Below are 461,373 nucleotides of genomic sequence, written 5' to 3' on the forward strand. Positions count from 1 at the left end.
ATATAAGCGACGATAAAGAAAAATAGTTTACTAACAACATTTAAATTATAACCATGTCAAATAATCAAGAAATGTCACCACAACCTAAAAACAATACCCTAGTCCCAATACTCATTATTGCAGGGCTATTTTTTATTTTTGGATTTGTTACATGGATAAACGGGGCGCTCATCCCTTTTATGAAAACTATTAATGAGCTTACAGATGCACAATCTTATTTGGTAGCTTCAGCATCCTATATTTCATTTGTTGTAATGGCCTTACCTGCATCTTATATAATCAATAAGGTTGGTTATAAAAAGGGTATGTCATTGGGTTTAATCATTATGGCATTGGGCGCTTTGGTTTTTATTCCTGCTGCTGGAGCCAGAACATACTGGATGTTTTTAACCGCAATTTTTATTCAAGGTGCTGGTATGACCTTGTTGCAAACAGCATCAAATCCATATATCACTATTTTGGGGCCTATGGAATCAGCTGCAAAGCGTATAGCTATTATGGGAATTGCCAATAAAGTGGCTGGTGCGTTAGGTTCCGTGATTTTTGGAGCCCTCCTGTTATCTGGTATTGATGACATTAAAGAAAAGTTAACCTTTGTTGATGACACTGAAAAGGCTGATTTATTAAATACTATGGCAGACAGTGTTGTTACACCTTATATAGCCATGGCAGTTGTTCTGTTCATATTAGGAGGCTTAATTAGAAAAGCACCCTTACCCCATGTTGAGGCTAAGCCTATTAAAGCATCAGAAACCGGAGGGAAAACCAAATCCAGTATTTTTCAATTTCCACATTTATGGCTGGGGGTATTAGCCCTGTTTGTATATGTTGGTGTTGAAGTAATTGCAGGAGATACTATTATTGCCTATGGGATTTCATTGGATATCCCGGTAAGCCAGGCTAAGTTTTTTACATTATTTACACTTATGGCCATGGTAGCAACTTATGCCTTGGGTGTCTTTTTAATCCCTAAATATATAAGTCAGGCTTTTGCATTAAAGGCTAGTGCTATTCTGGGTATTATATTGTCATTTTGTATAGTAAATACAAGTGGTTTTGCTTCAGTACTTTTTGTGGCATCATTAGGTATTGCTAATGCTTTGGTTTGGCCGGCTGTTTGGCCTTTAGCTCTAAATGGTCTTGGTAAATTCACTAAAACGGCTTCGGCCTTACTTATTATGGCCATTTCTGGGGGAGCTATACTACCACCATTATATGGAAAGCTGGTAGACATTAAAAAAGAACAATTAATAGAAACCGGTATGGATAGCGTTATAGCAACAGCTGATTCTGCATCATTTGGTTATTGGGTTTTACTGCCTTGCTATTGTATAATCTTATATTACGCATTCTGGGGGCATAAAGTAGGCTTAAAACAAGATTGATTAATACTATTATGAATGAAAAAAGGCGAATAGAATCTGTTGATGTTTTAAGAGGTTTTACAATTATTGCCATGATTTTGGTGAATACTCCAGGGAGTTGGAGTCATGTCTATGCCCCTTTATTACATGCCGAATGGCATGGGCTTACACCAACAGATTTAATATTTCCCTTCTTTTTATTTATTGTTGGGATCTCCATTTATTTTGCCTATAAGAATAAAATACCTTCTAAAACGGTTTATAAAAAGATTCTGGTAAGAAGCGTAAAGTTAATTGGCTTAGGTTTGTTTTTAAATCTGTTTGTGCCTTATTTTCCGTTTATAACGGATTTAGAAACCGTGCGTTTTCCCGGAGTTTTACAAAGAATAGGTGTAGTATTTTTAATAGCTTCTGTACTTTATCTTAATTGCAATTGGAAAGCTTTATTAGGGTTAAGTATAGTGGTCCTGGTTGGGTATTGGTTGTTTCTTGGGTTTTTTCCCTTTCCAAATGAACATGGAATGTTACCAACATTTGATAGAGCTCCAAATAATTGGGCAAATTACATAGATTTAAAAATTTTAGGAGCACATATGTGGCAACCGGATTATGATCCTGAAGGTGTATTGAGTACTTTACCAGCTGTTGTAACTTGTATTTCGGGAATTTTAATAGGGAAGTTGTTAGATGGGCTTACCCGGGTAAAACCGTTGTTTCTGATTGCTTTGGTATTACTAATTTCCGGCTATGCTTTTGATTACTATTTTCCTATTAACAAAGCCATTTGGAGCAGTAGTTTTGTTTTGGTAACCACCGGTTGGGGTGTCTTTTTATTGGGGGTTATCTATTATCTTATAGATATTAAGCAGTATACATTAGGACGTATTTTTAAGTACATAGGTGTTAATGCTATTACTGTTTATTTTCTGTCCAGCTTTATATCTAAATGCATGTATATGATTAAGATTGAAGCGGGTAAAAGTGTGCATGCCTGGCTTTATGAAACTGTGTTTACCTATGATTTTTTAAGCCCAAAGTTTTCTTCCCTTTTATATGCTTTGGTAGTTGCTACAGTTTATTCGTTACTGGCTTATTATATGTTTAAGAAAAAGATCTTTATCAAGGTTTGATATTAATTACTTTAAGCTTAAAATAGGGTTTTCAAATAGCTTTTTTTAATGTATTTGTAATTTGATTTTGAATATTTTTTGATTGCATTATATGTAACATTTGTTACATATAAATTTTGCTTTTAATTGTATCTATGCGGTTCTTAATTCTTACTTGGAATTTAGAAAATTAATAGCTAATGAGGCGTTTACAATATTGTAGACGCCTTTTTAGTTTGTAATGTTTTGATTTTCAGGAATTTGTATGAGGTGTAAGTGTGGCAAGTTTACCAATGAAAAAAGGGAAGCTGATCAGCTTCCCTTTTTGTAATTATAAAGTGTTTATATTATTTAAAATGTTTATTACCCTCAAATTCTTTTTCTTTTTTCTTCTTGCCATTCATATTTAAGGTATAGCTTACTCCCAATTCTACTATTGGGCCATTACGGGTGTATTCCGTTTCCTGATAGAAGATCTGCTCATTAGAACTGTTAAAAGCATTCGTGTCCAGTCCTTCCAGATTTGAACTGAAAATATCTAATCCTCTAAGCGAAAAATCCCAGCCTTCTAATGATTTTGGTTTATAATTTATAGCTGCATTGGCCATGGCAAACCTGGCATTTGCTCCTTGAGAAGTCACTGTATTAGATTTGATATTATAATCAAAACTAAATTTTAAGGGATCTGAAATATTTAGGTTTAAGTTTCCTTTTAATGTCCAGTTGGTGCTGGAGGTATTTACAGCATATCCAAAAACATCACCTTTAATTTTGAAATGGTATAATGATCCGCCAAGAAATATTTTACCAAATGATCCGGTTACAATATTGGCATTTAATTCAGCTCCTAAAGAGGTTGAATTTCCGGCATTGGTATAACTTCGTATTAATACATTTTCCTGAAGTATATCATGAACATCAGAATTTTCAATGCTTGTAGTGGTTGTATTTACTCTAAATACGGCATTGTCTGTTCCTCTGTAAAACCCGGTTAAACTCAATGTATGACTATTGCCTATCTTAGTGTCATAGGTCAGTTCAGCATTGTTTAAATATTCAGCTTCAAGATTTGGATCTCCCAATACATAGACCTCAAAATGGCGACGGTATAAAAATGGCGCTAAGTTTGTAACTGACGGACGGTTAACACGTCTGCTGGCTGCCAGAATTAATTTGTCATTTTCAGATATTGGATAACTTAAATGAGCAGAAGGGAAAACGTCTAATTTTCTATCTTTATAGTTAGGCTGCCCTGCATTATCAAATAATGTTAAATAATCCGTGTTGCTTACATCCATGCTTTGATCACCATATTCAGTTCTTAATCCCAAAATGTAATCCAGTTTACCTGTTTTTCCTGTGTAATCTACATAGGCAGCATAGACCGTACGTGTTAAATCAATGGAATTATCCAGATCTTTGGTAACTAAAGTGTTATTAAACTTAAAATCTCCGGCAATGTTGGCATAGTTGGTTTGTGCACCAAAGCTTAAAACGTCAGTCTCATTAATGTCTTTTGAATAGTCTATAGCGAATCTAAATCCTTTAAGCGGTGTACTATCTGACAATGAATACTCTTGTTCTACAACAGATCCGGCTTCATCGGTATCAGGATCATAACTGTAGTTTTCGTTTACAAGTGCTCTGCTTAAATCTGAAGTCTCATAGGTAGCAGCAATTTTTAAATTTGAGGTGTCATTAAAATCGATAGAATAATCGGCATTAAGGGTATGGTATTTTCCATACCTGTTATCTATGTTAGGGTTGTAAATCCAGGTTTCAGAAGCATCATCTTTATTTGACTTATCGGCGTCAGCAAAAAAGTTGTTATATACATAATAAGCAGCTCTTCCTGCAGTTCTGTTTCCATAAAAATAAGATAATGCAAGGGCGTCTCTTTCGCCAAGATCAAAATCTATACCGGCATTTGCTGAATAATATTCATACCATTCCGGGCGTTCTCCTGCTGCAACCATGTGGAAATATTCGCCTTCAGGCTCTTTTACCAACACACGGGCATCTCCGGATCTTTTGCCGTTTACATTCTTTTTATTATAATTAAATCCCCCATATAAAGACACTTTTTTTGTATTGTAAACCAGGTTTAAGCCGCCTCCATATCTGTCATCATTCATTCCGTAACCACTGTATTTATCTGTTTTATTAGCCCACGGAGCACCTCCAATCAAACCATTAGCCGAAATTGATAAACCTTCAACACCTTTTGTTTTAGTGCTAATATTTATAATTCCTCCTTTACCCTGAGCATCAAAGCGCGCTGTTGGTACAGTAATAACATCAACTTTATTTATAGAATTAGCAGCAATTTGATTTAATAAGGTATTGGCATCCATTTGGGTTGGCTTGCCATTTAAATACACCATAAAATCTGATGTGCCTCTTACAGAAACATTCCCACTTGGGTCTACAGAAACTGATGGAAGCCTGTTTAATACATCGGCAGCATTACCACCTTTTGCAGTTTCAAAATCATTAGTGCTATATGTTTTTCTGTCTATACCTGTTGAAGCTGTTTTTTTAACGGCTTTTACAGTAACTTCATTAAGTGCTTCTAATTGTGGTTTTAAATTAACCACGCCCACATTTACATCAGGGGTGTTTTTGGTGAGCAATATGTTATCTAAGTTAATGGTTTGATAACCAATAAAAGAAATTTGAACACTGTAGGTGCCTAGTTTTAAGTTTTCAATTTCAAATGTTCCATCGTCAGATGATATCCCTCCCTTTACGGTTTCTGATGAATCATCAAGAATAACAACGGTTGCAAAAGGTACCGGCTCATTGGACTCATCATCAATTATGGAACCGCTAATATCTCCTCTTTGGGCAAAAACAAGATGTGTAAATAAAAAAAGGAGTGTTAATAAAGAAAATTTAGTATTCATACTTATGTATTTAATTTAGCCTTTAGGCGTGCAAATTAATGCTATTATGTTTGATTTTGCGCAAAACTATACCCTTAATACTTGAGAAATTGGTCTTTTTGAAAAGTTTATGGTCTTTAATTAAGGTTTTCATTTTTAAAGTTACTGGGGGTGTGCCCAACATGCCTTTTAAAATACTTGGTAAAATGAGAATTATCTTTGAAGGATAAAGAGTATGCTATTTCTGAAATGTTTTTGTTGGTATACAATAATAGACGCTTGGCTTCTCTTAAAATAAATTCTGAAATGACCTCAGAAGCTGATTTACTACATTCGTTTCTGCAATTTATATTTAAATTCTGAGGGCTTGTATTTAATAGTTTGGCATAGTACTCAACATTATTAGAAAGGTTGTCCTGGCTGGAAAGCAATTCGGTAAATTGTTGATATATGGATTGGTTAGGATTTTTTTCCTTTGGTTGAAATTGAAGTATTTTACTTAATAAGGCTTTGAGCAATCCTTCAATAATAGTATTAGATTGCTTTGCGTTTTGATATTCATTAACCAGTAAATGAAACAGTTGTTCAACCGTATTACTGTCTTTAGGTGTTAAATGAGTAAACGAAGTTATTTTAATAAGTAGTTGCTTGATCTCAATATCTAAACAGTTTTCTATAAAAGACTTTTTAATGATAATAACAAAACCTTTTGGTTCTGAAGTAATATCCCAAAAATGAACCTGCTCTTTTCTAACAACAAAAAAGATTGGAACATCTTTTTTTATTTCAATTTTTGAATTATCTATAACATGATATCCGCTTGCTTGAGTAAAATACACAAATTCAAGATATTTGTTGTGTTTATGAGGAGCCGTTTTTCTAATACTCTTTTTAAAAGGTTCAATTTTAATAGTATCGTATGAGGCGGTTTTGTCTTTTGTTTTGAACTCCATTATGTCTTAATATACTGTGTAAATTAAATCCTGAAAAACACATAAATCATTTGAAGGATTACTAAATGACTCCATAAATAATAAAAGGTTTAATTTAAGTATAAAATAGATTGAATTTTAAAGAAAGTTTATTTTTAAATAAAATTGCCTGGAATTTTTGTAATAACTTATTTTAGACACAAACATTTTGCAAAAGTTATTTTGTAAATTGCGTTACTTTATATTTTATGCATTTACCTGTATGGTTACTTTAAAACAATTAGCAAAAGAATTAAACGTTTCAATTTCTACAGTCTCTAAGGCCTTAAATAATAGTGATGAGATTGGAGAAGAAACGGTTAGGCGTGTTAAGGAGTTAGCTGAATTATATAATTATAAACCAAACAAGGTTGCATTAAGTTTAAAACAAAATCAAACCAAGACCATAGGAGTTATTATACCCAATATACTAAACCGGTTTTTAGCTAAGGTGTTATTTGGTATAGAAAGAGAAGCTAATAAGCATGGGTATAATATTATTACCTGTATATCAAATGAGTCTTTAGATAAAGAAAAAGAAAGCCTTCAGTTGTTGGCAAATGGGAGTGTAGATGGTTTTATTTTATCTGTAGCTCAGGAATCTCAGGTAAAAAATGAAATAGAGCATTTTAAAAGAACCATTAGTCAGGGTTTACCAATAGTTATGTTTGATAGGGTAGCTCATGATGTGTTATGTGATAAAGTTATAGTTGATGATTTTGAATCAACATATAATGCTACCAAAAGCTTAATAGCAGAAAAGCGAAAAAGAATTGCTTTTATTAGCAATATTAATGATATCAGTGTTGGTAAATTAAGAGAGCATGGTTATAATAAGGCTATTTTAGAGGAAGGTCAGGAGCCTTTGGTTTTAAAAATTAAAAAGAAGGACGATCATCAAAAAAAGATAAAATCGTTCTTCAAAAAGAATAAACAAATTGATGGTGTTATTGCTGCTGATAGTTCTTCCGGGGTTATTGCACTTAATGTAGCTATTGATTTTGGGAAGAAAGTACCTAAGGACATATCAGTGGTTGGTTTTGCCAGTAAATCAGATTCAAATCATACCATTCCTAAGTTAACAACAATCAGGCAGCATGCTAAGATTATAGGCTCAAAAGCAGCAGAATTACTTATTGAAAGAATACAAAATGTGTCTCCAGGAGAGGATGTTAAAACTAAAATTGTTAAAACAAGCCTGGTGAAAAACAAGTCTACTTTATAAGTTTTTTCATCCAAAACAACACTTAATCGATAAAATAATACATTTAATCGATATTTTTATTATATTTTGTTGTATCTAACATATTTTAGCAGTTCTTAGTAAGCGCCCCAATAATTCCCTAAGTTTATTTAAGAAAAATTAATCCATTTTTGACCATAAGGTCATATTCCCTCAAGTATATAAAATTGATGCAGGTTTGTGTGTTCAATTTTTAAGTTAATTATCCATTTTTTCCCTCGTTTGAGATTTTGAATTTCAAAGTCTTTAACAATTTTGAGTATTTATTTTTTTAAAAATAATAAGAGAAAAACTGTTTAACCTTAAAAATTGAATAATATGAAACCCCTAAAAATTACATTAATTTTAGCAGTACTTTTTGCAACATTAAGTTCATGTACAAAACAAGATTTAACTGAAGATGACGTTTTAACTGATCCAACAGAGGTAGTAGTTCCTTTTACTGGAGGACAAGTGAACGACTAATTCTTTTGAAAAGATATGATGTAAGGTCTGCCGTGGTATAACGGTAGACCTTATTTTGTTGATATAAATTAAAAAATTATAAATACATTTGAGGAATAAGCCTTAATTGTTTTTTTTTGAGATTTTTATTAGTAGTCTTTTTTTTAGTTTCTATTCTATCCTTTGGTCAAGGGTTGTCAAAAAGTGTATTTAATGATATTGACTCCATTCAACGTGATTTTTTGAGTCAAAAAATTACAGATTCCTCTAAAGTGGGTTTTGCTCATTATCAGTTAGGTGAAATTTTTAGGAAAAGAACACCTTATACAGATAGCGCATATTTTTATTATCACAAAGCTGAAAAAATCTTCCGTGATATTCAGGATAATCTTAACATAGCAAAAACGTTATATGGTATTGCTGTTGTCCAACAACTTGAAAAGGATTATACTGGTAGTGAAGTAACTTCTATTGAAGCCATTTCTTTATTAGGAAATATAAGAGAAACCAATGAAGTTAAGCAATATAGATCTTTTATATTTAATAATTTAGGGATTGTTTTTAATGAATTGGAACAATATAACGAATCTTTAAAATATCATAAGCAATCGCTGGAATTGAGGAAAGATTTAAAGGACCAAAATAGAATAGATAATTCATTAAACAATATTGGTTTTGTTTACAAGAATTTAAGGCAGTATGATTTAGCTATTCAATGTTATGAACAAATATTGAATAATAATAACCTCCTCAAAAACCGTCCAAGCTTTTATGCCCTTGTTTTAGATAATTTTGGACAAACGCTGTATTTGTCTGGAGATACTCAACGGCTTCCTGATTTGTACCAAAGAGCTTTAAATATTAGTGATAGTATTGATTATAGAGGGTATAATTCAATAATTATTAGCCAGCATTTAGCAGAATATTATCATGATCAAGGAAACAGGGATTCAGCACTTTATTATGCATATAGAGCAAAACAGGTCTCAGAACAGTATCATAATGATGATTTATTAAAGTCTCTGCTATTACTCTCAAAAATTGAAGAGGATAGTAAAGCAACAAAGCATTTAAAAACTTATGTAAAGCTTAGTGACAGCCTTCAAAAAAACGAACGGGCCATTAGAAATAAATTTGCCAGAATTCGTTTTGAAACCAAACAAATAGAGCAGGAAAACATCCAGATAGCCAAAGAACGGATGTGGCTTTTAATTATCTCTGTAGTAGTTGTCATAGCTTCCTTTTTGTTGTATTTGGTTATCACCCAAAGAAACAAGAACAAAGAGCTGCAGTTTATTCAACAGCAACAGGAAACCAATGAAGAGATCTATAACCTGATGCTGTCACAAAATGAAAGTATTGAGGAAGCCAGAACTTTAGAGAAAAAACGTATTTCAGAAGAACTACATGATGGTGTTTTAGGGAGGTTGTTCGGGACGCGTTTAAGTCTGGACAGCTTAAATATGAATAACAGCGAAGAGGCCATAAAAACTAGGAGTCAGTATATTGATGAGCTTAAAACTATAGAGCAGGATATTAGAAAGGTATCTCATGAATTGAATACCGATTTTGTTTCCGGTTCCGGATTTATTGATATTATTAAAACTCTGGTAGAAACCCAAACATTGGCCTATGACCTGGTGTATAAATTAGACCGCGATGATGATATAAACTGGGATAATATATCAAATAAAACAAAGATCCATATCTATAGAATTATTCAGGAAACCTTACATAACATCTATAAGCATGCTAATGCTACTGAAGTAAAAATTAGTTTTAAATTGAAAAAAAATGTAATTTGCTTATCCATAACAGATAATGGTTCCGGGTTTGATGTAAACAAGGCCAAGTCTGGGATTGGCTTAAAAAATATGAATTCAAGAATTAATGAGATTAATGGAACCATAGCTATTAAATCTGAAAAGGACATGGGAACAACAGTAATGATAAATGTCCCGATATCCTAACCTCTAATTTATGACCGAAAAAATAAAAATACTTATGATTGATGACCACCCAATGATTATTGAGGGGTATCAAAACACATTACTTTTTACAAAAAAAGACAATCAGGAATTATTTATTGATATTGCAAACAATTGCGATGAAGCCATTAATTACATGGATAAATCTATCCAAAATGAACGGCCTTATGACATTTTATTTGTAGATATTAGCTTACCACCATCTACTGATGGTACGATGAGTTCCGGTGAGGATTTGGCTGAATATGCCAGAAAAAGTTTACCTGATGCGAAAATTATAATTCTAACCATGTTTAATGAGTCATTTAGAATTCATAATATAATTAAAACTATAAATCCTGAAGGGTTCCTCATAAAAAGTGATTTAACTTCAAGTGAATTAGCTAGCGCGTTTCAGGCGGTACTGAATAATCCACCATTTTATAGCGGTACAGTAAATAGTCATATAAGGAAAACAATTACCAGCGATATTATAATAGATGATAAAAATAGAAAAATACTCCATTTATTATCTCAAGGTGTAAAAACAAAAAACCTGGCTACGCATTTAGATATTTCTTTAAGTGCCATTGAAAAGAGGAAAAAACACCTCAGGGAGATTTTTGAAGTAAGTGACGGACAAGATGAAACTTTACTTGAACATGCGAGAAAAGAGGGGTTTGTGTAGGTAAAATAAGATAACATTAAAAGTAATAGTAACTATTTTATGTTTTTTTTTATTTTTTGACCTCGCAAACCCCTTGTTATTGCTGATTTCTACAACTTACCCGTAAAGGTGTTACGGGTTTCCCGCAGTTTAAAGAGAAATCTTATAGTTATATTTGAGTATCAACACTTCAAAAAATTAATTAATCCCTCAATTTTTTTGTTGATAATAGCAATTTACAATACCCTGTGGAGGTGAGAGACCCACAGGGTTTCTTTTGTTAAAATTGAAAGATAAGATCTTTATGATCCCAAAGTATCCCAATAAATAGGCCTAAATAAATAACCGCAACAACAAACTTTATAAATGTTGAGGTTATAAATCCAATAAAAGATCCGAATGCAGCTTTAGTGGCCGCTTTAGTGTCACTTTTGTTAATAAGTTCCCCAATAAGAGCGCCTAAAAAGGGCCCGATAATAATGCCTCCAGGTATAGGAGCAATCAGTCCAATTATAAGCCCTATGGAGGTGCCAATCATGCCGTATTTTGTACCACCAAAACGTTTGGTGCCCAATGCCGGAATAATATAATCCAGTACCCAGATCAACAGAGCTATTATTAAGGTAATGATCAGGAATGTCTTATCCATGGGAATGGCTTTTGTAAAATGCACTACCAAAAGCCCAATCCAACTGGTTAGTGGTCCCGGTAAAACAGGTAAAAAACTTCCTAAAATACCTAAAACCATAATTAGACTAGCTATAATAATTAAAATGATGTCCATAAATAATCAGGTTTTTTGGTATGACGTTATACTTAAGGGATTGTTACAAATAGTTACTTTTCAAAGGTTAAACTATTAGAATAAAATCGTATTTTTCGGTTTCAGTCAAAATCCATGAAACAACGTTGTGTTTTTATATTAGTTTTAATGCTTGTGTCCTGCGAGTATTTTAATGTAAAGAAAACATCCTCTGAAGCTATTCTAAATGAAGAATTGCAAACTTTTAATTGGAATGATGTGGATGAATATCCAAGTTTTTCGCTATGTGATTCTTTAAATACAAAAGCCGAAAGAATATCCTGTTTTCAAAGCACTATTGTAAATCATATAACCAGTCATTTAGAAAAGGAGGTTATTATTGTCACACAAGATATTAATGATACTATTGTATTACAATTACAAGTGTCCAAGGAAGGTGATTTGGTACTGATGAATACAAAGATAGACTCTCTGACCATTCAGGAAATCCCCAACATAAAAACCTTGCTTATTAAAAGTTTAGATACACTGCCAAAAATTTTCCCGGCTAATAAAAAAGGGCAACTGGTAACTACTAATTTTAGCTTACCAATAATCATTAATGTGAATTGATTTATTTACTAAACCGCCTGCCTTTCCATTTATAACTTGAAAAAACAGAAATAAAAGCCACGTAAACACTAAAAAAAGGATAAATAATAAAGCCGGACAGGTAATTTCTCAGCGCTGATTTTTGCCTGAAAAAGGCAGCAGATTTGTAAATAAGTAATACGTCTATATTAAACTTCATAAAGAACAGGTAAAACAGCAGTTTAAGTTTAAAGAGGCCCATTACAGAAAGTACTAATGCTATAATTAGTAAAGCATTCATCAATAGTACTATTAATCCGGTAAATTTTCCAAACCAATGGTTATAGGCTGATGTTTTTGCAGCCCAACGTATGCGTTGCGTACACAGGTCTTTCCATGTGGGTTGAGGTTTTGTTATAACTATAGCTTGATCAGATTTCAGGTAGTAAAGCGCTTCAGGTAGTGTTTGAACTACTTTTTCAAGCATAAAAATGTCATCACCGCTTGAGATGTTACTATTGCCTTCAAATCCTTTTAATTTTGAAAACAGCGCTTTTTTATAAGCAAAATTAGCACCATTACATAAAAAAGGCTTTCCTATACCAAAGCCGCCAATAGTAGCGCCTTGTAAGCTTAACATGTCTAAAATTTGGAACCTGTGAAGCAAGTGGTTTCCTTCCTGATATAACACAGGAGCTACAACGCATGATGCCTTTGTTTTTTGAATGAATTCATCAAAACTATTCAGCCAGTATTTGGGTAAAATACAATCGGCGTCGGTAGTAACAATCCAATCATTTTTAGAGGTGCTTATAGCCGTAGTAATAGCATCTTTTTTTGGAGAGCCTGTTAGTCTTTTATTTGAAATTAAGTTAAATGATGTTTTTGACATCTTAATAAAAGTCTTGACAATTTCAGCGGAGGAGTCATCAGAAGCGTCATCAACTAAAATAACCTCAAATAAGTGTTTTGGGTATTTTAGAGCCTCTATTGATTTTAATAGCCCAGGTAAATGTTCAGCTTCATTTCTAAAAGGTATAACAACAGAAAACTTAGTTTTAGCGGGAATATTTGATAACTCAAAAACCTTAACTTTATCAAAACCATGGGTGAAACGCCCTATGAAAATAATATATATTATAATTATGATTAAACTGAATATTATCATACAAAGCGCTTAGTTTTTGGGTAAGAATAATTAAGTACATAATAGCTTCCAAAAAGGCTAGGTAAAGCAAAATTAAATAGCCACATTATGGTAACCACACTAAGTGATGTGAATTGATCAACACCAGCTATTGAAAACAAGTAAACACCAATGCTCCCTTTGATAACAACATCAAAAAGTAATATTGATGGTAAAACGGATGCCATAAGATACATAGACGAAACCACAACCATGGTGTTAAAATATCCCATGTCTACATAGAAAAGTTTTAATAGGTAATAAAACTGAAAAGAAAAAATAAAATATCTGATTAAAGCATATATAAACCCTTTAATAAGTAGATGCTTTGGGTAACTTGTTAAAAAACGTTTTATTTTTTCTAAAGAAACCCCTTTTACTGAAATGTTTTTTCTAGGAGCTAAAATTCCGATACCCCCTATAGTTATGAGCAGAATTAGTAAAAAATGAAAATGCTTGAACAAATTGATATTCAACTTGTATTCTAAGATAAAAAAATATAAGCCAATGATACCGAGAATTGTTGTTATTGCCATTTGCAATAAGTTATTAATCAAATTTATAAATACAATGCGTTTTCTTAAATTAACAGCATAGTACATAGCTTTTACTCCATATTCACCAATTCTGTTTGGTGTAAACAAAGATGCTGTTAAAGAACTTAAGCTTTGCTCTAATGCATTTTTGAAGCTTATTGTTTTTATAAAACCGACCAAAGTTTTCCATTTTAAAATTTCAAAAAACCAATTAAAACTAGTTAAGAATACTAAAAAAACAAGGTTTGCAATTGTGAAAATGTTGTTCTTAGCAATAAAATCTATAAAATCAGTATATTTTAATTCCGTACTATCAACTAATTTGTAGTATATAAAATAAAATGCACCGGTAACTATACTTAGTTTAATAAGCACAAAAAAGAATTGTTTAGATTTGTATTGAATCCAATGCATAGAATTGTTGCAAATTAAATCAATAAAATATTAATGCGCCCTATACTTAAACGGAATAAGAATTATTTGCTGGCGTTGTTGTGTAGTTCAATGAGTTGGGTTGGTATATGTCAGGGAGATGCCAGTACGGTAAAAGCGCAATTTGCCTTAGGGCTAAATACCCCGTCATCTAATGGTTTTGTTGGGAGTTTTGAAGGGAATGCTATTAATTTTCCCAGTATTAATCTGGGATTACAGTATATGTTTATGCCAAAATTAGGAGCTAAACTGGATTTTGGATATAATAGTTTTTCAAATGCAGAGCGTTCACCGGAATTTAAATTAAACTATACCCGTATCAATTTGCAACTGGTTTATGATGCTTCAAAGTTGTTGAGTTTTAGCAACAAATTGGGCCTATTTTTACACGCTGGTCCCGGAAGTACTACCATAAAGCCCTTAGGTAATTATGGTGATAATAAAACCACGTTTTTAAATACCGTCACAGGCTTGGAAATTCATTATGGGGTGTCTGATAAACTATCTGTATATTTGGACACTTCTTATATATTGGGGTTTGGAAAAGAATTTAACCCTATATCAAGTGGTTTTGGATCATTTAATGGGCATTTGTTAACCGTAACCATTGGTGCATCCATATCACTAAGTGGTTGTTATTATTGTGGAGATTAATGCAGGAAAAAATTATTTTAGGAATTGACCCGGGGACAACAATTATGGGCTTTGGACTCATAAAAGTAGTTGGTAAGACCATGCAGTTTTTACAGCTTAATGAGTTGGATTTAAAAAAGTATGACGACCATTATTTAAAGTTAAAACTCATTTTTGAACGCACTATTGAGCTTATTGATACCCATAATCCAGATGAAATTGCTATTGAAGCCCCGTTTTTTGGAAAGAATGTACAAAGTATGTTAAAGCTGGGAAGAGCACAAGGGGTGGCTATGGCAGCAGGTTTAAGCAGAGAAATACCTATAACCGAATATCTTCCAAAAAAAATAAAGATGGCTATTACCGGAAATGGAAATGCCAGTAAAGAACAGGTAGCGAAGATGTTACAAAGTCTTTTAGGACTCAAAACCTTACCTAAGAATCTGGATGCAACAGATGGCTTAGCGGCCGCTGTTTGTCATTTTTATAACTCAGGGAGAGTAAGTATTGGTAAAAGCTATTCCGGTTGGAATGCTTTTGTAAAACAGAACCCTGATAAGATAAGGTAATTTGCCTATTCTTTTATTTTTTGGGAAGTCAATAAAAGAAAATTTAATCCTAAATTTAGCTCACATAATTCATAGATTCAAAACTCTAAATTATCGCAGGGATATACATTCACATACCGTTTTGTAAACAAGCATGTTTTTATTGTGATTTTCATTTTTCTACCTCTTTAAAAAAGAAGGAAGCGCTCATTCAGGCACTTGTAAAAGAAATAGAACTTCGCAAAGAGGAGCTTTCAAATCAGAGTATTGATACCATTTATTTTGGTGGTGGTACCCCTTCTTTATTGGCGGTTGATGAATTACAATTGTTGATAGATACCGTTTATAAAAATTTTAGAGTAACAGATGATCCCGAAATAACTCTTGAGGCAAACCCGGACGATTTATCTATAAAACAAATAAGCGGTTTGGCAGATGCGCCAATAAACCGTCTGAGTATAGGCATTCAATCTTTTTTCGAAGAAGATTTAAAGGCGATGAATCGGGCTCACAATGCTCAAGAAGCCAAGGCTTGTTTAAAACATGCTTCAAAGTATTTTGATAATATAACTATAGACCTCATTTATGGCATTCCCAATATGGGCCTGGAAAAATGGGATGACAACTTAAATATGGCTTTTGATTTTGGGATTAACCACATTTCAAGTTATGCTTTAACGGTTGAACCTAAAACAGCTCTTGATTCTTTTGTAAAGAAAGGAACATACCCTCCAATAGATGAAAATTTGGCTTTGAGTCACTTTAATCATTTGATCGATAGAACACAGGCTGAAGGTTTTGTGCATTATGAAACATCAAATTTTGGTAAACCGGATTATTTTTCAAGACATAATACCAGTTATTGGCAAGGGAAATCTTATTTAGGGATAGGGCCTTCGGCACACTCGTTTTATGGCAATCAAAGACGTTGGAACATATCTAATAATCCAAAATATATAAAAGCTATTCAAAAAAGTAAGTTGCCAAATACTGTTGAAATACTATCTTTAAAAGATCAGTATAATGAATATGTCATGACCGGTTTACGTACCATATGGGGTGTATCCTTAGATAAGGTTAAAAATGAATATGGAGAAAAAAGGTTTCAGTATTTAAAAACAGGAGCTGAGAAGTTTATCAGTCAGGGGTTACTCGCTGTTTCAAGTGAAGCTAAAGACGATGGAAATTATACAGACACGCTAATAACCACACAAAAAGGAAAATTTTTAGTAGACGGAATTGCTTCCGAACTATTTATGATTTGATTATATTTGGGTATGATCGCAACAATCCAATATAATTCCAGAAAACTTCAGATAGATTTAACACAGCCTATTGATATTTCTATACCAATCAGGGCTTCAAAAGACAATGTAAATGCATGGTATATAGGGCCACCTGAAATAAAACCGGTTAAGGACGGTGAATGGATAGCCAGTGTTAAGGATGGTGCTTGTATAAATTTCAATACTATTCATTTTAATCCGCATGCACATGGTACCCATACAGAGTGTGTAGGACATATTACTGAGGAACTTCATTCCATAAACAAAAACTTAAAACGGTTTTTCTTTTTGGCAGAGGTCATTACAGTTGCTCCGGAACGATTAAATGGAGATTCGGTAATTTCAAAGAAACAGATTCAGTTTGCCTTAGGTAACAAAAAAAGAGATGCTGTAGTTATTAGAACCATTCCTAATACCAGAAAGGAAAAGTTTACAAAACAGTATTCTAATACCAACCCAACTTATTTATTAGAGGATGCAGCGGTGTATTTAAGAGAAAAGGGTGTAAAACACCTGTTAATAGATTTGCCGAGTGTAGATAAGGAGAAAGATGAGTGTCAGCTCTTGGCACATAATGCATTTTGGAATACCAAAGGGAAATTAAGAATGGACGCTACTATAACAGAATTTATTTATGTGTCAAACAAAGTAAAGGATGGCACGTATTTTTTGAATTTACAAATAGCATCTTTTGAAAATGATGCATCACCAAGTAAACCTGTTTTATATAAAATATTAGATTAGATGGATGCCATTTTAGGAGTTTTAATAGGAGTATTGGTGGGCTGGGCTTTAGTTACTTATTTTCAAAGTATTAAACAACGGCAATTGGTTGATTCGCAATCTACAATACTGTTAGACAAAATTAAAACCGTTTGTAAATTGATAACCGTAGAAGGTGACTTTGCTGAGATCTATCAGTATCAAGATGTGAAACAACGTTTACTAAAGCTTATTTCAAGTAAAAAGAAAGCCCTGGTAGTAATAAAAGCTAAGGCTTATGTGGGCTTTGATTTGTCAAAGATTGTATTGAGAGCAGATAATAACAAGAAGACAATTATACTTGAACAATTTCCGCAACCGGAAGTACTGTCTATTGAAACCAATTTAAATTATTATGATAAGTCTGACGGCATATTCAATAAGTTTGACGCCGCAGATTTAACGGGTTTACATGATGAAGCTAAAAAGCAAATTCAGAATAAAATCCCTGAGAGCGGACTTATTCAGGCAGCGCAAAAGGAAGCTTTAGAAACTGTTTTGTTAGTAAAAACCATAGTAGAAACTATTGGATGGACATTAGATTATTCTGATTTAAATATTGAAGAGCATAAACTCCTTAAGCTCAAAAAATGATTGAAATTTTTACGCCTAAAACATAAATAGTGGACATAGAACAAATCAGAACCTATTGTTTAAGTAAAAAAGGAACTACCGAAAATTTTCCTTTTGATGAAGATACCTTAGTATTTAAGGTTCTTGGAAAAATGTTTGCTTTGGCTTCGTTAAAATGGTGGGAGCGTGGTGAAGCAGCTATAAATTTAAAAGCAGATCCGGATTACTCTGAAGAACTTCGTGCAACGTACAATAGTATCCGTCCGGGATACCATATGAGCAAGAAACATTGGAATACACTTTACCTTCACGAAGGTGAATTACAGGCACAACTTATTAAAGCACTTATAGATCATTCCTATGATATGGTTGTAAAAGGACTGACTAAAAAAATGAGAGATAGCCTAAATCTTTTATGAAAATGAATGATTTTGTTGTATATTTATAAACTATTGTCTCTCAATTACTTATTTGTAGCATAATCACTTAGGCCTTAAATCTTAAAGTAGTATTTAATTAACTGATATATTAACTTTAATTTTTAACAGATTATGAAAACAACCAGCCAATTAATTTCAGCAATTGCTATGATGCTTTTGCTATGCTTCACTACAACTGTTTTAGCTCAGGAAGAAGAGCAAAAAGGGTCCCAGTACATAACGGTTACTACTTTACACTGGAATATGGATTATGAGGATTTTGATATGGATACCTGGAAAGCGGTAGAAAAAGAATATTTAGACAAAGTCACGGCAAAGAATGACCATGTTATGGGGTCCTCTTTTTATTTACATCAAATGACTCCTGATAATAGGGAACTGGTTTATGTACGTGTTTACGGAAGCTGGGATGCTATTGAAAAAGCAGGATCAAGAGACTCAGAACTGGAAAAGGAAGGATGGCCTGATGAAGAAGAAAGAAAGGCGTTTATGAAAAAACGTAACGCCTATTATTCAAACTTTCATTCCGATGAAATTTATGTCACATTACCTTTGGTGAAGCCATTAGAAGATGTTTCAAAAGATTTGATATGCTATGTGCGTACAAGTCATATGGATTTTCCAGAGGATGGAAAAACGGATGAAATAAAGATGCTAATGAATGAGAATTTTGAAAAACTAATTAAAAATAACCCATTGATCAAAGCGTATTATTCGCACCGGCATGCCTGGGGTAAAGATGCTACAGAAATGATTGAAGCCTTCTTTTTAGACTCTATGACAGATCTAGATAAATTGTTTGAAGGTTTGCCTGCTCTAATTGAAGAATCATGGCCGGATGAAGAAGAAAGAAAAGCAAGGTGGAAAACACTTAACAGTTATTTTACCGGTGTTCATGGAGATGCTGTTTTTAAATTTGTAGCAGGACTATCTAAATAAGAGGTTCTTAAACGTTTATTAGAGGCTGTCTAGAAAATGTCATTCTGAATGATGATGAAGAATCTCCTAAGGTTTTAATGTGTTAATTTTTAAATAAATAAGATTCTTGTCTGCTTCGCAGGGTGCCCTCTTGAAAGTATACTTTCATTCAAGCAATGCTCTGAATGACAAAATAAATCACTTTCCAGACAGCCTCTTTTAGTTTGCCCCCTAACTTGTAGAAGCTTTTATTTAAACGTATTATTGCAAAATAAAAGTCACGGATATGAGCGTACTACAAATATTAAAGGATAGAAGCAATAGCACTTGCGAATTGTGCGCATCAACCAATACGTTGAAACAATATACTATTCCACCATCATTAAATGAAAATGTGGACAATGATGTTCTGGTTTGTAAGACCTGTTTAGATCAAATAGAAGGCCATGAAACTATGAGCCCTAACCATTGGCGTTGTTTGAATGAGAGCATGTGGAGCGAGCATGTGGCTGTACAGATTATGGCCTGGAGGATGTTACAAAGACTCAGAAATGAAGGCTGGCCCAAAGATTTACTGGATATGATGTACCTTGATGATGAGGCTATGTCATTAGCAAGAGCAACCGGAGAAGATCAGGACGAAAGCGAAAAAATTATACATAGAGATATTAACGGTGTTATTTTAAAAAACGGAGATGCAGTAGTGCTTGTAAAGGATCTAAAAGTAAAAGGGTCCAGCATGGTTGCTAAACAGGGAACTGCGGTTAGAAATATTAGAGTAGACCGTGAAAATGATAAATATATTGAAGGGAAAGTGGGGGCTCAGCAAATAGTTATTGTTACAGAGTATGTTAAGAAAATATAAAAAGTAGGTTTAAGCCAAATGTTCCGATTTGTATTTTAGTGGGGACGTTTTTTTTAACTGTTTAAATTGGCGATTAAAATTTGAGATATTTTTAAAACCGGATTTATAGGCAATCTCTGCAATGGTTAAATCTGAATTTTGATTTAATAATTTACAAGCATTTTCAATACGCATTTTTGTTAAAAACTGAAAATAAGTTGTATTAGTACGCTGTTTAAAATACCTGCAAAATGCATTACTGGTCATATTAGCTACATCAGCAATTTTATCTAAACTGATATCCTGATTAAAATTGTTCATGGTGTATTCAAAAACAGCACTCATTCTTTTACCTTCATTGTCACTGTAATTTTTTTCATATAGAAAAGATGACAATTGTTCAATTTTTGAATCACAAATAAGATGTAAAATTTCAAATAATATAATGAAGCGTTCTAACTTATCTGCGTTTTTAAGTTTTAAAAACTTAGTTTTTACAGTGTCTTTATTAGAGTTTAGTTTAATACCATACAAACTTTTGTTGAAAAAAGAATTTAAAGAATTAAATTCTTTCAGTTTAAAGAAGTTGTCTCCAAAAGAATCTTTATTAAAAAACAAAGAGAGCATTTGACTGTTATTAGTACTGTAAATATCGCTTTTAAAGACATGAGGAAGATTACTGCCGATTACAAAAATATCATTCGATTTAAAATGAGTAACAGAATCCCCCAAAACAAATGTACCTTCACCTTCAAGAATCAAACTAATTTGAACTTCTTGATGCTGATGTAGTTTGTCATAAAAATAGGGCTCTATATCTTCTTGATATACAAGAGCCTCGTTTTTTTGTTTTGGAATTTTAAAAGGAAATACTTTCATAAATGGTTTAATCTATTAGGGATTGGTTATCTCAAATAACTAAATTTTTAAGATCATTAACATCACAAAAATATCCTCAGTTTTAAAGTTAAAATTTACCATATGATAAGTATCGATGAAATACAGTAATGATTGATAAAGATATTTCAGAATTTGGGCGAAACATAAAACTTAATATAAATAACTTATTTATAACGCAGTAAAGTTGGCTAAAAAATATCTAAGTTTAAGTAAATAAATCAAGACCTTGCTTTATAATTTGTTAAATTTTATCCAAAATTTAACAAATTATAAATATATTATGATAATATAGTATCAAAACAGAATAATAAACGAATAAAATGAGAATGTGCAAATAATTACATTTGTTAAGTATTTAATAAAAAACTAGAAATGGGTATTCAATGGAAAGGCGTTATGCCAGCAGTTACAACACAATTTACAGCTAATGATGAGTTGGATTTAGAGTTATTTAAAATTAATATTAAAGCACAATTAGATGCAGGTGTTCATGGTATTGTTTTAGGAGGAACACTTGGAGAAGCAAGTACGTTAACAGATGAAGAACGTCGTGTTTTAACAAGAGAAACAGTTGCACTGGTAGAAGGGAAAGTTCCGGTTTTAATGAATATTGCCGAACAAACTACCAAAGCTGCCATAGCCTTAGCTAAAACAGCTGAAGAAGACGGAGCAAAAGGTTTGATGATGTTGCCTCCAATGCGATATAAGGCTAGTGATGCTGAAGTTGTAGAATATTTTAAAGCCGTTTCTAATAGTACAGCTTTGCCAATTATGATTTATAATAACCCGGTTGATTATAAAATTGAAGTGACCTTAGATATGTTTGCTGAACTTTTAGAAGCGTGCCCTAACGTTCAGGCGGTAAAAGAGTCTACAAGAGACACTACTAATATTACAAGAATTAAAAATAGATTTGGAGATAGATTAGCAATTATGACAGGAGTAGATACATTGGCTTTAGAGAGTTTACTGCTTGGAGCTGATGGTTGGGTAGCTGGTTTAGTAGATGCATTTCCGGCAGAAACGGTTGCTATTTATGAACTTCAAAAAGCAGGAAGAATTAAAGAAGCTATTGCTATTTATAGATGGTTTATGCCATTGCTGGAGTTGGATATAAGCCCTAAATTAGTTCAGTATATAAAACTAGCTTCAGTATATACTAAAATTGGCTCAGAATATGTAAGAGCACCAAGGTTAGTGTTGCAAGGCAAAGAACGAGAGGAAATAGTGACAATAATAGAGGATGGGCTAAAAACCCTACCAACCCTACCAGACTATAAAAATTTAAGTGTTTTAGTATAGACAACTTGAGGTTTAAGGTTGAGGAATATGTTAGGGTTTTAGTCATGCACTTCTTTATAAAAGATATAATATTTAATATAGGGAGATGTTAGAAATCAGACCAACATGTGAGCATTGTAACAAATCGTTGCCATATGATTCAAAAGAGGCAATGATCTGTACGTTTGAATGTACCTTTTGTTCAACCTGTGTTGAAACCATTTTGCAGCATGTCTGCCCTAATTGTGGTGGCAATTTTGAAAAACGCCCAATACGTCCTCAAAATTTGTTGAAAAAATATCCTACTTCAGATAAAGTAATTTACAAACCTGTAGATGTAGAAGCGCATTTACAACGAATACAAAAGAAATGATTACAGGAAAAAATTATATAGGGAATCAATTGTCAGCCAATGGGAATAAGGTGTTTAAAACGTTTAACCCTTTATTGAATATTGAAAACCAATGGGAAATTACAGAAGCGTCAACAGACGAAGTAAATCAGGCTGTAGAATTAGCAGCAGAAGCTTTTAAAACGTATTCTAAAATTTCAGGAGTAAAAAAGGCGGAATTTCTGAGAGCTATTGCAGAAGAAATAGAAACTTTAGGAGATGAATTGTTAGAAGTGTACTCTTCTGAGAGTGGTTTACCTAAAGGAAGAGCTGTGGGAGAAAGAGGAAGGACTTTAGGGCAATTACGTGCTTTTGCAGATCATATAGAGGAAGGAAACTGGGTAGCTGCTTCAATAGATACAGCACAACCGGAACGAAAACCATTACCTAAAGTAGATTTAAGGAAAATGAATGTGGCTTTAGGGCCTGTTGTTGTTTTTGGAGCATCAAATTTTCCTTTTGCGTTTTCAACAGCAGGAGGAGACACAGCTGCAGCATTAGCTGCCGGGTGTCCGGTTATTGTAAAATCCCACCCCATGCATGCAGCAACAGGGGAAATGGTTAGTAGCGCAATTATTAAGGCTGCTGAAAAAACAGGTATGCCAAATGGTGTGTTTTCTAATCTTAATAGTAGTGGTATTGAAATCGGGCAGGCTTTAGTGCAACATTCAAAAGTAAAAGCAGTAGGATTTACAGGGAGTATTCGTGGTGGTCGTGCTTTGTTTGATCTGGCAGCAAAACGTAAAGAACCAATTCCTGTGTTTGCAGAAATGGGAAGTGTTAATCCAGTAGTCATTTTGCCTGAAGCATTACAAAAAAAATATAAAACTTTAGCTAAAACATATTCAAATTCAATAACAATGGGAGCAGGACAATTTTGTACTAATCCTGGATTAATAATAGGTGTAAAATCAGAAGGGTTGACAAATTTTGTGAATGCTCTGGCTGAAGACATTATAAAAGAAGAACCTTCATGCATGTTACATCCTAATATAATAGGTGCTTATGAAACGAATAAAACTGCTGCACTTTCACAAAAGGGACTTAAAGTACTAGCAGGCTATGAAGATGACGTAAAAGTTAATCATGCAAAACAAGTAGTAACAGCTGTTGAGGGAGACATATTTTTAAATAATCCAACCTTACATCATGAAGTATTCGGACCATTTTCTTTAGTCGTTCAATGCGATAATATAAATCAATTGGAACAAATAATTTCAAATTTGGAAGGGCAGCTTACCGGAACTATCATTTCTGATGGTAATGAAATTGGTAAATACACTACAGTAGTTAATGCATTGCAAAGTAGGGTGGGACGGATTATTTTTAATGGCGTTCCTACAGGAGTAGAAGTATGCCCTTCAATGTTACATGGCGGACCATACCCGGCTTCAACAGATAGTAGGTTTACAGCAGTTGGTGTAGACTCTATTAAACGATTTGTGAGACCTTTTAGTTTTCAAGATTGGCCAAACGAATTGTTACCGGAAGAACTGAAAAATGAAAACCCTTTAGGGATTTCAAGATTAGTTAATGGAAAGAATAGCAAAGACAAAATATAAACTACAAGAATAATAAAGAGGTGACTAACTCTAAAACTTATTGGGTGTAATTAAAAAAGCACCCTTTAGGTTTTTTAACTATTAATGACAGATAAAAATATAAAATGAATTATTTGAAACCATTTTTTGGATGCATACTATTTTTAATTATGGGCTGCACACAGGTTGCAACAAATAATTCGTCACTGGAACTCGAAGAAATAATTAATAATTATCAAGACCGAGAAGGCTATGACAAAGAAGCCTATCCTTTAGGACTTTTTACAAGAGTATATTATAAAGCTGAAGCCGAATATGCCGAAACGGTTTTACAAAAATTATCAACTATTAATTTTGATGATTTAAATGAAACCGAGCAAATTTCCTTTGAACTTTTAAAGTTTGTATTACAAGATCAAATCGATTATTATGAATTTGAACGTTTTCTAAATCCATTGTTGTCAGATTCAGGATTTCATAGTAACCTGAATTACATCATCAGGCCTTTACAAAATTATGATAAGGTAAAAGAATATTTAAATAAGCTTAACGCCATTCCGGAATTTGTAGATCAGCATTTTATCAACCTCAAAGAAGGTTTAAAAAAAGGAATATCGCAGCCTGGAATAATTTTTAAAGGTTACGAGTCAACATATAACAATCATATTGTTGACAATTTTGAAGCATCTTATTTTTATTCACCATTTAAAAGCTTACCGGAAAGCTTAACAATGAAGCAAAAAGATTCTGTACTGGTTGCAGCTAAAAAAGCTATAGAGGCAACTGTTGTACCCCAATTTAAACGTATAAAGACATTTTTTGAAACGGAGTATTTACCAAGAACGCGACATTCACTTGGAGTTTCAAATATTCCAAACGGAAAGGCATATTACCAAAACAGAATTAATTATTATACCACAAGCACACAATACACTGCTGAAGCGATACATCAAATAGGGTTAAAAGAGGTTGCCCGTATTAAAGCGGAAATGCAACAAATAATTGATGGCTTAGGTTTTAAGGGGAGTTTTGCAGATTTTTTACAATTTTTAAGAACAGATGAACAGTTTTATGCAAAAACACCAAAGGAGCTATTAATGATAGCACGTGATATAGCTAAACGTGCCGACGAACAGCTCCCTCGTTTTTTCAAAATATTACCCCGGAAACCCTATGGAGTAGCTCCGGTACCTGATGCTATAGCTCCCAAGTATACGGGAGGCCGATATATAGGTACAAGTGCAAACAGTACAGACCCTGGGTATTATTGGGTAAATACTTATGATTTATCAAGTAGAACATTGTATACTTTACCATCATTAACAGTACATGAAGCAGTTCCCGGACACCATCTTCAGGGTGCTTTAAATAGCGAGTTGGGAGATAGTATTCCTAAATTCAGAAAAGATTTGTATTTATCGGCTTATGGTGAAGGCTGGGGGCTTTACACAGAATTTTTAGCAGATGATATGGGGATGTATACGACTCCATATGAACATTTTGGAAAATTTACATATGAAATGTGGCGCGCATGTAGATTGGTAGTAGATACGGGGATTCATGCCAAAGGATGGACACGTGAACAAGTTGTTGATTTTATGACCTCCAATACGGCATTATCGTTACACGAAGTAAATACGGAAACAGACAGATACATTTCATGGCCGGGACAAGCCCTGTCTTATAAAATAGGAGAGCTAAAAATCAGGGAATTAAGGACCCGTGCTAAAGATAAGCTGGGAACAGAATTTGATATTAGAGAATTTCATGAGATCATTCTTGAACAAGGTACAGTAACCTTATCAATCCTTGAAAGACGAGTGGATAACTATATAGCAAAAAAATTAAATGAGTAGAACAAAATTTGTTTGTATTGATGCACATACCTGCGGAAACCCTGTTAGGGTAGTTACTCAAGGTCATCCTAATTTAATTGGTAAAACCATGAGTGAAAAACGCCAGCATTTTTTACAGGAATTTGACTGGATTCGCAAAGGCTTAATGTTTGAACCCAGGGGGCATGATATGATGAGCGGGAGTTTTTTATACCCACCTCATAACCCTGAAAATGATTTTGCGATACTATTTATTGAAACATCCGGATGTTTACCCATGTGCGGGCATGGTACTATAGGTACGGTAACTATTGCAATAGAAGAAGGTTTGGTTGCACCAAAGGTTCCGGGAAGAATTAAAATGGAAACGCCGGCAGGGCTAGTGGATATTGAATATCAGCAAACAGGAAATAAAGTAGATTGGGTTAAACTAACTAATGTCAAAAGTTTTTTGGCCGCCGAAAACTTGACTATAGAGCTCAATGACTTAGGAAAGATAACTTTTGATGTTTCCTATGGAGGGAATTATTATGCTATAGTAGATCCCCAGGAAAATTTTAGTGGAGTTCATAATTATACAGCATCAGATATTATCCGTTTCTCGCAGGAAGCCAGAGAAAAAATAAATAAAAAATACCCTAATATGTTTGTGCATTCTGAGAATAATACCATTAGAGATGTATCGCACATGTTATGGACAGGAAGCCCCATAGATAAAAATTCTTCGGGAAGAAATGCTGTTTTTTATGGAGATAAAGCTATTGATAGAAGCCCTTGTGGAACCGGAACATCGGCACGTTTAGCACAATTATATACCAAAGGACAATTAAGTTTAGAAGAAGATTATATCCACGAAAGCTTTATTGGAAGTAAATTTATTGGACGTGTAGAAAAGGAAACCTGGATAGATGGTAAATTAGCTATTATTCCAAGCATAAAAGGGTGGGCAAAAATATACGGATACAATACTATAATTATTGATGATGAAGATGATCCCTATGCACACGGATTTCAGGTCATTTAAAAAAATAAATATGAAACATTATATCAGAGTATTAGCCGTTTGCTATTTATATATGTTACCAATACAAGCACAACACCAGGTAACAAAAGACGACTATAAACGAGCAGTAAGTTTTATGTATGATAACTATAATAATAAAACAGCTTTTAACCTTAATACCTCTGTAAATTGGTTTGAAGATGGATCTGGATTCTGGTTTGTTGATTATTCAAAAGATAATAAAACTTATAAGACTGTTGATTTAAAAAAAGGAAAAGTAAAGGCGCTATTTGATCATGATAAATTAGCTAAGGCACTCACTAAATTAAATGGTAAAGAAGTGAAATCAAATGATTTATCATTATCGGATTTTGAAAACTTAAAAGGAAAACTATCATTCAAAACTAATAATAAAACAGTTATAGTTGATCTAAAGTCCTATAAATTGGAAGAAAAAAAAGCCAATAAGGAAAAGGAAGAGAATCCATTTGAAGCTGAATCTCCGGATGGGAAGTGGGTGGCGTATACAAAGGATTATAATTTGTTTATTAAATCGGTCAAAACCAAAGAGGAATACCAATTAAGTATTGACGGAGATAAGGGGTATGAGTACGCCTCCTGGTATGGCTGGTATGACAAAATGGAAGGCGAAAACGGAGAAAGGCCAAAACGCTTTTATGTGAATTGGTCTGAAGACTCCAAATGGATTGCAACAACCCTTGTGGATACGCGTACTGCTGAGAAGATGTATCTTTTGGACCATAGTATTGATTCATTGTATAAGCCTAAATTAATGGCCTACTATAGGGGTTCTCCGGGAGACAGCACTATGGTGAAAATTACTCCTGTTTTTTACAATATAGAAACTAAAAAGGAAGTTAAAACTAATTTGCCTACAGGAACCCATATTAATGCAGTATCTGCTAACTGGATGAAAGATTCAGGAGCATTAATTGCCAGTTACTCCAAAAGAGGGTTTTTAAAACAATATGTGAAATTAGTTAATTTAAACACCAATACAGAACAAGTTTTAATAGAAGAAACCAGTAACACCGGAATTGATAATTTTGAATATCGCATATTAGAAGATAAACAAAAAATCATCTTTTTATCAGAACGAACAGGCTGGAGACAACTTCATATACTTGATATAAATACTGGTCAAATAAAATTATTGACCAGTGGTGATTATTATATAAATAGCATAAAATATATAGATGAAGAAAACGGTATTATCTATTATTTAGCATCAGGAAAAATACCTGAAAATAACCCTTATCACCAACAACTTTATAAAGTGGACTTTAAAGGTAATGAAACCTTATTGACTCCCGATGATAAACATCATAGTGTTAGCTTTTCAGAAGATGGGAGTTATTTTGTAGATGCGTCTTCAACAATTACCATTCCAACTAAAACTGTGCTAAGAGCTTCAAAAACAGGAGCGCTAATAACCGAATTAACCAGTGCAGATGTGTCACAAGCTGAAGCTATAGGGTGGATGCCGCCAAGCCCTTTTTCCTTAATGGCAAAAGATGGCAAAACAACCATATATGGTGCATTATGGAAACCAACTCATTTTAATTCAAATACATCGTATCCAAATATTGATGCTACTTATACAGGGCCACACACCCAACGTTTTCCAAAATCGTTTAATCGTGGATTTGATAATCAGTCTTTGGCAGAATTAGGGTTCATAGTAGTGCAAATTGACGGATTGGGAACCTCAGGGCGTTCAAAAGAATTTCATGATCATTCTTATAAGAACATGGAAAATAATTTAGAAGATCATGTGTTAGCCATTAAGCATTTAAGTGAAAAATATTCATGGATAGATATTAATAAAGTTGGGATTTTTGGACATTCAGCAGGCGGATATGATACAGGAAGAGCACTGTTGGGGTTTCCGGATTTTTACAAAGTAGGCGTAGCAAGCTCAGCAGATCATGATTTTAGAATGGAAAAAGCCTGGTGGCCGGAAATGTATCAGGGTTGGCCTGTAGATGAGACCTATGAAAAAGTATCAAACATAACTAATGCCGAAAAATTAAAAGGAAAGTTATTACTAACACATGGAGGAATAGATGATAATGTAAACCCCTCAGCAACCTTTAAACTGGCAGAGGCTTTAATTAAAGCAGATAAAGATTTTGATTTGTTAATCTTACCAAGCCAGAGACATGGTTATCGTGGAAAACACAGAAGATATTTTATAAAAAAACGCTGGAATTATTTTGTTGAACACCTTTTAGGAGCAGAACCACTTTGGGACTTTAAATGGAATTAATCAATGAGTAAGAATGTTGTAATTATTGGTGGTGGAATTATTGGACTGTGTTCTGCATATTATCTTCAAAAGGAAGGACACCAGGTTACTATTGTTGATCAATCAAATTTAAATACGGGAGCATCTTATGTTAATGCCGGTTATTTGTCGCCAAGCCATATTATACCATTATCTGCTCCCGGAGTAATGAAAAAAGGGCTTAAGTGGATGTTTGATAAATCAAGTCCGCTTTATATAAAACCACGTTTAAACCTTGATTTTTTAAGATGGGCCTGGGCTTTTAATAAATCATGTACTCAAAGCCATGTTGATAAGGTGGCTCCGGTAATTAGGGATATTTCAGTATTAAGCCAGGAACTGTATTCAGATATTAAAGCAGAAGAAAAGTTTAGGTTTCATTATGAGAAGAAAGGCTTATTAATGTTGTGCCAGACGGAGAAAGTACTGGAAGAAGAAGTGTGCACTGCAAACCTAGCATCAGCACTGGGATTGTCTGCCAAGGAGGTTAGTTTGGACGATATTAAAAAAGTAGAACCCAACTGTCATATTGATGCAATAGGAGCTGCTTATTTTGAATGTGATCAGCATACAACACCTCATGAATTTATGGAGGAGATGAAAACCTATTTAAAGCATGCAGGTGTCCTGTTTTATACCAATGAAAAGGTTGTAGATCTAAAAGTATCAGGTGGTCATATTGTATCAATAAAAACAGATAAACAAGACTTAAAAGCTGATGAATTTGTTTTAGCTGCCGGATCCTGGAGTGATAAGCTTAGTAAAAAACTTGGAATAAAACTATTATTACAGGCAGGGAAAGGATACAGAATTAATACTACAAAAGATACAGGAATTTCTATTCCTGCTATTTTGTGTGAAGCAAAAGTAGCAGTAACACCTATGAATGGGTTTACCCGATTTGCAGGAACTATGGAAATAGCAGGTATAAATCACCATATAAACAAAACCAGGGTTGAAGCTATAGCAAGAGCAACAAAACGGTATTATCCAAATATAGAATTGACCCGGGAAGAAAAAAATGAAGCTGAATGTGGTTTGCGGCCAGTTTCTCCAGATGGATTACCATATTTAGGAAGATCTCAAAAATGCGACAATTTAATTATTGCAGCAGGTCATGCCATGATGGGGTGGAGTATGGGAACGGCAACCGGGAAATTAGTTTCAGAACTGATTTCTGAACAAAAACCATCATTAGACTTAACATATTATCATCCGGATAGAACATTTTAATTATGCGTTATCAACAAATACCCAATACCCTTTTTATAGAGAATAGAAATAGATTCATTGCTAAAATGAAGCCAAACACCATAGCTATTCTAACGTCTAACGATATAAAGCATAACAATGCAGATGATGTTATGGACTTTGCTCAAAATAACGACTTGTTTTATTTGTCAGGAATAAACCAGGAGGAGACCATTTTGGTATTGTACCCTGAGGCTTATAAAGAAGAAAATCGAGCTATTTTGTTTGTTAAAGAAACCAATGAACATATAAAAATCTGGGATGGAGAGAAATTAACAAAGGAGGAGGCTGCAAATATTTCTGGTATCAAACGTGTGGAGTGGGTAAATGATTTCGAAACACTCTTACAGTATATGGCTTTTGAGGCAGATGGATTTTATTTAGGTCACAACGAACATATAAAGCGTGTAACCAAAGATCAGGAAACGCGACAAGACAGAATGATTACATGGTGTAAGCAAAAATATCCGTTGCATCACTATTATAGAGCCGCAAAAATAACCAGAGAATTACGCCCGGTTAAAAGCCAGGAAGAAATAGACTTAATACAAAAAGCTGCAGCCATTAGTGTAGAAAGCTTTTACAGTATATTAAAGGCTGTAAAGCCAAATATGAAGGAGTATGAATTAGAAGCTGAATTAATCTATAATTTAGTGAAATCGGGGGCAAAACGACATGCTTTTAAACCTATAGTGGCTTCCGGAAAGAATGCTTGTGCACTACATTACAATACCAATGATGCTATTTGTAAAGACGGCGATATGATTCTTATGGATTTTGGTGTTTGTTATGCGAATTATAACAGTGATACTACACGTTGTTTTCCGGTAAACGGAACGTTTTCCAAGCGGCAAAAAGAAGTCTATAGCTCTGTTTTACATTGCTTAAAAGAAGGGAGTAAGTTATTAAAGCCTGGGATAACACATATAGATTATGAAAAGAATATGGCGACTTTGGTGGAAGCCGAACTCATAAAATTAGGAGTGTTGCATGCTGATGAGGTAGCGAACCAAGACCCGGAAAGGCCTTTATACAAAAAATATTTTATGCATGGAACCGCACATTATATAGGATTGGATGTCCATGATGTTGGTTTATATAGGACAATAGAACCGGGAATGGTATTTACATGCGAACCGGGAATATATATACCGGAAGAGGGCATTGGTTGCCGTTTGGAAAATGATTATCTGATTACAGAAAAGGGACATATTAATTTAACAGAAGACATGCCAATAGAAATTGAAGCTATTGAAGCTTTAATGAATAATAAAAAAGAACAATAGTTATATGAGAACAGTAGGAATTGGAGGATCGACTATTGAAGCTGAATTAAGCAGAATAATACCTACGGCACATTTAGTAAAACCTATTCCAAAAGCCGAATTTCAAAGCCGAATTGAGAAGGCTTGTAGCCTTATGAAAACCAAGGGTGTTCAGGTATTGTATTTGCATTCGGGTACCAATCTGTATTATTTCACCGGAATGCGTTGGAATCCCAGTGAAAGACTGGTTGGTGCTTTAGTATTCCCCAATGGAAAACTTCATTATATAGCACCTAAATTTGAAGAAGGCACTATTTTGGATTTTATGTCTGTTGAAGGCCAGGTACATTGTTGGGAAGAACATGAGAGCCCTTATGAATTATTAACAGAGATTCTTAAAAATAATCATATAACTGAAGGGGAAATTTTTATTGATGAAACTGCGCCTTTTTTTATTTCTGATGGTATTTTAAAGGCCCCATCAGCATATACATTAAGTAATGCAAGGCCTGTAATTTCGGTTTGTAGAATGATTAAGTCGGATACAGAAATTGCCATCATTAAGCATGTCATGAACATTACCTTAGACGTTCAAAAAGCTGCAGCCAGAATTTTAAGAGTAGGAATAAGTGCCAGGGAAGTGATCGATTTTATTAATGAAGCTCATAAACGCTATGGTATTACATCCGACTCTTATTTTTGTATTGTGTTATTTGGGGTAGACTCTTCATTTCCACATGGGGTAAGCAAGCCTAAGAATTTAGAGATGAATGATATGGTATTGATAGATACCGGATGTGTGCTTTATGATTATATATCAGATATTACAAGAACCTATGTTTTTGGTGAAGCAAACAATTTGCAGCGCAGTATTTGGAATATAGAAAAAGAAACCCAACAAGCCGCTTTTAATGCTGCACAAGTAGGGAACACTTGTGCTTCAGTTGATTTAGCTTCAAGAAAAGTATTAGAATCTAATGGTCTTGGGCCGGATTATAAACTTCCGGGCTTACCGCATAGAACAGGTCATGGTATTGGATTAGATATTCACGAGTATCCTTATATGGTTAAAGGCAATGACACGGTTTTAAAACCCGGTATGTGCTTTAGTAATGAACCCATGATCTGTGTGCCAAATAAATTTGGTGTCCGGTTAGAAGATCATATTTATATAACCGCTGAAGGTCCAAAATGGTTTACTGAGTCTTCAAATACTATTGAAAACCCGTTTGGGGTATTCCTTAAGTCCTGAATTCTCTAGCATATTAAATTTTTAACTGATCTATATACAAAAAGAATTATCTTAAAATAAAACCATTTTTCATGGGGTCTTTGGGGTCAATAACAAAAGTTTGCATGCCGGTAATATGTGCGGTGCCTTCTACCTGGGGGATGACAGCTTTAAAAGCACCATAATCTTCTTCAGAAATTACAGAACCTTTAAATACTGATCCTGTAATACTTTCTATGGTCATGACTTCTCCAAAATGTATTTCTTTTCTGGCTTTATGAATTGCCATTCTTCCGGAAACCCCTGAACCTGTTGGACAACGATCTACTTCTCCCTCGGCAAAAATGCATACATTTCGGCTTTCAGCCTCGGATGATTGTATTGTGTTATCAATAAAAATGGTGCCATATAAAAAGCTCAGATCATCTTCATAGGGGTGTCTAATTTCTTTATTGGTGTTCATAACAGCATGTTTTATTTCCATGCCTTTATCTATCAGTGCTCTGTATGAATTCTGACTCAAATCAAAATCAAAATTGTTTTTAGCCATATCAACATAAGCATAAAAAGCACCTCCATACGCCAGGTCATAAGTGACTTTCCCAAGTGTTTTTGTGTCTGCGGTATTATCTAAACTAACTACAAAGCTAGGCACACAATGAAACCTTACCCCGGTAACATAACCATTAATAACATTGACATAGGACGTAATTCTTCCACAAGGCGCATCAATCTTTATTATATTATCACCTTCCTTAGCATCAATCCATTTCATTTCAACAGCAAGTGTTGAGATAGCAATAATAGCATGTCCGCACATGGTAGAATAGCCTTCATTGTGTAAAAATAGAATACCAAAATCTCCCTCATCATCATTTGGAGGCAATAAAATGCACCCGTACATATCAGCATGACCACGGGGTTCAAACATCAATGCCGTTCGTAAATGGTCAAAATGTTCTTTGCAATATCTGCGATAATCCAGTACTGAATGTCCTTTCAATTCAGGAAAGCCATCAACAATGACCCGTAAAGGTTCCCCTCCGGTATGCATATCAATGGTTTTAATTTGAAGCCAATCTTTATTAGGCTTAAACTCCGTTTTGTTTAATATGTTTTGATAGGTGCTATTCATTTTTTGAATTTATTATAGTAATAAGTTGCTGCGGCTAAATCTTCCAGGGCATGACCAACAGATTTAAAAACAGTAATTTCGTTTTGGTTTTGCCTTCCCGAAGATGTCTTTGAAGTTAAATCAAATAAATCTGCTTTAATATCCTCTTTTTTAAGAATTCCTTGTGTTAGTGGAATGACAATGTCTCCGCTTTCTTTTAACCCACCTTGAAAAGTATCTACAAAAAGAGACGCTTTTGCAACAGTATCATTATCTGCCTCACGCATATCTTTTTTATAGGCGCCAACCAGATCAACATGCTGGCCGGCTTTTAAATATTTTCCCAAAACTAATGGTGTTTTGGATAAAGTTGCACAAGAGATTATATCAACTTCAGATATTATTTCTTCGATGGTTAAAACAGGTTCAATATTGAAGTTTTCGCCTTTCAATTCTGAAGCAATAATTTGCGCTTTTTTAAAATGCCGCCCCCAAATAAATACATTTTTAATGGGTCTTACAGCAGCATGTGCTTTTATAAGATTAGAGGACAATGCACCGGTACCTATCATTAACATTGATGTGGAATCTTTTCGGGATAAATATGTTGAAGCTAAAGCAGAAGCAGCGGCTGTTCGTTTTACGGTTAAACTTTTAGCTTCCAGAATAGCTTTAATGGTGCCTTTTACAGAATCAAAATAAATGTATGTTCCATGTATTGATGGTAAGTTAAATTTACTGTTTTCCGGGCTTACTGTTACTATCTTTATACCGGCATCTAAACCAGGATTCCATGCGGGCATTAGTAGTAATGTGGAGTCTGTATTGACTTTTGGATTAGGAAAATCATGATGATGCCTAAGCGGAACTATAGTATTGTTGTTAAAGAAACTATGTTTTAACTCATTAATCAATTCAGAAAACACGGTATGTTCTTCAATAAAATTGCTGTCTATTTGTAAAATGTGTTTCATAAGTTAAATGTAACGAAATCCTATTTTGTGATTTAATACTATCTGTTAAATAGCTAAAATGCTATTAAATATAGATAATATAGTATCATATATGGGGTTGGAGAAATTTTATCTTTAAAATTTAAATACAACGAAATGAATTTTTTTAAAAAAATAGTACTTCTATTTCTAATCGCTGTTAGCAGTTTTTCATGTAGAAGTTCAGAAGTTGTTTTAGATGGCTTAACTTTTGAAGAACAATTAAACGTATTATTTCCTAATGCGGAAATTAGCTCCGTTAAAGTTGATGATCATTTTTTGGAAGCGTATCAGGTGATCTTGAAACAACCTTTAGATCATAATAATTTGAAAGCCGGTACTTTTAATCATTATGTGTATGTATCTCATGCCAATTATTCTAAACCCACGGTATTGATTACAGAAGGTTATAGTGCTAAGCATAAAACCTATGAATTAAGTAAGCTTTTACAAGCTAATCAAGTCATGGTAGAATACCGGTTTTATGGTAAGTCCAGGCCTGAGCCAATACCTTGGGAATATCTAACCAATGATCAGGCTGTAGAAGATTATCACATCCTAATTGAGAAATTAAAAAAACTTTATAAAGGAAAGTGGATTTCTACAGGAATAAGTAAAGGCGGAGAAACAACATTAATTTATAAATCTAAATACCCTAAAGATGTTGATGTAGCGGTGCCTTATGTAGCGCCTTTAATTAATACCCAGGAAGATATTAGAACAAATCATTTAATTAATTCAGTAGGAACCGAAGCCTGTAGGGATAGAATAAAACAATTTCAACGAACTATTTTGAAACACAGAGATGAGATTTTAATAGCATTAAACGCATATGCCGAAAAGAAAAATATGAAGTTTACTGAAGTTACTATTGAGGAGGCTCTGGAATATTCGGTTTTAGAATTTCCTTTTTCATTTTGGCAATGGGGAGGGCATTGTGAAGACATTCCGGAAGATGGTGCCACTGAAGATGTGCTTTTCAACTATTTAATTAAAATTTCCGGAGTAGGCTTATATAATGATAAAGGGATTGACTATTATTTGCCATCCTTTTATCAGCATATGAAAGAACTGGGGTATTACGGGTTTGAACTAGAACCGGTAAAAGATTTGCTTAAAGTGGTTAACTCAACATCTAATAAACGTTTTGCACCAAAAGATGTAGACTTGACTTATAATCCGGATTATATTAAACGTGTTAGGGATTATGCTGAAAATAAAGGAGATCATATTTTGTATATCTATGGAGCTAATGATCCCTGGGGAGCCTGTGCACCAATGCCAAAACCAAATGTAGATGCATTAAAAATGGTTTTAAAAGGGGGGCACCATGGGACAAGAATTAAAGATTTTTCTAATAGTGACAGGCAAAAAATATACAGCAAGCTGCAAGAGTGGTTAGGAGATGATGTAGAGCTATATCCGTTAAAGAACTAAAGCTTAATTATTCGGATTCTCAATGTTCAGGCGCATATTGACCATATGCTTTTTAAAGCCCATCTTTTCATAGGCTTTAATAGCAGGGATATTATCCTGATAAACATCTAATCTGATTTCAAATATATGATGAGCTTTGCACCATTCTAAAAGGGCATTAATGATAAGTTGATTTAGCTGTTTTCCTCTGTGATTTTCTTTTACAAACATAAACCCTAAATACCCTTGTTTAGTATGTTTAAGATAATGCCGGTCTGGTTTTATTTTGACATAGCCGGAAGCAACAATCTCCTTATTAATTTCTATAACAAAGACTTCAGAGTCTTCATTTGTAATTAGGTCAGAAATATCATAATAGTTAATGCTGCCATCCTTTATTGTAGGGTCAAAAGGACGTTCAGCTTTTATGACACCCTGTTCAAATAGCAGTAAAACCGGTAAATCCTTTAATGTTGCTTTTCTAACAATTGGAGTCACAATTTAACTGGATGTATCAGCAATAATTTTCCATTCACCATTAATCTTTTTAAATACTAACATAAAGATTCCGTCGGCATTTCCAACTTCGCGTTTTAAATGATACTCACCTAAAACATAATAGGCCCCTTCACTTATTTTAGTAATATCATTAATTCTAAAACTAAGCTTTCCTGTATGATCTTTTGTAGGGTATGCCTTTTGATACCGCTCTAAAGTATTTTCCCAACCATAGGTAACACCATTACTACCATAAAATTTAAGCGAATCACTTTTCCAATACCCTTCCATAAATCCTTCCAGATTATTATCAGACCAGGCAAGCCTTTGTTTTTTTAAAACCTTCTGAATGGCTTTCTTATCTGTATCCTCGTTGGTTTGAGAAAAAGCACTAAGCGCGCATACCATACAAAATAAAATAACAAACTTTTTCATAAATAAACAGGTATATTTTTAATTAAGGATTTATTTAGGTAAAAGTAATAAAATCTAAGGTTTAATAGGTTACTCATCGATGAAATTGGCATAGAGATTGCTTTTGTCTGTAGTTGAATTGTATTGGTCGATTAAATACCAATAATCGTCTATTTTTTTTTATTTTCAATTCATAATCAGTTGATTATATCCCTAAGATTAATAGCTTAACCGTTAAAAACATTTTTGTTATGGAATTAAAAATTACGAATTGCAACAATTTTTTCAAGATTAAAGGCATTCTTAACAAGGGTAATGTTGAACTTTTTCAAGAGGAGTTCAATAATATTTTTGAAAAAATAAACGAGCTTACTATTAGCATTAAAGAGGTTAAGAGCATGGATAAATATGGCGTAAATGCCATTGCTAAACTTCATGAAGAGGCTTTAATGAAAAACAAAAGATTTTCTATTATTGGTTATGGTTGTAAAGAGCTTTATGATCATTTTAAAACTGATACTGCAGCTTAAAATTATAACACGTTTTTTTGTTGTTTGTAGAAGGCGTCTGCTTGTAACTGCATGAGCTCTCTGGCTTTTTTGCGTTTGTAAGCATATAGTTCTTCTTCGTCCTTTATATCATTATAGATTTTGTCATTAATGGCATAATCTGTTTGTAACATAGCTTCACGTTGGTTTACATTTTGAAGCACATTTGTTTTCACCGCTGTTTCCTGATCTTCCAGCTTAAAATCATAAGCGCCTTTAGGAGATAATAGTTTTGCTAAAATAGGAGCGGTCTCAATAGCCAAGAACAATAGAAATATAAAGAATGAAGGAAGCCAGGGTAATTTTCCCAGCGCATTTACTCTGGCCATTAAACCATCAAAATTGTTTATTACAGGTTGTGTGCTAGTAATTTGGCCTTCATAATCACTTTTTAATTGAGCTATTTCAGTTTCAATAGTGGCAATTTTTGCCTTGTTTTCAGCTTTTAGACCATTTAGTTCTGCCAACAGGGCATCGTGCTTTTCCCGCTTTTCTTTATATACCGGACCTTTGCCTAAAAGTTTTGTGCCTGCTGTTCCTTCTGCTTCAGCAATATAGGTGTCATATAATTGATTGACTTCAGCTTCTTTAGTATCTATTTGTTGTTGCAGTTGAAGTATGTCATTATTTAATTCATCAATGGTCGGTGTAAATTGTTGAGCTATTTGGTTTTTGTTAGCCAGAGTTAATTCATTTTTTTGCTCTAATAATACCTGATTAATCTCTTTTTCAAAAATTTTTAATTCCAAAGGCTTTGAAATAACCACGGCAATAATAATAGCCAGTATAATTCTTGGTAAAGCTTGAATAAGTTCATCTATAATATTGCCTGTTTTTTTAATGGTAGAAACAATATATCTGTCTAAATTAAAAATGAGTAAGCCCCATATTAATCCGAAAAAAATAGCGGTGTAAAGATTATCAAAAACGGTATAGAGAGCATAGCTGGCAGCAATGCTTGCCATAACTGCGGTAAAGAATACGGTAGCTCCAATACCAGCATATTTGTTTTGCTCTCCAATGGAACAGTGGTCTAAAATATGTGTATCTGCACCAGAGCAGATAATGAAAAAACGCTTTAACATACTATAGGTTTTGATTGATGATTGACTATTAGAACGTTAAAGATGATAAATTGTTACATTAAACAGTAAAAAATACTCAAGAGGCCTTGGACCTTATACTTTCAATAATGACAGTAATTAGTATTAAAAACCCTCCAATATAGGTGTTAAGTGCTGGTACTTCATTTAGGAAAAAAAACGCAATAATAATTCCAAAAACGGGTTGAGCACTTGCAATAATACTGGCCGTGCTTACCGAAAAATGCTTAAAGCTTCCAATAAACAGTGAATGACCTATAGCGGTTGTAACTAAAGCCAGAGTAATTATGTAAGGATATTGTGTTTTTATATTGCCGGAGTCCATTAAGAACATTACGGGTAATAAAATTATACTGACTATAAAGGCTTGTTGCATCATCAACACAGTCCCATTATAAGTGTGTACGTGTCGTTTTAAAATCAAATTTCTCAGTGCATAACATAGCGCTGAAAAAACACCAAATAATATCCCTTTGAGATGTGTGTTTTCAAAATTAAAATCTGGTGCCAGAATATAGATACCTATTAAAACCATTAGCGCCAAAACAATGTGAATAGGGTTAAGTTTTGTTTTGGTAAAAAAAGGCTCTAAAAAAGCGGTAATTACAGGAAAGGTGAACAGAGATAACATGCCTAATGCTACGTTTGATAGTTTTAAAGCATAAAAATAAGTAATCCAGTGTACGGCTAATAGTATGGCACTTAGGACTATTGAAGGCAAATCCTTTTTTGATTTAATACCAACACTTAGTTTTTTATGTTTTGAATAAATAAAAAGAAATAAGGCTCCCAATATACTACGCCACCATATGATTACAGGTACGGGGAGGTCTATAAACCTACCTAAAGCACCAGAGGTGCTAATAAGTAATGTAGCTAATGTGAGTAGTAAAAGTTGAGTACTGTGTTGGTTTTTCATGATTTGCAGCTTATATACGCTAGCTTTGAGACAGGCAATGTTATCTCCTATTGTTTCTGTAAATAAAAGATAACATTCTTAAAAAACTATTTTGAAAGTTCTGTAAAATACTTGTAAAATAACGGGATGGTTTCTATACCTTTTAAGTAGTTCCATACGCCAAAGTGTTCATTAGGAGAATGGATAGCATCACTATCTAAACCAAAGCCCATTAAAATAGTTTTGCTTTTCAGTTCCTGTTCAAAAAGCGAAACAATAGGAATACTACCTCCACTACGTTGGGGTATGGGGGTTTTTCCAAAAGTGTCCTGATAAGCTTGACTGGCAGCCTGATAACCTATACTGTTTATTGGAGTTACGTAGCCTTGCCCACCATGATGTGGTGTAACCTTAACTTTAACACCTTGGGGTGCAATACTTTCAAAATGGGCTTTAAAGAGCGTGGTGATTTCCTCCCAGTCCTGATGTGGTACAAGGCGCATGGAAATTTTAGCATAGGCCTTGCTTGCTATAACCGTTTTTGCGCCTTCGCCGGTATAGCCGCCCCAGATTCCATTAACATCCAAAGTGGGTCTTATTGAATTTCTTTCATTGGTACTAAAGCCGGTTTCTCCATAAACCGCTTCAATATCTAAAGCTTTTTTATAGTTTTCCAGATTGAAAGGCGCCTTTGCCATTTCAGCACGCTCTTCTTTGGAAAGCTCCTCAACGTTATCGTAAAACCCCGGAATGGTAATATGGTTATTCTCATCATGTAATGAGGCTATCATTTTAGTTAAGACATTGATTGGGTTGGCTACCGCACCTCCATATAAGCCTGAATGTAAGTCTCTGTTAGGCCCGGTTACTTCAACTTCAACATAGCTTAATCCGCGTAAACCGGTGGTGATTGACGGGGCATCATTGGCTATCATTCCCGTATCTGAAATAAGAATGACATCATTCTTTAATTTCTCATGATTATTTTTTACAAAAACAGCTAGATTTGAGCTGCCCACTTCTTCCTCGCCTTCAATCATAAATTTAACATTACAGGGTAACTGGTTTGTAGCGGTCATAAACTCCATAGCTTTAACATGCATATATAGTTGTCCTTTGTCATCGCAGGCACCACGTGCAAAAATGGCCCCTTCCGGGTGTTTTTCCGTGTTTTTGATAACCGGTTCAAATGGTGGAGCATCCCATAAATCTATAGGATCTGGAGGTTGTACATCATAATGTCCGTAAACCAAAACTGTTGGCAGGGTTTTATCAATTATTTTTTCTCCAAACACAATGGGGTAACCATCTGTTTCACAAATTTCTACGGTGTCACAGCCTGCTTTTTCTAAGCTATTTTTAATGGCTTCGGCTGTTTTGAAAACCTCATTTTTATATGCAGAATCTGCACTTATGGATGGGATTTTCAGGAGTTCTATCAACTCTGTTAAAAACCGATTTTTGTGTTCTGAAATATAGGATTGAATCTGATTCATAAAAAATTATAAGAATGTATTCAAAAGTATAAAAAAGAAAGTTTTTTAATACTATAAAGTTTGCAATTTAAAAATCTTGTTTATATTTGCAGTCCTTTTGCGGGCGTGGTGGAATTGGTAGACACGCTAGACTTAGGATCTAGTGCCGCGAGGTGTGAGAGTTCGAGTCTCTCCGCCCGCACAATTACAAATCGTTAATTAGCTACAAATAAGCTTTTTAGCGATTTTTTATTTTTGTATCCCCCTAATATTCCCCCTTTTAATTGATTTTAAAGGGAAAATCCATAATACTACAAGTACATTTATAAGAAGATATGAAACATCAAATAGTTGTTTGTGTTTTGGTTTAGACTTGTGATTAAGTTGGGATTTAATATTGTACTAAGGAGGTTATTATAAACTCTGTATAGCCTAGTGATTTTAATCATCTGATTTTATACTGAAGCTGTTTGATTAGAAAGGGTAAGTAAAAGTCGAAAAATCCTAGCGAAAAATGTTAAAATGTTGAGGGTTGGTAATGAAATAATGCGTTTCGGAACAGGAGGGCTAACTCTCACGCGGGGGTAGAACCCAAATAATATAATTTTCTAACTATTTTTTAAAAGTTCTGAAAACCCCAGTAAACTCCAGTATGTTCAAAACGTACAATCTAGTATGTTCAAAACGTACAATCTAGTTTGTTCAAAACGTACAACTAATAAGAATAAATATAATAAGAATAAATATAATATATAGTATGATTTTTAATTCTTAGAGCTGTTATCTGTTTAAATAAATGGCTACATATAACAGCTAAATCAGTATGAATCATATAAGGCGAATTTGAAAAATGTTAATTTAAGCTGTATACTATTACATAGGTGCGTAGCTTACGTTAACATTTTGTTAGAAAAGGAGGTGTTGTTAGAGGGTGATTTGAGGCTCTTTTAAGAGGTTTTTTTAGGTTTTAATAAGTTGGCATGAATGAGTGGGTTTTCGTTTGCTATAAGTCTTTAAATGATTTTTTAAAGTATTTGTTGATTAGCTATTAACCGTGCTTTTTTATAAATGATTAAAACTATAATTAAAGGGAATGTTGAATATTAATTTACTGTAATGTTTTTTTGTTTAAAAAAATTCCTACCAAAAATGAGCTATAAGGCAGAAATTTCCTTAATTTGGTTTTCTTAAAAATTATATATGCAAACAGGTTTTTTTGCTTATGGTTCCCAAATACCGTCAAGCGGCGAAAGCATAGAAGAAGCTATAAAAATTATAAATGATTCAGTGGATAACGTGAACATTGAATCATGGACTAATTTACAGATTTCAGGGTCATTAATTATATCAAATATATTAAATGCAATTGATAATTGCGATTTCTTTTGTGCCGATTTAACTGGTATCAACGATAATGTTTTATTCGAAATCGGTTATGCGTTGGCAAAGAAGAAGCCCATCTATTTAATTAATGACGTATCGCATGCGGATTCTCTAAGGAAATTCAATGAGCTTGGTTTGTTGTCAACCGTTGGATATTATCCTTATACCAATACGAATCAAATTGTTGAAGGATTCCATAAAATGTCTCCTCATGACCCGATAGATAGGTATTGGGATAATTTAACAGCAACTTTGCCTAGTTCTTTTGACAGAAAAGCATTATTGGTGTTGAATAGCCAAGTCGAAACAAATTATAATCTAGAAATCACCAATCTAATAGATTTTTATAAACTACCAAGTGTAATTGATGATGCTAGTGAGAATATTGTACAACCTATAAGCTGGTATTTAGAGCAATTGCATTCAGTGCCCGCCGTACTTGTTCAATTTTCATCCCAAGCTAGAAAGGGGTTTGAAACTCATAATTCAAAGTGTTCTTTAATTTCTGGAATAGCGTTAGGATTGGAGTTGAAACTTCAGATTATTGCGGAAAAACCATATAGTATTCCATTAGATTTTAAGGATTTGTTGAAGAAGTTCAGTAATCGAAAGGAGTGTTCCTCATTTGTCAATGATTTTTTGGAAAGCTTGCATGAGGAAATTGCAGAATTACTTATTAACCGTGACATAAAGGTTAAGGACAGAAGAAAAAGGACTGAATTACAGAATGTTAATTTTGGTGAAGCAATTGCGGAACATGAAAGTAATAACATATATGATTATTATGTAGATACTAATCATACTCAACAACTTGTAAAAAATGAGTATAATATTGTTGTTGGAAGGAAAGGTTCTGGAAAGACAGCTACCTTGTATTATTTGAGTGAAGATTTATCTCAAGATGTAAGGAATAATGTAGTTTTGATTAAACCCGTGAATTTTGAGGTTGATGGTTTAATTTCATTAATGGAGGAATCTAATAGTGAATTTGAGAAGGGGTTTTTAATAGAAACCATTTGGAAATTCTTGATTTATACTGAAATAGCTAAATACTTATATTATAAAACTAAGAAAAAAGCTTTATATGCTCTAAGAGAGGTTGAGAACGAGTTTTTAGAATATGTTGATTCTGTTAAAGGAGTTTATTTGACCGATTTTTCAACAAGATTGGAAGAGCAAATAAAGGTTCTTAAGGAAAACAATATAAAAGATATAGGTGCAGGAAATAATAAAGAATTTAGGTTAAAGGTTTCAGAACTCTTACATGAAGGTTCGATTTACAAGATGAAGGAGTTTTTTAGTGAGTTGATACCAAAAAACCATAAGCTAATTGTTCTTATTGATAATTTAGATAAGTCTTGGAGAAACGATTCAAAGATTAATATTTTGAGCAAGTATATTTTAGGGCTGCTTGGTGTTTCTGGACGAATTTTTAAGGAACTGTCGTATGTCAAATCTAAAGATAAGAAAATCGATTTCCATTTAACAATATTCTTAAGGAGTGATATCTTTAAACAAGTTATCTCCTTTGCTAGAGAACCTGATAAAATTGAAGTTTCGCGTTTAAAATGGGAAGATCCCGAGATACTTTTTAGGATTATTGAAGATAGGTTTGTAGCATTAAGTCAAGGTGAATATTCTACTAAAGAATTATGGGATAGGTTTTTTGAGCCGAAAGTTGAGGGAGTACTGACTAAAGATTTCATCATTAAGAATATATTTCCAAGACCTCGAGATATTATTTATTTTTTTAAAACATGTAAAGATACAGCAATATCTCGAGGTCATGAGATAATAATGGAAAGAGATGTTATTGATTCATTGAAAGATTATTCTAGTTGGGTTTTTAAATCTGTGTTGGTTGAAAACGGAATTACATATAAGCAAATGGAGGAATTTATGTATGAATTAATGGCTGGTAACCGTATTGTGTCTAAAATAGAAATATCTTCAAAGATGTCTGCCGCAGGTATATACAATGAAGGTGATTCTGATGTAGAAAAGTTTATTGACCATTTAGTCAGTTTAACAATCTTTGGAAGAGAGACAGCTAAGGGGGTTTTTACTTACGAGTACGACGTTAATAATGCAAAAAAGATAAAAGTCCTAGCTCAAAAATTTAATTCAAACCTGTTTAAAATTCATAACGCCTTAATCTCTTACCTAGAATGCGTATAGTGATTCTTATATTGCTAATTAATAGGTGACTTATGATGTTATTTAAGCTGTATATTATTATTTAGGTGCGTACTTGCGTTAACATTTTTGCTGCACAAATAGTTTTCTTTATCATTTGCAAGTTCACATAAGAATATTGAAAATTAAAGGTGTCTAAATTAGACATCTTTAACTATTTTAGTTTACTCGTTGAAACTCTGTATAATAATAACCTCTATTATAAAATTCGTTATCTAATTGCCCTGTCCTTAATGGGGTGTCAGATAATTTGAAAAAGCTAATTTCTTCTAAGACTCCTTCATCACTAATGAATAGTTTAAATGTTTCATAAAAAGGGTTTTGTTGATTATTTAAATAGTTTATTAAAAAGAAGTATGAAACGATAATAGCTTTGTCTGCTCATTAGCAAAGATTTTATGAATGCATAAAAAGTGTATAATATAATACTCCACTTAATTATGTTTATCTCATTAATAAATTCTTTTATTGCTAAAAAATAATTGGTTATATCATCATATAACGCTTCCATGAAAGTATAGGATAAGATGTAAACTGCTAATGCAATAATCCAGAAGTAGATATCAAAATTAAGTTCTTTTCGTATGTTGAGGTAATCTTCAGAATACTCATTAAACTTATGCTTTGCTTTTAAATGAGAATATGTATGAGCGGAAACAAGGTTAAAGAGCATGAGGAATCCTGAAATAACAGCTAAAATCAGGACAGATTCACTAACTTCTTCATTGTGAAAAAACACAACAAAGCTACTTAAAAGAGAAAAGAAGGCTACCCCCAATCCTTTTAAGATTCTTAGTCCAATGTTTTTAAGTTTAAGAAAGTAAAAAATCAATTTTAAAGGAAGAATTAAGATTTGAGACCAAATAAGATTAAATAAAGTTTGAGTAATAAGTAGGTCAATTAGAAAGTCAATCATATTATTTTAATTGAAGAAAGATAGTCATCAATTGTTGACATAAATGTTTACAGTTGAGGTAAAGATATGAACTAATATTGACTCAATGTCAATAAATGAAAAGAAAATTAATTCTTACAAGATGCTTTTTGGTGATAACTTAAAAAAACTTAGGGAGTCAAAAGGTTTGTCTCAATTTGAATTAGCATCTACTATGAATGATATTGCTTCTAACTCAAAAATTGATAAGACTACGATTTCTAGGATAGAAAATGGCAGGACAAATGTTACTCTTTCAACAATTATTAAATTAGCCTTAGCATTAGAAGTAGAGTTGAATGAATTATTTAGTTTCAACCTTGAAAATAGTTAGTTTCTGATATGGCGAAACTTCATTTAAAAGGATTTTTAGAGAGTTTAGATTTTTATTGTTATGAGAAATTAATGTATGAAATATTATGTGACTTTAATTCAAGTAGGGGGATTGAGCTTAAGCTTCCTGAAAATGACGATGTATTTAACAAGTCTGTTTATGATAAATTAAAGATATTCAAAACATACTTTAATTCTCGTATCAAAATTGTGAATACAGAAAAAGGAATTGTTTATAAGAGCAGGATAATAGGGTATAAAAATGAAAATCGTTCAATATTAAAGGCTATTGAAGAAATTAAAAGCGGATTTTCTCAAATTTCATTGTGGAAGTATAAAGTAGACGAAGGTAACTATCAGGTGTTGAAAAGTGATAATAAGGAACATAACACCTTTTTTCTTTTAAGGTACGAGCTGTATTTTGATTATCTTAAACTAAATAAGGCTGTTTTGATTGATTTGGAGGGATTTCTGAATAAGAGTTATGCTGAACAGCTAGGAATATTGAAATCTGAGAATGTTGACAGTAAAGTTTATTTAAGGGATGTTGAAACGGAAGCAAACAAGGATGAAAAGTCTAATTTACTTACTATTAATGATGCGTGTGATTTATTGGGTAAATCTAGGTCAACACTTCATGTTTGGACTGAAAAAGGGTATTTAAAAAAGCACATTATAGGTGGTTCTGTCTATTACTTTAGGGATGAATTGTTAAAAAAAATAAATGGAGCCTAAACAGCCATTAAGGTTGCTTCGTGTTCTCTAATTTTTTTCATTTTTAAGTGGTACTCTTTTAATCTTATCGCGTATTCTCTAGAAGGGATTTTGATGTAGTCAATGAATTGCTTTTCAGTTGTATGTCCAGTGATTTTCATTATAGTTAATGTGTCAATTTTACCATAGTGCAAGGTTGCAAATGTTCTTCTGCAAGTATGACTTGTAACTAGTTGCCATTTGGGGAATTTACCAAATTCTTTTCTTCTGGTTTTTTTATTCATTTTTCCTCCTTCAACAAGGTCATTTATTTCCGCTTTTTTACATACTTTCTTAATATATTTATTGAAGTTTTGGTCGCTGATTTTACGAGGCAATTCGCCTTTTCTTTTGTTAAGTGTTTGTTCTACTTGTTCGAGTATGGGGATGATTACAGGGATGTTTGTTTTCTCATTAGTTAGCTCAATAAAACCATCGTTGAATTTCTTTTTGTCCAGTGTCAATAGATCTGAAATTCTTAAGCCTGTCCAAACCCCTATAATTAACCAATCTCGTGCGTTGTCTAGATAGCTATCAAGCTCAAATTCTTTGTCGAATATTTTATTTATGTCTTTTTCGGTAAGTGCGATGTCTTTTGTTTTGTTTTTTGGTGTAAAAAAGTCAGGGTCTCTAAAGCTTTGGTTAACTTTAAAGCCTTGTCTTTCCGCATAGCGCATAAAAGTTTTAATATCGTCAATATATCCGCCAATAGTGTTCGGGTTAAGTTTGTGTGTGTCTCTTAAGTATTCTGTAAATTTTGTGTGAAATGGAACGTCTATGTCGGTTAGTTTTATATTTAAATTATGCTTTTCTTGAAATGAATTAATTTTGGTTAAAGTAGTTCTGTAATGTTGTATTGTTCTTGGTGCTATTGGTTCGCCTGTTTTTCTGTTAGTTCTTAAAAGTGATTTTTCTATAAAAAACTTTATAAACGATGTCAGGAAATATTTTGAATCATTATTCGTATCTGTATTTCTATTGAAGTAATTGTTGATAATAGTTTTAAGCCACTTTTTTGAGATTGGAACCCCATTGCTATTGTCAAGGGTGTATCTTTCAATAATGAATGGTTTAAGTTTATTTAGGGCGTTGTTTACTTTATTGCGATATTCTGCTTCTGCTAGGTTTCTAACTCGCTGTTTTGTCGTGCTCCAATGTTTTCTGTCTACATATAGGTCTAAAGGTGCTTCGTGGTCAAATTTTCCGCCTTGTTTGAACCTTAGATAAACGGAAGTTGGATTATTTTTGCCATGTAGTCTATAGTTAATCGTTGCCATTTTATATATTTTGTAATTGCAAAATAATAAAAATCCCCTAATATCCCCCTTATTAATAAAACAATTCTATACATATCAAGACAGATTAAAATTGTGCTTATTTTAAATGTATTGTGATTACTAGTATTTATTGGTGTTTTTGTTTTTTTGTGTTTGTGTGTGTTTTAAAGATTTGACTATCTCCGCCCGCACTGAAAAGGTAAGGCTTCTTGGAAACAAGAAGCCTTTTTTGTTTGGGTACAGAATAGACATAATATTTTGCCAATCTAGTGTCTTTAATTTATTTTCTGAAGCTTTTTTATTTGATAGGATTCAAGACTATTATTTTAAGATAAGAATTATACTTTGAAAGAATAAAATGGACAATGCGAAACTTAAAAATGGCGAAAAAAGATTAAGTTTGGTATTTTATGAGCCAAAGGCCTCAAACAAAATCCAATACAGTAATGACATACTACCGTTTTTATTTCCCTTTAATACTTTTTTTTATAAGCTTATCTATAGCAAGTTGTCAGAAGAAAAATAAAACAACTTCTCCGCCTAATATTGTTTTGTTTTTAGTAGATGACATGGGATGGCAGGATACTTCCGTTCCTTTTTGGAATAAAACAACTGCTTTTAATAAACGATATCATACTCCAAATATGAAAAGGTTGGCGGCTCAGGGGATGAAATTTACCCAGGCCTATGCTACTCCTGTGTGCTCTCCAACCAGGGTGAGCCTTTTAACAGGTATGAATACCGCACGTCATCGGGTTACTAACTGGACCTTACGCAAAGATGCTTTGCAGCCTATGGAGCGCGATCATAAAACGCTCAATTTTCCTAAGTGGAACGTTAATGGGTTAAGCCCTAATGCCGGTTTAAACGGGGCTGTTCATGCAGACCCATTACCCGCTTTACTTAAAAAGGCTGGGTATTTTACCATTCATTCCGGTAAAGCCCATTTTGGAGCTATAGGCACTCCGGGAGAAAACCCGCTGAACTTAGGTTTTGATATCAATATAGCCGGACATGCAGCGGGGGCACCGGCCAGTTATTTTGGAGAAGACAATTTTGGGAATACTGAAAAAAATAAAGGTAAACCATGGGGAGTACCTGGACTGGAAAAGTATCACGGTAAAGATCTTTTTCTTACCGAAGCACTCACAATTGAAGCTAAAGCAGCTATGGATAGTGCCTTAGATAAAGAAAAACCTTTTTTCCTTTACATGTCCCATTATGCTGTACATACACCAATTATGGGTGATAAGCGTTTTTTGCAAAAATATTTGGATGCAGGGTTAGACCCGCGAGAAGCCAAATATGCAAGTCTTATTGAAGGCATGGATAAAAGCCTTGGGGATATTATGGACTATTTAAAAGAGAAAAATATAGATGATAATACCATTGTCCTGTTCATGTCAGATAATGGTGGGCTAAGTGCGCATGCCGCACGTGGTGGAGAGTTGCATACGCATAACAAGCCCCTGGCAAGTGGTAAAGGGTCTATTTACGAGGGTGGTATCCGGGAACCTATGATTGTAAAGTGGCCTGGAGTGGTTGCACCAGCCAGTGTAAATGACAACTATCTGATCATTGAAGATTTTTACCCTACTATTCTGGAAATGGCAGGAACAAAAACATACCATACTGTACAGTATATAGATGGGAAAAGTTTTATACCGTTACTTGCAAATAACAAATCAGGGCAAACAGATAGCAGGCCTTTGTTTTGGCATTATCCAAATGAATGGGGGCCTAGTGGTCCGGGTATAGGAGCTTTTAGTGCAGTGCGTTTAGGGGCATGGAAACTCATTTACTATCACAATAGTGAAAGCTATGAGTTGTTTAATATTGTTGAAGACATTGAAGAAAAAGACAATAGAGCAGTTACAGAAAGCGACAAAGTTAAAGCGTTAGCATCAGTACTTACCACTTATCTTAAAGACGTTGATGCACAAATGCCCAGTCATAAAGCTACAGGAGAAAAAGTGGCATACCCTTAAGATGTTTACAGACATTACTGCTTTATGAAATAGTACTTATTTAAGTGTATTAGTTTTCAATTTTTAACAATAACCTTAAAAGCCGGAGATTTAGTGAAAATAGTACTAAGATGAATCTTGTTTTTCAAGCTATAACTGATTCAGAGTGCTTTAAAGAAATGACACTATTGAAATACCCAAAAAAGTATCATTAAAAATTATACTTTAATAGCATATGTAAGTTTAACCTTAAGGTTAAGAATGGTTTAAGCAAAAATAGTATCAAAATAGGTTTAAGAACAGGTGGCATAATAAGCATAACATGAATAATTTTATTTTCGAAATTAGAGTTTCATTAAAGTTTTTTGTTTTAGTTGGAAAAAGTTGGTGTTAGACACCAACTTTTTTCATGATTTACTAAGTTTTAAAAACGAATTTCTACAAGATCATATGCTTATAAAGCAACACAGTGTTTTTACCATTATTTTAAGATAAATCGTTAAAGTTTTATTAAAACTACAATAGCTTATTAAACTTTTTTTGGAAACAATCGTCCTACTCGGAAATCATCGGTCAATCAATAAAATTCAATGAAGAACTATCTTTTTGGTTTAATGTTGTTGTGTACAATGTTTTCCTTCTCCCAATCTAAACAATTTACAATTTCCGGCACTTTAATTTCTGATGATAATAATGCGCCTTTAGAATCTGCAACAGCCTATTTAGAGCGTGTAAAGGATAGCTCATTGGTAAGTTATACCATTACGGATAAAGATGGAAGTTTTGAACTGACCGATAAAACTTCAGATTCAGAATTAAAATTGCTAATCTCCTATGTAGGATATGAAGCGTATACTAAAACTATAAAAATTGATAAGCCTGTTGTTAATTTAGGTACAGTTAATTTAAAGGTTGACAGTAATGCATTAGATGCTGTAATTATTGAATCCAGTCCACCAATTATTGTTAAAAAGGATACTCTGGAGTTTAATGTAAAATCATTTAAAACAAAAAAGGATGCTAATGTAGAAGATGTTTTAAGATTGCTACCGGGAGTAGAGGTTGACGAAGAAGGAAATATCACAATAAACGGGCAATCTGTAAGCAGGATACTTGTTAACGGAAAACCATTTTTTGGAAATGACCCTACTATAACAACCAGAAATTTGACCAAAGATGTTATTGAAAAGATACAGGTTGTTGATACTAAAACAAAGGCACAGGCCTTTGCAGGAGAAGCAAGTGATTCAGAAAACAAAACCATAAACCTTACTATAAAGAAGGAAAATAATAAAGGTGTATTTGGGAGGCTTGCGGCCGGAGCAGGTACTGATGAAACATATGAATATGCAGGGATGTTCAACAGGTTTGATAATGATCAAAGATTAAGTGTTTTGGCTGGTGGAAACAATATCAATTCTCCCGGATTTAGCTTTGGAGAAATCAGGAAAATGTTTGGAGGAGGTGGTAATTCTAATATTGGCAGCCGTGCTTTTGGCGGTGGTCAGGGTATAGTAACTTCAAATAATATAGGTCTTAACTATGCAGATGAACTGGGTAAAAAAGTAGATCTAAGTACAGACTATTTTTATTCGGGAAGTAGCTCGGAAAATGAAACATCAACCCAGCGCGAAAATATTTTACCGGATTCAAGGTTTTTTACAAATACCAATTCAATATCTTTTAGTGATAGCAATAACCATAGTGTTAATACAGAGTTTGACATTGAAGTAGACTCTACACTTTTAATAAATATTGAACCTTCATTTAGGCGTACTAAGAATAAAACAGTTTTTTCACGTGATTCAGAATCTTTAGATGAATTTAATGTATTAACCAACCAATCTACTACAGAATCAGTCGTTGAAACGTTTGGTAACAATTTTAGTAATGATTTAGACATTACTAAAAGATTTGGATCAAAGGGCGCTTATTTAAGGTTAAGTGTTGAAAATGAAATTAGTACCAGAGAGCGTGAAGATTTCTTGTATTCAGAAACCAATATTTATGGTGATAACCCCAATGACATCATTAGAGATCAGTTTACTGAAGGCGATAACAATTCAAATAATTTTGATACGGAATTAAGCTATAATTTACCGTTAACAAATGGTCTTTCAGTAGATTTTAGTTACAACTACAGAAGAAATAAGACCGAAGACAAGCAGAGTACTTTTGATAAAGATATAAATGGGGATTACTCCATTTTTAATGAGGATCTTAGTACGGACTTCGAATATATTAATGAACAAAATTCACCGGAAATCTCATTGAGATACAGAACGGATAAAACCTATGCGAGGTTCAGAACAAATTATATTTTCAGAACTTTGGAAAACAGAGACCTGTTAAGAACTCAGTATAGTATTAAAAGGAATTTTGAAGCGGTAGAGTTAAGTTCTTATTTCAGGCATAGATTTAGCTCAAAGTCTTCAGTCTATTTGGGGTATAGGTTAAATAATGATCCGCCACAATTATCCCAGTTACAGCCATTTCAAAATGTTTCAGATCCATTAAATACTATAATAGGAAATCCTAACCTGGAGCCTACAAATAATCACGGTTTTCGTTTAGGATATAATGCGTTTAACCCACAGGGAGGAGCCGAATTCAATCTGAATATTAATGGTAATATTGTTAATAATGAAATTGTTTCCAAGACTGTAGTAGATGAAAATTTTGTAAGAGAAACAACCTTTGCTAATGTGAATGGGAATTATAATTTTGGAAGCAGTGTGGAGGTTGGAAAGAAAGTGAAACTGGACACTATTAGAACCTTAAGATACGATATTGGAGTGCGTGCCAATATAAGCCGAAGGATAAATTTTAATAATGGTATTCAATACGCCGGTGATGTGAATTCTATTTCTCCAAACATCAATTTTATATTTACCTGGAAAGATGTTATGGAGATTCGTCCACGCTACGACATTACATTGACTAAAAACAGGTATGATATTGATTCTTTTGATAATAGGGAGTTTTTATTACATACTTTGAATATTAATACAGCTACGTTTTTACCTAAAAATTTGGAATGGAGAAACAATATTATTTATACCTATAATTCTAATATAGCTGATGGGTTTCAAAAAAGCGCATGGTTTTGGAATTCTACATTAGCCTATTCAGTACTTAAAAATAAAGGTATTGTAACGCTTAAGGCCTATGACCTGTTAAACCAAAACACTAATGCCAGGAGGATTGCTGCGCAAGATTATATTCAAGACTCACAAAGTACAGTGTTGCAACAATATTTTATGCTAAGTTTCAGTTGGAAGTTTAATAGCTTAGGAAAACTTGGTGAAATTGATAATAATGACTCAGGATATAGAGGGCGCCGGCATTATAGAAGGCGTTAAAATCATCGATCTATATTTAAAGTTCGAAAATTAATTATTTCTTTTTAGAATCTTAACTTGTTTATAATTAGCAGAGTATCTCATTTAAAAAAGTTGTAACGAAAAGTTAGAAAGGAGATAGAGTATCTGTTATTTTTATATTGTAGAGCTTACTAGCTTAATCTTATTTTATCTCTTTAATAACAGGATAAATTAGTTTTCACGAATTTAAGTTATAATGGTAAAATAATTTTCTGATTATATTTACACTCTTAAAAGTCTTTATGTGGATTTTAAAAAAATAAGCATACTATCAAAATATATTAAAAAAGGATCTGAGAAACATTTTAAACTTTTTTTTCAGATTACTCATGGGGTTGTTTTTGGGGTGTGTGTCAAAATGGGGCTTAGTCAAGAAGATGCGGAAGAAATAGTTCAAGACACCTATATTCAATTTTGGAAACAACGAGATTCCATAGATGAGAATAATGGAGTTATTGGTTTACTAAAATTGATAGCGAAGCGGTTAGTTATAAAAAAAATAAATAAGAAAGAATTGACAGTTTTAAATAATTTAGATGAAATACATAAGATTTCAGATAATTCAGATTTAAAAGGAACTGTAAACTCTAATTTAATTAAAGAAAATATTAAGAAATTGCCGCCAACTCAAAAAGAAATAATAACCTTATTTTATTTGGAGGGGTTGACTACAATTGAAATTTCTAATTATTTAAAAGTTTCGGTAAGAACGGTTGAGAATAATCTGTATAGGGCAAAAAAGAAGCTAAAGCAAATCCTTGATTTTCAAAACTTAAACACCAATTCATTTTATGATTTTTTTAATGAGTAGTTAATTAATATGATAGCAATACATAAACAAAAAAGAGAATATAGTTTTTAATGTCGAAAAAGAGTAAAAATACAGATTTAGAAAGCAAGTTTAACCAGTATTGGGATGAGTCTATGATTGATTCGTTGAATATGGATAATTCTGAGGCAGTTTTTGATGCTATTTCACAAGAGTTAGATTTTCAGGATAATTCAATAAGCTTAGTTTCGAGATATGGAAAATTATTGAAATATGCTGCCATATTTGTTGTTTTAATTTCTATAGGAGCTTACTTTACATTTACTAATAATAGCACCATTGATATAGATAAAGATAGCATATTAAAAATTGCTTTAAATCAACAAAAAATCAGGCTTGATGATAATTCAGAAGTAGAATTATTTCCTAATAGCAAGCTTACATATCCAACAGTATTTAATGATAGTATTAGAAAGGTTGAATTAGAAGGGTCAGCTTTATTCAATATAACTAAAGATGATAAAAAACCATTTTTGGTTCATCAAGGCGATTTAATTACAAAAGTTTTAGGGACAAAGTTCTTAATAGAAGAAGACTCAATGTCACAGCTTACCAAAATATACCTTCATACAGGCAAGATAGCAGTAACAAATAAAGGGAATACTTTTAATCGTGTTTTGCTACCGGGAGATTCATTAATATATAATCAGCAAACCAATAAAGAGTTAATAGAAAAAGTCAAGCCAAAAGAAGATAAGTTTATAGCAGCAAACAAAGCAATCAAAAACAAGATTTCAATTGAGTTTGTAAATGTTAAGCTCAAAGATGCTTATAAAAGAATTCAGGAACAAACAGGAATTCAAATTGATTATTCTGACGTAGGCATAGACGGAGAACTTATACTGAGTTTAGATTATAAAGATAAAACAATTGAAAAGGTTATAGAAGATCTTAACTCTTTCAATGCGTTTACTTATAGGATAGAAAATAATACCATAATCATAAAAAAGTAATAGAAGAATAGTATCTCTACAACTATATCTCAATAGGATTAAAACATAAATAACAGTTTTTATACTATATAATAACTATGTATAATATTTTATAAAATATGTTGTGTTTCTGATTGAAATTTAAGAAAGGTTTTAAGAAATATTGAATTTTATTTAAGGTTTTGTGAGTAGTTGAAGTTAATTAAGTCAATATAATAAAAACTTAAAACCATTCTAAAACTATGAAACAAACGTACATCATTATTTTTTTATTCTTAGTGTTGCCGGTCTCGCTGTTAGCACAGGGAGAGACAACCGCATCAATTTCAGGAACTGTAATTGATGATAAATCAGAAAAGGTATTTGGCGCCAATGTCATTGCAGAACATACTCCTTCCGGGACCAAGTATGGAACTATTACAAATGACGCGGGGCAATTTAGATTGCCAAACTTACGTGTTGGTGGGCCATATACTATAGCGATTTCTTATTTAGGCTATGAAACCAAAACAGAAACCGATATTAATTTGAGTTTGGGTCAAGATTTTCATTTAAATGTTGTTATGGGAGAAGAAGCAACAGCATTAAATGCAGTGCAATTAATTGCGAGAAAAAGCTCAATTTTAAATAGTAATAAAACAGGATCAGGAAGGAATATAAGCCAAAGAGCTATCAATAGCGTACCTCAAATAAATAGAAGTATAAATGATTTTTCTAAATTATTGCCTCAATCCAATAGTGCTGATTTTGCTGGTTTTTCTGGTGGAGCGCTACGTTCAAGTAGTGTTACGGTAGATGGAACATCATTTAATAATGCTTATGGGTTAGGAGGCGCCGGGGCTCTTGTAATTGGAAATGCTGCCGGTTCAGAACCCATTAGCTTGGATGCCTTAAGTGAAATACAAATAAGCCTTTCTCCTTACGATGTAAGGCAAGGAGGGTTTACAGGAGCAAATGTAAATGCAGTAACTAGAAGTGGAGATAATGAGTTTAGAGGATCTATATATAGTTTTTTTCAAAATGAAAGTTTGTTAGGAACTAAAGTAAAAGATGTAGAAGTTGAAAACTCTAAGTTTAATTCTACGCAATTTGGATTTAGGATTGGCGGACCAATAATTAAAAACAAATTATTTTTCTTTGCTAATTATGAACGTGTGACAGGAACTACTCCAGCATCAAATTTTATTGCATCTGATGGCGGAAATACTGGAGATAATGTTACTAGAGTGTTGGCTTCAGACTTAACAGACTTAAGTCAGTTCTTGTTGACAGAGTATGACTATGCTACGGGGCCATATCAGGGCTTTTCTCTTGAAAGTGTAAGTGATAAGTTTTTAATAAAGCTTGATTATAATATAAGTGATAAGCATAAATTGAGTATGCGTTATAATCAATTAGAAGCAACATCAGATCAGGCGCCTAGTAATTCTACTTTTTTTGGAGCAGGAAATAGATTTAATAATCCTAATGGTATGAGTTATTCAAATTCTGGTTGGGAACGTAATACTAATGTGTATTCATTTGTAACAGAATTAAATAGTAATTTTAATAGTAAGTTTTCGAACAAGTTCAAAGTTGGCTATTCATCTTTTCCAGAAAATAGAAGAGTAAGAGGAACACTTTTTCCTAGTGTAGATGTTTTACAAAATGGAACAACTTATATGTCTTTTGGTTCTGATTTATTTTCAAATAATAATAAAGTAAATCAACAGATCTTACAAATTCAAAATGATTTTTCTATTTTCCTGAACAATCATGCCATAACTTTAGGCTTTAACTATCAACATTATAAATTTAAGAATGGATTTACTCCAGCTTGGCAAGGGTCATTTGTTTTTAGCTCATTACAAGACTTTTATAATAGTACTCCTTTAGGGACACAAACGCCAATTGGGGTTAGTGACGGGACAGGAAGGCCATCAACTTATGCAAGAAGATATTCTGGATTAGAAAATAGAGAGGTTGTTTTTGCAGAACCTAAATTTTCTCAGTCAAGTTTTTATGTACAAGATAAATTTGATGTAAGTGATAACTTTAGAGTAGTAGGTGGATTACGTTTAGATATTACATCATTTTTAAATGAGCCGAGGAAAAATCCGGAATTGGAAGGGCTTACATTTCAAAACCCAAATGGAGATCCTCTATCGTTAGATAATAGCCTTCTACCTGGTACCCAAGTGGTTCTTTCCCCTAGGCTTGGTTTCAATTGGGATGTAAGAGGTGATAAAACATTTCAAGTAAGAGGAGGAACAGGTATTTTTAATGGTATTGTGCCATTTGTAGCTATTGGTGATGCCTTTCTAAATAATGGTATAAACCAAGGGGAGATTAGAGACTTTTCTTTTAATGGAGGAACAAATGATAAGCCATTTACGTCAGATGTTAATGCCTATATCCCTCCATTTACAGGGGTAAGATCTCAAGGAGATATTAATTTTGTAGATCCGGATTTTAAAATGCCTAGGGTTTTAAAAACTACTCTTGGAGTAGATTATCAATTGCCTCTTGGTCTTGTAGGTAGTCTTGAGTTGTTATACGGAAAAACAATTTATGATGTATTACCAATTAATGCTAATCTTGACCATACTGATGGAAGTATTGATGGTGTAGATGACCGATTCAGGTTTTCAAATTCACGTCTTAATTTTCCAACCGCTAGCACAGCATTTGTTTTAAGGAATTCTACACAAGGAAGCCAATTTAATTTTACTGCCCAATTAGAAAAACCATTTAGTGATAACTGGTCTGCTTTGGTAGCTTATACTTATGGTAAAGCAAAAGATAGAACATCATTTTCAGGTTCAGGCTCAAGAGCAGCATGGAGGGCTTTACCAGTAGTAGGTAACACAAATAACCCACCATTGGCATTGAGTGATGGAGATCAAAAGCATAGAGTTGTTGGAGCGGCCTCATATAAAATTAATTATAAGAAATTTGGTTCTTCTACGTTTTCTATCTTTCTTGAAGGTGCACAAAATAGAAGATTTTCATATCAATACAGCGGATTGGTCTTTCAAGATGCCAACGGAGATTTTGTTACCAATGATTTAATATTTGTACCAGCAGATGCCTCTCAAATTAACTTAGCGGATTATACAAGAAGTGATGGGTCTGTTGTTACAGCTGCTGAGCAATGGACTGCTTTAGATCAATTTATCTCCAATTCAGATTACTTGAAAACACGAAGAGGGCAGTTTGCAGAGCGTAATGGTAGTATATCTCCAATGTTCTTTAAAATGGATTTGAGATTTGTTCAAGACATAAATATTAACATAGGGAAGAAAAAGAACTCATTTCAATTTACAGCAGATATTTTAAATTTCACAAACTTACTCAATAAAAATTGGGGTGTTAGAGAAATAGCTGCTAATACAAGACCAATTCAGGTTATAAGAACTCCGGGAGGAACAACACATAGAGTTGAGCCTAATAATTTAGATAAGGAGTTTATCTCAGATCTTAGTTTAAATTCACGTTGGAGGATGCAGTTAGGAATACGCTACAGTTTCAACTAGGAATTATTGAATTAGTTTAGTTTTTAATACTTTATTAAAAGAGAGGGGAGTCACACTTTAAGCAGCCACTCCCCTTTTTTATTACACGTAATAACAATGGGAAAATTACTAAGGCAATTATTGTTGCTTCATTTGTTTTTTTCAATATGTTCCTGTAACCATGAAAATGTTAGGTTTAAAACAAATGTTACATCAATATATTATAACGATGCGTTAAAACCTTTTTATCATGGCGTAGCATCAGGAGACCCAACTCAAAATGAGGTTGTTTTATGGACCAGAATCACTCCCGATTTTGTAAAAGAGCACGAAGTAAAGTGGATGGTTTCTAGTGATTCACTTCAAAAAAGTATACTTCAGGAAGGCATTGTTAAGATAGATAGTGTAAATGATTATACAGTTAAAGTCTTAGTGTCTGGGCTTAAACCTGACACCTATTATTGGTATAGTTTTGAATATAAAAATGACAGATCAATAGTTGGAAGAACCAAAACACTTACTGATAAAGACACAAATTCACAAGTTAATTTAATTGGAGTAAGTTGTAATGCTTATGAAGGAGGATATTTTAATGCATTTAGACGTATTGCGGAAAGAAAGGAGAGAATAGATGCTGTTGTGCACCTCGGAGATTATATTTATGAAAGCTTTATTCCAAAATATATTAAAAAGAAAGATAGAGTTCCATTACCTAAGAAAGAGCTTATTTCTTTAGAAGATTATAGAACAAGATATGCACAGTATCATTTAGATTCTAATTTAATGCTGGCGCATCAAATGCATCCATTTATCAATATTTGGGATGACCATGAAATTGCGAATGATTCCTATGCAGATGGGGCTGGCGGACATAATAAAGAAGATGGTAGTTATAAAGATAGAATGTATAATGCTAAAAAAGCATTTTATGAGTGGTTACCAATTAAAGAGGATAAAAAACTTTATAGAAGTTTTAATTTAGGAGGAGTAGCCAATTTATTTATGATAGATGGGAGGCTTGAAGGTAGAACAAAACAAGGTAAACCAACAGATTCATTATATAATTCCTCAAAAAGAAAAATGTTGGGAGATAGACAAATGAAATGGTTAGTAAATGGCTTAAATCAATCAAAATCTACATGGAAAATTATAGGAAACCCTGTTCTGTTTTCAAAATTTGATTTTTCTCCTGTAATGTCTGATATAAATGAAAAAGAAAATGATAGTTGGTCCGGATATCCTTTTGAACGGTCAAAGTTTATATCATTAATAGATTCATGTGCTATAGATAATCTGATTTTTTTGTCCGGAGATTCTCATAGTTCATGGGTAATTGAAGTTCAGAATCTTGAAAATAATGAAAAAAACCCAATAGCTATTGAATTCGGTGTGCCATCAATTTCATCAGAAAATTGGGACACAAGCAATCCGGTAGATTCTGTAATAAAATGGGAAAACAGAATAAAAGAGCTAAAAGAAAATCGTCATATTAAGTATGTTAATTTAAGAGAGCATGGATATACTTTACTAACACTTTCTGATGATATGGCCATGTGTACATGGTATTTTATTGATAAAGATCATAAAACGCTTTTAGAAGAAAAGGGTGTGAGTTATAGGATTAAAAAAGACGACTATAAGTTAAATAGACTCAAGTAAATTTAGAGTTTATAATTCTCGTTTAATTATAAAAATCAAACAAATGAAAGAAGAAAATCCAAGACGACTAATGAAAATAATAGTCATAATATTTATTTCTTTATTTGTGTTGGGATGTGAAAATGACACAAAAAATCAAAATTCTTATATGCCTCAAAGGGATGATTTGATAGGGGTTGATAAGAAAAGATCATTTGATTCCAGTTTAATATTGTCACAAGAAGAAGTGAAATTGGAATCTAAACTGATAGCATTAAGAGATTTATTTGAAAAGAATATCAAGCTTAATCACCAGACGTTTTATATAGAACCATTCAGTAACGTCAAGGGATTTATAGAAGCAACAACATTGTTTGAGGTGTTTAAGGCCATGCCCAAAGGGGCATTGTTGCATACCCACAGTGGAGGGGTAACTGATATAAAATGGGTTATTGAAAAAGCTAAAACCCTGCCAAATTGCTATGTGTATGCTGAGTTTAACAACAAAAATATATTATACGGACAATTAGGTGTTTTTCAAAAAAACAAAGTACCCTCAGGTTATGTGTCTTTAAAAGAAAGTATAGAAACAGACCCTGATTTTGAATCAGAGTTGTATAATTTATTGGTGCTAAAAAGAAGTACCTTAAAAAAAGAAGATGACTATTGGTTGGAATTTGAAAAACGGTTTATGAGAATAATGCCATTGATCAACTATCGCCCTTTTTTTAAAGCCTACTATAAAAAGGCATTTTTAGATTTGATAGAAGACCACATAAACCATGTTGAAATACGATTCATCTTTGGAAACCTATATGATGAAAGAAATACTAGCTATCCAATTGACACGATGGTTGAAGATTTAAAAGAAGTTGTACTAGAAATAGGAAAAACAAATCCGTCTTTTTCATTAAACCTGATATACACAAGCTTTAAATTTTTAAGTGTTGATAAAATCAATAATCAAATAAAAGAAGCCTTTCGGTTAAAAAAGAAGTTCCCCAATTTAATAACCGGATTTGATTTGGTGGCCGAAGAAGACAGGGGAAATAGCATAGAATTTTATGAAGATTGTTGGAAGACATTAGATTCGCTGGAGCAAGAAACAGGTTACCAGCTGCCTTTGTTTTTACATGCCGGAGAAAGCCATTCAGTAAAAAATAAAAACCTTTACGATGCTGTTTTGTTAAACTCAAAACGTATAGGTCATGGCTTAAACTTGGTGCTATACCCAAGCCTGATTGAGGCAGTAAAGAAAAGAGATGTCCTTATAGAGGTTAATCCGTTAAGCAATAAAATATTAGGCTACTTTACAGATTTAAGAAATCATCCGGCAAGGATACTCCTTAATAAAGGAGTACAATGTGCCATTAGTAGTGACGATCCTGGGGTTTTTGGCTATGAAGGATTGAGTTACGATTTTTTTATAGCATTTGTCGCTTGGGAATTAGATTTGAAAGCCATAAAAAAACTAGTATTCAATTCTGTTGAATACTCAACACACCAACAAAAACAAAGCGCTTTAGATCAACTAAAAAAAGAATGGGAGGCTTTTGTATTTCATTCCATCATGCTATTGGAAAGTAAGAATTTAAACTAGCCTTTTTTGAAAATTAAAGATAAATGGATATACAAAAGATAAAAGACTCTGCAAAAACATGGTTGACACCTAGCTTTGATACTGAAACCCAAAAAGCAGTACAACATCTGATAGATAAAGATTCCCAAGAACTGATAGAAAGTTTTTACAAAGACTTAGAATTTGGAACAGGAGGCATGCGCGGCATCATGGGAGCAGGAATAAACCGTATAAATAAATATACCTTAGGAAGAGTTAGTCAAGGCTTAATAAATTATTTACAAAAAAAACATCCAAATAAGCAATGTAGAATAGTTATAGCCTATGATTGTAGAAAAAACAGTGATACACTTGCCAAAACAGTAGCAGATGTATTTACGGCAAACGGCGTTAAAGTATTTCTGTTTGAAAATATGCGCCCAACACCAGAATTGTCATTTGCAGTAAGCCACTTGAACTGTGAAGCAGGTATAGTACTAACAGCTTCCCATAATCCACCGGAATACAATGGTTATAAGGTTTATGGAAGTGATGGAGCACAGGTAGTAACCCCAGAAGATGGACTTATTATAGAAGAAGTAAACAAACTGGATTTTTCAGAAATAAAGTTTGATGCCAAACCTGACTTGTTGGAATATATCGGAAAAGATATAGATAAGGCCTTTATAAAAACATCAGTAACAAACACTTGTTTAAAGTTAAAAAACAGGAACGATTTAACCATTGTGTTTACCTCACTGCATGGTACATCCATTACCGTAATGCCTCAGGTTTTTGAGCAGGCAGGCTATAAAAATGTCCATTATGTAGAAGAACAACGGCAACCAGACGGAAACTTTCCTACGGTAGAGTCTCCAAACCCGGAAGAGCCAGCCGCTTTAAAAATGGCATTAGAACTGGCAGAGAAAGTCAACGCAGATATCCTAATAGGGACCGATCCGGATAGTGATCGCTTAGGAATAGCTGTTAGAGATTTAGAAGGTCATATGAGATTACTAAATGGCAATCAAACCATGTCAATTATGACCAGTTTTTTAATCAAAAAATGGAAAAAACAAGGTAAATTAAACGGCAATCAATTTGTAGCTTCAACAATTGTTTCCACAGATATGATCTCTGAAATAGCGAATAGTTATGGTGTAGAGAACAAAATATGCTTAACCGGATTTAAATGGATAGCAAAACTTATTAAAGATAATACAAATCAAGAGTTCATAGGCGGGGGTGAAGAAAGCTTTGGTTATATGGTAGGCGATTATGTAAGAGATAAAGACGCTATTTCAGCCACCTTATTAGCTTGTGAAATAGCTTCTTATGCAAAGCAGAAAGGGAGTACTTTTTACAAAGAATTATTAGGCCTATACGTAAAACATGATTTTTACAAAGAACATTTAGTAGCCGTTGTAAAAAAAGGAATGGATGGTGCTGCGCAGATTAAGCAAATAATGATTGATTTGCGTAAAAAGCCCTTAGCAGAAATAGATGGTGAAAAGGTAAAATATGTTTATGATTATGAATCTTCTACAAAAAGAGATTTAATAACAGGCAAAGAAACACAGATTGACATCCCTAAGTCAAACGTATTGGTTTTCCTAACAGAAAAGGGGACTAAAGTAGCAGCCAGGCCTAGTGGAACAGAGCCTAAGATTAAATTTTACTTCAGTGTAAATACACCATTGGAAAGTGTTGAAAGAGCAGGAGCTGTTGAACAACATTTAGATGAAAAGAACCAAAGGATTGCAAAGATATTTGATTATTAAAAAGCTACTTATTTGTACTAACACATGTCTTTACAATGAGTAGTTAAAAATATTAAGATCAATTAGATTATAGATAATTAAAAAAATAAAAAGATAATGGGGATTAAACAGCGCCTTATAATATTCAATTTTTTAGAGTTCTTCGTTTGGGGTACATGGTTAATCTCTGCCGGAGCCTACATGTCTGTAACATTAAAATTTACAGGAATACAAATAGGTTCTGTGTATGCAACACTAGGCCTAGCTTCTTTATTTATGCCGGCAATAATGGGAGCTATTGCAGATAAATGGTTGAGTGCAGAAAAACTGTTTGGAATGAGCCACCTTATTTTAGTAGTCTTTTTTATAGGAGTGACTCAGGTTGCTAGTTTTAGTTTATTTTATGTTCTAATGTTGTTCGTTTCTATGTTTTATATGCCAACCATAGGACTTAACAACGCCATATCGTATCATATTTTAGAAGATTATAAATATGACATTATAAAAGCTTTTCCTCCAATTCGAGTATGGGGAACTATTGGTTTTATTATTGCAGCCTGGTGTATAGATCTATTACAGTGGCAGGTAGGCAAAGAACAATTTTATTTAGCAGCGATAGCGTCAGGGGTCTTAGGAATATATTCATTTACGCTTCCAAAAATTCCAACTTCAAATACTAGTAATCAAACCTTGATACAGCGTTTAGGATTAGATGCTTTTGTGCTGTTTAAGAAAAAAAACATAGCAGTTTTTTTAATATTCTCAGTGCTTTTAGGAGCTGCTTTACAAATTACAAATATTTGGGGAGTACCTTTTTTAACAGATTTTGAAGTTGATTATAAAGATTCTTTTGCCGTGAAGCACTCCGTTTTTTTAATGTCATTATCGCAAATATCAGAAGTAATCTTTATCCTTTTTATTCCATTTTGCCTGAAAAAATTTGGAATAAAAAAAGTTATGTTGATGAGTTTGTTTGCATGGATATTTCGTTTTGGTTTTTTTGGTATTGGAAGCCCATCAGGACTGGGAGTGATGTTTTTAATATTGTCCATGATAATTTACGGTCTGGCCTTCGATTTCTTTAATATTTCTGGGTCTTTGTTTATAGATAAAGAGGTGTCTCCAAAAATACGTTCCAGCGCACAAGGTTTGTTTATGATGATGGTAAATGGTGTTGGAGCATTTCTCGGAGGATATGCAAGTGGTTTGGTTGTAGATTGTTTTACAGAAAAGAATATTAAAGATTGGTCAAGCATATGGTTTGTCTTTGCAGGGTATGCATTGGTTATAGGTATTGCGTTTGCGCTTCTCTTTAAATACAAACACAATTCAGAAGAAAATTTTAATCAAATAAAACATTAGCTATGAGTGTACATAATAATGCCAGGAAAGGAGATATAGCAGACTTTATTTTGTTACCCGGAGATCCGCGACGTGCAAAATTAATTGCAGAAACATTTTTAACGGATGCAAAATGTTACAATGAGGTTAGAGGGATGTTGGGGTATACGGGTTTTTTCAATGGAAAGAGAATTAGTGTACAGGGAACAGGAATGGGGATGCCATCAATATCAATTTATGCTACAGAGCTAATAGAGGAGTATGGCGTGGAGAAATTGGTAAGAATAGGTTCATGTGGTTCAATTCAGGAACATGTAAACATCATGGATATAGTGCTGGCAATGAGTGCTTGTACAGATTCGGGGATGAATAAATTTCGGTTTAATGGAAAGGATTTTGCACCGACAGCAAATTTTGAATTATTAAAAAAGGCCTATGAAGTAGCCGAAAAGAATAAGCTAAGTGCCCATACAGGATCTATTTTAACATCCGATTTTTTCTATGGAGAGAGTCATATAGCAGATCCATTTTTAAGCTGGAAGACCTATAATGTATTAGGTGTGGATATGGAAGCCGCTGCATTATACTCCATTGCGGCTAAATACAAAAAAAAGGCATTGGCCATATTAACGGTTTCAGATCATTTGTTGAAGAAGCAAGCCATTTCTGCCAGTGATAGGCAAAACTCATTTAAAGAGATGATTAATCTAGCATTGCAGTTGGCTTAACTATAAAATATAAAGAGATGAAAGAATTAAACTGGATTGAAATATTGGGCTATATCGCTTCAATATAGAATCAGGGAAACCAATAGTTGATATTATAAGTTTAAAAAAAGCCTTAATAAAAAAATTGACTAATTGGCTTCTAAAAGTAGAGTAATAGCAATAAAATCTGGAATTATACCTTTCTTAAAAGTTATAAATAGAAGATATGCTTTGTAACGAATAAAGGAATTAAAAAAAGATTATAAAATAGTGGTCAAAACGTACTATAATTCTGAGTATTCCTTATAATATTCTTTAAATATCTCCCAAAAAACTACCGATAATAAGTTCAAAAATGGAATTCATTGATAATTTTTCAGTGTTTTTTATTTAAAACAAAAAATAATCATTAATGATTTTGTTTTTAAAATGTTAGAAAACAGTCTGTTAGTGTTTGTTTTACTTTTGTTAAGAGAGTTTTAACATCCTTTCTTTAGGGGTAAAGCACTAAATCTTCGACATAGTAAGTAACAGACAACATTTTAAGATACAAAATTAAAAAATGAAAAAACTCTTATTATCAGTACTCATCTTGGTTGCGCTGGTATTCACCGGTATAGCACAAAATGTAGATTTAAAGACATCAATACCAATTGATGAGACCATTAAAAAAGGTGTTTTGCCTAATGGATTAACCTACTATATAAAAAGTACTGATGTAGTAAAAAATGCTGCCAGTTATTATATTATTCAAAATGTGGGATCTGTTTTAGAAAATGACGACCAGCAGGGATTGGCCCATTTTTTAGAACACATGGCATTTAATGGCACAAAGAATTTTGAAGGAAAATCCATGCTGGAGACCTTTCAAAAACAAGGCTTGCTTTTTGGTAGAGATATCAATGCCTATACAAGTTTTGATGAAACCGTTTATAATATTAATAATGTACCAACCAAACCAGAACTGATAGATAAAGGATTATTAGTATTACATGACTGGTGTAATTATTTATTACTCACAGATGAAGAAATAGACGCAGAGCGTGGTGTGATAAAAGAAGAATGGCGTACGCGTCAAAACGGACAAATGCGTTTGTTTCAGACTTCTTTACCTATAACCTTTAATCATTCAGCTTATTCAAAGCGTTTGCCTATTGGGTTAATGCATATTGTAGAGAATTTTGAATATAAGGCATTGCGTGATTTTTACCATGATTGGTATCGCACAGATTTACAAGCTATAGCTGTGATAGGAGACGTTAATGTTGATGAAATTGAAGCAAAGATCAAAGCGTTGTTTTCTAAAATCCCGGCAGTTGAAAATGCAAGAGAACGTTTTATAGTAGAAATTCCTGAAAATGAAAAGTTGCTATATAGTTTAGGTATGGATAAGGAGATTTCAACAGCAGGCATTGTATTTGGAATTCGTCATAAAAAATCATTAAAAGATCAAACGGTTAATGATTTAAAAGTATCACTGTTAGAATCAATGGCTACCGGAATGATATCTTCAAGAATTTCTGAAAAAGCTCAAAACCCTGACGCTCCATTTTTAGGAGCAAGGTTTGGTTATAGATCCATCTCAAGGGCTAATAACGGGTTAAGTCTGAGCATGTCTCCAAAACCGGGAATGCAACAAGAGGCTTTTGCAGCAGTATTAACCGAAGTTGTAAGAGCTGTTAAATTTGGGTATACCGCATCAGAAGTTGAAAGAAGCATTAAGAGATTCTCGAATAATTACGAAACACAAATTGCTAAAAAAGATGATCAGCCCCATGGTAGAATCATCAATGGTATAAAAGATAACTACCTTAATAATGTTACCATAGCTGATATTGAAAAAGAATACAATTTAGTTAAGCAGATTTTTGGATCACTTACGCCTGAAGATGTTCATAACACAATTAAAAGACTGTATTCAAAGCAGAATAGATACGTCAATGTAACAGGGGTTGAAGGTAAGAATAATTTAACGGAAGAGCAGGCAAACAAAATAATACATGCTGTAGAAAACGACCCACGTATAACAGCATATACTGAAGAATTTGCTGGGAAAACCCTGGTTTCCGGATTAGATATTAAGGCTGGGAGTATAACAAATACCAAGAACAATAACGACCTTGGATCTACAACATATATTTTAAGTAACGGAATCAAAGTACATTATAAGTTTGCTAATAAGCAAAAAAATACGGTTAGTTTAAACGCCATTAGCTATGGCGGAAAATCATTATTAAAACCGGAAGATTTACCATCAGCTGATTTAATGGGTAATTTAGTTAAAATGTCCGGTTTAGGAGATTATTCTGCAACGGAGCTACCAAAAGTATTAGCAGGTAAAACAGCCAGTGCCTCTCCAAAATTAGGAGAAACTACCGAAAATATCACCGGATCTTCTTCAACAAAAGATGTAGAAACCATGTTGCAGTTAGTATATTTGTACTTTGAAAAGCCACGTTTTGATGAGCAGGCCTATAAGGTGCTTCACGGTAATATTAGTAATTACCTGGTAAGAAGAAGTAAAGATATTGGAGAGCAAATGAAAGATGGTATGACCACTACGTTGTATGGAGAGAGCCACCCAAGAAAACGTGTGTTCGATCAAGCATTTGTAAATGATGCTTCTTTTGAAACTATGAAGGCTGTATATTTAGATCGCTTTGATAACCCGGCAGATTTTGAATTTTATATTGTAGGTGATGTTAAAGCAGAACAATTAGAGCCATTGTTAACTAAGTATGTGGCAAGCTTAGCTACAAGTGCTGACAAAGAAAGTTTTAAGGACAATCACGTGAATTGGAAGTCTGATAACGTTGATGAAGATATATTCCTGAAAATGGAAGACCCCAAAACAAGTATCAACATGGCTTTAAAAGCAACAAATGCATATACTGTAAAAAATAAGTTTGTTACAAGTGCTTTGGGAGATATTATGCAATTAAGACTTACTGAGACTTTAAGAGAAGAGGAGGGCGGAGTGTATAGTCCAAGAGCTTCCGCGTTTTTAGTTAAGTATCCTAAAACACAGTCTTATGTATCTATAAGATTTGATTGTAATCCGGATCTGGCTGAAAAATTAGTACAAATAGTTCAAGATGAGTTATCAAAGCTGGCTAAAGGGGATATAAGAACTGATGACCTGCAAAAAACGTTAACCAACTATAAAAAAGTGCGCGAACAGGCCAAAAATAGAAATAGTTACGACATGAGCTTGCTAACTACGTTTTATAGAGATGGTTACAATATGAATGACACTGAAAATTTTGAAGACGTTATAAACAGTATTACAAAAAAAGATATACAATCCCTGGCACAGGATTTGCAACAAAAAGGAAAATCATTTAAAATAGTATTTAAACCCAAAAAATAACACTACATCTTAGTTAAACTTTATTTACAATTATTTGAGTTAGTCACTCTACATTAACAAAGGATGTTATAAAAGGGTTGTTTTTTCAACAACCCTTTTTTTAAAAAGCAAAAATTATGAAAAACACATTTTTAATCTTAGTATTAGCATTTAGTTTAAACAGTTTCGGACAAATACTTAAACCCGTAAAATGGGCAACAAGTGTAAATAAAGTTTCAGATACTGAAGCCGAATTAATTGTAACGGCAACCATAGAAGATGGCTGGCACCTTTATTCGCAGTCGGTTCCGGAAGATGGGCCAAAACCAACAAGTTTTGTTTTTGAAGGTAATGGTAATTATCTTAAAAAAGGAAATACTAAAGAAGAAGAGGGGCATACCGTTAATGACCCGATATTTGAAATGGAAATCAAATATTTTGATAAAAAAGCAACGTTTAAGCAACGTATAAAACTTAAAAATCAAAATGCGTTTAAGGTTAATGCTGAAGTTGAATTTATGGTATGCGATGATACAAGATGTTTACCACCAACACAAGTAGACCTTGTTTTTGATGTTAAATAAAATTAATTAGATACTACCAGCCATTATGAGAAAAGCAATTATAGTCCTCATTTGTTTATTAGTAGGACAGTTTTATGCTACAGCACAGGTTCATGAACCTGTAAAGTGGTCTACCCAGGCACAAAAAATATCAGATACGGAATACAAATTAATAGCTAAAGCATCTATTGAGCCCGGCTGGCACTTATATGCACAAGATGTTCCGGCTGATGGCCCCATACCAACCTCTTTTATTTATGATGATGCCAATGGTGCTTTTAAAATAGTAGGAAATACTACCGAAGAAGAAGGGCATACAGTTGATGATCCTGTTTTTGAAATGAAAATTAAGTTTTTTGAAAACAGTGCCACTTTTACACAACTCATTGAGGTAACAGGAGATAAAACGGTAGTAAATGGCTTTGTAGAATTTATGGTATGTGATGATACCAAATGTTTGCCACCAACAGAAGTAGATTTAGTATTTAATCTGCCTGTAGCCAATGGTGCCGTTGATGAATCCTCTGAAATTGTTGAAGCTGATTCGGAAGCCAATAGCGATCCAGTTAAGTCCAAACCTAAAAAAGGACTATGGGGGATATTTTTTATTGCATTCTTTTCAGGTTTTGCAGCATTGTTAACGCCTTGTGTATTTCCAATGATTCCTATGACCGTGAGTTTCTTTACCAAGCAAAGTAAAACAAGAGCCATAGGTATAAAAAATGCCATTATTTATGGTATTTCAATTATTGTTATATATGTGCTTTTAGGAACTTTGGTAAGTCTTTTATTTGGCGCAGATGCCTTGAATGCTCTATCAACCAATGTGTGGTTTAATATAGCATTCTTCTTGCTGTTACTAATTTTTGCAGCGTCTTTCTTAGGGGCATTTGAAATCATGTTACCCAATTCGTGGGCCAATAAAGTAGACTCGCAGGCAGGTAGAGGCGGGTTAATAGGTATATTTTTTATGGCATTAGCCCTGGCTATAGTATCTTTTTCATGTACAGGCCCTATAGTTGGTACTTTGCTTGTAGAAGCGGCATCAGGAGGAAGCCAGGTAGGACCAGTTGTTGGTATGTTAGGCTTTTCATTAGCTATTGCCTTACCATTTGCGTTATTTGCAGCATTTCCCGGCTGGTTAAACTCATTACCAAAGTCAGGAGGCTGGTTAAATACAGTAAAAGTTGTACTAGGGTTTTTAGAATTGGCACTAGCCTTTAAATTCTTATCAAATGCAGATCTGGTATTACAATTACATTGGCTGGAGCGCGAAATGTTTGTAGCCATTTGGATAGCCATATTTGGAGCATTGGCTTTTTATCTTTTTGGAAAAATACAACTACCTCATGATTCGCCGTTAACCCATATTTCAGTTGGAAGGTTGAGTTTAGGTTTACTGGTATTGGCATTTACTATTTATATGATCCCCGGATTATGGGGAGCGCCTTTAAATTTAATAAGTGCTTTCCCTCCACCACAACATTATAGTGAATCTCCATATGGAGTGGGGTATACTGAATTAGGTTATGGCAGTGTTCCCGGAGGTGATCATAATGAGGTTCCGGACGGAGCTCACCTAATGCCTCCACACAATATCCTGGCATTTAATGATTATGATAAAGGCCTAGCCTATGCTAAAAAGGTTGGCAAGCCGGTAATGATTGATTTCACCGGGCATGCTTGTGTGAATTGTAGAAAAATGGAGCAAAATGTATGGGTGAAACCTAATGTTCTGCACATTCTTAAAAATGATGTGGTATTGATCTCATTGTATGTAGATGATAAGCGAAAGTTAGAAGCCGACGAAATTGTAGAGTCTCAATTAAAACCGGGTAAAATGCTTAAATATATAGGGCAGAAATGGAGTGAGTTACAAACGGTTAAATACAAAACCAATTCACAACCATTTTATGTACTCATGGATCATAATGAGGAAAACCTGATAGATCCTGTAGCCTATACACCTGATGCTGAAGAATACCTTGCCTGGTTAAAAGCAGGGATCTCAAAGTTTAAATAATTAGATTATTTGATAATCAGTTAACGCTTTATTTAAATAAAAAGACAAATAATGAGTGTGCTTTCAAAAACGATGAAAAGCTTATTTAAGCCAAAACATGATCCCTCCAATTTAGAGGACTATTTCAAGCCCTTTAGAGATAATATTGTTGGAGCAGATCAATATTTTGAATCGCCTTACGGACGGAAGAAAATAATCTATGCCGATTGGACCGCAAGCGGAAGGCTTTACAGGCCTATTGAGGATAAATTACTGAATGAGATAGGGCCTTATGTAGCCAATACCCATACGGAAACTTCCATTACGGGGTCAGCTATGACCCATGCTTATCATGATGCCAGAACCGTTATAAAGAAGCATGTCAATGCTTCTGAGGATGATATACTGATAACGGTAGGAACAGGTATGACAGGGGCAATTAACAAGTTTCAGCGTATTCTGGGGCTTAAGGTCAATGAAAATTTAAAAGACCATACTGAAGTTCCTGAAGAGAAGCGGCCCATTATCTTTGTGTCGCATATGGAGCATCATTCTAACCAAACGTCATGGTTAGAGACCATTGCCAGAGTTAAGGTGATTCCATCTAACAAAGAAGGACTGCCATGCATTGAAAAGTTAAAAGAACTAGTTGAAGCCCATAAGAGCTGCCCTATTAAAATAGCGGCTATTACCGGGTGTTCAAATGTTACCGGTATTAGAACCAACTATCATGATGTGGCTAAGGTCATGCATCAAAACAATGGCTTGTGCTTTGTTGATTTTGCCTGCTCGGCACCTTATGTAGATATTAATATGCATCCAGAAGACGCTGAAGAATATCTGGATGCCATAACATTTTCACCTCATAAATTTTTAGGAGGACCGGGATCTTCAGGGGTGTTGGTTTTCAATAAGAAATTATATAAAAACTTAGTGCCCGATAATCCTGGTGGCGGTACGGTATCTTATACTAATCCTTGGGGAGATCATGATTACATAGATGATATTGAAACCCGTGAAGATGGTGGTACTCCCGGTTTTTTACAGGCTATTAAAATAGCGCTTTGTATCAAACTTAAAGATACTATGGGCGTTCAGCATATGTTGGACAGGGAACATGAACTCATTGATATTGTTTTTAAGAGACTGTCTAAAATAGATAACCTGCAAATTTTGGCCCCTAAGCATAAAGACAGGCTTGGAGTGTTTTCATTTTATATAGACGATGCACATTACAATTTAATTGTAAAACTTCTTAATGACAGATTTGGAGTGCAGACCAGAGGCGGTTGTTCCTGTGCTGGAACTTACGGGCATTATTTATTAAATGTAGATCAGCCAACTTCCAAAGCTATAGAACAAAAAATACTGGAAGGCTGTTTGGTGGAGCGCCCGGGTTGGATTAGAATGTCTATACACCCTACAACAACCAATCAGGAAATTGAATTTATTTGTGAAGCTATTAAAGACGTAGCAAAGCATTATAAAACCTGGGGAGAAGATTATGAATACAATACTGCTAAAAACGAGTTTATTCATAAAAGTAACGTCTCTATAGAAAACGAGATTACACAAAATTGGTTTAAACTTTAGATCAAAATATAGTTATGTCAACAGAAATAGAAAAAGTAAAATGCTTAATAATAGGTTCTGGCCCGGCAGGGTATACGGCAGCAATTTATGCCGCCAGAGCAAATATGAACCCCGTATTGTATCAGGGGACTCAACCGGGAGGACAATTAACAACCACCAATGAGGTTGAAAATTTCCCGGGCTATCCCGAAGGTGTAACCGGACCTGAGATGATGATTCAATTACAAAGCCAGGCACAGCGTTTTGATGCCGATGTTAGAGATGGTTGGGTAACCAGGGTGGATTTTTCAGGTGATGTTCATAAAGTATGGGTTAATGATACCAAAGAGATCCATTGTGAGACGGTTATAATATCTACAGGGGCATCAGCCAAATATTTAGGACTGGAGTCTGAACAGAAATACCTGAAGTTAGGCGGGGGTGTATCTGCTTGTGCTGTATGTGACGGATTTTTTTATAAAGGACAGGAGGTGGTCATAGTAGGAGCTGGAGATTCAGCTTGTGAAGAAGCGCATTATTTGTCAAAACTATGTAAAAAGGTTACCATGTTAGTAAGACGGGATAAGTTCAGAGCCTCCCGAATCATGGAAGCCAGAGTAAGAAATACAGATAATATTGAAATACTGTTAAATACGCAAACCGTAGAAGTATTGGGCGATGGGCAGGTAGTAACAGGTGTGCGGGTTAAGCACAATGATACTAAGGAAGAAAAAGATATTCCGGCTACCGGCTTTTTTGCGGCTATTGGTCATAAGCCTAACACAGATATATTTAAAGATTACCTGAGCTTAGATGAGACCGGATACATTATCAATGAGCCGGGAACATCAAAAACAAATGTAGCTGGGGTGTTTGTTAGCGGTGATGCTGCAGATCATGTCTATAGACAGGCAGTAACAGCTGCAGGAACCGGTTGTATGGCGGCTCTTGATGCGGAACGTTATTTGGCCGCTAAAGAATAAATCATTTATTACATATGTGATAAAAAGAAAAGGCCGGGGTTTTAGCTAAAACCCCGGCCTTTTTTTATTGGATTAATACCCATTCCTTTAAATGATTTTGCCTCCTTTAAAACGGTTTGAGCAATGTCAGGTTTAGCCTGTTCAAAAATACATTTAAGTTCCCGGTAGTTCTTAGAATAGGTTTTTATTCTTTTTTAGTGCTAAGGTAGGCAGTATATAAGGGCAGATAGTTGTCTGAAAAGCGTTTACAAATTAATAGGAGGTAGTATGAATATATAAAAAAACCGGAAGCTTAGCTTTCCGGTTTTTGTTTAGGAGATCTATTTATCTGATCCCTAATTATTGTTAAATAGCATATTAAAAGAATAAACTCAAACTCAAACTTTCTCTACTTAACAGGTGATTTTAGAATGAAGGAAATCCACCGGGAACACCACGCTTTTCTCTATTAAACGACGCTTCATTACTACACATTTCTTTTAATAATTCTATTGGAATAATTTCCTTTACAACCATTTGAGTATTACCACTGGATGAGTATTTAATGGTTCGGGTTGATGATACAACACCTATAACTTCTTCTTTATCATTAAAAATGGGAGCTCCGCTTGATCCCTTAGCAAAGTCAGCCGAAATACTGTGTCTTGGTGATTTGGTTGTTCCATTTAAATAAGAACGGGTTATATAGCCTTTGGTATAGGTATAGTACATTCTGTCCGGATGACTAAGTAAATGAATGTTGGAACCAACTTCAGCTCGTTCCCCTAATGTTAAAGGTGTTAATGGCTTATCCGTCTCAATTTTAAAAACGGCAAGATCATGGTCCTTATTTGCAGCCAATACCTCTTTTATAGGATACACATTGCCTTCATGATCCATTGCAAAAACCGAGAGGTAGTAGGTAGGGTTGTCTTTACTAAATTCGTTAAAAACATGATTATTGGTAACACAGGTACCATCGGCATTAATAACAAAGCCTGTAGCTGTAGTTAAGTGAAGGTTTGGGCATTGGCCACACAAATATAACTTACCTAAAATTAAGTTTCCGGCTTTTAAGTTTTCAATGTCTATCCCCCCTTTTCTTTTTCGGCTTCCTTCTTTATAGTCTACTAAAGTTGTTTTTTTAAACTTCTTATATTCAACCATGTCATACATGCCCTTATAATTATCAGCTTCGTATAATGCTATGGCTTTCTTTGTAAAATCATCTAAAACAGTTTGATCATTTGTAAAACCAGGAACAACCACAGTTATGCTGTCATTTTGACTAAAAGCAGACGACCCAAACACTAATAAAATTAATAATAAAATTAAATTCTTCATTTTTGTAATTATTTATATCACAACAAAAGATCGAGTAATTTAGAGTATCTTTTTGCTTTTGATAAAAGAACAGATTCTTTTGTTATGAGACTATTGATATTATTTTATTTTTTCTTTTTTTGGTCCTAATAATTCTTCATGAAGTAATCTTAAGTTTTCTTTAGATTTTTCACTTATAGTTTTCTGGTCCATAGCAATTTGACACCATTTTGAAGCTACTTTTCTTACTTTCATGTCATCACAAACCGAATTAATTTTCATGGCATAGTTCCAAAGAAGTGTACTAATGGCTCTGGATTTGCTTTCATTTTCTTTAATAATGTCATTAACGGCCTGTAAATACACCTCCCAGTTTTTAGTAGCTAAGGCATACTGCATATCAGCAGTTCTCTTTATTTTAGGGATATCTTTAACTTGCATCTCTTTCAACATATTCAAGTAGGCCTCATATTGTTCAAAATCAACAATTGTTTTATCTCCTTCTTTAGTTGAAAATGATTTTGCAGTAGCTGAAAACGCTCTGTAAAGTTTTAATTCAACCGGCCTTGTACCATAAATAGCATTAAACACTTTTGGGTTATTGTGAATATACTTTATGACCTCTGAGTTGCCATCATTAATATATGCTCTAATAGCACTCCAATACTGTATTTTATAATAGTCTTCAGGGGCTATAGTTTTCAGGAATTCTTCTACAACGGCTCCAGCTTCATCCAATTTTCCTGCCGATCCCAAATTCTTCAAATATTCGTAAATAAACTCTATACTTCTTTCACCTTCAGCATATTTGTTTTTGTAATAGCCATAGTTTTTACCACTTTGAGATTTTTTAGCCTCTTCAATTAACCTTTCAGGAGATTTAAAGCCCACAATTCTATGTGTTTCTAATCCGTTGCTATCAAAGAATAATAAAGTAGGGAATGCAGATACGCTAAAATCCTCTTTTAATTGTATGCCTTCTCCCTTTTCCATATCTACTTTTACAGATATAAATTTTTCATTGAAATAGTCACCAACTTCTTTAACCGGAAACACTTTTTTTGATAGCTTTTTACATGGGCCGCACCAGGTTGTATAGCAGTCCATAAAAATAGATTTTTGCTCTTTTTGTGCCAGTTCTATAATTTCGGCCCAACTCCCTTTACTAAATTGTATCCCTTCCTGGGCATAGGTTAGGGTTCCTACTAATATTGCAAGAACTGTTAATAATTTACTTTTCATATGTTTTTATGTTTTGTTTTTATCCTGATCAAAGGGTGTAGAAGCAATCCGTTATGAACTATAGCGGATTGCTTCATGTTATACCCTGATTAGTGCTACTAATCTATTTTTATTTAAAGCACATCACTACTCTATTCCGTCAGGCCATTGTTTCTCCCTGGGCAGTTCTCAATAGCATAACGTACTCTTTCAGCCTGATCTATGGTTACATGGTTACGGAAACTAGGGAAATTCAAGCCCAGATCATCCATTAGGTTCTCTGAGAAGAACTTGTCGCCGTTAACATCGGTTTTTAATAATAGATTGGACTGATTGCCTTCTCCGGCATCAAGGAAAAAGTTTTGGGTGTCCGTACAATAATCATTTCTGTAAGGCGGAACAAACGGCGGTATACCATTGGTGAACCTGGTTCCAAAAAGTCCATAAAATTTACCAACATACCCGGAAACTATTAACCTGGCATCTTCTCCCGGGAACATCAATGCACGCGGTACTGCTGCACAGGTGTTTCTATAGTTTTTAGTTATAGAACTGCCCGGTGCAACCGGGGTTCCCATTCCCGGTAATGAAGGGTCTCCGCTAGTTACAAACTGATTTCTGGGTGTAGAAGTACGCACTGAGTTTGCAGAACCTCCCGGAATAACCACAATATTTAAAAACTTGGTAGGAGTCCAGATATTTCTGCCGTTATTTGCATCCATTACTGCAATAAAATCAGTTGTACTAATAGAAGAACGGGCGGCTATACTTTGGTCATAATCCCTTCTCTTATACCCTGGTCTTGACATTACCCTATTGAAATTGTCTTTTGCTGCCAAACGAAATTCAATATTTGTGCTTCCTGCATTAGGGCCGTTACCAAGTTGATTGTTAAATACCATATTTAAATCTTCTACGGCACGCTCCAAATGAGATTGCTCAATTTCCCGGTGTGTTAAGGGGTCATACGAAGGGTCACTTGACTTAAGCTCAAACACATGGAAAATAACATCCACGTATAGCTTCTCATAGGCTGGAGGTGCTTGTCTTAGGGTTACAGATTTGATCTCAGAAACTACATCTCCTATAGAGGCTTTAAATTCTTTGGTTCCCGTACCTAAATCTGTTGTACTGAATTCCTGTCCAAGCGTATTATCGGCTTCATCTGTTATTTTAATGGCGCCTTCAGGTAAATGTCTTAGATTTACCTGAACAATACTGTCAAATTGTTGTCCGTCTGCATTGGTAAATTGAGCTGTTCTATAGGCCTCAACAACAAATTTAAGAGCGGCTTTACCATCAGCAACCAATGTTTTTGCTCCTGTAGAAAAATAAAGCGAGTCTATTTCACTCACTGAAGGAGTGTACGGTTGGTAATCAAATGTATCTTCCTCACAGGCACTGAAAACTACTGCAAGTACTGTAATATATAATAATATCTTTTTCATGATTGTGTCCTTTTTAGTTCCAAGTTTTTATAGTCCATCCCGGGTTCTGATTTAAATCCGGGTTCACATCTAATTCCTCTACAGGAATTGGCAAGGCGTATTGATAACCGTTTGGTTCAACGGTTTCAGTCCATTCTTGTTGAAAGAATGTAATAGTTCTGGTTATGGTTTTATCGCCATATCTTTTTAAATCCAGCCACCTGTGGTCACCGGCACCGATAAACTCTTTTCTTCGTTCGTTCTTAATTTCCTGTAAAAGCACATCGCCGGTTAAACCAGTTGCATCACCGGCATTTCTAAAGCTTTTAAACTCATTAAGTATCGAAACAGCTTCTGCTTCTTCTCCCAATCTGTAATGCGCCTCGGCTAGGATTAAATAGGCTTCTTCCGGTTCAAAAAGATAGAAATTTCCTCTTTTTTGGGCCAAAGGACCAAAAGCAACACCATCAGGCCATTCCCTGGTATTAAGTACGCCGTTACTAATTATTGCACCATATCTGATATCAGCAGGATCAAGAATATCCATGAAATCCTGTGTAAGGCCCATACGTTGTGGTTGCCTTCCAAAAACGTCTCCAAAAATTGGGGAAGTTGCACGGGGTGTTGCTGTTGACCATTGGAATATTCCCGGGTAATCACCAAATGTTCCCTGAAGTTTTAGTTTAAAATTTGCTACAGATTGAGGAATCAGGCCGGCTGTTCCTTCAATAGCTATTAAAGCCGATTCCTTTGCGTTTGCATAATCATCATTAGCTTTTGCAGGGCTTTCTGCCTTAAACCAGTATACCTGTGCCAGTAGGTTATTTAGATACTGCGTATTGTACATCACATTAAAGGATTCTCTTGGAGGGGTTCTTTCAAGCATGGCTTTGACCTGTCCCAAATCTTCAAGAATGATGTTATATACTTCTGTATGCGTTCTTCTGGGTACCGGAACACCTACAACCTCTCCACCGGAATGTAAATACACGGGAATACCCATGGCATCATCAGTATATGTAGCAAAATGCTGTAGCAGTTTGAAAATAAAGAATGCACGGTGTATCTTCATTTCACCTTCCAATTGGTCGCGTTCTTCCTGTGTGCCACCGCTTACCTCAGGAAGTTCATCTATTAATGCATTGATAAAACCAATACCCTGATAATAGTCGTTCCAAAAGTCTTCAGGGGCTGAGAACTCATTATAAAGAAAATGATTGGCATAAAATAATTCCTTGTCTGTTGCTACAACTGAGCTATTAGATGAAGAAAGGTAAATGTCTATAGAATTTTCAAAGTCTATATTGTCAGAATAAGATTCAAACATCATGATCATTTCCGGTGAAAATACTCTGTTAGGTCCTGTACCGGCTGCAACCGGAGTGGCATTACCGGTGTAGTGGTACAGGTAGCCGGAAAAGGCTTGTTTAACATCATCAAACCCCGCTATAGCCCTTACATTTGCTGGGTCAATTTCCAAATAGTCTGAGCAGGCATGAAACAGTGGACTCAATGCCAGTAATGCCCATATTAATTTATATTTTATTTTTTTCATGTTACTCATTTTTAAAGTCCAAGGTTTAATGATAAAGTGTAGGAAGCTGTGTTAGGATATCCAAAAGCACGTCTTGTTTCCGGGTCTGGCCCTGAGAATTTTGTCAAGGTGAACACATTATTAGCCAAAAGTCTAAGCGATAGGTTAGTAAACGGTAATTGTTTAATGATGTTTTCAGAGGCTCTCCAACCTAAGGAAAGGCTTGAGCACTTAAAATATGATCCGTCTTCTAGGTCGCTATCCAATAAAGACCGTGCGGTTTGTGTTAAAGTTCTTGTATGTGCCGGAACATTAGTAATATCACCTGGTTGGGTCCAACGGTATAAGTTATCTACAGTACGGTTAGTACGTGCCGCTGTTATATCATCAGTACCTCCATCCGGTCCAAATCTTCTGTCTTTAAAGCCTACTAATTTGTTTCCGCCGGCAAATACAAAGTTGGCGTTAATATCAAAGCCTTTGTAAAATACCCTAGTGTTTAATCCACCATAAAATTTAGGGGGATTCTGGCCTAAGTTATAGGTGACGTAATCCTCATCCAATTCGTTTTGAGTCAGAGCATCCAGATCAATTAGTTCATCTGTAAATGTGGTTATTGTCTCACCGTTTATGATCTCTTCGTTTCTACGTTGTGCAAAAACCATGGTTCTACCGTTGTCGGGATCTACATGAGAGAACTTATACCCATAAAAACTGCTTGTAGGATACCCTTCAATGTTTTGAGTGGAGAAACTTGGTCTATTAGGATAAACTTTTTCAAATACCTGGTCAAGTTGGTTATCTACTGTGGTAAGGTTACCCCCAACTTCCCAGATCAAATCCTTTTTGTTGATCACCTCAAATCTTCCGGATATTTCCAAACCGGTATTACTTAGTTGACCAACATTGGCAAATGCAGATGCTCTTCCTATAGATATTGGTAAACTTTGATTGTCCAGAAGGTCTGTTATTTGCTCATCAAAATAATTAGCCTCTATATTTACGCGCCCTCTGAACATTGATAATTCAAAACCAAGGTTCAAGTCGCGTTTTTTCTCCCATTTAAGTACCGGGTTTCCAAAGGTAAACGATCCTAAGCTTGGTAATCCGTCATAAAACCTGGTAGATACACTGTATGAATGAAATGGTAAGGCTTCGCGGTTAATACTTCCCCTAAATCCATAACCGGCTGATAAAACCAACCTGTTTATAAGGCCTTGGTTGTTAATGAAGTTTTCATTGTGGATGTTCCATTTTGCACCGGCAGACCATAAAGGCTGGAACTGATTGTCACTTCCTAAAATGTCCACACCGTCATACCTAACATTAAAGTTAGCTACATATCTGTTGTCGTAAGAGTAAACACCTGACCCGATATAACTTACGCTGCGGCTTTCTCCAAAAAAGCTGCTTCCAAAAAAGCTTAAATTAAGTGCGTCATAGTTATCAGGACTAATGTTATTCCATACAGGGTAGCCCCCTAAACGGTAATCTGTTAAATATATTGGAAGCATACTACCAAATCTGTAGTTAGTAGTGGCTCCAAATTCATTAGCAGCAAAGACCTGAACAAAGTGTTTGTTGATATTTTTGTTAAATTCTATACTGTTTCGAATAGTATAGTTTAAAGAGCGCCCCATATTTTCTCTCAGGTTCCCCTGATTAAATTCTGGTAAAAGCCCTGCTCTGTTTGTAGCTGCATTTCTAAGCCAGTTTCTTTGATAAGATGTATAGGTGCCGGGGCTTACTTCTTCCATAGAGTGAGCCGTATTATAGTCTACCACAGCTCTTCCTACATATCTGAAATCCTCAAGAAAGCTGTATTCAATACCTAACTGGCCACGCACCTGAGCAATGTCATCTGTTTTTGTATTTTGAGTCAGCTCTCTGATGATATTAAATTCATTGTAATTCAAATCAACTGCCCGACTAAGATCTTGAGATGTATCCAGGTAAGAACGGTCTATGGAATAATTTCCCTGGTCATCATATGGTCTTTCATAAGGGTTTGCGAAAACCGCATATCTGAATGGGTCTTCAGAAGATAAACCTCTGGTATTTTTCTTTAATGTAGAGTATAAGTTTACTTTTATCAGCAGGTCATCAGAAACAAACTTGTTTAACTTTACATTTAAACCTCCCCTGTGATTTTGATTTTCAATCAATGTTCCTTCGGCGTTAATATAATTGGCAGAAACATGATATTGTAATTTATTTGTTCCACCGCTCATGGTCAGGATATGAGATTGTGTAAAGGCATCTCTGTATAACTCATCTACCCAATTGGTGTTAATATTAGCCAGCTGTGCTATTTGAGCTTCAGCTTCGGCAGCAGTAATATTTCCAACTCTTACATTGTTAAGCAAACCAACTACGCGACCACCCTGTTGCGGTATAAAATCATCAAAAACTCCTCTTTCATACTCAATTTTCTGTTGAGAATTCATAAAATCCCATCTGTTCTCAGGTCTCATGGTTACACCAAACTTGCCTGAATAACTAATGTAGTCTTTACCGGACTGTCCTTGTTTTGTAGTAATAACAACTACCCCGTTAGCAGCTCTGGCTCCATATATGGATGCCGCAGTGGCATCTTTTAAAATGGTAATATTTTCAATATCCTCAGGAGGAATATTACCCAAACCATGGGTTAATAATTGATTTACACTTCCTGATATTTCTCCGGTTTGCAAAGGCATACCATCTAAAATGTATAGTGGCGATGTTGAACCAGATAGGGTGTTGATCCCTCTGATCTGGATCTGTCCCACTTCACCGGGATTTCCAGAATCACTTCTAACATATAAACCAGGCATTTGTCCTTTTAAGGCTTCATCAACAGTAGTGGCTCCAATAAACTCCATAGCTTCAGAACTCACCGAACTCACCGAACCGATCATTTTAGATTTTTCTCGAGTTTGCATACCGGTTATAACAATGGTATCTAACTCACTGGCACTCTCTTTTAAATATATGGTAAAATTGGTTTGGTTATAAACCGTAAATTCAAAAGATTCAAAGCCAATATATGACACCAATAAGGTAGCATTTGGGCTATCTACGGTAATTGAAAAGTTACCTGATATATCTGTTGTTGTTCCCTTTATACCATTTTTTACAACTATAGTGGCACCGGGAAGCGGTTCATTGGTTCCATGAATGAGAACCTGTCCCTGGATTCTACGCTCTTGCTTATTTTCTGATTCTTTTTTTTTAGAAATTACAATAACATTATCAACTATTTTATATCCTAAATTCTTTCCGTTTAAAAGTGTATTTAGGATTTCTGATAATTTTGCCTCTTTCACATTAATGGAAACCAGTTCCTTTTCATTTAATTCTTCGGTACTGTAAACAAATGTAAAACCGGTTTTGGTTTTGATCTCATCAAACACCTCTACTAAAGCCTTATCCTTTGCCTGTAAAGATAATTTGGCATTTTGACCAAAACCAATTGCAGCTACCTGCAATGTGGTACATAGCATAATTATACTAAATAGTTTCATAATCCTACTAATTTCACGAATCCTGCTTCGAGCAGCAGAATTGCCGATTAAAAAATTTTTTTTCATACTTTTGAGTTGTTAATTAAATTTATTTTCGTGGATATCCACGAAGATTAGAAAGCGGTGGATGCAGCAACATTCACCGTTTTATTTTATATCATTAAATTTATTTTGTGTTTTGTTGGACTGTTATAACGCGTCCATCTACTTTAAAATCAATCGTACCTGTAAGTTCAAGGATCTGTTTTATCTTATTAAATGATTCATATTTTCTTATATCCAGTGAAAAACTGATTTGTTTTGCCTCCGGGTCAGAATACGACACTTCAATATCATACCATTTTTCTATCATAGCCATGATGTTAGATAGTTTTTCGTTTCTAAAAACAAAACGACCATCTTTCCAGGCTGTATACAAATAGGTGTCCACCTTGTTAACTTCTGTTTCCCTATCTTCAATTGAAACCACTCCTTGCATTCCCGGCTCAAGGAAAACAGCATTACCTTCCTGACCTTCAAGGTGAAACTTCACTTGTCCTTCCACTAAAGTGGTATATATATGACTTTCGTCTTTATAGGCTTTTACATTAAATTCTGTACCCAAAACTTCAAGTTCCTGTATCCCAGTAAGTACTTTAAATTTAGAGCCATCATGATTTGTACTAGACGATACATCAAAATAAGCTTCTCCGTATATTAACTCAACCTTACGTTCTTCGCCATTTGCAAAAGATGTTGGATATTTAAGCTTGGATTCTGAATTTAACCAAACTTCTGTACCGTCTGATAAGGTTATATGATATTGCCCGCCTCTTGGAATGGTTAAATAGTTGAATTTTATTTCAGGTTCAGCAGTATTAGTTGCTGTATACACTAATTTTTCGCCGTTACTCTCTAAATTCCCGGAGATATACTGTTCTCCTTTTTCTAAGGTGACTTCTGAGCCGTCCTCTAAAGTTAAGGTGGCTTTGTCTGTACCTGCTTTTATATTGTCTACTATTATTGGAGTTTCATCTTCAACTGAATTGGTGTTAATCAGAAAGAAATAACCGGCAGAAAGAAATATTAAAATAGCAGCAACATATCTAAAGATAGTTCTTCTGTAAAATGGAATTACTTTGGTTTCAGTTTCAATTTTAGCCCATACTTTATTAAGTGCTTCATCTGCATTTACATTATTGTAAAGCATATTTAAAGCATGAGACTCTCTGATGTAGGTTTCAAAGCGCTCTTTATTTTTAGGATGCTTTAACCAATCCTTTAATTTCTTTGTCTCGGCGTCAGAAATTGTATCAAATAAATATTTATGAATTAAGTCTTTCAATTTGTTTTATTTTGGGTGTCATGTGATAGTGACGTGATGTTATTGAAAAAACCCTTAAACATTTTTAATATTTTTATAAAAATTTTGTTTTTCATCCAGATATTTACACATTTGTTTATAATATTGGCAAGTTTATGGACGACTTATTATTAATAACGGAGATTCAGAATAATGATAAGGCTGCCTTTGAGAAATTATTTCAGAGGTACTATAGTCCATTGGTTGGTTATATTACTACTTTTACTAATGATTCTCATTTGTCTGAAGATATCATTCAACAAACGTTTATTATCATTTGGACTAAAAGAAAGAAGTTGAAAATTACAAAGTCAACTAAGAGCTATTTATATTCTGTAGCCTATAATACTTATGTTGATCATTACCGTAAAAAGAAAAGCCGAGATGCCTTTTTTGATGAGTTGCGGGAAAAAACATTACGGAATTCTATTACCGAGGACAAGGAATTTATGGAAAAGCGGTTAGCTAAACTGAAAAATATTGTTGATGCTTTACCTCCCAAATGCAAGGAAATATTGGAGCTTAATAAATTGAACGGTTTAAAGTATAAGGAGATTGCGCTTAAGTTAGATATTTCTCAAAAAACAGTTGAGGCACAAATGCGTATAGCCTTTCAAAAAATCAGACAGGGGTTTGAAGAGGATAAACAGTTTCTTTTCATTTTATTTTAAAAATGGATAGGATACTAAGGTAAGCCTGATATGTTTCAAACACAAACTAATTAGTAGATCAGTTTTAAGTTCTAAAGATTGATAATTTCAGGATTTGCAGTAATTCAATACCTGTAGGTTGTAAAACACTAAAAACAAGATGTTATGGATAAAATTAAATTAACGGCACTATCTCGTACAACAGTTGAGAGAAATCATGCTTTAGTTACCGGAGATGGCTTTGTTAATAGTGTTGTGCCAGGGTGGACAGGTTGTGAGGTTAATGTTGTAATTAGTAAAGCTATGGGTGCTGGTTTTAGCCAGTTAATTACAACCATGACTTCCAATGGTGTTTTAGAAGGAGAAACCGGAGCATCGCAACTGTTTTTTTATGTGTTGGAAGGTGCTTGTACGGTGATTACAAGCAGCCAAAAGAATAGGGTTGAAAAAGGCAGTTATGTTTATATACCGGTGCATGAGGCTTATAAGGTTTTTAATTCTGAAGAGGGTACAACATTACTTTCTTTTCATAAGGAATATGAGGTTTTAAAAGGAGTTTCTAAGCCAGGAATTATAATCAATACACAGGCCAGCATAGAAAAGACGATATATTGCGGAGATCCTAATTTATTAATGCAAAACCTGTTGCCGGATGAAAACAATCTTAGTTTTGATATGGCGGTGAATATTTTCACATACAATCCGGGGGCTAACCTTCCGTTTGTTGAAACCCACATAATGGAACACGGATTACTGTATTTACAAGGACAGGGTATTTACAGGTTGGATGACAAATGGTATCCGGTTAAAAAAGGCGATTGTATTTGGATGGCACCCTATTGTCCACAGTGGTTTGGGGCTTTAGGTGTTGAGCCTGCTGTTTATATTTATTATAAAAATGTAAACAGGTTGCCTGAGATTATGTAAAACATTTTGCTGCAAAATTTAGCGATGTTTTGTTATGACATTATATGTATACTTTGTTTACAGATAATTTTGAAACAGACTACTTAAACGGTTTCGCTAATTTTCATTATTTTTTCGGTTTTTTTAACGGCAACCGCTTAAAGATTATATATTTGCAAAATATATATTTTTAATGAGTAGTTAAGAATATTAACGTCAATTTAGATTATAGATAATTAAAAAAAATGAACAAACAAATAGATCAGCAGTCAGCAGATAATATCAGGTCATTAGCTGTAGCGATGGTAGAGAAGGCAAAATCGGGTCACCCTGGAGGTCCCATGGGTGGTGCAGATTTCATGCATATACTATATTCGGAATTTTTTAATTATGATCCAACAGATATGGAATGGCCTTTTAGAGACCGTTTTTTCATGGATGCGGGTCATTTATCAACGTTGATGTATGCGCAGTATTACCTGTTAGGGAATTATTCTAAAGAAGATATAGCAAATTTCAGGCAATGGGGGTCTATTACCCCAGGGCACCCAGAAGTAGATGTAGCCAGAGGGATAGAAAATACCTCAGGGCCATTAGGTCAAGGGCATACTATGGGAGTAGGAGCTGCTATAGCAGCAAAGTTTTTGCAGGCTCGTTTTGGAGATTGGATGAACCATAAGATCTATGGCTTTATATCCGATGGTGGTATCCAGGAAGAGGTATCACAAGGTGCAGGGCGAATAGCAGGGCACCTAGGACTGAGTAATTTTATCATGTTCTTTGATTCCAATGATATCCAGTTATCAACATCAACCGATGAAGTAACTACTGAAGATACAGCCATGAAATATGAATCCTGGGGCTGGAAGGTAGTGACTATTGATGGGCATGATCATGATCAAATCAGAAAGGCCCTGACCGATGCTAATAATGAAACAGAAAAGCCTACCCTGATTATAGGTAAGACCATTATGGGTAAAGGATGTGTGACAGCCGATGGCAGTATGTTTGAAGGCTATTGTGAATTACACGGTCAACCTATAGGAAATACAGGAGCAGATTACAAAAAGACCTTATTAAACCTGGGAGCTAATCCGGAATCACCATTTGATATCTATGGAGATGTACAGGAATTCTATAAGGATTTAATAGCAGAAAAAACAGCTAAGGCAACTGAAAAGAAGGCTCAGATCAATGCCTGGAGAAAAGAAAATGGCGCGTTGGCTGATAAATTAGATTTCTTCTTATCAGGAAAACTTCCGGAACTGGATTTTGAAACCATAGAACATAAAGCAGGATTAGCAACACGAGGCGCATCGTCAAACGTCTTAGGTTATTTAGCTGATCATGTAGAAAACATGATTGTCTCATCTGCAGATCTATCAAACAGTGATAAGACCGATGGATTCTTAAAAAAATCGTCAGCTTTACAAAAAGGAGATTTTAGCGGATCCTTCCTGCAGGCAGGAGTAGCAGAGTTGACTATGGCCTGTATAGCCAATGGAATAGCATTACACGGAGGGGTCATTCCTGTGGTAGCTACCTTCTTTGTATTTTCAGATTATATGAAACCGGCTATTAGATTAAGTGGAATACAAGAGTTACCAGTAAAGTATGTTTGGACACATGATGCCTTTAGAGTAGGAGAGGATGGGCCAACCCACCAGCCTATAGAACAAGAGGCGCAAATCAGGTTATTGGAAAAACTAAAGAACCACAGTGGAAAGAACAGTTTTCTGGCCATGCGTCCGGCAGATTCGGCAGAGACCAGTGTAGCCTGGAAAATGGCTTTGGAAAATACAGATACTCCATCAGGTTTAATATTATCCAGACAGGGGATCAAGGATGTACCGGCCCAAGGCGTATCAAGATACCAGGAGGCTCTAGCAGCAGAACAAGGTGGATATTTGGTAAAAGAAGTAGAAAATCCGGATGTGGTATTGATAGCTAACGGATCAGAAGTATCAACTTTAGTAGAAGCGGCAGCAATATTAGAAGAGCAGGAAAACCTAAAAGTAAATATAGCATCTATTATTTCAGAAGGGGTGTTCAGGCAACAATCTAAAGATTACCAAAACAGCGTGATACCAAAAAACAAGCCTTTATTTGGATTAACGGCAGGATTGCCTGTGAATTTGGAGAGCCTGGTAGGAGAGCACGGCAAGGTGTTTGGAGTAGATCATTTTGGGTATTCAGCACCGGCCAAGGTACTGGATGATAAATTTGGATTTACAGGAGAAAAAGTAAGTAAAGAAGTATTAGCTTATTTAAGCGAAACCGTTTTAATAAAATAAAAGAAAAGACAAAGAGATGAAGTTTTTTATAGATACAGCAAACCTTGATGATATAGCAGAAGCACAGGCATTAGGAGTTTTAGACGGGGTGACTACCAATCCGTCATTAATGGCAAAGGAAGGCATAACCGGAGAAGCTAATATTATAGCACATTACAAGAAAATATGTGATATAGTAGATGGTCATGTGAGTGCCGAGGTCATTTCAACAGATTTTGAAGGCATGGTAAAAGAAGGCGAAGCATTAGCAGCTTTAAACCCTCAAATAGTAGTAAAATTACCATTGATAGCCGATGGAATCAAAGCCTGTAAATATTTTTCAGATAAAGGAATAAAAACCAATGTAACGCTGGTATTTTCAGCAGGCCAGGCCTTATTGGCAGCAAAAGCAGGTGCTACTTATGTATCGCCATTTTTAGGAAGATTGGATGATATCTCAACAGACGGATTGAATCTGATAGCTGAAATCAGACAGATTTATGATAACTATGCTTTTGATACGCAAATACTGGCAGCCTCTATTCGTCACACCATGCACGTTATAGATTGTGCAAAATTAGGTAGTGATGTTATGACCGGGCCATTATCATCAATCAAAGGGCTTTTAAAACATCCTTTAACTGATATTGGTTTGGCAAAATTCTTAGAAGATTATAAGAAAGGGAATAGTTAAAATACCTTTTATCAATACAATAAAAAGCTTCTCTTTTTCAAGCATACTAACTTGAATGGGAGAAGCTTTTTCAATTAACTACAAACTAAACTAACAAAATTGATTATTCTATATTAAATTTAAATATTTGAGACTCGGAGGTGTTATTCTGATCGTCAACAGATATAACACGCCAGTAATATGAGTTTCCTGAACTTACATTGACGTCTAATGTACTACTGGCAGTAATACCTTGCTCATTAGTTGGAGTTGATGCCGTTCCAAACAACACTTTATATTCTTTGATATCATCATCAACATCTTCACCGGTCCATTCTAAGGTTACGCTTGTTGTTGATGCCGAAAATGTTTTGTCATAAATAGGGCTAATTAGATCTGCTGGAAACGGCGCATACGATGAAACCGCTTCGCCCGCATTATAAAATTTCCAGGTAGCACTTTGAGCCGTTTTTGATCCTGAATTCTTTGAAACAACATACCATGAATATGGCGTGCCTCTTAAAATGGTTACGCTTTTTTCTGATACGGTTGAGGTGTAATTAGTAACAGCCTGAGTTTCTAAATTCTTTACAACCAATTGATAGGTATCGGTATTATTAGCATCATTCCAGTTAAATACAATAGTACTTTGTGTACTTGTTAGATTTGATCCTTCTGTACACTCTGAGTTTTCATTGGGAAAAACCAAAGCTGCTGCTCCAGGTGGATCTGTACCCGCCGGCGGTTTAGGCTCAGGAGCATCATCACCTCCACCGCTACTGCTGCAATTAAAGAGATAAAGGCTTAAAACTAAACTTGCAATTATATATTTAATAGATGTTTTCATTTTTATGTCTGTTATTATTGTCATTATTGATCACATATAACCTAAGCTTAGGTTATCAATTCTTAATTATTTTAAAATTTCTTTGAACAGTGTTTGTATTTATTTTTAAAATGTAAACACCCTTTGAGAAATCTGATGTATTAATTATAAGCTTACTGTTTCTGGTAGTGTGACTATAAACACGTTTGCCCAGTACTGAGAAAACTTCAATATATGCCGGTTCATTATTTAATGCTCCTAAATACACATTAAGTACATTATTGTGATCAACAGGGTTTGGATAGGCCAGCATTTCACCGCCATAGAATATGGTTTCTTCATATTTCCCCTGGCAATTTTTATCAGTTTCAACACTGATCTTATTTTCACCTGGTTGTAACTGTAAATCAATAGTTGAGTTTGAAGTTTCAGTAGTTATTCCATTTAATGTGACTTTATAACTGCTACTTCCATACATACTCAAAGAAACCTGATCTTTTGTATTGCTTACTTTTGAGAAAACTGATAGATTTTCCGGCTGAGTAACAGTAACGTTAAAACACATTTCAAAATCGGGTTCATTGTCTACGGTAATGCAAACCTCATAATCTCCAGCTTCTAAATTTTCTTTAATCAATGTTGTTGTAAAGTTATCTTCACTACTAAATGCGTTTCCGGTAATCTTTACAGTGTAATTTAAGACCTCAATGGCAGTAATATCAATAATCCCGTTATTACTGCTTCTACAGGTTTCTCCTGAAATTTGAATTTTAAAGTTGTTTTTTGGAAGGCTGAATATTTCACAACCATTGGCATCTACAATGGCCCCTATTGGTGTATTTGGACATTGGTCATTTGCATTTAAAACCCCGTCACTATCTAAATCTTCAGGGTTTATAAATGGCTTATCGCCATAGATAATGAAAGTTCCCGGTTCTAAGCTTATTAATGTATTAACATTGTTAACTTCCAGTGGTGTATTTCTATTTAATAGATTGTACCAGGTTCCGGTTTGCTGAAACTCCGGGTCAATATTTTGAGCAGCTAGTCCGAAATTCCCAATAATGGTAATGTGTTTTATTTCATCTCCGGTAGCGCTATCTAAAGAGAGGTGAATGGATTTAAGGCCGTTTGATTTACCCGCATCAATCTCAAAATTTGTTGTGTTGAAAATAGGCTGTTCCAGTTTTAAACGTATCAATTCAGACCAGGTGTTGTAAATGGCTTTCCTGTTGGCATCATCAAAATACTCCCATCTTATGGGTTTATTTCCGGTTCGTCCACCCTGATCAATAGAAACATCATAGCCTAATTCTCCAAATTGCCAGATCATTTTTGGCCCCGGAACTGTAAAGAAAAATGCACCTGCAGTTTCTGTACGCTGCAATCCTGTGTTTAGATCTTTTACGCTGTATGAACCATTAGATTTATCTGAATTTAAGTTCCTGTACATCATACGTTCTTCGTCATGACTTTCCATATAGCCAATTGCTGACGAAGCCTGAGCAAATCCTTTTTTCTTATAAGATATTCTATCAAAGTTAGATGACGCATTACCTTCCGTAGCCGAGCTGTAATCATGGTTTAGATTATTCCATAGCATAATACCTTTGCCTTCATTAACACGGTAATCCGCCCATTCTTTTTCTTCGGTAATACCTCCTAAATGCTCAAAAATAACGTAGAAATCTTCATTGATTTCCCATTGGTCATCGGCATATAGTTTTAGTACATCCACACGGTCTTGTTGATAGGAACCGGTGCAACCCTCATCACTGGCTGTACAGTTTTGTGTAAATCCTTTAGTTAAATCCCAACGGAAGCCGTCAACATTATATTCATTGATCCAAAACTGGGATACACGTTTCACATAATCTCTTGTTGCTTGAGTGCTATGATTGAAGTCGTTAAAAACACTATAGGCATGTTTTGCCGTTTGATTAAAAAACGGACTGTTGGCAGAGGCTGTTCCTCCATAGTTTCCGTTATCGGTATTCCAAAGTCTATAGTATGGATGTTGTCCTGAAGCATGATTGAACACCACATCAACAATTATGGCAATGCCTCTTTTATGGCATTCGTCAATCAAAGCTTTAAAAGCATTTTGGGTGCCATAATATTTGTCTAATGCCATATGGAAGGATGGGTTATATCCCCAACTTTCATTACCATCAAATTCATTTAAAGGCATAAATTCTATGGCGTTAACCCCTAAGTTTTCTAAATAATCTAACCTGTCTTTAACGGCATCAAAACTGTGTAATGCATCAAAATCACGGATGAGAAACTCATAAATCACCAAATCTGTTTTTTCAGGAGCATTAAAATCCGGGACTTCCCAGTTATAAGGTGTATCACCGGTTCTTAACAAAGTTACAGAATGATTGGTCTCTCCGGTTGGGTAAGCCGGTAAATCAGGGTAGGTTGTACTATTTATAAATTGATCATTAGATTCTGTTAAAATTACGGGGGAGTAAGGGTCAGCAACTCTAATGGTAGCATCAACCAAATATTGATACGTATGATTTGATTGAGGCGTTAAGCCTGTTAATTCAATCCAGAACCGGTCTTTTGAACTGTCTTTTTTCATCAGGTAGGTGTCATCTACAGTCCAGTTATTGAAATCTCCAATAACATGTACAAAATCTTTTTCTGGAGCGTAAAGTACTAAGGTAGCTTTAGTGGCATCTAAGGTATTATAATTAATACCATCTAAGAGATTAGCTGGCAAAGGTGATTCTGTAACCGTTGGTTTAACAATAACTTGAAACGTTTTTGAATCTGTATCTGTGCCATTGGTAATCTGTAACTTAAAATTAGTGGTCTCGTTAACCGTATAAGTGTTTGTATAGGTAGTAGTTTGTGTGTCTGTGTCAACAATAACATTGTTGGCTAATAAGGTGAAATCTGCAGTAAGGCTGGATGTAGCATTAATTAAAATGGTTTCTCCGGCATTTAATATGGTTGTGGTATGGGTTGGACTATCCAGAAATAGCTGAAAAGCTCCTAAATCAAAAAAGAAATCACTACACCCCGAAGCTTTAAATTCCTGGCTTCCGGATTCATTTCTAAAAACCATACCTAATTGTGTGGCTGTATTTTGTTGTTCTGTAGTTATGTTGTAGTATGTTGAAGGTGTAATAGTAATACTGTATGTACCATTACCATTATCAGTCATTTGTCCAACACCATCATCTTGCCCCCAGTTCCCAATAACGTCAAAACCAAAAGCATTGGCGTCATCTCCAATTCCGGAGTGCATATAAACTTTATTGGGTGCATTAAAGCTGCTACAATCTGTAGCTGTACTGTTTATATCTACTGTTATGGTTATTTCATCAGTTACCTCAAATGCATTTGGAGTTATTGTGACTTGAGCTGTCGCTGAGAATCCAATTAAGATAAAAGCAAGACGTATTAATTTTTTCATTACTATTTTATTTAAACATGAGGTAAATACAAGTAGGGGTTTGAGGTTTAAGGAAAAAAAGGCTGATATATACATCAGCCTTTTTTTATTTGTGCTATTAATTTTAATTAGGAATTATATTATAGCTTCCATCCAGATCATTAAACCAGATGTCATAGCTTCCGGTAGGCGCATTAAATGGTATGTTGTCACCGCCACCAGCTAATATTGCTGTACCGTATAGTTCATTTGAACCAGTATATCTCCATACATCATCCCAAGCGTCATTAGCTCTAATTAACATGCTTCCACCATTAGTTAACGTCACGCCATTTACGAACCATAAATGTGGGTTGTTAGGATCTTGAGTAAAGTCTGTATCAGAACCCCATCCACCTGGTGTAGCATCACCAATAATACCTATAGTTGGATAAACAGGCGCGGCAGAGGCATCATAAGCCACAACAGTAAAGCTTCCGGCATCTCCAACCGTAGTGAAGTTATATGTATAATATCCGGCAGTAGCAACATTAAAGGTGCCAGGGTCTGAACCTCCTCCGCGATTTACCGCTAAAGTAGAACCATCATTGGTTCCCCATTGTGGTTGCCATGCAGTAGTTTCCAACATTTTAAAGGCTCCGGCTCCAAAATACCCCGTAAATACATAAGCATTAGGAACATCTTGATTTCTAAAAACAACAGTGTTGTTGTTATCAGGGTTCCATCCCGGAGTTGTTGCATCACCAACTAAGTAAAGGTTAGGGAAAGATACATTATAAGGCGTAACAGAAATTGTTATAGTTTCTGATGTTCTTACAAGTTCATTCCCATTTTTATTGGTGTATGAGGCTACTACTCTAATGTCCATGTCGCCAGCAATATCAGCTGTTAATCCAATTCCAATAGCAACTGCATTTAAATCTGAGTGTGTTGAGGTAATTGAGGTAATGTTTGTACCAGACCCAATTGAAACTGGGTTAGTAAAATCAGTTCCGGCTGCTGCAGCTTCAATACTATATGTAATCTCTAACTCTTGGGGTGAGGACAAAGCTTCATCTGACCATGTAACTGTCATTGCTATTTCATCTGCAGAATCTAAAGATAAGACAAAAGCATCATTATTAATAGGGCTTGAGATTTTAGGTAATTCAATAGGATAAGTGGTCACTAAATATTGAATGTTGTTACTTAGTGTTCCTTCTCCATTTATTCTAAAATATGTAGTAATATCAACATAGTCTGTAACTCCTGTAGACCTAATGGCTTCGTTTAATCCTTTTACGTTTATAGTAAAAGAGTTTCCTTCGACTGAACCTAAATTTATTGGTAAGCCAAACTCTGGTTCTAGTGCCATTTCAACATCATAGGATGAGCTGTTTGTTAAGTTGTCATTCCATGAAAGGGTAATGGCTGCGTTATCTGGTGTTCCAAAATTTAAAAACACACTATTAATACTAGGTTGTTGTAAAACGAAAGAAGGTGCAGGATTAGTAAGCACAAATGTTTCTTCATTTTCACAACTCGTAAAAATAAGGGCTATTGCAAATAAAAGAATGGTTGTTTTTTTTATATATATATTCATGTCTATTTTTTTTTGATTATAAATTCAAAGGAATCATGATATAACGCCCGGTTAGGTCATTAAACCAAACCTCATAATCATCTAAAACCACAACAGGGATTTTGCCTCCGTTTTCAGAAGCTTGTCCAGAAAACACAGTTGTGCTTCCCCAAGTAGAGCCTGTATTGGTTACAAATTGTAAATCTCCAGCGACCAAACGGGTACTGGTTAAATACCAGATGTGACTATCAAAATCAGATTGAGTCATTTCAATAGTAGGGGTTGCTGTGCCTTGAATACTCATACTGGTATAATTATCTGCGCCTGATGAGTCGTAGGGAACAGTGGTATAGGTTTTTTTTGCAAAATCAATTGTGAATTCGTAATAACCACTTGTAGTTACTCCAAACCTACCAGGGTCTGTATCTTGTGTACCTGGATTTCCTGCAATTTCTCCACTTTCTTTAGGGTCATCACTCCCCTCATTTTCTATCACACCCCATTGAGGTTGCCATAGACCTCTAGTTTCTAAAATTTTCCACCTCCCATTGTTAAAGTCACCATCATCATTTTTATAATAACCGGTATAGTAGTATAGGTTTTCATTACCGCTATCTCTAAATAATGGAGGGTTGTTGGCGTTATTATTCCAGTCAGGTGCTGTACCATTACCCACAAAGTAATAATCGTCAAAAGTATAATTGAAATAAGGAAATACATTAAAAGTAATACTGTTTGAATTTACAGGCAACCCTGATTGAGTTCCTAAAGAAGATATAACCCTAGCATATAAACTATTCCATGTAAACGGAGGTAAACCAACTGCTCTTGCTGCAGAGTTCAATTCCTTAATTGATAATGTAGCTTTATTTTTTCCATTTATAACTATAGCTACAGTTGAATTAGTAAAGGCTTCATCAGCGGCTATTTCTATACTATAATTTGCTGAAGCAGGTTGGTTATAGTCTGCGAATGTCCATGTGAATGTAACTGCGGGATTATTAATGTTTACTGGGTCTAATTCTATATTTGTAATTTCTAAATCAGAAAGTGTTACTGGTGTAGTTTCAGAAACGACAAAGGTGTCTAATTTGTCTTCGCAAGCGTTAACCAAAATGAATAAACATGTGGTTAACATTATAATTGATTTTTTTTTCAAATGTTTCATTATGATTAGATTTTATTAGTACCCTGGATTTTGGGTTAAATTAGGGTTGGCTTGTAATGCCGATAATGGTACAGGAAATAAACTATATGTACTAGGGATTGAAGTACCATCTACAGTATTACCTTTCCATGGCCATAAATAGTTTCCTCCTGTAAACATCCCAAAACGAATTAAATCACTTCGTCTATGCCCTTCTAAGTTTAATTCCCTTCCTCGTTCATCAATTATGAATGATAAGGTTAATTGAGATGTTGTGATTTCACTTGCATTAGATCTTGTTCTTACGTCATTTACATATTGTAATGCAGTATTCATATCTCCCCCTGAGGCACCTCTAAGTACACATTCAGCATACATTAAATAAGTATCTGCTAATCTGAACAAAGGAAAGTCTGTACTTGAGAAAGAAGTTGCAATAGAGTTGCCACTAAAATTAGTGTTTCTAAATTTCACTGAAGGGTAACCATTGGTCCATTCACGATAGTCAGTCATTTCATAAGTATGGCCATCAGTCCAAAATAAACTGGCTCTAATATCAGTTGAAGTTCCTAGGTCTCCAAATAAACCATACCAGCCCTTTGAAGCTCTGTGTCCGGCCCATCCTTCTGTAGCTCCAAAGTCAGCAAGAGTTAGTGTTTCTGAACTTAAACTGCCATTTACAATGTAAGTTGTATTTCCAAAACTTTGACTAGTATTTGCATCAGCTATTAAAGGAAATATGATTTCTGATGAAGTACTATTATCTGCCGAGAAAAGTTGAATAAAATTTGGGTCTAAGCTATAGCTACTTTCGTTGATTACTTTTTTAATATATATTAAAGCATCATCATACCGAGCAGTTCCAGTATATACTTCGGCATTCATATATAGTTTTGCCAATAGCATTTGTCCAGCAGCTTTTGAAGCTCGACCGTAGGTGTTTGTAGCTGGTAATGCCGCCTCTGCTGCGATCAGCTCACTTTCAATATATGCGAAAATTTCTGATCTTGAAGATTCAGGTAATGGTGTAGAATTACCAAAATTATCTTCTGTTGCTAAAACACCTTTACCAAATGTATCTATTAAGTAATAATAAGCTAAGGCTCTTAAAAACCGGACTTCAGCAATAACAGACTCTTTGTTTTCAACATCAATATTATCAATTATGGCAAGGAGGTTGTTACATTGCGGTGCAGTAAAATAGATTCTGTTAAATAAATATCTGAAAAACTTATTGTTTTCATCCCAGTTAGAGGTCGTTGTTAATTGGTCAAGACCATCATCACCCCAGCGGTTTTTCATAGCATCTGCAGTGAAATCCTGAAGATTTATTATTCCTCTTAAAAAAGGAGATTCTCCAGCATCATCACTTATATCTGAATTGCCTGGACCATTAACACCTGATAAAGCAAATGATGCATATAGTCTAGAAACAATACCTTCAATAGCATTAGGATCTTGCTTAAGTAATTCTTCAAGAGATAGTTCTACTAATGGCGTGGTTTCTAAATCGTCTGTACATCCAACGTTGGAAATAAGTACTAGACATATAAAAAAGTTTAAAATTTTATTTTTCATGTTCGTTTTTTTAAAAATCAACATTTATTCCAAAAGAATATACTCTTGGCCTTGGATAAAAATTAGTATCAATAGCATTAAAGTTTTCAGGGTCTTGTCCTGAATACTTAGTAATTAAAAATGCATTGTTGACAGCAGCGTAAAATTTCCAATTAGAACCTTTTACTAACTCATTAAAGGTATAACCCAAAACAATATTTTCACATCTTAAGAAAGCTGCATCTTCTAAGTAATAATCAGAAAATGGAATATTTCCTCTTATGTCTACAATATTATCATCAGCAGCACCAGAATAGAAATTTAACGTGTTGTTTAAACTTTGCGTGTTATTTGGTAATGCTGCTTCGGTATATCCTCTAGTTAATAAGGGAGCATTGTAAATTAAACCGTCGAATTGGCCTCTGAAACTAGAACTAATATCCCAGTTTTTATAATTAAATGAGAAACCAAAACCGAAAGTCCAATTTGGTCTTAAAGGCTGATAATATCTGTCATCATTATTAATGACACCATCTCCGTTTTTGTCAACAAATGCTCCAGGAATTGGTCTGCCATTTACGTCATAAATTTGTTTAAACACCCATGCTGAGTATGCTTCTAACCCTACAACGTGTCTTGCTAAATTCACACCTGTACCTGTTGGTAATCCTGAGCCAGGAGCGTTAATTGAAGTTACATCTTTAAGGCTTACTACTTCTGTTCTATTATAGGATACATTACCATTAATAGAGAAATTAGTGTTTTCATTTCTTATTGGGTTTATATTTAAGTTGAGTTCAAAACCTTCACTTTTTGTTTCTCCAATATTTTGTGGAAAAACATCAGTTAGTCCTTGGCCAGGTCCAACAGGAGCATCTACTAATAAGTCTCTAGTATCTCTTCTAAAAACATCAAATGCTCCAGATAATAATCCATTTTTAAATAAATCAAAATCAATACCAGCATTATAAGTAGTCGTTTTTTCCCAAGTTAAATTACTATTAAAAGGTTTTGCGTTGTAAATAGGAACACCAGGTAAATATTGACTTGTGCCAGAACCTGCTTCAAACAAAGGGATTGAAGGATAGAAACCAGCAATCCCTGTAATGTCTTGCTGTCCAGTTTCTCCCCAACCAATTCTTAGTTTTATGTCATTAACAAGTTCAGAGTTTTGAAGGAACGATTCCTCTTTAAGTTTCCATGCTAAGGCTACAGCTGGAAAATACCCCCATCTCTCTTCTTTTCTAAAAAGGGAGGAGCCGTCTGCTCTTAATGATAAGGTTATTAAATATTTGTTATAGATATTTATGTTTGACCTTGTAAAGAATGACTGCAAATTCAAAGTGTTATAATATCTGTTATTTGGATTTGATTCATTTGGTTCAATTTCTCTTAACCCCGTTTCAGTATTATACCTATAAATAACCTTATTACCGTCATTTTTAAAATTTTGATATCCATAACCTGCTTGAATATCAAAATTATTAATGAAGAAGTTTTCAAACTCCTTTCTATAAGCCAAATATGATTCGATAGTAGTATTCGTTATATTTTGATTTTCTCTATAATTTTCTCCGGGGTTGAATACATAATTATATATATCATTACCAGGGTCTGAGTTAGTGTTGTCTAACCTATAAGTAGCTAGGGCGTTGTCACTAAAAGTTTCAACTATTTTAGCTTCTGAAGCTTCAATCCCTAAATTTACTACAGCTCTTAATTCAGGAAGGAAGTGCATTTTGTAATCAAACTCAATATTACCAAGAATTTTACTGACTTTTTCTGGTCTTTTACGTTGAAGCAATAGTGCCACTGGGTTACTAGCGCCATCAATATTATCTTGATCATTTAAGTTGGTGTAATATCCACCAAATGGAGATGAGTTATCAAAAATGGGTTTAGTCGGGTCAAATGAAAGTGCTCCACCTAAAGCCCCGCCTTCATCAACACTGTTTTTATCAACAAATATTGATTTCGCATTTAAGTCAATTTTTAAATGATCATCAAATAATTTTGGTGTTAATTTTATAGAAGCAGTAATACGTTCATAATCGTTGGTTTTTACAATACCTTCTGTATTGTTGTACCCAATAGAGCCTCTAAAAGGAATTTTATCAAATAAATTAGCTCTTGCACTAAAATTGTGATCAGAAGAGAAACTTGTTCTGTAAATGGCATCTTGCCATTCAGAATTATAAATGGCGCGTCCATTTATAATTTGAGAAATAGGTTCAGAAGTATCTACTGACCCAACAGGAACACCTAAACGTCCAGATTCTTGCGGGAAAGTTGAGTTAATGAAATCTACATATTGATCGCCGTCAAATACATCTATTTTTTTACTTACTGAAGATGATGAAATTGATGATGAAAAGTTAAATTTAACTTCTCCTGAAGTACCCTTCTTAGTAGTGATTATAATTACACCGTTTGATGCTCTAGAACCATAAATAGCAGTTGCAGATGCGTCTTTTAAAATACTGAAACTTTCAATGTCATTTGGGTTTACTAGTGTCAATGGATTACTTACACCAGCAGGGTTAGTATTGTCAACAGCGATTCCATCAATTACAATTAACGGATTACTATTTGCTGATAAAGAAGCTCCACCTCTAATTCTAATATTTGGAGCAGCATCGGGTTGTCCACCTGCCGTAGTTATTTTAACTCCAGGAGCTTTTCCGTTTAAGAGTTGGTCTGCTGAAATAACAGCCCCTTTATTAAACTCTTTTGAAGAAACTACATCAACAGACCCAGTTAAATCTTCTTTTCTAACACTACCATAACCAATAATAACTACCTCATCAAGCTGGGCAGTGTCCTCGGCTAATTGTACATCTAGTGTGCTTTGTCCGTTATAGGTAATTTCTATTTGTTGGTAGCCAACATAAGAAAATACTAAAACATCACCATCGTTGACTTCAATAGCAAAGCCTCCATCAAAATCTGTAGCAGTACCGTTTGTTGTTCCTTGTACTATCACATTAACACCAGGCAACGGTATGGATGTTCCTTGTTCTGTAACTGTTCCGGTTAAAGCTGTTTGTCCAAACATAAAAACAGGAAAAATGAGCATCAAGAACAGAAAACGTTTAGTCGTTGTTTTCATATAATTTGTTTAATTTAAAAGTTTAATTTAGTCTATTATATTTTCACTCCTCAAACCAAAACTATGTAAAGAAATTGTAAACAAACAATTATGAGTTACGAAATTCTTAGCGAAAACGTTTTCGTGTTGACAACTTTTCAATAATATGATGATTTTTTGAGAAAACCTCACTAACGGATTGGTAATGAATAGAGTAATTTCTTTTAATCTCTTGTATTTGATATTGTGATTATTTGAAGTAAATTACCATCAGTGAAAATGTAGTAAAAACAGGTAATTCGTTAGAACTTTAAAGAATTGCTGATTATGTTATGTTTTGAGTATTAAAAAACATCAAATTAAATGAAAAGAAAAATAACTTTAAAGCAAATAGCCAGAGAGCTGGACGTATCAATTTCTACGGTATCTAAGGCTTTGAGCAATAGTAAAGAGATTAGTGAAGATACCACTCAAAAAATACAGGCATTTGCTAAATTATACAATTACCGTCCTAATAATATAGCGCTTAGTTTAAAGAACAGAAAAACAAAGACTATTGGTATTTTAATTCCTGAAATTGTACATCATTTTTTCTCAACGGTTATTAGAGGGATTGAATTAATTGCCAATAGGCGTGGGTATAACGTTATTGTTGGGCTCTCTAATGAATCTTTTACCAAAGAGATTATCAATATGGAATTGCTGGCAAACGGTAGTATTGACGGATTTATTTTGTCTATTTCAAAAGAAACTTTGCTTAAGCAAGATTATCATCACTTTAATGCTACCATAAATCAGGGTATACCTATTGTCATGTTTGATAGAGTAGTTAATGAAGTGGATTGTGATAAGGTGATTGTAGATGATTTTAACGGCGCGGTAAAAGCAGTAAAAAAGTTGGTGGAGAATGGTTGTAAAAATATTGCTCTGCTTACTACAATGGACTATGTTAGTGTGGGCAGGCTAAGGACTCAAGGTTATTTAGAAGCCCTTGAACACAGTGGTATAGAGGCTGATCCTAATTTAATATTGAAGATTGATGACAGCCTGGATGTTGAGAATCATTTAGACGTTTTGGAAACCGAAATAGCACAGTTTTTTCAAACCAATCCAAACATTGATGCGGTTTTTGCTGTTAACGAACTGTATGCTGTTACGGCTATGAAGGTGGCGCGAAAACTAGGCTTAAGTATACCTAATGATATTCAGGTTATTGGTTTTACAGATGGTGTGCTTTCAAAACACGCTACACCAAGCTTGACCACAGTAAGTCAACATGGACAAAAAATTGGCGAACAGGCTGCAAATTTATTGATAGATAGGTTGGAAGCAGAAGACGCAGAAATGGATCAATACCTTAGCAATAATGAACGGAAATCTGACTATATTAAGATGGTTATTGAAACGGAAATTATTGAAAGAGAATCAACTAAATAAGAAAAAATATTAGGAAAAATTAAAATCTTTCCTATCTTTGTTGCGAAATCAAAACTTATATTTTCACTTCTCACATAAGTTTTGATAAGTAATATCGCTTATCAAATAGTATTAATTTAATATACTATTTAATGGAAAAGCGTAAATTAAGTTTTCTGCAAATCTGGAACATGAGTTTTGGATTTCTGGGAATTCAAATGGGGTTCGCCCTTCAAAATGCCAACGCAAGTAGAATACTTCAAATTTTCGGAGCCGATGTTCACGAGTTGTCGTGGTTTTGGATAATAGCACCTTTAATGGGCTTAATTGTTCAGCCAATAATTGGCCACTATAGTGATAAAACATGGAGTCGATTTGGCAGACGTAAGCCTTACTTTCTGGTTGGAGCTATTTTGGCATCTATAGGATTGGTGCTTATGCCTCAGGCGGATATGTTCATTGCCTTTTTGCCGGCCTTATGGGTTGGTGCGGGTATGCTCATGATTATGGATGCTTCGTTTAACATCGCAATGGAGCCTTTTAGAGCTTTAGTTGGAGATAATTTAAGAACTGATCAACGTACCTTAGGCTTTAGTGTGCAAACGGCACTTATTGGTTTTGGAGCGGTTATAGGGTCTTGGTTGCCCTATGCTTTAGCTAATTGGTTTGGTATGTCCAATGAAATTTCAGAAGGCGTAGTACCGGCTAATTTAGTGTTGTCATTTATTATTGGAGCGATTATCTTAATTATTTCAATTTTAGTTACTGTAACAACAACTAAGGAGTATTCACCCGAAGAATTGGCAAGTTTTGAAGATGAACAGGCACATTCTGACGCTATGGAAAAAGATGACCCGGACCAAAAATCCAGTTTATTGGACATCTTTGACGACTTTAAAAAAATGCCGACAACCATGCGCCAATTGAGCTGGGTACAATTCTTTTCCTGGTTTGGACTTTTTGGAATGTGGGTATTTGCAACGCCGGCTATTGCACAACATACCTTTGGACTGTCATACACAGATAGTAGCAGTGCTATGTATCAGGATGCCGGTGATTGGGTAGGGATACTTTTTGGAGTTTATAATTTAATTTCTGCTTTTTATGCATTTGCACTTCCATACATAGCTAAAAGATTAGGGCGAAAAAAAACACATGCCGTGTCTTTGGTTATAGGAGGTTTAGGCCTGCTATCTATTTACATTATGCCGGATAAAAACTGGCTTATCGTTTCTATGATAGGAGTGGGTATAGCATGGGCTAGTATTTTAGCTATGCCTTACGCTATATTGGCGGGTTCAATTTCACCAAAAAAGATGGGTGTTTATATGGGGATCTTCAATTTCTTTATTGTTATCCCTCAGATAATTAATGCTTTAATTGGTGGGCCGCTTGTGAAATATGCCTATGATAACCATGCTGTATATGCTTTGGTTATGAGTGGTGTTAGTTTTTTAATCGCAGCAGCATTAGTGTTTAAGGTAAAAGATGTTGATGATGTTGTTCAATAGTAATCAATGAATAAAATAGGAGTAATATTTGATTTGGACGGTGTTATAGTGGATACCGCAAAGTATCATTTTTTAGCATGGAAAGACCTTGCTGATGAATTAGGTTTTGAGTTTACCGAAAAGCATAATGAGTTACTTAAAGGAGTAAGCAGGGTAAGGTCATTGGAAATTTTATTGGATATAGGAAATGTAGAGTTATCTGAAACTAAAAAACAAGACTATTTGATTAGCAAAAATGAAGTGTATCTGGGATATATTACAAAAATGGGACCAGATGAAATCCTTCCGGGAGCTAATGCGCTTCTAAATACTTTAGATGCATTAGGGATTCAATATGTACTAGGATCGGCCAGTAAAAATGCACCGTTAATATTGAAGCAGGTGGGGTTGTATGAAAGATTTACAGGTATTGTAGATGGTAATAGTGTATCTCAGGCTAAGCCAGACCCGGAAGTCTTTTTAATTGGTGCTGAAAAACTGGGATTGGCACCGGAAAACTGTATTGTTTTTGAAGATGCTATAGCAGGAGTAGAAGCAGCTAACAGCGCTAATATGACATCTGTTGGAATTGGGGATGAGGACATACTCCATGAAGCAGATTTTAATTTTAACAATTTAACTGAAATACCTAGTGATTTTTTCTTAAAGGTCATTTCAGAAAAAATATTGAAGAACGATGAACCAGGATTATATAAAACCAAATAATTGGTCAATCATTGAAGAAGGATTTGATACAAGTCGTGTTAAGGCCTCAGAAAGTTTGTTTAGTATCGGTAATGGAGCCATGGGGCAACGTGCCAATTTTGAAGAACAATATACAGGACAAACCTTTCAGGGGAACTATATTGCCGGAGTGTATTATCCGGATAAAACACGTGTGGGTTGGTGGAAAAACGGTTACCCCGAATATTTTGCAAAAGTACTTAATGCCCCTAATTGGATAGGAATAAATGTATTGATTAACGGAGAGCATTTAGATTTAAATACCTGTACCAGTGTAGATGATTTTAGAAGGGAGCTTAATATGAAAGCTGGTTGGTTATCAAGAAGCTTTAAAGCAACCCTGGCCAGTGGTATACAGGTTGAGGTTAAAATAGTACGTTTTTTAAGCCTGGATTTAGATGAAGTTGGAGCGATAAATTATGAAATTACACCGTTAAATCAGGATGCAGAAATTACCTTCGAACCATACCTGGACGCAGCTATTACTAACGAAGACTCTAATTGGGATGATAAGTTTTGGAACACTACAGGTGTAAGTTATGAAGGTCATCAGGCTTTTATTGAGGCGCATACCATGAAAACCGAATTCCATACCTGTTCGTTTATGGAATCCAAGGTATTTATAGAAGGGAACTCCGTTTTAATAAAACCAAATGTTAAAAAAGAAGACCTTTATATTGGTTTAAGTTACTCATATAATGTAAAGCAAAATCAAACATATGCCATTCATAAATATGGGGGGTATACGGTAGACAGATATCATGATAAGACTAAATTGATTGAAGCTGCAAAAGGGGTATTGAAAATTGCTACTCAAAAGGGATTTAATACGTTATTGAAAGGACAGGCAAAAGCCTGGGGCAAAATCTGGAAGATGGCAGATATTACTATTGATGGTGATGTAAAAGCACAGCAAGGCATCCGCTTTAATATTTTCCAGTTAAATCAAACATATTTAGGTAGAGATTCCAGATTAAATATTGGGCCAAAAGGGTTTACAGGTGAGAAATATGGAGGAAGTACCTATTGGGATACTGAGGCGTATTGCATACCATTTTATATGGCAACCAAAGATCAAAAGGTAGCAAGAACCCTTTTGGAATATCGCTATAATCACTTAGGGAAAGCCATAGAAAATGCTGAAAAATTAGGATTTAATAATGGCGCAGCACTATACCCAATGGTTACCATGAATGGTGAAGAGTGCCATAACGAATGGGAAATTACTTTTGAAGAAATTCACCGTAACGGAGCCATTGCATTTGCTATATACAATTACTGCCGTTATACAGGAGATTATAGTTATATACCGGAAAAAGGCTTAGAAGTTTTAATAGGAATAGCACGTTTTTGGCAGCAGCGGGCAACATTTTCTAAAGATAAAAGTAAATATGTTATTCTAGGGGTAACAGGGCCTAACGAATACGAAAACAATGTAAATAATAATTGGTATACTAATTATTTAGCACAGTGGTGTATTGATTATACCTTAGAACTTATTGAAAAAATTGAATCAGAGTTTCCTGAGGACTTTTCAAGAATTGTAAAGAAAGTGAAGTTATCAAAAGCAGAGTTGGCCCTATGGAAAGCCGTTGCTGATAACATGTATTTCCCATATTCACAAAAGCATCATGTGTTTTTACAGCAGGATGGCTTTTTAGATAAAGAACTTATAACCGTTAAAGACTTACCAAAGTCAGCAAGGCCCATAAATCAAAAATGGAGCTGGGACAGGATCTTGCGCTCCCCGTATATCAAACAAGCAGATATTTTACAGGGGTTTTATTTCTTTGAAGATGATTTTACAGATGATGAGTTAAAACGTCATTTTGATTTCTACGAACCATTTACCGTGCATGAAAGTTCATTGTCTCCCTGTGTACATAGTATACAGGCCGCTAAACTTGACAGAATGGAGCAGGCGTATACCTTTTATTTACGAACCTCAAGATTAGACCTGGATGATTATAATCATGAAGTGCATGAAGGATTGCATATTACCTCAATGGCAGGTACCTGGATGAGTATAGTTGAAGGGTTTGGAGGGATGCGCATAAAAAAAGGTAAACTCTCATTTACGCCTAAGATACCAAAACAGTGGCAAGCCTATTCGTTTAAAATAAATTTTAGAGATCATATTATAAAAGTAAATGTTGCTCAAAATCAAACAAATTTTGAACTGGTAAAAGGAGATGATTTAGAAATACTCGTGAATGATGAACCTGTATTGCTTAAACAAAAGCAATTGCAAAAAGCAAACTAGTTTAGTTTCATAAATATTAATACTTAACAAAGATGAAGTCCATATATATATTAACCTTAGCCGTTTTATTTTCAACTTTAAATTTAGCGCATTCACAAGAATTAAAATCACCTAATGGTGAATTAATAATGCAATTTTCTTTAAGAAAAGATGGCACACCAACATATCAGCTATCTTATAAAAGTAACGCTATTATTAAAACCAGTAGTTTAGGTCTTGAATTGAAGGATGATGAAAAATCATTACATAATGATTTTTCTATTCTAAAAACCGAAGAATCAACTTTCGATGAGACCTGGGAACCGGTTTGGGGCGAGGTACAAAGCATTCGCAATCATTATAATGAATTAATGGTTAGCTTAAAACAAAATGAAACGGATAGAATTATCAATATTCGCTTTAGAATGTTTAACGAAGGATTAGGTTTTCGATATGAATTTCCAGAACAAAAAAACCTGGTGTATTTTGTAATTAAAGAAGAAAAGACACAGTTTGCCATGACAGGCGATCATACGGCATTTTGGATTCCTGGAGATTATGATACACAAGAATATGATTATACCGAATCTAAACTATCAGAGATCAAAGGGCTTTCAACAAAAGCGATGACTGAAAACTTATCTCAAAAATCGTTTTCACCCACTGGAGTTCAAACCTCATTAATGATGAAAACAGCTGATGATATATATATCAATTTACATGAAGCTGCATTGATCAATTATTCCTGTATGCATTTAAATTTGGATGATGAAAATATGATTTTTGAATCGTGGTTAACTCCAGATGCAAACGGATATAAAGGGTATATGCAAGCCCCAGCAAATTCACCGTGGAGAACTATTATGGTAAGTGATGATGCACGTGATATTTTAGCTTCAAAAATGACCTTGAATTTAAATGACCCATGTGAAATTGAAGATACCTCATGGATCAAACCGGTTAAATATATTGGTGTTTGGTGGGAAATGATCACAGGTAAAAGTTCATGGTCTTATACCAATGAAGTATCTGCTGTACAATTAGGTGTAACAGATTATTCTAAATTAAAACCCAACGGAACACATGCTGCAAATAATACCAAGGTAAAACGATATATAGACTTTGCTTCAGAACATGGGTTTGATGCTGTTTTAGTTGAAGGCTGGAATGAAGGTTGGGAAGATTGGTATGGACAACATAAAGATTATGTTTTTGATTTTGTAACACCATACCCAGATTTTGATGTAGACGAAATTCACGCTTATGCAAAATCTAAGGGTGTAAAAATGATGATGCATCATGAAAGCTCAGCTTCAGTACGTAATTATGAACGTCATATGGACAAAGCGTACCAGTTTATGAAAGACAATGGATATGATGCTGTTAAAAGTGGTTATGTTGGTGATATATTACCACGAGGTGAGAACCATTATAATCAGTGGATAGTCAATCATTATCAATATGCCATAGAAAAAGCGGCTGACTATAAAATAATGGTTAATGCACATGAAGCGGTACGCCCTACGGGAATCTGTAGAACTTATCCTAACTTAATAGGAAACGAGTCAGCAAGAGGAACAGAATATCAGGCATTTGGAGGCTCAAAACCCAATCATGTTACCGTTTTACCATTTACAAGGTTAATAGGAGGGCCTATGGATTATACGCCAGGTATTTTTGAAATGGATATCAGCAAGCTTAATCCGGATAATAATTCTCATGTAAATAGTACTATAGCAAATCAATTGGCTTTATATGTTACTATGTATAGCCCATTGCAAATGGCGGCCGATTTACCAGAACACTACGAGCAATTTATGGATGCGTTTCAATTTATAAAAGATGTAGCCATAGATTGGGATGAGAGTATATATTTAGAAGCCGAACCAGGATATTATATTACTGTGGCACGTAAAGAAAAAGGAACTGATAATTGGTTTATTGGTAATGTTAATGGTAATGAAGCAAGAACATCAAATATCAAATTAGATTTCTTGGAAAAGGGCAAAAAATATGTGGCAACAATTTATGCAGATGCCAAAGATGCCCATTATAAAACTAACCCACAGGCCTATACAATTAAAACTAAAAAGGTGACCAGTAAATCTAAATTGTCACAACTATCTGTACCAGGCGGAGGATATGCCATAAGTATCAAGGAAGCTAAATAAAAGAGAACTGCTTAAAGCTTTTTTGTGCTGTAATAAATTTAAAAAATAGAGTTATGAATTATCATTTTAAAAGACAAACTAAAAGTAATCCGTTGTTTTTAATTGGACTACTATGTGTATTAGCTTTAAATTTATCTTGTAAAAAACAGCAAGAAATGGCATCAGAAGAAGTAGAAGCTCAATCTTCAATAGCTGAAAAGCATGACATTTTACGTGTGGAACCACCAAATTGGTGGGTAGGTTTTAAAAATTCTACACTACAACTTTTGGTAAATCATCTTGAGATTTCAAAAACAACTCCTGAAATCTCATATCCGGGAATTACTGTAGAAAAAGTACATCAGGCAGATAGTCCAAACTACTTGTTTATAGACCTTAATATTGATGAAACAGCAAAAGCCGGTAAATTCAATATTGTTTTTAAGCAAGAAGGTAAGGAGGATTTGGTTTATACCTATGAGTTAAAATCAAGAGAAAAACCAGCTGAAGATTACATAGGTTTTGATAGTAGCGACGCTATTTATCTAATAACACCTGATAGGTTTGCTAACGCAAACCCGGAAAATGATATTGTAGAAACCCTTAATGAAAAAACAATTGATAGAACAGATGGCTACGCACGCCATGGAGGGGATATTAGGGGTATTACAAATCATTTGGACTATATTGAAGATTTAGGTTTTACCGCAATTTGGCCTTGTCCGTTATTAACTAATGATATGCCAAAAGGGTCCTATCATGGTTATGCTATGACAGATTTTTATGAAATAGACCCGCGTTTCGGAACCCTGGAAGATTACAATCAATTGTCCTCTAAACTATCCGAAAAAGGGATGAAACTCATTATGGACCAGGTAGCAAATCATTGTGGTTTAGAACATTGGTGGATGAAAGATTTACCATTTAAGGATTGGGTAAACCTTCAGGATAATTATGTGAAGCATAAAGCAAATTGGAATAATTCTACAAATATCAATACCAATCACAGAAGGACAACCAATCAAGATGCATATGCTTCTGAAATAGATAAAAATAGTATGACGCAAGGGTGGTTTGTTTCAGGAATGCCAGACTTAAACCAGCGTAATCCTTTTATGGCTAAATATTTAATTCAAAATAGTATTTGGTGGATTGAAACATCACAATTGGGAGGGATTCGTCAGGATACGTATCCATATCCGGATAAAGATTTTATGAGCCGTTGGGCAGGTGAAATTATGAACGAATACCCTAACTTCAATATTGTTGGCGAAGAGTGGTCTACTAATCCATTGTTAATTGCATATTGGCAGCAGGGACATCCAAACAAAGATGGTTATAATTCCAATTTAAAATCACCAATGGATTTTGCAATGCAAGATAAAATTGTGAAAGGTTTAAATGAAGAAGAGGACTGGAGTACAGGGTTGATTGAAATTTATAGAAGTTTAGCTAATGATTTTGCTTACGTGAGTCCAAAAGATATTATGATTTTTCCGGATAATCATGATATGAGTCGCATTTTTACGCAGCTACACGGAGATATAGCTAATACAAAAATGGCATTAAGCTATATCTTGTTGTTACCACGTATTCCGCAAATATACTATGGTACAGAAATATTAATGCACGATTTTGATAAACCGGGTGATCATGGAGTAATTCGCACCGATTTTCCCGGTGGATGGGCAGGGGATAAAGTCAATGCATTTAAAGGAGAAGGCTTAACAGCTGATCAAAAGGATATGCAGTCTTTTCTTAAGAAGGTTCTGAACTATAGAAAAACCAGTAAAGCCATCCATGAAGGTAAAACAATTCATTTTGCTCCGGAAAATGGTATTTATGTGCTATTTAGAATACTTGAAGATGAAACGGTAGTTCATATAATGAATAAAAATGAAGCCCCGGTTAAATTAGATTTAGACCGATTTGAAGAGGTAGGCTTAACAGGTAAAACATTAAAGAATCTTATTACTTCATCTGAATTAGTTTGGGGAGAAGCTTTAGAATTATCTAAAAAAGGAAGTTTGGTTCTAACAACAAAATTAGATTGATAAACCGCTTTGATAACATACAAAAATGGCTTGCATTATGGGCTATTCCTTTGCTTTGCTTTTCATGTTTAGATAAAAAGAAGGATAATGATAATCCGGTGTTAGGTGATGAAGTCGTAACATTTATTGTTAATAAATTACCTGAAGGACATGATTTTGATGACGATGTGTTTATATCAGGAGATTTTGAGGGCTGGTCAGGCGGACGTTCACAATTCAAACTAAAAAAAGAAGATGGACACTACCGTATTTCTATCCCAAAATATCGAGAGGCCATAAGCTTTAAATTTACCAAAGGCGATTGGGGTTCTGTAGAATGTGCTTTAAACAATAACCCGATTGAAAACAGAACCTATACTTTTGAAAGCCAAAGTGAAACGGTTGAGGTTAATATTGTAAAATGGAATACAGATAATGATGCTGATAAGCCATCAACAGCTTCAAAACAGGTTAAGGTGTATGCAACAGATTTTGCCATTCCTCAATTAGGCAGAACCCGAAAGATAAGTGTCTATTTACCGCCTGATTACGAAGCGTCTTCAAAAACTTATCCCGTTCTATACATTCAGGATGGACAAAATGTATTTGATGCTAAAACATCTTATAGTGGCGAATGGGAAGTTGACGAAACTTTGGATGAATTGTATGAGGAGTCCGGATTCGGACTTATAGTTGTGGCTATTGATCATGGAGCTGAAAAACGTATACATGAATATTCTGCCTGGGATTCTGAAAAACATGGTAAAGGCGAGGCCAAATTATATTTGGATTTTATAGTAAATACACTTAAGCCTGAAATTGATAAAAATTTCAGAACAAAGACCAATCCCGAAAGCACGGCAGTAATGGGATCCTCTATGGGAGGGTTATTTGCGCATTATGCTGCTTTTGAAAGACCAGATGTGTTTGGTTTGTCAGGGGTGTTTTCTCCCTCTTTTTGGTATTCCAAAGCTATTTTTACGTTCACTGAAAACCGTTTGTCAAATGCAAACGGTTTAAGAGTCTATTTTTTAGCAGGAGAAAAAGAAGGCAGCGATATGGTTCAAAATGTTGAAACTATGATAACCCTTCTAGCGAACAATGGATTTAGTAAAGCACAATTCAAAAAAAGATTGGTTCCCGGAGGCACCCATAGTGAAGTGTTCTGGAAAAATGAATTTAAAACCTCCATTAAATGGTTGTTCGGTTTAGAAACATCAAACACATTTCAACCCTATCCAAAAGCTAAACTTTCCAGTGGAACCTTAATGCGGTTAGAAGCTTATCCTTCAAAATATATTCAGTCTCGGCCAGTTGATGTTTGGTTGCCCGAAGATTATTCAGAAGAAAAAAAGTATGCCGTTTTATATATGCATGACGGGCAAATGCTATTTGATGCAACCTCTACATGGAATAAGCAAGAATGGAAAGTTGACGAATGGGCTTCCAAATTAATAAATGAAGGAAAGACTAAAGATTTTATTGTGGTAGGTATTCATAATATCTCTGAAATAAGGTGGCAGGATTTATTTCCGCAAAAAGCATTTGACAACCTGGAAAAAAAAGAAAAAGATAGATTAAGGGCATTAGCTGTTGAAACTAATAAAAATATTGAGTTTTATGGTGATAACTATCTTAAATTTTTAGTAGAAGAATTAATGCCCATGGTGAACTCTGAGTTCTCTGTGTATAGGAACAAAGCTAATACTTATGTTATGGGGTCAAGTATGGGAGGGCTTATGAGCATGTACGCTATTTGCGAATACCCAAACGTTTTTAGTGGCGCTGCATGTATTTCCACGCATTGGCCGGGCGCTACACCAATAGAAAATAATCCATTTCCGGATGCCATTTTTAAGTATATGAAAACACATTTGCCGGATTCAAATACACATAAGATGTACTTTGACTATGGTACAGAAACCTTGGATGCACATTACCCGCAATATGCACCTAAAGTAGATGAGATATTAAAGGAGAAAGGCTATACAGAGGCTAATTTTAAAAATTTAAAGTTTGAAGGAACGGATCATTCTGAAAATGCCTGGAACCAGCGATTAGATATCCCCTTAATGTTTTTATTAAGAAAATAATAATATGTCAAATTCAGTTTTATAACCCATTAGTTAATACGTAAAATGAAGTTAATAAAATATATCATCATAGTATGCTTATTATTTGGTTTTAGTTGCAATCAAAAAAAAGAACAGGTTAGAAACCCAGTTGAAGAAGTTAAACCCATAAAGAAAAAGGAAGTAATTTATCAAGTGTTTACACGCTTGTTTGGTAACACAAATACAACTAATAAGCCTTGGGGAACTATTGAGGAGAATGGTGTTGGTAAATTCAATGACTTTACAGAAAAAGCTTTAAAAGAAATCAAAGACCTGGGAGTTACACATATTTGGTATACCGGTGTGCCGCATCATGATGTCATAAGAGATTATACAAAATATGGCATTTCTAATGATGATCCGGAAGTGGTAAAAGGCCGTGCAGGGTCACCTTATGCGGTTAAAGATTATTACAATGTAAATCCGGATTTAGCAGTAAATGTTGAAAAACGTTTGGAAGAATTTCAGGCTTTAATAAAGCGTACTCATGATGCCGGATTAAAAGTGATCATAGATATAGTTCCTAATCATGTAGCGCGTAATTACACAAGTATTTCAAAACCAAAAGGACTGCATGATTTTGGTGAAGATGATAATACTTCAGTGGCCTATCATGTAAATAATAATTTTTATTATAATCCTAACGAATCTTTTAAACTACCAGACTGGGAAGGGGGCTATTTCCCTCTAGGAGGTGAAAAACATCCGTTAATTGATGGCAAGTTTGACGAAACCCCGGCAAAGTGGACTGGAAATGGGTCACGGAAATCAAAACCAAATATGGGAGACTGGTATGAAACAGTTAAAGTAAATTATGGTATTTCACCGGAAGGAAAAAAAGAATTTAATGAATTGCCTGAGGGCTTTGAAAATAAAGCGCATAAAGCACATTTTGAGTTTTGGAAAGGAAAGACGGTACCAAACTCATGGGTAAAATTTAGAGATATTACGCTGTATTGGTTAGATATGGGCGTTGATGGATTTCGTTATGATATGGCTGAAATGGTTCCGGTGGAGTTTTGGAGCTACATGAACTCTTCTATAAAAACAACAAACCCGGAAGCCTTTTTATTGGCTGAAGTATATAATCCAAGCCTGTATAGAGATTATATTAAAAAAGGGAAAATGGATTACCTGTATGATAAGGTCCAACTATATGATACTATAAAACATGTCATGCAGGGACATGGAAAAACAGATCATATTCCACCTATTCTTGATGACTTGAAAGATATTGAGCATCATATGTTACATTTTCTGGAAAATCATGATGAACAGCGTATAGCAAGTCCGGAGTTTGCCGGAAGCGCTCAAAAAGGAAAGCCGGCAATGGTAGTTTCGGCAACATCAACTACAGCGCCAACTATGATTTATTTTGGGCAGGAAGTAGGTGAAGACGGTTCGGACGAACCAGGTTTTGGGTCGCCATCTAGAACCTCCATTTTTGATTATGTTGGTGTACCTGCACATCAACGTTGGGTAAATAATAAACAGTTTGATGGCGGGCAATTAACAAATGAAGAAAAGCACTTAAGAGATTTCTATAGTCGCCTGTTAAACTTTACCATTAGCAGTACTGCCTTAGCAGGAAGCTATGCTGATATACATTTGTATAATAGACAGCATACTGAAAATTATACAGATAAACTACTGTCGTTTGTACGCTGGAGTGAAAATGAGAAACTGATTGTTGTTTCAAATTTTGAGACAGAAAAAGGATTTGAATTTGAATTGCAAGTTCCAGAGAAGGCGATCCGTGCTTTGGGTTTAAAAGATGGTAGTTATAAAGTTCAAGACCAATTGTACAAACAATTTAAATCAGAGTTAATTGTTGAAAACGGGGTGGGGAAAGCAAATATTAAGATAGAACCTTTAGAGTCATTTATATTAAACATTCAATAAAGTATGAAACAAATCTTAGTTTTAATATTAGTAGTTGTAACACTAACGGGTTGCAAAAAAGAAACTCAGGTATTAAATAAAAACATAGAGGTTCCTTTTATTTGGGAAGCGGCAAATGTATACTTTTTATTGACAGATCGGTTTAATAACGGAGACACATCAAATGACATTAATTTTAACAGAAACCTGGAAACCGGAAAGCTTCGGGGGTTTGAAGGTGGAGATATAAAAGGTATAACCCAAAAAATCAAAGCAGGTTATTTTACGGAGCTGGGAATCAATGCCATTTGGATGACTCCTATAGTGGAACAAATTCATGGAGGAACAGATGAAGGAACCGGTTTAACTTATGGGTTTCATGGATATTGGACCAGTGATTGGACAAATTTAGACCCTAATTTTGGAACAAAAGCAGATCTGAAAGAATTGGTCGAGCAAGCACATAAAAAAGGCATACGTATTTTATTGGATGCTGTTATCAATCATACGGGGCCGGTTACTGAACAGGATGCATTATGGCCTGAAGAATGGGTGCGCACAGCACCTCAATGTGACTACAAGTCTTATGAAAATACCATTACCTGCACATTGGTTAAGAACCTCCCGGATATAAAAACAGAAAGCAATGAAGCTGTTCAATTACCACCACAATTGGTTGAAAAATGGAAGCGTGAAGGTCGATATGAGCAGGAAGTTTCAGAGTTAAACGCCTTTTTTGAACGAACAGGCCACCCAAGAGCGCCGCGTTTCTATATCATGAAATGGCTTAGCGATTATATTTTAGAATTCGGAATTGACGGTTACCGGGTAGATACGGTTAAGCATGTAGAAGAATCAGTGTGGCAGGAGTTTAGAAAGGAGTGTGACTACACGTTTTCAGAATTTAAAAAGAATAACCCTAATAAGGTTTTAGATGATAATGACTTTTATCTGGTTGGAGAGGTATATAACTATGGAATAAGCGCTAAAAAAGCATTTGACTTTGGCGATAAAAAGGTGAATTATTTTGATAATGCTTTTAATAGTCTTATAAATTTTGAGTCTAAATGGAATGCAGCTCAACAGACTAAAGAAGTCATGTTTAAACGGTATTCAGATATCTTGAATTCAGATTTAAAAGGCTATGGTGTGATGAACTATTTGAGCTCTCATGACGATGGTCAACCCTTTGATGCAGAAAGAGAAAAACCTTTTGAAACAGCTACAAAACTATTGTTATGTCCGGGAACCTCACAAGTATTTTATGGTGATGAGTCTGCACGTTCTTTAGTTATTGAAGATACACAGGGAGATGCCACATTACGTTCATTTATGAATTGGGATGCTATTAAAAACAATACAAAAACAAAAAATATTTTAGAGCATTGGCAAAAATTAGGGCAATTTAGAATAAACCACCCTGCAGTAGGAGCCGGAACGCACCAAATGCTAACAGCAGACCCTTATGTGTTTTGCAGGCGTTTTTCCAAAGAAAATTATAAAGATCAGGTCATTATAGGTTTGGATTTACCAATAGGAAAAAAAGTACTTAACGTTTCTGAAGTATTTAAAAACGGAGATCAGTTATATGACACATACTCTAGTACTCCTGTTAAAGTTAAAAACGGAAAAGTGACTTTAAACTCTGAGTTTAACATCGTATTGCTGGAGAAACAACAGTAAGATGACGTCATATGAATTGTTAGTTTGTTTAAAACAGATTAATAGCGCTGAAAGCTTCTCGAGATCAGGGAAGCTTTCTTTATTTTACGGGCGCTTGGAAAGCAGAAGGTTTAATGAAATTAAAACGTTTTTAATGTAACATTTTAGTTGTCAAGAAGTCTAGTTAATAACGACTAAACCAATTATTTGTAAATTTGTATGGTAAGCGCATAATATTATGGATATCAATGATAATATAGAATCACCTTTGCAGCTCAAAATAAGTTTTAATAAACTTTTTGAGGAATACGAAACCCTGGCAAAGAGTAAAGACCAGTTTATTGCAGCAAAAGCTAAAAGCATTTTAAAAATAGCAAGTGATTATCCAGAACTACGAGACGGTTTTGAGGATGTTTCAGTATTTAAGAAAAGAGAACAGGAAATAAGTGTTATTCTTCAGGATACTTTTACACCACTTTTAACAAAGAATGAAATCAAGACAGCTTCGGTTCCATTTCACAATCTGACTTTCAATACATCAGAACGTTTTAAAAATATTATTAAAAATGCAGGAGATGACTTTGAGCTTCAAATTAAAAATATGCCCGAAGATGACACCTATATTATAGCGTGTACAATTATTTTAGGGTTTTGTTATGGTTACAGTTTAAATTTTAAAAGGCCATTTTATTACGAGATACCGGATGCAAATGGAATACTCCGCTATTATAAAATATTATATAATGCCGATTTTTGTGAAATTACACCAACTGAAAAAGCAAAAAAGATAACTCAGGCAGATTATGATGAGTTATTGGATAGCTTTGATAATATAGACCTGTGGAAAGAAAAGTTTCCACCAAATAGTTATGTGTTTAATGGTTTTGTGATTTCAAATATGTTTGATGTTACAGATGATCAATCCATATCTAATATCAAGTCCAGTCTTATAGGAGAAAGCACTAAAAAGGGTGCTGAATTTATGGAAGATTTTCATAAAGTTTTCAGGTCGTTATTGGGTATAAATGATATAAAAGTAGGAGTTTCTATATACAACGAAGAAGAGAATACCTTTAACCGTTTTTATGGAGAAGGGGTGGAAAGTTTTCTTTTGGGAGACCATGAAAGTAATAATTGCTCAACAGCATTATGTGATTGGTCTTATAACAAGTTATTAAAAGAGCATAAGTATTTGTCTATATCAGATGTAGATAAGGTACTGGAAAAGGCCAAATCCTGTGCGCCACAAATTGCAAGCTTGCATAAACAGGGTATTAAAAGTGCCATACTTGCTCCCATAGCAAATGAAGATGGCTTGATGGGAATTCTTGAAATTGTATCACAAAAACCTCAGGTGCTAAACAGTATCAATGCTAATAAATTGGGTGATATAATGCCGTTTATAGTATCGACAATTAAGCGTTCAAAAACCGAAGAAGAGAATTTAATTGAAGCTATTATTCAAAAAGAGTGTACCTCCATTCACCCTAGTGTAAAATGGCGTTTTGCTAAAGAAGCCGAAAGGTTTATTAAAGCAAAAATGAAAGGATTGGAGCCTAGTTTCAAGACCATAACTTTTGATAATGTGTATCCGTTATTCGGGCAAATTGATATTAAAGGATCTTCTGAAGCAAGAAACAGAGCCACTTTTCAAGACTTAACACTACAGCTTAAAGCAGCTAAAAACATTTTTGAAAAGGCACTTCAAATTAATACGCTTCCCATATATGAGCAGTTTATACATCAAATAGATGATTATCAAAAGGGCTTGGAAGAACAATTTCAAGTGGATAGTGAGCAGCAGATTTCAGAGTTTTTTAAACAGGATATTGAACCGGCACTATCACATCTTAATACTATAGAAGCTTTAAAAGAAACTATTGAAGCGTATTATGATATCATAGATGATAAGGTAAATATGTTATACCGTTATAGAAAAGATTATGATGATACCATTACCATGATCAATAAAGAAATGGCTTCACTTTTAGATAAAAAACAAACAGATGCGCAAGCTATGTACCCTCATTATTTTGAGCGTTTTAAAACTGATGGTGTTGAGCATAATATGTATATAGGAGAATCTATAACAAAAGAGAATAGTTTTAACCCTATTTATCTATACAATTTAAGATTATGGCAATTACAGATCATGTGTGAAATGGAAAATGCCTATTATCAAATGCAGTCAGATTTCCCCGTGGCACTTGATGTAGCCTCAATGGTCTTGGTTTTTAATCAGCCACTTTCTATAAGTTTTAGAATGGATGAAAAACAATTTGATGTTGATGGAACTTATAACGCACGTTATGAAATTGTAAAAAAGCGTGTAGATAAGGCGTTTATAAAAGGAACCAATCAAAGGATTACACAAAAAGGAAAAATAAGTATAGTGTATTCACAAAAACAAGATGAACTAGAATATCTGCGTTATATTAAATTCTTACAGTCTAAACATTATTTAGATACCGATGTGGAAATAGTAGAATTACAGGATTTACAAGCAGTAACAGGGTTAAAAGCAATTCGTGTAAGCGTGCTCTATCATAAGAATGAAGATGACAAATCCTTTTATACTTATGATGATTTAATGAAAGAGCTTAAAGCTTAGTAAACGCCGGAATACTGAAAGGCAATTGCAAAAGCAATAACGCTTATAATAATACCTATCATAAAAACAGAATAGGTAATTCTGAGGATTTTGTATTTTTTATCCAGGACCAGCCCCAGGAAATATAGGTCTTTTTTCATAGAAGAATACAGGTAATCCCTGTCTTGCATCATTTCCCCCATAGCCCATTCAAAATCATTAAGGCTCATTTTATGGAAATTACCAAAGAACAATAAATTTACTTTTTTATTAGCTACATCAGCTTTGGTAAATTTCCCACTGGTAACATTTGGACGCGTTGCCAAAACAGATAAAATAATAGAGGCAACCGTTACCAAAACAAAAATAACGGTAGGAACTATAAGGTAGCGATTGGAAGGATTATCCAGCTTAGGGATCAGGTTTGCCAAAACCAATGACACAATAATAGCATTTACAGATAATAGGATATTGGCTTTTGTGTCCGCTATATTACTGAGAACAATATGATTTTTTAAGGTCACCCTAAACATGGTTTCAATACCGCGTTCAGGAACAGCGATCTTATTTTTTTTAAAACTTAACTCGTCCTTTTTTTGCCTGAGTTTTTTGTTTTCAGTATCAAGCTTTTTTTTAGCCTTTAATAGTTCTGAAATATTTTTACTCTTGCGTTTGTCCCAATTTAAAGCTGCTTCCGTAGTATGAAAACGATGCTTGGTGGATAGAAAGTTTATATTTTCATCTAACCATTCAGATTCGGTAAGGTGCTTGTCACAGGTTAATTCCCATTCTTTTTTAAGGAGTTCGGAAACTTCAATATAAGTTTTACTGCCTATATGGGAGCAATCAGCATCCCTTATTATTTTTTCTAATTGATTTTGAGGAGTGTGCTCCATTTTAGTAGCCATGATCAAATTACAAATGGCCTCAATGTCAGATACACTACATTTTTTATCACTCAAAAAGGACTTGGCAATACTAACGCTTTCTTCTTCGTGATTTTTTATACCTTTAGTATAGCCGGTATCATGAAGCCATGTGGCTAAGGTCAGGATGCTTTTGTCTGAATCACTTAAACCGGATTGCTCAGCCAATAATATAGCTTTTTCTACAACACGTTGTGTGTGCGTCAGGTTATGGTATAGAAAAGAAGCATCTAATTTTTCATTTAATAAATTAGTTGTAAATTTTTCAGTTTCAACAATAAGTTTGTCCATAAGTTGATTCAGTTTATATGAGTAAAAGTACTAAACTTTAAGAAAATAGATTTTAGATATAAGAACGGTATAATTTGTCATAAATTTTATCATTCCTGTCATAAAGGCTTAAAACGGTGTTCAAGTAAGCTTTTCAATAAAATTTCGACTACCTTTAGGTTGAAAAAAGCATATTATAATAACTAAAAAAAGAAAGGGAACCCTATTATGCTAACATGGAAAGACGTAATCAACTTTTCAGTAAAAGGAAATCCAATACCGGATAAACGTGTTGAAAAAACGGAAGCAGACTGGAAAGCACAATTAACCCCGGAGCAGTTTAGAATTACAAGGTTAAAAGGTACAGAACGTCCGCATAGCGGACAACTTTGCAGTACTTATGATGAAGGTAAGTACAATTGTGTATGCTGCAATACACCATTGTTTGATTCTACTATAAAATTCAGCTCAGGTACAGGGTGGCCCAGTTTTACACAGCCTATTCATGAAAATGCCATTAAATACGAAAAAGATACCGCATTTGGTATGGTGCGCGTAGAGGTGATGTGTAATACCTGTGATGCACATTTAGGACATGTGTTCCCGGATGGACCAGAACCTAGCGGGCTACGTTATTGCATCAATTCAGAAGCTATGGTATTAGAAAAGGAGGCTGCTCATGACAACTAAAAAAATAGAAATAGCCACATTTGGAGGTGGTTGTTTTTGGTGTACCGAAGCTATATTTCAGGAAATAAAAGGTATTGAAAATGTGGTGTCCGGATATTCCGGAGGTAATGCTCCGGGTAAACCAACCTATAGAGAGGTCTGTTCCGGATTAACCGGACATGCCGAAGTCATACAGGTTACTTATGATGCAAATACCGTATCTTATAAAGATCTGTTAGTCATTTTTATGACCACTCATGATCCAACAACCTTAAACAGGCAGGGAGCAGATAGAGGTACCCAATACCGTTCGGTTGTGTATTATCATAATGAGACACAAAAGGAAATAGCTGAATCGGTGTTAAAAGAAGTAGCACCATATTATGAAAATCCTATAGTTACTGAAATCACTGCATTACATGTGTTTTATGAGGCAGAAGATTATCATCAGGATTATTACCGAAATAATCAAACGCAAGGCTATTGTAATTTTGTGATTTCTCCGAAGCTGGCAAAACTTAGAAAGCTCCATGCAGATAAGTTAAAGTAAGATGAAGATTAAATTTAAAGAAAGGGACAATTATATGTCTGATCAATTAAAACATCCAAATGTATTTAAAGCGCCCGAATTTGAAGTTAAAGATTGGATTGACGCTCATGGAGCTAAGACAAAACCGATAAAACTTTCAGATTTTAAAGGCCAATTTAAAGTGGTGTATTGTTTTCAAAGTTGGTGTCCAGGTTGCCATAAGAAAGGCTTGCCCGATCTTAAAAAAATGGTAGATGCTTTAAAAGAGAATAAGCATGTCGTTTTTTTAGCTGTTCAGACTGTTTTTGAAGGTCATCATGAGAATACGTATGATAAGCTTTTTAAGACCCAAAAGCAATATGGATTACACATTCCCTTTGGACATGATGCGGGAGATGATGGAAAATCCATTTCTAACATCATGAAGAACTACCAAACAGGTGGGACACCCTGGTTCCTGTTTATAGATAAGCATGACAATGTGGTATTTTCAGATTTTCATTTAAATCCTGATGCCGCAATTGATTTGCTTAAAACCATGTAAACTATGGAAACTAATATTAAGGTTTATGGGGCAGAAAGGTGCCACAAGACACAGTACTATAAAAGGATTTTAGACGATTTGAACTTAAAATATACATTTTTAGATGTTGAGACTAGTAAGGCCAATGCCGAGGCATTGCGAAATCTTTACGAAAGCAGAAAGCTTAATTTTCCAACCATAACCATTGGAGAGAGAAGATTAAGAAATCCATCGGAAAGCGATTTAAAAAAATGGATTGAAAAATTAGTATGAAGCTTAAGATAAAAGACATATTTAATAAAGAATTACCGGCCGACCCTGTGACCTTGAATACAAGGCGGCAGGTTTCAGAAGCCTGCTTTTCTTTTGTTACGCCTAAAAAAACAACAAAGCCTGAACTTATTCATGTTTCTGACGATATGCTTGAAAATTTAGGCTTGACCAAAGCAGATGGTGAAAGTGATGTTTTTTTAAAGGCCTTTACAGGTAATGTGGTGTTACCTGGAACAAAACCTTATGCCATGTGTTATGGCGGGCATCAATTTGGTAACTGGGCAGGTCAATTAGGTGATGGACGTGCTATTAATTTATGCGAAGTAGAACACAATGGTAAACGTTGGACACTACAATTAAAAGGAGCCGGTGAAACTCCTTACTCACGTACGGCAGATGGTTTAGCGGTACTACGTTCTTCTATTCGCGAATATTTGTGTAGTGAAGCTATGCATCATTTAGGAGTGCCAACCACAAGAGCATTGTCGTTGGCTTTATCCGGAGACCAGGTATTGAGAGACGTTATGTATGACGGAAATGCAGCCTATGAAAAAGGTGCTATTGTTTGCAGGGTATCACCGTCTTTTTTACGTTTTGGTAATTATCAAATATTAGCTGCCCGACAGGATATTGAAACCTTAAAAATATTGGTGGATTTTACCATAAAACATCATTTTTCACATTTAGGGATACCTTCAAAAGATACATACATACGGTTTTTTAAAGAAGTTACGGAACGTACTTTAGACATGATCATTCATTGGCAGCGTGTTGGTTTTGTACATGGGGTTATGAATACAGATAATATGTCCATTCTAGGTCTAACTATAGATTATGGGCCTTATGGCTGGTTAGAAGGATATGATTTTGGCTGGACTCCCAATACTACTGATAGGCAACATAAAAGATACCGTTATGAAAATCAACCTAATATTGGTTTATGGAATTTGTTTCAATTAGCAAACGCTATTTACCCATTAATTGAAGATGCCCCAGCTTTAGAAGCTATTTTAAATCAATATAAAACAGATTTTGACACACGCTCATTAAGTATGATGTGCTCTAAATTAGGATTACAAATAGAAAGAGAAGATGATAAATCACTAATTCAAAATTTAGAAGACCTCTTACATGTATCAGAAACAGATATGACCATATTCTTTAGAAACCTAAGCCATTTTAAAACGGAAAAAGCTTCAGAAGGATTACAGGTTGTCAATGAAGCTTTCTATAAACCGGATGATATAACAGGAAATAATAAAGAGAGATGGATACAATGGTTTAAAAGTTATGCTGCCCGATTAGAGCAAGAGGCTTTTTCAGATTCTCAGCGAAGGGAAAGTATGAATAAGGTGAATCCAAAATACGTATTGCGAAACTATATGGCGCAATTGGCTATTGCTGATGCAGAAAAAGGAGATTATAAACTAATAGACGAGTTATTTCAGCTTTTAAAGCAGCCTTATAAAGAACAACCGGAATATCAAAAATGGTTCGCTAAGCGTCCGGAATGGGCAAGACATAAGGTAGGCTGTTCCATGTTGTCATGTAGTTCGTAGATGGATTTAGAACAAAAAATAGCACTAGGAGGCGGTTGTCATTGGTGTACAGAGGCTGTCTTTCAATCTTTGAAAGGCGTAACAAAAGTGGAGCAGGGTTTTGTAGCTTCAACAAAAAACTACAGCACATTTTCTGAAGCCGTAATTGTCCATTTCAATCCGGAAGATATGGCTTTGAAAACTTTGATCGAAATTCATTTATATACCCACAAAAGTACTTCAGATCATTCCATGCGGACCAAATATCGCTCTGCAGTGTATGTCTTTTTAAAAGAACAAAAACAAAACGTTGAATGTATTATAGAAGGTCTTCAAAATAAATTTGAGAATAAATTGATAACACAGGTATTACCGTTTAAAGCCTTTAAAGCTTCACGGGAACAAATTACCAATTACTATTATAGCAATCCTGAAAAGCCTTTTTGTGAACGTTTTATTAACCCGAAACTAGAATTTTTACTAGAGCACTTTTCAAGTTATACAGACCAAAGTAAATTAAATCATTTAAACCATGAAAAGCACAAAACTTAATATTCAAAATAAAAAGGGATATAAATTACAAGCGTATTTAGAATTACCCGCTAATGAAAAGCCTCATTATTACGCGATTTTTGCACATTGTTTTACGTGTAATAGTACTTTAGGAGCTGTAAAGCACATAAGTAGGTCGCTTACATCTCATGGTTTTGGAGTGGTTCGTTTTGACTTTACAGGATTAGGGAGAAGTGAAGGTGAATTTTCAGAGAGTTATTTTTCAGCAAATGTAGAGGATTTAATAGCAGTTAATGATTATTTGAAACAGCATTATGAAGCACCAGGCTTGCTTGTAGGACATTCATTAGGCGGAGCAGCAGTAATTGTTGCCGCATCTCAATTAGAAAATATAAAAGCCATAGCCACTATTGGTGCACCTGCAGCAGTGAGTCATGTCACTCATTTGTTTTCACACGGTATTGAAGAAGTTAAAGAGAAAGGAGAGGTAGAAGTTAATATTGGTGGCAGGCCGTTTAAAATCAATCAGGAATTTGTAGCAGATTTTGGTAGCACCAACCTGCCGGAAATCACCAAAAACCTAAGAAAACCGTTATTGATTATGCATGCCCCATTTGATACAATTGTTGGCATTGACAATGCGCAAAAGTTATATCATAATGCACATCACCCTAAAAGTTTTGTAAGTTTAGATGATGCAGATCATTTATTGTCAAATTCAAAAGACAGTATCTATGTAGGCAATATAATTGGTGCCTGGGTACAGCGTTATTTTACACCAAAAGACAATATTGTTTTAGAGACTAAAGGTGAACAGTTAGTAGCGCATTTAAATCTACTAGAAGATAACTTTACAACAACCATTCAAACACAGAAACATCATTTAATTGCGGATGAACCAGATAGTATAGGGGGAGATGATTTTGGTGCTTCTCCCTATGATTTTTTAAGTGCCGGATTGGCAGCTTGTACGGTTATGACACTTAAAATGTATGCTGAACGTAAACAATGGGATTTACAGGAAGTTTTTGCTTATATCACCTATTCTAAAAAACATAGTGATGACTTAATGTTAGAGTCAGATACGCCAAAACGTATAGATCATCTGCAAAAACGACTTAAATTTGTTGGAGATTTAGATGAGGTGCAAAAAGAAAAACTTAAAGAAATAGCTTCAAAATGTCCGGTGCACAGAACCTTGCAAAGTGAAGTGGTTATTGAAACCGAATTGATAGGATAATTACTGAAAGATCAGTAACAAAGAAAAAAGAGAATCGCTAGGCCTTAAAACATGATGTTATATTGATGCTATGCTGCGTTAATCAGTACATTTCTTGCTGATTTAGTATTATATTTGTTTTACTGAGGCACTTTTAAACGGTTTTACTTCTTATTTTTATAAATAGAAACAAACACACAATGAAGTTTTTAAAATACACTTTTATAATAGTATTCCTGACACTTATCAATGCTTGTGCTACATATGAAGCTCAATATACAAATGAAAAACATCAGGAAACTACGTTTCCCAATAAAGATATAGTACACTCATTTTATCTCGTTGGAGATGGCGGTAACTCTCCAATAGGAACGTCAACTGAAGCTATAAAAGCATTTAAACAAGAACTAAGTAAAGCTTCAAAGCACAGTACCGCTATTTTTTTAGGAGATAATATTTATCCAAAAGGGATGCCCGAAAAGGATAAAGAAGGCAGGGCATTTGCCGAACATCAATTAAATGTTCAAATAGAGTCTGTAAAAGATTATAAAGGAAAAGTGATCTTCATTCCGGGAAATCATGATTGGTATAGTAATGGTTTAAAAGGCCTGAAAAGACAAGAAAAATATGTAGAAGATGCTTTGGGTAAAAACACATTTTTACCAGAAAACGGATGCCCAATTGAAAAAGTAGATCTGGCAAAGAATGTTGTTTTGATCATTATAGATTCAGAATGGTATATGACCAATTGGGATACCCATCCAACAATCAATGATGACTGTGAAATTAAAACCAGAGCAAAGTTTTTTGATGAACTGGAAGGGGAAATAAAAAAAGCACGAGGAAAAACTACAGTAATTGCTATACATCATCCTATGTTTACCAATGGCTCTCACGGCGGGCAATATTCTTTTGGGAACCATATGTCTCCTCTTCCAGTGTTGGGAAGTCTAAAAAACCTGATAAGAAAAACAGGTGGTGTTATTACGGTTGATGATCAAAATAAGCGTTATAATGAATTTAGAAAGCGTATTATTACACTGTCTCAGGAAAACGATAAAACTATTTTTGTTTCAGGTCATGATCATAATTTGCAATACCTTGTAGAAGATAACTTGCCGCAAATTGTAAGCGGGTCAGGTTCAAAAACAAATGCTACACGTAATGTGGGCGGTGGGCAATTTTCGTTTGGAGCTCAGGGGTATGCCAGGTTGGATGTGTTCAAAGACGGGTCATCCTATGTGCGTTTTTATTCAGGTGATACTATTGTTTTTCAAACACAGGTGCTTCCGGAGGATAAGAAAAAAGTGTTTACTACTTATCCGTCATCTTACCCTGCTAAAAAAGTAGCTTCAGTGTATTCAGAAGAAGAAACAACAAAAGGAGGATTATATAAATTCTTTTGGGGAAACCGATACCGTGAAGACTTCAGTACAAAAGTTATGGCTCCTACAGTAGATCTGGACACTTTATTAGGAGGTTTAACAGTTATTAGAAAAGGCGGAGGCCATCAATCCAAATCCTTACGTTTAAAAGACAAACAAGGCAGGGAGTATGTTATGCGCGCGCTTAGAAAAAATGCTGTACAATATTTACAGGCTGTGGCATTTAAAGATCAGTATATAAAAGGTCAATTTAATAATACCTATACAGAAGGCTTATTGTTGGATGTCTTTACCGGTTCCCATCCATATGCACCGTTCACCATAGGGAAGTTGTCTGATGCCGTAGGCATATATCATACTAATCCGGTACTGTATTATGTTCCGAAACAAAATGCTTTGGGGCACTTTGCAAGTGAATTTGGAGACGAGCTTTATATGATAGAAGAGCGTACAGATTCCGGACACGGTGATAAGGCCAGTTTTGGGTTTTCCAATGAGCTTATAAGCACCGATGATGTGTTAAAGAAACTGGTAAAGGATGAAGATTATGTATTAGATGAAGAGGCTTACGTAAGGGCACGTTTATTTGATATGCTTATTGGCGATTGGGATAGGCACGAAGACCAATGGCGTTGGGCAGAATTTAAAGAAAACGGAAAAACCATATACCGTCCGGTTCCCAGAGATAGGGATCAGGCGTTTTCAATTATGGCAGATGGGGCTTTATTAAGTGCAGCAACTAAAATTGTACCCGCATTGCGTTTAATGCAGAGTTATGACACTGAATTAAAAAGTGCTAAATGGTTTAATTTAGAACCCTACCCTCTGGATATGGCTTTAATAAATCAATCTGATAAAACTGTTTGGGATACTCAGGTAAGGTATATTATGGATCATTTAACGGATGAGGTTATTGATGAGGCCTTTAATGATTTTCCACCGGAAGTTAATCAAAATACGATTGCAGACATAAGGAAAAAGCTTATTGGCAGACGTGCTAATCTTCAAAAAATATCCGATTCCTATTATACGCATATAAATAAATATGCTGTTGTAAAAGGCACCCATAAGGATGATTGGTTTGATATTGAAAGGTTACAAAACGGACAAACCAAAGTTTCGGCATACAGAATAAAAAAAGACAAAAAAGCAGATTTGTTTCATGAGCGCACCTATACCTCGGCAGAAACCAGAGAAATCTGGGTTTATGGTTTGGATGATGATGACAGGTTTGAAGTATATGGAACAGGTGATGACCTTATTAAAGTACGGCTAATAGGTGGTCAAAATAAAGATAGATATAATATAATCAATGGTAAAAAGCTTAAGATTTACGATCAGAAGAGTAAAGAAAATGAGTTTATCACCAATAATGGAAGCATAAGATTGACGGACGATTACGAAACCAATATTTATGATTATAAAAAGTTAAAAAACAGTTCCAATAGTTTTGTGCCAACTTTAGGAGCAAATCCTGATGATGGTTTTAAAATTGGTTTTGTTAATACCCTGACTTATTATGGTTTTGAGCGTAATCCTTTTAGTTCGCAGCATACTTTTTCCGGGGCATATTATTTTGCCACTAACGGTTTTGATTTGGCATACAACGGAGAAATAGCAAAAGTTATTGGTAATTTAAACTTGGGGTTCAATGCAAACTTTACAAGCCCCAATTATGCCATAAACTTTTTTGGATATGGTAACCAAACTCCAAATCCGGAAGCTGATGATGATGACGGATTGGATGTTGATCTTGATTATAATCGCGTAAAATTAAAAACGTTAAGGTTTGAACCGGCTTTAATATGGAGAGGGCAATTAGGTGCGAGTTTTAAGCTAGGGGTTACTTATGAATCCATTGGCGTTCAAAAAACCGAAGGACGCTTTATTAATGATGCTTTTGTAGGTGATAATGTAGCTTTTAATGATGATTTCTATGGGATTAACGCTAAGTATCAATTTGAAAATTCAGATAATGAGGCCTTTCCAACATTAGGGATGCTCTTTGCTGTAAAAACAGGTTACACCAATAATATGAGTAAGTCTAAAGGATTTGGGTATATAATTCCGGAACTTGGTTTTGACTATAAGTTAATTCCAAGCGGACAATTGGTTTTAGCCACAAAGCTTAAGGGGCATGTTAACTTTGGAGATGATTTTGAGTTTTATCAGGCCGCCAATATAGGCGCAAATAATGGTTTAAGGGGATATAGAAACGAGCGTTTTACAGGAAAAAGTGCCTTTGTTCAAAGTACGGATTTACGCTTGAGTTTAAGGCAGTTAAAAACAGGTTTAATGCCGTTATATATAGGGTTTTATGGGGGATTTGATTATGGTAGAGTGTGGGTTGATGATGCCTTGTTATTAGACCCCAGTCACCATTCTGATAATTGGAACACTTCAATAGGCGGAGGATTTTTTGCTAATGCAGCAAATATGATGACATTAAATTTATCAGCCTTTCATAGTGATGATGGTTTAAGGCTGGCATTTAAATTAGGATTTGGCTTTTAATCTTTTTTTTTTTTCGATAAAAAATAGTTTGCCCCGTCCTAAAAATATTTTAGCCCAAAATATACCATGAGATTCTTATTTAATGTTGTAAATTAGTATGGCTACATTTTAAACCCTTAATATGAGAAAAAAACATCTTTTTTTTTTAATTCTTTTATGTAATAATTTTTTGTTTGCACAAAACAAAGATCAGATAAATATCGGATTTCTTTTAGATAATTATTCAGCTGAGGTAGCCCCCATTTTAAAGGATCTTAAAAGTGAAATAAAAGCAGTAGTTGGAGAAGATGCTTTGGTGGAGTTCTTACCATATGATATAGCTCCAAATAATTATAATATTGATAAAGTAACGGCTAACTATGAAGCATTAAATACAGGTGATGCAGACATTATCATAGCGTTTGGGCCTGTTAGTAATTTAGTGCTGGGGAAGCAAACTGTTCATGAAAAGCCAACCATATTGTTTGGTACTGTTAACAGTGATTTGGTGACTTTAGATGAAACACAAACAAGCTCAAGGGTACACAATTTCAATTACCTTATAACATCAGAGTCTTACAAGAAAGATATTGAAACCTTTAAGAGCCTGTACGATTTTAAAAATATAGCAGTTCTGGTTGAAAGTTTTTTACCTGATTTAATATCTATGAATGAGACGTTTGATGAACTCATGGCAGATTTAGGAGCTTCCTATACGTTGGTGCCTTACCAAACTGTAGAAGATATAAAGGGAAAATTGAATGGCGTTGATGCGGTTTATTTAACGGGAGGTTTCTTTTTTAGAGATTCTGAAATCAAAGATTTGGCTCAATTTTTTATAGATAATAAATTACCGTCATTTACACAAACTACTATAGAAGATGTACAGCTGGGTTTAATGGCTACCAATCAGGCCAAAGAGAATTTAAACCAGTTTTATAGAAGAATAGCACTTAATGTGGAACGGATTGTAAATGGTGTGGATGCCTCTGATCTACCCACCTTTATTGATAATAATGATGTGTTAACAGTTAATTATAATACCGCAGAACGTTTAAATGTACCCATAAAATACAGCTTAATAGCACAAACGAATTTTGTGGGAAACTTTGGTGAAATATCAGCTAAAAGAAAATATAACCTTTTAGATGTAATGAATGAAACCGTAAAGAATAACTTATCATTACAATCAAAGAAAAAGAATATAGACCTTAAAGCACAAGATGTTAATACGGCTAAAAGTAATTACTTTCCTGATGTTTCAGCATCGGCGCAGGGAACTCATATAGACCCTAATTTGGCAAAAGCGTCCGGAGGGTTAAATCCGGAATATAGTACCAGCGGAAATATCACCTTGAGACAGAACCTGTTTTCAGAACAGGCAAATGCTAATATTACGGTAGAAAAGCAATTAGAAAAAGCAGAGCGTGAAAATTATAATACCGCAGAATTAGATGCTATTTTTGATGCCTCAACAGCATATTTTAATGCTTTAATTCTTAAAGCTAATACAAGAATACAATCTCAAAATTTAGAGTTAACCAAGAGGAACTTAGAAATAGCCAAGCAAAATTTTGAAGCAGGGCAAACGGGAAAAACAGATGTCTTGCGTTTTAAAAGTGAATTGGCTCAAAATACTCAAACTTTTGTTGAAGCTCTAAATCAATTAGAACAGTCGTTTTTAGCACTTAATTTGATCTTAAATAATGACATGGATTCTAAAATAGATGTTGAAGATGTAGAACTGACCAAAGGCATTTTTGAAGATTATAACTATAAACAGTTAGGAGAATTTATTGACGACCCTACAGCTCGAAATTATTTTGTGAAATTTTTAATTCAGGAAGCCAAAACTAATGCTCCGGAGCTTGCATCACTTAATTATAATATCAAAGCTAATGAACGCGTATTAAGACTCAATAGTTCAGGTCGTTTTGTGCCAACATTGGCTTTACAAGCACAATACAATAAGCATTTTAACAGGTGGGGAGAGGGTAGTACACCAGGTTTGGGCTTTGATAGTGATTATAACGTGGGCTTAAGCTTATCGCTTCCTATTTTTCAACAGAACCGCCAAAACATAAATAAGCAAATAGCTCATATACAACAAGACCAGTTAAATTTAAACAAAAGCAATGTAGAGTTAAGTATAGACCGAAATATTAATGAGGCCGTTTTAGAACTTGTTAATGAAATTACTAATATAGAACTATCAAGAATTTCAGAGGAAGCCGCTAAAGAAAGTTTAGAATTGGTGCAAACCTCTTATTCTAACGGTGCGGTTAATATTATCCAGCTATTAGATGCACAACGTAATTTTTTAAATGCACAATTGTCACAAGCCAATGCCATTTATAATTATTTATTGGGCTCTATGAAGCTAGAACGCTATTTGGGTAGTTATTTTTTATTGAACACCGAAGCTGAAAATGAAGCATTTATTCAGCGATTTAATGCCTTTTTATTGAATCAAAACTAAAATACTGTCAAAAAGATGAAGTATAGAATTAAATTATTACTATTAGTGGTTGTAATCTTAGTTGCATCCTGTGGAAAAAAGAAAGAAGAAGAAATAAAAGTCATCAAACCAATAAGCTATCAAGAAGTAGGGTATTTAGGTGGTGAAAAATCAAGAACTTTTAGCGGAACTTCAAGAACAGATAAAGTGGTTAACTTAAGCTTTAGAAGTGCCGGGATTGTTACTGTTTTTGATATAAAAATAGGACAACTGGTTGAAAAAGGGCAGCTTTTAGGCAAGCTGGATAATGTGCAGGCACGATTAAATTATGAAAATGCGGTTTCTTCCTTAAATAGTGCTGAATCAGAAATGAATACCAGCAAGTTAAATTTAGATAGAACAAGATCCTTGTATGAAAAAGGAAGTTCCTCCCTGAGTGATTATGAGTCTGCAAAAAACATATTTAGAACAGCTTCGGCAAGTCATCAATCAGCAAAAAGGACAGTGGCTATACAACAAGACCAAATTACCTATGGCTATTTGTATGCGCCGGAAGATGGAACCATTGCATCCATATCAGCAGAAGTTAACGAAAATGTTAATGCCGGATATGTAGTAGCTGTACTTAATGTTAGCGGCGATATGGAAATTAGCCTGGGATTACCTGAAAGTGTTATTAATAATGTAAAACAAGGTATGAATGTAGCTATTTCGTTTTCTTCTATAGGCTCAGGCGATTTTAAAGGCCAGGTATCAGAAGTAGCCCCTTCAATTGATGCCAGCACCTCCACCTATCCGGTTAGGGTAAAAGTACTAAACCCCACATCAGAGATAAGATCAGGTATGGCAGCAAGTGTGACATTTAATTTTGGAAAAGATGTCAATAATGAAAACGTACTGGTAATACCGGCAAAATCTGTGGGAGAAGATGATAAAGGAAATTTTGTGTTTCTGATAAATGATAAAGATGGATTAGGAACCGTAAAAAAGCAACATGTAAAAATAGGAACGCTAACCTCAGAAGGCTTTCAAATCCTAGAAGGTTTATCTCATGGTGAAAAAATTGCCACAGCAGGTTTGCAAACCTTATTGGATGGCCAGGAAGTAAAATTATAGTCTATAGTAATTTAATTAGATATTAATGAATTTAACACAGTTTTCAATAGAGAAAAATAGGATTACAATTACTGTACTAACTACTATAATTATCATGGGCTTGGTGTTATATCAATCTTTGCCCAGAGATAGTATGCCTCCCTATACGGTTAGAGTGGCTACAATAGTTTCTCAGTTTCCCGGAGCCAGTCCCATGCGGGTAGAGCAATTGGTTACTGATAAAATTGAAAAAACCTCACAGGAATTACCAGAATTAAAGAAGGTGACCAGTACATCCAGAACAGGGCTGTCTGTAGTTACGGTAACCTTAAAAGATGAGGTGAAACCACAAGACCTACAGGATGTTTGGGATAGATTACGAAGAAAATTAAGTGCTATTCAAGGGCTTCCTCAAAATGTAAATCCGGATTTACAAGATGATGGTATAGGTGAAGTATATGGAATTGCAATAGGGCTAACATCAGATGGGTTTTCTTATGCGGAAATGAAAGACTATGCAGATGATATTAGAGACGACTTAATCAAACTTGAAGATGCTGCAAAAGTGGAGTTGGGCGGTTTTCAGGAGGAACGCATTTTTGTTGAGTTTGACAATGCCAAATTAAAGGAGTATGACCTATCTGCAAGTAAATTGCAAAGTATCATCACCTCGACAAATATTTTGAGCTCAGGGGGCGAAATTAATGTAGAAGATGAGCGGATTATATTAGAGCCAACAGGTAATTTTAATTCGGTAGAAGATATTAGAGATATGCTTATTCCTGTGGGAGATGGTAGTCAATTGGTGTATTTAAGTGATATAACCAAAGTGAATCACGGGTATAAAGAACCATCTACACAAAGCGTAAGGATTAATAGTAAAGAAGCTATTTCTTTGCATGTCAATTTAAAGCAGGGAGCAAATATTATCAAATTAGGAGAAGGTGTTGACTTGGTAATGGATAAGTGGGAGACAAAACTTCCGGTTGGATTAGAGCTCACCAGGCTGGCTTCAATGGATACTTATATTGATTTTAAAATTGAAAACTTTATAGGTAATTTATTGCAATCCATAGTAATTGTTCTTGTGGTTATGTTGGTCTTTTTGGGTATCAGGTCCGGGTTGGTCATTGCCAGTTTAATTCCAATAGTTGTTATAATGACTTTAATGATTATGGGGGTTATGGGCATTGGTTTAAATCAGGTAACCTTAGCGGCATTAATAATGGCACTTGGTATGATGGTAGATAATGCCATTGTAGTAGCCGAAACCGTCATGGTAAAAATGGATCAGGGGATAAGTGCAAAACAAGCAGCCATAGAATCCTGTAGCGAGCTGCTTACCCCATTATTAATTTCAACCTTAACAACTTCAGCAGCTTTTCTTGCTTTTTATCTTGCTGAATCAATAATGGGAGACATTGTAGGTCCAATATTTGTGGTGATTTCAATAGCGTTGTTGTCGTCATGGATCATGGCTTTAACAGTAATTACATTATTTTGTTTCCTATTCTTAAAAGTTAAGCCTAAAGCTGAAGTTAAACCAAGTTTTATTGATAGAACCATTAGTGCATTAAAAGTGTATTATAAAGATATTATTCTTTGGGCATTGGCGAATAATTGGAAAGTGATCATTGGTATTTTTGCTATGTTTTTTCTGTCTGTATATGGATTTACTAAAATAGAATTTGTGTTCTTTCCGGATAGTGATAGAAATTTAATCACAGTAGATATTAATTTGCCACAGGGAACCAAAATAGAGCGTACTTCTGATATTGTACTTGATATTGAAAATTATATGCGGGATTCCCTGCAGATTTCAGAGTCCAGAGTTAACGGAATTATAGATTGGTCTTCCTATGTAGGAAAAGGTCCTGAATCATATGACCAGGGGTATACACCGGATGAGGCAAATTCAAGTTATGCTCACCTATTGGTTAATGTATCTGATGCTATTTATAACAATGCTATGATTAATAAGCTGGACGCATTTTGTTTCAATCAATTTCCTGATGCTGAAGTTAAAGTTGGTGCCTTAGGCTCAGGAGGAGGAGGAACTCCTATTGAGATAAAGGTTTCAGGGCCAAACCCTGACGAGTTGTCCAAGATCTCCGAATCTATTAAGTTGAAACTATCAAATATCTCCGGAACAAAAAATGTAAAAGATGATTGGGGGCCAAAAAGTAAAAAGTTTGTTATTGATATAGATCAAAACAGAGCTCAGGTAGCAGGAGTAACAAGTCAGGACATAGCAACATCCCTGCAAACGGTATTAGATGGTTTTGTAACCGGAGAATACAGAGAAAATGATAAGTCTATACCCATTGTAATGCGAAGTGAGCTTAGCCAGCAACAAACATTAGAATCGTTAGAAACACTAAATATTTTTGCTCAAAATTCTGGAAAAAGTGTGCCTTTATTACAGGTCGCAACTATTGTTCCGCAATGGCAATATTCAAAAATCAGAAGGCTGGATTTAAATAGGACCATAAACGTTTCCAGTGAATTGAAAGAAGGAGGTAATGCATCCAGTATTACCGGTGAAATTAAACCGTGGTTAGATGAACAGGTTAATACATGGCCGGAAGAATACACCTATCAACTAGGGGGAGATGCAGAGAATACCGCAGAAAACATGGGAGCCGTTTTAAAATATTTACCGCTTTCAGGTTTTATAATCTTGCTATTGCTTATTATTCAATTTAACTCTTTTAGGAAAATGGCTATGGTAACTTTAACCATTCCGTTAGGTATTATTGGAGTGGTTATAGGCTTACTTACCTTTCAGGAACCTTTTGGCTTTATGCCCTTTTTAGGGGTGATCTCATTAGCCGGGATAGTAATTAATAATGCCATTGTCCTGATTGATAGAATAGAAGTAGAGCAGACCACTTTAAAACGCTCCGTTCAAGATTCTGTAATTGCAGCTTGCCTACAACGGTTTAGGCCTATCTTGTTAGCTACCTTTACTACGGTTTTAGGGCTGATACCCTTATACCTTAGTGGCGGAGAAATGTGGGAAGGAATGGCTGTTAGTATTATGGTTGGCCTGTTGTTTGGTACAGTGATCACACTGCTTTTTATTCCATCATTCTATAGTATTTTATTTAAGGTTAATTATAAAGCGTATAATTTTAATAACGAGTTGTTAGAAGATTAATATGACGTCCAAACTATATAAAAATAGATTTGAATTATTTTTTATTAGCCAATTATTAATTCTTTTTGGGTCATTAATTATTCCAATTGAATTTTTTCGGGAAACCTTAATGCCTATATTGTTCTTATTTAATATAGCTTCAGGAATTATCCTGATTTCAAAAAAGAAAATACATACCTGGGGGCTGATTATTTTATTTTGTGTGTCACTACTACTACTGGCAATTAATATTGTTCAGCAGAAGGATGATGATGCATTATCGTTTATAGGATTCGGTGTTTATTTTCTTTTCTATGCTACCGTTACTGTAGAGATTATAAGGCAGGTGTGGAATGCTAAAGAGGTTAATAAAAATGTAATAGTAGGCTTAATGAGTGGTTATGTATCATTAGGCTTGATTGCTTTTTTTGTTTTTTCCAGTATTGAGTTGTCTGACCCCGGTGCTTTTAAAGGTTTACTATTTCAGGGAACAGACTTTTCAGGAAAACTAGATAGCTTATTATACTATAGTTATATAACTGTGCTGACTATAGGGTACGGAGATATTGTTCCGGTGACTTCCATCGCACAAAAGGCGGCCATGTTTGTGGGCTTATGCGGGCAGTTTTATATTGTAATTATTACAGCGGTGGTAGTACAGAAGTTTTTGGCATTTAATGATTCAAGAGAAAAAAAGGATTAAGACTAGTGTTATTTTGATTGCAACGTCATAATTTTTCCTTCACGTAAAATAGTGATTTCAAATGTGGAGTCCACATTCAAACTGTTAGCAAAGTCGGCTATCTTAACTAAAGCTTCATCTGTTGTATCATATTTAATACCATTAAAGCTCAAAATAATATCACCACCCAGAATAAGTTTTTGACGTCCTATAGTGACTTCAGTATCACCTTCTCTAACACCCATTTTTCCAAAAATAGAAGTGGTAACAACACGTTGTACCAGTAAACCGCTTCGTTGAGGTAGATTGAATATTTTTGCCTGTTTACCTGTTAAAGAATATAATTCTGCACCAAACCAGGGCATTTTATTGTTTAATAATAACCTGGTGGCCAGATTAGAACTGGAAGCAAAACCAATGCCGTCCGAACCACCTGATTTAGTGGTTATATGGCTTACAATGCCAACAACCTCTCCATTAAGGTTGAACATTGGTCCTCCCGAATTCCCTTGGTTAATAGCAGCATCAGTTTGAATGAATTCAGTATTCAAAAAAGGGTTTTTTCCAATGGTTTGCTTTCTAAAACCGCTAACATAACCTGAAGACAATGAAAAGCCAACACCCAAAGGAACGCCAACAACAAATACCTGTTGTCCTATTTTCATCTTATCAGAATCACCAAATTTAACTATTGTGGCATTTTCTTTAGGCCTGGATAATCCCAATAAAGCAATATCAGCACTCTTATATGATGTTAAAACCTGAGCGGCTATAACATCTCCATCCGCAAACTGTACCATTAAGCTTTGAGGAGCTTGTACAACATGTGCAGCAGTAATAACTAATTGATTGCTTACCATAAACCCTGAACCTAAACCATTGCTTGATACTCTTTCGGAGGTATTACTTGCGGTGGTAACAATAGTATTCTCTTTAGTTATAATAGCCACCACTGCAGGACTTACCTTTTCATAAATTTTAGAAATGTCCTGAGCGTTTAAGGCAAAAGAAGATATTAAGAATAATATAAGGGCTTGAAAAGACGTGTTCATTTTAGTAAAAAATTATAGAAAGTAAAGTTAGTGCTTTTATATCTTAAAAAAGGAAGTTTTGAATGATTTGGGCTCATTTTTAGTTGAGCTGCTATTGTTTAGTTTAGTTCCGGAATAACACATCTTATGACCTTATTTGGTTAGTTCAATTAAGTTTTTGCCATTTTAAACAGGCTTCAGAAATAGTTTTGCTCCCAACTTAGACAGTATTGTTTAAGGCGAAATTAAAACAAAAAAAATGAAACGATCAATTAAATTAATGCTAACTGCAATAGCTTTCAGTATTGCGGTTAGTGCACAAAATGTAAAAGAAGGCGTTCAGAATACCAAACAAATTTTGGAAGGTAAACAGGATCTAGAACGCGATATTGGGGAACTTCAGGCTTTAATGACAAGTCTGGATTTATTTAAAAGTGCCTATGAGTCTAAAGACCTGAACAAAGTAAATACTTTAAAGAAAAGTATAGAAAATGATATGGTGCGCGAGGTCCGGCAAAGTGGAGAGAAAGCCAAAAAAGCAAGGATGGAAATCGCACAGAGTTCGTCTGAGATCAGGTCAGATCGCAGAGAGATTCGTAATAATAGAGATGATTCAAAAAGAGAGATATATGACAGACATGATGATAAACGGGATATGGCAAGGGACCAGGCAAATAAGAGCGATGATAAGCGTGACAGGCGTGATGATATAGCCGATTTTGAACAACAAATAGCCCGGGCAGAAAAACAGGCATCAATATTAAAATCAATAAAAGGCCTTAATTTTAGTTCTTCCGACGCGGAGGCCTCATTAACCAATAAGAAGTTGTTGGTAGAATTTATAGAAACCATGAAGCAAGATATCGCAGCTACAAAAAAAGAACTGGCAGAGGATAATAGAGAGTTAAGGGAAGATAGTAGGGAACGACGCGATGATAGAAATGAACGACACGAAATTGAAATCAGGAGGCCTAGATTTTCATAGTTAAAAAACCAAAATGGTTAAGCCCTTTATAATTATAAAGGGTTTTTTTATGTCCTGAGGTTAGGGCTGTAAAAGATATGTTTAATTCGCTTGGGGTTTAAGCCGTTTTACCTTTAAAATTGGGCGTTTCGGGCATGTAAGTCAATTTTTATGTACATGTTGGAGGTATATTTGAGTAGGAAATAAAAGTAATAACAACAATTATAAAATCATTAAAACAATAAAGCCATGAAAACAATTAAAGATATATTAAGAAAGCAATTCATTGTAGATTGGAAAAACATTAAAGATATAGCCTTAGATGAGTCTAAACGAGTTTATTCATTACATGATTATAATGAAGATTCCATTTTATTTATCTAAAGGAAACCAGGAAGTTTAACAATTAAAAATAAAGATTATGAAAAAGGTGTTCAAAAAAATAGGAGTACTGGCCTTTGTTCTAGTGTTATTTAACTGTTCAACAGTACAAGTGGTAAACTCATGGAAAGGTGATGAAACTCATGGGGTTAATGGAAAAGATGTACTTGTAATTACAAAAGCTGATGACCATGTTGCAAGAGTGAGGTTTGAAACCGATTTGGTACAAAATCTTAATGAGAATGGGATTAATGCATCAGAAAGCTTTAAACTTTTTCCAGAAATGAGTTTGTCCAGGGAATTAAGTCAAAAAGAATTAAAGGCAATTAAAAAGAATATAAAGTCAAATGGTATAGATGTGGTTGTATTAACCGCTCTAAAAAGCATAGAAGAATATACAAAAACAGATACTACAGGTCCTGATTATTATATGCACATGCACCCCATGTATTACGGTAGAGGTTTTGGTAGAGGGTTTTACGGATATTATAATTCATTTTATATAAACTCAACTCCAATAACCAGTGTGACATCAAAAGGGAAAAAGTATATTTTGGAAACATTGACCTATGATTTAACAAAACCCGCGGACAATCAATTATTATCTGTTATTACCACAGAAATTGATAACCCGGAAACCCTTGGAGTAACGTCAAAAGATTTTTCAAAGAAGATAGCGAAAGAGTTAGTAAAATAGTTTTTTTGATTGGTTAGTTTGGTTAACTGCCGGAGTGATATTCATTACTTCGGCAGTTTTTTTGAAACCTCTAAGGCAGTTGAAATGATGAATGAAATTTAGCTTTTTAAGTAAAAGGAAATGGAAGGAGGTATAACATATCTGTTGTTCAAAAAGCTTCACTTGACTTAAAAGTTGTTTTACTTAAGCTTTTGGGCGGTTCACTTAAAATATCCCAAATAATAAGAGGTTTGTAAGTAAATTTGAATAAGAAATTAAAAAATAAAGCAAGAATTCTTATAAGAAGCATATGATATAGAAGATAGTTTTTTTGATTGGTTAGTTTGGTTAATTGCCGGAGTGATATTTATCACTTCGGCAATTTTTATTAACCCCTATTTAAACATTATCTGTTGAAAGTTTACAAAGCAGAATTCAGGTGTCAATTTAGGTTGATGTACTATTATGTATAGGGTTTAATGGCTTCACTGTATTCAGAAGTAGTTTCACTTATGCTTATAGTTACTTCACTTAAAAAGCACCATTAAATACAGGTTTCTAAGGTATTTTTGCTTGAGAAATAATAACTAAAAAATAGTAAAATAAGAATTATGAAAACGGGATTTATAACAATGATAGGAGGCGTATCAATTTTGGTTTTAACATCTGTTGGAATAAAAAAGGATGGTGAATTATTACACAAAAACTTTGAAATAGAAGGGCAGTATACTCTTGAAAATAATGAAATGGAAAAAGCAAGATATACTACTGAGTTCAGAGATATAGATGAGGAAGACAGTATTCTGGAAGTAGAAGATATTAAGCTATATCAAATAGAGGAAGAAGTGAATTTTGGATTTGATACAACGCAACATTTACCCATGGATTTTAATCCATATCAAGGCTTAAACTCTAAAGAAGAAATTGATTTTGAGGAAAAACTAGTGTTTGAAATGGTGTTTAATGATGGCACAGAAGAAGAGATTGTTGAGATTGAAGAGGTTATTGTTTATGAAATAGACAACACTATTTAAAAAATCTTTTTAACCCCGTGATGATTAATAGCAATTCTCTGAATTGAGACTGCCTTTGGGGTTAGGCAGTCTCTTTTCTCGTTTAAAAGAAATCATAATTAAATATCTTAACTTTGTTTATATCTTATGTCATAAATAATAAAACTATCTTGGAATTTAAAAAAACCAAACCTTCTATTCTTCTTGGTATCGCTCTATTGATATCATTTTTAATTAATTTACCCAGAATATTAAAACTATATGAAGTTGTTGAACGTTTATCAGACACCTTCCCCGACGTATCTGTAAAAGATATTCTATTAAGAATGCTTATTCTGTTTGTGTATTCCTGGGGGCTACTTCAAATTAATACCAATTGGAAATTATTGTATTCAAGAATAAGTATTTGGTCAAAAAGTGTTATTAGGCTATTGGCTAACCTTTTGGTTTATTTCTCTATAGTTTCTTTATTCGTTTATGTTCGCGAGCAGTTAACAGGAGAAGTGATGAGTGATTTTGATAGCTCAATTTTATATATTGTTTATGGTGTTGTGCTGCTTATTATAGTTTTTATATCAAGAATTATAAGATTTCAAATGGCACATCAGGTAAACCTGGCTGAAAAGGAGTTATTAAAACAACAAAGTTTAAGAAATGAATTGGAAGCTTTAAAAAACCAGATTAATCCTCATTTTTTATTCAATTCATTAAACTCACTAAACTCATTAATAAGAGATAATAAGCAGGCTACTACGTTTGTAAACAAACTGTCATTTATGTATAGGTATATTTTACAAAGTGGAAGCGAAGATTTAGTATCACTTAAAGAAGAATTGCAGTTTTTAGAAAGTTATGTATATTTAATAAAAACTAGGTATAGGGATCGTTTTAAAATAGAAATTAATATTGAAGATGATTTATTGAATGAAAAATTACCAACACTGGCATTGCAATTATTGGTGGAAAATGCGGTAAAGCATAGCGAAATATCAGAAACCAATCCACTATTGGTAAAAGTATATTCAAAAGATAGTTATGTAATAGTTGAAAATGTTATCAGGCCAAGAACCACTTTTGTTGATAGTACAGGTAATGGCTTGATAAATTTAGATAAACGTTATCAAATACTGGTTAAGAAAAGTATTGTTATAAGTGATACAGACCAAGTGTTTAAAGTTAAACTACCTTTAAAGTAAACCCTATGAAAGTTGTCATTGTAGAAGACGAAATAGCAGCAAGCGAAAATCTTACGTATTTAATCAATACTATTGATCCTAATATTGAAATATTGACAGTTTTAGATTCGGTTAAATCATCTGTTGATTATTTTTCAAAAGGAACTGAAGCTGATTTAATCTTTATGGATATTCATTTGGCTGACGGTATTTCATTTGAAATTTTTGAACAGGTGTCTTTAAGTACCCCTGTAATATTTACAACGGCTTACGATCAATATGCTATAAAGGCTTTTAAAGTAAATAGTATTGATTATTTGCTTAAGCCCATTAATGAGGAGGAGTTAGAAGAGGCTATAAACAAGTTTAAAAGTCAATCTAAATCAGAACAGCCCGTTGATAATCAAATAGAAGGTTTGATGCAATTGTTACAAACAAAAAATAAGGCTTACAAAACCACTTATTTGGTACATCATAGAGATGAACTTCTTCCAATAAAAACAGAAGATATTGCCTATTTCTATATTGAAACAGGTATTGTTAAAGGGGTGACATTCACTAATAAATCTTATATTATAGATAAAAAACTAGAAGATATTGAAAGTGAATTGAACCCGGAATTATTTTATAGGATCAATAGGCAATTTATAATCAATAGAAATGCTGTAGCCAATATTAAGTTTTACTTTAATGGCAAGCTTATTGTTAATGTAAACCCACCGTTTTCAGAGCGTATTGTTGTAAGTAAAGCCAAAGCTTCAGATGTTAAGAATTGGATGAATTTATAAGTGTTCGGTTTAATTTTAACAATTGTTTTTTTAGGCTCAGGTTTCAAATAGGCCGTTTTACTTAGCATTTTTACTGCTTAATATTGTTTTTAATTTAGATCAGGATACTGCAAAGTATTTTTGACTATAATTAAAAAACAAAAATCATGAAAACAATCAAATTAGTATCGACAATTACATTACTTCTGGTAGCTTTAAATGTAAGTGCTCAAACGTTAAGTAAAAAGCAACAGGAAAGAGAAAATAATGAAGTTACATTATTAACCCAGGCAGAAAAAGAGGAGATACAATTGTGGTTCTACCAGGAAGTTCAGGATATGAACATGGATGAAGAGACGCTTGCTGCATATGAATCCAACCTATTGGTATATACTTCAAGAATGATGCGTCTGGACGATAAAGATCTAGGTTATACCCAAGATGAAATTGTATCAAAGTTTGATGACCTTATAAAAGAGTTAAACAAAAAGATGGAAGATATTTTACCTGAAGAACAATATAATATTCATGAGTTTAATTTCAAAGTGCTATCAGGTTATGTGAAATTAAGAATGAATATTGAAACTCCAACTGTCAATGGTTAATGTGGATAGGAATTAAAATTAAAGGTTAAATAATGTCTATTTTACGGAGGAAGAAATCATATGTTTAAAGCTTAAATTCATATAGATTTCCTCCTTCACTTTTATTCCTTTCGTCCGTGATATAAACCGTATTATTATTTTTAAAACAGATACCTTCTTTTTGAGAGGAATGATCAAACGTTAATACTTCAATAGTGCCTTTAAAAAAAATGTCGGATTCAAAATTGGTGATTTTCCATAGCCTGTCATGAGTTAGAAGTACTACAGTTTTACCATCATTACTAATATCGGCTGAAGTTATTTTTTTGCGTTTACTTTTTAAATTAAATTGAGTTACCAATTTAGCAGTATGTTTTCCTGTTTTATTTGGTACTTTTAAAAGTGTACTGGATTTATTCTCTTTACTAAAAATATAGAAATGATCATCAAATAGAAAAAAGGCTTCGAAATCTTTCGGCTTTACTTTTTTCGGAAGCACAAAATGGATGATTTCAGCTGTTGTTTTATTTGATTTTAAGTCGGTGATTTTATAAATAGTAAAGGCATCACGGTTTTTGCTATTATTTCCAAAATCACCGATGTATAAGTTTCCTGAAGGGTCTGAAGTTAAATCTTCCCAATCAATATTGCTGGCGTTATTAATATCAATATCTTTTACAATCTTTCCATTTAAATCCAGTCCGTAAATATGGTTTTTGTTGCCGGAATCTTCAATAGTCCAGAGCAAGTCAGAATGGGCTACTTTTTCAATGGCAGAAGCTTCTTTTAAACTATTTGGTAAATTAGCAATAAGTTTTAATTTCCCTGTATGACATGAGGTTAAGACCAGTGATAATAGAAATAGTTTATGAATAGAATAACACATTGTTTTTAGAATTTTCATCAAAATTAAGGCTTAATAAACCAATCAGAAATTTTAAATCTTAAACTATTTATAAAAAGATGTAAAAACCTTCTATAATTTAATAGATTTATAGAGAAAAAGTAATTGACTTATGACTACTGTAAATGATTTATTAAATCTCTTGATATTAGAAAAAATAAATGATTCTGTGTATAATGGTATAAGCAAAACTGTGGGTAGTCCGGTGGTGTTTGGAGGCCAGGTTTTAGCTCAAGCTATAAATGCAGCAAGTAGAACAATTACTAATCAAAGAGTATTACATTCATTGCATGCTTATTTTTTAGAGGCAGGAGATTTAAGCTGCCCAATAACCTATAATGTGAGTATTATTAGAGATGGAGGTAGTTTTTCTGTAAGGCGGGTTACTGCAAGCCAGAATGATACTATTATATTTATTTTAGCAGCTTCATTTCATAAAAAAGAAGAGGGGTATAATCATCAAATAGAAATGAAATCGGGATTAAAACAACCAGAAGACCTATTGAGTTGGACCGATATTTTAAATCAGTTTGGTGATTTTTTACCAAAAAGCTTAAAAGCCTTTTTTGAAATTGAACGTCCTATAGAGTTTAAACCCACAGAGATTGTAAACCCTATGGATAAAAAAGATTTGCCACCTTTTATTGATGTCTGGTTTAAGTTAAAAGGAGATATAAAGGATTTAGATCTGGCTACAAAGCAGCAAATTTTAACCTATATTTCTGATTACAATATTTTAGTTTCAGCACTAAATCCTCATGCAAGTAAAGCACATTGGGGAAATACTCAAACGGCGAGTTTAGATCATTCTATGTGGTTTTTCAGGGATTTTGATTTTTCAGATTGGATGCTTTTTTCTATGGAATCACCAAGTACGTCAGGAGCCAGAGGTTTTGCCAGAGGTCATGTTTTTACAAGAGAAGGAAAGCTAATTGCTTCTGTGGCACAGGAAGGATTGATGCGTCCAATTGTAAAAAACAAAACTTAAAATGTTGAAAACTGACGATAAAGGAATTAAGGCATAGTTAGCGAAAAAACTTTAGAACCTTTGCAAAAGGCCATAGATTTTAGTGTTGATAATTTAATCCCTGATCTTTTAGGTAGTATATGATAAAGAAAAATGTAATTATTGTTGGAGGGGGAGCGGCAGGCTTTTTTGCTGCTGTAAATATAGCAGAACAAAACCCTGATTTGAAGGTTACTATTTTAGAACGTGCTAAAGAAGGTTTAGCTAAGGTGAAAGTGTCAGGCGGGGGGCGCTGTAATGTAACTCATGCTGAGTTTATTCCCTCGGAATTGGTTCAGAATTATCCTAGGGGAGAAAAAGAACTATTGGGGCCTTTTCATCAATTTATGACCGGAGATACCATTGAGTGGTTTGAAAAACGTGGTGTAGAACTAAAAATTGAAGAAGATGGTAGAATGTTTCCGGTTTCCAATACCTCTCAAACCATTATTGATTGTTTTTTGGATGAAGCTAAAAAACATAAGGTAGAGGTTTTATATAATCATATTGTAAAGTCTATTGATAAGGACAAAGCACATTTTATTATTGAAACTTCACAAGGCGAATTTTTATCTGATTGTATATTAATAGCTACCGGAAGTAATCCTAAAATCTGGAAGTTATTAGAACATTTAGGACATACTGTCCTGAACCCTGTGCCGTCATTGTTTACATTTAATATAACTGATGAACGCATACAGGATATTCCCGGAGTTGTTGCTCAAAATGTTGAGATTAATGTGTTAGAAACCAATTTATATAGTGAGGGGCCTTTGTTGATAACACATTGGGGAATGAGCGCCCCGTCTATTTTAAAGCTTTCAGCTTTTGGGGCACTGGAATTAGCAAAACGAGATTATAAATTTAAGATACAAATCAATTTTATACGGGAATCGTTTGAAAGTTGTTTAAATGCACTTAAAGTATGGAAACAAGAATTACCTAAAAAGACTATATATAAATCAACACAGTTTGGTTTGCCTAAACGTTTATGGCATAAATTGGTTTTAGCATCAAACATCAGTCAGGAGACCCGTTGGGCAGACTTAAACAAATCACAGTTAGAACATTTGGCAGCTCAATTAACACAAGCCGTTTTTAGCGTGAATGGAAAAAGCACTTTTAAAGAAGAGTTTGTTACAGCAGGTGGTGTAAACCTAAAGGAGGTTAATTTTAAAACCTTTGAAAGCAGACTCATCAAAAACCTCTATTTTGCAGGAGAAGTTTTAAATATTGATGCCGTTACCGGAGGGTTTAATTTCCAAAATGCCTGGACCGGAGCTTATATTGCAGCTCAAAATATTTCTAAATAAATGAAGACTTATATAGCATTGCTTAGAGGGATAAATGTTAGCGGACAAAAGAAAATCCTCATGGCAGAACTCAGGGAAGTCCTTTTGGCAATTGGTTTGAAGCACGTTCAAACATACATTCAAAGTGGTAACGTAATTTTTCAAACTTTAATGACAAATAATCATAATCTTGAATTAAAAATTCATGAAGCAATTCAAAAACATTTTGGTTTTCAGGTTCCTGTGTTAATTAAAACCCCAACAGAGTTACAGCAAATTTTTGACGATTGCCCTTTTGAAGAAGCAGAAAAGATAAATAGTTATTTTATGCTGTTATATACAGTTCCGGATAAAACTATTGTTAAAGAGGTTTCTAAGATATCATATCCCAATGAGAAATTTTTTATTACAGATAACTGTGTATACTTTCATTGTGCAACAGGCTATGGAAAAGCAAAGTGCAGCAATAATTTTTTTGAACGCAAATTAAAAGTAACTGCTACCGCCAGAAATTATAAAACCATGGTAAAGTTATTATCTTTGTCGGCATAAATATTACAAATGTCAGAACAAGATTTTATTCCTAAGTCATATACAAACAGTATTGAAAAAGGCAGTTTTGCTTGGTCATCTCCAAGTAATATTGCTTTAGTGAAATATTGGGGTAAAAAGAATGATCAAATTCCTGAGAATCCATCTATTAGTTTTACACTAAACAATTGTAAAACCATTACTAAATTAAGTTTTTCTAAAAAGGAACATAATGATGATTTTTCTTTTGAGGTATTTTTAGATAATGAACAAAAGGATGATTTCAAACCAAAAATTCAAACATTTTTTAAGCGTATTGAACGCTATTTGTCTTTTTTAAAAGCGTATCATTTTAAAATTGAAACTTCAAATACCTTTCCGCATAGTTCGGGCATCGCCTCTTCAGCCTCTGGGATGAGTGCTTTAGCATTGTGTTTAATGAGTCTTGAAAAAGAATTAGTTAATATTGATAGTACATTGAATGCAGACGAAAAGTCTTTGGATGAGGAGTATTTCATTCAAAAAGCATCATTTTTAGCACGTTTAGGCTCAGGAAGTGCCTGTAGAAGTTTAGAAGGAGATTTGGTTGTTTGGGGAAAGCACGATTCTATTGAAGGAAGTACAGATTTATATGGTGTAAAATACCCGTACAAAGTACATGAAAACTTTAAGAATTACCAAGATACTATTTTGTTAGTTGATAAGGGCGAAAAGCAAGTAAGTAGTACGGTTGGACACAATTTAATGCATGATCACCCTTTTGCTCAAGAACGCTTTAAACAAGCTCATAATAACTTATCTAAACTCTCATCAATATTAAAAAAAGGCGATTTAGATGCGTTTATTGCTTTGGTAGAAAGTGAAGCTTTAACACTCCATGCTATGATGATGACAAGCATGCCATATTTTATTTTGATGAAACCAAATACTTTGGAAATTATTAATAAAATATGGAATTATAGAAAAGCAACTGACTCAAAAATATGTTTTACTTTAGATGCAGGAGCTAATGTTCATGTGCTGTATCCTGAAAATGAGATGAAAAATATATTAGAATTCATTAATAATGAATTGGTTGAGTTTTGTCAAAAAGGTCAGTATATTAACGATAAAATTGGATTTGGAGCCAAACAATTGTAATTTTGCATATCCCAATCAAAAATCATTTATGAAAGGACCACTCTTTTATTCAAAAATTCTACTCTTTGGAGAATATGGAATTATTAAAGATTCCAAAGGACTGTCCATTCCATATAATTTCTACAACGGTGCTTTAAAAAAAGATGAAAGTCCTACAGATGAAGCTATAAAATCAAATAATAGCTTAAAGGAGTTTACAGCCTATATTGAAAGTATAGATAATAATATTGTAAGCTTTGATATTAAACGGTTATTAGAGGATGTTCATTCCGGGATGTATTTTGATTCTTCAATACCTCAGGGCTATGGTGTTGGTAGCAGTGGTGCTTTAGTGGCTGCTATTTATGACAAATATGCCTTCGATAAGATTACTATTCTGGAAAATTTAACTCGGGAAAAGCTTTTAAAGTTAAAAACCATATTTTCTGCAATGGAATCGTTTTTTCATGGAAAGTCTTCAGGTTTAGATCCTTTGAACAGTTATTTAAGCATCCCAATTCTTATCAATTCAAAAGATAATATTGAAGCCACTGGTATTCCAGCTCAACAAAGCCAGGGAAAAGGCGCTGTGTTTTTAATTGACAGTGGTATAATAGGAGAAACGGCACCTATGGTAAGTATTTTTATGGAAAACATGAAGCAAGAAGGATTCCGGAATATGCTTAAAACACAATTTATAAAGCATACTGATGCTTGTGTTGATGATTTCTTAAAAGGAGACATTAAATCGCTTTTTAGAAATACCAAACAATTATCAAAAATCGTTTTGAATAATTTTAAACCAATGATTCCACAGCAGTTTCATGACCTTTGGAAAAAAGGCATTGAAACCAATGAGTATTTCCTGAAACTTTGTGGTTCAGGCGGCGGTGGTTATATCCTTGGATTCACTGAAGATATTGAAAAAGCAAAACAGTCTCTTGCAGATTATAAATTAGAAGTGGTTTATAATTTCTAAAATTCTTTATTCTTATATTTATGCTCCCTCTGGATTGTATCCTGAATGTGTTTTCAGTATTATAGAGGGCCATAAAATATTTATATGTTATCCAGAAGACAAAAACACATCTTACTTAAATTTTTTAGTATGTTTTCTGTGGTTAGAGGTTACAATATTTTAATTGTTGTAATTGCTCAATACCTTACTTCCATCTATATTTTAGCTTATAATAAGCCTTTAAAAGAAGTTGTTTTTGACCTTAATCTACTGATATTGGTATTAGCTTCAGCTTCTGCTATTGCCGGGGGCTATATTATTAATAATTTTTATGATTCAGAAAAAGATTTAATCAACCGTCCCTTTAAATCAAAATTAGACAGGCTGGTAAGTCAAAATACAAAACTCTCTTTTTATTTCGTTTTAAATTTTATAGCTGTAATTATGGCAAGCTATGTGTCTTTTAAAGCAGTTGTATTTTTTTCACTTTATATTTTTGGGATTTGGCTTTATTCCCATAAACTAAAAAGATTACCTTTTATTGGTAATTTAACATCAGCTATATTAACCATAATCCCTTTTTTCGCCATTTTCATGTATTACAAAAATTTTGAGACGGTAATTTTTGTTCATGCTGTCTTCTTGTTTTTAATGATTTCCATGCGTGAATTAACAAAAGACCTGGAAAATATTAAAGGCGATATCGCTCAAAATTATGTGACAATTCCCGTTGCATATGGTGAAAAAGCCTCAAAAATCGTGCTTAGCATATTAACAGTTTTAACACTTATACCAGCTTATCTTCTGCTTTACAAGTTTGAAGTAGGGTATATGTATGTTTTCTTTTATTTAAGTATATTATTATTAGGAGTATTTTTAATGCTATTATGGAAATCTAATAAAAAAATACATTATCTAATACTTCATAATATCTTAAAGTTTATAATTCTTACCGGGGTACTTAGTATTTTACTTATTGATGTGAGTGTTATTTTAAATCGTATTTAGTAATTCTAAAATAAGGTTAATCGTTAATAATAGCTATATCTTTGCATAAAATTTTAAGTCATGAGTAAAAAACAGGGAGGTAAAGGAAAACAATCTGAACGAAGTAATGGGAATAAGCGTTTTTCAAGTAATTCCAGGAAAAATACACCTGTTAAAAAAGCAAATGCAACGCCCAAAAAGACAGGCAATTCAGATGAAATTAGACTAAACAAATATGTTGCTAATTCAGGAATGTGTTCTAGGAGAGAAGCAGATGTACATATTGCAACCGGTTTAGTTTCTGTAAACGGAAAAGTAATTACAGAAATGGGCTATAAAGTAAAGCCCGGTGATGAGGTACGATATGATGGGGCTAGAATTAGCCCTGAAAAGAAAGCATATGTATTGCTGAATAAGCCTAAAGGATTTGCGACTACTACCAGTGAAGGCAAAGGGCGGACAGTCATGGATTTAGTTGCTAATGCTACCAACTCAAAAATAAAACCTATAGGCCGTTTAGGGCGAAATTCTAAAGGGTTATTGTTATTTACTAATGACGATGCCATTGCAAAAAAATTCACAAACTCTAAAAAAGGCGTAGTACGTTTATTTCATATAGAATTAGATAAAAACTTAAAACTTGAAGACCTGAAAAAGATTCAAAATGGTTTTAAGGTAGAAGGAAAGCTTATAGAGGTTGAAGAAATTAGTTATATAGATGGCGCTTCTAAAAAGGAAGTAGGTTTGAAAATTAAGAATACAGGCAATACCATTATTCGTACTATTTTTGAGCATTTTAGGTATGACATTTTAAGCTTAGACTGTGCTGCCATTGGACATTTAACAAAAAAAGATATTCCGCGTGGGCATTGGAAACACCTAACAGAACAGGAATTGAATAATTTAAGAATGCTTTAAAATATTAAAATTAAGACAAGCTAAATTTAGATTCCGAAATACGTTTAGTACTTGATATAATTAATAATCCGCTCCCTAAGCGATACCCAATGGTCTATAAAACTCAACCATTATAGACATTTAATATTGTTTATTTTTTGTTTGCTTAACATATAGTTAAACTATAAACTACATCTTTATTTTTTTAATAACCCCCTTTATTAACAAGGTTGGTGTTGTTGTTTTTTTAATTTTTGCGTATCTTTTGAGTATGTAAAATGATGAGGCAATCAAATTTTAAAATATCACCAAATGAAAAATAAAAATGATAACTTAAAACGTGTCATTGTAGATTTTAAAAAATTGACACCTGAGATTTTAGCGTTATTGGTAGAACGATATCCTGATGGATATGATGAGAGCCAAATAATATCTTTTAGAAATCATCATGATGAAATTATTGAAGCCGTTGAGGTAACCACTCATGATACCAAGTATTTAGTTAAGGTGAGTTCTAAATTAGCCTTGACCATGGAGAATTTTGATATTGATGATTTTGCAGGAGATATCCCTAAAGCTGTGAAAGATTCAGATATTACTAATGAAGATAAACAATACAATTAACAATACTTTTTTATTATGAGAGCTGCTGTTTTTAAGTCCTACAAAAACGGTTATTACAATTTTTGGTTTGAAAATGGAGAAGAACTTGCCTTTGAAGAAGTTCACCCGCGTGTTTTAAAACAATATGATTTAAGACATGATGAAAGTTTAATTGACCTAGACTTTAGACTGACGTTTGTTGAAGATGGAGATGAAGATAATCCTATTTACAGAATAGAAAGTTTAAAACCAATTTAAGTTGTAAATGTGTTCGGTTAAGTGAATTTAAAAGGCTGAAAATTTTTGTGCAAAAGTTTGTATAACGTCATCTGAGATATAAGAATAAAACGTATATTTAAACGATTGAATACTAATTATTTTTATTATGGTATGGTTTTTGGCTGTACCATTATAAAATAATTTCATATAAACTTAAATTTCAATAATAATGAACACTAAAAAAATAATTGTATTGAGTGCTTTAGCGATAGGCCTTTTTATGTTTTCAGGTTTTAAAACTGAAACAATTCATGATAATACAGTTGATGTATATGACCTACAGGATGGACTTATTGTATATGCTTCGTATAATGGTTATGCAGAAGGTGGCTATAATTTTGTAACCAAAGGAAAGGATGGTAAACCCCATGTATTAACCTTCCAGGAAGCTAAGCCTAACGTATTGAAATCATTTGATTTAAAATCTGATAAGTTGGTTGGAACATTCTTTAAAATTACGTTTCACAAAGATGATAAGTTCTCAAAAGAGAAACATGACGATGTTAATACCATTACAGCGTTAGAAAAGCATTAAAAAACACTATTTATTGTTTTATTGAAGCTCCCTTTCTGGGAGCTTTTTTTTTTGAACACTTCCCAGAAAAACACCCCATAAACAAAAATGTATTCCAAAGCTATAATCCAAAGGTTTTCGGATTTATCGGCTTTGTTTAAATTGATATAGGCTAAATAACTAAGTATAATTACAAAGCTCCAAATTAATGGGAATTTATATTTAGTAAATACAGATAAAATTAATAAGGTAGCAATGTACCAGGGGTGAATTGTTGTTGCTGTAAAGTAGTAAAATGATAATACTATTAACATAGCAGTAATAAGTTGAACCGGAGTTTTGTTTTTTCTGAAAAATGTTATGGACAAAACAAAGAGGATAACAACAATTGGAATTATTTTTCCAATAACTTCAATTTCATTATAACCTCTAAAGAGATAGCCTATTTCTCTGGCTATGTAATAAAGACTGGCATTGAATTCAAAATTTTGGAACCATAAGGCTACTGTTTTGGAGTAGTTGTTTATAAACTCAGATGAGTAGAATGGTGAGAAAAGTAATAGTGAGGTGAAACCAATAATAGCATAAAAGCCTATTAGTTTCATAAAACCTTTGCTAGCCCTGTTTTGGATACCGTTGACATTGTGGTGAGGTAGTCCATCACTTTTTTTCTGTGATTGTTTATCACTACGGTTTTTTATAAACCATTGAAAAAACAAGGGTAGAAAAATAAGCGGAATTAATTTTACCGAAACGGATAAAGCCAAAACCACTGCTGCCCATGGCCATTTGCCAATATAAAGCCAATATAAACTCCAAATTAGAAAGCATATCATAACGCCTTCAAAATGTAAATTTCCGGTAAGTTCAATGATGATAAAAGGGTTTAACAAATACCAGAAAATAATATAGGTTGGAAGGCCCAATTTTTCAAGAAGTTTTTTACCAAAGTGAAGCGTGCCAAAATCTGCAGCTATAATAAGTAGGCGCATTATCATTACAGATCCCAGAATACTCTTTCCAGCAAATACTCCAGCTATAACAAAGCACAATTGATTTATTGGTGGGTAGTTGGTGAAATGACTGGCATTTAAAGCACCCATGCCGTTATACAGCTCTTGAGTTTGAGTGACAGGAGAATGGCCTTGATCAATAAAAGATTCAACGGTATATAAATACGGATTATACCCTTCAAGAATCATTCTGCCATCCCAAATAAACCGATAAAAATCTTGTGACAAGTTGGGTATGGCCAGAATAAAGACGGCTCTAAATATAAATGCTAAATAACTTAGTGTTTTTACATCATGCTTTAAAAGGTGGATTAGCTTATAAAAGAAAAAGAATAATGCAGTATAAAGTGTTACAAGCTTAATGTAATCTGTTCTAATTAAATCATAGGCAAATACCCAATAAAACAATAGACTCAATGCTGCCATGAGTATTGGTGTTTTATTAAGTTTTATAAAGCCAAGGTTTATAAGCATGCATCAAATATAATGTTATTTGTTTGTTGCCTTTTTTAACCCCTATCGGAGTATAAAAAATAAGGAGTTACAAAGTCTCACCTTTAAACTTTTGAGGCCAATGATTTAAAAAAGACATATCCAAAGCCAGCAAAAAGCATAAGATGAAAAGGAAAAAGCCCAAAATCACCGCCCTGATTACCAACAATAAAGGCGCTGTACATTCCAAAACCAAAATACAGCATTAGCAAACCTTCAAAAATAACATGGACAGATAATGTTTTTTTAATGTATTTGTTATTTTTCCAATCGTTCTTATACTTACTCAGGTTAAATTTAGGCGTGCGGATAAATTCAGATTTTTTACCCCAATGACCTTCCAGAACAGCAATGGAATTATGTAGTGAAAAGCCCATAGCAATTGAGAAAAATACAAAAAACATGCCTATATATCTAATGAAATTCTTAAACCCGCTTCCGTATATTTTTTTATACATAAACCAGTAGCAGACAAAGAATATTATAGTACTTAATACAAAGAAGCTCATAACATAAAAGTAAGCTCTTAAATGGGCATATTCGTTTTTAATATATAGCATTGGTATACTAAGAACACCAACAATAAGTATGTTTAAGAACATGGTGCTATTCAGTAAATGGAGCAGGCCATGTATTTTGGTTTTAACAGAAATATTTTGGTTTTTTATAACCCGTCTAAGCATTTTTCTGAAATTTTCAGCCCCTCCTTTATTCCATCTAAATTGTTGAGAACGTGCAGCACTAATTACCACTGGTAGTTCTGCCGGTGTTTCCACATCTTCAAGATATTTAAATTTCCAATTGTTTAATTGCGCCCGGTAACTTAAATCCAGATCTTCAGTAAGGGTATCTCCTTCCCAGTTACCGGCATCTATGATACAGGTTTTACGCCATAAACCGGCTGTACCGTTAAAATTGATAAAATGCCCTTTGCTGTTTCTGCCTGTTTGTTCTAAAGTAAAGTGAGCATCTAATGCAAAAGCCTGTATTTTTGTAAGTATGGAATAATCTCTGTTTATATGGCCCCAACGGGTTTGAACCACTCCAATGGCTTCATCTTTAAAATAAGGAACAGTACGTTTTAACCAATCTTTTTTAGGAAGAAAGTCGGAATCAAAAATAGCTATAATTTCGCCTTTAGCTACTTCCAATCCTTCCTTTAAGGCTCCTGCTTTAAATCCGGTTCTAATGGCTCTTGTAATATGTTTTATATCAAGGCCTGTTGCCTGAAGCTTTTCAATATGTTTGCGCGTACTAGAAATAGTCTCATCGGTTGAATCATCAAGAACCTGAATTTCAAGTTTATCCTTTGGATAATCTATTTGCGCCATATTATCTAATAAACGCTCCATAACATACATCTCATTATATACCGGAAGTTGTATGGTAACATAAGGAATTTCATCTGGATTTGACAGGTCAAATTTAGGGCAATGGCTTTCTGATCTTTTTGATGATAGGTAGTTAAATAACAGATTCAATTGCGCCAAAGCATATAGGAAAATAAGCAAAAGCGAAATACTATAAATAACAATAATTATTATTTCTGGAATCATTTTTTAATGCTGTATTTAAAAATCCAACCTAAAATTTTAACGCCCGCAAATATAGCGCCTTTTATTGTACCGGATACTTTTGAAACACCAATTCTATTTCTGTAATTTACCGGTATCTCAGTATAACTGAGTTTTTGTTTTAGTGCTTTGAGCTGCATTTCTACAGTCCAGCCATAGGTTTTGTCTTCCATGTTAAGCGCCAATAATTTTTGATATTTAATGGCTCTAAACGGACCCAGATCAGTAAATTTAGCACCAAAAAATAAGGTCATTAATGTTGTGGCTAACCAGTTTCCAAAAACCTGTGGAATAGTCATAGAACCTACTTCTCTAAGTCGTTTTACACGTGCTCCAATTACAAAATCTATATCATCATTGATTATAGGAGCAATAATTTTAGTCAATTCTTCAGGGTAATCACTGTAATCACCATCAAGAAATACAATAATATCAGGCTTTTCTATTTGACGGGCAACATAGTGCAAACCCTTTAAACAGGCATATCCATAGCCTTTATTAGCTTCTTTTAAAACAGTTGCTCCCGCATTTTTAGCATTGATTTCCGTATTGTCAGTAGAATTGTTACTGACCACAATAACTTCATCAACTAATTTTGGAATATCGTTAATAACATGGGCAATGGAGTCTGCTTCATTATAGGCAGGAATGATAACTTTTACTTTAATCATTGCAGGTCACTAAGTTTGTTGTCTTTTTTAAAAGAAGCAAAGGTAGTCCATTCTTTTAATTTTTTACCTGCTCTATATTTAGAAGCCGAGATTAGTTCATCATTTTTGTACATTAAGCAATACCCGTTTTTTTGATTATTTTTTAATTGACATTTATGATCTATTTTTTCCATAGTATCATAAAACAGCCACCAGTCATTCATTTTTCCGTCTTTAAAATGTCCTTTCTTTTCTAAAAGCCCATCCATAGAATAAAATTTCCAATACTTTGTTTTTATGTTTTTTGAAAAATGGCCTTCTTTTTTAAGAGTTCCATTAGGATAGTAAAAATACCAGTATTGTGTTTTTTGATTGTTTTCTATCCAACCTTCAGAAATTAAATTATGATTGTCATCATAATTTTTCTGATAGACTTTTTGAGCGTTAAGGCCAATTGTGAAAAACAAAAAGAAGCTGAAAACTAAGAGAGAACGATCCAAACTTTATTTTTTATTAACTAAATCCATTAGGTTTACATCATTTCCTAATAAGATTTCTGTTGGATTAATACGTCCTTCCATAGCATCGTTTTCTAATTTTAAAACACCCCTGGGACAAACTGCTGAGCAGATACCACAGCCTACACAACTGGATCTGACTATGTTTTCTCCTTTTTGAGCGTAGGCTCTAACATCAATGCCCATCTCACAGCTATTGGAGCAGTTTCCGCATGAAATACATTGACCACCATTGGTAGTAATTCTGAATTTAGAGAACAGGCGTTGCTGAAACCCTAGAATAGCAGCCATTGGACACCCAAATCTACACCAGGCTCTACTTCCTAAAATGGGATAAAACCCGGTACCAATCACACCTGAAAATATAGAGCCTATATAAATACCATAAGCAGATCTGAGGCTTCCGGCATTAATGTAAAACACATGGTCTGTAGTTCCTGAAAAGTGCATCATAATTAATAAGGCTATCACCGTAAAAAAACCAATGGCTCCGTATTTTGCATCTTTACCAAGTTCTTTGCGTTTAAATATCATTACAGCAGCAAATAGCAGAGATAAAAACCCTATGACTAACGTAATAAAAAGTTCTCTGGTTAACCAAAACGTATTACTGTCATATCCTAAATAGGTGTAGACCATAGCCGTTGTCATAACTACTGAAAAGACCAAAACGACATGAATTAGCCAGCGTTCTATTTTCCAGGCATACATTTTTTTTGATGATAATTGTCTAAACGGATCTCCTGCAGTTTCCGCTAATCCACCACAACCACAAACCCAGGAACAATACCAACGCTTTCCAAATTTATAGGTCAGTATTGGCGTAATGATAAAAATAGATATAATACCAAATAAGATTAGGGCAAGTCCAATATTTCCGTTAGAAAGAAACCCTTTTACAGACCATTCGTCAAAAATATAATAGTTAAGGGGCCATATGCTTTTCAGATCGTAATAAGGTAAATCATTATTCATGACATACATGAATTCAGGAATCAAAAAAGCAAAACCAAGCTGAAAGAACATCACTGATACTGTTCGCAATTGCTGATAACGATTATGTCTGTATTTTAGAATAAATTTATAACCAAAGGCCAAAATGGCTACGGTATAAAGAGTACCATAAACAAACCATTGACTTGCCGGCCTTCCGCTTAATAATTTACTTAAGGGGTCAAATAAACTTATGAGGCCGGTATTAGCATGTCCGTCTGCTCCTAATCCTAAATACTTAGGGAAAAAGTAAAGAATAACATAAAATGCAGTAAGAATGACTCCTAATATCCATCCCCATAGTCCCCGGGATGAAATGGACTTAAACCAAGAGCCATCGTTTTTAATGCCTTCTAGTTTTGTTAAATACGCTTCTCTGGAATATATAATAGTTCCTGAAATTATTAATCCTAATGCTAATGTTAAAAACAAGCCTTTATTTGGAAATGCTGTATTAAAAAGCGCTAATACCAAAATGAATAATCCAATAACACCTATTGCCAGGGCTATTTTTTGTTTAACTGAAATTCCTATAGCATCTGGTCTTGTCAAAGACATACTGTGATTTATTTTATTGCTCATGATTATGCAGTTTGAAGTTGTTTATTATAAGCTGAGAGTATTTCAGCTTCATAATGACTATAGAATTCCGGGTCAAAATTGGCCTCAGAAAGATGGTTTATAACATAGTCTACGCTTTTTTCCTCAGTAAGCCATTTATCAAAAGTTTCATGACGCATGCGTATCCCGAAAGTATTTATTCCTAAAAATTTGTTTGTAATTGTATTGTAACAAACCGTTATGCATTTTGTGTCGTCTTGGTGTTTCCAATGAAAATGGGATTCATTTTCTCTAGGTTTTGAAAACACCCAACCATAAGTTTGGTACTCTATATCCAGGAATTTGGCGGAGTTGAACCAATGTCCAGGTTTATATTCAATTCTATTTCCGCAAATGCTCTGGGCAACGGTTTCCCCCATCATTCTACCTGTGTACCAAACCGCTTCAATAGGCCTGCGTTGCCCTATAGATTCCTTTTGCTCTGCACAATCGCCAATAGCATATACGTTCGGAATGTTGGTTTCTAAGTAATGATTTACTTTTATACCTCGTCCTGTTTCAATTTCAGACGCTTTAATGAAATCTATATTTGGAGACACACCTGCTGTAAGCCCAACTACGTCACAGGCAATTTCTTCACCGGTCTCCTGAATAATAACTGACCTGACTTTACCATTTTCATCCGATACAATTTCTTTTAAATTAGTGCCTAACCGTAAATCAATATGATGGTTTTTAATATGCCTGTTAATCATAGCACTCTCACCAGTAGGTAAAACACCGTTCCAGAAACTGTCTTCCCTTACTAAAAACGTTACGGGAATACTTCTGGAGCTTAGCATTTCTGCCAATTCAATACCAATAAGCCCGCCACCCACAATAACAGCCCTTTTACAAACTTTATTATTAGGAGCGTATTTTTCCAGGTTTTCTAAATCTTGTTTATGATACATCCCCATAACCCCGTTTAAATCTTGTCCGGGCCATCCAAACTTATTAGGTTTGCTACCTGTTGCAATAATGAGCTTGTCATAGCTGAGCTTATCACCCGAAGTAAAATGAAGTGCTTTGTTTTTAGTATCAACACTCTTTACATAACCCTTTTTTAAGTTAATCTTATTTTGTTCCCAAAACCAATTTTCATAAGGTTGAGTGTGCTCAAACTTCATATGTCCCATATACACATACATTAATGCGGTGCGTGAGAAAAAATAATCTGTTTCTGCAGAAACGATAGTGATTTTTTTATCAGATAGCTTTCTAATGTGCCTGGCAGCAGTTACACCAGAAATGCCATTGCCAATTATAACGATGTGTTCTTCCATAATTTGGTAGTTATTTGATGTTAGGTCGAAGCTAAAGGTAATAACTTATACATAATGATTTAATTTAGAATAAATTTAAATTGAGTAGTATGTGTAAGGATAATGTAGATTGTAAGACGTGAAAATTCTTAATTTTTTTTGAAAGTTTATGAGAAATGTTCAGACTTAGGCATGAGTGAAAAGTCATTTAATAAGGATTAAAATATAAACAGAGATGAAAAAAAACATAATAGTATTTATAGGATTAATTATAGGGTTTTCCATAAATGCACAAGATATAGATGCATTTTTTAGTAAAACAGATGCTTTTTTTCAAGAGCATGTATCCGATGGAAAAGTGGCCTATTCTAAAATCCATAATAACCAGGAAAAGCTTAATGCTATTTTAAAATTGGCTAAAAATATTTCAATCTCCAAAGCAGATAGCAATGCTTATCAAGCCTTTTGGATTAATGCATATAATCTTTCGGTTATAAAAGGAATTATAGATCATTATCCAACTAATTCTCCATTAGATAATGCTGGTTTTTTTGATAAAACAACATATAGCTTAGCCGGTAAGAATATTACTTTAAATGATATAGAGCATAAGCTTTTAAGAGCACAATTTAATGACGCCCGTTTTCATTTTGTTTTAGTATGTGGTGCTTTGGGGTGCCCTCCTTTAATTAGTAAAGCCTATTTGCCTAATACTCTAAATGCTCAAATGGATACTCAAACCAAGTTAGCTTTGAATGGTGCTTTTTTAAGAGTAAATACCAAAAAGAAACGTGTAGAAGCCTCTCAAATTATGGAGTGGTATAAAGGAGATTTTACTATGAAAGGTAAAACAGAAATTGATTTTATAAATACTTATAGGGAAGAAAAAATACCTGATAATTTTAAACTAAGGTACTTTCCTTATGACTGGAAAGTAAATAAGCAATAACTTAAAAACAACAAAAATAAGAAGTATGAAAAAAATAATAACATTACTGGTATTCATAGCAATAGCATATAACGGATTTTCACAAGAAGATTCAGAAAATAAAGATGCTCAAAAAAGTAATATTCAAACGTATACGCCTTCAAAACTCTTGAAGAAAGGGCAGTGGGATATTAAATTCTTTAATAGTATTTATACGCAAACTGAAAGTACCGATGAAGGGAGCACATCTGTAAAAATACCTAGAGAAACCTTTTTTACCAATACTACCGAGATTTATACCGGTGTGAGTGAGAATTCACGAATAAATGTAGGGTTTATTTTTCAGGTACGTTCAAATACTTTTGGTGGAGCTGGTGCATTAGATGTTTTTAAGTTTAAAAATGATTTAGTGAATTCCAGAAGTGGCTTAACCACAATAGCACCGTCTATAAGAGTTCAGCCATTTGTTAGTTTGCCAACATTTTCATTTACAACATCTATTTATTTTCCGGTATTTAAAGACGAAGCTTTTCCGGGGGAATTCAATGACCCTTCTTATTTAGATAAAAGAAGTACGTTTTGGGAAACTAAGTTTTTCTATGATAACACATTTGGAGGAGGAAAATGGCAAATATTTACTGAAGCTGATTTTGGATTTAACTTTGGAGAAAAAAGACCGGAAGCAGACTTTAATACCTCTAATGTAAATGAACGATTTGCTAATAATAGTTTGTTTATGCCATTAAGTGCTTTTTTAAGTTATTTCCCATCATCAAAGTCAACAATATTTATAAATGCTCAACAAGCTTTCTTGATTGATTTAGGTAATGATTTTTCGCAAAATTATACACAACTTGGATTTGGAGGTAAATATCAGGTCACTAAAGTGCTTAACGTTGAAGCTTCATTTGGTAAGTTTGTTAGAGGACATAGCTTTCAGGGACTTGGGCAAACATTTAGTTTAGGCTTACGTGCCCTGTTTTAATGAATAATAGTAAATTAGGAGTCTAAACATCATAATAAATGGTAAAAAGTAGGCTCCTGATTTTTTTATTAATACTCAGCATTCAATCCTGTAAAACCCAAACCAGTAAAATAAATGGTGTAAGTTTTGTAGCATCCAGAGACCAAATCAATGAAACACATATTGAACCTTTGGTTGCACTAAATGCTAATTATGCAGCGGTAATGCCCTTTGGTTTTATAAGGGATTTAGCTCACCCAAATATTGTTTATAATACAAACAGACAGTGGTTTGGAGAAACCAGAGAAGGCGCTAAACAGTATATGGGAAGGCTTCGTGAAAAGCGTATCAAGATCATGCTTAAGCCTCAAATTTGGGTTTGGCGTGGTGAATTTACAGGCTTTATTGAAATGAAGAATGAAGAGGATTGGAGGGTGTTAGAGGAATCATATTCTAAATTCATTTTAGATTATGCGGAGCTGGCTCAGGAGCAGAACGTTGCTGTTTTTTGTATTGGCACTGAACTGGAAAAGTTTATCCATAACAGACCACAATACTGGGAGTTGCTTATAAATGAAATCAAGAAAGTGTATAAAGGTAAATTAACCTATGCAGCCAATTGGGACGAATTTAAACGTACACCGTTTTGGAATACACTGGATTATATTGGTGTTGATGCCTATTTTCCTGTAAGTGAGCGTAAAACTCCAACCATTTTAGAATGCTTAGAAGGATGGAAAATGCATAAAAAAGTAATCTCAGATCTGTCAAAAGAATATAACAAACCTGTGCTATTTACTGAATTTGGTTATAGAAGTGTTGATTATACAGGTAAAGAACCCTGGAAAAGTGATAAAAGCATTGACCAGGTAAATATGGAAGCTCAAACTAATGCATTACAAGCATTATTTGAGACTTTTTGGACAGAAGATTGGTTTGCCGGCGGTTTTATTTGGAAATGGTTTCATGATCATGAACGTGCCGGTGGAGTAAATAATAATAGGTTTACACCACAAAATAAACCGGCAGAAGTTATAATCAAAGCACAATACAGTTCAAAATGAAGTATATAAAACTCTTATTTGTTTTGGGTATTCTAATATCCTGTAGTGAAGATAAAGATGATGAGGTTCAGGCTTCATTAGCAACCTATATTCAGGGGCGAAACATAGAAATGGGGGCAGTTATAGCATGCGCGGCAAGTGATCCTGTTTCAGGTCAGGTGTTAACGTTTTATTATCCGGAATCAGGAGCAACTGATATCAGGTTGTATCAAACAGATCAAATGGATTTAGATGAAAATAATTTATCTCATTATACTCAGGTCTTAATACAGAATATGCCTTTTTTTAACGGGTATTTAGGGAAATATGAGCAAAATCTGAATCATGAAAAGTGGTGTATTGTCACTTTTGAATTAGATGATGAAATCAAAATTTCTAACCCTATCAGGTTTAAACAGATCTTAAAGCCAACGCTTTGGAATGATCTAGTAACAATAGATCAATCACAATCCGGAATGCCTGATTTTACATGGGAAGATAACCCCGTTGGAGATAATGCAATTTATTTTCAGGTCATTTCTGATGCTCAAAACAACTTATTGTCAGGAACCTATACCTATCAAAATCAATTTCAATATTATAAAACAGATAATGTGGTTTTGAATATAACAACTCAAATACCACCGGATTTGATTTTAGGTACGGGATATAACTTTACTTTAATGGATGTAAGTGAGGATAATTGGGTAAATTGGGTGGTTCAAAAACAGTTTATATCTGAATGAAAAAGGCTTTAATTTTTTTTACAATTGCTTTATTGGTGTTGAACGTGTTTTCTCAGGAAGGTATGGTTTATGACCTGAAAGTTCAAGGGAATAAACGGGTAAAGGCTTCATTCATTAAAAGGATATCATCAATTCAGTCTGGGAGTGTATTAGATTCCACAATTTTAGAGCATGATATCATACGATTGAAACGTTTGCCTTCGGTGTCTCATGCATACTATCAGGTATTTTCCGCTGATGGTGGTGGTTATAACGTGTTTTATAATATAGAAGAGAATTTTACGCTTATTCCATCCTTAAATGTTTACACCACTAATGATGATGAGTTTGCCTACAGATTGGGCTTATATGAATTTAATACGCTGGGGCGTGGCATTATCTTTGGCGGCTTTTATCAAAAGGATATTTATAGTTCTTATGCCATTAATTTTCGAGCCCCATATTTGTTTTCCAATAAATTGGGCTTAGCAATCAACCGCCAGGACCTTACAACTTTAGAGCCTGTATTTTTTGATAATACCTCTTCAAATTATAAATATAATAACGATTCCTTTGAAGTATTAGGACTCTACGAAATTAATTTTGATAATAGAATTGAAATAGGGGGTAACTACTTTAAAGAAATCTATCAATATCAATTTGGGGCTACTAACCCAAATGTTCCTCAGGAATTAAATGTCAAGAAGTGGTTATTAAAAATTATTTACGAGTATAATAGGTTAGATTATTTTTATCAATACGTTTCCGGTTTTAAGAGTCAGTTTAATTTTCAATATGTAACCTCTACAGATGATATGCTTCCGGATTTCTTTATCGGGTGGAATGACTTTTTTCTTTTCAAACGTGTAGGAGAAAGGGGGAATTGGGCTAGCAGATTACGTTTTGGATTGTCATCTAATGATAATACGCCTTTTGCACCTTTTTCTGTGGATAATAATGTAAATATTAGGGGGGTAGGTAATGTGATAGACCGGGGGACAGGTTCTGTAGTGTTGAATACAGAGTACAGGCACAGTCTTATTGAAAAAAACTGGTTTGTCTTACAGGGTAATGCGTTTATTGATGCCGGTTCATGGAGAAACCCCGGAGGGCGGCTTTCAGATTTTACTAAAGGTGAGAATATTAAAGTGTATCCGGGTTTAGGCTTGCGGTTTATTCATAAGAAAATTTACAATGCCATTTTTAGAATAGATTACGGTTATGGTATTAGCAAAAATGCCAGTAAAGGATTTGTTTTTGGTATCGGACAATATTTTTAATCTTAAGTTAACTTTCTAACCCGGTAATTTGTCTGGAAACCATTAGTTTTGCCAAAAATGTTTTGAATTTATGCGAGAAATAGCAATTGGTGATATTCATGGAGGTTTAAAGGCTTTAATTCAAGTGTTAAATCAATTAGAGATTAAAGATGAGGATAAACTTATCTTTATGGGTGATTATGTAGATGGCTGGAGTGAATCTGCACAGGTTATACAGTTTTTAATTGAGCTTTCTCAAAAAATAAATTGTGTATTTATCAAAGGGAATCATGATGTTTGGTGTGAAGACTGGTTAAAAACAGGAGATGTTAATATGACCTGGTATATGCATGGTGGAAAAGAAACCATTGAGAGTTACCAAGGGTTTTCAGATGATGACAAAAAGAAGCATTTAGATTTTTTTGAAGCCATGCCTTTATACCATTTAGATGATGAAAACAGGTTATTTCTTCATGCCGGCTTTACTTCCATGCATGGTGTGAAAAAAGAGGTTTATGAGAAGACCTTTTACTTTGACAGAACACTTTGGGAAATGGCATTGACTATGAACAAGGAGCTTTCAGAAGATTCACTGATCTACCCAAACAGACTGAAACATTATAAAGAAATTTATATTGGACATACACCAACAACCAATTTTGGATATGATACGCCCATGAATGCTGTAAATGTGTGGAATATTGATACTGGAGCAGCGTTTAAAGGGAAATTGTCTGCAGTAGATATTAATACTAAAGCAGTGTTTCAAAGTGATAATCTTCCCGGCTTATATCCAAATGAAAAGGGAAGGAATAAAAACTAACTAATATATTTTTTATAGTACTGATACAAATCTTCGGCATTAGCTCCAAACCATTTTTTTATATAAATACGCCAATAAAAGTATTGTAATTTCCAGATTCCATGTTTTTTGTATAAACGGGCTGAAGTACGAAGTTTTTTATTAATAACGGTATATTGATTCCTGGCATAAAGCTGGTTGATCAAAATGTTATCTTCATATATAATATAATCTTCATCATAACCTCCAATAGCGTTAAATAGCATTTTGGTTATAAATTGGCTTTGATCACCACCTCTACAGGCTCTCCAATCAAATTGAGTGAACCAACTGGCTAAGCGTAACCACCAATGAGAACTGTTAAATTGCATTCTAAAACAACCGGCTTGATTTCCTTTTTGAATTTCACGGATAATAAGTTTGTCAAAATCTTTGGGAGGGAAAGAATCGGCATGTAAAAAATATAAGAGATTGCCATTAGCTGCTTTAGCGCCTGAATTCATTTGTTTTGCACGTCCTTTTTCTGTTTCAAGAAGGACAATGTTGCAATTAGATGTTAAGTTTAGTGGATTTTTATCGGTTGACTTATTATTGATAAAATGAAAAGCTTCAATGTTTTTAATCTTATTGGTATTGGTGAAAGCGTTCACAATATTTGTTGTACGGTCTGAACTACCTCCATCTACCACAATAATTTCAGAAATATTTTCATGCGAAGTATTAGAAATCAGATGCTCCAATAGTTTGCCAATAAGAGCTTCTTCATTTAAAACAGGAATTATAATAGAGATTTTAGTATCCATAATTTTCAATAGGTTGTCCGAATGTGTAAATTTTAAAATACGTTTATCATAAATTGACTATCCTGTTATTCATTTAAATTCCAGTCATAATCCTTAAAGCGCTTTTTAGCTTTATCAGAAATTTTAATATCGGAGTATTGGTTTAAAAAATCTATCAAACTGCCGTTTTGTTTAAAATCTTTAGCAAACCATTGAAAGATCTTTGAAAGTTCTATGCTGTTTTCTGAAATGTTGTTTTTTGAATGATCATTTAAAAACACTTTTGTGGCAAGAGTTAATTGATCTTCCAGATTTGAAGCAACAAAGGCGTAGTTTTGAAGTTTAGGGCAAGAGTATGAGGCGCATACAATTGCAAAATGAATGCGGGGCTCGTCCATTTTACGAAGAATTTGATGTTCAATATCGTTTAGGTTATACCATTTTTCACCTAATTTCCAATAACGCTGACCCCAGGGATCTTTAATGTCTTTGATGCTATTTACCGGATAATGTCTGAGAATAAGATCAACAGTAAATGCATTATATGCATTGATCCAATATGCTAACTGATATGCTTTTGATGAGTTTTTGTTTGGGAATGCAGCATCTAATGCTTTAAAATAATGGTTTAGTTTTATACGGTCACTTTTAAAACCATTATAATTTACAGCTCCATTGTTAGAAACATGCTTTTGCAAGAGTTCTTCCCAAGTTTTGTGAACTTCATTAAATCGTTTAGATAGAACCTGATTAAATGCTTCAGGTGTATTTTTGTTTTCTGCAGTTACTTTTTCTACAGGAGGATTGTCGTTTTTTTCTGTATTATTCAGTTCTGGAGGTGTTTTTTTAGGAGTGTCAATACTAACTTTTAAAGTATCATTTAATAATGCCGTTTGCTTTTCTTTTTTGTGCGTTATTTTTTTTGTGCTACCACAAGACATGATGAGACATAACACAAAAAAGAGCAGTAGGTTTTTCATTTGAAATCTATTTTTCTTTTAAAGGATATAGTTCCTGGCTAATAAAATTCTTAGGAAAAGAGTCATCACCTTCAAAGCCTAATTCTATATCCTTTCCGCTATAGGGAATATAATTTGTTTTAAAAATATAATCCCAAATACTAAGTGTTAGTCCGTAGTTAACACCAAACCTAACGTTTTTTGGTAATGTTTTGGCATGATGCCAAATATGCATTTTAGGATTGTTGAGAATATATTTTAAATACCCATAATCCCAGCCCAGATTGGCATGATTTAAATGCCCAATGGCAATAGTGAAAAAGTATACAATAGCTACATCCTGTGAGCTGTAATTTCCAAAAATAGCCATTGGGATATAGAGCAAAGACTTATAAACTACAGGTTCCATCCAGTGATAGCGTAAATGAGCAGCAAAGCCCATTTCTTTTACTGAATGATGTACTTTATGAAAATTCCATAAAAAGGGAACATGATGTAATAAACGATGCGTATTCCATTGTACAAAATCAGAAACCAGAAAAAACAGCAATAGCCCTAACCATTTTGGTAAAGCACCCATATCAAAAATTTGAAGATCTGAAATTGAAAGTCTAATATAATTTAACAGATCATTTAAGAACTCGGCCGCTGTATTGGATAGTGCGATTAAAACAATAAGGTTAAGCAAAAAGAAATTAAAGAACATATAAAAAGTGTCCAGCCAAAAATCTTTTCGGAAGACGGACTGGCCTTTTCGCCAAGGGAAAAGAATTTCCAGTAGCCAAACCAAAAGCGAAATACCAATCAGACCATAAAAATAGTTGTCCCAGTGATTTTGGAATAATATCTCATTTTTTAGATAATTCCAATAATCAGCATAAGCGTTTTTTATAATATCTGAATATTTCTCCAATAAGAATATTACATTATGGATTAACAACAACCTCCACCATCATAATGATAAGTAGATTCGCTAATAAAAATATCATCTCTACCAAGATTAGCTATTGTATCTGCTGTTTTATCACAAATTGCCAGGGGCTGATTTTTAAGTAATACATGTCCTTTCTTGTCATCAAAAAAATCTTCTTCACCATAATAAATAGCTGCTTTTCCTGTAAAAATACATGGTCCATCCTCTGGCATAGGATCTTTAATGGCTGCCACTTCAATAGATTCAATAAATATCAGCTCATCCGTTGGGTAGTTTTTAGGGTCTAAAATCCTGTAAGGTTTTCTTGCCCGAATTTCAATGGTTCCAAAACCAGCATCAGTCAAAGCTTTTACATACTCAGCAATGGGGAGGCTTCCGCTTAGGCATAGGGCACGCAAGCGCTCATCATTACGCAAGGTGTCATTCATAGGTTGCTCACAAGTGGGATCGCTCATGACTAACCGCCCGTGTGGTTTTAAAACACGGTACATTTCGGCAATGGCCTTTTTTAGATCATCGGCTTTAAAAATATTGAACAGGCAATTTTGTGCGGCTACATCTATACTGTTGTCTTCCACTGGTAAATTCATAGCGTCTCCTTTTTTAAGGGCTACAAAGTCACTTTTAAACCAGGGATTTTCATTTTCAGCTTCTTTAAAATTCTTTCTGGAAGCTTCTAACATTTCATCAACTACATCTATTCCAATAACACCATCTTTTTGACGATTGAAATAAGCAAATTGTAATAACTCCATACCTCCGCCAACACCAACATAAAGCATTTTGGGGTTATTAGTTAAATCACGGGCATGCACTGTAGAACCACAACCATAATTCATCTCCTGCATGATTTTTGGAATTTTTAACCCCGGTAATTCCCAAATAGGATTTGTGGTACAGCAAAGTCCAATATCAGGAGTTAATGCGGCTTCTTTATATACATCGTGTGTGGTTTCTAAATAACTGTTCATGGTTTACTTTTTAGGCATTACGAAAGCTGTTTAAGGGTAAAGCAATCTTTTGAATGGATCACTATATGCTAATCGTAATGTATTATAATGTTTTTATTAATTCTTTAAATAGTGTAATCATGTTGGGTTCAGCTTTTACTGCACTGGCAATAATATCTGAAATATCAACAGGCTTTAAGTTATCTGGGTCGCATTCATCTGTTAAAACTGACACTGCTGCGACTTTTAATTTTAAATGATTGGCTACAATAATCTCCGGGACAGTACTCATACCTACGGCATCAGCCCCAATAATTTTGAGCATTCTGTATTCTGCTCTGGTTTCTAATTGCGGGCCAACCACACTAACATAAACCCCTTTATGCAAAGTGATGTTGTTAGCTTTTGCTATAGAAAGAAATTTTGAATTTATCTCCTGATCATAAGGTGCGCTCATATCTGTAAAACGTTCACCTAATTGTTCTACTCCCTGAAATGCCAGTGGCGAACTTCCTTGAAGGTTGATGTGGTCATCAATAAGCATAAGCTCGCCTTTTTTAAAGTTGAGGTTTATAGCTCCTGCTGCATTTGAAACCAATAATGTTTTTATGCCCAGTTTTTCCATAATCCGAACCGGAAAGGTAACATCTTGTGGTGTGTAGCCCTCATATATATGAAAGCGCCCTTGCATGACCACTACTTTTTTGCCTTCTAATTCCCCATAAATGAGTTTACCCTTATGGAATTCAACTGTTGCTGTTGGGAAGTTTGGTATATGGTTATAACTAACTTCTTTAATAATGTTTATTTCGTTAATAAGCTGTCCTAAGCCTGTACCAAGAATGATACCTATTTCAGGGTTATCAAAGCCTTTACCTTGTAAATAATTTACTGTTTCTTCTATGTATTTAGTCATTGAGTTGATGGATTCTTTGCTGTAATTGTTTATTGGATTTATAGAACATTGAGGCTTTTAGATCTTCAAAAGTATCAATGTCATTTAGTGTAGCCAATGTAGCAAAATTTATATTCTTTTGTTCTAATTCTTTCAGGGTTTCTTCTAATAAATGGGATTGGCTCCATGGCTTATTGTCAAAAATAAATCCCTGCATTTTATTGAGTCCAATCAAGTAATAACCACCATCTTCTGCGGGTCCGAAAACGACTTCTTTTTCTTTTAGTTTTTCTAAGCCCTGGTTAATATGAGTAGCATTAATTTCTGGTAAATCTGAACCGATTAAAACAATGTGATTATAACCATCTTCAAAGCCTTCATGAAAAGCATTTTTCATGCGTTCTCCAAGGTTTGAACCTTGCTGTACTCTTTTATATGCATGTTGCCATTTGGTTTCTATTATAGCATCAGAAAAATAAATGCGCAGATCTGCTGAGAGGTTTTTTGTAGCGTTTTCAGTAACTTTAACAAGTTCACTATAAACTTCAAACGCCGCTTGATTACCAATAGTTTTAGCAAGCCTGGTTTTTACTTTACCCAGTTTTATATTTTTTACAAAAACGATAACTAATTCCTTATTCATATACTTTTATACCTTTTTTTAACCATTTGCTCCAGGCTTTTGAAAATGTATGGATTGAATCTGTTGATTTCTCCTGTAAATTTAACACTTCTAAGCCATTGTTTTTCCATTCAAAAATACCACCATATAAATTATATACATTGGTATAACCTGCTTCTTTAAGTTTTTCAGAAATATCTTCAGATCGAATACCTAAAGAGCAATACACTACTATTTTTGACTTTTTATCAGGTAATTTTTCTTTTACATCATCTAAATTAAAAGAATTGTAACCTACACAAATAGCATTTTTTAAATGACTGATATCAAATTCTTTCTGTTCTCTGGAATCCAGAAGAATAACGTCTGTTTTTACTTGTTTTAACTCACTTACAGTAATGTACGGAATACTTTCATTATTATATTGGTCTAATAGTTTTGAAAATTTCTTTTGAGAAAACCCGTAGAGTGTGGTCAATACAGTCAGGCATATAGCTAAATGTTTCATTGTTTTAAAAGTTAAGGGTTACTCCAAATTGCATTTTCCATCTCGAATTTTGATTGTCTACAACCCAGGGGGTATCATCTGTAGTACTATATTGATATAGGGGCTGGTTATTTTCAATACCTTTAAAACGCAATAAGCTAAAGTTTGAATTTACAACATTTGGCACAAAAACTAATCGTCCCCATTTTCGATTTAAAAAGTTAGGAATATTAAAAATATCCATTGAAAAATCAATACTTTTTTTACCCCCTAATTTCTTATTAAAATTTATTTTTCCATCTATACGATGATTCCAGGGGGTTTTAGATCCATTTCGTTCTGCGTATTTACCTCTATTGTCATTTAGATAATCATTGTTTTCTATAAAAGAATTCAATCTGTCCCATTGTTGAGAAGCGGTTTGAATAACATGTCCGTTACTATCAGTAATATCTACCAAGTTTATCTCGGATGCATCTCTTGGGATATAAATTAAATCGTTTCTTGAAGATCCGTCTTGGTTTACATCACCTTGGTAAACAAAAGAGTAGGGGCTTCCTGATGTGCCGTTATATAATAGGGAGATCCCCAGATTATCATTCTTGTTTATAGTAAAGTTATAGGATTGTGTACTGACAATTTTGTGTCTTAAATCAAAGTTTGAAAAAGATAAATCCGGGTTGTTGGAGTTTATAGCCTGGTTCCATTCAAAATTTGCCGCAGGTGAACTTCTAACGGTACTGGAAACATCTTTACTTTGGCCATAAGTATAGCCCAGATACCCGGAATAGTTTATAGAGGATTTAGATAAACCTAAGGTCAAGTTATACCTGTAGCCTTTATCAGAATTGCTCAATAAGAACACGTTGGTAAAGTTTGGGTTGATTTTTATAGCATCACCGGTTTCAAGAAAATAACTTCTGTTATCCGCACCATCAAAATAGCCAATATTGTTTTTTCTGTTGATGGATTTAAAAAAGATACCTTTTATGACTTTGGTATATGAAGCGTCAAAAGCCAAGTTTAGGTTTTTGGGGAGTTTTAGATTGACACCTATATTGGATTTCCATTCTCGCGGTAATTGAAAACCGGTATCTACTAAGTTTATTTCGGCAATAGGGTTTTCTGAGGCCAAATCCTTTATGTTTTTTACAATAGGCTGTTCGCCTTCGGGCCTGAGGTCCACATTGAAATATTCAGTGCCGGAGATATATTCTGCATAAGCAAACCATAAATACGGAAGGCGTCCTGTAAATAACCCGGAGCCCCCTCTAAATTTTAATAGATTGTTATTTGGAAGGCTGTATTCAAAACTAATTCTTGGATTAAAATGAGGTGCTGTTTTTATTTCATTTTTATAACTGGAAAACTCTGGTGTGTTAGCTACTTCGTCACTCAGAGGCAATTTGTCTAACAAAAATTGAGAATCTAATCTCAGGCCAAAACTCAGCGTTAAGTTATCTTGAACTCTAAAGCGATCTTGGGCGTAAAGTCCGGTGACTAAAACATCAACGGTTGCCGATGGTGTTGTTCGAACAAAATCAAAATCGTTATTATCCAGACGATAAACGCCTCTTACCCTTGAAGGACTATCTGCCAGAAAATTATCAACAGAGCTGTATTCCCAACGCCCGTTCCAGGCTGATAAAAATCCATAATCAATATCATTATATTGTGCAATGCCACCAAGAGTAAATGTATGCCTGTTTTTTGTAATGGTGTATCTATTATTAATCTGTAATGTAGATAAGTTTGTATTATAAACAGAAGCTTCTCTGTAAGTACCGGCAAATATTCGGTTTGAAGCATCAGAGACCTGGATATGCGGAAATACCTCGCCGTTAAACTCCCTGTCTTCTTTTCCAATATTATAACCTATACTTAATAAGTTTGTTGCATTATTGTTGAATTTAGAGTTTATTTCTGCAGTTAAGCTATTAGCTATACTATTATGTCTGAATCCTTGATTTCCAAAGTTGAAAATGGACTCGTTCCATTCTAAATTATCAGCATAACTACTTACAAAGTTATTGCGTAAGGTTAATTTTGTTTGGTCTGAAACATTATAGTCTAATCTAAAAAACAGTTTCGTGCTATTTGTTTTCAAAGTAGCATTATTAAAACTACCAGGATTATAATTATAGTCAGAAATTAATTTGTCAGATATGGCAGTTACGGTTTCAAGAGTGATATTTGAAGACGACGAACCGGGTGCATTTAATACCGGATTATTGGAACGTGCTTGTTCAAAATTTATAAAATAGAATAACTTGTCTTTTTTAAAGACGCCACCGGTTGCAGCTCCAAACTGGAAATCATAAAAATTTTCTATATCTTGTTTTTTTCCATCAGCATAGCGCCCCACTAGCCATTCATTATTTCCAAAAAAGTATATTTGGGAGTTCTGCGTATTGGTTCCATTTTTGGTAACTACATCAATATTTGCACCTGTAAAGTTTCCTATGCTCACATCAAAAGGTGTGGTTTTAACAGATAATTGTTTAATACTGCCAAAAGCTATTGGCTGTGTACGAGCCAAGCTACCCGGACTTCCATTTGCTAAAGACCCCGCAGCGCCACTTGATGGTTCTTGAAAACCAATAACATCATTATTGGCAACACCATCAATATTTAAATTATTGAATCTGTTACTGGCTCCTGCAAAAGAGTTCAGATTAGATTCAGGAAGGTTTCTGGTTAAATCCTGTATGCCCCGTGTTATGGTTGGTGTATTTTTTATACGTTGGGATGAAATTATATTGCCTTGGTTTTTAATGTTGTTTTTGGTTGAAGTTACAATAACTTCTTCAAGTATATTATCATCTTGTTTTAAGGCAACATTTAATCTGGTTATTTGTCCTAAATTAATATGTATATTTTCAATGATCTCGGTCTTATAACCAATATAGCTTACCTCAATTTTATATGCATTTCCCGGAGGAATACCATTTACTATGTAATATCCGGATTCTTGAGATACAGATCCAAACCTAAAATTAGTTTCCGTATCTGTAACAATAATGTTGGCAAGCTCTATAGCATCGTTGTTAAACGATATTTTTCCTTCTAGTTTCCCTGTTGTTTCCTGTGAACTTGCAGAAAGTATTGTTAATAGTGTAAATAATAACAGAAGTAATATTCTCATGAAATGTCTTTATAATACTAGCGTTCAAGAATAGTCTTAAGCATTATTAAAATGTATAGACAGCCTCTAAAAATGTTAGATTTTTATGATTTTGGTGATATTGGGTAAACCTTATAAGTTTAATCTTAAATGATTAAAGCGGCTACAGGAGATCCTTTGTTAGGAGGTTGGTTTAATATGAAGTTTTCAATAGAAATATTAAGATTTGAAATGATCTTTTTTTCAATTGAAGTGGTTGAAATCAGAAGCTGCTTTATGGTATTTGAAATACCTCTGAAACTGTGGATTATAGTATTTATATCTGAAGCAGAATCAATATCAGATAATACTTCTAAATAATAAGCTTTTAATTTTTTTGAAGTATGTAATTGAGAGATACTTCTATTTAATTGAGATGTTTGCCAGGGTAACTCTAAAAAAGTTTTGGTATTAAATTGCGACTTCTTAAGCCCCATGATATAAAACCCACCATCAATTGACGGGCCTAATACCATATCATGATTTTGTAAATGATGAGCTGTTTTAAGAATATGATTTGTTGTTAAATGTGGCGTATCATTTCCTATAGTTATAACAGTATCATACCCTTTATTATAAACAGACTGGATTGCATGAGTAAAGCGTTCTCCAAAAGAATTTCCTTTTTGTTGTTTTTCTGAAAACACAACATAAGGAAAGCCAGATTTTTTTGCTATATCCTGTGTTTGCACATTAAGGGCATCAAAGACACGTTTTGAATGTTGAAAAGGCTTTAGGGTAGCTTCTTTTTCAGCAGAATAAGCAAAGATTAATATGGCGGTTTTACAATGCTTCATCTTTTTAGGCTACGACTCCCTGACAACTACTACCTGCGCCTGCAGTGCAGCCATAACAGTGCTGAGAAATAACAATATGTCTTCCTTCTAACAGGTCTTCATTATATTCTGAAATATGCTTTACTTTACTGTTTACAGGTAATTCAAGCATTTGATTAAAGTCACAATCAAATAAATAACCGTCCCAGCTTACAGACAGTGTGTTGGTACACATCACATTTTGTACAGCTGCAGGATTATAGGCTTCAACTAAACTGTACATATAATCTTCATAATTTTCGGAAGCAATCAGGTAATCCAGAAACCTAGAGATTGGTAAATTGGTAATGGCGAATAAGCTATGAAAATGAATGTTGAAGTCCTCTTTTAAAGCGTTTTTAAAATCTTTTTCCATAGCAACCTGATCTCCGGGTAAAAAAGCTCCAGACGGGTTATAGACCAGATCCAGCCTTAAATTGCTATCCGGCATGCCGTAACCTACTGCGTTAAGCATTTTTAGCGCTTCAATTGAGGCGTCAAAAACCCCGTCTCCACGTTGTTTATCTGTTTTGCCTCTGGTCCAATGAGGCATAGAGCTTACCACATGAACATTATGTTTTTTGAAAAACTCCGGTAAATCGTTGTACTTTTTGTTGGCTTTTATAATGGTTAGGTTAGACCGCACAATAAAATCTTTTATACCGGCTTTGGCGGCTTCTTCTACAAACCATCTGAAATTTGGATTCATTTCAGGTGCGCCTCCTGTTAAATCTAAGGTATGAGCTCCGGTATTTTTTATCACCTCCAGGCATTGTTGCATGGTTTCCCGGGTCATAATTTCTTTTCGGTCCGGACCGGCATCTACATGGCAGTGCTCACAAACCTGATTACACATATATCCTACATTTATTTGTAAGATTTCAAGTTTTTTAGCTTTTAAGGGGTATAGGTTTGTTTCAGCAATTTTGCTTTTAAAAGTTGGTAATTCTCCATTTTGGAATATACCATTGGATAGAATTTCAAGCTGCTTGTTGCTATTTGCTAAATCACTTTCTCGTTTATGTAGAGATTTTGTTGCCATTAATAAATTATTGTTCGTTTTTAGATTTTGGATAAATAAGGGACTAAAGTCCGGCCTGATTGCTGAACTTATTTTAGGGTTAAGGTAACCTACCAATAGCTAGGTGGTAGGTGCTCTAATATATTACCCGTCTAGCTTATTTACTTTATTCATCATTTGCACACCATGCACCAGAGTTGCACCACTTTTAATAGCTGCACCAACATGGATAGCTTCCATCATTTCTTCTTTAGTGACACCTCTTTGTAAAGTATCTTTAGTATAAGCATCAATACAATATGGGCATTGTTCAGTATGAGAAACTGCTAAGGCTATAAGTGCTTTTTCGCGTGCGGTTAGGGCGCCTTCTTCAAAAACTTTTCCGTAGTATTCAAAAAATTTATCTCCTAATTCCTGGTTCCACTCACTAATTTTTCCAAACTTTTTTAAGTCGGCCGGATCATAATATGTTTTCTGCATAAAAATATTTTTGTCTAAAGATATAAATCTAAATTATTAAGTCGTGATGTTTAAACAGACTTAACAAAAAATGACAATAATTATTTTTAAAGTATTAGCCGCTCAGAATACTCCGTCTAGATTATCAAAATAGGTTTTAATCTCTAAGGATACTCCTTGAGATCACTATTTTTTGGATTTCGGAAGTACCTTCATAGATCTGAGTGATTTTTGCATCACGCATCAAACGTTCTACATGGTACTCTTTAACAAAACCATTACCGCCATGAATTTGAACAGCTTCAACAGTATGTTTCATGGCTACTTTTGAAGCTTGTAATTTGGCCATGGCGCTTGAAAAATCATAGTTGTTGCCCTGATCTTTATCCCATGCGGCTTTCATCACTAAATGTCTTGCAGTTTCAATATCTGTAGCCATGTCTGCTAATTTAAAAGCAATGGCTTGATGGTTACAGATTTCAGTGCCAAATGCTTTGCGTTCTTTTGAGTATTTTAAAGCCAGTTCATAAGCTCCGGATGCTATACCTAATGCCTGAGCAGCTATACCAATACGTCCGCCGGAAAGTGTTTTCATAGCAAATCTAAAGCCGGAACCATTAACACCTATTCGGTTTTCTTTAGGGATTTTTACGTCATTAAACTGAAGGGTGTGGGTGTCACTACCACGGATACCTAATTTGTCTTCTTTTGGCCCAACATGAAACCCTTCTGCGCCTTTTTCAACAATAAAAGCATTAATACCATGAGAGCCTTTATCTTTATCTGTTTGGGCTATAACTATATAAACATCAGCACGCCCTCCACTAGTAATCCAGTTTTTGGTACCATTTATTATATAGTGATCTCCTTTATCAATAGCTGTTGTTCTTTGAGATGTTGCATCACTTCCTGCTTCGGGTTCACTTAAACAAAAAGCTCCGATGAATTCGCCTGTAGCCAATTTGGTTAAATATTTTTCTTTTTGCTCTTCTGTCCCATAGGTTTCCAACCCATAACAAACCAGAGAATTATTTACTGAGACAATTACAGACGCTGAAGCATCAATTTTTGATAGCTCTTCCATGATAAGAACATATGAAATAGCATCCATCCCACTTCCACCATACTTGGGATCAACCATAATACCCATAAAGCCAAGGTCTCCCATTTTTTTTACAAGGTCATTGGGGAATTGTTGTTTTTCATCACGTTCAATAACTCCAGGTAATAATTCGGTTCTTGCAAAATCGCGAGCTGCATCGCGAATCATGATATGTTCTTCTGAAAGGCTAAAATCCATAATTCGTAATTATAATGTTGATTTGATAAAAAATATTCACAAATATAGCTTTTTAGTGTGAATTTTTCAATAATGATTGTTATTTTTACGACTCTATGGAGAAAAATGAATATCATGTTATTGGGGTGATGTCCGGAACATCTTTAGATGGAATTGACTTGGTACAAGCCAGGTTTACGTATCATGGCCATTGGCATTTTGAGATTCTGAATGCAGAAACAGTTGACTATAACGAGGATTGGCGTAATACTCTGGGGCATTTGCTGTCTTATGAGCCTGAAGTGCTTAAAGAAATTGATGAAGATTATACTAAGTACCTTGCCGGAGTCATCAACCAGTTTATTAAAACGTATAACATTAAAAATATTGATATGGTATGCTCTCATGGGCATACAGCATTACATCAACCGGAAAACAACGTAACCTACCAAATTGGAAATTTACCTGCCCTTTCAAAGTTATTAAACAAAAAAGTGATATGTGATTTTAGAAAACAGGATGTAGAGCTTGGCGGTCAGGGCGCTCCCTTAGTGCCTGTTGGTGATAAGCTGTTGTTTTCTGAATATGATTACTGTGTGAATTTGGGAGGCTTCGCAAACATTTCAATGGATGTTAATGATGTCAGAGTCGCTTATGACATTTGCCCGGTAAATATTGTTTTGAATCATTATGTAAAGCAACTGGGGCTTAATTTTGATGATAAAGGACAAATAGCGAGTACAGGAGTTATTCATACAGACATGCTTAACGCACTAAACGATCTTGATTTTTATAGAGCTAAATATCCAAAATCCTTGGGCCTGGAATGGGTCAAAAACCATGTTCTCCCATTGATAGATACTTATAAACTAGAAGTCAGTGATATTTTAAGAACTTTTATAGAACACATGGCCATTCAAATAGCATCAGAAATAAAAGAAAAAATCAACGCATTAGTTTTAATTACCGGTGGTGGGGTTTATAATACCTTTTTAATAGAGCAATTAAAGCGGCATTCAAATCAAACTATTGTAATACCTTCCAATGAAGTAATTGAGTTTAAAGAAGCTCTTATTTTTGGTTTTTTAGGGGTTCTTAAATTAAGAAATGAAGCTAATTGTTTACAAAGTGTTACAGGGGCGTTAAAAAATCACAGTTCAGGCACAATATTTCTTCCATAAAAACATTCAAAATTAATCTGATAAGATTTTTAGTTTTTTATATTTGTTACTTTAATAATTTAAACCTCTTTTTATTATGACTCAGCTTTAGCTACGCTTAATTACAACATCAAAACATTTAATAGGCTAGGTAAGAATCAATTTTAAAATAGAAATGAAAGAATTATTAAAAAAGTATGAAAATAAAACCCCGGAAATTGTCTTTAATTGGAAAGATTCTGAAACAGAGGCAGAAGGTTGGGTAGTTATAAATTCATTACGTGGAGGTGCTTCAGGTGGTGGAACAAGAATGAGAAAAGGTCTTGATATGAATGAAGTTTTGTCATTAGCCAAAACTATGGAAATAAAATTTACTGTATCTGGCCCCTCAATTGGAGGTGCTAAGTCAGGAATTAATTTTGACCCTAAAGACCTCAGGAAAGAAGGTGTTTTGAAACGCTGGTATGCAGCCGTATCTCCATTGCTAAAAAGCTATTATGGGACCGGTGGTGATATGAATGTAGATGAAACCAATGAGGTTATTCCCATTACAGAACAAAGTGGTGTGTGGCACCCCCAGGAAGGTGTTTTTAACGGACACTTTAAGCCTACTGAAGCAGATAAAATCAATAGAATTGGACAGCTGCGACAAGGCGTTATCAAAGTGATTGAAAATCCGGATTATTCTCCTAATGTTTTAAAAAAATATACTGTAGCAGATATGATTACCGGTTTTGGTGTTGCTGAAGCTGTAAGGCAGTATTATAATATTTACAACGGATCAATTAAAGGAAAGCGAGCTGTAGTACAAGGATTTGGAAATGTTGGTGCTGCCGCAGCGTTTTATTTGGCTCAGATGGGAGCCAAAATAGTGGGAATCATTGATATTTCCGGAGGATTGATCAATGAAAATGGATTTACTTTTGAGGAGATCACCCAATTATTTCTTTCTAAAACAGGAAATACTTTGGTGGCTGATAATTTGGTTCCATTTGAAGACATCAATAAAACAATCTGGTCTTTAAATACAGAAATCTTTGCACCCTGTGCAGCTTCCAGATTGGTTACAATACATCAAATTGATGAAATGATTAGTAATGGGTTGGAAGTTATATCATGTGGTGCTAATGTGCCGTTTGCTGATAAAGAAATTTTCTTTGGCCCCATTATGGAACATACTGACTCCAGGGTGAGTTTAATACCTGATTTTATATCAAATTGCGGAATGGCACGTGTATTTGCTTATTTTATGGAGCGTAAGGTACAAATGACAGACGAAGCTATTTTTAATGACACCTCAAACAGAATCAGGCAGGCTATAGAAAAAGTTTATAATAAAAATAAATCTAAAACGGGAATTAGTGCTACCGCTTATGAAATAGCACTGGAACAACTCATTTAACTCATATGAATTTATGGAAGCAGCAATTATCTTAGTATTCGTTATAGGCTATCTGGCCATAACCTTAGAGCATAGTTTAAAAATTGATAAATTAATACCGGCACTGGTTATGATGGCCATTTGTTGGGCGTTGATTGCTTTTGGACTGGAAACTTTTCCGCAATGGTTTGATTCCGGTAAACATGCTTTAGTAGATGGTTTTGGGTTGTTAGGGCATGACGATAAGATGCATCTTATGGAAGAAACCCTACTGCATCATTTGGGTAAAACTGCTGAAATACTCGTTTTTCTTTTAGGAGCTATGACCATTGTTGAGATCATTGATTATTTTGATGGTTTTGCAACTATTAAAGGCTTTATAAAAACTAAAAAGAAAAGTAAAATACTATGGATTTTTGCTATTCTGGCTTTTATTTTATCAGCCATCATTGATAATCTTACAGCTACAATTGTACTTATTTCTATATTACAGAAAATAGTGAAAGAAAGAAATGTACGTATTTGGTATGCAGGTTTAATAATTATAGCGGCCAATGCAGGAGGTGCATGGTCTCCTATTGGAGATGTTACCACAACAATGCTTTGGATTGGAAATAAAGTTTCTACAGGTAATTTATTTGTGTATTTATTTTTACCATCACTATTGTGTATGATCGTGCCCACTTTAATAGCCACTTTTTTACCGATTTTTAAAGGAGAATTGGATGTTGAAGTAGAAGAAGACAAGCCTAAAAGTAGATTTAGTGCCACCATGTTGTATTTAGGTTTGGGGGCTATAGTATTTGTTCCAATATTTAAAGTAGTGACACATTTACCTCCCTATGTTGGGATGATGCTATCTTTAGGGGTTGTGGCTACGTTTGCCGAAATTTATAGTAGTGCAAAATTTAGTATGACTGAGTATGATTCTGCTGAAAGTGATGCTCATGCACATCATAGTCCGGTACACTATTCGCTATCAAAAATAGAGCTGCCAAGTATACTGTTTTTCTTAGGAATTTTAATGGCAGTTGCAGCTTTAGAATCTTTAGGAACATTATATGGTTTTGCCTTATCGTTAAAAGAAGGTGTTCCAATGATTGGAACCGAATTGGACGGTACCAAAGTATCAGATTTAGTGGTTTTACTACTAGGTGTTGGGTCGGCTGTTATTGACAATGTACCTTTAGTTGCGGCAAGTTTAGGGATGTTTAGCGCCGGCTTAGATGATCAGCTTTGGCATTTTATAGCGTATTCAGCCGGAACCGGTGGTAGTATGTTAATCATAGGTTCAGCGGCCGGGGTTGTAGCTATGGGTATGGAGAAGATTGATTTTTTCTGGTATTTAAAAAAGATTTCCTGGTTGGCGTTAGCCGGGTTTTTAGCCGGTGCCATAGTATTTTTATTTACAAGAGGATTGTTTTAATTATACGTAAACAAAAATAATAGCGTTATACTGTTGCAATAAATTTATAATATTATATGTTAAGTACATTAATACAAGATGCCCAGGAGGGAGCAGAAGTGGTCACAGATGGAGAATCCGTTGAAAAGACACTTTCAATTATTGAGTTGATTAGTAGTGGAGGTTTTGCAGGACAAGTTATTATTGCTGTTCTTTTTTTACTACTGATTGGAGCCATTTATATTTATTTTGAACGCATATTTGCCATAAAGGCTGCATCTAGTGTTGATGCTAATTTTATGAATCAAATTAAGGACTATGTGAGCAACGGTAAAATTGATTCAGCACAAATGTTATGTGCTCAGGTGAATTCACCGGTTTCAAGACTGATAGGAAAGGGAATATCAAGAATAGGTAAGCCCTTGGCCGATATAAATACAGCTATAGAGAACGCCGGGCGTTTAGAAATTTACGGCCTGGAGAAAAACGTAAGTATTTTGGCAACCATTTCCGGTGCAGCACCTATGATAGGGTTTTTAGGAACCGTAATTGGTATGATCTTGGCTATATTTGAGTTGGCTAATGCAGGAGGAACTATTCAAATGGATGTTTTGGCAAGTGGATTATATACCGCAATGACTACTACTGTTGCTGGTTTAATTGTTGGTATTGTAGCGTATATAGCCTATAATCATCTGGTTGTAAAAACAGATAAGGTAGTGTATAAAATGGAAGCCAATTCATTAGAGTTTTTAGACCATTTAAACGAGCCAACTTAAGGCTTAAAATTTAAAAAAGATGAATTTTAGAGGAAGAAATAAGGTGTCACCGGAATTTAATATGTCATCCATGACAGATATTGTGTTCCTGCTCCTTATATTTTTTATGATCGCTTCTACATTGGTTACCACGAGTGCTATAGATATATTGTTGCCAAAAGCCAGTGGTAAGACCGAAAATAAAAAATCTGTAGCGGTTAGTATTAAAAAGAACCTAACTTACTATGTAGATGAAAAACGTGTAGGGGAAAGTGTTTTAGAAAATGAACTGTTAGCAGCCTTATCATCACAAGAAAAACCGACTATAGTATTAAGGGCAGAGAAATCTGTGCCTGTTGAAAATGTAGTTAAGGTCATGGATATAGCTAATAGAAATAAGTTTAAGGTCATATTAGCAGTAAAACCAAAATAATTATCATTTCAAGCCATTCTGAATGGCCCGGATCAAAATTGTTTTAAGGATTATATAAGATGAAATATTTCAAGACCAAGCATGAAAGAAACTCTGCTAAGCTAACAGCTTTAATAACTGTTATTTTGGTACTGTTGTTGTTTGTGGTTGGAACAACTTATATGGATCCGCCGGAGGAATATGGCGTTGCTGTAAATTTTGGTAATTCAGATTTCGGAAGAGGTAAGGTACAACCTTTAAAACCTGTAAAATCAGAACCTCGAAAGATAGAAGAGCCTCCACAACCTGATGTGTCAAAATCAGAACCTACTAAGTCTTCTGAAACCAAAGAAGAAGTATTGACTGAAGATAACTCTGAAGCTATAGCGATTAAAAAGCAAAAAGAAGCGGAAGCTAAAGCTAAGGCTATTGCAGATGCCAAGGCAAAAGCAGAAGCCGATAGAATAGCCAAAGAAAAACGTGAGCAGGAAGAAAAGAAGAGAAAGTTAGATGCTTTGATTGGAGGAGTAAGCAAATCCGAAGGAACAGAATCCGGAAGTGAAGGCAATGATAACAGGGCAGGCGATAAGGGGCAATTAGATGGAAACCCCTATGCACCCAGTTATTTTGGCGGAAAAGGCTCAGGTAGCGGTGGTGTAGGTTATGGGTTGAATGGCAGGGGAGGAGCCTCGTTTAAAAGATTGGCTCAGGATTGTAATGAATCAGGTATGGTTATAGTGCGTATTGTGGTTAATCAAAGCGGGAATGTTATTGAAGCGGTTCCCGGCGTAAAAGGCACAACAAATACTGCCAAATGCCTGCTGGATCCCGCAAAGAAAATAGCCTTATCTCATAAATGGCCGGCAGATTCCAAAGCACCTTCCCGTCAAATAGGATTTGTGAGTGTTAATTTCAAATTAAGTCAATAGTACATGACATATCAAGATACACTTGATTGGTTGTTTTCACAACTTCCAATGTATCAAAGACAAGGTAAATCAGCTTATAAGGCAGATCTATCCAATACCATAATATTAGCAAAACATTTAAATAACCCGGAGCTCCATTTTAAATCGGTTCATGTTGCCGGAACTAATGGAAAAGGCTCTAGCAGTCATATGTTGGCCTCGGTGTTACAGGAGGCCGGATATAAGGTTGGCCTTTATACCTCACCACATTTAAAGGATTTCAGGGAGCGTATTAAAATCAATGGAAAGTCCATTAGTAAACAATTTGTAATTGGTTTTATTAAGCGTCATAAGTCTTTTTTTGAGGAACATCAGCTGTCTTTTTTTGAAATGACTGTAGGTATGGCTTTTGAATATTTTTCAAAGCAGCATGTGGATATAGCTATTATTGAAGTAGGGCTAGGAGGGCGGTTGGATTCTACAAATATTATAAGCCCGGAAGTATCGGTGATTACCAATATAGGTTTGGATCATACCCAGTTTTTAGGAGATACATTAAAAGCCATAGCCTATGAGAAAGGTGGGATTATTAAGCCTCATGTGCCTGTAGTTATTGGAGAAACTCAAAAAGAGACTAAAGTAGTTTTTACTAGTTTGGCAAAAAAAAGTGAATCAAAGCTTGTTTTTGCAGACCAGGAAGTCAATCAGGCTTACGAGTCCGATTTGGCAGGGAGCTATCAATCCAAGAATGTAAAAACAGTTATTCAAACCGTTAAGGAACTTAAAGCAAAGGGGTTTAAGATTTCTGAGCAGCAGTTAAGAACAGGATTGCTGCATGTGGTAAAAAACACTGGGTTATTGGGGCGTTGGCAAGTTTTAAATACGCAGCCTAAAGTAGTTTGTGATACAGGGCATAACCGGGAAGGACTAACCTATGTTATGAAACAGTTGTCCAATGAGACATATAATGAACTACATATTGTATTTGGGGTTGTTAATGATAAAGATTTAGATTCCATTGTCGACCTGTTGCCTAAGGAAGCTATATACTATTTCTGTAAACCCAATATTTCAAGGGGACTGGAGGCTGATAAATTAAAAAAAGTATTTGGTGTCCATAATTTGTGTGGAGCGTCCTATGGTTCTGTTAATGAAGCTTATAATGCGGCATTAAAAAACGCAAATTCAAACGATCTTATTTTTATAGGCGGAAGTACCTTTGTTGTAGCAGAAATAATTTAAATTTTTTTCAAAAAAGTTTTTGCAATATTAAAAACTAGGTTATATTTGCACCTCCTAATAATTAGGGCGCGTAGCTCAGTTGGTTCAGAGCACTTGGTTTACACCCAAGGGGTCAGGGGTTCGAATCCCTTCGCGCCCACAAGGCTTCCAGAAACGGAAGCCTTTTTTTGTATGTCTAAGTTTTACATCTACATATTGTTTTCAAAAGCATTGGACAAATAAAAAAAATCTCAGAGGTGAATTTTATGTTTCCATATAATCCTGCTATTGAATTAAAACATATTTTTTAGTATTATTTTCTGTTCGTTTTAAAAACCCTTTAGACTTGTAAGTATTATTGTATATTTGAGTGTATATATAGTAAGAATAAACACACTAGTGTGTTTATTCTATTGTTAGCCATAATTCGTAAAACTAAATGAGGATAAAAAATACAGATATAACTATAAAAACAATAGGTTGGTTACAAATAATTGGTGGGGTAACTGGTATAGGACTGATGGCGTATTTAATGTTAAATACTGGAGAAATTAATGGAGCTATACTTTTCATTTTATTGACAGGACTCACTTTATTTATATTTTCTGTATATGCTGGAAAAAATATATTGGGTAAAAAGACTAAAAAAACTGGAATTATATTATCTATTGTAAATCAAATTCTACAGATAATACAGTTTGATATTGATGGAAATGGAATTAGCTATAGCTCTGGAATCAGATTCCTTTTAGGACTTAAAAATGATAGTTTGAATTTTGATTTTGGTATAATTACATCTAATTTCAATATGTCAATTAATACTGATTCAACCGACTTTGAGCTTATGATAAATATTGTAGCTTTAATTTTAGCTGTTATACTTATTGATATTTTAAAAGAAGTTAAAAATAAAAAAACTATGGCTAACAATGTGTCATAGTTCATGCTCCATCTTTGTTGTGACTCGAATTAAATAGCTGATTTGGATATCGGCAATACATTTTTTGTTAAGTTTAGGCTTGAAATAAAACAAAACGCACAAAAAAGTATTACCTCGTGCCAGCTTGAAGGTTGTTGATCTTCTTCACGCACGAAACCATACACGAGACGTTGTGCAACATTTGAACAAACCACCCAAACCATCCTAAAATATATGTTTACACCAATTTTAAGAGTAATTCTCGTCATGTTTAGCTTAATAACAGCTGCATACTTTTACTCAAAAGAGGATTTTGCAAATATGTCAATGATGCTAATTGCTGGTGGGCTTTTCATTTATGGATATTTCAAATACGGAACTGTTTATGCTGCTTTTCAGCAAATGAAAAAGGATAATATAAAAAAAAGCTGAAGAACTAATTTCTAAAATTAAAAATCCTGACAAACTGACTAAAGGACACAAAAGCTATTATTATTTCACAACTGGAATTATTGCTTTAGAGAAAAAAGAATATGAAAAAAGTCATTCTGATTTAACTCAAGCTTTGAGGATAGGTTTAAGAACTGAAAATGACAAATCAATTGTGTTATTGAATTTGGCCAATATTGAGCTCTTAAAAAAGAACTATAATGAAGCGAATAAATATATTAAAAAAGTTAGAAGACTTGATTTAAAACCATTAGTTGAATCAGAGGCTAATCGTATTGAAAATGAAATAAACGTTGCACAACACAATGTATAATTCATTGCTAGTACTCACCTACTTACGAAAATTCTCGTGGATTTTCTATTCGGTTTGTATTTGCTAAATTAGTTGCTGAAACACGCAACGAAATAATACACACACACATGTTGGCAGTAATTAAAACAATCTAAGAAATGAAAAACCTCGTAATTAAATTCTCAGTATTGCTGTCTGTAATATTTTTAAGTGCTTGTAAAACTGTAAATTCCAATGCAAAAGAAAATGATTCTTTGACAATAGAAAACCCATATCTTGGTCAAAAACCACCAGGATTAACTCCTATACCATTTGCTCCAGGTCTTGTGTCTACAGAAATTTATGAATACGATGGTGCATTTACCCCAGATATGAAGGCATTTTATTTTATTAGAAGAGGAGAAGAAAATAAAACATCAGCTTTTTACGAATACAAATACAATGAAGTTAATGGGATGTGGGAAAAATCAGAAGTAGCATCTCCATGGATAGGGCGACCAGTAATATCTCCAGACGGAGAAACCATGCATTTAGGTGATAGATATCTAAAAAGAACAGAATCTGGATGGTCCGAATTACAGAATCTTGAACCTCCTACTGTAAGTAATGATTCTATGTATATTATGCGGCTTTCATCATCAGTAAATGGCACCTATTATTTTGACACCTATAAAGAGAATGATTCAACTTTTCCAATTCGCTATTCACGTTTGATAGATGGAAAGTATGAAGAACCTATAGCTTTGCCCAAAGCAATAAACACAGGATCTTTTTTAAGCCATCCTTTTATAGCTCCAGATGAATCGTATTTGTTATTTGATGCTGAAAGAGAAGATGGTTTTGGCGAATCTGATATTTATATCAGTTTTAAACAAAAAGATGGCACTTGGGGTAATGGAATTAATTTGGGAGATAAAATAAACACTAACGCTTGGGAAGCTTCTGCAAGTATAACGCCAGATGGTAAATACCTTTTCTTTAGTAGAAATGTAGGTTCAGACGATTTTGAAAATGTAGATATTTTTTGGGTAAGTACAAAGCTTTTAGAAAAACTAAGGCAATAAAACAAAAACTACTGCCAACTACGGGTCTTATGAAAAGCACTAGCCCAGTTCCTCAAAGTTAATATCTTTATTTTTTTAGTGAACTTTAAAGATATTCGACTTACTGCTTTTTCATCGATGCTAAAGATAATTGCTTGGTTTTTGCCTACTAGGAGAATCCTGCGGATTTTCCTATGGTTCGTTCTATTTTTATTAAGTTAGTTTCTTAATCACGCAACTATCCTTACACTAACCGTTAGGCAACATACTGAAAATATGACGAATTTTAAATATAAGAAAAGCAAAAGACCATTTCAACCTATTGGGATAATATTGTTTTTTATATTATTGAATTCTTGTGCGTGTATTGAACCAAACAGTAAAAAAGGACAAGAACAAGCGCGAGTATGGATTTCAAAGAACCCAAAAAAGTATAAAATGGTTAATCCAGAAAACCGAAATATAAGGACAGATGTATTTTATAAAAGTTTAGGTTATGCCTATAATGAAAATGATAACTCATATACATATAATAAGGAAATTCCGAAATATATGAAACCAGAAGATTATCAACAATTTACACATTATTATAGATTCTATAATTCTGGAACTGCTTTTACGTTTTCAAAAAAAATCAATGATACCATTTTTGTTAAGTTAGTGGCTTAACCACGCAACTATCCTTACACAAACCGTTAGCAACAAGACTATAAAGCTACTGCTCTATTCAAAAAACATTCACCTTTAAATTATATTCTGTAAAATGACTTCACATTCCTGTAAAATGACTTCATCAAATAATATCATCGAATATAATTTTGTGTAATAAATTAAAAACAAAAGAAAGTTATGACAGAATTTGAGAAATCAGCAATCATTACAGGTGGTGGTACAGGAATGGGAGCAGCCACAGCCAAAAGATTAGTACAAGATGGTTGGAACGTAACCATTTTTGGACGTAGGGAAGCTAAACTTGAAGAAGTGGTAGCAGAGATATCTAAACCTGATAAAACACTTGCGGTACAAGGAGACGTTACCAATCGTGATGATGTTCAAAAACTAATTGATGCTCACATGACCAAGTTTGGTCGTTTAGATGGGCTTGTTAATAATGCGGCAATAGTTGCAGGTGGTCCCATTGGAGATGTAACTATTGAAACTTGGAAACAGGTAATGGCTATCAACGTGGAAGGTGTGTTTAATACGATAAATATGTCTATTGAGCATTTGAAAAAAGTAGGTGGATCAATTGTTAATGTATCCTCTGTGTCTGGTGTGCGTGGCGATTGGAACTTTAGTCCATACTGTGCCTCTAAGGGAGCGGTAACTAATTTTACTCACTCCTTAGCTCTTGAATTAGGAGCGCAAGGTGTACGTATTAATGCTGTAGCTCCTAGTTTAACAGATACAGATATGGCTACATTTGTAACCGAAAGCGAAGAAATGATGGCAAAGGTTAGAAATCGTTTGCCATTAGGTAGAGCAGCTAGACCAGAAGAAATTGCTGCTCCAATCGCGTTTCTAATGAGTGATGATGCCAGTTTTATTAATGGAGCAATTTTACCTGTTGATGGAGGTGTAATGGCTTCAAACGGACAACCAAATTTTATAGGATAGAAAAATCACTATTTATCTAAAAAACTCACAGTCTTAACATGAAAATTAAGGCTGTGAGGCTATTAAAAATATACTTTATCAAATAGTAATTATCTTAAGTTAAATTAAGGATACTTAATACTTCTTATTTTGAATATATTTAAAGGGTTAAAGAAAAGCATTAACTTAGAATGTTAAAAGATGTATATGAGCGAGACAGTTAAAATAAATTCTATAAGTAAACTTCATGATTTTTTTGGCTATCCTGATAAACCTACACATCCACTGATTACATTGATAGATTTTTCAAAAATAGATCTAAATACTATTAAAAGTGGTACACGAAAAATTTTCAATTTTTATTCTATTGCTCTAAAAAAAGTTAAAGGAGCAGGAGTTATCTATGGGCGAAAAGATTATGATTTTTCCGAAGCCTCTCTTTTATGTATGGCTCCTGAACAGTTGAGTATTGTAACAGATATTGAAAAAGATGCCTTTATGGAAGGTTGGGGATTGTATTTTCATCCAGAATTAATTCGCTCCAATCCGCTAAATAATAAAATGAAGGACTATACTTTTTTTTCATACAATACGAACGAGGCTCTACATTTATCCGGTAAAGAAAAAAACACCTTGCACTCAGTTCTTCAAACAATTCAAGAGGAATTTAGTGACAAGCTAGATTTTTATAGTCATGATTTAATAGTTTCAAATATTGAAGTTTTACTTAATTACTGCAATCGTTACTATGGCAGGCAATTTATAACACGTAGTCATCATAGTAAAGGAATTGTATCTCAGTTTGAAAAAGTACTATTCAATTATTTTGAGTCGAATCAGGCAAAAATGAATGGGTTGCCATCAGTTAAATATTGTGCTGAACAGTTACACTTATCTCCGAATTATCTTGGAGACTTATTAAAACAGGAAACAGGTAAAAATGCTATTGATCATATTCATTACTACCTCATTGAAAAAGCAAAAAATTTATTATTGAATTCATCCGATTCGATAAGTGAAATCGCCTATGATTTAGGGTTTGAACAGCGTCAAAGCTTTAGTAAACTCTTTAAAAAAAAAACAGGAATGAGTCCAAAAGCATATATTAATTCTATGTGAAAAAACGAATTTGTAAATTCATTATCAACACCCTACAAATAAATCCTAGACTTAATACTAAGACAAGTTTAAATTAGCTGTAGTAATTAACATATAGAAAATGAATGTCCAGTTGCTAACAACGTATCCTATGAAAAGCACTAGCTCAGTTCCTCAAATTTAATATTTTTACTTAAACCACTTTTCTCTTTTTTGATATAACTTGCTCGACATCCTATTTGTGATCGATTCTTGTTCGTCACCAGCATCTGTATGATTATAAGTTATAATAACCTGGTCACTTGCTAAAAAATGTGATACTAAGAATTTAGTTCACCCACGTTGTTTTGTGATACAGGTTTGTCTACTTTTATTGTGAGCTTTGTTACCTGTTATTATCTATTCCAATACACCAATGACATTTCCAACTTCGCTTGTGTATGTCAATTCCTATGTATAATTTAGAGGGGGCAGTAATTTGAGTGTTTATATCTTTATTTTTTTAGTGAACTTTAAAGATACTCGACTTACTGCTTTTTCATCGATGCTATAATTAATACGGGTTTTGGTGCTTAACCCAAAGTATCGTAATTGTTAACCAAGTCCGCCAAATCTTTTGATTTGGCTTTAAAAATGAAAAAATAAAACAAAATAAAAAGTTTTGGCTAAGTGCTTAATCGGAAATTAATCTCTTATTTAAGTCCCGCACTAATCATAGCAGAGACATTAGCAAACATTTGAATGGACATTGATAATCTAATTAAACTAACAGAAAACGATTTAAAAACCGAATTCCTTTTTGATGAATTGGGAATGACTTGGCAAATTAGTTTCATTCGAATGGTTGGAGGCTCAAAATTCTCTTTTGATTCTGTCGAACAATTTTATTTAAGTCTAATCAGAGTTGTCGAAATGCACACCGATTTAACTTATGGGTTATCACTTTGGCAATTCCAAGTTGATTTAAACGAATGGATCAACGGTTTAAAAATTGAAAAAATTGACATCTCTAGTTTTGAAAACAATTTAAAAGGAGCTTTAGATGAAATTGAGGGATATAAGAATGATTGGACTGAAGGAGATGACCCAAAGTTTAACAAGGAAAACATAATTAAACCTGAACAAATAATAAATTATTGGAAAATTGAAGAGACAGTTAATCCTCGATTGCCTGTTGGACCGACAGACGGATTTATAGCTGAATCTAATGAATTATATTTTTATATAGAATATCACTATGAATCATAAAAAATGTTTGCTAACACTGCGTATAATTCATTGCTAGTACTTTCCTACTTACGAAAACCCTCGCGGATTTTCAGTTTGGTGTGTACTTGCAAAGTTAAATGCTAACCCACGCAACTACTCATAGCCGAGACCGTAGTCAATAATTTGAAAATGATTCGATTTTGGTGTATATTTGCATCAAATAATAAAGTTATGGCTAGACAAAGCATATCATTTACAAAGCCAAATGATGAATGGTTAAAGACCCAAGTTGACAATAAAGAGTATTCGAGCAAAAGTGAATTAGTAAATGACTTGATAAGACAAGCTCGAAAACAGCAGGTTCAAATTGACTGGATTCGTGCTAAACTTGAGAAAGCTGAAAAAAGCGGATTTACAAATGACAGTAAAAGTGAGATTTTAGCTCAATCAAAGTCTTTGCTGAATGGCTAAATACAAATTAAGCAAAGAAGCGAAAAATGACTTGATTCGGATTCACCATTATGGAATTAAAAAATTCGGAATGAGACAAGCGGATAAATATTTTGACTCTTTTTTTGAATATTTTGACATTATTGCGGAACGCCCTTACTCATTTGAATTGGTTGACTATATAAAAAAGGGTTATAGACGTTGTGTTTGTGGAGTAGATAGTGTTTTCTTTAAAGTCAATGAAAATATTGTAGAAATAATGGCAATTGTCGGAAGACAAGACTTGGATGAAAAACTATAAATTAATAAAAACTGTTACCAACAGTGGCTCCTATGAAAAGCACTAGCTCAGTTCCTCAAAGTTAATATTTTAATTTTTACTTAAGCCACTTTTTTCTATTTTGATATAACTTGATCGGCATCCTATTTGTGATCGATTCTTGATCGTCACCAGCATCTGTATGATTATAAGTTATAATAACCTGGTCACTTGCTAAAAAATGTGATACTAAGAATTTAGTTCACCCACGTTGTTTTGTGATACAGGTTTGTCTACTTTTATTGTGAGCTTTGTTACCTGTTAGTATCTATTCCAATACACCAATGACATTTCCAACTTCGCTTGTGTATGTCAATTCCTATGCATAATTTAGAGGAGGCAGTAATTTGAGTGTTTATATCTTTATTTTTTTAGTGAACTTTAAAGATACTCGACTTACTGCTTTTTCATCGATGCTATAATTAATTGCTCGGTAAGTGCTTACTTGGAAAATTCCTGCGGAGTTTTCCAGCTAGTGTTTATTTACTTATTTTAGTGCTTATACACGCAGCTAATTTTATACTAACCGTTACTTGCAAGCTGAAAACTGAACTCTTTGAATAGAAAATGAATAATATTAAAGACTTAAACATAGAAAATGAAATTTTACCATTATTCGACTATTCTCTGAATATGTTTTCAAAAAACAAAATTTTTGAAATTCTCGGAAAACCATTGCTATCGACTACAGAGATAATCCAACGTCAAAATATATTAAAAGGATTCTCTGAAAATGAGAAAATATTAAAAGGCTATTCATACACAGTTTTATATTTAAACGAAGTTCATTTTTTCCTTAATGATGAAAAAATTGAAGATTTTTCAAAGAAAAAACTGAAATACAAATTATTTGCTTCAAAACAAGAGAAAACAAGATATATAAGTAAGTTTAATCAATTGATTTTGTTTTTCCATCGCTTAGAATCCAAGTATTTTACAAGGTTAAAACTAAACCTTTTTCCAAAAGAATACGCTTCAAGTATTAAAAGAATTTTGCAGTTTTTATCAAATTTTGAACTTCATAAACATGAACATATAATCAGAGAAAAAAGGCTAAGAGATAAGCATGTAATTGAGTTGACAGAAAAAATTAATAACCTTAAGAAAAAGGGATTAATAAGATTATTTTGGGATGATTTTTTTCTGTTTGAAGCATATCTATCAATTAGTTTCGGAATAACAAAAAACAACTTCTCATATCCAAGTTTTACCAAAGACCAAATTAAACTAAGTGATTTTTATCATCCATTATTAGAAAATCCTATCAAAAATGACCTCGAAACCAATAGTAATGTAATCGTCTTAAACGGACCAAATATGTCTGGAAAATCAACTTTTCTTAGGGCTGTTGGACTTTGTATATATTTTGGCCATTTAGGAATTGGAATACCTGCATCAAACGGAGAAATTCCGTTTTGTGATTATTTTTCAATTGAAATAAACAGAACAGATGATATTTTAAATGGCTATAGCCATTTTATGACTGAAGTAATGAACCTTAAAAGGGTAGTTCAACAAGCAAATAGTGGGAAAAAATGTTTTGCTGTTTTTGATGAGCTTTTTAGCGGCACGAATGTGGAGGATGGTTTTGAAATTTGTAAAACAACAATAAATGGATTGAGTAAATTCGACAACTCATATTTTTTTATTTCTACTCACATTCAAGAGCTAAAAAAAGTTTCAAACGGACAAATAGCAAACTATTATATCGATTGTGAATTAATTGAAAATAAACCGACTTTCACCTATCAACTAAAAAAAGGTTGGTCAAACATAAAAGTTGGTCGAATTCTATTTGAAAAAGAAGGATTAAACAAATTATTAGACTAAAAAAAGCCAGCAGGTAACAAAGTGTAAGAATAATTACTTGGTTCTTGCCTACTAACGCCAAAAGGCGTCACAAGTCGGAAAATCCTCGGACACAAAACCGCACTATTCTTACACGTAACCGTTGTCACAAATTGAGAAAATGAGATACATATCAATAATTTTAACTCTTATTTTGACTTTTTCCTGTAAAGTCAAAGCTCAAGAAACAGACTTAAAAATAGTCTGTAATGAATCGATTAAAAATGACCATGAATATTCGGAACCTATAATTATAAAAACTTGTGAATTTAAAAATCACTTATTCAAATCAATTGGAACAGCTGATTATAAAGGCCGATATTCTTACAAATATGAACTATTTCAGATTGACAAAAAGGATACGATAAAAGTAAAAAACTCTGACTTTTTTAATGAAAAAGTAATCGGATTGGAAGAATTGATAAACGACAAAATTAAAAGTGAATACGAATCGAACTCTAAAATCCCCGAAATCAGTGACTGTATGAAATGTATTGATTTTAGGCTCTATAAATTAAATGAATTCGGAATTTCATTTAGAGATAAAAACCGAATCGAATTTAATATTGATAACGGAATTGGAAGTGTGTGTTTTAATGTAAGCTCAAGTTCAATCGTTTTGGAACTTTCAGAATTAGAGAAATATTTAAAATAAAAAAAGTGCAAACACTGGTGACCGTTGCACAAGTCAATAATTTTATAAAAATAGACTAATTATCTGGCTGTTTAAGCAATTTTGTTAAGTAAACTATTGTATTAAAGTTCTAAAACCGAAAGCTCTTACAGAGAAGATAAATGCTTTGTACCTGGCCTAAACAGCCAATTGGCCGTTTAGGTTTAGTACTATCATCACTTGAGAGAAGAGTGATGAACTATTAATAATTAGTTTTCATTTTATGTGCTAGTAGTAGGAGTATGTAGGTCATAAAATAAAGAGGGAGAGCATTATTGAAGGTTGGCCTTTAAGTTGTTTGATATGGTCTTGAACTCATTGGCAACTTCAATTATGGCGTTAAATACCAGAATATTTTTGCAAATACCACTTTTAATGTTTCTAACAGTTTGAGAATCTACTTCAATATTATTAGCACGTAATTTATCTATTACTTTGCCGGTATACTCTTTAGGAAGGTGATTAACAAGCAGGTCTCTTAAAGCTTCTTTTTCTTTTGGAGTACTAATATCATAAAAAGTATATAATTTGTTTAAATTTGTCATAATATGTTTAAGTTTGTTTTGATTTGAGTGAATTTATATACAAATATATTATAAATAATTAAATATTAAAATAAAAATTTACTCATAAGTGTAATTTTAATAATTCCTAACTATGGAGTTTGAAGAGAAATTGAAGCAGTTAATAAAGAGTAAGTACAGCAAATTGGGAGATTTAGCCAAGAAACTGGATATGAATTATTCCCAGCTTTCTCAGTATGTGAACGGTAAAAAAGTTTCAATTGATTTTTTGCATAAAATAATTCAAGAATTCCCGGAAGCCGATCTTAATTGGTTGTTGAGAGATGATCCCGAGGATGTTGTTAATGAAGGGGAGCCACGCTATAAACCTGTTTTGAATAATACGCAGATTATTAGCAAGATTGAAGTGTTATTGGACGATCTGAAAAATCAAATGCCTCAAAAATAAAAATCAGATAAACTCTAAAGTTCGTTCTAATGCCATGCCTCTTGATCCTTTTATAAGTAGAGAGGCGTTTTTTACGGTAGAAAAATCAAAGTTGTTTTTAAAATCTTCAAAAGATTGATACTGTTCTGCTTTGTGGTCTTTAACTTCAGCTTTAAAAAAATGTGTTCCAACAAATAGGATTTTATCAATATGCAGAGAAAGCGCTAAATCCAGAATGTTTTGATGTTCTTCTTTAGCATTCTTGCCAAGTTCAAACATATCACCCAGAACAGCTATTTTATATCCATTCTGTTTTTCAAAATTCAATAAGGCTGCACGCATACTGGTTGGATTAGCATTATAAGCATCCAGTATAATGTGATTAGAGCCTTTCTGAATGATTTGAGAGCGGTTATTTGACGGGATATAAGTCTCAATAGCCTTTTTAATGTCTTCATCTTTTACTTTAAAGTAGTTCCCAATAGCAATGGCGGCTGCAATATTATTAAAATTATAATCGCCTATAAGCCGGCTTTGTATTTCTATATTATTATAGATGCATTTTACAAAAGGTTGTGCAGCCATAAGGTTAATAAGAACATGAGCTTCATGGTCTGTGCTTCCAAAAGAAAATGTATTAGCGGTTTTGGTTTTTTCAATTTGAACAGGATCGGTACTATTCACAAAAATGGTCTTATTGTTAGAGATCAGGTGATGATACATTTCACTTTTACCTTTTATCACGCCCTCAATACCTCCAAAACCTTCTAAGTGGGCTTTCCCAAAGTTTGTAATATAGCCGTAATCCGGTTGGGCTATAGCACATAGAAATTCTATTTCCTTTTGATGATTGGCGCCCATTTCTACAATGCCAATTTCTGTAGTATCATGCATGGATAGCAGAGTTAAGGGTACTCCTATATGATTGTTTAAATTACCTATTGTGGCTGTAGTGTTAAACTTTTGAGCTAATACAACGTTGATCAGTTCTTTTGTTGTGGTTTTGCCATTGCTTCCTGTTAGGGCTATGATAGGAATATTTAAAAATTTGCGATGAAATGTAGACAGTTTTTGAAGTGTGGTCAACACATTATCTACCAATATGGTTTTATTTGAAATGCAGCACTCAGGATCATCAATAATAGCAAATTTTGCTCCTGATTTCAAGGCTTCTTCAGCATAAGTATTTCCATTAAAATTATCGCCTTTTAAAGCGAAGAACATATCGTCTTTTTGAATCTTTCTGGTATCCGTACATGCTGTGTTGCATTCTAAGAAATGGCTGTGTATTTGTGCTATTTTCAAGTCTTGAAATTTTTGAAATAAAAGTATAAAAAAAGTCCTAACTCTGGAGTTAGGACTTTAATATATTATTAAGAACGATTAATTTTTCTTTTTGTTCTTTGTTTTGCTTTTAGAGCCTACTCTAGACATAGCACATCTAAATCCAATATAATCTGTTGCCATATCTTGTGGGAAGTAACGTCTTTGAGCTGGATCTAACCAATACTCTCTATCTTTCCAAGAACCACCCTTATAAACTCTTACTTCGTCATTAATTAAAGATGTTCTGTTATTACCTCTGTCATACTCTCTAATAATATTTCCTAAAGAATCTCTGGTAATATTGTGTTTTGGAGAATTGTACATCTTTCTGGTTTCTGCTTCAGCATTACTCTCCTCATTTTCGTCATCGTTAAAGCTTTCAAAATAACGAGACGAACGTTTATCACCATCTCTAAAGTTTATATGGTTACTTCTGTCAAAGTTAGTTCTTAAGTAAGTGTCATTTTCATCAATTGGAACCTGAGCGATCTCACCCGGTAAATTTCTGGCAATTACCTTTCCGTTAGATAGCGTATCATAAACAATATCATCAATGCTAACTACTTTTACAGAGCCGTCTTCGTTCAATGCATTTTTGGTATAGACATTTCCACGGTAGTAGTTAAAGTCGTTAAACTCATCATCAACTATGGGTCTGTATACATCAGCCACCCATTCAGCAACGTTACCAGCCATATCATATAATCCAAAATCATTAGGTTCGTAAGATTTAACAGCATTGGTGATGTCTGCACCATCGTCAGACCATCCTGCTATCCCACCATAGTCACCTTTTCCTTGCTTAAAGTTAGCTAATTGATCACCACGAACCTTACGTTTTCCAGAACGTGTATATTGTCCATCCCATGGGTATTTTTTTCTTCCACGGTAAAGATTATAACTTCTTAATTCACTTAACCCTAAAGCGGCATACTCCCACTCGGTTTCAGTTGGTAATCTGTATTTAGGTGAAATAATACCGGTTTCGCGTGTAGCATATAATCCAGTTTCATTGCCATCAGCATCAACTCTTACATTTCTTCTACCTCTGCCTTCAGGATTTGTAACCTCTGTATTTCCTCCATAAGCCTGCTCCGGTGCATTGATATAAGTATCAGTACTAAACGTTTGCTCAGCATTAACATCCGTAATCTTAGCATCACGTTTTAAATAGCCTGCCTTTTCCAGATTGTATTCGTTAACACGGTCTGAACGCCAGTTAGCAAATTCAACGGCCTGAATCCAACTTACACCAACAACAGGATATTCACCATATCCCGGGTGACGCAAATAGTTTTCAGTCATTACTTCATTAAAACCTAAACGATTTCTCCAAACTAAAGTATCTGGTAAAGCACCATGATATATAGCTCTGAAGTTTTCATCAGAAGGTGGGTAAACACGTTTGATCCAATCCAGATATTCCATATACATGGCATTGGTAACCTCGGTTTCATCCATATAGAAAGACTGTACGTGTTGCTGATTTGGACTATTATTCCAATCATGCATAACATCATCCTGTACACGCCCTTTTGTAAAAGTACCACCTTCTATAAATACCAATCCTGGAGATGTTTCCTGTTCTTTAAAATTTGTGTTGTATTGAAAACCTCCTTCACGGGAGTTAATTTGCCATCCTGTAGCTCTGGAGCTGTTTTTTGAACTTGAGGATTTTTTACAACTGGTTGAAGCTACTGTTAGCGCTAAAACCAATAAAACCTTTAGTGATACTACTTTTTTCATATCCATACTTTTAAGTAAGCTAATAATATTTTTGGTGCTGCAATATAAGAATTAAACCCAATAACGCAAGCTATTTTTTACATTTTAACCAAAAAAATGTGTATTTCATCTTATTTTTTATGCATTACAACGATGTTTTTGCAGTTTTTGGCCTTTTGTTTGTTGAGTTATAACGTCCGCTTTACTAATTTATTATTGTATTTTTGATACAGTTTTTAAAAATGTTATTTTTTAGTAAATAATAACAAGAGGTTAATGACGTTATTTTAGCAATGAAAAAGAATATTTTAGTGATGTTACTGGTGACTTCAGTAACATTATTTGCTCAGCAAAAAAAATACAACCTTGTTTGGGAGGAATCTCAAAAACTATCAGGAGGAACATTTTCTCTTGAAGTACCATCATTCAATAGTGACTATTTTACTTTTAACCCAGAAGACGGTTTGCTGTTTGTTGATCAATGGGAAAGCACTGGAGGAGTAAACGAAAATTCAGTATCAATAAGCCAGGTGGTCTATGAAACTATAACCAAAGAGGCTTTAAAAGATTTGGATGTTGCTAAAATACCAAACAAGTTAGAGTTTAGTATAAAAAATGCTATATCCAGAGATAAGCGCTATGTTTATTTTCAACTAACACCAATAATCAAAGATTCAAATACCAGCTTTAAGAAAGTTATTTCATTCCAGGTAAATTATAAGAATGGATCAAGTGTAAATAGGGCTATTTCTGCAAGTGGAAAGTTTAATGCTTCAAAAGCTATTTCAAATTCAATCTTGAGTGCCGGAGAATGGTTTCGCTTTTATGTAGATACCACAGGGGTATTTAAATTATCCAAAGATTTTTTACAACGTTTGGGGGTAAACGTGAATAACATTGATCCAAGGCAAATTAAACTGTTTGGGTATGGGGGTGGTATGATTCCCTATCAAAATTCAGTACCATATCCTTATGATGTTCCGGAAAATGCTATAAAATTTGTAGGAGAGTCAGATGGTGTTTTTAATAATGAAGATTATATTTTGTTTTACGCTCAGGGTCCGAAAGGCTATGATGCGGAGAAAAGAACTCATATTAATTGTTATACAGATAAAACCTATTATTATATAAATGTTAGTGCCGGAAATGGTAAGCGCATTCAGTCATTCCAGGAACCTGACGGAACCCCGGATTTGATTATAGATACCTTTGAAGATTATAAATTTCATGAGATGGATGTATATAATTTAATATCTCTTGGAAGGCGATGGTTTGGAGATAAATTTGACATTGATAATCAAAAAACCTTTGAATTTGAGTTTCCCGATTTGGTTACTTCCAGTCCTATACAATTGAATGTTGTGGTTGCGGGGGTGTCTACAACCAATAGCGCAATGGATTTGAGTATCAATGGTTCAGGAATTACAACCTTAAATTTGTTTGGAGTTTCAAGCCCAACATTGGCCAGTGGAGCTTCTTATACCGGAAGTATTAATGTGAACTCATCTAAGATTACCGTAGGACTTGACTATAATAATCAAGGAAACCCCAGTGCTGCAGGGTATTTGGATTATATTTCAATTGAAGCTTTAAGGGCTTTAAAGTTTACCAATAAGCAATTTCAATTTAAAAATAGTATAGTGGCCTCTGCTTCAGGTATCGGTCAATATAATATTGCTAATACTTCGGGACTTTCAGAAATATGGGATGTCACAGATGTTTATAATGTCACAAATTTTGTAAATAATGATGACAGTAATCCGGTTTTAAGCTTTAAATCTACATTAGGAAGTCTTAAGACCTATGTAGCAGTTAGTACTTCAGATTATTTTACTCCGGAGATTGATGAGTCAAAAACTATTATAAACAACCAAAACATTAAAGGTGCCATTTTTAATAATTCTCAGGGGGAATTTCAAGATGTTGATTATATTATTGTGTCTCCAAATCATATGATAAATCAGGCAGAGCGTTTGGCGCAGATTAACAGGAATCAATATGGATTAAATGTTAAGGTTTTGGGGTTGAATGAAATATACAATGAGTTTAGTACAGGAAATCAGGATGTTGGGGCTATAAGGAATATGGTTAAATACGTATACGACAATGCCAGTACACCGGAAAAGAAACTGAAATATTTATGTCTGTTTGGAGACGGTTCTTTTGATTATAAAGACAGAACTCCAAATAACACCAATATTGTGCCTTCATGGTATTCTTATAATAGCTTTAGTTTAACAGGATCTTTTGTTTCTGATGATTTTTATGGTATGATGGACAACAATGAAGGGGCAATGGCAAGCAGTGATAAACTGGATATTGCGGTGGGAAGAATTTTAGCAGATACCCCGCAGCGCGCCAAAGAAATGGTAGATAAGATTGAGTCCTATTATGTTAAAGAAGCTTTTGGGAGCTGGCGAAATAATTTTGTAGTTGTGTCTGATGATGTAGATCAGGATTGGGAAGGGATTTTGCAGGAGACTACTGATAATGTTGGAAACCTTGTAACCCAAAATAAACCTTTTATGAATGTTGTTAAAATTCATTCAGATGCATTCAAGCAGGAATCCTCTGCAGGAGGAGATTGGTATCCAACGGTTACTACACAAATTGCAAATGCTGTTGATAATGGTGCTTTGGTAGTGAATTATTTTGGACATGGTGGGGAAGATGGCCTAGCATCAGAACGTATTTTGTTAAAACCAGATATTAACAATTTTCGTAATTTTTGCAAGCTTAACTGTTTTGTAACAGTGACCTGTGAGTATACCCGGTTTGATAATCCATATAGAGAAACCGCAGGCGAGTTTACCTATTGGAATAAAAAAGCAGGAGCTATAGGTTTAATTACTACAACACGTCAAATATTTGTAAGCTTTGCCATTGCATTTAATAATGTATTGGGGCAATATTTGTTCTCATATAGTGATGATGACGATTTTGATGATAACGAATATCCTACTATGGCCGAGGCATTACGATTGGCAAAAGGCAATTCTGCAGTCTCAGGAAATGGGCAAAGACGATTGATCTTTTTTATAGGTGATCCGGCCATGAAGCTGGCCTTTGCTAAGCCAAGTGTTAGGTTATCTAAGATCAATGATGTGCCTTTGGCCCAGGCAACAGATACCTTAAAAGCATTAAGTTATGTAAAACTGGCCGGGGAGGTAACTGATGCTTCGGGCAATATATTGACAGATTATAACGGAACATTGTCAACAACTATTTATGACAAGAGTATTGACCGAAGAACACTGGCAAATGATGGAACAAGATTAAACGGGGAGTTGGTTTTGTTGGACTTTACAACCCTAGGCGAAATTATTTTTAGAGGACAAGCTTCAGTGAAAAACGGGTTGTTTGAGTTTGATTTTGTGGTTCCAAAAGATATAGGTATTCCGGTAGGTTTAGGTAAGGTTAGTTTTTATACAAAAAATGAAACGTCAACGTTAGATCAAACAGGAGCCAGTGTTAACACTATAAAAATAGGAGGGATAAATGAAAATGCTGCCGAAGATAATATAGGGCCAGTAGTGGCTCTTTTTATGAATGATGAGAATTTTGTTTCAGGAGGTATAACCAATCAATCCCCAACATTATTGGCAAAATTAGAAGATACAAACGGGATTAATACTTCCAGTGGGATTGGACATGATATAATTGCCATTATTGATGGTGATGAAAAAAATCCAATTGTCCTTAATGATTATTATCAAACAGAAGTTGATGATTATACCAAGGGAACCGTTAGCTTTCCGTTAAGAGACCTGGAACCCGGCCTTCATACTTTAACATTGAAAGCTTGGGATGTTTACAATAATTCGTCCACTTCCGAAATCCAGTTTATAGTGCATAACGAAAATCAGGAATTAGTTATCAATAATGTACTTAATTATCCAAATCCGTTTGTAAATTATACAGAATTTTGGTTTAACCACAATAGTTCTGAACCTTTAGACGTTTCTATACAAATATTCACTGTTTCAGGAAAATTAGTACGGACCTTAAACGCTAAAACCACAGGAGGTTTTAAAACAACAAGTTCATTGTCCAGAGAAGTGGTGTGGGATGGAAGAGATGATTTTGGTGATAAAATAGGTAAGGGGGTATATGTTTATAAGCTTAAGGTACATTCAAACCTATTAAATAAAACAGTGGAAAAAATAGAGAAACTTGTTATCCTCTAATAAAAAACTATATTTGTTAATTAAAAATTACTTCATGAAGAATCTAACCCTGCTATTATTAGCCTTAGCTTTTATTCCTAATACTGAAGCTCAAAATACAATTGTTCCAAACCCTAATGACTTAAGAATAGTTACAACTGGAGTCCCCTTTTTAGCGATAGCTTCGGATGCACGTGCTGCTAGTATGGCAGATATGGGAGTGGCGACATCTGTTGATGCTTTTTCACAACAATGGAATGCATCAAAGTATGTGTTTTCAGAAGCAAAATTAGGTATAGGGGTAAGTTATACTCCTTATTTAAGTAAATTGGTAAATGATATTTTTTTAGGAAATATAACCTATTATAATAGGCTTGATCAACGTAGTGCTTTTGCAGTAAGTTTGAGATATTTTTCTTTAGGGGATATTGAATTTGTAGATGGGCCGGATGATACACCTAGAATACAGAGACCTAATGAGTTTTCACTTGATGCATCGTATGTGTTAAGGCTTTCAGATCAATTTGGAATGGCTGTAGGAATGCGCTACTGGAGATCAGATTTGCGATTACAGGAGCTTCCAGGTGATGCTTCGGCAGCGGGTACATTTGGGGTAGATATTTCAGGGTATTACCAAGGAGAAGAACAAGCGTATGCTGATTTTAATGGACGTTGGAGAGTTGGGTTTGCTATTCAAAATATAGGGCCTAAGTTTAAATATGATGATGGTGGATTAGATAGTTTTCAACCTACAAATCTACGATTAGGAGGTGGTTTTGATTTTATATTTGACGATTATAACAAAATTGCTGTAACCACTGAATTTACCAAATTACTGGTGCCTACACCTCCAATTTTAGGAACAGAAGTTGATGAAGATGGTAATACAGTGCAGGAAGATGTGATATATAAAGGAAAGCCAGATGATGTAGGGTTCTTAAAAGGGATGTTTCAGTCGTTTGGTGATGCCCCAGGAGGTTTTAGTGAAGAAATAAAAGAGATTACCTGGGCTTTGGGAGCTGAATATTTATATCAGGACTCTTTTGCTTTTAGAGCCGGCTATTTTAACGAAAGTGAAGAAAAAGGGGCTAGGAAATTTTTAGCTCTTGGTGCCGGATTTAAGGCCAATGTGGTTAATATTGATTTATCATATTTGTTCTCTACGTCTAAGGTTCAAAGTCCTTTAGAAAATACACTTCGTTTTTCTTTGACATTTAATATTGGAGAAGGCGAGTATATTGAGTATTAAAACAAGAGTATTAAATAAATCTCATAAAAAACTGTTGTCATTGACAATAGTTTTTTTGTTTCTGATAGTTTTTTAACTTTACTAAAAACATAGGTATGAAAGAAATAAAGATAGAAACTATTTTGCATGTTTTTGATAGTTTTGAAGCACTTCCAAAAGAAGCATTAACATTAATGAATCATGCCATTGAAGCAAGAAAAAGAGCCTATGCACCATATTCAAATTTTTTAGTTGGTGCGGCAATACTATTAGATAATAACGAGATAATTACAGGGAATAATCAGGAAAACGCATCCTACCCGTCAGGACTCTGTGCAGAGCGAACAGCTATATATTATGCCGGATCTCAGTTTCCAAATGTAGCAATAGTTAGTATGGCTATTTCTGCCAGTTCAACTAAAAATAAAACAGCTAAGCCTATTCCACCATGTGGTGCTTGCAGACAAGCAATAGCCGAGTACGAAATCAAACAAAATTCACCAATTGAAATATATTTTATGGGCGAAACAGGAGCTATAGCTAAATCTAAATCATTATCAGATTTATTGCCTTTTGCCTTTGATAAAAAAGTACTTTAAATGAGTGTGATACACTAAATTATTTAAGATATTGAAGTATTCAATACTAAAATTGACAAAAAAATAATCTAATCCATTTAGCGTTCCAATTTTCACATTTTTTCTACTTTAATCACATTGGGTTTTTCCAATAACTCGCAAAGTATTACTTTTGTATTTCGCTTATTAATAATACAATATTATTCGATGCAAAAAATCACAAAAGAGGTTTACCTCAAATGGTATGAAGATATGTTATTCTGGAGAAAGTTTGAGGATAAACTTGCTGCAGTTTATATTCAACAAAAAGTAAGAGGTTTTCTTCATTTATATAACGGTCAGGAAGCTGTTTTAGCAGGGGCATTACATGCAATGGATTTGACAAAAGATAAAATGATTACAGCTTATCGTAATCACGTGCAACCCATAGGTATGGGAGTGGATCCTAAGCGTGTTATGGCTGAATTATTTGGGAAAGCTACAGGGACCTCTCACGGTATGGGAGGCTCTATGCATATTTTTTCAAAGGAATTTCGTTTTTACGGAGGCCATGGTATTGTTGGAGGTCAGATTCCATTAGGAGCGGGAATTGCTTTTGGAGATAAGTATCATGGAAGCGATGCAGTAACGTTATGTTGCTTTGGAGATGGTGCAGCAAGACAAGGGTCATTACATGAAACTTTTAACCTAGCTATGCTTTGGAATTTACCGGTGATATTTGTTTGTGAGAATAATGGATATGCAATGGGAACTTCAGTAGAAAGAACGGCAAATCATGAAGATATCTATAAATTAGGTTTAGGTTACGATATGCCTTGTGCCCCTGTTGATGGTATGAATCCTATTAAAGTAGCCGAGGCTTTTGATGAAGCTATACAACGCGCAAGAAAAGGAGGAGGACCTACGTTCTTAGAACTAAAAACATACAGATATAGAGGACACTCAATGAGTGATGCTCAGCACTATAGAACAAAAGCCGAAGTAGAAGAGTATAAAAAAATTGACCCAATCACACAGGTTAAAGATGTTATTCTGGAAAAGAAATATGCCACTGAAGATGATATTAAAGTCATTGATAAACGTGTAAAAGATAAAGTTGCAGAATGTGAGAAATTTGCAGACGAATCGCCATATCCGGAGAAACAACAGCTTTATGATATGGTTTACGAACAAGAAGATTATCCATTTATACAACACAAATTATAAACTATGGCTATAGTAGTAAATATGCCGCGCTTAAGTGATACCATGGAAGAAGGTACTGTTGCGGCTTGGTTAAAAAAGGTAGGCGATAAGATTGAAGAAGGTGATATTTTAGCTGAAATAGAAACAGATAAAGCCACTATGGAGTTTGAATCTTTCAATGAAGGAACTTTACTTCACATTGGTGTTCAGGAAGGAGAAACCACTAAAGTAGATGAGCTTTTAGCAATTATAGGTGAAGCAGGTGAAGATATTTCTGCATTATTAAGTGGAGGAGTACAAGAAGCTGACTCAAGTGAGGAAAAAGTTGAAGCAGTGGCTGAAACCAATTCTGAAGCAACACCAAAGGCGGAAGCACCAGAATTACCCGAAGGTGTTATAGTTGTAACCATGCCACGTTTGAGTGATACCATGGAAGAAGGAACAGTAGCCACTTGGTTAAAAAAGGTAGGAGATACGGTTGAAGAAGGTGATATCTTGGCAGAGATTGAAACTGATAAGGCTACTATGGAATTTGAATCATTCCAATCAGGTACTTTATTAGAAATAGGGTTAGAGGAAGGCGAGTCTGCCAAAGTAGATGAACTATTGGCTATTATTGGACCGGCAGGAACAGATGTTTCAGGAGTTGCGGCTAATTTTTCGGTAGGGGCTCCCGCTCAAAAAGAGGAAGCACCTAAAGCAGAAGTTAAAAAAGAAACACCAAAGGCGGCACCAGCTACAAATACCACAGTTAAAACCAGTGCTCCGGCACCAACTCCGGTTACAGCAAATGGAAGAGTTTATGTATCTCCATTAGCAAAAAGATTAGCGGAAGAGAAAGGTATAAACCTAACTAAAGTACAAGGTACCGGAGAAAACGGACGTATAGTAAAACGTGATATTGAAAATTATGAACCGGCAACATCTGCAGCTTCAGTAGGTAAATTTGTACCAACAGGGCAAGAGGATTTTGATGATATACCTAATTCTCAAATGCGTAAAGCCATAGCACGATCATTAACAAAGTCCAAATTTTCTGCACCGCATTATTATCTGGCTGTAGAATTTGATATGGATAATGCTATAGCCTTCCGTAAACAGTTTAATTCAATTCCGGATACTAAAATATCATTTAATGATATGGTTGTTAAGGCCTGTGCTTTAGCCTTAAAAGAACATCCGCAAGTAAATTCACAGTGGTTTGATGATAAAATGCGTTTGAATAACCATGTGCATATAGGTGTGGCGGTAGCAGTTCCGGACGGATTGGTAGTTCCGGTGGTGCGTTTTGCAAATGAACAATCCTTACCTCAAATAGGAGCCGAAGTCAAAGACCTGGCAGGAAAAGCCAGAAATAAAAAATTAACACCGGATGAAATGTCCGGTAGTACATTTACGGTGTCTAACTTAGGAATGTTTGGTATAGACTATTTTACATCTATTATCAATCAGCCTAATTCAGCTATATTATCGGTGGGTGCTATTGTACAAAAACCGGTAGTTAAAGAAGGCGAGATAGTAGTGGGTAACACTATGAAATTAACCTTAGCTTGTGACCATAGAACTGTTGATGGTGCTACAGGGGCCCAATTCCTGCAAACCTTAAAGGGATATATTGAAAATCCGGTAACCATGTTAGTGTAATGTTTATTCTGAGCTTGGCGAAGAATCTCATATAAATTATAAACCTGTTTCAATTTGAAGCAGGTTTTTTTATCTTCAAAACTTAAAATTTATAAATATGAAATTTGTAAAAAAGAATATAGTTTGTATTCTATTAGTCTTTATTTGCGCTGCTTGTAGTAATGATGGTGATGAAACACCAACAGATAAAAACATAATGCTAACGTTTGGTTGGTTTGCAGATTCAAAATGTTCGGGAGGATGCGGACAAATATATAAAATTGAAGCCGGTAAAATCTTTAAAGATATAGATTATAACTACCCTGAAGGCGATGTATTTGAAGGAAACTTTCAAGAGGTCAAGGATGTGGACTACCAGGATTATAAAGCATTGTTAAACTTGCCTAAAGAGATTTTTAACCAGCCCAATGGTTATTTGGAATGTACAGGTTGCTTAGAGGTGGATTCTGGAGGTTTTTACATAGAATATCAATCAGAAAGCATGCATAAATCATGGCGTATTCGTAATGCCCAATATCCGCCGTATATGGAAAGCTATAGAGCTTTAATATTGAATAAACTGGAAAAACTCAATAGTTTATAATGCAATTGTTTTATATTTCATCTATTTCTCACAGAATAAAATAGGTTTTTTATCTTTAAGCTTTAAACACTACACTATGAAAAAAATATTCTGCCTTTTATTATTATCCATTATAGTAAGTTGTGGGGCAAAGAAATCCGTTACTTCGGGCAGTGCCGAATTGAAAAACACTACTAAACCAGAACCTCAAGCCACAAAACCAGAAAAAAAACATGCAAAGTTAGAGGACGTACAATCCAGTCTGGAGTATTTGGCATCCGATGAGCTTGAAGGAAGGAATACCGGTAGCAAGGGTATTGAAAAGGCGGCTGTATATATGGAGAAACTATTCAAACAGCATAATATAAAACCTTATTTTAAAACCTATAGAGATTCTTTTAATGTAAAAGATGTTGTTGGGTATAATGTGGTTGGTCTTGTAGAGGGGAATGATTCGAAATTAAAAAATGAGTTTGTAATTTTGGGAGCACACTATGATCATATAGGAACCGCTAAAGCCGTTAATGGAGATACTATAGCTAATGGAGCCAATGATGACGCCTCCGGTACCGTTGCTGTTTTGGAATGGGCTAAATATTTTGCCAGATCAAAATCTAATAAGCGAAGTGTTTTGTTTACACTCTATTCAGCTGAGGAAATGGGACTTAAAGGTTCCGGGCATCTGGCTAAACGATTAAAAGATTCAAAATTAGATCTATACACCATGATTAACTTTGAGATGATAGGTGTCCCAAGAGCAGAAAGCGAGATTATGGCCTATATAACAGGGTATAAATTATCAAATATGGCAGAAAAACTAAATGCGTATGCCGGTAATGATGTGGTAGGGTTTTTACCGCAGGCAAAGGCTTATAATTTGTTTAAGCGTTCAGATAACTATCCATTTTATCAGGCGTTTAAAATGCCAGCCCAAGCTATTTCAACTTTTGATTTTACCAATTTTGACTACTACCATCATGTAGATGACGAGGCAGATAAAATGGATTTTAATCATATGACCAACTTTATAAATAAAATGATTCCCGCTTTAGAAGGAATGATTAATGCTTCAACAAGGGAAATTAAAATGAATAATGAGTAAAAACATAATTATAACAGGTACAAGCAGAGGCATTGGTTTTGAGCTGGTACAATTATTTTCAAAAGCAGGGCATAATGTTCTGGCACTTTCACGTAATGAACACCCCATTCAAGATTTAAAACTGGCAAATGTTGCTTGCTTTTCGTTTGACCTGAGTAATCATGAAGCCTATAAAATGGTGGAAGATTTTATAAATAAAAACTGGACACAGGTAGATGTTTTGATTAATAACGCAGGTGCTCTTTTGAATAAACCGTTTTCTGAAACTTCAATACAGGATTTTGAACAAGTGTATAAAACCAATGTGTATGGTGTGTCAGAATTAACACGGGTGGTTCTGCCATTTATGAAAAATAAAAGCCATGTGGTTACCATAAGTTCTATGGGAGGTGTACAAGGAAGCATGAAGTTCCCCGGTTTAGCAGCTTACAGTTCTAGTAAAGCAGCTGTTATAACCTTAACGGAATTATTGGCAGAAGAATATAAAGACTCAGGGATTTCATTTAATGTATTAGCTTTGGGAGCTGTACAGACTGAGATGTTGGAAGAAGCTTTTCCAGGGTACCAGGCACCTACATCAGCTATAGAAATGGCACAGTATATTCTTGATTTTTCACTTCATGGAAACACATACTATAACGGGAAGTTACTTCAGGTTTCAAACTCTACACCTTAAAATAGAATGAATCTTATTAAGCGCGTAATTGGTTGCTTATGTGTGGTTTATGTCAAGAGTTTTGAGCTTTTTTTATAGTTGGGAATTAAATTTTGGTAATTCTATTTTCTTCATGAAATCGTAATAATTATCTTGCATTTAATTTAATCTATATCCCTCTTGAAGACCAATCAGTTTATAGTTTATTTAGTTTTAGTATTTTTTTCTTTTTTTAACGTTCAAGCCCAATGTAATATAGTAGATACTATTACGGTTTGTGACATGACTACCATTGATAAAGATGGAGATGGAATCTTTGACGGAATAATTAATTTATACGATGAGTATAATGCGCTTCCGGGAACAATTGCTCCAATTTCATTGTCTTCAGGTACATGGTATGATCCCAATTTTAATTTTGCTCTAGATGAAGCTACAGGAGATTTATATTTGTGGGATTTAGATAATGCGTCAAGAAGTGTAAATGATTATGAGTTTCAGTTTATTGATACAAGCTCATCCTGTCCTAATGGTGTAGTATTAACAGTTAATTTAATTTTAGGGCCTTTTGAAGGGAAGCCTTTGCCTCCGGTTGGAGTGAATGATGCCAATATTACTGTTTGCGAAGCCGTATTGTCAAGTTTTGATTTATTTCAGGTGTTTGAATCACAACCATCACCTCATGAAAATGGGATATGGACATTTATTGGTAATTTAGGTGATCCGTCAAACTTTATTAGCCTATCACAAGATGGAACCTTTGAAGCAAAAATACCCTATGTTCCGGGAGGTGATTTAATAGAATTTGATGTTTTTGAGTTTACTTATACAGTTCCGGGTATTCTGCCATGTAGTCCTCAAAAAGTTTCAAACTTTAAAGTAGAAGTTATAAGGGATGTTTTTTCGGGGTCTCCTTCGACTTTTGAAATTTGTGAAACTGATGTTCTGGACGGATTATGGGACGGAGATATTGATCTAAGAGATGATAGGTTTTTGGCTGGTGAAGATATAGAAGGTACATGGTCTGCATCAGGTGATGTAACAAATCAAATATCCGGACCTTTAGATTCTACCATTAACTTGAGAGAAGTTTTTGATTACTTAAAATTAAACACACCTAAATATGGTTGTAGGGAATTTAAGTATAAATATAAGGTAGAAGCAAGGTCTACACTAACAGACTGTTCAGATAGAGAATCAGAAGTCATATTTCGGTTCTACGAACCAATTAAACCATTTCAACAAAGTCAACCTTTAGATATTTGTTTAGATGGAACTCAACCTGCGGGAATTAATTTATATAATCAAATAACATTTACTACGGAAAACGGAGAGTTATATGATTATCCGGAAAATATAAGCTGTACAGATTGGAGTTTTGTTTCAGGCCCAAATGATAATGATATTAGGGTGGCCGTAGACTCTGGAATAATTGATCTTACTAATTTAACAAGAGCAGATGCAGGCTCTTATGTATTTAGATATACGGTCTCCAGTTCATGCAATAATTGCTTGAGCGGAGGAACTTCTGCCTGTAGGGGGCAATCGGCTAACATTATTGTTAATATTAATACAAATTTGTACGCAGGAGAAGATACTTTAGGGTTGCAATTTTGTGAGACAGACCCTGTAGTTGCTGCACCCTTGGATTTATTCTCATTATTGACTACCAATGGTGTTGATGGACCAGTTTATAATGGCCCGATGGGCGCATGGACAGATTCTAATACAGGAATGATTATTGCTAACCCAATAGCTTATTCCATTCCAACTATAAATGATCAGCAGTATTTTGATTTCACCTACACTACAATAACATCAAGCGGTTGCCTGGATAGAGCAAACTTAACGTTTACTGTGTTTGAAGCCTATCAATCAGGAACAAGTAATACTATTGATGTTTGTGATAATAGTTCACCTTTTAGTTTGATTAGTCAATTAACAGGTACACCAAATACAAATGGTATATGGTCAGGGCCAAACGGATTTAGTTCTTTGGAAGCAAATGTTGTTTTTGATCCGATGACATCAGAAGCAGGAGTGTATACCTATACTGTTCCTGATAATATTAATGCCAGTGGAACTACTATGTGTTCAGGAAATCAAGCTACACTAACCGTTACATTGCACCAAAGTCCTAATGCAGGAGTAGGAGGTAGTTATGCTGTATGTCAATCAGATTTGCAAATAAATTTGATTGATTATTTAGATCAATCAGCAGATCTTGGAGGAACTTTTAGTGATTTAAATGCTACAGGAGCTCTTACAAATAATAGTTTGGCAGTTTCTCAATTAAGCCAGGGAACCTATAATTTTCAATATGAAATACAAGGACATACCTCTTGCGCTTTGTCAACATCAGTACTTTCCATAACCATTGAAGAGGTTGATGTACCAACTACAACTAATCAAACATTTTGTGCAATTGACGGAGCAATCATTAATGACCTGGTAGCTATGGGTGGAGTAGATTTTAACTGGTACGATACGGCAACGTCAACCATACCATTGTCGCATGGAACCAAACTGATTGATGGAGAAGATTATTACGTTTCAGCTTTAAATCATAATAATTGTGAATCACCAAGAGTTTCAATGGCAGTGACTATCTTACCGGCAGACCATGTGGATTGTAACAGTTGTTTTAAAGACGGTGTTTCAGCAAATGGTGATAATGAAAATGATGAATTTGATTTATGCGGTTTACCTATTACATTTCCAAACTTTGAGATCAGTATCTTTAATAGGTATGGTGTTGTTGTTTATAAAGGAAATAAAAACACGCCACTTTTTAAAGGTGATTCTAACGTTTCATTAACGCTTGGAAAAAAGCTGCCATCAGGCATATACTTTTATGTTTTTGATCCCCGAGACGGCGTAACAAAATCACTTCAGGGAAATTTTTATTTAAGCAGATAACAAGATTATATAATGAAAGTCAAAATATTTATAGTTCTTATTTTATGTGGTTTATCTGTTTGTGCTCAGCAAGAAACTCAGTATACACAATACATGTATAATATGAGTATGGTAAATCCCGGTTATGTGATTAACGAACCTGGAGTTGTGCAAGTTGGTAGTTTATATAGAACACAATGGGTTGGTATTGAAGGCGCTCCAAAAACAGCCAATGCTTTTGCCCATATTCCCTTAAATGATAAAATAGAACTAAGCGTAAATTACCTCAATGATAATATAGGCGGAAACATTAACATAAGTGAAAATATGTTTAACATTGATGCAGCTTATAAAATAAGCCTAAATAATAGGCTTAATGTGTCATTTGGGCTAAAACTTGGAATTGATCATTTAAATTTTAGCGCTATTGGAAGTAATGTAGCCTCAGATCCATTGTTTGGAAATACCAATAAAACAGTGTTTAATGTTGGGGCTGGTGTATTTTTATTCAAAGACAATTATTATGTGGGGCTGTCATCACCAAACCTAATACCCAGTAATCTAAATATTAATAGTGAAATATTGTATAATGAAAAACCTCATGTGTTTTTAATAGGAGGCTATGTCTTTGATATTAATGATAAATTTAAGGTAAAACCATCTACTGTTTTAAAGTATGTTGGCGGAGTACCTTTATCTTTTGATGTGTCAACTAATGTACTATATCTGGAAAAATTTGAATTAGGAATTTCTTATAGATATCAGGATGCCATATCAGGTTTGGCAGGGTTTAATATCACGTCAAATTTAAAATTAGGTTATGCCTATGATTTTAATACCAGTAAATTAAAAACATTTAATAATGGCAGTCATGAGTTTATTTTACTTTATAAATTTGATCTGTTGGGATTAAATAAAAACTATTCATCTCCAAGATTCTATTAATTATGACAAAACAAATCTTCTTTATTATAATGGCCTTGTTTATGTTACAAATGTCTTTTGGACAAAAGACCAGAGGAGATCGTTTTTTTGAAAAGGGAGATTATATAAATGCGGCTAAATATTATGAGGAAGAATTAAAAAAAGGGCGTCATAAAAAAATTGTAGAAAATATAGCCGTTTGTTACTATAACACCTTTCAATACAAAAAAGCATCCCTGTACTTAAAGCAGTTAGTTAAAGGAAGGTTTGGTGAAAAAGATAAGACTTATGATAATCAGTATAATTTTAAACTATATCAAGTATTATCTGCTTTAGGAGATTATGAAAGTAGCTTGGAATATTTTAAGCGTTATAAGGAAAATTTATCAATGGCCGTAAATACGTCCGAGTCTATTGAGATTATTGAAACGTTCAAATTAAAAAACCCGGACTATCAAATAGAAAAGGCCCGATTTAATTCTGATGCTTCAGATTTTGGGGCAGTAAAATATGGGGATAGCGTTTTTTTTGTTTCGGATAGAAACACCAAACGATTATTAGAAAAAACTTATAAATGGACACATCAGCCTTTTTTGGACATTTATGCCGTAAAAGTTAATGATATAAATGATACTATTGGTCCGGTAATATCATTGCCAAAAAGTATTAATTCAAAATTACATGAAGGTAATTTTTGTTTTAGTAAAGATGGCAATACCTTATATGTTTCCAGAAGCAATTTTACTAATGGAAAGAAAGAGTTTAATGACCAATCAGGAAACAATATTCATTTATATAAAACAACAAGGGTTGATGGTAAATGGAGCCCTTTAGAAAAATTACCATTTAATAAAAATGGATACTCTTATCAACATCCGGCTTTGAGTCCTGATGAAAAAAAGCTTTATTTTTCTTCAGATATGGAAGGCGGTTATGGTAGTTTTGATTTGTATTATGTGACTTTAGCTGTTGACGGCGAAACCGGAGAACCCATTAACATGGGAAATACAATTAATACAGAAAACAGGGAACATTTCCCCTTTATTTCTAAAAAAGGAAATTTATTTTTTGCATCCAATGGTCATTTAGGTTTAGGGATGTTAGATAATTTTGTATCAGAACTTGTTGATGGTAGTTTTAGTAAGCCTATAAATTTAGGAGTGCCTATAAATTCAAGATATGATGATTTTAATTTAAATTATTATAATAAAAACAAAGGATTCTTTTCTTCCAATAGAAATAAAAGAAGCGATAATGTTTTTCAATTTACGCAAACAGGAGAAATCTTTTTAAGGGAATACATTAATACGTTTGAGGTAAGAGATTATGAAACTAAGGCATTTATTCCAAATACAAAGGTTGTTTTGTTTAATAAAAAAGATGAACTTTATTCTAATACCTTAGATTCATTGGCAGCTTTTAACATGAATTTATTGGCTGGTACTTATAGGCTTAAAGCAGAAAATGAAGCTTACTATTCAAAAGATTTAAATGTGAAAGTAGTTGAAGAGCAGGATCAAAAGCATGTTTTATATTTAAGAAAGATACCGCCTCCACCTCCAGTTGTAGTTGATCCGGTTGCTACTGTGATTGCTGAAAAGAATATTGATAAAAACTTGAAGGAAGAAGACCCAAAACGTTTTGAAATGTTAACAGATCTAGAAGGCCCTCCAATAGTTGAAAAAAATGGTAAACTGTTTTTTGAATTAGAGCCTATTTATTTTGATTTTGACATGTGGAATATTAGAGCTGATTCAAAAAAAATATTGGATGCTTTGGCAGCTAAATTAGAACGTTACCCTAATATCCATTTAAAAATAAGTTCACATACAGATAGCAGGGGTACCGTACGTTATAATAAAATTTTATCAGAAAGAAGAGCAGAATCTACTAGAAACTATTTAGCATTAGAGGGATTTATTAATGCTAGAAGAATGAAGTTTCAAGGTTTTGGTGAGTTACAGCCCATTGTACCATGCCCTATGTTAGATTGTACAGATGAGGAGCACCAATTAAACAGGCGTAGTGAGTTTGAGATTGTAGAGTATTAGAATAGCATGCAAAACACTTTTATTAATTACTTTTGTAGGCAAAAGGAATATGTTTTTGATCTTTTTATATAGGTTTATTCAGATATGTAGACATTTTGCTCTAAAAAGATAATTTATGAGTAAATACAAGTGTATTATTTTTGATTGCGATGGTGTTCTAATTGATAGCGAAACTATTGCTATTAGTACTTTGGTAGATATGGCCAATAATTTGGGAGCCAATATGATTTTAGAAGATTCTATTATTAGTCTAAAAGGTAAAGCTCTTAATTACTGTATGGATTTAATATCCAAATTAATTGGAAAGCCATTACCCGAAACTTTTGAAAAGGATTATAGAACAAATACATTTAAAGCTTTTAAGGAGGAAATTCAACCTATCAAAGGTATAAAAGGTGTTGTTGAAAATTTAAAAGTTCCATTTTGCGTAGCCTCTAGCGGGCCGGAAAATAAAATTAGACTCAATCTTGAAATTACCGGGCTTTTACCATATTTTGAGAATAAGATTTTTAGCTGTTATGCCATCCAAAAATGGAAGCCGGAACCGGATGTGTTTTTATGGGCTGCCAAAACTATGGGATATAAACCTGAAGAATGTCTTGTAATAGAAGATAGCATTTCTGGGGTGAAGGCCGCTAAGGAGGGAGGCTTTGATGTATTTGGGTATACAGAACACGATTATAAAAATGAATTAAAAGATAAAGCAACTAAAACATTCAAAACAATGTCAAAGTTGCCAGGCATGTTATAGAATTCATGAATTCTATTACTTTTACACCTATGCAAAATATCCTTGAAAAGTATATTCCAAATCAGGCCATCAAACAGGTTTTAAAATTGTTAAACCATGATAACCTTTCAATTAAAGTTAAGCAAGAACGTAAGACCCGCCATGGTGATTACAGGAGCCTGCCAAACGGGAAGCATCAAATAACCATTAATTCAAATTTAAATAAATATCGTTTTCTAATAACACTAATACATGAAATTGCGCATTTTGAAGCGTACCAGCACTATGGAAGGTTTATAAAACCACACGGCTTAGAGTGGAAGCGAACATTTCAACATTTAATGCTACCGTTTTTAAACCCCGAAATATTTCCGGTTGAATTATTATCTCTTTTAGGTAATCATTTTAAAAATCCCAAAGCCAGTAGTGATACTGATGTTAATTTAGCATTAGCTTTAAAACAATTTGACCAACCCAACGATAAAACTTATATTTTTGATATTCCTTTGGGAAGTACATTTAGATTATATAATGGGAAAGTATTTATGATGGGAAATAAACGTGTAAAGCGTTTTGAGTGTATTGAACTAAAAACAGGAAAAATGTATTTATTCAACCCTAATACAGAAGTTGAATTACTAAAATAAAATAGATGCAATTATGAATAAAAATTATTATGCCATTCTTATGGCTGGTGGGGTAGGATCAAGGTTTTGGCCTGTAAGTACTCAAGATTATCCAAAACAATTTCATGATATGCTTGGAACGGGACATACTCTAATTCAAAAAACATTTCATCGTTTATCAAAGTTAATTCCAAAAGAAAATATATTCATTTTAACTAATGAACGCTATAATGATTTAGTTTTGGAGCAATTGCCTGAAGTGACAAAAAAGCAGGTGGTGCTGGAACCGGCTATGCGTAATACGGCGCCATGTATTTTATACGCTTCTTTAAAAATTCAAAAGGAGAACCCTAATGCGGTAATGCTTGTGGCACCAAGTGATCATTGGATAGAAGATGAGCAATCTTTTTCAAATAATGTGCAACAGGCTTTTGAGTTTTGCTCTAAGAATAAGGCATTAATGACTTTGGGTATTCAGCCTACCTTTCCTAATACAGGGTATGGTTATATTGAATATGATAAGGCTTCAACTAAACTGGTAAAACCTGTGAATCAGTTTAGAGAAAAACCAGACTATGAAACGGCCAGGAGTTTTATAGAGCAAGGTAATTTTTTATGGAATGCCGGTATTTTTATGTGGAGCGTAAACACTGTTATAGAAGCTTTTAAAACCAGTAAACCAGAACTTTTTAAATTATTTGAAACAGGAATTCCGGCATATAATACAGAATTGGAAGATGATTTTATAAAGATAAACTATCCAAAGGCAGAAAATGTTTCGGTAGATTATGCGATAATGGAAAAGTCTGATAATGTTTTTGTTATAGTTGCTGAGTTTGACTGGAATGACCTTGGAACTTGGGGCAGTTTATATGATAAGTTGGCAAAAGATAGCCATAACAACGCCATTTTAAATGCAAAAAGCCTGGCAGAAAATGCAGAAGGAAACATAATACGGACCAATAAAGGTAAGTTAGTGGTTATTGATGGTTTAAATGATTATATTATTGTAGATAAAGATGATGTTTTGCTGATCTATCCAAAAAGCAAAGAGCAGGATATAAAGCAAGTACAACAAAGGCTGAAAGCAAAATATGGGAACTGATAAGCTATAAATTAGGATAAAAGTAACTGATAATTAGTCAAACCAGAATTTTAATTTTTATATTAGAACTCATCTTGACTAAAATAGTATACATGGAAGAGAGTAAATTTAATTTTTCAGAAGACGATTCGGAAGTAAAAAAAGCGAAAAATGTTGAAGAGTCAAAAGAGGCAGTAAAGAAGGATGCGCAAGGTCTGTTTCAAAGTGTAAAACATTTTTTAAAGGAGTTACTGGATTTTAGAGAAGATACTGATAGGGATGAGACCGTTAAGGCTATAAAAGGGGATATCCCATTTAAAGGGGCCACAGCCTGGATCTTAGTTTGCTCCATTTTTGTAGCATCCATAGGATTAAATGCTAATTCCACAGCAGTGGTTATAGGAGCCATGTTAATTTCACCGCTTATGGGACCAATTCTGGGCGTTGGACTATCTATAGCTATCAATGATATAGACACTTTAAAGAAATCGTTAATAAACTTAGCCACTATGATTGTTCTGAGTTTATTAACGGCTTTTATGTTCTTTTGGTTATTTCCTTTAAGTGAAGATACTTCAGAACTCTTAGGTAGGGTAAGGCCAGATATACGAGATGTCTTAATAGCGTTTTTTGGTGGTTTGGCCTTAATTATAGCTCGTACCAAAAGAGGAACCATTGCCTCGGTAATTTTTGGTGTTGCTATTGCCACGGCTTTAATGCCACCACTCTGTACAGCAGGATATGGTTTAGCCAAGGGTAACTTTATTTATTTTGGAGGAGCCATGTACCTGTTTACCATTAACACCATCTTTATAGCACTTGCTACGTTTTTGGTACTAAAGCTTTTGAGATTTCCAATGCTAAAATATGCGAATTCCAAAAAGCGCCTTTTTATCTCCAGGATGGCAACACTATTAGCTATTGTAGTTATGGTACCTGCAATATGGACGTTTTTAAATGTTTTAAAGGAAAGTAATTTTAAGAGAGACGCCCGCAATTTTATCAAAAAAGAATTAACAGAATTGCCACATGCAGAATACATGAAAAATAACGCATCATATGCTTATATAGATGATGAAACTTCTGTAATAGAAATCAATACTTTTGGCTTGGATGAAATTCCTGAACCTGCAATTGCTTTATTACGAAGCAGGATGAGAGATTATAGTGCCTTACCTTATACAGAATTAATTATAAATCAAAATAAGTCTGAAAATTTAGAGAATTTAAAATATATGGAAGAATTACGTACTCGTGATTCTTTAGATCTCCTGTCACAGACACAAAAGATAAACTATCTTGAGAATAAAGTCAGTCAATTAGCAAAACTGGAAAGTAACTATTTGGCTTTTGATGAACTGACGCAGGAAGTGAAAATTAATTATGAAACCATTGAGCAAATTTCCTATGCAAATGTGATTAGTACAAATTTCACGAAAAAGGACACCATTTCTGTATTTTCAATAAAATGGATAGATTCCTTAGCAAAGGAACAAACCAGGAAAAAAGATAAGGTAAAGCTAGAGAAGTGGTTAAAACTCAAACTTGATTTGGATACCTTGGTCGTTAAACGATTGAATTAACGAACGAATCCTTTTCAGTAAAACATCTAAATAATACCCTGGGAGTCGCACTTTTTTATCAAGCTTTTGAACCATTAATGAATAAGAGCGGGAGACCTGATAACCGGTTTAAATCCCGAAGATACCGGTAATTTTTTGTCCAAAAACGGATAACGTTTGCCCTGGAAGATATATCATTAAGTGTATTTCTATATTTAAGGCCTAAATTTTGTACAGATAAACCATGACTTTAACGGTTAAATAACATTAAACAATTTTAGTTTGTGTTTTATACTTTTATATTTATTATTTTTGAAAATACAATCGATTGTATTGTATGTTAAATTCAACTGTTTTATGAGACAAACTATATCCTGTTTAGTTATAATTTTTTTGTGCTTTAATTGTAAACCTCAAGAGGAAGTTCTACTGCCACCTAGTCCTAAAGAAGTGAAATCAATTACCGAAAAGGTGGCTAACTGGCAAATTGAAACGTTTGAAGACATGGGGACGTATAGAGCATTACCTTCTCCTGAAAAAAGAAAGAATTGGCATAACAGAAATAAGCATCACGAATTAGACTGGACATGCGCTGCCTTGTATTCAGGGATGTTTGAGCTAACCAAAATATCTCATTACCCTAAATATATTAATTGGTTGGCTAGTATTGGAGAGAAAAATAAGTGGCAGCTTTACAAGCGTATGTATCATGCAGACGATCATGCCGTAGGTCAATTTTATCTAAGTTTAAATCAACATATTCGTTTTAGAAAAAGGGTACCAATACAACCTATTAAAGCCCGTTTTGATTCCATAATAGAAAGTGAAAAAGGTAAAGAATATCATTGGGATTGGTGTGATGCTTTATTTATGGCACCTCCGGTGTGGGCTAGATTGGCTAAAATAACTAAAGACAGTACTTATCTGAATTATATGGACAAACAGTATCGTATGACATATAATGAATTATGGGATGCCAAGGAGCAATTATTCTTTAGAGACAAATCATATTTGGGTAAAACAGAAAAGAATGGTAAAAAAATATTCTGGTCCAGAGGAAACGGATGGGTGTTTGGAGGTCTAGCACTGATGATACCGGATTTTCCTGAAGATTGGAAGGGTAAGCCATTCTATGAGACAATATTTAAACAAATAGCAGAGACCTTAGTCAAAACTCAAAGACCTGATGGTACCTGGTCAGGAGGTGTTTTAGGGGATTTAAAAGACTACCCCGTTATTGAAACCAGCGGTTCGGCATTTTTTACATTTGGAATAGCCTGGGGTATAAATAATGGTTTGCTGGATAAAGAAACCTATGAGCCTGTATTAATTAAGGCATGGAATGCGCTTACCAAATGTGTCAATGAAAATGGCATGCTGGGGTATGTACAGCCCATTGGTGCCGCCCCCGGCGAAAGTTTTAAGGACTACACGGAAGTGTATGGGATAGGAGCGTTTTTGGCAGCCGGTTCTGAAATGTATAAATATACTAATACACATTATCCTTTGACAAAAGATACAGGGCAGACTACCTTTATGAAAGATGGAGGATGGTGCTGGTATCAGGATCCCAGAGCTATCATAAGTAACGGTAAACTAATTATTTCAGGTTTAAGCGGACAAAGCGGAGATGTGAGATTAGGTGTTTTTGATCTAAAATCAGAAAAGCAGGATACCACATTGATCCTTCATAAAAAATTCCAAAAAGATGACCATAATGTTCCGGCATTATATCAACGCCCCGATAAAAGTATTTTAGCTATGTGGGCTAAACATGGTACTGAAAAAATACATCACTATAGTATATCATCTCCAACAGATTATTCACAATGGGAAAAGCCTAAAAAATATGAGCACGAATATGACCATAAGAATGGAGTGACTTATATGAACCTCTATCAGATGAAGAATGAAGGTAAGCTATATAATTTTTTTAGAAGCGGGTTGACTTTTAATCCGTCATTTATAACTTCTGAAGATCATGGTGAATCCTGGGGAAACTCCACACATTTTATAGCCAATGATATAAAAGGATATCAGCGTCCATATGCAAGATATTGTCAGGTAGATGAAAACACTGTTGGTGTTTCTTATACTGACGGACATCCACGGCAGTACGGGAATAATTTGTTCTATGCCGAGTTTAAGGATAATGCGTTTTACAACGTAGATGGTACAAAGATTAAAGATTTGGCAAATGGGCCGTTAAGAGCATCGGAAGGTCAAAAAATATATACAGGTAGTGATACATTTGAGAAATCTATTATAAATGAAAGTGTGCCTAATAGTGCCTGGACCTGTGCTATGGCTACAGATAAAAACCGCAAGCCACACATTGGTTATTCGTTATATTTAAATGACAGTGATCACAGATACAGAATAGCCTCATGGGATGGCAAAGAATGGCATGACAGAGAAATTGCCTATGCCGGCAAATGCTTGTACAAAGTAGAAAGTAGTTATACAGGACTTTTAGCATTTGACCCTAAGAATCCGTCTAGAGTTTATATCTCATCAGATGTAGATCCCTCAACAGGTGAAGATCTGGGAGGAGTTCATGAGATTTATGAAGCTGAAATTGGACCGGATGATGATATAAAGACTATTACATGGAAGGCCATAACGACCAATTCAAATTATAGAAATATTCGTCCAATAGTAGTAGAAAATGAAGGCTATAAGGTGCTATTGTGGCTTAACGGGCCTTGGTATGATTATATGAATTATGATGCAGATATTAAGGGGGTAATCTTAGAGAAACCTGAGCAATGATGAGTGGTTGGTAATAGATTAGAAGCGAAGCAATGTTAGTAACAACCTTTATATTTATGATGAGGTATTTAGTGTTTTAATAAAACAGAATCATAAAGTAGCAATAAAACTCTTTTCGGTCTGAATTTTTATTTTAGTTAGAGTTTGTTTTATATTATTAGATAAATAAAATTAAAGCAAAGTAAAGTATCCCTGAAACAGGTTTTAATCTGTGAGGGTGTTTTTAAATAAACTTTTAAATCAATTTTAGAAGACACTACTCGTTTTCTTCCAGATACATTTGGCGTACTTTTTTAAATAAGTTAGAAGAATACACAAAGTCAGTAACAGATTCATTATCGGTCTTAAAGATGGTTTGATTAGAACCTTCCCAGGCTTTCAACCCGTTTTTAAGAAACACTATTTTTTCACCAATTTCCATTACAGAATTCATGTCATGTGAGTTTATAACCGTAGTTATTTGATATTCTTCAGTAATTTCCTGAATGAGGTTATCAATGACAATTGCTGTTTTAGGGTCTAATCCGGAATTTGGTTCATCACAAAACAAATACTTTGGATTGTTAACAATAGCACGTGCAATGGCAACACGTTTTTGCATTCCTCCGGAAGCTTCACTTGGCATTTTATTATGAGCACCTTCAAGGTTTACACGGTTTAAAACAAAGTTTACTCTATCCTGCATTTCGCTTTTACTCTGTTTGGTAAACATACGCAGAGGGAACATCACATTTTCAGCAATAGTCATAGAGTCAAATAAGGCGCTTCCTTGAAATACCATACCTATTTCTGCACGAATGTTTCTTTTGTCGTCTTCTGAAAGTTGGGAAAATATTTTCCCGTCATAAGCTATTGATCCCTCTTCATAATCAAACAGTCCTAATAAACATTTTAGAAAAACGGTCTTTCCAGAACCACTTTGTCCAATAATTAGGTTGGTTTTTCCTTTTTCAAAAGAGGTACTAATCCCTTTTAGGATTTCTACCTCTCCAAACGACTTATGTAAATTATTAACTTCAATCATTAACTTAATAGCATTTGTGTAAGGAAATAATTCATAACAATAATGACCACACTAGTCCATACAAAAGATGTTGTGCTGGCTTTACCTACTTCCAACGCACCTCCTTTCATGTAATAACCATGAAATGAAGGAATAGTAGCTAAAGCAAAAGCAAAGACAAAAGTTTTTATAAAAGCATAGGTGATATGGAACGTGTCAAAATCATTTTGCAACCCTACTATATAATCCTGTAACGTACTAAACCCTCCATAAACACATGCGGCCATGCCTCCTAAAATTCCTAAAAACATAGAAATAGAAATAACAAAAGGGTATAACAGCAACGCAATAAATTTAGGGAATACCAAATAATTAAGGGAGTTTATTCCCATAACTTCCAGAGCATCAATTTGCTCAGTAACACGCATGGTTCCAATACTGGAGGTGATAAATGATCCAACCTTACCAGCCATGATTATAGACATAAATGTGGGAGCAAACTCTAAGATTATAGATTGCCTAGTGGCAAAGCCAACTAAGTATTTTGGTATCAGTGGATTATCAATATTCAAAGCTGTTTGAATGGTTACTACGCCCCCTACGAAAAAAGAAATGAAAGCTACTATACCTAAAGAACCGATAATTAAGTCGTCAATGTCTTTTAGTATGAGTTGTTTCATTACGCCCCATTTAGTTGGTTTGCGAAACATTTCGGCAAGCATTAAAAAATACGCTCCTATATTATGCAGGTATGTCATATTTAATTTTGTAAATGCTAAAGTAAAAAAAAGTTGGAGGTATTTAATCTTAATTTTAAAATATGATAATTTAATATATGTACTTTTGTTCAAATTAAATAAAATACAGTAGATCGTTATGAAACACCTTTTATCCTTTTTATTAGTTTTTAATTTAATGGTATATGGTTATGCTCAAGTAGACAAACAAAAAAATGAAAACCCAAAACTTGTTCTTGGTATTGTTGTAGATCAAATGCGTTATGATTACTTAACCCGGTTTTATAACAAATATGGGGATGGTGGATTTAAACGTATGATCAATGAAGGTTTTAATTGTAAGAATAACCATTTTAACTACGTGCCAACAAAAACAGCTCCGGGTCATGCCTCTGTATTTACGGGAACCACACCAAAGTATCATGGCATTATAGGAAATGATTTTTATGACAGAGACTCAAAAAAAATGGTATACTGTGCCGGCGATGATACCGTAGAATCGGTTGGAACCAGTACATCATCAGGTAAAATGTCTCCACATAGGATGTTGGTAACAACTTTTGCTGATGAAAATAGATTATTTACACAACTACAGGGAAAAACAATTGGGATCTCCATAAAGGATAGAGGCGCTATTTTACCCGCAGGACATTCAGCTAATGCGGCGTACTGGTTTCATGGTAAGGATGAAGGCGTATGGATTTCAAGCTCTTTTTATATGAATAAATTGCCCAAATGGGTAGAGAAGTTTAATGCTTCTAAAACAGCAAAATCATATTTTAAAGATTGGGATACATACTATGATATTAGTACTTATACAGAAAGCGGATCAGATTTAAATGCTTTTGAAGGAGGGTTTAAAGGAAAAGAAACGGCTACTTTTCCTTATAAACTATCAAAGCTAAAAAAGAAGAATGGAAATTTTGACCTTCTTAAAGGGACTCCATATGGAAATAGTTTAACTACAGATTTTGCAATAGCAGCCATTGAGGGCGAAGCATTAGGGCAAGATAACATTACAGATGTTCTAACGGTTAGTTATTCCAGTACAGACTATGTAGGACATAATTTTGGAGTTAATTCTAAGGAAATTGAAGATACCTATATTAGGTTAGATAAGGATTTAGAGCGATTTTTTAATGTTTTGGATAAAAAAGTAGGCAACGGAAAATATGTTGTGTTCTTAACAGCCGATCATGGAGCGGTTGAGGTTCCAGCATATTTGAAAACTCAAAATATTCCATCCGGGTATTTAAATAACTCAGAAAGAAAACAAAAATTCAAACTGTTTTTAAAAGACCAGTTTGGAACTGAAGATGTGCTGGAAAATATTAGTAATAGTCAAATCTTTTTAAATAGAGAAAAAATAAAGGAACTTGGTTTAAACTTAGGAGATGTTCAGGAGGCCATTGTAAATGAGCAAATGGCCTATAAGCATATTTCTAAAGCCTATACAGCTACTACTATGAGCTCGGTTAATTTTATTGAAGGTATTGAGGCATTATTACAAAAAGGATTTAATCAAAAGCGTTCAGGAGACGTTATTTTAGTAAATGATCCAGCCTATATTTCTTACCCTATAACGGGTTCAACACACGGCAGTGGTTTAAATTATGACACGCACGTTCCGTTACTATTCTTTGGAAAAGGTATTAAGCACGGAGAAACTTTACAGAAAACGGAAATCACAGATATAGCACCAACAGTATCTGCTCTTTTGGGTATTAGCTTTCCAAATGCAGCTATAGGGCAGCCGTTGGAAATTGTTATAGATTAATGAACAAGCGCAAGGTATATTTTATAATTGCTATAGCTATTCTTTTTGGAGTTTATGGCTATGAGTATTTTTTAGAGGAGGAAGAAAAGGCAGAGTTTGTATCTGAAGGTAAAAAAGTTAAGGTTAGTACCAACGCGTATTTTTTGCCGACCAGTACTACGGGGCAGGTGATTCACCATGAAGGTTATTCGCTGTCATATAATGAAGCTCATGAACAGGCAGAATGGGTGGCCTATGAACTCAAAAAATCCCATTTGTCACAGATTAACTATAAACGTCCGTATTTTGAAATTGATAAAGCAGTAAAAACAGGTGCAGCACATTGGCGTAATTATAAAAATTCAGGTTATGACCGTGGGCATCTTTGCCCAGCTGGTGACAAGCGTTATACTAAAGCAGCACATGACGAAACATTTTTAACTAGTAATATAAGTCCGCAGGAACATCAATTCAATTCCGGAATTTGGAACAGATTGGAACAAAAAGTACGATATTGGGCCAATAAATATGATGGAGTGTTTGTAGTGACAGGAGGTATTTTAAAGGGCGATATGAAAACTATTGGAGATGAATATGTTTCGGTACCCAATCAATTTTATAAGGTTATTTTAGACAATAATTCAGGTCATGTAAGAATGATAGCTTTTTTAATGCCCCATAAAGATTCTAAGAAGCCTTTATACAAATTTGTAGTTTCTGTTGATACCGTTGAGACTTTAACCGGGATTGATTTTTTTTCTGAGTTGCCTGATGATATTGAAAATAAATTAGAAGCTTCGAGCAGATATAAAGACTGGAGCTTTGACTAATAATCGATTAAATTCGCCTTTAGCATATTAGATTGTTAAAATGTTGTCTTTTTTTGTAATTTCTTTGTTTATTAATTATAAATCAGGAGGTTATGAGAGAAAATACACGTAGCAGTTACCCAAATCTGATTTTAAAAATAATAAGAGCCAGTGGCTTGACCTACCTACTTTTTTTTATAGGAACCTTGAGTTTTGTAAATGCTCAAAGCCCAAATGCGCATGAGAATGCCACTGTTGACGGTGGTGAAATAACAACGTTAGAAGGTGAAACATATATTGAAGTTTGTGTTGGAGATGGTGTTCCGGATTTTGTAGATGTTATCCTTGAAGGAGCTTCCGGCAGGGTAAAACAATGGATTATAACAGACGACCAAAATAACATCTTGGATTTACCTGAAGAACCACCATTTGATTTTGATGGTGCTCCACCCGGAGATTGTAGGATTTGGCATTTGTCATATAATGGGATAAAGCCCTTGGTTGACCCATCGGGACAAGGTAAATTCACTAAAAATTTAGCTGATATCAGAGGGAAGTTTGATCTGTCAAATTATATTGAAGTAAAAAGAATACAGCAACCCAAAGGAGGAGAAATTTCTCTGGAAGACGGTTCTACAGAAATTGAAATATGTGCCGGAGACGGTGTGTCTGATATGTTTGAAGTTACACTTACAGGAGCTGAGGGGCCAGATATGATTTGGCTTATTACAGATACAGATGCCAATATCTTGGATACTTCAACCGATAATGTTTTTGATTTTGAAGGTGCAGGCTCAGGAACCTGTTTGATATGGCATTTAAGTTATGCTGAGAATGTTAGTTTGGATGGTGTAACCAATGCCGCAGATTTGATGGGATGCTTTGATTTGTCTAACCCAATCACTGTGATTAGAAATGGTGTAAATGCCGGAAGTATAGAAATAGCCAATGACGGCGGAATAGAGATAGAGATTTGTGCAGGTGATGGTGTGAGTGATGCTTTTGATGTGGTTGTAAATGGCGAAACCGATGGGAATTTAGGATGGGTAATTACAGATAATGCGGCAGATCCGGAAATATTGGGATTGCCAGATGGACCTCCATTTGATCTGGAAGGTGCTGGTTCCGGTACCTGTTTGATATGGCATATTAGTTTTAGGGATGGGCTGACAGGTGCTGAAATTGGTAATAAAGTATCCGATTTATCAGACTGTTATGTGCTGTCCAATCCAATTACGGTGATTCGACTTGGTGTAAATGCCGGAAGTATAGAAATAGCCAATGATGGCGGAGCAGAGATAGAGATTTGTGCAGGCGATGGTGTGAGTGATGCTTTTGATATAATTGTAAATGGCGAAACCGACGGGAATTTGGGATGGGTAATTACAGATAATGCGGCAGATCCGGAAATATTGGGATTGCCTGATGGCCCTCCATTTGATTTGGAAGGTGCTGGTTCCGGTACCTGTTTGATATGGCACATTAGTTTTAGGGATGGATTGACAGGTGCTGAAGTTGGTAATAAAGTATCTGATCTGGCAGGGTGTTTTAGTCTTTCAAATGCTATTACGGTAATTAGAAACGGTGTTAACGGCGGAACCATTTCGGGAGGTACAGATAATACCTTTAGTTTTACAGTGGGGGACGGCACAGAAGATAAAATTTCCGAAGGAGATATTACTCTTGAAGGTAATATTGGAGATAAGTTTGCCTGGGTGGTTACCAATTCTGATGGGACAATAATTTTGGACTTGCCTAATTCTTATTCAGATGTTAATTTTGATACTTCACCCGCGGGTACCTGCCTGATATGGCACATGAGCTATAAGGAAGGGTTAAATGGACTTGAGCCCCCGGAAGAAGGAGATCATTTGGTTTCAGGCCTTGAGGGGTGTTTTAGCTTATCTAACTCTATTAAAGTTGAAAGAACAGCAGCATCTACTGGAAAAGTGTTAATATATCCAAATCCGGCTAAAACTATTGCTCATTTAAGTGTTACAGATAATGAAGATGCAGATATAAGTGTAGCAGTTTATAATTTGCAGAATAGGAAAGTATATGATGGAACTTTAAAAGCCGGCTTAACCGGGAATATAATGCCTTCAATTGATGTAAGTCATTATACAAGTGGAATATACTTTGTGGTTATTCAAGATAACTACAGTGGAACTAAAACTATAAAGCGTTTGGTGGTCAAATAAGTTTATTGCCATATGCTATCTTAAATGATAAAAAGGTTCTAATATTTTTAGAACCTTTTTTTTATACCTTTCCATCTTATTTCCCTGATGAATTTACCTTCTTCCTCAGAGACCAGATGGAGTGCCTTTTCTTTTTTAGCTTTGAAATACCCTGCCATGTAATCTTTAAACAAACCGAATTGTTGTTTCTTTATAGCTAGTTTTAGTGCTGAAATAAGTGTAATAACAAAACCATAACGCATTTTATACATGGCTTCACCCTGTAAGTATTTTGAAGCTTTATTATAACCGGACCCGGTTGGTTTTAGGTGTCTTACGTGTAATGACTCATCGGTTAAAATAGACCAACCGTAGTATTTAGCTAATAGCTCATCTACAGTATCCCAACCCATGGACCGCTTAAGTTTTCCAATTTTATGGAAGCATGCCTTTCTATATGCTTTTAAAGCGCCGCGAATATGATCCTTTCGGGTTAGGTTTTCTAAAACCCAATCTCCATTTTTTTCAATATAGCAAAACCCTGAAGCCATACCTAATTGGTCTTCATTATTAAAGTGGAAGGCGAGTTTTTCTAAATAATTATTCGGAAAAATTAAATCCGCATCAAACTTACAAATGACATCATAGTTGTCATCTAAAATGTCATAGCCTTTGTAAAAAGCATTAACAATTTTTGACCCCGGCAAGTGTTCGTTAGAGGACTTTGAGTTTATCAGAGTGATCCAGGGGTGTTTAGCTGAATATGCTTCAACTATGTCTTGAGTTTTATCGGTAGAGTTATCATTTACTACAACAATTTGTTTAGGTAAAAGAGTTTGATTTACCAGAGAATCCAATGTGAGTCCAATGGAAGAGGCTTCATTATGGGCAGGGATAACAATATAAAAATCCAAAACCTTAGTTAGTGTTAGTGGTTAATATTCAAGCTAAATCCTTTCAGCATAAACTATATAGTACCTTGGAGTAAACCACCTCAGGGCAGGTCTAATACCTATTTTTTTTGTTGGATTGGTCCACTTTTGTCTGTCAATTATTTTCCATCCGGCCTTTTCCAATAACCAATCAAACTGCCAATCTTCAAATTCATGATAATGTCTGTCAAGCATATCGATATTGCTTCGGTATGCTGATGAAAACCAAAGCTTTAAAGGTACACTGGCTACTAATTTATCTGCCTTTATAGATTTTAAAACGGTAAATGGAGAAAGTAGGTGCTCAAAAATTTCAAATGCAGTAATAACATCAGCATTTGAATTCAGAATGGTTGATGTGTCAATGTCCAAATCCTCTCCCTTGGTATTTTCAACAGTATAACCATGTTCTTGCATGATTTTAGTAAATGGGTTAACAACACCCAAATCTAAAATGCTTTCTGATGGAGCTACATGTTTTTTAAGAAAGTTAATAGTGTACTTAAAGCGTTTGTTTGGAAAGGTCTTTTCGTACATGGTTACACTTTATAAACAATAGCGTTTAGATGCATTCCTGCACCAACGCTTGCAAAAATAACAACATCACCTTTGGTCAAACTATGATTTTCCAGTTGGTTATTTTTAACCAAGTCATAAAGTGTTGGTACTGTAGCTACAGAACTATTTCCTAACTTTTGAATGCTCATTGGCATAACGTGTTCCGGAATATCTGTTTTGTATAATCTGTAAAAACGTTTTAAAATGGCCTCATCCATTTTCTCATTAGCCTGATGAATAAATATTTTTTTAACGTCTTTAATATCAACACCGCTATTGTCCAAACAGGCCTTCATGGCTTTTGGAACTTCTACTAAGGCAAATTCGTAAATTTTACGACCTTCCATTTTCATATAGCGTGTATCACTTGAAACATCAGTATTATTTGAGTTTCCAAAGTATAGATAATAAGCCTCATCATAGGTGAAACTTGCTGTTTCATGTGCTAAAATGCCTCCGTTGTCATTGGTAGCTTCAATAATGGTAGCACCGGCTCCATCCGAAAAAATCATGGCATCTCTATCATAATGATCAATAACTCTTGACAGGGTTTCAGATCCAATGACCAAACATCGTTTTGCCATACCTGCTTTGATAAACGCATTGGCTTGTATAACACCTTCTACCCAACCCGGGCAGCCAAATAAAATATCATAAGCCACACATTTTGGATTTTTAATGCGTAAACTATGCTTTACTCTTGAGGCTAAAGATGGCAACACATCGCTTTGAATGGTATTATGTTTAACGTCGCCAAAATTATGGGCAACAATAATATAATCTATAGTTTCAGGATCTATTTGAGAATCATCAATAGCTTTTTCAGCAGCAAAGAAAGCCAGATCAGATGATGTAAGATGAGGTTTTGCATACCGACGTTCAGAAATACCGGTAATGGCTTTAAACTTTTCTACAATAACCTCATTTGGGGCATCAATAGCGGTTCCGTCTGAATTTAAAAAAGTGTGATTGTGAAAACTTTCGTTTTTTTCAACTTGTGCAGGAATATAGCTTCCTGTACCGGTAATCTTAATATTCATAAAAGTATTGCTATTAATTTTCTAAAACAACAAATATAATTGTATCTATAAACCAAATCAACCCAGTTTCATTAAATTTTACGATGTCCAACCACCGTTTTTGCTATGCATAGGCTTCAATAGGTACACATGAGCAAATCAAATTTCTATCACCATAAGCATCATCAACACGTCTCACACTTGGCCAAAACTTACTGTCTTTAATATAATTTAAAGGAAAAGCGGCTTCCTCTCTGGTATATGGTAAATGCCATTCGTCTGATGTAATCATTTCCAGAGTATGAGGTGCATTTTTTAAAACATTATTGGTATCTGATTTTGAAACACTGTCAATTTCTTTTCTGATGGAAATCATAGCATTGCAGAATCTGTCAATTTCCGCTTTACTTTCACTTTCAGTTGGTTCTATCATTAATGTTCCGGCAACAGGAAATGATACTGTAGGCGCATGGAAACCATAATCCATTAATCGTTTTGCAATATCTGTTACTTCAATGCCATTAGCTTTAAATGGTCTGCAATCCACAATCATTTCATGAGCTGCTCTACCACGTTCTCCGGAATATAAGGTGTCAAAACTACCTTGCAGGCGATGTTTGATATAGTTGGCGTTTAAAATGGCTATTTTAGTTGATTCTGTTAATCCTTGGGCTCCCAACATTTTGATGTAGCCATAAGAAATTAAACAGGCCAATGCAGAGCCAAAAGGCGCGGCAGAAATAGCTGTAATAGCCTTGTCTCCTCCCGTTTTTACAATGGGGTTTCCTGGTAAAAACGGAACCAATTGCTTTGCAACACAAATGGGACCTACTCCAGGGCCGCCCCCTCCATGGGGTATGGCAAATGTTTTATGTAAGTTCAGGTGACAAACGTCAGCACCAATATTACCGGGATTAGTGAGTCCTACCTGGGCATTCATGTTAGCTCCGTCCATATATACTTGTCCGCCGTTATCATGTACAACTTTTGTAATCTCTTTTATAGCAGATTCATAAACACCGTGGGTAGACGGATAGGTTACCATTAAGGCAGCTAAGTTGTCTTTATGTAATTCTGCTTTTTCACGCAGATCATCTACATCAATATTTCCTTCTGCCGTAGATTTTGTTACAACCACTTTCATACCGGCCATAACTGCACTTGCAGGATTGGTTCCATGTGCAGATGATGGAATCAAACAAATATTTCTATGATGGTCACCACGAGATTCATGATAAGCTTTTATAACCATGAGCCCCGCAAACTCCCCCTGAGCACCAGAATTTGGTTGGAGAGAGGTAGCAGCAAAGCCGGTAATTTCGGTTAATTGGTCTTCTAATTCCCTTAAAACCGTTAAATAACCCTTGGCTTGTTTTAAAGGTGCAAACGGGTGAATATTTCCCCATTTAAACCAACTTAAAGGGAGCATTTCAGAAGCTGCATTTAATTTCATTGTACAGGAACCTAACGAAATCATAGAGTGATTTAATGCCAAATCTTTACGTTCTAAGGTTTTTATATAACGCATCAATTCTGTTTCAGAATGATAGGTGTTGAACACAGGTTCAGTTAAAAAATCTGAAGTTCTCTGTAATGATTCTGAAATATTATTATGGGATTCAACGGTAGAAATAACTATAGTATCTTTCCCGGCGGCTTCTGCAAAAATGGATATTAAGTAGTTAATATCTCTAATTGAGGTTGTTTCATTAATAGAAATAGCTACAGAATTTTTGTCAGGGTAATGTAAGTTAACCTTCTTTTCGGTAGCAATCTTTTTAATTTTTTTAGACTTTGTTTTTATTTGAAGGGTGTCAAAATAAGAGGTGTTTATTTGTTCATACCCTAAGTCTTTTAAAGCATTGGCCAAAGTAGCCGCTTTATTGTGTACTTTGTTGGCAATAAATTTTAAGCCTTTTGGTCCGTGATATACGGCATACATACTGGCCATTACAGCAAGCAATACTTGTGCCGTACAAATATTAGAAGTGGCTTTATCTCGTTTTATATGTTGTTCTCTAGTTTGAAGGGCCATACGCAATGCACGGTTATCATTAGCGTCTTTGGTTACCCCAATGATACGTCCCGGTATATCACGTTTGTAAGCTTCTTTAGTGGCAAAATATGCCGCGTGAGGACCACCATATCCCATAGGGATACCAAAACGTTGTGTAGTGCCTATTACCACATCAGCTCCAAACTTACCCGGAGCCTCAAGTTTTACCAAGCTTAAAATATCAGCAGCTACTGCTACTTTAATCCTGGCATCTTTAGCCTGACTAATGAAAGATTTAATATCAGTAATTTGTCCATCTTTTCCGGGGTATTGCAGTAGAGCACCAAAATAATCAGCAGAAAAGTCAAAGGTGTCTTCGTTTCCTATAATTAATTCTATGCCTATTGGATTGGCCCTTGTTTCAAGTAATGATAATGTTTGTGGTAAAACGTTTTCTGAAACAAAAAACTTATTGATTCCTGCCTTTTTCTGATCACGTTCACGAACAGCAAATAACAAACTCATAGCTTCGGCTGCTGCGGTACTTTCATCAAGAAGAGAAGCGTTGGCTATTTCCATACCGGTAAGGTCAATAACCATGGTTTGAAAATTTAGTAAAGCTTCCAGTCTCCCTTGTGCAATTTCAGCTTGATATGGAGTATATGCTGTGTACCAACCCGGGTTTTCTAAAATATTTCGCTGAATAACAGCTGGCATGACTGTAGGGTGATACCCTAAACCTATATAAGTTTTACGAGCCTTGTTTAACTTTGATAGATCATGAATATGTAGTAAGTATTCATGTTCTGTCATTGGCTCGTCTAAATTCAATGGTTTTTTTAAACGAATATCGTCTGGTACAGTTTCATAAATCAACTGATCTAACGAGTCTAATCCTAAAGTTTCTAACATTAGATTTTGATCCTCTTCTCTGGGACCAATATGACGCAAGGCAAAAGCGTTTGTATTCATTAAAATTAAATTTGAATAAATAATTCGCAAAAATACGGAATATTTAATGTGTTTTATTGCGAAAAAAGGAAAGTTTTTAACCATTTGATATCTTTATGAACACTTTGGTTACTTTTGTTTAATGAAGTTTCTTCAACAACTTTTTAGTTTTTACATTAACAGTAGTATTCATGTGGCCTTATCTGTGTATGCATTAACATGGATAACACTGATGGAATTGAACTTAAATTACAATACACCAGTCTTGTATTTTGTGTTTTACGCCGCTATTACCGGGTATAATTTTGTAAAGTATTTTGGTATAGCAAAGTTTCGTCACAGGCGCCTGGCAAACTGGTTGAAATTAATACAAATGCTTTCACTTGTTTGTTTCTTACTTATGTGTTTCTATGCTATTCAATTGCAAATGATAACACTTATATTAATTGGTCTTTTTGCTGTTTTAACTTTTTTATATGCTATTCCCCTCTTGTCAAAACGTCAGAGAACACTAAGAAGTATTAGCGGGTTGAAAATATATATTATTGCATTGGTATGGACAGGAGTTACTGTTTTTCTTCCTTTGATTGATCAGGGTTTTGATTTTACCACTGACAGTATTTTATTAGGTGTTCAGCGCTTTGTATATATTATTGTTTTGATGCTACCCTTTGAAATTAGAGATTTAAAATATGACAGTTTAAGCCTTATTACTATTCCTCAGAAATTAGGGATACAAAAGACTAAAGGACTTGGAGCTATGCTGCTTGTCATTATCTTTTTTTTAGAATATTTTAAAAATGATATTGAATTAGAAAGGTTAATACCATTTGTAATAACTATGGGGGTGACTATGGTGTTGTTATTTAACTCTAAAATTAACCAAAGTAAATACTATTGTTCTTTTGGTGTTGAAGCCCTACCAATCTTATGGTTGGTTTTACTATTTATATTCGTTTAAAGCTTTATTAAATTCTGTTCTCATGACCTCTTTACTGGTATTGTCAAGGCATTCAACTTCAGATTTTTTAATAGCTTTAGTGAGTTTCGTATTGTTTTTAGTGTATTCTCTACAGGCCCTGCAATAAATTAAGTGTATATTGAGTTTGATTTTTTCCCATAGTGTAGCATCTTTATATTGTGTTTTATCACAAACATGATTTGCTTCATCACAAGGTATTATTACCTTTATTTTTTTACTCATAATTAAAACCAATTTTCTTTTAAGCAATCTGCTAAAGCAGTTCGAGCTCTATGAATAATTACCCAAAGGTTAGACGCTGTAATATTTAATTCATTACAAATAACTTCAGTTTCATGACCAAGAATGGTTTTCATCTTAAAAACATCAGCTTGTTTTTGAGGTAATTTTCCTAAACAGCTATGTATGGCATCACCAAGTTCACTGTTTTGGAGGGTGTCTTCAGCCGTTTTGTCAAATGGATCTGCAACACGTTCTTCTAGCCAATCTCCTTCACTTTCAGCATCATTATAATTTATTCTAACTTCGGCTTTTCCTTTATTAGAATTTATTTTTCTGTAATGATCTATGATCTTTCGCTTTAAAATAGAAATGAGCCAGGTACGTTCACTAGCTTCTCCTTTAAAGTTTTTCATAGATTTTAAACCCGCCAAAAAGGTGTCTTGAACCAAGTCCTGGGCTATTTCCTTGTCACTAATACGCGAAATGGTATAGTTGAATAAGTAATCTGAATATAAATCGATCCACTTATCCGGATTAATTTGATGGTCGGGCATTATTAATATATAATTTTAGATCTCAAAAATAAGCAAAAAAATGTATTCTATATTGTCAAATGCGGTTCTTTAGTATTTATTGCATAATTCCTTTTTCTACTTTAACCGAAGAACCGTCCACCAAAAGAGTACTCCGTAATTTCAAGTTAACAAAATGAGAAGGTAATAGCTTGAGTAACTCTTTGTTAAGGTATGTTTTTTTTAATTGATGTATTTTCCATGGTTTGTGGTATATATTATAACGGAATGTTTGGTGTTTTTTACTTTTAACGAATGCAATATATCTATCTACTATAAAATGTTCGAGCGTATTTTGACTAGGTTTCGTGGTTTGCAGAGAACTACTGACTTCAACTGAAGCATTTTTATATTGATATTTTAAATCTATTCTATTCTGTGTAACTTTTTTTTTGAAAATAATTGGTTTAAAAAAATAAGGTTCATTGTAAAATTTATTGGCTATAAATGCAATTAATGGCTTTGGGGCAAATTCTTTAATAAAAACAACTCCTTTTGAGCCATTAATTTTTGATTTTGCGTAAAAACGAAAATTAATTTGACCAAATAGTTGATGGAAAGGTATTGCAAAGTTGAAGAAGTTTACTTTAGAAAAGGTAAACGCAACCATACTTAATAATGCTTTTCCTTTGTAAAGGTCTATTTCTGTATCTTTAGGAAGATATGGTTTTAAAATGGACTTATCTACTTCAAAAGTTAGCATTATTAAATCTTTCCATTCACCAGTCATAAAAATGTTAATTGGTTTCATTATCTTATATTTTGAACTTTCAGAAAATATTGAAAATATGTTTTAAATTTTTTTATTTAATCAGTTTTAATATAGATTTAGTTAACCAGTTTTGATCTTGATTTGCAATTCTGTTTAACATAGTATCTGCTGTTTCAGCTAAATCGTGTAATGCTTTGGTTTGTTTAATAAGTTCTTTGGTTTTTGCCGTTCCGTCATCCTTGATGGAGCTGACTTCCTTCAAAACTTTTAGAACGGGCTTTATTTCCCTTCGGCTACGTTCTTTGGCAATATGCCTGGCAAGTTCTTCAACGTTCTTTTCTGTAGTAAAATATTCTTTACGTTGCCCTGGAATAATTTCTTTGGTCACAATTCCCCAATCCATAAGCTGCCTTAAATTCATACTGGTATTACCACGAGAAATTTTTAGCGCTTCCATAATGTCTTCCATAGCTAAAGGTTTAGTAGAGATAAAGAGTAGAGACTGTATTTGGGCCATAGCTTTGTTTATACCCCATAATGAACCTAGACTTCCCCAGGTACTGATAAACTTTTCTTTAGCTTCTTTGTATTCCATATGACAAAGATATATAAAATTTCTAAACTTTCAATAATTATTGAAAGTTTATTTGCCGCACTTAAATTTATTTCAAAAGCTTAATCGTTTAGATTTTGAACCTCAAATAGATGCTGAAATAAATAGTGGCTTTAGTTCTTATTTTCCAATTAATCCAGATCTTCTTAATAATGCTTCCGGTTTTGGTTTCTGTCCTCTAAAACGTTTATACAGGGTCATTGGATTTTCTGTTCCTCCTTTTGAAAGGACATTGTTCTTAAATTTGTCGGCCACCATTTTATTAAAAATACCTTTTTCCTTAAAGTATTCAAAAGCATCAGCATCTAAAACTTCGGCCCACTTATAGCTATAATATCCTGATGAATACCCGCCTTGAAAAATATGAGAGAAAGCTGTACTCATACAGGTTTCTTTGGTTTCCGGATACAAGGACACATTTTTGAAGGCCTCAGATTCATGTGCCTTAACAGATGTAATAACTTCTGGTGAACCACCATGCCAACTCATATCAAGAAGTCCAAAACTTAGCTGACGTAAGGTTTGCATGCCTTCATGAAACGTCGCTGACGCTTTAATTTTTTCAACCAGATCCATAGGGATAACTTCGCCGGTTTCATAATGTGTAGCAAATAGCTTTAGGGCTTCCTTTTCATAGCACCAGTTTTCCATAATCTGACTTGGTAACTCTACAAAATCCCAATATACACTGGTTCCTGATAAACTAGGGAATGTGGTATTTGCCAACATACCATGAAGTGCATGTCCAAATTCATGGAATAGGGTGGTAACCTCGTTGAAAGTTAAAAGTGACGGCTTTGTTTTTGTTGGTTTGGTAAAGTTGCAAACTATAGAAATATGAGGTCTGCTATTTTCTCCGTTTTTTATGTATTGTGGTTTAAAAGACGTCATCCACGCACCATTACGTTTTCCTTCTCTGGGAAAGAAATCGGCATAAAAAATAGAAACAAACTCACCTTCTAAATCTGTTACTTTATAAGTTAAAACATCTTCATGATACTTATCTATATCATGAATTTCTTCAAAATTCAGATCAAATAATTTATGGGCTACTGCAAAAGCACCGTTAATTACATTTTCTAACTTAAAGTAGGGTTTTAGCAATTCATCGTCTAAGCTAAACCGTTTTTGTTTAAGCTTTTCTGAGTAATAGGAGCCATCCCATTTTTCTAATTGGTCAATACCGTCTAATTCCCTTGCAAAATCTTCCAGGTTTTTAAATTCTTGCTGAGCCGCAGGTTTAGCTTTTTCCAATAATTCATCTAAAAAGTCCTGAACATTCGCTGGCGTTTCGGCCATACGTTCTTCCAAAACAAAATGAGCATGTGTTTTATAGCCCAAAAGATTGGCACGTTCATGTCTCAGTTTTACAATATTGAGAACTATATCTTGATTATCTAAATCATCTCCTTTAAAGGATTTGCTTCCTGCTACCAGAGTGATTTTTTTGCGTAGTTCCCTATTATCAGCATAAGTAACAAATGGAATGTAACTGGGGTAATCTAATGTAAATAGCCAGCCTTTTTTATCTTTTGATTCTGCAAGTTGTTTGGCTGCTTCTTTGGCGCCTTCTGGTAAACCGGATAAGTCAGCCTTGTTTGTGATAAACATTTCAAACTTATTTGTTTCGGCTAAAACATTTTCGCCAAACTTAAGTTTTAACTGGCTTAATTTTTTATCTATAGCTCTTAGCTGCGATTTTTTATCATCAGATAAATTGGCACCGTTTCTGGAAAAACTCTTATATTTTTTGTCGAGTAGTGTTTGTTGTTCAGTAGTTAAATTCAGTTCTTTTTTAGAATCATAAACAGCTTTTACTCTTTTAAACAGAGCTTCATTTAAGGTAATGTCATTACTGAACTCTGAAAGCAAAGGCGACACTTCTTGGGCTATTTTTTGAATGGTTTCATTGGTCTCAGCGGAATTCAAATTGAAAAATATGCTTGAGATTCTATCTAATTGCTCTCCTGAAAAATCTAAAGCCACAATGGTATTCTCGAAACTTGGAGTATTGATACTAGTTGCTATATCGTCAATCTCTTTTTTTGCCTGTTTTATAGCCTCTTTAAAAGTAGGAAGGAAATCTTCATTTTTAATTTTTGAAAAAGGAGCCGTGTTATGCTTAGTTTTAAATGGAGTTTTTAGTGATTTTTTTATCATTTTTTCAGATAATATGTTAAAAATTCAAATTGCTATGTATGCATAATAAAATTTTTTATACATTTGTAAGTAACAATTTACAGAGTGACTAACTCAATAAAATTATTTGTTAATAGCTAAAAAGCCCTGAATGTCATTTAGGGCTTTTTATATTATAAGTCTTTTGCAGATTCGTTAACCTTAATTTTCAAACCTTCTTTATAAGCTACTACTTTATCAAGTACACATTTGTCATTGGAACCTATAATTTGTGCAGCAAGAATTCCGGCATTTTTAGCACCGTTAAGTGCAACAGTAGCAACGGGCACACCTCCGGGCATTTGTAAAATGGAAAGTACCGAATCCCATCCATCTATAGAGTTACTGCTTTTTACAGGAACACCTATTACCGGAAGTGGAGAAAGTGAGGCTATCATTCCTGGCAAATGGGCGGCGCCACCTGCACCGGCAATTATAACAGAAAATCCTCTGGTATGGGCATGTTTCCCATAATCAAATAGCTTTTCAGGTGTACGGTGCGCTGAAACAATATCAACGTCTACCTCAATATCAAATCCTTTTAAGATGTCTATGGCATCTTGCATAACCGGGAGGTCACTTTTACTCCCCATAATTACTCCTACTTTACTCATGAATTTTTATTTTGTGTCAGGCCGTATACAGTTGAGGTCTAATTTAAGCTATTTAAAAGGCTTTTCAACTATACTCGGAGAGACATTATTCACTTATAACTTTTATATTTTTCTTAACGTCTTCTGCAACACGTCTGGCTTCATTTAAATCTTCATTAACAATAGTTACATGCCCCATTTTCCTAAATGGTCTGGTTTGTTTTTTTCCGTAAATATGAGGGGTAACACCGTCCATTTTCATAATGCTTTCAATGTTTTTATAAACAACATTGCCTGTATAGCCTTCAGCTCCAACTAAATTTACCATAACTCCACCAACTTTGCTGTCTGTTCTTCCCAGTGGTAAGTCTAAAATAGCTCTAATATGTTGCTCAAATTGTGAGGTATAGCTGGCTTCTATAGTTTGATGTCCTGAATTATGAGGTCTGGGAGCCACCTCATTTATCAAAATATCATCATCTTGAGTTTGAAACATTTCTACTGCTAATAGCCCTACATGGTTGAATGCTTCTGAGGTTTTTAATGCAACTTCTGTAGCTTTTTCAATGACAGTTTCCGGTATTCTTGCCGGACAAATCACATATTCCACCTGATTAGCTTCCGGGTGAAACTCCATTTCTACAACCGGGTAGGTTTTAACCTCTCCTGATACATTTCGGGCAACAATAACAGCCAGTTCATTTTTAAAAGGAACTAAACTTTCCCCAATACATTCTACATTGGGTAGTTCTTTTAAATCTTCAAGGGTTTTTACAATTTTAACACCCTGGCCATCATAACCAAACTGGGCACTTTTCCAAACAAAAGGCAAGCTCAAGCCACCATTGTTAATCGCTTCTTCTATTTGAGAGGTATATGCAAATCTGGAAAAAGGCGCTGTGGGCAAATTGTTATCAACATAAAATAATTTCTGTTTGGCTTTGTTTTGAATGGTTCTTAATGTTTTTGATGCGGGATATACTTTTACACCTTCTTTTTCTAAGGTTTCAAGGGCATCTACATTAACATTTTCAATTTCAATGGTTAAAACATCAACCTGCTTTCCAAAATTGTAAACCGCCTCATAATCCATTAAATCTCCAATATGAAATTCATTACTGGCAATTTTGCAAGGAGCTTCATTGCTGGCATCCAAAACAGCTGTTTGAATATCAAATTTTCTAGTATTGTAAAGTAGCATTTTACCTAATTGACCACCACCAAGGATTCCCAGTTTGAAATTTGAAGAAAAATAATTCATTTAAGTGCGTTTAACTGTAATGATACTTTGAAAGGCAAAAATACACTTAAATCTTAAATTAGTTCCTAAATCATAAATCAAAAAATGGTTATTCGTCAATCTATTGATTATCTTTGCATCTTTAAAATTTTTTTACTCTTTGATAAAGCTACACGATAAATATTTTAAACCTTTTATTTCTGCAAATAAAATTGATGAAGCTATGCAACGATTAGCTATAGAAATTGCAGAAGATACTGGTGATGAGATCCCTGTTTTTGTTGGTATTTTAAATGGATCATTTATGGTAGTAAGTGATTTTGTGAAAAAATACCCTAAGCCCTGCGAAGTAACTTTTATAAAGTTAGCATCTTATGAGGGTGTGAAATCTACTGAAGATATTCAGAGACTAATTGGATTAACACAAGATTTAACAGGAAGAACAGTGATCATTCTTGAAGATATTATTGATTCCGGTAATACGCTTGCTGAAGTTCACAGGATTTTTAAAAATGAAAGAGTGAAATCTTTAAAGATTGCTACCCTTTTTTACAAACCTGAAGCTTATAAAAAAGATTTTAAATTACATTATGTTGGTATTGAGATTCCAAATAAATTTATAGTTGGCTATGGCTTGGATTATGATGGTTTGGGAAGAAATCTACCAGAAGTATATCAAATAAAAGAAACACAACACATGACAAATTTAGTGCTATTTGGCCCTCCGGGTGCAGGTAAAGGAACTCAAGCTGAATTCTTAAAAGAGAAGTACAATTTAGTACATATTTCTACAGGTGATGTTTTTAGATACAATATCAAAAACAAAACGGCTTTAGGGATGTTAGCAAAATCGTATATGGATAAAGGCGAGTTAGTACCTGATCAGGTGACTATTGACATGTTAAATGCCGAGGTTGAAAAAAATGCCGATGCTAATGGATTTATTTTTGATGGTTTTCCAAGAACTAATGCACAGGCAGAGGCCTTAGGGAAGTTAATGGATAGTAAAGATTCTCAAATAAATGCCATGATAGCATTAGAGGTTGATGATGAAGTATTGGTAAAGCGTTTGTTAGAAAGAGGTAAAACCAGTGGAAGAGCTGATGATGCTGATGAGTCTATTATTAGAAACCGGATTGCTGAGTATTATAATAAAACAGCTATTCTTAAAGATTACTATTCAGCTCAGGATAAATATTTTGGTGTAGACGGTGTAGGAAGCATTGAAGATATTACGGTTCGTTTAAGTGCCGTAATTGACAATTTATAAGCCCAGAAACAGAAATCTTAAGGAAAAGACATCTTTTGGTATTTTTCTATTCCAAAAGATGTTTTCTTTTAATAGAATATTATATGCATGAAGGGTAAGAGTAGTAACTTTTTAACTTAATTATGACCGAAGGAAATTTTGTTGACTATGTAAAAATGTATGTAGCTTCCGGAAACGGAGGAAAAGGTTCTGTGCATTTACATCGTGAAAAGTATATAACCAAAGGCGGCCCTGATGGTGGTGATGGTGGTCGTGGAGGTCATGTTATTGTTAGAGGAAAAGCGAATCTTTGGACTCTGCTCCATTTGAAGTTTAAAAAACATATTAGAGCTGGTCATGGTGAACATGGTAGTAGTGGCAGAAGTTTTGGGGCAGATGGTGAGGATGTTTATGTTGATGTGCCTTTAGGGACCGTTATTAGGGATACCGAAACTAATGCCGTTATTTTTGAAATCACTGAAGATGGTGAAGAACAAATCTTGGCGATTGGAGGAAAAGGAGGTTTGGGTAACTGGCATTTTAAATCAGCAACTAATCAAACACCTCGCTATGCGCAACCCGGTTTGCCCATGGAAGAGAAGTACGTAACCATGGAGTTGAAAGTACTTGCTGATGTTGGACTGGTTGGTTTCCCTAATGCAGGAAAGTCTACCTTACTATCGGTAGTAACTTCTGCGAAACCAAAAATTGCGGATTATGAATTTACGACACTTAAACCTAATTTGGGTATTGTAAAATATCGTGATTTTCAAACCTTTGTTATGGCAGATATTCCCGGTATTATTGAAGGAGCTGCTGAAGGTAGAGGGTTAGGGCATTACTTTTTACGTCATATTGAACGCAATTCTATTTTACTGTTTTTAATTCCGGCCGATGCTGAGGATATCAGAAAACAGTATGATATACTTTTAGATGAGCTTCGTCGTTACAATCCGGAAATGCTTGATAAAGAACGTATCATAGCCATTTCAAAATGCGATATGTTAGATGATGAACTAAAATCAGAATTAAAAGAGGAATTAGATAAAGAACTTCCAATTCCGTATATGTTTATTTCTTCTGTAGCACAACAAGGTATTACTGAACTTAAGGATAGATTATGGAAGATGCTTAACGACTAAACTTTTTTAAATTGGAACTTATATTTAAAAAACTTACTAGAAAAAATGTATCACTCGTAGTTTATGTTTTAGTAGGTTTTTTTGTTTTATTAAAAGAGACAGTTTACTATCCAGATAGTTATGCGTTTTTAAAAATGTCGTTTAACAGGTCTCCATTATATAGTTCGTTTTTAAAGGTCATGACAACAATTTTTGGAGATAGTTTTGAACTACCAACAAAAATAATCCAATACGGTTTATTGGTGTTGGCCGTCTACTCGTTCTTGAGATTTATTGAAAGATGTTATAGTTTAAACAGGTTTGGAATGATTATGCTGCAATTAGTTTTGTTGTCTCCTTGTTTGTATTTCTATTACGTTTCAAGCACTTTATTGTCTGAAGCGTTGGCTTATCCACTAGTAATTCTAATAGTGGTAAATTCGATAAAAATGGTAGTTAGCGGTAACTTAAAACTAGTATTTAAACTATTATCACTGCTTTTCATTTGCATACTTGTAAGAGGACAGTTTATAGCGTTTCTTCCTGTAATAGCATTGTTGGTTTTATATATTGTATTGAAAACAAGAATAGGGTTAGAGAAAGTAGTTCTTCCTTTAGTTTGCATATTAATTCTTCCTTTATTAACCGGACAAGTTGAAAGGGGGTATAATAAGCTAGTTCATAGGAATTATGTTAGCAATTCAATGAATTATGTCCATTTTATAAGTTCCATGTTCTATCTAGCAGATGAAAGTGATTTCGAGGCTTTTGAATCTAAAGAAGCCAGAGAATATTTTGTTATTGTACACAAAAGTTTAACCAAAGCTGGCTTGACTAAAAAAGAGTCAGAGCGCGCAAAGGTTTATGATTATTATGATGTTTTTGTTACATCTTTTTCAAGAATATGTAACCGGAGAGTCCATGAGCTAGGACTTAAATATTTTGAAGAGAAAGGACTAAACTACTATGACCAAAACATAGAGTTAAATAAGTTATGCGCAAATATGCTCTTTCCGCTTTGGAAGCGTAATTTTAAAAAATGGATAGGGTTTTATTTTAGAGGATTAAAAGTTTCATTTGGGTCGTTCAAGCAAATGCTGTTATTTCTATTGCTATTAATTTCTGGTTTAATGGGGGCAGCAAAGTCTAAAGTAAATAATGATTTATTTTCTTTGGTGGCGGTTTCAACTCTATTTATGTTTGCCAACAATACCTTAATTACGTTAGTTGTTCATCCAATAAAAAGGTATGTTTTTTACTTTGACTGGGTTATTTTTGCAATAATCATCTTACTTTTGAACGAAGTATTAAAAAAACAGATTAATGGAAATTGAGCTATCCATTGTAATGCCTTGTTTAAACGAGGCTGAAACAATAGAAAAATGTATAAAAAAGGCATCTCAATTTTTAAGTGCATATAATATTTCAGGGGAAATTGTTATAGGAGATAATGGAAGTACAGATGGTTCGCAGGATATTGCAAAAGGTCTTGGGGCAAAGGTCATTCATGTCCCAGTTAAAGGGTACGGAAGTGCGTCACGGTGTGCTATTGAAGCATCAAGGGGTAAGTTTATTATAACAGCAGATACTGATGATAGTCATGATTTGGTTAACCTAGAGCCTTTTTTAGATAAATTAAGAGCTGGGTCTGATCTTGTTGTAGGTAATAGATTCAAAGGAGGAGTTGACAAGGAATCTATGCCATTTTTGCATAGGTATATAGGGAATCCTGTTCTAACATTTTTGGGAAATTTATTTTTTAAGACAAGCATTGGAGATTTTCATTGTGGCTTAAGAGGAATTAGTAGAATAGCTTTTGACAAGTTGAATCTAACCACTTCTGGAATGGAATTTGCCTCAGAAATGATTGTTAAGGCATCATTGGCCAATTTTAGAATTACTGAGGTACCAACCAAAGTTTATCCAGCAGGAAGAAGCCGCAAGTCCCACCTCAGAACTTTCCCTGATGGTTGGAGACACTTGCGATTTTTATTACTTTACAGCCCTAGATGGCTGTTCTTGTTTCCTGGGTTAATCTTATTTTTTGTGGGTATAATTGGCTATATAACGTTGATGCTAAAAAGCAATATTTGGGAACTCAAAAATGCTTTGATTTTTTTGATAATGGTGTTTTTGGGGTTTCAATTTGCCGTTTTTTATGCACTTACCAAAATATTTGCCATTTCAAACGGTTTAATTCCTAAAGGAACCAACTACAAAAAAGTATTTAGATATTTTAATTTGGAACGAGGTCTTTTACTTGGTTTCGGCCTGGCTGCTTTGGGACTTGTATTATATGTTTTTTCTCTTTTTGAAGGTGATAATGTAGCTAATTTTAAACAAACTTTAACTTCAGTTATGTCTTTGGTTTTAGGAATTCAAATAATACTGTTTAGTTTCTTTTTTAGCATTTTAGGTTTAAAGGATAATAATGATTCTTAATTTCAAGAAACTCCAAGTTGTATTATCAGCATTTATACTGACTGTGGAATTAAACAAAGCCAACGGTTAAGAAAAAGATTGCAATTAAAGTTTTGCGGAATAATTTTTGATTAAATTTATCTAAAACTAAAGGCTATGCGATTTTTAAAAATTCCCCTTCTTACATTACTGATTGTGTCATGTGCTCCCATAAGAGTGAATTATGACTTTGATAAAGAAACCAATTTTGACAATTACAAAACATATCAGTATTACGCCGATATGCAAACCGGATTGAGTGAATTAGATACCAACAGGCTATTAGATGCACTAGATGCTAAAATGGCTTCAATGGGATATACTGTTTCAGAAACCCCGGACTTTTTTATTGATATAAAAAGTCAAGCATACCAAGACACACAACGTAGTAGCGTGGGTATTGGGATGGGAGGTTCCGGACGTAATGTGGGCGGTGGTGTTTCTGTTGGAATCCCCATAGGTCAAGGCAGTGTTAAAAGACAGGTTACCATTGATTTTGTTGATCATGGTAAAAAACAATTGTTTTGGCAAGCTGTGGGAGAGTCCAGTTATAACTCAAAGGCTACTCCTGAAGCTAAAGCACAACTCATGAATGATTTGGTAGAAAAAATCCTGTCACAATATCCACCGGAGAAATAACCCATCCTAAATTTTATAATTATCCTAACATTGTAAGTGCTATAGTTATTTTTTCATTTTGTAGTTTTACTTAAAACAAAAACGTAACTATGGGGGTGTTAAAAAATAAAGTAGCATTAATCACAGGAGGTTCAAAAGGTATTGGGTATGGTATTGCTGAGGCATTACTTCATGAAGGTGTTCATGTAGCTATAACCAGTAGAAATGAGTCTTCGGCTAATCAGGCAGCTAAACAATTAAATGCCAAGGCATCAAAAGCAGAAGTCATTGGTGTTAAAGCCGATGTAAGAGATTTTGAGAGTCAGCAAAATGCTGTTAAAAAGGTTTTAGAATATTTTGGTCAGTTGGACATAGTTGTAGCTAATGCCGGTCTGGGCCATTTTGCAAGTATAGAAGATTTATCTATTGAGCAATGGCAAGAGACTATTGATACTAATTTGACCGGTGTTTTTTATTCTATTAAATCCACTGTAGACGCTCTAAAGCAGTCCAAGGGTTATTTTATTACCATATCAAGTTTAGCAGGTACAAACTTTTTTGCAAAAGGTTCGGCATATAATGCGAGTAAATTTGGACTGACAGGGTTTACACAATCCATAATGCTGGATTTAAGGCAATATGGTGTAAAAGTAAGTACTATAATGCCCGGTTCTGTATCAACACACTTTAACGGTAATATTCCAGATGTTAAAGACGCATGGAAAATTCAAATTGAAGATATTGGAGAACTTGTGGTTGATCTGGTAAAAATGAACCCAAGAACTTTACCCAGTAAAATAGAGGTGAGGCCTACAATGCCTCCAGGTAAATAGTTTAGTTTTTGGCTATTTTTTTAGTTGCAATCAGCGTATTTTCCAAATAAAAATGGGCTAAGTAAATTCCTGTACTCAAATCACTAATATCAATTGGGGTATTCACATGGTTTGATATAGTGGTAGATTTGATCTGTTTTCCATCCAGACCACTAATACTTACCCTTAGATTTGCTGTGCTTTGGCTTTCGAATTTTAGATTTATAAAAGTATTTGAAGGATTTGGATATAAAGTTATATCATAACGGGTAACTTCACTATCTATGGTCTTTACACCAAGAGTGGAGTAGTTTATTGTCCAGGTAATTGTATTTACATGAAGGCTGTTATGGTTATCAACTCTTAATGAAACTGTATCATCGTAAACTGTAGCTGTTAAGGTATTGGCACCATTAACCAAATCTGTTTCTAAAACAGATAATTCATCCACATTATTGGCCACGTTTAAAGTATTTAGGGTCCATACTCTAGTCAAAGTGTTAGGATCCGGATTTATAAGGCTGAGTTGAAAGTCGAGGGGAAAACCAGGGTTATTAATAGTATTTGAGTTTGGTGTATAGGAATCAATAGGTGAAACCAAATCATGTATTTTTTCAATAATACCTTCTTTGCAAACCGGACAGAATGATTTATTAATATGTTCCATAATGCAATTTTGGTGCGGTTTATACCAAGTTGCAGCAACCCCGGTATTACCATAAGGGTATATGCCCACATTACTGGTGTTAAGCCAATTTTTCCATTTTACTAAACCGGTATTAGTTTCCTGAGTCATATTAATAGCTTCTCCAACTAAAGCATCACCGGGATAATATTCGTCTTTTAAATCAAATAAAGAATGACCAAGTTCATGAATGGTGACATTTGCACCCCAGAAACCATTATAGGTAATTGGGAATTTACCCCCGGAACCGCCATAAGTTGTTGTATTAACCAATATTATGGCACTATCATAAGCCGGAAAATGATCCATTAAAACATTTTCTATTTTTACTTCCGTATTACCGGCACTTACTCCATCAATACCATAAAACAATAGCCTGTGTATGCCGTAAGCATCAAAAGTTGCGTTAAAATAAGTATCATAAAACTCAGGAGTGGCTCCTGTTTCGTCTGTATCTGTGGCGTTGGCCGGATGATCAGCACCGCTGTCATTTGAAGGTATTTTTATAGCATATACATTAAAATAGTGTTTGTATTCTTTAAACGGACTTGTATTGAACATGGTAGTGGTAAAATTGGAGGCTTCAGTAATAAATTGATCTAATTCACCTGATTGATAACCATCACTTAAAAACACAAGATTTATACGTTTGTCATTGTTTCCGGAGTATTTTATGGTTTCAATGTCAAAAGTCTGTGAATAGCTAAATAGAGTAGTCTCAACAATTATTAAAAAGTATAAAATAAGTTTCATTCTCAATTTATTTTGGTCTTGATGAGGGGCTTCTTATTATCAGCAAATGTACTAATTGTAATGTATTTAGTGTTAATGTTAAGCTGTAGTCTTACTGAAAACATTGTTTTGTCTATGCTAATAGTTTGGGTTTGGAATTGCATGGATTCATTAGTGAATTCCACTATTTTATTAAGAGGGTCTTTGATTAAGGTGCTATTTAGTATATTAGATTTATTATCTAATTGACTACAAATTAAATCACCTTCCTTTCCATTTGTAATAGATTCAGAACTCTTAATTTTTATTTTACCATCAACTGTTTTTTGATTTACATACTCAATAATTCTGTTATCAGTATTGCTTTTTGAAATGCTATAGGTTAAAAAAATAATCTTTGGAGTAGCTTCAATAACAGGTTTTGTTTTAGAAGTCGTTTTTTTTGAAGCACAAGATAATACTGATAGAAGGATGATTACTAAAAGTAGCCATGAAGGTTTTAAGGAAATAATATTTTGGGGCATTATTTTTTTCAAAACCAAAAAAATTAGAAACATGTAAAGTTAATAAATATCCTGACTTTGAAATAATTTAACGCTGCCTTTAAATAAAAAACGAGGCGTGTTTAGCCTCGTTTTGGAACTATAAATGCCTAGCTTAGTAAATCTTTGTATTTGTCTTTATAACCAATTAAAGCTAAAATATTTAAAATGAATAATGCCGCAGCACCACCAATACCGGCAGGATCTAATGTCAGGTGGAATAAAATAGCGTTCACAGAAACACTCATTAAAATCAGAGCTAATAAAGCACCATATTTGTTAAAAATAATGGCTAAACCGGCAACAATTTCAACTATTGCTACAAGTGTCAATACTTTTGCCGAAGTTAAGGCTCCAAAATAAGCTCCTGCTTCTGCAGACATTTCACCAAATGGAATAAAGTGTAAAAATTTGTTTAGTCCGAAAACCAAAATGAATAATCCAAGAACTATTCTAACAATCATAAATACTTTTGAATTCATAATAAAAAAATTAGTTAGTGTTTTGAAAGATAGTAAATTATAAATTAAAATTGAATGGGTTTGTCTGAATATGATTACTAAAACATTGTTTTTAATCTTCTATTTTTATTCGTAAGCCATTACTGTGACTGCTGAATTCCGGGGCATACATGCTTTGTATTGTAGTAATTCCATTACTCATATTACCAGTATTATTTACTCGTAAATCATATTCAAAAACATAAACGCCTTTTGGTAAATAACCAAAAAAGAAATTGGTACTCGCATCTTTTGTGCTTTCGTAATACCCCAGGCCATCCTGCCATTTGTATTTTGATATCACATTTACAGGCTCCAAACCTGATGCTCTCATATCTTTCATATGAAGAAATTCCATATTTCTATCACTTTTTAATTCTATTCTTACTCTTACCAGATCACCAAGACTTAGTTTTGTATCCGGAGTTATTTCAGTAATTTCTTCACCGGTATCGGTATTGGTTTTTAGAAATAGTTTTTTCTTTAGTTTAAGTGGTGTTTCTGCAGAAGTAATATTATCTAAATCCTCAAAATACTGCCAATATAAACTTCCCCAGGCTATGCCATTTCCTTTTTTAGTTAGTTTTACCTCTCCCATTTCCGGTTTAACCTCAGAGGCTGCCCAAGAGGTTTTATAATATCCTGTGCCGGCCTCTACTTTGACATTCTCTAATTTAGTGGGATCTATATTTTTGTTGCCTAAAACTACATCTACCATTTCGGTTACACTTAACCAATCACTACCCTGAAGCAATAATGCATAGACGGCTTCAGACGTTGCCTTTGTAGTTTTCCATTGGCTGGTTTGTTTGTTTTTAAGCAACCATATCTTTAAATCATCTATAGTTTTCAGGTTCTTTGTTTCGTTCTGAATGACATGCCCGGCTTCTGAAAACACGTCAATTAATAAGGCTTGTGTTTCTATAGGAGCCTGATACCAAAACCAAGAGTTAGTGTTAGCTTTCCAATACATACCCAATTCATCAGAAGTGATACTGGTCTCTTTTAATGATTTTAAAATTTTGCTTGTTGTTTCAGAATCATTATCCCTATATGCAATTAACGCCATCAAACCTTTGGAATATAAGGAGCGACTTTGCCAGTATTTCTGAATTTGAGCTTGGTAATAATTTATAACATCATTGACCTCTTTTGATTTTTTAATATCCGGGAAGAAACTTCGCATATATAGATAATGTAGTTGTATATAATTTAGATGATCCTTGCTAAGGTCTATTTTAGCGTCGTATTTTTTGATGTCTTTATAGGCTTTGACAAACTCGATATCAAGATATTTGATGGCTTTATTTATTATAGATTCTTCACTGTCGTTCTGAATGACACCTAATTGTTTTAAATGACCAAATCCGTTGATAATGTGTTGAGTAATATAACGATTTTCGCGGCCTCCATTAAACCAGGACCATCCACCGGAAGCCATTTGATTAGATTTTAGTTTATCTATTGCTGATTGCAATTCACTATTCATTTTATTTAAATCAAATAATAAGGCGATACGCTTTTTTTGTTCGGCTTCACTTTGTGCATCCCGTACCCACGGTGTTTCCTGAATGAGAATTGATTTTAATTCCTGATTCTTTTCAAGGTTAGAGGTCAAAGCATTTTGAGACTTCCATTGGTTAAAAACCTCTTGAATCCTCGGATTGGAATTTGCTATATGACCAGCTAATGCATTAGCATAATATCTTGAAAAGGTCTGTTCATTACATTCATAGGGATACTCCATTAAGTAGGGAAGTGCCTGTACAGCATACCAAGCCGGATTGGAAGTCATTTCAAGCGTTAATTTATGATGTTTTAACGTTGTTGAGGTGTTGTTCTTTAGTTTATCCAGTGTAAAGGTTTTAGTCTCATTACTTTTAATCCACATGGGTAAGGTTTCAGTAACTAACTTCCGGTTGGATAATACCGGTAAGGCATTTTGTTCACCATCACTAAAATCTTCAGATTGGGCAACAATTTTATATTGAATAGCTTGAATACCTTCAGGAATATCCAGATTCCATGATACTTGTGTGTTTCCTTTAGCATCAACAGTAAAGCTTTTACTGTTTAAAGCATTTCCAAGTTTTGAATCCATGCTATTTCCGGAAATGGCATCAGTCAATATTAAAACAGCGTCACCGGAGATAGTTTTTTCAGATAGATTTGCAATTTTTGAACTTATGGTAATTTGATCGCCTTCACGTAAAAAACGAGGTACATTAGGAACAACCATGAGTTCTTTCTGAGTTATGGCGGTTAAAGTTTTAGTAGTACTTTCTAAAGCTTTAGTATGTGCTAATAACTGTAGTTTCCATTGTGTTAAAGCTTCAGGAGTAGTAAAACTAAAACTTATATGACCAGATTCATCTGTTCTTAGGTCAGGGAAGAAGAATGCTGTTTCTTTCAGGTTTTTTCTGATTTTTACCTGGGCTAAAGCATTTAAACCTGATTTTGTTGTAATGATAATAACACCGTTAGCGCCTCTACTGCCATAAATTGCCGTTGTTGCTGCATCTTTTAAAATGGCAATAGATTGGATATTGGTGGTATCCAAATTAATATCACCTTCAATAATTTTACCGTCTACTATATATAAAGGTTTTTTATCACCAGAAACTGATCCTAGACCTCGTATTAGTATATTAGAAGGGGCACCGGGAACTTCTGAAACACTTACTCCGGGTATGACTCCCTCTAAGGATTCTTCTAGATCATTGGCACTAATACTTTTTAATTCTTTTGCACCCACCTTGGCAATTGAACCTGTTAAATCTTGTTTCTTTACGGTACCATATGCAGTAACAACTACCTCATCCAATGTTGCACTATCTTCGGTCAGGGAAATATTTAAACGATTTTTACTGATTTTTAAACTATGTGTGCTATATCCTATAAAACTAATTTCCAGTTCTTCTCCTTTTTTAGCCTTTATAGAGAAATTACCATCAAAATCTGTTGTAGTTCCCCGTGTGGTGCCTTTTATAACAATAGTTACTCCCGGGATAGGATGGCCACTTTCATCAAACACGGTTCCTGAAATAAATCCTTCTTTAATGTTTTCATGAAATTGTGTTGCTCTTTTAATTTTAATGGTATTCAGGTATCTTTGGTTTGCCCATTTGTGGTTAGCAAAGTTAAAGCCAAACCAATTCCATTCATCATAGTATTGTTGCGGAACACTGTACCTCTGATAATTATTATAAACTCTAAAATTATTAATGCCAAAACTGCTATAGGCATAACTCCTGTTTTGAGCATTATAAACTGTATTTTGAATTGGATTAAATGTCCAGGTATGAGGCTTAAATTGGTCTAACGATGCATCATACATATTAGCCAATAATTCTGCACTTACTTTTTCACCATGAGGGCCTTTTATTTTGAATTGCCAGGTTTCATTTACTCCAGGTTGAAGTTTGTCCCTAAAAGTTAAGGTTTCAATGTCCAGTTTCACCTTTGGGTAAGGTACCGAAATGAGCTGTTTACCGGATTGATAGCTATTAAAGGCCGCAAAACTATAGTGTACTACAAACCCGCCTAGATCTTCTTTGGTAACAGGAATACTAATCACTTTTTTATTGGCACTTAGTTTGATAATTTCAGTCTGAATGACTTTTTTATCTTTTTCAACAGAAATGGTTACAGAAATATCTTGGGCCGCAGAGCCTATAGTTACATATGCAGTCTCTCCGATTTTATAAGTTGATTTGTCGGTTGAAATAGTGAAAAGTTCACTGTCAGCAGGTACTTTATCATCATTGCTAAACAGTGTGGTTTTAAGCTGGTCTTTTACAAGTTGCCCGAATCTATCTTTACTTTCAAGTATTATGATGTATTGACCAGACTGCCATTTTTTAATTTTACCCAGCTTAAGTGTTTTGGAAATTTCAGTATCAAACGGTTTTTCAAAAACCAGTGCTCCTTTTTCCCAGTTACTTGAATCATGTTCATTGGTATAAGCATCGTGGGGAAATAAATTTTTAAAGGCTTCTTTAGAGAAATCCTGGAAATCAGGTGTTTCCCACGGTCGGGGCCTTAAAGCTATATCGGGAGCTCTTAATTTATAGATTTTGATATGTCCTTGTGCAGGAGCAAATTCACCGTTTAAATTTTTTGTGTCAATATGTATGGTATGATCTTTTTTAGTTTTGTTTAAAGACTCCCCAATGTTCAGGTTTGCCAACAAAGTATGGTACCCTACATTAATTGTGGAGGTTGCACTTCTGGTTTCGCCATTCAAATCAGTAACATCTGCTGTTACTTCATATTTGAAAACAGGAAGGTTAGATTTATCAATACTATTATCTGGAAGCGCCTTAAAGGTGATTTCAAATTCACCTTTGTTATTTGTAATACTTTCACCATGCGTAATTTCCTGAGGTTCACTAGTAACCCATGGGCGATGCCAGAAATACCATCTGGGATATTGTACTTTTCGATGTACGCGGTAAACTACTTTAGCATCAGTTATATGGCTTCCGGAGTATGCCAAGGCATTACCTTTTACTGTAACGGAATCATTGACCTTAAATGTTTCCTTAATAGGATCAAATGTCGTTTCAAACTTAGGTCGTTTATACTCTTCAACAGAAAAACTATATTCAGTATCAATGTCAATACGATTTGAATCAGAATACAATTCAACAGAATATTCTCCATTTAACCCTGTAGCTGGTAAAATAAATTCCCCTGAAACAGAACCAAATTCATTGGTCTTTAATTCAAGGTCAATAACATCATCACCATTTACATCATAAACTTCCACGTAAAGCAACTCATTAGGAATGACTTCAGATTTACCTTTTTTAGTTTTTATGGCAATGGCTTTAAAATACACGGTTTGCCCGGGGCGGTATATGCTCCTGTCTGTAAATAAAAAGGCCTTATGCCTTACATCTTCTTTATGTGCTCTATAGTATCTGTTTATATAATATTGACCAAAATAAGCCACATCATTTCCGGATCTTACTTTTAAATGGGCATTTCTGTAGTTGCTATTGTCTTTAATTATTTTAAGTTCCCCCAAAGTATTGGTAGTGTGGGTTTCGGTTTTGTTATTTCCAATTTGACTGGAATAATAGGTAAGGTCTATATTGGCATTTGTAATGGGTGTACCGTTAGTTCTATTAATAACCTGAAAGATCTTGTATTGAGGCGTGTCTGTTTCTACCAATGCCGTATTGGTTACCTGAAGGTTGGTAAAGGCAAAGGTGTTTTCATTATCCTTTAAAGTAGCAACAATTAAATACCTACCATTATTTAATTTTGGAATTAAAACTTCAGTAGTATGGTTTTGAAAATCATTTTCATTCCTTAATTGACTTACCCATGATTTACCGGTATCCAGCTTTTCTATAAAAGCAAGCTGCTCTTCCTTCCTGTATTTTTTTTGGAATCTTTTAAACTGGTTTTCAGACAACTTGTACATATTAAATTGCAGGGTGTCTATATTTTTATAGCTGACTAATAGGCGTGCATGTTTTTGAATAGGAAGAAACTGCTCAGTTGTAATATGAAGGATTTGTTGTTCAATCTGTGATTTTAGGGTTTTACACTTTTTGGCACCTTTGCTTTCCGGGAACTTAGAGATGGCGGTATTACAAATATCAATGGCTTCTTTAGCTTTCCAACGATATTCTTCATTAGTTTTTGGCTGGTATTTACCACTTTGCTCATAGTATATTTTAGCGATTTCAAAATCATAGAGTGTAGAAAAGTCATAGGCCTTAGATTGTTCCTTTTCTTTTTTCAAAACTTCCAGTAAAAGCTCCTCCTTATTGTTGAAAATAGCGTGCTGATTTATAAACCTTAAACGCTCTAAATCAGCATCAATCATGGGATAAGGTGATGCATCATGAACATGTGCTTTAATTAGGTTCTGATAAATTTTTAAAGCATTTAATTGTAATGAAGTAGAATCTTTAGATGCTAAATTAACATGAGCAAACTTAAGCTTTTCAGTGAGTAATTCGGGGTTGTCTATCTCAAATTTATAAGCTGGTTTAGTAATATGAGTTTCATTGGTTTTATAAAAATCTAAAGCATTATGACTTAAAAAATCAAATAAGGTAGGCCGGTAAATTTTAGAACCTGTATGCTCCTCTAATAATACGCTATATTTTTTCAACGGTTCTTGTTGAAGCATTAATCCGTTTTGTAACGAATTTTGATAATGCACATGAATCTCATTAAAAAGGGTTTGTAAATCCCAGGTTCTAAAATCAGAGCGATCAACTTTCTCGGAGGTTCTGGTTCTGTTGTAAAATTGCCACCTGTGTTGATTAAAATATTGCCAGTATAAATTAGCAAGTATACTCTCTAAAACATTTTTAATAGGAAATGCGCTTACAGTAATTTGATCTTTAAAATTGTTAATGATCTGCAATTGAGCATCCTCTTCCAATATTAAAGCAAATTTGCTTTTATAAAGCATTGTTTTTATCTGTTGTGCATGATCTTTATCTTTTATAGCTTGATTTTCAATGTTTACAACAGCCTTTAAAGCAGATTGGACCAAACCTTCAATTTCATAATGTTCCACTTTTTTCCAAAGTGTATCATAGGTATTGGTTTGTGCTTTACCTGTGTGAATAAAAAGTATAAGTATTAGTGTAAGTATACAGTGTTTCATACGTTTAAATTTAATAATTCCTTTTATGAATATATGTTTAAAGTGTATTAATGTTCGTTTTATGTGTTTTACTTTGCCTCTAAGTTACTTTCAAAAGCTATTCCAAAAAAAGAAGAATGAGTTAACCCAAGTATTGGATGAGTGAAGTTAATCATTTTAAGAGTATGATAAATAGATTACCTACATTAATACATAATAAATAGAAACCTTAAGGTTGTCTTAATCATAAATCAAACCACAGCAAGAAAGTTTATTTTTGTATTTTCAACTTGTATTATGAGAAAAACGTTGCTTATTGTTCTATTTCCATTAGTAGTATGCTCTCAATCTAATTTAGAAGAGATAGATATTCTGTTTGAAAAAAAGCAATTTCAAAAAGCCGAAGATGTAATTAGTACATATCTGGAAAACCATCCTGGTGACTTAAAAGGTTTAGAATTACTGGGCGATGCATATGGGTATCAAAAAAAATGGGATGAAGCTATTGCCAGTTATAAAAAATTATTGAAGACCAATATAAATTCGGCTAATTACCACTACAAATATGGAGGTGCCTTGGGTATGAGAGCTTTAGAAAATAAATTAAAGGCCATCGGGTCTATAGGAGATATAAAAGCCTCATTTTTAAAGGCAGTTGAACTGGACAAATCCCATATTGGGGCACGTTGGGCACTGGTGGAACTCTATATGCAATTACCCGGTATTTTTGGAGGCAGTAAAAAGAAATCATTGAAATTTGCTCAGGAGCTGGAAGCTTTATCAAAAGTAGACGGCTACTTGGCTAAAGGCTATGTTTATGAGTATGATGATGAGCCGGAATTAGCCGAGAAGTATTATAAAATGGCCATAACAGAAGGTGGTTCATTGACCTGTTTCAATAAGCTCACCCATTTGTATGAACAAGAACAAAGGCCGTATCAGGCTATAAAAAATATTGAAGATGCTCAACTAAAGCATCGGCGCAATGCATTGCACTATCAAATAGGGAAAGTGGCAGCAGAGTATAATATAGAACTTCAAAAAGGTGAGCAATGCCTGTATACCTATCTTGAAAATTATTCAGCAGCAGATGGTGTGCCAAAAGCATGGGCACATTATAGATTGGCGCAAATTCATACCCACAAAAAAAATAAAGAAAAAGCATTACAATATATTGATCTCGCCATTTCAGAACTCCCTAAAATAAAGCCTTTTAAAACACAAAAGGATAAGATTTTAAAATTATGATTATAGTGTTACCTTTATCCTGAATTTGTTTCAGGATAAAGGTCGGGCTTTTAGCAGTCGCTCTCTTTGAGGAGCTCCAACACATGCTTCAATCCCTAACGCAAAAACTTCCCGTTCAGCCTTCGTCCTTCCAACTTCAATTCATATATTTACCTTTCTGTTATAAGCACTAAAAAAGGTGTTTTATAATTTAAATTTCAGAATACAGATCCAAAATATGAATGTACATTTTATAGCAATAGGCGGGGCTGCCATGCATAATTTAGCTTTAGCATTACATAATAAAGGGTATCAGGTTACCGGAAGTGATGATACTATTTTTGACCCCTCAAAATCCAGATTGGAAGCTAAAGGTCTATTACCGGAATCTTTTGGTTGGTACCCTGAAAAGATCACAACACATTTAGATGCTGTAGTTTTGGGTATGCATGCTAAAGCAGATAACCCTGAGCTGCTGAAAGCCCAGGAACTGGGATTGAAAATTTATAGTTATCCGGAATTTTTATATGAACAATCCAAACATAAAACCCGTGTGGTTATAGGGGGGAGTCATGGAAAGACCACTATAACATCTATGATCTTACACGTTATGCATTACCATGACAGAGAAGTAGACTATATGGTAGGTGCGCAATTGGAAGGTTTTGATGTTATGGTTAAACTCACTGAGGAAAATGATTTTATAGTTTTAGAAGGTGATGAATATTTAAGTTCACCTATAGACAGGCGTCCTAAATTTCACCTCTATAAACCTAATATAGCGTTGTTAAGTGGTATTGCCTGGGATCATATAAATGTATTTCCAACCTATGAAAATTATGTAGAACAGTTTAGCATTTTTGTAGACTCCATAGTAAGTGGGGGAAGTATAAATTATAATCAGGAAGATCCTGAAGTAAAACGTGTGGTTGAAACCAGTGACAATGCCATTAGAAAAATAGCTTACCAAACACCAAAATATACTGTAGAAGATGGGCAAACCTTGTTAGACACCCCGGACGGTCCGTTACCTATAGAAGTCTTTGGAAAACATAATCTCAATAATCTGGCCGGAGCCAAATGGATTTGCCAGCATATGGGTATAGATGAAGACGATTTTTATGAAGCCATTGCTACATTTAAAGGCGCCAGCAAACGTTTGGAAAAAATAGCCGAAGGTAAAACCAGTGTAGCCTATAAAGATTTTGCACATTCCCCCAGTAAAGTAGAGGCAACAACCCGGGCTGTAAAAGAGCAGTATAGCCATAGAACATTGGTAGCCTGTTTGGAATTACATACCTATAGCAGTTTAAATGCCGAATTTTTAAAGGAGTATAAGGGGGCTTTAAATGCTGCAGATGTGGCTGTGGTTTTTTATTCGCCGCATGCTGTTGAAATTAAAAAGTTAGAGGAAGTCACACAGGAGCAAATAGCCCATGCCTTTCAGCGTGATGATCTAATTATTTATACCAATCCGGACGAATTTAAAAACTATCTGTATTCTCAAAACTTTGATGATAAGGCTTTACTGCTTATGAGTTCCGGGAATTATGGCGGATTGGATTTTGATGCGGTGAAAGCGTTAATCACATAGTTGTTTTTAGGGGATAATTTGATTGTCTTGGCTATTTATTTTGAAGATGTTGTTATACTTTTTGACTCATGAAACCAGCTATATTTAAAGTTAATATGTTCAATTTTACGTAGCACCACAATAAATTATAACCATTATTTTGTTGTATACAATTTAATTTTTCTTTTTACACTTGAGGTTTTAAAAACGCTCTTTTGCTTATTTCACCACATTTTACAATGGATTTGGCTGTCAAAGAATAGCACTCTTTTATATAATATTCAGTTTTACCAATTTTATAAGTTTCTTGTAAATAGCCAAACAAGCCAATAAATAGAACTCCTATTAGTATTATTGTTTGTTTTTGATCATAGTTTTATGTTCAAATTATGAGCAGTGCAAAAAATCTATTGCAGAACGCAATTAGTTGAATTTTTCTACAAAACTAAGTCAAAAACTAAAGCTTAGAGTGGTTTTATCCCTTTAAACTAACTTTTATAGCTAAGTATTTTTTTCTTTCAAAAATTTATTATATTTTCGACGAAATGTTTATGTTTGACGATAAAGTGTTAGGTTGAATGCCCAAAATCTTACATTATGAAAGTAAAACAAATATCCTTAACCGAAAATAATTGGAGTGATAGCATAGGAACAATCCATTTAAATGCTAACCTGTTTTTATTATTTATCTCCCCGCAGTTTAACTCAAAAGAAGATGTCTTATCTGCTTTGCAACAAAATTATCCTGATGCTATTATAGTAGGATGTTCTACAGCTGGTGAAATATCAGATGTTACAGTAAAAGACAGTACCATATCATTAACAGCCATACAACTGGAAAAGGTAACTTTAAAAAAGGTAGCCTATGAGATTAAAGATATGCATTGTAGTGAAAAAGCAGGAGAAGCTATTGCAGACCAGCTTTATAGCAAAGATTTAAAGCATGTATTGGTTTTAAGTGATGGTTTAAATGTTAATGGTGCAGATTTGGTTACCGGCTTAAAGTCAAAAATCCCGGATGTGAGTATAACAGGGGGACTAGCAGCCGATGGTGCCGACTTTAATCAAACCTTTGTCATAAATGGTGGAGAAATAGTAGATAAAACTATTATTGGTCTTGGGTTTTATGGAGATAGCTTAAAAGTGGGTTACAGTTCTAAAGGCGGCTGGGATAGTTTTGGAATTGAAAGACTAGTGACAAAATCTGAAAAGAATGTATTATATGAGTTAGATGGATTACCGGCACTGGAAATTTATAAATCCTTTTTAGGAGAAGAGGCCAATAATTTACCAAGTTCCGGGTTGTTGTTTCCATTAAGTATGAGAACCAGTGAAAATGCAATACCGGTGGTTAGAACTATTTTGGCAATAAATGAAGACGATCAGAGCTTAACATTTGCCGGAAATATCCCTCAGAATTCTTATGTGCGTTTAATGAAAGCTAATATAGACCGGTTGATTGATGGAGCAGAAGATTCTGCGGTTTCAGCCAATAAGAACTTGAACGAAACTTCAGAATTGGCTATTCTTATTAGTTGTGTGGGCAGACGCTTGGTTTTAAAACAACTGGTAGAAGAAGAAGTAGAGGTTGTTAGAGGTGTTATAGGTAAAAAAGCAAGTATCACCGGATTTTATTCTTATGGAGAAATAGCACCTTTTGGTGAGTTTTCACCATGTGAGTTGCATAATCAAACCATGACTATTACAACATTGTCTGAATGATAAACCCCGATTTCCATAGATTATTAAAGCGTCAGCTTAAAAAGTCTAACTTAGATATTTTAGACAAGCCAGAGTATGCCAATTTTTTAAATATGGTTAATGAAGCATACAAGAGTTTTGATAAAGATGTAAAGCACATAGAACATATACTGGAAGAAAGCTCTAAAGAATTGTTTGTAGCTAATCAAAAATTAATACTGGAGCGGGATACAACAAGGACTAAACTGGAAAACTTAGTAGATAATGTAGGAGGTGTGATTTTTGAAACAGATTTGGATGGAAATTTCACATTTTTAAATAATGCATGGGAAAAGTATTCAGGGCATAGCCTTAAAAAATCTATAGGAAAGAGTTATAGGCATTTTCTTGCCGGACAATATATTGATGGTAATAAAAAATCGTATGAACTATTTTCAAAAAATAAAAAACACATCAAGTTTATTTTTAAACATAGTAAAGACAATAAATTAAAATGGTTTGAAGTTAAATCTAAACTTGTTAAAGATTCATATGGCTTGCCAAGTGGTTATATTGGGACTATAATAGATGTAACCAATTTAAAAGAAACAGAAATAGAACTACAAAAAGCCAGTGCTTCTAAGGATGAGTTTCTGTCTACAATGTCCCATGAAATACGAACACCGTTAAATGCAGTAACTGGTTTAACAAATATTCTTTTAATGGAAGATTACCTGCCGGAGCAAGCAGAAAACCTTAAGGCTTTAAAGTATTCCGGAGAACACCTGTTAGGCTTAATAAATGATTTACTTGATTTTAATAAAATTAAATCAGGAAAATTAAAAGTAGCAGAGAAAGACTTTAGTTTAAATTATTTCCTGGAAAATATTAAATCCCATTTTGCATTACGAGCTGAGAAAAAAGGCATTCTTTTTTGCGTTAGAAAAGAAAATGATGTGCCAAATAGTATAATAGGGGATAAGCTAAAGCTAACCCAAATAATAAAGAACTTATTAAGTAATTCATTAAAATTCACCGAAAAAGGAAGTATAGTTTTAAGTGTTAAAAACCTGGGTATAGAAAAAAATAAAATCACCTTAAAGTTTAAAGTTACAGATACCGGTATTGGTATTTCAAAAAGCAGGCAGGATACTATATTTGAAAGTTTTATGCAAGCCGATTCAGAAACATCATTGAAATATGGAGGAACAGGTTTAGGCTTATCAATCAGTAAAAAGTTATTAAAACTTCAGGGAAGTGATTTAAAATTAAAAAGTGCCTTGGGTAAAGGCGCTGCTTTTTCTTTTAAAATAACATATAAAGTTAGTAACAGGTTGAATTTATATCAACCGGAAATGATTAAACTGCAGCCGGATTATGCCCCTTTAAATATTGATGTATTGGTGGCAGAAGATAACAAAATGAATGTACTCATTTTAAAAAGGTTTTTTGCAAAATGGAATGTTAATTACAAAATTGCAGAGAATGGACAAGAGGTTCTAAATATCTTGAAAGCATCAAATTTTAGCCTTATTTTAATGGATTTGCAAATGCCTTTATTAAACGGTTATGAAACAGCTCTGGCTATTAGAAACCTTCCTGACCATACAAAAGCAAATATGCCAATAATAGCCTTAACGGCTTTTGCTCAAACAGATATTAAAGAAAAAACCGAACGTTATAAAATGAATGGTTTTATGGGGAAACCTTTTAACCCGGAAAAGCTCTATACCTTATTGAAAACGTATTCTAAGGAGTCTTTAAACGAGCAAGCTATTTAATAAATTTAAGAAGATAAATGAAATATAAGTAAATTAATTGCTTGTAACATACGCAATATTTATCTTTAACCAATGCAAGAAAAATCACAATCTTTCCCTATAAAGGAATGGAATCAAGACGATCAGCCCCGTGAAAAACTATCTCAAAAAGGGAAGACCGCTTTAAGCGACGCAGAACTGATAGCCATTCTTATAGGATCAGGTAATAAAGATGAAAGTGCAGTAGCCTTATGCAAGCGTATTTTGGCAAGTACTAATAATAATTTAAACGAATTGGGAAAGCGTTCCATAAAGCAACTTATGGAATTTAAAGGCATTGGAGAAGCTAAAGCCATTACTATTGTAGCTGCTTTAGAATTAGGAAGGAGGCGCAGAGGAGAGGAAGCTCTAGAGAAAAATAAAATTACATCAAGTACTTCAGTTTTTGAATTGATGCAACCTGTAATAGGTGATCTGCAGCACGAAGAGTTTTGGATTGTATATTTGAACAATGCCAATAAGGTCATTCAAAAAAATCAATTGAGTAAAGGAGGTATAACGGGAACTTTGGTAGATGTTCGTTTAGTATTAAAAACGGCATTAGAAGTTGGGGCTATAGGGTTAATCTTAGTACATAACCATCCTTCAGGGGCTTTAAAACCCAGTGAGGCTGATAAACAAATTACACAAAAATTAAAAAATGCAGCTCAAAACCTAGATATAAAAGTTTTAGATCACCTAATTATTACAGAAAAAGCATATTTTAGTTTTTCAGATGAAAATCTATTATAATGCTTTTAGTTTATACCCATAAAATATCACCGCGTTTAAATTATGTTTTTAAGCATATTTGTACCCGGGTATTAGGAATTAAAATAGGGTTTACTACAAAAATAGAAGAATTCATTGCTCATGACAGTTTAAAAATGTCTTATACCAAACAGCAATTAAGTAATGAGTTTTTTGTTAAAAGCCATGATATTTTATTTGAGCAAGGCTTAAATGATATTGATATAAGTATACAGGATTGGGAAGAAACAAAATGTTTTTTTTATAACGGAGACAAGAGTGCCATACCTTTTGATATTTTTTCTGCATCTTTTTATTTGTTATCCAGATATGAAGAATACTTACCACATGTTAAAGATGAATATGGACGGTTTACTGCTACTGAAAGTTTAGCTTATAAAGAAGGGTTTTTGCATCAACCGGTTGTAGATATTTGGGCTTATAAGTTTAAAACAGCATTGCAAGAGCAATTCCCGGATTTTGAATTTCCTTTAAAGGCGTACAATATAAAGCCCATTATAGATGTACCAAGTGCTTATAATTACAAGTTAAAAGGCTTACTGAGAACTTTAGGAGGTATTTTAAATGATTTAGCCAGGCTAAAGTTTAAAAGTTTGTATTCCAGATTTATGGTACTCCTCGGTTTTAAACACGATCCGTTTGATAATTTTAAATATTTAATTAACAGGCAAAAAAGTTCGAAATTTAAATTTTTATTTTTTTTTCTTATTGGAGATTATTCCACTTATGATAAAGGTATTAACCCAAATAAGAAGAAATTTGTATCCCTTATAAAGCATATTGGAGATTATTGTAGAGTAGGGCTTAAAATTTCCTTTTTAGCTATTGAAAATAAAGCTATTTTAAAAAAAGAGAAGCTAAGGATAGAAGATATACTGAATACCAATTTAAAAGCTTCAAGGCAGTCTTTTTCAAAGTTAAATTTACCCGAATCCTACAGAAACCTTATTGAGTTAGAAATCCAGGAAGATTATACTATGGGGTATGTTAATCAAATAGGGTTTAGGGCAGGGTCTTGCTCACCATTTTTGTTTTATGATTTAGACTATGAGGTGCAAACCCCTTTAAAAATAGTACCGTATCCTTTGATAGATTATGCGCTTTTAAAGTATAAATCATTATTGGATAAAAAGAAAGTTTTAAATGAAGTTATAAATGAGGTGAAAAGAGTAAATGGCGATTTTGTTCCGATATTTCACAACTATACTTTTGGTGATGATATACAATGGAGAGGGTTTAAAGAATTGTTCAATTTAATTTTAAATTCAGCTAATGAAAATTGATGGAATAACTGATGTGTTTTTTGATTTAGATCATACTTTATGGGATTTTGATAAAAATTCGGCTTTAACTTTTAAAAGAATCTTTCAGATGAACGATCTAAATGTAGAGCTTAAAAAATTTCTTTTACACTATGAGCCCATTAACCTTAAATATTGGAAACTATACCGGGAGGAAAAAATAAAAAAGGAAACATTACGTTTTTGTAGATTAAATGAAGCTTTTCAAGCTATAAATTATAACGTAGAAGAAGAATTAATTTATAAATTATCAGATGATTATATAACACATTTAACGTCGTTTAACCATCTTTTTGACTATACTTTTGAGATTTTAGATTATTTAAGCTTTAATTATAATTTGCATATTATTACCAATGGATTTGAAGAGGTACAACATATGAAACTGGCTAAATCTGGAATTGATAAATATTTTAAAACAATTACCAATTCTGAAATGGTTGGTGTAAAAAAGCCAAATTCCAAAATTTTTAATTATGCTCTAAAACAAGCAAATGCACAGACTGATAAAAGTCTTATGATAGGAGATAGTTACGAAGCTGATATCTTAGGAGCAAAAAATGTAGGAATGGAAGTTATTTTTTTTGATATAAAAGGCACAAAAATTGATGACGATATTATTCAAATAAACTCACTTTCAAGATTGAAAAAATATCTATAAACCCCACTCTACAACATATTTTTATGAACTATAAGACTTTTAAAAGGCTATATTTTCAAATACTATTAGTTTTTATAGCAACATCCTGCACCAAGCCTGTTGATTTTGAGCAAGCCAAAGATTTTGAGATTACACCGGTTATTGAATCAAGCCTCATCTTTTTTGATGAACCGGCAAATCAATTTTTAGATAATGGATCAGAAATTAGAGTTGTACAGGATTTTGTTTTGGTGAGTTTTTTTGATGATGAGTTTATTGTAGATAACCTTATTAAAGCAGAATTTTTATTTGAAGTTGAAAACTCAATACACAGGAATTTTGAATTACAGATTGATTTATTTGATGATTCAAACCAATTACAGCATACATTTACGGTTTCAGCTCAAGCCTCTTCTGAAGGGGACTTTATAGAAACATTTGAAGGTACCAAGCTTCAAGCATTAAAAAGTACAACCGCAATAGTATTTACACTAAGAATGCTTCCAGGAGTTCCTATTAACCAGGATACTTTAGGGAACATACAATTACAATCTTCTGCAGTTTTTTATTTTAAAATAGGTGATACCCAATGAAAAGAAAGATAAGTACTTTGGTTATACTGGTATTTTGGGGTGTTGCATTATCTCAAAACAAACAGATTTTATATGGTTTTTCAGAAATACCACAATCTCTATTACTTAATCCGGGAGGAAAAATAAAAAACAAAGGCTATTTTGGGATTCCTTTGTTATCTCATGTACATTTTGATGCCGGAATAACAGGAACCACACTTTACAATATTTTTGCTGATAATAACACAGATTTCAATACAAAATTGAGACATGCGGTTTATGGTATGAATTCAAACGACCTGATAAGTTTTAATCAGCAACTAGAGATATTCTCAGCAGGTTTTGCCTTTGGAAAGCGCTACGAAAAAAATGAGTATCTGAGTTTTGGCCTGTATGAGGAATTAGATATTATTAATTATTTTCCAAAGGATTATGCTGTTTTAGCTTTAGAAGGTAATCGCAATAATATTAACAGAGTATTTGATGCCAGTGATATTAATACTAGTGCTGAAGTGATCTCTGTGTTTCATGTAGGGTATAACAAAAAAGTTAATGATAGGTTTACTTATGGCGTGAGAGGAAAAATTTACTCAAGTATTATAAATGTTAATTCCACAAAAAATAAAGGACGTTTTGTGACCGTAAGAGGCAATGATAATATTTATGATCATATTTTTGATCTGGATCTTGAGTTACGAACATCCGGAATTGCAAGTTTTATAAATGATGAAAACTCAGAATTCAGTAATGATATAAAAGCACTGAGAAAGCGCGTCCTATTTGGTGGTAATCTGGGATTAGGTTTTGATGTTGGCTTTACATATCATATGACCGATCAATGGACCTTTGATGCCAGTTTACTAGACATAGGCTTTATAAGCCATACTAAAGATATAGAAAACTATGCTGTACAAGGCAAGTATACTTTTGAAGGCATTAATCCCATTTTTACAGAATCAGGATCAGGCCAGACAGCTGATGAATACTGGAGCGAAATAGAAGAAGATTTTGAAGATCTTTTTACAGTGGATACTACAACCACTAAATTTACAACATGGCGCCCGGTTAAATTAAATGCTTCATTGAATTATGCGTTTGGAAAAAAGCTGGAAGAAGATTGTAACTGTGTCCAAAATGATGAAGGCTATTTAAATGCAGTAGGTTTACAACTATTTGGGATTAATAGACCTAAACTACCACAATTAGCATTAACAGCATATTATTACAGACGATTGTTTAAAGGATTGCGTATTAAAGGAACTTACACTATAGATTCTTATTCGTTTAATAATGTGGGTTTAGGAATTTCAGCTCATATTGGTAGGGTGAATTTTTATTTTATGGCAGATAATTTTTTAGATTATAAAAACATATATAATGCAGATGGTGTATCTTTACAATTAGGGTTTAACTATATATTTAATAAAAATGAAGACTAAGTTTTTTTCAATATTGATGATGTGTTTTGTTGTGTCATCTATTTTTTCTCAAACAAATTTGAACAAGTATAAATATGTAATAGTTCCTTGGAATTTTGATTTTTTAAAACAGAAAGATCAATATCAATTAAATTCTTTAACTCAATTTTTGTTTAATAAATATGGCTTTAATGCTATAATGGAAGGCGAGGATTACCCTGAAGATTTACAAGTGAACCGGTGTTTGGGCCTAAAATCTGATGTGATAAAAGATTCCGGTATGTTTAAAACTAAACTGAATGTGGTATTTAAGGATTGTAATGATAGGGTGGTTTACACTTCAGAAGTTGGGGAGAGTAGAGAAAAGGACTATAAATCAGCTTATAGTATGGCTTTGAGAGATGCTTTTAAATCTATTGAAGCACTTAATTATAACTATGTGCCGAATGAAAGCGTAACGTCATTGGCTTCACAAACTGTGGCAGCCAAAACAGAAGTGTCTGATGAAATTCAAGCTCTCAAACAGGAAATAGAAACGTTGAAAAAAGAAAAAGCTTCAGAGGCTGTTGTTGAGGTAGCCCCAAATAATAAACCAATCGTTGTACCTGTTACGCTCCCGGAAGAGGTAGAAGGTGATGCATCAACTAAACCTATGGAAGCATCAAAAATGGAAGAAGGTGTTAAAGCTGTTTTAGCCAGTGTACTGTATGCTCAGGAAATTGAAAACGGCTTTCAGCTTGTAGACAGTTCGCCTAAAGTGGTTTATAAAATAAAGAAGACTAATTTGGATAACGTGTTTTTGGTGGAAAATAAAAGCGCTATTGTATTTAAAAAAGGGGATGAATGGATTTTAGAATTTTATGAAAAAAATGTTCTAAAACAGGAAACGTTAAACATTAAATTTTAAAACCTCTGATGCTCAGGATTCGCGTTAGGGATTGAAGCGGCATCCTTTTTTGTGCTGAAAAAAATAATACCTTAATATTATATCGAGCCGTATTGTTGGAGAGTCGTTAAAATGTTTTTAGCTCTCAAAAAAGATATAGCTAAAAGCCCGACCCTGGGGGTAACGCCCAAAGAATTTTAGTAGTTGTATTTATCTTTCCAGCGTTCTTTTAAAAATGCTCTATGTGCATTTTCCCTGGAGTTATTTCCGGGGTCGTAAAGTGTTGTATTTTTGATCTGATCTGGTAAAAATTCCTGGTTAGCAAAATTATTGCTATAGTTATGTGCATATTTATAATTATCACCATACCCTAGTTCTTTCATAAGTTTAGTTGGCGCATTTCTTATTTCAAGAGGAACGCTCAGGTTGCCTGTTTCTTTAACCAGCTGCTGTGCCTTACCAATAGCCATATAGGCGGCGTTACTTTTTGGGGAACAGGCTAAATAGGTGGCACATTGACTTAATATAATTCTGGATTCAGGGTAGCCAATGGTTGAAACGGCCTGAAACGTATTATTGGCAATAACCAGTGCAGTAGGGTTAGCGTTACCTATATCTTCACTGGCGGCAATGAGTAACCTGCGGGCTATAAACTTAACATCTTCACCACCCTCAATCATACGCGCCAGCCAATACACAGCAGCGTTTGGGTCACTCCCCCTAATGGACTTTATAAAGGCCGATATAATATCGTAATGTTGTTCCCCTGTTTTATCATAATGAACCGTATTGTTTTGAATTTTTTGTAATACCGTTTCGTCTGTAATCTCTATAGTGTCCGTATTATAAGAATTCACAATAAGTTCAAAAATATTCAGTAATTTTCTGGCATCACCTCCTGAAAGTCTTAAAAGGGCATTGGTTTCTTTGAGTGTAATGTTCTTTTTAGAAATCTGCTCATCAACTTCAATAGCGCGGTTAAGCAAAGTTTCTAAATCGGTTTTTTCAAAAGCATTCAGTATATAAACCTGACAGCGTGATAACAATGCAGAAATCACTTCAAAACTAGGGTTTTCTGTTGTTGCTCCTATTAATGTAATCCATCCTTTTTCAACAGCTTGAAGAAGCGAATCCTGTTGTGATTTACTAAATCTATGGATCTCATCAATAAACAGAATTGGGTTTTTAGTTGTAAATAAGCCTCCACTTTGTTTGGCCTTATCAATAACATCTCTAATATCTTTAACCCCAGAGTTTATAGCACTTAAGGTATAAAATGGTCTTTTTGATTCTGATGCAATGATGTTTGCTAATGTTGTTTTTCCTGTACCGGGCGGCCCCCAAAAGATCATAGAAGGAATTAAGCCCTGTTTGATATGTTGTGTTAATGCGCCATCTTTTCCAACCAAATGTGATTGACTTACATAGTCATTTAAAGTTTTTGGACGTAACCGTTCAGCTAATGGTTCATTTACATTCATAACTGTAAAATTAAAGTAAATTATTTAAGTTTTGGGTTTGTCCTTATAGAAAAACAGGGTAGTCTTTACTCGTAATTTATATTTTAAAATTCGTGAATTAATTATTTAGCTATCTGATTTTTTTGAAAATCGAAAAGCTTCAAATAAATGAGGAGATCAGTTACCTGCTCCAGTCTGCCAATTTAGCATCAAATCTTAAGTTGGTTAACTATTTGTTATCTTTAATTCTATGGACCATAAAGAGCATTTTAAGTTTTCTACCGGAGTAGTGGCATATCCCATTTTTTTTGTGCTGGTTATTTGGCTGGTGTTTTGGTCTGAAGTTCGTTTTGGGTATAATTTTAGTAAATATGGGATTTATCCGCAAACCTTAAAAGGTTTGAGAGGGGTTTTATTTAGTCCTTTGATTCATGGCGATTTAAAACATATTTATCACAATACTATTCCGTTATTTGTGCTTTCTATGGCGTTGTTTTATTTCTATCGTCATATTGCATGGAAAGTTATACTATTTGGTATCTTATTATCTGGGTTTATAACCTGGTGTATTGCCAGGCCCTCTTATCATATTGGGGCCAGTGGATTGATTTATGTTTTAGTGAGTTTTACCTTTTTTAAAGGGGTTTTTGCTAAGCACTACAGGCTTATAGCTTTGTCTTTATTGGTTGTTTTTCTTTATGGAAGTATGATATGGTATACCTTGCCTATTGAAAAGGGAATCTCATGGGAAGGGCATTTGGCAGGTTTAATTACGGGGTTGTTATTTGCTTTATTTTTTAGAAAAGAAATAGCTAAACCAAAAAAATATGTTTGGGAAGAAGCGCATTATAATGAAGATGATGACCCTTTTTTAAAACATTTTGATGAAAACGGTAATTTTATTGAAAGTACAGATGAAGAAGAGCAAAAGGAGGCTTTTATAAACTATAATTACAAGAAAAAACCTGAGGATTAACGACGTTGTCTTACAACCTCATATAAAAAAGCACCACAGGCTACAGAAACGTTTAAGGATTCAATATCTCCAAGTAAAGGAAGCTTAGCTCTGGCATCAGATACTTTTATTATAGATGGGTTGATGCCACGACCTTCTGACCCCATGACAATAGCACAAGGCTCTTTAAATGATACATCATATAAAGTGTCGTTTGTTTTTTCTGTTGCAGCTATCACTTTTATTCCGGAAGCCTGCATATAAAAAACGGCATCTTTAATATGATCTACTTTACAGATAGGGATTTTAAAAACAGCTCCTGTACTGGTTTTAATAGTATCTCCATTTACCGGAGCTCCGCCTTTTTTTTGAATAATTATACCATCAACACCGGTACATTCCGCTGTTCTGATTATGGCACCAAAGTTTCTTACATCACTCAACTGATCAAGTAATAAAAAAAGAGGTGTTTTCCCGGATTCAATAACATTTAAGACCAGAGTTTCCATATCATAAAACGCAATAGGTGAAATTTGAGCCACTGCCCCTTGATGGTTTTTATTGGTTAGTCTGTTGAGCTTTTCTACCGGAACATAAGATTTATTAACAGATTTTCTGTTTAATAAGGATTCTAATTCAGAAAACAATTCGCCTTTCAACCCCTTTTGAAGGAAGACTTTATCAATAGTTTCATCAGAATTTATAGCTTCAATGATTGCTCTGATACCGAATATTTGTGTTTGGTTTTGCATGGGGTAAAGGTAAAAAAAAACCACCTCTTAAGAGGTGGTTTAAATATGTGAAATTTTATTTATGGATTTTGATCTCCAACACCTATATTAGGATTAGAGTTTAATTCTCCCTGTGGAATTTGCATTCTAAAGAAATCTCCTTCAATTTCAATATCAATAAGTCCAAAACTTTTATGAGTAGAACCAGGGCCAGTACGATCTAAAGGCTTTTTTAATCTTTTAAGATCATACCATGATACTCCTTCTCCCCATAATTCAATTCTACGTTGCAAGTATATTTCTTCAACCAGAGCATCTCCTGTAGAGGTTGATTTAACATAAGCAGGATCCCTGTTACTCACTAATTCAAAAAGAATATCGGCAGCAGTTGCATCGCCCAAACGAGCTTTTGCTTCAGCTTCTACAAGATAAAATTCTGCTGCCCTCATGTATGAGTAGTCTCCTTCAAAAGTTCCAGTTGCATCTATAAATTTTGTGTTTGTATAAGGAGGATAAGGAGATGTAGCATCATTAGGGTCTACCCAAGCTGCTTTCCTTAAATCCGTATCCGGGATTTGATCATAAAGTCTTCCATCCATCATTTTAAAACCATTACCAAAACCAATACCTCCATAACCGCCAGCACTACTGTCAAAATGAGAGAAGAATGAAATAAAAGTAGTAGAAGATTCATTGTCAATATCTGCTCCCCACATCCATTCTACGTTGTTAATATCATCAAAGCCGTCAGTTGCATATGTGTCTCCAGGCATAAGGCTATAACCAGCTCTGGCAGAAGCAGCATTTTCAGCAGCTAATTGCCATTGACCTGTTTCCAAATACACATTTGCTAAAAATCCGTGAACAACATTTTGATCTATTTCCTGTTTGCTACTTCTGTTGAAGCCATTCAATAACCCAACAGCTTCTTCCAGGTCAGGAATAATTGCATCGTAGGTGTCCTGAACAGTTCCTCTTCCTTTACCATCAAAATCAATTCTATCGGGAACGGGAATACCAGGTTCGTTTTCATTACCTATGTATGTATGAGCGTAAACTCTAACAAGGTTAAATAGGCTAAAGCCTCTAATTGCTAGAGCCTGACCAAGTAAAGCATCCTCTTCAGCACTTCTGTCCATATTGGAAGAAAGAGCATTAATGACGCTATTAGCATCAGCAATTGCGGTATAATAGGTATTCCAAACAATATTTGTTCTACTACTAGTTTGGGCTCTACCGTTATAATTATACAAGAATATATACCAGTTAAAATTATTCAACACTATATCTTGCCCCATCATGTCAGTAATAGCCATAATACCTTTTTGGCCATAATCAACATCTACTCTTGCAGGATTTCCTATGCCGAAGCTTCTTAAATTAGCATAAATACCACTTACAATTGCTGCAGTAGCAGCTGGTGTTTCTGCTACTTGTTCAGCAGATATGGATCTTGCTGGTGCTGTATCCAGGAAGTCTTCTTCACAATTGAAGACCGTTCCTAAAATAATAAATAAAAATAAATATTTAAAGTTTTTCATAGTTTTAGAAATTAAGAGTTAAACCAAGAGATGTGGTTCTAGCTAAACCAAACTCATTAATAGCATTACCAGTAATGCTTAATCTAGGGTCGTAACCTTGTCTTGCTTTACTCCACATATGTAGGTTATTCCCAACGGCATAGATTTTTGCACTGCTTAAGCCTAATTTATTTACTAGGCGAGTATCAAATGTATATGCTAAAGTAACATTTTGCAAGTTTAAATATGAGGCATCAACCAAGAAAAAAGAAGATGTTCCTGCTTGATTTACATCAGTAGAATCTAATCTTGGAATTGATGCAGAAGTATTTTCCGGGGTCCAGGAATTAAATACAACATCTTTATGAAAATTATCACCGGCAGATGTAGTTCCTAAAAGATTTTGGTAAACACCATCATAACCATATCCTCCTATTTGGTAAGCAAAATTAACATTAAGGGAGAAGTTTTTATATGAAAAATTAGTAAAGAATCCTCCATATAGATCTGGTATAGCAGATTTACCGATAAAATATTCAGTAGCATTTACTCTATCATTTGTTTGTTCTCTTTCACCTGTAGGGTTGCCATTTGTGTCTAAAACATCTGTCCACCAAAGACCATCACCATTAGTTGGGTCAACACCTGCAAATTCTCTCATAAAATAATCATATCTTGAGTATCCTTCTTGTAATCTAAAATTACCACTATCAATAAACTCTTCAGGTAATCTTGTTATTTCATTTTTATAATGGGTGGCATTTACCCCTAATGACCAACTAAAGTTGTTATTTAGAATAATATCTCCACTCATTTCAATTTCAAACCCTTTGTTTTCCATGTCACCTACGTTCTCTGGTTTAGTACCAACACCGTCAGATTGAGCCAAAGGCTCAAAGAACAGTAAATCATCTACTTTTCTTACAAAGTATTCTCCGTTAAAATTAAATCTATTATTGAAAAGACTGAACTCAATACCTGCGTTAATATTTGAAGAGGTTTCCCAAACAAGGTTTTCATTACCTAATTGAAAAAATGTAATACCAGGTTTATTACCACCCGCATTTACAATATCAAACTGATCAGTATATGCGTAATAATTTCTATTGTCCAAGTCACCAACTATAGTCCTGTTGTCTTCATATAAAATAGCATCATTACCCTGTTGTCCAAAACTAGCTTTAGCTCTTAAAGAATTGATCCAAGATACATTAAAAAAGTTTTCTTTATCAACAGACCATGCGGCACCTAAACCATAGAAGCTACCCCATCTATTGTCAGGGTGAAAAACAGAAGAACCATCTCTTCTAAAACTACCATTAACAAAATACTTATCATCAAAATCATAAGTAACTCTTGATAAGACACCTTGAAGGGTGTAGTCTTTTTCATATCCGGTTAGGAATTGATTATTAACACCATTATCTAAAACAGGCAAACGATCAATTACTGTTTCAGTTACTTGACCAGCAAGTAATCTGAAATTATAGTCATTGCTTTCATGACCAATTAAAGCAGATACACTATGTCTACCAAAATCTCTTTTCCAATTTAATAATTGTTGATGTGCAATTGTAATACCACGATTTGATCTTGTAGTAATTCTACCGTTGAATCGAGCTGCATCACCACCAATAGGAGTTGCAAATTGAGTAATATTTGCATTAGTTAAATCAACGGAGAGGTTATATGTAAATTCAAAATCTTTAAGAAATTTTACAGATGCACTTAATCTTCCAGAGAGGTTATCGGAAATGTTATCATCAATATCTAATAAACTAGTAGCTACTGGATTTGTATTAGATTTAAATGCTGGCCTTGTTCCTATTTTACCTGGTTCTGTTAAACCAAAGTCATACACTCTATTTCCATCACTGTCTAAAATAAATCCACCTTGAGGGTTTCTACTAAAAACCGGATAAACAGGAGCAGTTCCTCTTGACCATCCCGCAATATTACTAACGTTACCAGAGGTAAAACGGTTTAAGGGGTCATCTGACAATGTATGTGCGTAGTTCATGCTACCACTGATTTTTAACCAATCAGTAGGCTTAAACTCAGAAGATAAACGGGCAGTGGTTCTTTCAAAACCAGAATTTATTATAATTCCTTCATCCTTTAAGTTACCAATAGAAAAGAAAGAACTTGATTTATCATTTTGATACCTTAAGCTAAGATAGTTTTCTCTTCTAAAACCATTTCTGTATGATTCATCAATCCAGCTATCCTGATATAATAAGTTAGCACTAGGATTAACTCTACCTGTGCTTGTGTCAATTATTGCATTGTCCGCAACATCATATGCATTATAGCCTATCGATATATCTCCTCCGCTTATTAATGTGTTTGAAGCGGTTTGAGCTGCGTCTTGAGGTGTTGATCCACCGTTGATCAAACCAATTCTAATTCTTTCATAAACAGCCTCATAGTATTGGGCAGAGCTGGTAATAATATCATATTCGGGAACAGCCCTTGAGTTTACCCCTACTTTAGAGTCAAATGTTATTTCTAATTTATCTTTCCCCCCTTTTTTAGTGGTAATTATAATTACACCATTAGCACCTCTGCTACCATATAGCGCATTAGCTGATGCGTCTTTTAAAAAGGTCATAGATTCAATATCCTGAGGGTTTATGGAATTCAGGTTACCATTAAAAACTGTGCCGTCAACTACATATAAAGGAGCACTAGAAGAATTAATGGAGCCTATACCACGAAATCTAACTGTTGGGTCAGCACCAGGAGCCCCAGATTGATTTATAATTTGAACACCAGCCACTTGACCAACTAGACCTTGAACAACTGAAGCAGTAGGGATATCAGCTATAGCTTCTGTTTTTATTGTTGTTACAGATCCTGTAATCTCTTCTTTCTTTTGAGTACCATATGCTACTACTACCACTTCTTCAAGAGAAGTAGCATCCTCTTGTAAAGTAACATTAATGGTGTTTGAAGCACCAACAACAATTTCTTGAGTGGTATACCCAACAAAACTAAACACCAGAGTAGCTCCAGTATTAGCTTCAATTGAATAATTACCATCAAAATCTGTTGAGGTACCCGAAGTTGTACCTTTAACTAAGACTGTTGATCCAGGGAGTGGTAAACCAGATTCATCTGATACCGTACCTGAAATTGTCTTTTCTTGTGCAAAAGTAAGTTGCACAACTAACGCCAGTAATAGCGTTAGAATTCCACTAAACTTTGTTTTCATTTTATAATTATTTGAATTAGTCAACGCCAAAAATCATAATAAAAAGTTAATTATGCAAAGAAAGTAAGTGAAAAAGGTGAAATAAGTGCTAATAATTAACAGTTTTTGGTTTTTAAGTTATCAATTTCATTTGATAATTACTTAAAGTAATAAAAAATGAAATTTATTAAGCTAATAAATAGATAAGTTTTAAGCTAAAAAAACACCAGCAATATTTTACTGGTGTTTTTTTAAATGATTACGGTTTATGGCCTTGAACTAATTTATTAATTAGTTTTTAGGAAATGCCCACATATCATCATCTAATAAATGACCTCCTTGTGCAGAAATAGCTGCATTGTAGTTAGCTTCATTAGTAGTACGCTCTGTAATAGGATATAAAAATCTTCTAGGTATGATTTTAGAAGGATTAACAGAACCTACAGCATCTGGGTTGTCTACAAGGTCAGGGAAACCTGTTCTTCTATAATCAACCCATGATTCAATTGGTGCATTACCGTATAAGGCTTTGTATTTTTCATTGATAATAGTTTCAATTTTATTTGCTTCAGTTCCAGAAAGTGCTAAAGCATCAACATAAGCTGTTGCATCAGCAGCATCTACCCCAATATAAAGCATATTTGCTTCTACAGCATCCTTTAATGCTTCTAAAGCATCAGCATCGGTACCACCTGTTCTAACTATAGCTTCAGCTTCAATAAATTTAACTTCCCAGTATGAAATAAGTGGCGTAGGAGAATTAGCTTGCCCCCAAAATAAACCAGGTGTACCAGCAAAATCTTCTCCGTCAGAAGTATATAAAGGAAGTCTTGGGTCTCCAGCCATCATGGTTTGGATTGTTGCTCCAATACCAAGAGTACCAGGTCTGTCATTGTCAAACAAATAAAAAGGATTAGCATTTTGAGCTGGTGTACTGTAAACAAAATCAGGTTGTTCGGAAGTGCTGCTTAAAGCCTGCAGCGCCTCAGTTAAAGCGCTCTGTGCAGCACTTGGATCAACTGATGTTAAATGCATATAATATCTTGCTTTTAAGGCATGAGCCGTTTTTTCCCAATCAATTTTATCAAGAGCATCGGCAGTGCCTGCACCATTAAAAGCTCCAATTCCGGAAGCTACGCCATCAGAAATAGATTGACTTAGAAGTAACTGAATTTCATTATAAACACTTTGCTGAGTGTCATAAGTTGGTTTTAAAATTCCAGCATCTCCTCTAAAAGCTTCAGAATAAGGAACATCTCCCCAACAACTTGTAGTAATTCCCATATTAGCCGCCATATAAAGTTTAGCTAAGGCACCTACTTCACCTTCAGTATTCTCAATCAATACAAAACAATCTTTAGATGCTCCCGCTCCATACAAACCAAAATCCCAAAGGTCATCAATATCACTTTCTCCAATATTATATTGACCATAAGCTATTTGTTGTGCATCTAAGCCATCAAATTGTTGGGTAATAATACCTGCAATTCGTCCAACAAGAGCCACAGAGTTTCTGTGCGTTTGCGTTATCATCCCAGGATAAACAGCACCAGCATTTATTTTATCTGCCGATGGGTTGTCAGGGTCTACATTAACGTCAGTGATAGTACATGAAGATACCACTGCGCCAAGTAATACGATACTTAATATATATTTTATTGTTTTCATAGTTTTTTTAAAAATTTAATTTCACATCAAAGCCGTAACTTCTAGTATTTGGGTTATTAAAGTAATCTAAACCAATACCATTACTGTCTCCTGTTAAGTTTGTTTCTGGATCTACACCAGGGTAATCCGTACTTAAATATAAATTTCTTCCATATGCTGATACTGAAATTCCTTCAATAAATGTGCCTTTTAATAATCTACTTGGGAGTGTATAAGTTAAAGTAACTTCTCTTAATCTAAACCAAGAAGCATCATAAACATTACCTTCATCTACATCACCAAAACCATATCGTCTCCAGTAGTTATTACTTTCGCTAATTGTAGGATCTGAATAAGGAACAACCTGATTATTAGGAGCTCCGGTGGATTGAACAATACCTGGGAAAGTAGTTGTTTGGTCTCTTAATAAAGTCTCTGATGAAACTCCAAAATAATCAAGAATACCACAAGTACCACACCATATATCTCCACCTTCTCTGATATCTAATAAAACTGATAAGCTTAAGTTTTTGTAGGAGAACGTATTATTGATACCCATTAAGAAATCTGGAATTGGGTCCCCTATAACGCCGTCTGTGGTTGCTAGAAGCGGGTAGCCAGCATCATCAATTAACATGGTGCCTTCATCATTTCTTGCATATCTGGCACCATAAATAGCACCATAAGATTCACCTTCTACGGCACGTGAACTCGTTCCTGAGAAACCATTTAAAACATAACTTTCAAGGCCTTCAGCAAGTTCTTCAACAACATTTTCATAAGTCGTAAAGTTTACATCAATATCCCAGTTAAAATCATCAGTTCTTACTGGTGTACCACCAAGAGTTAATTCGACACCTTTATTTGATACACGCCCAATGTTAGAAAACACTTCAACAAAACCAGAGGAAGGTGTAGCATCAATAGGAACAATTTGATCTGTAGTTTCTCTATCGTAATAAGTAGCATCAAATTTTAATCTATTATCTAACATAGATAATTGAATACCTACTTCAAATTCTTTTGTAGTCTCTGGAACTAAATCAGGGTTTCCTGCACGGCCTGATCTTTCAAATGAAGTTGCTCCATAAGCGGGGAAAGTCACACTTTGAATAAAACCGTCACCACTAGCAACCGTACCACCAAAATTAGTAAGTGTTCCATATACTGGTGCATCATTTCCTGATTTACCCCAAGATCCTCTAAGTTTCCCGTAATTAATGAAATTACTATCTAAAATCTCACTAAAGATAAAACTACCACCAATAGAATAAGTTTGAAATGTATTTTCATCTACAGGTAATGTAGATGTCCAGTCATTTCTAAATGATGGTGTAATAAATAACATGTTATTGTAGCTTAAGGTTGCTGTTACAAATGCACCAATCAATTTTTTCCTATTAGTTAATTCTTGTGCTTGCGTTGTACTTACGTTAGATAAGTTAAAGAACCCGGGAATGGTCATGCCATCTCCTATAACAGTTTGTCTATTATTTTTGGTGTAGAATCCGTCATAACCAATAGTAGCGGTAAGCCCTAAATTTTCATTCAAATCCTTAGTAGCTGTTACTAAAGCATTCCAGTTGACATCTTGATTCTGAATAACGTCATTAATAACACGGCCATTACCAAAACTAGCATCTATAATATCAAAACCTATCTTTCTGGTGTCTGTCCAGTTATCAATAGAGGCAGATGTTTTAAGAGTAATCCAATCATTAAGGTTATAAGTTAGACCCATTTTTCCGATAATACGATTTACATCATCAGTGTTCGAGTTTCTAGAAACGGTAAAATATGGATTATTGTAAATTCCATCACGGTAACTTCTGTGTCCAGGTAATTCAGAACCAGGGATGTCGTAGAAATAAGACGAAGGATCATCAGCAGCAGCTTGCCCTGTTTTACCGTTACCCATATCAAAAGTTGGTGTATTACGTAATAGACCTAACATTACCCCTGAGATATTTGATCCTCTTTGAACTCTAACCCCTCCAGAGTTGGAATATTGAGCGGAAGCATCTAAGGTTAAATCTTCATAAAGTTTAGCTTGTAAATCTATTCTAAATGTTTTTCTTATGAATTCTTCATTAGGAGCAACTCCATTTTGCACCAGTTTTCCCATTGAGGCACGGTAATTAACTTTGTCAGTACCGCCACTAGCAGAAAGGTTTACATCAAACACATCTCCTGTTTTAAAGAAATTATAGTTGTCATAAGATTGCGCTGCTATTCCGTTTCCTGTTCCAGCAGGCACAAGAGCACCATTTCTGTGGAATGGATAAGAAGTGTCTCCATCATATTCTAAGTCTGAAATTAAGGGACCCCATGAGTCGCCCTCAAAAGTTTCAGGGCCTCTGTATTGTAATCCACTGCCATCAGGGTTGTGTCTACCTTGAGCATATGTCCTTTGTAAGTCTGGTCCTTTATTAATTTCAGAAAAACTGGCAGAAGTTCTTAAGGTTACTCTTGTTTTTCCTTGTTTACCCTTTTTTGTAGTTATCAAAACAACACCATTATTTGCACGAATACCATATAATGTTGTAGCGGCAATACCTTTAAGGATATTCACAGATTCAATATCACTTGAGTTCATATCAATAGCTCTGTTGGAAAAATCCGTACCCCCTAAACTAGAGTTGTTGTTAGTTTGTGTTGGGTCTTCACTATAAGAGTCATTATTGATTGGTACACCATCTACTACAAATAAAGGCGAATTGGAACGAGTGATAGAGGTGTTACCACGAATTCTAATGTTTGCTGATGCGCCAACTGAACCAGATGAAGTAGTTACTTGAACACCAGCAGCTTTTGCGCTTAATGCAGATACCACATTGGTTTCTTGTGCTTTAGTAATGTCACCAGAATCAACAGATTGAATAGAATAACTTAAGGCTCTAGGTTTGGCCTTAATACCTTGTGCAGTAATAACTACTTCTTCTAAAGACTCTGCATCTTCTGTTAATGTAACGTTCACAGTATTTGAGGCTCCTACTACAATTTCTTGAGTTGAGTAGCCAACAAAACTAAAAACCAGGGTATCACCGATTTCTGCTTCAATTGAATAGTTTCCGTCAAAATCTGTTGAGGTACCTGAAGAAGTACCTTTTACTAAGACAGTAGTTCCAGGTAACGGTAAACCAGATTCATCTGATACTGCCCCTGAAATTGTCTTCTCTTGTGCAAAAGTAAGTTGCACAACTAACGCCAGTAATAGCGTTAGAATTCCACTAAACTTTGTTTTCATTGTATAATTATTTGAATTAGTCAGTATCAAAAATCACAATAAAAAGTTAATAAAACAACAAATTTTGGTTAAAATTTGGTTCTGTATGTTAATTTGTAGTGAATTATAAGGTAATAACTAAAAATTAGTCATTAGGCTTAAATGGACTTTTGAGTTAGAGAGTTTAAAGGAGGTGTTTTCATTTTTGCCGTTTGCATAGTTGAACTTAAATAGGCCAGCTTTGGTTAAAATACCAAAACCGAAACCATATCCAAAAAGCTTTTGCTCGGTATTTGTAATCTTGTTTTCAAAATAGGCGGCATCAATTATGGAATGTATGTATATAGAATTGCTTAATTGAAGCCTGTATTCTGTGTTTATTAATCCATACAGTGAAGCAAACAAGCTGTTTTCTTCAAAACCGCGAATTGAATTAATACCACCAAACCTTAGTAACTCGTTTTCAAAGTATGAACTGGAAATTAAATATCCCCCATTAACTCTTAAATAGATACTGTTTTTTTGATTAAGATTGAAAATTTTATATGAATCGATTAGAAGCTGTGTTTGTTTTTCTGAAGTTTCAGATGTTGTTCTGTTTCCAAAACCTGCTTCTGTGGATAGTTTTGAATGTATGGGGAATAAAGCATTATAATTTTGATAAGTTATGTATTGGTATGCTAAAGTTAAATATTGTGTTCTGTAATCAGTAATTGGTTGTGTTGTATTCTCTGAAAGTAGACTATTTGATTCCATAGCAGTGATACCTGTAGATATTTTATGCTTAGAATTGATCTGATAATGTAATTTGGCAGATTGATTTGCTGTTGTAAAAGAAGAATCTTTTCTGAAAATACGCAAGAGCAGGTCAACTCCAATTGGTGATTTGAAAAGGTAAGGTAAAGATATGTTAGCTTCAAAAATCTGTTGATCATTTTCATCACTTTTGTATAATAGTTTAAAAGATTCTCCAAAATTTAAATTGTTGGTTAAATTTAAATTCAGATAGCCGTCAAATTGTAATTTATTGGTTTCCTCATTAGTTCCAAAACCTAAAAAACCGTCAAAGGTGTTACTTCTGGACTTTTCTAGGTATAAGAACAGGGCTGTAGAGTCTTTTGAGAATAGAACCTCCGGAGGTTTAATTTCGTTAGCGAAGTTTAAGTTATTTAATTGTGCTGTTTTGTTTTGAATCTTACTTAGGTTAAAAACCTGCTTAGGTTTTAGTTTTAAAAAATGTTTTATATAAGAACGCGGAAACTTTTCATAACCTTTAATAACAATATTATCTATGGTTCTTTTTTGATTTGTTACATCGAGTATTAAATCTGCTTTTAAAGTAGAATGATTTTCTGATCTTATATTGGTCAACTTAAGTTTAGAAAAAGGAAGTCCGTTTTTAGAAATCTCTGAATTAATATAGGATAAAGCTTTTTCAACTTCAGATATATCCAAAATAAAGTAATCGTTAAAAACTTTTCTTGAAATTAGATTTATAACTGATTTGTCAATATCATTTTTATTGTAATGTATATATATAGTGTTGACCTTATTCTTTAGATGAATTTTAGATAAAAAACTGCTGTCGTTAACCTTTAATAGTTCTGTAAGTTTGTTTTCAATATAGCCTATGTTAAAAAGTCTATTTTGAATCGAGTCAACTTCTGATTTAACAGAAAGAAAGTTTAAATGGTTTTTCTGGTATCCTAAAGAATCCAAAACTCTGGTTTCAGCTTCCGTAAAACCATCGATTTTTAACTGTAGTTTTTGGCTAAATCCTTCTAATGAAAAAAGTGTATATATAATAAGGACAAGAAAAGATGTTTTTTGCACGTTCAGAACAGCTGTATTTTTTTTGTAAATCTAACGGAAATTATAGGCTAATAATATAGGAGTTGGGGTAATTTTTACTTTCTATTGAAAATTAATGAATTAGGGTTTGAATTTCAAATTTTAATTTCTACCTTTGCACGCCTCTAAGAAGAGGTTAATAAAATTTATATTAATTATATATGCCAACAATTTCGCAATTAGTAAGAAAAGGAAGAGCCAAAATAACCAAGAAGAGTAAATCGGCTGCTTTAGATTCTTGTCCGCAAAGACGTGGTGTATGTACTCGTGTTTACACAACAACTCCTAAAAAACCTAACTCAGCAATGCGTAAGGTGGCAAGGGTTCGTTTAACAAACGGAAACGAGGTTAATGCATACATCGGTGGTGAAGGACATAATCTACAAGAGCACTCGATAGTATTGGTTAGAGGTGGAAGGGTAAAAGATTTACCAGGAGTTAGATATCACATTGTACGTGGTGCTTTAGACACAGCAGGTGTTTCAGGTAGAACGCAACGTAGATCTAAGTATGGTGCTAAACGCCCTAAAAAGTAATTAAAACTTTAAGAAGAAGACATGAGAAAAAGAGCAGCAAAAAAGAGACCGCTTTTACCGGATCCACGTTTTAACGATCAGTTAGTGACTCGTTTCGTTAACATGATGATGTGGGATGGTAAGAAGTCTGTGGCTTTTAAAGTATTTTATGATGCAATTGACATTGTAGAAGAAAAGAAAACTGACGAAGAAAAAACAGCTTTAGAAATATGGAAAGATGCTTTATCTAACGTTATGCCTCACGTAGAAGTACGTAGTCGTAGAGTTGGTGGTGCTACATTCCAAATTCCAATGCAAATTCGTCCAGACCGTAAAGTTTCAACGGCAATGAAATGGCTTATTAGTTATTCTCGTAAAAGAAACGAAAAATCTATGGCTAACCGTTTATCAGCAGAAATTTTAGCTGCTGCTAAAGAGGAAGGTGCGGCAGTTAAGAAAAGAGTTGATACTCATAAAATGGCTGAAGCAAACAAAGCATTCTCTCACTTTAGATTTTAATACGACATGGCAAGAGATTTAAAATTCACTAGAAATATAGGTATTGCTGCTCATATTGATGCAGGAAAAACTACAACTACAGAGCGTATTCTTTATTATACAGGTGTGTCCCATAAAATTGGAGAAGTGCATGATGGTGCTGCTACAATGGATTGGATGGAGCAAGAGCAGGAAAGAGGTATTACAATTACTTCTGCTGCTACAACTTGTGAGTGGAAGTTCCCTATTGAAAACGGACAACCAACATCTGAAACTAAAGGATATCATTTTAATATAATTGACACACCGGGTCACGTTGATTTTACTGTAGAGGTAAATCGTTCTTTACGTGTACTTGATGGTTTGGTATTCTTGTTTAGTGCAGTTGATGGTGTTGAGCCACAATCTGAAACTAACTGGAGACTAGCTGATAACTATAAGGTGCCTAGAATTGGTTTCGTTAATAAAATGGACCGTCAAGGATCTAACTTTTTAGGTGTTTGTCAACAAGTAAAAGATATGTTAAAGTCTAATGCTGTGCCAATTGTATTGAATATTGGTGATGAAGCAGACTTTAAAGGGATTATCGATTTAGTAAAAAACCGTGCTATTGTATGGCATGATGAAACTCAAGGGGCAACTTTTGATGTGATCGAAATTCCGGAAGATTTAAAAGAAGAAGCTCGTAAGTATCGTGCGCTTTTAATTGAAGAGGTGGCGACTTATGATGAGAACCTTTTAGAAAAATTCATGGAAGATGAAGATTCTATTACAGAAGAAGAAGTGCATGCTGCACTGAGAGCTGCGGTAATGGATATGGCTATCATTCCTATGATTTGTGGTTCAGCTTTCAAAAATAAAGGTGTACAATTCTTATTAGATGCTGTTTGTCGTTACTTACCATCTCCAACAGATAGAGATAATATTGTAGGTACTGATCCAAGAACAGGAGGTGAAGCAGTGCGTAGACCAGATGCAAAAGATCCTTTCTCTGCATTGGCGTTTAAGATTGCTACAGATCCTTTTGTAGGTCGTTTAGCATTTTTTAGAGCATATTCAGGTCGTTTAGATGCTGGTTCTTATATCTTGAATAACCGTTCAGGGAAGAAAGAGCGTATCTCACGTATCTATCAAATGCACTCTAACAAACAAAATGCCATTGACTTTATTGAAGCCGGAGATATTGGAGCAGCTGTAGGATTTAAAGATATCAAGACTGGTGATACGATGTCTGATGAAAAGAATCCTATCGTTTTAGAATCTATGGACTTCCCTGATCCAGTTATTGGTATTGCCGTTGAGCCTAAAACTAAGGCAGATGTTGATAAATTGGGAATGTCTTTAGCAAAATTAGCTGAGGAGGATCCAACATTTACTGCAAGAACAGATGAAGCTTCAGGACAGACTATTATTTCTGGAATGGGTGAGCTTCACTTAGATATTATTGTTGACCGTCTTAAACGTGAGTTTAAGGTTGAAGTTAATCAAGGTCAACCACAAGTTGAATACAAAGAGGCTATTACACAAGCTGCAGATCATAGAGAGGTTTATAAGAAACAATCTGGTGGTCGAGGTAAGTTTGCTGATATTGTATTTACTATTGAACCAGCTGATGAAGGTCAAGTAGGTCTTCAATTTGAATCTATAATTAAAGGTGGTAATGTTCCTAAAGAATTTATCCCTTCAATTGAAAAAGGATTTAAAATGGCGATGGTTAACGGACCATTAGCAGGTTACGAAGTTGATGCCATGAAAGTAACATTAAAGGATGGGTCTTACCACGATGTGGATTCTGACCAATTATCTTTCGAATTGGCTGCAAAACTTGGATTTAAAAATTCTGCAAAAGCTGCAAAAGCGGTAATAATGGAACCTATTATGAAGCTTGAGGTAATTACTCCTGAAGAGAATATGGGGGATATTGTTGGAGATTTAAATAGAAGAAGAGGACAAGTAAGTGATATGGGCGATAGAGCTGGTGCAAAAACTGTAAAAGCTACTGTACCATTATCAGAAATGTTTGGATATGTAACAACATTAAGAACATTATCGTCTGGTCGTGCAACGTCAACAATGGAATTTTCACATTATGCTGAAACACCTTCAAATATTTCAGAAGAGGTTATTAAAGCAGCTAAAGGTGTTGAAGCTTAAAATCTAAGAAAATGAGTCAAAAAATCAGAATAAAATTAAAATCTTACGATCATAACTTGGTAGATAAATCTGCTGATAAGATTGTAAAAACAGTAAAAAGTACTGGTGCTGTTGTAACTGGACCAATTCCATTACCAACACACAAGAAAATTTTCACTGTTTTACGTTCTCCACACGTAAACAAGAAATCAAGAGAACAATTCCAATTAAGCTCTTATAAGAGATTATTAGATATTTACTCTTCGTCATCAAAAACAATTGATGCGTTAATGAAGCTTGAATTACCAAGTGGTGTTGAAGTAGAGATTAAAGTTTAAGTAATAAGCTTACATGTCCCACCGATGCGGTCGCGGGAAAAACGGGAAAATACAATTCAAGGCTGAAATGTATTTCGGCCTTGAATTTTAAATAACAAATAGTAATAAATTAAATAAATAATTATGTCTGGGTTAATTGGAAAGAAAATCGGTATGACCAGCATCTTTGATGAAAACGGGAAAAATATTCCTTGTACAGTAATCGAGGCTGGACCATGTATCGTTACCCAAGTCAGAACTGAAGAAGTTGATGGTTATGAAGCTGTTCAACTAGGTTTCGATGACGCGACAGAAAAAAGCGCTACTAAAGCAGACTTAGGTCATGCTAAAAAAGCGGGTACTTCTGTGAAACGCAAAGTTGTTGAGTTCAAAGGTTTTGATGAGGAGTACAAATTAGGTGATGCTATTACAGTTGAACATTTCACTGAAGGTGAGTTTGTTGACGTGTCTGGTACATCAAAAGGTAAAGGATTTCAAGGTGTTGTAAAGCGTCATGGTTTCGGTGGTGTAGGTCAAGCTACTCACGGTCAGCATAACCGTTTAAGAGCGCCAGGATCTATTGGAGCTGCATCGTATCCTGCAAGAGTTTTCAAAGGAATGAAAATGGCAGGAAGAATGGGTGGAGACACAGTTAAAGTTCAAAATTTAAGAGTTTTAAAAGTAGTTGCTGAAAAGAACTTACTTGTTGTTAAGGGATGTGTGCCTGGACACAAAAACGCTTATGTAACGATTAGAAAATAATGAAAGTAGCAGTTTTAGATATAAACGGAAAAGACACAGGTAGAAAGGCAGACCTTTCTAAAGATGTGTTTGCTATTGAGCCTAATAATCATGCAGTGTATTTGGATGTTAAACAATACTTAGCAAACCAAAGACAAGGAACTCACAAATCTAAAGAAAGAGGAGAGATTTCAGGGTCTACACGTAAGATTAAAAAGCAAAAAGGAACTGGTACAGCAAGAGCAGGTAGTATTAAGTCTGGTGTATTTAAAGGTGGTGGTCGTATGTTCGGTCCAAGACCAAGAAATTACAGCTTTAAACTTAATAAAAACTTAAAGCGTTTAGCACGTAAATCTGCCTTAAGTATCAAAGCAGGAGAAAAATCAATTACAGTTTTAGAAGACTTTAATTTTGATGCTCCAAAAACGAAAAATTTTACAGCGGTTTTAAAGGCTTTAGAGCTTGAAAACAAAAAATCTCTGTTTGTGTTGGGTGGGTCAAATAATAACGTATATTTGTCATCGCGCAATTTAAAAGGCTCTGAGGTTATAACAGCTTCAGAATTAAGTACTTATAAGATTTTAAATGCAAATCAAGTTGTGCTTTTAGAAGGTGCCTTAGAAGGAATTGAAACAAACTTAAGTAAATAAGAAACAGATGAGTATCTTAATTAAACCTATAATCACAGAAAAAGCGACTGCAGATAGCGAGTTAAGAAACTGCTATACTTTCGCAGTGAACACAAAGGCGAACAAGGTAGAAATCAAAAAAGCAGTTGAAGCTGCTTATGGTGTTTCTGTTGAAAAAGTTCGTACTATAAATGTCCGTCCAGATCGTAGTACCAAGTATACAAAAACTGGTATTCAACATGGTAAAACAAATGCTGTTAAAAAGGCAATTGTACAACTGGCGGAAGGTGAAATGATTGATTTATACAGTAACATGTAATTAAAGACTAATGTCAGTAAGAAAATTAAAACCAATCACACCAGGACAGCGATTTAGAGTAGTAAATGGGTATGACGCCATAACTACTGATAAGCCGGAAAAGAGTTTACTCGTTCCGAATAAAAGGTCTGGTGGTAGAAACAGTCAGGGAAAAATGACCATGCGCTATATTGGTGGAGGTCATAAGAAGAAGTATCGTATTATAGATTTTAAAAGAGACAAAGCAGGAATCCCTGCTGAAGTTAAGTCTATTGAATATGATCCAAACAGAACAGCTTTTATTGCTTTATTGAATTATCAAGATGGCGAAAAAAGATACATTATTGCTCAAAACGGTTTACAAGTTGGGCAAAATGTTGTGTCTGGTAAAGAAGGTGTAGCTCCAGAAATTGGAAATGCAATGCCATTAAGTGAAATTCCATTAGGAACTATTATTTCTTGTATAGAGTTACGTCCGGGACAAGGAGCTGTTATGGCTCGTAGTGCTGGTGCTTTTGCTCAGTTGATGGCAAGAGATGGTAAGTTTGCAACAGTTAAATTACCTTCTGGTGAAACAAGATTAATTCTTGCTAACTGTACAGCTACTATAGGGGTTGTTTCTAACTCAGATCATCAATTATTAGTTGGTGGTAAAGCAGGTAGAACAAGATGGTTAGGTAGAAGACCACGTACAAGACCAGTAGTGATGAATCCAGTTGATCATCCAATGGGTGGTGGAGAAGGTAAATCTTCAGGTGGACATCCTCGTTCTAGAAACGGTATTCCAGCTAAAGGTTACAGAACCCGTTCTAAGACTAAAGCAAGTAATAAATATATTGTAGAACGTAGAAAGAAATAAGACATGGCAAGATCATTAAAAAAAGGACCTTACGTTCATTATAAATTAGAAAGAAAAGTAGCTGCAAATGTTGATGCTAATAAAAAAACTGTAATCAAAACTTGGTCAAGAGCCAGTATGATTACTCCGGATTTTGTTGGACAAACTATAGCAGTACACAATGGCCGTCAATTTGTACCAGTATATGTTACTGAAAACATGGTAGGTCATAAATTAGGAGAATTTTCACCAACACGTTCATTCCGTGGACATGCAGGTGCTAAAAATAAAGGTAAAAAGTAGTAAGCTATGGGAAGTCGTAAAAAACAAATGGCAGACGCTATTAAGGAAGCAAAAAAGCAAGTGGCTTTTGCTAAACTTAATAATTGTCCTACATCACCAAGAAAAATGCGCTTAGTAGCCGATTTAGTAAGAGGCGAAAAGGTAGAGAATGCACTTAATATCTTAAAATTCAACCAAAAAGAAGCATCTGGTCGATTAGAGAAGCTATTGTTATCAGCTATCGCTAACTGGCAAGCAAAAAATGAAGATGCTGATGTTGAATCTGCAGAATTATTTGTAAAGGAGATCAGAGTAGACGGAGGATCTATGTTAAAAAGATTACGTCCGGCACCTCAAGGTCGTGCACACAGAATTAGAAAACGTTCTAACCACGTAACATTAGTAGTTGGAGCTAACAATAACACACAAGCTTAAATAGAGTATGGGACAAAAAACAAATCCAATCGGGAATCGCTTAGGAATTATCAGAGGATGGGAGTCTAACTGGTATGGAGGAAACGATTATGGTGATAAACTTGCCGAAGACGATAAGGTTAGAAAATACGTTCACGCGCGTTTATCTAAAGCTAGTGTAAGTAGAGTAATCATTGAGAGAACTTTAAAACTTGTAACCGTTACTATCACTACGGCCAGACCTGGTATCATTATCGGGAAAGGTGGTCAAGAGGTAGACAAGTTAAAAGAAGAGCTTAAGAAAATTACTGGAAAAGAAGTTCAGATTAACATCTTTGAAATTAAAAGACCTGAACTGGATGCATTTTTAGTAGCATCAAGTATTGCTCGTCAAATAGAAAACAGAATTTCATACAGACGTGCAATCAAAATGGCTATTGCTGCTACAATGCGTATGAATGCTGAAGGAATTAAAATCCAGATTAGTGGACGTTTGAATGGTGCTGAAATGGCACGTTCTGAACACTACAAAGAAGGACGTATTCCTTTATCAACTTTTAGAGCCGATATTGATTATGCTTTAGTTGAAGCACACACTACTTATGGTAGATTGGGTGTAAAAGTATGGATCATGAAAGGTGAAGTATATGGTAAAAGAGAGCTTTCTCCGCTTGTTGGTTTATCTAAGAAGCAAGGAAAAGGTGGAGCCGGAAGAGGTGGAAACAAAGGACCTCGTCGTAGAAAGTAATTTTTTATAAAGTAAAGAAAAATGTTACAGCCTAAAAGAACAAAATTTCGTAAACAACAAAAAGGACGTATGAAAGGTCTCTCTGGAAGAGGGCACCAACTTTCAAACGGTACTTTTGGAATAAAAGCATTAGACGCTACGTTTATTACTGCACGTCAAATTGAAGCAGCTCGTATTGCCGCTACACGTTACATGAAAAGAGAAGGTCAACTTTGGATTAAAATATTTCCAGACAAGCCTATCACAAAAAAGCCTCTTGAAGTACGTATGGGTAAAGGTAAAGGTGCCGTGGAATTATGGGTAGCTGTATGTAGACCTGGTCGTGTTTTATTTGAAGTAGGTGGTGTGCCATTAGACGTTGCAAGAGAAGCATTGCGTTTAGCAGCACAAAAGCTACCGGTTAAAACTAAGTTTATAATCGCTAGAGATTACGAAGCATAATTTATTTGATATTATGAAACAATCAGAAATTAAAGAATTATCTGTAGCTGAGTTACAAGAAAAGCTTGGTGAAACAAAAAAGAGTTATTCAGACCTAAAATTGGCTCATGCAATATCTCCTTTAGAAAATCCAATTCAATTACGTACTATTAGACGTACTGTAGCTAGAATTGCGACTGAATTAACTAAAAGAGAATTACAATAATTCTGCTGAAAGATGGAAACAAGAAATTTAAGAAAAGAACGTATAGGAGTTGTTACAAGTAACAAAATGCAGAAATCAATTGTGGTTTCTGAAGTGAAAAAAGTAAAACACCCTATGTATGGTAAGTTCGTGTTAAAAACAAAAAAATATGTTGCGCACGATGAAACAAACGACTGCAATATTGGAGATACTGTAAAGATCATGGAAACAAGACCTTTGAGTAAATCTAAATGTTGGAGATTAGTAGAAATAATTGAAAGAGCTAAATAATTATGGTACAACAAGAATCAAGATTAAAAGTAGCTGACAACACTGGAGCAAAAGAGGTTTTAACCATTCGTGTTCTAGGTGGTACAAAAAGAAGATATGCTTCTGTAGGAGACAAAATTGTTGTTTCTGTAAAAGATGCAACTCCTAATGGAAACATTAAAAAAGGAGCGGTTTCTACAGCAGTAGTTGTTCGTACTAAGAAAGAAGTGCGACGGCCAGATGGATCTTATATAAGATTTGATGATAATGCTTGTGTTTTGTTAAACCCAACGGGTGAAATGAGAGGAACACGTGTATTTGGTCCTGTTGCCAGAGAACTTCGTGATAAACAGTTCATGAAGATTGTATCATTAGCACCAGAGGTGCTTTAATACATTATATGTAAGATGACAAAGCTTAAAATAAAAACTGGAGATACCGTAAAAGTTATTGCTGGAGATCATAAAGGATCTGAAGGTAAAGTACAAAAGGTATTAATAGAGAAGAACAAAGCGATAGTTGAGGGTGTAAACATGGTTAAGAAACATACTAAACCAAGTGCACAAAATCCTCAAGGTGGAATCGTAGAGAAGGAAGCAGCTATTCACATTTCTAACTTATCATTGTTAACTTCAAAAGGAGAAACAACTCGAGTTGGATACAGAATAGAAGGCGATAAAAAAGTAAGATTTTCAACAAAATCTAATGAAGTAATATAGTTATGGCATATTCACCTAGACTTAAAGAAGAGTATAAAAGCAGAGTAATTGCAGCTCTTACAGAAGAATTTGGATATAGTAATGTAATGCAAGTTCCTAAGCTTACTAAGATAGTAATATCTAAAGGTGTTGGAGCAGCAGTAGCAGATAAAAAGTTAATTGACTACGCAGTAGAAGAGTTAACAACTATATCTGGACAAAAAGCGATATCTACATTATCTAAAAAGGATGTTGCATCTTTTAAATTACGTAAAGGTATGCCCATTGGAGCAAAAGTAACTTTACGTGGCGAAAGAATGTATGAGTTCTTAGACCGTTTAGTGACTTCAGCACTTCCACGTGTTAGAGATTTTAACGGAATTAAAGCTACAGGGTTTGACGGTAGAGGTAACTACAATTTAGGAGTTACTGAACAAATCATCTTTCCAGAAATAAACATTGATAAAGTGAATAAAATTTCTGGTATGGATATTACATTTGTAACTACTGCAGATACAGATAAAGAAGCAAAATCATTATTAACTGAATTAGGGTTACCTTTTAAAAAGAACTAAGTTATGGCTAAAGAATCAATGAAAGCCCGTGAGGTAAAAAGAGCTAAAACAGTAGCTAAATATGCAGCAAAACGTAAAGCTTTAAAAGAAGCTGGAGATTATGAAGCATTACAAAAGCTACCAAAGAATGCTTCTCCAATTCGTATGCATAATAGATGTAAGTTAACAGGAAGACCAAAAGGGTATATGAGAACTTTTGGTATTTCTCGTGTAACGTTCAGAGAAATGGCTAATCAAGGTCTTATCCCTGGAGTAAAGAAAGCTAGTTGGTAATATTATTTAAATAATCAGGTTTAAGGTTCGAAATAATTCGAAAACCAAGACCACAAAATCAATTCATTATGTACTCAGATCCAATTGCGGATTATTTGACAAGAATTAGAAACGCAGTGCGTGCCAATCACAGAGTGGTTGAGATACCTGCTTCTAATTTGAAAAAGGACATCACTAAAATATTATTCGAACAAGGATATATTTTAAGTTACAAGTTTGATGATTCAACTGTACAAGGTACTATTAAAATAGCACTCAAGTACAATAAAGAAACAAAAGAACCGGTAATCAAAAAACTTCAAAGAATCAGTACACCAGGTTTACGTCAGTATGCCGGTGCTAATGAATTACCTAGAATCCTTAATGGCCTTGGAATTGCCATTGTTTCAACTTCACATGGAGTTATGACAGGTAAACAGGCTAAAAGAGATAACGTAGGTGGTGAAGTTTTATGTTACGTTTACTAATTTTTAATACCAGAAAGAAATGTCAAGAATAGGAAATAATCCAGTAGCCATTCCAGAAGGTGTAACAGTTGACGTTAAAGATAACGTTGTAACTGTAAAAGGAAAATTAGGAGAACTAACACAAGCGTTTGATACTGTTGAGATAAAAGTAGAGGACGGTAATATTTTAGTTACACGTTCTTCTGATAGTAAAGATCAAAAAGCTAAACATGGTTTATATAGATCTTTAATGAACAATATGATTGAAGGTGTATCTAAAGGGTGGACTAAAGAATTAGAATTGGTTGGTGTAGGTTATAGAGCATCAAACCAAGGACAAAAATTAGATTTGGCCTTAGGATTTTCTCATAACATTGTTTTGAATATAGCTCCAGAAGTAAAAGTGGAGACTATATCAGAAAAAGGAAAGAATCCATTAGTAAAACTAACATCATTCGATAAACAACTTGTTGGTCAAGTAGCTGCGAAGATCCGCGGATTTAGAAAACCTGAACCTTACAAAGGAAAAGGAATCAAGTTTGTTGGTGAAGAAATAAGAAGAAAAGCAGGTAAATCAGCTTAATAATTAAGTTATGGCATTGACAAAGAACGATAGAAGACTAAGAATAAAAAACAGAATCCGTAAGGTTGTTTCTGGTACAGGAGCAAGACCAAGATTAGCTGTTTATAGAAGTAATAAAGAAATTTATGCTCAATTAGTAGATGACGTTACTGGTAATACTATCAGTTCAGCATCTTCAAGAGATAAAGACATTAGTGCTGCAAAAGCAACTAAATCTGAAGTAGCTAAATTAGTAGGTAAATCACTTGCTGAAAAAGCTTTAAAAGCTGGAGTAGAAACTGTCTCTTTTGATAGAGGTGGTTATTTATACCACGGTAGAGTTAAACAATTAGCAGAAGGAGCTAGAGAGGCAGGACTAAAATTCTAAGAAATTATGTTTCAAAAATATAAAAGTGCAGAGTTAGTAAAACCAGGTGGATTAGATCTTAAAGATCGTTTAGTTGGTGTACAAAGAGTTACTAAAGTAACTAAAGGTGGTAGAGCATTTGGTTTTTCAGCAATTGTTGTAGTTGGTGATGAAGCAGGTGTTGTAGGTCAAGGTTTAGGGAAATCTAAAGATGTAGCTAGTGCAATTGCAAAGGCTGTTGAAGACGCTAAGAAGAACTTAGTTAGAATCCCTATCATTAAAGGGACTTTACCACATGAGCAAAAAGGTAAGTACGGTGGAGCCAGAGTAAACATTATCCCTGCTGCTCCTGGTACAGGAGTAATTGCTGGAGGTGCTGTTAGAACGGTTCTTGAGGCTGTAGGTGTACATGATGTATTATCAAAATCTCAGGGATCTTCAAATCCTCATAATGTAGTGAAAGCAACTTTTGATGCTTTGTTACAGTTAAGAGATGCGAACACTATTGCTAGAGAAAGAGGTATTACACTTGAACAAGTTTTTAACGCTTAATATAGACAGAAATGGCAAAGATTAAAGTAACAAAAGTTAAAAGCGCAATCAATCGTACGCAAAGACAAAAAAGAACTTTAGAAGCTCTAGGTCTTAAAAAGATTGGTCAAGTAAAAGAGCACGAGGCTACACCAAATATACTTGGTATGGTTGCTAAAGTTTCACATTTAGTTTCTGTAGAAGAAGCTTAAAAATATAAACTGAAAAATGGATTTAAGTAATTTAAAACCTGCAGAAGGTTCAGTAAAAAGCCAAGGAAAAAGAATAGGTAGAGGACAAGGTTCTGGAAAAGGTGGTACTGCTACACGTGGTCACAAAGGAGCTAAATCTCGTTCTGGTTATTCTAAGAAATTAGGATTTGAAGGAGGGCAAATGCCACTTCAAAGACGTGTTCCTAAGTTTGGTTTTACAAACATTAACCGCGTGGAGTATCAAGGTATCAATTTAGATACGTTACAACAATTGGTTGATGATAAGAAAATTAAGGATACAGTAGATTTTGAAACATTATTTACTAATCGTTTAGCTGGAAAAAATGATCTGGTTAAAATTTTAGGTAGAGGTGAGTTAAAAGCAAAATTAAAAGTATCTGCTCATAAGTTTACTGCTTCAGCAAAAGCTGCTATAGAAGCTGCAGGAGGAGAAGCTGTAACTATATAAGACGCATTACAAGTATGAAAATTATAGAATCAATTAAGAATGTTTGGAAAATAGAAGAACTAAGAAACAGAATCATAGTAACCTTGAGTCTGTTATTGGTTTATCGTTTTGGTGCTCAAGTGGTTTTACCAGGTATTGATGCAGCTCAATTAGGAGGTTTAGCAGATAAAGCAGATGGAGGTCTGTTGGGTTTGCTTAATGCTTTCACAGGAGGTGCGTTTGCTAATGCTTCGGTTTTTGCTCTTGGTATTATGCCTTACATTTCTGCTTCTATTGTTGTACAGTTAATGGGTATTGCTATTCCTTACTTGCAAAAATTGCAAAAAGAGGGTGCTAGTGGACAAAAGAAGATAAATCAGATTACACGTTGGTTAACTATTGCAATCTGTTTATTACAAGCGCCTGGTTATTTAGCAAGTTTACCGGCTTTAGGTATTCCACAAAGTGCATTTTTACTAGGAACAGGATTTTTATTCTATTTCTCTTCAGTAACCATTTTGGTAACAGGGTGTATTTTTGCGATGTGGTTAGGTGAAAAAATCACCGATAAAGGTATAGGTAATGGAATCTCTTTATTAATAATGGTTGGAATCATTGCTACATTACCACAAGCATTTTTACAAAATGCAGCTACTCGATTAGAAGGTGGAGGAAACGGTGGATTAATGATGGTTTTAATTGAGTTTGTTATTTGGTTTGTAATCATCTTAGCATCTATTATGTTAGTAATGGGGGTAAGAAAGATTGCTGTTCAATACGCAAGAAGAACGGCTTCTGGCGGTTATGAGAAAAGCGCAATGGCAGGATCAAGACAATACATACCATTAAAGCTTAATGCCTCAGGAGTTATGCCAATTATATTTGCTCAAGCTATCATGTTTGTACCAAGTTTAATTGGAGGGTCATCTTTCTTAAAGGAAACAACTGTTGGAGCATGGATGCAGACTAACTATTCTGATATGTTTGGATTTTGGTATAACCTTACTTTTGCTTTATTGATTATAGTATTTACTTACTTCTATACAGCAATTACAGTACCTACAAATAAGATGGCAGACGATTTAAAACGTAGTGGTGGTTTTATTCCAGGTATTCGTCCGGGCTCTGAAACATCTGAATATTTAGATAAAATAATGTCTCAAATTACCTTACCAGGTTCTGTGTTTTTAGCACTTATTGCTGTGTTCCCAGCGCTTATTGTTAAGCTAATGGGAGTACAACAAGGTTGGGCATTATTTTTTGGTGGAACCTCATTATTAATTATGGTTGGAGTTGCAATTGATACTATGCAGCAAATAAATTCTTATTTGTTGAATAGACACTATGATGGTTTGATGAAGACAGGTAAAAATAGAAAAGCAGTAGCTTAATTATTATACTATGGCAAAACAAGCAGCAATAGAACAAGACGGAACAATTATAGAAGCATTATCAAATGCTATGTTTCGTGTTGAATTAGAAAATGGTCACATAGTGACGGCACACATTTCTGGTAAAATGCGTATGCATTACATTAAGTTGTTACCAGGAGATAAAGTAAAATTAGAAATGAGTCCTTACGATTTAACTAAGGCTCGAATAACTTATAGATACTAATACGATGAAAGTAAGAGCATCAGTTAAAAAAAGAAGCGCAGATTGTAAGATTGTGCGTAGAAAAGGAAGACTTTACGTAATTAACAAAAAGAATCCTAGATTTAAACAAAGACAAGGGTAATTATGGCAAGAATTGCAGGTGTAGACATACCAAAAAACAAAAGAGGAGTTATCTCTTTAACTTATATCTATGGAATAGGTAGAAGTAGAGCAAAAGAAATTTTAGCAACAGCTAAAGTAGACGAAAGTACTAAAGTTCAAGATTGGACCGATGACCAAATTAGTGGGATTCGTGAAGCTGTTGGAGCTTTTACTATCGAAGGTGAATTACGTTCTGAAACACAATTAAACATTAAGCGTTTAATGGATATTGGATGTTACAGAGGGATTCGTCACAGAGCTGGTTTACCATTAAGAGGTCAACGTACTAAAAACAACTCTAGAACCAGAAAAGGTAGAAGAAAGACTGTTGCTAACAAGAAAAAAGCATAATTAATAAATTAGAAATTTAGTCTTTAGTCTTTTAGACGTTGGAAGGAATCTGTTTGAAATTACGGTTTAGGATTCTAGCGACTATCACTAAAACTAAGCACTAGAAAATATGGCAAAGACAAGCACAAAAAAACGTAAAGTTATAGTTGATTCTGTTGGAGAAGCTCATGTAACAGCTTCGTTCAATAATATCATTATTTCACTTACCAACAAAAAGGGAGACGTAATATCATGGTCATCAGCAGGTAAGATGGGATTTAGAGGTTCAAAGAAAAACACGCCTTACGCTGCTCAATTAGCTGCTGAAGATGCTGCTGGAGTAGCACAAGAAGCTGGATTGAAAAAAGTAAAGGTTTATGTTAAAGGGCCTGGAAATGGTAGAGAATCTGCTATTCGTTCTATCCACAATGCCGGGATTGAAGTAACAGAAATTATTGATGTTACTCCATTACCACATAATGGATGTCGTCCACCAAAAAGAAGAAGAGTTTAATCACGTTTTTACTAACGCGATATAAATAAAGCAAATAGAGAAATTAATATCATCTGGTTTACAGATGGTGTTAATTTTTTGTGTAAATTTGCAAACTGAAAAAAAATAATTAACAAGTATTAACGAGAGATCAACGATTATCGAAGGATAAGATTAAGACCTTAATTCATAATCACTCTCAAAACAAATTTTAAAATGGCAAGATATACTGGTCCTAAAACTAAAATAGCTCGTAAATTTGGCGAAGCTATCTTCGGAGACGATAAGTCATTCGAAAAAAGAAATTACCCTCCAGGTCAACACGGAAACAACAGAAGACGTGGAAAGAAATCTGAGTACGCAATCCAACTTCAAGAAAAGCAAAAAGCTAAGTATACCTATGGTATCTTAGAGCGTCAGTTTAGAGGGTTGTTTAAAAAAGCAAGAGCAGCACAAGGAATTACTGGTGAGGTTTTATTACAACTTTGTGAATCTAGATTAGACAATGTAGTATTCAGAATGGGAATTGCTCCAACTAGAAGTGGTGCAAGACAATTAGTATCTCACAGACACATTACAGTAAATGGAGAGTTAGTAAACATACCTTCTTACCAATTAAAAGCGGGAGATGTTGTTGCTGTAAGAGAAAAATCAAAATCACTTGAGGCTATAGAAAGATCACTTTCTAACTCAAGTAATGTTTATGAGTGGATTACTTGGAACGATGATACAAAACAAGGAACTTATGTTTCTGTTCCTCAAAGAATTCAAATTCCGGAAAACATAAACGAGCAATTCATCGTCGAATTATACTCTAAATAATAAATTAACAACATTGGTATTTAGCCAAAGGGTTTATTTGTACTTCTTCAAACTTATAAACCGCGCAACTAAATAACAATTAAAACGAAGAAATAAAATTATGGCAGTATTTAATTTTCAAAAGCCCGACAAAGTAATCATGATTGACTCTACTGATTTCGAAGGTAAATTCGAATTCAGACCATTAGAGCCTGGTTACGGTTTAACAGTAGGTAATGCATTAAGAAGAGTTTTATTGTCTTCTTTAGAAGGATTTGCAATAACATCGGTTAGAATTGAGGGTGTAGATCATGAATTTTCGGCAATCGCTGGTGTAGTTGAAGATGTAACAGAAATCATCTTAAACTTAAAGCAAGTACGCTTCAAAAGACAAATTGAGGATGTTGATAATGAATCAATCTCTATCTCAATCTCAGGACAGGATAGAATTACAGCCGGAGACTTCCAAAAATTCATTTCAGGATTCCAGGTATTAAATACAGAATTAGTAATCTGTAACTTAGATCCTAAAGTGAACCTAAATATGGAAATCACTATTGAAAAAGGTAGAGGATATGTTCCTGCTGAAGAAAATAAGAAAGCTTCTGCACCAATAGGTACAATTTTTACAGATTCAGTTTATACACCTATAAAAAATGTTAAGTACAGCATTGAAAACTATCGTGTTGAGCAAAAAACGGATTATGAAAAATTAGTTTTTGAAATCATTACAGATGGTTCAATCACACCACAAGATGCTTTAACAGAAGGTGCAAAAACTTTGATTCATCACTTCATGTTATTCTCTGATGAGCGTATCACTTTAGAAGCTGATGAGATTGCACAAACTGAAACTTATGATGAAGAATCACTTCATATGAGACAATTGCTTAAAACAAAGCTAATCGATATGGATTTATCTGTACGTGCGCTTAACTGTTTAAAAGCAGCTGAAGTTGATACTTTAGGAGATTTAGTATCATTCAATAAAAATGATTTAATGAAATTCAGAAACTTTGGTAAAAAATCTTTAACAGAGCTGGAAGAGCTTGTTAATGTTAAAGGTTTAAACTTTGGAATGGATTTAAGCAAATATAAATTAGATAAAGATTAACAAATCATAATTTGCTCCTCAATAGTGAGTTGAAGCAAGATGATTAAATTTAAATGTCATGAGACACGGAAAAAAAGTAAACCACTTAGGTAGAAAGACTGCTCACAGAAAAGCAATGTTGGCAAATATGGCATGTTCATTAATTGAGCATAAACGTATCAATACAACGGTTGCAAAAGCAAAAGCTTTAAAACAATTTGTTGAGCCAATGATTACTAAATCTAAAGTTGATACAACGCATAACAGACGTATTGTTATGGCTAACCTTAGACAAAAAGAAGCCGTTACTGAATTATTCAGAGATGTAGCTGTAAAAGTTGGAGACAGACCAGGAGGTTATACTAGAATTATTAAACTAGGAAATCGTTTAGGTGATAATGCTGATATGGCAATGATAGAACTTGTTGATTATAACGAGATCTACAATGCAGGAAAAGCTAAGAAGAAAACAACAAGAAGAAGTAGAAGAGGTGGTTCTAAACCAGTTGCTGCTGCTCCAGTTGAAACTCAGGCATCAAACGAAGAAGAATAAATGTTGATAAGCATTTAAAATATAAAGGATAAACTATTTTAGTTTATCCTTTTTTTTGTGCAATTTTGTAAAACTTTTCGAAAAAAATGAAATATCAAAAAAGACAAAAAGCCATCGTACTTCTTGCAGATGGCACAATTTTCCATGGTAAGGCAGTAGGTAATAAACAAGGAACATCATTTGGTGAAGTTTGTTTTAACACAGGAATGACAGGTTACCAGGAGATCTTTACAGACCCTTCATACTATGGTCAATTAATGGTAGCTACCAATGCACATATTGGAAACTACGGTACTAATGTTGATGAGGTGGAGTCTGACTCAATTAAAATTGCCGGGCTAATAGTTAAAAATTTTAGTTATGAATATTCCAGAGATGCGGCTGATGATTCTTTAGAAAACTTCTTAGACAAGAATAATCTATTAGCTATATCAGATGTAGATACAAGAGCTTTAGTAAGCTACATTAGAGACCACGGAGCTATGAATGCCGTTATATCAACAGAGGTAGATAATATAGAAGGTTTAAAGAAGCAATTGTCTGAAGTACCCAATATGGAAGGTTTAGAATTAGCTTCAAAAGTGTCCACTAAAGAACCCTACTATTTTGGAGATGAAAATGCAACTTACAAAGTAGCAGCATTAGATATAGGGATTAAAAAGAATATCCTTAGAAATATTGCAAGCAGAGATGTTTATATAAAAGTATTTCCATACAATTCCAAGTTTGAAGATTTAGAAGCATTTAATCCGGATGGATACTTTTTATCAAATGGACCTGGAGACCCGGAACCATTAATTGAAGCTCAGGAAGTTGCTAAAGAGATTATAAAAAGAGATTTACCTTTATTTGGTATTTGTTTAGGACATCAGGTGATTGCCCGGGCAAATGGTGTTTCAACTTATAAAATGCATAATGGGCATAGAGGTATTAATCACCCTGTAAAGAACATGATTACGGGTAAAGGCGAGATCACGTCACAAAATCATGGATTTGCAGTAAATAGGGAAGAAGCAGAAGCAAATCCGGAGTTAGAAGTCACACATGTGCATTTAAATGATAATACAGTAGCAGGATTGGCTATGAAAAATAAGAATGTATTCTCTGTTCAGTACCACCCAGAGGCAAGTCCGGGACCACATGATTCATCTTATCTCTTTGATCAGTTCATAGAAAATATCAAGAAATAGAAAATGTTCAAAACCTCAATAACAGTTGGCTTTTATTGAGGTTTTGTTTTACTAAAACGTTATAGATGATATTTTGTTAATTTCTTCAAAAACATCTCAAAACAAACAAGATTTAGCCGTAAATTTGAGGCGATAAAAAGTATAAAAAACAAAGCAATTATGAGCGCAATAATTAATGTCCATGCGAGACAAATCCTGGATTCAAGAGGAAATCCAACCGTTGAAGTAGATGTAGTAACTGAGAGCCATATATTAGGAAGAGCTGCTGTGCCGTCAGGAGCATCAACTGGAGAACATGAAGCTGTAGAATTAAGAGATGGTGGAGATGCTTATATGGGCAAAGCTGTTTTAAAGGCTGTTGAAAATGTAAATACTGTAATTGCAGAAGAATTATTAGGAGTTTCGGTTTTTGAACAAAACCTTATTGATAAAATAATGATTGATTTAGATGGAACACCAAATAAATCAAAATTAGGGGCTAATGCCATTTTAGGAGTGTCTTTAGCTGTAGCTAAGGCTGCTGCTAATGAGTTAAATATGCCATTATACAGGTATGTAGGAGGTGTTTCAGCAAATACACTACCTGTACCAATGATGAATATTATTAATGGAGGTTCTCACAGTGATGCTCCAATCGCATTTCAGGAGTTTATGATCATGCCGGTAAAGGCTAAAGATTTTACTCATGCCATGCAAATGGGTACTGAGATTTTCCACAACCTTAAAAAAGTATTACACGACAGAAATTTAAGTACTGCTGTTGGTGATGAAGGAGGGTTTGCTCCAAACTTAGAAGGCGGAACAGAGGATGCTTTAGATACAATTGCTAAAGCTGTTGAAAACGCAGGATACAAATTCGGTGATGAAATTATGATCGCTTTAGATTGTGCTTCAGCTGAATTTTTTGTTGATGGAAAATATGACTATAAGAAATTTGAGGGAGATACTGGTGTTGTAAGAACAAGTAAAGAGCAAGCAGAATATTTAGCCGAACTAACTTCTAAATACCCAATTATTTCTATTGAAGATGGTATGGATGAAAACGACTGGGAAGGTTGGGGTTATTTAACAGAGTTAGTTGGAGATAAAGTGCAATTAGTTGGTGATGATTTATTTGTTACTAATGTAGAGCGTTTATCAAGAGGTATTGAAAATGGTATTGCAAACTCAATCCTAATCAAGGTAAACCAGATAGGGTCTTTAACAGAAACTATAGCAGCTGTAAATATGGCTAAGAATGCAGGTTATACTTCAGTAATGTCTCACCGTTCAGGAGAAACAGAAGATAATACCATTGCAGATTTAGCAGTAGCTTTAAACTGTGGTCAAATTAAAACAGGATCTGCATCTCGTAGTGATCGTATGGCAAAATATAACCAGTTACTTAGAATTGAAGAAGAACTAGGTGATGTTGCTTATTTTCCACAAGAAAAGGCATTCAAGATAAAATAAGAATTACATTGAATTATAAATAAAAAAGCGATTATTTTTTAATAATCGCTTTTTTATTTAGTATCAATTTTGACAATATGTTAATTGATTAAAACATTCGGAATAATCTTTAAAAATAGGGGTATATTTCGTAATTTAGCGTTCCGCAAAAACAAAATTAATTCACAAAAAGCATATGGCAAATACAGCTACGATTGAAATTGATGGAAAAAAGCATGAATTTCCTTTAGTAAAGGGTTCAGAAAATGAAGTTGCAATTGATATTTCAAAACTTAGAGCAACAACTAACGGTGTAATTACTCTTGATTCAGGGTATAAAAATACAGGTTCTTGCGAAAGTGCTATTACATTCTTAGATGGAGAAAAAGGTATTTTAAGATATAGAGGGTATGATATAGCAGAATTAGCTGAAAGAGTTGATTTTTTAGAGGTTGCCTATTTATTGATTTTTGGTGAATTACCAACAAAAGAACAGAACGATAAGTTTCATGATGATATCAAAGCGGAATCAGTTGTAGATGAAGATGTAAAGAAAATTTTAGAGGCTTTTCCTAAGTCTGCACACCCCATGGGAGTAATTTCTTCATTAACAAGTGCATTAACCGCTTTTAACCCCTCTTCTGTAGATGTAAATTCTGAGGAAGATATGTATAAATCGGTAGTTAGAATTCTTGGTAAAATGCCTGTGCTTGTGGCATGGACAATGCGTAAAAAACAAGGGTTACCATTAGATTATGGTGATGATTCTTTAGGTTATGTGGAAAACCTTCTAAAAATGATGTTTGCTAAGCCTAATAAAACTTATGAGCAGAATCAAGTGTTGGTTGATGCTATGGATAAGTTATTGATTCTACATGCAGATCATGAGCAGAATTGTTCTACTTCAACAGTTAGAATTGTGGGCTCATCACATGCGGGATTATTTGCTTCATTATCTGCTGGGATTTCTGCATTATGGGGACCACTTCATGGAGGAGCTAATCAAGCCGTTTTAGAAATGCTTGAGGCAATACAAACTGATGGCGGTGATACTAAAAAGTATATGGCAAAAGCTAAAGATAAGAGCGACCCATTTAGATTGATGGGCTTTGGTCATCGTGTTTATAAAAACTTTGACCCTCGAGCTAAAATTATTAAGAAAGCTGCAGATCAGGTGCTACATGACTTAGGGATTGATGATCCTATTTTAGATATAGCAAAAGGATTAGAAAAAGAGGCTTTAGAAGATCCATATTTTGTAGATAGAAAACTATATCCTAACGTAGATTTTTATTCTGGTATTATTTACAGAGCTATGGGGATTCCTACAGAGATGTTTACAGTAATGTTTGCCATTGGTAGGTTACCGGGTTGGATTTCACAATGGCGAGAAATGCGTTTACGTAAAGAACCAATTGGAAGACCAAGACAAGTTTATATAGGCGAGACCGAAAGAAAATTTGTTCCGGTTGAAGAAAGATAACAACTGAATAAGTTTAAAGAATTGTTAAGTTTCATGATGTTTTCATGAAACTTTTCTTTTTTATGCTAATATTTTTGAAAATAATTTAAAAACTGTGTAATTATTGTTAGTTTTGAACCTTTAATTAGCAAACATTTTTTGATATAAAGTATGTTGAAATTAAATGTGAAAAACGAGACCTCGAGATTACGCTCTGTGGTTCTTGGTACAGCCCAAAGTAATGGCCCCATACCAAATATAGAGGATTGTTATGATCCCAAAAGTATTGAACACATAAAAGCAGGAACATATCCTATGGAAGCGAATATGATTAAAGAACTGGAAGCTGTATTGAACGTCTTCAAAAAATATGATGTAGAGGTTTACAGGCCGGATGTTATTAAAGACTGCAATCAGATTTTTTCAAGAGATATCGCCTTTGTGATTGATGATATCATGATTGAAGCCAATATTTTACCCCATAGAGAAGAAGAGGTTCATGCTATTGATTATATATGGAATCAGGTAGATCCGGATAAACGGATTATATTACCAGAAGCCTGTCATGTAGAGGGTGGTGATGTGATGCCATGGAATGACCATATTTTTATCGGAACTTATTCTGGAGATGATTATGCTAGCTATATAACAGCAAGAACCAATACGGATGCCGTGATAGCTATACAAGAATTGTTTCCTCATAAAACAATAAAATCATTTGAGCTTCGTAAATCAAATACCAACCCTAAAGAAAATGCATTGCATTTAGATTGTTGTTTCAACCCCATAGGAAAAGGCAAGGCCATCATTCATAAAAACGGATTCTTAATTGAAAAAGAATATGAATGGTTAGTCAATTTCTTTGGAAAAGAAAACATCTTTGAAATCACAAAAGATGAAATGTATGATATGAACAGTAATGTGTTTTCAATTTCTGAAGATGTAATTATTTCAGAACAAAACTTTACCAGATTAAACCATTGGCTGAGAGCACAAGGATTTACAGTTGAAGAAGTCCCTTATGCAGAGATTGGTAAGCAGGAAGGTTTATTAAGGTGTACTACAATGCCACTTTTTAGAGATTAGCTTTAGAGTCATAAAGTATTTTAACGCTTTGCTCCTAAAGTCAAAGAAGGTATCTCAATTTTGCAGATAAATTAAGTGAGCACCAGAAAGATAATGACCATTTATTACAAGAAATAGTTATACTTTTATCATAAATTTTTAAGACTATGCAACAAACTACAAATACCATTTTAATGGTACGTCCTGTAAGCTTTAGAATGAATGAGCAGACTGCTGTAAATAACTATTATCAAAAGGTTTTAGAAGCCATGATGCCGGAGACGGTTAATGCAAAAGCACAGCAGGAGTTTGATGCTTATGTAGAAAAATTACGAGCTATAGGAGTACGGGTTGTGGTTGTAAATGATACCCATGAGTTTGACACGCCAGACTCCATCTTCCCGAATAACTGGGTGTCATTTCACGAAAATGGTAATGTAGGCTTGTATCCTATGTTTGCTGAAAACAGACGTGTTGAGCGCCGTGAAGATGTTCTAATTGAGTTGGAAAAAGAGGGTTTTGCTATAAATCAAATAGTTGATTATACCAGTGCAGAAGAAGAAAACGTATTTCTTGAGGGAACTGGAAGCGTATTATTAGACCGTGTTAATAGAAAAGCGTATTGTGCATTGTCTCCCCGAGCAGATGAAGATTTGTTTATAGAATTTTGTGAAGATTTTGAATATACTCCTGTTGTTTTCACGGCTAATCAAACCGTAAATGGAGATAGGATGTCCATATATCATACCAATGTTATGATGTGTTTAGGAGAAACTTTTGCTGTTATTTGTTTAGATAGTATTGATAATAAGAAAGAACGCAAAAATGTAATCAAGCACCTTAAAGAAGACGGCAAAGAAATAGTAGCTATAACTGAAGATCAAGTGAATAACTTTGCTGGTAATATGTTACAAGTAAAAGGTAAGAATGATGCGTTGGTTTTGGTTATGAGTCAAGCTGCATATAATTCTTTAACAAAGGTTCAAATTTCTACATTAGAAAAGCATACAAATATATTGTCTAGTTCTTTAGATACTATTGAAGCTTGTGGCGGTGGAAGTGCTCGTTGTATGATGGCCGAAGTGTTTTTACCTAAATCTTAGTTGCTTTTAAATATAATTAAGATGAAGGCCTTGATTTAGGCAATTGTACATAGAATGTACTGCCAACGCCTTGTGTACTTTCTACCCATATTTTACCATTATTTAGTTCAACCAATTCCTTGCAAATAGAAAGCCCTAAACCGGTGCCTTTTTCATTATCGGTTCCCATAGTGGTGAATGAACTGTTTTTAAAGAGCTTATCCATATTCTGTTTTGAAATGCCAATACCTGTATCAGCAACACTTATAATACAACTTCCGTTACTGATATGATTTGAAATTGTAATAGTATCACCGCTTTTACAGAATTTTAAGGCATTAGCAAGCAAGTTTTGAACAACAATTTCAAACATACTTCTATCCGCATATGCAAAATCCCTCAATGAATGATCAACCAAGGTAATTCCTTTATTCTCAATACGTTGTTCAATAAGTTTTACTTTACTTTCAAAAACTTCCTGAATGTCAAATAAACTAGGCTTAGGTTCAAGAGATTGCATTTGTGATTTTGACCAGTTAAGTAAGTTGAATAAAAGTAAGGAGGCATTATTGGCATTCTCACTTAATTCAGGAATTAAATTATCAAATTCTTCTCTGGATAAAGACCCATCTTTTAAAAGATCAATGAAGCCGTTTATGGAAGATAGTGAATCCTTTAGGTCATGAGAAACAATAGAGAATAGTTTGTCTTTAACATTATTCACATTTTCCAGGTGTTTAGTCTGTTCTAAAAACGCTTCATTTTGTAATTCAATTTTAATGTTTTTCTCTTCCAGTTCCTGGGTATACTTAATGTTGTTGTTGCGTTTTAAATAAATTAAGACTAAAAAAGTTGAAACAATGGCTAGTGCAGCTAGTAAGGCGTAAAATATTAACTTGAATTTATCAAACCGTCTACTGGTTTCTAAAGCATTTTCGTCAGTAGTTGTTTGTGCTACTTGTTCAGTATTATTATTTAGTGCAGGAGGATCAAAATCAGTAGATAATTCTAATTCACCCGGGGTCTCTATTTTAGTATTTACAAAAACTTCTTTTTTCTTTAGGCTATTATTCAACTCATAATATTCACGCTGCCAGACAAAAGCTCTGTCAAACCGTTTTCTAATAGAATCTAAAGACTTCATCAACTTATAATGTCTTAACAATTCCGTTTTATTGTCAATATTTTTTGCAATTTCGCCGGCTTGAAGAAGTTGTTTTTCAGCTAAAACCAATCTATTTTGCCGTAAATTTAAATCTCCCAGGTTATTTAAAGCTATGAGTAACCCGGCATCATTTTTACCTTTTATATTGATATTATACCCCTGTACTAAATATTTTGAGGCTTTATCATAATCGTTAAACTTTAGATATTCTCCACCAAGTTTAGGTAATATTAGTCCACGAACAGAGTCATTTTTTGAAACTTCACTTTGTAATACTTTTTCATAGAAGTCAACGGCCCTTCTATGTTCTTTTTTGTTGGAATAAAGCTCAGCTAATTTAATACTGGAATCATTAATACCTTTAACGTCATTCAATTGCTCTTGAATAGATAAGGCTTTTAAATAAAACTCCAGGGCTTTATCATTAGCATGAATGTTATAATATGCTCTTGCTAAATTGCTATAGGCTATATTGAGTTCATTAACCAGTCGCCTTTTTTCAAGCTCTTTTATTGCAGCCAACGAGAATTGTAAGCCCTTATTATAGTTGCCTCTTTTTATTTCTATTAAACCAATGCTGTTGTTTACTTTGGCTACACCTAGAGTATCCTTTAATCTACTGAATAATGATTTTGATTTTTCATAACCACTAACGGCATTGATATAATCATCTTTTTCAGCATAGATCAAAGCTTTGTAGTAAGTGATTTCGGCAATGCCTTGTTCGTAACTTAAGGTGTTGGAAAGTTTTTCACTTTCTATAATATACTTTAAGGCCCTGTCATAATCCTGGATTTCGTATAAGGATTTAATAAGGTTTAAAGACGTGTCAACTTTTGAGGAGTCTTGATTTTGAAAAGCTAACTCCAGCGCAAGACTATCTATATCATTAGTTTGTGAAAAACCAATAGAAATAGTTAACAAGATCACCAAAGTAATTATTCTCCTCATATAACAGTTAAAAAACAACCATAAATAAAGCTATAAAATGTCTTAAATTGAGGGAAAAATAAGATGACTTTATTACGTTGTAATTATTAGTTTGTTAGTTTCCACTTTCATGGATATAATAGCTTTACCTAACAAAAGTTGGAAAAAGGCACTTTAAAATCTAATTTTTAGGATTTAATACCAATAAATTAGACGAAATGAGGCCCCAAAAATCGCATAAAAATCGACGAATAGATGAACGGTAAAAATCATAGAAAAAAAGCACTTTTGTCGATGAAATGCACGTTTAAATTTTAATATTTTTCAGATTTTGCGTAAATAACTGACGGTCAATTTGTTAGTTTAAATTAAGGGGTTTAGGGGGGTATGTGAAAGAAGCCCTGATTTAGCTTTGTTCTAATTACTGGAAAAACGTAAAAATCTTGTTATCTTTGCAGGCTTAAAATACATTGTAAATGAGTCTTCAGGATACCTTATCAAATTATGTAAAACAGGCGGTTAAATCCAGTTTCAATATAGAACTGGAATCTATAGAATTCCAGGCCACCAGAAAAGAGTTTGCCGGAGATATTACGGTTGTTGTTTTTCCTATGTTGCGTTTTATTAAAGGTAACCCGGTTCAAATAGGGGAAACCATAGGACAATATTTGGTTGAAAAAATAGCAGATGTTAAAGCATACAATGTGGTTAAAGGCTTTTTAAATGTTGAGATAAGTGATTCGTATTATATCAACTTTTTTGATGGCATTAAAGATGAGGAGGACTTTGGACTTGTTCAGCCAAATACAGAAGATAAGGCTATCATGGTGGAATATTCATCACCAAACACCAATAAGCCCTTACATTTGGGGCACATTAGAAATAACCTTTTAGGTTATAGTGTGTCTGAAATTTTAAAGGCTTCAGGAAAGAAGGTTTATAAAACCCAGATTATTAATGACCGGGGCATTCATATTTGTAAAAGTATGCTGGCCTGGGAAAAATTTGGAAATGGTAAAACTCCGGAGAATACAGGTTTGAAAGGAGATAAACTGGTTGGAAATTATTATGTAAAATTTGATCAGGAATACAAAAAAGAAATTCAGGATTTAGTGGCCCAGGGCACTGATGAGGAAGTCGCTAAAAAGAGTGCTCCTATTTTATTGGAAGCACAGGAAATGCTTCGCAAATGGGAATCGGGAGATAAAGCCGTTGTGACTCTTTGGGAAAAAATGAATGGTTGGGTTTATGACGGTTTTGATGAAACGTATAAGAACCTGGGAGTAGACTTTGATGTGTTGTATTATGAAAGTAAGACCTATTTGTTAGGAAAAGAGTTTGTTACAGAAGGTTTAAGTTCCGGAGTGTTTCATAAAGAAGACGATGGGTCGGTATGGTGTGATTTAACCGATGAGGGACTGGATAAAAAGATAGTATTACGGGCCGATGGTACCGCTGTATATATGACCCAGGATATTGGTACGGCTATTCAAAGAATTAAGGATCATCCTGATGTTGGTGGTATGGTTTATACGGTTGGTAATGAACAGGATTATCATTTTCAGGTGTTGTTTTTAATTCTAAAAAAGCTTGGTTTTGAGTGGGCTAAAAACTTATATCATTTAAGTTATGGTATGGTAGATCTGCCTAGCGGAAAAATGAAAAGTAGAGAGGGTACTGTAGTTGATGCTGATGATTTGATTACAGATATGGCCAAAACAGCTGAAGTGATCTCAGAAGAATTGGGTAAACTTGATGGATATTCTGAATCTGAGAAAAAAGAGCTTTATAGAACTATTGGTTTAGGGGCTTTAAAATATTATATCTTAAAGGTAGATCCTAAAAAGCGTATTTTGTTTGATCCTAAAGAGTCCATTGACTTTCAAGGGAATACAGGACCTTTTATTCAATATACCTATGCCAGAATCCAATCTATTTTAAGAAAAGCCAATTTAAGTACTCATGTCAAATTGAGTGAGGTTGAATTAACATTACACGAAAAAGAGAAAGAACTGCTAAAGCAACTCCAATTATTCCCGGAGGTTATTCAAAATGCTGCAGAAAACCATAGTCCGGCCTTAATTGCAAACTATACCTATGATTTGGTCAAGGCCTTTAACTCTTTCTATCAAAATGTCTCTATTTTAGGTGCTGACAATGATAATGAGAAAACATTTAGAGTACAACTATCTAACACAGTAGCAAACACCATTAAAAATGCGTTTGGTTTGTTAGGAATTCAGGTTCCTGAACGGATGTAGAGCTGATAATAAGAGGTGCGTTTCGCATTGGGAACTTTGCAAATACGCACATAGCTTTTGGTTTAATACTGACCAATGTTTTTTATGCATTGTTGTATGTAGACTATTTTATACCTCCAAAAGCACCAAAACACATATTCTTATGTAAGATTTCGGTTTTTCTAAACCCTGACTTTTTCATTAATTCTAACTGATAGGTCATTGATCTAGGAGAGTCTTCTTTTTCTACATAGTCTAAGACCTTTTTTCTGTATTCTTTTCCATCTATACTCTCTAAATAATCACCATAACGTTCCCAGGTGTATTTATGTACCGCATGGGTCTCTTGGCTTATTAAATCTGAAATCATCAAGCATCCTCCCGGTTTAAGTAGATTATATAGTTTTTTGAATGTTGTTTCCCAATCTTTATCGTCACGCAAATGATGTAATACTGCTCCAGCCAATATGATGTCAAAACTATTTTCTTTCAAATCCACTTCTCGGATGTCCCCTTGAATGATTTCTACTGAATTACTTGTTTTAGTTGAAACTCTTTCTTTTGCTTTATCTAACATAGGTTTACTCAAATCAACCAAAGTACAATGTAGGTCGGGAATTTTACCTAACATTTTTAAACTGTAATTTCCTGCACCGCAACCAATATCTAATAAACTTTGAGCATTAGGTTTTATTCTTTTAGAAGTTTCGGTTAAAAGCTCAAGAGATATTTGAGCATCAATTGTTGCAACTTGACCAGTATCCAGATTAGAAAATCGTTCAACATCATTATCAAACCGTTCTTTAATTTCTTCTACTGTTGATTTATTCATCGTCTTAAGATTTAAATGATTTTCAAATGTATTTGTTTTTTATTTGCTTTAAAAAGACTTAATTTGTTAATTAATAATACTTTAAAAGTATCATTATGGAATTAAGACACTTAAGATATTTTTTGGCTGTAGCGGAAGAATTAAACTTTACTAAGGCTTCAGAAAAACTTTTTATTTCTCAACCACCTTTAAGTAGACAAATAAAAGAACTTGAAAATGAAATTGGAGCTAAACTATTTGAGAGAAGCAACAAAAAAGTCACACTAACCGAAGCAGGCAGATATTTTAAGAAAGAAATAGTCATTCAATTACAAGACTTAGAGTCAATAGTTTTAAAAACTAAAAAAATCTCAGAAAATGTAAGTGGAGAATACAGAATTGGATATATAAGTTCTACCTTTTCAGGTACTGTTACTAGGCTTGTTCAATTCTTAACAAGTAAATATCCTTATCTGAATATTAAATTATACGAAGTTTCTACTGAAAAACAAATCTTAGCATTAGAACAAAGTAAATTAGATTTAGCGATTATAAGGGGACCTCTGATATCTGAAAAAATCACATCGGTATTGTGGTTTAAGGACTCCTATTCATTAGTTTTTAATAACAAATTAACTAGAATGGAATGCATTGAGGACTTAGCTGATTTGAAAAATGAGATTTTTGTCTTTTTCAATAAAGACTATGCCCCTGCATATTATAATTCTCTTCTTGAAATTTGCTCTCAATATGGATTTATGCCAAATGTTGTTCATGAGTCAAATAATATTAATTCTATAATTCAATTAGTAAAAAATGGTTTAGGAGTTTCTATTGTGCCAAGTAGTTTGAAAAAGAGTCATATTTATCCGGAATTATCATTTTTAGATTTAGATAATAAGTTTTCTACTGATGTTTTATTAGCAACACCTAGAAAGGAAGAATCTCAGGTTACAGATTTGGCTATGTCTTATTTATTAAGGCAATCTTCACATACATAAAACGGTTAAGCTAAAGGTCTGTGCCAATGGTTTTTGTAGGTTGTAAAATGAATTTAATCTAAAATCAAGTGTTAAAAAATGACTTTGTCAGTTTCTTTCCCTATTTCCTCCTCGTTTTTATCAACCTGTTCAATTTTAAATTTAGGTGTGTTATCTTTTCTATAAAATGTGATAGGTACCGGTAATGCGGAGGCTAAGGCTACCATAAGGATTAAAGCTACAAGTCTTAAGGCTTTCTTTAAAGTCTTCATAGATATATGTAATATGAGATGTCATCAAATAGATTGATGGCATATAGAGTTCCTTTTTCAGGAATTCTTTTTAGATTTAAATATTAAATGTGGGTTGACTGCTAAGAGATCGCAGACAAAAAATGATATTACTCTATATTGAAGCCCAGATAATTGCTATGGGTAGTTTTAGCAATAAGATGTTGTTCCTCATGCTGATAATCCAAAAACTGTAATACCGCTTCTTTTTGAGATTTTAGTGTTACTGAAAAATCAAAAGTATGGACGGTTAAAAACCATTTAAAAGTAAAAACGGTGTATTGATTAACCGGTATTTTTAAGGTTTTGCTAAGGGCTTTATAAGGGCTGTCCTCAACGGTAAGTTTTTGGTTATTTTGATGGACAAGCTCGGTTTGCGGCCTTTGGGGTTTAGAAGTCGTTCCAACAAAACCCGAAAATGACACTAAACTTATGAGTAGCAGTAAAACACCGATAAGGCTTTGTATTTTTCTTAAAAACAGCATAGTACAAATATACTACAATTTAAATTTTGATTACTTTATGGATTTCCTTTTTACCGGTAGCTACAATTTCAAAAATATATACACCGTTACTTAAATGGAATAAATTCAAGCTTAGTTTTCCATTAATAATGTTACCAATTGCATTGATTAATAATATTCCGGAACTGTTATAAATCCTATAAGCTATAGATTCATCATCATCTATTCCTGAAATATTAACAGTATCCCTAAACGGATTAGGATAAACTAACCAACGCTTTTCTTCGGTAGTAGGTGCATTGGGAGATAAATTGCCATTAAAGCACTCATTACTAAGTTTAAATTCTGCTTTTAAAATGTCATCCAGTTTCATATTAGTAAAACTGTCATTTAGCGTATGGTTGAAAAATGTTGCGTCAATAACGGCGTTATCGGCTCCTAAAAAGTTTTGAAGCAGGGTAGCAAAGGTTTGCCTGTAGTCATACTGAACCGTTTGTATTTGGTAATTGTTAGAACTTGTGGCTTCTGTTAAGTCGGGATTAGTCCCTGAAACACCTCCGGCTACCGGCTTTCCAAAAACAAACATGGGGGCTATCTCCCCATGGTCTGTGCCAAAATTACCATTTTCCCTGGCCTTTCTTCCAAATTCTGAAAAGGTCACACCAACAATATCATCGGCTATGTTTTGACCATCCAAATCGTTCATAAAGGCTTCAAGGGCTCCGGATAATTCGGTAAGCAAGCTGTGATGCCTCCCTGTAATATCTCCAATCCCTTGTACCTGGGAGTTATGGGTGTCAAAACCTGAAATTCTCACCATATATATTTTTGAACCCAGATCACCACTTATCAAACGCGCCACTGTTTTTAACTGGTTCGATAAATCAGTATCCGGATAAGTGACATCATTTTGACCACCGTTAAAGGCACTGGATATGGATTCGGCATAGGTATTGGATAAGGTATCTGTATTATTAATAAATTCTAATTGTTTTCCATAATCAGAATCAGGGATATTTGTAGGAGGTAACCCTCCTAATCCGCTAAGGACACTATAAAAACCGGCAGGATCTTGTCCTGTAATATTTAAGGATAGGCCATGGGCTTCTTCGGCATGAAACCCCAGTGAGGTTTTATTGGAACCAATTTCAACGGCCAATGGAAAGGTCTCTACTATTAAATCTGCATAATACTGTTCCATAAAGCGTCCCATCCAACCGGTATCTGTACCATTTAAGATACTGTTGCCGTCGTTTCCAGTCAAATATAAATCGGTAGACTTAAAATGGCTTTTATTTTGTGACGGATAGCCAACAGATTGCATAATACGTAACCAACCCTTATCATAAAGTGATTTAAAACCGGTAAGTGCCGGGTTTAGGCCTATTTGTTGATTGTCCTGTAGCGTGGCATCCAGTGTTATATATTTACTTAACCCCGATTCCGGAACTTTTATGGTGGGTCTTAAATTACTATAAGTATCATATTGATTTAATGGAACGATAGTATTTAAGCCGTCATTGGCCCCGGCTAAATTTATAAGTACCAATTTTCTATTTGAAATATCCGGACAAGCCATGTAAGGCACAAAAGACTTTAATGCAGCCTGAAGTTGGATAGGCGTTAAACCTGCCACTGAAGCTGATGCCGAAAGTTTTATAAAATGTCTTCTTTTCATTATAACATCTTTAAGGGTGACCTTTATCAGGTTACATTAATTGAAATTCTGCTGCATTGACCATAGCGGTTATTAGAGCGTCAAGCCGACTTCTTACAGTGGTGTCATCATTATCATTGAGGTATTGACTCCAGGTTCCGACCCAATAATAATCAGGGAAGCCTTCATCAACTAAAAATGTTTTAAAGTAATTAATTCTGTCTGTATCTATAGACTCCGGATAGAGTAAATCTGCAATTTCAGAGATGAGCAGATTGGGGTCTGATGGGGTTGTGGTTTTATTCTTGGCAAAAAGAACAGTATCAATTTGAGCATAAATATTACCTGAGGTAATGGTGTTCTTCCCTAAAATAAAACTTGTTATAAGCTTGTAGCGTCCAATAATGGTATTGGATGAGAACCAAATTCTATCAAAGCTTGGTTCTTGGTAGTATGCCGGATAGCCAGCTACAGAGTCCGGATTGTATAACTCCATACCAGCTGTTTTGAAATAAACATTATGAACGAACTTATGAAAGAAATTTCTATAAAAATTCAAGGCTTCACCAGATGGGTCAGGGTAACTCACCTCAAACATGGTACAGAGTTCACTAAACATTTGAAGCGGACTTTTTATAATACTTCCAATAATTTCATCAGAAGCATCACTATCATCAGCGTCGTAAAAATGCTCGCTGGTTAACAGTTGTGTGACTACTGGTAAAATTTCAAAATTGTTATCAATGAGCGTTTGCGCAAGCGGTTCAATAATATCAGCTTCAACTATATCATCCCAGGTGCTTTTTACAAAATATCGGTACAGTTTCCGGCAGTAAGCCCTTGCTGTTTCTCGTTGTGCAAAAACCATTTCTACAAAATCATCAAGTTCGTCTATCATCCCTGAGGCTGTATCTCTGCCTGTGATTACCTGGTTGTTAAAGGCGCTACTAAAAGTCTTATCATTTTGATCATGTTGTCCAATGTTAGCATAACCTGAAGGGATATTGGTGTCTGAATCAATAGTGCTACGGTCTGATCGTTTTTTAAACCCCGAAAATACCTTAGCAGCCTGTTGTACATCAACTTCGGTATAATTGGTGTAATTGCCTTCTCCTGCTTGTTCTCCTTTTAGGATAGTAAAGAGCTCTAAATACTCTCTGGCATAATTTTCATTAGGGTTGTTTTTATTATTTTGAGTATTATCTAAATAGTCAAGCATGGCATTATCCAGCGTTATTTTTTTAGCCAGGTCTTTAATGTTTCCAAGTGCATAAAAATCTAATAACCTGATATGGTCATAAAAAAAAGTGGCTGCTCCGGTTCCTGAATCTTTTCCTACCGTAAAGCTGGTATGTAGGAAAAACGACAATTTGTGTTTTAGTGTGGTTTGATTTATAGCATTATACCACCACCATGCGGTTACTAGTGCCCGTTTTCTTGATTGCCCGCCAAAAGAGTTTGGTAATTCTGTTGAAGAGGTCCAATACCCATCAGGAGCTCCGTCGGGTAGTGGATCATAGGGTTCCGGTAATATATTAGCTGGATTGCCTGTTAAACTATTTACCGCATCGGTTGCAGACATGCCAACAAAAGTGTCAAGCTGCGCTTTGCTAAAGTTAAAGGTAGCCCGCCTAAGCAAGTGTTTAGCTCGTCTTAAATCAAGAGCAGTACCAAGTGGATTTAATGATGCCATCAATAAATATTTTTGAAAAAATAACTAAAAATTTGAATTTTAATGTTAGAATTTTGAATTATTCGTTGAATATCAGTGGATTATCATATAAATATAGGATGAAATGCATATTTATAAAGCATTTTTTGAAGTCGGCTATTATCAAGACCTTCCTTAGTATAATACGGTTTTGATTAAAAAGAGACCCTGAAACTTACATTAGGTGTAATTCCAAGGGATTCATTCTCAACTTTATTTCTGATGTTGTCACTATCAAGATTATAATAGCTGTTCAGGATGTTTTTTTTGTTTAGCAGGTTCCAAATAGAGGCACCTACGGTAGCGTGTGCATCATCTGAAATATTAAATTCATAAATAGCAGAGCAATCCACCCTTAAATAATCATCTAATCTATTGCTGTTAGGGCTGGCATAGGTTATAGTGTCATCATCAGGGGAGTCATTATCAGCTGGTTCGGTAAAAGGCTTTCCGGTATGATAATTTAAGCCTAAAGCTAATTTTAAGTTATTGTAAGTATAACTTCCCGCAAAAGTTAATATATGCTTAATGTCAACGTTATTAGGAAACGGGTTTCCATCATTTAATTTTTTAAATAAGTAATCGTTAGAGCTGTAAGAATAGGACAACCAACTACTAATAATATCACTGAATTGTTTGTTCAATAAAAAGTCAATACCCTTGATCTCGTAACTGCCTATTTCATTTTCAAATTGATATTGGTTTTGAAAGCCCTGGCTTCTGGTAGTTATTCCATTTACCTTTTTTAAATAAGCTTCAGCACTTATTAACAGCCTGTTTTTATTAAAGTGGATACCTGCAGATAATTGCTTGCTTTTTAGAACAGGAACCGGATATATAGTTTGATTGCCATCCTCAATAACTTCGGTATTATTATTTGCCAGAACCCATCTGCGCTTTTCTATACCTAAAAAATCATTTTGTAAATCAATAATTTGTGAGGTGGTTTGACTTTTGAATTCACCTAAAACCTCAAATCTAAAATGATTTAAAAACCGCTGGCTAAAGCTTAATCTAGGCTCGGCAAGTAACATATTAAATTTGTTTATATAGTTTAATCGTCCACCAAAATTTAAGCGTGTTCCGGCGCTTCTTGATAAAAACCCGGTTTCGGCATAAATAGCATGTGTTCTGATAACCTTTCGTATAAAACTTCTAAACGGAGGATTATTAACATCTTCCAAATTACTTATACCAACTTCAGTGAATTGATAACCTCCATTGATTTTTAACAGATTGTGGGCCGTGTAATTTATATCAAACTTTAGAGAGCCATCATAAACCTCATTCTCCTGTATTAAACGTTGGTTATTAATAATATCAAAATTGGTTGCATCCAGATCATAATTTGAAACATAAGCTTGAGATGTGGTAGAGAGTTTATCTGTCCAATCTTTAATGTAAGTAATGCCTATAGCAGAATTGCGCTGTGATAATTTACTGTTTAAAGCTTCACTTCTTTGATTAATAGTAGATTGCTCATCATAGTTTAAGTTATTGTCAACATGTAAAAAATGAACCCGAAGTTTATCTGCTGGAGTTATATCATAAAGAAACTTTGCTGTAATATCATAGAAATAGAAATTTTCATTTTGTGATATTGAATTATTACCGCTTTTGGACTTCGTAAAATCTGAATCCTGAAAAATACGTTTTGAATATTGTTCAAAAGTTACGGTATTTATTAAATCTGTAATAGAACGCCTTGTTGATAATTGTAGTTCGGTATTTTTTGACAATGGGATTTTAGCATAACCATCAGCGTTTATCAAATTAAACCCAATACCGGCTTTAAACTCATGGTCAATGTCATCAGGTAGCTGCATATCAATAATACTGGAAACACCATCGCCGTATTTAGCACGGGAGCCATTTTTATATACATTTACACGTTTAGTTGTGTAGGGATTAAAAGCAGAAATAAGTCCGAAAAAATGGCCGGATTGATACATTTTAATACCATCCCAAAGCAATAAATTTTGATCATGTGTACCTCCCCGAACGTTAATGTTTGAAACTGTTTCGTCAGTACTTAAAACACCCGGTATGGCTTGAATAGTTTGTAAAACATCAGGTTCAATAAGTCCCGGAAGAATACCAAGTGTTTGAGGTTTAATGGTAATAGAACCATCGTTTAGTTTGGTAATACCTGAGGTTAAATAATTGGTAACAACAACTTCTTCCAGATTTTGTATGCTGAAATTAGCTTTTTCCTTTTTAGGTGCTCTAATGATTATAAAACGGTTATCAATTAGTTCAAAATCTAGTTTAGTGTCTTTTTCAAGTACTTTTAAAACGGCTTCAATAGATGTGTTTTTATCAATAAGAATACGACTCTCTTTATCTTTTACGGTGTCATCAGCAAAGGAGAAGCTTATATTGAATTGTTCTTCAAGTTGTTTTAAAATGATAATAAGGGGTTGCTTCTCTTTTTGAATGTTCTGAGCCATTAGGCTTGTAATATTCAATAAAAAAAGACATAAAATGATAGAAAGAGTCCCTCTTCTATTCACGCTTTAAAGTTATAGCACGGTTGGTCTTACTATAGGTTATATGAAATGGGAGGGTAATGGATTTTAAAGCCAGATCAATATTATCATGAGCAAAACTACCCGTAAATAATTGTTCAGAATCAATACCAATTAAGGTTACATCAACGTCATACTGCCTTTCAAATTCAGCAATAACAGCCTTGAATGGTAAACTTTTAAATGTACTGGCGTTGTTTAACCACGAAGGTATGATGCGATTTTCTTTTTCTTTAGCAATTTTTTCCCCATCAATAATTAAAAAACTGTCTCCAGGTTTTAATTTCGTTTCCTGAGAATTGTGCATTACACCAACAAGTCCTTCGTAGCAAACAACTTCAAAATAATCATGTCTTTGTTTAACATTAAATTGTGTACCATATACTGTAACAGACCCTAATTTTGTCTTTACTGTAAATGATGATCCTTTAGCTACTTTAAAAAAGGCTTCTCCCTGAAGATCTACTTCACGGTCCTGTTTCCAGCCTTTTTTATTGTATGTTAAAAGCGACTTTGCGTTGAGGGAAACACTAGAGGCATCCGGTAGTTCAATAGTAGCTTTTTGAGCAACCTCAGTAGATATAGAAGTATCTAATGTGGTTGAGTAATAATACAAGCTAAAACAAACAGCTAATATAGCAGCTACACGCATAAAAGGTTTAATCCATGGTGTGGATTGCTTTTTAGTACTTTTAATAGCAGACAGCACATGCTCCAATTCCTCAGAGCTGTTGTACTCTTTAGCCTTAAAAGCTTGCAAGTTGTTATCTAACATCACTAATTCATCATAGTCTTCAAGGGTTTTAAAGGCCTCAAATTCCTGATCATTTAGGTTGTTATCTAACCATTTTGATATTAATTCTTCTCTGTTCATAATTACTTATTCATTTATATAACAGCATACTTTAATTTTTTCCTACCCCTAAGGCGAAAAAATATTAAATTTTTTATTTAGAGTGTATTATTCCCTAATAACTATAACTCCTTAATATCTTTTCTCAACTTTTCCAAAGCACCGTAAATACGTTTTTCAACAGCTTTTGTTGAAATATCCAATAATTGCGCAATTTCTTTAAAACGTTTTCCTTCAACACGGTTCATCATAAAGGCCACACGTTGTGCGTCGGTTAAATTACCCAAAGCGCGTTGTAACTTATCATTATATTCAGATTCCTGCATTAAAAACTCCGGGTTCTCATTAGTGGACATTTTAGGCTTGGTTTGCTGATGCTTTAAGACTACTTTTTGATGTGCTACTTCATTTAACATTAAATTATTGGCTGTAGTAAATATAAAACTCTTGGCTTTATCCGGAGAAACTTTTGAGCAATTTTCCCAAAGTTTCACAAAAGCCTCCTGTACTTTATCTTTAGGATTTAGTAATTCGCCAAACTTATAGTATAAAAAGTTATGTAAATCTGTGGCATGTTTATTAAAAATAGACGAAAATATGTGTTCTTCACAAATATTTTCAAATAGTTGCTTCCCCATTCGTGTTGGTAGTTGGTGCCACTAAAATAAGCTTTTTTGAATTTTAGTTTTTTGGTTTTTTTGAATTTTTTCTGATTTAGGGGTAGGAATTTTTAAAGTTGAGCTGTTTTATATTCAAAAAAGCTATGTTTAACCCAAAAACACAAACCATGAAAACTAAATTAAAATTATTATTACTGTTGCCTTTTTTTGCCCTTTTGTTATTTACATCATGCCAAGATGAGGTAGTTGATATAACAGATCCGGAAGAATCTGAAGCCCTTGTTGCAGAGTCAGAGTTAACAAGTTTATTGTATTCTACATCTATTATGGATGGATCTGATGATAATATTATTGATAAAGCCAGTTGTACATCGGTAAAATTACCTATATCAGTAAAAGTTAATGGTCTTGAGATTATTATTGATTCTAAAGAAGATTTTAAAACTATAGAAGCTATATTTAATGAGTTTGAAGATGATGACGATAGACTGGATATCATTTTCCCTATTACTATTATTATTTCAGACCATACAGAAATAACCATTCAAAATAAAGCCGAATTAGAAGAGTTAATTAAAGATTGTAGAGGAGAAAATGAAGAAGATGATGATATCGAATGTATTGATTTTCAGTATCCAATTTCTTTTTCAGTATATAACACAGACTTTCAAATTATTGATGTTGTAAATATTGAAAATGACAGGCAGTTACACCGTTTTATTAAACGTGTCAAATCCAAAGAAGTTTTTGCCAGCTTAAACTTTCCTGTAACTATGGTTTATGCTGATGGATCAACAGTTGAGGTAAACAATAATTTTCAGTTAGCCCGTACTATAAGAGAAGCTAAAAACGACTGTGATGAAGATGACGATAATGATTATGGTGATGACGATTTTACAAAAGAACGTTTAGATGAGTATTTGAAAATCTGTCCATGGGTTGTTCATGAATTCAAAAGAAATAATCAAGATAATACAGAAGCATATAAAGAGTATGCCTTAAACTTCAAAGAAGACGGTGTTGTTGTTATGCGTGCAAGAGGTGGAGATGTATTGACCGGTACATGGAGCACTAGAGTAAGTGACAGAGGCGCTCTTTTAAAAATGAAATTTGAGACTTTAGAAGATTTTACTTTAGAATGGATTGTCTATGATATTGAATACGGTAAGATTAAATTATATGAAGTTGGAGGTAACAGAATCATCATGAAGAAAAACTGTGATGTAGTTATTGACCATACTAAAGAAAGAATACAGAATTATTTACAAGAATGTTTATGGAGAATAGCACGCTTAAATGTTGATGGTGCAGATAATGAAGAAGAGTATATAGGAACACCTTTAAAGTTCTTTGAAAACAACGTTGTTAAAATAAGAGTAAATGGAGAATTAGTTGAAGGTACTTATGAAATTGGAGCTAGAAATGCTGGTTTTATTTTGACAATTAATTTAGAAGGAAGGCCTGATTTAAAGCTGGAATGGTTAATTACTTTCCTAGAGCCGGGATTGATAAAACTTTCTAATGCCAACAATAAAATGGTTTTAAAAAGACATTGTCCTGACGGTGATGAAGACATAAATTATATTGGAGATGTACTTGCCAATGGCGTGTGGGAAGTGGCTAAATATGTAGATCAGGATATTGATGAAACTCAAAACTATGAGGGTTATGTGATTGGATTTGATGATAACGGAATGTTATTTGCTGAAGGTAATGGAAATGATTACAGAGGGTCTTGGTTAGCATACAGAAACGAAGGTTTATTTTTAGGGTTGAATTTTAAAACTCAGGATGAGCCATTCAGTGAGCTAAAACACAGATGGAGAATCAAAGAGATCACGCCAAATAGAGTTGAGTTAAAAGATTATAATGCAACCGGAGAAATTGAAAGAATATTAGTCCTTGAAAAAACATTGTAAGATGTTATTTGGTTAATTAAAGGTGTGCTTATTTTTAGGTTGGTTAGGTTAATTAGTTAAGGCCTCTTTATTAAGGCTGTCAATTTAAATTGGCAGCCTTTTTTATTTATATACTATTGTGTTATGTTTCTTCCTTTATATGCTTCAAATCATTAAATTTGCAATTCTTAAAATTTAGATGAAATTATGTTTAATAATTTAAGCGATAAATTAGATAAAGCCTTACACGTTCTTAAAGGACACGGAAGCATCACAGAAGTTAATGTAGCAGAAACTTTAAAAGAAGTTAGGCGCGCTTTGTTAGATGCCGATGTTAACTTTAAAATAGCTAAACAATTTACCAGTACTGTAAAGGAAAAAGCACTTGGACAAAATGTATTAACTACACTTCAGCCTGGGCAGTTGATGGTAAAGATTGTTAAGGATGAGCTAACCGAACTTATGGGGGGAGATGCAGAAGGGATTAATCTTTCCGGTGCTCCAAGCGTGATTTTAATGTCTGGTTTACAAGGTTCGGGTAAAACAACCTTTTCCGGTAAGCTTGCTAATTATTTAAAAAACAAGAAAACTAAAAAACCGTTATTGGTAGCCTGTGATGTATACCGTCCGGCAGCTATTGATCAATTACATGTTGTAGGAGAACAAATTGGTGTTGAGGTTTTTAGTGATAGAGGTAACAATGACCCTGTAGCCATTGCAAAAGCAGCTTTAGATCATGCCAAAGCCAATGGGTTTAATGTGGTTATTATAGATACCGCAGGTCGTTTGGCGGTAGATGAGGCCATGATGACTGAGATTTCTAACATTCATAAAGCTATTCAGCCTCAAGAAACGCTGTTTGTAGTTGATTCAATGACCGGTCAGGATGCAGTTAACACGGCAAAAGCTTTTAATGATGTCCTGAATTTTGACGGGGTTATCCTTACCAAATTAGATGGTGATACACGTGGTGGTGCAGCAATTTCCATAAAATCTGTAGTCAATAAACCTATTAAGTTCATTGGTACCGGTGAGAAAATGGAAGCTATTGATGTATTCTATCCATCTCGTATGGCAGACCGTATTTTGGGGATGGGAGATGTTGTGTCTTTAGTAGAAAGAGCACAGGAACAGTTTGATGAACAGGAAGCCAGAAAACTTCAAAAGAAAATAGCTAAGAACCAGTTTGGGTTTGATGATTTCTTAAAACAGATTCAGCAAATCAAGAAAATGGGGAATATGAAGGACCTGATGGGAATGATTCCCGGGGCCGGAAAAATGTTGAAGGATGTTGATATTGATGATGATGCTTTTAAAGGTATTGAGGCTATTATACATTCCATGACACCTAAAGAACGCAGTACACCAACAATTTTAAATGCCAGTAGAAAAAAGCGTGTTGCTAAAGGTTCAGGGACTTCAGTACAAGAAGTAAATCAGCTTTTAAAGCAATTTAACCAAATGAGTAAGATGATGAAAATGATGCAAGGAGGTGGCGGCAAAAAGATGATGCAAATGATGAAAAACATGAAGTAGTTTTAATTTAGCAAACAGCAAATATTACAGTATGACCATTTTAGACGGTAAAAAAATAAGTAACGATATTAAAGAAGAGATCACTGAACATGTTAAGTCCATGGTTTCAAAAGGGGAGAAAGTACCGCATTTAGCCGCAATTTTAGTTGGATCTGATGGGGCCAGTATGACTTATGTAAATGCTAAAGTAAAAGCTTGTGAGCGTATTGGTTTTAATTCTACACTTATTGAATTACCCGAATATACTACAGAACAAGAATTACTGGATAAAATCAATGCGCTTAATACAGATTCTAATATTGATGGGTTTATAGTGCAATTGCCTTTACCGGAACAAATTGATGAACAAAAAGTTTTAATGGCTGTAGATCCTGATAAGGATGTTGACGGTTTTCACCCGGTAAACGTGGGTAAAATGGCTTTGGATTTACCAACATTTTTGCCTGCAACACCTTTTGGCATACTTGAACTCTTGGAAAGATATCAGGTTGAGACTTCAGGAAAACATGTTGTTGTTATGGGAAGAAGCCATATTGTTGGTCGCCCCATGAGTATTTTGATGAGTCAGAAGCGTAAAGCGGGAGACGCAACGGTTACCGTGGTTCACAGTAGAACTAAAAACCTGTCAGAAATAACCAAAAGTGCAGACATTATAGTGGCCGCTATAGGTATATCTGAGTTTTTAACAGGGGATATGGTAAAAGAAGATGTGGTTATTATTGATGTTGGAATTACGCGTGTACCGGATGCTACAAAGAAAAATGGGTACAGGCTAGCCGGTGATGTTGAGTTTGAAAGCGTTAGTAAAAAAGCCAGTTATATTACTCCGGTTCCAGGAGGTGTAGGACCAATGACTATTGCCATGCTTCTTAAAAATACACTATTGGCAAGAGAAAGACATAATTAGTAAATTGTACAGTATTTAATTATAAATTGCATTATGGGGCTTTTACGTTTTAATGCAATTTTTTTATGGGATGGAGTTAAAATTGGTACTCCAGAGCATTTGTTTCCAGTAGCTTTTACAGTTTTTTTTGCTATTCTTTTTATTACTTATGCCAATAGAAAGTTTAACAAGAACCAGCAAGACTATGCATTACAGTTTTTTTCGTGTATTATTAGCCTCTCAGTAGTTGTCTTTCATGCTCAAAAAATTAGCTCAGGTAATTATAGCGTCTCTACAGATTTGCCATTGTATTTGTGCAGTTTTTTGGGACTAATTATCCCGTTATTTGCATTTTTTAAAAAATACTGGATGTATGAAATATTGTTGTTTTGGATCATTGGAGGTACGTTGCAAGGTGTCCTAACTCCAGATATTCCTATTGGGTTTCCAAGCTTTGATTACTTCAGGTATTGGATAGTGCATTTAGGGCTTTTGGTAGTTATATTTTATGCCACCTTTGTTTTTAATATGCGCCCCAAATTAAAAAGCGTATTCAAATCTTTTTTTGCCTTACAGCTTTATGTTATCCTTATGATTGGTGTTAACTATCTTTTAAATGCTAATTATTTTTATTTGAATGAAAAACCACAATCAGCCTCGTTATTAGATTATTTTGGAGATTGGCCAATATACATTATAGTCGTTCAAATAATTATAATACCGTACTTTTTGTTGATTTATTTACCGTTTTATCTCTCCGGAAGAAAAAGAAATTTCAGAAATCAAATACATTAAGACTATCTTCTTCTTTTATTTGAAGACGGTGTAAATTCTTTAGAAGAGTTACTGATCAATTGGTTTAGCTTATTCAATTCTTCATTTGTAAGATCACGATATTCACCTACCGGAACATCAAGGTTAATGTTCATAATTCTAACACGCTTTAAGGTCTGGACTTCGTAATTTAAATAGCTGCACATTCTTCGGATTTGCCTATTTAAACCTTGTGTTAGAATAATTTTGAATGTATACGTACTTAGTTTTTCGACTTTACATTTTTTGGTAACCTTGTTTAATTCGGCAAGTGGAATACCACCAGACATGCGGTTTACAAAAGTTTGAGAGATTGGCTTGTCAACGGTAACAATATATTCTTTTTCATGGTCATTACTGGCACGAAGAATCTTATTGACAATATCGCCATCATCCGTTAAAAGAATTAAACCTTCACTGGGCTTGTCAAGTCTGCCAATAGGAAAAATACGTTTTGGGTAATTAATAAAATCAATAATATTATCCTTTTCTACAGAGGTGTCTGTGGTGCAAACAATACCAACAGGTTTATTAAAAGCTAAGTATACAAAAGCCTTTTTATTGTTTTTTATTTCTTGTCCATCTACAGCAACAATATCATGAGGCGCTATTTTGGTTCCCATTTCCGGGACAGTGCCATTTATAGTTACGCGTCCAGCCTCAATAAGCTTGTCTGCTTCCCGTCTTGAGCAGTATCCAACTTCACTCAAATACTTATTTATACGTTTTAGTGCTACATCTGCCATGGCTCAAAAATACAATAAACTTAAGTGTTTAGAAAGTTTAAAATGTATTGGTAAACTTTATCGGATTTAAGTCTATGACCATGACCTATAGTTTTTATTAATTCGGAATTTTTATAAACACGATGAATATCCAGAGCTTCCTTAAATGAAATGATTCTATCTTTTTTATCGTGAACTATAAGGCCTCTTGGTTGAATGTCATTATAGAAGTTTTCAGCGCAGTAATATTCAGGAACCTGATTGAAATGTTTTAAATAATGAGCTCTTATAGCCTTTGAAACCCTATTATTATATCCCATCATTTTAACATAATTATTAACAGAAATACCCAGATTTGAAGGTGCACCCAGTAGGACTAATTTTTCTAAGGAAGAAATATTATGGTTCTTCAGGGCAATAGCGCAAGAGGTGCCACCAATGGAATGCCCAATAACGGCATAAGGCTTAAATTGCTGAATGGCAAGGTTAATGCATTCAGAATATAAAGGTGCATTAAACATCTTACTACCCGAGGCACCATGTGCCGGAGCATCAATGGATATAATGTTGTAGCGGGCTTGCTTTAAAAGCTCAATTAAATCCTTCCACCTAAAAGAATTACTATCCCACCCATGAACAAGCAATATAGTGTCTTTATCTCCTTTCCAATGATAGGTTTTAAAACTAAAGTTATTATAAATTAAATCCTGTTGATTCGCAGTTTTTAAATATTGTATGGCTTCTGCATTTAGTTTCGCTTTACGAGGTACAGAAAAAATAAGTACAGCAAGTCTAGCGGCAAGCCTGGAAGAGATATAACTAATGAGGTTAATTGTTCCTCCAATAATTCTGTGAATATTCATTTAATGTTTGTACAATCTTATCATAAACTACTTTCTATAATGTTAATTAATAGCTTTGGTAAGATTGGATTTATAGCGTTATACGTTATATTAAATATTCCAATGTATAAAAAAGTATTTCACCTTGGCATCATCCGGAATATGCGTGGGTTCAAACTTTAAATCCATATCAAATCTAAGGTTTGCCGGAAGTTCTTTCTTATCAAAGGTAAAACTCGCATTAATAGCATCTACTGCAACAACTACAGAATTAATCAAATTACTAATTCGGGTTATTTTATATTGCTCATGAATGTTTTTAAAAGTACTTATGGTAGATATGTTTTTATCTGTTTTATACCTATTGTCCAGTATTCTTATATTACTAATGACCGAAGTAGAGTCCAGACTGTATTTTGGGGTAAGAGAAAGAAGTTTTTTACCACCTTTTTCATAAATGTCAATGGTATTGGTATTTCCTGTAAACTCATCTCCACTTATAAGTTTAACAACAGAGTCGTTGGGGTAAATGCTTTCTAAATCTTCGACCTGAGTAGAATCTGTTAGTAAACCAATATGTTGTTTTGAAATTTCAAATGGATTTTGTTTTGTATTACAACTTGAAAATAAAACGATCAAGGCAACTAAGCCTAATAAAGAATTGCGCATATAATTGATTAAATTTTTAAATTAATGAATGTTATATAATTGAATTATTTTTTCATCACTTTGGTTAAGATACCAAAAACACTTCGTATAAAAGTTGCACTGGTTAGTACTTTGACAATAGGGTTCATCCTGGTACTTCTTGATCTGGTACTCCTCGCTCTTTTTTTAGATTCCGCTTTTTTCAAAGCTTCTTTTTCTTTTCTGGCTTTTTCTTTGGCTTCTTCAGCTTCAGCCTGTTTTATTTTGTCGTTTAAGAGTTCATAGGCGCTTTCCCTATCAATGTCCTTATTGTATTTTTTTACCAGTTTAGACTCGGATAATAACGTGTTTAATTCGTCATCTGTTAAAACGTCCATTCTACTCATTGGGGCTCGCATCATAGTGGCAGCAAGTGGGGTGGGCCTGCCTTTTTCATCTAAAGCAGAAACCAAAGCTTCACCAATACCTAAGGAAGTCAATACGTCTGTGGTGTTGTAATACTCTGAGTCCGGATAGTTTTGTGCAGTTAGTTTAATAGCTTTTCTATCTCTTGCGGTAAATGCTCTTAACGCATGTTGGATTTTTAAACCAAGTTGCCCTAAAACTGCTTCAGGAACATCGGTGGGGTTTTGAGTTACAAAATAAAGACCAACTCCTTTACTTCTTATTAGCTTTACAATACTTTCTATTTGATTTAAAAGGGCTTTAGAAGCTTCATTAAAAATTAAGTGGGCTTCATCTATAAACATAACAAGTTCTGGTCTGTCACTATCCCCTTGTTCCGGGAAAGTAGAATATATTTCAGCTAATAAGCTTAACATGAATGTTGAAAATAATTTGGGCCTGTCCTGAATATCAGTAAGTCTTATAATGTTAATATAACCCCGGCCATTTTCATCAATTCTTAATAAATCCTGAGTGTCAAATGAAGTTTCTCCAAAAAATAAATCAGCACCCTGTTGTTCCAATTCAATAATCCGTCTTAATATTGCTCCAGTAGAGGCCGTTGAGATTCTGCCATAAGCTTCTGTAAACTCTTTTTTTCCTTCCTGGGTGGCGTATTGGAGTATTTTTTTAAAATCTTTTAAATCTAAAAGCGGTAGTTTGTTGTCATCACAATATTGAAAAATTACAGAAACAATACCGGATTGTGTTTCAGTTAAATCTAATATACGGGATAATAATACCGGACCAAATTCGCTTATTGTTGCTCTAAGTCTTACTCCATTTTGTTCTGAAAGTGTTAAAATTTCAACCGGAAAAGCTTTAGCTTCAAATGGTAATCCTATTTTTTCATGGCGCTCATCAATTTTTGGATGACCGGGGCTAGGTTGTGCCAATCCACTTAAGTCTCCTTTAATATCCATAAGCAAAACAGGAATTCCTTTATCACTTAAGTTTTCAGCTAATACCTGTAACGATTTAGTCTTGCCTGTACCAGTTGCTCCGGCAATTAAACCATGGCGGTTCATAGTCTTTAAAGGTATTTTTACGTGAGCTCCTGTTATTGTTTCACCATCTAGCATAGCCGCTCCAACAGAAATAGCCTCTCCTTTTGTGGTATTACCTTCAGTAATATAATTGAAAAACGTGTCCTTGGTTGTCATTCCTTTCTATTTTGGATAAAAATACAGGAAAAATGAAGAAGGAAAAAATAAGTTTTTACCCTTAAATGGAAAAGAATTTTAGCATAAGCTATTGGCGCCATTTCACCCAAACCGTAAGAATTAAATCCTGAACGGTGTCTGACGTCGGGGTGCTAGCTATCCTTCCAATAATGAAATCGCCCGAGCTAAAATCTATGTTTACAGCGGTGTCAATAAATTCACTTGAACTCAGACTGTACGTGTTTAAGGTGCCAGAAACCAGCGAATTATTATTTCTGATTTCAACAGAGAAGTCTTTGTTGGCCAGTCCGCCTCTGGCCCTGGCAGTAATGTGTACTATTGTACCATCAAAAGGCATTAATGGACTTGAATTCTGACTGCTATAATTACCAGCATATCTTAAAATTTCATTGTTTCTGTTACCCGGTCTTCCAAAGTGTAGTTTAGTGGTTTCAATACTTAACCATTTATTTCTTGTATTGTCATACATATACAGTTTATCACCAATAACAGATAGTTGTCCATCTGCCGTACCTGTTGGAGCCGTTTGAGGATTTAGTTCTAGAGCAGGAATACCACTGGCTGATGTTTGTATTTCTAATTCGGATGAAGGGGTTGTGGTGCCAATTCCAACCTGGGAAAAACCATTATGCATGCATAGTAATAAAATAAGAGCACAGACTATTTTTTTCATTTTAGAGAGAGTTGAAAGAGATGCAATTTACTTTTTAATACAGCACGAAATTAGGCAAATTATTTTGAAATCCAAAAATCAACATATTAATTAAAGTAATATGTATCTTTGCAGGCTATGCAAGAAGAGATAAAAAAACAGGTTGATAAAGGGTTGATGCTACCTTTAATGGAAGAGTTTTATACTATTCAGGGGGAAGGTTTTCATAAAGGAACTGCGGCTTATTTTATAAGAATTGGCGGATGTGATGTGGGGTGTCATTGGTGTGATGTGAAAGAAAGTTGGAATGCAGATTTACATCCTCCTACTGAAACAAAGGCTATAGTAGATAATGCCAAAAAATATAGTGATACTATAGTGGTTACCGGAGGTGAACCTTTAACTTGGGATATGACTTTTTTAACAGAACGTTTAAAAGCGGAAGGTTTACAGGTGCATATTGAAACTTCCGGAGCATACAAATTAACAGGTGTTTGGGATTGGATTTGTTTGTCGCCAAAAAAAATGAAGCTACCCACCAGAGAAGTCTATGAAAGGGCGGATGAATTAAAAATAATAGTTTATAATAAAGACGATTTCCGTTTTGCAGAAGAACAGGCAGCCAAAGTAAGTGAGCATTGTATTTTGTATTTGCAGCCTGAGTGGAGTAAACGTGATAAAGTGGTTCCCGAAATTGTAGATTATGTTATGACTAATCCAAAATGGAAAATATCCTTACAAACGCATAAGTATTTGAATATACCGTAAAGTAAAAAGCCTTGAAAATAACTTCAAGGCTTTTTTTAATCAATAAATAAGCAACTGTTATTTTGTAAACGGAACAGCAACTCTTAAAGTTCCCCAACCCATATACATATCGGTACCATTTGCAGTCTTTTTAAATTTGATGGAAAAATTCTCAACAGATTCATCTCCTGATGTAACAGGAGCATTTACCCTTACTACATCATGAGCTTCCTTATACGAATAGGCGCCCCAAACATTGAGGTCAGAGCTTAATATGATGATCCATTCTTTATCTCCTGGAATGGTGAAAAGAGAATAGGTTCCGGCTTTAACCTTTTTTCCTCCAATTTTCATGTCTTTATAAAGTGTTATCTCAGCAGCTTCGTTGGCTCCGGTTCTCCAAACCTTGCCATTAGGAGCCAATTGACTTAAAGACCTCCCTTTTAAGAAAGGTCTGCTATAAATTACTTTAATTAAAGCAGGGCCATTTTTTTCGGCTCTATAAATAGAGGCGTCTAATGGGCTTTTGTCTAATTTTGGAAACTTTTGAGCCAATGCATTAAATGACAAAAGCATTATAAAAGCGAAGGCAATACTTGAAATTAAGGTTGTTTTTTTCATAAGAAGTTTTTTTAAATTTTGATGCTGTAAGATAAACCTAAATACTCTTAAAGTTTTAATAAAAATAAAGAGGAGTTGTTAAAGTTTATGGCTGAATACTACGGGCTTAAAAAGCCGGTTATTAGTTTTTTATAAATTTTAAGGATTGCCTACCGGTATTGTTATGAAAATTAATTAAATACCCACCGGAAGCTAAATCTTCAACATTAAAACTGTACTTCTTTATGCTTTTGGAGTAGACTCTGTCTCTGGTTAATTGTCTTATAAGTGCGCCATTTACATCATACAGTTCAATTAACAAATTATCATCAGACTCAAACGTAATATCAAATGTTAAAATAGATGAAACAGGATTGTTTTCAAGCCTAACCGCTAAATCAAGCCTGTCTCTTTCTTTTATACTATCTGTATTTAAAGTTTCCTCAGTATACTTGTAAACAGAAGTTCCACTGGCATATGCCAATGTGGAATTGATTATGAATATTCTGTTTAGGTTACTACCAGTGTTCAGGTTTGTCCATGTTTGTCCACCATCCAAGGTTTCATGAAAACCTGTGGTATGCCCTCCCATCCAGCCATGATTTTCAGTAATAAATCCAACGGCTTGAATACTTGTTTCCGGGGCGTTATAGCTAGTCCATGTTGTTCCTCCATCAATAGACTTAACTAATTTTCCCGGATTGGGTGAGACAGATTCAATCGCACCAAAAATAATATTTGGATTACTATCTAAAACTTGCATTTTCCAGACATACTCACCTGAACTATTTGAATTATAAATTTCAGTCCATGACACACCACCATCAGTAGTTTTTAATATGGTAGCTCCGTTGTTACTTCTGCCGGAGGCAAATCCCAAATCTTCTGTTAAGAATAGAATTTCCACTAAAGCATTAGCATAAGCTGACATATCTATAGATTGCCATGTGTTTCCACTATCAGTAGATTTTATAATTTGAGCCGGAGTAAAATAGGCTCCGCAAGCATATACCGTAGATGTTCCAACAGTTTCAATTCCACAGATTGCAGGAGGGTTAGGTGAAATATTTGTTATTTCAGTCCAATTATTTCCGCCATCAATAGTCTTAAAGAATGTATTGTTCAAAGTTCCTAAAAAGCCAATATTTTCATTTAAAAATTCAATATTTCTAAAATAATAGTTACCTCCAAGGTCAGTTTCATTTAATTGTTCAGTCCAGTTCTTACCACCATCTGTAGTTTTATACACCGATGCATAATAACCGTTAGCAGCCCAACCAACATTATCATTAATGAAAAAAACATCATCAAAACGTTGGTTGTTTGGGTTTGCTGAGGTGTTTGTTACTTGCCATGTGGGTTGTGCTAAGGCTTGCAAACAAAAAAAGAAACAGACTAACACTAAGGCTTTCATGGTATGACAACTAAGGTTTGATGAAGTTATTATTTTCTGATCACTTTCACATTCATTTCTTCTACTTTTTTATCAGATAGAGGAGAAGGTGCACCAAACAATAGATCTTCACTGGTTCCTGTTTTAGGAAATGCCATTACTTCTCTAATAGAGGCTTTTTTCTCTAAAATCATCATCAGCCTGTCAACACCCCAGGCAATACCTCCGTGTGGTGGTGCCCCATAATGGAAGGCTTTGTACATGGTGCCAACACTCTTCATCATAGCTTCCTTGTCATAGCCCATGTTTTTATAAGTGGCCTCAAGAATTTCCGGTTTATGTGCACGAATTGACCCCCCGCCAATTTCATAACCGTTTAAGATTAAATCGTATTGTTGAGCAATAATGCTTCCAATTTCTTCTTCCTCACCATTCATATGTTTTTCAATATCATTAATAGAAGGCATAGAGAACGGATTGTGGGTAAAGGTCCAGTGGCCTTCATCTGTTTTTTCAAACATAGGGAAATCTATAACCCATGCAGGCCTTAGTTCTTTAGGGTTTATTAAACGCAGCATTTTCCCCAGTTCCTGTCTTACGGCATCAAGTGCTTTATTAGCCGTGTCATAATCTGCGGCAGAGAAAAACACAATATCACCTACTTGTGCATTTGTGGTTTTAATAATACCTGTAGCAATATCTTCACCTAAAAACTTAATAATTGGTGATTGTAAGTCATTTTCATTTACAATAATGTATGCTAAACCACCTAGCCCATGTTGTTGTGCTATAGCAGTTAGTTTTTCAATTTGTCCTTTTGATAAACGCTTGTTGCCCTGTTCTTTGGCTGAAACTTTAATACATTTAACTATACCACCTTCTTCTATGGGTTTGCTGAATACCTGAAAAGTAGTATCCTTTACATTGTGGGTAATGTCTTTTAATTTTAAACCAAAACGTAAATCCGGTCTGTCGCATCCATAGTCATCCATGGCTTGTTTGTAAGTCAGCACTTCAAATTGGTGTAAAATCCATTTCTTACCATAAATTTTATGAACTATATCATTGAACATTTGCGTGTTCAAATCTATGATTTGTTGCATGCTGGCATAAGCCATTTCTATATCTAGTTGTGTGAATTCCGGTTGACGGTCACCACGAGAATCTTCGTCTCTAAAACAACGTGCAATCTGGAAATACTTTTCATAGCCACTTACCATTAGCATTTGTTTAAATTGCTGAGGTGCTTGTGGTAGGGTGTAGAATGAACCGGCTTGTTTACGTGTTGGTACTATAAACTCGCGCGCACCTTCATCTGTTCCAGCACTTAAAATTGGAGTTTCAATTTCAAGGAACTCCTGCGCATCTAAAATATCACGCATGAGCTTAATGACTTTGTGACGGTTTACTACAACACGGCGAACAGCATCATTTCTGTGATCTAAATATTTATATTGAAAACGAATATTTTCGTTTGTCTTTGTTGCCCGTTTTATTTCAAAAGGCAAGGTTTTAGACAAGTTTAAAATATCCAATGCTATGGCTTCCAATTCTATTTTACCCGTTCTTAATGCCGGGTTATAATCATCTTCTTTTCGCTGTACAATAGTTCCTGAAACCGAAATAACAGATTCCGGCTTTAATTTTACCAACTCATCTAAATTGGCAAAAGATTCTCTGCTTAAACGTACCTGGAATACCTGTGTACTGGAGTCACGTAAGTCAATAAATATTAATTCCCCATGATCACGAACACTTGATACCCAGCCTGAAAGCGTAACCTTTTCATTAATACTATCATCTGAAATTTCAGAAACCACATGAGTTCTGTACTCATCTTTTATAACAATTGGGATCTCCGGCAGGGTTTCCTCTTCCTTTTTTGTTGTGGGGTGTTGGTCATCGACTGTTATCTGATCTTTACCATTATCATTTGGCTTCAGTGCTTCCTTACCATTATCAAGAGCCTTTAAAATACTTTCACGAATAACTTTTCCGGAAGCCCCTTTGCCAATAATGCCAATAACTTTTCCAACCAGGATACCTGCTTTCCCTTGGTTTCCAGCTTTAATATCATTGGCTATAGTTTCATTTTCTGCAATGACCTTAGCGATAGCTTCTTCAATTTGAGATTCAGAAATACTATGGTCTTCAAAATATTTGTTGTAATCAAAATCTCTGTCTTTCAAATACGAGGTTATGGCGTTTTGAACTAAAACCGAGGTTATTTTTTCTTCTTTAAAAAGCTGGAAGATTTCAATAAGATGCTCAACCCTATGAATGCCTGAATACTCATCGGCATTTATATTGTTTACCAATGTTTTTGCTACAAAAGAAGGATCTTTAAGCGCATCATTGATAGTCATAAATGTCTTGGAACGTAGGGCGTCTGCTGTAAAAAACTTGGCGTCCTGAGGTAAAACACCGCCTTTGATCAAGATTGATTCAACAGCAAAAGGTAGTGTGCTGACATCAACATCAATAGATTCAACGACTTCTTTTATATTTACAAAAGGAAGATCCGGTTCGGAAATAAATCGGTAATCTGCTTCAAACTCCTTTTTCCGCATGGTTTTGGTTTGCTTCAATTCTGCATCCCATAGCACAGTGGTTTGGTCTGGCCTGAACTCTTTGTGTTCTATATAATAGTTCAATTGTTTTTCAACCTCTTCCTTTAAGGCTTCAACCATAAACTTAAATGAGTTTAGGTTTTTTATTTCTGTACGCGGGTTTAAATTATAATCACGTTTTTTTCGTAAGGATACTGAAACATCCGATTTAAATTCCCCCTTTTCAAGATTAGCTTCGGAAATCTCTAAATTCTGAACTATACGTTGAATGTACTGTGCGTAAGTTGAGGCATCCTCAATATGACGAATACAAGGTTCTGTAACAATTTCAATAAGCGGTACTCCGGCCTTATTAAAATCTACTAAAGAGATTTTTTTCTCATGCATTAATTTGGCTGCATCCTCTTCAATGTGTACCTGTGTTAAATTAACCGTAAACTGAGAACCGTCATTTCTAAAACAGGATACTTGCCCGTCTGGTATTACAGGATTATGAAACTGCGTTATTTGAATATTCTTAGGATTATCAGGGTATTCATAGTGTTTCCTGTCCCAGGAGATGACCTCATTTTCAAAAGTAGATTTAACTGCTTTTCCAAAGTAAATGGCTTTGGTAATAGCTTCTTTGTTGATTGCAGGTAAAACCCCCATTTGTCCTGTACATACTGAACAAATATTTTGATTTGGCGTTTCTATTTCCTGGTTTGCACAAGAACAAAATAGCTTTGTTTTGGTGTTTAATCTAACATGTGTTTCAAGACCGATTACCAACTCTAACTCGTGAGCTTTAAGTAACTCATTTAATTGCTCTAATTCCATTATATCGTGTCTTTTAAGAAGTTAGCAAACTTCAAAACGAGTTCGTCATTATTTTTTGCTGCCGTAATTTGTAAACCGGTGGCAGTACCTTGTGGTACGGTTAAGGTAGGAAGCTGTCCTAAACTGAATCCAACAGTATAGGCATCTGATAAATACATGGCTAACGGATCTTTTAAACTATCGCCTATTTTAGGAGGAGTACTTGGTGTTACCGGTGAAATAATAATATCAACTTCAGCAAAGTCCTTTTCAAAATTTTCAGAAATTTGATCTCTTAGGTTTAACCCTTTTAAATATATCTCATCCGAAAACCCTTGAGATAACACCTGGTTTCCACCAACAATTCTACGTTTAGTTTCTTCTGAGAAATTTTCAGATCGGGTCACGGCATAAGTTTCCTTTAAATTTTTGGATTCAATACGGTTACCATAATTGGTGCCGTCCAATCTTGAAAGGTTGGATGCCGTTTCTGCCATAGCTAAGGTATAGTATGTAGAAACTAATGTGTTTGATTCGAAGAAATCTAAGGCTTTGACCTCAATCCCTTTTGCCTTTATTAGTTCAATAGCTACCAGGAAATCTGATTTTACCTGAGCATCAATGGCTTCATTTTCAATAAAGTTTTTAAAGTATCCAACTGTTTTTATATTTTCAGAACTTGAAATAGATTCATCTGAAATGGTTTCAGATGGATAAGTGGTCTGATCTTTTGGATCTTGCCCGCTCATTGTATTTAAAACAATACGAATATCTTCAATAGACCTACCTATAGGGCCAACACAATCTGTAGATGATGCATAAGCCATTAAACCATAACGGGAAATACGTCCGTAAGTAGGTTTTAGTCCATAAACGTTGTTATATCCTGCAGGTTGACGTACAGAGCCTCCAGTATCTCCTCCAATAGAGAATACAGTATAGCCTTTAGCAACATTCACAGCCGATCCACCACTTGACCCACCTCCTACTAATTCTGGATTTACAGCATTTTTAACCGCACCAAAAATAGTATTCTCACTGGAAGAACCATGACCAAAGCTATCGCAGTTCTCCTTAACCAAAGGAATAGCTCCGGCATCTAATAACTTCTGGATAGCTGTTGCAGTGTAAGCCGATTTGTAGTTTTTAAGCAAATCAGAACTGGCTGTTGTATAGGTGCCCTGAACCATATAAACATCTTTGATTCCAAAAGGAATGCCTTCTAATAATCCAATAGCTTCTCCATTTGAAATTTTAGCATCTACTTTTGCAGCCAAATCCAAAGCTAAAGTATCTAGCAATGTGTTAACAGTATTATGCGTATTTTGTTTTAAAGCATCTAATTTTTCCTGTACCAGTTGCGTACAGGTTATTTTTTTGTCCACCAATTGTTGATGGATTTTGCGTATTTGAGAGTCCATAACTATTCTTCAATGACTTTAGAAACTACTAAATAGCCGTTTTTTTCTTTAGGAAAGTTTTCAATGATGATTTGCTTTTCAGTTGAGGAACTGTCTATCACCACATCTTCTCTCAAATTATGTATTGAGATAGCATTATTATGATTATTATTAAAAGAATTATTATTTGTTGTATTGGCATTTTTAATGACGTCAAATAATTTACTCACAGTCTCTGAAGGCTGTGCTCCTTTAATACTCGACAATACGTCGACTGTCATAATTTTACTCATCTTTTTTTGTTTAAAATAGTACTCGAAATTAAGCTTGTAAAATTACGAAAGTTTTTATGTAGAATACGCCTTATTGGCTTGAAAGTTAGAAAGGTATTTTTATTACTTTGGATTCTTCACTATAAGAATAGGTTCTTTATTAAATTCGATATAAAAACTCCTATAAATTAATAATATTGAAAGTGGTTTTGAAGAAAAAAATAGTAAAACGTTATTTTGCTGTTTTTTTAATGGATTTTGGTTTAAAAATTCAACCTTATTTCAGGGCTATTTGATACTGTAAAACAGCCATTCCCTTACGGCCTTTTTCAAGTAAAGTATTAATATCAAAAATGGGTCGTAGCTGATATCCCAAGCTTATTTTATTAGCATGTGATCCCTTAAGAAGAAAATTAACATTAAAGTCATAAACAGTCATTTTATCATGTAAAGCATCAAAATTGGAATGTTGAATGGCAATATTGGGCTGTATGACCACAGCGCTATCTAATATTTTAGTTTCATTAAAGGCATATCCAAATTGCGCATACCAGGTTATACCGGTACCCATCATTGGGAATGCTACCCCTGGGCCGTTAAAATCAATTCCCCCTCCGTTAGTTGGATTGTTGGCACCTACATTTCTTATATAGTCTTTCCCATAGTCAAAATTATAATACCCCAGATAGGCAGTAATGGCTTCCTGGTTGCCTAATGGGATATTCAAAAAGGAATCTATGGCCCAGTGCTTCATATTATAAAGTGTGGTTGTGGGAAGTTGGGCATCCCCATCACTAAAGGCTTTTTCCTGAAATTGAAATCCACTACCAATATTAAAAACCTTCTTATTGGCTAAATAGGTTCCGGTATGGTAAGCAGATTTGTTTGATTCGTTTTCAAAGAACTGATATTTTATATATGAAGATGTTTTCCATCTGGGTCTGTTATTAGCAAAGTCCACCTTTTCGTCTGGAATTTTAGTTATTGCCCTGGGTTGGTTAAAGGTTAATCTATAGTCCAGTTTTCCTGCCTGACCTTTAAACCAAAACCCAAATTGACGTCCTAAATCATCATTTCTTTCAACGGTGTTTAAAGAAAATAATGGGGAGTCTAAGCCCATCATGGAAGCGCTGGAACGAATATTCCATCTGCTCAAACCTTGCCAGCCGGATTTTCCCATACCAATTTCCAAATATTTAGAGAAAGTATATTCTGCATAAAAATCTAAAACTTCAATGGGGGATTCCACTTTTTTTAGATTATAGTTATTACCGCCAAACAAAGTATATACAAATAATTTAGGCGTTATTTGGGCAGAAACAGGTATTCTTATTCGTCTTATTGAAATATCAGTAAAACTTGAAGTAGGTTCATTATTAACCAAGGAACCTTCATTTAAATCTGAATATCTCAGCCAAACTTGAGCTCTGGCGTTCCATTTTATTATAGGTTTAAAATCACCTGTGTTTTGGCTTAATAAAAATGTCGGGCTTAATAAAAGCGTAACTATTAAAACACTCAACAGTTGTGTTTTTTTGTCAGTCATGATCAATTATAGTTCAAAATCTAGAGCAAAACTATGATTAACTTAAAGTTTAAAATGTGATATGCATCATATTTCAAGATTATTTTTTTTCAGGTAAAAAACATGAAATGACTCAATGAACTTTGGCGTTTATTGCTTTTAACATAATGTTTTTTAACAAAAGAAGAATTCAAAATGACGCATTAGAACGTTTTTTTATTTTTTAGCATTTTAAAACGGATTAAAAAACAATGAAATCTATTTTAAGGTGGTTTTCAGGCGATTTAAGAAGGTTTTGAGTAATTAACAAATGTTGATAATTTTATTATAGAGTCAATAAAAAGCTTTTTAAAGGGGAAAGAATTTCGTATATTTGTTTGTGTTCACAAAGGATGCTGGTAAGCATCTTTTTTTATGAAATTAAGCTAACCCAAATTAAGAAAAATATAGAATATGAGCGAAGAAAAAGAAGAATTTAACAAGCATAATTATTCAGCTGATAGTATTCAGGCTTTAGAAGGTATGGAGCATGTACGTATGCGCCCGTCAATGTATATTGGTGATGTTGGTGTACGTGGTTTGCACCATTTAGTATATGAAGTTGTAGATAATTCTATTGATGAGGCTTTAGCCGGACATTGTAATAATATTACAGTTACTATTAACGAGGATAATTCTATTACCACTGAAGATGATGGTCGTGGTATTCCAGTAGATTTGCATAAAAAAGAGGGCGTCTCTGCACTAGAGGTAGTTATGACCAAAATTGGTGCAGGGGGGAAGTTTGATAAAGATTCTTATAAGGTTTCCGGTGGTTTGCATGGTGTCGGTGTAAGTTGTGTTAATGCCTTATCCGAACATTTGAAGGCTACTGTTTATAGAAACGGACAGATTTGGGAACAAGAATATGAGCGTGGTAAAGCTTTGTATCCGGTTAAGTCTATTGGTGATACGGAAAGGAGAGGAACTACCGTTACATTTAGACCGGATTCTACCATATTTACACAAACCCTTGAATATAGTTATGATACTTTAGCAAGTAGGTTACGCGAATTGGCCTTTTTAAATAAAGGAATTACAGTTCATTTGATAGATAAAAGGCATAAAAAAGAAGATGGCTCTTTTGAAGGAGAAACATTTCATTCTAATGAAGGGTTAACAGAGTTTGTTAAATATTTAGATGCTACCAGAGAGCCTTTAATGAAAAATGTGATTGCCTTTGAGGGAGATAAAAATGGTATTCCTGTTGAGGTCGCTATGGTTTATAATACCTCCTATGCTGAAAATTTACATTCCTATGTAAATAACATCAATACACATGAAGGAGGGACACATTTATCAGGTTTTCGTCGTGGATTGACTCATACATTAAAGAAATATGCTGACTCTTCCGGATTAACAGATAAATTAAAGTTTGATATATCCGGTGATGATTTCCGTGAAGGTTTAACGGCTATTGTTTCAGTAAAGGTTGCAGAACCTCAATTTGAGGGGCAGACAAAAACCAAATTAGGAAACAGGGAAGTATCGGCTTCAGTAAGTCAGGCTGTTTCAGAAATGCTAACTGATTATTTGGAGGAGCACCCTGATGATGCTAAAATTATTGTACAAAAGGTCATACTTGCAGCCCAGGCGCGTCATGCGGCTCAAAAAGCTCGTGAGATGGTTCAGCGTAAAACGGTCATGAGTATTGGCGGCTTACCAGGGAAATTATCTGACTGTTCAGAACAGGATCCTGCAAAATGTGAAGTGTTTCTGGTTGAGGGAGACTCGGCAGGAGGTACGGCCAAGCAGGGGCGTGATAGAGCTTTTCAAGCCATTCTTCCACTTCGTGGGAAAATATTAAACGTTGAAAAGGCAATGACACATAAGGTGTTTGAAAATGAGGAGATTAAAAATATTTTCACAGCACTTGGTGTTACTATTGGAACAGAAGAGGACAGTAAAGCATTGAACTTATCTAAGTTGCGTTACCATAAAATAGTTATTATGTGTGATGCCGATATTGACGGTAGCCACATTGCTACGTTAATTTTAACGTTCTTTTTCAGGTACATGAAAGAGTTAATTGAAAACGGACATGTATACATTGCAACACCACCATTATATTTGGTGAAAAAAGGTGCGAAAAAGCAATATGCATGGAATGATGCTGAGCGTGATGAAATTATTGCACAATATGGAGATGGTTCTAAAATACAACGTTATAAAGGTTTAGGGGAAATGAATGCTGAGCAACTTTGGGATACCACAATGAATCCTGAGTTTAGAACCATGCGTTTAGTTCAGATAGACAATGGTACCGAAGCAGATAGAATATTTTCTATGTTAATGGGAGATGAGGTTCCACCACGTAGAGATTTTATTGAAAAGAACGCTATTTATGCCAATATTGATGCGTAGATATTATAATTTAAGATTGAAAGCCATGATATTTAATCATGGCTTTTTTGTTTTTTGAGTATTCTAAGTTAATTGAATTTCCAGCCAAACTCACTTGAAAAATAATAATCTGTATCATTGCCAATTATAGCGGGTTGATTGTCATAATTTAAAGTAAACCCTAATTTTAAATAAAAGTCAAAAGGCAAATTGTATTTTAATTTTGTGTCAAAACCTACTCTTGTTCGTCCTTTTTCAGATAAACTGGGAAAGATATTTATATTGGAATCTAACTCAAAATCTTTAAGATCGAACACATTAAAAGTACTGGAAATAACACTTTCAAGTGACGTTTTATTTAAGTTCTTGTCTGTATAGTTCTCAATAGTATAGGCAAATCCTGTACTAAGCCTCCAATAAAGCTTGTTTGTGCTTACTAGAAATTTTCCTGCCCCTAAAATAGGGCTAATTCTTCCATCAAGTGCTTGTTCGGTATTCGCTAAAAATGTTTATTTTGCTTATTTGCCGCCATTAGCTCTTAGGTCGGCTATGCATTGAGCGTCCAGTTGAGGTATTGAGTTCATAGTAGATATAAGGGTAACAGATTCAGAAGTCCAATGCATTAAGCAACTTTCTACATTACAATGTTTAGGATGTTCCAGGTCTTCATGCTCAGATTGCATGGGGGAGCCTAAATTAGTAAGTCCAAGAATATGCCCAAACTCATGGTTTATAACAGAAGATTCAAGTGTGCTTCTGTTAGGCTTAAAAGGACTGTTGCTTAAACTTTGAACGGTGTCTTCATAAATAACAAATGAGGTATTCCAGTATGCCGTTCCTAAAACAACTTTATTGTCAACATCCTTATCAGATTTACCGTCAATAAATAAAGCCCAAACAGCAATTTGGTTAGACGTATTAAATTTTTCTCTTAGGTCTCTTTCAATATCTGCAACGTCTTCAATGGTATAGATATTTTTTCCAGGAGATGGAATAGATCGCTTTTCAATAGTGATACCATTAGGTTTAAAAGTCCTGTTGTCTAAAAATGATAATAAATTATCAATTGCGCTTTGAGTAGGTTCAAAGCCTTCAACATATACTAATTCGATGACCATACTCGTAAAATTATCATCAGATAATAAATCATGTGCAGAGCTTCCTGTAGATTGTCTGTTAAGTATTTTATTTATAGATTGAGGTTGCTCACCTTCAATAGCGTTATCTTTAGAACAGGCACTGATAAAAGTTGTAATTATAAGGAGTATACAAATTCTGCGTCTCATAGTTAAAGTTCTTCTGTTAAAAACAGTTTTGGGATGATTTCTCAGTAAAAAACGAATTAAATACGAATCTAGTATTAATTTTTAGATAGAACAGTTTAACACATTTATTTCCCATCATTTTATAGTATAAATATGATTTTAATCGACAAAAGGTATTTTTAGACGCTAAAATGCGTTTAATTGTGATTTTTTTCCTATGTTTGTTTAAACAAATCTATCAGAAAATGAAAAAATTACCATATGTTATAATGCTTTACCTCATAGCATTTACCTCTAACGCTCAAAATGACCTTGATGCACTGCTTGGAGCCGGTGTAGAAAATGCTGAGCGTTTTGCTAATGATTTTTTAAGACCGGGAGCTAATGGTGCGATGCATAGTATGAATGCCAATTGGTTTAATACAGCAGACGTTAAGCCTCTTGGTGGTTTTGAGATTTCTATCATTGCTAATGCTTCAGTCATAAAAAATGAGCATAAGTCATTTTTAATGAATATTGCCGATTATAATAATCCCAGTGATGATTTTGCGGTAGAATTTGCAGAAGGTGCTGATGCACAAAGGGTTTCAACAGCTTTAGGTGAAAATAATAATGATATTGATATTATAGTCAGCTCAAAGAGTAACCCGCTTTTAACCGATAGAATTACATTACCAAATGGTTTAGGAGATCTGGGCTTTTTACCAACGGCTTTTATACAGGGAGCATTGGGGCTTAGTAAGGGCTTAGAAATTAAAGCACGCTTACTTCCTAAACTTAATGCAGATGACATAGAAGGAAGTATGTTTGGTGTAGGTTTGCAAGCTGAATTTACTAAATGGCTGCCTGCTGATAAAATATTGCCTGTTGCCCTTTCTGGTCTAGTAGCTTATACCAATTTAGATGCCAGATATGATTTGACCAAATCATCTGGTATCAATGGAGACAATCAACGTGTTGAAAATACAACGAAAACATGGTTGTTTCAGTTTATAGCCTCTACAAAATTGCCTATAATCAATTTTTATGGTGGTTTGGGATATATCTCTGGAGATTCAAAATCAAATGTTTTAGGAACTTATGTTGTAACCAATGGCATTATAGATTCAGAACCTATTGTAGACCCGTTTTCAGTGTCAAGTAAAGTATCTTCGGTAAGAGGAACTATTGGTACAAAATTAAAATTAGGTTTTTTTAGACTTAATGCAGAATATCATTTATCTAATTTCAATGCGCTTTCACTTGGGATAAATTTTGGATTTAGATAATCAAAGAAATTCAAGAAATTAATTGTTTAGTTTTAGTTAGTTATATTAACTTTTGTTTGAAAAAGTACAGAATTTTATTCTGTACTTTTTTTATTAAGAGGGTTTTAATTCGTAATTTTGCAGGAGTTTATTTTTAGTGTTTCAACATAAAAAAGTTGATAGAAACTCGCGATTTAAATCATACGATTCATGATTTAATATCCAGACATACATAAAGCAAATAATAAATTAAAATTACTAATAATAAATAATTAAAACATGAAAGTAACAGTAGTAGGAGCAGGAGCAGTAGGTGCAAGTTGTGCAGAGTACATCGCTATTAAAAATTTCGCTTCAGAAGTAGTATTGTTAGATATTAAGGAAGGCTATGCTGAAGGTAAAGCTATGGATTTAATGCAGTGTGCTTCATTAAATGGATTTGATACTAAAATTACAGGTATTACTAACGACTATAGTAAAACGGCCGATAGTGATATTTGCGTAATTACTTCTGGTATTCCTCGTAAACCGGGAATGACTCGTGAGGAACTAATTGGAATTAATGCCGGTATTGTTAAAACTGTATCTTCAAGTTTAATTGAGCACTCGCCTAATACTATTATTATTGTTGTAAGTAATCCAATGGATACTATGACTTATCTGGTGCATAAATCAACAAACTTACCGAAAAATAGAATTATAGGTATGGGAGGTGCTTTAGATTCAGCACGTTTTAAATATAGATTGGCAGAGGCTTTGGAAGCTCCTATTAGTGATGTTGATGGTATGGTAATTGGCGGACACAGTGATGTTGGTATGGTGCCATTAACAAGTCATGCAACCAGAAACAGTATAAAAGTATCTGAATTTTTAAGTGAAGAACGTTTAGAACAGGTTGCAGCAGATACTAAAGTTGGAGGAGCTACATTGACAAAATTACTAGGGACTTCTGCATGGTATGCACCGGGAGCTGCGGTTAGTGGTTTAGTTCAGGCTATTGCTTGCGATCAAAAGAAAATATTTCCATGTTCTACATTGTTAGAAGGTGAATATGGCTTACATGACATTTGTATAGGTGTGCCCGTAGTATTAGGTAAAAATGGAATAGAGAAAATTGTTGATGTGCCATTAAGTGAAGGAGAAAAAGAACATATGAAAGCCAGTGCAGAGGGGGTAACAAAAACTAACGGATTATTAGAATTATAAAATTCAATAGTTTAAAATGATAATTATTTAAAGACTGTAGTAATACAGTCTTTATTTTTTTATATTTGGCGCATGATAGCAAGATGGTGCATTAGTGCTTTTATTTTTTTACTGACTTTGTTTGGTGTTGTTTTTCAACAGCAAGTTTCAGTGCCTAATCAGGAAATTGTATTGCAGTTTACAGATGTAGAGTTAACATCTGATGACGCAAAGCATGCCATTGCTATTGTAGCAAAAAAGTTACAAGGTTTAGGTGCTGAGCATATTCAGGTTAAAGCAGGGGATAACAACACCTTAAAAATCAGTTATTTTAGTGAAGTTGATATTTCCAGTATAAAAAGGACCTTTGCAAAAGAGAATCATATAGTTCTTGATTATACGTCTTCAAGTCAAGATAGAGGAGCTTCAAAATTACCTTCTGAAGACAATACCATTAGCTATAATCTTGATGTTTACGAAATTCAAAATACCAGTAATTCCGGAGGGGATTTAAATGGTGCATTTGGTTTAGAAATTGATGCGAAAAGTGATCGGTTTTTAGATCCTAACATTAATTTGTTCTTTAAAAATATTGATGTTAATGCCATTGCAGCTAAAACAAAAGTAGCCTTTAAGGTATGCAGAGATATTTCAATTGAATTAGATAACACACTTCATAGCATACCTGAAGTTAGAGCCGGACCAAATTGCTAATGGGCTTTTCTCAATGCCGTTATAAATGTAAATAAGAGTTTATAACCATCTTGAAACTTAAAACAACCCTATACTTTCACAAAAAACAGTAATCATAGTGTTTACATATGATGCTATTAGATCTTATTAAAACATAAACTATTGTCAATTAGTAGCGCAAATTTTATATTTGTGCGTTCTGAAAATCAGACTAAAAAAATATAACATGCAAAACAAAGGATTAGTAAAGTTATTTGCAATTTTGTTTGGTTTGGTAAGTATTTACCAATTATCATTCACATTTAAAGCAAATCAAATTGAAAAGGAAGCTCAGGAAATAGCCATAAACGCTGTTTCTGATACTGAAGATGATTACCGTTCTAAACGTAGTCAGGAAGAGGCTAATTATTTACAGTCAATAGCAACAGATACTGTTTATAATATAGGAGTCGCTAAATTTACTCATACAGAGGTAAAACAAAAGGCCATGAATCTTGGTCTTGATTTAAAAGGAGGTATCAATGTTATTCTTCAGGTATCTGTAAAAGATATCTTAAAAGGATTGGCAAACAATACAAAAGATCCTGTTTTTAATAAAGCGTTGGATGATGCTTCAGAGCTTCAAAGAAATGGACAAAACACCTATTTAGAAGACTTTTTTACGGCTTTTGATGCTATTAAAGGCGATACAAAATTAGCGTCACCGGATATATTTTATACAAAAGCACTTGATGGTGAAATTGATGGAAGTATGTCTGATGATGAGGTTAAGGTGGTTATTGACAGAAAGATAGATGAGTCTATTGTATCTGCATTTGAAGTATTGCGTAAACGTATTGATGAGTTTGGGGTAACTTCTCCAAATATTCAGCGTTTAGGGACATCCGGACGTATTTTGGTAGAGTTACCGGGAGTTAAAGATGTTGAGAGAGCAACAAGTTTATTACAAAGTACAGCGCAATTAGAATTCTGGGATGCTTATAAAGGCGAGCAATTCTTTCCGTTTTTGGCACAAGCCAACCAGGTTTTACAAGATCTAGTTGATACAAAGAGTGATGTTGGTGAAGCTGAACCTCAAGATGAAGAAGACGCTAAAGATTCTCAAATTGATGATTTATTAGGTGATGCAGAAACAGACTCTACGGCTGTTCAAACTGTAAATCCAATTTTTGAATTAATCAGAGGTCAGGGGTATCCTGGAGGACCAGTAATTGCTAAGTTTGAGAGTAAGGATAAAGCAAAAATCCTTGAGTATTTGAATAAACCGGAAGTAAGATCATTATTACCGGCAGAACAACGTTATGTAAAGTTTGCGTTTGGTAAGCCTGAAAAAAATAGCGAATTAATAGACTTATATGCCTTAGTAGGCAACAGGGAAAACATTCCTCCATTGAGTGGTGATGTGGTAACAGATGCCAGAAACCAATTTAGCCCAATGGGTAAATCTGAAGTATCTATGCAGATGAATGCTAAAGGGGCTAAGATTTGGGAAGAAATGACAGGTAATGCCTATAACCAACAGAGCCAAATCGCTATTGTTTTAGATAATGTGGTGTATTCAGCTCCGGGTGTGACTTCAGGGCCTATTGCCGGAGGGAGTTCTTCTATTTCAGGAGATTTTTCTTTAAATGAAGCTATCGATTTAGCAAACGTTTTACGTGCGGGTAAATTACCTGCTTCGGCCGATATCATTTCAAGTGAGGTAGTTGGACCTTCTTTGGGTAAAGAAGCGATTGAAAGTGGTACCATGTCCTTCTTAATTGCATTGGCATTAGTGCTACTTTGGATGATCTTCTATTACGGAAAAGCAGGCGTATTTTCAGATATTGCCATGTTATTAAATATATTACTGATCTTTGGTATTCTATCGGGGTTAGGCGCAGTATTAACATTACCTGGTATTGCCGGTATTGTATTAACTATTGGTATGTCTGTTGATGCCAACGTACTTATCTTTGAGCGTATCAGAGAAGAGTTGGCTAAAGGTAAAGGTCAGATAGATGCTATTAAAGATGGATTTAGTAATGCTTTATCTTCAATTTTAGATGCTAACATAACTACTGGTTTAACCGCATTAATTTTATTTGTATTTGGTACAGGGCCAATCAAAGGTTTTGCAACAACCTTATTAATAGGTATTGCAACCTCTTTATTTACAGCTATTTTTATTACCAGATTATTAATTGACTGGTATTCTAACAAAGGCGGTAAATTAGATTTCTCTACAGCAATTACTAAAAACCTGTTCAGAAATATAAGCATTGAGTTCTTAAAGAAGCGTAAAGTGGCTTATATCATTTCCGGAGCATTTTTAGCTTTGTCTTTAGGGTCTTTATTTACTAACGGATTAGATCAAGGTGTTGATTTTGTTGGAGGGCGAACGTATCAGGTGCGTTTTGCTCAGGATGTTTCTGCTTCTGAAATCACAGATGTGTTATCAGATGCTGCTGTATTTGGAAGTGCAGACGCTAAAACATTTGGGTCTGCCAATCAGTTAAAGATTACTACCAAATACAAGGTAAACGAATCGGGTACATCAGTTGATGAAGAAATAAGAGAAAAATTATACCAGGCTCTGGTACCGCATTTGGAAGGTATCTCATATGAGGAGTTTATTGATTTAAACGATGAAAATAAACAAGTCGGTTTATTGGAAACCTATAAAGTATCTCCAACTATTGCAGATGATATTAAGCAAGCGTCTTTATGGGCGGTATTAGGATCATTAATTGTAGTATTCTTATATATTTTATTCAGATTTAAGAAATGGCAATATTCATTAGGTGCAGTAGCAGCTGTATTCCATGATGTATTAATTGTATTGGGGGTATTCTCATTAACATATAAGTTTATGCCATTTAACATGGAGATTAATCAAGCTTTTATAGCGGCAATATTAACCGTGATTGGATATTCATTAAATGATACGGTGGTAGTGTTTGATAGAATTAGAGAGTTCTTTAACGAACATACTTCCTGGAAATTTGATCGTGTGGTTAATTCTTCATTAAGCAGTACTTTAAGTAGAACTTTAAATACGTCTTTAACAACATTAGTAGTGTTATTAGCTATTTTTATTTTTGGAGGTGATTCTATCAGAGGCTTCATGTTTGCTTTAATTGTTGGTGTGATAGTAGGTACCTACTCATCATTATTTATAGCAACACCAATTATGTATGAAACGGTAAATAAACTGGAAGAGAAGAAGAAGAAAAGCTAATTTAAAGTTTGTTCTTTATTAACAAATTAAAAAAGCCTATTGACAATTTCAATAGGCTTTTTTGTGTTTTATCTTTTACCGTTGACCGGAAGAGTTTAGAGCTTCACCTATAGCGCTGACTTGAATAGACATGCTTTTTTGACTTGGCGGGTATTCCTGAAAGGACTTCATTAAGCCCCTAGCATTTTAATTAATAAATAAGATTAGTCGATGACTGAAAATACTAGGATTTTTTCAGTCAGTTTAATAATGAATGGGTGTACTAAATTTACAAAAAACTATTGATTAAAAGAGTTACTTTTTAGGAATAAATAAGGCCTGTAGATTTCACTTAATAACCCTCCCTGGTTCAATTAATCTTCTTTATTGATACCCAGACTGTCAATCTTTTTAGAAAGAACAGGAATATCTATTCCAATTACAAATTGCCAGCGGGTGTATTTTATTTGAGAGTCTATATTACTGTTAATATCTGATGCACCAAAATCAATTTGATAAGGACTGATAAAGGAACTTTTACTATTTGCATAGGTAATGCCCGATATTAAACTTAACCATTTTAATTTCCAGTCCACACCAAAGCTCAAATGATAGAAATTTTCACCTATATTAACCTGTTTACTATCGTCAGAAGAGATGTCAAATATGTTTGCGCTATTTTTATTAGCATTAAAATCTGTTGTAAATCCACTATAAGCTTTAAGGCGCTCAGATACTTCAAGTTCGGCACCAATACCAAAATTAAAAACAGCTTTTCGCTCTTCGTCAAAATTAACCGGTCTGAGCTCTTCATCACCGGTGTCAATATTTGGAATATCTAATCTATTATAATTATCTATTCCACTTACATAATCCACATTAAAATAAAGCTTACCCTTTTTAATGGGTACGCCGGCACCAATGGAAATTCCTAAGGGCTCTTGTCTCTTTGAAGATAAATTATCATGGATAGTATCAATATACAGGTCATGTTCAGAAGAAACTCCGGCAATGGTTTTTGAATATTCAAAGTTTCCACTATCAATAATACTCAAATAGGGTAAGTTTATATTTAATCCCAGATCGAATTTTGGAAAGCGATAATTGGCTCCTATCTTAAAAAAGAGACCATAAGATTTTTGTTTAAACCCAATAGTGTTCTGAAAAAATGATATATCGTTTGAAGACGACGCCAGAGTATGACTTATTATAGATTTTCCGGTATAGCTGTAAATAGATGCAAATGCAGAAACACCTATGCTAAATGCATCATCAAACTTGTGCGCCCATGCTAAACCAGCCCAGTCGTCTTTAATATGGGAGTTTAAAGAGATTTTAGAATTGTGTCTAGCAGCTTCAGGAAACAGGTTTAGTATATCGTCTGTGAGGTAATCACTGCTGTAATTTAAATTGGTGTTAAAGTTTGATTTTGTTAAATAGGAATAAGCAAATTTAGTGTCAAACAGATTAAAAACACCTCCGGCCATTGTAGAGGCACTATTAAAGTTGGTGTTGCTTAGTTGATTACCTTGCTGGTCCGGGTTATCCAGTTTAATACTTACCAGTTGATAAGCTTTGGCATTTAATGAAAACCCCACATTTTCAACATCAGTTAAAAAGGAAGGGTTGTAATAGGTAAGCCCTAAATCTGATACACTACCTGTAACATTTCCGGCAAGCAGAATAGAACGGTTACCAAAATTATTGAATTTATAATTACCCTCCTGGGCATTACACATTATTAAGGCACTGCTAAAAAGAAAACATATAAGATATTTGTGAGATATCATGGTTCGTTTGACAAATGAATAGTTAAACTTACTCTTAAATACACAGTTTTCAAAGTTTTAGCCTTACAGTTTTTGAATATGGTTAGTCAAAATAAACTTTTTAGAGCTTCCTCTTTTTAATCAATAAAGCTTATAGAATCTTCAACTTTAATTCCCCATAAGTCCACTAAGCCTGAGTTGATTTCTAAAACATATTTTGCAGGAACATTGGAAGGCAATGATGTTTCATCAAAAGGTTTTGCGTTTTTTTGAAAACTAACTATATTTTTATTGGAATCAATATAAATCAAGTCTAAAGAAAACTTAGTGTTTTTCATATAAAAGAAACGCTCTTTTTCGTCATCAAAAATAAAGAGCATACCTTGATTTTGCTCCATTGAGTTTCTGTACATCAAACCGGTTTGAATATCAAAATCTGTGTCTGCAATTTCTATATCCAGGTTAATTTGAGTGGAGTCTGAAGCTTTATAGATACTAAGTTCTCCTTCTTTTGTAAAATGAACTTCAGTTTGTTTAATTATCTTTTTATCGTCTTTGCAGCTTAGGAGTGCTAAGGTAAAAGAGATTAAGAGTGTTAAAACTTTTAAAGGACGGGAAGACATTTATTTAGTGGTGCTTTTGGGTTTAAAAAAGAACATAAAATACAAACCGGTCATAACAAAAGGAATACTTAGCCATTGCCCTGTATTTAGTCCAAACCAATTAATGTATTCTTCACCCTGGGGTTCTTTGGTGAATTCAATAAAAAACCTAATGGTCCAAAGTAATATTAAAAACAGCCCGAATAAAAATCCAGCCTGGTCTTTCTTAGTGGTTTTAGAATAGAAATACCAGAGTATTAGAAATACAAAAACATAACAGAATGATTCATAAAGTTGAGACGGGTGCCTGTATGGAACAGCCTCTAATAAATTTTGAAATTGTGGATTTTCCGTTACTGCATTATAGGCTTCTTGAACGTCTTTGATGCCTGTACGTTGTACAATTTCACTTTTATAATATTGGTCTTGTATAAACCTGACTCCAAAATTTGAATCGGTTACTTTACCTATGATCTCAGAATTTATAAAATTCCCTATTCTTATAAAAATAGCACCAGATGCTACTGGAATAACAACTCGATCCAGAATCCAAAGTATAGATTTGTAGTTATACTTTCTTCTATATAGATACATGCCTATAATAATACCAATAGCTGCTCCATGACTGGCTAGACCTTGAAAACCTGTAAATTCAAAACCACCTTTAAACTTAAAAGGAAGGAAGATACTAAAGAAGTCTTCAGAAATTAATTCGGATTGATAGAACAATACATGCCCTAATCTGGCTCCAAGCATAGTTGCCAAAACGGTGTAAATAAAAAGAGGATCCAGATAGTCTAAAGCTATTTTTTCTTTTGTGAAAATACGCTTCATGATGTACCAACCCAAAATAAATGCCACAACCCACATAAGACTGTAAAAATGCAATTTGAAATTTCCAAAAATATCAATTCCTGTTATTGGGTTCCAGTCAAATTTTAATGCTTGCATAAGTTTATGTTTTTTACTTTTTCAATTCCAGTATTTCAACTTCAAAAATAATATTTGATTTTCCCGGGATACCTCTGGTACCTGCTTCACCGTAGGCTAAATGGTAGGGAATAAACAAAGTAGCTTTATCACCAACATTAAGTTGTTGTAATCCTTCTTTAAAACCGGGTATCATACGTGCATCAGGGCCAATTTCGGCTGTTATAGGCTGATATTTATTGGCTTTTTTTAGTTTTTGATTTACGGCGTCAAGAGCTTCCGCAATTTCCAGTTTACTGGTTTCAAGTAGTTTTCCGCTCTCAAAATAAACAGCAAAGTGTGTTAAAACCTTGGCTTCTATAGGGAGTTTTTCTCCGGCTCCTTTTTCAGAAATAAAATATTGTAACCCGGATTCTAATGTAACAGCTTCTGCCTTTTGTTTTTCAAATTTTTCCAGTGTGGCTTCTAAAATAGCTTTGGCTTTAGCTGCCTTTTCTTTTTCAAGACGTTCAGCTTCTGCAAAATGATTAATAAAAATGTCATTGGCATTAAACTTTTTAGCTGTTTTTCCTTTTCTAATAATGTTTAACTCTTGAATAATCACATTTTCTATAGGCCTATCTCGCTCATCTGTTTTTACATTTGAGATAGAATCCTGAATATCAATGCCAATAACCAATTCGCCAAAAACACTATGTACATTGTCTAAATGTGGTTTAGGGATTTCTGTAATAAAAAATTGACTTCCGTTACCATTAGGACCTGAGTTTGCCATGGATAAAACACCAGCTTTATCATGTTTTAAATCAGGATGAAATTCGTCCTTAAATTTATACCCGGGGTTACCGCTTCCTGTACCATTGGGGTCTCCTCCCTGAATCATAAATTTATCCATCACTCTATGAAAAATAAGTCCGTTATAAAACTTTTTACCTTTATATTTTTCATTAACCATAGTGTTAGTGCCTTCAGCCAGAGAAACAAAATTTGCAACAGTTATAGGGGTTTTTTGGTATTCTAATTTTGCTACCATAAGTCCTTTTGTTGTAATGATCTCGGCATATATGCCATCTTCAAGTTCGGGATATTGTACTTTACAGGAGCTTAGGTTTATGAGCAGTATCACTAAAATTACCCGGACTGTACTTTTAAGTAGGTTCATTTTGATGTGTTTAATTTTGAATAATAGAATTAATAGTTACTTCGCAAATTAAAGGGGTATTACTTCCTATTTTATTTTCATCACCATAATATCCGAAGGCCTTTTGTGAGGGGAACAAAAAAGTAATGGTTTCACCTGTTTTCATAAGTTTTAAACCCTCTCTTAAACCAGTAAATAACTCTTCCTTATCCATGGTGTAAGTTTGTGTTTTTATGTCTTCTTTTGAGTAGATTAAATGACCGTTTAAGGTCTTGATATTGTAATTATAATTTATAATATCTCCAAAATCAGGGGTCTCCAAAGTATCTGTGTCTATTTTAGTATTGTAGTAATACCAAAAACCGCTCTCAGAAACTATGTAGTTTTTAGCTTCTTTTTTTAAAAGGTTTTCTATAGTGGTGTATTCTTTGGCATTAAGTTTTTTATTACGCTCTACAGATACATCAATAAAGGATCCGGTTTTTACTGAAACGGGACGTCTGGCTTCCGGGGCCTTACAATTAAATAATAGTAAAATTACAGTTAGGGTTAGTAGTTTACTCATTGTTCAGGGCTTTATTATAACTAGGTAATATACTAATAAATTTTTCAACAGTTGCGTTTAATGAAGAATAACTCTTACCTCCGGCAGCATTAGTATGTCCACCGCCGTTAAAATGAGCTCTGGACATTTCATTAACTGAAAAGTCGCCTTTAGAACGTAATGATATTTTTATAATGCCTTCTTGTTTATCCTCAATGAAGATGGCTGCCAATACAATGCCATTGAGTGAAAGTCCATAATTAACAACTCCTTCTGTATCCCCTTTTTTAAAATTGTATGTGTTTAATTCTTTCTGAGAGAGTGTTATGTAAGCTGTACGTAACTCCGGGATTACTTTAAGATTGTTTAAAGCGCAACCTAATAATTGTAAACGTTCGTAACTATTGGTATCATAAACATGATTATGAATGTAAGTATTTTGGGCTCCTTTCTCTATAAGGTCAGCTATAACCCGGTGCGTGGTACTGGTGGTAGAACGAAATCTAAATGATCCGGTATCTGTCATGATTCCAAGATATAAACAAGTGGCTATATTTGAATCAATTAAAGATTTGTCATTTAACATATCAATAAAATGATACACCATCTCGCATGTTGAACTCATATTTACATCACTAAACATATAGGTTGCATAATCATCAGGTGTTTGGTGATGATCTATCATTATTTTTAAGGCCTTACTTTTAGATAATACATCTTCCATATTGCCGGTTCTGTGAAAGGCATTAAAATCTAAAGTAAATATGATATCAGCATCATTTATTAGAGTATCACATGATGAAGTTTGTAAATCGTACTTTAAAATGGTATCATTACCAGGAACCCATTTTAAAAATGATGGATAATCATTCGGTACTATAACTTGCACCTGGTGGTTTCCTTTTAGCAAATAATGGTACAGTCCTAAGGTAGAACCAATGGCATCTCCATCAGGGTTTTTGTGAGGGACAATTACGATCTTTTTTTGAGTAGATAAAAGCTGCTTAATGCCTGTGATGTCTTGTTTGTTCATAGATGGCGAAGATACAATTTTTTTAAAACTAGATTAGTTGCTTTTTGGTTTAAATACATTACTTTTGCACGCAAATAAAACTATATAAATGGCAACGACAAACAGAACATTTACAATGCTTAAACCAGATGCTGTTGAAAAAGGACACATTGGTGCTATATTAGAAAAAATTTCAGCCTCAGGATTTAGAATTGTAGCTATGAAATTAACTCAAATGACTAAAGCTGATGCAGAAACTTTTTATGCTATTCATAATGAGCGTCCGTTTTTTGGTGAGTTAGTAGAATATATGACTCGAGGACCAATAGTAGCTGCAATTTTAGAAAAGGATAATGCTGTAGAAGATTTTAGAACTTTAATTGGAGCAACAAATCCTGCAGAAGCTGCAGAAGGTACTATTAGAAAAATGTACGCAGACTCTATAAGTGAAAATGCTGTACATGGTAGTGATAGTGATGAAAATGCAGCTATTGAAGGTGCGTTTCATTTTTCTGGAAGAGAGCAATTCTAATATTAAGGAATTAACTTAAATTATATTAAAAATCCCGCAATAGCATTGCGGGATTTTTAATTTTAATTTTTTTAAGTTTATTCTACAAAAAAAGCCTATCAAAATGATAGGCCTTTAGTTGTAACTGTTAAAGTATATATATTAGATTACTTTTACGTTTACGGCGTTTAATCCTTTTCTACCTTCTTGTAGATCGAATTCAACATTATCGCCTTCACGAATTTCATCGATTAATCCTGAAATGTGTACGAAATGTTCTTTGTTGTTGTCCTCTTCAATAATAAATCCAAAACCTTTAGAATCATTGAAGAATTTTACGGTACCTTTACTCATTGTATTTGTATTATAAAAAATTAAGTCCCAAAGGTAATGTAAATAATCATAGGTTTTTGATTTTTATTAATTTATTTATAATAATTTTAAAAATGTAATTATCGTAAAATCAATTTCTTAACTATTTCTTTACCTAGCTCTTCATTTATCATGTTAATGATTTTTTGCTTGCCGTAACTCAATTCTTCTCTAAGTACACTGGAGCTTAATTGTATATATAGTGTTTCTCGTTCCAAATGAATACTGGTTGTATAGTTGTTTACGCCATTACCCATGAGCTTACTCCAGGCCTCTGCAACATTTACTTTGTTCAGGCCCTTTTCAAGTTTGTTGGTTTCAACAAATTCTTTTAGTGCGTCAGATATACTGATATGCTCATTATTACGTTTTGCCATTAATTTTAATTGCTATAATTTAAAAATCTCATAAGATTGATGCGCCTGTTTTACGGCTTTTTCAGTCCGTTCAGTGTGTGTGTCGCTTATAAATAATTGTCCAAAATTTTCATTATCTACTAATTTAATAATTTGGGCAACACGTTGTTCGTCTAACTTGTCAAAAATGTCATCTAAAAGTAAAATAGGGTTTACGCCACTTTGAGCTTTTATAAAATCAAACTGAGCCAATTTCAAGGCAATTAAAAATGATTTTTGCTGTCCCTGACTCCCAAACTTTTTAATGAGGTGCTCTTCAATGTTAAAATATAAATCGTCTTTATGAATACCTATACTAGTATATTGAAGTGCTCTGTCCTTATTTATGGATGCTTTTAAAAGTGTGCTTAAATTGTCTTCAAATAAATCACTGTGGTATATTAAATCTACAATTTCATTGTTGTTACTTATGGACTGGTAACGCGATTTAAAAATAGGAATGAATGTTTTCAAAAAAGCATCACGTTTTTTAAAAATTAAAGTCCCATATTCAGCCAGTTGTGTATTGTAAACTTCTAAGGTGTCATTATTAAACGTGTGGTTCAAAGCAAAATATTTTAAAAGTGCATTACGTTGGGCTAGTACTTTATTATAATTGATTAAGTGATTTAAATAGTTTTTGTCACTCTGAGAAATAACACTGTCAATAAACTTTCTTCTGGTATTGCTACCTTCAATAATTAAATCCCTGTCAGCCGGAGATATGATAACCAGAGGCAAGAAACCAATATGTTCACTAAACTTCTCATAGGCTTTTCCGTTACGCTTGATGCTCTTTTTTTGTCCGCGTTTTAAGCTAATCACTACTTTTTCGGTTTTGTTTTCTTTGTGATAATCGCCATTAATCACAAAAAAATCCTGACCATGTTTAATGTTTTGAATAGCAATCGGATTAAAGTAGCTTTTTCCAAAGGATAAATGATAAATGGCATCAAGCACATTTGTTTTTCCAATACCATTGTTTCCAACAATACAATTTATCTTTTCATTGAAAATGAATGATTTACTTTCAAAATTTTTATAATTGAGTAAAGAAAGTGATTTTAAAATCATAAAAGAGCAACTTTGGATGCAATTATACGTGTATACGCTTAAAAGAAGTGCAAATTATCGAAAAATATCAAATAAATACCCTTTTAGTTATGAAGAAAAATTATATTTTTGCGCCACATTAATAAAATGTGTTTAGACAATTTGCTCTAAACCAAATCATATAGAAGAATACATGGCAACTTATAATAAGAGAGGTTATAAACCAAAGACAAAAGTAGAGAAAAAACAGAATATTGAAGAAGGCTCAACTACTGCTGAAGTTTTTAATACACTAGACGAAACAGCTTCAAAAACAGAAGATTTTGTAGCAAAGAATCAAAAATATATTTTCATTATCATTGGTTTGGTTGCTGTTATAGTTTTGGGGTCTTTAGGATATAAAGAGTTTATTGCTCAACCAAAACAAGCGGCAGCAATGAACGATATGTTTCAGGCACAAAAATATTTTGACGAAGCGGTTACAGGTGTTGCTACTGAGAAAGACTCGTTGTATAATTTAGCATTAAATGGAGGAGAAGGTAAATTTGGAATGCTTGATATTATTGAGGAGTACAGTGGAACTGCATCAGCTAATTTAGCCAGTTATTATGCCGGGACAGCTTATCTTAGATTAAAAGATTACAAAAATGCCGTAGAACATTTAAGTAACTTTAAAAGTAATGATGAAATTTTAGCACCTTTAGCAAAAGGGAATATTGGAGATGCGTTTGTGCAGTTAAATCAACCAGAAGATGCATTGGGGTATTATGAAGAAGCTGCAGAAATGCGTGACAATGAATATACAACGCCTATGTATTTATTTAAAGCCGGAGCCATTGCATTGGATTTAGGTCAGGCAGATAAAGCATTAGCATATTTTAAAAGAATAAAGGATAATTATTCCAATTCAACTGAGGCTTCTAAAGTTGAAGTATATATAGGAAAAGCTCAGGTAATGGCAAACAAATAATATGGCTACTGAAAATAAAAACTTATCAGATTATGATAAATCTACAATCCCAAACGCGAGTAAATTTCGGTTTGGGATTGTTGTTTCTGAATGGAATGATACCGTCACTGAAGGCTTGTATAAAGGAGCTTATGATGCTCTGATTGATAATGGTGTATTGCCGGATAATATTGTTCGTTGGAATGTTCCGGGAAGTTTTGAGCTTATTTATGGGAGCAAGAAAATGCAAGAGCAAATGGTAAATGCTGTAATAGCGATTGGAAGCGTAATTAAAGGAGAAACCAAACATTTTGATTTTGTATGTGAAGGTGTGGCACAGGGTATAAAAGATTTGAATGTTATGCGAGAAACCCCTGTGATTTTCTGTGTACTTACTGATAATAATTTGCAACAGGCTGTAGACCGATCTGGGGGAAAGCATGGGAACAAAGGCACAGAAGCAGCGATAGCAGCTATTAAAATGGCAGAACTTCGTAGAAACAGTTAAAAGTAAATTTTCAACTCCTAAAACTCAAGTTCCTGGTTGTAATCTCATTTAGATTACATTGGGATTTGGAATTTTATATTTTAAGCTTACTATAAGCTTATTGTTAACAATTTTTAGCATTCCAACTCCTCATTTCTCTTTATTTTTAAGTACTTTTGAAGGATAAGCAGCACTAGATTTTGTTTAAACAACGTAAGCATAGAACCTTCAATTACCAGCCCAGATTTTCAAAAGAGAATCAAGCAGATTCTAGTTTAAACAACAATTCTGATACCAAAGATTTTGTGTCTAAGTGGCGAAAAGCTAATGGCAATAAAACAAAAATCAGAGGCGCTATGTCTTTGAAGATTTTAATTTTTATTTTGGTATTATTATTGATTTGTATGTATGTATTAGAAAAGAAATACATGTAATCAAAAAAACTAAAAGTCATGGGACTATTAAAAACACGCAAAAATAAGAAGTTCAGTTATACACCACGCTATTATGATAATAAAGGAGCAGAGGGGAGTCCTTTTGAAATAAAACATAAGTTTGATGAATACCGTAAAACAGTTGGAGCAAACAAAGGGCTGAAAGGCAAATTTAATGATGCTTGGGATGATTTTAAAAATAACCCGGACAGAGAAGTAAATAGGCGTATTTTAATTATTATAGCTATTCTTGTTTTGATATTTTTGTTTATTATTGATTTCGATTTATCTATTTTCTTTTCTAAATAATATATGGCAGACATCATACAGCTTTTACCTGATCATGTTGCAAATCAAATTGCCGCCGGAGAAGTTGTACAACGTCCGGCTTCTGTAGTTAAAGAACTTCTTGAAAATGCTATTGATGCAGATGCAGATTCTATAAAACTCATTATAAAAGACGCAGGAAAAACACTTGTCCAGGTTATTGACAACGGAAAAGGGATGAGTCATACAGACGCCAGATTGAGTTTTGAGCGTCATGCTACTTCAAAAATAAAAAATGCTGAAGATTTATTTCAGTTACACACCAAAGGATTTAGGGGAGAAGCTTTAGCCAGTATTGCGGCTATTGCCCATGTTGAGTTAAAAACCAGATTGCATTGTGATGATATTGGTAATGCAATTCTTATTGAAGGAAGTCATGTGGTTTCACAAGATGTTGTAGTGGCTCCAACAGGAACTTCAGTTGCTGTAAAAAACCTCTTTTTTAACATACCTGCAAGACGAAACTTTTTAAAATCTGATACTGTAGAGTTACGTCATGTTATTGATGAATTCCACAGGGTAGCTTTAGCACATCCGGGTATTGCTTTTACTATGTATAATAATGGTAGTGAAGCCTTTAATTTGCCTGTGAGTAATTATAGGCAGCGTATTGTTAATATTTTTGGAAATAAAACTAATGAAAAGTTAGTGCCAGTTGAAGAGGATACTGAAGTTCTTAAAATTTCAGGTTTTGTTGGAAAGCCTGAGTTTGCAAAAAAGACCAGGGGTGAGCAGTATTTTTTTGTAAATAATCGCTTTATTAAAAGCGCCTATTTAAATCATGCCATTGCTTCTGCATTTGATGGTTTATTAAAAAATGGTACGCACGCCAGTTATTTCTTAAACCTAACGGTAGATCCGCAAACTATTGATATTAATATACATCCTACTAAAACAGAGATTAAGTTTGATGATGAGCACACGCTTTATGCTATATTGCGTTCGGCAGTGAAACATAGCTTAGGACAGTTTAATATAGCTCCTGTTCTTGATTTTGAACGAAATCCTAATTTAGATACACCTTATGATTATAAGGGCAATCAGGCAAGTATGCCAAAAGTTGAAGTAGACAGAAGTTTCAACCCGTTTCAAGAAGAACGTAGACCCGGTACAACCTCTACTTCATATAAAAAAGAACCAACTACAAGTTGGGAAAGTTTATATGTTGGTGTGGAGTCTAAAGGGAATGAAGCACAACAGGACTTAAGTGAAGTTCAATTTGAAAGCGAGGAAGGAACAGCTTCAATTTTTAATGAAGACCAACAGGTTGAACAGTCAAATACCACTTATCAACTTCATGGTAAGTATATAGTGAGTACAATTAAGTCCGGCATGTTATTAATAGATCAGCATAGGGCACATCAACGTGTTCTATATGAAGAGTTTTTAAAAAATATGACCACTAAAGAGGGGGTAAGTCAACAACTGTTGTTCCCGCTTCAGCTTCATTTTTCATCACAAGATATTGTTATTGTAAATCAGCTTAAAGCAGATTTAGAACATACAGGCTTTGTGTTTTCAAATATAGAGGAAGAGTTAGTGGAAATTACAGGTGTTCCGGTAGGCGTACCTGAAAGTGAAGTATCAATAATATTAGAGCAATTGATAAGCGATGTTGAAAATGAAGTGCCTGACAGTCATTTTAGTGCAACCGATTTGCTGGCCAAATCCATGGCCAAAAGTTTGGCTATTAAAACCGGACAAGCATTAAAAAAAGATGAACAAGAGCATTTGGTAAATAAACTGTTTGCCTGTAAAGAACCTAACGTATCGCCTACTAATAGAACAACATTTATTACCATGAGTGTTGATGAATTAGATAAAAAGTTTATATAAAATATGATAAGGATTTCAGAAACCGTTAAACATTTATTAATCATTAATGTGATTATGTTTATTGGTACACTAACGGTAGGGCAAGGTGTTTTGTTTTATGATTGGTTTGCTATGCATTTTCCTAAAAGTACAGCTTTTCAACCTTGGCAAATTATAACCCATATGTTTATGCATGGCGGAGGGATGCATATTTTATTTAACATGTTTGCACTTTGGATGTTTGGTACTCCTGTGGAACAAGCTTTAGGTTCAAAACGTTTTTTATTCCTTTATATTTCAGCAGGCTTGGGCGCCGTATTATTACAAGTAGGATACTATTATTTTGATTTTTATAGTGCTTATCAAGGAATTGCCAGTTTGAATATGGATAGTGAATTATTGAGTAAAATAATATCAATTGATGCCAGTGATGGTCAGTATATAAAAGGCGAAATATTAAGTAGGGAAATGGGGCCGATTTTAAGCCAATATGGTTTTGATGCCGGTTTAATTAATGAAACCAACTTTAAATCCTTTTTTGAAATGAATGTGTTAGCAAGAAATACCATGGTTGGAGCTTCCGGTTGTATCATGGGGGTTTTAGCAGCCTTTGGTATGATGAATCCAAATGCAGAATTAATGCTCATATTTTTACCAATACCTATAAAAGCTAAATACTTTATTCCTGGAATCATTATTTTAGATTTAATTTCAGGTTTAACCGGGCAATCGTTTTTTAGTCCTAGCAATACCGCTTATATGGCTCACGTAGGTGGAGCATTAACAGGCTTTTTTATTATGTGGTATTGGAAAAAAAATCAGTTTAACAGAAATCGTTGGTATTAATGACCTCACTCTCTCAAGATATCAAACAAAAACTATCTAACCTTAATGTGTTAGAAAAAATCATAGCGATCAATCTTGTGATTTTTTTGCTGTCATTTGTTTTAAAAACAGTTACAGGCTGGTTGGAATTACCCAGTGATTTTTCTGAGTTTATTGTTAAGCCATGGACCGTTGTTACCTATGCATTTTTGCATTATGATTTTATTCATATTCTGTTTAATATGCTGTGGCTCTATTTCTTAGGGCAGCTGTTTTTGAATTTATTTAGCTCAAAAATGGCACTAAACATTTATTTCATGGGAGCTATTTCCGGGGGACTGTTGTTTATGTTGTGCTACACATTGTTTCCTGATGTATTTGGTAACTATTCAAGGTTACTTGGGGCTTCGGCAGCAGTAAGAGCCTTATTGATTTTTCTATGTGCTTATATGCCTAATCAGGAGATTAGGTTAGTGGTGTTTAATTTAAAACTATGGTATATAGGAGCGGCTATTGTTGTTCTTGATGTTATAGGGCTGTTTGGGGTTAATGCCGGAGGAAATTTAGCGCATTTAGGAGGTGCATTATTAGGATATGCTTATGCCAAGCAGCTAACTAAAGGGAATGATATAGGGAAAGGATTTGAGCGATTTATGAATAGTATTGTAGGCTTTTTTAAGTTTTCAAAGAAAGGGCCGTTAAAAACAGTTCATAAAAATAAAAGTAAAGTAGGCGGCTATACTAAAGCAGATTTTAATGAGTTTAATAATCAAAAGAAAATTGACGTTATCTTAGATAAGATTAGTAAAAGCGGTTATGATAGCTTAACTGCAGAAGAAAAAGAATTCTTGTTTAGGGCCGGAAAATGATTTTTGTTACCATTAGAATAGGGTATGAAAAAACTAAGCTTCATAAATAAAATCATATATTTTATAAATGTTGTATTTGCTGTAGTATTATTATTGTCCTATATACTTCCTTTCCTGCCACCTAAAACATTTTCAATTTTAGCTGTGGTTAATTTAGGAGTGTCATGCTTAATTATACTTAACGTATTGTTTTTTTTGTATTGGTTAGTTGGCTTGAAGAAGCAATTCATGCTTTCTTTGGTTGTGTTGAGTATCGGTTATTTTTCATTCGGTTCCTTATATAGATTTTCACCATCAAAGAAGATTGAAAATCCTCAAAACATTAAAATTATGAATTATAATGTGAGGCTTTTTGATTTATATGACTGGATTCCCGAAAAGGATACTGAATTAAAGATTGTGGAGTTTATAAAGAAAGAATCCCCTGATATTTTAAGTATTCAGGAATACCACCCGCATAAAAATGTAGACCTGTCATTTTTTAAATATAAATATGAAAAGCTATCAGGAAAGAAAACCAAGTATGGACAAGCCATATTTTCTAAATTTCCTATTGTAAATTCCGGGTCTATAGAGTTCCCTGATACATCAAACAATGCTATTTTTGCTGATGTTGTAAAGGAGGGAGATACCATTAGAGTATACAATATTCATTTGGAATCTATGCGAATTGATGCTAAAGTTGAAACCCTCAAAAAAGAAGATTCAGAAAGACTTTTTAACCGGATAAGCAATACGTTTAAAATGCAGCAATTACAGGCAGACTTGTTTTTAAAACATAAAAATACTTGTAATCATAAGATGGTAATTTGTGGTGATTTTAACAATACTGCTTTTTCATATGTATACAGGAAGATAAAAGGTGACTTAAATGATACATTTAAGAAGGCTGGAAACGGATTCGGACGCAGTTATAATTTTAAGTTTTTTCCTGTTCGTATTGATTTTATATTATCTGATGAAGCTTTTGCTGTTAACGGGTTTAAAAGTTATAATGAGCAGTATTCAGACCATTTTCCGGTCATGGCTACCTTGAGTTTAGACAAGTAGGAGTTACATGAATAAACAATCTATAGTATCAGCTACTAAATGAATGACTAAACCCAATCCAATCAACCGTGTTTTTTTAAATAAGGCAAGTATAATATATACAGCTAAGGCATAATAGGTGTGTAATGGGTGAAAATTAATACTGCATCTGTTAGGGTCAAATACTGGGGTAGCCAGTAAATGGTCAATATCAATCCACATGCCGGAAAACATAATTAGAAAAGCTATTTTCCAATTTGACTTATACCAAACTAAAGCTATAAATAGCGGAATCAATAAATGACATCCATAATGGACTACTGTTTGAAGCATTATAAGCTAGTTAAGGTTTGGGATTCTAGATAATTCAGGGCATTAGGCCCTTCATTAAACAGTAAATCTAAAATACTAAGATTAGGAATAAACCCATGTTTGTCACTAAATACCTGAGTATAGTCGTCAAAATTTTGAGAAGCCTCTTTCTTAGCATTGACCAGATGCCTTAAGTCTGCTTTATCATCTACTGACTTTTGATACGTTTTAGATTTTGAAGTACTTAACTCCAGTTGCAGGCAATCACATATAACTTCAAAACAATTGAAATTATGGTCTAAAAGATATGTTGCCTTTTCAGTAAATAAAGGTTGAAGTTCATCTTCATAGTATTCAAAAAACGGAGAGGTTCTATATGCCGATAATAATGATTTCCAATGAATACTTTGCCAGTTATCTTCATTAAAAATTTTTACGTCTTTATATTTTTGACGGTTTTTTTGCGAATGAATTACCGGGATGTTTAACCCCAGTTTCCCATTGGCACCATAAATATAGCATCGGTTTCTATAGGTTTGCTTTAAAAAGTTGTCATCAGTTTCAAAAACAACATTTTTAGCATGGGCCATAGCTACAAAATGGGTAATGTTAGGAAAATATGTGGGATGTATTATTATGTTCATTGGTGGATGCGTTTATTTTTTTGATTATATGGTTTTGTAACGCATTCAGCTTATTAATAATATTTAAAACAAATTAAGCGCTTTTCTTTCTGGCTCTCCACTTGTTAAATCCGATCCATCCAAAAACTAAAATCAAAAACGGAATGAAAAAAGAAGTTGCTTTTCCACTTCCGCTAACCGTAGTGAAAAAACGCTCCCACCTTGGGTTTTTAAGACCATCCCAACTCATCCAAATAAACACAGGTTTACCAACCACATGATTAAAAGGCACAAAGCCCCATGCTCTGGCATCAATGGAGTTATGACGGTTATCTCCCATCATCCAATAGTAATTTTGTTTGAAGGTGTATGAATTAGTAATTTCTCCGTTAATCAATACCTGATTGCCTTTTACTTGCAATGAATTGCCCTCATATTCAGTAATAACGCGCTTATATAATGGCAAGTTTTCTAAATTGATTGTAATGGTCTTCCCTTTTTCAGGAATATATAAGGGGCCAAAAAAATCAACATTCCAATTGTAATCCGGGTGATGTGGAAAAGTGTTTGGATCTCTTACGCCTTTTTCTTGAATATTAGGAGTTATACTACCTACATTAGGGTGATTTTTAAATTTATCTATAGCGTCTTTGGAGATCGCAGAAAAATAATAGGTGTTTTGGTTATTTATGATCAAAAAGTTATCGGTAATATCATAGCGATCCTTTAAAAACTTAGGGCTGAATTGATTGGTTTTTGGTTGCACGTAATAACTAAACTGCAAATGCGCTCTATCTGGTAATTCATTTTTCTTACCATTAATATATACAAAGCCATCTCTAACTTCTAAAGTATCACCGGCAATACCAACGCAACGTTTTACCAGGTTGGTTTTCTTGTCAATGGGTTTGTAATAATTTCTATCCGGGCGGAAATTATTCATATCCAACAGGGTATCTGCAGGTTGATTAAAAACCACAATATCATTACGCTCTATGTTCTCAAAACCAGGAAACCTTAAATAAGGTAATTGCAATTTATTTTTCCATGAGGTTTCTCGTTTATCAAAATTGTCATCAAACAAATAAGATTTTGCTCCTAATTTTGGAATAGTATCGTGTACCATAGGGGCAGCAATAGGGGTCATAGGCACCCTTGCGCCGTAATGAAATTTGCTTACAAAAAGAAAATCGCCTACCAATAATGACTTTTCTAAAGAAGATGAAGGAATAGTAAAAGGCTGCATAAAGTATGTGTGTACTATGGTAGCGGCAACTATGGCAAACAAAATAGAACTCAACCAATCGCCTCCGGATGTTCTGGGTTGTAAGCTTCTGTCTTCTATATACGCTATATCATTGGCCATATAATTAAGGTAGTAGTTGTATAATCCCAGTGTAACTACAGCCAATATGGTGTCTACAGGCATGTTTTTACCAAAGCTTCTTGCCGTTTCAACCCATACCACAGGAAACATAATGAGATTAACAATTGGAAGAAATAATAAAATGATCCACCACCATGGCCTATTAATAATTTTCATTAAAATTATACCATTGTATACCGGGATGAACGCCTCCCAGGCTTGTCTACCCGCTTTTATATATAGCTTCCAGGTACCTAAACCATGAATCACTTGAATAATCAAAATGAAAAAAAACCATTGTATCAATGTCATAATCTAAAACTTTTTTAATTTTTTATTAGTGGCTAAAGGTATTTGTTATGTTACACAATTATAGTGTGTTAACCAATATTTAACACATCATTCATAGTAAATACCCCTTCTTTATCTGCTATCCATTCTGCAGCCACTACGGCACCTAAAGCAAAACCTTGCCTGTTATGAGCTACATGTTCAATAGTAATGGTATCTACTTCACTTTCATAATCTACGGTGTGGGTGCCTGGTACATCTTTAATACGTTTGGCTACAATAGGAATAGTACTGTTGCTCCCCTCATCTAATTTCCAATTGTCATAGTTTTGATGTTGGGTAATAATATCATTTGCCAGAGAAATAGCTGTTCCACTAGGCGCATCCAATTTTTGTGTATGGTGAATTTCTTCCATTGAAACATTGTACTGCTTAAGTGCACTCATCATTTTTGCAAGTGTTTTGTTCAGTTCAAAGAAAATATTAACACCTAAGCTATAATTAGAAGCATAAATAAAAGCACCGTTTTTTTCTTTACATAAAGCAATGGCTTCGTCATATTTATCCAGCCAACCTGTGGTACCCGAAATGACAGGAACATTGTTATTCAGGCAATTTGAAATATTATTAAAGGCTACTGTGGGGATACTAAAATCAATAGCAACATCGGCCTTGGTAATATCGTAATCTTTATCATCTTTATCAATAGTTAAAACCACATTATGGCCACGTTTTATGGCTATCTGTTCTATGGTTTTTCCCATTTTTCCGTATCCTAATAATGCTATGTTCATATTAAAATTTAAAATTTAAAGTTAATCCAATATTGCCGGAGGCATCAAACTCATTAATCTTATAATGTGGAGCCAAAGATAAGTTTTCATCTACATTATATTGCATTAAATGTGCATCAACATTGGCATCAATAATGTTTAAGGCGTATAATCCCATAGTAACTAAAAGCGATATTTCTCTATTTCGCCTGTAAAACTTTTGTCCGCGTTCCAAACCTTCAGTCGTTACTCTGGGGTTGGTTAATGGTTGGCCGTCAGGGTCAAAATAAAATTCATCTGTTTTATATCCTGCCAATCTGCTTTTATAAGCATCTCTATATCTGTTGTATTCTTTAGTGTTATTTATATAAAAATAGACCCCCGTTCCAATGGCTCCCCAAACTATAGGGATTTTCCAATACTTTTTGTTGTAAGCCTGTCCTAAACCGGGTAAAATAGCTGAGTAGAAAGCTGCCTTTGCCGGTGAAAGCGGGTTTATGGGTTTCCTGATTTCTACAATAGAATCAGTAGCAATAACAGTGGAAATTTTTTCAACTTTTTTGTCGTTATCCTGAGCAACCAAAGAAAAACAACAAATAATGAAAAAGGTAGAAGTTGTTATGATTTTATTTAGAATCACCTTGAACTAATTTTTTAATACGATTAAAATCTTCTTCAGAATGAAAAGGAATGGTTATTTTTCCTTTTCCATTCTTAGAGACTTTAACGTCTATTTTATGTCCAAAGTATTCTGAAAATGCAGCAATGCCTTTTTTAACAAATTTGGGCATATCATCATTTTCAGATTTTTTAGAGGTAGGCTGATGCGTATCTGTAGTGTTAAAATTACGAACTAGATTTTCAGTCTCTCTAACAGATAGTTTGTTGGAAAGTATTTTTTCATAAATATCCAACTGAACCGTTTGATCTTCAATGGTAATTAAAGCACGTCCATGCCCCATGGAAATGAACCCATCACGCATACCAGTTTGGATGATAGGATCTAGTTTTAATAACCGTAAATAATTAGCAATGGTTGAACGTTTTTTTCCTACACGTTCGCTCATTTGCTCTTGGGTTAAATTAATCTCATCAATTAAACGTTGATAAGACAATGCAATTTCAATAGGGTCTAAGTCCTGACGTTGAATATTCTCAACCAATGCCATTTCTAAAGATTCCTGGTCATTGGTAATTCTTACATAGGCAGGAATGGTCTCTAAACCCAGTAGTTTTGATGCTCTAAAACGACGCTCACCAGAAACTAATTGATATTTGTTTAGCCCTAATTTTCTAACCGTTATAGGCTGAATAATCCCTAACTCTTTAATTGAAGACGCTAATTCTTTAAGAGACTCTTCACTAAAATTAGTACGGGGTTGAAAGGGGTTAACCTCAATGAAACCTAAATCTAATTCAGCAATATTACCAATAACTTTATCAGCATTTTTGTCCTGTGCCGATTGAATATCATTGCTTGGATCATTTAATAATGCTGATAAACCTCTACCTAAAGCTTGTTTTTTGGTTGCCTTAGCCATAAATTAAATATTTTTATTGATAATTTCTTTAGCCAAACTTAGGTAATTATTTGCGCCTTTACTACTTGCATCGTAGTTAATTATACTTTCGCCATAACTTGGCGCTTCACTCAAACGTACATTTCGTTGTATTATAGTTTGAAAAACCATATTGTTGAAATGCTTTTGAACTTCTTCTACAACCTGATTTGACAGACGTAAACGAGAATCATACATAGTTAACAATAAGCCTTCAATATCTAATTCGGGGTTGTGTATTTTTTGGACACTCTTTATGGTGTTTAAAAGTTTTCCTAATCCTTCTAATGCAAAATATTCACATTGTATTGGAATAATTACGGCATCAGCTGCTGTTAGAGCATTTAATGTTAATAGCCCTAAAGATGGTGCACAATCAATTAAAATATAATCATATGCATCTGTTATATTCTTTAATGCTTTTTTAAGCATATACTCGCGTTCATCCTTGTCAACCAGTTCTATCTCAATAGCCACTAAATCAATATGCGCCGGAATAATATCCAGATTTGGTGTTTCTGTTTTTATAATAGCATCTTTAGCTATGTTAGAATGCTCAAGTAACTGGTAGGTGCCTATTTCAACAGATTCAACATCGATTCCAATTCCGGAAGTTGCATTTGCTTGAGGGTCAGCATCTATTAATAATACTTTCTTTTCTAGAACACCTAATGAGGCTGCCAAGTTTATTGATGTTGTTGTCTTACCAACACCACCTTTTTGATTAGCAATTGCGATGATTTTACCCATGAATTGATTTGGTTTTATTAGAGCCAAAAATACAATTAATTATTAGGAATAAAAATCGAAATTGTTAACATCAATCTAAGTAAGGAAAACAAAGGAAAATTAATGAAATTTAGTACAAATTTAACATATGCTTCCTCAATGATAGGCTATTTTTACAAGAAACACAAACTCATTAATCATGAAAAACTATTATCACCTTTTAAAAATGTCCTTGTGCACTGTAGTGTTGGTTTTTATTTCTTTTTCTATTGAAGCCCAAATAAAACAAACGGCGAGTGTAGAGGGGATTTCAGAGTATACCCTTGATAACGGTATGAAAGTACTATTGTTTCAGGATAATTCATCCCAAACCATAACCGTAAATATAACTTACCTTGTGGGATCCCGTCATGAGGGATATGGTGAAAAGGGAATGGCTCATTTATTGGAGCATATGTTATTTAAAGGTACTCCAAATCATCCGGATATCCCCAAAGAGTTAACGGCTAGAGGAGCAAGGCCCAATGGAACAACATGGTATGACAGAACAAACTATTATGAAGCCTTTAATGCCAATGATGAGAATTTAGAATGGGCTTTAGACCTGGAGGCTGACAGAATGCTTAATTCATATGTGGCTAAAAAAGATCTGGAATCTGAGTTCTCAGTGGTTAGAAATGAATTTGAAAGTGGAGAAAACTCACCGTCAAGAGTATTAATGCAAAAAGTTATTAGCTCTGCTTTTTTATGGCATAATTATGGAAATTCCACTATAGGAAATCGTTCAGATATAGAGCGTGTGCCGATAAAAAATTTACAGGCATTTTATAAAAAATATTATCGTCCGGATAATGCCGTATTAATGATTACTGGAAAATTTGATCCAGAAAAGACATTAGCACTTATTGAAAAAAAGTTCAAAGATCTTAAAAATCCGGATGAGCCATTAAGAAATGTGCCAACTATTGAACCGGCTCAAGATGGTGAAAAAAGAGTTGACCTAAGCAGAGTGGGAGATCTGCAAATTGTTTCGGCACTATATCATACTCCTGCGGGTTCACATGAAGATTATTCAGCTTTAGCTGTGGCAGAAGAAGTATTAACAGACCAGCCTTCAGGCCGTTTATATAAGGCTTTGATTGATGGGAAAAAAGCATCCGGTGTTTGGTCATTTTCTCCTTTTACAAAGGAACCATCATTTATGTATTTTAATGTAGATGTACCATCAGAAAAATCATTAAGTGAAGCAGAAACAACATTGAAAGAAATTTTAGATGGTTTAAAAAAGAATCCAATTACCGAAGAAGAAGTTAATAGAGCTAAAGCAAACTTATTGAAGCAGTATGATCAAATTAGTAGAAACTCAGCTTATCTAGGAACTTTTATGAGTGAATTTATTGGTGCGGGAGATTGGAGATTGGCATTCATTCATAGAGACAGGATTGAAAATATAACAGCTGAAAAAGTAAATACAGCTGTACAACGCTATATGATTAATACAAACAGGACTATTGGTAGTTTTTTGCCAACAAAAACACCTATACGTGTGGACATTGAACATACTGAAGGTCTCGAAGCCTTAGTTACTAATTACAAAGGAAAAGAAGGATATGGTGCAGGCGAGGCCTTTGATGTTTCTTATGATAATATTCAAAACAGATTAAACTCAGGGGAACTCAAAAAAACACCAATAGAGTATGGTTTTATCAAGAAAGATAATCGCGGCAAAACAGTAACGTTGTCGTTTACATTTAGAAACGGAAATGTGAATGATTTTATGAATAAAGGAAAGATTGCCAGTTATACGGGCAGGATGTTAAATAAAGGCACAGTTAATCATTCCAGACAAGATATTGAAGATAAGTTAAGTACCATAAAGTCTTCAATAAGTTTTAGAGGTTCAAATGGTAAGGTAACAGCTAATATTAATACTACTGAAGAGCATCTCATGGAAGCATTGGCACTAATGACAGATATGCTTAAAAACCCCAAGTTTGATAGTGCAGAATTGGATAAGCTTAAAACTCAGGCATTGGCTGGAATTGAAAGAAATAAAACAGAGCCTCAATTTTTAGCCAGTAAAGAGTTGAGGTTACTTAATCAAAACTATAAAAAAGGACACCCGTTATATACACCCACCATTGAAGAAGATATAGAAGATATTAATGCAGTAACTATTGAAGCTATTCAAAATTATTACAATAAATTTTACGGGATTTCAGATAGCGCTACGCTTATTGCTATAGGTAACATTGATGAGCAAGGCTTAAAAGATTATTTTGAAAAGGAGTTTGCTGATTTTAAAAATAACAAACCTTATGAGTCAATTTTAGATCCATATAAACTAAATAATAAAACTAATAAAAGTATAAAAACACCGGACAAGAAGAATGCTATTAGTATAGGAGCTATATCTTTTGAAGGAAGCCAGGTGGATGAAGATTATGCAGCGCTTCAAATAGCCAGTTCCATTTTTGGTGGTGGTGTTTTAAGTTCGAGAATTACTACAAGACTACGTCAAAAAGATGGTGTGAGTTACGGTGCCGGAGGCTATGTGAATGTTGATGCTAATGAAAAAGGTAAAAAGTCATCTATAGTAGTTTATGCTATTTATGCCCCTGAGAATGCAGCTAAAGTACAAAGAGGGTTTAGCGAAGAGATTGAACGCTTTATTAATGAAGGTATTACAGAAGAAGAATTACAAGTTGCTGTGACCAGTTGGGTGCAGGGAAAAATGGTATCCAGAGCAAAAGATAACGAATTGTCTGGTCTAATAAACAATAACCTTTACTATGACAGAGATATGATGTTTCAAAAAGGTGTTGAAGATAAGATTACTAAACTAACGGTTAATGATATAAATAAAGTTATAAAGAAATATTTTAAAATGTTTGATAAATGGACGGTTGTAAATGCCGGAGATTTTGTAGAATACGATATTAAACAAGAAAATAAAAAAGTGGACTAATAATAATATTTTAAAAATGATAAAAAAGCCAAATTAGATTTCTAATTTGGCTTTTTTATTAATCTGTTAATGGAAATTGATATTTGCTAATCGATCAGGATTTCTAAAATTGTAATAGCAGCATCACTTATTTTAGTCCCAGGTCCAAATACAGCAATAGCACCTGCATCAAATAAAAACTGGTAATCTTGTTTGGGTATAACTCCACCAACAATAACCATAATATCATCACGACCATAACTTTTAAGGGCTTCAATAACCTGGGGTACCAAAGTTTTATGTCCGGCCGCCTGTGAGGATATACCTAAAATGTGTACATCATTTTCAACTGCTTGTTTTGCTGCTTCCTGCGGCGTTTGAAACAAGGGGCCAATGTCTACATCAAAACCTACATCAGCATAACCTGTAGCCACTACTTTAGCACCGCGATCATGACCGTCTTGTCCCATTTTTGCAATCATAATTCGAGGCCTCCTGCCGTCCTGCTCTGCAAAAATATCAGCTAGTTCTTGTGCCTTCTTAAATGAAGCATCATCTTTTATTTCTTTACTATACACGCCTGAAAACGATTTTATTTGGGCTTTATGCCTTCCAAAAGCAGCTTCTAACGCACTACTTATTTCTCCAAGTGTAGCACGTTCTCTGGCAGCTTCAATGGCTAAAGCTAATAAATTCATGCCCTGATTAAGGTCAGGGGCTTTTGAATTCATTTCTTTAGTGGCATTAGCCTTAGAATTAATCGAATGTAGTGAAAATTTGGCAGCATGGGTTAATTTTGATAATGCCGATTTTACTTTTTCTGAGTTTCGTTTTGATTTGATACTATTCAAACGCTCAATTTGAGCATTTCTAACGGTTTGATTATCTACCTCTAAGATTGAAATAGGGTCTTCTTCCTTTAGTTGGAATTTATTTACACCAACTATGATGTCTTGTCCGGAGTCTATACGAGCTTGCTTTTTTGCTGCGGCCTCTTCAATCCTTATCTTTGGAATTCCCGCTTCAATGGCTTTTGTCATGCCACCAAGATTTTCAATTTCTTCAATGAGTGCCCATGCTTTTTGTGCAATATCATGGGTTAGTTTTTCAACATAATAACTTCCGGCCCAGGGATCAACGGTTTTGGTTATTTTAGTTTCTTCCTGTAAAAACAGTTGTGTATTCCTTGCAATACGTGCTGAAAAATCTGTTGGAAGCGCAATAGCTTCATCTAAAGCGTTAGTGTGTAAGCTTTGTGTTCCGCCAAAAGCAGCAGCAGCAGCTTCAATAGTTGTTCTTGCTACATTATTAAAAGGGTCTTGCTCTGTTAAACTCCAACCAGAGGTTTGGCAATGTGCACGTAATACTAATGATTTTGGGTTTTTGGGATTGAACTGTTGTACTAATTTTGCCCATAGCATTCTGGCAGCCCTCATTTTGGCAATTTCCATAAAGTGGTTCATGCCTACAGCCCAAAAGAAGGAAAGGCGAGGGGCAAAGGTGTCAATATCCATACCGGCAGCTAATCCCTTTCTAATATATTCTAAGCCGTCTGCCAGGGTATATGCCAGCTCAATATCGCAAGTAGCACCGGCTTCCTGCATATGATATCCGGAGATACTAATACTGTTGAATTTAGGCATGTTTTTGCTAGTATATTCAAAAATATCAGATATAATTTTCATGGAAGGTGAAGGTGGGTAGATATAGGTATTGCGCACCATGAATTCCTTTAAAATATCATTTTGTATGGTGCCTGCTAATTCTGAAGGCTTTATACCTTGTTCTTCGGCAGCTACAATATAAAATGCCATAATAGGTAATACCGCACCATTCATGGTCATTGAAACCGACATTTGGTTCAATGGAATTTGATCAAAGAGCAGTTTCATGTCCTCAACCGAATCAATGGCTACACCGGCTTTTCCAACATCTCCCACAACTCTTTCATGGTCAGAATCATAACCGCGATGTGTTGCTAAATCAAAAGCCACGGATAAACCTTTTTGTCCGGCAGCTAAATTACGCCTATAAAATGCGTTACTTTCTTCTGCAGTACTAAATCCGGCATATTGCCTTATGGTCCAAGGCCTTCTAACATACATTGTACTGTAGGGCCCTCTAAGGTATGGTGCTATTCCGGCAGCAAAACCTAAGTGGTTTATATCTTCAATATCTTTCTTTGAAAATGTTGACTTAATAGCAATACCTTCGGCAGTAATGAACGAATCATTCGCCTGAGGTTTGTTTCCAATGGCTTCACTTTTTAGGTTTATATGCTGGAGTTTTTTTCTCAATTTTATTAGTTATTATGGCCTGCATGAGTGTTTGATTTGGGCGCTTCGGGGGTTTTGTTAAAATCTACTTTTTGTTCTTGTTTATCAAAGGTTGCTTTTGAAAAATCCAGTTTAAAAAGCTTGGCATAAAACAAATCTAATGCAATATAAGTTGCAAGGTGCTTATCTTTTAGAGCTAGTCTGTACTTACTTAACAAGGGTGTTCCAAATAGTTTTGGACTCATACTATTTGTAGACAGAAGCGCATTGAAAGTTGTTTTTAATGGCTGGTCTTCAATGTTGTCAGAAACACATTTTAATACGGACCCTGAGTAGTTTAAATAGCTCCTAGGATTACCGGCATCCCATAGGTTACTTTCATCTTTTAATGCTTCAAAAACTTTTAAGGTATGCTCAGAAATAATATCTTCATATTTTAGTTTGCCATATATTGATGTTCTGATAAATTGTGAATAAGCATTAACCAAAGTGCTTTTAGGATTTGTTTTTTTATAATAGTTTAAAATATCTTCTTCAAAACTATACAACGCCTCGTTATATAATTTTGGGTTTACACCATCACAGGTTATAGTCTTAGGTTTATTAGAGTACTTATAATCTGAAAAGGTATTTGGGTTTTTACAACCAAATAAAGTAAATACCAGTAAAAAAGTAATAATAAAATTGGGGTTCATTTTAAAGTTCATTTTTTAATCGTTTTTGTTCTAAATCTTCTGCTAATCGTTTTTCTATTATAGGCTCGATTAATGTTTTTCTATGTTTTATTTTTACAAATGGATAGTGTTCTATATCATCTTTCATTTTATCATTAGAGTTAGGGTGCATATTTGTTCCTAACAAAATTTCCTCGCCTTTGTCAAAATGCTGCTGTTCTTTTAATAAGTTTTGTTTTATTTTTCTTTGAATAGTACCGTCTTTTAATTGTTTAAGAAAACCACCATTATGTTCAATGTTTTTAAATAATTCCAGAGCTTTTTCAGCAAGTTGACTGGTTAAGTTTTCTATATAGTAAGTCCCGTCAGCTGGATTGTTCACTTTATCAAAATAACTCTCGTGTTTCAATATCAATAACTGATTTCTTGCAATACGTTCTCCAAATTCATTGTCTTTATGATAAACAGCATCATAAGATAAATTTGAAATGGTATTGGCTCCACCAAGTATAGCACTCATACACTCTGTAGTAGTACGTAATATATTGGTGTTATAATCATAAAGCGTTTTATTACGTTTTGTAGGTGTGGCAAAAATATAGCAATCATTATATATACCATATTCAGAAGCTAAGGTGTTCCAAAGTAGGCGTAGCGCTCTGAGTTTTGCTATTTCAAAAAAGTAATTGGTGCCAATTGCAACTTGAAAGTTAATTTTAAGAAACTGCCATGTCATGTCTTTTCTTGGAATGACACTGTTATTTAAATGGTTTAAATATTCATTAGCGTGGGCCAAAGCATATGCTAACTGTTGGACCATGGTTGCACCGGCATTTTGATATAAAGAAGTATTTACACTCAACAGGCCTGTTTGTGTTGCAATGGATTCCAGCTTATTAAAGTCATCATTTAAATTACAATACCAGTTTCCTGTTTTGGCAAGGTGCCCTATAGGATCAGTGTTTATTTTTGCTTTTGGAAGCAGCGCATACAATTTTTCAACAAATGTTATCGAAAGAAACTGTAATTCAAAGTATAGAGATGTTTTTTCAGTATTGATACCTTGAACCAAATTTTCTATTGAAATGTCTTCGGTTGGGATGGTAAATTTGATGCTTTCAGCTCCACGTTCAATAACATCAAGTGCTTTAAGGTTTGATTTTTTTACATCATGAACAAAAATGGTTTGGCAAATTTTCCATTGTGTGGCCCTTGTATTTGATATCTCTGTATGTGTATCAAGATCATCAGCATGATAAAAGGGTTTGACAGAGATATCTTCATTAGTTTGCCAAATAAGTGCATCATTATAATCGGCACCTTTTAGGTCGAACTGAATTTTCTGTTTCCACTGCTTTGAAGAAACTGTATCGAATGTATCAAATAAATCATCAGTCATCTTGCTTTATTTTTAAGCTATCTTCGTACTCAATAATAAAAATATCTTCATTATCGCGTTTCATATAGTATGCCTCTCTGGCAAATTTTTCTAAACCTTCCTCTGTACCTAATTTTTTTAGTGCTTTTTTATCTTTTTCTATTTCTTTTCTGTAGTATTCTTTTTCGTCTTCTAAATCTTCAATTTCTGTATTTAACTCATGATGAATAAGCCATGAATTGGCATCTAAAAATAACATCCAAACGGCAAATAACACTAAAATTAGTATAAATATATTTTTGAACGGCTTTAGGTATTTACTTTTTATAATGGCCATTTTATAATTTTTCGGTAATTATGGTTTTAACAATATCAACAGCTACAGTGTTGTGTTTATTGTTTGGAATAATAATATCTGCATATTCTTTCATAGGCTCTATAAATTGAGTGTGCATAGGCTTTAAAGTATTTTGATACCGGGCTAAAACTTCGTCCAGATCTCTCCCACGCTCTGCTATATCTCGTTTTAAACGTCTTATCAGTCGCTCATCACTATCAGCATGTACAAATATTTTAATATCAAACATATCTCTTAATTCGGGGTTGGTAAGAATTAAAATACCCTCAACAATCATCACCTTACGCGGATACGTCAAAATGGTATCGCCGGTTCTATTATGCTTAACAAATGAATAAACAGGCTGATGAATAGGGGTGTCTTTTTTTAAGGCATTTAAATGACTTGCCAATAAATTAAAGTCAATAGATTTAGGGTGATCAAAATTGATTTTTATACGTTCATCATAGGTTAAGTGTGTGGTGTCTTTATAATAAGAATCTTGAGAAATTACACCAACTTCACCTTCCGGGAGTTCGTTTAATATCTTATTTACCACTGTTGTTTTACCACAGCCTGTGCCTCCGGCAATTCCTATAATTAACATGATGTGTTCTTTGATTAGCGTTTACAAATTTAGTTAAATGTAAAAATCAATAAGGAAGAATAGCATTTATTTTTTAACCTTGGCTACTTCTTTTTCGGTTATCATAGTTTTGTTTTTGTTGCTCCAAGTATTTGTAATGTAATTCATAACATCAGCCACTTCACGATTTGTTAAGCCTAACGGAGCCATATATCCATTGTAGGTTACACCATTTACAACCAGTTTGCCTTTTTGCCCGAATTTAATTGCCTTTATGCTACCTTCCCTGTTATTTTTAAGATAATCTGATTTGGATAGCGGTGGGTACACATTTTTAATACCTTCTCCATAGGTCATATGGCATGATACACAAAAATCTTTATAAACCTGACTGCCTCGTTCAATGCTGGTTTTTAATGAATCCTGGTTTTTTAGTTGAAAAACAAAAATAGACGCCATTCCCAAAATGCTTACTATGATGGATTTCATATGCATTAGTTTTGTTTTGGAACAATTTTATAGATGCCTTCGCCTTCTACAGCTATATAGATATAACCATCTGACCCTTGTTTTACATTTCTAAGACGCCCCGTATTTTCAAATAACTTTTCCCGTTTCACAACCTCATTATTTTCAATCACTAAGCGTTCTAAATAACTGAATTTTAATGAGCCAACTAATAAGTTACCGGTCCAATTGGGGTATTTATCGGAGCTTACAATACTTAGTCCGCTAGGAGCAATAGACGGTGTCCAATAAAATAGGGGTTGTTCCATGCCTTCTTTTTCTGTGATATCAGTAAAAGGTGTACCATCATAATTAAGTCCGTATGATATAACAGGCCACCCATAATTTTTTCCTTTTTCTATAATGTTAATTTCGTCACCGCCTTTAGGTCCGTGTTCGTGAATATAAATTTCTCCGGTTTCGGGATGTTTTACCATGCCTTGAGGGTTTCTGTGACCATAACTGTATATAGCTTGTTTTGCTCCAGAATGACCCACAAAAGGGTTACTGCTTGGAATACTTCCGTCATCATTGAGTCTATAAATTTTACCGCAATCTCTGGTTATGTCCTGAGGGTTAACATCTCTATTGCCTCTATCTCCTATAGAAAAATAAAGATAGCCTTCATTATCAAATTCTATCCTGGAACCAAAGTGCTGTCCTTTTGTAGTGTTTGGTTCTGCTTTATAGAGTAACTCTTGATCAGTGAGTTTGTTATTATTTAATTTTGCTCTCATAATTGCTGTATTACCCCCCTCTTCAGGACCCTCCTGAGAAGCAAATGAGAAATATATCCAGCCATTGGAATTGTAATTTGGATGCAATCTAATATCCAAAAGCCCGCCTTGACCACGAACATATATGTCAGGGAGTCCGGAAATGGTTTGCTTAGTATTGTTTCTATAGTGAATAAGCTCTCCCGATTTTTCTGTTATTAGAATGCTACCATCTGGTAAAAAATCCATTCCCCATGGTATTTCTAAATCAGGAACAACTAATTCAATAGTGTATATTAAATCTGTTGGTGTTTCAGCCTGAACTTTAGATGCTGTTTGTTGAGAGCAAGCAGAAAGCGTCATTAATATAATGGCTAAAAAAGAATGTATATGTGTCATTATGGTTTGATTTTCAGATTCTTAATTTACATTAAAAACTATAATTTACATAATAACTCTTAGAGAATTTTATCTGAATTTCACTTTACTCAAGTCATTAAAAGTTTTAATTTATAACGGTGTACTTTTAAGATCAAGATTTTTTTTAAAAATAATGTGTAAAATGAATAAAAAAAGTATATTTGCACCCCGTTAGAGATAACCACTTCGGGGTGTAGCGTAGCCCGGTTATCGCGCCGCGTTTGGGACGCGGAGGTCGCAGGTTCGAATCCTGCCACCCCGACTAACCTAGTAATAGGTTAAACTAAAACACTGTTAATCGTATGATTTTCAGTGTTTTTTTGTTTTTAGGCATTTTATTTCAAATAAAAGCATTTATTCTTATTAAATAGGTGTACAAATCGGTGTGCAATTATTCACTGAAAATGTAGTAAGTCCAGTTTCTAGCACCTCAATTATCAATATATAATATAATAGTTGAATAGATATATTTACTTGTGAGTATTCGAGAGCATATTTGAGAGTGATATTAAATAAACGAGAGTTTTTTCAAGCTGTGATAAAAATAATTACATCTTTTTAAAGTTTTAAACTAAAAGTTGTTTTTCTATTCGGGATTGATGTAACGTTTAAATTACCGCCATGAAGTCTCATAATGTGTTTAGAAAGACTTAATCCAATGCCAGTACCTTCTTCTTTTGTTGTAAAAAAAGGAATAAAGATTTGATCTTGAATTTCTAAAGGAATACCAAGTCCGTTGTCTGTAACACTTAATAACACATTACTGTGCTCATTTTTTTCGGCTTTTAATTGAATACACCCTTGATGACTTGTTTTGTTGATTGATTGGATAGCATTTTTAACAAGATTTAATAAAACTTGAATAATTTGTTTTTCATCAGCATAAATCTCTAAATCATTAGGTTTTGTAGAAACCACAAACTTAATATCTTGAAAGCCTTCTTCTTGACTCGATAGGATGCGTATTTTATTAAACAATGTTTCGACAACGACAAGCTCTTTTTCTGGTTTAGGAATTTTAGTAAGTGACCTATAGGACTCCACAAATTTGGTAAGGTCTTTACCTTGGTCTTTAATAACATCCAGCCCTTTAATAGTCTTTTCGATGTTTTCTTCGTTCAATTCTGTAGGCTGTACTGCCTTATTCTCTTTTGTATAGATGGCAGATAATGTTTCGGATAATGAGGTTATGGGGGCAATGGAATTCATGATTTCATGTGTTAACACCTTAAAAAGTTTGATCCAAGCATCTGTTTCTTTTTCATCTAATTCGTTATCAATGTTTTGGATTATTATTAAAATTAAATTGTTGTTACCAACACTTATGGGTTTAGACCGTATAGTTAGCTGAATGGTTTCACGCTCGTTAGTTATGGCCGTAAGTTTTTGGTCAAATGGTTTTAATTGAGATATTAGAGTAAATAGCTTTTCATCCACACGTTTTAATTGTTCTACATGTGTCAGTTGCTCATAATTCAACAATGTTTTTGCAGTTTTATTGGCTAACAGAATATGCCCCTTTTCATTTAAAGTGAGTAAACCAACTGCAGCTTGTTCTAAAATTGAGTGATAATATTGTTCCTGTTGTTTGTTTTCTATCTTTATTTTCTGAATTAAAAAATTAACCCTATTTAAACTTTTATGTAGGTCTTTTATCGATTTATCTTTAATATGAGTGGGGAAATGAATGGCAGAATCATCATTCTCCACAGCTTCAAAAAAGAATGCAATTTTGCGATTGGTTTTATTTAAAAATTTAATTAAGCCAGCAACCTGAAAACATAAAATAATGCCAACATAAATACCATAATCAAGATATTTATTAATGCTAAAATAGGCTATTGCGAAAGCTGTAAACGTAATAAACAATACCCTAATAATTATTTTATAATATAGATGCTTACTTGCCATAATTAGATTTTGTATCGTTTTATTTTATTATATAGCGTTTGTCTTGTAATACCTAATTGATGAGCTGCTGCACTAAAATTTTGTTCGTGTTTTATTAATGCATTTTCAATCATGGCTTTTTCCATATCGCCTAATGTTGCATCTAATTTTTGAGATGTTGAAACAGTCTGCTTTTTAAATACAAAATCGTTTGAAGTTAGATTCTTATGTTCAGTTAATATTACACTACGCTCTATGGTATGTTGTAACTCTCTAATATTTCCCGGCCATTGATGATTTTGTAATTTCTTTTTAGCCGAAGCACTAAGTTTTAACCCAAATTTTCCATATTTATTAGCATAGCTATTCAAAAAATATTCTGCTAGTAGGAGCACATCGTCATCACGAAGTCGTAATGGGGGAACTTCAATTTGGATGGTGTTAATTCTGTATAACAGATCTTCTCTAAACAAGCCTTCTTCAACCATCTGTTCTAATTTACAATTGGTGGCGCAAACCAATCTAATATCTACAGGTATAGGATTGTTAGAACCTACTCTAAAAATAACTCTGCTCTGTAAAACAGCTAATAATTTAGCTTGTAAGGCAAAACTAAGATTGCCAATTTCGTCAAGAAAAAGGGTACCTCCATTGGCGGTTTCAAATTTCCCAGCATGATCGTTATGGGCATCTGTAAAAGCACCTTTGGTATGTCCAAAAAGTTCACTTTCAAAAAGACTTTCAGTAATAGCTCCCATATCTACTGTCACTAGCACTTCTTCTTTTCGTGAAGAACCGTTATGAACGGCTTGTGCAATAAGTTCTTTACCTGTACCGTTTTCGCCAGTTATCAAAATATTAGCTTTCGTTTTGGCTACTTTTCGGGTCATTTTTAAAACTTGATTTATCGCTTTAGAGTTCCCAATTATAGGACTATCGTTTTTATTAATTAGCTGCTTTAAATACTTTGTTTTTTGCTTTAAGTGACTCACTTCTTTTCTGGATTGCTGTAACTTATATGCTGATTGTACAGTACTTAAAAGCTTATGGTTATCCCAAGGTTTTAGTACAAAGTCTGTAGCGCCTTCTTTTAAAGCACGAACTGCTAATTCTACACCACCATATGCCGTCATCATAATAACCGATGTGTTTGGAGTCAATTCTTTTATCCGCTTTAGCCAATAAAACCCCTCGTTTCCTGAATTTACTCCAGCTGAAAAATTCATATCTAATAATATCACATTATAGCTTTTTATATCTGAAATTGATGTAATACCATTAGGGTTAGCTAATGTGGTTATTGTTTTATATTCAGAAAGTAATAACAATTCTAATGCACTTAATACACTTTTTTTGTCATCTACAATAAGAATTTTTCCCTGATTCATAAGAATAAAAATTGCAAATCAAAACTAAGCATTAGTAGCATTCGTTTTTGAAAAGTGTAAAATATTTTTACACTTTTTGTCAATTAATTTTACACGTAGATATTGGTTCTTTGTATTTCACATCTTATAAACGTCTGTATTTCAATGTGTTTTTCTTTTTGGCATACCGTTGGCATAAGGAAAAGAAACTGATTAAAAATGTGTCAAAAAATAATGTGTTTTTTTGTTTTTGGGTTACTGTTACCTCCAGTAAAAGGCAATTCTCAAAAAATATGGACTTTGGATAATTGCATTGCCTATGCTTTAGAACATAACCTTACACAAGAAACACAAAATTATGATGCCATAATTAGTAAAGAGCGCTGGCGACAAAGTAAACGTGACATGTTACCAACAATTAACGTTTCATACCCAAGTTACAATGTAAGTTTCGGCAGAACGTTAGATCCTGTTACCAATAGTTTTGTAGAAACACGTTTTGTTTCTGGCATTAGCGGAGGACTTTCCTCGTCTATAACACTTTTTGAATCTTTTAAAAAGTGGCACACTTTAACTTATCAAAAATTGATATACAAATCTAGTCAATATGATGTTCAACAAGCACAATACGATTTGGTTTTTAAAATTATGGATTTGTTTAATCAGGTTGTATTTCATGAAGGTGCTTTGAAAATTGTTAAAGAACAGCAAGTTTCTAATATATTACAACATAAAACTATTTCCAAAAAAGTAGACTTACAATTATTGGCAAAAGCAGATTTATACGATATGGAAGCCACTGTAAGTGCAGATGCCTTAGCGGTACTTCGTGCAGAAAACACTTTAAAAGCCTCCAAATTAGCATTAATTCAAGAAATGAATTTAAATGTAGATACCATTAATATTGTTCAAGAAATAACTGAAGATACACCCTCTTTTAAAAATGCCTCTTTTGCTACAGATCAGTTATTTAGAACTTCTAACGACATTCTGCCTAGTCTTCAAATAAGTAAGTTGAATGTAGAGCAAGCAAAAAAAAGATTGGCTATTACAAAAACAGCATTGTTTCCAACAATTCGTTTGGGAGCTGGTTTAAACACAAGATATTCTGTTAATCTTAAAGATGCGTTTGGAACAACAATTCCGTTTAAAGATCAGATTAAAAATAACCAATCTAAATATTATGGGTTATCATTTAGTTTTCCTGTTTTTAATAATGGTAGAATACGTAGCAATATAAAAATTTCTAAAATAGATTTAGAAAAAGCACAAATTCAATTAGAAATAGAAGAGCAGCATATATATAAAATTATTCAAGAATTATTACAAAAAAACGAAGCGCTTATTGCAGAAGAGCAACTTAATCTAAAAAATGTAAGGGCAAAGGAAAAAGCTTATAATATTGCTAAAAAAAAGTATGAAAAGCAATTGATAAATCTTTATGAATTACAATTAGCCAGCAGTACGTATTTGGCAGCAAAAATTGAACAAATACGGCTAACGGTACAAATAGCAATACAAAAACGAACCTTAAATTTTTACAATGGTACATTTTTATTACCAACTAAAGGAATAACAAATTAATGGCTATGGATACCAAAATAGAAAAGAAAAAGGGCATTAGGCCAAAACATACTATCATTGTAAGTATGGCATTACTATTCCTTTCTTTTATCGGTTATCTTGCTTTTAACGATTCAGGTTCTACACTTAAAGTAGAGAAAGATAAGCTAACTATTTCTACAACTGTTAATGATAAGTTTAACGATTATATAAGTATTAGTGGTTTGGTACAACCTATAAGCACGGTGTATTTAGATGCCTACGAAGGTGGTCGTGTTCTCGAAATTTTAATCGAAGAGGGCAGTATGGTAAAAAAGGGAGATGTTATTTTAAAACTTGAAAACAGGGAGTTGTATGGACAAATATTAAATAGTGAAACCAATTTGGCTTTAAAACAAAACGACCTTAGGCAAACACAAATAAATTTTGAATCAAAGCGCATTGGCGGACAAAAAAGCCTTTTGGAATCTGAATTTCAATTAAAAAAAGCAAAACGAAAGTTTGAACAATATCAGGCATTGTATAAAGAGGAATTAATTGCAGGTGAAGAGTTTTTACAGGCAGAAGAAAGCTACGAATTGGCAAAGAAAAGTTATGAAGTCAATAAGTTTCAAGTAAAGCAAGATTCATTATTAAGTACTAGCAGTATAAAGGATTTAGTGAAAGACCTAACCCGTATGAAGCAAACATTAAGTATGGAATACGAGCGTATAGATAATCTAAATGTTAAGGCACCCATTGATGGGCAGCTAGGAACCCTAGATGCCGAATTAGGAAAGCAAATTGGTCGTGGGCAAAGCATTGCCCAAATAAATGTATTAACTGATTTTAAGATAGAATCTACAGTTGATGAGCATTATATAGACCGTATAAAAAAAGGCTTAACGGGTACTTTTGAACGTGGAGATAAGGTGTATGAAGTTGGTTTAAAAAAAGTATATCCAGAAGTTAGAGAGGGCAAATTTAAAATAGATATGGTATTTGCTGGAGACCAACCAGATAATATACGTACAGGGCAAAACTATTACATTAAATTGCAATTGGGTGAGCCAACAGAAGCCTTATTAATACCGCGTGGTGCTTTTTTTCAAAGTACAGGCGGGCAGTGGGTATATGTACTTGATAGTACAGGAGAATTTGCAGTAAAACGCTCAGTAAAAATAGGAAAACAAAACCCTAAATATTATGAAGTATTAGAAGGTTTACAAGTAGGAGAGCAAGTTATAACATCTGGCTATGATGCTTTTGGTGAGAGTGATAAGCTAAATTTGAAATAACCATCTTCAAAATAGAATAAGAATGTTAAAACATTATGTAAAATTCGCTTTTAGAAACTTTAGAGGTAACAAAGTCATATTTACTGGGAGTTTAGCAACTCTTTCTTTGGGAGCTTTGTGTATTTCGTTGTTGTTCTCGTATGTTTATAACGAACTCTCTATGGATGATTTCCATAAGAGAGAGAAGGATATTTATATGATAATTTTTAAAGAGACTCCAAAAAGTTTATGGATACCTTCTTATTTTGAATTTAACGCTGAAGAATACTCTGAAATTGATACTAAAGTAAAACTCCAGAAATACAAAAAAGGAGAACTTAAATTCACTTACAAAAGAAACATATTCTCCCCTGAATGTATTATTGCTGACAGTCTTTTTTTTGAAATTTTTGATTTTAAGTTAAAAGTTGGAAATGAGAAAGCAATATTATCTGATTCAGATGCTGCGATAATATCTCAGCAATATGCCAATTTAATGTTTGGGGGGCAGAACCCTATTGGCAAAAGTATAAAAGTTAGTTCTAGATATGAAAAAACATACATTATTAAGGGGATTGTAGATATCCCATCAAATAGTTCAATAACTTTTGATTTTATTTTACCAAGTATATCAAACTCCTTTAATAGAATGGGAGTTACTTTTTTATTAGCAAATAAAAATTTTGATAAGAAAATATTTCAAAAAAAAATAAAAAACATTGGTAATAACGTTAAGCATCATTCTCCTCAGTTTACTAAAAGTACAACAAGTATTAAATCTTTAAAAGAACTTTATTTTAATAAGGGGTTAGCAAATAAAAGGCTAAGTATTTCTTCACATTCAGGTAACAAAAAAAACAATTATGTTTTAATAATAATTATGATAATTATTTTATGTATTACGGGTTTGAATTTTTCTAATTTACAAATTATAAATATTAATACCTCTATTAAGAAGATAGGGATAAATAAAATTCAAGGGGCTCAAAAAAAACATATTATTTATCAAAAAATCATTGAATATAGTTTACTAATAAGTTTTTCAGCCTTAATTATAACCATTGCTTACAAATTGGTTCTGCCATTTTTTAATGAGCTTGTAAAGTTGACACTTTCGCCTCCTTTATGGAAAGTTATACTTATAAATTGTGCCATTTTAATTTTGCTTGCTGTTTTGGCTTTAGCCTATCCTTTAATAATTGTTTTACGAACATCCTTAATTAGAAGTGTAAAAGGAGGAGTGCTTTTAGGAAATCAGTTAATTGGACGTAAAATTTTAGTCATCACTCAGTATACTCTAACCTGTATGTTAATAATTTCATCAATAATAGTTACAAAACAACTTAAATTGATGCTTAATAAAGATTTAGGCTTTACAAGCAAGAATGTTATTACAACTAAGATGTTTTATCGGTTAGGTGGTAAAAGAGAAGAGCAACAAAAGACATATCAATATGTTAAAAACGAATTATCTAGTCATAGTTTTATTGATTTTTTTTCACAAGGGTATTCACCTTTAGAAGTATCTCAACACCCTATAAAAGTTAAAGAAAATGATGAAGAATACAGTACGCATAATATTTTAATAACAGCTCCTAATTATAATCAAGTACTCGGACTTAAAATTCTTGAAGGACGGTTTTTTGAAAAAGAAAGAGATAAACAAAGAGGTAAAATAGTAGTTATTAATGAAGTTGCTAAGCGGTATTGGAATATTAAAGACATTACTAAAACACGTTTATTAGATAAGTATTGGGAAAGTAAAGATGGTTATGAAATTATAGGTGTTATTAAAGATTTTAATTACGAGCATTTATCTGTTAAACCTCAACCATTAATAATGTTATATTTTGAAGATGTAGATACTAATTTTTTTATCCAATTTCAAGAAGGACGAGTTCAAGAAGGCCTACAATTTGTAGAAGCCTTATTTGAAAAAGTTAATCCAAACGAAACCTTTGAGTACTCTTTTTTAAGCGACGAAATAGCAGCCTTATACCAAAAAGAAAAACGCTTAAGTACTATTTATATTTTGTTTACCATAATTGCTTTGTTAATCTCTGCTATTGGTTTGTTTACCATTGCTTTATATGATGCCCAAAGGCGGGTTAAAGAAATAGGCATTCGCAAAGTAAACGGTGCCACTATAAACGAAATTATGCTCATGCTTAATAAAGACCTTATAAAAGGGGTTTTAATTGCATTTGTTATTGCCTGCCTCATTGCCTATTACGCCATGAGCAAATGGTTAGAAAACTTTGCTTATAAAACCAGTTTAAGTTGGTGGGTGTTTGCTTTGGCAGGGGTGTTTACACTTGTTATTGCATTATTAACGGTTAGTTGGCAAACATATAGAGCAGCAACTAGAAACCCGGTTGAGAGTTTGAGGGATGAATAAAATAAAAAAAGATAGAAATGTCATTATAAAGGAGTCATGGTCTAATAATAGTTATTTGGTATTTATAGAAATGATACAGGTTGTCTGCGCAAGTCGTTACTCCTTCTTTTTGGAGAGAAAGGGAAGAGAGCATAAATTACCTTGGAGCTATTACTTATTTTAATTGAAACCAAAAAGACTCCTTTTAATGACAAAGAAACAAAGAAAATAATAACAAATAAATACTTTTAAAATGATAAAAACAGAAAGACTTACAAAGATTTTTAGAACTGAAGACATTGAAACTAAAGCCTTAAACAGTGTAAACTTACATGTAAAAGAAGGTGAGTTTGTAGCCATAATGGGGCCATCAGGTTGCGGTAAATCTACCTTGTTAAATATTATAGGGATGCTAGATAACCCTACTGAAGGGGCATATGCCTTCAATGGTAAAGAAGTTGGTAGTTTAAAAGAAAGTAAACGTACCCAAGAACGTAAGGGGAATGTTGGTTTTGTATTCCAGAGTTTTAATTTAATTGATGAACTTACCGTTTACGAAAATGTAGAGTTACCATTAATCTACTTAAAAATTAAAGCTAGTGAACGTAAGCGCATGATTAAGGAAGTGTTAGAGCGCATGAAAATGGGACATAGAATCAAACATTTTCCGCAACAATTATCTGGAGGTCAGCAACAGCGTGTAGCCATAGCCCGTGCTGTAGTTGCAAATCCAAAATTAATATTAGCCGATGAGCCTACAGGGAACTTAGATTCAAAAAACGGTAGAGAAGTTATGAATTTACTCACTAAACTCAATCAGGAAGGAGCGACAATTGTCATGGTGACACACTCAGACCGTGATGCTAATTACTCACATAGAATTATCAATTTATTTGATGGGAAAATTGTAACTGAGACCCGAAAAGATCCGGCATTGGTTTAAGGGCTAAGTATTAGATAACACATAATAAGAAAGAAACAAGGACTAATTGATGTCAATAAATTAACAAAACCATGCTAAAACATTATACAAAATTCGCTTTTAGAAACTTTCGCTCTAACAAAGTTATTTTTGCAGGAAGTCTTACAACACTTTGTTTGGGAGCCTTGTGTATATCTCTATTGTTCTCATATGTTCATAATGAACTTACTATGGATGATTTCCATAAGGGAGAGAAGGATATTTATATGATGACCATGAAAAGGTCTCCAAAAGCCGAATGGGGTTTACCTTATAAATTTACACCAGAAGATTTTCCTGAAATTGAAGGCAGTGTTAATTTAATTTTCTTTAAAAAAGATGGAACTAAAATAAAATTTAACCAAGATATCTATACTCCTATTGGAATGGTAGCTGATAGTACTTTCTTTGACGTTTTTGGTTTCGAGTTAAGTCAAGGTAACCCAAAATCTGTTTTATATGATAGTGATGCTATTATTTTAAGTGAAACGTTTAGTAAAAAACTCTTTGGCAATAAAAATCCAATAGGGCAACACTTAGATTTTGAGGTACGCATGTATCAAGGTGTGCATACTGTTAGAGGAATTGTAAAAATCCCATCGAACAGCTCCTTTAAATTTGATTATATTATACCTTATGTAAAGCACCCGCTTGGTTATGGTCGCCGACAAGTATCTTTCTTTAAAGCTACAAAAGGTTTTGATAAAAATAAGTTTGAAGAAAAAATAAAATACTCAAACAATAATGTCCCAAATGTTTACCCACAATTAACAGAGAGTATAACTTCTTTAGTAAGTTTAGATGATATATATTTTAGTTCAGAGCTTAATAGTTTAAAAACATATACTCAATTTAGCTCAGGGAATAAAAAAAATATAGATATCCTATTAGTTATTATGTTGGTTATCCTATTAGTATCTATACTTAATTATTCTAATCTTCAAATAATTAACACCAATGCAGTACTTAAAAACATAGCAATATCTAAAGTAAATGGGGCTTTAAGGCATCATATTATTGGGCAAAAAATTATTGAGACCATAATTATTATTATCTTATCTACGCTTCTTATTACTCTAGGTTACAACTTTTTGTTACCATGGTTTAATGATTTTGTTAGAGTTTTTTTAGCTCCACCCATCTGGAAAATATTTTTAATTAATGCTATTATTCTTTCCTCTATAACAATTATCGGTTTAATATATCCAATGCTTATTATTAATCGTTTTTCAACTATTAATAACTTAAAGAAAACAAATTCAATTTCTCAAAAATTAAAAGGAAAACAAGTTACGGTGGTATTACAATATGCTATGGCATTTTTACTATTAATATCTTCAATAATAGTAAATAATCAACTAAAACTAATGCTGGATAAAGACCTTGGGTTTAACGATGACGGCATTTTAAAAGTCAAACTTTATTACGAACCACCTTTTAATACAGAAAGTCGAAATTGGACTCGGGAACGCAGACTAGAAGAACGAGAAAAAGCGATGCAAATACCTAAATATATTAATAATCAGTTAGCGTCATTTTCCAGTATAAAGCAATTATCTCAAGGACGTTCTCCTCTAGATGTTTTTCCCATAGACTGGAAACCAAAAGCTGGAGATTTTGAATTTGAAACACTCAATTCTTTAGTTGTAACTCCAAATCATCAGAATCTATTTAATTTTAATTTAATAGAAGGGCGTTTTTTTGAAGAAGGCGTGGACAAACAACGTGGCAAGAAAATAGTAATCAATGAAGCCGCTAAAAAGCATTGGGGTATTGAAGACATAGAAAATACAATTATTGGCAATAGGAATTGGGGTGATTATGAAATAATAGGCGTGGTTGAAGATTTTAACTACGAGCATTTATCGGCAAAACCCCAACCTCTTATGATGGTTTATTTTGAAGATTTTGAAGCTGAATACTTCATGAAATTTCATAAAAACAAAACACAAGAAGGTATTCAGCATGTAGAAGCCTTATTTAAAGAATTAAACCCGAATCAGGTTTTTAAATACTCTTTTCTAAGCGATGAAATAACAGCCCTTTATCAAAAAGAAAAACGCTTAAGTACTATATACATAGTATTTACCATAATAGCTTTATTAATTTCCGCTATAGGTCTGTTTACAATTGCTTTATACGACACACAACGCCGTATAAAGGAAATTGGTGTTAGAAAAGTAAACGGAGCTTCCATAAACGAAATCATGCTCATGTTAAACAAAGATTTTATAAAGTGGGTAGTTATAGCTTTTATAATTGCATGCCCAATTGCTTATTACGCGATGAGTAAATGGTTAGAGAATTTTGCATACAAAACAACATTAAGTTGGTGGGTATTTGCTTTAGCTGGGATGTTTACATTGGTTATTGCTTTATTAACTGTGAGTTGGCAAACTTATAATGCGGCTACTAGAAACCCAGTAGAGAGTTTAAGGGACGAGTAAACAATAGTATCAAAACGCAAACATGAACATCATATATTATTTGAAAATAGTTTACAGAAACTTTGTTAACCAACGCCCTTATAGTTTTTTAAACTTAATAGGCTTAAGTATCGGGTTATGTATTTCTTTTATTGCATTGCTTTACGTTACGGAGGAAACAGGGTATGATTTGTACCATCAGAGACACGAGAATATTTATAGATTATTGTATAAAAGCAATAAAGGAAACTTACAATCAATAAATAATGTAAAAGTTGCTAAAATTTTTAAAGAACAAGTTCCAGAAGTAACAACATCTGTTACTTACTTTAATGGGTTTTTTAAAATTAATGAAACTGTAGACCCTATAAATTGTTTTTACGCAGACCCAGAGATTGTAGATATCTTTACCTTTAATAGTATTATTGGAAATTTAAACTCATTAAAAACAAATTCTAAAGCAGTTCTTGTCTCAAAAGAATTTGCATTAAAACATTTTAAAAAAATAGAGGTTATAGGAGAGGTTCTAGAGATTGAGACACGTACAGGAAAAGAAGAATATAGCATAGGTGCAGTATTTGAAGACTTTCCGAAAAAATCTACGATTACACCAAAAATAATAGTTCCAAATATTAATTCTTCAATGTATAAAGGTATGTTGGAGCCACAAAATTATGGAAGTAAAGCAGGTCAGACATATTTTTTAATAGATAAAAATGCTGTTATAGAAACAGTCATTGATAAAATAAATAAGGTTAGCAAAGAGCAGTCAAAAGCTTTTTCTGAAACCTATAGTTTGCAACCACTTATTAATGTTCATTTGTTTTCTGAAAATATAGGTGGTTCACAATCAGGTTCATTAAAAAGAGTTATTATTTATTCTGCTATTGGGGGGGTAATATTAGTAATATCGATAATGAATTTTTTATTACTCTATACAGCTATTACAAAACGTAGAATAAAAGAGTTGGCTATTAGAAAAATTAATGGTTTAGGCAGAAAGGGTGTGTTAAGAATGTTTTTATTCGAATCTATATCTATAAGTGTTATTTCGGGTAGTATAGCCATATTTTTAATGAAATTAATTGTTCCAGTTTTTAATGAATTTACGAATAGCGAATTAACTTTAAATTGGATTGATGACTATAAATTTTTAACCTATGCAATAATTATAGTTCTAATAGTAACCTTCATATCAACTTTCTATTTTTATTATTACTTAACCAAATTTAATGCCATTGAAATTATGGGAATGGATAAGTTGAAAAAAGGAGACGTTTTTTTATTGAAAAATAGTGCGCTTTTTTTTCAATTATTAATTGTAACCATTATGTTAACCTTCTCGCTAGTTTATTATAAGCAGTTGGATTTTATGATTAATTCTGGTAAGGGGTTTAGCACTAGTAATCTTTTTATGCTCCAAAAAATTAATTGGACTTCTTCTCCTTTTGAAGAAGAAGTCATAAAACATCCAATTATTAAGAATATCTCTAAGGGAACAATCTTACCATTGCATGGCAGTTCTACGCAATATAACATTGCTTTGAAGGAAACACCTTCAAAAGGCGTAGCTATGGAAATGTTTAGAGTAGATGCTAATTATATTCCTTTATATGAGATTAAATTAAAATCTGGACGAAATTTTTCTAAAGAATTAGCAACAGATACTAAGGGAGAGACTATAATTATTAATGAGTCGGCTCTTAAGCTTTTGGAAATCACAGACCCTATAGGTAAAGAAACTAATCAGGGTACTATAATCGGAGTTGTTGAAGATTTTAAATTTGAGTCTTTTTATAAATCACTCCGTCCTTTATTTTTTAGAATTCCAAGGGTCCATCCTAAATATGGTGATCCAACAGGAAAATATGGAGGATTAATTATTAAATATGAAAATGAGAAAAGAAAAGAGGCTATTCATTTGATAAATACATTGTTAAAAGAGTATGAAGTAAACCTAATATCAGATAGAAAAAAAATGTATGCAGCTATAAATCGTAATGAGAAAAATATTGTGTTTGATCCTAATTATTATGAGTCACTGGTTAATGATATTTATGGTAAAGACAAGACACTTCAAAAGTCCATTTTAGCACTCACAATTATTGCTATTTTCATCACGCTTTTGGGTTTAATAGGGATGTCATTATTTAAAACTCAACAAAAAACCAAAGAAATAGGCATCCGGAAAGTAAATGGGGCGACAATAAACGAGATCATGTTCATGCTTAACAAAGATTTTATTAAGTGGGTAGTTATTGCTTTTGTTATTGCTTGCCCAATAGCTTATTACGCGATGCGTAAATGGTTAGAGAATTTTGCGTATAAAACTAGTTTAAGTTGGTGGGTATTTGCTTTGGTTGGGATATTTACTTTGGTAATAGTATTGCTTACGGTGAGTTGGCAAACGTATAGGGCAGCAACTAGAAATCCTGTGGAGAGTTTAAGGGACGAGTAAAATATTGAAAATGCATACTCAACTTTTTTAAAATTTTGTGATTCCCAAAAGAATAGACCATATTTCAGATCTTTTATAAGGAAAATTTAGCTTTATATATGTAAAACCGATATTTAGTTAAGAAATTAGGAGATAATAATAATAGGAATTGAAACAGCAGGGGCACTAAAAAACAAAGTTAAGTATGGAAACTTTAATATTACACTTTTTAATAATTAATTATATAAAACAGTCTTTAACTTAATAAAGTAATATCAAAAATTACTATTATTTATCTTGTGTAATAATTAATACCATATTATATGTGCAGCACCTTAAAAAAGGTAAAATAAAACAAAAGTTCTTATCCTATTAAGTTACTAAGTGAATCTAATAAAATGTAACTTTTTGATTATTGAAAATATAAAGGGAATGGTAGTCTACCTGCCGCCCCGACAAACCTAGAAATAGGTAGAAACAAAACGCTGTTAATTGAATGATTATCAGTGTTTTTTTGTTTTTATACATTTTTGTTTGGTATCAAATAAAAGTATCTAAAATGTAGCGCTGCGTCAGCACGCTACATTCTTACTTTTACATATGCATTATTATGCTAATGAGCACCTATAATCAGTAATTTTCTGTCGAAGAAAGGCTCTCGGCAATTATGTAGCCAAACTAATAAACGCGAATTTTACATTAATAAAGCTACCTGAAATAGTTTTTTGCTATTCAATTTTTACAACAGGTTTATCTTCCAAGTAACCCAATGATACTAAAAAATTGTCTGCTTCCGTGAGTGTTTTTTTATAAGATTCAAAATTCTTGTAGTTAAAAAACCCATGTTTCTCTCCTTCATATAATACCAAATCACATCTACTTTCAACTTTGTCCATTACTTTCTTGTAGTATTCGGCGGTTACTACTGGAATATGCTTATCATTTGTTCCAAGGAGTATAATGGTTGGGGGAGCGCCTTTTTTGATGTTGTGTAGTGGTGAGAATTTTTTATAGTTATCCCCAATTCTTTCATAGCCATAACCGCCAGGGCCATTATCAATAACAGGGTTAAAAAGAACCAATGCGTTAGGGATACAGCTTAAAGACAAATCTTCGGTTTCTTGGTTGTAATCTTGTATTAATGCAGTAGCTGCAGCAAGATGACCTCCGGCTGATCCCCCCGAAGCTATAATCTTAGTTGAATCAATATAAAAGCGCTTTGCGTTTTTTCGAATAAATCTAATGGCAGATTTGGCATCTTTGAGTGATTCAAACGGACTTGTATTATTTGTGCTTTGGGTTCTATAATCAACCAGAAAACACACTATTCCCCTTTTGGAAAAATATTTTGCATGGTTTTCAAAGTGGGTTCTATTGCCGTTTTTCCATCCTCCTCCAAAAAAAAAGACCATAGCCGGATAGGCTTTGCCTGTTTCGGCCTGCTCTGGGTAATATACATCCAAATATAATTTGGTTGAGTCAATCTGTTTAAATATTATTTTCTCTTGAGCAGAACAAATAGTACTAATAACAACTATAAAAAGGAAATATTTTATTTTCATCAGCTATTTTTTTAATGTTTGTTAAATGTAAAATATATTTTTAGGGTATTTTGAAAAAACATTCAAACTATTGCTTTACATATTCTGGTTTGCTAAAATCCCTCATAGGTGAATACCTAATATAACTATCAAACACCTCTTTGTCAGGGCCAACAACACGAGGGTCTTTAGAGCGCTGGAGTTCAGCCATTAATTTGTTTTTGAGATTTTTTTCAATTGGAGCATATTTAGAAATCCCCGCGAGATTGTTCAAACAATATGGGTCATCTGTAACATGGTATAACTCAATCTCAGCTCTTTTTCCGTGGGCAAGTTTAAAATATTCTGCAACCTCTGGGTCTTCATGGTTTTCAATAATATAGGTTTTTGAGGGACAGTCATCAATATCTGTAAATGCTCCATTACTCATGTATTTTCCTTTTTCATTAATGCCATACATTGGCCATAAAGCAGTACTGTCTTCAGGGTTAATTCGTTGCGGAGCACCTGCGGGCCAACGCTTTGATTTAATATTCCATATATAGATAAAATCCTCACTCCTGATAACCCTTTGTGGATACCCCCAGTTTAAGTAGCGTGAGCTTGAATGCCTTTCACGACCTGCAACTACAAATTCTTTATTTTTGTCAATTATTCCTTGTTTTTTACTGCGCAGTATCTTAAGGAAACTTTTACCTGAGATGGGCAACATATTTTCTGATTGGGTTTTGGTAAGTTCAAGGATGGTTGGGGCAATATCAACAAAGCTAACAAGGTCTTTTACTATTCTTTTTCCTGGAAACTCCTTTGGATAACGAATGGCAAACGGAACGTGTACACCATATTCAAAACAGTTTGCTTTGGCACGAGGGAATGGCATACCATTATCAGCAGTAACAATAACAATGGTATTGTCAAGTTCATTAATCTCCTCAAGGTAGTTTAACATAAGCCCCAAATGATGGTCAAACCATTCTATTTCAACAGCATAGTCGAGTAGGTCACCTCGGATTTCATCATTATCAGGAAGGAACTCTGGTACTTTTACATCTTCAAGTTTTTTACCCATGCGCTTCCAAGACCCTTTTTCGTAAGCTCGGTGTGGTTCAGAAGCACCATACCAAAAGAAAAATGGCTTATTGCCTCTTACATTATCAATAAAGTATTTAAAATTTTCAAAGTAATTGAGGTTTTTAATGCCCTTAGCGAAACGCGTATCGTTTTTTGCGTTATAGGCTATCTTGCTATAGGATTTTCCGGCAGCATTATCCTTTCGCCATAAAGAATCTTTCTCGTTTCGTGCATATTGAAAAGGAGCAACACCTTTACCCGTTAAACCGGTAGTATATCCATTCTTCTCAAGTAAATCAATGAAAGGAACATGTTTTTTCATCCATGATGATGCATGCTGGCCTGATTGTTCGTTCTGCCAATGGTGACGCCCAGTAACAATACTGCTTCGTGATGGAGCACAGCCAGGAGAGCTTGCGTAGCAATTTGAAAAATAAATACCCTCACTAGCCACCATATCAAAAGCAGGAGTGTTTACAAAATTACAGCCAGCAAAACCCGTATGTTGAAATGTTTGGTCATCACTTATTGCAAATAAAATGTTTGGCCTCCTTTGTTCAGTAGGCTTACTAGTACACCCCATGTTTAAAGTAATTAATATTACAAATAAGTAAACTGTGTTTAATTTCATTCTATTATCTATTTTTCTGTATTTGAATGGCATATTATATTGTATACATGTTTAAAAATGATTTGCTCTATTAATTTATATTCCATTTTAAGTACATAGTTTGATGAGAATTTTGGTAGCTCTATAGTAATTAACCATGGTTGTTACGTTTAGGAGCAATATGATTCTGTCAGATACTTAGCTAAACTTTTTTGATTAAATTCAAATATACTAAGATTAATAACCTTACTTCTTATGGACATGTTGATAAGATACTTATTAAATTCATACTTTGAATGCATAGATAGTACTACCTTTTTTACTGGTATTGAATCCTCCAATCTCTTTAGTACTCTTTTGTAACTTTTATTATTTTCCATTTCAAATTTGGGTGGGATACGATTGTATAGCTCTATATTGACTACTTTATTAGATAGTGTATTTATCCATTAAAAAAATATTCTTCTTTTAGTTTAAACTTTTGCCACATTATGGTTTTGAAATAGATACAATTAAAATAGTACTGCATTAAAGTTTTACTAATCTTAGTAAAGCCTCCACATAGTAATAGTCTGCATAAATAAGAGGGACATCTATTTCTGAATTATACGGCTTACTTCCTGTTGAGTGATCTAAAACAAAATATTTATTCTTATCTTCCTTATAATGCTCTGATGAGAGGTTTTTCAAAATTGTTTTGGAGCTGTTCAGATAGTTTTTCTTAGTGTCCTTGTCCATTGTGTACCCGCTAAGTTCAATCAACGCTGAAGCTGTAACCGCAGCTGCAGAGGCATCTCTTGGTTCATAAATAATATTAGGCACATCATAATCCCAATATGGAATTAAATCTTCTGGTAAATTTTGATGATTTAGAATAAAAGCAGCAATTTTTTGAGCCTGCTCTAAATATTTAATGTTCTTGGTTTCTCTGTACATCACCGTATAACCATACAATCCCCAAGCTTGCCCTCTTGCCCAGGCCGATTCATGACTATAGCCTTGATGGGTATTTTTCTTCTCCACTTTCCCAGTCTCAGGATTGTAACCAATTACATGATATGAGCTATAATCCTCCCGAAAGTGATTTTTCATAGTCATATCGGCATGTGAAACCGCAATGTCATAGAATTTCTTGTTTCCTGTTAACTTAAATACATTTAAAAGTAATTCTAGATTCATCATATTATCAATGATTACCGGGTAATCCCACTTGTCCGTATTGTGGTCCCACGAACGAATGCACCCCACTATTGGATTGTATCGGGTAATCAATGTTTCTGCACTCTGAATTAAAACGTTTTTATAATGGTTATTACCGGTAAACCAATAACCATTACCCACGCTACAACCTATTTTGAAACCCATATCATGAGTGTTTCCATTAAATTGTTGATTTTCAATATAAGTCGAAATTTCCATTGCCTCAGCTAGTAATTCTGGGTATTTTGAATACTCATATAAATACCAGAGAATGCCCGGATAAAAACCACTTGTCCAGTCTTTACTTTTTACTCCATGCATTGTACCATCATCATTGATGGTTCTGGGAATACATTTTGGGTGAATTTTGGTGTTCTCAGCAAGCGTTTTATATTTATTTGCTAAATTTTCCAGTATCCTTTCGGCATCAAAATTAGTTAAGGATAATTTATTATATAACGCATCTTTAATCACTTCTACATAATGCTCTTCAAATGTGAGTTCATTATCAAATTGTATATCATCAGTTACGGTTAATTTATTCTTGGATACATAGTAAGTGTTTGCCTTATTGTCTGCTAATTGTTCTAAGTGTTTATTAAATGTGGAAGTCTCTTTCCCCTTGGCGTTTAAAATACCCCAACAAATAAATGGAAGTTCAGGTTGTTCTAAAGCTTCACGGTAAGCTGATATTAACTTTGCTAACTCTTCCGGGTAATTTTTGTTATTCAAATCTACCGCTCTTGGATACCAAATAATTGCTTTTAGATCCCCCTCTTTTTGAGCCTCACGAATTCGCTTTACCGATTCATTAAAAAAATGACCTCCTTGTTTCCATGCCCCAATTTCAGTCTCTTCCCGGATATTGACCACCAAACCAATTGATCTGTCTGAAAAGTTTTTCGCTATTGTTTTTGCAAAGGAATATGCCGAACCAAATTTTTGATTTTGTAAACTTTTTCTAATTGATGACTCAGCATTCAGTGGCCCAGATACATCTGTCCATTTACCCGCTTTAGTAAAAAGTGATATGTTTTTTAATTCTGAATTGGGCAAGATTAACGGCTCTCTGTCTCCTTTATTGGATTGGCCTAGTATCAAGAATAAATCTTTGCTTTTTACTCTGTCAATTGCGTTAGAGTTAAATGTTTTGAATGCAGTTTTTAACCCTTTACTTGTAACTGAAACTGTTGTGCAACCTTTATTATGAGATAAACCAATTAATGCCCTTCCGTTATAGAGCTGTACTTTTTTGCTGCCGCTGGAGGTTCCTTGATTGACAATTAAAGTACCATCACCAGCAGCTTTAAAATGAACTAGGTTTTTAGCATCTAAACATTGAGTGCCATTAGCATCTAGTGCCTTGGCTTCTAACCAAACAATATCGTTTTCAATGGACTTAACGGATAGGGAAAGCGCATTGGGTTCAGACCATTTTTGGATTTGATAATCAACCAGAATATCATCTATTACTGTTGTTTTAGACTTTTTTCCAATGGCTTTAATACGATTCATTCCATCGTCTAATGAGACCTCCCATCTTAAACCAGCGGCAGGATAATCTTGACTGTTTCGTTTTTTGATGCCTTGTGATATCCCATTAACAATTAACTCTACTTCTGTACAGTTTGAATATACTTTTATCATTTTCTTTTCACCCTTCTCACCCCATCTTGTTGGCCAACTATGACCATAGATATGTATCATTGGCCTTTTTGTCCAATAAGATTGAAATACGTAAAAAGCCTCTTTTTTAGTAAAATCTCTTTCAACTACTCCTTTTTGGTTGACATATGGTACAGGGTTTTCTGGGCGTACCGGTGTTGAGAAGTCTTTAAAAGGCCAATAAGCTGTACCAGTAAGCCATGGCATGTTTTCTTGTTCTTTAAGGTGCCAATCAATTAAATTACAGGCATAAGTTTCAGTCCAGTCACCATCCTTAGATACGCGAGCTCCTCCCGCATACAATGAGGCATCTCCGTCTCGTTCATCGGCTCGCTCTCCACTTATTACATTAGCAATGCCTTTATCCGGGTTTTCAGAATGTCTTTTTGCATGATTGCTTGCTCCCCATTCAACATGTAAAAAGTGATTCACTTCACTCATTTCTAGTTTTGAAACCTTCTTATAGTCTGTAAACTTCCCTCTATACCATCCAGCCCAAATTGACGGAGAGTATACATCCACTATATCTTTACAGAAGTTACATCTTCTAATTGCTGTCTTACGGCTCATATCAAGTTCATGAGATAAGTCGTTCAACTCTCCCATAAAAGCTCTAATCTTATTTTTATTAAATTCAGTAAAATCACCAGGCCAATCATTTTCATTTCCTAGTCCCCATATAATTATTGATGGATGATTTCTATGCTGTTCTATCATGTTTCGTAACATTCTGCGCGCCTGTTCTTTGTAGATGTCTCCACCTAGACCACCTCTACACCAAGGAATTTCTTCCCATACTAATATCCCCAAAGCATCGCATAAATCCAGTACATAATCATTTTGCTGGTAATGTCCTAAACGAATGAAGTTAACCCCCATCTCTTTCATCATTTCCATTTCTTTTTTTATCTGGGACTTTGTCATAGCCGCTCCGGTACCGGCATGATCCTCATGTCTGTGGGTACCTCTTAGCAGCAAACGTTTGCCATTAATTTTAAATGGGCCTTGTTTAACAAATTCAAAATTTCTGAACCCAACTTTCTGAGCTATACTGTGTATACCTTTTTTTGTGGCCAGTGTGATTTTACAAGTATATAAAGCTGGGGTGTCAGGTGACCATAAAATGGGTTTCTTAATTTTGAAACTCTCACTTGTATAGTCTTTAAACAGTGTGGGTATTGTAGTTTGTTTTGTTAAAACTTTTTTACCTTCTGGCGAAGTCAACTCAATTGTTAAATCTCCGGACGACTCAACCTCTCCTGTAAACTGTACATTGATACTTAAATTACCTGATTTAAAACCAGGGTTTACTACTGGCTCTATTGAGACATTTTTAATATGATTGACTGGTTTGTATTCTAAGTTTAAGCCTCTATATATACCACCGTATATGTTAAAGTCTGATAAGTCAGATGGAATCATTTCTAAATCCCTTGAATTATCAGCTCTAATCACTACAGGGACTTTGCCCTGAAAGTTATTTGCGAACTCACTTTTCCTGAATTGCTTAACAGCATCAGTGATGTCTACTCTCCACTCATCATATCCACCCACATGTTCACCTACCTGGGTTTGGTGAATATAAACATGTGCTTTCTGGCCTACACCTTCAAAATGCAAGAATATTTTTCCGCCTGTGCTTTCTATTTCAACATACTTTCTGTACCAACCTGGTCCTTGATAATAATTAGCATCAGGGTCTACAGCATCATAGGCATTGAAACAATGAGGTAATACTACATTGCTCCATACTGGTACTGTTTCCGGTTTGCCTTTTTTGACAGGCCTTACAGCTTCCCATATGCCACCTAGGTCTCCTTTTACAAACTGCCAATCATCATTTATTGATATGGTTTTTTGCTGAGAAAAAAGTGCTGTGCTAAAAGTTAGTAAAACGGATATGATAAATATTTTATCTAAAAATTTCATTTCTTGATTTCTAAAAATTTAGTTTTATTAAAAAATATTGATTCATGTTATTTGTTCAAATTGTTAGATGTTTTCTGGTGCAAACTTTATAGCAAAGCCAAATTTTATAAGTCTTTTTTCATGTGACATCTAAAATTTGATACCCTTGGCTCAAGACATGATGATTTAAGACATTGTTTAAACTCCTTGATTCTTGCTTCTTTTCTTTTCGAAAAATATTTAGGACATGAACCTCATTATTATTTAGTCTAAAGAGAAAAACCTTAAAGAACGAGCCAATAAGTTAATGGCCTGTAAAAACAAATAAAGACAGGTTTTGCTTGTTTATGTATCCACCACTTTTGGTTATCTTAAATGATATTAAGGTATATGTAGACATAAACGGACCAATTTAAATGTACTATAGTAGCCCAACTTGTTTTTATCATTTAATACATAATAAACAATACCCATATAACAACAACGGTAATAATCGTTATTAGAATAATCTCATATGTTTTGCTATGGAATTGATTTTTTTTCATGCTGGTTAAACTTATTTAGAGTGTAAATTGGGCTATCACTAATTTCTTTTATCTTTTAATTAGGTCACATTTAAGGTTATCAATGAGGTCAATGAATTTTGAAAAAATATCATTGGGTTCACAAAAAAATATAAACCCAATGACATTAAACTAAAAACTAACTCAAACAAAACACTTTAAAATTCATCAATCTTTTATTAATATCCATCGTTTTGAAATTCAGGAGGTAAGCCTCTATCAAATTCAGATTGTGGTATTGGGTAATATTTTTTAAATGGAGCATATCCATTTGATGCTCTTTCATCTACTGCTAATACAGCATCAATAGTACCCCACCTGAGCAAGTTAAATTTTCTTTTTAATTCAAAAGCCAATTCAAAACTCCATTCTTGTCGTATAGCATCTCTTAATGCATTAGTAGATAAGCCTGTAAATTCAGGTACTCCTGCTCTTGTTCTTAGTTCATTAATGGCATCATGGGCTATAGTTGTTGCTCCATTCGCTTCATTTTCTGCTTCAGCTAAAATTAAGTAGGCTTCAGCTAACCTGAAGACAGGTATATTTAACCCTGTTCTTTTTCTGTTATCTTGAAAATTTTCCCTACCAACATCTTGGTATTTAGCAATAGCTGGAGTTGGTCCATAATTGGTGTTATGACTAAATAAAGTATAAGGAATTGTTGGGTGAGGATCTTGCACAAACTCTGTTAAAAAGCTACTGGATTTTCTTTCATCAGCATCATCAAACGTATCCATAAAAGTCTTGCTGCTTTGCCAGAGATACCACCCAGGTTCCTTAATTCCACCACCTGTAGGACGCGATTGCACTGTTATCATTCCTGTTATTACTGGCATTTGAGCCGTTAAGATAGCCTCTTTGCCATTTTGGTTTGGTATTTTAAAGGCATCTGAAAAATCATCCCATAAGTCGTAAATACCCAAATCAATTACTTCCTGTGCCTTACCCTTTGCCATATTCCATTTAGAAGAATCGTTTACCGGCCAGCCAGCCATACTTAAATACATTTTTGCTAAGAGCATTTTTGCAGCTCCTAAAGTAGGCCTTCCATCATTTCCAGTGTTACCCGACCATAAAACCGGAAGGGTCTTTTCGGCTTCTATTAAATCGTTAACAATAAAGTTAAATACTTCTTCTTCTGGAGATCTAACTAATAGAGAAGTATCATCACTTACTGTTTCTGTTGGTTTATCAATTAAAAATGCAGGCCCATAAAGGCGTACCAAATAAGAATACATCATAGCTCGATAAAACCTAGCGGACCCATTGTAAGGCTCTGCCCATTCTTCATTAGGTAATGACGCTATTAATAAATTGGATTGATTTATTATTTGATAACAAATCTGGTATACTTCGGTGATATATCTATTACTATTTACAAAGTTAAATTGATCTATTGCATACCGGATACCCGAGGGATACCTTACCACAGTTTCATCACTAGATATCTCAGATAGCATTATTAATGCTCTATTAAAAAATTGTGGTGAAGCGAGAGTTTGACTAATCCCTCCTAGTATAAGATCTGCATCTTCTGCTGATGCTGGAAACACTTGAGGAGATAAAAGGCTCACTGGGTCTTCTTCAAGAAAATTGTCATGGCAACCAATTAGTAACATACTGATTAAACCAATGCCGAATGCGATATACTTTTTTATAATATTTTTCATGTTTTTTTATTTAGAATGACACATTTAATCCTATAAGAAATTGGGCTACTCCCGGGAAAGATCCTGAATCAAAACCTAAAGCTACATTTCGGTTAAAGGTTCCGTTCTCATCATGAGAGTTTACCTCTGGATCGTAGCCAGAATAATTGGTGATTACAAAAGCATCAACGGCAGATACATAAATTCTCATGTTCTTAAGGCCAAGTTTATCAACAGTTTGTTCAGGTAAGGTATACCCTAAAGAAATATTATTAAATTTCAAATATGAGGCATCTTCAACATAATTAGAATTTGTATCACTTCCCCAATCTCCATTACGTGGAATATTACTATCTGGATTTGAAGGAGACCAGGCATTTAGCCTGTCAGTAGTATTGATAGCTCTTTTATCAAGCCAAATCACATCATTACCCTGAGCGCCTTGAACGGCTATGTTTAAATCAAAATTCTTATAACTAACATTTTGTGTCATTCCAAATATGTAATCTGGTAACCCGTTTCCAATAATTTTTCTATCATTATCATCAATTACGCCATTGTTATCTGTATCTTTATATCTTACAGAACCCAATTGTGCACCAGGCTGATTAATTGCGTCAAGATCTTCCTGTGTTTTAAAAATTCCGTCGGCAACATATCCAAAGAAATTTCCAACTGCTTCTCCTACACTTAGTACAGCAGCAGAGGTAAATCCGGGACCTCTTGATGAGCTTGGAGGTCTTATGAAAATATTGTCATCACCCCCAAGGTTTAGCACTTTATTTTTCAAAAAACTAATATTTGCTGAAGCATTCCATTTTAGCTTTTTGTCACTTATTTGTGCCTCAATGCTAAATTCATGCCCTTTATTTTCTAGTTTGCCTATATTCTGAATCTGACTCCTAATCCCAGTTATGGCCAATAGGTTCTTGTTAAATAAAAGATCATCAGTTCTTTTATTAAAGTAATCGTATGTAATGGCCAATTTTGAGTTAAACAGTTCCAGATCAAATCCAATATCATATTGAGTGGTTGTTTCCCATTTTAAATCCGGGTTAGCAACTCTATTAATTAGGGCACCATTAATCAAATCTCCACCTCCATTTGAATATATTAACCCAGTTCTATATCTAGCTAAAGATTGATAAGGGTTTATAGCTTGACTACCAGATTGTCCATAACTTGCTCTTAACTTTAAATAGCTTACCGTATTGCTGTTTTCTAAAAATGACTCATTACTAGCAACCCAAGCTACAGATCCAGAAGTAAAACTAGCCCATTTGTTATTTTTAGCAAACTTTGTTGAACCGTCAGCTCTTCCTGAAACAGAGAATAAGTATTTGCTTTTATAGCCATAGGTGGCACGCGCTAAGTATGATACCAGTCCATCTTCTCTTTTATCTGAATTGATGTTGGTTACTTCAGAAGCAATTCCTATATTATTAAAAGTTAATGCTTCCGTAGCAAACCCTCTTGCTGTAAATCCAGAACTAAACGTAGTATTTTTAGAGATTTCATAGCCACCAAGTATGGTTACATTATGTGTATCATTAAAAAGCTTGCTATAAGTTAAGGTATTTCTTAATTGCCACGCATCACGTTTTCTGTTAGAAATACTTCCTTCTCCCACATTTAAAGCCCTTAGAAGCTCTTTTGAAGCATAACGCTTATTGTCAAGTATAGAACTTGTATATGCTGCTGAAAAATTGTGTTTTAATCCTTTAATAATTTCCCATTCTGTTGAAAACGTATTCTGCAGGAAGTTTGTTTCGTATAAATCCGTAAAGCCATTTGCAATTAATACGGGATTGTCCAAAACAGTCGAAGAATTTAGTGGTCCGTTATAACTTCCATCTTCAGCATACACAGGTACTAAAGGAGAGAATCTTAGTGCAGCTGTTGATATAGGACCTCCCCCGGATCCAAAGCCTGTATTTGTTCTTACTCTATTTGTTGATGTTCTATAGGCAGACAAATTATTTGATATTTTGAACTTATCTGAAACCTGATAGTCTAAATTTAATCTTCCGGTAAATCTGCCATAATCAGAATTAATTATAACACCTTCTTGATTGAGATAATCTAAAGAAAGAAAAGCTCTCAGTTTTTCACTACCTCCGGCTACATTCATATGATAGTTCTGGTATAATCCATTTTGCATGATTTCATCTTGCCAATCAGTTCCTTTTCCTGACAAAATTGGATTGTCTACATTATCTATATCATCTGGAAAATCAAAACCATCACTTTCAGTTAAAAATAATGCATGTTCAGAAGCATCAAATACGTCCAGTTTTTTTCTAACGCGTTGAAAACCAGAACTGGTAAATAAATCAACTTTAATTGCTCCAGTTTTTCCACTTTTTGTTGAAACTATAATTACGCCGTTAGCTCCTCTAGAACCGTAAATAGCAGTAGCCGATGCATCTTTTAGTACTTGCATAGACTCAATGTCATTTGCATTTAGGGACTGAAAATCTCCTCCCAATACACCATCTACCACAAGTAAAGGCGCATTATTTCCGTTAATAGAATTACCTCCTCGAATAGTAATTTTTAAGCCAGCTCCTGGTTCGGAATTTACTGCCGAGATATTTACGCCGGCAATTTTTCCGCCTAATGTTTGCTCTATTTGAGGTGCTTGTATCTTTCGTACGTCACCAACATCTACAACAGAAACCGAGCTTGTCAGATCTTTTTTTAACGAAGAACCATACCCGATAAGAACCACCTCATCTAATGTACTAACATCTTCCTCTAAAGAAATATTGATTACAGGTTTTCCTGAAACAGGAACTTCTTGGGTAATGTAACCTAAATAACTAAAAACCAATGTGGCGTTATTAGGGACATCAATACTAAAGTTTCCATCAAAATCTGTTGAGGATCCATTACTTGTACCTTTAATCAAAATAGTTACCCCAGGTAGTCCCATTTGATCTGTTGCACTTGTAACGGTTCCCGTAACAACATTTTGAGCTGTTGCATTTAGAAAAAAAAGCATTACAACTAGTCGTAATAAATTTTTTTCTTTATTCAGTTCTACTTTTCTCATAATTAAAATTTAGTTTAGTAATTAAGTTAATAAGTTTTTTATCGACAAAAACAACTTGAGTTTTGAATGGTAATAATACCGGAACTTCTTGATATTTTTAAAACTTTTTATGGATATTGAACTTTTTTACTCCTTATTTGAACGAAATTACTATTCTGAATTATGGTAGGGTATACAAATTCAAATTTAGGCTTGGATATAGTAAAAAATAAAAATAGATTGATAAAAGATTAGATGTACTTTACAGGAAGAAAAACTTTCTAAATTAGAAATCTTTTTTACAGTATAGCTATATTTGATTAATTATGCATTTTACAAATCAAATCATTAAAATTTGTATTTTGTTTATAACGTTAAATGTCTTTTCTCAAATTGACACTTACAGGTTTAAACATATTACATCATTAGATGGGTTGTCAAAAAGCTCTGTCATGGCTATTCATCAAGATAGGTTTGGACAAATGTGGTTTGGTACCAGAGACGGGCTCAGTATGTATGATGGCAATAGGTTTACTACATATAGGCACAATCCCAGTGATTCCTTATCTATAAGTAATAATGATATTTTTTCTATACTTGAAGATTCTTCGGGAGCTATTTGGGTGGGGACATACAACAACTTGAATAGATTTGACCCAATCACCAAGACTTTTAAAAGGTTTACAAAAAAAACGCACGCATTGGGTTATGGATTCATTAGAAACATAAAGGAGGTTAATGGCAATATCTGGATTAGTAACATACATGGCATCTCAATATATAATGCAACGGATGATACTTTTACAAATATTTCACATGTTCCGGGTGACAGGAAAAGTTTAATAAACGAAACAGTAAGGACCTTTTTTGAGAGTAGAAATGGTACTGTTTGGGTTGGAACAAATATTGGTTTGTACAAATTGGTTCCAAAAAGCAAAAATAAGTTTGGGTTTAAGCGATATTATAATGAAAATGATACTGACAATATTTCGGTTGAATGCATTGTTGAAGATAAAAATTCCAACTTATTAATAGCAACCAAAGCGCATGGATTGTATAAGTTTGATGTTGAAACTGAAACTCTAATAGAATTAAATAAAACAAAACCATTTCAGGAACTTGATTTGGATATTAGGAGCTTATGCTTTGACAATGATTCCAATTTATGGATAGGAACAACTTCAGGCGTATCAATTTTGACTCCTGATAATGTTTTAAAAGTTATAACCAATGAGACTGATGATATCAACCAAATAAAAACTGTTTTTAAAGACAAGGCTGGCTCATTGTGGCTAGGAACTTATTACGGAGGCCTATATTTTTGGGATAAGACAAATAATAATTTCTCAAATTACAATAATAATCAGTTAGGCTCTAAGGTTATAAGTGCAATGGTTTCAGATAGTGAAGGAAACCTATATTTTGGAACGGTTGATAATGGTGTTGCTATTTTCAATAATAAAACTCAAAGCGTAGAATTCATAAATAAGTTTAATACAAAAGGCTTATTGAGTAATCATGTTAAATCTTTGTACATAAAAGATAATCATTTATGGATTGGAACACTTAGGAATGGCTTAACAATTTATGACTTAAAGACAAAAAGAGTAAGTAACAAAAGAATACCTATAGGCTTACAAAATTTACTAAAAAAAACAAGCCTTTATGTAATTATAGAAGATAATGATAATATCATGTGGTTAGGTACTTTTGGAAAGGGTATAATTCGTTATGACCAATCAGACAGTACTTTTATAAATTTTAAACATAAACCTAACAACATTCACTCAATATCCAGCAATAATGTTAGGGCGTTATTAATGGATTCAAAAAAGAGATTTTGGGTTGGCACTGGAAATGGACTTAATTCTTTTGTTTTTAGTGAATCAGGTAAAGATGATATAAAAACGGATAGATTCTTTCATGACCCCAATGATTCAAAAATTGACATATTAACTATATTTGAAGATAGTGATAAAACCATATGGGTCGGTACTAAAGCAGAAGGCCTGTTTAAGTATAATGAAACTTCTTTTGAAAAAGTAAGCTTAGAAAATGGAAATGATAAAATTACAAGCATACATAGTATTTTAGAAGACAGCAATAAAAACCTTTGGTTTAGTACCAATCAAGGTATAGCCAAATTAAATTTGCAAAACAATCTTTTAAAAGTTTACAGCCATACTGATGGCCTATTAAGTAATGAGTTTAATGATAATTCATATTTAAAATTGAATTCAAATCGCTTTTACTTTGGTGGGCCTTTTGGAGTTTCTTTTTTTAATCCTGAGAACATTTTAACTAACGATTATGCTCCAGACGTCATTCTGACCGATTTTAAAATTCAAAATGAATCTGTTAAGATAAATGACAAAAATGGTATTTTGGAAAAAAGTATTTCCTACACAAAAACAATAGAGCTCCCATATGACATGGCGAACTTTTCCATAGACTTCTCAACGCCTAATTTTATTAATAACTCCAAGAACCAATATTCTTATCGCTTAGTTGGTTTATATGACAAGTGGATAAATACCTCTAGTAATCAGGTTTTTTATACCATACAAAATCCAGGCAATTATATTTTTGAAATAAAAGCTTCAAACCAGGATACTAAATTGAATAAAAACACAACTAAATTAAATATTATTGTTCAACCAGCGCCATGGCGTACCTGGTGGGCCTTTGTAATATATGGTTTGGTTATATTTTCAGCTTTATTTCTTTTATTATGGGCTTCAAAATCTAGAGAAGAGCTGAGGCATAAATTGGAATTAGAACATTTTGAAAAAGTTAGAAATGAAGAAGATAATAAAGCTAAGTTGCAATTTTTTACTAATATTTCTCATGAGTTTAGAACTCCGCTTACTTTAATTATAGGTTCAATCCAACAACTTATAGAAGACTATAAAGGCACAAATATCATTTATAAAAAGTTGCTAATAATTGAGAATAACTCAAGTCAATTATTGAAATTGATTAACAGATTATTGGATTTTAGGAAATTGGAAAGTAACTTAATGACTTTACAAGCTTCTGAAGGAGACATAATTAAATTTTTAAAAGAAGTGTTTCTTTCATTCAGTGAATATGCTATTTCTGAAGGTTATGCCTACAACTTCAATACATCTCATGAAACATTGTTAGCCTATTTTGACAAGGCTAAACTAGAACAGCTTTTTTATAATTTGATTTCAAATGCATTTAGATATACTCCAAAAGGTGGAATTATAGATATTGATGTGTCTGAACAAGAGAATTTTTTGATAGTAAAAGTTAAGGATACCGGAGTGGGTATTTCTGAGCAATATTTACATCTGATTTTTGAGCGCTTTTTTGAGGTCCCTATTCATAATAATAATAATAAACTACAAAAAAGCTTCAATAAAGGTACTGGTATAGGTTTGTCTATTGTAAAAAACATTATAGAGCTACACAAGGGAAGTATTAAGGTTAAAAACAGGAAGGATAAAGGAGCGGTTTTTACTGTTAAGTTACCATTAGGGAAGACGCATCTGTTAGAAAATGAGATAATAAAAGGCCATGAGGAGAATGATACATTATTTCATTATAAGTCACAATTGAATAACAACCATTCAGAGTCTGACCAATCAACTGATATAATTATTCCAAACGAAGAAAAATTTACCATTTTAATAGTGGAAGACGATCCTTCATTAAGGCCTTTTATTAAAGATTTTCTTAATAAACAATACAATGTGGTTGAGGCTGAAAACGGCAGAATTGGTATGGAGATGGCTTTAAAACATCTTCCTGACCTCATAATCAGTGATATTGTGATGCCAGAAATGGTAGGTACAGAATTATGTAAAAACATAAAAGAAAATATAAAAATAAGCCATATACCTGTAATATTGTTAACTTCTAGGTCTTCTTTGGACTATAAGATTGAAGGCTTTGAAAGTGGCGCAGATGATTATATTAGTAAACCATTTAACTTAAAAGAATTTAGTTTAAGAGTTAATAATATATTAGAATCTACCAAAAGAATCAAGCAAAAATTCTTGAGCACCAATTATTTTAAACCTGCAGACATTACAATTTCGTCACTAGATGAACATCTCTTAAAAAAAGCTTTCAATATAGTTGAAGATAATATTTCTAATGATCAATTCAACATAGCAATGTTTTGCTCTGAATTAGGTGTGAGCCGCACAATGCTTTTTACAAAAATCAGAGCCTGGACCAATTTTACTCCAAACGAGTTTATTCATGAAATTAGGATGAAATGCGCTACTCAATTATTAGAAGAAAGCAATGCTAATATTTCTCAGATTGGTTATAAAGTAGGGTTTAAAGATCCTAAATACTTTAGTAAATGTTTTAAGAAGAGATATGGAAAAACTCCCAGACAGTTTCAGAAAAAATTTTCGATGTAATACATAGTCTGTTTTTCATTTAAAAAAAGTACCTTTTATAGCTCTTTTTTCTAATCTTTTTATCTTATCATGCGAAAAATTATACAGGAAGGACAATAACACTATAATATATTGGTAACAGTATTTTTTTTATTCTCATTAGTTTAATATTAGTATTGTGTTTTTTATCCTTAGTAGCATAATCGCTAACCGTTGGTGTTTGTTTTGTTGCGGAAAATCTGTTACGATTTTTCACTGTATTGGCAAGTTAATTCAAGTGAATTTCCGGTGAGTAAATTCTGAAGCAATTAATTATAGCATCGATGAAAAAGTAGAATGTTTTCTATAAAATTTACTTTTAGCTTAATCAGGCCTCCAATTAAAGCTTAAATGATGAAATTGGGGTAAATGAATGATAAACCCCATTTTTAGCAGAATAACTCCTATTGGCTATTATTAGGTTTCAGTTAATTTGCCTTATAAATGAACCAAACTATGAGAAGAAGTATTCTATTGTTAGCTGTTATCATGCAAATTTTTGCTTCATGTAACAAAAAGCAGGGGAATGATAATTCAACAGGTATAAAACCTAAAAAAAGACAACCAAATGTTATTGTTATACTTACAGATGACCAAGGCTATAAAGATGTTGGTTTTAATGGTTCGCCAGATATAAAAACACCAAACATAGACCGCATTGCAGAGAACGGTGTTGTGTTTACCAATGGATATGTAAGTTATGCGGTATGTGGGCCTAGTCGTGCCGGATTAATAACTGGTCGATATCAGGACAGATTTGGGTTTAGCAGAAATCCGTTGTTTGCACCAAAAGATGCTTTGCAAGGTGTGCCAAAATCAGAAGAAATGCTTTCTGAAGCTTTAAAAAAAGCAGGATATAAAAACATGGCTATTGGCAAGTGGCATTTAGGGGCACATGCTTCTTTACGTCCATTAGAAAGAGGCTTTGATGAGTTTTTTGGTTTTTTAACCGGAGGACATAAATATTTCCCAGAGCAATGGACTCGTAAAAATCTTTCAGAAATAACATCGCAATTTGATGCATATAACACCAAGCTATTACGTAATAATAAACGTATAGAAGAAACAGAATATCTAACAGATGCGCTCTCAAGGGAAGCAGTAAATTTTGTAGAACGTAACAAAAACAATCCGTTTTTTTTGTATTTGGCATATAATGCGCCTCATACACCGTTACAAGCCACACAAAAATATTTAGAACGCTATGCGCACGTAAAAGATAAAAAACGACAAATTTATGCCGCTATGGTAAGTGCTGTAGATGATGGTGTAGGTAATTTATTAAATAAGTTAGAAGAGCTTAAGATTAATGAGAATAGCATAGTGTTCTTTTTGTCTGATAATGGTGGCCCTGAAAACCATAGCGCCAATAATGCCGAATTAAGAGAAGGTAAAGGTTCAATGTACGAAGGCGGTATAAGGGTGCCCTTTGCAGTGCAGTGGCCAGGAACCATTCCTAAAGGGAAGCAATACCATAACCCAGTCATCTCTCTGGATATTTTTGCTACGGCAGTAGTCCAGGCAAACGTAACACCAAAGCACAAATTAGATGGTGTAAACCTTATACCTTATTTAACAGGAGAAAACTCCAAAATACCCCATGATGCTCTATATTGGAGACAATATGATTATAACGGACTAGCGGTTAGAAAAGGTGATTTTAAGTTAGTGAAGGACAAGAAAGGAAATACAGAATTGTATAATCTTTTAGAAGATATAAGCGAAGAAAAGCTATTGAAAGATTCCGAGAAATTCAGTGAACTCAAACAAATGCACGACCAGTGGAATACCAAAAACCCCGAACCAGCTTTTCTTGGGTTAAGACAAAATAAAGCGTACAATAAAATTCACCCTGACAGATTTACTAATGGAGAAGAGTATTAGTATACATATAATATGCCTATTAGCTTGTTTCACGCTATGTGGTTGTTTTTCTAACACTAAAACGCATCAGGAGTTTGGCAAAGCATACTATTTTAATGCGACATTAGGTAATGATGCTAATAAAGGGGCTTCACCTGAAAGTGCTTGGAAGAGTCTTAGAAAAATTCAGAAAATACAATTTAAGCCAGGAGATAAAATATTACTGGCTGCTGGTAATACATTTCCCGAACCTATAGTATTAAAAAATGTGATAGGTACTAAAGAAAATCCCATTGTTGTTTCAACTTATAGCAATACAGATAAAAACAAGAAGGGATACATTCATGCCAAGGGATATAAAAATGGTATTTTAATTGATAACTGTAGTTTTGTTCATGTAGAAAACCTTAAAGTAAACGCAAGTATAGGTGAAATACAAGAGGCAAAAACTAAAAACAGCATGCGTTGCGGTGTTTTAGTTAAAATCACAAAACCTGGTATGTATGAGCAAATCTACTTATCTAATTTAGAGGTTCATGATGTATTCTTTGAAGAAGAAGGGTTTAAAAGACCTGAAAAAGAGGTTGAAACAGCCAATGGTACCCAAAATTATGGTTGGGGTATTCGTATTGTCAATAAGGTTAAAAACGCAGTCTTAAAAGATGTCAAGGTAGCAAATTCTATTATTGAAAATGTAGCACATACAGGCATTAAATTAACTTCAAAAAAATACAATGGGACGTTTGGAATTGTAGATTTTGAAATTTCAAATAATAAGGTGCTTAAAACTGGTGGTCCGGGTATACAAATGTCTGGTGTATCAAATGGTCATATTCATGGTAATTCTGTAAATTATTCTGGTAGTAATGATGATTCCCGTAAGTGGGGGCGTGGAAGTGGGCTTTGGACGTGGGATTCAGATCGGGTTTTAATAGAGAAAAACCATTTTACCAATGCCAATGGCCCTGGAGATTCTTCAGGCGCCCATATAGATTATAATTGCTCCAATATTGTTTTGCAGTATAATTTTAGTGCCAATAATGCGGGTGGATTTTGTGAGATTCTTGGAAATAGCTACAACTGTGCATATCGTTACAATATAAGTGTAAATGATGGCTACCGAATTAAAGGAAAAAACAATGCCTTTCAAGAGGGGAAAATATTTTGGTTAAGCGGTTATACGGGCAATAATGAAAAAAGAAAGGGGCCTTATAATACCTATTTCTATAATAACACCATTTATTCAAAAAACAATATTCAGGCAAAAATAGCCATTGATAGGGGGGTAGATGGTGTACTCATTGCCAATAATATTTTTCATATTGAAAGTAATGCGACAGTGGTTAAAGGCGACCAGTACAACCCTGAAACAGATGGCAAATGGAAAGTTAAAAATGTGTTTTTTAAAAACAATGTTTTTCTGCATAAAAGTAGCTGGCCAAAAGACCAACGATTACAAGACCAACAACCTATTATAGGCAATGCCAATTTTATTAATATAAAAGGTTCGGGGGCCGAGAGTTTTATTCCTAAGAACATTAAGCTCATTAAAGATAAAGGATTGGAGATACCAAAAATAAAAAACGATACCATTGGAATTGTTTACGGTTTAAATCTTACAAAGGATATTTTAGGGAGTAATATAAATGGATTACCAGATATAGGAGCTATCGAATTAAAATAGCATGCTATCAAGAATGTCATTCATCTTAATAATCTCAGTCTTTTGTCTGTTTATATTAGATTAAAAACTACTTGATTGGAAAAATAAAAAGGAGAGCCAGCTCTTTTTTGCACAGGTTATTTATGAATGGACGCATAGGAAATGGTAACAGGATTTTTAAATATTGTTGATATAAAAACCATGAATTTGTTTTGTGGCACATAAAAAGAAGGATAACACCCATGATGCATCTAGAGCTATTCCTAAGTATTTAAATTTTATACATAACCTTATGCAAAACGCTTACTTTTTTAGCTGAACAAGTACAAGGAAAACCATGCCCAGCCAAAACGTTTCAAAAATGGGAAATGCATCTAGAAGGTTTTAAACCTTGGGTTTTTAGATATATAAAGTTTAAAATGAAGCACCCCTATTCTAAATGGTAAAATATTAGTATTTTTAGTGTAAAGCCTTGGTCAATGAAATTAAAGTCATTCATGCTTATAATTTGCTTGCTTACGTTTTTTGAGAACTCGTATTGTCAAGTTCAAGATGAGTATAGATTTCAGTATATAGATGTTTCCAAAGGACTGTCTTCTAATTACGTTTCTAAAATTGTTACAGATAGTTTAGGGTTAAAATGGTTTGCTACAGAAGACGGAATTAACACCTATGATGGTTCAAATTTTAAATTATTTACGCCACAGGAGCGATATTTTGAACTTGAAAATGAAAATATAGAAACACTTTTTTATGATAAAAACTCCAATAAAATATGGGTAGGAACAAAAAGCGGAGGGCTTTCGGTTTATAATCCTGTTTTAGATGCCTTTAAAAACTTTAATCATGTTCTTAACGTAAGTGGTAGACTATCTTCAATTAGAGTTACAGGTATAGTTAAAGATGGTGAGGAGAATATTTGGGTTGCAACATGGAATAACGGTTTGTTTGTATTATCTGCAGATGGAAAATTAAAAGAAACCTTTGTTTCCAACGAAAGAATTCATGACCTTTTAATAGATCCATTTGGTAATATTTGGGCGCTTTCAGGTAATTTTTTGTATAAGTATTCACCAACAGAAAAGCATTTAAACAAAATCCCTATTTCTGTTGGAGAGCCAATGACCCTTTTTTTTGATAAAACAGAGCGCAGAATTTTAATAGGAGCGGCATTAGGTGTTTTTGCCTTTAGTACAGAAAATTATAGTTTAAGTGAACTTACGGGAAGTGTAAAGGCTCATTTAAAGGGTGTTAATGCCATTAATATAGATAAGGATAATAATATATGGGTTGGGTCCTGGACACAAGGGCTGTATGTTTTGTCTAATAACCAGTCTAGTTTTAAAAAGATACCATTATCTCCCAAATATTTAAACAACTCAAATTATGAAACAGTTTTAGATATTCATATGGATGATACAGATGTTGTTTGGATAGCTACTGGCTACGGAGGGGTTGTAAAAGTTATACCAAGTAACAACTTTAAATATTATGCTAATTCTTTAACAAATGATATTGGTTTACCAGATAACAACATTCAAGCTGTAGTTAAAGATAAACACAATAACCTATGGTGTGGTACTTGGGGAGGAGGTATAGGTTTTTCAAAAGATGGAAAACATTTTTCGAAGTTACCAGGTATAAATATAAAAGTAGAATGTTTTTTAGAGATAGAAGATGTTATGCTAGTAGGTACTAAAAAAGGGCTATTTGTATATAACACAAAGAATCCTTTAAAAGGAGTTATTAGAAGTAGTTTGCCTAATAAAAAAATTAAAAGCCTGTATTTAGATTCAAACAATAGCCTTTGGGTAGGTACACAGCAAAACGGGCTGTTACTTTTTAACTATACTATTGATAAAGTGCTAAAAAATGGCATCTTATACAACTCAAGTAGTAAGTATAAAGTTAATAGTGACCGTATTAGTGTTATAGATGAAGATACAAAAGGAAGACTTTGGGTAGGCACATACAATGGATTGTACTTGTACAATGCTAAGGATTCAACCTTTACAAGAGAAGATATTAAAAGCAAGCGTAAATTTCCTAGTGTTATCATATTGTCTATGTACTCAAAAGAGAAAGATACACTTTGGGTTGGTGTGCCAGGAGGTATGCTAAAAATTCTGAATACAGGCACAGGTGTTGAGCTAATTAAAACCTACAATAAAAATTCGGGATTAAACAATGATTATATAACAAGTGTAACTAAAGATTCCCAAAATAATATTTGGTTTAGCTCTGTATCAGATATTGCTGTTTTAAAAAGAGATACCCAAACCATTAGTGTTTTAGATGAATATGTTGATATGCCTTATAGCATAAATATTAATGCTTATTACAATGATGGGGGAGTACTTTTTTTGGGGACTTCAATAGGCCTTTTTTCTTTTAATGTAACTAATATAGAGCCTTATAGGTCTTCACAAAATATTGTGCTTACATCTTTGAAAATAAATAATGAAGAAGTTAGCGTAGGCGATAAAATTAATGGTAACAATGTGCTGCAAAAAAGCATAAGCTATACCAATAACTTAAATTTAAGTTATAAAGAATCTGTGATTTCTTTTGATTTTGTTGCCGTAAATTTTACAGATCAATCTAACTTAAACTATCTCTATAGAGTTAAAGAGATAAAAGATGATTGGATAGATAATGGCTCAAAAAATGAGATAAGTTTTACGGGGTTAAGCCCAGGAACATATATACTAGAAATAAAGAGTACTAGAGATAAATTGAACTATGGGGCAATAAAAAAAGTACAGATTAATATTAGCCCACCTTTTTGGCTATCAAAAACAGCATATGCTGTATATTTTATTTTGGTTTTAGGTATTGTCTATCTTATTATAAGAGTATCAGCAAACAGAACACGTTTAAAAGCCAATTTAGAATTGGCAAAAATAAGCGAAGTAAAAGAACGAGAATTAAGCGAAGCAAAATTAAAGTTCTTTACAAACATATCACATGAGTTAAGAACACCTTTAACATTAATTGTAAGTCCGTTATCAGAGATACTTACCCAACCTAATTTAAAAGGTAGCCTTAAAGAAAAACTAAATTATATAGATAAGAATGCCAATAGGTTATTAGATTTAATTAATCAGCTTTTGGATTTTAGAAAAGCAGAACAAGGACTGCTTAATCTTCAAGTTGCCCCTGGTAACTTTGTAAAGTTTTCTGAAGAAATATTTTTGTCTTTTAAAGGATATGCTGATGCAAAGGATATCGATTATACTTTTGAAACTTCTAACAGCTTTATCCCTTTAACCTACGACAGGGAAAAAATGGAAATTGTTTTATGTAACCTGTTGTCTAATGCCTTTAAATTTATACCTGAAAAAGGAAAAGTAAAGTTGTCTTTAGATATGGATGAAAAATATTGTAAGATTAATATTGAAGATAATGGTAAAGGCATATCAAAAGAAAACCAAGATAGAATCTTCAACCGTTTTTTTCAAATAAAGGATGTTGAATCTACTAAATTAATTGGTTCTGGAATAGGACTTTCTCTTAGTCAGAAAATTGTAAAACTACATTCAGGAGAAATTAACGTAAAAAGTAAGCCCCGAAAAGGCACTAAGTTTACTACACTCATCCCGTTAGGAAAAGCGCACTTTTCAACCGAAGATTTCATTCCTGAATTTAAAAATACCGAAGATATAAGCCAATATACAGGTACAGGTGCGCAAAAATCTAGCTTTGTTTATGAGGAGATACTCAAAGAAGAGCAACAAGAAACCTTATTGATAGTTGATGATAATAAAGATATTTTGTCCTATTTAGAATCGTTGTTTAAAAACGACTATACTGTATTGGTTGCAGAAAACGGGTTAGTAGCTAAAGAAATAGCAGAGAAAAAAGTACCAGATTTAATTGTAAGCGATGTAATGATGCCAGAAATGGATGGCTTAGAGTTGTGTAAACACCTAAAATCTAATATCGGGACATCTCATATTCCTATAATTCTTCTAACGGCTAGAACCTCAATAGTTTATGAGGTTGATGGTTTGAATATTGGAGCAGATGATTATATTAAGAAGCCTTTTAATACAAAAATAGTGCAATCTAGGGTTGTAAGCCTGTTAGAGAATAGAAAACGAATTAGGGAACACTTAAAAAATAAAATCAGGTTTGATACAAGCCCTGGCATTGAGGCAGTTAATTTTGAAGAAGCGTTTATTAATAAAGCCTTTTCTATTGTAGAATATCATTTAGACGACCAAAAGTTTGGGGTAGAAATTCTAGCAAACAAATTAAATATGAGTCAATCTACCCTATATCGAAAAATTAAGGCACTTACAGGTATGTCTATTGCTGGGTTTATAAGGTCCGTACGTTTAAAAAAGGCATCAGAGGTTTTGCTTACCCAAGATTTAAATTTAAGTGCTGTTGCTTATACCGTTGGGTTTAGTGATTATAAGTATTTTAAAAAATCGTTTACCAATCAGTTTGGTATATCCCCTAAAGAATATAGAGAAAAAAATTAGCAAACAGCTAAAACAGTTACGCCTGCTTTTTAAAAGTAAAGAAGCCAATTTAATCGAACAGGGGCGGAGCCCCTTTTTTAGACGATTGTAGGAGGAGTCATTCACGTTCCAGAAGCTTTAAGATACTCATTAAAACATTTGGCTTTTTAGTAGATTTTGTACCAATAGCCGCAGGTAACAAATGGGCGTTGGCAGCCCATTAAGATAGAAATGATGTTGATAACAGCTGAAAGGTAACATCTACCGTATTCTCAATTTATGATATCTCAAAAGACATACACCAAGTAAACAAGTTTGGTTTGCTGTAGCTTGTAGATTAAATTAGTTCTTATTCCTTATATAAATGTTGCTAAAAATATGCTATAGGCTTTGTTTTTAGGTGATTTGAACCAAATTGACTATGAAGTGCATAATGATTACCCCTTTTAAAATACAGTTACCAATTAATTTTATCCTAACTATAACAACTTTTTGTAGCTTAGGTCTGCAAAGTTTAAAAACTAACTATATGAGAACACAAAAAACTATGTATTTCAAGCATTTTTTAAAAAATGTTTTATTGGTGATCTTTTGTATTTCTTATTCAAGCTTATTCGCTAACAATAGTTTGAAAGAAGTTACAGGTGTAAGTTTCATGCAACAAACTGTTTCAGGAAATGTAAAAGATGCTAATGGTTATCCATTGCCTGGTGTGTCTATTATTGTAAAAGGCACCAACACAGGAACTACCACAGATTTTGATGGCAATTATTCCATTGAAACAACAGAAGGAGCCACACTGGTTTTTTCCTATGTGGGCTATAAAACCCAAGGGGTGCTGGTAACCAATAAAATGATCAATGTGATTATGGAAGATGACGTGGCAGAACTAGACCAAGTCGTGGTAGTGGGGTACGGTACCCAAAGAAAGTCAGATTTAACAGGAGCTTTGGCATCTGTATCTGCAAAAGCTTTTGAAAAGCAGCCATTAACTAAAATAGACCAAGCACTTCAAGGAAGGGCGGCAGGAGTACAAGTTAACCAAACCAGCGGAGCACCAGGAAGCGCATTTAAGATTAGAATTCGTGGGGCAAATTCCATTGCGGGAAACAATGAGCCTTTATATGTTGTTGATGGTACCGTTGTGGGTAATATTAACTCTTTAAATGTTAATGATATAAAGTCTATGGAGGTGCTAAAAGATGCATCTTCTACAGCAATATACGGTTCAAGAGGAGCCAATGGTGTGGTGTTGATTACCACAAAATCAGGAAGAAAAGGGCCTGCTGTAATAGAATTTGAATCTTTTTATAGTGTTTCTAATGTAGTTCAAGAACTTGATTTGTTAAGCCCGGCAGATTTTGCCGAAGGAGTCAATTTTGCCGAAGGTTCAGAGTTTTATTCTGCTAGTGATATAGCGGCTTTAAGAGCAGGTGGAGGCGAAGATTGGCAAGAACGCCTATTTAAAACGGCTTATGCCTATAATGCACAATTATCGGCCAGCGGTGGAGGAGATAAAATGGACTATTTTCTTTCTGCTAACTATTTTGACTCTGAAGGAACTATCATAGATCAAGATTATACAAGATATACTTTAAGGGCTAATTTGAATGCTAATCTATCAGGTAAACTTAAGGTAGGTTTAAACACATTTGCTAGTCATGAAAAGCTAACAGGCTTTAGGGCAAATTTAGCAACAGGATTAACTTGGGACCCAACAACCCCGGCTTTTAATGAAGATGGAGATTATAATTTTACACCGTTAATCTCAGGAGTGGGAAATGGATTGTTAAATCCGCTATTGGCCCCGGAAAATAATACTGTAGAAAATTTTAACAACAGGATTACTATTAGCAGTTATATTAACTATAATATATTAGATAATTTGGTGCTAAATGTATCAGGTGGTTTAGATAGGTTTGATAGAGAAAACAACAGTTACATACCTACTATTGTAAATAATTTAGGAGCTGCTCAAGTAGAAAACAGGGCGGTAACAAGGTTGCAAAATACCAATAGGTTAACTTTTACATATGATAAAAACCCTAATCATAAATTAAAAATAGACGCTATTCATGAGCAACAAGTGGTTTTAAGAAAAAATACCATTGCATCGGGCGAAGATTTTTTTACAGATCAAACAGGGTATAAAGACTTATCATTGGCAGCCATTCAAAGAACCCAGAACATGTCAACAAATGAGAACTTACAATCCTTTTTAGGTCGGGTTAATTATTCACTATTTGATAAATTTTTGTTTACGGCATCGTTAAGGGCAGATGGTTCCAGTAAATTTAGAGAAGGTAACCGTTGGGGATACTTTCCTTCTGGTTCTGTGGCGTGGAAATTATCTGAAGAAAAATTTATTCAGAATATAGATGTTATAAGTAACTTAAAAGCAAGATTTAGTTATGGCGTTATAGGTAGCCAGGCAATAGAGCCTTTGGCAACACGCTCATTACCAATTATTGGAGACAATGTAAACTACCCTTTCACAGGAGGGGCTTTAGCTGTAGGTTTGGCACCTTCCAATAGATTGGCAAACCCAGATTTAACCTGGGAAACTACTAGGCAATCAAATTTTGGTATTGATGTTGGGCTTTGGGATTCTAAAGTAACTTTGGGGGTAGATATCTATAAAAAGAATACTGAGGATTTATTATTAGATAGAATATTACCAGAATTTGTAGGACCAACTACACAAACCATAAATGCAGGTGAGGTTCAAAACAAAGGGTTTGATATATCGCTTAATTTAAGATTGGTAAATAATGATAACTGGAATGTTAGCTCAATGTTAACCGTATCTAGAAACAAAAATGAAGTAAAATCATTATTAGATGACGTAGATGCTTTAGAATTAGGTAATGTGTTTTACCAAAATACCTTCCCCGTAAACCCAACACGTGTAGAAGTTGGACAATCTATAAGTGCTTTTAGAGGATATATTTTTGATGGTGTTTATCAATTGGGAGAAGAAACCGAAGCCGCAGTTTTTGGTAGAGTGCCTGGAGATGCAAAATATAGAGATTTAAACGATGATGGGGTTATCTCTACAGATGATATTACTACTATTGGAGATGGAAATGGAGACTATACTTGGGGCTGGAATTGGGATGTAAGTTATAAGAGATTCAATTTAAATTTTATACTACTGGGTTCAAAAGGTAACGACATCTATAACTTCCAAAGAGGCCGTATGATGGGATTAGGAGCTCAACAGTTTCATGCAGTTCATTCAGATTATCTAAATAGGTGGACTCCGGATAATCCTAGTAATATTCCTGCTGGTAGAGATGGAACCGAATTGCTGTCATCACAGTTTTTAGAAGATGGTTCGTTTGTAACACTTAAAAATGTTAACTTAAGTTATGATATAGATAAAAATGTTATAAGTGGATTAGGTTTAAGCGAATTACGTTTGTTTGTAAATGCCCAAAACCTATTCATTATAACAGATTATACAGGGTTTGACCCTGAGTCTACAGCTTCAGGGCAATCTGATGTAGATTTAGGTATAGACTTGAATACATATCCAATAAACAGAACATTTTCTTTCGGATTAAAAGCATCATTTTAACATAAAAAAATATAACATGAAATTTATAAATAAACTCTTTTTGGTTATAGTGGCATTTGGATTGATATTTCAGTCTTGTGCCGATTTGGAAGAAGATTTAAGTAGTGTAATAACTATAGATAATCTCTCTTCAGAGAGAGATATTGTTACCGCACTAACGCCTATTTACAGACAATTGTTACAGGCACATAGAAACCCACATTTTTTAAGAACACCAACTTATGGCGCAGACGATATAACGACTTGGGAAGCTGGTAATAAAGCGCCTTTAAGAGTGTTTGACAGGTTTGACTATGGTAGCGGTGAAAATTCAGATATAAATTGGTTAAATCATGGTTGGGACAATTACTGGCGTACCATTTATTTTACAAACAGCCTTATTGAAGGTTTAAAAACGTCTACAGCTTCAACAGATGCCATAGTATTAGGAGATGCTGAAGCAAGATTTTTTAGAGCATTATGTTATTTTAATTTGGTAAGAACACATGGCAATATGCCAATTATAGCAGATGGTATAGAAATAACAGGAGGAGAAACCAGAGCAACTGTTTTAGAAAACTATCTTCAAATGGAAGCAGATTTATTAATTGCAGAAGCAAATTTACCTGCACCAGGAGCTACGGCCAACGTAGGTAGAGTATCGTCAGCTGCAGCAAAAGCGCTATTGGCAGATTTATACCTAACATGGGGAGGATGGCCAGTAAAGGACAATTCTAAATATCAAATGGCAGCAAATAAAGCTAAAGAGGTTATTGATATGGGGTATTTTACCCTATTACCTATTGATCAATTATGGCTATTGGAAAATCAAAATAGTACCGAATCTATTTTCGCAGTGCAATTTTCTAAAGATGAAGATCTTCGTTCTAATTATACAACAGCATTTAGTTTTCATGAGGCAAGAGGGTTTTCTGATGCTTTTCCAGAATTGCAATTTTTTAACGATTTTCCAGAAGGCCCTAGAAAAGATGCAACTTTTGCCACAGAGATACCACAGAGAGGAGTTTCAGGAGGTGTGATTTTTGTAAAAGATCCACCAACAAAACCTTGGCCAGATTCACAAAGGCAACATCCAATGTATCAAAAGTTTACAGCAGCAGCAGATTTAACTGTTGGGCCAAGAGTATTTGATTTTAGAGCTAGGGAATTGTATAGATATGCAGAGGTTTTATTAATATATGCTGAAGCACAAGCAAGAGTAGGTCAAACAGACAGCTCCATAGAAGCATTTAATCAGGTGAAGAGAAGAGCTGCTGGTTTAGATTATTTAACACCAAATGGTTCAGTTGATGTAGCATCAGCAAGTGTTGATGAAATCATAGCTGAAAAAGGCTGGGAGTTAGCTGGGGAATATAAGAGATGGTTTGATTTAGTGAGAACCGAAAAGGTTGAAGAAATTGCAGCTTTAAGAGATCCGTCTGAAAATGTATTGCCAGTACGAATGCCCACAAAGGCACAATATATAGCCCCAATACCATTTCAGGCCATATCAACAAGTAATTTAGAGCAAAACCCTGAAGGATTTAAAATACAATAGAGAGGTTTTGAGTATCTATAATAATTTTTAATCGTTGGTTCATTTAGTTTAGTTTAGTTTAGTTTAGTTTTTGGGGAGAAAAAGTGTTGTTTAAATTATAGTTCAAAAGAGAATAATAAAAAATAAATAACACTTTCTCTTTATTAAATGAATGTAAGGATGTAATAACTCTTTTTAAAAATTGATTCAATTCTAAAAACAACCTGAATAATTAAATTATAAAGGTGCAGTTTTTTAGGACTCAAAAGCTTAAAGAATATTTACTACTCATAAAAACATTTAATTATTAGTGGATAATTAAATGTAAGATTTGTGTTAATCACTTATAATAGTATGAACAAATTATTTTCAATATTACTTATACTAAGCATGTTTAGTTGTAAGTCAAAAGAACAAGATAATGGTGCGTTGCAGAGTGATGTTTCTAATACACCACCTAACGTTGTTATATTTTATGTAGATGATTTGGGGTATGCAGATTTAAGTAGCTATGGTGCTAGCGGCGTAAAAACTCCAAACGTAGATAGGCTGGCAAATAATGGTGTTAAATTTACTGATGCCCATAGCTCTGCAGCAACATGTACACCATCTCGTTATTCCTTACTTACTGGACAGTATGCTTTTAGAAATAAGGCCGTAATTTTACCAGGAGATGCGCCGTTGCTTATTAGACCAGAAACACCAACCCTTCCTAAAATGTTTAAAAAAGCAGGGTATAAAACCGCTGTAGTTGGTAAATGGCATTTAGGTTTAGGGAATGGAGATGTAAATTGGAATGGGCAAGTAAAACCAGGACCGCTGGAAATAGGCTTTGATTATAGCTTTTTATTACCTGCCACAGGAGATAGAACACCTACGGTGTATTTAGAAAACCATAATGTAGTCAATTTAAACCTTAACGATTCCCTTAAAGTGAGTTATGAAACTCCATTTTCCAATGAGCCCTTGGGAGTTACACATCCAGAGCTTTTAAGGCAAAAAGCAGACTTACAACATAGTCAGGCATTGGTAAATGGTATAAGTCGTATAGGATATCAAACAGGAGGTAAAGAGGCCATGTGGGTAGATGAAGAGTTTCCAGATGTATTTACTGGCAAAGCCATTGATTTTATGAGGAATAATAAAGATAATCCGTTTTTTTTATTCTTTTCTTTTCATGATATTCATGTCCCTCGGGTTCCAAATGAACGTTTCATAGGTAAATCTACCATGGGGCCTCGAGGAGATGCCATAGTTCAAATGGATTGGATGACAGGGCAAATTATCAAAGAACTTGAAAATTTAAGTCTTGATAAAAACACACTGGTAATTTTTACTAGTGATAATGGACCTGTGTTAGACGATGGTTATGCCGATTTGGCAGAAGAGAAACTTGGAGGTCATACACCTTCAGGACCTTTTAGAGGGGGTAAATATAGCGCCTATGAAGCAGGTACAAGAGTACCAATGATAACATACTGGCCAGAAAAAATACAGCCTGGGGAAAGTAGTGCATTAATTTCCCAAACAGATTATTATGCATCTTTAGCAAGTTTAATAAATGTAAGTTTACAGGAAGGAGAGGCGTTAGATAGTGAAAATGTTAAACAAGCTATTGTGGATGCCAAGGCACCTGCCAGAAACATTATGCTTGAAGAATCTTTTACACTATCTTTAAGAAAAGGAAATTGGAAGTATATAGCGCCACTTGGAGAAAAAGATACCCCCGAATGGTTGAGCAACAAAAAAATAGAGATGGGCTTATCCCCTGTCCCACAGTTGTATGATCTATCTAAAGATATTGGAGAACAAAGCAATATAGCAAGCTTAAATAAAGAAATAGTTGAAGCTTTACAAGCTAAAATAGATAGTATAGTTATATTAAATAGTGATTGACATAAGAATGTGATATGAGATTAGAGTTTCATATTTGAAAATAATAATATTCATTATGTTTAATAGATATAACACATTTAAAATAATTACAATGAAAAAGCTAGTATTTGTTGGATTGATAATTATTAATGGTTTATTTATATACTCTTGCAATCCCCCTATACGTTCTTCTAGTTTTATTCATAATAACATACAAAGGGAATATGTACTTTATAAACCATCTAATCTACCTAACAATGCTCCCTTAGTTTTAGTTTTACATAGCTATGGTCGCTATGCCATAAACCACATGGAAAGCTTGCAGTTAAATGAGGTAGCAGACACCAATATGTTTGCTGTTTACTATCCCCAAGGAACATTAGATGAAAATACCGGTAGCCCTTATTGGAATGCCAGATTACATGAGAGTAATTTTGATGATGTAGGGTTTCTCACAGAACTTGCAAAACACTTACAGACAAAGTACAATCTTGATCCTATAAAAACTTTTGTTTGCGGTATTTCTAACGGAGGCTTTATGAGCTACACATTAGCATGTGAATCACCTAAAACATTTAAAGCAATTGCTTCTGTTACAGGAACAATGTCCGGATATACATGGAATCACAGAAATTCAACTTCACTGCCGGTTCCAGTTTTACAAATATCTGGAATAGATGACCAAATAGTCCCCATTGACGGTAGTATGTCTACTGAATATGGTTGGGGTGGTGCTCCACATATGGACACGGTAATGAATTACTGGAAGGACTTTAATCAATGCAAAACAATAGATACTTTATTTATCCTTCCCAATGTATATGGATACCACTTTAAAAATGGAATTAATGAGAATCAGGTTTGGTATTATAAAATAGCTGATTTTGGACATGATCTACCGTCAATAAGGAATTCAGGGCTGAACACAGCCGAACTCATATGGGATTTTTTTAAAACCATTGAATGAATATAAGCTCCATAACTTTCAAAATTATCTTCAAGAATAGTATTATGGTTATGGAGATTACTTGGTTTTATAACTATTGTTTGGATGGACCAAGTCGTAACCAATTATAATATCTACTTTTACTTATTTCTAATGTTTTGCACATCTTCTCAACCGGAAATTTAAACTTATGGTGTTTTATGAACCTAAATTTTTACCATTGCTCTCAGAAAAGGTGCTGATCGTCTTTTTTAAAATTATAGATTGTAAATTAAAAAATGACGTGCCCATTGATTTTGAAAAGGAGTATAAAGGAAAACGTTCAATAATTACAAACCAAATTATTAAATTTACCAATTTGGAACACGACTTAGTTGTTGTGCAATTGAAGTTTTCATCCGGCTTTAGATATTTTTTGACTTGAATAAAAATTCTCTTCGATACTGTTTTTTAATGTTTTTTGCTTGCATTACACTATGTCATGCACAAGTTGAGCATTCCGAATTAAACAAGCCGTATATCGTACTGAATCCGGAGGAGTTATCGATGCCCGAAATAGATTCAATACTTAAGGGGAACCAAAACCTGGCAATTACTGTTTCCAAAAAAAATACAATACCTAAGGATTTCCTGAAACGGTATAAAGCATACAAGGATAGTTTGGTTGTCATTTCTGAAAGCGAAATTCTTTCCGATTTACCCAATGACTTGTTTCTTATCCATAAAAAGCCAGACGATATGGAAGTGATTAGTATCACTAAAACCAAATTACAGGATAGTATGCGGTTTAGGTTTTATGAACCTGATAAACTTAAGATTGTAAAAATTGAAGATGATATAGCCTTGACGGACTCGCTTTTCTTTTCAATTTGGAAACAATCCGGCAGGCTTCCGGATTTTTTTGAAGCTAACAGGTCGTCCCTGAAAAAATTGGATAGTCTTGTTAACTGTATATTCAAGCTAAGATACGTTTATGGTGTTGTAGAAACAGAAGATGGGCAACTCATTGACGGGGTTAGGTTTAAAGATTATAATGATGCCGTTGTTAATGGCCATTTCAGTTTCCCGGTGTTACAAGGCGAGGGTTTTCCCGCTTTAATACCTTATAAAGCCGGATATCATTTCTCACCGGATATTATTAATTCCACCCCTGAGAATTATAAGAACAGTAAAACCTTTACTGCCTTTCCTTTAGATATTACTTATGAACTATCAGATCATTTTGTTTTTGATCCGGATTTTGAAAATAAGATGAAGGAAAATGATAAGGAGCTTTTAATACATAATGTAGATATCATTGAAGATAAAATTCATGGTAAGGTAGGGTATTTTAATAATAGAAGTTATATTGATACCGGCGTGGAAAGTAAAAAAACCTTTCGAGAGAATTTTACAATTGCGGCCTGGGTCAAACCTACAGCTTTAGGGTTTAATAATAGCATTTTAGGAAAGGGAAACAATTTTGTGGTCAAGCTGCGTAATGGGTTTTTAACTTTTACTATGGCTGGAGTAAAAGACTATATCTCAGAAGTATCGGTGGTTCCTTTAAATAAATGGACGCATATAGCATTAACCCATTCTAAAATAGATAATAAGTTATTCTTCTACATTAATGGAGAAATGACCGAAGAAGTTCCTTTAGTTTCAGAATATGAGGCTTCTGATTTTAATGTTCTTATTGGAAGCAATTTGTGGGAAGAATTTTTTAAGGGGTATCTGGCAGATATTAAAATTTGGGAACGTGAGCTAAACGGCAACGAAGTACTGACACTTTTTGAAAACAGGGCGTTACAAAATGTAGGTGATATGACGAATTTGATCGTTGTTATTTTTACGGTTTTCTTAATTGTTGGCCTACTTTTACTGAGGCGTCATTTGCTGAAAAAGAAAAAAATATTATCAGGTAGCAGAGAGCGATATAAAACCCCTAAAGTATTCACTGATGGGCTTTCGGATAATGATGGCTTAGAACGTGTTTTATGTTTTGGGAAACTCAGGATCTTCAATAGTAATAATGAAGATCTTGCTGAAAAATTATCACCATTGCTGAAGAAAATATTCGTGATTGTCTTTTTGTATAGTTATCAGGGGAGACAAAAAGGGATTTCCACAAAACAGCTTACGGAGTTTTTATGGCCGGGAATGAGTGTTCAAAAGGCAAAGAATACCAGAGGAACCAATATTAATAACCTGAGGGCGGTGCTGAATTCCTGTTCAGAGATAAATTTGGTATTTAAAGATAAATCCTGGTGTATTGAATTGAATGATGATTGCTTTTGTGATTACCTGACCATTCAACACTATTTAAGCATTTTTTCAAATAGTAGTTATACCATAAAGGCGTTGGAGCAGGAGCTTCCGGGGTTCCTTCAAATCTTAAAAGGCGGACGACTGTTTTCAAATTCTAGTGAACCTTGGCTGGATCCATTTATCGAAAAGTTCAGTAATCAAATCATTGAACTATGCATAGAATTTACTGAAATCTTAGATGTGGATAAGCATAGTGAATTACTGCTTGATGTAACCGAAGTGATTTCTATATACGATGATCTCAACGAAAAAGCACATCAAATAAAACTATTAGCTTTAATCAAACAAGGTAAATTAAGCCTGGCATATAAGGCCCATGATAACTTTGAAAAGCTTTATTATAAAATTTATAAGGAAACCTATCCAACCTCTTTTGAAGCCATAACTTCTGATCAGAAGTTAGAAAAAAACTAAAATATTTTTTTCGTTACCCCATTCATTACCCCTCATTTTACACAGCCTCCTGTTTCTTTGTTTCTCAAATTACAAATAAAAAGGCATAAATATTTATGGGACAATCAGAATCAAATCGTAGAGATTTTATGAAAAAAACACTGGCCGTTGCAGCAGGGATTACTATTATTCCAAGGCATGTTATGGGCGGTACAAATTTTATTGCGCCCAGCGACCAATTAACTAAAGCTGTTATTGGTGTTGGTGGTATGGGGCAGGGGCATTTAGGTTATGAAGGGACAAAGCTATTAGCCGTTTGTGATGCCGATGGCCATCATTTAGCAAATACCCTTAAAAAAGTAGGGAATGATGTTAAAGGCTACCGGGATTTCCGTGAGGTACTACAAAGGCCCGATATTGATATTGTACATATTGCAACGCCACCCCATTGGCATGGTATTATGTCTGTAATGGCAGCCGAAGCCGGTAAAGATGTATGGTGCGAAAAACCAATGACCAGAACCATAGGAGAAGGAAAACGTGTTGTAGAAGCTATGAAGCAACATGGGAATATGTTCAGGCTAAACACTTGGTTCAGGTTTAAAGATAACTTTTATGGGATGGGTACACCTGTAAGAAAACTTAAAAAAGTAGTGGATAGCGGTGCTTTAGGCTGGCCATTAAAAGTTACTATAAGTGGCGTTACGGGGTTTAATTGGAAGTTCTACTGGGTAGGAAAAGAAAATTTAAAGCCTCAACCTATTCCGGATCATTTTGACTATAACATGTGGTTAGGGCCGGCACCGGAAAAACCATATAATAGTCATAGAACACATGCTACCTTTAGAGGTTACTGGGATTATGATGGAGGCGGATTAGGTGATATGGGACAGCACTATATTGATCCTGTACAGTATTTCCTTGGAAAGGATAATGACAGCCCGGTTAAAGTTGAAGTTGACGCACCACAACAACATTATGATGCTATAGGAACCTGGAGAAAGATTACCTATACCTATGCCGATGGTTGTCAAATTGTATTAGATGGTGAGAATGCCGATAAAAATGCAGCTTATATAGAAGGCCCGGATGGTAAAATATTCAATGGTTTTAAATCTACAATTCCAAATATTGAAGGGATCATTAACAGTATTCCTGATCCGGAAGAACAGATCACTACCTTCTCAGAATCCGTTAAAACACGTCAGAAATTTGCACTTAACGAAGAAAATGGCCATCGATCGGCTACCGTAGTTAATATGGGAATCATTGCACTTCGTTTGGGTAGAACTTTAGAGTTTGACCCGGTTAAACAAGAATTTATAAATGATGAAGAAGCTAACCGATTGATTAACCAACCAATGAGAACCTCATGGGCACACTAAAAGCAAACTTTAATTTTAACATGAAAAAAGCAATCATAATATTAGGAACAGTACTCTTTATATGCTGCATGCCTTTATCTATCTATAGCCAAATGAACAGAACCTTAGAAACTAAGGTTGCGGATATTTTGGCCCAATTCCCTACTAAAGACCTAAAACATTCCGACAAATTAATGAAGGAGATTATGACTTTAGATACAGAGGGTATTCTTCAATTTACAGATATGCTTGTTCCGTTAGGAAGCGGAGACGATACCAATGCCAGATATGCAATTCAAAGTTTGGCGATCTATGCGGGTGGATTAAACAACAAGATTGGAAGTAATGTCGCAGAACAAGCTTTATTACAGGCTATTGAGAAAGCAGGCCACCAAGAAGTAAAAACTTTTTTAATAGACCGATTGGTATTCTGCGGAAGCAATAACAGCATCAAATTACTTAATGATTATTTAAAAGGTGAATTATTCGAACCGGCATTATCAGCCTTAACGGCTATTGGAACTCCTGAAGCGAGTAAAGTTATTTTTGAAGCAGCAAAAATTTCAAATGGCGATAAGCAAATTGCTTTAATTGATGCTTTGGGCGTATTGAAATATAAACCCGCAGCAGGTTTTATTCAAGGGGTGGTATCTTCCGGTTCAAAAGACATCCAACCCTATGCTTTAACGGCCTTATCTGAAATTGCTTCAACAAGTTCAAAAGACGTTCTTATCAGTGCAGCAAAACAATCTTATTTTAAATTGGATGATTCAAAAGCAATCATTGCTTTGATTCAGTATGCAACACGTTTAAATGAGCATGGGAATTCTGCATTGAGTGCTGAAGTTGCTGAGTTAATTCTAAAACATGCTACTTCAGAAGATCAGTTACATTTTAGATCGGCAGCTATTCATTTGCTTAGTGATATAAAAGGTGCTGCTTTTATTAAAACCTTGCTAAAAGAAGCAAAGAACCCTAATGAAAAGTATAGTGCATCAGTTATTGATGTGGCTTCAAAAGACCTCACTTCAGTAGAAGTCAACAAATGGGTAAAGGCCTATAAAAAATATCCGGATACAACAAAACCATTCGTTATCAGAATGCTAAGCGGAAGGACCGAAGCAGTGGTATTTGACAAATGTATTTTACCGGCTTTAGAAGATCGTAATGAATTCGTAAGAGTATCTGGGATTAAAGCCTTGTCATCTCAGGAAAAAGACAAAGCATTACCGGTTTTACTTCAGTTATTCAATAAAAACTTATCATCATCAGAATATAAGGCGCTTGAAGAAACACTGTTGAGAGTGGTTAGTACTGAAGATTCGGAGTTACTGGCTAATAGACTGGAACAAGTTGACGATGCCGGGAAGAAAGTTCTTGTCAATGTATTATCAAAAAGAAACGCAACAGATCAATTTAAAGTGATCTCCGGGTTGTTGAATACCTCTAATGAAGAATTAAAGTCGGTAGTATATACTGCATTACCTTCGGTGTCAAGTACGGAAGATTTACCAGAATTAATAACCGTGCTTTCAGCTGAAAATAATACCGACAATATTGAAAATATTCAAAAAGCCATTGTTAATGTACTTGACGCTAAAGATGAAACCGGAGCAAATACCATTTATAGGTCGTATAAGGCGTTTTCAGATACCTCTAAATTAACCCCGATTTTAGCAGCTTTAAGTACTGATAAAGCCCTGGATTTGGTTTCAGAGCAGTTGCAATCAGGGGATGCTAATAGCAAGCAAAACGCGCTAAAAGCCTTAGCTAACTGGAAGCAAAACTATGCTATTCCTTTATTGTTTGAAACCGTGATTAAAACCCAAGACAGTGGTCTAAAACAACAAGCTTTTACCTATTATCTTAATAAAGCAATTACATCGGATTATCCGGATGATCAAAAGTTATTATTGGTCAAGAAGTTATTACCTTATAGCCCGGGTATTCAGGAAAAGAAACAAATCATTAGTGCCGCTTCAAAAGTAAAAACCTTTTTGTCCCTGGTGTTTGTTTCAGAATTTTTGGATAATCCAGGTTTACTGGCTTCAGCATCTAATGCAGCAATAAGGATTGCTTTACCAACCCCTGGAAAAAAGAATGGCTTAAGTGGTGATGTGGTTAGAGATATTGTGTCCAGAAGTGTGAATAACTTAACCGGACAAGATAGTCAGTATATAAAGATTGATGTTAAAGAGTTTTTAGAAAACATGCCTTCGGAAAAAGGATTTGTTTCTATTTTCAATGGAAAAGACCTGAGTGGCTGGGAAGGCCTGGTTGAAAACCCGATAGCACGGGCAAAAATGTCTAAAAGAGAGCTGGCAAAAGCACAGGCTAAAGCCAACGAGCAGATGTTAAAGGATTGGTTTGTGAAGGATGGTATTATTGGTTTTAAAGGAGAAGGATATAATAATATCTGTACCATCAAAGACTATGGTGATTTTGAAATGTTGGTCGATTGGAAAATTACCAATGGAGGAGATAGTGGAATTTATTTAAGAGGAACCCCACAAGTGCAGATCTGGGATATAGCCAGAACTAATGTTGGTGCCCAAGTAGGAAGTGGCGGATTATATAATAATCAAAAGCATGAACGTATTCCTCTGGAAGTAGCTGATAACCCTATTAACGAGTGGAATACCTTCAGGATAAAAATGGTTGGTGAGCGTGTGACCGTATATTTAAACGGTGTATTAGTTACCGATAATGTAATCCTTGAAAATTACTGGGACCGAAAGCTACCGATTTTCACTAAAGAAGCTATTGAATTACAAGCACATGGTGAAGACTTAGGCTTTAGAAACATATATGTTCGTGAGATCGAATCCGGAGACATACTGTTAAGTGAAGAAGAAAAGAAAGCCGGCTTTAAATCGCTTTTTAATGGAAAAGACCTGGACCACTGGATTGGTAATAAAACCGATTATGTAGTTGAAAACAACGAGATTTTTGTCAATCCGAAACAAGGGGGGCACGGCAATTTATATACTGCTGAAGAGTACTCCGATTTTATATTCAGGTTTGAGTTTAAACTCACTCCGGGAGCCAATAACGGTTTAGGGATTCACACACCACTAGAAGGAGATGCAGCCTATGTGGGGAAAGAATTGCAAATTCTGGATAATACGGCAGCAATTTATAAAAACCTAAAACCTTACCAGTACCATGGCTCGGTTTATGGAGTGATCGCTGCAAAACGCGGGTTTTTAAAGCCTGTAGGCGAATGGAATATCCAAGAGGTTATTGTTAAAGGTGATGATATTAAAATCACATTGAACGGTAACGTAATTGTTGACGATAATATGGCAGAAGCATCAAAAAATGGAACTGCCGATAAAACCGATCATCCCGGATTAAAACGTAAAAAAGGTCATATTGGTTTCCTCGGTCATGGCTCGGAATTGTGGTTTCGCAATATTAGGGTTAAGGCGTTATAGAGAATCAAAAATTAAATATTGGTAAATAGGTGAAAACACACAGATAGTCAACATGATTATCTGTGTGTTTTGTTTTATGTAAAGAAGAACAGACTTTTTATAAAAATATTAACTATAAAACACATCAAAAGTAATATCTCAATTTTATGCTGAGGTAGCATATTTTAGGTGTTTAACAATAAAATGTAAACTCATGAGAAGGCGTATAGTACGTTAAATTTAAGTTATATGTTTAAACATATGAACATGTTTTGTATATTTGCATCATAGCATTAGAAATATGAAGAGAAAGACAAGTCAGTATTTAATACCTGTTAAGAAAGGCAAGGGCAATAGCAGTGGATATGATATTAACCCGGTACATAAAGTTTCCGGAGGTAAAATAAATACCGGTTATGAGTCCCTGGTAGATAATTTAGTAAATGAACAGGTGATTATCCTTGATGGATATATTGGAGTTGACTGGCAGGAAGTAGTAGATTCACTGGTTACTATTTTTAAAAGAAAGGGACGTTGTACATATGTCTATGATATTAAAGATGCCCAGAAATCTGAAGAAGAGATCAATACATTGGTTTCTCCTTTTTTAGGAGGTGATGATCCTATTTTTGGTCATAAAACAAGTTTAATACTAAAAGATTATTTTGATCAGGAAAAACTGGATGCAATTGATTTAGGCCATAAAAAAGATTTACAGATAATATACGGTACAGGTGCCAGCCTTTCAAACATCAAAGGCTGTTTGGTGTATTTTGATTTACCAAAAAATGAATTACAGTTTAGGATGCGTGCAGACGCAATCACCAACCTGGGGCTACGTTCTACTAAAGCCCACAAACAAATGTACAAGCATTTTTATTTTGTGGATTGGGTGGTGTTAAACAAAGAAAAGAAAAGGCTATTGCCGCAGATTGATATTATTGTAGATCAGCAGCGCCCCGAAATACCTACATGGACCAAAGGAGAGGCTTTAAGAGCAAGTCTGTCAAAGCTGTCCAGGGGTTATTTTAGAGTAAGGCCTTGGTTTGAACCCGGTGTTTGGGGCGGACAATGGATAAAAGAGCACATTGAAGGGCTGAATCAGGAGGTGCCTAACTATGCCTGGTCCTTTGAAATGATTGTTCCGGAAAATGGATTGGTTTTTGGAGATGACAACGGATTGCTGGAGGTCTCTTTTGATATGTTGATGTTTCAGGATAACGAGCATGTGTTAGGGAAAGCAGCTAAACGATTTCAGGATGAGTTTCCTATTCGTTTTGATTTTCTGGATACTTTTGATGGTGGAAACCTTTCAGTACAGTGTCACCCGAAACCAGATTATATTAAAAAAGAGTTTGGTGAGAACTTTACCCAGGACGAAACCTATTATATTTTGGACGCCGGGGAAGATGCCGACGTGTATTTAGGGTTTCAGGAGGATATTGACCCTGAGGCTTTCAAAAAAGCACTGGAACACAGTTATAAAACAAAGGAAGAACTAGACGTAGAGCAGTACGTACAAAAACTGCCGGCTAAAAAGCACGATCTGTTTCTTATTCCCCACGGAACAGTTCACTGTTCCGGAATAAACAACCTTGTGTTAGAGATTAGTGCAACCCCATATATTTTTACATTTAAGATGTACGATTGGCAGCGTATGGATATGGATGGAAATCCAAGGCCTTTAAATATAAACCGGGCCTATGATAACTTAAATTTTAGTAGAAAGGGGCAAGTTGTACAAGAGACACTAATATCTAAGCCTTATGTGGAATCGTCCGGAGAAAACTGGAAAAAAATACACTTACCAACACATGTAGATCATTTCTATGATATTTACAGATACGAATTTGATGATGAGGTTATTATAGAAACTCTGGGGCAGTGTCATGTATTAATGCTAGTTGAGGGAACGGCCGTTGAACTGGATTTGGTAAATGACTCCCAAACCTTCTATTATGCAGAGACCTTTGCCGTATCGGCAGCAGCAAACAGTTATAAATTGATCAATAAAAGCAGGAAAACAGCTAAAGTAATTGTATCGTTTGTAAAGGATGAAGCCTGTTGAAACAAAATAGAATAAAAAAATGAAGATCAAATTATTAGCTTTAAGTGTAATACTGTTTGTAAGCTGTACCGTAGAAAACGGGACAGTGTGGCAAATAGGAATACCGGACAATAGTGGTGCTGAGTTTGCTTTGGCAAACGGTGAGTATAGCAAATTCCTGGAAAAGGATTTTGGTTGGGAGGACCGCTTTTATATGGTTGGATATTCTACGGAAAAGAAAGATTTTCCATTTGTATTGCCCGGAGCAATAGATTATTGGGGAGGGACTTCAGGGTTAGCAGGGATACGTCCCCATGAGATCAATATTTTATTTGGTATTAAGAATAAACCAAAAAGGGGCGATTGGAAATTAGTTATAGATATACTGGACTGCAGTCCGGAAGCACCGCCTCATTTTAAAATTACAGTCAATGGCAAACCCTGGAAGTACAGATTGGAAAAGGGAAGTAATGCTGAAGCTTTAAAAGGAGAAACTGCTAATACCAAAGCACAAAAGATAGAAATTTCATTAGATGCCGGCCTGATAAAGAATGGAGGGAACAGTGTGCAGTTCACTACATTGGAGGGTAGTTGGATGGTGTTTGATCATGTTAGGTTAGAAGGCCCTGAAAAAGTAATCTTGGTACAGCCGGAAAAGGCATTTGTCAGAAATGTAAAAGCCGCCGGTTATGAGTTGCAAGTGGATGGGAAATCGGTACAACCGTTATTGCTGGACGTTCAGCACCTTCAGGATGTATCAAAGTTAAATGTCATTTTGGATGATGAAACTATTTTTGAGCAAACTGTTGAACATGGCCGGAACATCTATGAAGTACCCATGGATGCGGTAAACAAGTCTACTAAAAGTAATTACTCTGTTGTATTAGATGGAAATATTGTTGAAGAAGGTAAGATAGAGAGAACCCCTAAAAAGCAAAATAGGTTGGTTGACTATGTGGATACCAAAATAGGAACGGGACATTCCAGGTGGATGATCGCTCCAGGACCGTGGATGCCATTTAGCATGGTTAAGATTAGCCCGGATAATCAAAATGGAGGTTGGCAGGCAGGGTATCAGCCAACTTTTGAAAGCGTGGGGACATTTAGTCATATCCATGAGTGGACAATGGCAGGGTTAGGGACATTCCCTACTAATGGACCATTGGTTACAGAAATAGGTGACCAGGGAGAACCGGATTCAGGATATCGTTCGCGAGTGGATAAAACAACAGAGGAAGCACCCCTGGGTTACTATTCGGTTTTTCTGAGTGATTATAAAATAAAGGCTGAGCTAACAGCAACAACACGTGCTAGTTTTCAGCGCTATACTTACCCCAAAAATATACCGGATTCCAGAATATTGGTCGATTTGCAAATTCCTTCAGAATACGCATACAACATTAAAGAAGCCTATTTTAAAAAGGTCAGTGATTACAAGATCGTAGGATATAGTAAGCAAATATCACCATCGGTTTGGGGAGAACAGTACTATAGGAGTAAAATGGTTGAAGATGGTGATAAAACCAGGGAGTGGGATATCATAGCACAAGAATATACGGTTCATTTTGCAATGGAGTTTGATCAACCCATTAAAACCTTTGGCACATGGGTAAATGGCAGTGAAGAAGATAAAGAAGATGCGGTTATCAGGTATGATGCCGAACTTACAGTTACGGATCCGGAAGACATTGTAGCCTTTATTGAATTTGATACATCCGGGAATCAGGTTGTTCAAACAAGAACCGGAATATCGTATGTCAGCATAGAAAATGCTGCATTGAATTTGGAAGAAGAAATAACCAAACCTTTTGGCTGGAGCTTTGAAAAAGTTCGTGAAAATCAGGAAAACACATGGAACAGTTTATTTGAAAGAGTACAGGTTACCTCAAACAATAGCTTAGAAAAAAACAGATTCTATTCTAATATGTACCGTGCTTTAGTGAGTAGGAATATATTTAGCGACGTAGACGGTAGCTGGATGGATGCCACCGATAAAGTTCAAAAACTTAATGACCCTAATGATGTGGCTTTAGGCTGTGATGCTTTTTGGAATACCTTTTGGAATTTGAACCAGTTTTGGAATTTAGTAACCCCGGAATGGTCATCAAAATGGGTGAAATCTCAACTAGCTATGTACGATGCCAATGGGTGGTTGGCCAAAGGCCCGGCAGGAATGAAATATATTCCGGTTATGGTGGCTGAACATGAAATTCCACTTATTGTGGGCGCTTATCAAATGGGAATTCGAGATTATGATGCCGAAAAAGCTTTTGAGGCTGTCTATAAAATGCAAACTACCAAAGGAGAACAGGTAGGTAAGGGGTATGCAGGAAACAGAGATTTGGAAACTTATTTGAAGCACAAGTACGTACCATACAATAAGGGGCGTTTTTCCAATACTTTGGAATATTCCTTTGATGATTTTACAGTATCACAATTTGCTAAATCTTTAGGAAAAAGAAAAGAATTTAATGAATTTATAGATAGAGGGTACTGGTGGAAACATGCTATTGATCCGGAAATAGGATTTGCCAGATTAAAACATTCAAATGGCAAGTGGTACGAGGATTTTGATCCCATAGAAACGGGAGGTAACCATCAATATGTAGAAGGGAACGCATGGCAGCTTACCTTTTTTGTGCCACAGGATATTCCGGCATTGGTAGAGATAATAGGAGAGGATGAATTTGTAAAGCGTCTGGATGATGGATTCAGGGTTAGTAGTAATTGGCGCTACAATGCCCCTAATGAGAAGTATTGGGATTTCCCTGTAATTCAGGGTAATCAACAATCTATGCACTTTTCATTTATGTTCAATTGGGTGAAAAAGCCATGGTTAACTCAGAAATGGAACAGAGATATTTTATCCAGATTTTACGGTTATGGTATATCCAATGCATATTTGGGAGATGAAGATCAGGGGCAAATGAGTGCCTGGTTTATGATGTCGGCTTTAGGGTTATTTCAAACAGATGGAGGGACGAGATCCGAACCTATATATGAGATTGGAAGCCCCTTATTTGAAAGAATAGAAATAGATTTAGGAAACCAATACAATAGGGGGCGTAAATTTATAATTGAAGCAAAAAATAGTTCTTTCAATAATAAATATATACAAAGTGCCACACTGAATGGAAAAGAATTAAAGAACTTTTGGTTTCCTGCCAGTGAATTGCTAAAAGGCGGTAAGTTGGAATTAGTGATGGGACCTGAACCAAATAAACAATGGGGAGTAAATGAGATGCCTCCCAGCCCAAATACATATTAAGATGAAGTTCTGTAAGTTAATAATCGGTGTTTTTTTGTTTAGCCAGCTTGTGGCATGTAAGCAACAAGAACCCCTTAATGAGAAACCACTGGTTGATCTGACACCATATGTTAATCCGCAAATAGGTTCTGTCCATGGGCGTTGGTTCTTTTACACACCGGCAGCACGACCTTTTGGAATGGCTAAGCTAGCACCACATACCAATGGCTATAACAGTGCCGGAGGCTGGGGGCCTACTGGTTATGATGACAGGCATACGTCCATTGAAGGTTTTGGTCATTTTCATGAATTTCAAATAGGAGGCTTAGTATTTATGCCTACCGTTGGAGCGTTAAAAACTGTTCCGGGAACTTTGGAAAACCCTGATGCAGGATATCGTTCACGTTTCGATAAGGCTACTGAACATGCCGAAACAGGATATTATAGTGTACTTTTAAAAGATTATAATATTAATGCCGAATTGACGGCTACAGAGCGTGTAGGGTACCAGCGTTTTACATATCCAAAAACCAAAGAAGCTCATGTTATTATTGATCTTGGACACAAACAAGGCGAAAGCGGGGATGTTACCAATGCCTTTGGTGAAATTGTTAACAATACAGAGGTAGAAGGCTACATAGAGACCTATCCGGAATATGTCAAGTTCTGCGATCCGGGAAAAAGAGTGAAAATGTATTTTGTTGCTAAGTTTAATAAAAAACCAATAGGGACAGGGAATTTTATAGATACTATTCAAAAGCAAGGTGCAATTAAAACACAAGGGGTCAATAATGGACTGTATCTTACTTTTGATATGGAACAAGACGAAATACTGGAAATCCAAACAGGGTTAAGTTATACTTCTATTGAAAATGCGCGATTAAATCTGGAAACAGAATCAAAAGGAGAAACTTTTGAGGAGGTAAGACAAGAATCTAAAAAAATCTGGAATGAAAAATTGAACAACATCGTAGTAGAGGGCGGCCAGGAAAAGGATAAGATTAAATTTTATACCGGATTATATCATGCGCTATTAGGGCGAGGCCTTGCCAACGATGTTAACGGAAGTTATTCTAAAGCAGATAATAGTATAGGGCAAATACCGATGGATGAAAATAATGCCCCACTTTATAATCATTATAATACCGATGGCATTTGGGGCGGATTTTGGAATTTAAGTCAGCTTTGGGCTATGGCCTATCCCGATTATTTTAGTGACTATGTTCAGTCTAATATAGATTATTATAAAGACAGAGGTTGGTTGCATGACGGTGGAGCTAATGGCGTATATACAAATGGGGTGCAGACCAATTTTCAAGGCCTTTTACTGGCTTCAGCATACAATGTTGGGATTCGCGATTTTGATGTTAAAACAGGGTATGAAGCGGCCATTAAGAATGAGTTGGAATATCGTGGTCGTGATCTTGGAAATGGTAAATATGACCTGGCTTATTTTGTAAAGGAGCATTACGTACCTTATAAAGATACAATTATATCCAATGGCTGGGTGTTTAATTTTGGAGCCTCCCATACCTTAGAATATAGTTTCAGTTCATATGGTGTAGCGCAGATGGCCAAGAATATGAACGATACGTTTAATTACAGGAAACTAATGGAGCAGGCGGGATACTATAAAAATTTATTTGATCCTGAGACAAAATTTATACGGCCTAAGTTAGAAGATGGTACGTTTATAAAAGATTTTGATCCCATGAGAGGGTGGGATGGATTTCAGGAAGGAAATGCCTATCAATATACCTGGTATGTACCTCATGATGTAACAGGGTTAATAGATTTAATAGGTAAGGATCTTTTTAATCAACGTCTAGAAGAGATGTTTAACAATGCACAGAAAAGCATGTTTGGAGGCGGATCTGAAGAAATACATAGTTTTTCCGGTGTGGAAAAGTTATATAACCATGGAAATCAACCTTGTTTACACGATGCCTGGTTATTTAATTATTCAGGTAAACCCTGGTTAACTCAAAAATGGGTGCGTACCATTTGTAATGAGTTTTATGGAACAGAGCCTTTGCATGGGTATGGTGTGGGACAGGATGAAGATCAGGGGCAATTAGGAGCCTGGTATGTTATAGCATCTATGGGATTGTTTGATGTTCAGGGGCATAGTGCATCAAGTCCAACATTTCAGTTTGGGAGCCCGCTTTTTGATAAAATAACAATCAAGTTGGATGAAGCCTATTATACGGGAAAGGCATTGGTTATTGAAACGATTAATCAGTCACCGGATAATCATTATATTCAAACAGCTTTGTGGAATGGAAAACCTATAAATAATAATTGGATGTTGCATGGCGATCTTATGAAAGGTGGAACCTTAAGTTTTACTTTGGGGAATGAACCTAATACAGATTGGGGCATTGAGACTGTGCCGCCATCAATGTCTAATACAAAATAAGAATAATAATAAAAACAATTTAATTATGAAACAGTTATTGCTTACAGGAATAGCTTGCATTTTAGTAGCTTGCTCAGGGCATAAAGCAGATAAGGAATTGGCTAAAAACATATTAGCCAATCCGGGATTTAAAGAAGTCAAGGCAAGAGCCCTTGAAGTTGTCAAAACAGGTTTTAATGCCGGTGATGGCTATGGTGAAGTTTGGATCAGGGATTATAATACATTCATTGAATTGTCGGCTGAGGTTTTTGATAAAGAAACCCTTAAAGAAAATTTACTGGTCTTTTTTCGGTTACAGGGAGACGATGGAAATATTATAGATGGATTTATTCCAAAGGAAAAGGCTGTACAGACCGAAGGAGGTTATCAATACATTTATTCTGATTTGGAGCCTAATTATTGTGGGCATAAAAATACGGTAGAAACTGACCATGAGACATCTTTGGTACAGACCACATATAAGTATATTAGGAAGACAGGAGATACCGATTTTTTAAAGAATCAAGTAGGTGATGCTACAGTAGCCGAACGTATGGAACAGGCCATGGAATTTTTAATGAATCACAGATGGTCGGAAAAATACGGTTTGATATATGGAGCAACTACTGCAGATTGGGGCGATGTACAGCATACGCATCCCTGGGGAGTTTATGTTACTGATGATTCGGTGTATTGTGTAGATATTTATGATAATGCCATGCTACTGATAGCTTTAGATAATATGATGGAGCTTATTCCGTCTACAAGGACAAAATGGCAAACCATTCGTGATAACGTTGCAAAAAACACCATGAAGGTGCTATGGGACGAAGCGAATCAAAAATTTATTCCTCATGTATATTTGGAAAAATCGCCTTACCCCGAAGATTTTAATGAAAATGAGATTTACTATCACGGAGGAACTGCGATTGCTATTGAGGCAGGCTTGCTAAATAAAGACCAGATTAAAATATCCTTGGATAAAATGATAGCCAATGTAAAGGCTTCAGGAGCGGGTTCTATTGGACTTACCATGTATCCGCCATATCCGGATTGGGCTTTTGAGAACAAAGGCATGTATCCCTACGGATATCAAAACGGAGGTGATTGGACCTGGTTTGGGGGGCGTATGATCCAGCAATTGATTAACAATGGTTTTATACAGGAAGCTTATGAGCAAATGCAGCCTATGACAGACCGCGTTATTAAAAATGATGGCTTTTTTGAGTGGTATACAGTAGATAATAAACCTGAAGGTTCAGGTACTTTTAGAGGCTCGGCAGGAGTTTTATATACTGCCATAGAACAGTTTCATGATTGGGCAAACCAATAAATTAAAATGTTATATATTTTGACCTCATTAAAATATTAAAAAACTGAACGCCAATAATGAATTTTAAATTAAATCAAAATAGTCCAGTACCTCTCCATGCACAAATAGAAGAGTATTTAAGAACGCTAATTAAAAGCGAGGATTATATTAAAGGAGATAAGTTTTTGCCAAAAGAGGTGGCCTTGTCCAAAAAGCTTGGAGTATCCAGAAACACTATAAGACAAGCCATTAACAAATTGGTACATGAAGGACTTATTGAGCGTAAAAAAGGTATTGGAACTAAGGTTATTGCTAAAAAAATAACAACACGTCTGGATAACTGGATTAGCTTTACCAAAGAAATGCGAAATCAGGGTATTGAAGTTGTAAATTATTTAGTGAATGTTACTTTGGTACAAGCCGAAAAAGAAGTTTATGAGGCCTTAGGTGTTCCGGAAACTAAGAAAGTATGGAAATTAGAAAAAATAAGAGGCTCTAAGGAAGCAAAATATTTGTATTCAGTGTCTTATTTCCATCCTAGAATTGGAATTAGCGGAGATGAAAATTTCATGGTTCCATTGTATGAATTATTAGAAAGAGAACACGACGTTATTGTTTCCACATCTAAAGAGAAATTAAAAGCAGTACAGGCCGGTACTAACATAGCGGAGCTGTTAGAAGTTAAAGAAGAAACCGCTATTTTAAAAAGAGAGCGTTTGGTTTTGGATGTTGGAGATAGGCCGGTAGAATATAATACGGTATATTATCATACCGATTATTTTACTTACGATATAGATATTAAAAGAGAGTTTTAAGTGTAAAAACTATTGAAGCTGATTAAAACTGTTTTCAATTAAATTGTATATACATTTAAACATTATTAAAATTTTAAAAATAAAACATGAAAAGCAAAGTAGCCATTGGGGTTGATATAGGTGGTAGTCATATAACGAGTGCTGCTGTAGATATTAGTACACTTGAGATCATTCCAGAAACAACATATTCAGTTAAAGTCAATAATAAAGCAGCCAAAGAAGCTATTCTTTTAAACTGGAGCGAAGCCATTAATAAAACCTTAGAACATGTTTCCAAGGAAGCAGATGTTAACATTGGATTTGCCATACCAGGCCCTTTTCACTATAAAACCGGTTTAGCCAAGTTTGAGGGGAATGATAAATATGAAAACTTGTATAATGCCTCTATACCGGACGAGTTGACAAAATATATTGATGCTGCTTCTGTAAACATGCGATTTATTAATGATGCCACAGCCTTTGGAGTAGGGGTCTCCGCCATGGGGAAAGCTAAAAGTTACAGTAAAACAGTAGTGGTTACTTTAGGAACCGGTTTTGGTTCGGCATTTATAAAGGATGGCGTTCCATTGGTTAATTCGGAAGATGTTCCGGAAGGAGGTTGCTTATGGGATAAACCCTTTAAAGATGGTATTGCCGACGATTATTTTTCAACACGTTGGTGTATTAAACGCTATTTTGAAGTGTCTTCAAAACAAGTTCATGGCGTTAAAGAAATTGCAGAGGCTAATGATGCTTATTCAAAACAAGTTTTTACAGAATTTGGCTCTAACATGGCTGAATTTATGATTCCTTTTCTTCAAAAATTTAAGCAGGAGATTATAGTATTAGGAGGGAATGTATCCCTGGCCCACGAATTCTTTTTACCTACTTTAAAGCAAAAAATTAATGAAGCAGGATTGCTTGTTGATTTTGAAATTTCCACGCTTATGGAAGATGCAGCCATTATAGGCAGTGCAAAATTATTTGTTTCTGATTTTTGGGAGCATGTTAAAAATGACCTGCCTAACCTTTAAACCATAAAAAATGACTTTAAAAAAGATATCACTGAGTAAAGTACTACCTGTATTTCTCACCTTTATAGTTATGGGATTTGTTGATATTGTTGGTGTTTCAACAGGTTATGTACAAAAGGATTTTGAACTTTCAGATACTTTGGCACAATTCATCCCTTCAATGGTCTTTATTTGGTTTTTTGTGTTTTCAATACCGGTTGGATTATTACAGGACAAAATAGGCAAAAAGAAGATGATGAACATAGGAATTACAGTAACCTTATTAGGTATGCTGTTGCCCTTTTTACATTATTCCTTTATTATGGTATTAATCGCATTTGTATGTATAGGTATAGGAAATACCATTGTACAAGTAGCTGCAAACCCGTTACTACAGGAAGTAATACCTAAAGAAAAATTATCAAGTTTTTTGAGCCTCTCACAATTCATAAAAGCAATCACTTCTTTATTAGGCCCTATTATTGCAACCTATATGGCATTGCACTACGGTGACTGGCGATTGGTATTTGTTGTTTATAGTGTAGTTTCCGTCATTTCTTTGTTGTGGTTATATACCACAAAAATAGAAGAGGTTATTAAGTCTGATACACCGGCAACGTTTGCTTCGTGTATTGGCTTACTTAAGAATAAGTTCATCATTGCTGTAGTAATAGCTATCTTCCTGATTGTGGGTGCTGATGTAGGGATGAATTCCAATATCCAAAGCTTTTTAATGAAATTGCATGGCATGTCCCTGGAAAGTGCCTCCTATGGTATAAGTGTATATTTTACGGCTCTAATGATCAGTCGTTTTCTGGGAGCTATCTTATTACAGTTTTTTAAACCGGTACTTTTTTTAATGAGCACCACAGTTTTAGCTATAGCAGGGACTTTATTGATTTTAATATCGCCTAATGAGTTTTTAGCACTGGGAGGAATTTTTATAGTAGGTTTAGGAGCAGGAAACTTATTTCCATTGGTCTTTTCTATTGCCATTAACAAAATGCCATCCAGGGCTAATGAAATATCCGGGCTGTTAATTATGGCCGTTGTTGGAGGAGCCGTGATACCACCAATTATGGGAATAGTAACTTCGGTTACCGGAGTTATAGGCAGTATTTTAGTCTTGATTTTATGCTTTGCCTATATGTTAATATTACCCTTGGTCAAAAATAGACAGTCTGATACGTTATGAATCCATGTGAGATAACTTAAAAAAGAACTGTGTTATTTATAGTTTCTAAATAGGATGTGTAGTTAGCTATATAATCTGACAGTAAATCCGAAATTTAAAAAATCTTTAGAGTCCATAATTATATTAAAAACTCAGAAAACTCTATTATTTGAATGGATAGAGAACCTTTTTACAACACCAACGTTCTTTTGAGTTTACTCCCAAATATTTATCAAACAAAAAACATTTGTTGCACCCAAAACAAGTTCAAATAAAATTCCCTGAGTAATTTGTTTGCTTGGTTTACCATCAGTTTTTAAACTGATTAATCTGCCAATAGCAAAACCTATAAATAGGAGTGAGGCAACAAAATGGGACGTAAAGCTTAGCTTTCCTATAAATATTCCGAGCAAAATAATAACTCCAGAACAAAGCATGACTGCACTAACACCTCTCATTTCATTTAATAAGCTGGCATCATTTTCCAGTTTGATTCCAGAACTCTTTAAATAGGTTTTAATTGGGTTGCTCAATCGCATCACACCTACAAAAACGAGCATTAGGCCTGATAACGATAAGATTACGATTCTGATAATTTCCATTTTTATTTGCTTTTAATTAATATCTATGCAAATGTAAAATGGTACTGTGACAAAGGTGTGTCAAGGGTGGTTTTGATTCTTTATATATTTTTCAAAATATGTTTTTATAGTCATATTATGAGGCGTGAAAGTTTCATTTTGAACAGTCAGTGTTTTGATAAAATCTATTCTAAAGTTTCTAAAATCATTTCGCAATCTACAAAACGCAATGAGCAGGAAATTTCCGTGAATACTATAAATAGCAAAGGGTTCAATGTTTCGTGAGGTCTGTTTGTTTTCGGAAGATATATAATCTATTTTTAAGACTTGATATTGGGTTATAGCCGATTGGATCTGCATTAGGTTATTACTCGTTTTCTCCTCGTTATTATTTCCGCTAAAGTAAATCCGGTCTGCCAATAGATCAGCATTTCCTTTTTGGGAATACCTTAAAATGGCTTTAATTTTTTCTATGGCACTGGAAACATTTTCAACAAAGGATTTGTCTTTGTTTTTGATTGCTAATTGTTCTATTGTAATCAAAGCGTTGGCCTCATCTTCTGAAAACAGAACAGGAGGAAGGTGATAACCTTCCATAATAGAATAGCCTTTACCTTCTTCAGTTACAATAGGTATTCCCGATTTTTCAAGTGTACGGATATCTCTATAGATTGTTCTTACACTCACATTATGTCTTTCGGCAAGTTGGTTTGCTGTAATAATCCTTTTGGATTGCAATTGGGTAAGAATAGCAGTTAATCTTGAAAGTCTTGGTTTTTCTTTTTCTTCCATTTTAGTCTTTTCGGCTTGTGTCTGACATTTTAAACATTGTATTTTTTGCTGGCAACTATATTTTACGATTAATCATTCTTGTTTTTAAATGTAAATACCAGTTTGGCATATACAGCTTTGTGGTCACTGGGCCAGGGTAGCTGATTTGCAATAAATTGCTCCTGGTCTGTATTTAAAGTCTCCAATGTATTGTATACATAGGATTCCTTGGGGCCAACAATACAAACATCTTTAATTTTTATATCATTTCCTCTAAAAAAAATATAATCTACTCTGTCTCTTTCATCGGCAAGAGGGGCCCAGCTTGTACTTGTCTTTTCATGGGCAAAAGAAGGCCAGGTAAACCCCGGATTTGCGACTTCATTGGGGAAGAAGGTTCTAAAGGTGTCAATAAAACCTGCTTCATGTAGTTTTTTAGTATTATACCAGGGCATAATCAGACCATTATGGTCAAACATATTTTTGGTTTTCCTGGTCCAGTCTAAGAAAGATGGTTCATTAAAATCTCCCATTAAAATTACCGGCTTTGATTCCGGTTTTACAGATTCTATAAAAGCCGATATAGCTTCATCTCTTGTAGATTTTAAATTATAAGCCTGAACGGAATCTAAAATTGTATATGGCGCTGGCTTACCATTACCATCATCAATCATTTTCCAATCCGGATCACCACCATTATAGCCTCTGGGCAGATTAGAAGCATAATAGGTGTAATCTAAATGAGCTCCGGAGACTATAATGATGTTTCCATCAACGTTCAGATTAAAATTGACTACTGTGCCTTTGTCCTTATTTTTAAATATTTGCTTACCATTTTCTAAAGGATACTTACTGATGAATGACACATCTCCTCCGGCATATCCGGAATAGTAATGTTTTCCGGATTTTTCTAAGATGTTTACTATTTTGCTAGTCCAATCTTCATCCTGATAGTTACGGACTTCAACAAAGCACACAATATCCGGATTTGTTTTTAGTATGACATCACGAATTTTATTTAATCCGTTAGGTACAGAAGTCCCTTCTTGCCATACATTGAATGTTAAGAAGGTAAGTGCTTTGTTTGTTTTATTATCACAGGATTTTATGACCAATGACAATAAAATCAGGAATACATAAAAGGATGATTTTTTCATATTTGTTGCCAGCTAGTTGGTGTATGATTTGTAGCGTGAAAAGCCACAGGGAATTTTCACTGAAAACCAAAGATAGCAAAGGCGCGAGGATTTTCCGGCTTGTGATGCCTTTTGGCGTTAGTAGGTTAATTACCAGTCAATTATTTTTATGGTGCTGTATGCTGTTTTTAAAGGCTTATATTCAAAAAGTGAATGTTTTTCAAGATACTTTAAAATCTCTTAAGTTTTGTTACAGAAGTTGATCTCTAATACTAATTTTGCTTAAATTATCTTTGAAATATTGTAAGGTGAATTTCATCTCCCAATTCGGTTTCACCTTTACTTGAATGAAATATTTGTTTCAAACCACAGTTTTCAAATGATTTAATATAATCCGTATTTAAGAGCCAGGGAGGTCCATTTTCATAGGTTCTTTTTTCTTTTTGGATTTCAGTTATTACAACCAACTTTCCGTTATCTGATACAAAATCAGAAATATTTTTAATTAATGTTTTCTCATATTTTGGAGGAAGCGCCTGAATGGTGAATATTTCCAAAACAAAATCAAATGTTTTGTACCAATCGTTATGGCCTTTAATTAAATCCGCTTGAATAAATTCAACTTCTGAATTGGGAAACCTTTTTTTACAAAGTTCAATGGCACTATGAGAAACATCAAACGCAGTTACTTTTAAACCTTTAGATTCAAGCTCAATAGCATCATCTCCCAAACCGCAGCCAATGACCAATGCGGTCTTTTCATTTTCAAATATTGGATTTTGATCTATCCAATGTTTAAAGACGGGGTGAGGCGCCATGTTTGCCCACGGGATTCCATCACCTGACTCAGTTACGCCAGAATAGAGCGTCTCAAACCAATCGTTTGGTTTATTCTCTTCAATTCCAAATTTATTTCTTATTTCTTCGTTCATTTTAGTTTTTTATTGTGCATGATGATTTCGGCTATGATTGAAGTCTCTAATAAGCTTCTAAAACAGGCTTATGTAATAGCCAAATCAGGATTACGCTATGATGAGAACTTTGTTTCTAAATTAGCTTAAAAATACTTGCTTTTTAACTCAGTTCTTTGTTGGCAAATCGTTTTTATATTTCCATTTTCAATCCGTTAATTTTCAGCTCTTTAAATAATAATTTAATCTGATTAATTTCTTGCCTGTTTTTCTATTTTTGATGAAATATTTGTGGCTTTCGGATATATGAAGCGAATATGGTCGCCATAAGAATTAGAATTACAATTTCAGAAGGCTTTCCTTTATACATATGGATTAATACAATAAAAATCATATATAAAACCAGCATTGATGTTCCAATCAGTATTGTTTTGTTGTACAGGAATAGAGTTGTCGCAATTAAAATGAAAATTCCAGCTGTAATCATTACGGCACTACTTTCCACTATTTTTCCTGTCTGATTAGGGTCAAGTAATTTATCCAAAGCATTAGGAACATAGAAAAGTGTTATTGCCAATGAAGGTAACAATGTCAATATTCTGCTCAGAATTTTTTCTGCTTTTTTTTCAGCCATAGTTTTTTCGGTATGCGTTTTTCTAAATGTTTGCCAACGTGTTTGTGTATGATTTCGTTATGTATTTCAGCAACTAATTTAGCAAATACAAACCGAATAGAAAATCCGCGAGGATTTTCGTAAGTAGGTTTGAACTAGCAATTCATTTTATACAGCTTAAGTTTACAATCTATTAAATTAGATAGATTAATCAGAAAGAACAAATGTGAGGAGTAAGATTAATATAGCTATAGGAACTTGCGATTCTGTCAACATTGATAAGTCTCTCTTTTTTCCTATTAAGAGTTTCGTTTAGTTCTTTGTTATCACATGTGTTTAGATTATAATTTTGATTTTTCTATAAAATATTCATTAAAATTATATTTTGAGTATTCCGATAATGGAGCCCAATTACTAGGGATATATTTTGTCAACCTTTGTATCGTTTTTTTGTAGCCTATGTCTTTTGCCAGGTTATTCCATTCATTCGGGTCATTTTTCATATCATACAATTCAAGCGAGCCATCTTCATATTTAATTAGTCTGAATCGTTTATCTCTAATTGCTATGTTGCCTTCTCCATAAAATGAAAGCGAAGGATAATTCCACTTTTTTTTAGGGCTTTTGATTAATTTAGTAAGAGAATGACCTTCTAATAATTCTAAAGAAGGTAGTTTGCACATATCAATCAAAGTCGGATAAATATCTAAAAGTTGAACAGGGGCAGTACATTTTTTCTCACCATTTCCATTTACATCTTTGAAAATTAACAAAGTTCTTGTGTCTCGTTCCCAAAGGGCTTGTTTCGCAAACCTGTTTTTTTCACCTAAATGATAACCATGGTCTGCCCATAAAACGATAACGGTATTATCTGCATGTTCTGAGTTTTCCAACGCATCAAGCACCTTACCTACCTGGGCGTCAACAAAAGCGATACAGGCCATGTAGGCTTGTACAGCGTTTTTCCATTCGCCGGATTTTATAAGCTCATCTGTAGTTGGCATCATGGGAGCATCACTTACTTTGCGTGCAAAAGGGGGAATATCATCAAAGTCATCCTTCGTATATGGAGGTGTTTCAATGCTATCCAAGGGAAACATATCAAACCATTTTTGAGGGGCATACCAAGGGACATGAGGGCGAACAAAACCTACAGCCAGAAAAAATGGTTTATCATGTTTTTGATGAAGTTTATTAACAGCCCATTTTGCACTTTTAAAATCAGTCATTAAGCTATCATGCTCTGGATAAGCTCCCCAGTCTGTTTGTGTGCGACCAACTTTGTGGTCAATTTTTGATGGGTCATAATTAAATCTTTCCTTTGGCTTTGGCCCCATCCAAGCAAATTTGCCACCATATTCATCAAATGTATTGGCCGCATCACCATTGTGGTAAATCTTTCCAACAGCCATTGTTTTGTATCCATGCTGTTCAAAATAATCAGGCATAAAAATGGCTTTGTTTAGTGCTTTACTGCCTTTTTTGATGTCTATATCTTTTAGTTGCAGGTAATTACCACTTGTTGAGGGGTAAAGCCCTGTCATAATACTTGCACGAGACGGTCCGCAGATAGGTGCCTGGCAGTGTGCATTTGTAAATAGTGTTCCTTTTTGTGCTAATTTGTCAATATTTGGAGTAGGAACTTTTATAGAACCATTCATGCAGTTTACATAATCATTCAAATCATCAATGGCTATGAATAATACATTTGGGTTTTTCTGACCAAATACATTCAGGTTGAACAAGATTAGTCCTACTGTTGCTAGATTTTTAACTTTCATTGTTATAGGCATTTGTGGTAACATATGGATAAAAGCAATTGTTTTATTTCCATAATATTTTATTACGATAAATATGATTCTTACATACCAAACGAGCTTTTTGAAGAACTATAGCTGTTAATAACAGCATTACATTACTATTATCTTAGGCTATAAAGCTCCAAATATTTCTATAAATAAGATATTTTAAGTTCTAAAAGCAGAATCAGGTTTTTTATTTAATGAGCCTCTAACTTACTTAATACGTGTTACTTTAAGTGGGGTGTTTAAGTTCTCAGCAAAATCACTTAAGTAATTCTCCCAATCTTGTTTAGTTTTAAATTGTCCGCTTTTTTTCCAGCCAAAACCGGCATAATAAATAGCGTTGTTGTTTATAACCTTGAGATGAGCATAGGCATTGCTTAAATCTTTAATAGCACTGTTATAGGTTTCAAAGTCCATAACATGATCTTTTGGTACTATAATGGCGGTTCCCAATTCGGAATCGGCATGAGGTTGCCAATAGCTAATCCAGCCATCAGCTTTATTTGTAGTTACTTTACCATCTTTTTCATGTAGTGTTAAACCTGCAGAAGCGGTCTTAACACCATCTATAGTGGTGTCAAATTTTGATAAGTTACTTCCTTTATCCAAGCTGATTATTTTTGATTCTTTCACCAGCTTTTTACCGGCGTTCCAGCTTTCATATTCCAGATAAAAACTAGTTCGGATAGGGCCGGTAGTTATAGTGCGCCATTTTATAAAGTTTTTGGAATAGTAATACGTGGTATCCTGTTTTACGGCAAGTCCACCTATCCCCCGGCTTTTACCTACATGAAAATTGTCTAAACCTTCACCGGTATCTTCATGATAAGAACCGGTTTTTTCAGTATATTTTTTATACCAACTATTAATGATCGAATACTCTACTTTTTTTAACCATGCATCAACACCACTTGATAAAGTCCCTTCTTTAAGGTTGTTTTCAAAACGGTATTGGGCATCGGGACCAAAAACTCTAAAGGCTACTTTGTCATTTTCCCAGGCATAATCATCTGTACGTTCCGGCACAAAACGAGAATAGCATAATTCGCGTGCTTCATGTTTTTCAGCTTTATTAGCAGGTACTATTTTAAAACGAACTTCAGAGCCGGCTTTAATTTTTGGCTGAAATAAAATAACGTCCATAATACTGTCATTATCATGGTCTACGGTTTGTGTAACCTCTAATGTGTTGGTTGCTGTATTTAACATACCAATTGCAGATAGGTCTTTAACATTTAAAAAAGACTTAGTTAGCTCTACGGTTTCAAAAGTTCTATCAGTGTTACTTGTATTTTTAACGCTAATAATAATTTCTTTTTCCGTTTTGCTACAAGAAGCAAGCAGCATTAAAGCTGAAAGGAAGAGTATTGATTTACCTAGCTGTTTCATCTGTTAGTATGTATTGGTTTTTAATATGACCTTAGCTATCCGTTATTTGGTTTTATGTTTCGTTTGAAGGTTTTCCAATGGTGGCCAGGATGCCACCATCAACATAAACGATCTGGCCATTAACAAAATTGCTGGCTTTAGAAGCTAGGAATACGGCGGTACCTGCCAAATCTTCTGGGTCTCCCCATTTTGCTGCCGGTGTTCTGTTAAGAATAAATTCATTAAACGGGTGTCCATCAATCCTAATAGGCTCTGTTTGTGAAGTGGCAAAGTATCCCGGCCCAATCCCATTGGTTTGAATATTGTGTTTTGCCCATTCCGTTGCCATATTTTTAGTAAGCATTTTCAAGCCGCCTTTTGCCGCTGCATAAGCTCCCACTGTGTTACGTCCAAGCTCACTCATCATAGAGCAAATATTAATGATCTTTCCGCGTTTTCGGGAAATCATACCCTTAACCACATGTTTAGAGACAATAAAAGGACTTACAAGGTCTACTTTAATCACTTCTTCAAAGTCTGTAACTTCCATTTGCTCGAGAGGTGTTCTTTTTATGATTCCCGCATTATTTACCAAAATATCAATAGGCCCCACTTCACTTTCAATAGCCTCGATATTTTTTATAACCTGTGCTTCATCGGTAACATCAAATAAGAAACCATAAGTATTTAGCCCTAAGGACTTATAATGCTCCACGGCTTTGTTTAGTTTGTCCTGAGAAGAGGCTCCGTTAACCACCAAAGTGGCTCCCGCTTGTCCTAAGCCAATGGCCATGGCTTGTCCAAGTCCGTGGGTAGCGCCCGTTATAAGCGCTACTTTTCCAGTAAGATCAAATAATGTAATTGACATATAAAGGCTTTTAGTTTATCTTAATTCATTTATTTTAGCATGATCCATATCACTATAATCCAGATTTTCTCCGGCCATTCCCCAAATAAAAGAATAGCTGCTAGTCCCAGAACCGGAGTGAATAGACCATGGAGGAGAAATTACGGCCTGGTTGTTTCCCATCCAGATATGCCTGGTTTCCTGTGGTTGCCCCATAAAGTGACAAACCGCCTGGTCTTCCGGAACTTCAAAATAAAAATACACTTCCATACGCCTGTCATGTACATGTGCCGGCATGGTATTCCAAGAACTTCCGGTCTTTAATGTGGTCATTCCCATTTGCAATTGACAAACCTCTACAACACTATTTACAATATATTTCCTAAGGGTTCTTGCATTTGCCGTTTCCGGAGCCCCTAGCTCAATAACTTCAACATCGTTAATGCCAATCTTTTTATTGGGATAAGCTTTATGAGCCGGTGTTGAGTTTAAATAAAATTGAGCAGGTTGGTTTGCTGAGTCACTTGCAAATACTACATTTTTGTTTCCCTGGCCTATGTATAATGCTTCTTTATGCTCTAAAGTATATACGGTTCCGTCTACTGTTACAGTTCCGGTATTGCCGGTATTAATAATTCCCAGTTCTCTGCGTTCTAAAAAATATTCAGCTTTTAAGGCCTCAATCGTTTCCAGTGTTAACGGGCTGTTGGTAGGAACGGCACTTCCGGTAATAAACCTGTCATAATGAGAGTATACTAGGTTTACCTTATCAGCTTCCATTAAATTGTCTATTAAAAACTCGCTTCTTAATCTTTCTGTGTCATAAGATTTAACATCCGAAGGAGACGCTGAATATCTTACTGTATAAGTTGTTTTCATATATTAAAATGATCATAATTTTTACAAATATATGTAATTTATACCAAAATACAATCGATTGTATTTTTTAATTTTATTACCTTTGCTAAGGTCGGTAGACAGGTTAATAACTTTATATGGAAAAACACAAAATAACTATACATGATATTGCCAGAGCTTTAAATATAGATAGCTCAACGGTTTCCAGAGCTTTAAATAATAGTTCAAGAGTTACTGAAAAAACTAAGACTAAAATTCTTAAGAAAGCAGAGGAGTTAGGGTATCAGCGAAATGTGCTGGCTTCTAATCTTCGTAAAAGTGTTACCAATACAATAGGTGTTGTAGTGCCCAGAATATCACGTCATTTTTTTTCTTCTGTCATCCAAGGGGTTGAAGAAACGGCCTATTTAGCTGGTTATAATGTTTTAATATGTCAATCCTTAGAACAATTAGAAAGAGAAAAACAAATAGTTGATACTTTGGTGGCCAATAGGGTGGATGGTGTACTAATCTCAATATCGATGGAAACAACAGATTATAAGCATATGCAAAGCTTAAAAAATAACGATATTCCTTTGGTTTTTTTTGATAGGCATTGTGGTATTCCCGATACAAATAATGTGCTTATTGACGATTTTAAGGGCGGTTTTGATGCAACACAACATTTAATTGATGAGGGCTGCAGGAATATTATTCATTTTTCAGGGCCACAAGTATTGGAAATATACAAAAACAGGCTTAAAGGGTATAAAGAAGCTTTAAAAATGAATGATCTGCCTTTCAAAGCGGAAAACGTAATAAGTTCCAGGTTAATGGAGCATGATGGAAAGGAAAATGCTAAGAGACTTTTAGATGCAGGCTTTTCTTTTGATGGCATTTTTTTTGCAAACGATGTGGCAGCTATTGGAGCTATGAAATATTTAACGAACCATGGTGTGAAAATCCCGGATGATGTGGCTATTGTTGGTTTTAGTAATGAGCCGATTTCAAGGGTCATTAATCCGGCTTTAACCACCATTGACCAGCCTGGAATTGAAATGGGTAAAATAGCAACAGATTTATTACTGAAGCACATAAAAAAACAAAATGGTCCTTTAAAACCTCAAACAGTTATAATGGACTCCAATCTAATTGAACGTTTGTCATCAAAAAAATGAGTGTTTGTACCAAATAAATTCAAATTAACAATGATTATCAAAAAGCTTTTTTTTCTTTTATTTTTTATAAGTGCAAATACTTTTGCTCAGGAAACCCTGATTTGGAAAAGATATATAGGTGAAATTTCTAATCCGGAAATTCCCAAACTTTTTGATTATTCGTATGCCGGTTATAAATTAGGTGAAGTAGGAATACCTAAAGCGCAAAAGCACTTAAAAGTCTTTAATGTGATGGATTTTGGTGCTATACCTAATGATACGATTTCAGACCAGCAAGCTATTCAAAAAGCTATTCATGCTGCTGAAAAAAACAAGGGAGGAGTTGTGTTTTTTCCTAAAGGTGAATTTTTGATTAATGTTCAACCTAAAAAAGTAAATCCAATTACTGTTAGGTCTTCAAATATTATTCTAAAAGGGAGTGGTTGGGGTAAGAACGGTACTGTAATTCACATGAAAGATCACATGCTGAAAAGATACCCGGATGAGCCGGAATGGAAAGTAAGTTATATGTTTGAATTTTATTCGAATACTAAAAAAACAGCGATAACTCACATTACATCAAACGCTAAAGCAGGTACTTTTAAAATTGAAGTGAAAAATATTAGTGCTTTTAAAAATGCTGAATACATTCAATTAGAAATGCCTTTTAATTTAAATGCCGTTTCAGAATCTTTAGCTGAAAAAAAGCCACGTCCTCACTGGGAAAAGGTAAACAATGAGGGGGTGACTTTTATTGAAAATCATGAAATAAAAAGTATTACGGGGAATACAATTATTTTAAAAGATCCTTTAATAAATACAATAAATACAGATTATAATTGGCAAGCCAAACCATTTTTTCCTTTAGAAAATGTAGGGGTTGAAGATATTTTTTTTAAAGCAAATTTTAAAGATAAGTTTGTACATCATAAAAATTTTATTCATGATAATGCATGGTCTGTAATAGCTATGCAAAGTATTGCAAACTCTTGGGTAAGGCGATGTAGGTTTAGTAATATTACAGGAGCAGTTTCAATACGTAATGGCTATGCCTTTTCAATTTTGATGCTATTAATTGAAGGGAATGGCGGGCATAAATTAACTAATGTTGCAGAGTCAACAAGAGTGCTTACAGGGTTAATTAATGATGCTACAAATAATGGGCAATTTCATGGAGCTTCTATGTCTCATAAAACTTCGGGTTCCGTTATTTGGCGTGTGAAAACACCAAAACAAGGATGGGATTCGCATGCAGATATTCCAAAAAATAATCTGGTGGATATGTATGAAGCTGCTAAGATGACAGCCCACGGCGGCTATCATAAAAATGAACCACATCATTTAAAAGGCCTGACACTTTGGAATTATAAAAGAGTTGGGGATACGGTTTCAGATTATAATTTTTGGAGCCTTTCCGGAAAAGGAATGTATTGGGGCTTTTCAGCAGTTAATCCTATAGTTGTTGGCCTGCACGGTACAACAACTACTTTTAACAAAACTAATGTAGGGTATATAGAAGGTTTAGGGCGCAAAGTTTTGCCGGAATCTTTATACGAAGCTCAATTAAAATACCGGTTAGGGATCAGGCCTAAATGGATGCGTAAGAACTTAAAAGAGTGGCATAAAATAGAAAAAGAGTGGTTGAAAAATGAATAATAAAGACAGCTAAAAGCTTACAAGAGGTGTTTTTGAGAACTTATCAGCTGTGTTTTGTGGCCTGGATAATGACCTTAGGGGAATAGCTTGCAACCTGTTTCTTCTTTAGGTGAAGGAATAAATATAATTGACGAATAGTAGGATAACTTGCTATAATACCATATTCTTATAAGGTATTACAGTTTCAAACCCTTTTCTTTTAAAGTATTCTGTAGGGTCAGATTTTGATGTAGCTAATACAAAATCTCCTCCCCAGGCGCCGAGACTTTTTATACTTCCTGGATAATCCTCAAATAGCATTGCCTTAACCGGGGTTTGTTTGGTTATTTTAGAGATTACATATTCATGTTTTGTAATGAGGTTTTCAAAATCTTCCAACGCATTTGATTTGATCATTTCCAAACTAATAGTGTTAATCTCCTTAATTACATAATTAGAGTTCTGTTTGTTTTCCTTATAGTGTTTTATACCCTCACGGCTATTTTGTTTTTTGTTCAAATGAACAAAATATAAGTTGTCAATAAAATCAGGCGCAAATTCCACAGGCTTTACTAGGGGTTTCCCATTTTTGATTTGGTAGGTTATTGGTGTATGATGTTGGGCACATGCAATGTCATAACCGCTACCTCCAAATGAGTTTTCTAATAGTGTATAGGCATCAACCCCTGCCCATTGCGCCAAATTGTTTATTAAAGTAGATGAGGTTCCCAAACCCCAGTTTGTTGCAAAATCTAGCTTGGTTGTAATTTTATAGCCCTTGTTGTTATTTAAAAAGTCAGGGTTTAATGATCTAATTGTATTAAATATTTGAATTAATCTCTTGGAAATGTCATCATACTGATCCAGTTTTAATACCCTATTGTTTTTTATCTCAAATTCACTTGTAAACCAGGTCAGACCATTGTTATCTATACTGTTCCATATAAGTTTTGGATGTTCTATAGTTTCTACAGTTAATGATTGTCCAAATTTAGTAGGAACAGCAAATGAAAGCGCTCCATCAAGTACCACATATTCTCCTGAAATTAATAGCTTTCCGTTGCTGTAAAATACTTTACTTTTCACTTGTAACTCTTAATTGATTTAGGGCTTCTGTAACCGCACTGTGGGTAACCGTATTATTTTTAAAGTGTTCAGTTAGCACTTTCTTTTCCGAATCACTGGCTTTAAACTGATTTAATATATTCATCAGATGCATTTTCATATGGCCCTGTTGAATCCCGGTAGTAGTTAAAGAACGCAGTGCTGCAAAGTTTTGGGCTAATCCTGCCACAGCAACAATTTGCATGAGTTCTTTGGCTGAAGGCTTGTGTAATAACTCCAAAGACAGCTTAACTAAGGGATGCAAT

Annotated in this window: 372 protein-coding genes, 3 tRNA genes and 2 pseudogenes (2 of these 377 only partly in view); 238 read left to right on the forward strand and 139 right to left on the reverse strand. The window is 34.2% G+C overall.

What is annotated here, in order from left to right; genetic code table 11:
- The 3 genes in view from VOI54_RS06630 to VOI54_RS06640 are tightly spaced (at most 27 nt apart) and all read left to right on the forward strand, a layout consistent with a single transcriptional unit that may run on beyond the window.
- Nucleotides 1-26, forward strand: partial view of a LytR/AlgR family response regulator transcription factor gene (locus tag VOI54_RS06630; RefSeq protein WP_326281938.1) — the 3' portion only. Its footprint begins 700 nt before the window's first position; only the last 26 of its 726 coding nucleotides appear in the window; its start codon lies beyond the left edge, outside the window; it ends in the stop codon at nt 24-26.
- Between the two features lie 27 nt (nt 27-53).
- Nucleotides 54-1,385, forward strand: a complete 1,332-nt coding sequence (locus tag VOI54_RS06635; protein ID WP_326281939.1) for a sugar MFS transporter — start codon at nt 54-56, stop codon at nt 1,383-1,385.
- A gap of 11 nt (nt 1,386-1,396) precedes the next feature.
- On the forward strand, nt 1,397-2,494 hold the full coding sequence (locus VOI54_RS06640) for an acyltransferase family protein (protein WP_326281940.1): 1,098 nt from the start codon (nt 1,397-1,399) through the stop codon (nt 2,492-2,494).
- 326 nt (nt 2,495-2,820) lie between these two features.
- On the opposite strand, the gene VOI54_RS06645 is transcribed toward VOI54_RS06640, so the two are convergent.
- Both VOI54_RS06645 and VOI54_RS06650 read right to left on the reverse strand, forming a co-directional pair.
- Nucleotides 2,821-5,379 (reverse strand): TonB-dependent receptor, encoded by a 2,559-nt coding sequence (locus VOI54_RS06645; protein ID WP_326281941.1) that lies wholly within the window; start codon nt 5,377-5,379, stop codon nt 2,821-2,823.
- Between the two features lie 116 nt (nt 5,380-5,495).
- Nucleotides 5,496-6,311 (reverse strand): helix-turn-helix domain-containing protein, encoded by an 816-nt coding sequence (locus VOI54_RS06650; RefSeq protein ID WP_326281942.1) that lies wholly within the window; start codon nt 6,309-6,311, stop codon nt 5,496-5,498.
- Nucleotides 6,312-6,498: 187 nt separating this feature from the next.
- Between VOI54_RS06650 and VOI54_RS06655 the strand changes: the two genes are divergently transcribed.
- The 4 genes from VOI54_RS06655 (at nt 6,499) to VOI54_RS06670 (ending at nt 10,671) form a co-directional block, all read left to right on the forward strand.
- A complete protein-coding gene (locus VOI54_RS06655) occupies nt 6,499-7,554 on the forward strand; it encodes a LacI family DNA-binding transcriptional regulator (RefSeq protein ID WP_326281943.1) in 1,056 nt (351 codons plus the stop codon).
- Between the two features lie 336 nt (nt 7,555-7,890).
- Complete coding sequence (locus VOI54_RS06660; protein ID WP_326281944.1) at nt 7,891-8,037, forward strand: hypothetical protein; 147 nt, start codon at nt 7,891-7,893, stop codon at nt 8,035-8,037.
- A 116-nt stretch (nt 8,038-8,153) separates the two neighbouring features.
- Complete coding sequence (locus tag VOI54_RS06665) at nt 8,154-9,986, forward strand: tetratricopeptide repeat-containing sensor histidine kinase (protein WP_326281945.1); 1,833 nt, start codon at nt 8,154-8,156, stop codon at nt 9,984-9,986.
- A gap of 10 nt (nt 9,987-9,996) precedes the next feature.
- Nucleotides 9,997-10,671 carry a response regulator gene (locus VOI54_RS06670; RefSeq protein WP_326281946.1) on the forward strand — a complete coding sequence of 225 codons (675 nt, stop codon included), beginning with the start codon at nt 9,997-9,999 and terminating at the stop codon, nt 10,669-10,671.
- A 259-nt stretch (nt 10,672-10,930) separates the two neighbouring features.
- Here VOI54_RS06670 and VOI54_RS06675 read toward each other — a convergent pair whose 3' ends face one another.
- Nucleotides 10,931-11,434, reverse strand: a complete 504-nt coding sequence (locus VOI54_RS06675) for a DUF456 domain-containing protein (RefSeq protein WP_326281947.1) — start codon at nt 11,432-11,434, stop codon at nt 10,931-10,933.
- 114 nt (nt 11,435-11,548) lie between these two features.
- On the opposite strand from VOI54_RS06675, the gene VOI54_RS06680 reads away from it, so the two are divergent.
- Nucleotides 11,549-12,025: a hypothetical protein gene (locus tag VOI54_RS06680; protein WP_326281948.1), complete on the forward strand. Its 477-nt coding sequence runs from the start codon at nt 11,549-11,551 to the stop codon at nt 12,023-12,025.
- 1 nt (nt 12,026) lies between these two features.
- Here the strand turns inward: VOI54_RS06680 and VOI54_RS06685 are convergent, their stop codons facing one another.
- Nucleotides 12,027-13,151 (reverse strand): glycosyltransferase family 2 protein, encoded by a 1,125-nt coding sequence (locus tag VOI54_RS06685; RefSeq protein ID WP_326281949.1) that lies wholly within the window; start codon nt 13,149-13,151, stop codon nt 12,027-12,029.
- Complete coding sequence (locus VOI54_RS06690) at nt 13,148-14,080, reverse strand: hypothetical protein (protein WP_326281950.1); 933 nt, start codon at nt 14,078-14,080, stop codon at nt 13,148-13,150. The genes VOI54_RS06685 and VOI54_RS06690 overlap by 4 nt, the downstream gene beginning before the upstream one ends.
- Nucleotides 14,081-14,152: 72 nt before the next feature.
- Here VOI54_RS06690 and VOI54_RS06695 point away from each other — a divergent pair, with 72 nt between their 5' ends.
- The 8 genes from VOI54_RS06695 (at nt 14,153) to VOI54_RS06730 (ending at nt 20,162) form a co-directional block, all read left to right on the forward strand.
- Nucleotides 14,153-14,791 (forward strand): outer membrane beta-barrel protein, encoded by a 639-nt coding sequence (locus VOI54_RS06695; protein WP_326281951.1) that lies wholly within the window; start codon nt 14,153-14,155, stop codon nt 14,789-14,791.
- On the forward strand, nt 14,791-15,339 hold the full coding sequence (ruvC, locus tag VOI54_RS06700; RefSeq protein WP_326281952.1) for a crossover junction endodeoxyribonuclease RuvC: 549 nt from the start codon (nt 14,791-14,793) through the stop codon (nt 15,337-15,339). The genes VOI54_RS06695 and ruvC overlap by 1 nt, the downstream gene beginning before the upstream one ends.
- Before the next feature lie 92 nt (nt 15,340-15,431).
- Nucleotides 15,432-16,583, forward strand: coding sequence for a radical SAM family heme chaperone HemW (gene hemW / locus VOI54_RS06705; RefSeq protein ID WP_326283141.1), 1,152 nt, complete (start codon nt 15,432-15,434; stop codon nt 16,581-16,583).
- Nucleotides 16,584-16,595: 12 nt separating this feature from the next.
- Nucleotides 16,596-17,348 (forward strand): cyclase family protein, encoded by a 753-nt coding sequence (locus tag VOI54_RS06710; protein ID WP_326281953.1) that lies wholly within the window; start codon nt 16,596-16,598, stop codon nt 17,346-17,348.
- Complete coding sequence (locus tag VOI54_RS06715; RefSeq protein ID WP_326281954.1) at nt 17,349-17,960, forward strand: DUF4230 domain-containing protein; 612 nt, start codon at nt 17,349-17,351, stop codon at nt 17,958-17,960. It begins immediately after the preceding gene.
- Between the two features lie 29 nt (nt 17,961-17,989).
- Nucleotides 17,990-18,358, forward strand: a complete 369-nt coding sequence (locus VOI54_RS06720) for an MmcQ/YjbR family DNA-binding protein (protein WP_326281955.1) — start codon at nt 17,990-17,992, stop codon at nt 18,356-18,358.
- A gap of 132 nt (nt 18,359-18,490) precedes the next feature.
- Nucleotides 18,491-19,318 (forward strand): hypothetical protein, encoded by an 828-nt coding sequence (locus VOI54_RS06725; protein ID WP_326281956.1) that lies wholly within the window; start codon nt 18,491-18,493, stop codon nt 19,316-19,318.
- A 265-nt stretch (nt 19,319-19,583) separates the two neighbouring features.
- Entirely contained in the window at nt 19,584-20,162 is a 579-nt protein-coding gene (locus VOI54_RS06730) for a PhnA domain-containing protein (protein WP_326281957.1), read from the forward strand.
- A gap of 9 nt (nt 20,163-20,171) precedes the next feature.
- Here the strand turns inward: VOI54_RS06730 and VOI54_RS06735 are convergent, their stop codons facing one another.
- Nucleotides 20,172-21,020, reverse strand: coding sequence for an AraC family transcriptional regulator (locus VOI54_RS06735; RefSeq protein WP_326281958.1), 849 nt, complete (start codon nt 21,018-21,020; stop codon nt 20,172-20,174).
- 393 nt (nt 21,021-21,413) lie between these two features.
- Between VOI54_RS06735 and VOI54_RS06740 the strand changes: the two genes are divergently transcribed.
- The 9 genes from VOI54_RS06740 to VOI54_RS06780 all read left to right on the forward strand — a co-directional run bounded on the left by VOI54_RS06740 (nt 21,414) and on the right by VOI54_RS06780 (nt 33,168).
- Nucleotides 21,414-22,343 carry a dihydrodipicolinate synthase family protein gene (locus tag VOI54_RS06740; protein WP_326281959.1) on the forward strand — a complete coding sequence of 310 codons (930 nt, stop codon included), beginning with the start codon at nt 21,414-21,416 and terminating at the stop codon, nt 22,341-22,343.
- A gap of 85 nt (nt 22,344-22,428) precedes the next feature.
- Complete coding sequence (locus VOI54_RS06745) at nt 22,429-22,695, forward strand: DUF1272 domain-containing protein (RefSeq protein WP_326281960.1); 267 nt, start codon at nt 22,429-22,431, stop codon at nt 22,693-22,695.
- Nucleotides 22,692-24,275 (forward strand): aldehyde dehydrogenase (NADP(+)), encoded by a 1,584-nt coding sequence (locus VOI54_RS06750; RefSeq protein ID WP_326281961.1) that lies wholly within the window; start codon nt 22,692-22,694, stop codon nt 24,273-24,275. The genes VOI54_RS06745 and VOI54_RS06750 overlap by 4 nt, the downstream gene beginning before the upstream one ends.
- A gap of 104 nt (nt 24,276-24,379) precedes the next feature.
- The gene (locus tag VOI54_RS06755; protein ID WP_442809360.1) at nt 24,380-26,110 is read left to right on the forward strand and encodes a DUF885 domain-containing protein; all 1,731 of its coding nucleotides are present in this window, start codon (nt 24,380-24,382) and stop codon (nt 26,108-26,110) included.
- Entirely contained in the window at nt 26,103-27,113 is a 1,011-nt protein-coding gene (locus VOI54_RS06760; protein ID WP_326281962.1) for a 4-hydroxyproline epimerase, read from the forward strand. Before VOI54_RS06755 ends, VOI54_RS06760 begins: the two co-directional genes overlap by 8 nt.
- A 10-nt stretch (nt 27,114-27,123) precedes the next feature.
- The gene (locus VOI54_RS06765) at nt 27,124-29,382 is read left to right on the forward strand and encodes a S9 family peptidase (RefSeq protein WP_326281963.1); all 2,259 of its coding nucleotides are present in this window, start codon (nt 27,124-27,126) and stop codon (nt 29,380-29,382) included.
- 3 nt (nt 29,383-29,385) lie between these two features.
- Nucleotides 29,386-30,633 carry an NAD(P)/FAD-dependent oxidoreductase gene (locus tag VOI54_RS06770; RefSeq protein WP_326281964.1) on the forward strand — a complete coding sequence of 416 codons (1,248 nt, stop codon included), beginning with the start codon at nt 29,386-29,388 and terminating at the stop codon, nt 30,631-30,633.
- A 2-nt stretch (nt 30,634-30,635) separates the two neighbouring features.
- The gene (locus tag VOI54_RS06775; protein WP_326281965.1) at nt 30,636-31,937 is read left to right on the forward strand and encodes an aminopeptidase P N-terminal domain-containing protein; all 1,302 of its coding nucleotides are present in this window, start codon (nt 30,636-30,638) and stop codon (nt 31,935-31,937) included.
- A 4-nt stretch (nt 31,938-31,941) separates the two neighbouring features.
- Entirely contained in the window at nt 31,942-33,168 is a 1,227-nt protein-coding gene (locus VOI54_RS06780) for a M24 family metallopeptidase (RefSeq protein ID WP_326281966.1), read from the forward strand.
- A 46-nt stretch (nt 33,169-33,214) separates the two neighbouring features.
- Here VOI54_RS06780 and VOI54_RS06785 read toward each other — a convergent pair whose 3' ends face one another.
- Complete coding sequence (locus tag VOI54_RS06785; RefSeq protein ID WP_326281967.1) at nt 33,215-34,282, reverse strand: proline racemase family protein; 1,068 nt, start codon at nt 34,280-34,282, stop codon at nt 33,215-33,217.
- Complete coding sequence (lhpI, locus tag VOI54_RS06790; protein WP_326281968.1) at nt 34,279-35,235, reverse strand: bifunctional Delta(1)-pyrroline-2-carboxylate/Delta(1)-piperideine-2-carboxylate reductase; 957 nt, start codon at nt 35,233-35,235, stop codon at nt 34,279-34,281. The genes VOI54_RS06785 and lhpI overlap by 4 nt, the downstream gene beginning before the upstream one ends.
- A 135-nt stretch (nt 35,236-35,370) precedes the next feature.
- Here lhpI and VOI54_RS06795 point away from each other — a divergent pair, with 135 nt between their 5' ends.
- Nucleotides 35,371-36,690 carry a S28 family serine protease gene (locus VOI54_RS06795; protein WP_326281969.1) on the forward strand — a complete coding sequence of 440 codons (1,320 nt, stop codon included), beginning with the start codon at nt 35,371-35,373 and terminating at the stop codon, nt 36,688-36,690.
- Nucleotides 36,691-36,693: 3 nt separating this feature from the next.
- Here the strand turns inward: VOI54_RS06795 and VOI54_RS06800 are convergent, their stop codons facing one another.
- Both VOI54_RS06800 and VOI54_RS06805 read right to left on the reverse strand, forming a co-directional pair.
- Nucleotides 36,694-37,167 carry a GNAT family N-acetyltransferase gene (locus tag VOI54_RS06800; RefSeq protein WP_326281970.1) on the reverse strand — a complete coding sequence of 158 codons (474 nt, stop codon included), beginning with the start codon at nt 37,165-37,167 and terminating at the stop codon, nt 36,694-36,696.
- A gap of 3 nt (nt 37,168-37,170) precedes the next feature.
- Complete coding sequence (locus tag VOI54_RS06805; RefSeq protein ID WP_326281971.1) at nt 37,171-37,602, reverse strand: YybH family protein; 432 nt, start codon at nt 37,600-37,602, stop codon at nt 37,171-37,173.
- A 230-nt stretch (nt 37,603-37,832) separates the two neighbouring features.
- Between VOI54_RS06805 and VOI54_RS06810 the strand changes: the two genes are divergently transcribed.
- Nucleotides 37,833-38,111, forward strand: a complete 279-nt coding sequence (locus tag VOI54_RS06810; RefSeq protein ID WP_326281972.1) for an STAS domain-containing protein — start codon at nt 37,833-37,835, stop codon at nt 38,109-38,111.
- 2 nt (nt 38,112-38,113) lie between these two features.
- On the opposite strand, the gene VOI54_RS06815 is transcribed toward VOI54_RS06810, so the two are convergent.
- The 3 genes from VOI54_RS06815 to VOI54_RS06825 all read right to left on the reverse strand — a co-directional run bounded on the left by VOI54_RS06815 (nt 38,114) and on the right by VOI54_RS06825 (nt 41,626).
- Complete coding sequence (locus tag VOI54_RS06815) at nt 38,114-39,214, reverse strand: DUF4407 domain-containing protein (protein ID WP_326281973.1); 1,101 nt, start codon at nt 39,212-39,214, stop codon at nt 38,114-38,116.
- Nucleotides 39,215-39,290: 76 nt separating this feature from the next.
- On the reverse strand, nt 39,291-40,151 hold the full coding sequence (locus tag VOI54_RS06820) for a DMT family transporter (protein ID WP_326281974.1): 861 nt from the start codon (nt 40,149-40,151) through the stop codon (nt 39,291-39,293).
- A gap of 86 nt (nt 40,152-40,237) precedes the next feature.
- Nucleotides 40,238-41,626, reverse strand: coding sequence for a dipeptidase (locus VOI54_RS06825; RefSeq protein WP_326281975.1), 1,389 nt, complete (start codon nt 41,624-41,626; stop codon nt 40,238-40,240).
- A gap of 99 nt (nt 41,627-41,725) precedes the next feature.
- Between VOI54_RS06825 and VOI54_RS06830 the strand changes: the two genes are divergently transcribed.
- Nucleotides 41,726-41,807, forward strand: a tRNA-Leu gene (locus VOI54_RS06830).
- 998 nt (nt 41,808-42,805) lie between these two features.
- Nucleotides 42,806-45,166: a P-loop ATPase, Sll1717 family gene (locus tag VOI54_RS06835; protein WP_326281976.1), complete on the forward strand. Its 2,361-nt coding sequence runs from the start codon at nt 42,806-42,808 to the stop codon at nt 45,164-45,166.
- Nucleotides 45,167-45,512: 346 nt separating this feature from the next.
- Here VOI54_RS06835 and VOI54_RS06840 read toward each other — a convergent pair whose 3' ends face one another.
- On the reverse strand, nt 45,513-46,100 hold the full coding sequence (locus VOI54_RS06840) for a hypothetical protein (protein ID WP_326281977.1): 588 nt from the start codon (nt 46,098-46,100) through the stop codon (nt 45,513-45,515).
- A gap of 85 nt (nt 46,101-46,185) precedes the next feature.
- Here VOI54_RS06840 and VOI54_RS06845 point away from each other — a divergent pair, with 85 nt between their 5' ends.
- Nucleotides 46,186-46,452 carry a helix-turn-helix domain-containing protein gene (locus tag VOI54_RS06845; RefSeq protein ID WP_326281978.1) on the forward strand — a complete coding sequence of 89 codons (267 nt, stop codon included), beginning with the start codon at nt 46,186-46,188 and terminating at the stop codon, nt 46,450-46,452.
- A gap of 8 nt (nt 46,453-46,460) precedes the next feature.
- Nucleotides 46,461-47,186, forward strand: a complete 726-nt coding sequence (locus VOI54_RS06850) for a helix-turn-helix domain-containing protein (protein ID WP_326281979.1) — start codon at nt 46,461-46,463, stop codon at nt 47,184-47,186.
- On the opposite strand, the gene VOI54_RS06855 is transcribed toward VOI54_RS06850, so the two are convergent.
- Entirely contained in the window at nt 47,183-48,481 is a 1,299-nt protein-coding gene (locus VOI54_RS06855; RefSeq protein ID WP_326281980.1) for a tyrosine-type recombinase/integrase, read from the reverse strand. The genes VOI54_RS06850 and VOI54_RS06855 overlap by 4 nt on opposite strands.
- Before the next feature lie 410 nt (nt 48,482-48,891).
- Between VOI54_RS06855 and VOI54_RS06860 the strand changes: the two genes are divergently transcribed.
- From VOI54_RS06860 to trxB, 15 genes are all read left to right on the forward strand, one after another.
- Entirely contained in the window at nt 48,892-50,469 is a 1,578-nt protein-coding gene (locus VOI54_RS06860; protein ID WP_326281981.1) for a sulfatase, read from the forward strand.
- A gap of 569 nt (nt 50,470-51,038) precedes the next feature.
- Nucleotides 51,039-53,810 (forward strand): outer membrane beta-barrel protein, encoded by a 2,772-nt coding sequence (locus tag VOI54_RS06865; RefSeq protein WP_326281982.1) that lies wholly within the window; start codon nt 51,039-51,041, stop codon nt 53,808-53,810.
- Nucleotides 53,811-54,075: 265 nt separating this feature from the next.
- Nucleotides 54,076-54,642, forward strand: a complete 567-nt coding sequence (locus VOI54_RS06870) for an RNA polymerase sigma factor (protein WP_326281983.1) — start codon at nt 54,076-54,078, stop codon at nt 54,640-54,642.
- A gap of 50 nt (nt 54,643-54,692) precedes the next feature.
- On the forward strand, nt 54,693-55,613 hold the full coding sequence (locus VOI54_RS06875) for a FecR family protein (RefSeq protein WP_326281984.1): 921 nt from the start codon (nt 54,693-54,695) through the stop codon (nt 55,611-55,613).
- A gap of 221 nt (nt 55,614-55,834) precedes the next feature.
- Nucleotides 55,835-59,107, forward strand: a complete 3,273-nt coding sequence (locus tag VOI54_RS06880) for a TonB-dependent receptor (protein WP_326281985.1) — start codon at nt 55,835-55,837, stop codon at nt 59,105-59,107.
- 96 nt (nt 59,108-59,203) lie between these two features.
- Nucleotides 59,204-60,745, forward strand: coding sequence for an alkaline phosphatase D family protein (locus VOI54_RS06885; protein WP_326281986.1), 1,542 nt, complete (start codon nt 59,204-59,206; stop codon nt 60,743-60,745).
- 43 nt (nt 60,746-60,788) lie between these two features.
- Complete coding sequence (locus VOI54_RS06890) at nt 60,789-62,324, forward strand: amidohydrolase family protein (protein WP_326281987.1); 1,536 nt, start codon at nt 60,789-60,791, stop codon at nt 62,322-62,324.
- 23 nt (nt 62,325-62,347) lie between these two features.
- A complete protein-coding gene (locus VOI54_RS06895) occupies nt 62,348-64,063 on the forward strand; it encodes a phospho-sugar mutase (protein WP_326281988.1) in 1,716 nt (571 codons plus the stop codon).
- 96 nt (nt 64,064-64,159) lie between these two features.
- Nucleotides 64,160-65,404, forward strand: a complete 1,245-nt coding sequence (locus tag VOI54_RS06900) for a nucleoside permease (protein WP_326281989.1) — start codon at nt 64,160-64,162, stop codon at nt 65,402-65,404.
- A gap of 2 nt (nt 65,405-65,406) precedes the next feature.
- Nucleotides 65,407-66,111 (forward strand): purine-nucleoside phosphorylase, encoded by a 705-nt coding sequence (gene deoD / locus VOI54_RS06905; protein WP_326281990.1) that lies wholly within the window; start codon nt 65,407-65,409, stop codon nt 66,109-66,111.
- Between the two features lie 541 nt (nt 66,112-66,652).
- Nucleotides 66,653-69,460 (forward strand): M16 family metallopeptidase, encoded by a 2,808-nt coding sequence (locus VOI54_RS06910; protein ID WP_326281991.1) that lies wholly within the window; start codon nt 66,653-66,655, stop codon nt 69,458-69,460.
- A gap of 116 nt (nt 69,461-69,576) precedes the next feature.
- On the forward strand, nt 69,577-70,023 hold the full coding sequence (locus VOI54_RS06915; RefSeq protein ID WP_326281992.1) for a protein-disulfide reductase DsbD domain-containing protein: 447 nt from the start codon (nt 69,577-69,579) through the stop codon (nt 70,021-70,023).
- 25 nt (nt 70,024-70,048) lie between these two features.
- Nucleotides 70,049-72,025 carry a protein-disulfide reductase DsbD family protein gene (locus VOI54_RS06920; RefSeq protein WP_326281993.1) on the forward strand — a complete coding sequence of 659 codons (1,977 nt, stop codon included), beginning with the start codon at nt 70,049-70,051 and terminating at the stop codon, nt 72,023-72,025.
- A gap of 51 nt (nt 72,026-72,076) precedes the next feature.
- Nucleotides 72,077-73,597, forward strand: a complete 1,521-nt coding sequence (locus tag VOI54_RS06925) for an aminotransferase class V-fold PLP-dependent enzyme (RefSeq protein ID WP_326281994.1) — start codon at nt 72,077-72,079, stop codon at nt 73,595-73,597.
- 14 nt (nt 73,598-73,611) lie between these two features.
- Nucleotides 73,612-74,559: a thioredoxin-disulfide reductase gene (gene trxB, locus VOI54_RS06930; protein WP_326281995.1), complete on the forward strand. Its 948-nt coding sequence runs from the start codon at nt 73,612-73,614 to the stop codon at nt 74,557-74,559.
- 405 nt (nt 74,560-74,964) lie between these two features.
- Here trxB and VOI54_RS06935 read toward each other — a convergent pair whose 3' ends face one another.
- The 6 genes from VOI54_RS06935 to VOI54_RS06960 form a co-directional block, all read right to left on the reverse strand.
- Entirely contained in the window at nt 74,965-75,882 is a 918-nt protein-coding gene (locus VOI54_RS06935) for a S1 family peptidase (protein WP_326281996.1), read from the reverse strand.
- Nucleotides 75,883-75,981: 99 nt separating this feature from the next.
- Nucleotides 75,982-77,103 carry a thioredoxin family protein gene (locus VOI54_RS06940; protein WP_326281997.1) on the reverse strand — a complete coding sequence of 374 codons (1,122 nt, stop codon included), beginning with the start codon at nt 77,101-77,103 and terminating at the stop codon, nt 75,982-75,984.
- 131 nt (nt 77,104-77,234) lie between these two features.
- Nucleotides 77,235-78,530 (reverse strand): hypothetical protein, encoded by a 1,296-nt coding sequence (locus VOI54_RS06945; RefSeq protein ID WP_326281998.1) that lies wholly within the window; start codon nt 78,528-78,530, stop codon nt 77,235-77,237.
- Nucleotides 78,531-78,543: 13 nt separating this feature from the next.
- On the reverse strand, nt 78,544-80,064 hold the full coding sequence (locus VOI54_RS06950; protein ID WP_326281999.1) for a RagB/SusD family nutrient uptake outer membrane protein: 1,521 nt from the start codon (nt 80,062-80,064) through the stop codon (nt 78,544-78,546).
- Nucleotides 80,065-80,075: 11 nt separating this feature from the next.
- Nucleotides 80,076-83,615 (reverse strand): SusC/RagA family TonB-linked outer membrane protein, encoded by a 3,540-nt coding sequence (locus VOI54_RS06955; protein ID WP_326282000.1) that lies wholly within the window; start codon nt 83,613-83,615, stop codon nt 80,076-80,078.
- Between the two features lie 100 nt (nt 83,616-83,715).
- Nucleotides 83,716-84,873, reverse strand: a complete 1,158-nt coding sequence (locus VOI54_RS06960) for a FecR family protein (RefSeq protein ID WP_326282001.1) — start codon at nt 84,871-84,873, stop codon at nt 83,716-83,718.
- 134 nt (nt 84,874-85,007) lie between these two features.
- Here VOI54_RS06960 and VOI54_RS06965 point away from each other — a divergent pair, with 134 nt between their 5' ends.
- The 4 genes from VOI54_RS06965 (at nt 85,008) to fsa (ending at nt 89,414) form a co-directional block, all read left to right on the forward strand.
- A complete protein-coding gene (locus tag VOI54_RS06965) occupies nt 85,008-85,562 on the forward strand; it encodes an RNA polymerase sigma factor (protein WP_326282002.1) in 555 nt (184 codons plus the stop codon).
- A 144-nt stretch (nt 85,563-85,706) separates the two neighbouring features.
- On the forward strand, nt 85,707-86,468 hold the full coding sequence (gene allE / locus VOI54_RS06970) for a (S)-ureidoglycine aminohydrolase (RefSeq protein ID WP_326282003.1): 762 nt from the start codon (nt 85,707-85,709) through the stop codon (nt 86,466-86,468).
- A 224-nt stretch (nt 86,469-86,692) separates the two neighbouring features.
- The gene (locus VOI54_RS06975; protein ID WP_326282004.1) at nt 86,693-88,741 is read left to right on the forward strand and encodes a transketolase family protein; all 2,049 of its coding nucleotides are present in this window, start codon (nt 86,693-86,695) and stop codon (nt 88,739-88,741) included.
- 16 nt (nt 88,742-88,757) lie between these two features.
- Entirely contained in the window at nt 88,758-89,414 is a 657-nt protein-coding gene (gene fsa / locus VOI54_RS06980) for a fructose-6-phosphate aldolase (RefSeq protein ID WP_326282005.1), read from the forward strand.
- 103 nt (nt 89,415-89,517) lie between these two features.
- Here fsa and VOI54_RS06985 read toward each other — a convergent pair whose 3' ends face one another.
- The 6 genes from VOI54_RS06985 to VOI54_RS07010 all read right to left on the reverse strand — a co-directional run bounded on the left by VOI54_RS06985 (nt 89,518) and on the right by VOI54_RS07010 (nt 101,002).
- Complete coding sequence (locus tag VOI54_RS06985; RefSeq protein ID WP_326282006.1) at nt 89,518-90,240, reverse strand: hypothetical protein; 723 nt, start codon at nt 90,238-90,240, stop codon at nt 89,518-89,520.
- A 55-nt stretch (nt 90,241-90,295) separates the two neighbouring features.
- Nucleotides 90,296-93,649, reverse strand: coding sequence for an alpha-amylase family glycosyl hydrolase (locus tag VOI54_RS06990; RefSeq protein WP_326282007.1), 3,354 nt, complete (start codon nt 93,647-93,649; stop codon nt 90,296-90,298).
- Between the two features lie 103 nt (nt 93,650-93,752).
- Complete coding sequence (locus VOI54_RS06995; protein ID WP_326282008.1) at nt 93,753-95,210, reverse strand: SusE domain-containing protein; 1,458 nt, start codon at nt 95,208-95,210, stop codon at nt 93,753-93,755.
- Nucleotides 95,211-95,226: 16 nt separating this feature from the next.
- Nucleotides 95,227-96,327, reverse strand: coding sequence for a SusE domain-containing protein (locus tag VOI54_RS07000; protein WP_326282009.1), 1,101 nt, complete (start codon nt 96,325-96,327; stop codon nt 95,227-95,229).
- 45 nt (nt 96,328-96,372) lie between these two features.
- On the reverse strand, nt 96,373-97,914 hold the full coding sequence (locus tag VOI54_RS07005; RefSeq protein WP_326282010.1) for a RagB/SusD family nutrient uptake outer membrane protein: 1,542 nt from the start codon (nt 97,912-97,914) through the stop codon (nt 96,373-96,375).
- Nucleotides 97,915-97,924: 10 nt separating this feature from the next.
- Complete coding sequence (locus VOI54_RS07010; protein WP_326282011.1) at nt 97,925-101,002, reverse strand: SusC/RagA family TonB-linked outer membrane protein; 3,078 nt, start codon at nt 101,000-101,002, stop codon at nt 97,925-97,927.
- Between the two features lie 342 nt (nt 101,003-101,344).
- Here VOI54_RS07010 and VOI54_RS07015 point away from each other — a divergent pair, with 342 nt between their 5' ends.
- The 10 genes from VOI54_RS07015 to VOI54_RS07060 all read left to right on the forward strand — a co-directional run bounded on the left by VOI54_RS07015 (nt 101,345) and on the right by VOI54_RS07060 (nt 119,324).
- The gene (locus tag VOI54_RS07015; protein WP_326282012.1) at nt 101,345-102,418 is read left to right on the forward strand and encodes a LacI family DNA-binding transcriptional regulator; all 1,074 of its coding nucleotides are present in this window, start codon (nt 101,345-101,347) and stop codon (nt 102,416-102,418) included.
- A 131-nt stretch (nt 102,419-102,549) separates the two neighbouring features.
- Nucleotides 102,550-103,908, forward strand: a complete 1,359-nt coding sequence (locus tag VOI54_RS07020; RefSeq protein WP_326282013.1) for an MFS transporter — start codon at nt 102,550-102,552, stop codon at nt 103,906-103,908.
- 6 nt (nt 103,909-103,914) lie between these two features.
- Nucleotides 103,915-104,613 (forward strand): beta-phosphoglucomutase, encoded by a 699-nt coding sequence (pgmB, locus tag VOI54_RS07025; RefSeq protein ID WP_326282014.1) that lies wholly within the window; start codon nt 103,915-103,917, stop codon nt 104,611-104,613.
- The gene (gene mdxK, locus VOI54_RS07030; RefSeq protein ID WP_326282015.1) at nt 104,585-106,894 is read left to right on the forward strand and encodes a maltose phosphorylase MdxK; all 2,310 of its coding nucleotides are present in this window, start codon (nt 104,585-104,587) and stop codon (nt 106,892-106,894) included. The genes pgmB and mdxK overlap by 29 nt, the downstream gene beginning before the upstream one ends.
- Nucleotides 106,895-106,926: 32 nt before the next feature.
- Complete coding sequence (locus VOI54_RS07035) at nt 106,927-109,044, forward strand: glycoside hydrolase family 97 protein (RefSeq protein WP_326282016.1); 2,118 nt, start codon at nt 106,927-106,929, stop codon at nt 109,042-109,044.
- A gap of 53 nt (nt 109,045-109,097) precedes the next feature.
- Complete coding sequence (locus VOI54_RS07040; RefSeq protein ID WP_326282017.1) at nt 109,098-111,077, forward strand: glycoside hydrolase family 13 protein; 1,980 nt, start codon at nt 109,098-109,100, stop codon at nt 111,075-111,077.
- Nucleotides 111,074-113,149: an alpha/beta hydrolase gene (locus VOI54_RS07045; RefSeq protein ID WP_326282018.1), complete on the forward strand. Its 2,076-nt coding sequence runs from the start codon at nt 111,074-111,076 to the stop codon at nt 113,147-113,149. The genes VOI54_RS07040 and VOI54_RS07045 overlap by 4 nt, the downstream gene beginning before the upstream one ends.
- A gap of 45 nt (nt 113,150-113,194) precedes the next feature.
- On the forward strand, nt 113,195-115,072 hold the full coding sequence (locus VOI54_RS07050; protein ID WP_326282019.1) for an alpha-amylase family glycosyl hydrolase: 1,878 nt from the start codon (nt 113,195-113,197) through the stop codon (nt 115,070-115,072).
- A 3-nt stretch (nt 115,073-115,075) separates the two neighbouring features.
- Entirely contained in the window at nt 115,076-116,734 is a 1,659-nt protein-coding gene (locus VOI54_RS07055) for an alpha-amylase family glycosyl hydrolase (RefSeq protein WP_326282020.1), read from the forward strand.
- Between the two features lie 217 nt (nt 116,735-116,951).
- Nucleotides 116,952-119,324, forward strand: coding sequence for a GAF domain-containing protein (locus tag VOI54_RS07060; protein ID WP_326282021.1), 2,373 nt, complete (start codon nt 116,952-116,954; stop codon nt 119,322-119,324).
- Here VOI54_RS07060 and VOI54_RS07065 read toward each other — a convergent pair.
- Entirely contained in the window at nt 119,321-120,520 is a 1,200-nt protein-coding gene (locus tag VOI54_RS07065; RefSeq protein ID WP_326282022.1) for a Pycsar system effector family protein, read from the reverse strand. The genes VOI54_RS07060 and VOI54_RS07065 overlap by 4 nt on opposite strands.
- 207 nt (nt 120,521-120,727) lie before the next feature.
- Here VOI54_RS07065 and msrB point away from each other — a divergent pair, with 207 nt between their 5' ends.
- The 12 genes from msrB to VOI54_RS07125 all read left to right on the forward strand — a co-directional run bounded on the left by msrB (nt 120,728) and on the right by VOI54_RS07125 (nt 137,036).
- Entirely contained in the window at nt 120,728-121,189 is a 462-nt protein-coding gene (msrB, locus tag VOI54_RS07070; protein WP_326282023.1) for a peptide-methionine (R)-S-oxide reductase MsrB, read from the forward strand.
- Complete coding sequence (gene msrA, locus VOI54_RS07075) at nt 121,179-121,718, forward strand: peptide-methionine (S)-S-oxide reductase MsrA (protein ID WP_326282024.1); 540 nt, start codon at nt 121,179-121,181, stop codon at nt 121,716-121,718. The genes msrB and msrA overlap by 11 nt, the downstream gene beginning before the upstream one ends.
- 1 nt (nt 121,719) lies before the next feature.
- On the forward strand, nt 121,720-122,241 hold the full coding sequence (locus tag VOI54_RS07080) for a peroxiredoxin family protein (protein ID WP_326282025.1): 522 nt from the start codon (nt 121,720-121,722) through the stop codon (nt 122,239-122,241).
- A gap of 3 nt (nt 122,242-122,244) precedes the next feature.
- Nucleotides 122,245-122,493: a glutaredoxin family protein gene (locus VOI54_RS07085; protein ID WP_326282026.1), complete on the forward strand. Its 249-nt coding sequence runs from the start codon at nt 122,245-122,247 to the stop codon at nt 122,491-122,493.
- Entirely contained in the window at nt 122,490-124,052 is a 1,563-nt protein-coding gene (locus tag VOI54_RS07090) for a protein adenylyltransferase SelO (RefSeq protein WP_326282027.1), read from the forward strand. Before VOI54_RS07085 ends, VOI54_RS07090 begins: the two co-directional genes overlap by 4 nt.
- A complete protein-coding gene (locus tag VOI54_RS07095; protein ID WP_326282028.1) occupies nt 124,053-124,583 on the forward strand; it encodes a peptide-methionine (S)-S-oxide reductase in 531 nt (176 codons plus the stop codon). It begins immediately after the preceding gene.
- Nucleotides 124,564-125,784, forward strand: coding sequence for a bifunctional alpha/beta hydrolase/OsmC family protein (locus VOI54_RS07100; protein WP_326282029.1), 1,221 nt, complete (start codon nt 124,564-124,566; stop codon nt 125,782-125,784). The genes VOI54_RS07095 and VOI54_RS07100 overlap by 20 nt, the downstream gene beginning before the upstream one ends.
- A gap of 179 nt (nt 125,785-125,963) precedes the next feature.
- Entirely contained in the window at nt 125,964-129,662 is a 3,699-nt protein-coding gene (locus tag VOI54_RS07105) for a metallophosphoesterase (protein ID WP_326282030.1), read from the forward strand.
- Nucleotides 129,663-129,783: 121 nt separating this feature from the next.
- Nucleotides 129,784-132,120 (forward strand): TolC family protein, encoded by a 2,337-nt coding sequence (locus tag VOI54_RS07110; protein WP_326282031.1) that lies wholly within the window; start codon nt 129,784-129,786, stop codon nt 132,118-132,120.
- A gap of 15 nt (nt 132,121-132,135) precedes the next feature.
- A complete protein-coding gene (locus VOI54_RS07115) occupies nt 132,136-133,215 on the forward strand; it encodes an efflux RND transporter periplasmic adaptor subunit (protein WP_326282032.1) in 1,080 nt (359 codons plus the stop codon).
- A 25-nt stretch (nt 133,216-133,240) separates the two neighbouring features.
- Complete coding sequence (locus tag VOI54_RS07120; RefSeq protein ID WP_326282033.1) at nt 133,241-136,354, forward strand: efflux RND transporter permease subunit; 3,114 nt, start codon at nt 133,241-133,243, stop codon at nt 136,352-136,354.
- Nucleotide 136,355: 1 nt separating this feature from the next.
- Complete coding sequence (locus tag VOI54_RS07125) at nt 136,356-137,036, forward strand: ion channel (protein ID WP_326282034.1); 681 nt, start codon at nt 136,356-136,358, stop codon at nt 137,034-137,036.
- An 8-nt stretch (nt 137,037-137,044) separates the two neighbouring features.
- Here the strand turns inward: VOI54_RS07125 and VOI54_RS07130 are convergent, their stop codons facing one another.
- Complete coding sequence (locus VOI54_RS07130) at nt 137,045-138,067, reverse strand: S1C family serine protease (protein ID WP_326282035.1); 1,023 nt, start codon at nt 138,065-138,067, stop codon at nt 137,045-137,047.
- Between the two features lie 238 nt (nt 138,068-138,305).
- On the opposite strand from VOI54_RS07130, the gene VOI54_RS07135 reads away from it, so the two are divergent.
- The 7 genes from VOI54_RS07135 (at nt 138,306) to VOI54_RS07165 (ending at nt 143,627) form a co-directional block, all read left to right on the forward strand.
- Nucleotides 138,306-139,031: a hypothetical protein gene (locus tag VOI54_RS07135; protein WP_326282036.1), complete on the forward strand. Its 726-nt coding sequence runs from the start codon at nt 138,306-138,308 to the stop codon at nt 139,029-139,031.
- Nucleotides 139,032-139,259: 228 nt separating this feature from the next.
- Nucleotides 139,260-139,394, forward strand: a complete 135-nt coding sequence (locus tag VOI54_RS07140; RefSeq protein WP_326282037.1) for a hypothetical protein — start codon at nt 139,260-139,262, stop codon at nt 139,392-139,394.
- A 37-nt stretch (nt 139,395-139,431) separates the two neighbouring features.
- Nucleotides 139,432-140,088, forward strand: coding sequence for a hypothetical protein (locus VOI54_RS07145; protein ID WP_326282038.1), 657 nt, complete (start codon nt 139,432-139,434; stop codon nt 140,086-140,088).
- 590 nt (nt 140,089-140,678) lie between these two features.
- The gene (locus VOI54_RS07150) at nt 140,679-141,101 is read left to right on the forward strand and encodes a hypothetical protein (RefSeq protein WP_326282039.1); all 423 of its coding nucleotides are present in this window, start codon (nt 140,679-140,681) and stop codon (nt 141,099-141,101) included.
- Nucleotides 141,102-141,250: 149 nt separating this feature from the next.
- Entirely contained in the window at nt 141,251-142,276 is a 1,026-nt protein-coding gene (locus tag VOI54_RS07155; RefSeq protein ID WP_326282040.1) for a sensor histidine kinase, read from the forward strand.
- 5 nt (nt 142,277-142,281) lie between these two features.
- Nucleotides 142,282-143,043: a LytR/AlgR family response regulator transcription factor gene (locus VOI54_RS07160; RefSeq protein WP_326282041.1), complete on the forward strand. Its 762-nt coding sequence runs from the start codon at nt 142,282-142,284 to the stop codon at nt 143,041-143,043.
- A 146-nt stretch (nt 143,044-143,189) separates the two neighbouring features.
- Nucleotides 143,190-143,627, forward strand: coding sequence for a hypothetical protein (locus VOI54_RS07165; protein WP_326282042.1), 438 nt, complete (start codon nt 143,190-143,192; stop codon nt 143,625-143,627).
- Nucleotides 143,628-143,691: 64 nt separating this feature from the next.
- Here VOI54_RS07165 and VOI54_RS07170 read toward each other — a convergent pair whose 3' ends face one another.
- Nucleotides 143,692-144,510, reverse strand: a complete 819-nt coding sequence (locus VOI54_RS07170; protein WP_326282043.1) for an SdiA-regulated domain-containing protein — start codon at nt 144,508-144,510, stop codon at nt 143,692-143,694.
- Nucleotides 144,511-144,622: 112 nt separating this feature from the next.
- Between VOI54_RS07170 and VOI54_RS07175 the strand changes: the two genes are divergently transcribed.
- The 10 genes from VOI54_RS07175 to VOI54_RS07220 all read left to right on the forward strand — a co-directional run bounded on the left by VOI54_RS07175 (nt 144,623) and on the right by VOI54_RS07220 (nt 152,717).
- Complete coding sequence (locus VOI54_RS07175) at nt 144,623-145,498, forward strand: acyl-CoA thioesterase (RefSeq protein ID WP_326282044.1); 876 nt, start codon at nt 144,623-144,625, stop codon at nt 145,496-145,498.
- 119 nt (nt 145,499-145,617) lie between these two features.
- Nucleotides 145,618-146,829, forward strand: coding sequence for a BaiN/RdsA family NAD(P)/FAD-dependent oxidoreductase (locus VOI54_RS07180; protein ID WP_326282045.1), 1,212 nt, complete (start codon nt 145,618-145,620; stop codon nt 146,827-146,829).
- A complete protein-coding gene (locus VOI54_RS07185; RefSeq protein ID WP_326282046.1) occupies nt 146,830-147,360 on the forward strand; it encodes a DUF1697 domain-containing protein in 531 nt (176 codons plus the stop codon).
- 9 nt (nt 147,361-147,369) lie between these two features.
- Nucleotides 147,370-148,479: a diphosphomevalonate decarboxylase gene (locus VOI54_RS07190; RefSeq protein ID WP_326282047.1), complete on the forward strand. Its 1,110-nt coding sequence runs from the start codon at nt 147,370-147,372 to the stop codon at nt 148,477-148,479.
- A gap of 28 nt (nt 148,480-148,507) precedes the next feature.
- The gene (locus tag VOI54_RS07195; RefSeq protein ID WP_326282048.1) at nt 148,508-149,437 is read left to right on the forward strand and encodes a mevalonate kinase family protein; all 930 of its coding nucleotides are present in this window, start codon (nt 148,508-148,510) and stop codon (nt 149,435-149,437) included.
- Between the two features lie 84 nt (nt 149,438-149,521).
- Nucleotides 149,522-150,424 (forward strand): geranylgeranylglycerol-phosphate geranylgeranyltransferase, encoded by a 903-nt coding sequence (locus VOI54_RS07200; RefSeq protein WP_326282049.1) that lies wholly within the window; start codon nt 149,522-149,524, stop codon nt 150,422-150,424.
- A 60-nt stretch (nt 150,425-150,484) separates the two neighbouring features.
- The gene (locus tag VOI54_RS07205; protein WP_326282050.1) at nt 150,485-151,321 is read left to right on the forward strand and encodes a pseudouridine synthase; all 837 of its coding nucleotides are present in this window, start codon (nt 150,485-150,487) and stop codon (nt 151,319-151,321) included.
- A gap of 291 nt (nt 151,322-151,612) precedes the next feature.
- Nucleotides 151,613-151,924: a hypothetical protein gene (locus VOI54_RS07210; protein ID WP_326282051.1), complete on the forward strand. Its 312-nt coding sequence runs from the start codon at nt 151,613-151,615 to the stop codon at nt 151,922-151,924.
- A gap of 15 nt (nt 151,925-151,939) precedes the next feature.
- Nucleotides 151,940-152,161 carry a hypothetical protein gene (locus tag VOI54_RS07215; RefSeq protein ID WP_326282052.1) on the forward strand — a complete coding sequence of 74 codons (222 nt, stop codon included), beginning with the start codon at nt 151,940-151,942 and terminating at the stop codon, nt 152,159-152,161.
- A gap of 190 nt (nt 152,162-152,351) precedes the next feature.
- A complete protein-coding gene (locus VOI54_RS07220; protein ID WP_326282053.1) occupies nt 152,352-152,717 on the forward strand; it encodes a hypothetical protein in 366 nt (121 codons plus the stop codon).
- Here the strand turns inward: VOI54_RS07220 and VOI54_RS07225 are convergent.
- The 6 genes from VOI54_RS07225 to VOI54_RS07250 all read right to left on the reverse strand — a co-directional run bounded on the left by VOI54_RS07225 (nt 152,714) and on the right by VOI54_RS07250 (nt 159,822).
- Nucleotides 152,714-154,135, reverse strand: a complete 1,422-nt coding sequence (locus VOI54_RS07225) for an MptA/MptB family glycosyltransferase (RefSeq protein WP_442809361.1) — start codon at nt 154,133-154,135, stop codon at nt 152,714-152,716. The two genes, VOI54_RS07220 and VOI54_RS07225, sit on opposite strands and share 4 nt — an antisense overlap.
- Nucleotides 154,136-154,266: 131 nt before the next feature.
- On the reverse strand, nt 154,267-155,757 hold the full coding sequence (locus VOI54_RS07230; RefSeq protein ID WP_326282055.1) for a cellulose synthase family protein: 1,491 nt from the start codon (nt 155,755-155,757) through the stop codon (nt 154,267-154,269).
- Nucleotides 155,754-156,446, reverse strand: coding sequence for a glycosyltransferase family 2 protein (locus VOI54_RS07235; RefSeq protein WP_326282056.1), 693 nt, complete (start codon nt 156,444-156,446; stop codon nt 155,754-155,756). Before VOI54_RS07235 ends, VOI54_RS07230 begins: the two co-directional genes overlap by 4 nt.
- Nucleotides 156,443-156,925 carry a toxin-antitoxin system YwqK family antitoxin gene (locus tag VOI54_RS07240; protein WP_326282057.1) on the reverse strand — a complete coding sequence of 161 codons (483 nt, stop codon included), beginning with the start codon at nt 156,923-156,925 and terminating at the stop codon, nt 156,443-156,445. Before VOI54_RS07240 ends, VOI54_RS07235 begins: the two co-directional genes overlap by 4 nt.
- Nucleotides 156,926-156,928: 3 nt before the next feature.
- Complete coding sequence (locus VOI54_RS07245; protein ID WP_326282058.1) at nt 156,929-158,518, reverse strand: 4Fe-4S binding protein; 1,590 nt, start codon at nt 158,516-158,518, stop codon at nt 156,929-156,931.
- 2 nt (nt 158,519-158,520) lie between these two features.
- Entirely contained in the window at nt 158,521-159,822 is a 1,302-nt protein-coding gene (locus VOI54_RS07250) for an NAD(P)/FAD-dependent oxidoreductase (RefSeq protein ID WP_326282059.1), read from the reverse strand.
- A 214-nt stretch (nt 159,823-160,036) separates the two neighbouring features.
- Between VOI54_RS07250 and VOI54_RS07255 the strand changes: the two genes are divergently transcribed.
- From VOI54_RS07255 to VOI54_RS07280, 6 genes are all read left to right on the forward strand, one after another.
- Nucleotides 160,037-160,750, forward strand: a complete 714-nt coding sequence (locus VOI54_RS07255) for a DUF547 domain-containing protein (RefSeq protein WP_326282060.1) — start codon at nt 160,037-160,039, stop codon at nt 160,748-160,750.
- 25 nt (nt 160,751-160,775) lie between these two features.
- Complete coding sequence (locus VOI54_RS07260; protein WP_326282061.1) at nt 160,776-161,714, forward strand: hypothetical protein; 939 nt, start codon at nt 160,776-160,778, stop codon at nt 161,712-161,714.
- 38 nt (nt 161,715-161,752) lie between these two features.
- Nucleotides 161,753-162,757, forward strand: coding sequence for a glycoside hydrolase family 113 (locus VOI54_RS07265; protein WP_326282062.1), 1,005 nt, complete (start codon nt 161,753-161,755; stop codon nt 162,755-162,757).
- Nucleotides 162,754-163,482: a hypothetical protein gene (locus VOI54_RS07270; RefSeq protein WP_326282063.1), complete on the forward strand. Its 729-nt coding sequence runs from the start codon at nt 162,754-162,756 to the stop codon at nt 163,480-163,482. The genes VOI54_RS07265 and VOI54_RS07270 overlap by 4 nt, the downstream gene beginning before the upstream one ends.
- Nucleotides 163,479-164,741: a BamA/TamA family outer membrane protein gene (locus tag VOI54_RS07275; RefSeq protein ID WP_326282064.1), complete on the forward strand. Its 1,263-nt coding sequence runs from the start codon at nt 163,479-163,481 to the stop codon at nt 164,739-164,741. Before VOI54_RS07270 ends, VOI54_RS07275 begins: the two co-directional genes overlap by 4 nt.
- 70 nt (nt 164,742-164,811) lie before the next feature.
- Nucleotides 164,812-165,543 carry a metallophosphoesterase family protein gene (locus VOI54_RS07280; RefSeq protein WP_326282065.1) on the forward strand — a complete coding sequence of 244 codons (732 nt, stop codon included), beginning with the start codon at nt 164,812-164,814 and terminating at the stop codon, nt 165,541-165,543.
- On the opposite strand, the gene VOI54_RS07285 is transcribed toward VOI54_RS07280, so the two are convergent.
- The 12 genes from VOI54_RS07285 to VOI54_RS07340 all read right to left on the reverse strand — a co-directional run bounded on the left by VOI54_RS07285 (nt 165,540) and on the right by VOI54_RS07340 (nt 177,909).
- Complete coding sequence (locus VOI54_RS07285) at nt 165,540-166,325, reverse strand: TIGR04283 family arsenosugar biosynthesis glycosyltransferase (protein ID WP_326282066.1); 786 nt, start codon at nt 166,323-166,325, stop codon at nt 165,540-165,542. The genes VOI54_RS07280 and VOI54_RS07285 overlap by 4 nt on opposite strands.
- A gap of 65 nt (nt 166,326-166,390) precedes the next feature.
- Nucleotides 166,391-167,284, reverse strand: a complete 894-nt coding sequence (locus VOI54_RS07290; RefSeq protein ID WP_326282067.1) for a DUF547 domain-containing protein — start codon at nt 167,282-167,284, stop codon at nt 166,391-166,393.
- A 7-nt stretch (nt 167,285-167,291) separates the two neighbouring features.
- Entirely contained in the window at nt 167,292-168,176 is an 885-nt protein-coding gene (locus tag VOI54_RS07295; protein WP_326282068.1) for a sterol desaturase family protein, read from the reverse strand.
- A 20-nt stretch (nt 168,177-168,196) separates the two neighbouring features.
- On the reverse strand, nt 168,197-169,168 hold the full coding sequence (arsM, locus tag VOI54_RS07300; protein WP_326282069.1) for an arsenosugar biosynthesis arsenite methyltransferase ArsM: 972 nt from the start codon (nt 169,166-169,168) through the stop codon (nt 168,197-168,199).
- Between the two features lie 82 nt (nt 169,169-169,250).
- Entirely contained in the window at nt 169,251-170,063 is an 813-nt protein-coding gene (locus VOI54_RS07305) for a purine-nucleoside phosphorylase (protein WP_326282071.1), read from the reverse strand.
- A complete protein-coding gene (locus tag VOI54_RS07310) occupies nt 170,056-170,685 on the reverse strand; it encodes a TIGR04282 family arsenosugar biosynthesis glycosyltransferase (RefSeq protein ID WP_326282072.1) in 630 nt (209 codons plus the stop codon). Before VOI54_RS07310 ends, VOI54_RS07305 begins: the two co-directional genes overlap by 8 nt.
- Entirely contained in the window at nt 170,678-171,172 is a 495-nt protein-coding gene (locus VOI54_RS07315; RefSeq protein ID WP_326282073.1) for a rhodanese-like domain-containing protein, read from the reverse strand. Before VOI54_RS07315 ends, VOI54_RS07310 begins: the two co-directional genes overlap by 8 nt.
- Nucleotides 171,173-171,176: 4 nt before the next feature.
- Nucleotides 171,177-174,296, reverse strand: a complete 3,120-nt coding sequence (locus tag VOI54_RS07320) for a TonB-dependent receptor (RefSeq protein WP_326282074.1) — start codon at nt 174,294-174,296, stop codon at nt 171,177-171,179.
- A 125-nt stretch (nt 174,297-174,421) separates the two neighbouring features.
- Nucleotides 174,422-175,111 (reverse strand): DUF2064 domain-containing protein, encoded by a 690-nt coding sequence (locus VOI54_RS07325; RefSeq protein ID WP_326282075.1) that lies wholly within the window; start codon nt 175,109-175,111, stop codon nt 174,422-174,424.
- Between the two features lie 4 nt (nt 175,112-175,115).
- A complete protein-coding gene (gene arsS / locus VOI54_RS07330; protein ID WP_326282077.1) occupies nt 175,116-176,171 on the reverse strand; it encodes an arsenosugar biosynthesis radical SAM (seleno)protein ArsS in 1,056 nt (351 codons plus the stop codon).
- Between the two features lie 123 nt (nt 176,172-176,294).
- The gene (locus tag VOI54_RS07335; RefSeq protein WP_326282078.1) at nt 176,295-176,630 is read right to left on the reverse strand and encodes an arsenosugar biosynthesis-associated peroxidase-like protein; all 336 of its coding nucleotides are present in this window, start codon (nt 176,628-176,630) and stop codon (nt 176,295-176,297) included.
- Nucleotides 176,631-176,766: 136 nt separating this feature from the next.
- Nucleotides 176,767-177,909, reverse strand: coding sequence for an acyl-CoA dehydrogenase (locus tag VOI54_RS07340; RefSeq protein WP_326282079.1), 1,143 nt, complete (start codon nt 177,907-177,909; stop codon nt 176,767-176,769).
- Nucleotides 177,910-178,004: 95 nt separating this feature from the next.
- On the opposite strand from VOI54_RS07340, the gene VOI54_RS07345 reads away from it, so the two are divergent.
- The 19 genes from VOI54_RS07345 (at nt 178,005) to VOI54_RS07435 (ending at nt 195,012) form a co-directional block, all read left to right on the forward strand.
- Nucleotides 178,005-179,069 (forward strand): anhydro-N-acetylmuramic acid kinase, encoded by a 1,065-nt coding sequence (locus tag VOI54_RS07345; protein ID WP_326282080.1) that lies wholly within the window; start codon nt 178,005-178,007, stop codon nt 179,067-179,069.
- 154 nt (nt 179,070-179,223) lie between these two features.
- Nucleotides 179,224-180,450 (forward strand): Glu/Leu/Phe/Val dehydrogenase dimerization domain-containing protein, encoded by a 1,227-nt coding sequence (locus tag VOI54_RS07350; protein WP_326282081.1) that lies wholly within the window; start codon nt 179,224-179,226, stop codon nt 180,448-180,450.
- 13 nt (nt 180,451-180,463) lie between these two features.
- A complete protein-coding gene (gene nhaD, locus VOI54_RS07355) occupies nt 180,464-181,855 on the forward strand; it encodes a sodium:proton antiporter NhaD (protein WP_326282082.1) in 1,392 nt (463 codons plus the stop codon).
- Between the two features lie 56 nt (nt 181,856-181,911).
- Complete coding sequence (locus VOI54_RS07360) at nt 181,912-182,613, forward strand: MotA/TolQ/ExbB proton channel family protein (RefSeq protein ID WP_326282083.1); 702 nt, start codon at nt 181,912-181,914, stop codon at nt 182,611-182,613.
- A gap of 19 nt (nt 182,614-182,632) precedes the next feature.
- Nucleotides 182,633-183,025, forward strand: a complete 393-nt coding sequence (locus VOI54_RS07365; RefSeq protein ID WP_326282084.1) for an ExbD/TolR family protein — start codon at nt 182,633-182,635, stop codon at nt 183,023-183,025.
- A 59-nt stretch (nt 183,026-183,084) separates the two neighbouring features.
- Nucleotides 183,085-183,933, forward strand: coding sequence for an energy transducer TonB (locus VOI54_RS07370; protein ID WP_326282085.1), 849 nt, complete (start codon nt 183,085-183,087; stop codon nt 183,931-183,933).
- A gap of 3 nt (nt 183,934-183,936) precedes the next feature.
- Nucleotides 183,937-185,154 (forward strand): bifunctional folylpolyglutamate synthase/dihydrofolate synthase, encoded by a 1,218-nt coding sequence (locus VOI54_RS07375; protein ID WP_326282087.1) that lies wholly within the window; start codon nt 183,937-183,939, stop codon nt 185,152-185,154.
- Between the two features lie 64 nt (nt 185,155-185,218).
- Nucleotides 185,219-185,293, forward strand: a tRNA-Val gene (locus VOI54_RS07380).
- Between the two features lie 279 nt (nt 185,294-185,572).
- Nucleotides 185,573-186,073, forward strand: a complete 501-nt coding sequence (locus VOI54_RS07385; protein ID WP_326282088.1) for a hypothetical protein — start codon at nt 185,573-185,575, stop codon at nt 186,071-186,073.
- A 544-nt stretch (nt 186,074-186,617) separates the two neighbouring features.
- On the forward strand, nt 186,618-186,815 hold the full coding sequence (locus VOI54_RS07390; protein ID WP_326282089.1) for a hypothetical protein: 198 nt from the start codon (nt 186,618-186,620) through the stop codon (nt 186,813-186,815).
- A 137-nt stretch (nt 186,816-186,952) separates the two neighbouring features.
- Nucleotides 186,953-187,858, forward strand: a complete 906-nt coding sequence (locus tag VOI54_RS07395) for a TolB-like translocation protein (RefSeq protein ID WP_326282090.1) — start codon at nt 186,953-186,955, stop codon at nt 187,856-187,858.
- A gap of 255 nt (nt 187,859-188,113) precedes the next feature.
- On the forward strand, nt 188,114-188,506 hold the full coding sequence (locus VOI54_RS07400; protein WP_326282091.1) for a hypothetical protein: 393 nt from the start codon (nt 188,114-188,116) through the stop codon (nt 188,504-188,506).
- A gap of 180 nt (nt 188,507-188,686) precedes the next feature.
- Nucleotides 188,687-189,454 carry a meso-2,3-butanediol dehydrogenase gene (gene budC / locus VOI54_RS07405; protein ID WP_326282092.1) on the forward strand — a complete coding sequence of 256 codons (768 nt, stop codon included), beginning with the start codon at nt 188,687-188,689 and terminating at the stop codon, nt 189,452-189,454.
- A 186-nt stretch (nt 189,455-189,640) separates the two neighbouring features.
- Nucleotides 189,641-190,552, forward strand: a complete 912-nt coding sequence (locus VOI54_RS07410) for a helix-turn-helix domain-containing protein (protein WP_326282093.1) — start codon at nt 189,641-189,643, stop codon at nt 190,550-190,552.
- A gap of 720 nt (nt 190,553-191,272) precedes the next feature.
- Nucleotides 191,273-191,779: a hypothetical protein gene (locus tag VOI54_RS07415; protein ID WP_326282094.1), complete on the forward strand. Its 507-nt coding sequence runs from the start codon at nt 191,273-191,275 to the stop codon at nt 191,777-191,779.
- A gap of 192 nt (nt 191,780-191,971) precedes the next feature.
- Nucleotides 191,972-192,211: a ribbon-helix-helix domain-containing protein gene (locus tag VOI54_RS07420; RefSeq protein WP_326282095.1), complete on the forward strand. Its 240-nt coding sequence runs from the start codon at nt 191,972-191,974 to the stop codon at nt 192,209-192,211.
- Entirely contained in the window at nt 192,204-192,491 is a 288-nt protein-coding gene (locus VOI54_RS07425; RefSeq protein WP_326282096.1) for a type II toxin-antitoxin system RelE/ParE family toxin, read from the forward strand. The genes VOI54_RS07420 and VOI54_RS07425 overlap by 8 nt, the downstream gene beginning before the upstream one ends.
- A 585-nt stretch (nt 192,492-193,076) precedes the next feature.
- The gene (locus tag VOI54_RS07430) at nt 193,077-194,339 is read left to right on the forward strand and encodes a MutS-related protein (protein ID WP_326282097.1); all 1,263 of its coding nucleotides are present in this window, start codon (nt 193,077-193,079) and stop codon (nt 194,337-194,339) included.
- 139 nt (nt 194,340-194,478) lie between these two features.
- A complete protein-coding gene (locus VOI54_RS07435) occupies nt 194,479-195,012 on the forward strand; it encodes a hypothetical protein (protein WP_326282098.1) in 534 nt (177 codons plus the stop codon).
- 290 nt (nt 195,013-195,302) lie between these two features.
- Here the strand turns inward: VOI54_RS07435 and VOI54_RS07440 are convergent, their stop codons facing one another.
- Nucleotides 195,303-195,575 carry a hypothetical protein gene (locus VOI54_RS07440; RefSeq protein WP_326282099.1) on the reverse strand — a complete coding sequence of 91 codons (273 nt, stop codon included), beginning with the start codon at nt 195,573-195,575 and terminating at the stop codon, nt 195,303-195,305.
- Between the two features lie 112 nt (nt 195,576-195,687).
- On the opposite strand from VOI54_RS07440, the gene VOI54_RS07445 reads away from it, so the two are divergent.
- Nucleotides 195,688-196,002 carry a helix-turn-helix domain-containing protein gene (locus tag VOI54_RS07445; protein WP_326282100.1) on the forward strand — a complete coding sequence of 105 codons (315 nt, stop codon included), beginning with the start codon at nt 195,688-195,690 and terminating at the stop codon, nt 196,000-196,002.
- A gap of 3 nt (nt 196,003-196,005) precedes the next feature.
- On the opposite strand, the gene VOI54_RS07450 is transcribed toward VOI54_RS07445, so the two are convergent.
- Nucleotides 196,006-197,286, reverse strand: a complete 1,281-nt coding sequence (locus VOI54_RS07450; protein WP_326282101.1) for a UDP-N-acetylmuramoyl-tripeptide--D-alanyl-D-alanine ligase — start codon at nt 197,284-197,286, stop codon at nt 196,006-196,008.
- 78 nt (nt 197,287-197,364) lie between these two features.
- Nucleotides 197,365-199,059, reverse strand: coding sequence for a gliding motility lipoprotein GldJ (gene gldJ / locus VOI54_RS07455; RefSeq protein ID WP_326282102.1), 1,695 nt, complete (start codon nt 199,057-199,059; stop codon nt 197,365-197,367).
- Between the two features lie 266 nt (nt 199,060-199,325).
- Between gldJ and porU the strand changes: the two genes are divergently transcribed.
- The 16 genes from porU (at nt 199,326) to VOI54_RS07535 (ending at nt 222,799) form a co-directional block, all read left to right on the forward strand.
- Nucleotides 199,326-203,219, forward strand: coding sequence for a type IX secretion system sortase PorU (gene porU, locus VOI54_RS07460; protein ID WP_326282103.1), 3,894 nt, complete (start codon nt 199,326-199,328; stop codon nt 203,217-203,219).
- A 34-nt stretch (nt 203,220-203,253) separates the two neighbouring features.
- Nucleotides 203,254-204,447 carry a type IX secretion system outer membrane channel protein PorV gene (gene porV / locus VOI54_RS07465; protein ID WP_326282104.1) on the forward strand — a complete coding sequence of 398 codons (1,194 nt, stop codon included), beginning with the start codon at nt 203,254-203,256 and terminating at the stop codon, nt 204,445-204,447.
- A gap of 95 nt (nt 204,448-204,542) precedes the next feature.
- Nucleotides 204,543-205,025 carry a cytidine deaminase gene (gene cdd / locus VOI54_RS07470; RefSeq protein ID WP_326282105.1) on the forward strand — a complete coding sequence of 161 codons (483 nt, stop codon included), beginning with the start codon at nt 204,543-204,545 and terminating at the stop codon, nt 205,023-205,025.
- A 186-nt stretch (nt 205,026-205,211) separates the two neighbouring features.
- Nucleotides 205,212-206,210 carry a pyruvate dehydrogenase (acetyl-transferring) E1 component subunit alpha gene (pdhA, locus tag VOI54_RS07475; protein WP_326282106.1) on the forward strand — a complete coding sequence of 333 codons (999 nt, stop codon included), beginning with the start codon at nt 205,212-205,214 and terminating at the stop codon, nt 206,208-206,210.
- Between the two features lie 3 nt (nt 206,211-206,213).
- Nucleotides 206,214-207,833 (forward strand): pyruvate dehydrogenase complex dihydrolipoamide acetyltransferase, encoded by a 1,620-nt coding sequence (locus VOI54_RS07480; protein WP_326282107.1) that lies wholly within the window; start codon nt 206,214-206,216, stop codon nt 207,831-207,833.
- A gap of 97 nt (nt 207,834-207,930) precedes the next feature.
- Nucleotides 207,931-208,416 (forward strand): hypothetical protein, encoded by a 486-nt coding sequence (locus VOI54_RS07485; RefSeq protein WP_326282108.1) that lies wholly within the window; start codon nt 207,931-207,933, stop codon nt 208,414-208,416.
- 76 nt (nt 208,417-208,492) lie between these two features.
- Nucleotides 208,493-209,497 (forward strand): M28 family metallopeptidase, encoded by a 1,005-nt coding sequence (locus tag VOI54_RS07490; RefSeq protein ID WP_326282109.1) that lies wholly within the window; start codon nt 208,493-208,495, stop codon nt 209,495-209,497.
- Entirely contained in the window at nt 209,490-210,173 is a 684-nt protein-coding gene (locus tag VOI54_RS07495) for an SDR family NAD(P)-dependent oxidoreductase (RefSeq protein WP_326282110.1), read from the forward strand. The genes VOI54_RS07490 and VOI54_RS07495 overlap by 8 nt, the downstream gene beginning before the upstream one ends.
- A 159-nt stretch (nt 210,174-210,332) precedes the next feature.
- Entirely contained in the window at nt 210,333-213,071 is a 2,739-nt protein-coding gene (locus tag VOI54_RS07500; RefSeq protein WP_326282111.1) for a T9SS type B sorting domain-containing protein, read from the forward strand.
- Between the two features lie 12 nt (nt 213,072-213,083).
- Nucleotides 213,084-213,995, forward strand: coding sequence for a PorP/SprF family type IX secretion system membrane protein (locus VOI54_RS07505; RefSeq protein ID WP_326282112.1), 912 nt, complete (start codon nt 213,084-213,086; stop codon nt 213,993-213,995).
- A gap of 2 nt (nt 213,996-213,997) precedes the next feature.
- On the forward strand, nt 213,998-216,025 hold the full coding sequence (locus tag VOI54_RS07510; RefSeq protein WP_326282113.1) for an OmpA family protein: 2,028 nt from the start codon (nt 213,998-214,000) through the stop codon (nt 216,023-216,025).
- 115 nt (nt 216,026-216,140) lie between these two features.
- Entirely contained in the window at nt 216,141-216,776 is a 636-nt protein-coding gene (locus VOI54_RS07515; RefSeq protein WP_326282114.1) for an HAD family hydrolase, read from the forward strand.
- A 29-nt stretch (nt 216,777-216,805) separates the two neighbouring features.
- The gene (locus tag VOI54_RS07520) at nt 216,806-217,402 is read left to right on the forward strand and encodes a SprT-like domain-containing protein (RefSeq protein WP_326283143.1); all 597 of its coding nucleotides are present in this window, start codon (nt 216,806-216,808) and stop codon (nt 217,400-217,402) included.
- A 13-nt stretch (nt 217,403-217,415) separates the two neighbouring features.
- Nucleotides 217,416-218,486, forward strand: coding sequence for a mannose-1-phosphate guanylyltransferase (locus tag VOI54_RS07525; RefSeq protein ID WP_326282115.1), 1,071 nt, complete (start codon nt 217,416-217,418; stop codon nt 218,484-218,486).
- A gap of 92 nt (nt 218,487-218,578) precedes the next feature.
- Complete coding sequence (locus tag VOI54_RS07530) at nt 218,579-220,048, forward strand: DUF389 domain-containing protein (RefSeq protein WP_326282116.1); 1,470 nt, start codon at nt 218,579-218,581, stop codon at nt 220,046-220,048.
- 429 nt (nt 220,049-220,477) lie between these two features.
- Nucleotides 220,478-222,799: a glycoside hydrolase family 88 protein gene (locus VOI54_RS07535; RefSeq protein WP_326282117.1), complete on the forward strand. Its 2,322-nt coding sequence runs from the start codon at nt 220,478-220,480 to the stop codon at nt 222,797-222,799.
- Nucleotides 222,800-223,055: 256 nt separating this feature from the next.
- Here VOI54_RS07535 and VOI54_RS07540 read toward each other — a convergent pair whose 3' ends face one another.
- A complete protein-coding gene (locus VOI54_RS07540) occupies nt 223,056-223,823 on the reverse strand; it encodes an ABC transporter ATP-binding protein (RefSeq protein ID WP_326282118.1) in 768 nt (255 codons plus the stop codon).
- Nucleotides 223,823-224,560 (reverse strand): MlaE family ABC transporter permease, encoded by a 738-nt coding sequence (locus tag VOI54_RS07545; protein ID WP_326282119.1) that lies wholly within the window; start codon nt 224,558-224,560, stop codon nt 223,823-223,825. The genes VOI54_RS07540 and VOI54_RS07545 overlap by 1 nt, the downstream gene beginning before the upstream one ends.
- Nucleotides 224,561-224,678: 118 nt before the next feature.
- On the opposite strand from VOI54_RS07545, the gene pafA reads away from it, so the two are divergent.
- The 3 genes from pafA (at nt 224,679) to VOI54_RS07560 (ending at nt 229,305) form a co-directional block, all read left to right on the forward strand.
- Nucleotides 224,679-226,316 (forward strand): alkaline phosphatase PafA, encoded by a 1,638-nt coding sequence (pafA, locus tag VOI54_RS07550; protein ID WP_326282120.1) that lies wholly within the window; start codon nt 224,679-224,681, stop codon nt 226,314-226,316.
- Nucleotides 226,316-227,125 carry a DNA/RNA non-specific endonuclease gene (locus VOI54_RS07555; protein WP_326282121.1) on the forward strand — a complete coding sequence of 270 codons (810 nt, stop codon included), beginning with the start codon at nt 226,316-226,318 and terminating at the stop codon, nt 227,123-227,125. Before pafA ends, VOI54_RS07555 begins: the two co-directional genes overlap by 1 nt.
- Before the next feature lie 92 nt (nt 227,126-227,217).
- A complete protein-coding gene (locus tag VOI54_RS07560; RefSeq protein WP_326282122.1) occupies nt 227,218-229,305 on the forward strand; it encodes a T9SS type A sorting domain-containing protein in 2,088 nt (695 codons plus the stop codon).
- Nucleotides 229,306-229,352: 47 nt separating this feature from the next.
- On the opposite strand, the gene VOI54_RS07565 is transcribed toward VOI54_RS07560, so the two are convergent.
- The 4 genes from VOI54_RS07565 to gcvP form a co-directional block, all read right to left on the reverse strand.
- Nucleotides 229,353-230,198, reverse strand: a complete 846-nt coding sequence (locus tag VOI54_RS07565; protein WP_326282123.1) for a glycosyltransferase family 2 protein — start codon at nt 230,196-230,198, stop codon at nt 229,353-229,355.
- A gap of 33 nt (nt 230,199-230,231) precedes the next feature.
- On the reverse strand, nt 230,232-230,753 hold the full coding sequence (locus VOI54_RS07570) for a class I SAM-dependent methyltransferase (protein ID WP_326282124.1): 522 nt from the start codon (nt 230,751-230,753) through the stop codon (nt 230,232-230,234).
- A gap of 2 nt (nt 230,754-230,755) precedes the next feature.
- Nucleotides 230,756-231,814, reverse strand: coding sequence for a 3-oxoacyl-ACP synthase III family protein (locus VOI54_RS07575; protein WP_326282125.1), 1,059 nt, complete (start codon nt 231,812-231,814; stop codon nt 230,756-230,758).
- A 103-nt stretch (nt 231,815-231,917) separates the two neighbouring features.
- Entirely contained in the window at nt 231,918-234,761 is a 2,844-nt protein-coding gene (gene gcvP, locus VOI54_RS07580; RefSeq protein WP_326282126.1) for an aminomethyl-transferring glycine dehydrogenase, read from the reverse strand.
- A 121-nt stretch (nt 234,762-234,882) separates the two neighbouring features.
- Between gcvP and VOI54_RS07585 the strand changes: the two genes are divergently transcribed.
- Nucleotides 234,883-235,701, forward strand: coding sequence for a UbiA prenyltransferase family protein (locus tag VOI54_RS07585; RefSeq protein ID WP_326282127.1), 819 nt, complete (start codon nt 234,883-234,885; stop codon nt 235,699-235,701).
- Here the strand turns inward: VOI54_RS07585 and VOI54_RS07590 are convergent.
- The 7 genes from VOI54_RS07590 to VOI54_RS07620 all read right to left on the reverse strand — a co-directional run bounded on the left by VOI54_RS07590 (nt 235,684) and on the right by VOI54_RS07620 (nt 241,873).
- On the reverse strand, nt 235,684-235,944 hold the full coding sequence (locus VOI54_RS07590) for a hypothetical protein (RefSeq protein WP_326282128.1): 261 nt from the start codon (nt 235,942-235,944) through the stop codon (nt 235,684-235,686). The two genes, VOI54_RS07585 and VOI54_RS07590, sit on opposite strands and share 18 nt — an antisense overlap.
- 2 nt (nt 235,945-235,946) lie before the next feature.
- Nucleotides 235,947-236,498, reverse strand: coding sequence for a sigma-70 family RNA polymerase sigma factor (locus VOI54_RS07595; RefSeq protein ID WP_326282129.1), 552 nt, complete (start codon nt 236,496-236,498; stop codon nt 235,947-235,949).
- Between the two features lie 76 nt (nt 236,499-236,574).
- The gene (locus tag VOI54_RS07600) at nt 236,575-237,267 is read right to left on the reverse strand and encodes a YqjF family protein (protein WP_326282130.1); all 693 of its coding nucleotides are present in this window, start codon (nt 237,265-237,267) and stop codon (nt 236,575-236,577) included.
- A 52-nt stretch (nt 237,268-237,319) separates the two neighbouring features.
- On the reverse strand, nt 237,320-237,823 hold the full coding sequence (locus tag VOI54_RS07605; RefSeq protein ID WP_326282131.1) for a GbsR/MarR family transcriptional regulator: 504 nt from the start codon (nt 237,821-237,823) through the stop codon (nt 237,320-237,322).
- Between the two features lie 138 nt (nt 237,824-237,961).
- Nucleotides 237,962-240,001 (reverse strand): M3 family metallopeptidase, encoded by a 2,040-nt coding sequence (locus VOI54_RS07610; protein WP_326282132.1) that lies wholly within the window; start codon nt 239,999-240,001, stop codon nt 237,962-237,964.
- 152 nt (nt 240,002-240,153) lie between these two features.
- Nucleotides 240,154-240,633, reverse strand: a complete 480-nt coding sequence (purE, locus tag VOI54_RS07615; protein ID WP_326282133.1) for a 5-(carboxyamino)imidazole ribonucleotide mutase — start codon at nt 240,631-240,633, stop codon at nt 240,154-240,156.
- Between the two features lie 85 nt (nt 240,634-240,718).
- Nucleotides 240,719-241,873 (reverse strand): 5-(carboxyamino)imidazole ribonucleotide synthase, encoded by a 1,155-nt coding sequence (locus VOI54_RS07620; protein WP_326282134.1) that lies wholly within the window; start codon nt 241,871-241,873, stop codon nt 240,719-240,721.
- 139 nt (nt 241,874-242,012) lie between these two features.
- Between VOI54_RS07620 and VOI54_RS07625 the strand changes: the two genes are divergently transcribed.
- From VOI54_RS07625 to VOI54_RS07650, 6 genes are all read left to right on the forward strand, one after another.
- A complete protein-coding gene (locus VOI54_RS07625) occupies nt 242,013-243,122 on the forward strand; it encodes an adenylate kinase (RefSeq protein WP_326282135.1) in 1,110 nt (369 codons plus the stop codon).
- A gap of 122 nt (nt 243,123-243,244) precedes the next feature.
- On the forward strand, nt 243,245-244,243 hold the full coding sequence (obgE, locus tag VOI54_RS07630; protein ID WP_326282136.1) for a GTPase ObgE: 999 nt from the start codon (nt 243,245-243,247) through the stop codon (nt 244,241-244,243).
- A gap of 11 nt (nt 244,244-244,254) precedes the next feature.
- Nucleotides 244,255-245,556 (forward strand): hypothetical protein, encoded by a 1,302-nt coding sequence (locus VOI54_RS07635; RefSeq protein WP_326282137.1) that lies wholly within the window; start codon nt 244,255-244,257, stop codon nt 245,554-245,556.
- The gene (locus VOI54_RS07640) at nt 245,546-246,664 is read left to right on the forward strand and encodes a glycosyltransferase family 2 protein (RefSeq protein ID WP_326282138.1); all 1,119 of its coding nucleotides are present in this window, start codon (nt 245,546-245,548) and stop codon (nt 246,662-246,664) included. Before VOI54_RS07635 ends, VOI54_RS07640 begins: the two co-directional genes overlap by 11 nt.
- A 135-nt stretch (nt 246,665-246,799) precedes the next feature.
- The gene (locus tag VOI54_RS07645; RefSeq protein ID WP_326282139.1) at nt 246,800-247,321 is read left to right on the forward strand and encodes a DUF4136 domain-containing protein; all 522 of its coding nucleotides are present in this window, start codon (nt 246,800-246,802) and stop codon (nt 247,319-247,321) included.
- 89 nt (nt 247,322-247,410) lie between these two features.
- Nucleotides 247,411-248,133: an SDR family oxidoreductase gene (locus VOI54_RS07650; protein WP_326282140.1), complete on the forward strand. Its 723-nt coding sequence runs from the start codon at nt 247,411-247,413 to the stop codon at nt 248,131-248,133.
- Nucleotide 248,134: 1 nt separating this feature from the next.
- Here VOI54_RS07650 and VOI54_RS07655 read toward each other — a convergent pair whose 3' ends face one another.
- The 4 genes from VOI54_RS07655 to VOI54_RS07670 form a co-directional block, all read right to left on the reverse strand.
- Nucleotides 248,135-249,550 carry a T9SS type A sorting domain-containing protein gene (locus tag VOI54_RS07655; protein WP_326282141.1) on the reverse strand — a complete coding sequence of 472 codons (1,416 nt, stop codon included), beginning with the start codon at nt 249,548-249,550 and terminating at the stop codon, nt 248,135-248,137.
- Between the two features lie 2 nt (nt 249,551-249,552).
- The gene (locus VOI54_RS07660) at nt 249,553-250,065 is read right to left on the reverse strand and encodes a hypothetical protein (protein WP_326282142.1); all 513 of its coding nucleotides are present in this window, start codon (nt 250,063-250,065) and stop codon (nt 249,553-249,555) included.
- A 116-nt stretch (nt 250,066-250,181) separates the two neighbouring features.
- Nucleotides 250,182-250,553 carry a DoxX family membrane protein gene (locus tag VOI54_RS07665; RefSeq protein WP_326282143.1) on the reverse strand — a complete coding sequence of 124 codons (372 nt, stop codon included), beginning with the start codon at nt 250,551-250,553 and terminating at the stop codon, nt 250,182-250,184.
- Nucleotides 250,554-250,644: 91 nt separating this feature from the next.
- On the reverse strand, nt 250,645-257,208 hold the full coding sequence (locus tag VOI54_RS07670; protein ID WP_326282144.1) for an alpha-2-macroglobulin family protein: 6,564 nt from the start codon (nt 257,206-257,208) through the stop codon (nt 250,645-250,647).
- 276 nt (nt 257,209-257,484) lie between these two features.
- On the opposite strand from VOI54_RS07670, the gene VOI54_RS07675 reads away from it, so the two are divergent.
- The 10 genes from VOI54_RS07675 (at nt 257,485) to VOI54_RS07720 (ending at nt 269,075) form a co-directional block, all read left to right on the forward strand.
- A complete protein-coding gene (locus tag VOI54_RS07675; protein ID WP_326282145.1) occupies nt 257,485-258,435 on the forward strand; it encodes a tetratricopeptide repeat protein in 951 nt (316 codons plus the stop codon).
- Between the two features lie 217 nt (nt 258,436-258,652).
- Nucleotides 258,653-260,008 carry a UDP-N-acetylmuramate--L-alanine ligase gene (locus VOI54_RS07680; RefSeq protein WP_326282146.1) on the forward strand — a complete coding sequence of 452 codons (1,356 nt, stop codon included), beginning with the start codon at nt 258,653-258,655 and terminating at the stop codon, nt 260,006-260,008.
- Nucleotides 260,009-260,584: 576 nt separating this feature from the next.
- Nucleotides 260,585-261,709 (forward strand): FIST signal transduction protein, encoded by a 1,125-nt coding sequence (locus tag VOI54_RS07685; protein WP_326282147.1) that lies wholly within the window; start codon nt 260,585-260,587, stop codon nt 261,707-261,709.
- Complete coding sequence (locus VOI54_RS07690) at nt 261,706-263,448, forward strand: PAS domain-containing hybrid sensor histidine kinase/response regulator (protein WP_326282148.1); 1,743 nt, start codon at nt 261,706-261,708, stop codon at nt 263,446-263,448. The genes VOI54_RS07685 and VOI54_RS07690 overlap by 4 nt, the downstream gene beginning before the upstream one ends.
- A 72-nt stretch (nt 263,449-263,520) precedes the next feature.
- Entirely contained in the window at nt 263,521-264,219 is a 699-nt protein-coding gene (gene radC / locus VOI54_RS07695) for a RadC family protein (RefSeq protein ID WP_326282149.1), read from the forward strand.
- Nucleotides 264,219-265,520, forward strand: coding sequence for a polysaccharide deacetylase family protein (locus VOI54_RS07700; RefSeq protein WP_326282150.1), 1,302 nt, complete (start codon nt 264,219-264,221; stop codon nt 265,518-265,520). The genes radC and VOI54_RS07700 overlap by 1 nt, the downstream gene beginning before the upstream one ends.
- The gene (locus VOI54_RS07705) at nt 265,510-266,199 is read left to right on the forward strand and encodes a YjjG family noncanonical pyrimidine nucleotidase (protein ID WP_326282151.1); all 690 of its coding nucleotides are present in this window, start codon (nt 265,510-265,512) and stop codon (nt 266,197-266,199) included. Before VOI54_RS07700 ends, VOI54_RS07705 begins: the two co-directional genes overlap by 11 nt.
- Nucleotides 266,200-266,222: 23 nt before the next feature.
- On the forward strand, nt 266,223-266,771 hold the full coding sequence (locus tag VOI54_RS07710) for a hypothetical protein (protein ID WP_326282152.1): 549 nt from the start codon (nt 266,223-266,225) through the stop codon (nt 266,769-266,771).
- Nucleotides 266,768-268,189, forward strand: coding sequence for a DUF5723 family protein (locus VOI54_RS07715; RefSeq protein ID WP_326282153.1), 1,422 nt, complete (start codon nt 266,768-266,770; stop codon nt 268,187-268,189). Before VOI54_RS07710 ends, VOI54_RS07715 begins: the two co-directional genes overlap by 4 nt.
- Complete coding sequence (locus tag VOI54_RS07720) at nt 268,179-269,075, forward strand: hypothetical protein (protein ID WP_326282154.1); 897 nt, start codon at nt 268,179-268,181, stop codon at nt 269,073-269,075. Before VOI54_RS07715 ends, VOI54_RS07720 begins: the two co-directional genes overlap by 11 nt.
- 176 nt (nt 269,076-269,251) lie before the next feature.
- Here VOI54_RS07720 and VOI54_RS07725 read toward each other — a convergent pair whose 3' ends face one another.
- Nucleotides 269,252-270,535: a replication-associated recombination protein A gene (locus VOI54_RS07725; RefSeq protein WP_326282155.1), complete on the reverse strand. Its 1,284-nt coding sequence runs from the start codon at nt 270,533-270,535 to the stop codon at nt 269,252-269,254.
- A gap of 229 nt (nt 270,536-270,764) precedes the next feature.
- Here VOI54_RS07725 and VOI54_RS07730 point away from each other — a divergent pair, with 229 nt between their 5' ends.
- Nucleotides 270,765-271,490: a rhomboid family intramembrane serine protease gene (locus VOI54_RS07730; protein WP_326282156.1), complete on the forward strand. Its 726-nt coding sequence runs from the start codon at nt 270,765-270,767 to the stop codon at nt 271,488-271,490.
- Here VOI54_RS07730 and rlmB read toward each other — a convergent pair.
- From rlmB to VOI54_RS07760, 6 genes are all read right to left on the reverse strand, one after another.
- The gene (rlmB, locus tag VOI54_RS07735; protein WP_326282157.1) at nt 271,487-272,221 is read right to left on the reverse strand and encodes a 23S rRNA (guanosine(2251)-2'-O)-methyltransferase RlmB; all 735 of its coding nucleotides are present in this window, start codon (nt 272,219-272,221) and stop codon (nt 271,487-271,489) included. The two genes, VOI54_RS07730 and rlmB, sit on opposite strands and share 4 nt — an antisense overlap.
- Nucleotides 272,222-272,280: 59 nt before the next feature.
- Nucleotides 272,281-273,741 carry a RagB/SusD family nutrient uptake outer membrane protein gene (locus tag VOI54_RS07740; protein WP_326282158.1) on the reverse strand — a complete coding sequence of 487 codons (1,461 nt, stop codon included), beginning with the start codon at nt 273,739-273,741 and terminating at the stop codon, nt 272,281-272,283.
- A gap of 4 nt (nt 273,742-273,745) precedes the next feature.
- The gene (locus VOI54_RS07745) at nt 273,746-276,934 is read right to left on the reverse strand and encodes a SusC/RagA family TonB-linked outer membrane protein (RefSeq protein WP_326282159.1); all 3,189 of its coding nucleotides are present in this window, start codon (nt 276,932-276,934) and stop codon (nt 273,746-273,748) included.
- Between the two features lie 270 nt (nt 276,935-277,204).
- Nucleotides 277,205-278,581, reverse strand: a complete 1,377-nt coding sequence (locus VOI54_RS07750) for a SusD/RagB family nutrient-binding outer membrane lipoprotein (RefSeq protein ID WP_326282160.1) — start codon at nt 278,579-278,581, stop codon at nt 277,205-277,207.
- A gap of 7 nt (nt 278,582-278,588) precedes the next feature.
- Nucleotides 278,589-281,807, reverse strand: a complete 3,219-nt coding sequence (locus VOI54_RS07755; protein ID WP_326282161.1) for a SusC/RagA family TonB-linked outer membrane protein — start codon at nt 281,805-281,807, stop codon at nt 278,589-278,591.
- 117 nt (nt 281,808-281,924) lie between these two features.
- A complete protein-coding gene (locus VOI54_RS07760; RefSeq protein ID WP_326282162.1) occupies nt 281,925-283,619 on the reverse strand; it encodes a POTRA domain-containing protein in 1,695 nt (564 codons plus the stop codon).
- Nucleotides 283,620-283,798: 179 nt separating this feature from the next.
- Here VOI54_RS07760 and rpsL point away from each other — a divergent pair, with 179 nt between their 5' ends.
- From rpsL to ctlX, 37 genes are all read left to right on the forward strand, one after another.
- Nucleotides 283,799-284,173 (forward strand): 30S ribosomal protein S12, encoded by a 375-nt coding sequence (rpsL, locus tag VOI54_RS07765; RefSeq protein WP_019386263.1) that lies wholly within the window; start codon nt 283,799-283,801, stop codon nt 284,171-284,173.
- Nucleotides 284,174-284,194: 21 nt separating this feature from the next.
- A complete protein-coding gene (gene rpsG, locus VOI54_RS07770; RefSeq protein ID WP_326282163.1) occupies nt 284,195-284,671 on the forward strand; it encodes a 30S ribosomal protein S7 in 477 nt (158 codons plus the stop codon).
- Nucleotides 284,672-284,677: 6 nt separating this feature from the next.
- Nucleotides 284,678-286,804, forward strand: a complete 2,127-nt coding sequence (gene fusA, locus VOI54_RS07775) for an elongation factor G (protein WP_326282164.1) — start codon at nt 284,678-284,680, stop codon at nt 286,802-286,804.
- Nucleotides 286,805-286,815: 11 nt separating this feature from the next.
- A complete protein-coding gene (rpsJ, locus tag VOI54_RS07780) occupies nt 286,816-287,121 on the forward strand; it encodes a 30S ribosomal protein S10 (RefSeq protein ID WP_007650482.1) in 306 nt (101 codons plus the stop codon).
- 123 nt (nt 287,122-287,244) lie between these two features.
- Nucleotides 287,245-287,862, forward strand: a complete 618-nt coding sequence (rplC, locus tag VOI54_RS07785) for a 50S ribosomal protein L3 (RefSeq protein WP_326282166.1) — start codon at nt 287,245-287,247, stop codon at nt 287,860-287,862.
- Nucleotides 287,862-288,491 carry a 50S ribosomal protein L4 gene (rplD, locus tag VOI54_RS07790; protein WP_326282167.1) on the forward strand — a complete coding sequence of 210 codons (630 nt, stop codon included), beginning with the start codon at nt 287,862-287,864 and terminating at the stop codon, nt 288,489-288,491. The genes rplC and rplD overlap by 1 nt, the downstream gene beginning before the upstream one ends.
- A gap of 7 nt (nt 288,492-288,498) precedes the next feature.
- Nucleotides 288,499-288,789, forward strand: a complete 291-nt coding sequence (gene rplW / locus VOI54_RS07795) for a 50S ribosomal protein L23 (RefSeq protein WP_303278962.1) — start codon at nt 288,499-288,501, stop codon at nt 288,787-288,789.
- 10 nt (nt 288,790-288,799) lie between these two features.
- On the forward strand, nt 288,800-289,627 hold the full coding sequence (rplB, locus tag VOI54_RS07800) for a 50S ribosomal protein L2 (RefSeq protein ID WP_326282168.1): 828 nt from the start codon (nt 288,800-288,802) through the stop codon (nt 289,625-289,627).
- 3 nt (nt 289,628-289,630) lie between these two features.
- Nucleotides 289,631-289,909: a 30S ribosomal protein S19 gene (gene rpsS / locus VOI54_RS07805; protein ID WP_326282169.1), complete on the forward strand. Its 279-nt coding sequence runs from the start codon at nt 289,631-289,633 to the stop codon at nt 289,907-289,909.
- A 6-nt stretch (nt 289,910-289,915) separates the two neighbouring features.
- Nucleotides 289,916-290,323: a 50S ribosomal protein L22 gene (rplV, locus tag VOI54_RS07810; RefSeq protein ID WP_326282170.1), complete on the forward strand. Its 408-nt coding sequence runs from the start codon at nt 289,916-289,918 to the stop codon at nt 290,321-290,323.
- 7 nt (nt 290,324-290,330) lie between these two features.
- Entirely contained in the window at nt 290,331-291,050 is a 720-nt protein-coding gene (gene rpsC, locus VOI54_RS07815) for a 30S ribosomal protein S3 (RefSeq protein ID WP_326282171.1), read from the forward strand.
- 21 nt (nt 291,051-291,071) lie between these two features.
- Nucleotides 291,072-291,491, forward strand: coding sequence for a 50S ribosomal protein L16 (gene rplP, locus VOI54_RS07820; protein ID WP_326282172.1), 420 nt, complete (start codon nt 291,072-291,074; stop codon nt 291,489-291,491).
- Between the two features lie 13 nt (nt 291,492-291,504).
- Nucleotides 291,505-291,696 (forward strand): 50S ribosomal protein L29, encoded by a 192-nt coding sequence (rpmC, locus tag VOI54_RS07825; protein ID WP_237231813.1) that lies wholly within the window; start codon nt 291,505-291,507, stop codon nt 291,694-291,696.
- Between the two features lie 12 nt (nt 291,697-291,708).
- Complete coding sequence (gene rpsQ / locus VOI54_RS07830; protein ID WP_054729566.1) at nt 291,709-291,966, forward strand: 30S ribosomal protein S17; 258 nt, start codon at nt 291,709-291,711, stop codon at nt 291,964-291,966.
- Nucleotides 291,967-291,968: 2 nt separating this feature from the next.
- The gene (gene rplN / locus VOI54_RS07835; RefSeq protein WP_019386277.1) at nt 291,969-292,337 is read left to right on the forward strand and encodes a 50S ribosomal protein L14; all 369 of its coding nucleotides are present in this window, start codon (nt 291,969-291,971) and stop codon (nt 292,335-292,337) included.
- 15 nt (nt 292,338-292,352) lie between these two features.
- The gene (rplX, locus tag VOI54_RS07840; RefSeq protein WP_069831952.1) at nt 292,353-292,664 is read left to right on the forward strand and encodes a 50S ribosomal protein L24; all 312 of its coding nucleotides are present in this window, start codon (nt 292,353-292,355) and stop codon (nt 292,662-292,664) included.
- Nucleotides 292,665-292,666: 2 nt separating this feature from the next.
- Complete coding sequence (gene rplE / locus VOI54_RS07845) at nt 292,667-293,218, forward strand: 50S ribosomal protein L5 (protein ID WP_326282173.1); 552 nt, start codon at nt 292,667-292,669, stop codon at nt 293,216-293,218.
- A gap of 3 nt (nt 293,219-293,221) precedes the next feature.
- Nucleotides 293,222-293,491, forward strand: a complete 270-nt coding sequence (gene rpsN, locus VOI54_RS07850) for a 30S ribosomal protein S14 (protein WP_167609163.1) — start codon at nt 293,222-293,224, stop codon at nt 293,489-293,491.
- Nucleotides 293,492-293,559: 68 nt separating this feature from the next.
- Nucleotides 293,560-293,958, forward strand: a complete 399-nt coding sequence (gene rpsH / locus VOI54_RS07855) for a 30S ribosomal protein S8 (protein ID WP_326282174.1) — start codon at nt 293,560-293,562, stop codon at nt 293,956-293,958.
- Nucleotides 293,959-293,977: 19 nt separating this feature from the next.
- Nucleotides 293,978-294,520, forward strand: a complete 543-nt coding sequence (gene rplF / locus VOI54_RS07860; RefSeq protein WP_326282175.1) for a 50S ribosomal protein L6 — start codon at nt 293,978-293,980, stop codon at nt 294,518-294,520.
- Nucleotides 294,521-294,530: 10 nt separating this feature from the next.
- Complete coding sequence (gene rplR / locus VOI54_RS07865) at nt 294,531-294,887, forward strand: 50S ribosomal protein L18 (protein ID WP_326282176.1); 357 nt, start codon at nt 294,531-294,533, stop codon at nt 294,885-294,887.
- Nucleotides 294,888-294,893: 6 nt separating this feature from the next.
- Nucleotides 294,894-295,418 carry a 30S ribosomal protein S5 gene (rpsE, locus tag VOI54_RS07870; protein WP_326282177.1) on the forward strand — a complete coding sequence of 175 codons (525 nt, stop codon included), beginning with the start codon at nt 294,894-294,896 and terminating at the stop codon, nt 295,416-295,418.
- A gap of 11 nt (nt 295,419-295,429) precedes the next feature.
- On the forward strand, nt 295,430-295,609 hold the full coding sequence (rpmD, locus tag VOI54_RS07875; RefSeq protein ID WP_099563536.1) for a 50S ribosomal protein L30: 180 nt from the start codon (nt 295,430-295,432) through the stop codon (nt 295,607-295,609).
- 16 nt (nt 295,610-295,625) lie between these two features.
- Entirely contained in the window at nt 295,626-296,078 is a 453-nt protein-coding gene (gene rplO / locus VOI54_RS07880) for a 50S ribosomal protein L15 (protein ID WP_189360233.1), read from the forward strand.
- A gap of 14 nt (nt 296,079-296,092) precedes the next feature.
- A complete protein-coding gene (gene secY, locus VOI54_RS07885; protein ID WP_326282178.1) occupies nt 296,093-297,448 on the forward strand; it encodes a preprotein translocase subunit SecY in 1,356 nt (451 codons plus the stop codon).
- A gap of 10 nt (nt 297,449-297,458) precedes the next feature.
- Entirely contained in the window at nt 297,459-297,674 is a 216-nt protein-coding gene (gene infA / locus VOI54_RS07890; protein WP_007094967.1) for a translation initiation factor IF-1, read from the forward strand.
- 4 nt (nt 297,675-297,678) lie between these two features.
- The gene (gene ykgO, locus VOI54_RS07895; protein WP_013305171.1) at nt 297,679-297,795 is read left to right on the forward strand and encodes a type B 50S ribosomal protein L36; all 117 of its coding nucleotides are present in this window, start codon (nt 297,679-297,681) and stop codon (nt 297,793-297,795) included.
- Nucleotides 297,796-297,797: 2 nt separating this feature from the next.
- Entirely contained in the window at nt 297,798-298,166 is a 369-nt protein-coding gene (gene rpsM / locus VOI54_RS07900) for a 30S ribosomal protein S13 (RefSeq protein ID WP_326282180.1), read from the forward strand.
- Between the two features lie 109 nt (nt 298,167-298,275).
- Entirely contained in the window at nt 298,276-298,659 is a 384-nt protein-coding gene (rpsK, locus tag VOI54_RS07905; protein WP_238675662.1) for a 30S ribosomal protein S11, read from the forward strand.
- 195 nt (nt 298,660-298,854) lie between these two features.
- Complete coding sequence (gene rpsD / locus VOI54_RS07910; protein ID WP_136480150.1) at nt 298,855-299,460, forward strand: 30S ribosomal protein S4; 606 nt, start codon at nt 298,855-298,857, stop codon at nt 299,458-299,460.
- Nucleotides 299,461-299,560: 100 nt separating this feature from the next.
- Nucleotides 299,561-300,553 (forward strand): DNA-directed RNA polymerase subunit alpha, encoded by a 993-nt coding sequence (locus VOI54_RS07915; protein WP_326282182.1) that lies wholly within the window; start codon nt 299,561-299,563, stop codon nt 300,551-300,553.
- Nucleotides 300,554-300,611: 58 nt separating this feature from the next.
- Nucleotides 300,612-301,085: a 50S ribosomal protein L17 gene (gene rplQ, locus VOI54_RS07920; protein ID WP_326282183.1), complete on the forward strand. Its 474-nt coding sequence runs from the start codon at nt 300,612-300,614 to the stop codon at nt 301,083-301,085.
- 86 nt (nt 301,086-301,171) lie between these two features.
- Nucleotides 301,172-302,275 carry a glutamine-hydrolyzing carbamoyl-phosphate synthase small subunit gene (gene carA / locus VOI54_RS07925; protein WP_326282184.1) on the forward strand — a complete coding sequence of 368 codons (1,104 nt, stop codon included), beginning with the start codon at nt 301,172-301,174 and terminating at the stop codon, nt 302,273-302,275.
- Nucleotides 302,276-302,434: 159 nt separating this feature from the next.
- A complete protein-coding gene (gene eno, locus VOI54_RS07930; protein ID WP_326282185.1) occupies nt 302,435-303,727 on the forward strand; it encodes a phosphopyruvate hydratase in 1,293 nt (430 codons plus the stop codon).
- Between the two features lie 175 nt (nt 303,728-303,902).
- Entirely contained in the window at nt 303,903-305,189 is a 1,287-nt protein-coding gene (locus tag VOI54_RS07935; protein WP_326282186.1) for a citrate synthase, read from the forward strand.
- Nucleotides 305,190-305,339: 150 nt separating this feature from the next.
- Nucleotides 305,340-306,254 carry a dimethylarginine dimethylaminohydrolase family protein gene (locus tag VOI54_RS07940; protein ID WP_326282187.1) on the forward strand — a complete coding sequence of 305 codons (915 nt, stop codon included), beginning with the start codon at nt 305,340-305,342 and terminating at the stop codon, nt 306,252-306,254.
- Between the two features lie 146 nt (nt 306,255-306,400).
- Nucleotides 306,401-307,336 carry a citrulline utilization hydrolase CtlX gene (gene ctlX, locus VOI54_RS07945; protein ID WP_326282188.1) on the forward strand — a complete coding sequence of 312 codons (936 nt, stop codon included), beginning with the start codon at nt 306,401-306,403 and terminating at the stop codon, nt 307,334-307,336.
- Nucleotides 307,337-307,352: 16 nt separating this feature from the next.
- Here ctlX and VOI54_RS07950 read toward each other — a convergent pair whose 3' ends face one another.
- Nucleotides 307,353-309,431, reverse strand: a complete 2,079-nt coding sequence (locus tag VOI54_RS07950) for a tetratricopeptide repeat-containing sensor histidine kinase (RefSeq protein ID WP_326282189.1) — start codon at nt 309,429-309,431, stop codon at nt 307,353-307,355.
- 455 nt (nt 309,432-309,886) lie between these two features.
- Between VOI54_RS07950 and argS the strand changes: the two genes are divergently transcribed.
- Nucleotides 309,887-311,671, forward strand: a complete 1,785-nt coding sequence (gene argS, locus VOI54_RS07955) for an arginine--tRNA ligase (protein WP_326282190.1) — start codon at nt 309,887-309,889, stop codon at nt 311,669-311,671.
- Nucleotides 311,672-311,774: 103 nt separating this feature from the next.
- Here argS and VOI54_RS07960 read toward each other — a convergent pair whose 3' ends face one another.
- Nucleotides 311,775-312,482 (reverse strand): class I SAM-dependent methyltransferase, encoded by a 708-nt coding sequence (locus VOI54_RS07960; RefSeq protein WP_326282191.1) that lies wholly within the window; start codon nt 312,480-312,482, stop codon nt 311,775-311,777.
- Between the two features lie 95 nt (nt 312,483-312,577).
- On the opposite strand from VOI54_RS07960, the gene VOI54_RS07965 reads away from it, so the two are divergent.
- A complete protein-coding gene (locus VOI54_RS07965; protein WP_326282193.1) occupies nt 312,578-313,462 on the forward strand; it encodes a LysR family transcriptional regulator in 885 nt (294 codons plus the stop codon).
- A 71-nt stretch (nt 313,463-313,533) separates the two neighbouring features.
- Here the strand turns inward: VOI54_RS07965 and VOI54_RS07970 are convergent, their stop codons facing one another.
- The 7 genes from VOI54_RS07970 to VOI54_RS08000 form a co-directional block, all read right to left on the reverse strand.
- Nucleotides 313,534-313,713, reverse strand: coding sequence for a hypothetical protein (locus VOI54_RS07970; RefSeq protein ID WP_326282194.1), 180 nt, complete (start codon nt 313,711-313,713; stop codon nt 313,534-313,536).
- Nucleotides 313,714-313,841: 128 nt separating this feature from the next.
- Nucleotides 313,842-314,216, reverse strand: a complete 375-nt coding sequence (locus tag VOI54_RS07975; protein ID WP_326282195.1) for a hypothetical protein — start codon at nt 314,214-314,216, stop codon at nt 313,842-313,844.
- A 19-nt stretch (nt 314,217-314,235) separates the two neighbouring features.
- Entirely contained in the window at nt 314,236-315,873 is a 1,638-nt protein-coding gene (locus tag VOI54_RS07980) for a DUF1501 domain-containing protein (protein WP_326282196.1), read from the reverse strand.
- A gap of 31 nt (nt 315,874-315,904) precedes the next feature.
- A complete protein-coding gene (locus VOI54_RS07985) occupies nt 315,905-317,545 on the reverse strand; it encodes a DUF1800 domain-containing protein (RefSeq protein WP_326282197.1) in 1,641 nt (546 codons plus the stop codon).
- Nucleotides 317,546-317,718: 173 nt separating this feature from the next.
- Nucleotides 317,719-320,013 carry a FecR domain-containing protein gene (locus VOI54_RS07990; protein ID WP_326282198.1) on the reverse strand — a complete coding sequence of 765 codons (2,295 nt, stop codon included), beginning with the start codon at nt 320,011-320,013 and terminating at the stop codon, nt 317,719-317,721.
- Between the two features lie 55 nt (nt 320,014-320,068).
- Nucleotides 320,069-320,965 (reverse strand): FecR family protein, encoded by an 897-nt coding sequence (locus tag VOI54_RS07995; protein WP_326282200.1) that lies wholly within the window; start codon nt 320,963-320,965, stop codon nt 320,069-320,071.
- Nucleotides 320,966-321,066: 101 nt separating this feature from the next.
- The gene (locus tag VOI54_RS08000) at nt 321,067-321,582 is read right to left on the reverse strand and encodes an RNA polymerase sigma factor (RefSeq protein WP_326282201.1); all 516 of its coding nucleotides are present in this window, start codon (nt 321,580-321,582) and stop codon (nt 321,067-321,069) included.
- Nucleotides 321,583-321,731: 149 nt separating this feature from the next.
- On the opposite strand from VOI54_RS08000, the gene VOI54_RS08005 reads away from it, so the two are divergent.
- From VOI54_RS08005 to VOI54_RS08020, 4 genes are all read left to right on the forward strand, one after another.
- Nucleotides 321,732-323,483 (forward strand): hypothetical protein, encoded by a 1,752-nt coding sequence (locus VOI54_RS08005; protein WP_326282202.1) that lies wholly within the window; start codon nt 321,732-321,734, stop codon nt 323,481-323,483.
- A gap of 186 nt (nt 323,484-323,669) precedes the next feature.
- On the forward strand, nt 323,670-324,998 hold the full coding sequence (ffh, locus tag VOI54_RS08010) for a signal recognition particle protein (RefSeq protein WP_326282203.1): 1,329 nt from the start codon (nt 323,670-323,672) through the stop codon (nt 324,996-324,998).
- Nucleotides 324,999-325,029: 31 nt separating this feature from the next.
- On the forward strand, nt 325,030-325,905 hold the full coding sequence (gene folD, locus VOI54_RS08015; protein ID WP_326282204.1) for a bifunctional methylenetetrahydrofolate dehydrogenase/methenyltetrahydrofolate cyclohydrolase FolD: 876 nt from the start codon (nt 325,030-325,032) through the stop codon (nt 325,903-325,905).
- Nucleotides 325,906-325,938: 33 nt separating this feature from the next.
- Nucleotides 325,939-326,679, forward strand: coding sequence for a YwaF family protein (locus VOI54_RS08020; protein WP_326282206.1), 741 nt, complete (start codon nt 325,939-325,941; stop codon nt 326,677-326,679).
- 2 nt (nt 326,680-326,681) lie between these two features.
- Here the strand turns inward: VOI54_RS08020 and rluF are convergent, their stop codons facing one another.
- The 5 genes from rluF to VOI54_RS08045 all read right to left on the reverse strand — a co-directional run bounded on the left by rluF (nt 326,682) and on the right by VOI54_RS08045 (nt 331,213).
- Complete coding sequence (gene rluF / locus VOI54_RS08025) at nt 326,682-327,443, reverse strand: 23S rRNA pseudouridine(2604) synthase RluF (RefSeq protein WP_326282208.1); 762 nt, start codon at nt 327,441-327,443, stop codon at nt 326,682-326,684.
- A 20-nt stretch (nt 327,444-327,463) separates the two neighbouring features.
- Complete coding sequence (locus tag VOI54_RS08030) at nt 327,464-328,285, reverse strand: alpha/beta fold hydrolase (RefSeq protein WP_326282209.1); 822 nt, start codon at nt 328,283-328,285, stop codon at nt 327,464-327,466.
- A 90-nt stretch (nt 328,286-328,375) separates the two neighbouring features.
- Nucleotides 328,376-328,933, reverse strand: a complete 558-nt coding sequence (locus VOI54_RS08035; RefSeq protein ID WP_326282210.1) for a hypothetical protein — start codon at nt 328,931-328,933, stop codon at nt 328,376-328,378.
- A gap of 44 nt (nt 328,934-328,977) precedes the next feature.
- On the reverse strand, nt 328,978-330,519 hold the full coding sequence (locus VOI54_RS08040; protein ID WP_326282211.1) for a helicase HerA-like domain-containing protein: 1,542 nt from the start codon (nt 330,517-330,519) through the stop codon (nt 328,978-328,980).
- A gap of 88 nt (nt 330,520-330,607) precedes the next feature.
- Complete coding sequence (locus tag VOI54_RS08045) at nt 330,608-331,213, reverse strand: hypothetical protein (protein WP_326282212.1); 606 nt, start codon at nt 331,211-331,213, stop codon at nt 330,608-330,610.
- Nucleotides 331,214-331,330: 117 nt separating this feature from the next.
- Between VOI54_RS08045 and VOI54_RS08050 the strand changes: the two genes are divergently transcribed.
- Nucleotides 331,331-331,960, forward strand: coding sequence for a 7-carboxy-7-deazaguanine synthase QueE (locus VOI54_RS08050; RefSeq protein ID WP_326282213.1), 630 nt, complete (start codon nt 331,331-331,333; stop codon nt 331,958-331,960).
- Nucleotides 331,961-332,017: 57 nt separating this feature from the next.
- Here VOI54_RS08050 and VOI54_RS08055 read toward each other — a convergent pair whose 3' ends face one another.
- From VOI54_RS08055 to VOI54_RS08080, 7 genes and pseudogenes are all read right to left on the reverse strand, one after another.
- Nucleotides 332,018-332,560: a DUF2911 domain-containing protein gene (locus VOI54_RS08055; protein WP_326282214.1), complete on the reverse strand. Its 543-nt coding sequence runs from the start codon at nt 332,558-332,560 to the stop codon at nt 332,018-332,020.
- Between the two features lie 121 nt (nt 332,561-332,681).
- Nucleotides 332,682-333,953 (reverse strand): YCF48-related protein, encoded by a 1,272-nt coding sequence (locus VOI54_RS08060; RefSeq protein WP_326282215.1) that lies wholly within the window; start codon nt 333,951-333,953, stop codon nt 332,682-332,684.
- Between the two features lie 29 nt (nt 333,954-333,982).
- Nucleotides 333,983-335,806 (reverse strand): annotated as a pseudogene (aspS, locus tag VOI54_RS17995) (aspartate--tRNA ligase); the annotation flags it as partial.
- Between the two features lie 86 nt (nt 335,807-335,892).
- Nucleotides 335,893-337,321 (reverse strand): annotated as a pseudogene (gatB, locus tag VOI54_RS18000) (Asp-tRNA(Asn)/Glu-tRNA(Gln) amidotransferase subunit GatB); the annotation flags it as partial.
- Entirely contained in the window at nt 337,321-338,721 is a 1,401-nt protein-coding gene (locus VOI54_RS08070; protein WP_326282217.1) for an amidase family protein, read from the reverse strand. The pseudogene gatB and the gene VOI54_RS08070, both read right to left, overlap by 1 nt.
- A 2-nt stretch (nt 338,722-338,723) precedes the next feature.
- Nucleotides 338,724-338,993, reverse strand: a complete 270-nt coding sequence (locus tag VOI54_RS08075) for a hypothetical protein (protein ID WP_326282218.1) — start codon at nt 338,991-338,993, stop codon at nt 338,724-338,726.
- A gap of 256 nt (nt 338,994-339,249) precedes the next feature.
- Nucleotides 339,250-340,518, reverse strand: coding sequence for a porin (locus VOI54_RS08080; RefSeq protein ID WP_326282219.1), 1,269 nt, complete (start codon nt 340,516-340,518; stop codon nt 339,250-339,252).
- A 432-nt stretch (nt 340,519-340,950) separates the two neighbouring features.
- Here VOI54_RS08080 and gyrB point away from each other — a divergent pair, with 432 nt between their 5' ends.
- Nucleotides 340,951-342,900, forward strand: a complete 1,950-nt coding sequence (gene gyrB / locus VOI54_RS08085) for a DNA topoisomerase (ATP-hydrolyzing) subunit B (protein ID WP_326282220.1) — start codon at nt 340,951-340,953, stop codon at nt 342,898-342,900.
- Between the two features lie 68 nt (nt 342,901-342,968).
- On the opposite strand, the gene VOI54_RS08090 is transcribed toward gyrB, so the two are convergent.
- A complete protein-coding gene (locus tag VOI54_RS08090) occupies nt 342,969-343,349 on the reverse strand; it encodes a DUF481 domain-containing protein (RefSeq protein WP_326283144.1) in 381 nt (126 codons plus the stop codon).
- A 48-nt stretch (nt 343,350-343,397) separates the two neighbouring features.
- Nucleotides 343,398-344,165, reverse strand: a complete 768-nt coding sequence (locus VOI54_RS08095) for a membrane metalloprotease (protein WP_326282221.1) — start codon at nt 344,163-344,165, stop codon at nt 343,398-343,400.
- Nucleotides 344,166-344,389: 224 nt separating this feature from the next.
- Here VOI54_RS08095 and VOI54_RS08100 point away from each other — a divergent pair, with 224 nt between their 5' ends.
- The 4 genes from VOI54_RS08100 (at nt 344,390) to secDF (ending at nt 350,489) form a co-directional block, all read left to right on the forward strand.
- The gene (locus tag VOI54_RS08100; RefSeq protein WP_326282222.1) at nt 344,390-345,412 is read left to right on the forward strand and encodes a DUF6588 family protein; all 1,023 of its coding nucleotides are present in this window, start codon (nt 344,390-344,392) and stop codon (nt 345,410-345,412) included.
- 258 nt (nt 345,413-345,670) lie between these two features.
- On the forward strand, nt 345,671-346,597 hold the full coding sequence (locus VOI54_RS08105) for a malate dehydrogenase (RefSeq protein ID WP_326282223.1): 927 nt from the start codon (nt 345,671-345,673) through the stop codon (nt 346,595-346,597).
- Nucleotides 346,598-346,669: 72 nt separating this feature from the next.
- Nucleotides 346,670-347,290, forward strand: a complete 621-nt coding sequence (locus VOI54_RS08110) for a hypothetical protein (protein WP_326282224.1) — start codon at nt 346,670-346,672, stop codon at nt 347,288-347,290.
- Nucleotides 347,291-347,495: 205 nt separating this feature from the next.
- Nucleotides 347,496-350,489 carry a protein translocase subunit SecDF gene (gene secDF / locus VOI54_RS08115; protein ID WP_326282225.1) on the forward strand — a complete coding sequence of 998 codons (2,994 nt, stop codon included), beginning with the start codon at nt 347,496-347,498 and terminating at the stop codon, nt 350,487-350,489.
- 353 nt (nt 350,490-350,842) lie between these two features.
- Here the strand turns inward: secDF and VOI54_RS08120 are convergent, their stop codons facing one another.
- The 6 genes from VOI54_RS08120 to VOI54_RS08145 all read right to left on the reverse strand — a co-directional run bounded on the left by VOI54_RS08120 (nt 350,843) and on the right by VOI54_RS08145 (nt 356,487).
- The gene (locus VOI54_RS08120) at nt 350,843-352,258 is read right to left on the reverse strand and encodes a hypothetical protein (protein WP_326282226.1); all 1,416 of its coding nucleotides are present in this window, start codon (nt 352,256-352,258) and stop codon (nt 350,843-350,845) included.
- 116 nt (nt 352,259-352,374) lie between these two features.
- A complete protein-coding gene (locus VOI54_RS08125) occupies nt 352,375-352,860 on the reverse strand; it encodes a DUF192 domain-containing protein (protein ID WP_326282227.1) in 486 nt (161 codons plus the stop codon).
- Nucleotides 352,861-353,790: a prolipoprotein diacylglyceryl transferase gene (gene lgt / locus VOI54_RS08130; RefSeq protein WP_326282228.1), complete on the reverse strand. Its 930-nt coding sequence runs from the start codon at nt 353,788-353,790 to the stop codon at nt 352,861-352,863.
- A gap of 13 nt (nt 353,791-353,803) precedes the next feature.
- Nucleotides 353,804-354,931 carry a peptidylprolyl isomerase gene (locus VOI54_RS08135; protein ID WP_326282229.1) on the reverse strand — a complete coding sequence of 376 codons (1,128 nt, stop codon included), beginning with the start codon at nt 354,929-354,931 and terminating at the stop codon, nt 353,804-353,806.
- A gap of 10 nt (nt 354,932-354,941) precedes the next feature.
- Nucleotides 354,942-355,475 (reverse strand): gliding motility-associated peptidyl-prolyl isomerase GldI, encoded by a 534-nt coding sequence (gene gldI / locus VOI54_RS08140; protein WP_326282230.1) that lies wholly within the window; start codon nt 355,473-355,475, stop codon nt 354,942-354,944.
- Nucleotides 355,468-356,487 carry a DHH family phosphoesterase gene (locus VOI54_RS08145; RefSeq protein WP_326282231.1) on the reverse strand — a complete coding sequence of 340 codons (1,020 nt, stop codon included), beginning with the start codon at nt 356,485-356,487 and terminating at the stop codon, nt 355,468-355,470. The genes gldI and VOI54_RS08145 overlap by 8 nt, the downstream gene beginning before the upstream one ends.
- An 88-nt stretch (nt 356,488-356,575) precedes the next feature.
- Here VOI54_RS08145 and VOI54_RS08150 point away from each other — a divergent pair, with 88 nt between their 5' ends.
- Entirely contained in the window at nt 356,576-356,998 is a 423-nt protein-coding gene (locus VOI54_RS08150) for a nucleoside-diphosphate kinase (RefSeq protein ID WP_326282232.1), read from the forward strand.
- 141 nt (nt 356,999-357,139) lie between these two features.
- Here VOI54_RS08150 and VOI54_RS08155 read toward each other — a convergent pair whose 3' ends face one another.
- From VOI54_RS08155 to recF, 3 genes are all read right to left on the reverse strand, one after another.
- Nucleotides 357,140-357,331 carry a cold-shock protein gene (locus tag VOI54_RS08155; RefSeq protein ID WP_139002275.1) on the reverse strand — a complete coding sequence of 64 codons (192 nt, stop codon included), beginning with the start codon at nt 357,329-357,331 and terminating at the stop codon, nt 357,140-357,142.
- 98 nt (nt 357,332-357,429) lie between these two features.
- A complete protein-coding gene (locus tag VOI54_RS08160; protein ID WP_326282233.1) occupies nt 357,430-357,726 on the reverse strand; it encodes a DciA family protein in 297 nt (98 codons plus the stop codon).
- 12 nt (nt 357,727-357,738) lie between these two features.
- Entirely contained in the window at nt 357,739-358,818 is a 1,080-nt protein-coding gene (gene recF / locus VOI54_RS08165) for a DNA replication/repair protein RecF (RefSeq protein WP_326282234.1), read from the reverse strand.
- Between the two features lie 172 nt (nt 358,819-358,990).
- Here recF and VOI54_RS08170 point away from each other — a divergent pair, with 172 nt between their 5' ends.
- From VOI54_RS08170 to VOI54_RS08205, 8 genes are all read left to right on the forward strand, one after another.
- Nucleotides 358,991-359,767, forward strand: a complete 777-nt coding sequence (locus VOI54_RS08170) for a tetratricopeptide repeat protein (protein ID WP_326282235.1) — start codon at nt 358,991-358,993, stop codon at nt 359,765-359,767.
- Between the two features lies 1 nt (nt 359,768).
- On the forward strand, nt 359,769-360,254 hold the full coding sequence (ribH, locus tag VOI54_RS08175; RefSeq protein ID WP_326282236.1) for a 6,7-dimethyl-8-ribityllumazine synthase: 486 nt from the start codon (nt 359,769-359,771) through the stop codon (nt 360,252-360,254).
- Between the two features lie 179 nt (nt 360,255-360,433).
- Complete coding sequence (locus VOI54_RS08180; RefSeq protein WP_326282237.1) at nt 360,434-360,667, forward strand: hypothetical protein; 234 nt, start codon at nt 360,434-360,436, stop codon at nt 360,665-360,667.
- Between the two features lie 18 nt (nt 360,668-360,685).
- On the forward strand, nt 360,686-360,976 hold the full coding sequence (locus VOI54_RS08185) for a riboflavin synthase subunit beta (protein ID WP_326282238.1): 291 nt from the start codon (nt 360,686-360,688) through the stop codon (nt 360,974-360,976).
- Between the two features lie 3 nt (nt 360,977-360,979).
- The gene (gene mutL / locus VOI54_RS08190; RefSeq protein ID WP_326282239.1) at nt 360,980-362,830 is read left to right on the forward strand and encodes a DNA mismatch repair endonuclease MutL; all 1,851 of its coding nucleotides are present in this window, start codon (nt 360,980-360,982) and stop codon (nt 362,828-362,830) included.
- Nucleotides 362,831-362,833: 3 nt separating this feature from the next.
- Complete coding sequence (locus VOI54_RS08195; RefSeq protein ID WP_326282240.1) at nt 362,834-363,655, forward strand: rhomboid family intramembrane serine protease; 822 nt, start codon at nt 362,834-362,836, stop codon at nt 363,653-363,655.
- The gene (locus VOI54_RS08200) at nt 363,655-364,503 is read left to right on the forward strand and encodes a rhomboid family intramembrane serine protease (protein ID WP_326282241.1); all 849 of its coding nucleotides are present in this window, start codon (nt 363,655-363,657) and stop codon (nt 364,501-364,503) included. The genes VOI54_RS08195 and VOI54_RS08200 overlap by 1 nt, the downstream gene beginning before the upstream one ends.
- Before the next feature lie 24 nt (nt 364,504-364,527).
- Nucleotides 364,528-365,553, forward strand: a complete 1,026-nt coding sequence (locus VOI54_RS08205; RefSeq protein ID WP_503619835.1) for an endonuclease/exonuclease/phosphatase family protein — start codon at nt 364,528-364,530, stop codon at nt 365,551-365,553.
- Nucleotides 365,554-365,556: 3 nt separating this feature from the next.
- On the opposite strand, the gene VOI54_RS08210 is transcribed toward VOI54_RS08205, so the two are convergent.
- From VOI54_RS08210 to VOI54_RS08240, 7 genes are all read right to left on the reverse strand, one after another.
- Nucleotides 365,557-365,865: a DUF6122 family protein gene (locus VOI54_RS08210; RefSeq protein ID WP_326282243.1), complete on the reverse strand. Its 309-nt coding sequence runs from the start codon at nt 365,863-365,865 to the stop codon at nt 365,557-365,559.
- A complete protein-coding gene (locus VOI54_RS08215) occupies nt 365,865-366,488 on the reverse strand; it encodes a WbqC family protein (protein ID WP_326282244.1) in 624 nt (207 codons plus the stop codon). The genes VOI54_RS08210 and VOI54_RS08215 overlap by 1 nt, the downstream gene beginning before the upstream one ends.
- A 73-nt stretch (nt 366,489-366,561) precedes the next feature.
- The gene (gene lepB, locus VOI54_RS08220; protein ID WP_326282245.1) at nt 366,562-368,145 is read right to left on the reverse strand and encodes a signal peptidase I; all 1,584 of its coding nucleotides are present in this window, start codon (nt 368,143-368,145) and stop codon (nt 366,562-366,564) included.
- A 68-nt stretch (nt 368,146-368,213) separates the two neighbouring features.
- Nucleotides 368,214-368,918, reverse strand: coding sequence for a 4-hydroxy-tetrahydrodipicolinate reductase (dapB, locus tag VOI54_RS08225; protein WP_326282246.1), 705 nt, complete (start codon nt 368,916-368,918; stop codon nt 368,214-368,216).
- Between the two features lies 1 nt (nt 368,919).
- A complete protein-coding gene (locus tag VOI54_RS08230; protein WP_442809379.1) occupies nt 368,920-369,534 on the reverse strand; it encodes a DUF5683 domain-containing protein in 615 nt (204 codons plus the stop codon).
- The gene (locus tag VOI54_RS08235; protein WP_326282248.1) at nt 369,524-370,438 is read right to left on the reverse strand and encodes a ParB/RepB/Spo0J family partition protein; all 915 of its coding nucleotides are present in this window, start codon (nt 370,436-370,438) and stop codon (nt 369,524-369,526) included. Before VOI54_RS08235 ends, VOI54_RS08230 begins: the two co-directional genes overlap by 11 nt.
- Nucleotides 370,439-370,441: 3 nt before the next feature.
- Nucleotides 370,442-371,206 (reverse strand): ParA family protein, encoded by a 765-nt coding sequence (locus VOI54_RS08240; protein ID WP_326282249.1) that lies wholly within the window; start codon nt 371,204-371,206, stop codon nt 370,442-370,444.
- Between the two features lie 178 nt (nt 371,207-371,384).
- Here VOI54_RS08240 and VOI54_RS08245 point away from each other — a divergent pair, with 178 nt between their 5' ends.
- Entirely contained in the window at nt 371,385-374,153 is a 2,769-nt protein-coding gene (locus VOI54_RS08245) for a M16 family metallopeptidase (RefSeq protein WP_326282250.1), read from the forward strand.
- An 86-nt stretch (nt 374,154-374,239) separates the two neighbouring features.
- Here VOI54_RS08245 and scpA read toward each other — a convergent pair whose 3' ends face one another.
- From scpA to VOI54_RS08280, 7 genes are all read right to left on the reverse strand, one after another.
- Nucleotides 374,240-376,429 carry a methylmalonyl-CoA mutase gene (gene scpA / locus VOI54_RS08250; protein ID WP_326282251.1) on the reverse strand — a complete coding sequence of 730 codons (2,190 nt, stop codon included), beginning with the start codon at nt 376,427-376,429 and terminating at the stop codon, nt 374,240-374,242.
- 5 nt (nt 376,430-376,434) lie between these two features.
- The gene (locus VOI54_RS08255; RefSeq protein ID WP_326282252.1) at nt 376,435-377,115 is read right to left on the reverse strand and encodes a hypothetical protein; all 681 of its coding nucleotides are present in this window, start codon (nt 377,113-377,115) and stop codon (nt 376,435-376,437) included.
- Complete coding sequence (locus VOI54_RS08260) at nt 377,105-378,481, reverse strand: methylmalonyl-CoA mutase subunit beta (RefSeq protein ID WP_326282253.1); 1,377 nt, start codon at nt 378,479-378,481, stop codon at nt 377,105-377,107. Before VOI54_RS08260 ends, VOI54_RS08255 begins: the two co-directional genes overlap by 11 nt.
- Nucleotides 378,474-378,797 carry an FtsB family cell division protein gene (locus VOI54_RS08265; protein ID WP_326282254.1) on the reverse strand — a complete coding sequence of 108 codons (324 nt, stop codon included), beginning with the start codon at nt 378,795-378,797 and terminating at the stop codon, nt 378,474-378,476. Before VOI54_RS08265 ends, VOI54_RS08260 begins: the two co-directional genes overlap by 8 nt.
- A gap of 1 nt (nt 378,798) precedes the next feature.
- Entirely contained in the window at nt 378,799-379,404 is a 606-nt protein-coding gene (udk, locus tag VOI54_RS08270) for a uridine kinase (RefSeq protein WP_326282255.1), read from the reverse strand.
- A 66-nt stretch (nt 379,405-379,470) separates the two neighbouring features.
- The gene (locus VOI54_RS08275) at nt 379,471-379,872 is read right to left on the reverse strand and encodes a c-type cytochrome (protein ID WP_326282256.1); all 402 of its coding nucleotides are present in this window, start codon (nt 379,870-379,872) and stop codon (nt 379,471-379,473) included.
- Between the two features lie 5 nt (nt 379,873-379,877).
- Nucleotides 379,878-381,005 (reverse strand): PQQ-dependent sugar dehydrogenase, encoded by a 1,128-nt coding sequence (locus VOI54_RS08280; RefSeq protein WP_326282257.1) that lies wholly within the window; start codon nt 381,003-381,005, stop codon nt 379,878-379,880.
- Between the two features lie 208 nt (nt 381,006-381,213).
- Here VOI54_RS08280 and VOI54_RS08285 point away from each other — a divergent pair.
- A tRNA-Pro gene (locus tag VOI54_RS08285) sits at nt 381,214-381,288 on the forward strand.
- A 296-nt stretch (nt 381,289-381,584) separates the two neighbouring features.
- Here VOI54_RS08285 and VOI54_RS08290 read toward each other — a convergent pair.
- Both VOI54_RS08290 and VOI54_RS08295 read right to left on the reverse strand, forming a co-directional pair.
- Nucleotides 381,585-382,937 (reverse strand): sensor histidine kinase, encoded by a 1,353-nt coding sequence (locus tag VOI54_RS08290; protein ID WP_326282258.1) that lies wholly within the window; start codon nt 382,935-382,937, stop codon nt 381,585-381,587.
- 2 nt (nt 382,938-382,939) lie between these two features.
- Entirely contained in the window at nt 382,940-384,304 is a 1,365-nt protein-coding gene (locus VOI54_RS08295; protein ID WP_326282259.1) for a sigma-54-dependent transcriptional regulator, read from the reverse strand.
- Between the two features lie 198 nt (nt 384,305-384,502).
- Here VOI54_RS08295 and VOI54_RS08300 point away from each other — a divergent pair, with 198 nt between their 5' ends.
- The 6 genes from VOI54_RS08300 to VOI54_RS08325 all read left to right on the forward strand — a co-directional run bounded on the left by VOI54_RS08300 (nt 384,503) and on the right by VOI54_RS08325 (nt 395,324).
- Nucleotides 384,503-385,867, forward strand: coding sequence for a TolC family protein (locus VOI54_RS08300; RefSeq protein ID WP_326282260.1), 1,365 nt, complete (start codon nt 384,503-384,505; stop codon nt 385,865-385,867).
- A 5-nt stretch (nt 385,868-385,872) separates the two neighbouring features.
- The gene (locus VOI54_RS08305; protein WP_326282261.1) at nt 385,873-387,123 is read left to right on the forward strand and encodes an efflux RND transporter periplasmic adaptor subunit; all 1,251 of its coding nucleotides are present in this window, start codon (nt 385,873-385,875) and stop codon (nt 387,121-387,123) included.
- 22 nt (nt 387,124-387,145) lie between these two features.
- Complete coding sequence (locus tag VOI54_RS08310) at nt 387,146-389,500, forward strand: ABC transporter permease (protein ID WP_326282262.1); 2,355 nt, start codon at nt 387,146-387,148, stop codon at nt 389,498-389,500.
- 232 nt (nt 389,501-389,732) lie between these two features.
- Nucleotides 389,733-390,422, forward strand: coding sequence for an ABC transporter ATP-binding protein (locus tag VOI54_RS08315; RefSeq protein ID WP_326282263.1), 690 nt, complete (start codon nt 389,733-389,735; stop codon nt 390,420-390,422).
- Nucleotides 390,423-390,493: 71 nt separating this feature from the next.
- On the forward strand, nt 390,494-392,887 hold the full coding sequence (locus VOI54_RS08320) for an ABC transporter permease (protein WP_326282264.1): 2,394 nt from the start codon (nt 390,494-390,496) through the stop codon (nt 392,885-392,887).
- A 22-nt stretch (nt 392,888-392,909) separates the two neighbouring features.
- The gene (locus VOI54_RS08325) at nt 392,910-395,324 is read left to right on the forward strand and encodes an ABC transporter permease (protein ID WP_326282265.1); all 2,415 of its coding nucleotides are present in this window, start codon (nt 392,910-392,912) and stop codon (nt 395,322-395,324) included.
- A gap of 707 nt (nt 395,325-396,031) precedes the next feature.
- Here VOI54_RS08325 and VOI54_RS08330 read toward each other — a convergent pair.
- From VOI54_RS08330 to VOI54_RS08350, 5 genes are all read right to left on the reverse strand, one after another.
- Nucleotides 396,032-396,865, reverse strand: a complete 834-nt coding sequence (locus VOI54_RS08330) for an alpha/beta hydrolase (RefSeq protein ID WP_326282266.1) — start codon at nt 396,863-396,865, stop codon at nt 396,032-396,034.
- Between the two features lie 67 nt (nt 396,866-396,932).
- Nucleotides 396,933-398,546 carry a sulfatase family protein gene (locus tag VOI54_RS08335; protein ID WP_326282267.1) on the reverse strand — a complete coding sequence of 538 codons (1,614 nt, stop codon included), beginning with the start codon at nt 398,544-398,546 and terminating at the stop codon, nt 396,933-396,935.
- Between the two features lie 507 nt (nt 398,547-399,053).
- Complete coding sequence (locus VOI54_RS08340; protein WP_326282268.1) at nt 399,054-403,319, reverse strand: sialate O-acetylesterase; 4,266 nt, start codon at nt 403,317-403,319, stop codon at nt 399,054-399,056.
- 721 nt (nt 403,320-404,040) lie between these two features.
- Nucleotides 404,041-405,531 carry a RagB/SusD family nutrient uptake outer membrane protein gene (locus VOI54_RS08345; RefSeq protein WP_326282269.1) on the reverse strand — a complete coding sequence of 497 codons (1,491 nt, stop codon included), beginning with the start codon at nt 405,529-405,531 and terminating at the stop codon, nt 404,041-404,043.
- A 10-nt stretch (nt 405,532-405,541) separates the two neighbouring features.
- Nucleotides 405,542-408,565 carry a SusC/RagA family TonB-linked outer membrane protein gene (locus VOI54_RS08350; protein WP_326282270.1) on the reverse strand — a complete coding sequence of 1,008 codons (3,024 nt, stop codon included), beginning with the start codon at nt 408,563-408,565 and terminating at the stop codon, nt 405,542-405,544.
- Between the two features lie 341 nt (nt 408,566-408,906).
- On the opposite strand from VOI54_RS08350, the gene VOI54_RS08355 reads away from it, so the two are divergent.
- From VOI54_RS08355 to VOI54_RS08440, 18 genes are all read left to right on the forward strand, one after another.
- Nucleotides 408,907-412,944 carry a hybrid sensor histidine kinase/response regulator gene (locus VOI54_RS08355; RefSeq protein WP_326282273.1) on the forward strand — a complete coding sequence of 1,346 codons (4,038 nt, stop codon included), beginning with the start codon at nt 408,907-408,909 and terminating at the stop codon, nt 412,942-412,944.
- Nucleotides 412,945-413,418: 474 nt separating this feature from the next.
- The gene (locus VOI54_RS08360; RefSeq protein WP_326282274.1) at nt 413,419-414,846 is read left to right on the forward strand and encodes a sulfatase-like hydrolase/transferase; all 1,428 of its coding nucleotides are present in this window, start codon (nt 413,419-413,421) and stop codon (nt 414,844-414,846) included.
- Nucleotides 414,830-416,509 carry a right-handed parallel beta-helix repeat-containing protein gene (locus tag VOI54_RS08365; protein WP_326282275.1) on the forward strand — a complete coding sequence of 560 codons (1,680 nt, stop codon included), beginning with the start codon at nt 414,830-414,832 and terminating at the stop codon, nt 416,507-416,509. The genes VOI54_RS08360 and VOI54_RS08365 overlap by 17 nt, the downstream gene beginning before the upstream one ends.
- Before the next feature lie 458 nt (nt 416,510-416,967).
- A complete protein-coding gene (locus VOI54_RS08370; protein WP_326282276.1) occupies nt 416,968-420,978 on the forward strand; it encodes a two-component regulator propeller domain-containing protein in 4,011 nt (1,336 codons plus the stop codon).
- A 508-nt stretch (nt 420,979-421,486) separates the two neighbouring features.
- Complete coding sequence (locus VOI54_RS08375) at nt 421,487-424,537, forward strand: SusC/RagA family TonB-linked outer membrane protein (RefSeq protein ID WP_326282277.1); 3,051 nt, start codon at nt 421,487-421,489, stop codon at nt 424,535-424,537.
- A 16-nt stretch (nt 424,538-424,553) separates the two neighbouring features.
- Complete coding sequence (locus VOI54_RS08380; protein WP_326282278.1) at nt 424,554-426,074, forward strand: RagB/SusD family nutrient uptake outer membrane protein; 1,521 nt, start codon at nt 424,554-424,556, stop codon at nt 426,072-426,074.
- Between the two features lie 333 nt (nt 426,075-426,407).
- The gene (locus tag VOI54_RS08385; protein ID WP_326282279.1) at nt 426,408-427,949 is read left to right on the forward strand and encodes a sulfatase family protein; all 1,542 of its coding nucleotides are present in this window, start codon (nt 426,408-426,410) and stop codon (nt 427,947-427,949) included.
- Nucleotides 427,950-428,040: 91 nt separating this feature from the next.
- On the forward strand, nt 428,041-428,895 hold the full coding sequence (locus VOI54_RS08390) for a CE1 family esterase (protein ID WP_326282280.1): 855 nt from the start codon (nt 428,041-428,043) through the stop codon (nt 428,893-428,895).
- A gap of 432 nt (nt 428,896-429,327) precedes the next feature.
- On the forward strand, nt 429,328-431,598 hold the full coding sequence (locus VOI54_RS08395; protein ID WP_326282282.1) for a LamG domain-containing protein: 2,271 nt from the start codon (nt 429,328-429,330) through the stop codon (nt 431,596-431,598).
- Nucleotides 431,599-431,693: 95 nt separating this feature from the next.
- On the forward strand, nt 431,694-432,962 hold the full coding sequence (locus VOI54_RS08400) for a Gfo/Idh/MocA family oxidoreductase (RefSeq protein ID WP_326282283.1): 1,269 nt from the start codon (nt 431,694-431,696) through the stop codon (nt 432,960-432,962).
- Nucleotides 432,963-432,982: 20 nt separating this feature from the next.
- Complete coding sequence (locus VOI54_RS08405; RefSeq protein WP_326282284.1) at nt 432,983-436,378, forward strand: DUF1080 domain-containing protein; 3,396 nt, start codon at nt 432,983-432,985, stop codon at nt 436,376-436,378.
- A 280-nt stretch (nt 436,379-436,658) separates the two neighbouring features.
- Nucleotides 436,659-438,425, forward strand: coding sequence for a class I mannose-6-phosphate isomerase (locus tag VOI54_RS08410; protein WP_326282285.1), 1,767 nt, complete (start codon nt 436,659-436,661; stop codon nt 438,423-438,425).
- Between the two features lie 19 nt (nt 438,426-438,444).
- Complete coding sequence (locus tag VOI54_RS08415; RefSeq protein ID WP_326282286.1) at nt 438,445-441,672, forward strand: GH92 family glycosyl hydrolase; 3,228 nt, start codon at nt 438,445-438,447, stop codon at nt 441,670-441,672.
- Between the two features lies 1 nt (nt 441,673).
- Nucleotides 441,674-444,070: a GH92 family glycosyl hydrolase gene (locus VOI54_RS08420; RefSeq protein ID WP_326282287.1), complete on the forward strand. Its 2,397-nt coding sequence runs from the start codon at nt 441,674-441,676 to the stop codon at nt 444,068-444,070.
- Between the two features lie 25 nt (nt 444,071-444,095).
- Nucleotides 444,096-445,382: a GH36-type glycosyl hydrolase domain-containing protein gene (locus VOI54_RS08425; RefSeq protein ID WP_326282288.1), complete on the forward strand. Its 1,287-nt coding sequence runs from the start codon at nt 444,096-444,098 to the stop codon at nt 445,380-445,382.
- Nucleotides 445,383-445,438: 56 nt separating this feature from the next.
- Nucleotides 445,439-446,176: a GntR family transcriptional regulator gene (locus tag VOI54_RS08430; RefSeq protein WP_326282290.1), complete on the forward strand. Its 738-nt coding sequence runs from the start codon at nt 445,439-445,441 to the stop codon at nt 446,174-446,176.
- A gap of 86 nt (nt 446,177-446,262) precedes the next feature.
- Nucleotides 446,263-447,189 carry an ROK family protein gene (locus tag VOI54_RS08435; RefSeq protein ID WP_326282291.1) on the forward strand — a complete coding sequence of 309 codons (927 nt, stop codon included), beginning with the start codon at nt 446,263-446,265 and terminating at the stop codon, nt 447,187-447,189.
- A 10-nt stretch (nt 447,190-447,199) separates the two neighbouring features.
- Nucleotides 447,200-448,363: an MFS transporter gene (locus tag VOI54_RS08440; RefSeq protein WP_326282292.1), complete on the forward strand. Its 1,164-nt coding sequence runs from the start codon at nt 447,200-447,202 to the stop codon at nt 448,361-448,363.
- A gap of 194 nt (nt 448,364-448,557) precedes the next feature.
- On the opposite strand, the gene VOI54_RS08445 is transcribed toward VOI54_RS08440, so the two are convergent.
- The 9 genes from VOI54_RS08445 to kduI all read right to left on the reverse strand — a co-directional run bounded on the left by VOI54_RS08445 (nt 448,558) and on the right by kduI (nt 457,253).
- Entirely contained in the window at nt 448,558-448,944 is a 387-nt protein-coding gene (locus tag VOI54_RS08445) for a DUF4345 domain-containing protein (protein ID WP_326282293.1), read from the reverse strand.
- Between the two features lie 60 nt (nt 448,945-449,004).
- On the reverse strand, nt 449,005-449,715 hold the full coding sequence (locus VOI54_RS08450) for a helix-turn-helix transcriptional regulator (RefSeq protein WP_326282295.1): 711 nt from the start codon (nt 449,713-449,715) through the stop codon (nt 449,005-449,007).
- A gap of 68 nt (nt 449,716-449,783) precedes the next feature.
- Entirely contained in the window at nt 449,784-450,851 is a 1,068-nt protein-coding gene (locus VOI54_RS08455; protein WP_326282296.1) for an endonuclease/exonuclease/phosphatase family protein, read from the reverse strand.
- A gap of 266 nt (nt 450,852-451,117) precedes the next feature.
- On the reverse strand, nt 451,118-451,762 hold the full coding sequence (locus VOI54_RS08460; protein ID WP_326282297.1) for a class I SAM-dependent methyltransferase: 645 nt from the start codon (nt 451,760-451,762) through the stop codon (nt 451,118-451,120).
- 250 nt (nt 451,763-452,012) lie between these two features.
- Complete coding sequence (locus tag VOI54_RS08465) at nt 452,013-452,375, reverse strand: hypothetical protein (RefSeq protein WP_326282298.1); 363 nt, start codon at nt 452,373-452,375, stop codon at nt 452,013-452,015.
- A 320-nt stretch (nt 452,376-452,695) separates the two neighbouring features.
- Nucleotides 452,696-454,135: a sulfatase gene (locus tag VOI54_RS08470; protein ID WP_326282299.1), complete on the reverse strand. Its 1,440-nt coding sequence runs from the start codon at nt 454,133-454,135 to the stop codon at nt 452,696-452,698.
- 234 nt (nt 454,136-454,369) lie between these two features.
- Nucleotides 454,370-455,548, reverse strand: coding sequence for a BT3233 family polysaccharide utilization protein (locus tag VOI54_RS08475; protein WP_326282300.1), 1,179 nt, complete (start codon nt 455,546-455,548; stop codon nt 454,370-454,372).
- 52 nt (nt 455,549-455,600) lie between these two features.
- Nucleotides 455,601-456,395 (reverse strand): gluconate 5-dehydrogenase, encoded by a 795-nt coding sequence (locus VOI54_RS08480; RefSeq protein WP_326282301.1) that lies wholly within the window; start codon nt 456,393-456,395, stop codon nt 455,601-455,603.
- Nucleotides 456,396-456,410: 15 nt separating this feature from the next.
- Nucleotides 456,411-457,253: a 5-dehydro-4-deoxy-D-glucuronate isomerase gene (kduI, locus tag VOI54_RS08485; protein WP_326282302.1), complete on the reverse strand. Its 843-nt coding sequence runs from the start codon at nt 457,251-457,253 to the stop codon at nt 456,411-456,413.
- A 116-nt stretch (nt 457,254-457,369) separates the two neighbouring features.
- Here kduI and VOI54_RS08490 point away from each other — a divergent pair, with 116 nt between their 5' ends.
- Together VOI54_RS08490 and VOI54_RS08495 are read left to right on the forward strand one after the other, a co-directional pair.
- Nucleotides 457,370-458,389, forward strand: coding sequence for a LacI family DNA-binding transcriptional regulator (locus VOI54_RS08490; protein WP_326282303.1), 1,020 nt, complete (start codon nt 457,370-457,372; stop codon nt 458,387-458,389).
- A 30-nt stretch (nt 458,390-458,419) separates the two neighbouring features.
- On the forward strand, nt 458,420-460,024 hold the full coding sequence (locus tag VOI54_RS08495; RefSeq protein ID WP_326282304.1) for a DUF4955 domain-containing protein: 1,605 nt from the start codon (nt 458,420-458,422) through the stop codon (nt 460,022-460,024).
- Nucleotides 460,025-460,174: 150 nt separating this feature from the next.
- Here VOI54_RS08495 and VOI54_RS08500 read toward each other — a convergent pair whose 3' ends face one another.
- The gene (locus VOI54_RS08500) at nt 460,175-461,089 is read right to left on the reverse strand and encodes a GYDIA family GHMP kinase (RefSeq protein WP_326282305.1); all 915 of its coding nucleotides are present in this window, start codon (nt 461,087-461,089) and stop codon (nt 460,175-460,177) included.
- Nucleotides 461,079-461,373, reverse strand: the 3' portion of a protein-coding gene (locus tag VOI54_RS08505; protein ID WP_326282306.1) for a hydroxymethylglutaryl-CoA reductase, degradative. 1,034 nt of this gene lie beyond the right edge of the window; only the last 295 of its 1,329 coding nucleotides appear in the window; its start codon lies off the right edge, out of view — the gene reads right to left on this strand; the stop codon is at nt 461,079-461,081. Before VOI54_RS08505 ends, VOI54_RS08500 begins: the two co-directional genes overlap by 11 nt.

Origin of the sequence: Alterotamlana spongicola, from assembly GCF_035818475.1 — a bacterium.
Lineage (GTDB): Bacteria > Bacteroidota > Bacteroidia > Flavobacteriales > Flavobacteriaceae > Cognatitamlana.

Coding starts and splice junctions, on each gene's coding strand:
- VOI54_RS06635 (WP_326281939.1), top strand. CDS start 54: ATGTCAAATAATCAAGAAATGTCACCACAACCTAAAAACAATACCCTA.
- VOI54_RS06640 (WP_326281940.1), top strand. CDS start 1,397: ATGAATGAAAAAAGGCGAATAGAATCTGTTGATGTTTTAAGAGGTTTT.
- VOI54_RS06645 (WP_326281941.1), bottom strand. CDS start 5,379: ATGAATACTAAATTTTCTTTATTAACACTCCTTTTTTTATTTACACAT.
- VOI54_RS06650 (WP_326281942.1), bottom strand. CDS start 6,311: ATGGAGTTCAAAACAAAAGACAAAACCGCCTCATACGATACTATTAAA.
- VOI54_RS06660 (WP_326281944.1), top strand. CDS start 7,891: ATGAAACCCCTAAAAATTACATTAATTTTAGCAGTACTTTTTGCAACA.
- VOI54_RS06670 (WP_326281946.1), top strand. CDS start 9,997: ATGACCGAAAAAATAAAAATACTTATGATTGATGACCACCCAATGATT.
- VOI54_RS06675 (WP_326281947.1), bottom strand. CDS start 11,434: ATGGACATCATTTTAATTATTATAGCTAGTCTAATTATGGTTTTAGGT.
- VOI54_RS06680 (WP_326281948.1), top strand. CDS start 11,549: ATGAAACAACGTTGTGTTTTTATATTAGTTTTAATGCTTGTGTCCTGC.
- VOI54_RS06685 (WP_326281949.1), bottom strand. CDS start 13,151: ATGATAATATTCAGTTTAATCATAATTATAATATATATTATTTTCATA.
- VOI54_RS06695 (WP_326281951.1), top strand. CDS start 14,153: ATGCGCCCTATACTTAAACGGAATAAGAATTATTTGCTGGCGTTGTTG.
- ruvC (WP_326281952.1), top strand. CDS start 14,791: ATGCAGGAAAAAATTATTTTAGGAATTGACCCGGGGACAACAATTATG.
- VOI54_RS06710 (WP_326281953.1), top strand. CDS start 16,596: ATGATCGCAACAATCCAATATAATTCCAGAAAACTTCAGATAGATTTA.
- VOI54_RS06715 (WP_326281954.1), top strand. CDS start 17,349: ATGGATGCCATTTTAGGAGTTTTAATAGGAGTATTGGTGGGCTGGGCT.
- VOI54_RS06725 (WP_326281956.1), top strand. CDS start 18,491: ATGAAAACAACCAGCCAATTAATTTCAGCAATTGCTATGATGCTTTTG.
- VOI54_RS06730 (WP_326281957.1), top strand. CDS start 19,584: ATGAGCGTACTACAAATATTAAAGGATAGAAGCAATAGCACTTGCGAA.
- VOI54_RS06735 (WP_326281958.1), bottom strand. CDS start 21,020: ATGAAAGTATTTCCTTTTAAAATTCCAAAACAAAAAAACGAGGCTCTT.
- VOI54_RS06740 (WP_326281959.1), top strand. CDS start 21,414: ATGGGTATTCAATGGAAAGGCGTTATGCCAGCAGTTACAACACAATTT.
- VOI54_RS06745 (WP_326281960.1), top strand. CDS start 22,429: ATGTTAGAAATCAGACCAACATGTGAGCATTGTAACAAATCGTTGCCA.
- VOI54_RS06750 (WP_326281961.1), top strand. CDS start 22,692: ATGATTACAGGAAAAAATTATATAGGGAATCAATTGTCAGCCAATGGG.
- VOI54_RS06755 (WP_442809360.1), top strand. CDS start 24,380: ATGAATTATTTGAAACCATTTTTTGGATGCATACTATTTTTAATTATG.
- VOI54_RS06760 (WP_326281962.1), top strand. CDS start 26,103: ATGAGTAGAACAAAATTTGTTTGTATTGATGCACATACCTGCGGAAAC.
- VOI54_RS06765 (WP_326281963.1), top strand. CDS start 27,124: ATGAAACATTATATCAGAGTATTAGCCGTTTGCTATTTATATATGTTA.
- VOI54_RS06770 (WP_326281964.1), top strand. CDS start 29,386: ATGAGTAAGAATGTTGTAATTATTGGTGGTGGAATTATTGGACTGTGT.
- VOI54_RS06775 (WP_326281965.1), top strand. CDS start 30,636: ATGCGTTATCAACAAATACCCAATACCCTTTTTATAGAGAATAGAAAT.
- VOI54_RS06780 (WP_326281966.1), top strand. CDS start 31,942: ATGAGAACAGTAGGAATTGGAGGATCGACTATTGAAGCTGAATTAAGC.
- VOI54_RS06785 (WP_326281967.1), bottom strand. CDS start 34,282: ATGAATAGCACCTATCAAAACATATTAAACAAAACGGAGTTTAAGCCT.
- lhpI (WP_326281968.1), bottom strand. CDS start 35,235: ATGAAACACATTTTACAAATAGACAGCAATTTTATTGAAGAACATACC.
- VOI54_RS06795 (WP_326281969.1), top strand. CDS start 35,371: ATGAATTTTTTTAAAAAAATAGTACTTCTATTTCTAATCGCTGTTAGC.
- VOI54_RS06805 (WP_326281971.1), bottom strand. CDS start 37,602: ATGAAAAAGTTTGTTATTTTATTTTGTATGGTATGCGCGCTTAGTGCT.
- VOI54_RS06810 (WP_326281972.1), top strand. CDS start 37,833: ATGGAATTAAAAATTACGAATTGCAACAATTTTTTCAAGATTAAAGGC.
- VOI54_RS06815 (WP_326281973.1), bottom strand. CDS start 39,214: ATGTTAAAGCGTTTTTTCATTATCTGCTCTGGTGCAGATACACATATT.
- VOI54_RS06820 (WP_326281974.1), bottom strand. CDS start 40,151: ATGAAAAACCAACACAGTACTCAACTTTTACTACTCACATTAGCTACA.
- VOI54_RS06825 (WP_326281975.1), bottom strand. CDS start 41,626: ATGAATCAGATTCAATCCTATATTTCAGAACACAAAAATCGGTTTTTA.
- VOI54_RS06835 (WP_326281976.1), top strand. CDS start 42,806: ATGCAAACAGGTTTTTTTGCTTATGGTTCCCAAATACCGTCAAGCGGC.
- VOI54_RS06840 (WP_326281977.1), bottom strand. CDS start 46,100: ATGATTGACTTTCTAATTGACCTACTTATTACTCAAACTTTATTTAAT.
- VOI54_RS06845 (WP_326281978.1), top strand. CDS start 46,186: ATGTCAATAAATGAAAAGAAAATTAATTCTTACAAGATGCTTTTTGGT.
- VOI54_RS06850 (WP_326281979.1), top strand. CDS start 46,461: ATGGCGAAACTTCATTTAAAAGGATTTTTAGAGAGTTTAGATTTTTAT.
- VOI54_RS06855 (WP_326281980.1), bottom strand. CDS start 48,481: ATGGCAACGATTAACTATAGACTACATGGCAAAAATAATCCAACTTCC.
- VOI54_RS06860 (WP_326281981.1), top strand. CDS start 48,892: ATGAGCCAAAGGCCTCAAACAAAATCCAATACAGTAATGACATACTAC.
- VOI54_RS06865 (WP_326281982.1), top strand. CDS start 51,039: ATGAAGAACTATCTTTTTGGTTTAATGTTGTTGTGTACAATGTTTTCC.
- VOI54_RS06875 (WP_326281984.1), top strand. CDS start 54,693: ATGTCGAAAAAGAGTAAAAATACAGATTTAGAAAGCAAGTTTAACCAG.
- VOI54_RS06880 (WP_326281985.1), top strand. CDS start 55,835: ATGAAACAAACGTACATCATTATTTTTTTATTCTTAGTGTTGCCGGTC.
- VOI54_RS06885 (WP_326281986.1), top strand. CDS start 59,204: ATGGGAAAATTACTAAGGCAATTATTGTTGCTTCATTTGTTTTTTTCA.
- VOI54_RS06890 (WP_326281987.1), top strand. CDS start 60,789: ATGAAAGAAGAAAATCCAAGACGACTAATGAAAATAATAGTCATAATA.
- VOI54_RS06895 (WP_326281988.1), top strand. CDS start 62,348: ATGGATATACAAAAGATAAAAGACTCTGCAAAAACATGGTTGACACCT.
- VOI54_RS06900 (WP_326281989.1), top strand. CDS start 64,160: ATGGGGATTAAACAGCGCCTTATAATATTCAATTTTTTAGAGTTCTTC.
- deoD (WP_326281990.1), top strand. CDS start 65,407: ATGAGTGTACATAATAATGCCAGGAAAGGAGATATAGCAGACTTTATT.
- VOI54_RS06910 (WP_326281991.1), top strand. CDS start 66,653: ATGAAAAAACTCTTATTATCAGTACTCATCTTGGTTGCGCTGGTATTC.
- VOI54_RS06915 (WP_326281992.1), top strand. CDS start 69,577: ATGAAAAACACATTTTTAATCTTAGTATTAGCATTTAGTTTAAACAGT.
- VOI54_RS06920 (WP_326281993.1), top strand. CDS start 70,049: ATGAGAAAAGCAATTATAGTCCTCATTTGTTTATTAGTAGGACAGTTT.
- VOI54_RS06925 (WP_326281994.1), top strand. CDS start 72,077: ATGAGTGTGCTTTCAAAAACGATGAAAAGCTTATTTAAGCCAAAACAT.
- trxB (WP_326281995.1), top strand. CDS start 73,612: ATGTCAACAGAAATAGAAAAAGTAAAATGCTTAATAATAGGTTCTGGC.
- VOI54_RS06935 (WP_326281996.1), bottom strand. CDS start 75,882: ATGAAGAATTTAATTTTATTATTAATTTTATTAGTGTTTGGGTCGTCT.
- VOI54_RS06940 (WP_326281997.1), bottom strand. CDS start 77,103: ATGAAAAGTAAATTATTAACAGTTCTTGCAATATTAGTAGGAACCCTA.
- VOI54_RS06945 (WP_326281998.1), bottom strand. CDS start 78,530: ATGAAAAAGATATTATTATATATTACAGTACTTGCAGTAGTTTTCAGT.
- VOI54_RS06950 (WP_326281999.1), bottom strand. CDS start 80,064: ATGAAAAAAATAAAATATAAATTAATATGGGCATTACTGGCATTGAGT.
- VOI54_RS06955 (WP_326282000.1), bottom strand. CDS start 83,615: ATGAAAAAAAATTTTTTAATCGGCAATTCTGCTGCTCGAAGCAGGATT.
- VOI54_RS06965 (WP_326282002.1), top strand. CDS start 85,008: ATGGACGACTTATTATTAATAACGGAGATTCAGAATAATGATAAGGCT.
- allE (WP_326282003.1), top strand. CDS start 85,707: ATGGATAAAATTAAATTAACGGCACTATCTCGTACAACAGTTGAGAGA.
- VOI54_RS06975 (WP_326282004.1), top strand. CDS start 86,693: ATGAACAAACAAATAGATCAGCAGTCAGCAGATAATATCAGGTCATTA.
- fsa (WP_326282005.1), top strand. CDS start 88,758: ATGAAGTTTTTTATAGATACAGCAAACCTTGATGATATAGCAGAAGCA.
- VOI54_RS06985 (WP_326282006.1), bottom strand. CDS start 90,240: ATGAAAACATCTATTAAATATATAATTGCAAGTTTAGTTTTAAGCCTT.
- VOI54_RS06990 (WP_326282007.1), bottom strand. CDS start 93,649: ATGAAAAAATTAATACGTCTTGCTTTTATCTTAATTGGATTCTCAGCG.
- VOI54_RS06995 (WP_326282008.1), bottom strand. CDS start 95,210: ATGAATATATATATAAAAAAAACAACCATTCTTTTATTTGCAATAGCC.
- VOI54_RS07000 (WP_326282009.1), bottom strand. CDS start 96,327: ATGTTAACCACATGTTTATTCATTTTGGTTAACGCTTGCGAAGACAAA.
- VOI54_RS07005 (WP_326282010.1), bottom strand. CDS start 97,914: ATGAAAAATAAAATTTTAAACTTTTTTATATGTCTAGTACTTATTTCC.
- VOI54_RS07010 (WP_326282011.1), bottom strand. CDS start 101,002: ATGAAAACAACGACTAAACGTTTTCTGTTCTTGATGCTCATTTTTCCT.
- VOI54_RS07015 (WP_326282012.1), top strand. CDS start 101,345: ATGAAAAGAAAAATAACTTTAAAGCAAATAGCCAGAGAGCTGGACGTA.
- VOI54_RS07020 (WP_326282013.1), top strand. CDS start 102,550: ATGGAAAAGCGTAAATTAAGTTTTCTGCAAATCTGGAACATGAGTTTT.
- pgmB (WP_326282014.1), top strand. CDS start 103,915: ATGAATAAAATAGGAGTAATATTTGATTTGGACGGTGTTATAGTGGAT.
- mdxK (WP_326282015.1), top strand. CDS start 104,585: ATGAACCAGGATTATATAAAACCAAATAATTGGTCAATCATTGAAGAA.
- VOI54_RS07035 (WP_326282016.1), top strand. CDS start 106,927: ATGAAGTCCATATATATATTAACCTTAGCCGTTTTATTTTCAACTTTA.
- VOI54_RS07040 (WP_326282017.1), top strand. CDS start 109,098: ATGAATTATCATTTTAAAAGACAAACTAAAAGTAATCCGTTGTTTTTA.
- VOI54_RS07050 (WP_326282019.1), top strand. CDS start 113,195: ATGAAGTTAATAAAATATATCATCATAGTATGCTTATTATTTGGTTTT.
- VOI54_RS07055 (WP_326282020.1), top strand. CDS start 115,076: ATGAAACAAATCTTAGTTTTAATATTAGTAGTTGTAACACTAACGGGT.
- VOI54_RS07060 (WP_326282021.1), top strand. CDS start 116,952: ATGGATATCAATGATAATATAGAATCACCTTTGCAGCTCAAAATAAGT.
- VOI54_RS07065 (WP_326282022.1), bottom strand. CDS start 120,520: ATGGACAAACTTATTGTTGAAACTGAAAAATTTACAACTAATTTATTA.
- msrB (WP_326282023.1), top strand. CDS start 120,728: ATGCTAACATGGAAAGACGTAATCAACTTTTCAGTAAAAGGAAATCCA.
- msrA (WP_326282024.1), top strand. CDS start 121,179: ATGACAACTAAAAAAATAGAAATAGCCACATTTGGAGGTGGTTGTTTT.
- VOI54_RS07080 (WP_326282025.1), top strand. CDS start 121,720: ATGAAGATTAAATTTAAAGAAAGGGACAATTATATGTCTGATCAATTA.
- VOI54_RS07085 (WP_326282026.1), top strand. CDS start 122,245: ATGGAAACTAATATTAAGGTTTATGGGGCAGAAAGGTGCCACAAGACA.
- VOI54_RS07090 (WP_326282027.1), top strand. CDS start 122,490: ATGAAGCTTAAGATAAAAGACATATTTAATAAAGAATTACCGGCCGAC.
- VOI54_RS07095 (WP_326282028.1), top strand. CDS start 124,053: ATGGATTTAGAACAAAAAATAGCACTAGGAGGCGGTTGTCATTGGTGT.
- VOI54_RS07100 (WP_326282029.1), top strand. CDS start 124,564: ATGAAAAGCACAAAACTTAATATTCAAAATAAAAAGGGATATAAATTA.
- VOI54_RS07105 (WP_326282030.1), top strand. CDS start 125,964: ATGAAGTTTTTAAAATACACTTTTATAATAGTATTCCTGACACTTATC.
- VOI54_RS07110 (WP_326282031.1), top strand. CDS start 129,784: ATGAGAAAAAAACATCTTTTTTTTTTAATTCTTTTATGTAATAATTTT.
- VOI54_RS07115 (WP_326282032.1), top strand. CDS start 132,136: ATGAAGTATAGAATTAAATTATTACTATTAGTGGTTGTAATCTTAGTT.
- VOI54_RS07120 (WP_326282033.1), top strand. CDS start 133,241: ATGAATTTAACACAGTTTTCAATAGAGAAAAATAGGATTACAATTACT.
- VOI54_RS07125 (WP_326282034.1), top strand. CDS start 136,356: ATGACGTCCAAACTATATAAAAATAGATTTGAATTATTTTTTATTAGC.
- VOI54_RS07130 (WP_326282035.1), bottom strand. CDS start 138,067: ATGAACACGTCTTTTCAAGCCCTTATATTATTCTTAATATCTTCTTTT.
- VOI54_RS07135 (WP_326282036.1), top strand. CDS start 138,306: ATGAAACGATCAATTAAATTAATGCTAACTGCAATAGCTTTCAGTATT.
- VOI54_RS07140 (WP_326282037.1), top strand. CDS start 139,260: ATGAAAACAATTAAAGATATATTAAGAAAGCAATTCATTGTAGATTGG.
- VOI54_RS07145 (WP_326282038.1), top strand. CDS start 139,432: ATGAAAAAGGTGTTCAAAAAAATAGGAGTACTGGCCTTTGTTCTAGTG.
- VOI54_RS07150 (WP_326282039.1), top strand. CDS start 140,679: ATGAAAACGGGATTTATAACAATGATAGGAGGCGTATCAATTTTGGTT.
- VOI54_RS07160 (WP_326282041.1), top strand. CDS start 142,282: ATGAAAGTTGTCATTGTAGAAGACGAAATAGCAGCAAGCGAAAATCTT.
- VOI54_RS07165 (WP_326282042.1), top strand. CDS start 143,190: ATGAAAACAATCAAATTAGTATCGACAATTACATTACTTCTGGTAGCT.
- VOI54_RS07170 (WP_326282043.1), bottom strand. CDS start 144,510: ATGAAAATTCTAAAAACAATGTGTTATTCTATTCATAAACTATTTCTA.
- VOI54_RS07175 (WP_326282044.1), top strand. CDS start 144,623: ATGACTACTGTAAATGATTTATTAAATCTCTTGATATTAGAAAAAATA.
- VOI54_RS07180 (WP_326282045.1), top strand. CDS start 145,618: ATGATAAAGAAAAATGTAATTATTGTTGGAGGGGGAGCGGCAGGCTTT.
- VOI54_RS07185 (WP_326282046.1), top strand. CDS start 146,830: ATGAAGACTTATATAGCATTGCTTAGAGGGATAAATGTTAGCGGACAA.
- VOI54_RS07190 (WP_326282047.1), top strand. CDS start 147,370: ATGTCAGAACAAGATTTTATTCCTAAGTCATATACAAACAGTATTGAA.
- VOI54_RS07195 (WP_326282048.1), top strand. CDS start 148,508: ATGAAAGGACCACTCTTTTATTCAAAAATTCTACTCTTTGGAGAATAT.
- VOI54_RS07200 (WP_326282049.1), top strand. CDS start 149,522: ATGTTATCCAGAAGACAAAAACACATCTTACTTAAATTTTTTAGTATG.
- VOI54_RS07205 (WP_326282050.1), top strand. CDS start 150,485: ATGAGTAAAAAACAGGGAGGTAAAGGAAAACAATCTGAACGAAGTAAT.
- VOI54_RS07210 (WP_326282051.1), top strand. CDS start 151,613: ATGAAAAATAAAAATGATAACTTAAAACGTGTCATTGTAGATTTTAAA.
- VOI54_RS07215 (WP_326282052.1), top strand. CDS start 151,940: ATGAGAGCTGCTGTTTTTAAGTCCTACAAAAACGGTTATTACAATTTT.
- VOI54_RS07220 (WP_326282053.1), top strand. CDS start 152,352: ATGAACACTAAAAAAATAATTGTATTGAGTGCTTTAGCGATAGGCCTT.
- VOI54_RS07225 (WP_442809361.1), bottom strand. CDS start 154,135: ATGGCAGCATTGAGTCTATTGTTTTATTGGGTATTTGCCTATGATTTA.
- VOI54_RS07230 (WP_326282055.1), bottom strand. CDS start 155,757: ATGATTCCAGAAATAATAATTATTGTTATTTATAGTATTTCGCTTTTG.
- VOI54_RS07235 (WP_326282056.1), bottom strand. CDS start 156,446: ATGATTAAAGTAAAAGTTATCATTCCTGCCTATAATGAAGCAGACTCC.
- VOI54_RS07245 (WP_326282058.1), bottom strand. CDS start 158,518: ATGAGCAATAAAATAAATCACAGTATGTCTTTGACAAGACCAGATGCT.
- VOI54_RS07250 (WP_326282059.1), bottom strand. CDS start 159,822: ATGGAAGAACACATCGTTATAATTGGCAATGGCATTTCTGGTGTAACT.
- VOI54_RS07255 (WP_326282060.1), top strand. CDS start 160,037: ATGAAAAAAAACATAATAGTATTTATAGGATTAATTATAGGGTTTTCC.
- VOI54_RS07260 (WP_326282061.1), top strand. CDS start 160,776: ATGAAAAAAATAATAACATTACTGGTATTCATAGCAATAGCATATAAC.
- VOI54_RS07265 (WP_326282062.1), top strand. CDS start 161,753: ATGGTAAAAAGTAGGCTCCTGATTTTTTTATTAATACTCAGCATTCAA.
- VOI54_RS07270 (WP_326282063.1), top strand. CDS start 162,754: ATGAAGTATATAAAACTCTTATTTGTTTTGGGTATTCTAATATCCTGT.
- VOI54_RS07275 (WP_326282064.1), top strand. CDS start 163,479: ATGAAAAAGGCTTTAATTTTTTTTACAATTGCTTTATTGGTGTTGAAC.
- VOI54_RS07280 (WP_326282065.1), top strand. CDS start 164,812: ATGCGAGAAATAGCAATTGGTGATATTCATGGAGGTTTAAAGGCTTTA.
- VOI54_RS07285 (WP_326282066.1), bottom strand. CDS start 166,325: ATGGATACTAAAATCTCTATTATAATTCCTGTTTTAAATGAAGAAGCT.
- VOI54_RS07290 (WP_326282067.1), bottom strand. CDS start 167,284: ATGAAAAACCTACTGCTCTTTTTTGTGTTATGTCTCATCATGTCTTGT.
- arsM (WP_326282069.1), bottom strand. CDS start 169,168: ATGAACAGTTATTTAGAAACCACACACGATGTATATAAAGAAGCCGCA.
- VOI54_RS07305 (WP_326282071.1), bottom strand. CDS start 170,063: ATGACTAAATACATAGAAGAAACAGTAAATTATTTACAAGGTAAAGGC.
- VOI54_RS07310 (WP_326282072.1), bottom strand. CDS start 170,685: ATGAATAAGGAATTAGTTATCGTTTTTGTAAAAAATATAAAACTGGGT.
- VOI54_RS07315 (WP_326282073.1), bottom strand. CDS start 171,172: ATGAAACATTTAGCTATATGCCTGACTGTATTGACCACACTCTACGGG.
- VOI54_RS07320 (WP_326282074.1), bottom strand. CDS start 174,296: ATGAGAATATTACTTCTGTTATTATTTACACTATTAACAATACTTTCT.
- VOI54_RS07325 (WP_326282075.1), bottom strand. CDS start 175,111: ATGAAGCATTGTAAAACCGCCATATTAATCTTTGCTTATTCTGCTGAA.
- arsS (WP_326282077.1), bottom strand. CDS start 176,171: ATGGCAACAAAATCTCTACATAAACGAGAAAGTGATTTAGCAAATAGC.
- VOI54_RS07335 (WP_326282078.1), bottom strand. CDS start 176,630: ATGCAGAAAACATATTATGATCCGGCCGACTTAAAAAAGTTTGGAAAA.
- VOI54_RS07340 (WP_326282079.1), bottom strand. CDS start 177,909: ATGGATTTTAGCCTTTCAGAAGAACATATCATGATTCGCGATGCAGCT.
- VOI54_RS07345 (WP_326282080.1), top strand. CDS start 178,005: ATGGAGAAAAATGAATATCATGTTATTGGGGTGATGTCCGGAACATCT.
- VOI54_RS07350 (WP_326282081.1), top strand. CDS start 179,224: ATGAAAGAATTATTAAAAAAGTATGAAAATAAAACCCCGGAAATTGTC.
- nhaD (WP_326282082.1), top strand. CDS start 180,464: ATGGAAGCAGCAATTATCTTAGTATTCGTTATAGGCTATCTGGCCATA.
- VOI54_RS07360 (WP_326282083.1), top strand. CDS start 181,912: ATGTTAAGTACATTAATACAAGATGCCCAGGAGGGAGCAGAAGTGGTC.
- VOI54_RS07365 (WP_326282084.1), top strand. CDS start 182,633: ATGAATTTTAGAGGAAGAAATAAGGTGTCACCGGAATTTAATATGTCA.
- VOI54_RS07370 (WP_326282085.1), top strand. CDS start 183,085: ATGAAATATTTCAAGACCAAGCATGAAAGAAACTCTGCTAAGCTAACA.
- VOI54_RS07375 (WP_326282087.1), top strand. CDS start 183,937: ATGACATATCAAGATACACTTGATTGGTTGTTTTCACAACTTCCAATG.
- VOI54_RS07385 (WP_326282088.1), top strand. CDS start 185,573: ATGAGGATAAAAAATACAGATATAACTATAAAAACAATAGGTTGGTTA.
- VOI54_RS07395 (WP_326282090.1), top strand. CDS start 186,953: ATGAAAAACCTCGTAATTAAATTCTCAGTATTGCTGTCTGTAATATTT.
- VOI54_RS07400 (WP_326282091.1), top strand. CDS start 188,114: ATGACGAATTTTAAATATAAGAAAAGCAAAAGACCATTTCAACCTATT.
- budC (WP_326282092.1), top strand. CDS start 188,687: ATGACAGAATTTGAGAAATCAGCAATCATTACAGGTGGTGGTACAGGA.
- VOI54_RS07410 (WP_326282093.1), top strand. CDS start 189,641: ATGAGCGAGACAGTTAAAATAAATTCTATAAGTAAACTTCATGATTTT.
- VOI54_RS07415 (WP_326282094.1), top strand. CDS start 191,273: ATGGACATTGATAATCTAATTAAACTAACAGAAAACGATTTAAAAACC.
- VOI54_RS07420 (WP_326282095.1), top strand. CDS start 191,972: ATGGCTAGACAAAGCATATCATTTACAAAGCCAAATGATGAATGGTTA.
- VOI54_RS07425 (WP_326282096.1), top strand. CDS start 192,204: ATGGCTAAATACAAATTAAGCAAAGAAGCGAAAAATGACTTGATTCGG.
- VOI54_RS07430 (WP_326282097.1), top strand. CDS start 193,077: ATGAATAATATTAAAGACTTAAACATAGAAAATGAAATTTTACCATTA.
- VOI54_RS07435 (WP_326282098.1), top strand. CDS start 194,479: ATGAGATACATATCAATAATTTTAACTCTTATTTTGACTTTTTCCTGT.
- VOI54_RS07440 (WP_326282099.1), bottom strand. CDS start 195,575: ATGACAAATTTAAACAAATTATATACTTTTTATGATATTAGTACTCCA.
- VOI54_RS07445 (WP_326282100.1), top strand. CDS start 195,688: ATGGAGTTTGAAGAGAAATTGAAGCAGTTAATAAAGAGTAAGTACAGC.
- gldJ (WP_326282102.1), bottom strand. CDS start 199,059: ATGGATATGAAAAAAGTAGTATCACTAAAGGTTTTATTGGTTTTAGCG.
- porU (WP_326282103.1), top strand. CDS start 199,326: ATGAAAAAGAATATTTTAGTGATGTTACTGGTGACTTCAGTAACATTA.
- porV (WP_326282104.1), top strand. CDS start 203,254: ATGAAGAATCTAACCCTGCTATTATTAGCCTTAGCTTTTATTCCTAAT.
- cdd (WP_326282105.1), top strand. CDS start 204,543: ATGAAAGAAATAAAGATAGAAACTATTTTGCATGTTTTTGATAGTTTT.
- pdhA (WP_326282106.1), top strand. CDS start 205,212: ATGCAAAAAATCACAAAAGAGGTTTACCTCAAATGGTATGAAGATATG.
- VOI54_RS07480 (WP_326282107.1), top strand. CDS start 206,214: ATGGCTATAGTAGTAAATATGCCGCGCTTAAGTGATACCATGGAAGAA.
- VOI54_RS07485 (WP_326282108.1), top strand. CDS start 207,931: ATGAAATTTGTAAAAAAGAATATAGTTTGTATTCTATTAGTCTTTATT.
- VOI54_RS07490 (WP_326282109.1), top strand. CDS start 208,493: ATGAAAAAAATATTCTGCCTTTTATTATTATCCATTATAGTAAGTTGT.
- VOI54_RS07495 (WP_326282110.1), top strand. CDS start 209,490: ATGAGTAAAAACATAATTATAACAGGTACAAGCAGAGGCATTGGTTTT.
- VOI54_RS07505 (WP_326282112.1), top strand. CDS start 213,084: ATGAAAGTCAAAATATTTATAGTTCTTATTTTATGTGGTTTATCTGTT.
- VOI54_RS07510 (WP_326282113.1), top strand. CDS start 213,998: ATGACAAAACAAATCTTCTTTATTATAATGGCCTTGTTTATGTTACAA.
- VOI54_RS07515 (WP_326282114.1), top strand. CDS start 216,141: ATGAGTAAATACAAGTGTATTATTTTTGATTGCGATGGTGTTCTAATT.
- VOI54_RS07520 (WP_326283143.1), top strand. CDS start 216,806: ATGCAAAATATCCTTGAAAAGTATATTCCAAATCAGGCCATCAAACAG.
- VOI54_RS07525 (WP_326282115.1), top strand. CDS start 217,416: ATGAATAAAAATTATTATGCCATTCTTATGGCTGGTGGGGTAGGATCA.
- VOI54_RS07530 (WP_326282116.1), top strand. CDS start 218,579: ATGGAAGAGAGTAAATTTAATTTTTCAGAAGACGATTCGGAAGTAAAA.
- VOI54_RS07540 (WP_326282118.1), bottom strand. CDS start 223,823: ATGATTGAAGTTAATAATTTACATAAGTCGTTTGGAGAGGTAGAAATC.
- VOI54_RS07545 (WP_326282119.1), bottom strand. CDS start 224,560: ATGACATACCTGCATAATATAGGAGCGTATTTTTTAATGCTTGCCGAA.
- pafA (WP_326282120.1), top strand. CDS start 224,679: ATGAAACACCTTTTATCCTTTTTATTAGTTTTTAATTTAATGGTATAT.
- VOI54_RS07555 (WP_326282121.1), top strand. CDS start 226,316: ATGAACAAGCGCAAGGTATATTTTATAATTGCTATAGCTATTCTTTTT.
- VOI54_RS07560 (WP_326282122.1), top strand. CDS start 227,218: ATGAGAGAAAATACACGTAGCAGTTACCCAAATCTGATTTTAAAAATA.
- VOI54_RS07570 (WP_326282124.1), bottom strand. CDS start 230,753: ATGTACGAAAAGACCTTTCCAAACAAACGCTTTAAGTACACTATTAAC.
- VOI54_RS07575 (WP_326282125.1), bottom strand. CDS start 231,814: ATGAATATTAAGATTACCGGTACAGGAAGCTATATTCCTGCACAAGTT.
- gcvP (WP_326282126.1), bottom strand. CDS start 234,761: ATGAATACAAACGCTTTTGCCTTGCGTCATATTGGTCCCAGAGAAGAG.
- VOI54_RS07585 (WP_326282127.1), top strand. CDS start 234,883: ATGAAGTTTCTTCAACAACTTTTTAGTTTTTACATTAACAGTAGTATT.
- VOI54_RS07590 (WP_326282128.1), bottom strand. CDS start 235,944: ATGAGTAAAAAAATAAAGGTAATAATACCTTGTGATGAAGCAAATCAT.
- VOI54_RS07595 (WP_326282129.1), bottom strand. CDS start 236,498: ATGCCCGACCATCAAATTAATCCGGATAAGTGGATCGATTTATATTCA.
- VOI54_RS07600 (WP_326282130.1), bottom strand. CDS start 237,267: ATGAAACCAATTAACATTTTTATGACTGGTGAATGGAAAGATTTAATA.
- VOI54_RS07605 (WP_326282131.1), bottom strand. CDS start 237,823: ATGGAATACAAAGAAGCTAAAGAAAAGTTTATCAGTACCTGGGGAAGT.
- VOI54_RS07610 (WP_326282132.1), bottom strand. CDS start 240,001: ATGATAAAAAAATCACTAAAAACTCCATTTAAAACTAAGCATAACACG.
- purE (WP_326282133.1), bottom strand. CDS start 240,633: ATGAGTAAAGTAGGAGTAATTATGGGGAGTAAAAGTGACCTCCCGGTT.
- VOI54_RS07620 (WP_326282134.1), bottom strand. CDS start 241,873: ATGAATTATTTTTCTTCAAATTTCAAACTGGGAATCCTTGGTGGTGGT.
- obgE (WP_326282136.1), top strand. CDS start 243,245: ATGACCGAAGGAAATTTTGTTGACTATGTAAAAATGTATGTAGCTTCC.
- VOI54_RS07640 (WP_326282138.1), top strand. CDS start 245,546: ATGGAAATTGAGCTATCCATTGTAATGCCTTGTTTAAACGAGGCTGAA.
- VOI54_RS07645 (WP_326282139.1), top strand. CDS start 246,800: ATGCGATTTTTAAAAATTCCCCTTCTTACATTACTGATTGTGTCATGT.
- VOI54_RS07650 (WP_326282140.1), top strand. CDS start 247,411: ATGGGGGTGTTAAAAAATAAAGTAGCATTAATCACAGGAGGTTCAAAA.
- VOI54_RS07655 (WP_326282141.1), bottom strand. CDS start 249,550: ATGAAACTTATTTTATACTTTTTAATAATTGTTGAGACTACTCTATTT.
- VOI54_RS07665 (WP_326282143.1), bottom strand. CDS start 250,553: ATGAATTCAAAAGTATTTATGATTGTTAGAATAGTTCTTGGATTATTC.
- VOI54_RS07670 (WP_326282144.1), bottom strand. CDS start 257,208: ATGAAACACTGTATACTTACACTAATACTTATACTTTTTATTCACACA.
- VOI54_RS07675 (WP_326282145.1), top strand. CDS start 257,485: ATGAGAAAAACGTTGCTTATTGTTCTATTTCCATTAGTAGTATGCTCT.
- VOI54_RS07680 (WP_326282146.1), top strand. CDS start 258,653: ATGAATGTACATTTTATAGCAATAGGCGGGGCTGCCATGCATAATTTA.
- VOI54_RS07685 (WP_326282147.1), top strand. CDS start 260,585: ATGAAAGTAAAACAAATATCCTTAACCGAAAATAATTGGAGTGATAGC.
- VOI54_RS07690 (WP_326282148.1), top strand. CDS start 261,706: ATGATAAACCCCGATTTCCATAGATTATTAAAGCGTCAGCTTAAAAAG.
- radC (WP_326282149.1), top strand. CDS start 263,521: ATGCAAGAAAAATCACAATCTTTCCCTATAAAGGAATGGAATCAAGAC.
- VOI54_RS07700 (WP_326282150.1), top strand. CDS start 264,219: ATGCTTTTAGTTTATACCCATAAAATATCACCGCGTTTAAATTATGTT.
- VOI54_RS07705 (WP_326282151.1), top strand. CDS start 265,510: ATGAAAATTGATGGAATAACTGATGTGTTTTTTGATTTAGATCATACT.
- VOI54_RS07710 (WP_326282152.1), top strand. CDS start 266,223: ATGAACTATAAGACTTTTAAAAGGCTATATTTTCAAATACTATTAGTT.
- VOI54_RS07715 (WP_326282153.1), top strand. CDS start 266,768: ATGAAAAGAAAGATAAGTACTTTGGTTATACTGGTATTTTGGGGTGTT.
- VOI54_RS07720 (WP_326282154.1), top strand. CDS start 268,179: ATGAAGACTAAGTTTTTTTCAATATTGATGATGTGTTTTGTTGTGTCA.
- VOI54_RS07725 (WP_326282155.1), bottom strand. CDS start 270,535: ATGAATGTAAATGAACCATTAGCTGAACGGTTACGTCCAAAAACTTTA.
- VOI54_RS07730 (WP_326282156.1), top strand. CDS start 270,765: ATGGACCATAAAGAGCATTTTAAGTTTTCTACCGGAGTAGTGGCATAT.
- rlmB (WP_326282157.1), bottom strand. CDS start 272,221: ATGCAAAACCAAACACAAATATTCGGTATCAGAGCAATCATTGAAGCT.
- VOI54_RS07740 (WP_326282158.1), bottom strand. CDS start 273,741: ATGAAAAACTTTAAATATTTATTTTTATTTATTATTTTAGGAACGGTC.
- VOI54_RS07745 (WP_326282159.1), bottom strand. CDS start 276,934: ATGAAAACAAAGTTTAGTGGAATTCTAACGCTATTACTGGCGTTAGTT.
- VOI54_RS07750 (WP_326282160.1), bottom strand. CDS start 278,581: ATGAAAACAATAAAATATATATTAAGTATCGTATTACTTGGCGCAGTG.
- VOI54_RS07755 (WP_326282161.1), bottom strand. CDS start 281,807: ATGAAAACAAAGTTTAGTGGAATTCTAACGCTATTACTGGCGTTAGTT.
- rpsL (WP_019386263.1), top strand. CDS start 283,799: ATGCCAACAATTTCGCAATTAGTAAGAAAAGGAAGAGCCAAAATAACC.
- rpsG (WP_326282163.1), top strand. CDS start 284,195: ATGAGAAAAAGAGCAGCAAAAAAGAGACCGCTTTTACCGGATCCACGT.
- fusA (WP_326282164.1), top strand. CDS start 284,678: ATGGCAAGAGATTTAAAATTCACTAGAAATATAGGTATTGCTGCTCAT.
- rpsJ (WP_007650482.1), top strand. CDS start 286,816: ATGAGTCAAAAAATCAGAATAAAATTAAAATCTTACGATCATAACTTG.
- rplC (WP_326282166.1), top strand. CDS start 287,245: ATGTCTGGGTTAATTGGAAAGAAAATCGGTATGACCAGCATCTTTGAT.
- rplD (WP_326282167.1), top strand. CDS start 287,862: ATGAAAGTAGCAGTTTTAGATATAAACGGAAAAGACACAGGTAGAAAG.
- rplW (WP_303278962.1), top strand. CDS start 288,499: ATGAGTATCTTAATTAAACCTATAATCACAGAAAAAGCGACTGCAGAT.
- rplB (WP_326282168.1), top strand. CDS start 288,800: ATGTCAGTAAGAAAATTAAAACCAATCACACCAGGACAGCGATTTAGA.
- rpsS (WP_326282169.1), top strand. CDS start 289,631: ATGGCAAGATCATTAAAAAAAGGACCTTACGTTCATTATAAATTAGAA.
- rplV (WP_326282170.1), top strand. CDS start 289,916: ATGGGAAGTCGTAAAAAACAAATGGCAGACGCTATTAAGGAAGCAAAA.
- rpsC (WP_326282171.1), top strand. CDS start 290,331: ATGGGACAAAAAACAAATCCAATCGGGAATCGCTTAGGAATTATCAGA.
- rplP (WP_326282172.1), top strand. CDS start 291,072: ATGTTACAGCCTAAAAGAACAAAATTTCGTAAACAACAAAAAGGACGT.
- rpmC (WP_237231813.1), top strand. CDS start 291,505: ATGAAACAATCAGAAATTAAAGAATTATCTGTAGCTGAGTTACAAGAA.
- rpsQ (WP_054729566.1), top strand. CDS start 291,709: ATGGAAACAAGAAATTTAAGAAAAGAACGTATAGGAGTTGTTACAAGT.
- rplN (WP_019386277.1), top strand. CDS start 291,969: ATGGTACAACAAGAATCAAGATTAAAAGTAGCTGACAACACTGGAGCA.
- rplX (WP_069831952.1), top strand. CDS start 292,353: ATGACAAAGCTTAAAATAAAAACTGGAGATACCGTAAAAGTTATTGCT.
- rplE (WP_326282173.1), top strand. CDS start 292,667: ATGGCATATTCACCTAGACTTAAAGAAGAGTATAAAAGCAGAGTAATT.
- rpsN (WP_167609163.1), top strand. CDS start 293,222: ATGGCTAAAGAATCAATGAAAGCCCGTGAGGTAAAAAGAGCTAAAACA.
- rpsH (WP_326282174.1), top strand. CDS start 293,560: ATGTACTCAGATCCAATTGCGGATTATTTGACAAGAATTAGAAACGCA.
- rplF (WP_326282175.1), top strand. CDS start 293,978: ATGTCAAGAATAGGAAATAATCCAGTAGCCATTCCAGAAGGTGTAACA.
- rplR (WP_326282176.1), top strand. CDS start 294,531: ATGGCATTGACAAAGAACGATAGAAGACTAAGAATAAAAAACAGAATC.
- rpsE (WP_326282177.1), top strand. CDS start 294,894: ATGTTTCAAAAATATAAAAGTGCAGAGTTAGTAAAACCAGGTGGATTA.
- rpmD (WP_099563536.1), top strand. CDS start 295,430: ATGGCAAAGATTAAAGTAACAAAAGTTAAAAGCGCAATCAATCGTACG.
- rplO (WP_189360233.1), top strand. CDS start 295,626: ATGGATTTAAGTAATTTAAAACCTGCAGAAGGTTCAGTAAAAAGCCAA.
- secY (WP_326282178.1), top strand. CDS start 296,093: ATGAAAATTATAGAATCAATTAAGAATGTTTGGAAAATAGAAGAACTA.
- infA (WP_007094967.1), top strand. CDS start 297,459: ATGGCAAAACAAGCAGCAATAGAACAAGACGGAACAATTATAGAAGCA.
- ykgO (WP_013305171.1), top strand. CDS start 297,679: ATGAAAGTAAGAGCATCAGTTAAAAAAAGAAGCGCAGATTGTAAGATT.
- rpsM (WP_326282180.1), top strand. CDS start 297,798: ATGGCAAGAATTGCAGGTGTAGACATACCAAAAAACAAAAGAGGAGTT.
- rpsK (WP_238675662.1), top strand. CDS start 298,276: ATGGCAAAGACAAGCACAAAAAAACGTAAAGTTATAGTTGATTCTGTT.
- rpsD (WP_136480150.1), top strand. CDS start 298,855: ATGGCAAGATATACTGGTCCTAAAACTAAAATAGCTCGTAAATTTGGC.
- VOI54_RS07915 (WP_326282182.1), top strand. CDS start 299,561: ATGGCAGTATTTAATTTTCAAAAGCCCGACAAAGTAATCATGATTGAC.
- rplQ (WP_326282183.1), top strand. CDS start 300,612: ATGAGACACGGAAAAAAAGTAAACCACTTAGGTAGAAAGACTGCTCAC.
- carA (WP_326282184.1), top strand. CDS start 301,172: ATGAAATATCAAAAAAGACAAAAAGCCATCGTACTTCTTGCAGATGGC.
- eno (WP_326282185.1), top strand. CDS start 302,435: ATGAGCGCAATAATTAATGTCCATGCGAGACAAATCCTGGATTCAAGA.
- VOI54_RS07935 (WP_326282186.1), top strand. CDS start 303,903: ATGGCAAATACAGCTACGATTGAAATTGATGGAAAAAAGCATGAATTT.
- VOI54_RS07940 (WP_326282187.1), top strand. CDS start 305,340: ATGTTGAAATTAAATGTGAAAAACGAGACCTCGAGATTACGCTCTGTG.
- ctlX (WP_326282188.1), top strand. CDS start 306,401: ATGCAACAAACTACAAATACCATTTTAATGGTACGTCCTGTAAGCTTT.
- VOI54_RS07950 (WP_326282189.1), bottom strand. CDS start 309,431: ATGAGGAGAATAATTACTTTGGTGATCTTGTTAACTATTTCTATTGGT.
- argS (WP_326282190.1), top strand. CDS start 309,887: ATGAGTCTTCAGGATACCTTATCAAATTATGTAAAACAGGCGGTTAAA.
- VOI54_RS07960 (WP_326282191.1), bottom strand. CDS start 312,482: ATGAATAAATCAACAGTAGAAGAAATTAAAGAACGGTTTGATAATGAT.
- VOI54_RS07965 (WP_326282193.1), top strand. CDS start 312,578: ATGGAATTAAGACACTTAAGATATTTTTTGGCTGTAGCGGAAGAATTA.
- VOI54_RS07970 (WP_326282194.1), bottom strand. CDS start 313,713: ATGAAGACTTTAAAGAAAGCCTTAAGACTTGTAGCTTTAATCCTTATG.
- VOI54_RS07975 (WP_326282195.1), bottom strand. CDS start 314,216: ATGCTGTTTTTAAGAAAAATACAAAGCCTTATCGGTGTTTTACTGCTA.
- VOI54_RS07980 (WP_326282196.1), bottom strand. CDS start 315,873: ATGAAAAGAAGACATTTTATAAAACTTTCGGCATCAGCTTCAGTGGCA.
- VOI54_RS07985 (WP_326282197.1), bottom strand. CDS start 317,545: ATGGCATCATTAAATCCACTTGGTACTGCTCTTGATTTAAGACGAGCT.
- VOI54_RS07990 (WP_326282198.1), bottom strand. CDS start 320,013: ATGGCTCAGAACATTCAAAAAGAGAAGCAACCCCTTATTATCATTTTA.
- VOI54_RS07995 (WP_326282200.1), bottom strand. CDS start 320,965: ATGAACAGAGAAGAATTAATATCAAAATGGTTAGATAACAACCTAAAT.
- VOI54_RS08000 (WP_326282201.1), bottom strand. CDS start 321,582: ATGGGGAAGCAACTATTTGAAAATATTTGTGAAGAACACATATTTTCG.
- VOI54_RS08005 (WP_326282202.1), top strand. CDS start 321,732: ATGAAAACTAAATTAAAATTATTATTACTGTTGCCTTTTTTTGCCCTT.
- ffh (WP_326282203.1), top strand. CDS start 323,670: ATGTTTAATAATTTAAGCGATAAATTAGATAAAGCCTTACACGTTCTT.
- folD (WP_326282204.1), top strand. CDS start 325,030: ATGACCATTTTAGACGGTAAAAAAATAAGTAACGATATTAAAGAAGAG.
- VOI54_RS08020 (WP_326282206.1), top strand. CDS start 325,939: ATGGGGCTTTTACGTTTTAATGCAATTTTTTTATGGGATGGAGTTAAA.
- rluF (WP_326282208.1), bottom strand. CDS start 327,443: ATGGCAGATGTAGCACTAAAACGTATAAATAAGTATTTGAGTGAAGTT.
- VOI54_RS08030 (WP_326282209.1), bottom strand. CDS start 328,285: ATGAATATTCACAGAATTATTGGAGGAACAATTAACCTCATTAGTTAT.
- VOI54_RS08035 (WP_326282210.1), bottom strand. CDS start 328,933: ATGCGCAATTCTTTATTAGGCTTAGTTGCCTTGATCGTTTTATTTTCA.
- VOI54_RS08040 (WP_326282211.1), bottom strand. CDS start 330,519: ATGACAACCAAGGACACGTTTTTCAATTATATTACTGAAGGTAATACC.
- VOI54_RS08045 (WP_326282212.1), bottom strand. CDS start 331,213: ATGAAAAAAATAGTCTGTGCTCTTATTTTATTACTATGCATGCATAAT.
- VOI54_RS08050 (WP_326282213.1), top strand. CDS start 331,331: ATGCAAGAAGAGATAAAAAAACAGGTTGATAAAGGGTTGATGCTACCT.
- VOI54_RS08055 (WP_326282214.1), bottom strand. CDS start 332,560: ATGAAAAAAACAACCTTAATTTCAAGTATTGCCTTCGCTTTTATAATG.
- VOI54_RS08060 (WP_326282215.1), bottom strand. CDS start 333,953: ATGAAAGCCTTAGTGTTAGTCTGTTTCTTTTTTTGTTTGCAAGCCTTA.
- VOI54_RS08070 (WP_326282217.1), bottom strand. CDS start 338,721: ATGGACTCTCAAATACGCAAAATCCATCAACAATTGGTGGACAAAAAA.
- VOI54_RS08075 (WP_326282218.1), bottom strand. CDS start 338,993: ATGAGTAAAATTATGACAGTCGACGTATTGTCGAGTATTAAAGGAGCA.
- VOI54_RS08080 (WP_326282219.1), bottom strand. CDS start 340,518: ATGACTGACAAAAAAACACAACTGTTGAGTGTTTTAATAGTTACGCTT.
- gyrB (WP_326282220.1), top strand. CDS start 340,951: ATGAGCGAAGAAAAAGAAGAATTTAACAAGCATAATTATTCAGCTGAT.
- VOI54_RS08095 (WP_326282221.1), bottom strand. CDS start 344,165: ATGAGACGCAGAATTTGTATACTCCTTATAATTACAACTTTTATCAGT.
- VOI54_RS08100 (WP_326282222.1), top strand. CDS start 344,390: ATGAAAAAATTACCATATGTTATAATGCTTTACCTCATAGCATTTACC.
- VOI54_RS08105 (WP_326282223.1), top strand. CDS start 345,671: ATGAAAGTAACAGTAGTAGGAGCAGGAGCAGTAGGTGCAAGTTGTGCA.
- VOI54_RS08110 (WP_326282224.1), top strand. CDS start 346,670: ATGATAGCAAGATGGTGCATTAGTGCTTTTATTTTTTTACTGACTTTG.
- secDF (WP_326282225.1), top strand. CDS start 347,496: ATGCAAAACAAAGGATTAGTAAAGTTATTTGCAATTTTGTTTGGTTTG.
- VOI54_RS08120 (WP_326282226.1), bottom strand. CDS start 352,258: ATGATATCTCACAAATATCTTATATGTTTTCTTTTTAGCAGTGCCTTA.
- VOI54_RS08125 (WP_326282227.1), bottom strand. CDS start 352,860: ATGTCTTCCCGTCCTTTAAAAGTTTTAACACTCTTAATCTCTTTTACC.
- lgt (WP_326282228.1), bottom strand. CDS start 353,790: ATGCAAGCATTAAAATTTGACTGGAACCCAATAACAGGAATTGATATT.
- VOI54_RS08135 (WP_326282229.1), bottom strand. CDS start 354,931: ATGAACCTACTTAAAAGTACAGTCCGGGTAATTTTAGTGATACTGCTC.
- gldI (WP_326282230.1), bottom strand. CDS start 355,475: ATGAGTAAACTACTAACCCTAACTGTAATTTTACTATTATTTAATTGT.
- VOI54_RS08145 (WP_326282231.1), bottom strand. CDS start 356,487: ATGAACAAACAAGACATCACAGGCATTAAGCAGCTTTTATCTACTCAA.
- VOI54_RS08150 (WP_326282232.1), top strand. CDS start 356,576: ATGGCAACGACAAACAGAACATTTACAATGCTTAAACCAGATGCTGTT.
- VOI54_RS08155 (WP_139002275.1), bottom strand. CDS start 357,331: ATGAGTAAAGGTACCGTAAAATTCTTCAATGATTCTAAAGGTTTTGGA.
- VOI54_RS08160 (WP_326282233.1), bottom strand. CDS start 357,726: ATGGCAAAACGTAATAATGAGCATATCAGTATATCTGACGCACTAAAA.
- recF (WP_326282234.1), bottom strand. CDS start 358,818: ATGATTTTAAAATCACTTTCTTTACTCAATTATAAAAATTTTGAAAGT.
- VOI54_RS08170 (WP_326282235.1), top strand. CDS start 358,991: ATGGCAACTTATAATAAGAGAGGTTATAAACCAAAGACAAAAGTAGAG.
- ribH (WP_326282236.1), top strand. CDS start 359,769: ATGGCTACTGAAAATAAAAACTTATCAGATTATGATAAATCTACAATC.
- VOI54_RS08185 (WP_326282238.1), top strand. CDS start 360,686: ATGGGACTATTAAAAACACGCAAAAATAAGAAGTTCAGTTATACACCA.
- mutL (WP_326282239.1), top strand. CDS start 360,980: ATGGCAGACATCATACAGCTTTTACCTGATCATGTTGCAAATCAAATT.
- VOI54_RS08195 (WP_326282240.1), top strand. CDS start 362,834: ATGATAAGGATTTCAGAAACCGTTAAACATTTATTAATCATTAATGTG.
- VOI54_RS08200 (WP_326282241.1), top strand. CDS start 363,655: ATGACCTCACTCTCTCAAGATATCAAACAAAAACTATCTAACCTTAAT.
- VOI54_RS08205 (WP_503619835.1), top strand. CDS start 364,528: ATGAAAAAACTAAGCTTCATAAATAAAATCATATATTTTATAAATGTT.
- VOI54_RS08210 (WP_326282243.1), bottom strand. CDS start 365,865: ATGCTTCAAACAGTAGTCCATTATGGATGTCATTTATTGATTCCGCTA.
- VOI54_RS08215 (WP_326282244.1), bottom strand. CDS start 366,488: ATGAACATAATAATACATCCCACATATTTTCCTAACATTACCCATTTT.
- lepB (WP_326282245.1), bottom strand. CDS start 368,145: ATGACATTGATACAATGGTTTTTTTTCATTTTGATTATTCAAGTGATT.
- dapB (WP_326282246.1), bottom strand. CDS start 368,918: ATGAACATAGCATTATTAGGATACGGAAAAATGGGAAAAACCATAGAA.
- VOI54_RS08235 (WP_326282248.1), bottom strand. CDS start 370,438: ATGGCTAAGGCAACCAAAAAACAAGCTTTAGGTAGAGGTTTATCAGCA.
- VOI54_RS08240 (WP_326282249.1), bottom strand. CDS start 371,206: ATGGGTAAAATCATCGCAATTGCTAATCAAAAAGGTGGTGTTGGTAAG.
- VOI54_RS08245 (WP_326282250.1), top strand. CDS start 371,385: ATGAAAAACTATTATCACCTTTTAAAAATGTCCTTGTGCACTGTAGTG.
- VOI54_RS08255 (WP_326282252.1), bottom strand. CDS start 377,115: ATGAACTTTAAAATGAACCCCAATTTTATTATTACTTTTTTACTGGTA.
- VOI54_RS08260 (WP_326282253.1), bottom strand. CDS start 378,481: ATGACTGATGATTTATTTGATACATTCGATACAGTTTCTTCAAAGCAG.
- VOI54_RS08265 (WP_326282254.1), bottom strand. CDS start 378,797: ATGGCCATTATAAAAAGTAAATACCTAAAGCCGTTCAAAAATATATTT.
- udk (WP_326282255.1), bottom strand. CDS start 379,404: ATGTTAATTATAGGAATTGCCGGAGGCACAGGCTGTGGTAAAACAACA.
- VOI54_RS08275 (WP_326282256.1), bottom strand. CDS start 379,872: ATGAAATCCATCATAGTAAGCATTTTGGGAATGGCGTCTATTTTTGTT.
- VOI54_RS08280 (WP_326282257.1), bottom strand. CDS start 381,005: ATGACACATATACATTCTTTTTTAGCCATTATATTAATGACGCTTTCT.
- VOI54_RS08290 (WP_326282258.1), bottom strand. CDS start 382,937: ATGGCAAGTAAGCATCTATATTATAAAATAATTATTAGGGTATTGTTT.
- VOI54_RS08295 (WP_326282259.1), bottom strand. CDS start 384,304: ATGAATCAGGGAAAAATTCTTATTGTAGATGACAAAAAAAGTGTATTA.
- VOI54_RS08300 (WP_326282260.1), top strand. CDS start 384,503: ATGTGTCAAAAAATAATGTGTTTTTTTGTTTTTGGGTTACTGTTACCT.
- VOI54_RS08305 (WP_326282261.1), top strand. CDS start 385,873: ATGGATACCAAAATAGAAAAGAAAAAGGGCATTAGGCCAAAACATACT.
- VOI54_RS08310 (WP_326282262.1), top strand. CDS start 387,146: ATGTTAAAACATTATGTAAAATTCGCTTTTAGAAACTTTAGAGGTAAC.
- VOI54_RS08315 (WP_326282263.1), top strand. CDS start 389,733: ATGATAAAAACAGAAAGACTTACAAAGATTTTTAGAACTGAAGACATT.
- VOI54_RS08320 (WP_326282264.1), top strand. CDS start 390,494: ATGCTAAAACATTATACAAAATTCGCTTTTAGAAACTTTCGCTCTAAC.
- VOI54_RS08325 (WP_326282265.1), top strand. CDS start 392,910: ATGAACATCATATATTATTTGAAAATAGTTTACAGAAACTTTGTTAAC.
- VOI54_RS08330 (WP_326282266.1), bottom strand. CDS start 396,865: ATGAAAATAAAATATTTCCTTTTTATAGTTGTTATTAGTACTATTTGT.
- VOI54_RS08335 (WP_326282267.1), bottom strand. CDS start 398,546: ATGAAATTAAACACAGTTTACTTATTTGTAATATTAATTACTTTAAAC.
- VOI54_RS08340 (WP_326282268.1), bottom strand. CDS start 403,319: ATGAAATTTTTAGATAAAATATTTATCATATCCGTTTTACTAACTTTT.
- VOI54_RS08345 (WP_326282269.1), bottom strand. CDS start 405,531: ATGAAAAATATTATAAAAAAGTATATCGCATTCGGCATTGGTTTAATC.
- VOI54_RS08350 (WP_326282270.1), bottom strand. CDS start 408,565: ATGAGAAAAGTAGAACTGAATAAAGAAAAAAATTTATTACGACTAGTT.
- VOI54_RS08360 (WP_326282274.1), top strand. CDS start 413,419: ATGAGAAGAAGTATTCTATTGTTAGCTGTTATCATGCAAATTTTTGCT.
- VOI54_RS08365 (WP_326282275.1), top strand. CDS start 414,830: ATGGAGAAGAGTATTAGTATACATATAATATGCCTATTAGCTTGTTTC.
- VOI54_RS08370 (WP_326282276.1), top strand. CDS start 416,968: ATGAAATTAAAGTCATTCATGCTTATAATTTGCTTGCTTACGTTTTTT.
- VOI54_RS08375 (WP_326282277.1), top strand. CDS start 421,487: ATGAGAACACAAAAAACTATGTATTTCAAGCATTTTTTAAAAAATGTT.
- VOI54_RS08380 (WP_326282278.1), top strand. CDS start 424,554: ATGAAATTTATAAATAAACTCTTTTTGGTTATAGTGGCATTTGGATTG.
- VOI54_RS08385 (WP_326282279.1), top strand. CDS start 426,408: ATGAACAAATTATTTTCAATATTACTTATACTAAGCATGTTTAGTTGT.
- VOI54_RS08390 (WP_326282280.1), top strand. CDS start 428,041: ATGAAAAAGCTAGTATTTGTTGGATTGATAATTATTAATGGTTTATTT.
- VOI54_RS08395 (WP_326282282.1), top strand. CDS start 429,328: ATGTTTTTTGCTTGCATTACACTATGTCATGCACAAGTTGAGCATTCC.
- VOI54_RS08400 (WP_326282283.1), top strand. CDS start 431,694: ATGGGACAATCAGAATCAAATCGTAGAGATTTTATGAAAAAAACACTG.
- VOI54_RS08405 (WP_326282284.1), top strand. CDS start 432,983: ATGAAAAAAGCAATCATAATATTAGGAACAGTACTCTTTATATGCTGC.
- VOI54_RS08410 (WP_326282285.1), top strand. CDS start 436,659: ATGAAGAGAAAGACAAGTCAGTATTTAATACCTGTTAAGAAAGGCAAG.
- VOI54_RS08415 (WP_326282286.1), top strand. CDS start 438,445: ATGAAGATCAAATTATTAGCTTTAAGTGTAATACTGTTTGTAAGCTGT.
- VOI54_RS08420 (WP_326282287.1), top strand. CDS start 441,674: ATGAAGTTCTGTAAGTTAATAATCGGTGTTTTTTTGTTTAGCCAGCTT.
- VOI54_RS08425 (WP_326282288.1), top strand. CDS start 444,096: ATGAAACAGTTATTGCTTACAGGAATAGCTTGCATTTTAGTAGCTTGC.
- VOI54_RS08430 (WP_326282290.1), top strand. CDS start 445,439: ATGAATTTTAAATTAAATCAAAATAGTCCAGTACCTCTCCATGCACAA.
- VOI54_RS08435 (WP_326282291.1), top strand. CDS start 446,263: ATGAAAAGCAAAGTAGCCATTGGGGTTGATATAGGTGGTAGTCATATA.
- VOI54_RS08440 (WP_326282292.1), top strand. CDS start 447,200: ATGACTTTAAAAAAGATATCACTGAGTAAAGTACTACCTGTATTTCTC.
- VOI54_RS08445 (WP_326282293.1), bottom strand. CDS start 448,944: ATGGAAATTATCAGAATCGTAATCTTATCGTTATCAGGCCTAATGCTC.
- VOI54_RS08450 (WP_326282295.1), bottom strand. CDS start 449,715: ATGGAAGAAAAAGAAAAACCAAGACTTTCAAGATTAACTGCTATTCTT.
- VOI54_RS08455 (WP_326282296.1), bottom strand. CDS start 450,851: ATGAAAAAATCATCCTTTTATGTATTCCTGATTTTATTGTCATTGGTC.
- VOI54_RS08460 (WP_326282297.1), bottom strand. CDS start 451,762: ATGAACGAAGAAATAAGAAATAAATTTGGAATTGAAGAGAATAAACCA.
- VOI54_RS08465 (WP_326282298.1), bottom strand. CDS start 452,375: ATGGCTGAAAAAAAAGCAGAAAAAATTCTGAGCAGAATATTGACATTG.
- VOI54_RS08470 (WP_326282299.1), bottom strand. CDS start 454,135: ATGAAAGTTAAAAATCTAGCAACAGTAGGACTAATCTTGTTCAACCTG.
- VOI54_RS08475 (WP_326282300.1), bottom strand. CDS start 455,548: ATGAAACAGCTAGGTAAATCAATACTCTTCCTTTCAGCTTTAATGCTG.
- VOI54_RS08480 (WP_326282301.1), bottom strand. CDS start 456,395: ATGTCAATTACATTATTTGATCTTACTGGAAAAGTAGCGCTTATAACG.
- kduI (WP_326282302.1), bottom strand. CDS start 457,253: ATGAAAACAACTTATACAGTAAGATATTCAGCGTCTCCTTCGGATGTT.
- VOI54_RS08490 (WP_326282303.1), top strand. CDS start 457,370: ATGGAAAAACACAAAATAACTATACATGATATTGCCAGAGCTTTAAAT.
- VOI54_RS08495 (WP_326282304.1), top strand. CDS start 458,420: ATGATTATCAAAAAGCTTTTTTTTCTTTTATTTTTTATAAGTGCAAAT.